Here is a 461,373-nt window from a genome sequence, read left to right as displayed (position 1 = left end):
TATTTGTGGTTGATGAAGGCACTGAGTATGCTCGCCGTATTCAAGCTAAGCGTTACGATCCTTTATCGATCAGCGATGACCGAATTGAAGCCTTACACCGTGATCAATCTGGCTCACTTTGGATAGCAAATCAAGGTGGTATTAATTTTTTACCGCAGATTGGGCGCGCTTATCAACGTGTACGATTCGGTTTATCAGCACAGACTATATCGGCGAAATGGATCAACGATATGGTCGAGTTGGAAAATGGTGATATTTGGCTTGCAACGGATCAAGGGTTGGTGGCTCTGACTCCAGATTTAGAGCCATTTCAGCGCGTTGTCACTCATGGGGAAGTGAATCAGATTGCTTCTGATGGCAAGCACTTGTGGCTGGCGACTGAGTTTGGGTTAAAGCGTTATGATTTAAACAAAGCGGAATCAGATGCGGGTAGCTCAGTTACTAACGACTATCAGAAGATCGCGTTACCATCATGGTTTGAAAATGCCGGAATTCGACATATTCTAACCGACCGTTATGGCTCGGTATGGTTTGCTAAGCAAAGTATGCTCTATCGCTACTGGCCAAGTTCGGGAGAATTAGTGCTGTTAGGGCAGCACTGGCTTCGCAATGCTATTGCAGCGCCGACAATGGATAATTTGCTTGAACATAAGCTTGCTTCTGCGACGATATCCCCTAGGACAATAGCTCCTGCGGTAAAACAAGGGCAGGGCGATACGGCGTTGGATGAATCAATTCAGGTATTGTTTGAGGATCACCAAGGTCAGATCTGGATCGGTACATCTCGCTATCTGTACGTAATGGCCAAGCAGCAGATCTTAAAAGTGCCAATGGCTGACGATCTTGGTGGTGTTCGACGTCTTTATCAAGATCATCAACAGCAGTTGTGGGTAGCCATGGATAATGGCGTCATTTTGATAAAAGACGTGTTAGCGCCTCAAGCGACCTTCTTTTCATACCGTTCAACACCCGTTCATCCATCGTGTTTATTGGTTGATGGTGAACGTCTATGGGTTGCAGCCCAGCAAGGGTTAGGCACTTATTCACCACAAGATAATAGCCCGCGTTACTTCACCCCTCCGTTTGGCATGATTGCCAATGAAATTGATTCGGCTGTGTGCTTGCAAGCTCAGAATGGCAAATTGCTCTTTAGTGGTCGAGAAGGGGTGCTAAGCGTTGATAATCAGCAACTACTTGCTCCGTCGAATTATGCCTCACAAGTTATCGTCAGCGAAATTATCGCAGGGGAGCACACTAAGATGCGCGCCCATCAGCTGCAGCAACCTTTTATCTTTAACTATGGCGATATTTTACATATCAAATTGGGGTTGTTTCCTTTTGTTGATGATACCTCAATCGCTTTTCGCCTTATTGGTAGCGATGACCAAGAATGGCATCAGCTAGATGGTTATGAGCTATTTTTTGATGGTTTAGCGCCAGGGCAATACCAATTAGAGTTATTGCCGTCAGATCGAGAAAGTGAGCATCATTTTCATACTGAAGCGACAGTATTGATGCTAGAGGTGTTACCGCCTTGGTATTACTCACTCAAAGTTTTATTGATCAGTGGGTTATTGGTCGCACTCTTGGTCGGTGTTATTTACCGCTGGCGAGCTTATGTTGCTGAAAAGCAGAATGTGGCACTCAAGCAGGCAATCTTTCGTAAAACAGCGCGGATTGAGCAACAAAAGCTACACCTTTCAAGCCGTATTCATGTGTTGCAACATCAAGTTCAGCAATATGAGCAAAACAGTGAAGTGAACCTGATTCCTGAGCAGCGCAGCATGACTTCATCTTGTGAAGTAGCGTCCTCTGAATCTTGTACAGTTCATGACTGTAAGAGCCAAAAGTGTCTTGAGCCATCTCGTGATAATAATTCTAATTGTCCAACCGACTGTGCTTCGTGTTGCCCAAGTAGCTACCCTGAAGTTAAACCCGAACAGAGCGCAGAGCTTTCGCTGTGGGGAGAGCAAGTCAAAGGATTGATTGAAGCTCACTTTCATAACCCTAATTTTGGCACTGCAGTTGCGTCACAGGCTTTGTATATTTCTGAGCGTAGCTTACAGCGTAAGTTTAAAAGTGAGTTTGGCGTGGCATTTAAAGAGTACGTAAATCAATTTCGCTTTACGCAAGCCAAACTAATGTTAGCGCAAGGCGATCGTGTGTCTGATGTGGCGATGGCATGTGGCTTTAATGAACCGTCATACTTCAGTTATCGATTTAAACAGAAGTTTGCCATGACGCCTTCTCAATACGCTGCTCAATTTACTGATTAGTGCTGTTGTAAATTGTCTTACTTATCTTTTCTTAACCTTATCGTTGCCTATTTAGGTATTTTTACTTTTTGTTTCGCTTGCGGTGAGTGTAGCTAGCGCTTACTGAAGCAAAGGGAAATAGCATAGATTAATAGCTCATTGATGTGCTTGCTGATGGTATGCGAAAGAGCAGGTCATTAGAGACAGCGGCAAAGGGCTTGAAAGCTGGAATAGTATGGGAAGGTATGAGGTTTTGTGGAATAAAAAGCAAAAAGACGTGGCATGAGTGCCCATGCCACGGGTGTAAATGACACCTTCGCTTGCTGCTGAGCAATAAGGTGACTTATTACTCTGAATAACTAACAGACAGAACTAGAAAGCCCGTGCTCTGTGGGACTTATAGTAGGGGCGAAGGGCACAATAGCGATATTACATCTGCGCCATTATCACTTACATATTTCCGTCATATTTTTAATTATTTATATATCAATAAGTTGCCTGGATTTGTAAGAGGTTACGTCAAAAACGTCAAAATGCTTAATACCTATAAATGGTGAGGTGAGTGTAAATAAATTAAGTTTTATTGACATCAGTCAATGCTTCAACTGTATCAATATGTAACATGTCAGTATAAATGCAAATTATTATTATTAAGGTAAGCGATTCATGAAATTGTCGGAAATGACTTGCGGTGTGAGCGCAGTCGTGACGAGTCTTTCGGCATTGCCGACTGCAACTCGTAAAAAGCTGATGGTGATGGGTGTATTGCCTAACACTGAGCTATCTGTGGTACGTATTGCGCCTATGGGCGACCCTCTTCAAGTGCGTGTGCGCGGTGTGGATGTGGCATTGCGTAAGCAAATTGCAGCTAATATTGAAGTCGAGGTGCGCTAATGCAATACAATATTCTGACCGTAGGGAATCCTAATAGCGGTAAAACCACACTTTTTAACGGCCTAACTGGTGCTAAACAACAGGTTGGTAACTGGGCGGGTGTAACTGTTGAGAAGAAAACAGGTATGTACCGTTGTGCGGGTGATGACTTCGCGCTGACAGACCTTCCGGGTATCTACAACCTTGATAGTGCTAATGATGCTAACAGCTTAGATGAAGCGATTGCTTCACGTGCTATTCTGACAACACCTGCAGATGTGATCATCAACGTGGTTGATGCATCGTGCCTTGAACGCAGCCTATACATGACACTGCAATTGCGCGAGTTAGGTCGTCCAATGGTAGTGGTACTGAACAAAATGGATGTACTGGCGCGTCAACGTCAGGTACTGGACGTAAAAGCACTAGAGAAAGCACTAGGCTGCCCAGTATTCACTCTGTCTGCTAACAGTCAAAAACAAGTCGCTGAGTTCAAAACCAAGCTTCATAAAATGCTAGCGCAAGGCATTGCCGTTCAAAATCTATCATTGAACTATGGCGAAGCATTTGAAGCTGCAATCGCTGAAATTGAACCTCTATTTAGCAGCACTGAGCTAAATGCACGTTCGCAAGCAATTCGTGTGCTTGAAAATGACACACTCATCATCAATCAACTATCTGAGAACGATAAAGGTACAGCTTGTAACGTTCGTAATAAGCTAATGGTTGATGTTGACCCAGATATTCAAGTTGCAGACGTACGTTACACATTCTTGCACCAACTTTGTCAGCAAGTACGTCGCCAAGAAGGTAAATTAAGCCGTAGCGTAAGCGATAAGATCGATAGTGTACTGCTGCACCGTGCTTTCGGTGTTCCTTTCTTCTTCGTTGTTATGTACCTGATGTTCATGTTCTCGATTAACATCGGTAGTGCATTTATCGACTTCTTTGATATTGGTGTTGGCGCTCTGCTGGTTGATGGCGGTCATTACCTACTTGATGGTCACTTACCCGTTTGGCTAGTTACTGTTATTGCTGACGGTATCGGCGGTGGTATTCAAACAGTTGCGACTTTCATCCCTGTTATCGCATGTCTTTACTTGTTCCTTGCGTTGCTAGAAAGCTCTGGTTACATGGCGCGTGCTGCATTTGTGCTTGATAAAGTGATGCAGAAAGTCGGCCTACCTGGTAAAGCATTCGTACCTTTGGTTCTTGGCTTTGGTTGTAACGTACCGGCTATTATGGCAACACGTACTCTAGAGCAAGAGCGTGAGCGTAAACTAGCAGCTGCGATGGCACCGTTTATGTCATGTGGTGCTCGCCTACCTGTATATGCACTATTTGCGGCTGCGTTTTTCCCAGAAAATGGTCAGAACGTGGTATTCGCACTGTACCTATTGGGCATTGCAGCTGCGGTTATGACGGGTTTGATCCTACGTCATACACTTTACCCAGGTTCAAGCGATAGCTTCATTATGGAAATGCCAGACTACGAATTGCCAACAATGCGCAATGTAGGTATCAAAACATGGCAGAAACTGAAGAAATTCGTATTGGGTGCCGGTAAAACTATCGTGGTTGTTGTGGCAATCCTAAGCTTCTTCAACTCGCTAGGTACTGACGGTAGCTTTGGTAACGAAGACACTGAAAATTCTGTACTGTCAAAAGCAGCACAAATCGTGACACCAGTACTTGCGCCAATCGGTGTTAAAGAAGATAACTGGCCTGCAACTGTGGGTATTATCACTGGTATCTTTGCGAAAGAAGCCGTGGTAGGTACGCTGAACAGCTTGTACGCGCCATCTTCAGATGAAGAAGAGTCTGAGTATGATCTAATGGCGAGCCTAGAAGAAGCGGTAAGCAGTATTGGTGCTAACCTTGCTGACTTAAGCTACAGCGATCCTTTGGGTATTACTGTTGGTGAGCTAAACGATCTTGAAAGTGCAGCAGAAGAGCAAGAAGTTGATGCTTCTATCTTTGGTAACATTCAAGCGCACTTTGTAAGTTCAGCGGCGGCAATGGCGTACTTGATCTTCATTCTGCTATACACACCGTGTGCGGCAGCAATGGGTGCGTATGTTCGTGAGTTCGGTTCTAAGTTCTCATGGTTCATCGCGGGTTGGACTATGCTACTGGCTTACACCTTTGCATCGCTTTACTACCAAATTGCGCACTTTAGCGATCACCCAACCACCAGTATGCTGTGGATTGGCTTCTTCGTTGGTATTAATGCGTTCTTGATTGCGATGTTTAAGCGTCAAGGTAAGAAACAGCAACAAGCAGAGATCTTAGCATTATGATTTTGCAGCAGCTGAAAAACTATATCGAACAGCACGGTCGTACACGCCGTCGTGATTTAGCTAACCACTTTGGTATGAGTGAAGACGGTGTTGATGCCATGCTGGCAGTCTGGGTCCAAAAGGGCAAGATTGGCAAAGAGCTGGTAGGGTGCGACAGCGATAGCTGTTGTCAGTCGGCTCAAGAGGTATGGTATCGTCAGCTGCAAAGCAACGAGCTTGCAATCACTGTGATGCGCTAAATCGCAAGTGTTAGATAAAACAAAGGCAACCTTCGGGTTGCCTTTTTGCAATTTGGTATTTGCTTTTAGCGGGGATCAGAACTCGTCAGCTGCTTGGAAACCCTCAATGTTTGCAAGCTCTGCGACTAGCTCTTCTGCTAGTGCGCGTTGTAACTCATCGCTGCGTTGAGTGCCATCGGTATTACCCCAGATTGGTCCCGGCCATGCAACATCGTTCTCAAAGCGCGCAATATGATGTACGTGAAGTTGAGGGACAAGGTTGCCAAGCGCGCCCACATTAATTTTATCGGCTTGGTAATCTGTCTCTAATAGTGCAGCAACCGCGCTTGATTCGCGCATCAGCTGATATTGTTCTTCCATTGGCAGATGGTGAATTTCACGTAAAGCTTCTTTGCGCGGCACTAAAATTAACCAAGGACCTAGGGCTTCTTTTGATAGCAATACACGGCACAGCGGTAAGTCACCTAAAACTGTGGTATCTGTCGCTAAACGCGGGTGTAGCATGAAACTCATTGTAAATATTCCTATAGAGTACAGCGCTGCTCACAGGCTGATAGATTGAAAGTTTTTTCACATCCGCCCTGCGCTATTCTGAGATTAATAACCAAGTATAACAATTGACGTGTTGTGGTGACTGAGCCGTTATGACGCCCATTAAGGGGGATAGGGCTTAAAGCCATGATTATGAGGGCTATTCTGACATGGTCAATGGGTATCTCAATGATATCGTATCAGTTTTGTTATACCAACGATGTGTCAGAGCAAGATGGATGGAGAAGGGTGATGGTAGCTGAATATCAAGCCGTATTGGATTATTGGTTTGGCGAGCTAGAGGGTGATGTAACGCGTAATAACCAAAATGCGTTGTGGTTCCAAGGCGGCGCTGAGGTCGATCAGTACATCACAGACACCTTTTTGCCATTGGTGAGTCGAGCCGGGCGGGGGGAATTAGCGCACTGGGCCAAAGAGCCAAAAGGCGCGCTGGCACTGATTATCTTACTCGATCAGTTTAGCCGTAATATCTACCGAGGTTTGAGTGCCGCGTTTCGTAATGATGCACTGGCATTAGCGATTTGTAAGCGAGGGTTGGCAAGCAATCAAGACCAATTCCTCACCCCGATTGAGCGGGTATTCTTTTATCTGCCATTAGAGCACTCTGAAATGCTAGATGATCAGGAAGAGTGTGTATTTCGCTTTGAACAGTTAAGACAGCAAGTCGCAGATCCTCACCGTGCGATGTTTGATGGTTTTTATGATTATGCGTTGAAGCACTTTGAGGTGGTGAAACAGTTTGGTCGTTTCCCGCATCGCAATGCCGCCCACGGCCGATTATCGACCACAGAAGAACTGAGCTGGTTAAATGAAGGCGGGCAGCGCTTCGGGCAATAGTAGTAACTTAACCTAAATAGCAAAAAGGTCAGCAATTGCTGACCTTTTATGATTCTGACACAAGGTTACTCTTGTTAAAGGCAGGTACTGTTGGAACCGATGTTAGTTAACAGGTAATACGCGGTTACGACCTAGTTTTTTGGCTTGGTTTAAGAATTCATCTGCACGACGAATCACATCAATGACGGGCTCTTGCGGCTGCTGCTCCGCTAAACCAAATGAAGCCGTGATCGAATTAACGCGCTCTCCTTTTTTACGATCCATGACCGCAATTTTCTCAATATTTCGGCGCAAGGTTTCAGCATGTTGACGAGCCGAAGCCAGTGATCTATTTGGTAGTACTAATGCAAACTCTTCTCCGCCAAAACGGTAGGCTTGCATTTGCTCGCGGCAGCTTTCTTTTAAACGACGTGCCACGGCTTTGATCACTTGATCACCCATTTGGTGGCCAAAATCATCGTTAAAGCGTTTGAAGCGATCGATATCTAGCATGATCAACGAATAAGGCTGCTTTTTAAGCTGGAAGCTTTCCATATCACGGTCAAAGGCGCGGCGGTTGAGAATACCGGTTAGCGCATCTTCATTGGCTTCTTTCTGGCTTTCATGTAAAGCGGCGCGCAACGCGGCAATTTCTTGCTGGGCACTATTGAGTTGTGTTCTGAATGCTCCCGCTGATAGCTGGATATTACGAGACTCTTTCACTAAGTTGCGGACCAAGCCCATGGTTTCTTCAAGCGACAAGCCTTCTTTTTCGGCTAACTCAAGCTGGTTAAAACCTTTGTTTAGATTATGCTGGAAAGATTCCGTTTCGCTGAGGGTGTCGGTCATCGAATGGGATAGCTCTTGCATCATTGCGGTGAGGCTTTGCTTGAGTTGTGCCATATCTTTCACTGTTTTACTGGCGATATGCTGCTGGTACAGTTTGTCACATGCGGTCGGGCTGCATTGACCTTGTTCGGCAATTTCACCATCAATGGCTTGATTAAGTCGTGGTGACTGTTGGGTGACATAGGTATACCACAGCGCATAGTTAGCCGGCGTGGTCGGGACTTTGTGTTTGATCATGAGTGGCACTGTTTCTTTCAGTGTTTCAGTAGACTTCACAAAGTTATCGTTGTTCATAGCCTGTGTTCCGTAAATCAGCAGCAAAACAATTCGTGACCATCATACGGATTGTTGATTTGGTCGCAAATTTAAGTGAGTTGTATGTTGTTCTATATGTAGGCCGCAATTGTATCAGGCTATGAGTAATCAATAAAAAACATTGAGCACAACCCTGCTCTTAATCAATTTTTATGGCTTAACCTCACAAAAAATAACATTGGTCACTATGATTCGTTGTGATTTAAGGTGGGTTTGTTCAGTTGTTATATGAACGCTAGGCATAAAAAAAGCCCTCTAAGGATACCTTAGAAGGCTTCTGAATTTTAGTACAACATAGTACCTTTTTACGTATATTACATACGGTCTAGTGTTTCGATACCTAGAAGCGCAAGACCTTGCTTGATAGTTTTCGCAGTTAGCAACGCTAGTTTCAAACGGCTTTGTTTCACTTCTTCGTCAGCATTTAGGATTGGGCATGCTTCGTAGAAGCTAGAGAATTTACCAGCAAGTTCGAATAGGTAAGTACACATTAGATGTGGCTGACCTTCGCGAGCTACGTTCATTACAGCTTCTTCGAATTGAAGAAGTGTTGATAGTAGCGCTTGCTCTTTCTCATCAGTGATCACAACAGGGTGAGTCAGTTCAGATGCTTCGATGTTCGCACGTTTGAAGATTGAAGATACACGAGTGTACGCGTACTGCATGTATGGTGCCGTGTTACCTTCGAACGCAAGCATGTTGTCCCAGTCGAAGATGTAGTCGGTAGTACGGTGCTTAGAAAGGTCTGCGTACTTAACCGCCGCCATTGCAACAGTTTTCGCAATGTTTGCTTTCTCTTCAGCGTCTAGCTCTGGGTTCTTTTCTTCGATCAGTTTCGCTGCACGTAGTTCAGCTTCATCAAGAAGATCAGCAAGACGAACAGTACCACCAGCACGAGTCTTGAATGGACGACCATCTTTACCTAGCATCATACCGAATGCATGGTGCTCAAGTGTTACTTCTTCTGGCACGTAGCCCGCTTTACGTACGATAGACCAAGCTTGCATTAGGTGCTGGTGCTGACGTGAGTCGATGAAGTAAAGCACGCGGTTCGCGTTTAGCTCTTCAAAACGGTATTTCGCACATGCGATATCCGTTGTGGTGTATAGGAAGCCGCCGTCACGTTTTTGGATGATAACACCCATCGCTTCGCCGTCTTTGTTTTTGTATTCGTCTAGGAAAACAACTTTCGCGCCATCGCTTTCTACAGCTAGACCTTTTTCTTCTAGATCAGCAACGATGCCAGGTAGCATGTGGTTGTACATTGACTCACCCATCACGTCATCACGAGTTAGTGATACGTTTAGGCGGTCGTAGTTGCGTTGGTTTTGGATCATTGTCACGTCAACCAACTTCTTCCACATTTCAGCACAGTACTCGTCGCCACCTTGTAGTTTCACTACGTAGCCACGTGCGCGCTCTGCGAAAGCTTCGTCTTCGTCGTATAGCTTCTTAGATTCACGGTAGAAAGCTTCAAGATCTGACAGTTCCATTGAAACTTCGCCAGACTCGTTTTGTACACGTTCAAGGTTTGCGATAAGCATACCGAACTGAGTACCCCAGTCACCGATGTGGTTTGCACGGATAACGTTGTGACCTAGGAATTCAAGGGTACGTACTACTGCGTCACCGATGATAGTTGAACGTAGGTGACCAACGTGCATTTCTTTCGCTACGTTTGGAGCAGAGTAGTCAACAACGATGTTTTGTTGTTCTTCAGTTGCAACACCTAGACGATCGTCTTTTAGTGCAGCTTCAGCGCGCTCAGCAAGCCATGTTTTGCTTAGGAAAATGTTGATGAAACCTGGGCCTGCAATTTCAACTTTCTCAGCGATGCCGTCTAGATCTAGAACATCAATCACTTTTTGTGCGAACTCGCGAGGGTTAGTGCCAAGTTTTTTAGCAACGCCCATTACGCCGTTTGCTTGGTAGTCACCAAACTGTGGTTTAGCAGATTGGCGAACGGCTGCTGGGCTTCCAGCTGGTGCGCCAGCAGCTTCAAGAGCTTGAGAAACCTTGTCATTAATTAGTGCTTGAATGTTCACACGCTTATCCTTCAAATCGTTTAGAACGCCAGAACTTGTTTTTCTGACGTTGCAAGAATGTCACTGCGTTCGAAATCATTACCGTCAAAAATAGTCACGATATCGAGCCTAAAGGGGGAATTCCCCTAGAGGATACCATTGCGTGAGTATTTTTGACGGGCAAGTATAGCTTTCAGCAAAAGAAAGTCTGCGAACACAGATTCTTAATTACCCTAATAATACCCACAAATTAAGGTGTTTTGGCAACCCATAATACCGATTGTTTGCGATTTTTTTTTCGCTTTGACTAGCAACTGAAAATTATGCATCAGCCAAGATGTTATAAGGTCTGTCACGGGCATCATTGTACTTTCGTCGATGGCTAAAACGTGGATAATTATGCGCTTGCGATAAGAATTACCCACCGCCCATTAAAATTGGCTTTGTGGTAGGGTAACGAAAGAGAATTTTGAGGAGAAAAACATGCAGAAGCTCACTGACGCTGGACTACATCCAGAACAAATGTTGGCAGCCTTACCGACATTTATGGCCGAGATTGCGCAATTAGCCGCCGACCTAGAGGTGGATCTCAGCTCATACCAAGCTGATCATATTGCTTTGCGTGTTAATGACCTTTCGTTGGCGAAACAGTTGCACCATGCTTGGTTGGCATACGGTGAGGAGTGGTCGGTCAATGAAATCAATGGTCGTCCCATTGTGGTCATTGGTTTTGAAAAGCCGCTGCAAGTAGATGGTTGGACAATTGAAGCGCTTGAACTGCCGTACCCAAGCGACAAAGTGTACCCGCAGCAGGGTTGGGAGCATGTTGAGTTTGTTATTCCATCGGCATCAGCTAATACCGATGAGCTGAAAGTCGCGCTAGAGCAAACGTTGCCAACATTGGCATGGGATAGCTTGACGGAAAAAGGGATAAAGGTGAAAGCGAGTTCGCCATCGGGTGAACACGAGCGCTTAGCTAACCCTACTTATGCTTTTAAGAAAGGAAATGTTTGTATCAAACTTCACCCTTGTAGCTTAAAAGCGGTGATTGAAAGCGAAGCCGAATAATTGCGTAATTAGCGCACTGTCATAATTGCCAATGATAAGGCGTGCCATGAGCACGCCTTTCTTTTACGGCTTACTAGAACTATTCGTTGAGTTACAAGATGACGGTGCGGTTATTAAGCACAAAGACTCTATCGTCCAATACCAATCCCAGCGCTTTGCTCAATACCGTCTTTTCGACGTCGCGCCCTGAACGAGCCATATCGCTAGCACTAAAGTTGTGATCAACCGGAATGACATTTTGGGTGATGATCGGCCCTTCATCCAAATCATTGGTAACAAAGTGGGCTGTGGCACCAATGATCTTAACCCCGCGCTCATATGCTTGTTGGTACGGCTTCGCCCCAATAAATGCAGGCAAGAAACTGTGGTGAATATTGATGATTTGATTAGGGTAATGCGCAACAAATTCAGGCGTTAGGATGCGCATGTATTTTGCCAGCACCACGTAATCGGGTTGGTATTGGTCGATAGCTTGTAACAATGCAGCTTCGTGTTCTTCGCGACTGATCCCTTGATGGCTAATGTAGTGGAATGGAATATCAAACTTTTCAGTGAGGTTTTGTAGGGTATCGTAATTGCCAACGACAGCCGCAATTTCAACATCAAGACATCCATCCATGGCTTTCACTAAAATATCACCCAAGCAATGGGCTTCTTTGGTCACCATGATCACAATGCGCTTGCGTGCAGAGCTAATTAACTGGCGTTGAGTGCCTTTGGGTAGGGCTTGGTCAAGATCGTAGAGGAAGGTTTGGTCGTTAAACACGCCCTCTAGCTCGGTGCGCATGAAAAATTGTTGATTGGTGTTATCAACAAATTCATTGTTATGAATAATATTCAGTTGGTGCTTATAGCAGATATTGGTGATTTTCGAGATCAAGCCCACGGCATCAGGGCACTCGGTGCGTAAGGTTTTCTTTTCCATTGTCTTCCTTGAATCATAATTTTTGTCCTGTCTATTTAATTAATTACTCTGAATTTTATGCAGGGTCAAAGCCTTTCCTGTGTCTTGGCTGAGAATCGGCACAAATAGCCGTGGTCGTCAGCGTTGAATATTGGCATAATGGCGCGTTATCTACTGTATAAATAACCAATACTATGATTGAAAAGTTTTTTGCCGACGGTGGGGCGCTTGCGCAAGCCATTCCGGGGTTTCAGGCGCGTCAGCCACAGATTGATATGGCGAAAGCGGTCGATAGTGCGATCACCGATCAAACTCAACTCGTGGTAGAAGCGGGAACGGGTACGGGTAAGACTTTTGCTTATGTGGTACCTGCTTTGGTACGCGGTAAGAAAACCATCATTAGTACGGGTTCAAAAAACTTACAGGAACAGCTGTTTCATCGCGATTTACCGTTAATGGCGAAAGCGCTGGGCTTTACTGGTCGAGTGGCGCTGCTTAAAGGACGTAGTAACTATTTGTGCCACGACCGCTTAAGCCGTCAAATTACCGAAAGCCATGGTCAGTACGCAGACCCAACCTTATTGAGTCAGTTGGTTTCTATCCGCTCTTGGTCGTCGGCGACCAAAACTGGCGATTTAGGGGAATGTGAAAGCATCGCTGAAGATAGCCCTGTGTTGCCGATGATCACTTCTACCAACGATAACTGCCTTGGTCGAGAATGCCCTTCTTACGACGATTGCTTTGTGGTTAAAGCACGCCGCCGTGCAATGGAAGCGGATTTGGTGGTGGTGAACCATCATTTATTCCTTGCCGATCTGGCGATCAAAGACACAGGTTTCGGTGAGCTTATCCCCGAAGCGGAAGTGTTTATTTTCGATGAAGCCCACCAGATGCCAGATATTGCCAGTCAGTACTTCGGACAAAGCTTATCGAGCCGCCAGCTACAAGAGTTGGCAAAAGACATTGAAATTGGTTATCGCACCGAAGCCAAGGATATGCGTCAGTTACAGAAAATGGCGGATCGTCTAGCCCAAGCGGCTGCCGAAATGCGTTTGGTGTTAGGAGAGCCGGGTTTTCGTGGTAACTGGCGTGAAGCCTCTGCCAATCCTGCTATTCAGCGGGAATTAGTGCGATTAAACGATGCCCTTGAACTCGCACACGAAGTGCTAAAACTGGCGCTTGGGCGCAGCCAATTATTGGACGCAGCCTTTGAGCGTGCCACCTTATTAAAAGCGCGTTTAGAGCGTTTGGCTGATACCTCGATTACCGGATATTCCTACTGGTATGAATGTACGCCGCGTCACTTTAGTTTGAATATCACGCCGTTATCGGTCGCGGATAAATTCCGAGAACAGATGCAGCAGCAACAAGGCGCGTGGATTTTTACTTCGGCAACATTAGCGGTGGATGAAGACTTTGGTCACTTTAGTCATCGCCTTGGGATTGAGCCGAAACAGCAGTTTTCCTTAGAAAGTCCGTTTGATTACCAATCGCAAGCCATGTTGTGTGTGCCGCGCTTTTTGCCTGAGCCAAACAGCTTTGGTGTCGCCGATAAGCTGGTGGAGATGTTGTCACCTCTGATTGAAAATAACCAAGGGCGCTGTTTCTTCCTTTGTACATCTCATCAGATGGTGCGTGACCTTGCGGAAGGGTTTCGTGCCAGCCTAGATATTCCAGTCCTCGCGCAGGGGGAAACCACCAAACAGCGCTTGTTAGCGGAATATTTAGAGCTCGGTAATGCTCTATTGGTGGCAACAGGCGCATTCTGGGAAGGAATTGATGTTAGAGGGCAGGCCCTTAGCTGTGTTATTATCGACAAATTGCCTTTTACCGCGCCGGATGATCCTTTACTGAAAGCGCGGATTGAAGATTGTCGATTACGAGGTGGCGATCCCTTTTCGCAAGTGCAAATCCCTGATGCCGTGATCACTCTGAAACAAGGGGTGGGACGTTTAATCCGAGATAAACAGGATAAAGGCGTATTGGTGATTTGCGATAATCGCTTGGTAACGCGTCCATACGGCGCTGTATTCTTACGAAGTTTACCAGCGATACCACGCACTCGTGATGTAGAAGGCGTAGGACGATTTCTCAGTGCTATCAACCAAGTTGATGGCGACGAAGATAAGTAATAAATAGCATTCAGAGGCTTGAATGAGCACCAAAATTCTGGCGGTTGATACCGCAACCGAAAACTGTTCCGTTGCCCTAATGGTGGGTGAAGATGTTATTTCACGTTGCGAGTATGCTCCGCGTGAACACACCACAAAAATCTTGCCAATGGTGGATGAAGTCTTGGCAGAAGGCGGCGTAACACTCCAGCAACTGGATGCGCTTGCTTTTGGTCGTGGTCCGGGTAGTTTCACTGGCGTACGTATTGGTATTGGTATTGCACAAGGTTTGGCATTTGGTGCCGATCTACCTATGGTTGGCGTATCAACCCTTGCAACCATGGCACAAGGTACTTACCGCCTTCACCAATCAGAGCGTGTATTAACCGCGATTGATGCGCGTATGGGTGAGATCTACTGGGGTCAATACCAGCGCCAAGCTAATGGTGATTGGTTAGTACAAGGTGATGAGATGGTGATTGCCCCCGCTGATCTACTGGCTAATTTCGAAGCACAAAAAGACACGTGGTTTACGGCGGGTACAGGTTGGGGCGAATATGCTGAACCTCTGGCTCAGCTCGATGTCGAAACAGAACAAGGCACCATTCTTTACCCAGATACACAAGACATGGTGGTACTAGCGAACTTTGCATTTGCACGTGGTGAAGCGGTTGATGCTGAACAGGCGAGTCCTGTTTACCTACGTGACAAAGTAACGTGGAAAAAACTACCAGGTCGTGAGTAATTCACCCCTTTAACGAGAGGTAGGACATTATGGTTTCAATTAATCGATTACCTCCTTCGATAAACCCGCAGCCTAAGCCGCGGGTTTCAAAAACGCCTACCTCGCGTCCAGCGACAGAGCCAACCCCGGTTTCAAAAGCGGTTACCCAGTCGGTGCGCTCGGCTGATCATGCTGCTTTATTGCAAGAAGCCCATAGTCACATTCAATACGATCAGCCTGATGGTAAACACCGTGAAGCTGTGGACTCATATTTGGACGTGATGCATCACAATAAACGCGAAGCGCTTTCAGCCATGATAGGGGTAGATGTTTACGCCTAAGGGCGTGGATAGCGAATTCCCCCTAACGTGATTGAAATCTGCGCGCATAATGAACAAATGCAACGGAGAAACTCATGTTTAAAAAGCTATTTCTTGGGGGGATATTAGTCTTTATGGTAGGCTGCGCCAGCTTACCAGAAACACTAAAAACGCAAACCGAATCACCAATTACCGATTTGGCTGTGATCATTGATGATCCCGATGGTGCGCAAGGGGAAGAAGTGCGTTTGGGCGGCATTATTGCGGCTGTGAAAAACGAAAAGACACGCACTCGACTTGAAATTGCGAGCTTACCGCTAACATCGGATGGCAGACCTCGAATCGACGCTAAGCCGATTGGTCGTTTTGTTGCGTATGTTCCCGGCTTTCTTGAACCATTAGAATATGCGCCAGACCGTTTAGTAACGGTAGCAGGTCGTCTAACAGGTAAAGAAGACGGACAAGTTGGTGAGTTTGATTACGTTTTCCCTGTTGTTGATGTTGCTGGACATCAGATCTGGCGAGTGAAGCAGGAAATTCGAATCGACGATTTTGACTCATACCATAGTTGCCTTGGTTCACGTTGTTCTTATTTTGGGTTTGGCACAACCCGAGGTGAGGTATACCATCGAGTAACTAAGTAATTAGTTGCATACGATACAGACAGGGTAAAAATGAAAGAAATGGCTTTTCAGCTCGCAGAGCGTCAATTGGCTGGTTTATCAGCTGGCGTGAGTGAAGATGAAAAGCCGTTGTTGTTATTCCTGCATGGCTGGCAAGACAATGCAGCAAGTTTCAGCGCTCTATTCCCACAGCTTGGTCATCACTATCGGTTGATGGCATTGGATTGGCCGGGTCATGGTCACTCTGAACGTCGCGATGGTGACAACTATTACCACTTTGCAGATTACTTAGATGACTTACACCAAGTTATTAATCAACTTGAGTGTCGCTCACTAGTGTTGGTAGGTCATTCGTTAGGTGCTTTGGTTGCTTCTGCTTATTGCGGTGCTTTTCCGGAAAAGGTGGCGGGCTTGGTGTTAATTGAAGGGCTTGGTCCTTTATATGAAGCGCCTGAAAACGCGATTCAACGATTACGTGATGGGATTTTGAGTCGTCAACGTTTTCGTACCAAGCAACAACAGAAGCCGCGCCGTGCTATGCGCTCTTTAGAGCAAGCGATAGCGCTAAGGTGCAATATTAATCATGTTACACCTGAGCAAATTCGACCTTTGGTTGAGCGAGGAGTAGTAGAAATCGATGGCGCTTGGTATTGGCGTCATGATGAGCGCTTGCGTTGTGATTCGTTATATCGGATGACGAAAGCACATTCAGAAGCGTATTTACGGGAAATTTCGTGTCCGGTTTTGTCTATTGTGGGTGAACAAGGTTTTCCTCGCCTACAACAGAGAGCACCGGAATTAGAGTGGATCCCAGACATTCAACAAGTCACTGTGAGCGGGGGACATCACTGTCACCTTGAAAGCCCACTGACGGTTTGCGAACAGATTATGCTGTACGTATCAAAAATTGAAAGTCTGGTCTAATCAGTTTGTGTTAATTGTATGTTACTTATGCTGTAATGCGCGTAACGTATTGTTTAGACAATACCTATTCCCAAATTAAGCCCTTAATCAGGCTAGGGATTGTTATACGCTTTACAGCAAATCAATAGGCTTCAATGCCAATAAACAGGAGAGTGCAAGTGGATAAGGTTTGGCTTAACCGCTATCCGGAAGATGTACCGGCAGAAATTACACCAGATCAATACCCATCATTAGTCGAGATGTTCGAGCAATCTGCGCAGAAATACGCAGATCAGACTGCCTTCATCAACATGGGGCAGGTGATGACCTTCCGTAAATTGGAAGAGCGTAGCCGTGCATTTGCTGCTTATCTCCAAAATGAATTAAAGCTGAAAAAAGGCGACCGTGTTGCGGTGATGATGCCAAACTTGCTGCAATACCCAATTGCACTCTTTGGTATTCTGCGTGCGGGTTGTGTCGCTGTGAATGTGAACCCACTTTACACTCCTCGCGAGCTAGAACATCAACTGAATGACGCAGGCGCGAAAGCAATTGTCATTGTGTCGAACTTTGCTCACACCCTTGAGAGCATTGTGAAGAACACTGGCGTTGAGCATGTGATCTTAACTCGTCTTGGCGATCAGCTATCACGCCCTAAAGGCACACTAGTGAACTTCGTGGTGAAATACGTCAAGAAGATGGTGCCTAAGTATGATTTGCCTCATGCGATTTCGCTGCGCTCTGCGCTGCGCAAAGGTCGTCGTATGCAGTACGTGAAGCCATTCATGTCTGGTGATGATACCGCGTTTCTTCAGTACACAGGTGGTACTACAGGTGTGGCGAAAGGGGCTATCCTGACACACCGTAATATGCTGGCTAACGTTATGCAGGCAAAAGCGGCTTACGGTCCAGTATTGACAGAAGGTCGCGAGCTGGTGGTGACTGCGTTACCGCTGTACCACGTATTCGCACTGACAGTGAACTGCTTACTATTTATCGAAATGGGCGGTCAGAGTCTGCTTATCACAAACCCTCGTGATATTCCGACGTTTGTTAAAGAGCTTCAGCGTTACCCGTTTACGGCGATCACAGGTGTAAATACCCTGTTTAACGCCCTACTTAACAATGAAGATTTCTCGAAACTCGACTTTAGTAACCTACGTCTTTCTGTTGGCGGTGGTATGGCTGTTCAACGTGCTGTTGCTGAAAAGTGGCAGGCAACGACAGGTAACTACCTACTAGAAGGTTACGGTCTGACTGAGTGTTCTCCATTAGTTGCGGCTTACCCGTACGACCTTGTGGAATACAATGGCTCAATCGGTTTGCCAGTACCATCAACAGAAGTGCGTTTGGTTGATGACGAAGGCAATGTGGTAGGTAACGACCAAGTTGGTGAGTTGCAAGTTCGTGGTCCTCAGGTAATGAAAGGTTACTGGCAGCGCCCTGACGATACCAAAGATATTTTGACCGAAGACGGTTGGTTATCAACCGGTGATATCGTTCGCTTCGATCAAGATGGTTTCCTTCATATTGTTGATCGTAAGAAAGACATGATTTTGGTTTCTGGCTTTAACGTTTACCCGAACGAAATCGAAGATGTAGTCGCTCTGCACGGTAAAGTGCTAGAAGTGGCGGCGATTGGTGTTCCTCACCATGTGTCGGGTGAAATTGTGAAAGTGTGCGTAGTTAAGCGTGACTCAACACTGACGCGTGACGACTTGATTGCTCACTGTCGTGAACACCTAACAGGCTATAAAGTGCCTAAGTTAGTTGAGTTCCGCGATGAACTGCCGAAAACGAATGTAGGTAAAATCCTACGTCGTGCCTTGCGTGAAGAGCTAGACCAAAAGCAAGAGCAAAGCGCAGAAAAGGCGGCTGAGCCTCAGGCTTAAATCCTATTGATGAATGGCTTTCGCCATCGACATCATTTATGGGTTACAATAGGTTACTTATCAAAGTGTCAGCTATGCTGGCACTTTTTCTTTTTAGCTTGTGGAAAATGGTGAGCGATAACTGACGAATCCTCTTTGAACACGCAATGATAATAGCGCCTTGATGTTGTGAAAGGCTTTATGAATTGAGTTTTCAATTAAGGCAAAGATGATTCTTCAGTTAAGCGCTCATGCCGATTTTACTATTTGATTAGTGAAATGAATTTCCCCACAACATTGTGTAGAAAAGGCTTGCTGTGAATTTTGAAATAATTACAACAACAGAAAAACTGACAACGGTATGTGAACAAGCGGCGACCCAGCAGTATGTAATGTTGGATACCGAATTTGTTCGTACTCGTACCTTGTATCCTAAGCTGGGTTTGATCCAGTTGTTTGATGGTACGCACCTATCATTAATCGATCCGGTTGCTATTGAAGATTTATCGCCGCTATGGGCACTGTTACAAGATCAATCTGTGATCAAGGTGCTGCATGCTTGTGGCGAAGACCTTGAAGTGTTCCAGCACTATGCTGGCTGTCTACCTGTCCCTATGCTTGATACGCAAATCATGGCGGCTTTCTTGGGCCACGGTATTTCGACTGGCTTCGGCGCATTGGTAAGCGAATATGTGGGTGTTGACTTAGAAAAAGGTGAAGCACGTACAAACTGGTTAGCGCGTCCATTAACGGATAAGCAACTCGACTACGCGGCTGCGGATGTTTTCTACCTTCAGCCACTGTTTGAAAGCCTGTTAGAGAAAGTACAGCAGCAAGGCTGGTATGAAGCGCTAGAACAAGAGTGTAATAGCTTGATGCTCAAGCGTACTCAGCAGCAAGACCCAGAAAAAGCGTACTTGGATATTAAAAACGCATGGCAGCTTAACCCACAACAACTTGCGACCTTGCAAAAACTCGCAAAGTGGCGTGTTTTGGAAGCGCGCAAGCGTGATATCGCCCTGAATTTTATTATCAAAGAGCTTAATCTGTGGAAAGTGGCACGTTACGGCATTAAATCCAAAGCGGTAATGGCACGTGAAGGTTTTGATGAGCGTGAAATTCAGCGTCATGCTGGCCGTTTAGTGAAAATGGTGTTCGATGCAGAAGCGATGAACCCAAGCGATTTCCCTGAGAAGATTGTCCGTTTGGTCGATTTGAGCGGCTATAAGCAGCTGGTGAAGAAAATCAAAGACGAAGTGACCAAGGTTGAAGCGGAAACAGGGTTAGCTTCAGAATTTTTGGCATCAAAGAAACAAATTAACCAGTTGATCTCATGGGCATGGAAACAACAATGCCCAGCAGACAAAATGCCCGAGATGTTAAAAACATGGCGTAAGCCGTTATTTGAATCGCGAGTGTTACCACTGCTAGATCGCTAAAGTCGACATCGAGAACCAATAAAAAAGCCACTGAAATCAGTGGCTTTTTTTACAAGCTTTTTTAGTGTCTGGATACCAGCGATATTATTTATCTTCTGGTAGCGTGACATTTAACTCTAGTACCGCCAGATCTTCTTCTTTCTGGTCTAGGTTAACACTCACCTGATCTGGACTGATGTGCACGTACTTGCGGATCACTTCCAGAATATCTTGCTTCAACTGCGGAATGTAGCTTGGTGTTGATTGACTCGCAGAGCGGCGTTCAGCCACGATGATCTGTAAGCGCTCTTTTGCTACATTGGCTGTTTTGGTTTTCTTTGGACGGAAAAACTCGAGCAGTGCCATTATCAGCCTCCAAATAAGCGTTTAAGGAAGCCTTTTTTCTCTTCCTCTAAGAATCGGTATGGGCGTTCCTCACCCAATAGACGCGCGACGGTATCTTCATAAGCTTGGCCTGCATCAGATTCGGTATCGAAAATAACAGGCTCACCTTTGTTCGATGCATTCAGTACCGCTTGTGATTCTGGGATCACACCAACAAGTGGAATGTGCAGAACGTCTTCAACATCACTTACGCTAAGCATATCACCACACTCAACACGAGCAGGGTTGTAGCGAGTTAGGAGCAGGTGTGTTTTCACTGGCTCTTCAGCGTTTTCTGCACGGCGAGATTTCGAATCCAGAATACCTAAGATGCGGTCAGAGTCGCGAACAGATGAAATTTCAGGGTTGGTGGTTACAATCGCTTCGTCAGCAAAGTATAACGCCATTAGTGCGCCTGTCTCAATGCCAGCGGGTGAATCACAAATGATGAATTCAAAACCCATCTCGTCAAGGTTGTTGAGTACACGCTCAACCCCCTCACGGTTAAGCGCATCTTTATCACGGGTTTGAGACGCAGGTAGAACGAATAGGTTTTCTACGCGCTTGTCTTTAATCATTGCTTGATTAAGGTTTGCTTCACCGTTAATCACATTAACGAAATCGTAAACCACTCGACGTTCACAGCCCATAATCAAATCAAGATTACGTAGGCCAATATCGAAGTCGATAACCACGGTTTTTTTGCCTTTTACAGCTAGGCCAGATGCGATAGCTGCACTTGATGTTGTTTTACCAACGCCACCTTTACCAGAGGTAACAACGATAATACGCGCCATTTATTAATTCCTTATAAAACGTTATAGAGCGAGTGGCTCTATATTTAAATTATTTTCAGCAAGTGAGATAACAGCACCTTTGCCCCAGTGTTTATCTGGAATTTTATCACTTAGCCAAAACTTGCCATCAATCGAGACCAGTTCTGGCTGAAGGTTGTGGCAGAAAATACGCGCTTGCTGTTGACCGTTGGCACCAGCAATAGCACGACCGCGTAAGGCGCCGAAAACATGAATACAACCATCGGCAATAATCTCAGCACCAGGGCTGACATTACTCATGACTACTAGATCACAATTCTTAGCATAAATTTGCTGACCTGACCGGACTGGTGTGTCAATGATGCGGGTTGGCTCAACCACAGGCTTGGCTGCCTGCGCTTGTTTAGCTGCATTCATTAGGGCAAATCCAGCGTCTCTGGCCTGCTGTTGCATGAGGGCATTCTTACAGCCACTGACACCAACAGGGATCATCCCAGCTTCAGTGACACCATTTTTGAGCTCTTTAAAGTCAATGTTGGTGCCTGCATTTGAAACATCGATGACAATCGGTGCGGCAGCAAAAAAATTCGGCGCTTGATTAACTTTCTCTTTTAAATAATCCGTTGCCTGTTGAATGTCTTCATTGCTGAGATGAAGTGCTGAGAGCGTGTAGGAGCTCCCTTTCAGTTCTGCCTGTTTGGTCATATTCTTTTTAGTGACTGAAGCGAAATTAGCCGTTCAGATACGTTATCACATAGGTATATGCATGTTATATTCCAAACCGTTTATCAGCAAGCTATCCTTGCGTCAGCGTTGTAAATTCAGACAAAGCTCTCATCTGATCAGCAAAAAAAGCTTTATTGATAGGGAATGAAATCCCAATGATATGGTCTGATGTTAATAAGAGCGTAACTAACAGGCAGCAAAATGTTTTGTTCTATCTATAAAAGTTCTAAAAAAGAAAATACGTACCTATATATTACAAAGAAAGATGATTTTTCAGCAGTGCCTGAATCTTTGCTCGCAACTTTCGGTAGACCAACATTTGTGATGGTGGTGAATTTAGCAGGTGATCGCAAATTAGCGCTCGCTGATGTGGAAAAAGTGAAATCGGATTTGGAGACTGTTGGTTTTTATTTACAATTGCCACCACCAGTGACCAATTTACTAGATGAATATAAAGCAGCCAAGGCGGCTAAAAAGTCTTAAGGTTTATATGTATAAGCGTTTGATTTCGGTCTTAGTGGCCATAGGGATAGGTGCCTCAAGTACAGCATTTGCTGACGAGGGGTTTGATAAGTACGTCGAAGGCTTAAAAGTTGAAGCAAAGCAAAATGGTATTTCAGATGAAATTCTTGCTTCTGCTTTTGACGGGATCACTTTTACCGAACGCGCAGTAAAAGCCGATAAAAATCAGCCAGAGCGTAAACTCACACTGGATGAATATATTCCACGTGCAGTCCCTGATTGGAAAGTAAAGCAAGCGAATGAGCTTTATCAACAGCATAAAACGACGTTGGAAGCGATTGGGAACAAATATGGTGTTCAACCACGTTTTATTGTCGCGCTATGGGGTGTAGAGAGTAACTTTGGTCGCTTAATGGGCAACTATAATGTGATTGAAGCTTTATCGACATTGGCTTATGAAGGACGCCGTGAAGCATTTTTCCGTAAGCAAGTAATGGCAGCCTTACAAATTCTAGATGAAGGCCATATTACCGCAAAAGAAATGAAAGGTTCTTGGGCGGGCGCGATGGGGCAACCTCAGTTTATGCCAACATCTTTTCTAACGTTCGCTGTGGACGGAAATAATGATGGTCGCGTTGATATTTGGAAAACTAAAGCCGATGTATTCGCTTCAGCTGCCAATTATCTGAGTAAGTCAGGTTGGGACGATACTTATACGTGGGGACGTCAGGTTAGTATTCCTACGCTTTCTAAAGACCTCAAAGGGGTTCAGCTAGAGAAAGCGAAGTCTTTACAAGAGTGGCAGGCGTTAGGAGTGCGTAAGCTTAATGGCGATGCGTTACCAAATGTTGATATTGATGCTTGGTTAATTCAACCAGATGATCAAAAAGGGCGTGCTTACTTGATATATGGTAATTACCAAACATTATTGAAGTGGAATCGTTCACATTACTTTGCGCTTGCGGTGAGTCACTTAGCTGACAGAATCAAATAAGCTTAAATGATGTTACTAAGCCAGGCTTTTTAGTCTGGCTTTTTTATGGCTGGAAATGTAGCTCATAATGTTTGCTTTTTTATACATAATAAAACGTGCTTTTACTCTCGTTTTACCGTTGTGATGCTAACTACTTGCTGAATAAAGAGATAACGATTGATTCAACGGAGCGACTAGGTTGAGAGCTCTAATGCAAAGCTATCGTGTTTAATCATTATGAGAGTTTATGCATCTTGAGGGTTAAACAATTATTGATATGTCTATTTGTAGTCAGGTGTGGATAATCTGTCTGACTATTCCATATTATTTTGCGCTGTTTTACTGGGAAAAAGAGAGTGGTGTGAGCTAGGTTGATGTGGGGTGTTTTGCGCAGTATTGAATGAAAAATTTTCATAAGCTGAATTAAAAACTCAGATTTGAGATACAAAAAAGCCCAGCATTGCCGGGCTTTTTAAGAAAATTGAAAATTAGATTTCAAATTCTTCTAGAGAACGACCTTCGTCTAGTGCTGCTTTTAGTGCAGAAGGTGTACGACCTTGGCCTGTCCAAGTTTTTTCTTGACCGTTTTCGTCAATGAACTTGTATTTAGCAGGGCGAGCTGGACGTTTAGCTTTTGGTGCTTTACCACCTAGAGAGTTTAGTAGCTCTTCTGGGTCGATACCGTCAGCTAGTAGCATTTCACGGTATTGATTTAGTTTTTCTTCACGCTCTTTTTCTTTCGCGCGATCTTCTGCTTCTGATTCTTCACGCTCAGAAACAACGGTTTGTAGTTTTTCTAAACCTTCTTGTAGTTGCTCTAGTGTATATTCACGAGCTAGCGCACGTAGGCTACGAAGGTTTAATAGTGCTTTTAATGCGTCAGACATTTTTATTTCCTGTTTGTTTAAACTGGCTTGAAATAATAATAGCAGCCAAAAGTTAATAAGTGCAATAGTAATATTACATTTAAGAATTGCCAAACATTTATTTATTAAAAGTGACTTATCTTTATTTAGCGTGAGTTCTTTTTCATAAAGAGCTTCAAATTTTGCCGCAAACTTAACTCATTTAAGATATTGGTTACTGCTAAGCTAAATGAAGAGTATTTGTTGTTTTTAGGTTTTAAAGTGAGATCTAAAGCTACTTTTTAGCTCAAGGTAAGATGTATAAAGGAAACTAAGTGTACGTGGTTGTTCGTTTTTTAATCGTCAGGGTAAAATTATTCACTATAATTGTTAAAAAATTCACCTTAACTTATTGCATCTTTGGTTTCTTACCGTAGAATGGGTTGAACCTATTAAGGGTAGAGGCGCATTGTCTATAAGTAGTTTGCCGGAGGTGATTCCAGTGATGGCAAGTGAAAGGAGCCAATGCCGAAGTGAGAATGAGCTATCAACTCATCTTGCTGGGGTTGTCACCGAACAGGGTCAACACTGCCATAGTATATAATGACATTAACTATGGAGCGCTACTGTGGGGTCGGAGAGGGAGTCTCTCCTTATACGCATCTCGTCATATGACATTTCCTTGTCAGCAGTAGATCTCCAACCAGGATCGGTTGTAGCAGAGATCATGAATATTGTAGATTTTTCTCATTCCTCAGTTTCATTATTGCCCCCGCTGGTGGCATTAGGCTTAGCAATTTTAACGCGTCGCGTTTTATTGTCTTTAGGCATGGGTGTAGTGCTAGGTGCACTATTACTTACTGACTTTTCTTTTTCACACACCGCAAGCTATGTAGGTTCTATCGTTAAAGGATTATTCATCGACGATGGTGCTATTAATAGTTGGAATATGAGTATTGTTGCATTTCTAATTCTGTTAGGAATGACAACGGCACTATTAACCTTATCAGGTGGTACGCGTGCATTTGCAGAATGGGCGCAAACACGAATTAAGAGCAAGCGTGGCTCGAAACTTCTTGCAGCATTTCTAGGTGTTTTCATTTTTGTTGACGACTATTTTAATAGCCTAGCTGTAGGGGCAATTGCTCGTCCGGTAACAGATCGTTACTACGTATCTCGTGCCAAACTTGCTTATATTCTTGATTCAACAGCCGCGCCTATGTGTGTATTGATGCCAGCTTCTAGTTGGGGTGCATACATTATTACCATTATCGGTGGCATTTTAGTTTCTCACGGCATTACAGAGTATTCTGCATTAAGTGCTTTTATGCAGTTAGCGCCTATGAATTTCTATGCGGTGTTTGCATTATTAATGGTATTTGCTGTTGCTTGGTTCCAAATTGATGTGGGTCCAATGTTAAAGCAAGAATTAGCTGCTAGTCATGGTCATGGTTTTGATGAAGGTGATGATGACAGCCAAGCAAAAGATTTAAATGACGAGCTTGAAATTGAAGAAAGTCAAAATGGTCGTGTTGCTGATTTAGTTATGCCAATTGTGGCATTAATTGCTGCGACTTTCTTCTTCTTGATCTTCACAGGTTACCAAGCGCTAGCAGCAGATGGTGTCGCCTTTAATTTATTAGGTGCATTTGAAAATACCGATGTTGGTACTTCGTTGTGCTACGGTGGCTTGATTGGTTTAATTGCCGCATTGATCCCTGTTATTCGTCAGGGGATTCCGGCTTCGCAAGTAATGCATACTTTATGGATTGGTGCGAAATCAATGTTTGGTGCCATCTTAATTCTGTTGTTCGCTTGGAGTATCGGTAGCGTTATTGGTGATATGGCGACAGGTAAATATTTATCGACGTTAGTACAAGGTAATATTAACCCAGTACTCTTGCCGGTAATTTTATTCCTATTAGCAGGTGTGATGGCATTCTCGACTGGTACTTCATGGGGTACTTTCGGCATCATGTTACCAATCGCGGGCGACTTAGCGGCTGCAACCGAGATCTCACTGATGCTACCTATGCTAGCGGCAGTATTGGCAGGCTCAGTATTTGGTGATCACTGTTCACCTATCTCTGATACCACGATCTTGTCTTCGACCGGTGCGCGTTGTCATCATATTGATCACGTATCGACCCAGCTACCGTATGCGCTTTCTGTTGCGTTAGTTTCATCTGTGGGTTTCTTGGTACTGGGCTTTACAGATTCGTTAGCTGTTTCTTTCCTTGCTGCAACTTTGGCCTTCATTATTGTTTGTTCAATTCTTGGTTGGATGTCGCGTCGCCGTCTATCGTCGGCCACTCATGCCAATATGTTGTAAGCAGTTGAATGCTTTAGAGGGTTAACTAAGCCAGCATTTCGGTGCTGGCTTTTTTATTGAGGCTATAAAAGCGATGACGATCAAAATCAGGGATGAATGCTTATTTGATCTGCGTTGCTGGCTTTAATTTTGGGGTTATTTTCTGTAGCATCTTGCCCGCATTATCTTGACACCGACTAACACCAGGGAAGCCTCATGGCCCAGATGTATTTTTATTATTCTGCAATGAACGCCGGTAAATCGACGACCTTATTGCAATCTTCGTTTAACTACCGTGAGCGTGGCATGACGCCAGTGATCTTTACGGCAGCCATCGATGATCGTTACGGCAAAGGCAAAGTAACATCACGTATCGGCTTGCAGCAAGAAGCTGAGTTATTTACGGCGTCAGATGATTTGCTTGAAAAAGTGATCTCACTAGATAATGAAACCAAAGTGGATTGTGTACTGGTCGATGAATGTCAGTTCTTGAGTAAAGAGCAGGTTTATCAGCTGACCGAAGTGGTGGATAAGCTCAATATTCCGGTGCTTTGTTACGGTTTACGTAGTGATTTTCGTGGCGAGTTGTTTGAAGGTAGTCGCTACTTACTTTCTTGGGCTGATAAATTGGTAGAGCTGAAAACCATTTGCCATTGTGGTCGTAAAGCCAATATGGTGATCCGCCAAGATGAAACGGGTAAAGCGATTGCCGATGGCGATCAAGTGGTGATTGGCGGTAACGATCGCTACGTGTCGGTTTGCCGCAAGCACTATAAAGAAGCGCTTGGTCGCTAATTTTATTCGAAAATAGAATATATGAAGCCCGCATAAATAATATTTATGCGGGCTTTTTCATTTTAATACTTTGAGTAAGTTAAGCGACTAGTCTCTCGAATGTATATTTAATTCGCCTTATTGTGGCGCTCTTCTAAACGCTTGGTGATATCAGCTAACGATAAACCTTGGTCTTGAAGTAAGACGATTAAGTGATATATCAAGTCTGCGGATTCATTCACTAATTCCGCCTTATCGCCCGACGTTGCCGCAAGCGCGACTTCAACCCCTTCTTCGCCCACTTTTTGCGAAATACGCTTGGTGCCACGGGCGTAGAGGCTTGCGGTGTAGGATGAATTGGGATCACTATCTTTACGACTCGCCAACACTTGTTCAAGTTGATGAAGAAAGACCAAAGCGGGTTGCTCAGCAGGACCATTGTCATCACTATCAAAACAGCTGGTGGTGCCTAAATGGCAAGTTGGGCCAATTGGGTTTACTTTCACCAGTAAGGTGTCTTGGTCGCAATCGAGGTTGATACTCTTTAATTGCAAGACATGCCCGGATGTTTCGCCTTTGGTCCAGAGACGAGATTTGGTTCGAGACCAAAAGGTTACTTGCTCGGTGTCTAACGTTTTTGCTAGCGCATCTTGGTTCATGTATCCCAGCATCAAAACCTGACCGCTGGTGTTGTCTTGCACAATAGCAGGGATCAAACCATCAACTTTGTCCCAATTAATCGCGTTATTCCAATCGTTGATAGTGGCTAAGCTCATAGTCGGATCTCCACATTTTGTTGTTTTAAGTATTGTTTCAATTCACCGATATTAATGATTTGTTTATGAAAAACAGAAGCTGCTAAAGCGCCATCAACATTGGCTTGGTTAAAAGCATCAGCAAAGTGCGGCATAGTGCCAGCGCCGCCGGAAGCAATCAGAGGAACCTGACAAACTTCGCGTACCATATTGAGTTGAGTTAAGTCATAACCGTTGCGCACACCGTCTTGGTTCATCATATTCAATACGATTTCACCAGCGCCACGACGTTGTACTTCTTGCACCCAGTCGCGGGTTTGCCATTGGGTTGCCTGAGTACGACGTTCATCCCCCGTAAATTGGTAAACTTGATACAGTTCTGTTTCTTTATCAAAGTAAGAGTCAATGCCGACCACAATACACTGGACTCCGAATTTATCGGCGAGCTCGGTAATCAATTCAGGGTTAGCGAGGGCGGGGGAGTTGATTGAGACTTTATCTGCACCAAATTGTAAAATTCGGCTGGCATCATCGGCAGATTTAATGCCGCCCGCGACACAGAAAGGAATATCAATCACTTCTGCGACTCGAGCGACCCAACTTTTATCGACCACACGTCCATCGCTCGAGGCGGTAATATCATAAAACACTAACTCATCTGCACCTTCTTCGGCATAACGTTTGGCGAGTGGCACAATATCGCCAATGATTTCATGATTGCGAAATTGCACACCTTTGACGACTTGACCGTCACGGACATCCAAACAAGGAATAATTCGTTTTGCTAGCATGATGTTCTCCTTGTTTACTCTGCCCAGCAGGCAAATGCGTCATCGGCGCTGAATTTACCATCGAGTAGGGCACGACCAACGATGACGCCTGCCACACCGCTACCTTTGAGGGCACGAATATCATCGAGGCTGCCAATCCCACCAGATGACTGGAATTGTACTTGTGGATACTGCTGGCAAAGATCGATATACAGTTCAACATTCGAGCCTGTTAATGTGCCATCACGAGAGATATCGGTACACAACACATGCTGAAGACCTACCGTTAAATAATCTTCCAGCAAGGATTCGATTGTGACACCAGAATCTTCTTGCCAGCCTGAAATGGCAACACGGCGAATGCCATCGGTATCGATGTTGATATCTAGCGCTAATACAATGTGTTCCGCACCGTATTTTTCAATCCAGCCTTTTACAAGTTCGGGGTGTTTTACCGCGGTTGAGCCAATCACTACGCGCTCAGCTCCAGCTTGTAATAGGTCGGCAACATCTTGTTCGCTGCGAACACCGCCACCAATTTGAACCTTCGCTGGAGTGCTTGCGAGTAGGCGACCTATTAGGTCGAGTTGGCGCGCAGTGGTGTCTTTGGCACCCGTTAAGTCAACTAAATGTAGCCAGTTGGCTCCTGCTTGGTGGTACAGGTTGAACTGTTGTGCCGGATCGACGCTATATTCGGTGACTTGTCCGTAATCACCTTGAAATAAGCGCACCACTTGGCCGTTGATTAAATCTAGAGCGGGAATAATCATTTGTTGTCCTTATTGATAGTGCGGCCTAGCTTGGCATTTCCAAAAAGTTCTTGATCAACTGGGCGCCCACTTTACTTGAGCGTTCAGGGTGAAATTGCACGCCGTAGTAATTGCCACTTTGAATCGCTGCGCTGAATGTTTGGCCGTATTCGCATGATGCAATGGTGTAATCACTGTTGTTTTCTGGTGCCGCGACGGGCATGGCATAGCTGTGAACAAAGTAAAAGTAACTCCCCGCTGGAATATCTTTAAATAACGGGTGATTGGTCTTGGGAGTAACCGTATTCCAACCCATGTGAGGTAGAGGAAGCTTGCCTGTGTTCATTTTCTTTACTGGTGCATCACATAAGCCCAAGCAAGGTACTTGTTGTTGTCCTTGAGTACCTTGTTCTTCAGAAATTGCACCAAGTAATTGCATGCCTAAACAAATACCCAGTAATGGCTTATCGACTTGTTTGACGAGTGATACTAGGTTGCGCTGTTCAAGGTTTTTCATCGCTTCACTTGCGGTGCCAACCCCGGGCAAAAACAGTTTATCTGCTGCCAGCACGACCTCGGCTTCTTTGCTGACCGTGACTTGATAGCCTAAACGCTCAATGGCAAAACGCACCGAAGAAACGTTGGCGCACCCCGTGTCTATGATGACAATGCGTTGATTGGTTGTTGTCATTACAGCACCCCTTTACTGCTTGGTAGCTCTGTACCGCTCACCGAAATGGCTTGTCGTAAGGTGCGACCAAAGGCTTTGAATAGGCTTTCAACAATGTGGTGATCGTTATCACCACTGGATGATAGGTGCAGTGTACAGGCGAGGGTGTCAGTCAGTGAGCGGAAAAAGTGCGGTACCATTTCCGTTGATAAATCTCCGACACTTTCTCGGCTGAACTTAGCATCGAATTTCAAATAAGGGCGACCTGAAAGATCGAGTGCGCACTGCGCAAGGCATTCATCCATTGGCAAACTAAACCCAAAACGACCAATGCCTCGTTTGTCACCAAGCGCTTCTTTGAGCGCTTGCCCCAAGGCGAGGGCTGCATCTTCGACACTGTGGTGATCATCGATGTGCAGATCACCGTTTACGCTAAGTTCTAGCTGGAAACCGCCGTGGGTGGCAATTTGATCTAGCATGTGATCAAAGAACCCCAAGCCAGTGGCGATCTTATTGCCGCCGGATTGATCTAAGTTCACTTTAACGTGAATATCGGTTTCTTTCGTGGTACGAACCACTTCAGCGATACGTGGTTTGCTGGTGAGATCGTTAACGATCTGTTGCCAGTTAAGTGTACTGTCGTCGCTTGGTTGTGGGTGGTACTGAATACCACGAATGGCCATATTCTCAGCCAGCTGAAGATCGGTTGGACGATCCCCAATAACCGCTGATTGAGTGAAATCGACTTTGCCTTGTTGGAGGTAGTCTTTCACTAAGCCCAGCTTAGGTTTGCGGCAGCTGCAGTTGTCGTGGTCAAAATGAGGGCAGATCAGGACATCGGCGAATTTCACACCTTGTGACTCAAAAATTTCCATCATCATATTGTGAGGAGCATCAAAGTCAGCTTGAGGATACGAATCCGTGCCTAAACCATCTTGATTGGTCACCATTACCAAGGTGTAACCCGCTTCTTGGAGCTTAAGAAGAGAAGGGATCACCAGAGGCTCAAGCTTGAGTTTATCGAGGCGATCAACCTGAAAGTCTTCTGGCGGCTCAACAATCAGGGTGCCGTCTCTATCGATAAATAAAATCTTTTCCTTGCTCACAATGCTGTCCTTAATTGTTGATTTGTAAGATTTGCTCTCGGATGAAAGCGAGTGTTTTTTCGCACTCATCACGGTTGCCAACACTGATCCGAATGCAGTTCTTCACTGGCGAGCGGCGCAGAATAATCCCGTTATCCCATAGTGCTTCGAACAATTGCTCGGCATCAGGAAATTGCACGAGTAAATAGTTACCGTAGCCATCAAACACAGTGACACCTTCAAGCATACTGAGTCCGGCTTGAAGGTAAGCACGGTTAGCACTGAGATCTAGCACTTGGAACTTGGTTTTCGCTAGTCCAGCAGGTGATAGTGCTTGAATCGCAATATCTGCCACAGGGATCGGTACTGGGTAGGGAGCGATGACTTTCAGCAGTAGTTCAATAATTTCAGGGCTAGCGAGAGTGAAGCCACAACGTAGTCCTGCAAGGGCAAAGGCTTTAGATAAAGTGCGTAAGATCACCAGATTTGGATAATCAGCCAGTAAATCGACCGTGGAAGCTTCAGGGCAGAAGTCGATGTATGCTTCGTCCATCACTACCAAGGCTTTGTTTTGCGTCATCGCGAGCAGACGTTCAATATCTTGGCGATCGATGAGGTTGCCTGTGGGGTTATTAGGGCTGCAAACAAATACAAGTTTGACGTTATCGAGGTTAGCCTCAATCGCAGGTAAATCGAGCTGCCATTTATCGGTAAGTGGTACTACTTTATTGGCTACATCAAAGGTTTCGGCACTGATGCCGTACATGCCATAAGTAGGAGGGCAGTAGAGAATGCTGTCTTTGTTTGGCTGGCAGAATGCGCGGATCAGCAGTTCAATTCCTTCATCAGCCCCGCGCGATGTCAGTACTTGCTCTTGTTTTACACCCGCGTAATCCGCATAGGCTTGCAACAGTGCCTCTGGTTGACAGGTGCTGTAACGGTTGAGGCGATTGCAACTGATGTTGTATTCGTTGGCAAAAGGGGATTCGTTCGCATTTAACCAAATATCGCCGCTTCCACCAAGGCGACGTGCGGATTGGTAGGGGGTTAAGGCTTGAACGGTTTTTCGGGCTAATTTTGTGATGCTCATATAATTATTTCACCTCATTGGCAGCCGGCGACTGGGTGGTTGTTATGTCAGCGGCACTGGGTTTGAAGCTTGGGTTTGCTTGGAGTTTTTCAACTCGAATTGTGACAGCACGTTTGTGGGCATCAAGCCCTTCGGCTTCAGCAATGGCAACCACGGTTGGTGCCAGTTGTTGGAGGCCATCAGCACTTAACTCTTGTACTGTCATACGCTTGCAAAAATCGGCTAATCCAAGGCTTGAATAGGTACGGGTATAACCATAAGTTGGTAAGACGTGATTAGTTCCCGAAGCGTAATCGCCCACCGATTCTGGTGACCAATCGCCTAAGAATATTGAACCGGCATTATCCAGTAATGGCACCAATTCACGTGGATTACGAGTTTGGACAATTAAGTGTTCTGGGCCGTAGTGATTTGAAATTGCAACACACTGTGTCAGGGTATCCGCAACGATAAGCAAACTAGAGCCTAGTGCTTGGCGAGCAATATCAGCACGCGGCAACTGGGCGAGCTGTTGCTGAATCGCATCGGCTGTGCGCTCGGCTAAACTTGGCTCTGGTGTGACGAGTACGACTTGTGAGTCCGGGCCGTGCTCGGCTTGGCTTAGCAAATCGGCAGCGATGAAATCAGGATCGGCTGTGTCATCGGCAATCACGAGCACTTCAGATGGGCCTGCTGGCATATCAATGGCGGCACCACGAAAATCATTGCTGACCTGACGTTTTGCTTCGGTCACATACGCATTACCTGGGCCAAAAATTTTATCCACTTTCGCCACGGTTTCAGTACCGTAAGCCATAGCCGCTACGGCTTGCGCTCCACCTGCGTTATAGACTTCATTGATGCCACACAGTTTGGCGACATACAAAATTTCATCGGCAATCGGTGGTGGAGAAGACAATACTATTTGGCGACAGCCAGCAATTTGTGCTGGGATCCCCAGCATAAGCACTGTAGATGGCAGTGGCGCGCTACCTCCGGGAATGTATAAACCTACGGCATTGATGGGGCGAGTGACTTGCTCGCACACCACGCCAGGTTGGGTTTCAACGCGTAATGGCTGTGGCTTTTGTGCTTTGTGAAAGGTGTAAATGTTATCGTAAGCACTTTGCAGTGCCGCTTTCATTTGGTCATCAAGGCGCTCGCAAGCCGCGTCAATGTCTGCTTGGTTTACACGAATAGCGCTAGGACGTACACGGTCAAACTTCTCGGTGAGATCGAGTAGGGCTTCATCACCACGTTGACGAATATCAGTGATTACCTCACTAACTGCTGCAGTGATATTAGCCCCTTCGGTCACGGCAGGGCGTTGGAGTAGAGATTCTTGCTGCGCATCACTCAGTGATTGCCAAACCACAGTCTTCATGGTGATCACTCCATCATCTTTTCAATTGGTAATACAAGAATAGAGCTTGCGCCGAGTTCTTTGAGTTGCTCCATGGTTTCCCAGAAGAGGTTTTCTGAGCTTACAAGGTGCACAGCGACGCGGTTACTGTCGGCAGAGAGTGGTAGCACCGTTGGATCTTCAGCTCCTGGTAACAAGGCTTTGATTTGCTCTAAGCGCTCAGTTGGCGCGTGTAGCATGATGTATTTGGACTCTTTAGCTTGGATAACGCCTTGCATGCGAGTGAGCAAGCGCTCGATCAGAGCTTGTTTTTCAGTAGATAGCGGAGTGGTGCATTGGATAAGCACTGCTTTAGAGCGCAAAATCACTTCCGCTTCTTTTAGACCGTTGGCTTCAAGAGTCGCACCTGTTGAGACGAGGTCACAAATGGCATCTGCGAGACCTGCACGAGGAGCCACTTCCACAGAGCCGTTGAGCATACAGGTACTAAATTTAACGCCTTGCTGATCCATATAGCGTTTCACCAGCTGCGGGTAGGTGGTCGCAATACGTTTTCCTTCGAGGTCTTGAGGCCCGGTATATTCGTCATCTTTGTTGATTGCAATCGATAGACGGCAGCCACCAAAATCCAGACGGCGCAACTTGATATAGTCGTTTGCTTCTTCGCGAGCAGCGCGCTCTAGAGCTACTTCTTCGAGTTCGTTTTCACCAATGACACCGAGGTCAACAACGCCATCCATGATCAAACCGGGAATATCGTCGTCACGAACCAGTAACAAATCAATCGGCATATTCTCAGCGTGAACCACAAGGCGTTCACCCATCATATTGAATTTTACGCCACAGCGTTTCAGCAAGTCTTGGCACTCTTTACTGAGGCGACCTTTCTTTTGAATTGCGATACGAAGTCGTTGTGTTTGCATATTGCTTCCCTATTTCTTTTTGCCGCTAGTTTGGTAACCCTTGGGCTAATCCATTGTGCTAAAACGAAAAAAACCCTTGGAATTTTACTTCCAAGGGTCTTGAATTCTTTATTCTTGCTGACCACTGGAAGAAGTGTTTTTCGTCTTCCAGAGCGAGGCGTATCCTCCCGAAAGACTAATCAGGATGATGGTGATGATGTAGGTTGATCACTGAGATACGCATAATTATTTACTCGGAATAGATTGCTATTTAACTGTCGCTTGTCATTTACACTAACTAAGCTTATTTCATTTTGCAATACGGTTTTTAAAGAAAAAGTGAAAATTTAATAATTAATTTATAACACTCAGAAAAACAGAGGGTTATCAGTAATATTTTCTGATTTGCTTTTGAGAAAGTATGGCTTGTTTAGATTGAGACTAAACATAGATATCAAGTTTGCCTTGGTGCTTACGCTTTTTCTTTTTGTTTGGCGGCTGTTCTTGCTCGTCTTTGGCTTGGGTTTGTTCGACGATGGCTTGCTTTCGCTCGTCGAGCGCTTTGGTTTTGAGTACCTTGCGGTATGGATCACGGGATGGGTAAGGCAAATGATTGTTGGCATTGATCATAGTGTTGTCTCGACATCCAGAATGATATTTCTGTATCGGCAACACTCGCCATCACATTGAGTGTTTTTTATACACCAATGCTTGCTTTGATAGGGAAGTCACACAGGGCTGAAACGAAAAGAGGCTGTTTGCACAGCCTCTTTGATATCAGTAACGAAGTGAATATTATCCGCAACACTTCTTGAATTTTTTACCGCTGCCGCACGGGCAAGGATCGTTACGTCCGACTTTGTCGAGGTTAACCACTGGTTGTTGAGCAGATTCTGGGATCTCAACGGTTTCTTGTTGTGGGTATTCGCCATCAATGTAGAACCATTGTTCTGCACCGTTATACGATTCTTTCAAGAAACGAGAGCGCTCTTGCAAGCAGTACTCTTCACCGTCTTCATCTTTATAGAAGGCTTGAAACTCTACAAAGCCTTCACCAGATGGGGCAATTTCACTATTCAGTACTTTTAATCCTAACCACTCCGAGTGGACAGACTCAGCAATCGCGTCGCGGTGTTGTTCTGCCTCACAACTAGGGTGGTAAGTCGCAACCACATAGTCAACTAAGCCTAAAACGTGTGCACTGTATCGAGAGCGCATAAGTTGCTCTGGGTGCAAGGCTAATGTTGGGTTGTTATGAATTGGCTGACAACATTGAGTCAGGCTTTTTTGGCTACCACATGGGCAAAGTGAATTAGACATCATTTTTCGTCATTGTTCGTTCAAAAGCAGTCGCCCATTTTACTGATTGCATGTAGGCATCGACAACATCACTCTCATTGAGCTTGAGTGCAGTTGTACAACGTGCAACTACGTCCCAGTCAGCTTTGTCATAGGCAACAGCAAGTTTAAGTAAGATACCAAGCGGTCCTTTTTGCTCAATAAGAGCGCTCTTTATATCATCGCTAAGGGGCAGTAAACGCAGCAGTTCTTCTAGCGGTTGATCCAGCAGAGAATCGAGCAAAGAGAAAAGGCCGGTCAAGAAAGCTTGGTTACCACAAACCTTAATAGAGGCTTTCGGCACAAGACGTTCACAGAATTGCGCACGTTGCAGTGATAAGTTATACAGCGACTGAGGTTTATTTTCTAATGCATGGGAAGCTGCAACAAAGGTGATAAAACGACGAAGCTTTTCTTCACCTAAATAAACTAAGGCCTGTTTGAATGAAGAAATCGGTTTCGCACGTGTAATTAACATCCCATTGACGTGACGTAACAACTTATAAGATAAAGAAACATCGGTTGCGATAATTTCTTCAACTTTATTGTAGTCCACTTCTGGCTGACAGATTTCTTGATATAAGCGAATCGTTGTTAAGCCTGATGGCGTTAATGAACGACGTTGCATCATTTCAGGTTTACTAAAAAAGTAACCTTGGAAGAAATCAAAACCTGCGTCATAGGCCGCCATGAATTCTTCATGGTTTTCTACTTTTTCAGCAAGAAATTTAAGCTTACCTATTTTGTGGCGACGAATAAAAAGCGCACACTTTTCAATAGGCGTCTGGCGAATATCAAATTTAATTATATGAATATAAGGAATAAAACGATTCCACTCAGGCGATGGATTAAAATCGTCGAGTGCTAATGTGTATCCTTTTTGGTTTAATTCGATAATCGCTTCTAATAACTCATCGTTTGGCTCACAACTTTCTAATATCTCGATAATGAAAGATTGCTTAGGAAACATGAGGGGAACGCGCTGGATAAGACTTGCGTGCGGGAAGTTTACAAATCCACGCTTACCGCCAGTAACTTGGTTTGACCCCGAAGAAAAGAAGTTATCAATCAACAGTCGATTTGTCGCTTCTTCATCACAAATGTTGGGAAAACTGTTTTCAGGTCCATCGCGAAACAGCAATTCATAACCAATAGTTACTTTGTCTTTATTGAGTATTGGTTGTCGAGCAAGGTATGAATACATGGGTTCGCGTATCTAGTATGCATGGCGGAAATTGGCGAAATTATAGCGAATAAAGGAATACTCGCATAGTGTAATTTCATGCTTTAAATGCATGACAGCTCGTAAAATGACAAGTCCTATGGATGACCTTAATAATAAAATTGATATTAAGCATAGAAGCCTATTTAATTATGATTAATAATGCTTTTTTGATTATCTATTTTCCCTTTGTTATGTCGTTATTAACCTTCATTCAAGTAGGATTACTTGTAGGTGGTTCGGTTTTTATTGTTATGCTTATTCATGCATGGCGTAAAAGTCGAAAGCAGGAAGCTGAAACAAAAATTATTCCTATTGCAATTATTGGTGGCTTCGCTAATTTCTGTGACACATTAGGTGTCGGCAGTTTTGCTATTAAAACGGCGGGTTATAAGCAATTTAAGTTAGTTGATGACCAATTATTGCCGGGAACTTTGAATTGTCAGTCGGTATTAGCGACCGTAACTCAATCACTTATTTTTCTAACTGCGGTAGATGTTGATTCGACTACTTTGGTGTCTTTGGTGGTTGCGGCATGTTTAGGAGCTACGGTTGGGGCGCGAGTAGTATCAAATTGGGATCGCCAACTCATCCGTTTAGTGATGTGCTGTGCCTTGTTGGTTGTAGCTACTTTGATGTTGGCGGGTCAGCTGAAACTAATGCCTTTAGGCGGCTTAGAGTTAGGTTTAAGTGGTTGGAAGCTAGGCGTGGCGATTGTTGGTAACTTCTTGTTTGGTGCATTAATGACGGTGGGTATCGGTTTATATGCGCCATGCATGACGATGATTTACTTGTTAGGCATGCACCCGCTAGCAGCATTTCCAATCATGATGTGTTCGTGTGCTTTCTTGAGCTTCTTCTCAGCAGGTAGCTTTATTTGTAAAGAGCGCGTGAATACACGTGCAGCGTTGGCTGTTGCGATTTCTGGTCCGTTGGCTGTGGTTGTTGCGGCTTATTTGGTGAAGTCGCTAGATCTGCAATTGTTAGCGTGGTTAGTTATTGGTGTTGTATTGTATACCTCTTTTACCATGTACCGTTCATGGATCGAGGCGCGTAAAGCACCTGCGATGGCAACGGCATAACGAGAATCAAAGTTATTGCGCGTAAGCTTGAGTGAACTGTAAATTGAGTTGTGGTTAAAAAAGAGAAAAGGTACGCATCGGCGTACCTTTTTTGTATTTGTTGCCCAGCCCTGAAAGCGTGCTGTTATTACTGCGGTTGAAATTGACGGGTTTCTAAGCGGCTTTCGGTCGATGTGACCACCAGTACTGAACCATGATCGTACCAATCACCTAAAACGGTACGGGTCGCTGGTTGGTTATTCACCTCGATGTGATGAACGTTCGGGCGATGGGTGTGACCGTGGATCATGTGGGTGACACCGTACTCAATCAGCACTTGATCAACTGTGTTTGGATCAACGTCCATGATCATCGCATCTTTTTGTTGATTAGTGCTGCTACTGCTTTGCCGCATTTTAGCACCAATCTTTAATCGGCGACTCAAAGGTAGGCGTAAGAACAGCCACTGTACAAAGCGATTGTGGACCTTTTTACGGTATTTTTGGTAACTCTCGTCTTGGGTGCATAGCGTATCACCGTGCAAGATGAGCGTTGGAGTGCCATACAAATCCACCACAGTGTGTTCATCGAGTAAAGTGACCCCAGTTTCGCGGCTAAACTGTTTGCCGACTAAGAAATCACGGTTACCGTGGATAAAGTAGCAAGGTGTTCCGCTATCGGTCAGTTGTTTAAACGCGCGCTTGATTTGCTGGTGGAAGGGAGAGTTATCATCATCACCAATCCACATTTCAAACAAATCCCCTAAAACGTATAGGGCATCAATGTTAGCTGTTTCTTCTGCCATAAAACGAAGAAAGCAGTCGGTGATATCAGGGCGGTCTGCGCTGAGGTGTAGGTCGGCAATAAATAGTGTGGTCATAACGAATAAGGGCGGCTTCAAGGCCGCCCTGTCATCCTAACGAAGATTATTCTTCGATAGTTACGTCGTTGATTAGCACTTCTTCAACTGGTACGTCTTGGTGTACGTAACCCCAGTTACCAGTAGAAACTGCTTTGATCTTGTTAACTACATCCATGCCTTCAACAACTTCAGCGAATACACAGTAACCCCAACCGTCAGGCGTTTCTGCTTTGAAGTCTAGGAATTTGTTGTCGTTAACATTGATAAAGAACTGAGAACTTGCTGAATGCGGTTCCATTGTACGCGCCATTGCAAGTGTGCCTACTTTGTTGCTTAGGCCGTTGTTCGCTTCATTTTTGATTGGTGCACGAGTTTCTTTTTCTTCCATGCCAGAAGCCATGCCGCCGCCTTGGATCATGAAACCGTCGATTACACGGTGGAAAAGTGTACCTTTGTAGAAACCGTCACGGCAGTACTGTAGGAAGTTAGCACAGGTTTCTGGTGCTTTATCTGCGTGAAGTTGGATTTTGATATCACCAAAAGTTGTGTGAAGCGTTACCATGAGATTGTCCTTTAATGGATGTTTATTTCATTAAGTATTGAATTCTATCGTACTAAGGGATGTCGTCAATATGATTTAACTATATGTCACTCCCTTCAAGATGCGAATTTTTCCCTCTGATAACCGCCATCTTTGTTGATGAATTATTCGTTGATGATTTTCTATTCAGCACTTTGATTTTGTTCTAAATAATATAAAAGAGCGATGAAAGAAAGCAGCGGCTCAGATGCTTAAAAATTGCGGCAAGTTTGTTAATGGCTTTGGGCAGAGGCGCTCAAATAAAGTGCCATAGGTAGTATCTTAGGCATTGCACCGCATACACGGCTTATTTTTCCTTGCCTTAGTAGATTATAAGAGGTGTAATTGCTACTTATATCTGTAACCCCATAAACATGAGTAATGAAAAGACATGCTTAAGATCTATAACTCACTCACAAGACAAAAAGAAGAATTTAAACCAATTCAGCCTGGTAAAGTGGGCATGTACGTGTGTGGGGTAACCATCTACGATTTGTGTCACATTGGTCATGGTCGTACGTTTGTTTCTTTTGATGTTGTTTCTCGCTACCTGCGTTACTCGGGTTACGATCTGACTTTTGTTCGTAACATCACGGATATCGACGATAAAATCATTAAGCGTGCGGCAGAGAACGGCGAAAGCTGTGATTCACTAACCGAGCGTTTGATCGGCGAAATGTACGCTGACTTTGATGCGCTTGGCATGAAACGCCCAGACATCGAGCCACGTGCGACGCAATTCATTGCTGAAATCATCACAATGTGTGAGCGCCTAATCGAGCGCGGTTTTGCATACGTTGCTGACAACGGCGACGTGATGTTTGAAGTAAGCAAGTACGATGAATACGGTAAGCTGTCTAAGCAAGATCTTGATCAGCTTCAAGCGGGTGCGCGTGTTGATATCGAATCAGCAAAACGTAGCCCTCTTGATTTCGTACTTTGGAAAATGTCTAAGCCGGGTGAGCCGACTTGGGAATCACCTTGGGGCCCAGGTCGTCCAGGCTGGCACATCGAGTGTTCAGCAATGAACTCTGCGATCCTAGGCGATCACTTCGACATTCACGGCGGTGGTTCTGATCTACAGTTCCCACACCACGAAAATGAAATTGCACAATCTTGCTGTGCGACTGGCTCTCAGTATGTAAATACCTGGATGCACAGCGGCATGGTAATGATTGATCGCGAAAAAATGTCGAAGTCACTGAACAACTTCTTTACGATCCGCGATGTACTTGCACATTATGATCGTGAAACAGTACGTTACTTCCTAATGTCTGGTCACTACCGTAGCCAGCTGAACTACAGCGAAGACAACCTAAAACAAGCGCGTTCTGCACTTGAGCGTCTATACACTTCACTACGTGGTCTTGACGTTAGCGTAGAAGCGCAAGGCGGTGAAGAATTCGTTGCTCGCTTTAAAGAAGCGATGGACGATGATTTCAACACACCTGAAGCTTACTCTGTATTGTTTGATATGGCGCGTGAAGTAAACCGTCTGAAAGCGGATGACCTTGCTGCAGCATCGGTATTGGGTGCACGTATGCGTGAACTGGCTGACGTTCTAGGTCTTCTTTCTCAAGAGCCAGAAGCTTTCCTACAAAGTGGTGCTGGTGAAGATGATGACGTAGCTGAAATCGAAGCGCTGATCCAACAACGTCTTGATGCGCGTGCTGCGAAAGACTGGGCTGCTGCTGATGAAGCGCGTGATAAGCTAATGGCGATGAACATCATTCTTGAAGATGGTCCTCAAGGTACAACTTGGCGTCGTAAGTAAGCGTTATTGCTGCAGATTTAATAAAAACCGCTCCTTGTGAGCGGTTTTTTTGTACCTGTAAGCCAAGGTTACCCTGCGTGTTGAAGATACGACAAAAAAGTGATCTTGCATCATTATCGAAACTCTCGTGAGTGATATCGAATGCAATGGTTCACATATCTATAATATTCACCTTATTTAATACTCTAAACTCATTATTATTGATGGCGTTTGTTTCTAACGAGCATAATCCAATAACGTTAAGGACATAATAATGAAAAAAGTTTGGCTAGCCGCTGTGATCAGTAGCGTATTACTTTCCCCTGCATCTTTCGCTAATAATGGCGACAAAATCGTTGTTGCTCACCGTGGTGCGTCAGGTTACTTACCTGAACATACTTTGCCTGCTAAAGCCTTGGCTTACGCGATGAAGCCAGACTACATCGAACAAGATGTAGTGATGACCAAAGACGATCAGCTCGTGGTACTACATGATCATTACTTAGATCGCGTGACCGACGTAGCTGAAGTGTTCCCAAATCGTGCTCGTAAAGATGGTCGCTACTACGCGATTGACTTTACGTTGGCTGAAATTAAGCAATTGAGCGTTACTGAAGGCTTTAACCTTAAAGACGGTAAGCAAGTGCAAGGTTTCCCTGAGCGCTACCCAATGTGGCAATCGAACTTCACAGTGCCGACTTTGCAAGAAGAGATTGAGATGATCCAAGGTTTGAACAAAACCTTGGGTTACGACATTGGTATTTACCCTGAAATCAAAGCGCCATGGTTCCATCGCCATGAAGGTAAAGACATCAGTAAAGCGGTATTAGAAGTGCTGAAAGAGTACGGTTACACCAGTAAAGACAGCAAGGTGTACGTACAAACTTTTGACTTCAATGAGCTAAAACGCATTCATGATGAATTGCTACCAGCGATGAAAATCGATTTGAAATTAGTGCAATTGATGGCGTACACCGATTGGAATGAAACTATGGTGTATGACAAAGACGGCAAAGCACAGCCTTATAGCTATGACTGGATGTTTAAAACCGATGGCATGAAGACTGTCGCTAAGTACGCTGACGGCATTGGTCCTTGGAAACCTATGGTGGTATCGGATCAGTCAAGCAAAGGTAATATTAAGCTAACAGGGCTAGTGAAAGCCGCACACGCTCAAGGTATGGCGGTTCACCCTTATACTTTCCGTAAAGATGAAGGTCGTATCCCTGCTTATGCGGAAGACTTTGCGGATATGCTCGATATTTTCTACAACACCGCGAATGTGGATGGGGTCTTTACCGATTTTCCAAACCTAGCGGTAGATTTTATTTCGGAGCGTGAATAAATATAAAGAAAATATAACATAACCGTGAGTGATAACACTCATTAGGTGAAAGGGAGTGCTATTGGCGCTCCCTTTTTGGTTGTATTGACTCTTATTTTGAGCGGGTTTTCTCGTCTGAGTTTAAGAGTGACTTATATATTTTCCGGTAATTTTGTACCGCACTCTTTGCAGTAATGGGCGTCAGTTTCGTGACCGCTGGTGCTGCAATTAGGGCAGCGGATCAATTCGCGATGCACTTTCATTTCTTGATTCAGCTCGGCAGTAATGATCCCGGTTGGTACGGCAAGAATTGAGTAGCCAAGCAGCATGGTCAGTGAAGCGAGCGCTTTGCCGAGAACAGTATTAGGCACAATATCGCCATAACCCACGGTTGTGATGGTGACAATTGCCCAGTAAATGCTTTGTGGAATGCTGGTAAAGCCGTTTGCAGGGCCTTCAATCACGTACATCAGCGAGCCAAACAGCGTCACCAAGATTGAAACTGAACTAAAGAACACTAAGATTTTGCGTTGGGCGTGTTTAAGCGAACGTAACAGTATATTGGAGTCACGCAGGTAGCGAACGAGCTTGAGCACTCGGAAAATACGTAATACTCGTATTAAACGTATGATCAGCAAATAGTGTGCGCCTGGTAAGAAGAAGGCGATGTAAGCGGGTAAAATAGCCAATAAATCTATGATGCCATAGAAACTGCGAGCGTACGCGAATGGCTTGGGTGAGCAATATAACCGCAAAAGGTACTCAATAGTAAAGAGCAGGGTGAAGCCCCATTCAATATAAAAGAGAGGGCGGCTGTATTCTTGCTGCACGCTGGCAATGGAAGACAGGATCAGTACGACTTCTGAGCTGAGAATAGTGATGATCAATGCGATATCAAAGTATTGTCCGCCACGGGTTTGCGTACCAAAGATAATGCTATAAAGCTTGGTTTTTAATCGTGAAGTTTGCATGTTTCGCTGTTGGTGATCGTGAGAGTCGCTAGATACAGCGCCTATCTAATCAAATCCATACCAATTCTGACAGTTTAAAATGGCTCTCGTTACCAATAATGAGAGCAATAACAAACATGGATACTGAGTGACAGCAAAGAAAAAGGGAAGCAATTTATGCTTCCCTTTGATTGGGCTTTGCCGCGGTGAATAACCAAGTGTGGGTTACTCAATATTTTGACGCTCTTCGTCGGTGTTAGCCTGCTAAGGCTGGGAATAAACCGCGAACACCTGAAGCAATAAACTCAATCCCAAGTGCACCTAAGATCAAACCCATAATACGTGTGATGACGTTGATACCGGTTTGTCCTAAAAAGCGCACAATAATAGGCGCACTACGAAATAGCAGCCAACAGCTGAAAGCAAATAAGCAGATGGTAACAGCAATACCAATGGTGCTAGATAAAGAAGGATATCGCGCCCCATAAACAATGGTTGAACTGATAGCACCAGGTCCTGCCATTAATGGCATCGCTAATGGCACCACACCAATCTGCTCACGGCTGATTGATTCTGACTTCTCTTGTTTATTCTGCTTATCTTCACCTAACTTACCGCTCATCATTGAGAAAGCGATACTGGTAAGGAGTAAACCACCAGCAACGCGGAATGAATCAAGTGAAATGCTGAACATATCCAACAAGAACTGCCCCGCGAGTAATGACACCGTCAGAATAGCAATAACCGCAATATTGGCTGTATAGGCCGTTTTATTTCGGTCTTCTGGTGGCATGTGAGCGGTTAACGAGACAAATACCGGCATGATACCGATAGGGTTCACGGCAGCGATTAGGCCGATGAAAAATTGAAGGTAAATAGCAAATTCGATTGTTTGCATGAGTGTACGCCGTTACAGAAAGAGTGAACAAGTGGGTAGTGCACTGTAATACCAAAATGATAGGCCTGTTGCCTTTCATGTAATTGGTAAAAAGAAGTCAATGCCGCAGATTACCCCAGCGAGTTATTAGTCGTGCTATGAAGCAGTGCGCTTATCATCTTTAGTGTAAAAGCTAAGTCGCTGACTAACTGGCGATACTTTAAGCTAAACCCTAGTCAATCACCAATAAAATAATATTGAAAATGAGCGCAAACAGCGATTAATTACGTATTGCTGTTATTGCATTGTTAATTGCCTGATTGGGGGTTACTCTTTGTGGGTAAAATTCGTGCTAGGCAGTTATGAAACAAAGTTTGAGCAACGCCACATTTTTTGTGTGACTGCTGTCACAATTGATGAGTATATGTGTAATATTTGTAGGAAAATTACGTAATATTTCAGCATGTGAAAGGTGGTGGGTTTGCGGATTAATCGCAAAAGATAGCGTGCGACTCGCAAATAATTACCTTAAGTGATTGATTTTTCATGACGTGAATCTGATTTTGACAATTTTCATCCAATGCGAGTGACAAGTGATCTGAATCAATTTTTTTTACGGTGTGAATTAATATAATCAGTTTTGAAAGCAATTTACTAAGTGTGTGTGTTGCGATGATGTAATGAAAGGTCGTCAACGCAGCAACTCGAAGGATTTGAGACGTATCCTTACTAAAAAGTTTTCAATATTAAGTTAGGAGTTAACTATGCCTGTTACTAATGTGGCTGAACTAGATGCAATGATTGCACGTGTAAAAGCGGCTCAAAAAGAGTTCGCAACTTTCTCTCAAGAGAAAGTCGATGCAATCTTCCGCGCTGCCTCTCTTGCGGCAAACAATGCGCGTATTCCTCTAGCTCAACAAGCCGTAGCTGAATCTGGTATGGGTATTGTTGAAGATAAAGTAATCAAGAACCACTTTGCTTCTGAATTTATCTACAACAAATATAAAGATGAGCAAACCTGTGGCATCTTAGAAGAAGATGACAACCTAGGTACTATGACCATCGCTGAACCTGTAGGTATTATCTGCGGTATCGTTCCAACTACGAACCCAACATCTACAGCAATCTTCAAATCTCTTATCTCTCTTAAAACGCGTAACGCGATCATCTTCTCGCCACATCCACGTGCGAAAAACTCAACAAATGATGCAGCTAAACTAGTACTTGATGCAGCAATCGCAGCTGGTGCACCAAAAGACATCATCGGTTGGATCGATCAGCCTTCTGTTGAGCTTTCAAACGCGCTAATGAAGCACGATGACATTAACCTTATCCTTGCGACTGGTGGTCCAGGTATGGTTAAAGCGGCTTACTCTTCAGGTAAACCAGCTATCGGTGTAGGTGCAGGTAACGTTCCAGTTGTTATCGATGAAACTGCAGACATCAAACGTGCAGTAGCATCTGTTCTTATGTCTAAAACGTTCGATAACGGTGTTGTTTGTGCTTCTGAGCAAGCAGTTATCGTTATGGACGAAGTATACGACGAAGTTAAAGCGCGTTTTGCTTCTCACAACGGCTACGTACTAACTAAGTCTGAAGCTGAAAAAGTACGTAAAGTACTGCTTATCAACGGCGCACTAAACGCTGATATCGTAGGTCAACCAGCGACTAAGATTGCTGAAATGGCAGGCGTTAAAGTTCCAGCTAATACTAAGATCCTTATCGGTGAAGGTGAAGAAGTATGTGTTGAAGACGAATTCGCACATGAAAAACTATCACCAACACTAGGTATGTTCCGCGCATCTTCATTCGAAAACGCGGTAGACCAAGCGGTTAAAATGGTAGAGCTTGGCGGTATCGGCCACACATCTGGTCTATACACTAACCAAGACGTTAACGCTGACCGTATTCGTTACTTCGGTGACAAACTAAAAACTGCACGTATTCTTGTAAACATCCCGACGACTCACGGTGGTATCGGTGACCTTTACAACTTCAACGTAGCGCCTTCTCTGACTCTAGGTTGTGGTTCTTGGGGTGGTAACTCTATCTCTGAGAACGTGGGTCCTAAGCACCTTATCAACAAGAAAACAGTAGCGAAGCGAGCTGAGAATATGTTGTGGCACAAACTACCAAAATCTATCTACTTCCGTCGTGGTAGCCTTCCAATCGCAATGAGCGACCTTGAAGGTAAGAAGCGTGCGTTCCTAGTAACTGACCGTTTCCTATTCAACAACGGTTACGCTGACGAAGTAGTATCTCTACTTAAAGCTCAAGGCATCGAAGTTCAAACTTTCTTCGACGTAGAAGCAGATCCAACACTTTCTGTTGTAGAGAAAGGTGCAGAAGCAATGAAGAGCTTCCAGCCTGACGTTATCCTTGCACTGGGTGGCGGTTCTCCAATGGATGCAGCTAAAATTATGTGGGTAATGTACGAGCACCCAGAAACGCACTTCGCTGAACTAGCAATGCGCTTCATGGATATCCGTAAACGTATCTACAAGTTCCCTAAAATGGGTAAAAAAGCTGAGCTTGTATGTATCACAACGACTTCTGGTACAGGTTCTGAAGTTACACCGTTTGCGGTTGTTACCGACGACAAGACTGGTGCTAAATACCCACTAGCTGACTACGAAATTACGCCTAACATGGCTATCGTAGATGCGAACCTAGTAATGAACATGCCTAAGTCGCTAACCGCATTCGGTGGTTACGATGCAGTAACTCACGCACTAGAAGCTTACGTATCTGTTCTTGCTAACGAATACTCTGATGGTCAAGCGCTTCAAGCACTTAAGATGCTTAAAGAGTACCTACCATCAAGCTACGCGAACGGTGCAGCTGACCCAATCGCTCGTGAGAAAGTACACAATGCGGCAACTATCGCTGGTATCGCGTTTGCGAACGCATTCCTAGGTGTTTGTCACTCTATGGCTCACAAGCTAGGTGCTGAGTTCCACCTACCACACGGTCTAGCGAACGCATTACTAATCTCTAACGTTGTACGTTACAACGCGAACGATAACCCAACTAAGCAAACAGCATTCTCTCAATACGACCGTCCACAAGCACGTCGTCGTTACGCAGAAGTTGCTGACCACCTAGGTCTATCTCACGAAGGTGACCGCACTGCTCAGAAAATTGAGCGTCTACTAGCTTGGTTGGAAGAGCTGAAAGTTAACCTAGAAATCCCAACGTCTATCCAAGCGGCGGGTGTTCCTGAGGCTGACTTCCTAGCGAAACTTGACGAACTGTCTGTTGAAGCGTTTGATGACCAATGTACAGGTGCAAACCCACGTTACCCTCTAATCACAGAGCTGAAAGACGTGCTAGTAGCTTCTTACTACGGTAAAGCATTCGTTGAAGGTGAGACGTTCGAAGGTACGACTGTAATTAAGAAATCAGAACAGGCTGCTGAAGAAAAAGCACCTAAAGCGAAGAAATCAAAAGCGAAAGCTGACGCTTAATCTTCCTTAACTGATTGAAAAACCCGCCATTAGGCGGGTTTTTTTATGCCTGTAATAAGGCATCTGAGGCATCTGAGGCATCTTTTAAGTGGTATAACTGTGTAGACGCGCTTACGACACTTCTGCTTCCAGCGTACGGCCATTAAAGTAGTCATTGGCGACTATGTATTCCGCACTTCGCACTATCTCGTACTGAAGGTGCTGATTCATGGATTGGTGGGACTGGCAATCATCGCAGTCACAGCCAATCGAGATCGGTGCCACCCCACCAACGCGAATATTGAATGCCGACAATTCTTTTGCCCAGCTTTGGGTTAACCCTGAAATCATGGCTTTGGTACCGCCAAAACCGGGATGGTGTTCGTTTTCTGTCGAGTGGGTGGTGAGATTGACGATCACCCCTTTGCGATTATGTTGTCGCATGTAATTGGCGGCTTGTTTACCAAAGGCAAAGAAAGTGGTTGCAAGCTCCGTCATGGAGTGACTGAACTTATCCACGGAGTAGGGCGAGAACAGAGTAGGGAGTTCGGTGCCTATCCAGTAGTTAATCAGTACATCAATTGCTCCCAACTGTTGTTGGGTTTGCTCGAAGATATGGCGGATATTGGCTTCTTGCTGATCTTCGAGGTGAAATGCCTGACATTTGGCACCAATCGCCATACAGGCACGATAGGTCTGATCGAGTCGTGTTTTATCGATGTCAACCAAGGCAATGAATGCCCCTAGAGAAGCAAAGTGAAGCGAAATCGCTTTACCGATAGGGCTACCGGCAGCGGTGATAAGTATGACTGATTGCGCAATTTCCATGACGACCATCCGTGTACATTAATCTTAGGGCCTCAATGCCGTAATAATGGGTGCTCAAGAATCTGATCACGATATTTCTTATTGTTATGGTCTGTGTACCAAGTAGGGCTGTGAAAGCTTTACCTATCCCGTTGGTAGTAGCCAGTTCTCTGAGGTCGGTATAAATGTCAGGTTGTAGTGTTGCAACCAGTTGAAATACTAACCCTCAACAAATGTTAGTAAATTGTGATAATGAAAGAAGGGCGAAAGAATAAAGGTATGATTTCTGTCACTAAAGCCGAGTGTTAAGCCATGGTTTCTATGAGTAGGGTCACGCTGTGTATTGCATTTCAGCGAAGCGCTTCGCTTGGATCAGCGATAGGTACAAATCCTGTGGTGACACATTCAGTTTGGCTTCGTCTTTTGGTGGCAGTAAACGGCGTTCATGCCCAGAAAGATTGTGGTACAACTCTTCTGGCATACCTTTGGTGCCTTGTGGCGGGAAGGTGAGCGCAGCAGGTTGAAGTTCATGCAGAAATTGTGAACTGCGGATCCCGCCTTTGTGAAAAGCGTCAGCTTGGGCAGCGGCACGCTGGTAACACTCTTCGGTACTGGTTAGTGGTTGTGGACGTGCTAACTCAAAGTATTCACGTAACTCTTCTTCGGTCTTACCCTGAGCAGGTGGAATTTCGGTCGGGGTATTTTCCAGATAATCCGGTGACAGCATCGCCAGCATTAACGAAAAGTCAGAACGACGACCAGTCTCAACCGCATGGTTAAGTTGGCTGCCAAGCTGGACTTCGTTGATCAGCTGCGCTTTGTCTAAAGTATGGATTTGCATCTGGATAAAGAGGCTCGTTAGTGTGATACCTCTTTATCGGTGATGAGTATCAATACTTTAGGTTTTATTTCCCTTTATTTTCAGTTGTGCTGTTTTCCGCAGCAAGCTGTTCAAGTGCTAAACGCATGCGGCGTAAGGCTTCGACTAATAGCTCATGGCTGCAAGCAAAATTGAGGCGGATAAAGTGCTTATTGCCGAAATCAGCGCCTGGTGATAAACCCACGCCCGCTTTTTCAAAGAAGCTATGCGGGTTTTGCACTGGCATTTGGCTGGCATCAATCCATGCCAAATAGGTGGCTTCGATAGGGTGTAATGATAAATAAGGCATCATGTTGATTTCGTTCATTAACAGTTCGCGATGCTGACGTAAATAAGCGAGTTGTTCATTGAGCCAAGGTTGTCCGTGTTCGTAAGCAGCTTGAGCTGCCGTGTAGGCGAACACGTTAACGTCGGGCACGATCCCTAGTTTGGTTTTGATAAATTGGCGGCGTAGTTGTGGATTCGGGATGATTGCCATAGACGCACCCAGTCCTGCAATATTGAAAGTCTTACTTGGTGCAATCAAAGTGACACTACGTTGCGCCGCACTGTCGTTGAGACTGGCAAACGGAATATGGTGCGCGTCTTCATCGAGTAATAGATCACAATGAATTTCATCGGAACAGACCACTAAATCATGCTGTTCAGCAAAGGCGAGAGTTTGTTCTAGTTCTTGGCGTCGATATACAGTCCCACCGGGATTGAGTGGGTTACACAACAACATTAAACGCGTGTTATTAGCAAGCTGATTGCCATCGAGTTCAGGTAACCAGCGCTGGTGGTTAAGCGTCACTGGCAAGGTGGACAAAGTACGCTTAGCCAACTTGATGGAAGACATGAAAGGCGGGTATATCGGCTTGGGTGTCACTACGCCTTGGTCGGGTTCGGTGAGCGATCGGACACACAGGTTAATGCCGCAGACGAGCCCCGGTAAGTAGACGATCCATTCTGGCTCGATATGCCATTGATGTTTTTTCGCCATTCGTTCGATGATCAGTTGCGTTAGCCGCTCAGGGGCATGACCATAGCCAAAAATGCCGTGATCGACGTGCTGGTGGAGGGCATCAGTGATCTCCGTAGGAACTTTAAAATCGCTGTCAGCAATCCACATCGGTAGTACGTCTTGGTGAGCGTATTTACTCCATTTGATGCTGTTGGAGTCGCGACGATTGATAATAGGATCAAACAGAGGGTTGGGTTGGCGTTGATACATAGCTTGATGACTTCCCTGACAAAGAGACATCATTGCATAGTATTAGAAAATAGTGGGAGAGGGGATGCGTGAGAAGTGAAAAGCGAGAGCTAGGTCAACAGCCCCATACTGAGGCTGTTGAAATCATAGCGACTGGCAATTATTCGGTGCTAAACGTTTTTCCACCAAATTGATCCGCGGCATAAGCCACGCGTTCTGCCGGTTTCGGTACTTCGGTTGGTGTACCCATGCGCTCAATATGCTTCAAGCGAGGCAGCAAGCCACAGCCATTGGCAATTTGGATAGCCAAACCCGGGCGAGCATTGAGTTCAAGTACCATCGGGCCCTTGTTCTTATCAAGCACCATGTCGGTACCCATGTAACCTAGCCCTGCCATTTCCCATGCACTCGCAGCTAGTGTTAGCAGGCGCTCCCATTCTGGTACGGCTAGTTCACTGAGTAAGCGCCCTGTATCTGGGTGACGTTCAATTGGCTGATTAAATTGCACCGCACGAATGGCTTTACCGGTTGCGATATCAATCCCAACCCCAACAGCACCTTGGTGTAAGTTAGCTTTGCCATCGGAAGCGGCGGTTGAACAGCGCATCATCGCCATAACAGGGTAGCCTTTGAACACGATTACGCGAACATCTGGCACGCCTTCATAACTGAAACCGTCGAAAACATCATCGAATTCGATCAGGTTTTCAATCATAGCCACATCGTTCTTACCCCCTAGCGAGAACAATCCCGCCAAGGTGTTGGTAATATGGCGCTCAACATCTTGCTTGTTAATTTGAGCACCGGATGGCTTCGTGTAAACCCCATCTTTGTGCTTAGTGATCACCAAAATGCCTTTGCCGCCAGAACCTTGCGCTGGCTTAATCACAAACCCCGGCCAATCTTTCACCATATCGTGCACGCGTTTTACGTACACTTGGCTGTCGATCACGCCAATCAACTCAGGTACGGTAGCTCCCGCACGCTGAGCGATATGCTTGGTTTTGAGCTTATCATCAACTAACGGGTACAAGCTACGGTCGTTATAACGACCGATATAGCTGTGGTTACGCTGATTCATCCCCATAATACCGCGGTCGCGGAGTTTAAACGGGGACGTAAACTGTGACAAAAATGACATAGCTTAGTCCTCCGTTAGGGGCTTAAAGCGTCGTAGCTCACTTAAGCGGTAGCCAGTGTAGTTACCTAGCATCAAGATTGCTGCCAAGATAATTAGCTGCATACCGATAAAGTTGAATGTAAGGTGGCGAACAATTTCGTTAGTCATCGCAAGGTAAACCAGTACTGCGGTTAACAGTGAACCACCACCTTGGATCAAGACTTCTTTTGCTCCTTCTTCTTCCCACAGAATCGACATACGTTCGATGGTCCATGACAAGATGATCATCGGGAAGAAAGTAATGGTTAAGCCTTCCACCAAGCCAATCTTAAATGCCACCACGGTAAATACCGAGATGATCATAATAACCGTGATGATCACCGCCGATATCCGCGCTACCAGCAGCAAGTTAAGCTTGGAGAGGTAACTTCGGATGATCAAACCGGTACCGACAATCAGCAAGAAACCGAGAATACCGGTAACCAGTTGGGTTTGAACAAATGCCACCGCGATCAACACCGGCATGAAAGTACCAGAGGTTTTCAAACCAACAATAATCCGCAGGAATACCACAATCAGCGCACCAATTGGTACTAGCATGATGGTTTTGAACATTGCTTGTTCTTCAACCGGTAAGCTGTGAATCGAGAAGTTCAGTAGATCTTCGGCTTTCACTTTCTCACTGGTTGCGCGCTGCGGTGTAATGTCTTGCGCAATGATAGAAAAGCTGACATTTGAATTACGACCGCCGATCACATCCAGCATGGAGTGACCTTTTTGGTTCCATACCATCACGTCTTCTGGCTTGCCTTCTTCCCCCGTCACTGGGTTAAAGAGCTGCCATTTTTCGCCGCTCCACACTTCCACCAACGGGAAGATGCTTTGTCGACGACGTCCGTCTTCTAGTGTTAAGCCACCAACGACGCGGGCATGAATACCTTCAAGGGAGAGCAAATTAACAATGGCACTCTCGCGGCTGAGGTTGTTCAGCAGCAGTGAGGCATTCTGGTTTTGCTTATCATCAAACTGTTTAATCAGTTCGCGGGTGAGCGTTAAGTTATCAGACGAAAGCTTACGCGCTTGCTCTAATAGTGCTGTTGCCGCCGTTTGTTGCGGGTTATCGAGACTGACCGCAATCGTATCACCCGTTGGAGGCGATAAATCGTATTGCGCTTGGTCATCAACCAGCATTTGGGTTTTGTAATAGAGGATTTGCTTGCCGATGGCTTCGCGGATCGACCATTCAGCACGACGACCGTTGTCTGTGTCGATTAACGCGACACCATAACCTGGCGAAGAAGTGCTTTCGTCAATGAGAGTGAAACCTTGTTGGGTTTCAGGGGCTGCCATTGACACTTTAACCGGCTCACCAATAGCATCAAACTCAACGCGGGCTTCTAACTCCCAAAGCGCACGTTGTTCCCCTGGCGTCCACGGTACACCATAGACTTCATGGCGGTATTGACTAAGCCCAACACCTGCGATGATGAGCAGGGTGATGAGAAAATAAAAAGGTATTCTTGATGTCATGACATCCTCATCATTATTTTATTGTTAGTTGTTCCGGTTCGTCCTTGCCTTGAACATATTTTTTACCGACATCAACCAGAGCGATATCTTTAAAGAATTCACGCCCTAGTAGTACTGGATACGTCATTTGAGTGCGATCAGCGAGAGTAAATTGCGCTTTTTCATGCAAAGAGCCAAGTTTTACCCAAGCCTCAACCACTGGGCGGCGAACCGCTTCTTGGCTGCTTGATTGGCGAATCTTAACCCAGCGTAAAATTGGCGCTTCGATGATTTCAGGTTCTTTAGTCACATCGGTTACTTGGTGGTTTAAATTGAAACGAACCCATTCTTTACCGTTACGTTCAAAAATTTGAAGATCAACAGCGTTCAATGATGAGGTCGTCGCACCACTATCAATACGAGCTTTGAAGTGTGACTTAACCGAATCTAACCATACCCACTCTTCTTCGCCGAGAATCGCTTTGCCGTGGGCAAGTTTGAGATTAGGTTCCGGGTTTGCCACTGGAGCAACAACAGCGTTAGGTGCGTTGTTGGCTTCATGTGGTTCACTAACGGTCTGAACTGAAACCTTATTTACTTCCTCTGCTAATGATAATAGCTCTTTTTCGAGGTTTGCAATATGTTCATTTTGTTGATCAATTTGATCAGTCATGGAGGCAAGTTGGCTGTTAACATTCATTTCCATCGTACTGATAGCCTGAAGCGTCTGCTGATGTTGCTCTGATTGATTCAGCGCACAGCCCGAAAGGAGAGTGAGAGCCAATAATGGAAAGTGACGGCGAAGCATTATTATCCCGGTAAATACTTGTTATTTTTGTATAAGCCGCGCTAGTGTAGCGCACAAAATGGGATGCGAATAGCATCCCAATGTCAGAGCCGCGTCATCTTTTTAATATTATTAATACCGCTGACAGTATTTTACTTTCAATTAGTTAAAAAATGGCCAAAGATGACGCAAAGTGCGGATTAGTCAGGATTACGACCAACCAAGATCGCACGTTTTGGTGCAGGGTAACCTTCAATGGTCTTGCTTGGGTCGTTAGGATCCAAGTAGTCAGGCAATGAGTTGTTGGTCATCCAATCGGTGGTGCGTTGCTCATCTGTGGTTGTCACGCACTCATCAACGATACGTACATCGACAAAACCACATTTCTCCATCCATACTTTCAGCGCTTTAGCTGAAGGGAAGAAGTAAACGTTATGCATTTGCGCGTAACGGTGGGTTGGCACCAGTACCGCATTTTCGTCACCATCGATAACCAAGGTTTCTAAGATCACTTCACCATCTTTACGTAGCTGGTTTTTAAGCTGAAGAATGTGATCCAGTGGCGAACGGCGGTGGTAAAGCACACCCATGCTAAATACAGTGTCAAACGCTTTGAGCTCTGGTAGCTCTTCAATGCCAAGTGGCAGCAAGAACGCACGGTTGTCGTTGCCCATTAGACGGCGAATGGCTTCAAACTGCACCAAAAATAGGTTTGATGGGTCGATACCCACAGTGAGTTTGGCTTCTTCACCCAGCATGCGCCACATGTGATAACCGTTACCACAACCGACATCAAGTACGGTACGGTTTTTCAGTGGTGAAATGTGCGGTAATACGCGATCCCATTTCCAATCTGAGCGCCATTCAGTATCAATGTCGATGCCATGAACCTGGTATGGACCTTTACGCCATGGGTGTAATAGGCGCAGTAGGCTCTCAAGGCGTTTTTGTTCACCAATTGCGATACCGTCTTCGTTAGACACGCTGACTGCGTTTTTAAGATCAATGGTATCTGGCTTAAAGGTTGGGAACTTTTGCAGGGCACGAGTCCAGCGACCCATATCGCCATGTTGTGCACGTTCCCAGCTATCAAGCTGTGACGGTAGGGTATTTAGCCAAGGGCGAAGCATTTCGTGCTGCGCGATTAATTGGTAGAACTCAGAAAAACTAAACATGTGTAACGTATAACCTTATTTAATCGCAAACATAGAGCCGAAGTTGAAGCATTGGAACCATACTTCCATGCTGCTAAAACCAATGTTTGCGAAACGCTCGCGGTGAGTATCAATGCTGTCTGGACGCATCACATTTTCAATCGCACTACGCTTTTGGCTGATCTCGAGTTCGCTATAGCCGTTAGCACGTTTGAAGTCATGATGAAGGTCAATCAGCAGCTCATTCGCACGCTCGTCTTCAAAAATGTATTTTTCAGATAGGATGAGGATGCCGCCCGGACGTAAGCCTGCGTAGATCTTCTCAAGCAGTAGCTGACGATCATCGGGCGCTAAAAATTGTAGAGTGAAGTTTAAAACCACCACCGAGGCATCTTGAATATCGATATTGCGGATATCCGCTTCAATCACAGTCACTGGGGTGTCTGAGCGATAGGCATCGATATGGAGACGGCATCGTTCAACCATCGCCGATGAATTATCAACGGCAATAATTTCACAACCTTCTTGCTGGATATGGCGACGCATCGAGAGTGTTGCAGCGCCCAAAGAACAGCCGAGGTCATAAACTTTCGAGTGCGGCTTGGCAAAACGTTCAGCCAGCATACCGATAGCAGAAATGATGTTGCTGTAACCCGGTACAGAACGTTGGATCATATCTGGAAAAACTTCAGCGACACGCGCATCGAAGGTGAAATCACCAAGTTTTTCAATTGGAGCGGCAAATATGTTGTCGTGGCCAGCCATTCTCACGAACCTCTTTAACTAGGAAATGGTATTCATAACTGATGTGCTTGCGTTGAGAGATGGTGCCTTGTTACTCCAAAGGTCCGCATTCATCGCAGGCTGAGGCATGATCCATCATCCTCTAAAAAGGCGCGTATTGTAGAAAAAATGCAGCCATTTGTCTTTACTGATTTTGTGATGGGGCTATTACAAGATTTCTGTAGGTAAGTAGGGATGTCAGAAGTGGTAACAAAATATTTGTTAGTGGGCTGTGACAAGTTTTAAGTGTCATAGAGTAACTCCTTGCCCTATGAACATTTATCGCCTGATATTGTGTTAACTGTTTGTTTTATCGTATTTATCAATAGCGGCGTTCGTTTTTTCCAATTGGCGGTTTGTATGCCCTGTCTTTACTTTTACCCCCTATTTTTTATAGGGGAATTAAGGGCATGCATAAACTTAAGCTGGCCGTTGGATTAGGGGCTGTTGCGTATTTTGCGACAGTGGCAGTGGTTGATAACTTTGATCAACAGTTGAGTGAAAGCCGCGCAGAAGTCGGAATCGCACCGTCGATTAATGCACTTTCGGCTGATGCTTTTGCCATTATGAACAATAACGGCTGTGCCTACTGTCACACCAGCGATAGCGACATGCCATTTTATGGTCAACTTCCGGTTGCGAAACAATTGATGGACAGTGATGTTGAGCGCGGTACTCGTCATTTTAATATTGAAGGCATGATGACGCAGGTTCGTGAGGGCGAGTTGGTGTCGGAGCTTGAGCTTGCGAAATTAGAATCCGTGCTGGATGACGGTAGCATGCCGCCACCTCTGTATTTATCGATGCATTGGCGTTCTAAGTTATCTTCGGAAGAAACGGCAACTTTGCGTGATTGGGTAAAACAAGAGCGTATGCGCCACCATATTAATTCAGCTGCAAAAAATGATTTCAAATACGATGCCGTACAGCCGATCACCACTGAGTTTGAAGTGGATATGGCGAAAGTCGAGTTGGGTAACAAGCTTTTCCACGATACGCGTTTATCTGGTGATAACACGGTTTCTTGTGCGAGTTGTCACTCGTTAGCCACAGGGGGCGTTGACCGATTGACTACTTCGTTAGGGGTGAACAATGCCGTTGGTCCAATTAATGCACCAACCGTGTATAACGCAGTCTTCAATAGCCATCAATTCTGGGATGGACGCGCGGCTGACTTACAAGCGCAAGCTGGGGGACCACCGCTAAACCCGTTAGAAATGGCATCTGAATCTTGGCATCAAATCAGCGAAAAGCTTCTTGCTGATGAAGATATGCAACAAGCCTTTGCCGCGATTTATGATGAAGGAATTACCGAACATACCATTACCGACGCCATTGCTGAATTTGAGAAAACGCTGGTGACACCAAACAGCCGTTTTGATCAATTCTTACGTGGTGATGAAGCGGCTTTGAGTGCAGATGAAAAAGAAGGTTATGCGCTGTTCAAGCAACACAAATGTGCAACCTGTCATGTTGGTGAAGCGATGGGCGGACAAGGCTTTGAAGTCATGGGTCTAAAGAAAGATTACTTTGCTGAGCGTGGTAATGTCACCGATGTTGATAACGGACGCTTCAATGTCACGGGTGATCCTGCGGATATGCACCGCTTTAAAGTGCCAACCCTACGAAATGTAGCGCTAACGGCACCGTATTTCCATGATGGTCAGGCTGCGACACTGGAACAAGCCGTAGATCAGATGGCGTACTATCAAGTAGGTGTGAAGCTAACAGCAAGTGAAATTAGTAAAATTACCGCGTACTTGGAAACCTTGACTGGCGAGTACCAAGGGCAGTTACTGCAGTAATATCAGTGCATACTTGTGGTTGAACACCATTGTTAAAAAACGCGCTTTTCTCGAGAGTTTCTCTATGAGTAAAGCGCGTTTTTGTTGGAGCCCCTTTTAGATATCTGAGGCTAGATAACAGTGTTATAGCTGTTCTTAGTTAGCGAATAGCGCTGGTGTTGGAAGGGGGCGTTATCTAATTTTGTTTGCGCCATCATTTCGGAAGCCAATCTTTTACGCACTTGGTGTAAGTGGGAATGGCTTTTGGTTTTAATTAGCACCCGTACTCGATGTTTATCGCAGCTCATAGCTTTATTTTCTTGCCACATAAGACACATTGATAAATCGAGTTATAGAGCATCCGTTCAAAAAAATTCCGCTTTAATTGCCTCACTTCTTTATGAATACAATCTTTTTGATTCATGGTTACCTCATCAAGTTTAAATCACGCAGCTGTTTAAAATGGGTTGCTAAAAGATGTCGCAAGCCCGAAAGAAGTGGATAGTAAAGTGCCGCGATAAAGCGCATAAAAGAGGGGCTAATTTGACAAAGCGGCGGTTAAATGCGTCAAAGTGAGTTGTAACTAGGATGTTGTTATAGCAAAGGCTGTTGACTGATTTGCGTTAACGTCTTACGGAAAATGCTTAGCTAGTGAGCCACTGTAAATCAGGACGTTATGCTGAGTCACATATACAGCAGCCAAGTCAGAATACAGCCGTGACTAACTTACTGGGGATTGAGTTGTTAATTTGGTTGTAGAGAGCGAATAACTAAAATAGCCATAAAGAGGAAGGCATAAAACTGGCTATATCTGTTTATAAGTGGGTATGCCTTCATCTGGGTTGTGGGTAAGCTTAAATCACAACAGTTGAAACTGTGGGTTAGGCTCTGCTTGTGGCAAGTTGATATTGGGTAGGGCAAGGTTCGCGCAGTCGTTAGCTTGCGAGGTTAGCTGCTGTTGTAGTTTTTTGTAGAGTCGCACTGCTAACTCTGGGGCGTGGTTGTTATCTGGCGTGTGAATAAACAAGTACGGTTGTTTGTTCTCTTTTAACCAAACAGTTAAGCGTGCCAGCCAGTTATTAAAGAAGGCATCGTTACTCAAATCGTCTGGGTGACCAATAAAGCGGATCATAGGATGCTGACTGGTCGCAATGGCATGGACGGGGACTTTCGGTTTTTTCTGATGGGCGTCGATCACTGCTTCGGTTGTGGGTGGTGCGGCAAACACAGGGCGGCTATCCATAATAATACGGTTGGCATCGTGTTTGATTAGCAACTGGTTCAGTGCCCGTTCTTCCTCACCTTTATTAAAGAAAGCAAGGTGGCGTACTTCAACCCCCACCGGCAGTTGTTTGGGTAATCGAGTTAGAAAGCTGTCGAGTTGCGTAAGGTGCTGCGGTCCAAAATGAGCTGGTAGCTGAATTTTCCACAGCCCGACTTTATTGATCAAGGGTGACATAACGGCGAAGAAATCACTAACCAACTGATCACAATGTTGTAATTGCTGTTGGTGGGTAATGGCCGAGGGGAGCTTAAAGGTGAAACGAAAATCATCGCTAGTTGCATCGTGCCATTTTTTCACGGTTGTTGCCGCTGGCGTGGCGTAGAAAGTGGTGTTGCCCTCGACAGTTGAAAAAACGTCGGCGTATCTGGCAAGACGATCACCGTTTTTACAGCCCTTACCATACAAAGATTGTTGCCAATGGTTGTGTGACCACATCGCGAGTCCGAGGCGAAGCGGAAGTGTTGGTGTTGAGGTGTTGGCTGACATAGCAAAGCATATTATTTGTTGTTATTACCTTAAGATTATCAGAAACAGGATGGGATGTGTGGCAGCGTCAGCGCATTTGCTGGTGGAGGTGTTGCTATAAATTGATGGTTGTTTGAGCGTAATTGGGTATAGATAGCGCAAGGAATCGCTTTTGATCGTGTTTTTTGCTTGATTTCGGTTGTCCTCTTTTCCTACATTAAGACTTTTCTTTATAATAACGCGTTATTTTTGTCTCTCGACCACACCTAATCATCAATCTTGGATGAGTTTTGGGCGATTTGCGGTCGGGATGAGTCAACCTGTGCGAGCGGGGCCGCTTGCTAAAATCGCCTACAGGATCAAGTAAACAGAATCGGGAATTTCTTATGCGCACCCAATATTGTGGTCACCTGAACAAGTCCCTTGCAGGGCAAACAGTAGAGCTATGCGGCTGGGTTAACCGTCGTCGTGATTTAGGCGGTCTTATTTTCATCGATATGCGAGATCGTGAAGGTATCGTTCAGGTAGTAGTTGATCCAGATATGGCGGATGCGTATGAAGTGGCTAGCACTCTTCGTAACGAATTCTGTATCAAGCTAACTGGTGAAGTTCGCGTTCGTCCTGAAAGCCAAGCAAACAAAGACATGGCAACAGGTGAAGTAGAAGTACTAGCGTCTGGTCTTGAGATCATCAACCGCTCTGATGTACTGCCTCTAGACTTCAACCAAAAGAACTCTGAAGAGCAGCGTCTAAAGTACCGTTACCTAGACTTACGTCGTCCAGAAATGAGCGATCGCATCAAGCTACGTGCAAAAGCATCTAGCTTTGTTCGTCGTTTCCTAGATGACAACGGCTTCCTAGACATCGAAACACCAGTACTAACTAAAGCGACACCAGAAGGTGCTCGTGACTACCTAGTACCAAGCCGTGTTCACAAAGGTAGCTTCTACGCGCTTCCACAATCTCCACAGCTATTCAAACAGCTGCTAATGATGTCTGGTTTCGATCGTTACTACCAAATCGTTAAGTGTTTCCGTGACGAAGACCTACGTGCTGACCGTCAACCAGAATTCACTCAGATCGATATCGAAACATCATTCATGTCTGCTGAGCAAGTGCGTGAAACCACTGAAAAAATGGTTCGCGACATGTGGCAAGAGCTATTAAATGTAGACCTTGGTCAATTCCCTATCATGCCGTTTAGCGAAGCAATTCGCCGTTTCGGTTCTGATAAGCCAGACCTTCGTAACCCACTAGAGCTAGTAGACGTTGCTGATCTAGTGAAAGACGTTGAGTTCAAAGTATTCTCAGGCCCTGCTAACGACGAAAAAGGTCGTGTTGCAGTTATCCGCGTACCAGGTGGTGCGAAACTTACTCGTAAGCAAATCGATAGCTACGGTGAGTTCGTTGGTATCTACGGTGCGAAAGGTCTTGCATGGATGAAGGTTAACGACCGTGCTGCTGGCATGGAAGGTATCCAATCTCCAGTGGCTAAGTTCCTAAACGAAGACGTGATCAACGGTATTCTAGATCGCACTCAAGCGGAATCTGGCGATATCATCCTATTCGGTGCAGACAAAGCAAACATCGTTGCTGAAGCACTAGGCGCACTTCGTCTGAAACTAGGTAAAGATCTAGAACTAACTGACGAGTCTGCATGGGCACCTCTATGGGTTGTTGACTTCCCTATGTTTGAAGAAGACGACGAAGGTAACCTGCACGCAATGCACCACCCATTCACATCACCTCTAGGTGTGACTGCGGAAGAGCTAAAAGCAAACCCTGCAGCGGCTAACTCAAACGCATACGATATGGTACTAAACGGCTACGAAGTGGGCGGTGGTTCTGTTCGTATTCACAATGCAGAAATGCAAGCTGCGGTATTCGATATCCTAGGTATCGATGCAGAAGAGCAACAGCTGAAGTTTGGTTTCCTACTAGACGCACTGAAGTTTGGTACGCCTCCACACGCCGGTCTTGCATTCGGTCTTGACCGTCTAGTGATGCTACTGTGTGGTACTGAAAACATCCGTGATGTTATCGCGTTCCCTAAAACAACAGCGGCAGCGTGCTTACTAACGGACGCACCAAGCCTTGCAAACCCTGCAGCGCTAGAAGAACTAGCAATTGCAGTGACAGCGGCGAAAGAAAAAGACGCTGAGTAAGAGTAATTACATTACTTATTAAGACTGGCCGAAAGGCCAGTCTTTGTTTAGGGCGTTAAATACTGATCACAAATTGAAAAGGTATTTAAGCTCTGGTTAGAAAAACCTTTGGGTTTTCCCTTTCATAATGATACCAAGGTGACTAATTATGCTACTAATTAGTACTTTCTAGGTATTAGGAGCATTCGCTCCCCTGAGCTCAGCCCTATTGAGACATTCATCAGAGAATAATCGGAGTCTGACATGGCAGGTCATAGTAAATTCGCCAACATCAAACACCGTAAAGCAGCACAAGATGCTAAACGCGGTAAAATTTTCACCAAGCTTATTCGTGAGATCGTCGTTGCGACCAAAGAAGGCGGCGCTGAAGTAGAAAACAATCCACGTCTACGTGCGGCAATTGATAAAGCATTATCAAATAACATGACACGTGACACTATCAACCGCGCAGTTTCTCGTGGTGCTGGTGGTGAAGGCGAAGATGACATGGAAACCGTGATCTACGAAGGTTACGGTCCAGGTGGTACGGCAGTTATGGTTGAGTGTATGACAGACAACCGCAACCGCACGGTATCAGGCGTACGTCACGCATTTTCAAAATCGGGCGGTAACTTAGGTACCGACGGCAGTGTAAACTACCTGTTTGAGAAAAAAGGTGTGATTTCTTACGCGCCGGGCCTGGATGAAGACGCGGTAATGGAAGCGGCACTGGAAGGTGGTGCTGATGACGTTGAAACCGCAGATGACGGTGCCATCGACGTTTACACTACGCCAGCGGATTTCGGTCCGGTGAAAGATGCGCTAGATGCAGCGGGCTTTGAAGCGGCTAACGCAGAAGTAACTTTGGTTCCTTCAACCAAAGCTGAGCTAGACGCTGACACTGCACCTAAGTTACTACGCCTAATCGATGCACTTGAAGATCAAGATGATGTTCAAGAAGTTTACCATAATGGTGATATTTCAGATGAGGTTGCAGCTCAGCTGTAAGCTTAATCTAATATGTCGATTATTTTAGGTATTGACCCCGGCTCGCGAATCACAGGCTATGGTGTGATCCGTCAGCAAGGACGACACCTTGAATACCTTGGCAGCGGGTGTATTCGTACCTCTGCCGAGGATATTCCAACCCGTTTAAAACAGATCTACGCTGGTGTCTCGGAAGTGATCACTCAGTTTCAGCCCGATGTGTTTGCGATTGAAGAAGTCTTCATGGGCAAAAACGCCAGTTCGGCGCTGAAGTTAGGGCAGGCTCGCGGCAGTGCGATTGTTGCAGCAGTAAATGCCGATTTACCTGTGAGTGAATACGCGGCGCGTTTGATTAAACAAGCCGTTGTTGGCACCGGTGGGGCAGACAAAGCGCAAGTGCAACACATGGTGTGCTCGGTGTTAAAATTGCCGGGTAAACCACAAGCCGATGCCGCCGATGCGTTGGCAGTCGCAATTTGTCATGCGCATACGCATAAGACCTTGGTCGCGATGGCTGGGCGTGCCAGTGGTGCACGTCGTGGTCGTTATCGATAATGTCTGCCAGAACACGTTTCAGCGCATTGATGAGCACAGCACTTTTCAGTGATATCGTCTAAAAGCAGCTTCGGCTGCTTTTTCTTTATGGCTATCTTCTTTTCGTGATCCGCCATGAGGAATTTCCTCGTTCATCATCACAAATAGCTGGATGTCCATCCAGTATTTGATTATCCTTGGGCTAATTTTGATTCAAATAAAGAGATGAAGCTGTGATTGGTCGTCTACGTGGAACCGTATTGGAAAAGCAACCACCTGAAGTACTACTGGAAGTGGGTGGAGTAGGTTATGAAATTCAAATGCCTATGAGTTGTTTCTATGAGCTGCCAGAAGTCGGCCAAGAAGCGATTGTGTTTACCCATTTTGTTGTGCGTGAAGACGCACAATTGCTATATGGCTTCAATAAAAAAAGCGAACGTGAATTGTTCCGTGAAGTGATCAAAGCAAACGGTGTTGGTCCGAAACTGGGCTTAGCTATTTTGTCGGCAATGACGGCTAGCCAGTTTGTCTTGAGCGTGGAAAATGAAGATATCACTACACTCGTGAAGATCCCAGGTGTAGGCAAGAAAACCGCAGAGCGCTTAGTGATTGAAATGCGTGACCGTCTGAAAGGCTGGGGCGAGGGTGATCTGTTTACTCCGGCACAAGATACGGCTGCATCACAAGCGGTTGAAGCGCAATCATCAGCACGCGCTGAAGATGAAGCGGTAAGTGCGCTGGTGGCACTGGGCTACAAACCTCAGCAAGCATCAAAAGTGGTGTCGCAAGTAGCACAACCAGATATGAGCAGCGAAGCCATCATCCGTGATGCGCTACGTTCAATGGTTTAATCGAGTTCGGTAGTTATCCATGATTGAAGCGGATCGCTTAATATCCAGCAATTTTGAATCAACGCGCGAAGAAGACGTTATCGATCGTGCGATACGTCCTAAGCTATTGCAAGACTACCAAGGTCAGGACCATGTTCGTGATCAGATGGAAATCTTTATTAAAGCAGCACAACTTCGTGATGAAGCACTCGATCACCTGTTGATTTTTGGTCCTCCGGGTTTGGGTAAAACCACACTGGCGAATATTGTCGCTAACGAAATGGGCGTAAATATTCGTACGACTTCTGGTCCGGTATTAGAAAAAGCGGGTGACTTGGCTGCTTTGCTGACCAACCTTGAAGAAAATGATGTGCTTTTTATTGATGAGATCCACCGCTTAAGCCCACAGGTTGAAGAGGTGTTGTATCCGGCAATGGAAGATTACCAACTCGATATCATGATTGGTGAAGGACCAGCTGCACGTTCGATCAAAATTGATTTACCGCCATTTACTTTAATCGGTGCGACAACTCGAGCGGGTTCCCTGACTTCACCGCTACGTGACCGCTTTGGTATTACTCAACGTTTGGAGTATTACAAGGTTGATGATTTAAAAGACATTGTTCAGCGTAGTGCAAATTGTCTTGGCTTATCAATGGAAACGGAAGGGGCAATGGAGGTGGCTGTGCGTTCACGTGGTACGCCGCGTATTGCTAACCGCTTATTGCGCCGTGTACGTGATTATGCCGAGGTGAAAGGCAATGGTCATATTTGCCCTGATATTGCAGCGAAAGCATTGGATATGCTTGATGTAGATAGCAGTGGCTTTGACTATATGGACCGTAAGCTATTGATGGCTATCATCGATAAATTTATGGGGGGTCCTGTTGGGTTAGATAACTTGGCTGCAGCGATTGGTGAAGAGAAAGACACCATTGAGGATGTATTAGAGCCGTATTTGATCCAACAAGGTTATCTACAGCGTACGCCACGTGGTCGTATTGCTACTCAACGCGCTTATTTACACTTTGGTTTGGATTTTCCTAGCGAAAAGTAAGCGTAGTGGGTAAATGAAATGTAAAAAAACGAGGCTTCCGAGCCTCGTTTTTTTGTTTCTAGCCATTAACGGTAAGCAAAACGTGTTAATGGCTAGCTTTAAACTGGTTTTTTATTTACATCTTAATGACAAGTCAGTCGTCTATACTAAGGGATGACCAGTCATTTGCTGCAAATTTGACGCAATTTTATCGCGTCTTAATATGCACGCTTATACAGTTCAACAAAACTTGGTTGGTATAAAGCGATAATTTTTTCAAAAATACGTGCCATAACGACTACCTCAATCAAGTTAAAAGTGACAAAGCGAGACAGTGCTAATTTTTCATAAAGCACTGCTTTTATAGCTTGGGAGATGGAATCATCTTCTGACGCTGATTATAGGATTATTTTGTGAGAGGAAAAGCGAGTTAAATTACAATTTCGCATAAGTTTAGATAATGCGAAAAATGGCGTTTTTTAAAAGTTAGAGCTAACTCTTTGATGTTATTGATAGCTTTAAAAGCGTTAAAATCACAGTGAAGAACACATGAAATTATCCTTCTTTTTTCTAAGTGTAATTTCTTGTTGTGTGACTAATTAAAAACAGAATGTGTATAACTGTGATCCCATTCGAAGCCTTCTGAAAAATCTTATCTTTTAGTGCCTTAATAAGTCATCTGACGAATGCTCAAAAATATGATCCAAATCAATTGATATGGGATCGTTTAAATTTTGAGCAATGTTTATTGATTTTTATCAAAGCAAAATGTGCGATAAATCCTTTGAAGCTGGCACCAATTACCAGTAATATTAGCAATGACTTTATTAGCTGTAGCTTAACAATAAGTTAACTAATAACATACAAAATTACAACATAATAGATGGAGGCCATGATTCATGGCGATCAGGAAGATTTATGAGTTGTGATCTTTTGTTAGCTACATTTTGCTAAGCCCAATCATCGGTACACAAACGAAGTACTGTCACCAGTCAGCCTGGTGAAAAAAGGAGTTCACAATGTTCACTGATATCGTCGAACTATCGCGGTTACAGTTCGCATTAACTGCGATGTATCACTTTTTGTTCGTCCCATTGACTCTAGGTATGGCATTCCTACTTGCCATTATGGAGTCTGTTTACGTAATGACTGGAAAGCAAATCTACAAGGACATGACTAAGTTCTGGGGTAAGCTTTTTGGTATTAACTTTGCTCTTGGTGTGGCTACAGGTCTAACCATGGAGTTCCAGTTTGGTACAAACTGGGCTTACTACTCGCACTATGTTGGTGACATCTTTGGTGCCCCGCTAGCGATTGAAGCACTGATCGCATTCTTCTTAGAATCCACTTTCGTTGGTCTGTTCTTCTTCGGTTGGGATCGCCTATCAAAGCGTCAGCACTTAACAGTAACTTGGTTAGTTGCGTTAGGTTCTAACTTCTCAGCGCTTTGGATTCTGGTTGCTAACGGCTGGATGCAAAACCCAGTGGGTGCGGAATTTAACTTCGAAACAATGCGTATGGAAATGGTGAGCTTCGCTGAAGTTGTACTAAACCCAGTTGCGCAGGTTAAATTCGTTCACACAGTAGCATCGGGTTATGTAACAGGTGCAATGTTCATCCTTGGTATCAGTTCTTACTACTTACTGAAAGGTCGTGACATTCCTTTTGCTCGTCGTTCATTCGCAATCGCTGCTTCATTTGGTATGGCTGCGATCTTGTCTGTTATCGTACTTGGTGACGAATCAGGCTACGAGTTAGGTGACGTACAAAAAACTAAACTAGCGGCAATCGAAGCTGAATGGCACACAGAAGAAGCGCCTGCAGCCTTCACTGCATTTGGTCTACCTAACCAAGAAACAATGGAAACAGATTACGCGATTAAGATCCCTTACCTAATGGGTATTATCGCGACTCGTTCTCTAGATACAGAAGTAACTGGTCTACGTGATCTTAAAGTTGAGCACGAAGAGCGTATCCGTAACGGTATGGTTGCTTACGGTCTACTAGAGAAACTACGTGCAGGTGAGAAAACGCCTGAAAACATTGCAGCATTTGATGAAGTGAAGCACGACCTAGGTTACGGCTTCCTACTTAAACCATACGCAGAGAATGTTGTTGACGCGACTGAAGCAGACATCGCGAAAGCAGCTGACGACTCTATCCCTACGGTATGGCCGCTGTTCTGGAGCTTCCGCATCATGGTTGCTGCAGGTTTCCTAATGCTAGGTATTATTGGTGCGGCATTCATTCAGACTTGTCGTCACAAAATTACTGAGAAGCAATGGGTACTTAAAGCTGCACTATACGGTATTCCACTACCTTGGATCGCAGTTGAAGCAGGCTGGTTCGTTGCAGAGTACGGTCGTCAACCTTGGGCTGTAGGTGAAATCCTTCCTGTGTCTATGGCGGCATCTAACCTTGCAGCATCTGACATCATTACTTCAATGCTAGCAATTATCGGTCTATACACTGTATTCCTGATTGCTGAAATGTACCTAATGATCAAGTTTGCTCGTTTAGGTCCAAGCAGCCTGAAGACAGGTCGCTACCACTTTGAAACAAATGACGCACCACAAAACGTGGTATCTCGTCAGGTTGAAGCGTAATCAGGGAGATTTAAGCAATGTTTGAATATGAAGTATTGCGATTCATCTGGTGGGCGTTGATTGGTGTGCTTTGCATCGGTTTCGCAGTAACAGATGGTTTTGATATGGGCGTGGGCGCGTTGGTACCAGTAATTGGTAAAACCGACAACGAACGCCGTGTAATGATTAACTCAATCGCACCGCACTGGGATGGTAACCAAGTTTGGCTTATCACTGCGGGTGGTGCACTATTCGCAGCATGGCCACTAGTTTACGCAACGGCGTTCTCTGGTTTCTACCTTGCGATGATCGTAACGCTAGCTGCACTATGGCTACGTCCAATTGGCTTCGACTACCGTTCTAAGCTAACTGAAGACAAATGGCGTAATGCTTGGGATAAAGCAATTTTCGTAGGTAGCTTCGTGCCACCTGTGATCTTCGGTGTGGCTTTCGGTAACCTGCTTCAAGGTGTACCTTTCGAGCTAAACGAGTTCTTGATCCCAACGTACAAAGGTTCGTTCTTTGGCCTACTAAACCCATTTGCGCTGCTATGTGGTCTAGTAAGCTCAATGATGATCATCACTCAAGGTGCGACTTACCTACAGATGAAAACCACAGGCGAACTGCACACTCGTGCACGTAACGTAACTGTGATTACTGCAATTGCGACTGCTGTACTGTTTGCGATTGCGGGCTTCTGGGCTCAAAGCATCGAAGGTTATGTGATCACGTCTGAGATCGTAACAAACGCACCTTCAAACCCACTAACGAAAGAAGTGGAACGTTTGTCTGGCGCGCTATTCGCTAACTACGAAGCATACCCACTACTATGGGCAGCTCCACTACTAGCAGTAGTAATGCCATTGCTAACGGTTATTGCAACTAAAGCTGACCGTGGCGCGTTTGCGTTCTTAACTTCAAGCCTAACAATGGCTGGCGTTATCCTGACGTTTGGTTTCGCGCTATTCCCATTCATCATGCCGTCAAGCTTGTTCCCAAGCCACAGCCTGACAATGTGGGATGCGACCTCTTCTGAGCTAACGCTGAACATTATGACTGGTGTAGCGTTCGTGATGGTGCCAATTATCCTTGGTTACACTATCTGGACTTACTACAAAATGTTTGGCCGTCTTGATGACAAGTTCATCGAAGAAAACAAAAACTCACTGTACTAAGGAGACGACACCATGTGGTATTTTGCTTGGATTCTAGGTGTTCTGCTTGCTTGTTCGTTCGGCATTATTAATGCGCTTTGGTTGGAAACAACTGAAAATATGGACGAGTCTGGTGAGTAAGATCAACCTGTGGGTTAAACAAGCCCATCAACCATTGAGTCAAGGCGCTATCCGTCTTGTAGCTATGATGGCGGGTTTAGCGTTAACGGGCCTAATTCTATGGGACCCAACTCAATTTGCGCATGCAATTGGTGGGTTCGGCCCGGTAATTTCGCCAGCCATGATTTGGGCAATCTGTAGCACCATGATTTATGGGGTAGGGTTTGTACCAAGAAACTGGTTTTGGCAGGTGTTCTTCACGCCATTTTTAGCGCTGCCAGTTTTAGCCTACATCTATTGGTTACGCTTCTTCTAAGACGCGGGTTAATAGAATAATAACGGCCGATTGTGATATCACAATCGGCCGTTTTTTTATCTGAATTATTTGGTTACAAAACTTTCAAACCAAAAGCGGCAGAAACGCCAAATATTAGGTCCATGCTCGAAGCGAGAGACTTGCTAATAAACATTGTAACGTACTGTTTTTATGTAGGAGAGTCGTGCTTTATGATGCAATGAATTTATGCCCCTATAAGCGGATTTGCTTGGTATAATCAGCGTCAAAATTATGCGGCGAAATTTCATTAAACTCATTTAGTTAGGTATAGTGATGTCTGCTGTTTTACCCGAGAGAGACCATGGAAGCTGTGAAAACATTTAATTGGCCCATCACTATCTACTACGAAGATACAGACGCTGGTGGGGTGGTGTATCACTCCAATTATTTAAAATACTTCGAACGAGCAAGAACGGAACTCTTGCGTGAAAATGGTGTCAGTCAACAAGCGCTGCTTGAAGCTGATGTAGGCTTCGTTGTTCGTCACCTCGAAATTGACTACATAAAAGGTGCCAAATTAGATGATATGTTGGTAGTTCGCACCCATATCAGCGATTTACGCCGCGCATCTATCGAATTTTGTCAGGATTTAGTTAACAATGAAGGCCAAATCTTGTGTAAAGCCGTGGTTAAGGTAGCCTGTATTAACTCTCGCACCATGAAACCTATCGCAATTCCAGAAAATATTAAGTCGGAGATATCTAGTGACTGCTGAATTATCAATTCTAGACCTGTTTCTACAGGCCAGCCTGTTGGTAAAAATTGTAATGCTTATTTTGCTTGGCATGTCGGTGGTCTCATGGGCAATGATTATCAAGCGTTCGCAAATCCTGTCTGAAGCGATTTCTAAAGCCGAGCGTTTTGAAGACCGTTTTTGGTCAGCGAGCGATCTGTCTCAGCTTTATCAAGAAGTGTCAGCACGTAAAGATAGCTTGATCGGCACCGAACAAATTTTTTACGCAGGCTTTAAAGAGTTCGCTCGCCTTCACCGCAGCAATGGCAAAGTGCCAGAAGCGGTAATGGAAGGTACAGGTCGTGCCATGCGTGTCTCTCTATCGCGTGAAGTCGATAGCCTAGAAACCAATCTACCGTTCCTTGCGACAGTGGGTTCTATCAGCCCGTACATCGGTCTATTCGGTACGGTATGGGGCATCATGCACGCTTTCATCGCGTTGGGTGCCGTTAAGCAAGCAACGCTGGCTATGGTGGCACCTGGTATCGCGGAAGCACTTGTTGCGACAGCGATGGGTCTGTTTGCGGCAATTCCTGCGGTAATGTTCTATAACCGCCTAACAAACCGCGTTTCAAAACTAGAGCACACTTACGCAACCTTTATGGAAGAGTTCTCTAGCATCTTGCACCGCCAAGCCTTTGCTGGCACTCAGGAGCAATAAGCCATGGCGTACCAACCAAAAAAGCGAAAAATGACGGCCGAGATTAACGTGGTGCCGTATATCGATGTGATGTTGGTACTGCTTATCATCTTCATGGTAACGGCACCTTTTGTTACGCAAGGGGTGGATGTAGAGCTACCGGCAACCTCGACGGCTAAGTCGGTAGCCGACCTCTCTAAAGATGACAGTGGTGCGCCCATTATTGTCGAAGTCGATCAGAATGGTAACTTAGGGTTAAGTGTGAACAACGGCGATGTCGTTCGTGGGTTAAACATGAATGACATGCTGACGCGTGTTCGCGCTGAATTACAGTTGAACCCGAAATCAACTGTGTTAGTGGGCGGTGATAGCCGTGCACAGTATGCCTATATTATTGAAACCTTAGATGCGCTAAACCGCGCTGGGGTAGCATCGGTAGGCCTAATGACGGAACCATTAGAGCAGTAGGAGTCATCAAACCGATGAGAAATAATAACTACAGCGCTGCTGTCATTATTTCGTTAATTCTTCATGCTTTACTCTTGGTGGCGTTGTTGTGGGGCACCGATTTTTCGATGGATAAACCGAAACAATCAGGTAATACCATACAAGCCGTCGTTGTCGATCCTGCTTTGGTCAATCAACAAGCCCAGCGGATCAGACAAGAGCGTGAAAATGCGAAAAAGGCAGAGCAAGATCGCTTACGCCGTTTAGAACAACAAGCGGCACAGCTAGAGAAACAACGTCAGGCAGAAGAGAAACGCCTGCGTGAACTAAAAGCTAATAAGCTCAAAGCAGAAAAAGAAGCACGTGAAGCGGAGAAAGAACGTCAACGTGTGGCTGCGGAGCGTAAGAAAGCCGCAGAAGAAAAACGCAAAGCTGATGAAGCAGCGAAAGTGGCAAAAGCGCAAGCTGCTAAAGCAGAAGCGGAGCGAAAAGCCAAACAAGAGGCAGCACGTAAAGCGGAGCAAGAGCGTCAGCGTAAGCTAGCAGAACAGCGCAAAGCGGAAGAAGCCGCTCGCAAGGCAGAAGAAGCGCGTAAAGCGAAAGAGGCCGAGCGAAAACGAGCTGAAGCAGCTGCCAAGAAAGCTGAGCAAGCTCGTAAAGAAGCAGAACGTAAAGCTGCCGAAGCGCGTGAATTGCAACGCCAGCAAGAAGCAGCGCTAAACGATATGTTTGCCGGGCTGGAAGCAGAAACCGAACAACGTGGCGGGGCGCGTGGTCAGTTTATTGCTGACGAAGCGAAACGCTACGGTAGTATCTATAAGCAAATGATCCAACAGAACTTGCTGGTGGATCAGAGCTTTTTTGGCAAAGAGTGTGTCATCCGTATGCGCTTGTCAGCGAACGGTCTATTGTTGGATGCGAGTGAAGATGGTGGTGATGCGACACTATGTCGTGCTGCGAAAGCTGCAGTGGTGAAGGTGAGCCAATTCCCTATGCCTGAAGATCCCGCTGTGGTTGAAAAGCTACGTTCTATTCGACTAACCGTCAGCCCAGAGTAAAAGGATAAAATATGAAACGTTGGATAATGGCGTTATGTGTGGCACTGATTGGCTTTAGCCAACTTGCCCATGCCGAACTTGAGCTGGTTATCACCGAAGGTATTGATTCAGCACGCCCAATTGGTGTTGTCCCATTCAAATGGAACGGCGATGGCAAGTTGCCATCGGATGTATCCAAAGTGATTGCTTCTGACTTACAGCGCAGTGGTAAATTTAGCCCAATTGCAGCCAGCAAAATGCCACAAACACCATACGATGAATCGCAAGTGGATTACGATGCGTGGACATCTATGGGCGTTGACGCACTTGTAACTGGTCAAATCAGCCAAGACGTTGATGGTAACTATGTTGTTCAGTATCAATTGGTTGATATCGTTCGTGGTCAATTAACCAGTGGAGAAAGCCGTGGTTTAAGTGGCGGTGAGTTGGTACTGACTAAAGATCACTTATTGGTGAATAACCGTGCCACAGTGAAAGGTAAGCGCCTGCGTCAATATGCACACCGTATTTCTGATTTAGTATACGAAAAACTAACGGGCGAGCGTGGTGCTTTCTTAACGCGTATCGCATACGTAGTGATTGACGATAAAGCAAAATACCCTTACCAACTGCGTATCGCAGATTACGACGGCTTCAATGAGCGTTTGGTACTGAAATCTCGTCAGCCATTAATGTCACCGTCTTGGTCTCCTGATGGAAGTAAGCTTGCTTACGTGAGTTTTGAAAACGACCAAGCGCAAATCTTTGTAATGGATATCTACAAGGGTACGCGTGAAATGGTGACTTCATTCCCTCGTCATAATGGTTCGCCACGCTTCTCTCCCGACGGTAAGAAACTAGCTTTGGTATTATCGAAAAGTGGTAGCCTGCAAATCTACGTAAAAGATTTGGAAACCAAGAAATTAACGCAAATTACCCGTGGTCGCGCGAACAATACCGAAGCATTTTGGGATCCTGACGGGCAGTCTTTGGTATTTACCTCAGACAGAGGTGGTAAACCTCAGATATATCGAGTAAATTTAGCTGACGGCAAAACTGAGCGTTTGACTTGGCAGGGCAGTCAAAACTTAGGCGGTCAGCTGACCCCTGATGGTCGCTTCTTAGTGATGGTGCACAGATCTGATTCTGGCTACAACATTGCGAAGCAAGACCTGAAGACTGGAGCTCTTCAAATTTTGACCAAAACATTTTTGGATGAGTCTCCAAGCATTGCACCGAACGGCGGCATGGTGATCTACAGTTCAGTGAATAATAAATCAAACGAACTGTCGTTAGTGTCGATTGACGGGCGCTTTAAAGCACGTTTACCTGCGACGAACGGACGAGTACGTGCGCCTTCTTGGGGCCCATATCTCTAAGTTCACGTAAATTAGCAAACAAGGAACAATAAAATGCAACTTAATAAAGTTTTAAAGGGGCTGGCAATTGCGCTGCCAATGATGACTCTTGCGGCTTGTAGCTCAACTGAAGGTACTGAAACTTCTGCTTCTGAAAGCACTAACAAAGCATCAGAGCAAACAGTAGTGACAACACCAGTTGAAAACGAAACTCCTGTTCTTTCTGAGCAAGAACTACGTAACCAAGAACTACGTCAAGAGCAAACTATTTACTTCAAGTTTGATAACGCAGAAATCCAACCTGATTATCAAGCTATGCTAGAAGCACACGCTGAGTACCTACGTAACAACCCAGCTCAAAAAGTGAACGTTGAAGGTCACGCAGATGAGCGCGGTACGCCAGAGTACAACATTGCACTAGGCGAGCGTCGTGCTAACGCTGTTGCTAAATACCTACAAGCGCTAGGTGTTTCTGCAAACCAACTTGATATCGTAAGCTACGGTGAAGAGAAGCCACTAGTGCTTGGTCACACTGAAGCTGATTACGCGAAGAACCGTCGTTCGGTTCTAGTGTACAAGTAATAGGTAATAACTATGAACAGTAACAAGATGCGCGTAGCCGCATTGGCGTTGCTGGTTGGTGCGGCGACCCAAGTGGTCGCCGCTCCTGCTCCCGTTACTGAGCTAAACAGTAGCAGTGCTCAGGGAAGTAGCCTTGAGCGATTGGAGCGGATGCTTGAGGCCAGAAACCAAGTTCAAATCGACATGCAACGTCAGCTTGAACAATTGGCTTCGGAAATGGATGAACTTCGTGGTGTCGTAGAGCGCAACTCGTATGACTTAAGTCAAATGTTAGAGCGCCAACGTGAACTGTACCGTGAAGTGGATGCACTAAGCCGCCAACCACAAAAAGCGACAGACACTGCGGATGCCAAACCCAAATCCACAGAAACTTATACCGGTAATGTCAGTGAAAATGCAGACTACGAAAAAGCCGTTAATCTGATCTTGAAAGAGAAAGATTACGATGGCGCAGTGAAAGCCTTTGAGGGCTTCCTGGCTTCGTACCCAGAATCTGCCTACAAGCCAAATGCCCATTACTGGCTTGGTCAGCTGTACTTTACTAAGAACCAATTAAAGCAAGCGGGCGAGCAGTTTAAGGCTGTTGCCAGCTACAGTGATTCGAATAAACGTGCCGATGCAATGTTAAAACTTGGCGTGATTGCCGAGCGCAGCAAAGACGTAGCTGAAGCGAAGAAAATGTATCAGGAAGTCGTTAAGAGTTACCCTGATTCAACCAGCTCACGACAAGCACAAGCGAATCTGAAAAAACTAGGTAATTAATTGCGATTGAATTACCGTGAAGGCCAGCATGAATTGCTGGCCTTTTTGTTATCTATACTGTTAATAAACCCCATGCACTCACCATTAATTAAGAGAAATCCCGCTTGGTGAAAGGGTAACCAAACTGCGTGTGAAATAAGAAAAGAGGGAAAAAGGCGGCACGCTGTGTATAATGTCCGGATAGTAAGGACTAGCTGATAGAGCAAGTGAGTAATGAGCTTAACATTCGATCCGTCAGAGACGATTTACCCGTTTCCACCAAAACCTCAACCAATGAGTGCGGAAGAGAAACAGGTATACAAAGAGAAAATTAAAACCCTACTTCAGGAAAAAGATGCGGTTTTAGTCGCCCACTACTATACCGATCCTGAGATTCAGGCCCTAGCTGAAGAAACAGGCGGTTTTGTTGGTGATTCCCTAGAGATGGCCCGTTTTGGTAATCAACACCCTGCAAAAACATTGATTATCTGTGGCGTACGTTTTATGGGCGAGTCAGCGAAAATCCTGACCCCAGAGAAACATGTACTGATGCCAACCTTGGAAGCGGAATGCTCGCTTGATCTAGGCTGTCCAGCCGATAAATTTACTGAATTCTGCGATGCTCACCCAGACCACACTGTGGTGGTGTACGCGAATACCTCTGCTGCAGTTAAAGCACGCGCCGATTGGGTTGTGACTTCCAGTATTGCACTAGAAATTGTTGAACACCTTGATAGTGAAGACAAAAAAATCATTTGGGGTCCTGACCGCCACTTAGGTTCGTACATTGCCAATCAAACAGGGGCTGAAATGCTACTGTGGCAAGGCGAGTGTGTGGTTCACGATGAATTCTCAGCCAAAGCGCTACGTGACATGAAGCATCTCCACCCAGATGCTGCGATTCTCGTTCACCCTGAATCGCCTGCTAGTGTGGTTGAACTAGCTGATGCCGTAGGCTCAACAAGCCAATTGATCAAAGCGGCGAAAGCGTTACCAAATCAAAAACTGATTGTGGCAACTGACAAAGGTATCTTCTTTAAGATGCAGCAATTAGTCCCTGAGAAAGAATTGGTGGAAGCACCAACAGCAGGTGCTGGTGCAACCTGTCGTAGCTGTGCACATTGTCCTTGGATGGCGATGAACGGTTTGAAAGCCATTGAACAAGCGCTACGTGATGGCGGCAGTGAGCATGAAATCTTTGTCGATGAATCATTGCGTGAGAAATCACTTATCCCACTCAATCGCATGCTAGATTTTGCTGCTGAGCTGCAGTTAAAAGTGAAAGGTAACGCTTAATTTTATAAAGTGTTGCTCTGTGTAATGGCAATAAAATCATAAAAATAGCGACCTTTGGGTCGCTATTTTTTTATGTTAGAGTGCGTCGGCGGAGTCTGCTGATAGTCATACTGAGTTGATTCGTCTCGTCTCAGGTGTGGTATTGCAAGGGTAGGCGAAGCGTAGAATATGTGTAACTGGATTTAAATAGGGATAAACCATGAGTCAGACACTATTAACAGTGGCGTTACCGATTGCGCTTGCATGGATGATGTTTTGTGTGGGAATGACGTTGCGCGTTGCCGATTTTGCCCGTGTCAGCCAGTATCCGCTTAAAGTCATTGCAGCCTTATTAGCGCAACTGCTCGGTTTACCTTTGTTGGCTTATGCGGTGATCACTGTATTAGGTTTACCTGAGCCTGTTGCCGTTGGATTGTGGTTACTCGCTTTAGCTCCTGGCGGAGCCTCATCTAATGCCATTACTCACTTAAGCGGTGGTGACTCTGCTTTGTCTATTACCATGACGGCGATTAGCAGTTTGATCATTCCTTTTAGCATGCCAATGTTAGTCACTTGGTTAATGCCAGAGCTTGTACTTGCGATTCCATTGAAAACAGCAATCTTACAATTGGCGGCAGTGACTATTGTGCCGGTTCTATTGGGAATAGCTTTACATCATTTTGCAGAGCGTAAGCCGTGGTTTGCCTCGTTGACAACCGTTGCCGGTAAAAGCGCGTTGTGGGTATTGTTCTTTACGGTTGCGATTACCTTGGTTGCCAACACAAAAGTTTTCCACCTAATGGCCTCGATGGCGACAGTGGCAGCCATAGTACTCTGTGTGGCAGGTATGCTGATGGGGGCTTTGGTCGCAAGAACCTTGGGCGAGGGCAGTAAAGTTGTAAAAACTTTTGCCATTGAAGTTGGCATTCAAAATGCGGGAACCGCGATTTTTGCTGCGGTCGTACTATTGGGGCGTCCTGAATTTGCCGTAACGCCTTTGCTCTATGGCGTATTGATGAACATTCCTGCTTTTGCGTTGATCTATTGGCATCGTAAGATGCAAGCCAACGGGGTTTGTCATCGTTAAGGTGTTATTAACACTATCTGATATAAAAACGGCAGCCATTGGGCTGCCGTTTGCGTATTGAGTTTAATCTTGTCGCAAGTGCGATTAAGCGTTGCTTACAAGTGCATGGGCACGTTGAGATAAACCACAAAGCATCATAGGTACAGATTTGTAGATTTCACCAAACTGCGCCAGTGCGTCTGCACCTTCTTCCGCTAGAGCTTGCATTGCATTCTCTGGATCGTAAAGTAGGCTGATAGAAAGTAATACACCACCTAGCAGAGCGCTATCTTCGGTGTCTTCTGGCATGATGGTTTCCCAATCATCGCGTGCTAGTTGCCAGCCTTGAAGAAGACCTTCAGCGAAGTCGCGAGTATCTTCTGTCACGATCTCTTGATCATCTAGACCGCAACCTTCAGCCCACGCCCAAGTGTTCGTTAGTAGCGCTTCGCGAGTTTCGTTCCATAGGGCCACAATCGCATTGGCGTAAGCTTCTAAATCTTCTTGTGCTGTGAATGGTGAAACTTCATCACCGCCCCACAGAAAAGCCAACCATTCAGCAGGATCTAGCAAGTGAGGTGCTGCTGCCATAGCTGTAACAAAGCCACGTGTTTGAGCTTCTGGTAGCAGTTGTTCCGCTAGCTCAGGCTTTTGCAAAATTGCACGTAATTGTGAAGACATAATTCACTCTCGATTTAGGGTGACATTCGTTTATGTGTGTCACGGGTATTCTCATCTCGCATGTTGCTAGTTGTGTAACAAAGCGAGGACTTAAATCTATGCTGTCATTGTATCAGTCGCTAACAGGAGTCGCAGTAGTCTGATTGGGAATAATTCAGCAAAACCTATCGTTGTCGTATTTTTGAACGCTCAAACTATAAATTCATTTTTTTTATTGACCCAATAAAGGGTTAGCACTATAGTAGCGACCCTGTTGAGCGATGAGCTTAGCAAACAATGTGGTGAGGTGTCCGAGTGGCTGAAGGAGCACGCCTGGAAAGTGTGTATACGGCAACGTATCGAGGGTTCGAATCCCTCCCTCACCGCCATCATCTTTTTAGATGATCAAAATTTCGGAGAGATGGCTGAGTGGTTGAAAGCACCGGTCTTGAAAACCGGCATACGTTTGTAGCGTATCTAGGGTTCAAATCCCTATCTCTCCGCCACATTCAAAAGAGCCCAGCAGAAATGCTGGGCTTTTTTACATCTGTAACATGGGGAATGATGAGATAGGGTGCTGAACCCTAGAACGGGGTTCACCTGAGCGAAGCGAAAGCACATTGCCCGTGCCGAAGGCGCGAAAAGGCAATAGCCCGAAGGGCGCGAGCTTGCGAGCAGTAAATCCCTATCTCTCCGCCACATTTAAGAAAGGCGCTGATTTGTCAGCGCCTTTTTTGCATTTAAGTTTCAGTGAATTGGGTTTGAGCCCAATCCACCATACCCTTAACGCTTCGTCACATTTAGAATGAGCCCAGCAGAAATGCTGGGCTTTTTGGTACGCGTTGGAGCTACCTACTCAATTTCATCTAAATGTTCACCTTTTTTGAGTAAGGCTTGGATTAGCAAGCGTACGGCGTTGGGCTGGTATTTTCTGGCTTTATAAACCAAGTAGGATTGACGCTCATTACGATGATAGTCAGGCAATAGGTGAATTAAGTTAGTGTCTTTCGGTACATGCCTTAGTGGTAACGAGGCAACACCTAAACCTAATTGAACTGCTTCAAGTGCAGCGTGAATATCGTTGACGATCAGCCGAGGTCGAATCGCCAAATCTTCAACAAACTCGCCATGCCGGTAGAATGGCATCTGTGATTGCTGTTCACCTAAAATCCAATCGACGTTCGCTAAATCTTTGGGGCACGACACCTTGCCAATCGTTTCTAAGTATTCAGGACTAATAAAGAAACCATGCTTTGCTTTAAACAGTGGCCGAGCAATCATGTCATCCATATCAGCAATGTTAAACGTGATCAGCAAATCATGATCCGTTACTGGCTTAGTGTGTTCATTATTGAGTGCTAAATTCAGTTGAACATCAGGGTAGGCTTTTAAGTAACTATCAATCGTTGGCGCAATAAAGCTGCGGTACAAAGTGTGTGGCATGGATAACTTGATCTTGCCCGTTACCTTGTTAGTTTGCTCACTTAAATGCTCGACTCCAAACTCGAGTGTTTCCATTCCGCTACTGATACTAGTAAACGCGAGCTTACCCACAGCCGTTGGCGCTAATTCCCTGCCATGCTTTTCTAACAAGCGAATATTGAGTTTGCTCTCTAAGTTATTGAGCCGACGAGAAACCGTGGATTGTGGTAACTGTAAGGCTTGAGCCGCTTTTTGTAACGAACCATATTCTACGACTTTGCAGAATAGGTAGAGATCGTCAATGCTTCCAAATATGGAACTCATACTTCAATATTTACTTGTTTTTATCAGATATGAGTGAATCTATCATAATACCTCAAAGGCGAAAACCAATGAGCTTAGCTGTTGGTGATTACGTTAATTAGTAGATATATAGATAGAGGGCAGTGAATGAGCCGAAAACAGCAGTGGTTAACCAGCATTCTTTCATCATTAACAATGGCTAGTATGATGTCGGGCTTATTATCTGGGTATAAGCTTGGGTTCAGTGATGCGTGGCCAGCAGTATGGGGACAAAGTTTTATGATTGGCTGGCCGTGTGCGCTAATTTTAAATTTGACAGTTTTGCCACAAGTGAGAGCTTTTTGCGCTTGGGTATGTCGTCCGAAGCCGTGTGATACTAATCAGTATAACCTTGATTAAACGAACACTTATGTATGTTATTCACAAGGTTAACAGTCTCTAACCTTGGTAAATCTCACCAAATTTATCCAATTGCGTTAAGTACAAACGCATATCAAATTCCAACTGGTGGTAGTTGGGTTCCATATGGCAACAGAGCTGATAGAAAGCTTTGTTGTGCTCTTTCTCTCTTAAGTGCGCTAATTCGTGAACAACGATCATGCGCAAAAACGCCTCTGGTCCTTTTTTAAAAACAGAAGCCACTCGGATTTCATGTTTGGCTTTTAGTTTGCCTCCTTGGACGCGAGAAACAAAGCTGTGTAAGCCTAAAGCATGGTGGATCACATTGATCTTGTTGTCGTAGGCGACTTTGCTGATCGGCGCTGATTTTTTCAGATACTGATTCTTAATGTTGATCACGTAATCGTATAAGGCTTTTTCTGTCTTAATGTCATGGGTTTGAGGGTAACGCTTGAGCAGCAATGGTGCTAGTTGATCTTTATTGATCAATTGTTCTACTTGGTCGGTTAAATGGGTTGGATAACCCTGTAGGTATTTTAGTGTTTTCATCTATGGTTGGGTTGCATCATGCCGCTAGGGTTATTCACAGGGCACTATCATACATTTTGGCGTTGAGCTTGCCCATGACTGTTGAGCTAATGTGTTGTGAGTAATTTACATAAATAAACCTTTTGCATATGAGCGGTTGATCACTAACTTTATTGATCCTTTGGTGGATCTTTCGGCAGTTGAGGGCTTAGCTGATGCGAAAAAAAGCAAGTTTTTCTGTGCAGATAATTGTGAAAAAAAGAACTTGCTTTCCCCGAGCCCAGTAATGGCAAGGGTTTACATCACTTACCCACAAAAACTGTGGATAACTGTGTTGATGGATGCTTAGGAAGTACGAAAACGCAGTATAGAAGTACGGTTTGTTTGTTTTTTGAACAAGGTGGTGTGGTTAGCTAATCGTTTGTTATGACTGGGTTGAGAATAATATTCTGTTGAAAATATTCACATGATGGAATAGGACGCTAATAAAACAGTAGTTTGAAAATAGGTGTGAATTGATTTAAATCAAAACTTGAATAAACTGTGGATTAATAGTGCTTAACTGCGAATAAACAGAATGAAATTTTGTCTTGAGAGTGGCTACTTTTTACGACAGGCTTGCCGCAAAAATATATGGGGGCTGGCAGGCGTTATTGCTGTCAGGGGCGTGTAATTTACGTGTTCGGAAAATGAAAGTCAATGCTTTGAATCGACTTAGTTGACTTCACCTCGTGAGCAGCGACAATAGCGAGTAGATATTTCAGTTGAGTATGGCAGATGAGCAAACTGTTTAAGCTGGCCTCACCTTTTACTCCATCAGGTGACCAACCTACGGCTATCAATCAATTACTAGAAGGTCTGGATGCTGGGCTTGCCCATCAAACCCTGTTAGGGGTTACAGGTTCAGGTAAAACTTTCACGGTGGCGAATGTGATCGCCCAAAGTAACCGTCCAACCTTGATCTTAGCGCCAAATAAAACACTGGCAGCGCAACTCTATGGGGAGATGAAAGAATTTTTCCCTGAAAACGCCGTCGAGTATTTTGTTTCTTACTACGATTATTACCAGCCTGAAGCTTATGTACCAACAACCGACACGTTTATTGAAAAAGATGCGTCGGTCAATGCCCACATTGAGCAAATGCGTCTTTCTGCAACTAAGGCATTGCTAGAGCGCCGCGATGTGGTGATCATCGCATCCGTGTCGGCGATTTACGGCCTTGGTGATCCTGATTCTTATCTTAAGATGATGCTGCACGTGCGTCGTGGTGATTTCTTAAATCAGCGCGATGTACTTGCTCGTTTGGCTGAGCTGCAATATCAGCGTAATGATGTAGCGTTCGAGCGCGGTACTTTCCGTGTGCGTGGCGAAGTTATTGATGTTTTCCCTGCTGAATCTGAGAAAGATGCGATTCGCATCGAGTTGTTTGATGATGAAGTGGATTGTATCAGTTCGTTCGACCCACTAACGGGCGCCATTATTCAACGTGATTTGGCGCGCTGTACGATTTATCCGAAAACGCACTATGTCACCCCGCGCGAACGTATCTTGGAGGCGATAGAAAATATCAAAGATGAGTTAGTTGTTCGCCGTAAGCAGCTAATGGATAACAATAAGCTGGTGGAAGAGCAGCGTATTGCTCAGCGTACGCAATTTGATATTGAAATGATGAACGAGCTGGGCTTTTGTTCTGGTATCGAAAACTACTCACGCTACCTCAGTGGTCGCGCTGAAGGCGAGCCACCACCGACATTATTTGATTATCTACCTGCTGATGGTCTGCTGATCATTGATGAGTCCCACGTTACCGTGTCGCAAATCGGTGCTATGTACCGTGGTGACCGCTCTCGAAAAGAAAATTTAGTTGAATATGGTTTCCGCTTGCCGTCGGCATTGGATAACCGTCCAATGAAGTTCGATGAGTTTGAAGCGCTGGCACCACAAACTGTTTATGTATCAGCAACCCCTGGTAACTATGAGCTTGAGAAGTGCGATAACGAGATCGCAGAGCAGGTAGTTCGCCCAACGGGTTTGCTCGATCCTGAAATTGAAGTGCGTCCGGTATCGACGCAGGTTGATGATCTGCTATCCGAAATTCGTATTCGTGAGGCGAAAGGGGAACGTGTTTTAGTCACTACCCTCACTAAGCGAATGGCAGAAGACTTGACTGAATACCTTTCAGAGCATGGCGTTAAAGTACGTTACTTACATTCGGATATTGATACGGTTGAGCGAGTTGAGATTATTCGTGATCTTCGCTTGGGTGAATTTGATGTGCTGGTGGGGATCAACTTATTGCGAGAAGGTCTGGATATGCCAGAAGTTTCGCTGGTTGCTATTCTCGATGCCGATAAAGAAGGTTTCCTCCGTTCAGAGCGTTCGTTGATTCAGACCATAGGTCGTGCGGCTCGTAACCTTGAAGGTAAAGCCATCTTATATGCAGATAAGATCACTGGCTCAATGAAGCGTGCGATGGATGAAACCAACCGTCGCCGTGAAAAGCAGGCGGCTTATAATGAGGAAAAAGGCATTGTGCCTAAAGCCTTGAATAAGAAAATTGCCGACATTATGGAAATGGGGCAGAGCAAAAGTAGCAATAAAGCCGCGAAGCTACATAAAGTGGCGGAGCAGAAGGCAAGTTACACCAGCTTGTCGCCACAAGAGTTGGAAAGCAAAATTCAAGCGCTGGAATCTGAGATGTACGATTTTGCGCAAAACTTGGAATTTGAAAAAGCAGCCGAAGTGCGCGATAAAATCCATAACTTACGTCAGCAGTTCATTGCGAATAGCTAATCACGAATCGAGTACTGCGGCTTTGTCGTAGTGACTGTCTATTGATGCCTTCTGTCTTGCTTACCTAGATAGAAGGCATTTTCTTTTATCCCTTCTATTTACTCACTCTATTATTACTTCGTTTATCTCAATATGACGCTACGTGTTTGACGATGTGGTGCGTCTAAATCTCTATACACTGCATAACGGAAACGGTGAAAGCTGAAAGCAAAGTTATTCGTAGTGGTTTTTTGCGCATGCATCATGGGATGAGAAGCAGAATAGCGAAATCTAACAGCGAACCACTTTCGTAAAAGGTGAGAGGGAACTTAAAGCAGTAGTTAAATAAGAACTATTTGTAATTGGCTGAATTTTAGGTAAAAAAAAGCCAACCGTAATAATGTCGGTTGGCGTCATTGTTTTAGTGAAATGAATCACAAACAACGTCAGTTGGCTAGGTTGACTCTTACGAGTCACAATTAATAGTGCATGCACTGTGCCAACTTTTTTGTGGACCATTAAATGCACTTTTTTCAGGGGCTTTGTGATGTTTTTGGCGTAAATTTATTCTACACTCTTATTGTTATTTGCATTTTGCGAATCGAATTGCAAACTGAAATGAGAAAATTTGAAAACAAGAAATTAATAACCACAGTGATTAGGTTTTGATTACAATTACTTTAAGGATGTGAGGAGGTCGCAATGGAAAGCAAAAGTAAACAGCGTCAGGTGCTTATGGTCGAAGACACCGCATCTGTTGCTGCGCTGTACAAATCCTATTTGAATCCACTTGGCCTTCAGGTTGATATTGTTGGAACAGGGCAAGAAGCGCTCGATATGTTCAAAGCAGCAGTCCCTGATTTGGTGCTGCTTGATTTACGTCTGCCTGATATGACAGGCATGCAAGTGCTTGAGTCAGTGCGTCGCGACTACGGGAATGTGCCTGTGGTGATCATGACGGCTCATGGCTCTATCGATGTAGCTGTAGAAGCCATGCGCTACGGTGCACAAGACTTCTTAATTAAGCCGTGTGAAGCTGATCGCCTGCGTATTACGGTGAATAACGCTTTAAAACAAGAGCAGAAAGAAGATAAAACGCCGGAGTCCAAACAAGGTGGGGCGCAATATCAAGGTTTCATCGGAAACAGCTTACCGATGCAAGCTGTGTATCGGGTGATTGAATCTGCCGCGGCCAGTAAGGCAACTGTCTTTATTACTGGTGAAAGCGGTACAGGTAAAGAGGTCTGTGCCGAGGCTATACATGCTGCTAGCCCTCGTAACGACAAGCCTTTTGTCGCATTAAACTGTGCTGCTATTCCGAAAGAATTGATTGAGAGTGAGTTGTTTGGTCACGTAAAAGGCGCTTTTACAGGGGCATCCACCGAGCGCCAAGGCGCGGTTGAATTAGCGGATAACGGTACACTCTTCCTTGATGAGCTTTGTGAAATGGATTTGGATTTGCAAAGCAAGCTACTGCGTTTTATCCAAACCGGAACTTATCAAAAAGTCGGTTCATCGAAGACCCAAACGGTAGATGTACGCTTTGTGTGTGCAACCAACCGTGACCCATGGGTTGAGGTACAAGAAGGACGTTTTCGTGAAGACTTGTACTATCGTTTGCATGTTATTCCAGTCACCTTGCCGCCACTGCGTGAGCGGGGTGATGATGTGATTGAAATAGCACATGCTCTGTTGGCTTTAATGTCATTAGAAGAGGGCAAAAACTTCAGTCGCTTTGATAATCAAGTGACAAATTTCTTCAATCAATACCAGTGGCCGGGCAATGTTCGTGAGCTTCAGAATGTGATCCGAAACATTGTTGTGCTCAATGATAATGATGAAGTGACCATAGATATGCTGCCACCACAGCTGAAGCAGAGAAATGGCGCTGAAATTGCATCAACTCCTTCAGAACCTGCGGTGTCTAAACCGGCTGTATCTCAGTCAGTTACACCTTCAAGCATGGGTGGAGATGAAAGGCAAGCCATTGAACCGTTATGGATTGTCGAAAAACGGGCGATTCAAGCTGCTATTGATGCGTGCAATGGCAATATTCCGCGAGCAGCAGGCTTATTAGAAGTTAGCCCATCTACCATTTATCGTAAATTACAAACCTGGCAAGAAGTCACGGGTAGTAAATAGGGAGAGCGAGTTATGGCGACAGCAATCAATGCAGAAACAATTAAACGACTGGCCGATGAAGTCGGTCAAGAGACAGTCTCGCTCTTGTTCAATGTGTTTAGTGATGAGTTACATCAGTATTTGCACCAATTATCAAACGAGCCAACCGTGAATCAAGTGGGTGAGATCAGCCATGCGATTAAGAGTAGCGCAGCGAGTTTTGGTGCAGACGAATTAGCGGCGATGGCGCAAGAGTGTGAATCACGAGTGAAACAAGGGCAAGAACAGTGGATGGTTGACCATTTGCCTGAATTCAGACAAATGGTACAAGGCATGGCGAAAGAGTATAAAGAACTAGCGGCTGACGAGCAGCTTATCGACCGCATCCTTTAATTTACAGCGGTCGTGTCGCCAGTTGTGGTTACTGGCGGCTAGCTCTTCAATTTGTTGGTGGTAACGAGGCTCAATATCTGGCAGTGCTTTATCAGTGATCACCACATCAATATGACGACCGCCCATCCCACGCTCACACCAGTGCAGCATTGTCGAAAGGTCCATCATACCTGCTGGGCCTTTTTCTTTATCTAAGTTGGTGACAAAGGCGATTGTCGCTTTTGAAGCTTTTAGCGCCCCTTCAATATCTTTCAGCAATAGTGGTGGCATCACACTAGTCAAAAAGCTCCCCGGACCAAGTAAGATCACATCGGCTTCTTCAATCGCAGTTACTGCTTCCTTGGTTGCCGGCACTGCTGGCTCGACATACAAGCGCAGTGGTACTTCCTCAAGCTCATCAACACTGGTTTCGCCATAAATTATATCGCCATTCGGTGTCATGGCAGAGAGATCTGCAGGATGCTCTGTCATTGGGACGATGTGGGGTTCGACTTTAAGCATATCGCGGATCAAGTTGATCGCATCAAGTGGGCGAATACTTAAGTTATCCAACGCCGTTAGCATTAAGTTACCAAGGTTATGACCATTGAGTTCTCCCGTACCTTTAAAGCGGTACTCAAAAATCATTGAGCCCACTGATGGTTCGGTGATCAGCTGATTAATACAGTTGCGAGTGTCTCCCCAAGCAATGCCACCCTGACAGGCACGAATACGCCCTGTAGAACCACCATTATCTGTAGTGGTAACAATGCCTGTCACTTGTGAGCCGTAATCAGACAGTGCTGATAGCATGCGACCAAGACCGTGACCGCCACCAATGGCAACGATTTTTGCAGAATTTTGTGGGGATATATTTGTCATAACCGAGTTGGAAAGGGTGATAAGTAACGTTTTGAGTCTAGCGAATTGGCGGTAAGAATACACTGTATTCTATCCATTATGATAGTCGCATCACTGAAGGGGAGGGAAAAAGAGCAAAAAATACCCCCTAAAGCGGGGGATGCAAATTAGCAAAAGGCAGAAAGGATCAAAGGACTAGCAGTTAAGGAAATCGGTGCGTTTAAGTAATCGTTAGTGACATTCTGTCATCATGCTCATGAGATAGTCACAAGTATCAAAACAGTTCGGGGTATTCACTAACGCCTGTTTATCTTTAGCTGGCACTGGCAGAATTTCTAACCAGCGTTGGCATAGCCAGCTTAAGTTGTTGAATTCTTTATTTTGATGAAGACCAGCAAGCTCTGGGTATTTATCAAACATGATTTGTAGTTTGTCGGCTAAGAGCTGTTGATCGTCACGAAGCTCAATTTCAGGCCATTGCGGTAGGGGTTGGTGTTCCGCGTAGATATTGCCGTCAGGATGTTGCTCCAGTGATGAAATCACAAAGTTTTCATGCGCATATAAGGTGACAATTAAGGAGCCGTCATTTTTCGACAAATCATAGTCTTCAACCGTTACTCGGGTACCGATTTGACTGTAATGAGATGCTTGGTTGTCATCAATCATGCAAACACCAAAGCCCTGTTCTGAGGTGATCGCATTTTTAAATGCTGCCATTTGAGAACCCGGAGCAACGCGCATTGGCATTTTGCCTTTTGGTAGCACATGACGTTTTTGAAATAACAGTGGGATTAAGTTAGTCATTGTCAGCTCCTATTATCGTTCTTAATGTCAGATAATTTAGACAATGCATAACCAGTGCCAGTAATTGCTTAATAAGCTAATTGCATAATTGTAATTATGGGGATGAGACAGTGTGCTGTTGTTAACGTTTTGTAATGTAACGAGTAATCATCGTTAATTACATTAAGCTAAATTAAATAAAAGCTGGAACAATACACAATTACTGGCGTAGGTTGGGTGTTTGAAATGGAAAGATAGACCACCTCCGTATAGTAAGCTGACAGATTATTCTCATCTTGCGATTTGCAGAATAAAAAAATCCGCATAATGCGAAATTATTTGTTGTTACCGATGATCCTCATGGCATTGTCGCTGGGTAATAGCTCAAGATGACCGAGTTCATCAAAATACCAGCCAGTGATTAAACCTTTGTCCATCATGTCGTGAAAGCCGTCGATGACCATTTGCGCTTCTTTGTATGCTGATTGCGAATCGATACCATCTTCACGCTGAAGATAGAGAGCAATGTCATCAAGGGTGGCAGATTCAATAATATTGTTCATAATAACCCCACTTTTCTTAAGAAAATTCATCAATATTCACTTTAGTAGTATTGTCGCGAATCATCATGAAAGGTAGAATGCAGCACGTTTTTTTCATTGGTTTTGTCAATAAGGCGAAATCTCTGATACTTTTAATAATAAGATTTAGCCGTTATCGCCCATTGTGAGCAACGCGTTTACAAGGTGGTAGCAGCCATAGCTCCGAGCATTGTTTGCTAAGTTGCTTTTTGTTCTACGAACAAAACACGATAGGTGATCAATGCCAGTGACGTAGATTGTCACCAGGGTCGTTTTAGAAATGAAACGGCCTCCCGTATTTGGAAAGGTGTCCCGTGGCTATTCAATTTGAAGATAGTTTCCATCGTAAATTTTACTATTTACGACTTTCAGTTACCGACGTGTGTAACTTCAAATGTACTTATTGCCTGCCTGATGGCTACCATCCGGAAGGTCATAAGAAACCCTCATTTTTATCGCTTGACGAAATCGAGCGAGTGACAGGCGCATTCGCCCAATGTGGAACGAGCAAAGTTCGCATTACGGGTGGTGAGCCGAGTCTGCGTCGAGACTTCACCGATATCATTCGTACCGTTGCTGAACAGCCGGGTATTACTAAGGTTGCTACCACAACCAATGGTTACCGTATGGCGAAGCACGTGAAGGAATGGCGTGAAGCGGGCTTGACCAACATCAATGTGAGTGTGGATAGCTTGGACCCAAAAATGTTCTACCAGATTACTGGTGAGAACATGTTTAACCAAGTCATGGACGGCATTGATGCTGCTTTTGACGCTGGTTTTGAGCAGGTGAAGATCAATACTGTCTTGCTTAAAGACCTCAACTCACAAGAGTTACCTAAATTTCTTGATTGGATCAAAACTCGTCCTATCCAGCTGCGTTTCATTGAATTGATGCAAACGGGTGAGATGGACACTTTGTTCCAAAAACACCATGTCTCTGGGGTTAGTATTCGCAATCACTTGATTGCGAATGGTTGGATTTTGAAAATCAAAAGCCGCAATGATGGCCCCGCTCAGGTTTTCTGTCACCCTGATTACCAAGGTGAAATTGGCCTGATCATGCCGTATGAAAAAGACTTCTGCCAAAGCTGTAATCGCCTACGCGTGTCAGCGAAAGGTAAGTTGCACCTTTGTTTGTTTGGCGATCACGGTGTTGATCTTCGTGACCTGATGGCACGTGATGATCAACGCGACGAGCTGATCGCACGCATCCAAAGCGGTTTGCAAGAAAAGTCAGCAAGCCACTTCCTGCAAGATGGCAATACGGGTATGACCCCACACCTAGCCTCGATTGGCGGTTAATTTCTGCGCCGAGTAAGCCTACTTACTCGGCGTAAACATCATTTTAAGAGCTCAAACAACATGACCCAATTTACCCACATCAATGCTTCGGGTGAAGCAAATATGGTGGACGTATCTGCGAAAGCAGAAACCGTTCGTGAAGCACGCGCTGAAGCTTTTGTTCATATGGCTCCTGAGACACTAGCCCTTATTCTATCTGGCGAGCACCACAAAGGTGATGTGTTTGCGACGGCACGTATTGCAGGTATTCAAGCGGCGAAGAAAACATGGGATCTGATCCCACTTTGTCATCCACTATTGCTATCGAAAGTGGAAGTACAGCTTGAAGCGATTGAAGCGGAAAACAAAGTCCGTATCGAATCGTGCTGTAAGCTAGCGGGTAAAACGGGCGTGGAAATGGAAGCGCTGACAGCGGCATCTGTGGCAGCCTTGACGATTTACGATATGTGTAAAGCGGTTCAGAAAGACATGGTTATCGATCAAGTACGCCTGCTAGAAAAGACAGGTGGCAAATCCGGTCATTTTAAGGTGGAAGCATGATTAACGTATTGTTTTTTGCCCAAGTTAAAGAGCTAGTGGGCATTGATAAACTAGAAGTTGCATCAGAATTTACTACAGCAGAAGCTTTGCGTGAACACTTAGCGCAACGTGGCGATAAGTGGGAACTTGCGCTTGAGAAAGGCAAACTGCTGGTAGCGATTAATCAAACCATTTGCTCACTAGACAGCACCATCGCTGATGGTGATGAAGTGGCATTCTTCCCACCTGTAACTGGAGGCTAATTGATGATCTCTGTACAGGAAGCTGATTTTTCAGTTGCGGATGAATACGAACGCCTTGCTCAAGGTACTAGCGCGGGTGCGGTAGTGACTTTTGTCGGGAAAGTGCGTGACTTTAACCAAGGTGATGATGTCACGGGCTTGTCGCTGGAACACTACCCAGGTATGACGGAAAAGTCACTTAACGACATTGTTGATCAAGCAAAAGCACGTTGGCCGCTATTAGATACTCGTGTTATCCACCGTGTGGGTGATTTAGAGCTAGGCGATCAAATTGTTTTTGTTGGCGTAACCAGTGCTCACCGTGGTGCTGCTTTCCAAGCATGTGAGTTCATTATGGATTACTTAAAAACTCAAGCACCGTTTTGGAAAAAAGAACGTACCACTGAAGAAACACGCTGGGTTGATGCCCGCGAAACGGATACGACAGCAGCGGATCGCTGGAAGTCATAATATCCTGATCAGCACAACGTTATAAACGCGTTTTAGCGAACAAAAGTAAAAGGAGCTCAAATGAGCTCCTTTTTTCATAACCATTCATTTCTGTTTTTATCCAGTCTCTTTATTCCTCACATAGCTTTCTATTTAACCATTTGCGTTAACAACTATGTAACTTTGCTAGATCACGATTATTTCTAAGCTGATCGCCAGAAGTAATTACATTGTTATAACAATGTCGTGAATAATCTTTCTTTAATATTCGGGTTTTGTTTCATAAAGCTCTGTGCTATGTTCAACTTAACAGCATAAATAACCCTTCTTGGTGAATGGTTATATAGATTTATGAGATTGAAGAAGTAGTGAACAAGTATCATGCAATAGAAGGAGAGAAATTATGATCAGGAGCGATCGCTTACTCTACGACATTGCCCCAGAAGGCTTTGGTGAACGTCATTGTGAATCTTGGGATACTTGGCGCGTGCGAGCACACACCATGCTGCCTCAGTTCCCTGATGAAGTTCTCGAACAGTGGCTATACCGTCATTGGAAAGGGGTGCTATGTAACTGGGGATGGTTAGACTTCAGTGCGATGACATTTAGTAAACAAACTTGGAATAGCGAGCAGATCCTTAATCAGATTTGTACGCCACATCAAGATGTGATCGATAAATTGTCACGTCGTATGAGCAACCCACTATTTCAACGTAGCTGGTTAGTACAGAACATGCAGGAAAATGGCACCTGGCCAGTACCGCCAATTGTTTTGGAATATGAACGTGACTTATATGCGACGAATGGTCGACTATTGAAGGCACCGTTTAACTTGCTAGAAGGGCATCACCGTTTTGCTTACTTAAAAAGTTTGGCTGAATCTGGCGAGTATATAAAAGATCACCATGAAGTGTGGGTAGTGAAGATCCCTGTGCACTAATACCTATTTACTTGTTGTGATTGCGGATGATGCGTGTAAAGCCAGTCGTTGACTGGCTTTTTTATGTGGTGACGAAAGGTAGTCTCGTTAGCGATCATATATAGATAAAAATAGCCCCTGATATTCAGGGGCTATAGGGTTGTGCTTGAGCCGTTACTAAATAACTTACTTAGCACTGCTGCCGTCTTTCGCTTTGTGCGCTGGTGGCACGTAGCCATGACGAACACGGGAAGGACTTGGGCGTGAGAAACAACCTGCTGGTCTCATATTCAACTCTCAACATCAAATAACGGAACGGGAACGGAATGAGAGATAAAGTACTAAAAGCCAGGAAAAAACCTTAATACAGCTCTCAGTTTTGATAGTAGCGTTATTAGAGTGTGCTAGGTACTTGAATTACACGAAAAAAGATTGTTGTGAGAAGTTAATCTAATGGGCTCTTTTTTATTCCGTTTTGTTATTAAAAGATGACAGAGACACGCACAAATTGTGCCATGCTTAGAGTTACCTAACATATTTATTGCTAGGTTTAGTTTAACATCGGAGGGTTAAATGAAGCATAAACGTGTATCGAATAAGCGTATGAAGGAAATGCTAGCCGAGGCAGGTATTGGTCAGGATAACCAAGAAAATGAAGAGCAAGCTCTGCTAGAGAAAAAGCAGCAGTCTGTGAGCCCAGATAAGCAAGTATTTAATATCGACAGCGAAAACAAGTAAGATTAATAACTATTCTCAAATGAAGCGCCGAAAGGCGCTTTTTTTGTTTGTATGTTACATCAATGTGATCTTTGTTGCAGACTGTGCGGAAAATGAGTGCTAGCAATGGTCAAAAACACTGATTTTTTATTCAAATTAATAATTATTTATTCAAAAATGAGTCTTTTTTGGCTTATTTGGCGGAAATTACTTTGTTTTAATGATTTGTTGAATGTTTACCCTGATTTTCATTGGGGGCTTGAACTATATCACTGCTTGTTCAGGGTTTATTAAGAATAATACGGCTTTTTGTGATGATTTTGTGGCAAATTACTTCAATGCCTGTTAGTGTTTTGAGCAATTCTTCGGTTTGTTTTACGTTGTTTAGGATTAATGACGTGAATATTGCTCGAATATTAGAGCCTACCGAAGGAGGTCATGGACGCAACGATAGAATGTATTGGAGTTATGCATGTATAAGAATAAAATCACTCAGGCGTTATTAGTAAGTGCTGGTTTAGCCGTTTCTGCGGCATCGTTTTCGGCACTGGCTGCAGAAGTACCTGAGGGTGTAAAGCTGGCAGCTACACAAGAGCTAGTTCGTGGTAATGGTACCGAAGTCGCTTCACTTGACCCGCACAAGACCGAAGGGGTACCAGAATCAAACGTTATCCGTGACCTACTTGAAGGTCTGGTTAACCAAGACGGCGACGGTAACACTATCCCTGGTGTTGCAGAAAGCTGGGAAACCAAAGACAACCGCACGTTTATTTTCCACCTTCGCAAAGATGCTAAATGGTCTAACGGTGACCCTGTTACCGCTGAAGACTTTGTATACAGTTTCAAACGTGCTGTTGATCCAGTAACTGCTTCTCCTTACTCATGGTATCTAGAAATGACGACCATGAAGAATGCGAAGAAAATCATTGCAGGTAAAGCCGATAAAGAAACACTGGGTGTAACCGCAGTTGATGCTAACACGCTGAAAATCGAGCTTGAATCTGCAGTACCTTACTTCGTAAAAATGATGGGTCACACTACGGTGAAACCTGTTAACCGTAAAGTGGTTGAGAAGTTTGGTGATGATTGGACTAAACCAGAAAACTTTGTTGGTAATGGCGCCTTTATTCTAGATAAGTGGGTTGTGAATGAGCGCATCGTGCTTAAGCGCAACAAACAATACTGGGATGACAAGCACACAGTACTTAACCAAGTAACTTACCTACCAATCGAAAACCAAGTAGCGGAAATGAACCGCTTCCTATCTGGTGAGATTGATATTACTAATGAACTACCAAACGAGCACTTCCGTCGTCTACAAAAAGAGCACGCAGAAGAAGTACAAATCGTTGGTAACCTATGTTCGTACTACTACGGCTTCAATAACGACAAGCCTCCGTTCAACGATCCTCGTGTACGTAAAGCGCTGTCTTACGCTATCGATCGTGATGTCGTAACCAAAGCACTATTGGGTCAAGGTCAGAAACCTGCTTATTTCCTAACTCCGGAAATTACAGCTAACTTTAACCCAGTAACGCCGCAATACGGTCAGCTATCGCAAAAAGAGCGTAATGCTAAAGCGAAAGAGCTACTTGAATCTGCTGGCTTTGGTAACGCAAACCCACTTGAGTTTACGCTTCTGTACAACACCTCTGAAAACCACAAGAAGATTGCGGTCGCTATCGCTTCTATGTGGAAGAAGAACCTAGGTGTTACAGCTAACTTGGAAAACCAAGAGTGGAAGACTTACCTAGACAACCGTCGCCAAGGTAACTTCGATGTAACGCGTGCGGGCTGGTGTGGTGACTACAACGAAGCATCAAGCTTCCTATCACTAATGCAAAGTAACAATAGCTCGAATGACCCTAAGTACCACAGCAAAGAGTACGATGCGGTTATGGAAAAAGCGCTGGCTTCAACCTCAGAAGCAGAGCGTGAGCAACTTTACATTCAAGCTGAAAAACTTCTGGCGAAAGACATGCCAATTGCGCCTATCTATCAGTACGTGAAAGCGCGTCTTGTTCAACCTAATGTTGGCGGCGTAGCGATGAACAATGCTGAAGATAAGCTCTTCTCGAAAGACATGTACATCATTGCTGACAAATAAACAGCAAGCATAATAAATAAGCACTACACCCAGGGTTGGGTGTGGTGCCCTTTCTGTCACAGACAAGTTCGGTAGAAATTATGATTAAATTAATTGCTAAAAGGATTTTGGAAGCAATTCCAACGCTGTTGGTGTTAATCACTATCTCATTTTTCTTGATGCGATTCGCACCAGGTAACCCATTTTCATCAGAGCGTCCGCTGCCACCGGAAGTAATGGCAAACATTGAAGCTAAATACGGTCTAGATAAGCCGGTGTTCGATCAATACACCACTTACCTAGGTAATATTCTGCAGGGCGATTTTGGTCCATCATTTAAATACAAAGACTTCACTGTAAATGAGCTGATCAGTAAAGCCCTACCAGTGTCAGCAAAAATTGGTTTCTTCGCCTTTATTTTTGCTGTGGTGATGGGGGTAACGGTGGGAACCATTGCCGCCTTGAAGCAGAATACTTGGATAGACTACACTATAATGTCCACCGCCATGGCCGGGGTGGTGATGCCGTCGTTTATTCTCGCCCCGGTTCTGATCTATATCTTCTCAATTAACTTAGGTTGGCTACCTGCGGGGGGCTGGCAAGACGGTTCACTGCAATTCATGCTACTACCTATGTTTGGTATGTCGCTGCTATATGTTGCAACGTTCGCACGTATTACCCGCGGTAGCATGATCGAAACGCTTAACAGTAACTTCATTCGTACCGCTCGTGCGAAAGGGCTAAGTTACCCATACATCATTGTTAAACACGCACTAAAACCTGCTCTGTTACCTGTTGTGTCATACATGGGCCCAGCTTTTGTCGGCATCATTACAGGTTCGGTGGTTATTGAAACTATCTTCGGTCTTCCAGGTATCGGTAAGCTGTTTGTTAACGCAGCCTTTAACCGTGACTACTCATTGGTATTGGGTGTGACCATTCTGATTGGTACTTTGACCATTATCTTCAACGCAGTAGTGGATATTGTACTGGCGTACATTGATCCTAAGATTCGTTACTAAGAGAGGACAGGCAGATGATGTTAGTGAAAAAGGAAAGCGTTGAAGCTGTCGAGAAGTTCTCTGATCAGCTAGAAGTTGAAGGACGCAGCTTATGGCAAGATGCCCGTAACCGTTTTATGCGTAACAAAGCGGCAATGGTGAGCTTAACGATCTTAATTCTGATCAGCTTGGCGGTTGTCTTTGGTCCAATGTTTAGTCAATACGCGTTTGATGATACCGATTGGTACGCATTGCACGCAGCACCAAGCCTAGGTGCTGAAGGTCACTTTTTTGGTACCGATAGCTTAGGTCGTGACTTATACACCCGTACCTTAATTGGTGGTCGAATCTCACTGATGGTGGGTATTCTGGGTGCCCTTGTCGCGGTTGTGATTGGTACGCTTTACGGTGCGACATCAGGATTTATTGGCGGTCGTACTGACCGTATCATGATGCGTATTCTTGAAGTCTTGTACTCAATTCCCTTCATGTTCTTTGTGATTGTATTGGTGACTTTCTTCGGTCGAAACATCATGCTGATTTTCGTCGCGATTGGCGCCATCTCTTGGCTTGATATGGCCCGTATTGTTCGTGGTCAGACGCTTTCTCTACGTAGTAAAGAGTTTATTGAAGCGGCGGAAGTGTGTGGTGTCAGTCGTTGGAGAATCATCACTCGCCATATCGTTCCAAACGTATTAGGTATTGTTGCAGTGTACTCAACGCTACTTGTACCTTCGATGATCCTAACCGAGTCATTCCTAAGTTTCCTTGGCCTTGGGGTACAAGAGCCAATGACAAGCTGGGGCGCATTATTGCAGGAAGGCTCTCAAACCATGGAAATTGCTATTTGGCAATTGTTGTTCCCGGCTGCATTTATGGTCGTAACTTTGTTCTGTTTCAACTATGTCGGCGATGGTCTACGCGATGCACTAGACCCGAAAGACAGATAATTCATCACCAGCTTTAGCTCTTATTACTGATAAGCACACAAAAACGCACGGGATAAGAGCAAGCGAAAAAGCAGAACGAATTAATGGATATTGCACGAGCTAGCGCTCCCTACCTCGCAACACCGCGCTAGCTCATTGCAAATAAGGAAGGAAGCAATGAGCCTATTAGATGTCAAAGATCTACGTGTGGAATTTACCACTCAAGACGGGATCGTAACTGCTGTAAACAACCTCAATTTCTCATTAGACCAAGGTGAAACCTTGGGTATCGTAGGCGAATCGGGCTCGGGTAAGAGTCAAACAGTATTCGCAATCATGGGTCTATTAGCGAAGAACGGTGTTATTTCTGGTAGCGCTGAATTTGAAGGTCGCAATATTTTGAATTTGCCAGAGAAAGAGCTTAATAAAGTTCGAGCTGAGCAAATTGCGATGATTTTCCAAGACCCAATGACCTCATTGAACCCATACATGAAAGTTAGCGATCAGCTAATGGAAGTGTTGATGCTTCATAAAGGTATGGGCAAAGCAGAAGCATTTGAAGAATCTGTACGTATGCTGGATGCGGTTAAAATTCCAGAAGCACGTAAGCGTATTACCATGTATCCGCACGAGTTTTCAGGCGGTATGCGTCAACGTGTAATGATTGCGATGGCATTGTTGTGTCGTCCTAAGCTGCTGATTGCCGATGAGCCAACCACAGCGTTGGATGTAACCGTGCAAGCTCAGATCATGGACATGCTGAACGAGCTAAAAAGCGATTTTAATACTGCGATCATCATGATCACCCATGATCTTGGGGTGGTTGCCGGTAGTTGTGACAAAGTGCTGGTGATGTACGCAGGACGTACCATGGAGTACGGCAAAATTGATGAAATTTTCTATAAGCCGTCTCACCCTTACACAGAAGGTCTATTACGCGCTATCCCTCGTTTAGACACCGAAGGTGAAGAGTTGCCAACCATTCCGGGTAACCCACCAAACTTACTTCGTCTGCCGGTGGGCTGTCCGTATCAGGAGCGTTGCCACCGTGTATCAAGCCGCTGTAAGCAAGAGGCACCTGATCTCCAAGCGTTCGCTGAAGGTCGTTTACGTGCGTGTTTTTCTGATGTGGGGACATGGTAATGAATACTCAAAAGAATCTTCTGTTAGATATTAAAGATCTAAAAGTTCACTTTAACATTGCAGCGAAATCATCATGGCCGTGGGCTAAGCCACTGAAGCTTAAAGCGGTAGATGGGGTAGACATTCGCTTATATGAAGGTGAAACCTTAGGCGTAGTAGGCGAGTCAGGCTGTGGTAAATCGACCTTTGCTCGTGCTGTGATCGGTCTGGTGGAAGCAACTGACGGTAACGTAGTGTGGCTGGGTCAAGATCTGACGAAACTGGACCACTCAGGCTTGCGTGAGAAGCGCAAAGAAATCCAAATGATTTTCCAAGATCCGCTGGCATCGCTTAACCCGCGTATGACAGTTGGTGAAATTATTGCAGAGCCGCTAAAAACGTTTTATCCAGAACTCTCAGACGATGAAGTGAAATCACAAGTGAAGCAGATGATGACCAAAGTGGGTCTGCTGCCTAACGTGATTAACCGTTACCCGCATGAATTCTCTGGTGGTCAGTGTCAGCGTATTGGTATTGCGCGTGCACTTATCCTAAAACCTAAGATGATCATCTGTGATGAGCCAGTATCAGCACTGGATGTATCGATTCAGGCGCAGGTTGTTAACTTGCTCAAATCACTGCAAAAAGAAATGGGGCTGAGCCTTGTTTTCATTGCTCACGATTTGTCAGTGGTTAAGCACATTTCTGATCGTGTATTGGTGATGTACCTAGGTAATGCGGTGGAGCTTGGGGAAAGTGAAGCCTTGTTTGAAGAGCCTCGCCATCCTTATACCCGAGCTTTGATGTCTGCGGTGCCAATTCCAGATCCAGATAAAGAGCGTAATAAAACCATTCAACTATTAGAAGGTGAGTTACCGTCGCCAATCAGTCCACCTTCTGGCTGTGTATTCCGAACTCGTTGTCCACAAGCGACAGAAGCGTGTTCAAGCCAAAAACCAAGCTTAGTGGGTGACGAAGTACATGCTGCTGCGTGTATCCACCTTTGATAGTTCATGTTTAAAATGACAGCTTAATAATTCGAGCCTGTGACAGGCTTTAAGCGCGGTGTTAAAGCCGCGCTTTTTTTATGTTCGATCTTATTTGAAGACGATTTTTGCGCCATAAAAATGGCCATACAGTCAATGATTTAACATATTGATAAAGTGCTAAATAATCGGTAGATTTAACATGTTGTTCACCTTTGCCTGATATAGGATGTACAGGTATAAAAGGTGAGATTGCTCAATTATGTTGTAACAAGGATGTCGTTATGCGCTCTCTTTCCGTGCAATGGAAAATTACCTTATTTGCCGGACTTGGTTTACTTGCCTCCATCTCGGTATTAACCAGTCTTTCGTTTTATTTCTCTTCTCAAAGCCAGCAATTAGTGAGTGAGCAGACTTTTTCATCGTTAAGAAGTCAGTCACAAGCTTTGGTTCGAGCACAGGCTCAGCGTCAAGCGGCTTATGTACGTAGATACCTTGATGAAGCGGCTTACCGTGCTGAAATGTTGGCGCAAAGCGTACTGTTTTTAAAATTTAATGCCGAAGAAAACTATACCAATAGCTCAGAACTTCGTGGCTCCATTAATGAATTACTACACCGTACCGTGAAACGTTTTAGCAATATTCAGGGGGCTTTTGTGGTGTTTGAGCCTGATGCTCTTGATGGTGAAGATGGCAATTACCATGGCGCTGATTATGTCGGGGCAAATAGCCAAGGGCGGTTTGCACCTTACTGGCAAATATCGCCTCAAGGTGAAACCGAGCAGCGCATTGTCGAAGAATCTCAGATTGCTACCTCATCTCGTTTTCGTTGTAGCCTGGCGCAAAATGACCATTGCGTACTGACTCCAGAGCGTAAATATAATCAGCTTTATAGCTCAATAACGGTGCCATTGGTGGTTGACGGTAAAAACGTAGGTGTTCTGGGGTTGGATATTAACCTTCAAGCGTTACAAGGGGTGATTAAAGCGGTTGATGATAACCTTTTTGCTGGTGTCGGTAAGGTGAGTTTGCTCAGTGACAATGGAATGCTTATCGCGTGGGATCAAGATAGTTCTCAGGTTGGACAAAGTACAAATACTATTGCGAGCTTTCCTGCTCAATTATCAAGTTGGCTGGCTAAAGGCGAAGAATATCTGGCTTGGAGTGCAGATCAACAATGGTTAATGGCGTATATGCCTGTGGCGTTGGGGCAATCTCGTTGGGCGATTGTGATTCAATTACCAGCAGCCAAAGTGTTGGCTGAAGCGCAGTTGCTGGATCAGCAAATTGGCGCTCTACGTGCTGAATCATCACAAGTACAACTGCAGGTCAGTGTGGTAATGGCGATCATTGGTTTAGCCGCTGTGCTGGTGGCATCGGCGAAATTAGTGGCGCCAATTAAAATGTTAGCCGCTCGATTAGAGGACATTGCCAGTGGTGAAGGGGACTTAACGCAAAGGATCAAGCTCGAGCAAAATGATGAGCTTGGGCAATTAGCGATGTGGTTTAATCGCTTCCTCGATAAGCTTCAGCAAACCATGAAGCAAGTAGTAGTGGCAGTTGATGAAGTAGATACAACGGCTGCGGAAGCGGCTAAGGTCGCAGCTAATAGCCGTGATGGCAGCCAAGCACAGTTTAAAGAAGTCGATATGGTGGCGACAGCGTCGGAAGAGATGACCCAAACTGCTGGTGAAGTGGTGCAACACACTCACACTGCGCTCGATGCTGCTCAGCAAGCGAATGATGCGTCTCAAGCCGGACAAGAAATTGTGCAAGCCTCTGCTGACTCAATGACTAATTTGGTGTCACGGATGGAGCAAGCAGTACCAGTAGCGAATGAACTGGCAAGCAGTAGTAAAAATATTGATGAAATTTTGCAGGTGATAGGTGGGATTTCAGAGCAAACCAATTTGCTCGCACTAAACGCGGCCATTGAAGCGGCGCGAGCGGGTGAGCAAGGAAGAGGCTTTGCCGTGGTCGCTGATGAGGTACGTCAGTTGGCAAGTCGAACACAAGATTCGGTTGGTCAGATCCGAGAAGTGATTGAGCAGCTTCAGCAGGGGACGCGAAGCGTGGTTATGGCGATTGAGGAAGGAAATCATCTTGCTGGTGATACCGCAACACAAGTGTCACAGGCGGTGACGAGTTTGCAGCAAATCACCTCATCGGTTGGTGCTATTCAGTCCATGAACGAGCAAATTATGCGTGCCGCGCAAGAACAGCAAGCGGTATCGGGAGAAGTAAACCGTAATGTATCGAACATTCGTGAACTGAGTGAAAATATCTTAAATCAAGCTGCGAGTTCTGCAGATATCGGTAAACGTCTGACAGCCCTTGCTGAGCAACAAAAACAGCTTGCGACTCAATTTAAGGTGTAGACATTAGGGAGCGTTAATAAAAATCGCCCGTATCTGTGGCTGAAAAATTAATCTCCCGATTTGAATAGTAAAAAGCCGAATCAATGGATTCGGCTTTATTTTGTGTGAATTTCACTGTTCAATTTTTAGGTTCAGTGTCGGATTTTACTCCGCTGGGTACCAGTAACCTTGGTTAATAAGCTGAGTGAGAAAATCAATTACCGCTGGGTGCTCGATCATTTCTCCTAGCATCTCACCAGTAACTTCTTCGTGGTCACATAGTAGTGGGATCACTTGCTCACACTCTGATGGCAGGGTAAAGCGTTCACCGTGAATGTAAGCCACGGTTGGCGTTTCTGGGTAGTAGAAAGCGCGTAAACCGTTGAGGCGTTTAAGTACCTCTGGTTGAGTTAAGAATTCACGTACTTCACTGTTTTCCCATTGTGGTTCTGCAGCAATAAGGTCTAGCTCGTGACGGTTATTGCTCAGGTGCTCACCCATCCAGTCTTTCATGAGTTGTGGATGATCCAGCAGGCTACGCAGCATGTTTTCCAGACCTTGGCGTTCGGCATCTAAGATGGCTCCGCTGCATTGGCGTGCTGGTAGATCTGGATTATGGTAGTGAACATCACCAATTTCGTTGGCAATCACGTGATCGGCAAAACTGCTAAGTAGCTCTTGTTTCTTTGGTGAGCGGAAACCAACCGAGAAGCTCATTGAAGTTTCAATCGCATAACCATCATGTGGGAAACCCGGTGGGATGTACAGGATATCACCCGGCTCTAACACATCATCAATGATAGGTTCGAAAGATTTGATTTGACGTAGTGCTGGGTGGCGAAACTCTTCTTCATAGTCTTCGCGTTTAGGGCCCACTCGCCAATGGCGTTTACCGGAACCTTGGGTAATGAATACATCGTATTGGTCAATGTGAGGACCAACACCACCACCTGGAGTGGAATAGCTGATCATCAAGTCATCCATTAACCAATTTGGTAGCTGGCGGAAAGGCGTGATTAATTGCGCTGCGCCTTCGTGCCAGTGGTTAGCGGCTTGAACAATGAAAGACCAGTGATCTTCAGGCACATCGTCAAAAGTTAATGGACCGTGTTTTACGTCCCACTCATCATCATGTTGGGCGATATAGCGAGAATCGACCTCATCTTCCATCGCAAGCCCAGCAAGCTCGTCTGGGCTAATAGGATCAACGAAATTCTTAAAGCCACCTTTGATGATGGTTGGTTTTTTTTGCCAGTATTCAGCAAGGAATTCTTCGAAGTTGAAGTTAAATTGGTACATGTAATGTTAACTCGATGTGCGTGAGCGGCGATTATAGCGTATTCGCACTGAAAGGGGCGGGAGTTTTCAGGTTTTTGGTTAGGTATTAAAAGCGAGCCATGGCGCTGGTGTGCACAGCGCCATGGTTGGTTATGTGTGACGAGAAATTAACTTAATTGCCTTAGTAGTGGGAAGGCATTTTTTTGTTGGTCATGACTGACAATGAACCCAAGTAGCTGATTGCTTTCAGGATCAATTGCCTTTGCCATCATACCGTTAGCATCGGTTGTGATTTCCCATTTTGCCGTTGGATTACTGGTATCTCCAGCCAGTGATAAAGGAAGCCACGGTGTTTTTACTTTGATCAAACTTGGCGGCAGTACTACCTGCGTTATGGTGCCAGTTAAGGTCTTGGCGAGTGCCATTGCGCTTAGCATCGCGGGCTGTAAATAGGCACGTATTTTCCCATCAAATTCAGCGCAATCGCCAAGGGCGTAAATATCTGGGGCTGAAGTTTGTAGGGTGCTATCGACTACAATTCCTTGTTGGGTGGTGATCCCTGCTTGCTTGGCTAACTCAAGGTTCGGTTTTAATCCCATTGCTGCAATAACGACGTCGTATTCCACTAAGCTTTTATCTTCAAATTCGGCAATAAGTTGCTGGTGGTGACGATGAATACTGCTAACTGTTGTGCCTAATTTTAGTGTGATATCACCTTCAACCAGTGTCTGAAATAGGGTACTACTGATCGTCGGCGATAACAGGCTCGGCATCAGATGTGTAGCTTTATCTGATAGCGTGACTTTTTTACCTGCAGTGGCTAAATCCATCGCGATTTCGGTGCCAATTAACCCGGCTCCCAGTATGAGTAACGACTTTGCCGCCGCTATTTTGTCTTGATGTTGTTGATACTCCATCAAGCTGTTTAGGGTGATGATTTCCTCGGTGCCGTTACCTTGAAAAGGTGGTACAAATGGCGCTGCGCCAGTGGCAAGCACTAACTTTGAATAGCTAAGTGTGCGCTCACCAATGTGAACCTGTTTGTTTGATGGCTCAATTGCATCAACGCGACTGTGCGTTAATAAGTTAATGTTATTCGCTTCAGCAAATGTTTGTGCTGACTGCTTGATCAAATCACTGGCTGTTTGCTGACGCGAAAACACATGGCTGAGATCTGGCTTTGTGTAATCGTCACCGCTATCGGCAGTAATGACAGTGATTGGGCTGTGCTGATCAATCTTGCGGATCGACTTAACCAATTGGTAGGCAGCAAAACCACTACCAATAATAATGAGTTGTTCGTTCATGCGTTGTACCCGTTATGCCAGTGGTTCAAAAACTTCTTTGCCGATGCCACACTCAGGGCAAAGGAAAGTATCAGGTACATCATTCCACGCGGTACCAGGTGCAACGTCTTGGTTAGGTTCGCCAGTTTGCGTATCATAGACCCACTGACATACCGTACAAATCATGGCTTGGTCGTCACTGGTTTGGTTGCAAGATGGCGATGGCTTCGCGGTTTGAACATCATCGATTTTGGGTTGGTCGTTACTTACTTCGTTTGCCGTTGCTGGTACTTGGCTTGGAGTTGAGTTTGTATCTTCGACGGTTACGCTAGAATTTGTATCTGTTAATGGGGTAAGTGCCCATTGTTTGGCAATTTGACGACCGTGTTCACGACATTCTGAAAGCGCGTTAGAGTCAGGGCGCCACTTGGTTTTTAAGCCAACAGTAGTAAAGAAACCAGCATCAGTTAGGCGTGAGTGAATGCGATCGACCGCACCACCGTTCCAGCCATAACTACCAAATGCGCCAGCCTTTTTGCCTTTAAAGCGTAGGCCAGTTATTTCTTCCAGCATCCCCGCAATTTTGGGCATCATGACATTGTTCATGGTTGATGAACCAACCAAGATCCCTTTAGAGCCAAACACATGGGTCAAAATCTCATTTTTGTCATGACGAGAGACATTGAAGATCTTAACAGCAACATTCGGATCAGCTTCGGTGATCCCTTGCGCGATACCATCGGCCATCATACGGGTGTTGTTCGACATTGAGTCGTAGAAGATGGTGATTTTATCTTCTTGGTATTCATTTGCCCATTCAAGGTACTTTTCAATGATTTGTACTGGGTTATCACGCCAAATTACGCCGTGAGAAGTTGCCACCATATCTAGCGGTAAGTTGAAGCCTAATACTTCATTGATCTTGGCAGTTACCAATGGGCTAAATGGTGTCAGGATGTTCGCATAGTAGCGTAAGCATTGTTCCATCAACTCATTTTGTTCAACTTCGTCGTTGAATAGGCGCTCGTCACAGTAGTGCTGCCCAAACGCATCATTACTAAAGAGCACTGCATCGCCAGTCATGTAGGTCATCATGCTATCAGGCCAGTGCAACATTGGCGTTTCGATAAAGACTAATGATTTGCCATTACCAATATCTATAGTGTCACCGGTTTTAACGACATTAAAGTTCCACTCAGGGTGATGGTGATGACCTACGATAGAGTCGATGGCATTTTCAGTACAGTAGATTGGGGTGTTAGGAATTTTACTCATCAGGTGAGATAGGGCACCTGCATGATCTTCTTCAGCGTGGTTGATCACAATTAGATCGATATCGTTAAGGTCGATCTCTTGCTCAAGTTGTAGCACAAAGTCATAGCTAAATTTATGATCAACGGTATCGATTAACACGTTCTTACCTTCACGAATGAGGTAGCTATTGTAACTTGTGCCTTTAAGGGTTTTGTATTCAGTGCCATGAAAGTCTCGAACTTCCCAGTCACGTTGACCAACCCAGTGGATATTATTTTTAACATGGATAGACATAATGCTTTTACCTATTGCTTAACATTCATTTCAAATGCATCTTATGCCTTGGTGTGATCTTTATCAATCTTAAAGTTGCAATATAAATGCATGTTTAAAATTTATTTGATCTAAATCAAATGATGGGGAGGGGAGCAATAGTGAAAAGCAGGTATAAAAAAAGGTTGGCGATATGCCAACCTTTTGAATTTTAAAGCTTAAAAAATTAAAGCTTGTCCGTAAGCTTGATAGCATCACCGATGTAGTTTGCTGGCGTCATTTCTTTCAGACGTGCTTTCTCGTGCTCTGGAAGCTCAAGACCATCGATGAATTGGCGCATGCCTTCACCATCAACACGCTTACCACGAGTTAGCTCTTTTAGCTTCTCGTATGGTTTTTCGATGCCGTAACGACGCATAACGGTTTGTACTGGCTCAGCTAGTACTTCCCAGTTTTGGTCTAGCTCGGCTAGAAGTGCTTCGCGGTTAACTTCTAGCTTGCTGATACCTTTTAGTGTTGATGTGTACGCGATGATTGCGTAACCACAACCTACACCTAGGTTACGTAGTACAGTTGAGTCAGTGAGGTCACGCTGCCAGCGAGAAACAGGTAGTTTCTGTGCTAGGTGGCCAAAGATTGCGTTAGCAAGACCTAGGTTACCTTCAGAGTTCTCAAAGTCGATTGGGTTAACTTTGTGAGGCATAGTTGAAGAACCGATCTCACCAGCAATCGTCTTCTGCTTGAAGTGACCTAGAGCAATGTAGCCCCAAACGTCACGGTCGAAGTCTAGAAGGATAGTGTTGAAACGTGCGATAGCATCGAATAGTTCTGCGATGTAATCGTGCGGTTCGATTTGCGTGGTGTACGGGTTCCAAGTTACGCCAAGAGATTCAGTGATGAACTCTTCGCTGAATTGGTGCCAGTCAACTTCTGGGTAAGCAGAAAGGTGTGCGTTGTAGTTACCTACAGCACCGTTGATTTTCGCTAGAATTTCAACGCTTTCGATTTGCTTGTATTGACGTTCCATACGGTACGCCACGTTAGCCATTTCTTTACCCATAGTCGATGGAGAAGCAGGCTGACCGTGAGTACGAGACAGTAGTGGAATGTCACGGTATTCGTTTGCTAGCGCTTTGATAGCATCGATTACGTTGCGGATTTCTGGAAGAATCACTTGCTCGCGAGCTTCGTGAAGCATTAGCGCGTGCGAAGTGTTGTTGATGTCTTCAGAAGTACATGCGAAGTGAATGAACTCGTTTACAGCGTGTAGTTCAGGTACTTCAGCTACTTTCTCTTTCAGGAAGTATTCAACCGCTTTTACGTCGTGGTTAGTTGTACGCTCGATTTCTTTGATACGTAGCGCATCTGCTTCGCTGAATTCAGCAGCAACGCGGTCTAGGAACGCATTTGCTTCGGCGCTGAATGCAGGAACTTCCACGATAGCGTCAGTAGCAGCCAGTTTTTGTAACCAACGGATTTCAACAATAGTGCGGTACTTTAGCAGACCAAATTCACTGAAGATGCTGCGAAGTGCGCTTGTTTTACTTCCGTATCGGCCGTCTACCGGGGAAACAGCAGTCAATGCTGACAGTTCCATGTTGTCTCTCTCCTGATTGATGAGGTTTAACAAATTGGATAGCACAGCACCGCAACCAGTACGGCGCTGCAAGAGTAATGATTAACAGCGAGCAAGTAAGATTTTTGCTTGCTCAACCATTTGTTTACGACCAAAAATCAGATGACGGCGTTTACCACCTACTTGGCGCCATAGCACAGCGCTTCGCACTGCAGCTAGAAGTAAAGCACGTACTTTGTGCTGTACCGCTGGCTGTTGTAGGTGAGCAGGTGTACCTGTTACTTGAATGCGTGGTCCGAGTGGACTGATAGTATCAAGGTAAACACTCGCAATATTGCTGATCATCTGATCGTCGAGTAACTCAAAGTGCTCCGATTGGCGTTTAATCACATCCAAGCGTTCGCCCAGTTGAGCCATGCTGTCACGGCGGCTAGAGAGTTTACGTTCTAGCGCCATAACACTCACCAAGTAACGCGTAATTTCATTACCTGATGGGGTGTTGTCGATTTCAGCCGTAAGGGTTTCAAGGCCAAGACGTAAGCTTTCCTCGTCACCAAAAATTTCCAGTGTGTTCGCAGGGTCAGTGACCGTAATGCTGTTAAGGCAAGCTGCTAATTCATCACTGTCACAAGTGCCGTCACGGGCCACTTTTTGAACGAGTTTCACAGCTTGGCAAATACCAGCAAAAGCGATAGTACGATCGTATAAAGAGTATGCCACGTGCGACCGCTCCTTAAATGCGTTGTTCAATAATGCCGCCACCAAGACAAATTTCGCCTTGGTAGAATACCGCTGATTGCCCAGGTGTTACGGCAATTTGTGGTTCATCGAAGATCACTTTAATGTTTTCGTCATCGATTGGCAGAATCGTACAAGGGATATCTTGTTGACGGTAACGTGTCTTCACTGAACATTTCAGTGGTTCGCGAATTGGTTGACGGTCTACCCAATGTAGCTGAGCTGCCACCAAACCTTCAGATTTAAGACGTGGGTGATCTTTACCTTGACCAACGATCAGTTCGTTACGCTCAACGTCTTTATCTACTACGTACCAAGCGTCTTCGTTACCGTTACCGCCTTTTTGACCACCAATGTGTAGACCTTTGCGCTGACCTAGCGTGTGGTACATCAGACCTTGGTGTTCACCAATTTCTTTACCTTCGTCAGCGGTAATGATCTTACCTGGCTGCGCAGGCAAGTATTTGCTTAGGAATTCAGTGAATTTACGCTCACCGATGAAGCAGATACCTGTGGAATCTTTCTTCTTCGCTGTGATCAGACCTTGCTCTTCAGCAATACGGCGTACTTCTGGCTTTTCTAGTTCACCCACAGGGAACAGGCTACGTGCAATTTGCTCGTGGCTTAGCGTGTATAGGAAGTAGCTTTGGTCTTTGTTGTTATCAACACCGCGAAGCATTTGAGGTTTTTCACCTTCAGCTGTTGGGAAGCTACGACGAGTGTAGTGACCCATAGCGATGTAATCGGCTTCTAGCACTTCATCTGCGAATTCTAGGAAAGCCTTAAATTTGATTTCTTTGTTACAAAGAATATCTGGGTTTGGGGTACGGCCTGCTTTGTATTCAGCAAGGAAGTATTCGAATACGTTGTCCCAGTACTCTGCTGCAAAGTTAATGGTGTGCAGCTTGATACCCAGTTTGTCACATACAGCTTGTGCATCAGCCAGATCTTCTGCGGCAGAGCAGTATTCCTCGTTATCATCTTCTTCCCAGTTCTTCATGAACAGGCCTTCAACCTGATAACCTTGTTGAAGGAGTAGGTAAGCGGATACCGATGAATCAACGCCGCCGGACATGCCGACAATGACTTTTTTTTGGCTGTTATCTGACATATTTCTCTTCAGTCGCTAATAGAGTTAAGAGCGTAATTCTAACAGAAAGCTCTGTAGCGAAACAGAGTACGATTTGAATCACACTTTATTATTGACTTCTTTTTGAGCTGTTATCAGCTCCAGTTAAGTAACAAAGTATGGCTATTGAATAATTTAGCACGTCAATGACTGATATTTTGCTGTTAACAAGGCTGTTAAGTTAACCAGAAACGCGTTGCTAAATAGCTTAGGCAAACGTTTGCTATTTGCGGCAATGATAGAGGAACTCGAATCAAAAGGGTAGTGTTTTATTGGTTATTAACGAGGAAATCTGCCGTTTAGCTAAGCATAAAGATGGGGAGAAAAAACAGGGCTACCAAGGTGGTCGCGTCATCGTAAATATGGAGAGAACCAAGCCAGATTGACTGGCTTGGCGATAGTACGTTGGTTAGCTTTCTTGTTTTAGCGTGACTTCGCGCCATTCACCCGGTGCAAGATCATCCACTGTCCATTGCGCCATTTTATAACGGATTAAACGCAAGGTTGGGTGATTGATATGTGCCGTCATGCGGCGAACCTGGCGGTTACGCCCTTCTTTTAATGTGATAGCCAGCCAAGTTGTTGGCACGTTTTTACGTTCACGGATTGGTGGTACGCGATCCCAAACTGGTGGTTCAGCCATACGCTCAACTTGCGCTGGTAGCGTTGGACCATCTTTTAGGGTCACCCCACAGCGAAGTTGTTCTAGTTTTTCTTCGCTTGGGTCACCTTCTACTTGTACCCAGTAGGTTTTTGGTGATTTGGATTTCGGCTGAGTTAGTCGTGCTTGTAGTACACCATCGTTGGTGAGTACCAGTAAGCCTTCACTGTCTTTATCGAGTCGACCAGCAGGGTAAACATCCTTCACGGGAATAAAGTCAGCAAGGGTTTTGTCACCTTCTTCCCCGGTAAATTGCGTCAACACATTAAAGGGTTTGTTAAATAAAATGATCTTTTGAGGACCACGCGGACGCTTAGGTTTTGTGAGTTTTCTTGATGCTCTGCGCTCATTATTGGTACGTCGAGGTTGACGAAAGCTTGTTTTGGGATTCATAAATAGCGTGTTGTACTGGGGATTAACGACATTATCGTGCCTATTATACGTGAAAAATCATGGATTGGCGTGTTGTTGAAAAATCGAGTATGATTTGCGCGCATCTTACAAAAAGATAACAAATGGACGCTAGGAGATTTAAATGGATAGTAAAGTAGTTGTACCAGTTGAAGGTCAGAAAATCACTCTGGACACTGAAGGTAAACTTGTAGTTCCTAACAAACCAATCATTCCTTACATTGAAGGTGATGGTATTGGTGTTGATGTAAGCCCTGCAATGATCAAAGTTGTTGATGCTGCTGTTGAAAAAGCCTACGCCGGTGACCGTAAGATTGAATGGATGGAAATCTACACTGGTGAAAAATCGACCCAAGTATATGGTGAAGATGCATGGCTTCCTCAAGAAACCCTCGATTTTATTCGCGAATATAAAGTGGCAATCAAAGGCCCACTAACAACCCCTGTTGGTGGCGGTATTCGTTCTCTAAACGTAGCCCTTCGTCAAGAACTTGATCTTTATGTCTGTGCGCGCCCTGTTCGTTATTTCGATGGTGTACCAAGCCCGCTAAAACAGCCTGAGTTGACTGACATGGTGATCTACCGTGAAAACTCAGAAGACATTTACGCTGGGGTTGAGTTCCAAGCTGGCACTAAAGAAGCTGATAAAGTAATTCAGTTCCTACAAGAAGAAATGGGCGCAACGAAGATCCGTTTCCCACAACAATGTGGTGTTGGTATCAAGCCGATTTCTGAAGAAGGTACTAAGCGCCTTGTTCGTGCTGCGCTGCAGTACACTATCGACAACGACCGTGACTCACTCACTATTGTCCACAAAGGTAACATTATGAAGTTTACCGAAGGGGCATTTAAAGATTGGGGTTATGAAGTGGCGGCGGAATTCGGTGCTGAGCTGCTAGATGGCGGTCCTTGGATGACATTGAAGAACCCAAATACTGGCAAAGAGATTGTGATTAAAGACTGCATCGCCGATGCATTCCTACAACAAATTCTACTTCGCCCTGCTGAGTACGATGTTATCGCGACTATGAACCTAAATGGTGACTATGTTTCTGATGCATTAGCAGCACAAGTGGGTGGTATTGGTATTGCACCGGGTGCGAACATTGGTGATGGTGTTGCACTATTTGAAGCAACACACGGCACAGCGCCTAAGTACGCGGGCCAAGACAAGGTAAACCCTGGTTCTTTGATTTTGTCAGCTGAAATGATGCTTCGTCACCTTGGTTGGACTGAAGCGGCAGATCTCATCATTAGCTCGATGGAAGCGGCAATTAAGAACAAGACGGTAACCTACGATTTTGAACGTCTAATGGAAGGGGCGACTCTTCGCAAATGTTCAGAATTTGCTGATGACATGATTGAGCAAATGTAATTATTTGCCCTTGGTGATGAGCTCCTTCTGATAGGAGAGAGCTAACTTTAAAGGCCTAGCGAATTGCTAGGCCTTTTGTTTATCAAGTGTTAATTTTATCAGTATGGTTTTTTAGTCAGGCTAGTGTCTTCTTTTATGCGTTGCTTATGCGGTTGTTAGCACTTACAGCGCCATTGAAGTGGAGTTCACGAAGCTAAACAAGAAGAACTGCAATGGTATGGACTAGCGTGGTGTGGGAGAGTGCCAAACAAAAAAGATGAGCATAAAAGCTCATCTTTTTCTGCCTGAGGAGATAGGCGATTATTTAGCGATTTCGCCCTCGACAGGGACGATTTCGCTGGCATGGAAACCTTTCGGACCAGTCTGAATTGTATAATTGACCTGTTGACCCGCTTTTAGCGTACGGTATCCATCCATTTGGATTGTAGAGTAGTGGGCGAAGATGTCACCTTCTCCCTCTTCTGGACAAATGAACCCAAATCCTTTGGCGTTATTGAACCACTTAACTGTACCTGTTGCCATGCTAATACATCCTTCTCGCATTTCAAATCCATTGAGCAAATAGTGTACAGGAATGTACTGTTAGTGTCCTGTGCATACTAATGCTATTTTGATGCAGTTTATATCTACTACAGGTTACACTTTAGTAAATAGAGCTAGACAGTCAAGTGCATATTGTAACATCCCGATAAAATCTTATTTGCATCAATAAAAGCAGTATGATGTTATTGAAAGTTAGAAATGAGAGTCGTTTTCATTGAGTTTTTTATGGTGTTCTTTACCAAGGGTTATGGCTTTTTTGTGGTCTGTCTCAGCCCTGTGACGAAGTGCTAGCCTCACCTCATTATTGGTTGGTAAAAAGCCATATTCAGCAAATAAAGCTCTTGGTTTTTGTCATTATGCAAACAGTTTATTCTTGCCCTTGTGTATCAAATCACCTCATGCCGCTTTGATCATGGTCATCTTGGATTTGCTGGAATACAATGTGTGCATTAGTCTCAGTATATAGGTAGGCAAAAGTGTTCGCACTGCACTGATAATTCTCGATGATACTTGGTTGATATGCCCTAAATTATTGTTAATTTTTAGTTTGTTTCTACCGCGCGTATAAGTTAGGTTTATGAGTAAGTTATATGAATGGGTTGTGCCTGAGTCTGATATTTTAGATAAGGAAGAACTCGAGGTAAAACCGCCATCGATGTACAAGGTCATTCTGAATAATGATGATTACACGCCGATGGATTTTGTGATAGAAGTGTTACAGAAATTCTTCTCCATGGATCTGGAGAAAGCAACGCAGTTGATGCTATCTGTGCATTATGAAGGTAAGGCCATTTGCGGTACTTTCACCGCAGAGGTTGCTGAAACAAAAGTGGCGCAAGTCATGATGTACGCTAGAGAGCATGAACATCCGCTGTTGTGTACGATGGAAAAAGCGTAAAACCTTTTTCCGGCACGCCATTTTGAGTGGTATTTAGGGGAGGTGCCTATGCTAAACAAAGAACTTGAAGCTAGCTTGAATGGTGCATTTGCGCGAGCACGCGAAAAGCGCCATGAATTTATGACAGTCGAGCATCTGCTACTGGCATTGCTTGAGAACGCTTCAGCACAAGAGGCACTGGTAGCCTGTCGTGCAGATCTGGAGCAGCTTCGCAAAGAGCTTGATTCTTTTATCGAGCAAACTACACCTCTCATCCCAGCTGATGATGAGAGTCGTGAAACCCAACCTACACTCAGCTTCCAGCGTGTACTTCAACGTGCCGTATTCCATGTTCAGTCTTCTGGTCGAAGTGAAGTAACTGGTGCCAATGTGCTAGTTGCGATTTTCAGTGAACAAGAATCTCACGCTGCATACCTGCTTAAGAAAAGCGATATTAGCCGTTTAGACGTGGTTAACTTTATCTCTCACGGTACCGTGAAAGACAGCGATAACGACGACATGGGTGGTGCTGATGTTGGCGGCGAAGATGTTCGCGCCGAGCAGAGCTCAGAAGACAAACTAGAGAACTTCGCGACTAACCTTAACCAACTAGCCAAAGCGGGTGGTATCGACCCACTCATTGGTCGTGACAGTGAGCTGGAACGTACAGTTCAAGTGCTTTGCCGTCGCCGTAAGAACAATCCACTGCTTGTGGGTGAGGCTGGTGTTGGTAAAACAGCCATTGCTGAAGGTTTGGCATGGCGTATCGTTGAAGGCCAAGTGCCAGACATCATTAAAGACTGTGTGATTTACTCGCTTGATATTGGTTCGCTATTGGCGGGTACCAAATATCGCGGTGATTTCGAGAAACGCTTCAAGGGTATTTTGAAGCAGCTTGAGAAAGAAGATCATGCGGTGCTGTTTATCGATGAAATCCACACCATCATTGGTGCGGGTGCTGCATCGGGCGGTCAGGTTGATGCCGCAAACCTTATCAAGCCACTGCTAAGTAGCGGTAAGCTACGTTGTATGGGCTCAACAACTTATCAAGAATACAGCAATATCTTTGAGAAAGAGCGTGCATTGTCTCGTCGTTTCCAAAAGATCGATGTTATCGAGCCATCGCTGGACGATACCACTAAGATCTTGATGGGTCTGAAACCAAAATACGAAGCTCACCACGAAGTACGCTTTACTAACAAAGCTATCCGCGCTGCGGTTGAGTTATCGGCGAAATACATCAATGAACGCCACTTGCCAGATAAGGCAATTGATGTGATTGATGAAGCGGGTGCGCGTTGTCGTCTAGCGCCTGCGAGCCGACGTAAGAAGACAGTTAACGTTAGTGATATCGAAGCCATGATTGCAAAAATGGCACGTATCCCTGAAAAATCAGTCTCTTCAAGCGACCGCGATGTACTGCAAAAACTCGATAGCAAGCTGAAAATGCTGGTATTTGGTCAAGACGAAGCCATTGATGTACTGACTGAAGCGATCAAGCTAAGCCGTGCTGGTTTAGGCGCTGATAACAAACCTGTGGGTTCATTCCTATTTGCTGGCCCTACTGGTGTTGGTAAAACTGAGGTGACCGTACAGCTAGCTCGCACGCTAGGTATCGATCTGCTGCGCTTTGATATGTCTGAGTACATGGAGCGTCACACAGTGAGCCGCCTAATTGGTGCACCTCCGGGTTACGTGGGTTACGACCAAGGTGGTTTGTTAACTGATGCTGTTATCAAACAACCGCATTCAGTAGTACTACTGGATGAGATTGAAAAAGCGCACCCTGATGTGTTTAATCTTCTGCTTCAAGTAATGGATAACGGTACGCTAACCGACAATAACGGTCGCAAAGCTGATTTCCGTAACGTGATTTTCGTGATGACCACCAATGCCGGTGTTTCGGAAACCGTACGTAAGTCGATTGGTTTGATTCAACAAGACCACAGCCATGATGCGATGTCGGAAATTAAGCGTGTGTTTACACCTGAATTCCGAAACCGTCTGGATAACATCATTTGGTTTAACCACCTTGATAAAGATGTTATTCACCAAGTGGTTGATAAGTTCATTGTTGAGCTGCAAGCCCAATTGGATGCACGTGGCGTTTCGATGGAAGTCTCTGAAGATGCGCGTCAATGGTTGGCTGATAAAGGTTACGACAAAGCAATGGGTGCACGTCCAATGGCTCGTGTTATCCAAGATAACCTGAAAAAACCAATGGCGAACGAATTACTCTTTGGTAGCTTGACCAACGGTGGTTCGGTACGTGTTGATTTGGTAAACGATGAGCTTGATTTCCAATTCAGCAGTGAAATGGAACCAGCCCATTAATCAGCCGCTAGATTAGCTTCTCAATAAAATAACCGCCCAATGGGCGGTTATTTTTTAGCTGACGCTTTCCACTTGATGGATGATAAGCCTCGTTAACGCTGGCTCGCCCACAAGTGAAGCAAATCTGTCGCGATAGTTGCTGCAGCAAGGGCTGTCATATCCGCATGATCGTAAGCTGGTGCAACTTCGACCACATCCATCCCCACAAGATTAATGCCTTGTAAGCCACGAATGATTTTCAGCGCTTTGTCAGATGTTAATCCGCCGCATACTGGTGTGCCAGTACCGGGTGCAAAAGCAGGATCGAGACAATCAATATCAAAGGTTAGGTATACCGGACGATCGCCGACAGTGGCTTTGATATTGCTAACAATTTGCTCTATTGACCAGTCGTTAGCGGTTGCCGCATCGATAACATTAAACCCTAGTTTGTTATCGTAATCGGTGCGAATGCCGATCTGTACCGAATGCGTTGGGTCAATCAGCCCTTCATTTGGTGCGTGATAGAACATGGTACCGTGATCGTATTGGCTACCCATGTCATAGGTATCGGTGTGAGCATCAAAGTGAATCAATGCCATTTCACCGAACTGCTTGGCATGAGCGCGAAGTAGCGGCAAGGTCACGAAGTGATCGCCGCCAAAGGTCAGTAAGGTTTTGCCTTGAGAAAGCAAGCTGGTGGCATGCTGCTCAAGGCGATCACACATTTGGCCTGCATCACCGCTATCGAACACTAAATCACCGCAATCTGCGAGGGTGATTTTGTCGGTTAAGGAAAATGACCACGGCCAGCGTTTACCTTCCCAAGCTAGGTTGGTGGAGATTTGACGGATTGCACCTGGCCCCATGCGGCTGCCTGAGCGACCTGTGGTTGCCATGTCAAAAGGCACACCTGTGATAACAACATCGGCGTCACATGCTTGTGGGTTGAACACCAATGGTTGGCGCAAAAAGCCAAAAGCATTGGCGTATAGTGAGTAATCTGGATGAGTGGCAAGTGTTGCCATAATTACAACTCCCGACAGCCCAAGCCGAAAGCTTGGGCTGGAAATGAATCAATGAAATACGGTTAACAGGCTTACTCTAGGTAGGTGTAGCCTTTTAAGCCTTCAGCGAGCTCTGCCAATACGGTTGCGTGCTCTTCTTCCGGTAGGTGTTCTTTCACCATCACTTCGTATTGGTGAAGGAATTGCTCGGAGTCGAGGTGCACGTAACGCAATACATCGCCAACGCTATCACCACGAACGATTTGTTCGATCTCATAGCCACCTTGCTCGTTACAACGCACAATCGCAGTATCAGTATCACCAAATAAGTTGTGCATATTGCCAAGCACTTCTTGGTAAGCTCCTACCATAAAGAAACCAAGGCGGTACGGTGACTCGCTGGTCCAAGCTGGTACCGCTAGCGTATGTTCAATGCCTTGACCTTCAACGTATTGATCAATCGCACCGTCAGAGTCACAGGTAATGTCTAAGATCACAGCACGGCGTTCTGGCTCTTTATCCAATTTTGTCAGTGGTAGCACAGGGAAAATTTGCTCAATCCCCCAAGCATCTGGCAGTGATTGGAATAGCGAAAAGTTCACGAAGAACTTATCGGCTAAACGCTCATGCATCTCGTCCAACAATGGGCGGTGAGCACGGTTCTTAGTCGATAAACGTTTTTCCAATTCATAACACAGACGTAAGCTGATTTGTTCAGCCCAAGCACGTTCTGTGAAGCTCAACATTCCCATTGCGAACTGAGTGTGAACTTCGGCTAAATCACTTTGATTATCATGGTAAATTTCAACCAAAGAGCGGTGATCGCTTAATGCTTTTAAGTCCTGCCATGAGTGCCACATGTTGTGCAAAATCTGCGGTGCCGTTGCTTCTGGCGGATACACAGATTCTTGTTTGTAGCTCTCAACCCCAATCACGTCAGTGATAAGCACTGCGTGATGCGCGGTTAGGTTACGCCCTGATTCTGAAATAATACGTGGCATCGCTATGCTGTACTCTTTACAGATATCGCCAATGGTGTACACCACATTGTTCGCGTATTCGCGCAAGCTGTAGTTCATTGAACAGCTGCTTTGGCTACGGGTACCTTCGTAATCGACTGCCAAACCACCACCCACATCAACAGTAGTAATGCCTGCGCCTAGTTTGCATAGCTCAGCATACACTCGGCTTGCTTCACCCACACCGTTGCGTACGTCGCGGATATTGGCAATTTGCGACCCTAGATGGAAGTGCAATAACTGCAAGCAATCGAGCATTTGATGATCGCGTAGCTTGTTAACGACCGTTAGCACTTGCGAGGCTGACAGACCAAATTTCGATTTTTCGCCGCCGCTTGCTTGCCACTTGCCTTTGCCTTGTGAAGAAAGGCGAGCGCGAAGACCAAGACGAGGGCGAACGCCTAACGCTTGTGCTTCTTGCATCACGGTATCGAGCTCAGACAGTTTTTCTAGCACGATATACACTTCGTGACCTAGCTTTTCACCAATTAGCGCTAAGCGAATGTATTCTTTATCTTTATAGCCGTTACAAACGATCACAGAGCTGGCTTGCTGCGCCATTGCGAGCACAGCCATTAGCTCAGGTTTACTGCCCGCTTCTAAACCAAGCTGGCGCTGCTGTTTAGCATATTGGCTTGCTAGAATTTCGCTCACCACCGCGTCTTGTTGGTTAACCTTGATTGGGTAAACCGCTAGGTACTCACCTTGGTAACCGTAATGCTCAATCGCTTGGTTGAAGGTAGAGCACAGGCTGTCCACTCGATGATGCAAAATATCAGGAAACCGCACCAATACTGGCAATGAAGCGCCTTTGGCGATCAATTCATCTGCGAGCTTGGAAAGCGCGACAGTATTGTTTGGATTGAGGTTGTCTGGTTTAGCAACCACTTCACCTTGAGCGTTAATGTCAAAGTAGCCTTGACCCCAGTATGGGGTGTTGTAGACGTCACGTGCATCATTGATAGACCAATCACTCATGTTTATTCCTCGATCAGTGATTGCGGGCAAGCAGTTGTAATAAAAGATAAGGGCAGGGTTGCTGCCGTGAAACTGCAAGCGCCAGGTGGATAAGACTCCTCAAGCGCGTTGATAGTGAGCGACTTGAGTGAAACCAAAAATTAGGTGGGGAGCGTTACTCTTCCCTAAATGACGTCTTTGATTGGCAATAAGCCATCAACGTCGATGTCACGACCGAGACATTAGGCAAAGAGAAATTATGTTTGAAAGGTTTCATTCGCATTCCTACATGGCCGTGCTGAGTATGGTGTCACGGTATGAAAGAAAGATGAGGCTCATGGCTGAGCCCGTCTACACCTCGCTTGGCTGGTCGGGAATGCCAACTGGGTGCGACGCGATTAGACAACTGAATGGCAGATGGCGCAAACAAAATGATTTTGTTGCAACGATAAGTAAATTTGATGGAAGGTGAAGACGAATTTTTGTTGGGGATGAGTGAATCTCTAAACGCCAGATAGACAAAACCCAGCCAAAAGGCTGGGTTTTATCTGTATTCTTTAATCTAAATAATTAGATTAACGAGCACGGAAGACGATACGGCCTTTAGTTAGGTCGTATGGAGTCAGTTCCACAGTTACTTTGTCGCCAGTAAGAATACGGATGTAGTTTTTACGCATTTTACCAGAGATGTGAGCGGTAACAACGTGACCGTTTTCTAGCTCAACGCGGAACATTGTATTAGGTAGTGTATCAAGTACAGTACCTTGCATTTCAATTACGTCTTCTTTTGCCATTGAATCCTCTTAGGCTACCAGCCATGCTTCTGATCGGGCTGGATAATGCCTCGAAACTGTTTAAGTGTAAAGTTTAGGACGCAATTTTACCCTTGCAGGTATCCTTTGTCAGCTTTTGTTCCAGATTAAATCGGATTTATTTTGTTTTTTATGTAATTTGAGTCTGCTGTTACAGCTAAAATCGGAGTGATGGCATAAAAAAGTGCCAAAATCATTCTTCTTCAGCATGCCAGCGACCATTAATGAGTTTCTGGTGAGGCTGGAATCTCACTTTATAATTCATCGCTTTACATTCATTAATTTGATAGCCCGGATATAGCCAACGACGACCAGTATGTCGGCAATATTGAATTTGGAAGAGGACGCAAAGGGTGCCAAGCGACAAGGTGCAATCTGGGTCAAAGAAGCTGTAAACCGCACTAAGCGCACTCTCAAACACATCGGTCACCGCAATCGCAATTAATTGATCCCCTTCATAAACATGGAGGAATAGGCTATCCATCCAGTCAGCCGTACTAAACTCAAAGAAGTGGTCTTTGTTGGGTGGATACATAGAGCCATCGGCATGACGGGCAGTGATGTACTTCTCATAGAGAGTGAACCAATTGACATCAAGCTCAGTCTTAAACTCCCAGCGGAGCTTTTTCATTTGCTTAAGCTGGCGTTTCTGGCTTTTAGATGGCTGAAAAAGATAGCAATCAATACGCAGTGGAATACAGGCTTGGCATTGCTGGCACATAGGCTTGTAAATCGCTTTACCGCTACGACGGTAACCAGAGGCGATCAACATTTGATAGCCTTGTGGCGACAGCCATTCTTGGTCGATCACGACACCAAGCTGTTCTCGTTGCTCGGGTAGGTAATTACATTGCGAACTGGGCGTTAACCCGATACGGAAACTAAGGTCGTTCATATTACTCTACTGGCATAGTTAAAGTCTGCGGCGCAAAACAGCCAGCCTTAAGTATGGCATTTTTTGCTGTCGTCAGGTGTGCCAAGAATGGAGCACGTTCACGGGTGATAGCGCCCAGCGATGCAAGGTGGTCGTTCATTATTTGGCAATCAACCAGTGTTCCGCCGTGGGCACGAAAGTGTCTGATAAAGTACCAAAGAGCCAGCTTAGAGGCATTGTCGGCAAGGGTGAACATAGATTCCCCGCAAAACACTGAGCCGACTTGAATACCGTATAAGCCGCCGACTAAGTTGCCGTTTTGCCATACTTCAACGGAATGGCAATAACCGAGCTGGTGCATGGTTTGATAGGCTTGGATCATCTCATCGGTGATCCATGTTTCCTCTGGACCGCGACAGGCAGCACATTGTTCGATCACTTCAGCACAGGCTTGGTTCAGGGTGATCTGATAACCTGATTTACGAGCAAATTTACGCAAGCTTTTGCTCGGTTTGAAATCTTGAGGGCAGAACACGGCGCGTGGGGCAGGGCTCCACCATAAAATTGGCTCACCGTCTGAATACCACGGGAAGATCCCTTGTTGGTATGCCGCCAGCAAACGCTGAGGTGATAAGTCGCCGCCAAATGCGAGTAAGCCATTGGGATCGTCTAACGCTGTGGTTGGGTTAGGAAAATGCGTGGTGCTAAGGCTTAGCTCAGGAAGGTAAATAGCCATAGAATCAAAGTAATAACTGATAGTAGAGAAATTATATATGAGAAAGTTGTTCTTGTTACTGCTAATCATACCGCTTAGCTTAACGGCAGCGCCATATAACCGTAATGAAGCTCGGGCGGTGAATCAAATTGTTTTTGGTGAGGTCGACTCTGTTCGTTACATCACGCAGCAAGAAGTGATTAACTCACAACATAATGGTTGGGAAACTTTATTGGGTGCCGTTGTTGGTGGTTTGATTGGTAATCAGTTTGGTGGTGGTCGTGGTCGCGAAGTGGCAACGGCTGTCGGTGTCGTGGCGGGGGCAGGGTATGCGCACAACCGTCAGAACACGCAGAAAGTGGTGCAATACCGCTTGGTTGAGTTACTGATCAAAAGCGATGAAGGAAAATACATTGATGTGATCCAAGATGTGGATCAGAGCATGATTTTTAATCGTGGTGATAATGTCCGTATCTTGTATTTCAATGATGGCGTAAGGGTTGATAAAACCTACCCTTGATCTTTTGTGAGATAAATCGCGACAGCGAGTCGCATCATTAAAAAACGGGCGCGACTCTAAATAGAGTGGCGCCCGTTTTATTTCGTACCGTTATTTTCTGTATTTTCTCGTTAAGCCATTGCCACTGAATGCGTGCGAATGGCTTTAACAATACGGATTAGATACGGTTCCAAAGTTCGGCGTAGCGACCATTTTCCGCGAGTAGCGTGTGGTGCTGACCGCGTTCAATGATGTCGCCTTTATCCATCAAGCAGATATGATCCATTTGATCTAAGCCCACCAGACGGTGAGTAATGAAGAGCACGGTTTTGTCTTTCGCATGATCCATTAGCAAGCTCAGGATCTGCTGCTCAGTACGACGATCCAAGCCTTCAGTTGGCTCATCCAATAGCAGGATAGGTGCATCGTGCAGAAGTGCACGAGCGATGCCGATACGACGACGTTCACCGCCTGAGATCTGACGACCACCTTCACCTAACCAGGTATCAAGTGCTGTATCTTCAAGAAGGGCTTCTAGACCCACTTGGTTAAGTACTTGTGCCAGTTCTTCATCGCTAGCGTCTGGTTTGGCAAGCAGTAGGTTTTCACGTAACGAGCCGTTAAAGACATCAACACGCTGACTCACCACGGTAATGGCTTTGCGCAGTGACTCTTCGTGCCAACTTGGCAGTGCCGTGCTATCAAGGCGAATTTGACCTTGTTGTGGATCCCAGTTACGCGTCAGAAGCTGTAGCAGCGTTGATTTACCACAACCAGTACGCCCAAGTAGCGCCAGTTTTTCACCCGCTTTAAGCTCAATATTGATGTTATTCAACACAGGCTGATCGCTACCATAGTAGGTATAGCTGAGGTTTTCGATTGTGATGTCGCCGCGCACGTCAGCTTGGTGACCTTGCGGATCAAACGGGGTATCCGGCGTTGCTTCAATAATTTCATTCAAGCGTTTTGCCGACGTTAGGGTTTGACCTAGGTACTGGAATGCACCTGCTACCGGCATCATCATCTCAAAACTTGCCATAGTGGCGAATGCCACCAATGCAATGAATGGGTCTTGTGGGTTACCGCCAACACCGTCAGCCGCCATCCAAGTGATGAGGATAAGTGTCCAGCCTGTTGCTGCCATCAAAATGGCATTGGCAAGGCCAGTCAGTGATGCCATTTGTTGCTGTGCTGCCAGCAGATCATCTTGTTGTTTGACAGCTTGTTCACGGTAGCGTGACTCGGCATTAAACAGCAGTAGCTCTGCGTGACCTTGTAGCCAATCCAGTAGTTTTACTCGGTAGTTGGCTTTTGCCATGGTGAGGGTTTCACCATTTGCTTTGCCTAAGCGGTAAAAAATCATAGGCAGGGCGAGCATTAAACACAGTAAGATTGCGCCTAATGTCAGGCCAATCACCATATCAAACCAGCACAGGAAGGCGGTGATGGTGATTAAGCCAATAATACCAATGACCAGTGGGCTTACTAATCGAAGGTACACGTGATCCATCGCGTCAACGTCAGCAACCAAGCGGTTTAGCAAGTCTGCATCACGCAGGTTTGCTTGACGGCCCGGGATCAGCGGCGTCAGTTTACGGAAGAAAAATAGACGTAAATCAGCAAGTAGTTTGAAGGTCGCATTGTGGCTCACCACACGCTCACCCCAACGTCCCGCAGTACGCGCCATAGAGAAGCCACGAACCCCGGCACCCGGTAGCATGTAGTTAAAGGTTTCACGAGCGATCGTTAAGCCAGCCACCGCTGACGCTGCAATAAACCAACCTGATAGCGTTAATAGGCTCATTGCCGCAAGGATGGTGCCTAAACCGAGTAGCATGCCTAGGGTTAGGCCGAACCAGTGCTTACGGTAAAGTTTTAGGTAAGGGAGTAAATCACGCATCGAGATCCCTCATATCTTTGTTTGCCAGCATGTCAGCCAGAAGACCTTGGTGGCGAAGTTGCTCGAACGGCCCCATCTGTACTAATTGTCCTTTATCCATCACTAACACGCGATCCATTGTCGACAGTTGGTCAAGACGGTGGCTCACCATTAGTGTTGTTTGACCACGGACAGCTTGTGCCAAACTATCCAGCACTAGGCGTTCGCTGTTGGCATCTAAGCTGGCTGTTGGTTCATCTAGCAGCCAAAATGCGCCGTTTTGAAGCATGGCACGCGCAACAGCAATACGCTGTGCTTGACCCACAGATAGGCCGCCAGAACGGTCGCCGACTTGATGCTGTATGCCTCGCTCTAAACGATCAATGAATTCATCAGCATACGCCTGTTGGCTAACTTGGCGAACATGCTCATCAGTTGCAAGTGGGTTGCCAAGGGTGATGTTGTCATGAATAGTGCCGTGAACCAACATTGGGTTTTGACCTACCCAGCTAATAGCTTGACGCCATTGGCTATGGTCGAGCTCTTTGAGCTCAACACCGTTGATCATCAAACTACCACTGTAAGGCAGGAAGCCAAGAATGGCGTTAAGCAGGCTTGTTTTACCTGCACCACTAGGACCAACCAGTGCCACTTGTTCATTAGCATTGATAGCAAAGGTAAGCGGGCCTGCCAGCACTTGTCCTTGCGGGCTGAGCACTTCAAGCGCATTGGCTTCAATTTGAATCGTTTCTGGTGATGGTAGATTTTCGCTACCTTGCTTCATTTCGTCTGCTTCAGCGTTAAGGAACTCAACGATAGATTCAGCAGCACCAATTGCTTGCGCTTTGGCATGGTAGAAAGTACCAAGATCACGCAGCGGTTGATAAAACTCTGGCGCAAGGATCAGCACAAATAGACCAGTGAATAGGCTAAGCGGTAGCCCGTAGTTACCAAAGTTCAGTTCACCAATGTATGAGAAACCAAAGTACACCGCCACAATCGCAACTGAAATGGCAGAGAAGAACTCCAGCACTGCAGAAGATAAGAACGCGAGGCGTAATACTTCCATGGTGCGCTTGCGCAGTACATGTGAAGCAGCATGGAGGTTTTCCGCTTCAGCTTCTGCACGGTTGAATAAGCGAAGTGTTGTTAAACCTTGAAGGCGATCGTAGAAATGCCCCGATAAGCGTTGAAGCGCTTTAAAGTTACGACGGTTTGCATCTGCTGCGCCAAGACCAACTAACGCCATAAAGATAGGCACGAGTGGTGCTGTGATAAGGAATATCAGTCCAGCAGCCCAGTTGAGCGGGAATACCACCACCAAAATGGCGAAAGGAATGAGCACCGCAATCGACATTTGGGGAATGTAGCGCGAGAAGAAATCTTGCATCTCTTCAACTTGCTCTAGTACCAAGCTCGCCCATGCACCAGCGGGTTTCCCCTTGATGTAGGCTGGCCCTAGGCTGTGAAGGCGTTGCATGATTAGTTGGCGTATATGAAGACGGACTTGCTCACCGCAGCGGTAGCCGTACACTTCACGTCCCCAGCTACAGAGTGCTCGAAGACCGACGATTAAGATCAAGCTAACAAAGTGCGCGATAAGTTCGCTTTTGTCTGTGTGTTCAATGATTAACTGATGAAGGATATGAGCCAATAGCGCCGCTTGGCCAATCAAAAGTAATCCTGAGACGAAGCCAAGACCGACACTGAGCATGAGCCAGCGTTTAGCTAGCTTGCTTTGTGATTTCAGCCACTTGGTTAAGTCGCGTTGTAATTGTTTATCCATAAAAAGATTCGTTTTAAAGCAACACTATCAATACGGGGTAGTTGTTGCCTTGGTTTTAAAAAGCAAGAAACCCCACACAAGGTGAGGTCGTGGTTTCCCCGAAACCATATAAAGCGAAAAAGGCTGCGCGAGGCAGCCTAAGACGTTGTTATCATTGTTTTTCTTCGAGAGCATCGAGGTAGCGCTCAGCATCGAGAGCTGCCATACAACCTGTGCCTGCCGAAGTGATTGCTTGACGGTAGGTGTGATCCATTACGTCACCAGCAGCAAATACACCTTCAACACTGGTTTGGGTCGCGTTACCTTGGGTGCCTGATTGTACTTTGATGTAGCCATTTTCCATTTCGAGCTGACCTTCAAAAATCGCAGTGTTTGGCTGGTGGCCAATAGCGATGAAGGCGCCCATTACCTCGATGGTTTCTGTTGCGTCAGACTTGGTGTCTTTAATACGCACAGCCGTTACACCCATGTCATCACCTAGCACTTCGTCTAGGGTGCGGTCAGTATGAAGAATGATGTTGCCATTCTCGACTTTATCCATCAGGCGTTTGATCAGAATTTTCTCTGAACGGAAAGTATCGCGGCGGTGGATCAAGTGAACTTCAGATGCGATGTTTGATAGGTAAAGCGCTTCTTCGACCGCAGTATTACCGCCACCGACAACCGCAACTTTTTGGTTACGATAGAAGAAACCATCACAGGTTGCGCATGCTGATACGCCACGACCTTTAAATGCTTCTTCTGATTCCAAGCCTAGGTATTTTGCTGATGCGCCGGTAGAAATGATTAATGCATCACACGTGTACTCACCATTGTCGCCTTTTAGGCGGAATGGACGCTGGCTGAAGTCGGTCTCGTTGATGTGATCAAAAATGATCTCTGTCTCGAACTTCTCTGCGTGTTCTTTCATGCGATCCATGAGTGCTGGACCTGTTAGGCCATCAGCATCACCAGGCCAGTTTTCAACTTCAGTTGTCGTTGTTAGCTGACCGCCTTGCTGCATGCCGGTGATCATCACTGGATTAAGGTTTGCGCGTGCTGCATAAACAGCTGCAGTATAACCCGCAGGGCCAGAACCAAGGATGAGTAGATTACAGTGTCTTACGTTACTCATTTCTTCTCCAGGCTGAATGAGATAATTCTTATATGGAGCTCGATTGTAGGTAAATTGTGGGTGTAAGGAAAGGGCAGAATGATACTGGTTATCGATTCTATCAATAGATATAAACTATCAATAAGCTAGACAAGTGTTCGCTGTGTCTATAACCACGAAAGCAGTATGGTTTTGATAGCTTGTGCAAGGTGTGGCGTACTAAGTTAACCGAGCTCACATTATTTTCTTTTGCTTGATGGCTGATAACGTCAAAATCATTTCATGTGAGCAGGGTTAACTAGAATATTTGGTTATAACTTAATGCATACTTATAGCTACGGTTGGGTCGGTATAGTGCAAATTAAACGCATCGGCGACTTCCTTATAAGTTACTTTGCCGTACATAACGTTCATCCCTTTAAGAAGCCCATCATCTTCCAACAAGGCTTTTTTATAGCCTTTTTGCGCTATGGTAATTACGTAGGGAAGGGTGGCATTGTTCAAAGCGAAAGTTGATGTTCTGGCAACCGCGCCCGGCATGTTAGCGACACAGTAATGCACCACGTCATTGACAACAAAAGTCGGGTCGGTATGTGTGGTCGGATGCGAGGTCTCAAAGCAGCCACCTTGGTCGATGGCAACATCCACCACCGCCGAGCCAGACTTCATTTTCTCTATATGCTCAGCTGAAATTAGCTTGGGTGCCGCAGCGCCAGGGATCAGCACCGCACCAATAATTAAATCCGCTTCGGGGACGAGTTGGTCGATGGCTTCGCGAGTGGAATAAAGCACTTTTGCTCGCCCTTGGAACTCACTATCGAGCGCCCGTAACGTATCAATGTTTCGATCTAAAATCGTTACATCTGCGCGCATACCAACGGCCATTCTTGCCGCGTTTGAACCAACTACACCACCACCTAAAATGACCACATTGGCGGGCGCAACGCCCGGCACACCACTAAGTAAAAGACCACGTCCACCGTTAGAATTCTCTAGTGTTTGGGCTCCTGCTTGGATGGACATTCTGCCAGCGACCTCAGACATAGGCGCTAATAGTGGTAATCTGCCATATTTATCTGTTACTGTTTCGTAAGCGATGCAAATGGCTTTGCTTTGAATAAGTTCTTTGGTTTGCGGAAAATCAGGGGCAAGGTGAAGGTAGGTAAATAATATCTGTCCTTCGCGAAGCATAGCTCTTTCTACTGCTTGAGGCTCTTTTACTTTGACAATCATCTCTGATCTGGTAAAAACTTCTTTAGCCGTAGAAATTATGGAAGCGCCTGCAGCTTGGTAGTCGGTATCGTTAAATCCGATCCCACATGCAGCATTAGATTCCACTAATACTGAGTGACCGAGAGAGACTAGCTCGCGGACACTGGCAGGGGTAAGCCCGACGCGATACTCGTGGTTTTTGATTTCTTTGGGTACACCAATGATCATCCTGCTCCTCCATAGATAGGCTAGTGGGAAGTGCTATTGAGAAGGTTGTTAGTGCAGATCTAATCGCAGTATAGTTTGACTACCAGAGTATTTGATTCTAAATATTAGAAAGATGTAGTATATTTTTTTGCAAGGAAGTAAGAAGGTGGAATAAAAAATGGTAGATACCAAAAAGAAACCATCCAAGGAATTGGATCGCATTGACCGTAACATTCTGAATGAACTACAGAAAGATGGCCGTATCTCGAACGTTGAGCTGTCTAAACGTGTAGGTCTGTCACCAACACCGTGTCTAGAACGTGTACGTCGTCTTGAGCGCCAAGGCTACATCAGTGGCTACACGGCTTTGCTGAATCCTCAATTCCTTGACGCATCTCTATTGGTGTTTGTTGAAATCACCTTGAATCGTGGTGCACCGGATGTATTTGAACAATTCAATAAGTCGGTACAAGAGCTAGAAGACATTCAAGAGTGTCACCTAGTATCAGGTGACTTCGACTACCTATTGAAGACACGTGTATCAGATATGTCTGCATACCGTAAGTTGCTGGGTGAGACGCTACTTCGTCTTCCTGGTGTGAACGACACTCGTACTTACGTGGTGATGGAAGAAGTGAAGCAAACTAACAATCTTGTGATTAAAACTCGTTAAGTTTGCCAACACGGTTTCGAATTAAATTTTCGAATTATATTCAAGCGACTTCGGTCGCTTGAATTGTTTCTGTCGCTTACAACCAACAGTGATATTGATGCCGCTTTGCAGTCGATATTATGTTAACTGGTTTAATTTTCATCAATTATCCCTCTCTTTTAACAATTCTATGCCCTTTTCTGGCAAAGAAACGATTACAATAGACTGATCGGTTATCCAGTGTTTTTACCTCGTGAGGGAAGTTCTGGTATAACATCCTATTAGTATCGGTTTTTCGCTTAGGCTGACTTACTCGTATTGACGGCAATAAATAGAGTGAATAAAGCGTGCAATATTATGACGAACTTCTGCAGATGCGTGTTTTCGTCGGTAGTTTGCGCCTGAGCATGTATAACAACGGAGTTTTCTTTGAGGAAGGTTAAAGGCAAACAGTCAGCGATCACCCGATTAAGTGGTGGCCAGCGCTTACTGGAAAGCTTTCTAATTATCGCACTCTTCGCTGCAATTTATATGATGGTGGCGTTGGTTAGTTTCGACCCTGCCGACCCATCTTGGTCGCAAACCGCATGGCAAGGGCCTGTTCAAAACAAAGCTGGGGCATTCGGTGCCTTTGTTGCTGATAGCTTGTTCTTTAGTTTCGGATCGCTTGCGTATTTCCTTCCGGTTGCTGTTCTATTGGCTGCGTGGGTGTTATTTCGCCGTCGTGGCGAGCGTGAGCAACTCGACTTCATGATTTACGGCACCCGCCTGCTAGGGATGCTGATCCTCTTTTTAACGAGTTGTAGCCTTGCCGACTTGAATTTCGATGATATCTGGTACTTTTCATCCGGTGGGGTGATTGGTGATGTGGTATCGAATATGGCACTACCGTTATTTAATATCTTGGGAACCACCTTGATCATGATGTTCCTGTGGGCGGTAGGTTTTACCTTGTTTACGGGTATCTCATGGTTAACGATTGTGGACACCTTAGGTGAGAGCACCCTAGGTTCTATGGCATGGCTACTAAATAAAGTGCGTGCAGATAAGTCGGAAACACTGACTTCATTTGCTAAAGACGAGCCATTCGCAACGCCAGCTACCGAGCCGCAATTTGCAGAAGCGAATAATCCATTTGCTGCTCAAAACAGTATTCCTGATGCCGATGACGTGTTGTTAGCATCGAATAGTCGTCCGTCAGCAGTGCCAGCGGTAGACAACTTTTCTCAAGCTCAAGCTGAACCAGCAATAGCAAGCAATTCGCCTGCAAACAATGCTGAAGAAGATTTACCTCGAATTGTGATAAATCGTCCAGCGAGCTCGCCAGAATCAGTTTCAGCGCCCACATCAACACCTATGCCTGCGACCGCTGCTGTGGCAACGGTAGCACCTGCTGAGACAGCGGAAGTCTCGCCTGCGGCGGCGCTACCGCCAGTACCAACACCTGCGGTTGAAGTAACCTCAACTGCCCAAGCGAAAGGAATGACGATTGCTGAACTTGAACAGCAATTGGATAAAGATGAAAACTTCACCATGTATGTGGAAGAAGAGGCGGCACCAGCCGTTTCACAACAACCACAGCCACACTCACAACGACAGCCTCAGGTTGAGTCTGAGCTTATGGTGAAGGTCGAAGATGTTGACCAAATTGCGACGCATGAACCAAGTATCGCCATGACGTCAGTAATAGAAGAACCTGTGCAAGAGGCCGCAGTTGCAAGTACACAATCTACAGTAAGCCCAGAGGCTCAGTCAGTAGAAGCAGCGCAAACTTCTGTCACAACGACAGTTGAAGAGCCTGTTTACGAGAATAAGTTAGAAACTTCGATAGAAGCTGAGGCTGAAACAAGGGGCGAAGTGCCAGCTGAACCTTTGCTGGATAACATTGAGCCAGACTTTGCATCTCCTGCTGAACAAAGTGCAGTCTTTGCGCCAGTTGAAGCTGATCTAGCGTCAGATTCAAACGTGGCATCATCGACAATCGACTCCGAGAATATTGAAATTGGCGTGCATGATGGCATGTCTGAGTTAGAGCGTGCTCAGCAAGCTGATAATGCCGCAGAAGGTGAGTTAATTACGGCTGCCGAGAGTGAAGCTGAAGTTAGCGATGAAGAAGCTTTCTTGAAGCGCATTCGTGATGCTCAAAAAGAACAAGCGCATATGGCAGGGTTAGATAACCCGTTCCTAATGCAGTCTGACCCTGATTTACCTGTGCCGACGTCACCAATGCCGACACTAGACCTACTTGCGCCAGCGAGACAAAACGTACAGCCAGCAACCGAAGAAGAGTTAATGGCAACGGCGCGATTAGTCGAAACTAAATTGGCTGATTATAAAATCAAAGCCAAAGTGGTTGGCGTATATCCTGGGCCTGTCATCACCCGTTACGAGCTAGACTTAGCGCCAGGGGTGAAGGTTAGCCGTATTGCTGGATTAGCGAAAGACTTGGCACGTGCACTATCGACCACTGCGGTGCGTGTGGTTGAGGTTATTCCGGGTAAACCTTACATCGGTCTTGAGCTGCCGAACCTGAACCGTGAAACGGTTTATATGTCGCAAGTGATCGACAGTGATCGTTTCAAGGAAATGAAAGGGGCGTTACCGATTGTATTAGGTTACGACATTGCCGGTGAAGCCGTAGTTGCTGATCTGAGCAAGATGCCACACTTGCTGGTGGCGGGTACCACAGGCTCTGGTAAGTCGGTAGGTGTAAACGTCATGATCTTGAGCTTACTGTACAAATGTAAGCCGGAAGATTGTCGTTTCATCATGATTGACCCGAAAATGTTGGAACTTTCTATTTATGAAGGTATCCCACATTTGTTGACCGAAGTGGTTACCGACATGAAAGATGCAGGCAATGCGCTGCGTTGGTGTGTGGGTGAGATGGAGCGTCGTTACCAGTTAATGGCGCGTGTCGGCGTCCGTAACCTTGCTGGTTACAATGCTAAGCTAAAAGAGGCGGCGGAGGCTGGGCACCCAATCTATGACCCTCTTTGGAAACCGGGCGATAGCATGGATGAACATCCACCATTGCTAGAGAAAATGCCAAGCATTGTGGTGATCGTCGATGAATTTGCCGATCTGATGATGGTTGTTGGTAAGAAGGTTGAAGAGTTAATTGCTCGTTTGGCGCAAAAAGCGCGTGCGGCTGGTATTCACCTTGTACTGGCAACTCAGCGCCCATCGGTGGATGTGATAACAGGTTTGATCAAAGCCAATATTCCAAGCCGTATGGCATTTACAGTGTCGACCAAAACCGACTCGCGAACCATTTTGGATCAGGGCGGCGCAGAATCATTGCTCGGTATGGGTGATATGCTGTACTTACCTGCGGGTCAAAACCATCCGGTACGTGTTCACGGTGCGTTTGCCTCGGATGATGATGTTCATAACGTTGTAAATGATTGGAAAGCGCGAGCGAAGCCGCAATACATTGATGGGATTTTGAATGCTGACCAAGGTGCTGAAGGTCTACTACCGGGCGAGACGCCAGTGGGTGGCGATGACGATCTTGACCAGCTATTTGATCAAGTCGCGGCATTTGTGACCGAAACTCGTCGTGGTTCGGTATCGGGCGTACAACGTAAATTTAAAATTGGTTACAACCGTGCTGCTCGTATTGTTGAGCAGCTTGAGTCGCACGGCATCGTTAGTCCTCCAGGCCATAACGGTAATCGTGAAGTGTTGGCACCACCGCCACCACCGCGTGACTAATAAAACAAATTAATGACCCAACTTTCTGTAATGAAGGTGAAGGATGATAAAAATGAAATTAATGAAGTACCTTGCGATTGCGCCTTTATTTTTTGCTTCGGTAGTGTGGGCAAACCCACAGCAAGAGCTCAGTGCTCGTCTTGATAAAGTGAATGCGTTTAGCGCTAACTTTGCGCAAAAAGTGGTAAGTCCTGAAGGTGAACTTCTAGTGGAAGGCGAAGGGGATATGGCGATCAAACGCCCAAATCTGTTTCGCTGGAATACCGAAACCCCAGATGAAAACTTGCTAGTTTCCGACGGTAAAACCTTGTGGTACTACAACCCGTTTATCGAGCAAGTAACGGCGATGTGGCTGAAAGATGCGACCGAGCAAACCCCATTTGTGTTGCTGACGCGTAATAGCCAAACGGATTGGGCTAATTACGATGTGGCACAAACGGTAGATACTTTCACCTTAACGCCCAAAGCGGCGAATAGCACCATGGGTAAGTTTGTTATCACTGTGGCTAAATCTGGGGTGGTACGTAATTTCTCTGTGATTGAACAAGATGGTCAAAAAAGCCAGTTTACCTTCAGTCAGTTTAAAAACACCGAGCCAAAAGCAGCTCAGTTTACTTTTGCGCCGCCACAAGGTGTTGAGTTGGACGATCAGCGTAACTAAGTTGTTTGCTGAGTCAACCTCGACACTCATGGCTAGTAATAGCCATTAATGAATCTATAAGGTGACCTTGTTGGTCACCTTTTCTGTTATATCCTCACTGTTTTTTTGCATTGAGGGATAAGGGGTTAATGTGAGTAATTTAAGTCTGGATTTTGCCTCTGATTTTCGCCCTCTGGCAGCACGTATGCGCCCGCGCAATGTGCAGGAATATATTGGTCAGCGCCATATTTTAGGCGAAGGAAAACCGCTGCGCCGAGCACTTGAAGCGGGGCATTTGCATTCAATGATCCTGTGGGGACCACCGGGCACAGGGAAAACAACCTTGGCTGAAGTGGCGGCGAATTATGCTCAAGCGGAAGTGGAGCGCGTGTCTGCAGTTACCTCTGGTGTTAAAGATATTCGAGCTGCGATTGATAAAGCACGTGAAAACAAGCTTGCAGGGCGTCGCACTATCTTGTTTGTGGATGAGGTTCATCGCTTTAATAAGAGCCAGCAAGACGCCTTCTTACCCCATATTGAAGATGGTACTGTCACTTTCATTGGCGCGACCACCGAAAACCCATCGTTTGAGCTCAATAACGCACTGTTATCGCGAGCGCGGGTGTATAAACTCAAATCGTTAGATAAAGACGATATTTTAGCGGTGATCGAGCAAGCACTTACCGACCAAGAGCGTGGTGTTACAGAAACGAATGTCGCCTTTGTGGATGACGTCAAAGAGCGATTAGCTGAATTGGTCGGGGGCGATGCACGCATGTCGCTAAACTACCTCGAACAGTTGATCGACATGGCAGAAGAAGATGCCAGCGGCATCAAACAAGTGACTTTGCCATTGTTGGCTGAAGTGGCTGGGGAAAAAATTGCCCGTTTCGATAACAAAGGCGACTTGTGGTACGACATGATTTCAGCAGTGCATAAGTCGATTCGGGGCTCAAGCCCAGACGGTGCTTTGTACTGGTTTGCTCGCATGTTACAAGCGGGATGTGATCCGCTGTATGTTGCTCGCCGTTTATTAGCGATTGCTTCGGAAGATGTCGGTAATGCTGATCCGCGTGCGATGCAGGTTGCGGTTTCTGCCTGGGATTGCTTTACCCGTGTCGGGGCTTACGAAGGCGAACGTGCGATTGCGCAGGCAATTGTGTACCTAGCTTGCGCACCAAAAAGTAATGCTGTTTACACCGCGTTTAGCCAAGCAAAACAGATGGCGAAAAATACGCCTGATTACGAAGTACCACCGCATTTACGTAATGCACCGACCAAATTGATGAAAGACCTAGGTTATGGTGCCGAGTACCGTTATGCCCATGATGAACCTGGCGCGTATGCCGCAGGGGAGAGTTATTTCCCGCCTGAATTACATGGAACACGCTTTTATCAGCCGACAAATCGTGGCTTAGAAACCAAAATTGGCGAAAAGTTGGATTATCTTGCTACGTTAGACGCAAAAAGCACATTAAAGCGCTACCAATAATAGGGCTTTTTGGGTATCGTTAAACGACAGTCACCAGTTGCACTGGTGCAGGCGTCATGTTGGTATTTTGTGGTTATTATTTGCCCGTATTTTTCACTTAACTGACGCAAAAAAGGTATTAAGGCAAGATTGCCTTAATAACACGCATTTCAGAATATAAAGAGCATAGGATTAGCATGCTAGATTCTAAATTACTTCGGACTGAGCTGGATGAAACAGCTGCAAAACTCGCGCGTCGTGGCTTCACGCTAGACGTAGAAAAATTACGCAACCTAGAAGAGCAACGTAAGTCCCTTCAGGTAAAAACAGAAGAGCTTCAAGCTCAGCGTAACTCGCGATCGAAGTCGATTGGTCAAGCTAAAGCTAAAGGCGATCACGAAGAAGCTGAAAAGATTCTAGCAGAAGTAGCTAACCTTGGCGGTGAACTGGATGAAGCTAAAAAAGCGTTAGCTGAACTGCAGAACGAACTTCAAGACATCACCCTTTCTGTGCCTAACGTACCTGATGATTCTGTACCAGCAGGTAAAGACGAAAGTGAAAACGTTGAAATTTCACGTTGGGGTCAACCTAAGTCTTACGACTTTGAAGTAAAAGATCACGTTGACCTAGGTGAAATGGGCGGCGGTCTTGATTTTGCAAGCGCAGTGAAAATCACTGGCGCACGCTTCATCGTGATGAAAGGTCAATTTGCTCGCCTACACCGTGCAATCGCACAGTTTATGCTAGACCTTCACACAGACGAGCACGGTTACACCGAAATGTACGTGCCGTACCTAGTGAACGCAGACAGCCTATACGGTACTGGTCAGCTTCCTAAGTTTGGTAAAGACCTTTTCCACACTGAGCCGCTAGAAGAGAAAGTCAATGACGAAGAACCTCGTCGTCTATCTTTGATCCCTACGGCAGAAGTACCAGTAACTAACATGGTTCGTGACACCATCTCTGACGAAGCAGATCTGCCTCTTAAGATGACAGCGCACACACCTTGTTTCCGTTCAGAAGCAGGTTCTTACGGTCGTGACACTCGTGGTCTGATCCGTATGCACCAATTCGACAAAGTTGAGCTAGTACAAATCACTAAACCAGAAGATTCAATGAATGCACTGGAAGAGCTAACAGGTCACGCTGAGAAAGTACTTCAACTACTAGAACTTCCATACCGTAAAGTTGTGCTATGTACAGGCGATATGGGCTTCGGCGCTGCGAAAACTTACGATCTAGAAGTATGGGTTCCAGCTCAAGAAACTTACCGTGAAATTTCTTCATGTTCTAACATGTGGGATTTCCAAGCGCGTCGTATGCAGGCTCGTTTCCGTCGTAAAGGTGAGAAGAAGCCTGAGCTTGTTCACACGCTAAACGGTTCTGGTCTTGCTGTAGGTCGTACTATGGTTGCGATTCTTGAGAACAACCAAGAAGCTGATGGTCGTGTGATGATCCCTGAAGTACTTCGTAAGTACATGGGTGGCGCGACTCACATCGGTTAAGTGCGAATCGATAAATAATAAAAACCCAGCTGTTAAGCTGGGTTTTTTTATGCCTGTATTTTATACCTAGTAACTAGGTTAAAGCTTGATAACCAATCAGAATCAGTGATGAAACGTCACCATACTCTGATTGGCATCCTTTACAGTATTACTTGGTTAATGGGATCTCGCGAGGTTCAAGCGTAATGGTGGCATTGTTACTTGCACCTGGTTGATCGATTAACTCGTCGGTTTGCATGATGGTGTAGTAGAAGTCGACCATATCGTCATTGTTGGTAAAGGTCTCATCAGGGATTGCTTTTAAGATCGCATCCACCAACTTGTTCACGATAGGTAAGCTTGCCGCACCGCCATCAATTTGGCTTGCAATGACTGTTGTCGCCGTTTTAATGATGACTTCTGCTAACTCACGGTAGTTGGTGTTTGTATCATGCTCCATCAAAATGATGTTTGCAGCTCCCCAACGGTAACGTGCCCAGTACACCATGATTTGGTTTGGGTAGTACACTTGGTCTTGGTAATCCAAGTAAGGCATTTCTACTACATCAAGGGTTGGTTCATCACGGCTAGGATCAACACCACTAACAAGGGCATAAATTTCTGCTTTACCAGAGATCCAAGGTTCTTGATCATCTTTAACACTGATTTTTTTTAAAACTGTGGTTGATAAGAACTCTTCACTTAACTTAGGTGCGCTAGCTAGTTTTGGTAAGTTATCCAGTGTTACCGCATCATTGGCATTGAATACAGACTGCATGGTTGCAAGACCTGCACGCATCGCTTTTTGCTCATCAACACCCACGATAAATACAGGTTGGTTAGGCATGACATCTGCAGAACCAATAACCAATTCACCATGACTATCGAACATATCGATACTGTCGCCAGCTTTGACGTTGTCTTGCTGATAAGTAAATAAAGGCTGCTGACCCGCTTCGACGCCCGGCAACATTGCTGGGTTAGCCAGTGATACCGTTAGTAGGTTTTCAGGTTGTTGGTTCAGTCCATGCTTAGCAATCACCATTTTCTCAGTGTCAGCTGCTTGTGCTGTGAGTGCTGGCAGGTTGATGATGTTCACTAGTTTATTAAGTGGTACACCATTACTTTCAACATTGATGTTCTGCTTTAATTGGCTGGCAATTTGGGCATAGTTTTCACCTAGCTGTTGGGCAATCTGGCGCTGATTTTGCGCTTCAAGACTCAGTTTGCCAGCATCTGGTGTTGGGGTCGCTTGGGTTTGCTTGCTTTGTTCTTGGCAGCCAGTAACGCCAAGGCAAAGTGCGAGTACTAAGCCGCTTATTTGAAGGTACTTCATGAATGCTCCTATAGAAGAGGAAATGTACTCTTATTTTAAGCGGCTATAAATATCAATAACTTAAGCGCTGTCACGTGGTAATGTGACTACTAGCGCTTTTTTGTGATGTTGCTTCGGGTAAATGAATTTTTAATTCATCAGCTATGTCTTGTAGGACGTGATCGAACAATAAGTAAAGGGTGTCTGATAGCGTGAGGGAATACTGGTATAGCTGCTGCTTATATTTGATGATGCCATCTTGGTCATCAGGCACCACAGCAAGCTGCTGACGGAGCGTATCTATACATAGAGCAGGCGCGGGTTGCTTTAGCTGTAAGTTTATTTGCTCAAGACGGCGGTAGAAGGTGCTGGCATGGTTATCTAATTCACGATAGCTGGCAGAGCTTCCAAGTTGGCTATTTTCAATCGTATAGCGGTAGCGGCTTAATGTATCTAGTGCATTAAGAATAATGGGCCAGATGGTTTGGTAATGTTGAAACTGCGAGGCTTTATCGTTGTTGAGTAAGCTTTGAGTGATGGTGTCGTCGATCAAATACAGTACGTGACGAATCATCTTACCGTGTACAACTTGGTTACGCTGAATGCTGTAATGGCGCCATTCACGAAGCAGCAGATCACTACGTTGATTAAGAATGCGGTACATGGGTTTATGGTGGCGGTCAGCTTGATTGAGCAGTGTTTTGACCATATTGGCAATGGCTTGAGATTCAGCCAAGGGGCGGGCATTGTCTTCGCTTGGGCGAAGCAGTGCTTGGTGAGTGCGACGGCGGTGAAAGCGAAAGAGATCGATTAATTGGCGCAGACCGATAACTTGGTTGAAACGCTGTTGAAGATAATGCTGACTCTTACGTTGGCGCACAAAGGCATAACCAATGAAGCCGATAATCACGGCGAGTAATAGTAGTAACCACATACATCTTCCTCCACATCAACCTTGTTCGAGCTGAGTAAAGTTCAGCTGATAGTGACTATCGCAAGAATTACGCCTAAATTTACGGGGCGACTTTTATTTTAAGTATTTGATTTTACTTGGCGTGGGTGTTGGTGGAATAAATGGAGTGGGGTGAGTGCACCAAGGTGAGGCAGCTTCTGGTTGTTATTGGTGCGATGAGAGCTTAAAAGCGAGCTGCCGAAAAAGTAACAGCCCTGATAACCGTTATGACTATCAGGGCCGTAGAGCTTGCTTTTAGATTATGTGCTTAGCTTGTTTGCGCTTGCGTATGAAAGCTCACTTCTTCATCTTTAGCACCCGCAGCAGGATCGTTGAAGCGCTCGATGTCTAGCTCGTTTTCAGATTTAGCTACCACACATGTTACTGCGCTATCACCAGTGATGTTCACGGCAGTACGGATCATATCAAGTAGGCGGTCAACACCCATGATAAGTGCAATACCTTCTACCGGTAGGCCTACTTGGTTCAGTACCATCGCCAGCATGATGAGACCGACGCCTGGAACACCTGCTGTACCAACAGAGGCTAGGGTCGCTGTCATGATCACTGCTAGATAGTCACTCATGGTCAGGTCGATATTAAACGCTTGGGCGATAAATACCGTCGCAACACCTTGCATGATTGCGGTGCCATCCATGTTGATGGTTGCACCTAGTGGTACGGTGAAAGACGCGACTTTGTTGTTCACACCTAAACGCTTGGTTGCCGTCTCCATGGTAACTGGAATGGTTGCGTTTGAAGAAGCGGTTGAGAATGCGAACATGATCGCATCTTCCATTTTCTTCAAGAAGGTTTTTGGGCTAAGGCCGGTGAAGGATTTCAGCATCACGCTGTAAGTCACGAAACCGTGGATCAAGAGCGTTGCTGTTAGTACTAAGAAGTACTCGAACAAGTTAAAGATCGCATCTAGACCAAGGCTGGTGAACAGTTTTGCCATCAGGAAGAACACACCAAACGGTGCAATGTTCATTAGCAAAGCCACCAGTTTCATGATCACTTCGTTTAGATCAGAGAATACTGCGGCTACGCGTTCACCTGCTTTACCCGCAGCACTGATAGCCACACCAAATAGGATCGCAAATACGATAATTTGTAGCGTGTTACCTTCAGCCATTGAGTTGATTGGGTTTGTTGGGAACATGCCAACAATAACATCACCCAATGATGGCGCTTCTTTGGCGGCGAAGGTTGTTGCTGCTGTTAGATCGGCACCGGCACCCGGTTGGAAAATATTACCCATGGTTAGGGCTAGGGTGATCGCAATAGCAGTGGTTGCCATGTATAGCACTACAGTCTTGCCACCAAGGCGACCTAGTGTGCTGATATCTTTAAGTGAGCTAGTACCACATACCAGTGATACGAAAACTAATGGCACTACCAGCATCTTCAAGCTGGCGATGAAAATTTTACCACCCACGTCGAACAGTCCATTGACAAGATACTCATGGACAAAAGAGGTGTCTGCAAAAAGAGAGCGAATGATAAAACCAGTCATTATGCCCAATACCATGCCGAGGATAACGCGGCTGGTTAGGGATAATTTCTTCTTATCTGTATTCATTATTGGAATACTCCTTATAATTATTCATTAGAAAAATCATTTTTCTAAGCGGCAAGGAGGTTAGCAGCACTCAGGGTGTTAAAGCGAAGTAAAATCGTCTTCAGAGTGAAAACTTCTGTTTTGGATCACACTTTTTGAGCCAGAATGATGTGCGGAAAACAATAAGTTTAACTGTATTTTAACTTTTTAGGCTGATTTATTTGAAGTTTGCGGTTATTTGGCGGCAAAAGTACAGTGTATTGTCCTCTGGGAAGGCAGTGTTGGGATATATATAGAAAATGCTTTTAACAACCCATAATTACCTGATTAGTGACTATAAAGTCGTATTTAAGTATAGAAAGCCTTAGCTGATAGGTGATTTGTTGAGTATCTGTTACGATGGCTGCGTTTTGAAAGGCAATGGTGCAGGCAAAAAATACAGAAAGAGGAAGTGAATAATTCTTTATTTTTATGCTTGTAACTAATTGTAAATAATGGTTTTGATACGGCAGGTAATAAAAAAGGAGCCGAAGCTCCTTTTTTCGTTTGTGGCGCGATGATTACATCACACGCATACCAGGCTGGGCACCTTCGTGTGGCTCAAGGATCCATAGATCTTTACCGCCAGGGCCTGCAGCTAGGATCATGCCTTCAGACATGCCAAACTTCATCTTACGCGGCTTAAGGTTAGCAACCATTACAGTGTGCTTACCAATTAGCTCTTCAGGTGTGTACGCAGATTTGATGCCTGAGAATACCTGACGCATCTCACCACCGATGTCCAGCTGGAACTTCAGCAGTTTGTTTGCTTTTGGTACTTCTTCACAAGAAACAATCTTAGCGATACGCATATCCACTTTAGCAAAGTCGTCAAACTCGATTTCAGCTTCGATTGGCTCTTCATCTAGAGGGCCTTTCGTAGCAGCTTCTGCTTGCTCTTTTGCTGCCATTTCAGCTGCGGCATCAGCTTTAGACGTTTCAACCATAGCTTCAACGTGTTTAGGGTCGATACGGTTGAACAGGGCTTTGAACTTAGTTACTTCGTGGTCAGTAAGCGGTTGTGCAATACCTTCCCAAGTTAGCGTTTCGTTCAAGAAGCCTTCTGTACGCTCTGCTAGGTTAGGCATAACTGGTTTCAGGTATGTCATTAGCACGCGGAATAGGTTGATACCTACTGAACAGATTTCTTGTAGCTCTTGGTCTTTACCTTCTTGCTTAGCAACAACCCAAGGTGCTTTTTCATCAACGTATTGGTTAGCTTTGTCGGCTAGTGCCGTGATTTCGCGAATTGCGCGGCTGTATTCACGTGTTTCGAATAGCTCTGCAATGCGATCTGCTGCGCCAACAAACTCTGCGTATAGCTCAGGCTCTGCGAAGTTAGCCGATAGCTTGCCTTCAAAGCGCTTAGCGATGAAACCAGCGTTACGTGATGCTAGGTTAACAATCTTGTTCACAACATCGCTGTTTACACGTTGTGTGAAGTCTTCAAGGTTAAGGTCTAGGTCATCGATACGGCTGTTTAATTTCGCCGCGTAGTAGTAACGTAGGCATTCTGGGTCTAGGTGCTGTAGGTAAGTACCTGCTTTAATAAAGGTACCTTTAGACTTAGACATCTTCGCACCGTTAACAGTTACGTAGCCGTGTACAAATACATTGTTTGGCTTACGTAGATCAGCGCCATCTAGCATTGCAGGCCAGAATAGGCTGTGGAAGTAAACGATGTCTTTACCGATGAAGTGGTAAAGCTCTGTGGTGCTGTCTTTTTTCCAGAACTCGTCGAAGTCTAGGTCGTCACGCTTGTCACATAGGTTTTTGAATGAGCCCATGTAACCGATAGGTGCGTCTAGCCATACGTAGAAGTATTTGCCAGTTTCGCCTGGGATTTCAAAACCGAAGTATGGTGCATCGCGAGAAATATCCCACTGTTGTAGACCAGACTCGAACCACTCTTGCATTTTGTTCGCAGTTTCGTCTTGAAGCGCACCAGACTTAGTCCACTCTTTCAACATGCCTTCAAATTGTGGCAGGTCGAAGAAGAAGTGCTCAGAGTCTTTCATTACTGGTGTCGCACCAGAAACAGCAGATTTCGGGTTGATCAGATCTGTTGGGCTGTAGGTTTCACCACAGTTGTCACAGTTGTCGCCGTACTGGTCGTCGGTCTTACACTTAGGACACGTACCCTTAACGAAACGGTCTGGTAGGAACATTTCTTTTTCAGGGTCGAATAGCTGAGAAATAGTGCGGCTAGTAATGAAGCCTTTCTCTTTTAGTTGAGTGTAAACAAATGATGCTAGTTCACGGTTCTCATCAGAGTGAGTGCTGTGGTAGTTATCAAAGCTGATATCGAAGCCAGCAAAGTCAGTTTGGTGCTCTTTGCTCACTTCCGCAATCATTTGCTCAGGCTCCATACCCATCTGCTGGGCCTTAAGCATAATCGGAGTGCCGTGTGCGTCGTCTGCACAGATGAAATGAACTTCGTTGCCGCGAAGGCGTTGGTAGCGCACCCAGATATCCGCTTGGACATGCTCAAGCATGTGGCCTAAGTGGATCGAACCGTTAGCGTACGGTAGGGCGCAGGTCACCAGAATTTTTCTTGGATTTGCAGCCATAATTACTTATTTCGCTCATGATGGGTAAAAATATTGACTGTAAATAGTAACTGATGGTGGACGTATTGCCTAGGCGTTGTGAGGATATTCACGTTAAAAAGCAGCGATATCTGACCTTTGGTGATAGGATCATTAAACGTGTCCAATAGTCCTATTCATAACAACGAATTAATTGGATACAAAAACAACAATGCGTGCCCACTAATTAGGTGCTGTTTTCTCATTCTGACTCTGATCAGCGCCGTGGGTATATAAATGATGGAGTTGTAAATTATGACGGGGAATGAGGCAGCAATGCCGTTTGAAAACGTCGCGGATATTTGTCGCTGGTTGAATCATTTTGAGCATCCTTGGCTACCACAAGAGTGGGCCGATACGCCTAATATTATTTCGGTTTCCGCTGAAGGCGGGGTCACCATTACCTTACCTTTTGCTTCCGCTTCTGTGGTGGAGCTACTGCAACATTGGATTATCACCCAGCAACAACTACACCATGTTGCAGCAAATGTTGCTTTTACTGTAACGAGCCACATTGCGCCATTAGCAACCGGTGACAAAACCCCATTGAAAGGGGTCAAGAACATTATTGTCGTCAGCTCAGCCAAAGGTGGGGTGGGTAAGTCGACCACTTCGGTGAATTTGGCGTTAGGTTTACAAGCGCAAGGTGCCAAGGTTGGGCTGCTTGATGCGGATATCTATGGCCCATCGGTGCCAATGATGCTGGGTACGGTTGATGAAAAACCACAATCGCCAGATGGCAAAATGATGATGCCGATTGAGTCTTGTGGTCTCTATACCAACTCTGTGGGGTATTTAGTGCCAGCTGAAAGCGCGACGATTTGGCGTGGACCAATGGCATCGAAAGCGCTTCAGCAGATCATCAGTGAAACATGGTGGCCAGATCTGGATTACTTGGTGATCGACATGCCACCGGGTACTGGTGATATCCAACTAACCCTTGCGCAGCAAATTCCGGTGACAGCCGCTGTTGTGGTGACAACACCTCAAGACCTTGCATTAGCCGATGCCATAAAAGGCGTGAATATGTTTGAGAAGGTTGATGTGCCTGTGCTTGGTGTGGTGGAAAACATGAGTTACCACATTTGTAGTAATTGTGGTCATCACGAGCCTATTTTTGGTAGTGGTGGGGCTGAAAAAATGGCCGCTGAACATGCGATTCCGCTGTTAGCACAATTGCCACTACACATTAAAATTCGCGAAGATATTGACCGTGGTAAGCCGACAGTGGCGGCAGATCCTGAGTCTGAACACGCAGCCACTTACATTCAATTAGCGGGAGAAGTTGCCAGTCGACTTTATTGGCAAGGTACGCCAGTCGTTGAGCAGATTACTATTCGCACAATGTAAACCTTTGCGTTACGAAAATCGCATAAAATTAACTCATAACTGAGTTCAACTTCGCTGGGTGCCGTATTTCTACTGGCATCTAGCGGCTCAACTGCCTATAATCAGGCGGTTTAATTCCCCCTAAGTTGAGTGAAATACTCATGGGGTGAATGGAAAAATTTAACCTCGCCAAGTTGTTACAGGTGCATTCTGATATGTCTGAAAATTCACACCAATGCGTCATTATCGGTATCGCAGGCGCGTCTGCGTCCGGTAAAAGTTTGATTGCCAGTACCGTTTATAAAGAACTAAAAGAAAAAGTCGGCGATCATCAGATCGGTGTTATTACGGAAGATTGTTACTACAACGATCAAAGCCACCTAACCATGGATGAGCGGGTTAAAACAAATTATGACCACCCAAGCGCGTTGGATCATGATTTGCTAGGCGAACACCTAAAGCAGTTAATGAAGGGTGAAGCCGTAGAAGTACCTCAGTACAGCTACAGCGAACACACTCGTATGGAAGAAACTACCACAATGACACCTAAGAAAGTGATCATTCTGGAAGGTATCTTGCTACTAACAGATCCGCGCCTACGTGACCTAATGCACGCAAGCGTATTCATGGATACACCACTTGATATCTGTCTTCTTCGTCGTCTTCAACGTGACGTAGCAGAACGTGGTCGTACTATGGAATCTGTGCTTGAGCAATACCAAAAGACGGTACGCCCTATGTTCATGCAGTTTATTGAGCCGTCTAAGCAATACGCAGATATTATCGTACCTCGTGGCGGTAAGAACCGTATCGCAATTGATGTATTGAAAGCGCACATCGCGAAACTACTGAAAGCGTAATCGCCTTTAGTGGTAACCAAAGCTTTGATAAGGCTGGCATTATGCCAGCCTTATTTTTTACTAATCCTTGTTTAGGCGAGAATTAGTAGTATTCTTCAACATAATAGCTCCCACAGTAATGCCAATCAGTATCGGTATGTGATTAATTGGCTGATGAAAATCATCAATTAAACGGTGGTTTTTCTTTCGCAATTACTTGAATTCGTACTCATTTCTGTTGGTGTTACAACTATTTTTCGCTTTAGCTGTCGAACTATCAATTTACGCGGATGTATATCTACATTTCTGCAAGTTGGTATCACGGAATCGATGTGAGCACATGACGTTATTGAACTTGTTGCTCCATCAATGTGGACGGAAAACACAGAGGACACGATGAAAAAGTTTCTGTATATCTTATTGGGTCTGGTGCTGGTGGTTATCATCGGTATCGCTGCCTTGTTGGCACTTGTCGACCCGAATCAATTTAAGCCCCTTATTGCCGAACAAGTAAAGAAAAACACTGGTCGCGAGCTTGTGATTAATGGTGATATTGGTTGGCGTTTCTTCCCAAGTATTGGTTTTACTCTTGGCGAAACTGAGTTTCGTAATCCACAAGGTTTTGCTGAGCCAAATCTTGTGCGCTTTAGTAATGCTGAGCTGTCAGTTTCCGTGATGCCGCTGTTTTCACAGCAGTTAGACATTGGCAATGTCAGCTTAAATGATGCTCGCGTGTTTATTCAAACGCGTAAAGATGGGGTGAGTAACCTCGATGGTATTGGTGCTCAGGCAAGTGCAGCGACCAGTGCTGATGAAAATACAGCAGAACAACAGCCGCAGTCGAATACGCCTGAATCTGCGCCTTCTGAACCAGAAACTACACCAAGCCAAGAGTCACCAGCGGCAGGCTGGACAATTAGTCTTGCCGGTGTGGAATTAGTGAATGCGAGCGCTGTTATCCGCGATGATAAAACTGGTGCGATGACGGATGTTGAGCAACTGAACTTTAGCCTAACGCGTTTTGCACCAGGTGAGTGGACAACAGCGGCTTTTGATGTTCGTGGTAAAAATGGTGAGTTGAACTTCTCTGCCAAAGGTGACACCGAACTTATGATTGCGCCAACGTTAGATGGTGCAGAGCTGAAAGCCTTGACCTTAGATGCACAGGCGGCTGATAAGGTGAACAAGATTGAATCTGTTACTCTGACCATGGACCAATTCCGTGTTGGTGATTGGTCGGCATTAACGTTCAGTGCCAAAGGTGAAATTCCTGATCTTGCCTTTGATGCTAAAGGTGAAACCCGCCTCAAACTCAGCACTGACTTTAATTTAGCCTCGGTTGAAGGGCTAAGTTTAAACAGCGATGTAAAAGGCAACGCACTACCTCGTCCTGAAATGAAAATAGGCCTAACCGCTGATGCGACTTATGACGTGGCGAAAGGGCTTGCTACGCTTTCAGCATTTACGACTCAAGTCGATGAGATAGCGCTAGACGGTAATGCCTCGTTTAAAGCTGCTGAAATCCCAGTTATTCGCTTTGATGTGCACAGTGATAATATCGACTTAGATGCTTTCCTTGGGTTAGACAAAGCGGCGAAAGCTGAAGTTAAGAAAGAAGGTGATTCAACAGGTACTGCAGGCACAGGCACTGATGGGAGCGGCGCTTCTTCAGCCAACACTGCTCAAGTTGATAAAAACAAAGAGCCTGATTTATCAGCTTTAAAAGTACTTGATGTTGCGGGTAAAGTCGCGATTGATAAATTCAAAGCTGGTAATGCCAAAGTGTCATCTGTGATGACTGAGCTTGTTGTAAACAAAGGTGTGCTTAACCTTAAGCGCTTTGATGCCAAGTTGTATGACGGCACTATTAACGTCAAAGCAACGATTGATGCAAATGGTAAATTGCCGCGTTACTCAGTGACAAAGCACATCAAAGGCGTACAAGTTAAACCGTTATTGACCGATGTTGCGCAATTCGAAAACCTAGCAGGTACAGGTAACATTGATATTAATCTGTCGGGTACAGGTTTGGCGGAAGCGCGCATGCGAGAAAATATTGCTGGCACAGTAAAAATTAATTTTGCTGATGGTGCGATTTACGGTGTTAACGTAGCGGAAATGATCCGCGAAGCGCGCGCGACATTGAAAGGTAAAAAAGCCGAGTATGTCAAAGAAGAGCGTAAGACAGACTTTTCATCGCTTACATCTACGATGAAGCTTGGTAAAGGCGTGTTGTCGACTAATGATTTGCACCTTGCGTCCCCACTGCTTCGTATTGATGGTGAAGGTAGTACAAACCTTGTCTCAGAAGCGGTTGACTTCACTATCATGACATCGGTAGTGGAATCCTCTCAAGGTCAAGGTGGTAAAGACATTGATGAGCTGAAAGATCTGACGGTGCCGATTGATGTTAACGGTAGCTGGTCAGAGCCTAAGTTCGCCTTGAACTTAAAAGAGCTGCTTAAGCGAAATAGCAATAAGGAACTAGAACGTAAAGCAGAGCGTGAGGTTGAACGTGGTTTGAAAAAACTACTGGGCGATAAAGCAGACGATGACCAAGTCAAAGATGCCGCCAACAAGCTCTTAAAAGGTTTGTTTAACTAATCTTTTGCAGATAGATGTAAAACAAAAGCTTGCTCTTCGGAGCAAGCTTTTTTCGTTTTAGGGGGCGTTTTTATCTGCGATGTTCGCGGTTATATCGTGACTTTTTTCTTTTTACTCTGCTTCTGAGACTCCAGCGAATCTTGGAATGCGCGGAGCAAGTCGACATTCGATAGCATACCGACTAAGTCACCGGTTTTATCAATCACAGGTGCAGCGCCAATATTATGATCCAGCATAGTACCGACAGCCTTGGTCAGGGTGTCGTAAGTGCGTACATGGATAACATCGGTGATCATGACATCGCCAACATGGAGATCGTCCGATAAGTGGTAGTCGTGGCCTATCTCTGGTGTTTCATCGACCCATCCAGGTCGCCGTAACTCGCGGTCACTCACAATGCCGATGACTTGGCTTTGTTGGTCTACGACGGGTAGGTGGCGGATCCCTTCATCACGCATTTTGAAAAATGCTTCGCGGAGTCCGGTTTCCGGGGAAATGGTGATTACTTTGCGGGTCATATACTCAGAGACTTTGGTTGGCATTCGCATCGTTCCTTGTGAAATGATCATGTGCCAGATCAAAGCTAACGAAATCTATTGGTAGCTGCTGCGATCCAAGGCGTGTTTTTAAGATTCATTACAATTCGGTGCTTGAGCATGATATTTGTTATCATTCTGTTGTTGATGGATTGAAGACTCGTGGGTACGTGCATTTAAGGTAATGAGCCTGATGACGATAAGCGAGTGGTTGAAGGAGAAAGCGTTGGATTCAGTTACACAGGCGGCGTTAGGCGCTGCGGTTGCGGGTGTCGTAGCCGGTAAGCATTGTTCACCCAAAGTTCTTTTAGCAGGGGCTGCATTAGGGACATTGCCTGATATGGATGTGTTCATTCATTATGGTGATCCCGTTTCAGACATGGTGAAACACCGTGGTTTTAGCCATTCTATTTTTGTATTGTTGCCATTTTCATGGCTCTTGGCGTTAGCATGGCAACGCATAAAGCCAACATCGTTTACCTTCATGCATTTGTGGCTGTTGATTGCCGCTTGTTTGTTAACTCATCCTATCCTCGACTCTTTTACTTCTTATGGCACTCAGCTGCTGTGGCCGCTGTCTGCAAGTATCGCAGTGTCGAGTATCTTTATTATCGACCCTCTTTATACCGTGCCTTTATTACTTATGGTGATTGCAAGCTTGTTGTGGCGCAGTAAAGGCGCCAAGTTGTGTGGTATCGGCTTGGGGATTTCTTCGTTGTATTTAGCGTGGTCAGTGTCAGCGTTATCAATGATTGAGAATAGGGTTGAGCAGCAATTGGTTGGTACCGAATTGGAAGGGAAACCTGTGTTTATTGCACCGACGCCATTAAATACGGTGCTGTGGCGAGTGGTGGTGTTGGGGGAAGACACATACTGGGAAGGATTATCTTCGCTACTTGATAAGAATCCAACTATAGATTTTATAGCGAAAGAGCGCGGCGAGTGGCCATTAGCTGATAAGCCGGATCACCTGCAAATGTTAGAGGCATTCACCGATGACTTTGTAAAATACCAGCAAATTGATGGTACGTTGACGGCGACAGATTTACGGTTAGGCATGGTGGATTACTTGCCGTTTGGTTTCCGCTTTGCACAGCAACAGGCCGATAACTCTTGGCAATTTATGTTGCCGACAACTATTGAGCAGCCAAATGTCAGGATCAAACATGTTCCAGCTTTGTGGTTACGCTTGTTAGGAAATCAGGCGATCGATGCAAATTTATGTCATCAAGCGGAATGTCCAAAAAATCAAACATCGTAAGCTGCAAGCGTAAAAAAGGATGTAAAGCTACTATTAACAATTAGTTCAATAGAGGGGCGGGATAGGTATGAGTTGCATACTTCTTGCCCTTTTTTTATCCTCTTTGCTGCATATTGATAGTTCAGTAGTTTACCCAGCACATATAAATCACCGCCATAAATGTTGCTGTTTGTTAACTTTCTGGTAAACAAAGCAGTGAAAATATGTAGCGCCTGTGGGTTTTTAGCAGCTTGTTTTAAGCTTGCACTCACATAACGTCTGCATAATATTTTTTTAAAATCTCATTTTGATTTCTATCAATTAGTTAGCGTTATAGTGCTGGCACACTACCCACAAAGTATTAATGGCTTCAATTCGAAGCTAACGATTATCGATATAGGGAGATAGCGAGCATGTTGTATTTGGAATTTTTATTCCTGTTGCTGGTGTTATACGCAGGTAGCCGCTTTGGCGGTATCGGCTTAGGTGTGGTGTCAGGCTTAGGTCTGATCATTGAGGTGTTCATTTTCCGTATGCCTCCGACATCACCACCAATCACAGTAATGTTAATTATTCTAGCCGTGGTAACTTGTGCTTCGATTCTAGAAGCCGCAGGTGGCCTTAAGTACATGTTGCAGGTTGCAGAGCGTATTCTGCGTAGTAACCCAAAACGTGTCACCATTCTTGGTCCTTTAGTGACTTACACCATGACATTCATGTTAGGTACCGGCCATGCTGTGTACTCAATCATGCCTATCATTGGTGACGTAGCACTGAAAAACGGTATTCGTCCTGAACGTCCAATGGCGGCGTCTTCAGTGGCATCACAATTGGCAATCACTGCCAGCCCAATTTCTGCGGCTGTGGTTTACTACCTTGCGCAGTTGTCTGGTATCAACGAAAGTATCCACTTACTAACAATTCTGATGGTGACTGTACCGTCAACACTTTTGGGTACGGTACTACTGTCGCTCTACAGCCTTCGCCGTGGTAAAGAGCTAGCGGATGATCCAGAGTACCAACGTCGCCTAGAAGACCCAATTTGGCGTGAAAAAATCCTACATACTACTTCTACGTCTTTGGATGAGAAACTACCAGCTTCGGCTAAGCACGCGGTACTACTGTTCGTACTAGCATTGGTTTCGATTGTTATCGTTGCTATGGTGCCTGAGATCCGTACGATTGGTGATGCAACTAAGCCAATCTCTATGTCATTGATCATCCAAATGATGATGCTGGCATTCGGTGGTCTGATCTTGTTGGTAACGCGTACTAACGTTCAGAAAGTGCCAGAAGGGGTTGTATTCAAATCAGGGATGGTTGCTGCAATCGCTATCTTCGGTATCGCTTGGATGAGTGATACATACTTCCAATATGCTATGCCTTCGTTCAAATCAGGTATTACTGAAATGGTTCAGGGTTACCCATGGACATTCGCACTAGCGCTATTCATTGTATCTGTTGTGGTTAACAGCCAAGCAGCAACAGCGCGTATGATGCTACCTGTTGGTATGGCGATGGGCCTAAACCCAGCACTATTGATTGGTTTGATGCCAGCAACTTATGGTTACTTCTTCATTCCAAACTACCCATCAGATATCGCAACCTGTAACTTTGATGTAACGGGTACTACCAAAATTGGTAAGTACTACTTCAACCACAGTTTCATGGTGCCTGGTTTGATTGGTGTGATATCAGCTTGTGCCTTTGGCTACACTATTGCACAAGTAGTTGTGTAACCGCGAAGCCGCCCTACAAGGCAATATTGAATCAGACTGTATTTAGGCAGTTAGTAAAAACGGATACTCCTTTGGGGTATCCGTTTTTTTGTTTGAAGTGCGTTTGTAATATTAATCTTCAGGCTGGATCTTAGATGGGTCTGTGACTTGCTCGTAAGGCCAGTAATGGTGACCAATACGAATTAACAGCGTTGCTGCGGCAAGAATAAATGCAGCTAGCGATAGCCACACCACAAACATGCCATCTAACTCTTTCATACCTAAGGTGATGTAGCGCGCAATTGCCATAATCGCGATGTAAATCGGGTAGCGAACAGGAATTTTCCCATTGGCAACAAATTGCTGCACCATTGCTAGCACTTCCAGATAAATAAACATCAGTAAGATGTCGGTAAGCTGGATATTCTGCTCAACAAAAACATGAATAAACTCGTTAACCATTGCTAGCAAGGTCGCAAGTGTAATGGCGACCAGTAAAATAGCCTCTAAAACATGGAAAACTTTCAGGAAGCGGGAAGTAAAAACTTTAGGTAAGTGTGAAGGCATTAGCTGCTCCAAATACGCGTGTAGCTTAGTGTTATCAGCGCTTTATACAAAGGCACTGCTGTTATTATTGTGGCGGGTATTATAGAAAGCTTATGCTAAATGCAAAGAAAAATATCGCCTAAACGCATAGTTACCAGCTGGGGATTGAAAAATTATTATGAGGGGAGCGGTGGTTTAACTATCTTCAACAGGAATAACAAAGCCCCGGTGAAGGGGCTTTGAGTGAAACTATTAAGCGACTTTAATCGTCATTGACGTGACTTATTTACTTAAATCGAAGTCAACCCACACCATGCGATGGTCTGAAGTTACGCCTTTGCTTGCCCCAAGTTCTTTATCAAATACTAGGTGATAGCCTTCTTCGTTACTTGCAGGAAAGAATACTCCTGAATTTTTGACGGTAATGTTGGCTGATGGGATCACGTAATCAAGACGTAGGCCTGACACACTAGTGATCGCCTCAGGGTAAAGCGTGTCTTTGTTGGCAGCTTTGCAGTGACCAAGATCGAAACACTCAGGGCCGCCTTTACTGGTTGGTGTATTGTCGCCAATGGTCGCGCTGGTGTTAACGTAATGACTCTTTAGCAAGTCGGCAATCATGCGGCGATCACCGTCACCTTTTAAGGCATCGGCATTCATGTCACCTGCAATGACAAATTTAGATCCCGCAGTTAGGCCACCACGCTTGCCTTTATCATCATAGAAGTATGTTTCGCTGTTGATGTAGTCATTCCAAAATTTCAGTTCAGCGCGATTGTGCTCGTAGTTGTGGTTGGCAACATTATTGAAAACTGGTGGAGCAGGGTGCGACACTAGGAAGTGAATAGTTTGATTGCCTGTTGCGGTTGGAATGAATAGTGGTACATCGACGTGGTTCTTCGAAGATAATGGTATTTGCTCCCAAGCTTCTTTTGAGTACCACGCATCGCCCTCTTTCATGCCTGCCGGGCAGATATTTTTGCCTGTTTTTGGGCTTTTACAATCGACAATTGGGATATTTTTCTCACCTGGCATGTCTTTCCATTTAAAGTTTTGGAAAGTGCGTACATTTGACTCGTCAATTTCAAATTGAGAGAAAATCGCGAATGCGTACTGGCCGTGGTATTCGCCAAAGCCCCATGCATCGTTATGGGTGTCGGTTTTTTTGCCGTTACGGTCTAGGTCAAATCCACTTGCCTTACCTGTGTTCGTTGCGAAGTTCTTTTTATATTTGAATAAGATAGCTTGTTGACCATTTTGGCTATGTGCAAGGTAGTTATTTTGGAAACCATTAATTGCAGCCATATCTTTGCCCTCACCGTCGTTGTTGAACTCGGCAAGCACAAACGCATTTGGACGAACACGTTGGATGGTTTCAGCGACGTTACGAATTTGAATAACGTGCTTGGCTGTTTCTTTTTCTTTGTCTGTTAGGGAAGTATCTTTCGCTTTGTAACGTGCAATAAGACTAGATTGTTCTTGAAGGCTCAGACCCATTTCATTGACAAGACCTTCGTATGTCTTGCGATCAAAAGACAGGTTATAGGTGGCGAAACGAGCTTCTTCAACAGTGGTGATTGGATCTGCACTGTTACAACCTGCAAGTGCAGTGAGAGCCAGTGATGCGGCGATTAAACTTTTCGTAAAGGATTTGGACATTATTATGATTCTTGTTGAGTAGAGGGGTGATGAAGGTTATAAAAATACGCAAACGATTGCCGAGTAATGACTCTAAAATGCGATCAGCATCAAGTTTAGGTTTTATGTTGTGCGATCTTACACCACAAGTATGGTGAAAAAAGCACAGGTTTAATTTAACGCTATGCTTTTAAAGTATTAATTTAGGAGAGTGGGCTTGAGTGGAGGTCGTTAATGAAAGGTGGGAATATTTACCAGTCGACACCTTTGCGCGCTTTAATGCCATTTTCAAAAGCATGTTTAACATTGCGAACTTCCGAAACGGTGTCAGCTAATTCAATTAATTCGCGGTGAGCGGCACGTCCTGTGATGATCACCGACTGCGATGCTGGTCGGTTATTGATAGCCTCAATAACTTCTGTTAGCTCAATATAGCCGTAATTCACCATGTAGGTCATTTCATCAAGCAGCACCACATCGTATTGTTCATCAGCAAGCATTTTCTTACATTCTACCCACGTGCTTTGCGCGGCTTGAGTATCGGCTTCTTTGTTTTGGGTTTCCCATGTAAAGCCTGTCGCCATAACAGCAAAGTTGACACCGTGTTGCTCAAGTAGATTTCGTTCACCGCAATCCCATGTACCTTTGATAAATTGACCCACACCGCAACGTTGACCATGACCGACTGCACGGGCAATGGTCCCAAAACCGGAGGTTGACTTACCTTTACCGTTTCCTGTGATGATAAGGAACAAGCCCTTTTCAATTTGTGCTGCGTCGACTTTAGCGTCGATACTTTCTTTTACTTTCTGTTGGCGCGCTTTATAGCGCTCTGTTTTTTGTTGATCTGCCATGAATACTTCCTTAAGAACCTAAGCTTTTAATTGTTTTATTTTACGAGAGAGTTTTTCTTATTCGTAACATGATTTGAGTCATGATCACAGGCTACTTGCGCTAAGGGCAACAAGTAATAGGTAACCACTGACTTCACTTAGTTGTTGTGCGGCACCGAGGCAATCACCGGTATATCCGCCCAGTTGGCGCTTAAACCACTTACCGCAAGCATAGCGCACAAAAATAAGGCATAGCGCTAGGCTACACGCTGTTGCTAAGGGAAATAAAGCTAATAAAACTAAAGCCGTGAGCATCAGTACCCAGAGGTCTAACTGTGTTTGCTGGTTCGCCAGTGGTTTCACTTTACTGGTTTGATCTGCCCTAACATATGGGTAAGAGAATATAAGGCTTGCAGCACAAACACGGCTTAAGCCATGGAGACTAAACAGTGCTAAAGCGGGGAGCCACACACTATGTTCTGCTAACGTGCTAAGAGCTAACCACTTTGTGCCGATACAAACAACCAATGCTGCTGCGCCATAGGTGCCTAAGCGTGAGTCTTTCATGATTGAAAGCTTCTGCTCTACTGTCCAGCCACCGCCGAAGCCATCAAAGACATCCGCCAGTCCATCTTCATGAAAAGCGCCTGTTAGTAATAGGCTGGTGGCAATGGCTAGACCAATTGCCAAAGGTGGCGTTAGTAGGCTGGCAGCTAGTAGGTAGACGAGGGCACTACAAGCTCCGACGATACAACCAACTAGCCCGAAATAACGGTTCGCTTGATTTAAACGCTCGCTAGAGTAGGGAGTATTGGCAGGGATTGGTATTCGGGTAAAAAACGCCAGTGCGACCAAGAATATTTGCCATTGCTTTTTAAGCGGCGAGCATTCACCGTCAGCAATTGGTGCTTGCGCTGAGCTATTTACCTCAGCGCTGCTGTATTCTGGACTGTTTGGACTTGAGCCGCTTTGCTCAATTGGGTTTGGCGTGGTACTCACACTGTGACTCCTGCTTGGTCAAAGCTCGCCATGTCATTATAAAAAGCACATGCTGCTTTTAGCAGTGGTAGCGCAAGTGCTGCGCCAGTACCCTCACCAAGGCGTAAGCCTAAGTCCAGTAATGGCGTTGCTTCTAGTTGGCTTAACATACGTTGGTGGCCTGCTTCTTGGGAGCAATGGCAGTAAATAAAGTAATGGTTGGCCTCTGGGTACATACGAACGGCAAGGAATGCTGAAGCCGTTGCGATAAAGCCGTCTACGAGTATCAACATTTGGTTTTGAGCGGCTTGTAGCATTGCGCCTACCATTTGCGCGATTTCAAACCCACCTACATTGGCCAGAATATCGAGTGGTGTGTCGAGTTTACCTTGGTGTATATCTAAACCTTTCCCAATGAGCTCGGCTTTGGTGTTGAGTTGCTCATCACTGATACCTGTACCTCGCCCAATACACTCATCCAATGGCAAGTGAAGTAAGCTTGCCATAATGGCTGTTGCGCTACTGGTGTTGCCAATCCCCATTTCACCAAAGCCTATGGTATTACAGCCCGACTGGTGGATTTGGTGGACGATATCTGCCCCATAAGCCATGGCTTGTTGAGCTTGTTCATGCGTCATTGCTGCTTGCTGACTAAAATCTTGCGTTCCAGCGGCAATACGTTGTTTTTTCAGCATAGGATGATCATCGGGCTCAACCAAGATCCCGGCATCAACCACTGTCATTGCCATGTCGTTGCTGCGACAAAAGCAGTTGATAGCAGCACCACCTTGAAGAAAGTTAGCCACCATTTGCTGGGTGACGGCTTGTGGAGCAATGCTGATGTTGTGGCTGGCAATACCGTGATCAGCGGCAAAGACAACCATATGTGGTTGCTTAATCGAGAGTTGTGTTTGTTGTTGGATTTGCGCGATTTGCTCTGCAACTTGCTCTAGTTTACCTAGCGAACCCAAAGGTTTTGTTTTGTTGTTGATTTTGTCTTGGATCTGGCTTCGGGATGAAAAATCAGGAGAGGTGATACAGAACATGGGGCAAGTCCTTCTGAATAAGCGATAAGAAGGAATTTTGCGGCAGACGCCAAGAGAAGGCAATGGTAAAACTGGAATTAATCTAATATCAAACTTATCAATTAAGAACAGACTTATAAACAAAAAGAGACGAGGGGGAAGTCGTCTCTTTGAGTTAGTTAGTAAGGTAGTGAACCTTGTTGGCTATACGTTTAGGATAGCGTCGACAGTATCGTCGTAGTTAAGCCCTGCTTCTTGGCTTGCTAGCGGGAATACACTACGCTCTGTCATGCCTGGGATGGTATTAACTTCAATGGCATAGAAGTAACCTTTTTCATCGGCCATGATATCAACACGTCCCCAGCCAGAAGCGCCTACACAGTCAAAGGCACGGCGAGCAAGCGAGCGAATCGCTTTTTCTTGCTCTTCAGTTAATTCAGCGGGACACAGGTATTTAGTATCAGCCGACTTGAACTTAGCTTCATGATCAAAGAAAGAGTGTGAGTGTTTGATTTCAACTGAAGGCAGCACTTGATCGCCCAGAATACTCACCGTGTATTCACGGCCGTGTACGTAGGCTTCAACCAGAATGGTATCTTCATATTTGAAAGCTTCATCAATGTAGAATTTTAACTCTTCCATGTCATTAGCTTGGTTGATACCAATACTACAACCTTGAGTCGCAGGTTTTACAACAACAGGGAAGGTGAAGTTGGCAAAGCGCTCACTGATTTGATTAGGTTGAAAGAAGTCTTTCTGCAGTTCAACAAAATTTGGGGTAGGGATCCCCGCGGCTTGCCAAACTTTTTTAGTTAAGGATTTATCAATACCAATGGCCGATGCGCGGTGGTGGCTGCCCGTGTAAGGGATATTCAACATTTTTAACGCGGCTTGTAAGGTACCGTCTTCACCGATACCGCCATGTAAGGCTAAGAAAGCTTTATCAACTTGGTATTGCTTAAGGGTCGTAATATCAAAGTTTTCATCAATATCAACAGGCACGACTTCGTAGCCTTTACGACTAAGCGCTGCCGAAACTGCTTCACCCGACATTAACGAAACTGTGCGTTCACTAGAGCATCCGCCATAAAGTACTGCAATTCTCTTTAACACGATTGGATTCCCATTATATAGTGGTTATAAGTGTATGGTTACAGTGGAACTGTGTGCATTAAAGCTACTGGCAATATTAACATCAAGGTGCGTCATGTCTAACAATACCTACAAAGTTTTGGTGATTTGCATGGGGAATATATGCCGTTCCCCTACAGGAGAGGCGGTCTTACGCCATAAAGCGCAGCAATTAGGCTGTGATATTGAAGTGGATTCAGCAGGCACGATTGCCTACCATCAAGGTGAACAAGCTGATCCGCGTGCTGTTGAAGCGGGTGAAAAACGTGGCTATGACTTTTCATCGATACGGGCACGTCGCATTCAACCTGATGACTTTACTCGTTTTGATAAGTTGTTGGTAGCCGACCGCAATAATCTAGAAGATGTATTAGCACAATGTCCTCCACACCTGCAGCATAAGGTTGCACTTTTTCTTAGTTATGGTTCGACTGATAACGATGAAATTCCAGATCCATATTACGGTGGGGCACGAGGCTTCGAACATGTGCTCGACTTAATTGAAGATGCCGCCGATCGATTTTTAGCTCAAGAAGTGATGCGTTAGCTCTTGGTGCATCATAGGAGCATCAAAATAGTAGCGACAGAAATAAAAAACGCCCGCGATTGCGGGCGTTTTGGATCTTAAAGTTAGCTATAAGCTTAATGCTTATTAGCCACCTAAAGTATCGGTTGCGACTTTGTATGTTGGATCTTCCAACATGTTCACTTCTACAAGGTTACCTGCTTTTTGTAGCAATGAGCGACATTCAGGGCTCAAGTGGCGAATATGCAGAGTTTTACCTAGTTGTGCGTAACGGTCAGCAATGGTATCGATAGCTTCGATTGCAGAGTGATCTGATACACGAGATTTAGCAAAATCAATAATCACATCTTTAGGGTCGTTCTTAGCATCAAATAGCTCTTGGAAGTGAGTTACAGAACCAAAGAATAGCGGACCATTGACTTCATAAATTTTAGAACCGTTTTGATCCATATGGGTTGAAGCGTAGATGTGCTTTGCGTGCTCCCAAGCGAATACAAGCGCTGAGTAGATAACACCGACAAGTACAGCGATCGCAAGGTCAGCAGCTACGGTTACACAGGTAACAAGAATGATAGCGAAGAAGTCGTGCTTAGGCACTTTGCGCATCATCTTGAAGCTAGCCCATTCAAATGTACCGATCACTACCATGAACATCACACCAACTAGCGCTGCTAGTGGAATGATTTCAATCAGCGCAGAGCCAAATAGGATGAACAGCAGTAGACCAACGGCACCGGTAATGCCTGATAGACGACCACGACCACCAGAGTTAATGTTGATCATCGACTGACCAATCATGGCACAACCACCCATGGCACCGAATACTGAACAAGTCACGTTAGCCATACCTTGGCTCACACATTCACGGTTACTTTGACCACGAGTACCTGTCATTTCGTCAATAACAGTTAGGGTTAGTAGCGATTCGATCAGACCAACAGCAGCAAGGATAAGGGAGTAAGGCAAAATGATGCGAAGTGTTTCAAGGTTGAAGCCTACATCTGGGATCGCAAATGTTGGTAGGTTACCCGCAAGCGTTGCATCCGCATTACCACTCATAGAGCGAACGAAATCGATAACAGTACGTGAATCTAAGCCAAGACCGTGTACAAGCAGCGTAACGGTAATGATAGCAACCAGTGAAGATGGTACAGCGGTTGTTAGCTTAGGCAAGAAGTGAATGATAGCCATGGTAAGCAGTACCAAGCCGAGCATGGTGTAAAGTTCAGCACCTTGCATCCACTGCATCGCACCTGTGGCATCTGGCACTTTAAATTGACCAAGTTGGGCAAGGAAAATAACGATCGCCAAGCCATTTACAAAGCCGATCATTACCGGGTGCGGTACCATGCGAATGAACTTACCGAGCTTAAATACACCCGCTAAGATCTGGAGCACACCTGCCAGCATTACAGCAGCAAACAGATACTGGATACCGTGCTCAGATACAAGGCTTACCATTACAACGGCCATTGCGCCAGTCGCACCTGAGATCATACCCGGACGACCACCAAAGACAGCGGTAACTAAACCAACGATAAAGGCAGCGTATAGACCCACCATAGGGTCAACACCTGCAACAAAGGCAAATGCAACGGCTTCAGGCACAAGTGCCAGTGCAACCGTCAGGCCTGATAAAACATCATTCTTGACAGACTGACGTGAAAACTTTGGAAATTCAAACATGTTTAATATGTGCTGCTGTGTTAGGTGATGGAAAGAAGAATACCGTGTTACCGTGAATTTTATGCACGGTAGCTTTTGGTACAAAGCTGCGAATCCTACCGAAAACCGTGAGTTAGTTCAACTTTTATGCGGACTATTTCTCGCTTTTATATTGATCTAATCAATAACGAGATTGTTTGAGTGAGGGAGTAAAGGGGGGGAACAAAAAGGCCATGCGTTAGCATGGCCTTTAGAGAGTCACTTATGACTTAGAAGTTGAATACTTCAGTTAGCGAGGGATCGCTTTTGTCATTGGTGCTGTTGCTGTATTAGTTGCCGTTTGGCTACCAGCTTGACGCGCTTGTAGGCGTTCGCTGCGAAGCGGTGCAATGGCAACAATTGTTTCACTGCCCGTTTCAACTGGAGCTGGTGCTTTAGCCATTACAGACACAGCGTGCTTACCGCGTGGTGAAGTCGCAGTTACTGGCGCTTTCACTGTCGCAACTGGAGCAGTTTCAACAACAGTTTCTACAGCTGGGGTTTCTACAGCAGGTGCTTGCGCTGTTTCAGCTTCAGTATTTTCAACTTTAGCTGCTACAGGTTCAGCTTCAACTTCGACTGTCGGTGTTTCAATTACCGGAGTTTCTACCACAGGTGCTTCAACCACAGGGGTCTCTACAACAGGCGTTTCGACTACAGGAGCTTCAACCACTGGCGCAGCAACAGGTGCTTCAACGGCTTCTTCAACTACAGGCTCTGCAACTTCAGCAGGTTCTTCAACCATAGTTGGTGCAGATTCTTCGTTGATGGCTGTAACTGTTGGCTTAGGAGCACGAGCCCATACTTTACCCATTGCCATTTCTGGAGAAGCAACACCAGCTGCAGGACGTACTGGCTGTGGTTTTTCAACAACAGAAACTACGTTTTCCATATCGCCTAGCGTATCAGAAGCTTCTTCAACTGCGTTACCGATAGCGTCAGAAACCATTTCTTCGTCAGATGGCTTTTCAACACGAGTGTCACGTAGGCGACGACGGCGTTGACCACTTGCACGTAGGTGACGAGGAGAGCGACGGTTACGGCGTTGACCGTTAGTTTGCTCTTGGTCCTGATCTTGCTCTGCGCCTTCAACTGCTTGATTGTCTACTTCAGACTCAGCTTGCGCTTCTTTCGCCATTGAAGTGCCCATTGCTTGTAGTGGAGAAATCGCTGCTGGCTTTTTCTCTACTTCTTGAGCTTGCTCTGGTGCTTGTGCATCTTGCGCTAGTGGTGCGTTTTCAGCTTCGTCTTGAACACGTACTTTTTTACGTAGTTGACGACGTTGACGACGTTGTTTTACTTTCGCCGCTTTAGCTTGCTCACGCTGTTGTTGCTCGTCGTTAGCTGCGTTGTCAGCACCTTGCTGTTCTTGCTTTTGACGTTGCTTTTGCGCTTGAATTTCTTCTTTACGTGCTTGGCGTTTTTGCTCTTTAGCTTCGTCGTTACGTTGACGTTGCTTGTTCGCTTTTTCACCTTGCGCGTTGCGCTCTTGGCGGTCTTGCTTGTTTTTCTCGTTACGACGTTGACGCTGCTCACCTTGGCTCTTATCACCACGGTTACGCTGGTTGCGGTTTTCACGATTGTCGCGGCTCTCGTTGTCGTTACGCTCGCCATCTTGCTGGCGGTTGTTACGACGACGGTTGTCTTTATCGCGGCGATTGTTGCGGTTATTGCGGTTACCACGGTTGTCGCGACGCTGACGGTTGTTTTTCTGTTCTTTTTCTTGCTTCTCAGCTTCTTGCTCTGATGAACCAGAGAAGAAGTTTGCGATAGCAGAGAATAAACGGCTGAACAGGCCTGGTTTCGCCTCTTCTTGTTTCTTCTGTTTTTGCGCTGCTGGTTTTGCTTTTGCAGCAGGCTTGCTCGCTGTTGGCGCTGGTTGTTTTGGCGCAGCAAAACCTTGTAGAACAGGCTCTTCACGTTTCTTCGCAGTACGCTCTGGCTGTTGTTGCTCAGTTACTTCTGCTTCTTTTAACGCTTCAAGCTGCTTTGGAATGTGGTAAGACAAAGCGTCATTTTCTTCACCACCACGTACACGTAGTACGTCAAAATGTGGTGTTTCCATGTCAGCATTAGGAACAATGATGACGCGGACATTGTGGAATTTCTCAATGTGTTGTACTGAGCGGCGTTTTTCGTTCAATAGGTACGATGCCACTGCCACAGGTACGATAGCCAGTACTTGTGCACTGTTATCTTTTAGTGCTTCTTCTTCGATTAGACGAAGGATAGATAGCGATAGTGATTCGTTATCACGAACAACACCTGTACCTGTACAACGTGGGCACACATGGTGGCTAGCTTCTGCCAGTGATGGGCTAAGACGCTGACGCGACATTTCCAGTAGACCGAAGCGAGAAATACGACCAATTTGAACACGTGCACGGTCAATACGAACCGCTTCGCGTAGACGGTTTTCTACTTCACGTTGGTGACGAACTGGCGTCATATCAATGAAGTCGATAACCACTAGACCACCTAGGTCACGCAAACGTAGTTGGCGTGCGATTTCGTCGGCAGCTTCTAGGTTAGTTTGTAGTGCCGTTTCTTCAATATCGCCGCCCTTGGTTGCACGAGCAGAGTTGATATCGATAGAAGTAAGTGCTTCGGTTGGGTCAATAACGATTGAACCACCAGAAGGTAGACGAACTTCGCGCTGGAACGCAGATTCGATCTGACTTTCGATTTGGTAGTGGCTAAATAGCGGTACTTCACCTTCGTAGCGTTTAACGCGAGACAAGAAGTCCGGACGAACTAGCTTAATATGGTCGCGAGCGCGGTCAAAGATTTTCGGGCTATCGATTAGGATTTCACCAATGTCACGACGTAGGTAGTCACGAATAGCGCGTGCAATGACGTTACTTTCTTGGTGAATTAGGAAAGGTGCTTCAGCAGCATCAGCGGCTTCTTTTACTGCGCTCCAGTGGTTTAGGAGAACATTTAAATCCCACTCTAGCTCTTCAGCTGATTTACCTACACCTGCGGTACGTACGATAAGACCCATGCCTTGTGGCAATTCTAACGTGCTTAGCGCGGCTTTAAGTTGAGTTCGCTCTTCACCTTCGATACGGCGAGAAATACCGCCTGCACGAGGGTTATTTGGCATCAGAACTAGGTAGCTACCTGCAAGAGAGATAAAAGTGGTTAGCGCTGCACCTTTGTTGCCTCGTTCTTCTTTATCAACTTGAACGATAACTTCTTGGCCTTCAGTTAGCACTTCCTTGATGTTTGGACGACCTTGGTAAGTGTAATTAGCTGGGAAGTAATCGCGAGCGACTTCTTTAAGAGGGAGGAAACCGTGGCGTTCTGCACCATAGTCAACGAACGCTGCTTCCAGACTTGGTTCGATGCGCGTGATGCGGCCTTTGTAGATATTTGATTTTTTAGATTCGTGGCCAGGGCTTTCGATATCTAGATCGAACAGCTTCTGCCCATCAACTAATGCGACGCGCAACTCTTCCTTCTGAGTTGCGTTAATCAACATTCTTTTCATTTTAGTGTACTCGTTAATTTTCGTTGTTATAGCGAGTAGATCAGAGATTCTTTATCGACGGTGCCAGACTCCAAGACTGTAGACGAGTGCAGCCTCACGGCTGGAATTTTCAGGAGTGCTTTTCGGCAACACTTATTAGCCGACTGCTTCAGACGGTTAGGTCAGTAAGTAAACAGCCGGCATCACCACATCGATGCGGTTGTATCTACGCATCGATAAAAATTCTTTAATCAAACACGCTAATATTGCTCTAAAAACATCTTACGTCTTACGCCATCTGCTGCGTATGTTATTAAAGCTGCATATATATTAGTCGTTTAGGCGAGATATTCATCGCCTTGTCAAAAAAGTGGGCATTTTAACCCACTCAGAACGCAATGATAGCAGCCAGTAAAATTGGCGGCAATCAGCTTTATTGTCGTTTCGCGAATTCTTTCTCTGGTGACAGATGGAAAAAACAGGCGCTAGCGTAGGTAAATGGCTTCAAAGGCTGTTTTGATTGCTTTTTTCTTAATCAATAAAAATGGCTGAAGCAATTTTGCTTAAACAAAGCATGAGCATAGCATCATGGCGTCATTTGGGTATACAATCTCGCCCCATGAATGAAGATAAACCAAAAGTGCAGTTCATCGAAGTTAGCGATGATTTTGCAGGCCAGCGGATTGATAACTTTCTCCGCGCTCGGCTTAAAAACGTTCCAAAGAGCATGATTTACCGCATCTTGCGTAAAGGTGAAGTGCGAGTAAACAAAAAACGTATTAAACCTGAATATAAATTGCAGGACGGTGATCTTGTTCGCGTTCCTCCGGTGAAGATCCCGGAAAAAGAAGAACAAGCGCCACTGAGTACTAAATTGGACAAAGTGGCTGAGCTGGAATCTTGCATCATCTATGAAGATGACCACATGTTGATTTTGAACAAGCCGTCGGGTACGGCTGTGCATGGTGGCAGTGGTTTAAAATTCGGTGCGATTGAAGCGCTTCGTGCGTTACGCCCTGATGCGCGTTTTCTTGAGTTAGTTCACCGTATTGACCGTGATACTTCGGGCATTTTGTTGGTGGCCAAGAAGCGTTCTGCGTTGCGTCGTCTGCAAGAGCAGTTCCGCAATAAAACGGTACAGAAATACTACTTCGCTTTGGTAATGGGTGAGTGGAAGGCGAGTTGCAAGAAAGTGACTGCGCCACTACTGAAAAACGAAGTGAACAGTATTGTGCGTGTTAACCCGAACGGTAAACCGTCGGATACTCGCTTCAAAGTGCTAGAGCGTTTAGAAAAAGCGACACTGGTACAGGCGAGCCCTGTTACTGGGCGTACCCACCAAATTCGTGTGCACTGTCAGTATGCGGGTCACCCGATTGCTTGGGATGATCGCTATGGTGATCCTCGCTTTGATGCCTTTACTAAGAAAGTAGGCTTAGATCGTTTGTTCCTGCACGCGGCTAATATCAAGTTTACTCACCCTGGTACGGAAGAGCTGATGGATATCAGTGCACCAATGGAAGCCAAGTTACAACGTGCGGTCGAGCAATTGCGCATTAAGCGTTAACGTACGCGGTCTTGCCGTCTCGTTGGTTATTACATGTTGATAGCAATAAAAAAGCAGAAGTTATTAGCTTCTGCTTTTTTGATCGCATTAGTAATGCGAGCGATGGCTTGAGGGCAGGCAAACTATAAAATATCAACGCCTTGATTCGCCAGTAATTCACGAAGGGCAATTAAAGGTAGACCAATCAAGGTATTTGGGTCGCGGCCTTCTAAGCGGTCAAAAAGCGTAATCCCCAATCCTTCACACATGAAACTGCCAGCACAATAGAGTGGTTGTTCACGTTCGACATAACGGGCAATTTCCCCTTCGGTAAGTTGTCGGAAGTGGACATGGAAAGGTTCGCAAATGGTCTGGGCTTGCTGAGTTTTAGCATTATATAAGCTTAAACCCGTATAAAAGGTAATGGTTTTTCCGCTCGCCATTGCAAGTTGTTGGCAAGCTTTTTCACTGGTTAAGGGTTTGCCTAAGATTTGACCATCAATAACACACACCTGATCTGAGCCTATAATAAGGTGTTCAGGGTGGTCGGCAGCACACGCTTTGGCTTTTTGTTCGGCTAAACGGGTGACCAATGCTGATGCAGTTTCACCGGCTAGTGGGGTTTCATCGGTATCAGGGCTGGCGGTATCAAATGGGTAGCCAAATTTTTCCAATAGCGATTTACGAAAGGGTGAAGTCGAGGCTAACAGCAAAGGTTGTGACATGGTCGAATCTCGGTTGTAAACTGAGGCTTCATTTTAGTCGCTGTCATCGTAATAGTGTACTTGTGGTGAGATTTTAGTGCTGAATTGATGGATATTTCATCAGCCATAATTGTTAAAGCAAGTGACTCTTTGCGTTACAGAAAGCAAGATATACACAGGAAATGGACAACTCGGTGCAGCTAGTTATCAGTCTGCCATAGTGAATTGGTTAAAAGCTGTTAATTCACACACATTTCCTTTGACTCAAACTGATTAGAAGGCTAATATTCGCGCCCTATGCAAAAGGTAAAATTACCGCTAACGGTTGATCCGGTTCGCGCTGCACAAAAAAGACTCGACTACGATGGCATCATCAAGGTTGAACTTTTGGAGCGTTTGGCTGAATCAGCCCAGAGCGTAACAAGTGATGCAAACGTCACTTTATCATTTGACTTTGACCAACGTCACCTTGCTTTTATGCGCGGAAGTGCAGATGTTGAAGTGGCGTTGACCTGTCAGCGATGCCAGGAAGAGTTCCAGCACAAATACAGTGTTGAGTTCTGTTATAGTCCACTCCTCAAACCAGAGGAAGTTGATGAGTTCCCGGAAGCCTATGAGCCGGCGGAAGTCGATGAAAATGGCGAGATCAATCTGATTCAACTTATCGAAGATGAGCTGATTCTAGAGTTACCACAAGTTGCAATGCATGATGAAGCTGACTGTAAAGCTAGCGGAAACATGACTTTTGGTGAGATCCCCGTTGCTGATGAGCGTCCAAATCCGTTTGCAGTATTGAAAAATCTAAGTAAGTAATTTAACAGGAGTAGGGTTAATGGCCGTACAAAAGAGCAAAAAATCACGTGCAGCACGTGGTATGCGTCGTTCTCACGATGCACTAACAACTGCAGCTGTATCTGTAGATTCTGCAAGTGGTGAAACTCACCTACGTCACCACGTAACAGCTGACGGTTTCTACCGTGGCCGCAAGGTTATCAACAAATAAGGTTGAACCTTGAGTGGACTAACCGTTGCACTTGATGCAATGGGTGGGGACTTCGGTCCCCAAGTAACAGTGCCTGCCGCCGTGCAGGCACTGTTACAATACCCAGAGCTAAAAATTATTTTTTATGGTGATCAAAGTGCGATCACGTCTCAACTATCTCTTCATAACCACGCTTCTCATCCTCGTATCACCGTTGTTCACTGCGAACAAGTCATAGAAAACAACACCCGTCCATCGCAAGCGTTACGCCGTAGTCAAGGGACTTCCATGCGTATGGCGATTGATGCTGTGGCTGATAAACAAGCAAATGCGTGTGTCAGTGCTGGTAATACTGGTGCGCTAATGGCGTTGTCGCGCTACATTTTGAAGCAATTGCCAGGTGTTGAGCGTCCAGCATTAGTCTCAGCTATTCCAACCAAAACTGAAAATAAGACATGGCTGCTTGATTTAGGCGCTAATGTATCTTGCGATGCAGATACCTTGTTCCAGTTTGCCGTAATGGGTTCTGTGATGGCAGAGCAATGTGATATTCGCCAGCCGCGTGTCGCTTTGCTAAACATTGGTGAGGAAGAAATCAAAGGCAACGATTTAGTTAAACGTTGTGCTGAGATGCTAACGCAATCACCAGACATTCATTTTGTTGGTTATATTGAAGGTGACCAACTGTATTCGGGTAAAGCCGATGTGGTTGTGTGTGATGGCTTTGTTGGTAATGTTTGCTTGAAGACAAGTGAAGGGGTGGCTGACCTTTTCATTTCGAGTTTCAAAAATGTCGCCAATGGTAATCCAATAAAGCGCTTGCTGGCTAAATGGTTGTTTAGTGACCTATTCAGTGACCTTAAGCAGTTGAACCCCGACCAGTATAATGGTGCAAGTCTGCTAGGATTGCGCGGTATTGTGGTGAAGAGCCACGGAAGTGCCGATATCGCTGCTTTTGCTAATGCGATTGGTGAAGCAGTACACGAGGTCAAACGACAGATACCGAATAGAATAAGTCATCGTTTGGAAGAAGTATTACTCGAGAGGCCGTATTAATTTTCATGTATAGCAAAATTTTAGGTACTGGTAGCTACCTACCAGAACAAGTGCGTACTAACGCCGATTTAGAAAAAATGGTCGAGACTAGCGATGAGTGGATCGTAGCTCGTACCGGTATTCGTGAGCGTCGTATTGCATCAGCAGATGAAACTGTTGCTGTGATGGGCTACCAAGCTTCTTTAAACGCTATTGAAATGGCGGGCATTGAAAAAGAAGATATTGATCTCATTATCGTCGCGACTACCAGTGCGAGTCACGCTTTCCCATCGGCGGCTTGTCAGGTTCAAGGTATGCTAGACATTAAAGGCTGCCCTGCATTTGATATCGCTGCGGCATGTTCTGGTTTTGTGTACGCATTAAGCATTGCGGATCAGCATATTAAGACTGGTATGGCGAAAAACGTACTGGTGATCGGCTCGGATGCACTTTCTCATAAGTGTGATCCAGAAGATCGTGGCACGATCATCTTGTTTGGTGATGGCGCGGGTGCGGTTGTTGTTGGTGCAAGTGAAGAGCCGGGTATTATCTCTACACACCTTCACGCTGACGGTCACTTTGGTGGTCTGTTAAGCCTAGGTACACCTGAGCACGGTCAAGCTTTCTCTGACGACAAATGGCTATACATGGCGGGTAACGAGGTTTTCAAAGTAGCAGTAACACAACTGTCTAACTTGGTGAAAGATACGCTTGCCGCTAACGATATGGACAAATCAGAACTTGATTGGTTAGTTCCACACCAAGCAAACCTACGCATCATTTCAGCGACAGCGAAGAAGTTGTCGATGTCGATGGATCAGGTTGTAGTAACGCTGGATCGTCACGGTAACACGTCGGCGGCAACGGTTCCGACCGCATTAGATGAAGCTGTACGCGATGGTCGTATTCAACGTGGTCAAACCATGTTGCTAGAAGCCTTTGGTGGCGGTTTCACATGGGGCTCAGCGCTCGTTAAATTTTAATGGTACGGCTTACATTTAGTAAGCGGTAGCAAGAATAAACACTGACGGTTGTGTCAGTGAAAATGAATAAGGATTCTCGAATGTCTAAGTTCGCGATTGTATTCCCTGGTCAGGGTTCTCAAGCTGTTGGCATGCTAGCTGAACTAGCAGAGCAGTTTGACGTTGTTAAACAAACTTTTGCTGAAGCATCAGAAGCACTAGGTTACGACCTATGGGCACTGGTTCAAAACGGTCCAGCAGAAGATCTAAACCAAACTCACCGTACTCAACCTGCACTTTTGACTGCATCTGTTGCAATCTGGCGTGTATGGCAAGAGCAGGGCGGTGAGCAACCAACAGTACTTGCGGGTCACAGCCTAGGTGAATACTCAGCACTAGTATGTGCTGGTGTTATCGATTTCAAAGAAGCGGTGAAGCTGGTTGAACTACGAGGCCAACTAATGCAAGAAGCAGTACCAGCGGGTGTTGGTGCGATGTCTGCAATCATCGGTCTAGATAACGACGCAATTGCGAAAGCTTGTGAAGAAGCGGCACAAGGCCAAGTGGTTTCACCTGTTAACTTTAACTCACCGGGTCAGGTAGTTATCGCAGGTAACAAAGAAGCCGTTGAGCGTGCTGGCGCACTATGTAAAGAAGCGGGTGCTAAGCGTGCACTACCACTACCTGTTTCTGTGCCTTCACACTGTGAACTAATGAAGCCTGCTGCTGACAAACTAGCAGTAGCACTTGAAAACATCACATTTAATGCACCTGCTATTCCTGTAATCAACAATGCTGACGTGGCGACAGAAACAGATCCTGCCGCAATTAAAGCTGCGTTGGTTAAACAGCTATACGGCCCAGTTCGTTGGACTGAGTCTGTAGAGCGTATGGCTGAAGAAGGTATTGAGCAGTTGCTAGAAATGGGCCCAGGTAAAGTTCTTACTGGCCTAACTAAGCGTATTAATCGCGCACTTGGTGGCTCTGCAGTGAATGATCCTGCTTCTCTAGAAGCGGCGAAATAAGTTACTGGCGAAAAGCTAGCCACGAAGTCACATTGATATAAAGAGGAATAACAATGAGCCTGGAAGGTAAAATTGCACTAGTGACAGGTGCAAGCCGTGGTATCGGTCGCGCAATCGCTGAAATTTTAGTCGAGCGTGGTGCAACTGTAATCGGTACTGCAACATCTGAGAAAGGTGCTGATGCAATCAGCGAGTACTTGGGTGAAAACGGTAAAGGTCTGGCGCTAAACGTTACATCACCAGAATCTATCGAGTCTGTTCTTAAGCAAATTAAAGAGCAATACGGCGATGTAGATATCTTGGTTAACAACGCTGGTATTACTCGCGATAACCTGCTTATGCGTATGAAAGACGACGAATGGCAAGACATCATGGATACTAACCTGACGTCGATTTTCCGTCTGTCTAAAGCGGTATTACGCGCTATGATGAAGAAGCGTCATGGTCGTATCATCAGCATCGGCTCTGTAGTGGGTACTATGGGTAATGCGGGTCAAACCAACTATGCGGCAGCGAAAGCAGGCTTAATTGGTTTTACTAAGTCAATGGCGCGTGAAGTTGCTTCTCGTGGCATCACTGTAAACGCTGTTGCACCAGGCTTTATTGAAACTGACATGACAAAAGCCCTGAATGATGACCAACGTGCTGCTACACTTGCAAGCGTACCAGCAGGTCGTCTGGGTGACCCACGTGAAATCGCGGCAGCGGTTGCTTTCCTTGCGTCTGAAGATGCAGGTTACGTAACTGGTGAAACGTTGCACGTAAACGGCGGCATGTACATGATTTAACCAAAAAAGTTGCAGTGCTTGATGATACAAGTCAAACTCAACGTAATTTCATGCAAAATCGTGGTTTGACCAGCATTGAGAGAGTTGCAACTTTTGTAGTAATGAATAAACTACAGCAAATCGCATTAGCGAATTCTTGTTTTAAGGAAATAGATTAATGAGCAACATCGAAGAACGCGTAAAAAAAATCATCGTTGAGCAACTAGGTGTAGACGAAGCAGAAGTTAAAAACGAAGCTTCTTTCGTAGATGATCTAGGTGCTGACTCTCTAGACACAGTTGAACTAGTAATGGCTCTTGAAGAAGAATTCGACACTGAGATTCCAGACGAAGAAGCTGAAAAAATTACTACAGTTCAAGCTGCAATCGACTACGTTGTTGGCGCTTCTGAGTAATTAAGAACTCCTCAAGGCGGTCACCATGACCGCCTTATTTATTTTACATTCCTTGTTTTAAACCCCAATTCCCGGAGAAAGAGATCGTGTCAAAGCGTCGCGTTGTTGTTACTGGCATGGGTATGCTGTCGCCTGTAGGCAATACAGTAGATTCTTCTTGGAAAGCACTACTAGCTGGTACAAGTGGTATTAGCAATATTGAGCATTTCGATGCTAGTGCTTTTGCTACCCGTTTTGCTGGTATGGTAAAAGACTTCAATTGTGAAGACTACATGTCTAAAAAAGATGCTCGTAAAATGGATTTGTTTATCCAATACGGTATCGCAGCTGGCGTACAAGCTCTGAAAGACTCTGGTATTGAAGTTACTGAAGAAAATGCACCACGTTTTGGTGTTGCTATCGGTTCTGGTATTGGTGGTCTAGGTCTTATTGAAGCTAACCATCAATCTCTAATGGAAAAAGGTCCGCGCAAAATTAGCCCGTTCTTTGTTCCATCGACTATCGTAAACATGATTGCTGGTCACATGTCGATCATGCACGGTCTACGTGGTCCAAATATTGCAATTTCTACTGCGTGTACAACTGGCCTTCATAACATTGGTCACGCTGCACGTATGATCGCTTACGGCGATGCTGACGCTATGCTAGCGGGTGGTGCGGAAAAAGCATCAACGCCACTAGGTATGGGCGGCTTCGCAGCGGCTAAAGCGCTGTCTACTCGTAACGATGATCCGCAAGGCGCTTCACGTCCATGGGACAAAGAGCGTGACGGTTTCGTTCTAGGTGACGGTGCAGGCATGATGGTACTGGAAGAGTACGAACATGCGAAAGCGCGTGGCGCGAAAATCTATGCTGAACTTGTTGGTTTTGGTATGAGTGGTGATGCTTACCACATGACTTCACCAAGCGCAGACGGTTCAGGTGGTGCATTGGCAATGGAAGCGTGTATCCGTGATGCGGGTATTAACGCTGACCAAATTGGTTACATCAATGCACACGGTACTTCAACACCAGCAGGTGACGTTGCAGAAACCCTTGGTATTAAGCGTGCTATGGGTGCAGCGGTTGATAACGTACTGGTATCTTCAACTAAGTCGATGACAGGTCACCTACTAGGTGCAGCTGGTTCGGTTGAAGCAATCATCACGGCAATGACACTAGTTGATCAGGCTGTTCCGCCAACAATCAACCTAGAGAATCCAGATGAAGGTTGTGATCTAGACTACGTTGCAGGTGAAGCGCGTCAAGTAAACCTAGAGTACGCACTGTGTAACTCTTTTGGTTTCGGTGGCACGAACGGTTCTCTACTGTTCAAGAAAATTTAATCGTAACCTGTGTTATCATAAGGCGGCCCGGTAGTAATACCGGGCCGTTTTTTTTGGCTTTAATTTTAAGTTGTGATCAGGGAATGCGGTAAATGGCGCGAATTAATGGCTGTGAAGCTGAACAACTTATTGTCACCGATCGTGCAACTCAATATGGCGATGGCTGTTTTACCACCCTGTGTGTGAAAAATGGGCTGCCTTGGTTGTGGGATTTACATCTGGCACGCTTTCAACGCACCTTGGACGCTTTAGCGATCCCGCATCCTGATTGGCAATGGTTAACGCAGGAAGTGAGCCAGCTTGCGGCAGGCTTTACTGATTTAGGTGTGATTAAAGTATTGATCAGTCGTGGTAGCGGTGGGCGAGGATATAGCCCTGCAGGGTGTCATAATCCAAATGTTGTGATCACCACAGCGCAATGGCCGCACCATTATCACGATTGGCAGCAACAAGGTATTGCGTTAGGGGTGTGCCAGCAAGCATTAGGACTGACACCAATGCTGGCAGGTCATAAGCATCTCAATCGTTTAGAGCAGGTGCTGCTAAAGCAGGAAATTGAGCAACAAGGCTGGCAAGATGCCGTGGTGCGGGATGTATTAGGGCAAGTAGTCGAAACATCGGCATCGAATATTTTTTGGCGTAAAGACCAAACCTTGTATACCCCTGATTTGTCGATGGCAGGTGTGTGTGGTGTGATGCGGGAGCAAGTGATTCGATTGGTTGCGTCGACGCCGTATTGTTTGCAAATTGTCAAATCCCAGCTTGATACATTGCTTTGTGCTGACGAAGTCTTTATTACTAATGCCCTGATGGCATTGGTGCCGGTTAATCAAATTAACGATACTTACTTTACAGAGCGTACTGCGCTTACCGAGTTAAACAAGAGGTTGTATTCGTGCTGAAGAAGTTATTTCTCGCGATTGTATTACTGGCAGTAGCTGCTGCTGGTTCCATTGGATGGGTTTACCAGCAAGTAGTGGCATCGCTTTCCCAGCCCGTTGTGCATAGCCAAGCACAGTTATTTACCGTATCTCCTGGTACAAGCTTCCGTGGCGTACTGAACCAACTCGATAACGAAGGGATCATTGAGCAAACGCGCTGGACACGTTGGGTGGTAAAGCTAGAGCCGTCGCTTGCTCATGTTAAAGTCGGAACATACCAAATTCAGCCTGATATGGATTTACAATCTGTATTGGCATTATTGACCTCAGGCAAGGAGCACCAGTTTGCAATCACCTTGGTTGAAGGCGATCGTTTTAGCGATTGGGTAAATCAACTGACTAAAGCGCCGCATTTATCGCACTCACTGGAGGGGATGTCTGAAGCTGAGATCGCCAAAGCGATAGGTGCTAAAGCGGATAAGCTTGAAGGCTATTTGCTGCCGGAAACCTACCACTACACAGCGGGAACCGCTGATATCGAATTGTTACGTCGTGCATATCAATCGATGCAACACGTCTTAAATGATGCGTGGCAAAAGCGTGATCAAACTATTCCACTGAAAAATCCATATGAAGCTTTAATCATGGCTTCGATTATCGAGAAAGAAACCGCAGTGGATAGCGAGCGCACCTTGGTGTCATCTGTGTTTATGAACCGTTTGAACAAAGGAATGCGCCTACAAACAGATCCAACGGTGATTTATGGTATGGGCGATAAGTACAAGGGTAATATTCGTAAGAAAGACCTACGTACGCCAACACCTTACAACACCTATACCATCTTTGGTTTACCGCCAACACCGATTGCGATGCCAAGTAAAGCTTCTGTGCTTGCGGCCGTGAAGCCTGAATCGAGCAAATATTATTACTTCGTGGCTGACGGTAAAGGCGGTCACAAGTTTTCAAAATCATTAAGTGAACATAATCGCGCGGTACGCGCTTACCTAAGAACGCTAAGAAAATAATGACTGGTAAATTTATTGTAATTGAAGGCCTTGAAGGGGCAGGGAAAAGTACAGCTATCAACCAAGTGGTAGCAACACTGGCAAAACATGGGATTCATGATCCTGAATCAACCCGTGAACCTGGTGGCACCCCACTGGCTGAACAAATGCGTACCTTAGTGAAAGAAGGACACCCAGATGAGCCGCTAACCGATATGGCTGAGCTATTACTGCTTTATGCTGCTCGTATCCAGCTGGTGGACAATGTGATTAAGCCAGCCTTAAACGCAGGTCGCTGGGTGGTTGGTGATCGTCACGATATGTCATCTCAAGCGTACCAAGGTGGTGGTCGTGGCTTCGATCAAGGTGTCATGCAAAATTTGCGTGATACTGTGTTGGGTGATTTTCGCCCTGATTTGACGATCTACATGGATATCGACCCAGTATTGGGCTTAGAGCGTGCACGTGGTCGAGGTGAGTTGGATCGTATTGAAAAAATGAATATTGATTTCTTCCACCGTGCTCGTGCTCGTTTTCTTGAGTTATCAGAGAATGACCCAAGGGTGGTGATCATTGATGCCAGCCAGAGCCTTGAAGCGGTAACGCACGACATTACCACGGCGTTAACTGCATGGTTGGAGAGGCAGTAAATGTTGTATCCGTGGCAGCAAACATTGTGGGAAAAGTGGCAGCAATTGCTGGAGCAAAACCGTCTGCACCACGCTATTTTGTTAACCGCTGCCAAGGGCAGTGGTCGAGGTGAGTTGGCGAGGCACTTAGCACATACCGTACTTTGCCAAAATGGCTACACCGAAGCGTGTGGTATGTGTCACGCTTGCCAGTTATTGGCCGCACAAACACACCCTGATTTTCATGTTATTAAGCCTGAACAAGAAGGTAAGCAGATCAGCGTTGATGCTGTACGCCAATGTAATCGTTGGGCGGTAGAAACCTCCCAGCTTGGTGGACGTCGCGTGATCTTAATTGAAAATGCAGATGCGTTAGGTGAAGCGGCAGCCAATGCCTTGTTAAAAACTTTGGAAGAGCCGCCTGAGAACTGTCAGTTTATTCTTACAGCGCAGTCACTCGATAGCTTACTGCCAACAATCGTCAGTCGTTGTAATAAGTGGCGCTTATCTGTTCCCGATGAAGCACAAACCCAACATTGGGTTGAAATGCAGTTAATGCAGTCGATTAAAACAGAAGCTGTACGCCTAAACTGTGGTGCGCCTTTAGCGACGTTACAGTTTATTGAGCAAGGGCAAGATATTCGTCATGGTAAGTTAGTCGAAGCCTTCGCAACGTATCTACAACCGCCTCATACTGGGTTGTACGACGTGGCAGGCTTGTGTGCTGGAGAGGGCACAATAAGCCTACAATGGCTGAGCTTTTTCCTTTTAGACTGTATTAAACTTCAGCAAGGCGCAGGACAGTGTTTGGTTCACCGAGAGTCTGCCTCTTGGGTTCAAAAGGTTGCGCAAGCAGTGCCTGCTGCCACCCTGATCCGTCAGGCTCGACAGATTAATAAGCTTCATCAACAATTACAGAAGCATACTGGCTTAAATGATGAGTTGTTGATTGTTGAGTGGTTAAGTACTTTCTTAACTGAAAACTGATCACCAACCGTTATTCTTATTATACAAACATTAACATCAGGGCTGATTTACAGCCCTGTTTATTTATTAGAGGTAAAGATTGTGTTAGTTGATTCACATTGTCACCTTGACAAACTGGACTACGAGCAGCTGCATACAGGGATCGATGATGTGTTAGCTAAAGCGAAAGCGCGTGGTGTTGAGTACTTTCTATCAGTCGGCGTAACGCTGCGTAGTTTCCCTGAGATGATGGCAATGATTGAGCCGCACGATAACGTGTTTGCTTCATGTGGTGTTCACCCGCTTGATATTGAATCTGGGTTTGATTACGAGCAGCTGAAAGAGTATGCCCAGCACGAGCGTGTGGTGGCCATTGGTGAAACAGGCTTGGATTACCATTACCAACCTGAATTAGCACAGGCTCAGCAAGATGTCTTTCGTCAGCAAGTACGCTTGGCGGTGGAGCTAAATAAACCATTGATTATTCACACTCGTATGGCGCGTGAAGACACCATGCGTATCCTTCGCGAAGAGGGGGCAGAAAAGTGTGGTGGAGTTTTGCACTGCTTTACTGAAAGTTTAGAAATGGCATTAGAAGCGATTGAGCTGGGCTTCTACATTTCAATCTCAGGCATCGTGACGTTTAACAAGGCGGCAGATCTTAAGAATGTTGTTAGCCAATTGCCGCTTGAGCGTCTACTGGTTGAAACAGATTCACCGTACCTTGCACCTATGCCTTACCGTGGTAAGCAAAACCAACCTGCATATGTGAAGGAAGTTGCAGACTATATTGGTTTACTCAAAGGCGTTTCTGGTGAAGAAGTCGCCAAAGTGACTACTGAAAACTTCTTTAAACTTTTTTCGCGCGCGAAAAATAAATAATTGAATTCAGAGGGACTTATGTCCCTCTGGTTTTAATGTTTACTCATTTTGTTGATAATTCGCCAGTGGTATAACCAGAGTTGATGGTTTATCACCCATATTTATTGATTTTCCATAAAATGTAGTTTTGTTACGTAAAATAACAAGCGTTACAAGATTGAAAACTGCATAAAAATCCCATTTTCTGCAGTTTGATGTTTACTTACCTGTTTTATATCAATGGTTTATAATTGATAATAGCCTCAAAAAGCTTCGGTTAGGCTTAAAAACTGACTGTGATCTGTATTATGTTTTGAAATTATATTTCAGCCTGTGTTGGTATTTATGATTGTCATCAAGTTATATTTGCTCCCGCATTTTATACTGATGCCGAAATATATAAAAAAGGTCTAGCATTATGGCTACGGGGGTATGCCGCTAGTACCGATTCAAACTAAACAATACATTCACTCAGGAGCACAATATGTTTAAAAACCTATTTGCTAGCCTTCAGAAAGTCGGTAAGGCACTTATGCTGCCTGTATCGGTTCTGCCGGTTGCGGGTATTTTACTAGGTGTTGGTGCCGCTAACTTTAGCTGGCTACCAGAAATCGTTTCACACATCATGGAACAGGCAGGTGGTTCCGTATTTGGTCAAATGCCACTACTATTCGCAGTAGGTGTTGCACTTGGCTTTACAAACAACGACGGTGTTGCAGGTCTTTCTGCTATCGTTGGTTACGGCATCATGGCTGCAACACTAAGCGTGATGGCATCAGTAATGGGTGTGGATAGCATCGATACTGGTGTTCTAGGTGGTATCCTAGCGGGTGGTGTTGCTGGTTGGGCATTTAACCGCTTCTTCCGTATTCAACTTCCTGAGTACCTAGGCTTCTTCGCTGGTAAGCGTGCAGTGCCAATCATCACAGGTTTCGTTTCTATTGCACTAGGTGTGGTTCTATCTTTCATCTGGCCACCTATCGGCGGTGCAATTGCTTCTTTCTCTGATTGGGCTGCAAACCAAAACCCTGTAACTGCATTCGGTATCTACGGTGTGGTTGAGCGTTCACTAATTCCATTCGGTCTACACCACATCTGGAACGTACCATTCTTCTACGAAGCTGGTAGCTGTGTGAACAACGCGGGTGAGCAAGTGAACGGTATCATGACTTGTTTCCTAACTGCAGATGACGCATCTCGTGCGGCAGGTAACGGTTTCGGTCAGCTTGCAGGTGGTTACCTATTCAAGATGTTCGGTCTTCCAGCAGCAGCAATCGCGATTGCTCACTCTGCTAAGCCTGAAAACCGTGCGAAAGTAATGGGTATCATGGCTTCTGCGGCACTGACTTCGTTCCTAACAGGTATCACAGAACCAATCGAGTTCTCATTCCTATTCATCGCACCAGTACTATACGGAATCCACGCGGTTCTATCTGGTCTAGCGTATGTACTAACTAACTCACTAGGTGTTGTACACGGTCACACGTTCTCGAACGGTTTCATCGACTTCATCGTACAATCCCCTCGTGCAGAAAACATGCTGCTACTAGTAGCGCTAGGTGTTGGTTACGCAGTTCTTTACTACGTAGTATTCCGCACTGTTATCCGTACTCTTGATCTGAAAACTCCAGGTCGTGAAGACGAAGAAGAAAATGGCGATGCTGCAGTTGAAGGTTCAGAGCTAGCGAAAGACCTAGTAATGGCATTCGGAGGTAAAGACAACATCACAGGTCTAGACGCTTGTATCACACGTCTACGTGTATCTGTAGCTAACGTTGAAAACGTAAACCAAGAACAACTTAAGAAACTTGGTGCAGCTGGTGTTGTGGTTGCAGGTAGCGGTGTTCAAGCTATCTTCGGTACTAAGTCTGACAACCTTAAATCAGACATGGACGAGTGGATTCGTAACAACTAATCCTCATCACTGAGTACATAATCTTAAAGGGAAGCTTCGGCTTCCCTTTTTCTTTTTTACGTATTAGCTGAATTGGAAAAACATACCCGCTAATAAGCCCTGTAAGAGCAACTGGTTACACGTATTGGTTGGCTTGATAGGTAGGGTGCTGTCGAAAGCAAAACGCTGTAGAGGCTACTATAGCAATCGAATAAGGTGGTTGTGAGTAAAACAGAGCAATGATGTTGTCAGGACGGACTTTGTTCTTGGTACCACTCTTATATCGAGAGGTACCGAGATAGTTATAACAGAAGTGGTTTTTATGTTGATTCATCGCTTAGAGCGATAAGAAAAACAACATGAGGAAAGGAACGGTTAAGCTTAGAATGAAACCACTGACAATTGCGATTGGTACACAACGAATACCGCCACAGTTTTGTATTATCGGTAAAGTGAAATCCATTGCGGTAGCGCCTGCGTAACCAATTGACGTATTTGGGTAACGGCGAATAAGCATTGGAATCAAACTTAACGCCACTAATTCTCTTAGCAATTCGTTTAAAAACGATGCACCACCGTAGACTGGTCCTAAGCCGTCGCCCATTAGAATGCCTGAAAGAGAGTACCAACCAAAGCCTGATGCCATTGCAAGGCCATTTTTAAGTGGTATGCCTAATAGTGTGGCGCCAATTAACCCACCTAGCAGCGAAGTTACTATGATGGTGGCTGCGATTAACATGCCGTTTTTATTGAGTAAAATCTGTTTCAGGGTCATGCCACTGTTACGTAGCTGGATCCCTATTAAAAATAACAACAGTAGCAATATGCTTTCACTGGCAGTATCCACCCAAGACAAATCCATGCTAAGCATGAGACCAACCACTAACCCTCCTGCAACGACCAGTATCAATCGCACTGACTCCATCATCATTTCAGATAGCAGTAGTGTTTGATGCTTTAGCTCCGTCTCTACAGGTAAGATCTTGTCTATCAAAGGGAGTGCGATAAGGTTACAAACACTGATAGCGGTAAAAAAAGTGAAGGTATAGAGTAAGATCTGATGCAGATTTTGGCCAAGGTTGTCTAACCCCGCGAGGCTTAATCCCATTAAGCTCAAAATCACTAAGACTAAACGGCTGGTTTGTTTATTGATGAAGTCCAGAATGGATTTTTTGGTGACTGGAATAAGATAGCCAACAATTAACGGTAGAAATATATAAAACATCCCTGAAAACATACGAATCCTAAGCGCTGTTAATTTTTGGCTAGATTATCAACAGCGCTAGTTTTCAGCAATCACATAATGCGATTAGATGCAGTGATCAAAGTCCACTGTTATGTAAAGCTTCTTTGGTGATATCGTCAAACTGTGATGGTGCTAGGTTTGTAAGCTCATACATGACTTCAGCACTGTGTAAATCTAATTCGATTTCGTGGTCATCAATGTCTGAGTCTTGGTTGCGGAACATCAGTAAATGATTTGCCATACGGGCGATATCTAAATATCGACTGCTCAAACTGCCTGGGTAAGGGTTGGGCTTTGTATTGGTGGCAACCGCCAAAAAGTCATCATCGAACCCCCAATGCCTAAGAATAGTTTCACTGCTTTTTGCGCAGCAGTGGTCAAAAATGTATTTGGCAATGTCGAGATCGATATAGTTCCCAGAGTCGAGATAAGCTTGGTATTCATTGATTAGGCCAAATAAGCCTATATCTGCAATTAAGCCAGTAAGTAGGCATTTATCTACTTCTAGTTTTAATTGTGTTTTGTCATCAACCGGTAACTTACTAGCGATAACTGCCATTGTTGCAGCAAGTTGACGCGAGTTGTGAGCGCTGTTTTTCAGTATGGCATTACACTCGACGCTGAAATTAGCATTGGCTTTCAGCTTTTGGATGGTATGAGCGGTAACGATATCCCTCACACGGAAGATCCCCAGTCGTGAAACTGCGGTAAAAATATCATGGCAGATTACGTTACGGCGATTGAAAATTACGGTATTCGAAGTCTTGATGATTAATGCTGCAATACTTGGGTCATCAATGAGTAGCTCTGCGACATCGCCAACCGTCGTCTCTTCTTGCTTACAGAGTTGGAATAAGCGTGCCAGAACATCAGGGATGGGGGGAAGAATTAAACGATCTTGCTTGATCGCATCTTTTACAAGGGCACAGAATTCAGATTCTAAGCCTTTAACTATCTTTTGATTTTCTGGTAGCAACCAGAAAAAAGAAACATGATTCATATAAAAGTTGAAGAGTGGTACCTATTAGATCTATCAATATCACAGCGGAATAATTCTAAGCAATCTTTAATAATAGTTTGTGATAAACCCGTACAAATTAAAAATAATATGCATTTTATTTATGTGTTTTCAAAAAGTTTGAGTAAGAAGCGAATGGTCAGTTTTGGAGAGTCTTGCGCCATAAGCAACTGCTTGTAGTGGACTTCAATTGGCATAATTTCAATCCAGCGTAGGCTAACCCAACAAATATCGTCATAAGGAAAATCATCGTAGTACGCTTTTTTATCTGGATTTGATGAAAAGTAGGCCTCTAGCCGATCGGCGAGTTGAACAGTGGTGGTATCGGTTGGTTGAGTTGGCCACTTTAATAGTGGGGTCACATCAGCGCTAAAGAGTCCATCGAATTCATGATAAACCGCCGTGAGTTTGACACAATGCTCCCCTTCAACGATCAAACTAATAAAGCCTTCTTCGGTTTGATTGAAGTCTAGGATCCGCACTAAAGTTGCAATGGCTGGTAATTGCTTTATTTCTGCGTGTTTTTGCTCTTCATTGAGCATACAAAGGGCGAAGCGTCGCTTTTCTGACAGTGCATCTTTCATCATTCGTAAATGGCGAGGCTCAATTAGAGTAATCTCCATTCTCCCATTGGGCATTAAGTGGTTGGTATGCGGTAAAAGTGCGATTTTAGTCATTTTGAGCCTGATCTGTAACTGATGCTTTTTTGAGTTTTTTATTAATAAAAAATAGAGCTTAAAAAATAAGCCAATTAAAACAGTGCGGGTGTAACTTGTTGATTTAATTGGTTTGTTTTTGGTCCTGATGTTAGAGTGACACTATTAATCATAGTGAAGTTCACCCAAAATAGCCCATGAATAAATAGAAGTGTCAATAGTGGTATAGTGCGGTGCATCTCAAAACTATTCTGTTTTTTGGTCTCTTTTTGTCACGTTTTCCTTTTTTCGTGCCGCATAATATGCCCAGTATCTCATACCAGATACTCTTTTAGTTTCATATGTGGAATTCGAACCACCAATATGACATAGTCAAATTGTTGACACGCAGTCAGTTGCAGATGACATTTGTCATCATTAAATTTTGCGGGAGAGAGATTGGTTATGTCGTTTAAGGAAGAATTTTTTACTTACCTCAGCGGTTTTGGCGAATATGAGAAACGTTCAATGTTTGGTGGTATGGGCGTTTTCATTGATGGCGCTATGTATGCCATCATCACGAACAAAGCCTTATTCCTTCGTGGTGGTGAAGCATTAGATGAACGTCTACATGATCTAAATTGTGCCAAGTTTAAGCACATTAAACGTAGTACGACTGCTATCGTGAATTACTACGATATTACACCCCTGTTCCATGAATCTCGTGAGTTAAGCGATGAATTAGTGCATGCATCTATCGACATTGCACGTAAAGATAAAGTAGCAAAAGCGGCTGAAAAGAATAAACGCATTCGTGATTTACCCAATATGCGCCTTACTTTGGAGCGTATGGTGAAAAAAGCGGGTGTGGAAGATGTAGCAAGCTTTATGGAGCTGGGCGCATCAGAAGTTTTTTGTAAAGTTCGCCAAGTACATGGTCAAGATTTAGACATTAAACTACTATGGATGTTTGCTGGTGCAATCCAAGGCTGCCACTGGACATTACTAAACGAAGAGCAGAAGTCGAGCTTATTGAGTGCTATTAGTTGATTATTTAAATACTCCCCAAAGAGAGAATGCCTAAGGGCTGCTGATCTTTCGGGGTGTATAGTGCAGAATCGGTACCTCGAAAGCTCAGCGGCTTTAGCTTACACAGACCACCATCTATTGATGGTGGTTTTTTTGTATCAGTAGCTAGCTAATTATTCGGATGCATGCTTTTTTGTATGCTTATTTTTGTTTTTAAAATTTCTTTATGCGCAATAAGAAAGGGGGCTTTTTCGTGCGATAAAAAAATAACTCGCGCTATGCCTTATTCATGAAAACTGCAATAATGATGTTTATCGATAATTATATATTAAAGATCAGTCACCTATGCAGTTACCCAAGCTAACAGGTTCAGTGTTATCTGGCCTTCATTGTTTTTTAATTGCCGCCGATCAAATGAGTTTTACTCGAGCGGCTGAAATTTTATGTCTTACCCAAAGTGCGGTGAGCCATAAAATCAAAAACCTTGAAGATAGCCTTGGGGTGCAGTTGTTTGTACGCCAGCCGCGTAAATTACTGTTAACTGAAGAGGGTAAAAGGTTAAAAACCGTTGTTGCTCAGAATTTTGGCGATATAGCTCATGAGCTACGTGATTTGAAAACGCTTGAGCTAAGCGGTGATTTGAATGTTTCTGTACCGCCAACTTTTGCACAAACCTGGCTTTTACCAAGGCTAAAACACTTTATTGATAAATACCCAGCACTACGTTTTCATTTACGAACCCGTAACGGCTTGGTTGATTTTCAAACCGAGTCTTTTGATTGCGCAATTTACTTTGGGCACGGTAAATACCAAGGGCTGCACTCAGAGAAGTTGATGGATGAAAGTATGATCCCTGTGTGTAGCCCGCAGTACGCTCAGGAATATCAGCTATATGGGCATCCTGAAAACCTCATGACCTGTATGTTATTGCACGATGCAGCGCCGTGGGCACGGGCAGGGCGCAATGACGAGTGGCAATATTGGGCACAAACCAATGGACTGCAACTACCTGATAATAGCTGTAGCTTTGATCGGGCTGATTTGGCGTTGCAAGCGGCGCAAAATGGTTTAGGGGTCGCGATGGGACGACGTTCATTTATTGCTGAGCAAATAAGAGATGGCAGATTGGTAATGCCTTTTGATATGGCGGTTACATCACCACTAAGTTATTACGTGGTATGTCGCCAAGATGGGATGGCTTCACCGAGGATCAAAGCGTTTCAGCAGTGGTTATTAGATGAAATTGCGGAATTTTGATCCTGCGGTTATCTCTGCGACTTGACCCAAGAGGGAGTCGCTAGGGATAATAACCCATTATGCGAAAATGCTGTTATAGATGGAGTATCAATGGCCAAGTTAAGCCTACAAGAGCAAATGCTAAAAGCCGGTTTGATCGATAAGAAGAAACTGAAAAAAGCGGGTAAATCGTCGAAAAAATCACGCGTGCAAGCTCGTGAAGCAAAAGCGGCTGTTGAAGCAAACCGTATCGCCCAACAAGAACAAGATAAAGATCTGAACCGCCAGAAAAACGAAGCGGCACAGAAGAAAGAAATTCAGGCACAAGTGAAGCAGCTGATTGAAATGAACCGTATCGACCGTAAAGATGGCGATGTGGGTTACAACTTCACTGACGGTACATTAGTTAAAAAGATTTACGTTGATAAAACAATGCAAGATCAGCTTGTTAATGGTCGTTTAGCCATTGTACGTTTTGCTGATGGCTATGAAGTGATCTCAAGTGTGGTTGCCGATAAGATCGCACAACGAGATGAAGAAATCGTTGTACTCAACAATGTGGTTGAGAATAACGAGCCGGATGAAGATGATCCGTACGCAGATTTCGTGATCCCTGATGATCTGATGTGGTAAGCCGAAGCCAAATATGAAAAAGCCCTGATTTATCAGGGCTTTTTTGTGGGTGGTATATAAGCTCTACTTGGTTTCAGGGCTTACTTCAATGTGGTCATTGATGATCACCGCACAAGCGGCATCGCCTGTAATATTTAGCGCAGTTCGGATCATGTCAAAGATGCGATCTAGTGCGAAAAGTAGCGGCAGACCTTCAATTGGGATCCCTGCAGATAGCAATACAGCCACGACCAAGAAAGAAGGGCCAGGAACACCGGCTTGACCAACGGCACCTAAAGTCGAGGTGATGATGATCGCGATGTAAGCGCTCATGCCCAAATCAACGTTGAACAACTGTGCGAAGAAGATAGCGACTAAACCGTAGTAAATGGCGTTACCACTCATATTGATGGTTGCACCCAGTGGCAACACAAACGACGCGGTAGAGTTCTTCACTTTCAGTTCTTCTTCACAGACTTCCATGGTAACAGGCAGCGTTGCCATAGAAGATGCGGTTGATAGTGCCACAGCTTGTGGCTTCTTCATGGCGGATAAGAAAGCCATTGGTGAGGTTTTACTAAACACTTTCACCATTAGTGGATAGAACACAAAGCCGTAAACGATGATTGCGGCAACGTATACCACGAAGAGCTTGAATACGACCATCAATGCGCCAAAGCCAAATGTACCCACAGCATCCGCCATTAGGCCAAATACACCTAACGGGGCAACTTTCATTACAACGTTAATCATCCAAACCATGGCATCAACAATGGCGTTCACACCATTGATGAGTGGGTCGCGACGCTCTTTTTCCAGTTTAGAAACGGCAATCCCGAAGAAGAGACAAAACACTAAAATTTGCAGGATGTTCGCTTCATTCAATGATTGGAAAACGTTGGTCGGGATCATGCCAAGGAGGGTTGCCCAAAACGATGGTAAATCCCCTTTGTCGGCATAAACATTAGAGAACATGCCTTCGACACCAGTTAGATCTACACCAACGCCTGGCTCAAAAACTTGCCCCATGAACAAGGCGAGTGCGACTGCGACAGCGGAAGTTAGGCCAAAAAAGCCGAGTGTCATTAAGCCCACTTTACCCGCCGCAGAGCTGTTACCTAAACCAGCAGCGCCCGAAATGATGGCGACAGCCACCAAAGGGATCACCAGCATTTTGATCAGGTGGATAAAGATACTACCCAGCGGTGCAAAGATGCTGGCAGTTTGCCCCATCATGGCACCGACTAAGGTGCCCACCACCATAGCGATGACGACTTGAACGCCGATATTGTTGAAAATCCCATTCTTGTTTAACACTTTCGATACCTCTTTCGTGTCTTTGTTGTGTTTGCTGTTCTAACCATAGTGGTTAGCTGCATCTTTTTAATAGAGCAATGTTTTATATTTGTTGTAATTGTTGGGTGGATCTATTGCGCTGCTGTTTATATATGTAATGAAAGATAAGATCAATTAATTACTTTGATATTTTGTCTGTAAATGATTTGTAGTAGGGATGAAATATGCTGTAGGTGATTGATGCTGGGAGGTTAAGAGCCAAAGAGGAATTTATATTGCCCAATTATCTGAGCAATCTTTTATCTTTATTCACATTGCTTTAAGAGGGGCGGTATCAAAGAGATAAAGGGAAGTGTGTAAGTAAAAAGCAGCCCAGAAGTGATTACTGAGCTGCTTTGGGTATTGTGCTAAATGAGGGTGTGATTAGTGCTGAGTTGCCGCTTTCATTGGACCAACAAAGTCAGCTAACTTACTTAGCATACTCGCGTGGTTATTTAGATTATTCTCAATGATTTTAACGACGGCCGACCCTGAAATTGCACCAGCCGCACCAGCTTCAATGGCTGCTTTTACCTGTTCAGGGCTTGAAATACCAAAGCCTAGAATGGCTGGTGGCGCATTGTGTTTTTTCAAGCTTTCCAGAAGATGGTCAACAGGCATACCCGCCTTGGTTTCCGCACCCGTTACGCCTGCGCGCGACAGTAAGTAGGTGTAGCCGCCACCTAGTTCAGCCACAGTTTTCAACGTTGCTTCATCGGCATTAGGCGGTGCGATAAAGATAGGGTGAATACCGTGGCGCTCAGCAGCAGCACGAAACTCTTCAGACTCATTAACAGGTACATCGGCAATTAGCACGGAATCGACGCCTGCTTCTGCACAGCGTTGATAGAAGTTATCGACACCTTGGGCGAAGACCAAATTCGCGTACATGAGCAAACCAATGGGTAGGCTTGGGTACTTAGTACGGATTTGACTAAGCAAATCAAAGCACACACTGGGTGTTGTGCCTGATTCAAGCGCCCGAATTGTTGCGCCTTGAATAGTCGGGCCATCGGCAAGTGGGTCAGAAAATGGAATCCCTAGTTCGAGAGCATCAGCGCCAGATTCAACCAAAGTATCGATAACACGCATTGATTGCTCTGGCGTTGGGTCACCAATGGTGACGAAAGGAACGAAAGCGCCTTGTTTTTTCTCTGCCAGTTGGCTGAATAGTTGTTGATAACGGTCCATTATAGCGCTCCCTTTTGCTCTAAAATGTCGTGAACGGTGAAGATGTCTTTGTCACCTCGTCCTGATAGGTTCACAACCAATAATTGTTCTTTTTCTGGATTTTGCTGGATCATATGAAGGGCATAAGCCAAGGCGTGTGCTGACTCTAGCGCTGGGATAATACCTTCATTGCGGGCCAATGACTGGAATGCCTCTAGTGCTTCATCATCGGTGACTGAACCGTATTCGGCACGACCTGTTGCGTTTAAGTGTGCGTGCTGTGGGCCTACTGATGGGAAGTCTAAACCTGCTGATACCGAGTAAGATTCTTCTACCTGACCGTGCTCATCTTGCATCAATGGGGCTTTCATACCAAAGAAGATGCCGAGTTTACCGTGTTTAAGTGGCGCGCCATGCATGTTGGTATCAAGACCCTTACCTGCTGGTTCCACGCCAATTAAAGCCACGCTTTCTTCTTTGATAAAATCAGAGAACATACCAATCGCGTTTGAACCACCGCCCACACACGCAATGACGGCATCGGGTAGACGACCTTCTTTTTCTAAGATTTGCGCTTTGGTTTCTTCGCCAATGATGTGTTGGAATTCGCGCACTATGGTCGGGAACGGGTGAGGACCTGCTGCTGTACCAAGTAGATAGTGAGCTTTGTCATAGCTGGCAGACCAGTCGCGCATCGCTTCATTACATGCATCTTTGAGGGTTGCAGAGCCTGAATGCACAGGGATCACTTCCGCGCCCATTAATTTCATACGAAATACGTTCGGACTTTGGCGTTCAACATCTTTAGCGCCCATGTAAACGCGACATTTTAAGTCGAGTAGGGCACAAGCTAGCGCTGTTGCTACACCGTGTTGACCTGCGCCAGTTTCAGCAATGATTTCTTTTTTACCCATGCGCTTAGCAAGTAGCGCTTGGCCGAGTACTTGGTTGGTTTTGTGTGCGCCGCCGTGGAGTAAATCTTCACGCTTTAGGTACAGTTTGGCGTTAGTACCTTTGGTCAGGTTCTGACACAGAGTCAGCGCTGTTGGACGCCCTGCATACTCTTTAAGTAGATCAATAAATTCCTGCTGAAAACTTGGATCCTGTTGCGCTTCGATGAAGGCATCTTCCAGCTGGTCAAGTGCAGGTACTAGAATCTGTGGTACGAACTGACCACCAAATTCGCCAAAGTAGGCATCTAATTTACTCATATTACTTCTTGTCCTTAATGCTTTTTATTGCTGCGAACGCGGCATCCAATTTGGTTTTATCTTTTTTGCCAGGGGCACTTTCAACGCCAGAGTTTAGGTCTAAACCTCGGCAGCCCAGTTGTGCTGCTGCGTTAACATTGTCTGGGGTTAGGCCACCTGCGAGTAAAATCTGATCTTTGGTTGAGTGAGGAAGTAATGACCAGTCAAAGCATTGTCCAGTACCACCACTTTGATTCCCCACCTTGCTGTCAATAACGTGTTTATCTGCTGGCCATCGTTCAACCTCTGGCACGGCATCTTGTACGCCGTGGGCTTTCCATATTTCACACGTTTTCGGTAAGTTAGTTTTGAGTTCGTTAAGGTAAGCGGGTGTTTCTTCACCGTGTAATTGAACTGCACTGAGCTGAAGGTGATTGGCTACCTCGCTGACGGTTTCAATTGCCGCATTTTGGAATACGCCGACATATTTTAGTGGTGCGCCGCTCATCACCATGCGAGCCTGTTCGGTATCAACACAACGTGGTGAAGCTGGCACAAAAATTAGTCCACCGTACACGGCGCCACTTTGGTAAGCGGCAGCGGCATCGTCGGCGTGGGTTAAGCCGCAAACTTTGTTTTCACCAATCAGTACGCGGCGAACGGCGAGCTCAAGGTTTTCTTCTGCCATCAGCGAGCTACCAATCAAGAAACCGTTGGCAAAGGCCGATAGCTCTCGTACTTGCTGGTTGGTGTAAATGCCAGATTCTGAAATCACAATGGTGTCTTGGCTTAAACGCGGTGCTAATTCTTTAGTACGGTTTAAGTCGATACTTAGATCGCGCAAGTTTCGGTTGTTGATACCCACCACTTTGGCCTCGAGAGCGATTGCGCGTTCAAGCTCTTGTTCGTTACTTACTTCAGTTAAGATACCCAATGAAAGGGAATTTGCGACGTCAGCCAGTTCGCGATATTCCTCATCATTTAGCACCGAGAGCATCAGCAAAATGGCATCGGCGTGATAATGACGCGCCAAGTACACCTGGTATGGGTCAATCATGAAGTCTTTACACAGCACAGGTTGGCTAACTTGACCTCGTACTTGGGGTAAGAAATCAAAATTGCCTTGGAAGTACTTTTCATCGGTTAACACCGAAATGGCACTGGCGTGGTTGTTGTAAACCTGCGCAATGTAATTAAGGTCGAAATCATCGCGGATCAAGCCTTTTGATGGCGATGCTTTTTTACATTCCAGAATGAAAGCCGGATCTTTGCTGGCTAGTGCATCGTAGAATGGGCGATCACTCGGTGTTAGCTTATCAATAAAATCTGCGAGCGGTTGCTGAACTTTTCGCGCATCAACCCACAGGCGTTTATCCGCAACGATTTTTGCTAGCACTGTTTCCATGATTAACCTCGTTTTGCCAGTTCTTCGACTAATGCAAAGGCGCTGCCTGACTGCATAACTTCAATTGCTTGTTGGGTGTTGGCTTTCAAATCTTCATGACCAAATAGGCGCATGAGTAATGCCACATTTACAGCAACCGCACCTTGCTGAGCATCGGTACCTTTGCCTGTTAGGATATTGGTGATGATGGCGCGGTTTTCTTCTGGCTCGCCCCCTTTGATGGCTTCAAGCGGGTAGGTTTCTAGCCCAAAGTCGGCAGGCGTTAATGTGTACTCGATGATTTGCCCATCTTTGATTTCTGCGACCGTTGTTTCGCCATGAATGGCTACTTCATCAAGCCCGCTACCATGAACAACGGCTGCGCGTTTCATTTTCATTGCCGCCATGGTTTCGGCAATGGGGCGAACTAAGGCTTTATCGTAAACGCCCATGAGCTCGATGGTTGGGCGAGCAGGGTTGATTAGCGGCCCAAGTAAATTGAAGATGGTGCGAGTTTTCAATGTCTGGCGTACTGGCATCGCGTGGCGCACACCGCCGTGGTATTCAGGGGCAAATAAGAAGCACACCCCAAGATCATCCAGAGCTTGGCGAGCGGTTTCAGGCTTCATCGCCAAGTTGATGCCGAATTTATCCAGTAGATCGGAAGAGCCCGATTTGCTCGACACACCACGGTTACCATGTTTCGCCACTTTTATACCGCAAGCGGCTGCAACAAATGCGGCGGTGGTCGAAATATTGATGGTGTTAGCACCGTCGCCACCAGTACCGACAATGTCACCAAAATCATAATCAGGGCTTGGGAAGGCATTAGCGTTGGCAACCAATGCACTGGCTGCGCCTGCGATCTCTGCTGGGGTTTCGCCTTTGATTTTTAATGCTGTTAGTACAGCCGATAATAAAATAGGCTCAACGTCGCCTTTGATAATGGCGTCAAAGAGAGTATGGCTCTCTTGTTGGCTTAATGATGTTTGTTGATAGAGCTTTTCAGCAATTTGGTAAATAACAGCTTCCATGATGTATTTCCTTATTGTTCTCGTTCTATGCTGGCTGGCGTTTCAAGTGGCGAATTTTCGGTGACCCAATTAAGCGTGTTGATCAGGAGCTGTGCGCCTTGCGTGGTCAAAATGGACTCTGGATGGAATTGGAACCCACAGACTTTGTCGTCATCTTGAGTGACAGCCATCACTAAGCCATCAACATCAGCGACGACTTGTAAATTGCTCGGTACTTCTGTCGCAACGAGCGAGTGATAACGGGCAATCGACAGAGGATTGGGTAAGTCGCCAAATACTGGGTGTTGGTTATGACGCATCATGGCAGCTTTACCATGAACAATATCGCCAGCGCCTTCGACTTTACCGCCATAGGCTTCAACAATCGCTTGATGACCCAAACAAATCCCTATCATTGGGACTTTGCCACGCAAATGCTGGATAAGTTCAGGCATACAGCCAGCGTCTGCGGGAGCACCTGGTCCTGGTGATAACACCAATACGGGATTGGCTTTCTCACTGATGGCTTGCTCCATTTTCTCAACGGTTAAGCTGTTACGGTAAACCGTAACGGGATGCCCTAGGGCACGAAATTGATCAACCAAGTTGTAGGTAAAAGAGTCAAAGTTATCGAGTAATACAATGTGAGCTTTGGTCATATTCTTTTCCTCAACCTTGAGTATGTGCTTTTTGAATCGCGCTGATCACCGCTTGTGCTTTACCGCGTGTTTCATCGGCTTCTGCCTGAGGCACAGAGTCGTAAACCACACCGGCACCAGCTTGAACGCTAGCAACACCACCTTCAACATAAGCTGAACGGATCACGATACAAGTATCCATATCGCCATGCCCTGTTAGATAACCCACTGCACCGCCATAACTGCCTCGGCGACGTTGCTCGACTTCACGGATTAATTGCATTGCACGGATTTTGGGTGCCCCCGTTAATGTGCCCATATTCATACACGCTTGGTACGCGTGCAGGGCATCTAAGTCGCCACGCAGTTGACCAACAACACGAGAGACTAAGTGCATTACATGGCTGTAGCGGTCAACTTTGAGAAGATCTGCGACATAGCGGGTTCCAGCTTCACTGATACGGGCAACATCATTTCGCGCTAAATCGACCAGCATCATGTGCTCGGCGTTTTCTTTCATATCGCAGCGCAATTCCAGTTCGATGCGACCGTCTAAATCAAGGTTGATTGAGCCATCTGGGTTCTTACCGCGGCGACGGGTGCCGGCTATCGGGTAAATTTCAACTTGGTTGCTTTCCGTGCAGTACTTCAGCGCACTTTCTGGTGACGCGCCAAACAAAGTGAAATCGGCATCTTGCAGGTAGAACATGTACGGGCTTGGGTTGCCAACTTTCAGTTCTTTATAGGCAACCAATGGCGATGGGCAAGGAAGCGTAAATTGGCGTGATGGCACGACTTGGAATACATCACCACTGATCACGTATTGTTTGAGTTCGGCAACGGTTTGGCAGAAATCTTGATCGCTAACACTGACTTGTGGCTCACAGCTATCAAGCAGTTCGGCTGGTGGCACTGCACTTGGGGCTAAACAGGCTTCTTTGATTTGCTGTAAGCGGCGGCTTAACTCAAAGTAACTGTTGGTGTACTGATCACCACCAAACAGTGTGGCTTGTAATTTGCCTTTGCGGCGCTGGTGGTCGATGACGAGCAATGTCTCAGCAATGTAGAAAAGGTAGTCCGGACATTGGTTGTCAGTCGCAACGTCAGGTAGGGGCTCAAAGCCCGCCACTAAATCGTAAGCAAACAGCCCGCCAAGAAAGAGGGCTTCTTGCGGATGATTTTGGGTTTCAAACGCCTGTTGCACCATACGTAGGGCATCGAATGATGATGCCTGACGTAAACGAGAATCCTCATCCAAGGCGCGTTCAGCGGTAGGGAAGGTTAAGATCAAGCAATCTTTAGTGCGCTGACGACCAACAGTATCGACCAAGCTGTGCTCAATCGTCTGCAGTACATTTAAGCCATTGTCGGTCAGTGCTTCAAAGCGCACCTCAGTGCCACGGCAGACAATGCGCACTGCCGCGTCAATCAGCATTAAACTTTTTAAGTCTTGTTTGGAGTCGACTTCAGCCGACTCCAGTAAAAGGTTGTGAGGGCGGTCGCCACAAACGGTGTAATACAGTTCAGTGGGCTCCGCTACATAGGGTACATCTAGGCTGAGCACTTCCAGCTCGCCAACGGTGCGTTGGGTTGTGTTCACAGCGTTCTCCCTGCCGCTTCTACAAATGGTTTGAGTTCTTGCATCAATTGCTCAAACATTGGACCCGTTAAGGCTTGATGACCGTCTGATAAGGCTTCACACGGGTTCAAGTGTGATTCGACGATAATGCCATCGGCGCCCACTGCAGCTGCTGCGCGTGAAAGCGGAATAACCAGTTCACGTACACCTGTTCCATGGCTTGGGTCTACCACCACTGGTAGGTGGGTACGTTGCTTCAAGTAAGCGACCGCGTTGAGATCCAATGTGTTGCGCGTTGCTGTTTCATAGGTGCGGATACCACGCTCACACAGGATAATATTCGGGTTTCCTGCATCGTAAATGTATTCCGCCGCGAGAAGTAGCTCTTCGATAGTGGCGGAAAGTCCGCGTTTGAGCAAGACTGGTTTACGACTTTCTCCCACTGCTTTTAATAATGCGTAGTTTTGCATATTACGCGCGCCTATTTGTAGGCAGTCGACATATTCACACATCGTATCAACTTGGCTGACTTCCATGACTTCTGACACCGTTGGTAGTCCAAGCTGTTCATTGGCTTGTTTCAGTAATTTTAGCCCTTCTACGCCCATACCTTGGAAATCATAAGGGCTGGTTCGCGGCTTGTACGCGCCACCGCGAAGTGCCACTGCGCCATGTTGTTTCACCACTTCGGCAACTGAGAGTAATTGCGCTTCAGACTCGACCGAGCAAGGGCCTGCAATGACGGCAAATTTGTCACCACCAATTGCGGCATTACCAAATCGCACCACGGTATCGTGCGCTTGAACTTCGCGGCTGACCATTTTGTACTTAGTTAAAATTGGCTTAACGGTTTCCACGCATGGGTAAGCATCAAGGTTGAGCTTTTGCAAAATACGTTCGTCGCCCAATGCGCCCAGCACAATGCGTTCAACACCTGGCATGTACACAGGCTTGAGGCCTGCTTCTTCGATACGTTGGAGAATGTCTTTGGCTTGAGATTCGGTAGCTTGTGGTTTAAGTACAATAATCATATATGGTGTCCTTTAATCCATTATGCCGTTGGCACAGTGGTGAAATTAATAAGCAATTTTTTACATTGGTTTTTTCAGGGCGTAAAAAAGCCCGCAGTGTGCGGGCTAGTGTGAATGCTGTCCTACAGGTACAGGGAATTACACCGCCCAAAGTTGGGAGTGCCACCACCAAGAAAAAGCGCAGTGCTGAGGATGAATATGCTGTACCATGTGACCGTCCTGTTATGATTTCGGGTAACTGCGTACTAGTAAACTAGTTTACAGATATAGAGTCAAGAATAAAATTTATGTTATTTGATTTACACAGCCATACAACGGCATCAGATGGTCGCCTTTCCCCACAAGAATTAGTGGAACGGGCGATTGCTCACCGTGTTGATGTACTGGCCATCACTGACCACGATACCGTGGCGGGTCTCGCCGAAGCACAACAGGTGATTGACGAACAAAATCTGCCTCTAACTCTCATCAAAGGCATTGAAATATCGACAGTTTGGCAAAATTTTGATATTCACATTGTCGGCCTGAATATTGATCCTGAACATCCTGCAATTGTGCAGCTCATCGCAGAACAAGCACAACGTCGTGAGCAGCGCGCAGAGATGATTGCTGAGCGTTTGGCGAAAAGCCGTATGCCGGGCGCATTAGAAGGGGCGCGTGCCCTAGCGGGAGATGCGACCCTAACGCGTGCTCATTTTGCACAATGGATCGTGGCACAAGGCTACGCGAAAACCATGCAAGCCGTGTTCAAGAAATTCCTCACTCGTGGTAATCCGGGTTATGTGCCGCCAAGCTGGTGTTCGATTGCTGAAGCGGTCGCGGCGATTCATGCTGCGGGTGGTCAGGCAGTGCTTGCTCATCCAGGTCGATACAAGATGACAACAAAGTGGTTAAAACGTTTGTTAACGACTTTCGTGGAAGCCAACGGGGATGCCATGGAAGTGGCTCAACCACAACAAGCTCAGCAGGAGCGCCGTAAGCTCGGCGATCTTGCCATCGATTATCAATTACTTGCTTCACAAGGCTCTGATTTCCACTATGCGTCTCCATGGACCGAGTTGGGTCGAAACTTGTGGTTGCCGAAAGGGGTGACTGAAGTTTGGCATCAGTGGGATGTTGAAAAGAAGCGAGTTGATTCAGAGGCCGCTGCTGAATAATAGGATTTAGCGGAGGCTTTTTGGGAGGAACCATGAGCCAATTTTTTTACGTACATCCAGAAACACCACAAACACGTTTGATTAATCAAGCTGTGGCGATCATTCGCAAAGGTGGCGTGATTGTGTATCCAACGGATTCGGGCTATGCCTTAGGTTGCCAGCTTGAAAACAAAGGCGCGTTAGAGCGCATTTGCCAAATCCGTCGCCTTAACGACAAGCACAACTTCACCTTACTATGCCGCGATTTATCGGAGTTATCCCTATACGCACGGGTTGATAATGTTGCTTATCGTCTGCTACGCAATAACACGCCGGGCGCTTATACTTTCATCTTTAAAGGGACCAAAGAGGTGCCACGTCGCCTGATGAATCCCAAGCGTAAAACCATAGGTATTCGTGTACCAGATAACGCGATTGCACTGGCGCTACTGGAAGAGTTGGGTGAACCTCTGATGTCGACCAGTTTAATTTTGCCTAACAGTGAAGTTGCCGAGTCTGATCCGGATGAAATTCGTGACAAGCTAGAGCATGCAGTTGATTTGATCATCAACGGTGGTTACTTAGGTGAGCAACCAACGACGGTGGTGGATTTCAGTGATGGGGAAACCAACGTGGTTCGCGTAGGTTCGGGTGACCCAGCACCATTTGAATAGTGGTTGCGAATCGGGCTTTAAATTGTGTTTAAAGTTTAACGCGCCCTAGTAACTTCAGAGGGCTTTTGGCATAATTCGCCGCTGCCCGATATCAGTCGATATTGGGGATGAGTATTTCGACGCCTGTGAAGGCGACAAAGGTTTGTCTAATGAGTGAAAAATTACAGAAAGTGCTGGCACGTTCAGGTCAGGGCTCTCGTCGTGAAATCGAATTAAAGATTCAAGAAGGTCGTGTCAGCATTGACGGACGTGTTGCTAAATTGGGTGACCGTCTAGAAGATCTTGATGTGCTTGTACGTATTGATGGCCACAAAGTTGACTTGGTTGCGACCAGCGATGAAGTGTGTCGTGTACTTGCTTATAACAAGCCAGAAGGTGAACTTTGTACTCGCCATGACCCTGAAGGTCGTCGCACTGTATTTGACCGCCTACCTCGCTTAAACGAAGGTCGTTGGGTATCGGTTGGTCGTCTGGATGCGAACACCAGTGGTCTACTGCTATTTACGACTGACGGTGAATTAGCAAACCGCCTAATGCACCCAAGCCGCACAGTTCAACGTGAATACATGGTACGTGTTTTCGGTGATGTTACCGAAGATATGGTTCGTAACCTTGTACGTGGCGTTAAGCTTGAAGATGGTATGGCTCGTTTTGAAGACGTAGTGTATGCCGGCGGTGAAGGCATGAACCACACATTCTACGTGGTGATCACAGAAGGTCGTAACCGTGAGGTTCGTCGCTTGTGGGATTCACAAGGTGTGACAGTATCGCGTCTGAAACGTGTACGTTACGGTGATATCTACCTAACGAAAGATCTACCACGCGGTGGCTGGATGGAGCTTGAGCTTAAGGAAGTTAACTACCTACGTGAAATGGTAGAACTTGAGCACGAAAGCGAAACCATGCTAACGGTTGAAGGTCAGAAACGTAAACGTGGTGTGCGTCAAATTCGTCGTGCGGTTCGCCGTCACGAAGAGCGTGCGAATGATGAGCGTCAAGGCCGCCGTAATGGTCGTCGCCAACAAAGTTCAAGCCGCAATAAAAATGCTGAGCAAGGTCAAAGTAACGGTGGTAATCGCGCTTCTTCTGGTAAGCGTAAGCCGTCAGGTAATGCGTCTAACCGTCGCAACCCGCTGAAAAATAAGCCAGCGAAACCGCGTTCACGCAAATAAGTTGGGTTTAGACCTACTGAGATAAAAAAGCAGCGAATCATCGCTGCTTTTTTGTATCAGCTCATTTTGTCCTGCAAGGAACTTGCGCGATTACTTGCTTGGTTGACGCTTAGGTTGGGCATCAATGCATTCACCATGTACGTCTCGACCTTCAGGGGCCATCAAATAAAGGTAAAGAGGCATGATATCCAGTGGTGTTTTTAGCTGATTAGCATCCTCTGCAGGGAAGGCTTGGGCACGCATACCGGTACGTGTACCGCCTGGGTTAATCGCATTTACGCGTACCTTGGTGTTGCTTAGTTCGTCTGCTAATACCTGCATCATGCCTTCGGTAGCGAATTTCGAGATAGCGTAAGTACCCCAGAAAGCACGACCGCTGTGACCGACGGTTGAAGTGGTAAAGACAAGGCGAGCATCATCGGATTTTTTCAATAAAGGTAAAGCGGCTTGAGTTAGTAAAAGTTCTGCTTTTACATTCACTTGCATTACATCATCAAAGCTCGCTTCATCGATTTGATCAAACGGACTAAGCACGCCAAGCAAGCCAGCATTGTGTAGTAAGCCATCAAGACGACCAAATTGCTCTTCAATGGTTTCCATCATGTCGAGGTAGTTTTGCTTGGTCGCACCTTTCAAATCAAGCGGGATGATCGCTGGTTGCGGAGAACCTTGCGCTTCAATTTCATCATAAACCGCTTCCAGTTTTTTTACGGTACGACCGAGTAAGATCACGGTTGCGCCATGTGCTGCGTAGCTGATAGCGGCCTGACGACCAATACCGTCACCTGCACCTGTCACTAGAATCACGCGATCTTTTAGCGAATCCGCTGCAATTTGATATTCCACGTATTACTTCCTTATTGGAGCTTCACTTGCTTGTTATTTTGTTTTGTCATCAGTGCTGACACCATTTATGCATGGGATATGCACAGCAAGACAATTTAACGAAAATGTAAAATAGTCTCTTTTTCATTGCATTGCCATAGTAAGAGCAGGTTACAATGGGGTTAAGTTCATAAAATGAGGACTCAACATTGGATTTTTTGTTTGATTACGGCCTATTTCTAGCCAAGATCGCCACAGTTGTGATTGCTATTGTGGGTATTCTGATTGTCGCTAAAGGCTTAAATGGACGTCATGGTTCGCAAAAAGGTGAACTAGAAGTGACGGATTTGACCGAGCAGTACAAACACACAGTACACCAGCTTGAAGGTCACCTTTACGATAAAGCCTTGCTGAAAGCAAAAGAAAAAGTTGAGAAAAAAGAAGAGAAAAGTAAAGACAAAGCTCGCCAAGAAGAAGTGAAGAAAGCGGCCAAAGAAGGGGAGTTATCCCATGCCCGTGATCCTCGCTTATTCGTATTAGATTTTCACGGCAGTATTGATGCTAAAGAAGTAGCATCACTGCGCGAAGAAGTGACCGCTATTCTAGCGGTTGCGATTGAAGGTGATGAAGTGCTGCTGCGTTTAGAAACTGGCGGCGGTATGGTACATGGCTACGGTTTGGCGTCATCACAGCTTGATCGCCTAAAACAAGCGGGCATTAAACTGACCATCTCGGTGGATAAAGTTGCAGCCAGTGGCGGTTACATGATGGCGTGTGTTGCGGATAAAATCATCTCCGCACCGTTTGCTGTTGTGGGGTCAATTGGTGTGATTGCACAGCTGCCAAACTTCAACAAGGTATTGAAAAAGAACGATATTGAGTTTGAGCAAATCACTGCCGGTGAATTTAAGCGTACTTTGACCATGTTCGGAGAGAACACAGATAAAGCGCGTGAAAAATTCCAATCTGAAATTGAAGAAACCCACGGTTTATTCAAAGACTTTATTGCTGACCACCGTCCTGAATTGGATCTGGAAAAAGTAGCAACAGGTGAGCATTGGTTCGGTAAACAAGCACACGAACTTGGGCTGGTGGATGAGATCGGTACTAGTGATGATTTCATTACTCAAGCGTGTAAAGATCGTGAAGTGTTGAACATTCGTTATGTGCGTCGTAAGAAACTGGCTGAGAAATTAGCAGGTGCGACTGGCGAAGCGGCGGACAACCTACTGCTGAAATGGATCAGCCGTGGTCAACGTCCAATCGTATAGGGGCGATGATGAATCAGAAGTGGGCATTTTTTTCGTTTCAAGGACGCATGCGACGTCGCGACTACTGGCTATATAGTGTGCCAGTGCTGTTTGTGACTTTGCCGGTGTTCTTGTATCAGCCTCAACCAGGTACCAGTAATACGGCGTTAGATATTCTTTCTCTGTTCGTGCTGGCATTTGCGATGTGGGCATCAATGGCATTGAACATTAAGCGTCTGCACGATCGTAATAAAAGCGGCTGGTGGGTTGTGGTGACTTTTCTACCGCTTATCGGTCCTATTTTCGCATTGGTGGAGCTTGGGATCTTAAAAGGGACGGAAGGGGATAATCAGTTCGGCCCCGACCCTAAAGGCGGCGCTAATCCGCCACCACCACCTTCGTCACCGTCTTCGGATGAGAAGAACAAAGACAGTGTCACGATTGAAATGTAGCCCTATAGTGTGGCTTATATAGATAAAGAACCCGCCTCGTTAGAAGCGGGTTCTTTTTTGATTAACTGAATTGCTATTTGGTCGCCATTAATTAATAGCGATTATCGCTACTATTACTGAATAGTGAATTTTGGCGACAGCTGGTGCGCTAAGTATTTAAACATGTTGAATACAGCGGTCGTTTTCTCGGTAGGAATACCATTGTCGTCAAGGAAGTATTCGCCTTTAAACACTAAAACGCCGTCTTTTTCTTCTACTGAGGTTGCACGCATACCGTCGATGTAACCGTCATGATCTTGGATTTCTTGATTGGCAATCAGTAGTAGATCGTCAGCGGAAATAGGAGTTTTGTCGCTCATAAGGAATGCTCTACATAGAATGTTGAAAAACCCTGCTAGTTTATGAATTATGCAAACAGAACTCAAACCCTTCGTTTATTAGTGTTTTTTTTCTTTTAAGGCTATAAGCTGTGCGCAAACTGAGTGGCGACACCTCATTTATGTGAGCAATTGCAAATATTTTTAGCAAAAGATAGTCAAGTCGTGAGATAGGTGGTAATGATTAGCGCCTTCGAAGCAAGCTCACGGCGAAAAAGTGTCGTAAATCAGCAAGAAGCTTGGGGCTAACCGCTGTGTTAACTAAGGTTTAACTAGCGTTTAACGACTGGGGAAGTGACGAGCAATCAGGCGGTTTTCGTTAAAAACCAGTTGACCTTCTTGTATAGTAGCCCAATATTGTAAATAGCGTTGCCGTGCAACTTATACGTTTTTTAGCGTGCAACTTTATGTTTTCATTTGAATTTTTTACGAGCACGAGGACGTAATAGAGTCATTATGGGTAAATCTCTCGTTATCGTGGAGTCACCTGCCAAGGCCAAGACGATTAACAAGTACTTGGGTAAGGACTTCATTGTAAAGTCAAGCGTTGGTCACGTTCGTGATTTGCCAACGGGTGCACGTAGTACAGGCAAAAAAGCCGCTGCAGTTTCAACCAAAGGGTTGAGTGCCGAAGAAAAAGCACGAATCAAAAAAGAGAAAGATCGTAAAGCCTTAATCGGAAAGATGGGTGTTGATCCCTACAACGATTGGGCCGCGCAGTACGAAGTGCTACCGGGCAAAGAAAAAGTTGTAAACGAACTACAGAAACTGGCCAAAGATGCAGACTGCGTTTATCTCGCAACCGATTTGGACCGCGAAGGAGAAGCTATTGCGTGGCACCTTCGTGAGATCATCGGTGGCGATGATGCACGTTACAAACGAGTGGTTTTCAACGAAATCACCAAAAATGCGATTCAACAGGCGTTTGAACAGCCTGGTGAATTGAACATTGATGGTGTTAATGCACAGCAAGCACGTCGTTTCCTCGACCGTGTGGTGGGCTTTATGGTTTCGCCGCTGCTATGGAAAAAAGTAGCACGTGGTTTATCTGCGGGTCGCGTACAGTCAGTAGCGGTAAAACTGATTGTTGAGCGTGAGCGTGAAATCAAAGCGTTTACCCCAGAAGAGTTTTGGGATATTCACGCCAACACGCAAACAGCGGGTGATGATGCATTACGTTTGATGGTTGCGCAGCAGGCGGGTAAAGCATTCCGTCCTGAAAACGAAGCCGACACCATGGCGGCGAAGTCGCTACTGGAAAGTGCAACGTACAAAGTGGCGGATCGTGAAGATCGCCCAACGAGCAGTAAACCATCAGCTCCGTACATTACCTCGACGCTACAACAAGCGGCGAGTACCCGTCTAGGCTACGGTGTTAAGCGTACAATGGGCTTGGCACAACGTTTGTACGAAGCGGGTTACATTACTTACATGCGTACCGACTCAACCAACTTGTCAAAAGAAGCGGTTGAAGCTGCGCGTGAATTTATTACCACTGAATACGGTGACAATTACCTTCCTGCGAAACCGAATGTGTACGGTAGCAAAGGTAATGCGCAAGAAGCGCACGAAGCAATCCGTCCATCAAGTGTTGAAGTGCAAGCTGAACACCTAGAAGGAATGGATGCTGATGCGGTTAAACTGTACGACTTAATTTGGCGTCAGTTTGTCGCGTGTCAGATGGTTCCAGCGAAATACGACTCGAGCACCATTACTGTGACTGCAGGTGACTTTACGCTGAAAGCGAAAGGTCGCACCATGCGTTTTGCAGGTTGGACTCACGTACAGCGTCCATCTGGTAAGAACGAAGACACTACGCTACCTATGGTTCACGTAGGCGATACGTTAACGCTGAAAGAACTTGAGCCTAAGCAGCACTTTACTAAGCCGCCAGCGCGCTTTACAGAAGCTGCATTGGTTAAAGAGCTAGAGAAGCGTGGTATTGGTCGTCCTTCAACTTACGCATCTATCATTTCAACGATCCAAGATCGTGGTTATGTGCGTGTTGACATGCGTCGCTTCTACGCTGAGAAGATGGGTGAAATCGTATCAGACCGTCTAGATGAGTCATTTGCTGATCTGATGGATTACGACTTTACTGCGCGTATGGAAGGCAACCTTGACCAAATCGCTGAAGGTGAAAAGAACTGGAAAGCGGTATTGGATCAGTTTTTCTCTGACTTCACTGGCGAGCTTGAAAAAGCTGAGCTAGATGAAACAGAAGGCGGCATGAAGCCAAACAATATCGTAGAAACCGATATTGAGTGTCCGACATGTTCACGCCCTATGGGTATCCGTACTGCGTCAACAGGGGTATTCCTTGGTTGTACTGGCTACGCGCTACCACCAAAAGAGCGTTGTAAAACCACCATTAACCTTGGTGATGAAGAAGGCATCGTTAACGTTCTTGAAGAAGACGTTGAAACGGCAGCACTACGTGCGAAGAAGCGTTGTCCTAAGTGTGACACCGCGATGGATGCTTACTTGATCGACCAAGAGCGTAAACTACACGTTTGTGGTAATAACCCAAGCTGTGACGGTTACATCGTTGAAAAAGGTGAGTTCAAGCTTAAAGGTTATGACGGTCCTGTTGTTGAATGTGACAAGTGTGGTTCTGATATGGAACTGAAAAACGGTCGCTTCGGTAAATACATGGGCTGTACTAACGAAGAGTGTAAGAACACACGTAAGATCTTGAAGAATGGCGAAGTTGCGCCACCGAAAGAAGATCCAGTTCACCTACCTGAACTGCCTTGTTCGCAAGATCCAGACGCTTACTTTGTATTGCGAGATGGTGCGTCAGGTCTGTTTATGGCGGCGAGCACTTTCCCTAAATCTCGTGAGACACGCGCTCCGTTAGTGGAAGAGTTAGTACGCTTTAAAGACCGTCTGTCACCTAAGTTCGTTTATCTGACGGAAGCGCCAACCGAAGACCCTGATGGTCGTCCAACGGTTGTTCGTTTTAGCCGTAAGACCAAAGAGAACTATGTACGCTCCGAGATTGATGGTAAGCCATCAGGTTGGACGGGTCTGTACATTGACGGTAAGTGGGAAATTACCGACAAGCGTAAAAAGCCAAAGAAAGAAAAAGCTGAAAAGTAAGCTGATTCTTAGTTAAAGAAAAACCGCCGAAAGGCGGTTTTTTTATCTTGCTATGTTTTAGAGCTGTTCCGTATAGCGTTTGACGGTTAAGCCCTAAGCCTGTGCAGGTACGCCACTATGGAAACGGAAGTTATCATCAGGACTATTGATAAGTTCTGCTTCTTTGGCACCAATAAGTTGAATGCGATCGCTAATATCTTGTCCTGCAATTTTCTCTGCTAAGGTGAGGTAATCCTGATAATGACGCGCTTCCGAGCGGAGCAGTGAGATATAGAATTTCTTCAGCTCATCATCAAGGAAAGGCGCAAGTTTGGCAAAACGTTCGCACGAGCGAGCTTCAATATAAGCACCGATGATGAGCTTATCGACCAAGGTGGCAGGCTCAAAGGTACGCACTGTTTTCATTAGCCCTTTGGCATAGCGTCCCGCACTTAAGCTCTGATAGGGGATGTCACGCTTTTCCATGATTTCTAGCACTTGTTCAAAGTGGTGAAATTCTTCTTTAATTAAGCGCACCATTTTTTCGATTAATTCTTGGCCGTGAGCAAAATCGGCTTTGGATGTGAGTGGTGCGGATAGACCGTTTTTCTTGCTGTGAAACACGCTGCTATCGCGCTCTTTACCGTAGACGAACTCTTCGTAAGGTTTTGCCCATTCAAGTAATACATCGCCGCTTGTCTTATCGACAGCGTATTTGCGGATCAGAAATAAAACGGTTTGGCTGGCTTTGAGCTCACGCAAATCATGGGAATATTGAAACTATCGAAAAAGAGACAAAAACTTACCAGAATGAACTGTTATTAAACTAAATTCTTTAATTAAAACAGTGTGATTTAGGTTTTCTGGGAAAGTCAAATTTTGGCAAAAAAGCAATATGCACGACTCGGCCTTTAGAAGAGTTACCGTGCATATTGCTACCTAACTTGCTGGTTTTTTACGCTACGCAGCCAGTTTTGGTGCGCCAGAGTGGAAGCGAAATTCTGAATCGTCAGAGGTAATTAATTCAGCTTCAACATTAGTGAAGTGTTCAATACGCTCTGAAATATCTTCACCTGCAATTTGCTCTGCGAGTTCCAAGTAGTCTTGGTAGTGTCGTGCTTCTGAGCGTAGCAATGAGATGTAGAACTTCTGAATTGGTTCATCAAGGAACGGGGCAAGCTTGGCAAATCGTTCGCAAGAACGAGCTTCAATGAATGCACCAATAATCAGCTTGTCGATAAGAGCTGCTGGTTCAAAGGTGCGGATATGTTTAATCATCCCCTTAGCGTAACGACTTGCTGTTATTGGGCGGTACTCCAAACCTTGTTCTTCAATAATTTCTAACACTTGGTAGAAGTGGTGTAGCTCTTCTCGAATCAAGAGAACCATCTTATCAATCATATCCTGTCCGTAGGCACAGCCATCTTTAGGTTTGATTGATTTAGATATGTTGCTCTTGCCTTTCAGAGTTTCAAGGCTGCCAATACCTTTGTAAGCAAAGTGCTCATAAGGCTCAACTAATTGAGTAATTTGCTCTTTACCTTCATCGGTTAAGACATAGCGCTTAAGAAGAAAAACCGCACTCTGCGAAGCTTTCAACTCGCATAGTAAATGATCCCGCAAAATCACGGAAAGGTTCTCTGGCTTACGAGCTTCTTCAATCCAAGAGTCAGGGGTTGAGCATTTTAGGAAGTTATTGATTGGTTCTAATAATTCTTTATACATCTATGATTACGTGTTTTTGTTGAGCTTTGTTTTGAGTTTAACACGATTGAAATTTGGGCTGAATGTTGAAGTGCTAAACTATTATAGCCCTCTACTAACTATCTAATTTACTTAATGTTTGTTTTTAACTAGAATACGCAAGTTACCACTTCGGCAATTCTCCTGCCTACTGACCCAAAGTAGCTTATTACATTGTGTGATGAGGCTACCTGTGGCAAACACAGGTCTTTGTGGAGATTTGCAAATGAGACCTAAAGTTGTTGATGTACGAAAGTACACTCGCTTTCGTCTTGGCAAACTTGAGGTAGTGTGCAAACACCGCCGTTCGTTACCAAGACGCTAAGTTGAATGAATGCCTTAGTGGTAACGTTTATTGTTCCATCATACAGTCATAGTGCTCTCTATCCTGAGTAGCGACAAAGATCCCCTCGAACCGCTCTAAATATGCTTGTGGGTTTATATTGACCATTAAGCCTATATTGGTTGGATCAGAGTGTGAGCCTCTATTGATGTATCTGTAAAAAGCTTTATGACCTTGTTCTGGTTCTTTGTCTGCTAATTCATTAAGTATTCCTGATAGCTTGTCCTTCTTGTGAACGAAGCCAAAGTAGTATTCTGTAATGTTTCTCATAACATTCGGAAGTACAACAGGGTTTGCTTTACCATTCATTACATCTTTTAGGATTTGCCAGAGTGACTGGTAGTCGTTTTTCAATTCATTCCGTGTCATTGGCTCTACGCTAGAGTATTGGTTCTTATTTAGGCGATAAAGAGTGTACTTCTTATCGAATTGCTCTGCGTTGTTTGGGGATAGCTTGATCAGTTCTTGGAAGAAAAATAGGCTATGAGTAAGCACAATCACTTTTTTGAATTTTTGGCCTTTAATGATCTTTGATTGAATCAATGAAGCAATATCATAGATGTAATTTTGAGAAAGGCTTGAAATAGGGTCGTCAATTACAATCAGTTTTTCTTTAGCCGCAATGTCGGTGTCTTTGCTCATACTGCCATTACACTTTTCAATGAAATATAAGAAAGTGATAAGCGTTTTTTCTCCCTCACTTAGAGAACGGAAGACAGGGGTTGTGTTGTCTGAGCTATCTCCTCGACTAAGCATAAAGAAGTTTTTTTGCTCTGTATTCGTGGAAGCCACAATTTGAAAGTTTGTAATACCTAGACTGATCAAGTTCTCATTGATCCTCTCTATTGTGTCGTCAATATTAGAGGTTTTTGAGCGAAGAGAGCTGATTCGATCCGCTACTTTTTTGCCAACACGTCTTATTTTTTCTTGTTGTTTTCTAAGCTTCTGAATCTCTTCTTCTTTTTCATCTAACAGTGTTTTTTCCAAGGAGAATATTGGGGTTGTATGGAACTTAACTGAGTCCCACATACGTGATCTAATGTTTTCTTCACTCTCTTTGAATTGTTTGGCTTTGTCGATAATTGCCTGAACCGATTTGTTGATTCCTTCTGCTAGTGCGAGTAATGGTTTGAACTGTTCTGTACAATCGGCAAGCTTGACTGAAAGGGTTGGGTTCTTAATTTTTGAAACGATCTGGTCTAGGTTACTAGTGTAAGCGTGTTCTAGAAGCTCTATTAGTGGTTCGGCATTGTGTTGGGTAGAGTCGTATATCGAACAATTTGCAAATGCAGACTTAATCGAATCAATGTGTTTCGTTATATTGTCACGGTATGAGCTTTCTACTAGTTCGACTTTTCTCAAAGTAGACTCATATGTTTTATCAAATAGAGCGGCTAATTCTGACCGAAACTCTTCGTCAATAGTTTCTTTCTGACAGAATGGGCATGTGGTCTGTGAGTCGTCTAGGTAGTTATCCTGCCCAACTTTCACCCAACCTAGATTGTCAACTTTGTTAATGAAATCTGTTAGTTGGCTACTTGATGACCCGACAATTGGTTCAAATAACAAAACACTATCCTGCGGAGAAATCTCTAGAATTGGTTCCAGTGATATCTTTGATGGTTGATTTTTATCGAATTGATTTAGTTCTTGATACTCGTGATCTAAGGCTTCAATGGTCTCGTTAGTAACGCCTTTCTGCATTTTTACTTGTTCATAGAATTTGCGTTTAGGGGTTTTGAACGATCTAAGGAAAGGATCAAGTGAGGTCTTTTCAATTATGTACTTTTGTTTGAATACTTCCTCAATGGCTGAGTCGGTTGCTTTTCGTTGAGCACTTTCAGCGGCGTCTATGAGTTTCTTTGTTTCAGTAAAGGCATCTAATAGCTTTTCTCTCAGCTTAGATTTAATGGCAATTTGAGCTTCAAGATCCGCATTATCTTTACTCAGCGTGAAGACACCTTCTTGTACTGAACTATTAACAAAATGATCATCCACAAACTTTTGGTTATAAACGATAGGAGTGTAGTTACCTTCAACACTAATGCTACAACTAGGATATTCGTCAGCTTTATACAAAAAGTTTGAAATTGTTGATTTTCCAGATCCATTCAATCCAAAAATGAAAGTGTTCTGCTTCGTAATGTCTAATGTTTCTGGACTGCTAGGGTGATAACTCGCCACCCCTTTGATAGACAATGTATCTGCCACAATTTTCTTCCTACGCTATTTATATGGAACAACATTACTATGTTTTCTTGTTGTGGACTTTGATCTAGCAGGAAAAACGGTAGGAGGGAGGATTGCAATAAGACTGGTTGAATATGGACTTTTTAATAATATGCACACCTATGCTTTCAGCTCACAGTTACAGTGATCAACGAGTAGTGGAACCAGATGCTCAGGCTTAAGGGCTTCTTGAATCCAGCTATCAGGCGTTTCGCAATGCAGAAATTGCTTGATAGGGATCAGAAGCTCATCAATCATGTTTTGAGTTGTATTCATGGTGTTGCGCTTATTGTTAGCTGACTTTGTTCAAATAGGTATATGAGAAAAAAGGCCGCATTACGCGACCTTTTTGAAAGAGTGTGTGATAGAGCATTACCACTTCTTTTTTGGTTGGAACAATACGTCGAGATCGTCTTGATCTTTATTGAGCATTTGTTGACGTTCTTGTTCTTGGGTTGCGTTCTGGCTGTTGTCGATTTCATTAAGCATCATTTGCAGCTTTTCACGCGCTTGGTTCGAGTAGTTATCGTTTTTACTCGCCAAGACATCAATACCTTTCTTCAATAGCTGCTTAGCCGTACCTAATTGGCGCTTCATACGCGCTTCGTTGGCCCGCTTTACAACGTTTTCGATATTGATGCGAATTTGGATCCCTTCCAGACGCGCATTTTCTGCGACAAAAGCTTGAGTAGCGAAACGACCTTTACTGTGCTCATTTTTAATCACAGTTTTAAGGCGTTTTACGAGTTGTAATAAGCCAAGCGCTTGTTTGTCTGTCGTTGGGGTTTTAAACGGTGCCACGTCAGCATTCGAGTAGTTTTGCTGGAGATGTTGGATCTGCTGTGTCACGTTACTGATTCGCCCTGGTAGCGATTTATCCGACGCATCGGTTTCATGCATATTTTGTAGTGCATAAAGAATACGTTGGTTTAAGCACACCAGTAGCTCTTTGCTGTAAGGCATGTGGTGAGCATTACCGATCAAGTCTTCGGTCGCGTCGATAGTGGCAATATGCTTGGCAAGCTCTTGGTGCTTTGCGCTTTCAACGCGTTGGCGATACTGAATGATGATGTTATACCCTACAATCAAGATCAGCAGTAATGCAACCAAGCCTATTACTAAAGGTAAGCTCATAAGTTAATCTGTTTTCCGTTACATTTGTCGTAAGGGTATAAGATACACCAACTGGCTTTTTGGTGATAGCCGAAGGTAGAAAAATGCTGGGTGAATATAACGAATTTAGGCTTTTTTGAACTAGATCGATAGTTGTTGCTAATGGTTGCGTATTTTTACTTGTCGGTACAAATGACTGGTATCATACTTTTTTACATAACAGCCATTTTTGTTCGTTCATCAGGATCGATAATAAGTTTAAACACTAGGGGTTATCTATTCAGTAACGTCTTGATTCAGACCGATATTAGTTTCTTATGATGTGAGTTCGCAAAAATAAAACTCGCAATACCGTCTAGCTCGTCATAATGTTTATATTTATAGAGCAAAAAGCTATAAGTAATGCTATGAAAACGTAACGAAACGATATATAACGATACGAACTGCATGGTTGCACTGATAAGATGTAAAGGACTATAGGTTAGGCGGTACCATGAAATTACAACAATTACGCTACATTGTTGAGGTTGTGAATCACAATCTGAATGTGTCAGCGACAGCAGAAAATTTATACACTTCTCAGCCGGGGATCAGTAAGCAGGTACGCTTACTTGAAGATGAACTCGGTATTCAAATTTTTGAGCGCAGCGGAAAGCATCTCACGAAAGTCACCCCAGCAGGGGAAGAGATTGTTCGTATTTCCCGTGATATTTTATCGCGCGTTGAAAGCATCAAATCTGTTGCGGGTGAGCATACGCATCCTGAGCTGGGAACGCTCAATATTGCCACCACTCACACACAAGCTCGTTATGCATTGCCGCCTGTTATTCAAGGTTTTACAGCGCGTTACCCTAAAGTTTCGCTCCACATGCATCAGGGAACGCCGTCTCAGATTGCGGACGCAGTCGCTAAAGGGACGACCGACTTTGCCATCGCGACAGAAGCACTGCATTTATACCAAGATATGATCATGCTGCCGTGTTATCACTGGAATCGCTCGATTGTGGTGAAAAAAGACCACCCACTGGCACAGAAAGAAACGATCACCATCCATGACTTAGCGGCGTATTCGCTGGTTACTTATGTGTTTGGCTTTACCGGGCGCTCAGAGCTTGATAGCGCGTTTAATCGCTCAGGTCTGACACCGCGTATCGTCTTTACTGCAACCGATGCCGATGTCATTAAAACGTATGTGCGTTTGGGCATTGGAGTTGGTGTGATTGCCAGCATGGCAATGGATCCTGATACGGACGATGATTTAGTGGCGATTGATGCTAGCCATATTTTTGAAGCCAGCACGACAAAGATTGGGTTTAAGAAAGGCACCTTCCTACGTACGTATATGTATGACTTTATGGAACGCTTTGCCCCTCATCTCACGCGTAATGTGGTGGACCAAGCGGTGGCACTAAAAACTAACGCTGAAATTGAAAAAATGTTCGCCAATATGGATTTGCCTGTACGTTAATAACTTGGCTTAATCGAGTGCCATAACAGGTAAAATACAGTTGCTGTTTAAACGAAAGGCTGGGGTTTCCAGCCTTTCTTGTTTCTAGATTTTCTCAACACTACTTATTCAAATCACGATTAGGTAGACTAGCGACCTTTCGTTTTCTTGAAGTACATCATCCATGAGCCAATTTTCATCATTATTCGCCCAGTTAGATGCCGATCTAAGCCAGACCCGTGCTTTTTGGCAGTTTATGCCATTTGCTCAAACTGATTTGGCGTGGCGAACGTCGCACCCTGAACTGTGTGAGTGGCTGATGGGATTGTCTGATGAAGAACTTCAATTTTTCAATCACGATGTAGACGCACTCGCGACCAAACTGAGCCAATGGATCCCACAAGCGATGAGCTTGCAGTCAGCTGCTCAGACGAAGGCGTTAGCCTCTCAACCTGTAGCAGATTTACCTAAAGGGCTCGATGTCGGTATCCCAGGACGAAAATGGACTCAAATTACTGCTTTCAATGCTGCGTTGCCGCGTTTGCAATTGCCGTGGTTGGAATGGTGTGCGGGGAAAGGGCATTTAGGTCGCGTATTAGCAGCAAGCCATCACACTGCAGTGACCAGTTTAGAATGGCAAGCTCAGCTTTGCCTTGATGGTGAAAAGGCTGTTAAAGCATTAGGTTTGCCGATTTCTTTTGTTAACGGTGATGCGTTCTCAACGAACAGTGAACAATACATTCAACCGCAGCAACATGCTGTGGCGTTGCATGCCTGTGGTGATTTGCATGTGTCGTTATTGCAGCGAGTAGCTAAGAAACAAGGGCAAGCGGTGAGTGTATCGCCATGTTGTTATCACTTAATCAGAGGTAAGCAGTATCAGCCGCTTTCTCAACAAGCGAAGGCGAGTGATATTCAATTGGCGAAACATGACTTGCGTTTGCCGTTGCAAGAAACGGTAACGGCTGGTCAGCGTGTACAACGTCAGCGATTTGTTGAGGTGAGTTTCCGTCTTGGCTTTGATGCGCTTCAGCGTCATCTCTCAGAGAGCGAGCAATACCTTCCTGTTCCCAATGTGCAAAAGGCATTGTTGAACGAGGGCTTTGCTGCGTTTTGCCAATGGGCAGCAGATAAGAAAGGGCTGACTTTACCTGCTGACATTGATTACGAGCACTGGCAGCAAGTGGGCGAGCAGCGTTTTAGCTATGTTGATCGCATGGAATTGGTGCGCCAACTATTCCGTCGTCCGCTAGAAATGTGGTTGGTGTACGATCGCGCTTGTTTTATGGAAGAGTCTGGCTACCAAGTTTCGGTTGGTACTTTCTGTGATAAACCCACAACACCTCGTAACCTGCTTATTCATGCCGAGCTAGCGCAAGGCTAGTTTGCTACAACAAGAATTAGCCTCTGACTTACTTTTATTGGTATTACTGCATTGTAAGCGCTGAAATAATGGCAGCGCTTGCTGATAAACAGCATACGCCGAGCGACACAATGCGAATGGTCTTTTTATTGATGCGATTAACGGTGCGCATTGCCAATACATAACCAAGAAATGAAGCCGGTAACAAAGGCAGTGATAAGTACAAATGCTGCATCCCCATGTGTCCGGCAGGTACTTGGGCGATTAAAGAGAGTAAGCTGCTGACCACGAAAAAAGCAGATAAATTTGCTCTGATCAAATCTGCTTGCTGGTGTTGTAACAGCAGTGCCATTGGTGGGCCGCCAATTCCTGTACTGGTGCCAAATAAGCCTGAGAAAAAGCCAGCCACAGCCAAGCGTCCATTTGTGGGTTGTAACCGTATTGGCATTAAGCTGATCGCGACGGCAGCAAGGACTATACCGCCAATCCACAGCGACAACACTTTCGGAGCGATAAAATACAGTAATGCGCCACCTGCGATTATGCCGGGGATCCTGCCAATTAAGGCGTAGCCAAGCCCTTTGATTGAAATGTTAGCGCGAAACTTATGAGCGTTGATGAGGGATAAAAACAACGCGGTGATGGTAATTGGTCCGGGAACATAAGCCGGCGATATTTGGAAAAGAATAGGCGCGGTGACAATAGCGAGCCCAAAGCCGATTGTGCTTTGTACATAAGAGCCAATGAAGATCATCAGCATGGCTAACGCTATGCCCCAGTCCATAAAATCCCTCTAGAGAATTGATCTTAACCAGTAGCTAATGACTGGTTGGTATACAGTGAGCTTTGATATTGCCCCAAAAGCAGAAAAGGCTCTGTGAGCCTTTTCATGATTTACTTTTGTTAGTGCACCAATTTTTTGTTGGGAACACTATTGAGCAAGGTAAAGTCACGCGCTTCTAATTCATGCGAAGGCATAGGCTTACCGAGATAATAACCTTGGCAGTAATCGAAGTTGCACGCTTGGAGGTATTCCAGCTGAGCGACGGTTTCAACCCCTTCCGCAACGACTTTCAGATCCAGCTTTTCACAGATGGCTTGAGTTGCTTCAATAATGGCTTGGCTACCTTTGTGCTCACCTTGAACAAAACTGCGATCTAGTTTCACTGTACTGATCGGCAGATCTTGGAGCTGTGATAACGATGAGTAACCAGTACCAAAATCATCTAGGTGAAGCTCAATACCCAAGGTATCTAAATCTTCCAAACACTGCTTAGCATCATCGTATTCTTGCAGCATTGTCGATTCGGTTAGCTCTAATGCCAGTGAAGATGGTTCTAACTGGTATTGTTCTAGTAGGCTAGCAACAGTAGGTGCTAGGCTGGCTTGGAGCTGAGCTCGAGACAGGTTGACGCTAACAATAAACTTGCGCTGGTATTTTTTCTGCCATGCCGCAAGTTGCTTACACGCGTTTTCTAAAATCCACTTACCCATAGGCACAATTTGACCTGTTTCTTCGGCAAGCGGAATAAATTCAGCTGGGGATACCTGACCTAACTCTTCATCGTGCCAGCGGATCAGAGCTTCAAAGCCTTTAAGCTGACGGCTCTTTAGATCGACAATCGGTTGGTAGTAGAGCTCAAACGCTTCTTCTTCCATTGCCACGGTTAAGTGGTGACGCAGCGTCATTTTACGGTAGAGCGCATCTGCCATTTCTGGTGAGAAGTGATGGCTACGGTTACGACCTCGCAATTTGGCACGGTGCATCGCCATATCAGCTTGAGTCACCAAGGTTTCGATATCAATTGCGTCGTCAGGGTAGTGGGTGATACCGATACTACAACCAATCGAAAGCTCACCCACTTCTTTTAGATGGAACGGACGGTTCAATACCGCAATCAGCTCTTTGGCAAATAGCGCACAGTCTGTGATGTAGCGACGTTCAATTTGCACAATAAACTCATCGCCGCCAAAGCGAGCTAATAAGCCTTTTTGCTGCAAAGTATCTTTCAAACGGATGGCAATGGCGCGCAGTAGTTTGTCACCAATGGCGTGACCATAGGTATCGTTGACCAGTTTAAATCCATCAATATCAAGGAAAAGTAAGCTATAAGGTTGGCGATTATGATGAGATTTCTTAATAGCGTTAGTAATGCCGCGTCGGTTGAGTAGACCCGTTAGGAAATCATGCTCTGCGTTGTACTTGGCTTTGCGAAGCTTCTCTTTTTCAGGGCTGATATTGGTTAGATGTAATAGTAGCTGTTGCTTGTCTTGCAGCCACTTGCCCTCAATATCGAACCAAAGGTGTTGTTTACCTGTCCAACACAGCTTCTGACGGTGGATCACGCTGTCTGCTCGCGCTTCACTGAGCCAGTTTTCAGCAAGCTGACAGTCACCGAGAAAATGCGGTAAATCTTGGAGTAGTGAACCAAACTCATGGCGATAAACATCGTTAGCACTGATTAACGCGCCTTGATCGTTAAACAGCAGTGCTAAGTTCGAGCATTCTGCAAAAGCCAGTTCACGGCGTAAGGTCGACTCATCAGCGATCACTTCCACCAACATCGCGGTGCGACCATCTTCTAGTGGGAAGCCAGAAAAGCAACATAGCGCTTTTTTCTGTTTTTGCTTCGGATTGAAGTTCCACCATGTTTTGATGTGTTCACCACGATGAAAGTGCTGCTGGTATTCATCCAGAATGGCATGGACGGCTTGCGACATGTCCACAGCTAAATCACGAGAGACTAATTCTTCAACCGATGAGGACTCCCAAAGAGGCAGGGAAGCATGGTTTGCCCAAATAATGCGTTTGTGATCGATATCAAAAATCCATACTGGTGATTGAAGGCGATCAAAAAGAGAAAAATGTTGGTTCATTACCAAGGTTTGTAATTAGTATCAAAGAGTAAGGTGTTCAGGTTAGCTTAAAACGCTTATTAACAATATGAATTTTATGAAAAAGCGTGATGCTTGTTCATTATTTACAAACCAATTGATTATAATTTATTGATTTATTAAATAAATTAAGTTTGAAAATAGGTAGTAAACGATTATCTAATTGATGAGATGATAAGATGCTAATTAAATGAAGTTTTATTGCTGAATATAGTGATTTTTAAGCTAAATTTCAATTTGAGTTATTAAGAATGCTAAACCACCACAATGCTACTAATTTGAGCGCTGTGGTGGCTTGTTATTAATGACGGCTCTGCGTGACGAGTGTTGTATACCTACTCGGTATTTTTGTCGATTTTGAAAGGTTAACCAACCGCAGGGATCAAGCCTGCCATTTGTAGTAGCTGAGCACTGATGATAGCAATACCACTTAAGGTAACCGCAATCAGTGCTGGCTTACCGCCTCGTACTTGGTAACCCTGCTCGTTATTTTGTTTACGCTGAGCATTAACCATCGCCACAGGTAGGAATAGTGCCAAAATAACCAATGCAATCGCAGCGTAACCTAGCGCCATGATAAAGCCTTGTGGGTAGAACAGTGCAAAACACAGTGGTGGCACGAAAGTGATCAGTGCGGTTTGCAGGCGACCACAGGCTTGCTGACCACGGTTTAGGCTGTCTGACAGAAAATCGAATAAGCCCAGACTCACACCCAAGAACGAAGTTGCTAACGCTAAGTCAGCAAAAACGGATACCGACTTGCTCACCATCGGGTTGTGTAGCAGATCATTCAGGCTCGCAATAAACATGCTCAAGTTGCCGCTGTTCATTAAATCAGGCTGGCTAAGGACGCCTTGGCTAGCAATTTGCCATAGGATGTAGATAGTTAGCGGTACTGCTGAACCGATCACCATGATTTTACGCAGAGAGCGAATATCAATACCTACGTAACGGACAATTGATGGGATACTGCCGTGGAAGCCAAACGAGGTGAAAATCACTGGTAGTGCAGAGATGATCAGACCTTTCTCTACTGGCATATCGACGAGATGACCACCTTGTACATGTGGTACTAGCAAGCCCAGCATCGTCGCTAATGCTACCACTTTAAGCGCAAACAAGATCCGGTTGATCATATCAACTGAATGAGTACCAATTGAAACGATCATCGCGATTACTACGGTGAAACCAATAGTGCCGACTTGAGGGGCGACATCAAGGTGTAACCAGTGAGTCAGCTTATCGTTCATTTGCGCACCGCCACCTGCAATGTAAGCCGCACACAGAGAGTAAAATAGAAATAGCATGGCAAAGGTGGCAATCACCTGACCTTTACGACCAAGAAGATCGCGCGCCAAGGTATGTAATGTTGCTGTTGGGCTCGCGTACTGGTGAATTTCCAGCATTAATAGCGCGGTGTAGGTCATTAAAGCCCAAATACCCACCATAATCATAATGGCTGTCGAAAAGCCAAGACCTGCTGAAGCCAGTGGTAGCGCCAACATACCTGCGCCTATGGTGGTACCAGCAATGATTAACATGCTGCCAAATGTTTTATTCATCGTCATTACGTGTTTGCTCCCAAACGAAAAGTGAAATGATGTGCCGTTTTGGCGGTGTCGCTGGGTGGCCACAGTAGGGTGTAATTATAAGTTTACACTTTACTCTACTGCGGCTGACGATAGGGCTGATGTTGGAAGCGTGTTGTCACAGTCATTGCTCTTTATTAGGTTATCTTCGTTGGTGATCTTGCTTGAGACCAGATGATCTCTATGGTTTGCCACCTTAAAGTGAGTAGAACTCACTGTCAACCATGAAATACTTGTTGTAAATTTAAGTTTACACTTGGTTTGTTGTGAGTAGGACGAGCATCTATCAATCGTCGGTTTGGAAAGAGACGTGCAACCCTGTGAGTCGCAGGCTAAGATACTGAGATAAAAGCACGAGGAGAAAACGATGCTGCAAGTTGCAATGATCAGCACAGGGGAAGAAGTGCTTCACGGCGATATCACAGATACCAATGCCGCTTGGTTATCGCGCCAGTTTTTTGAACAGGGTTTTGCGCTCAGTCGTCGAATTACGGTGGGCGATCAGCTGGATACTTTAGCGGAAGAGTTATTGAATGCCAGTTTGCGTCATGATGTGGTGATTGTGAATGGCGGGCTGGGACCAACAACCGATGATTTAACTGCCCAAGCCGCAGCGGTGGCGGCGGATGTAGGGCTTGAACAGTCCGATCACTGGGTTGAGCAAATGGTGCTGAAATACCAAAAGCTAGGCCGTGAAATGCCCCATACCAACTTAAAGCAAGCAATGCTACCAGAAGGGGCCGAGTTACTAGATAACCCTGTCGGGACAGCTTGCGGCTTTGCAATGAAGCTTAACCGTGCCACTTTGTATTTTACGCCGGGTGTGCCAACCGAATTTAAATTGATGGTGACGGATGAAATCTTGCCGCGTTTGCAGCGTGCTCATCCACAAACACAAGCGAGAGACTGTCATCGTTTATTTACCTTTGGGTTGTCCGAGTCGGGTATTGGTGAGCAGCTGTCGTCACTCGCTCTGCCTGACGAGTGCGAATTAGGCTATCGCTCGTCATTGCCGTTCATTGAAGTGAAATTATTTGCTCCGCAGCAATGTGCCGATGCTAAGGTGTTTTATCAGCAAATGGCTGCAATGTTAGGCGAGTATGTGGTGTCACAAGGGCAACCCATGCTGGCAAGTGTTGGTGAGCAACTTCAGCAACAAGCACTCACGATTTCTATTTCAGAGCATTTTACTGGTGGTTACTTAGCAAGTTGGTTGCAATCTGAATCTGCGCTGCGTCAGCAATTTGCTCACAGTGTGGTTGGTGAAGTTAAAGCCTCGAGTCAAAGTGCGGAGAGTAAAGGTGTCGCACGGGCGGATATTCACATCGAAATTGGTGAGTTGGTGGCAGGGCAGGTTAGTGTCGAGCTCACGACCCCTCAAGCAGTATTTTCGCAAAAAGTATCAACGAAGCGTGATTATGGTTATCAGGCGCATCGCACCATGATTGCGACCTTGGCGCTCGATATGCTGCGTCGCTGGTTAACGTCACGACCTGTCTATAGCCAATACAGCTCATTAGATACTGAGCGTTATGAGAGTGGGAGTTACTAGGCGTTATAAATAAATAGCCGTTGTTAATGAAGAAAGCAGCGGCTACTAGCTATTTGAGGCGTTTTCGACTTGTTGAGCGGTCACGACTTGGTAGTCGAACTCAATTGTTACGTTGGCTTTAGGAATTGAGCAGCAGCTCAGAATTTCGTTTTGACCGACAAATGCCATTGCATCTTGCTGATCAACTGCACCTGTTTGCAGTTTGCAGCGACAAGCGCCACACATGCCATTGCGACATTGGTATTCGGGTTGAATACCAACACGTTCAAGCTGGGTGAGTAAAGGCTCACGGCTATTGCCGTGAACCTTAATACCGTTAACCGTAATGGTTAATGAACTCATAGTTCAAAGTCACCTAGATCGTCAGCGCTTACGTCGTTGTCGATTTGGCCAACAAGGTATGAGCTGATCTCAGCTTCCTGTGGCGCTACTTGTACGTTATCTGAAGACAACCAAGAGTTGATCCATGGAATCGGGTTTTGCGTTGCTTCTGGGTAAGCTTGGCTTAGACCTACAGCGCTCATACGTAGGTTAGTGATGTATTCTACGTACTGACAAAGAATGTCTTTGTTCAGACCAATCATAGAGCCATCTTTGAACAGGTAATCTGCCCAGTCTTTCTCTTGCTCAGCTGCATCGCGGAAGATATCAAAACACTCTTGCTCGCACTCTTTGGCAATTTCTGCCATTTCAGGATCGTCTTGACCTGTACGAAGCAGGTTAAGAATATGCTGAGTACCAGTTAGGTGTAGGGCTTCATCACGAGCGATAAGCTTGATGATTTTCGCGTTACCTTCCATTAGCTCGCGTTCAGCGAAAGCAAATGAACATGCAAAGCTCACGTAGAAACGGATCGCTTCTAGAGCGTTTACCGACATCATACATAGGTACAGTTTCTTCTTAATATCGCGAAGGTTAACTGTAATAGTTTGACCATTGATATTGTGTGTACCTTCACCTAGGCGGTGATAGTCGTTAGTCGCGTTGATCAGAGCATCGTAGTATTTTGAAATGTCGCCAGCACGTTTGATGATGTGCTCGTTATCTACGATATCGTCAAATACGATGGATGGATCTTTAACGATGTTACGAATGATGTGCGTGTAAGAACGCGAGTGGATCGTTTCAGAGAACGACCAAGTTTCAATCCAAGTTTCTAGCTCTGGAATGGAAACGATAGGTAGTAGTGCAACGTTTGGACTACGACCTTGGATAGAATCTAACAGAGTTTGATATTTCAGATTGCTGATGAAAATGTGTTTTTCGTGATCTGGTAGATTGTTGTAGTCAATGCGATCGCCTGAGACATCCACTTCCTCAGGACGCCAGAAGAAAGAAAGTTGCTTTTCGATCAGTTTTTCGAAGATTTCGAATTTTTGTTGGTCGTAACGCGCAACGTTCACTGGCTGACCGAAAAACATCGGTTCTTTTAGTTGATCGTTATTAGTTTGACAGAAAGTGCTGTATGCCATGATTTCCTCGGACATTAAAGGGAGCCGAAGCTCCCATTCAAATCTTAAATTTTACAACTTGTGCAATCGTCAGCGTTTACATCGCCTTGTGCATCTGAAGCGCCATCACGCGTATTGTGGTAGTACAGCGTTTTAACGCCGAGTTTATACGCGGTAAGCAGGTCTTTAAGCAAGAGTTTCATTGGAACTTTGCCGCCAGGTTGCTTGCTTGGGTCGTAGTTGGTGTTTGCTGAAATCGCTTGGTCGATAAATTTCTGCATAATACCAACAAGTTGTAGGTAGCCATCGTTGCTACCGATGTTCCATAGCAGCTCGTAGTTATCTTTGTACTTGCTGTATTCAGGAACAACTTGTTTCAAGATTCCATCTTTCGATGCTTTAACTGATACGAAGCCACGTGGTGGTTCGATACCGTTCGTTGCATTTGAGATCTGTGATGACGTTTCAGACGGCATCAATGCTGATAGCGTTGAGTTACGTAGACCGTGAGTCTTGATTTCTTCACGTAGTGTTTCCCAATCGTATTTCAGCTCAGCAGTACAAACCTTATCGATGTCTTTCTTGTAAGTATCGATAGGTAGAATACCTTGTGCGTAAGTCGTTTCGTTGAACGAAGGACATGCACCTTGCTCTTTTGCTAGACCCAGAGATGCTTTCAGTAGGTAGTACTGAATCGCTTCAAATGCTTCGTGAGTTAGGTTGTTTGCGCTACCGTCAGAGTAACGAACACCGTTCTTCGCTAGGTAGTAAGCAAAGTTAATTACACCAACACCTAGCGTACGACGGTTCATGGTTGAACGACGTGCAGCTGGTAGTGGGTAATCTTGGTAATCAAGTAGGGCATCGAGTGCACGTACTGTTAGCTCAGCAAGCTCTTCAAGATCGTCTAGTGAGTCGATAGCACCTAGGTTGAAAGCTGATAGCGTACATAGTGCGATCTCACCGTTTTCGTCTTCAACGTTGTTCAGTGGCTTGGTTGGTAGTGCAATTTCAAGACACAGGTTAGATTGACGAATCGGTGCCACAGCCGGATCAAATGGGCTGTGGGTATTACAGTGGTCAACGTTTTGGATGTAGATACGACCCGTTGATGCACGTTCTTGCATTAGAAGCGAGAACAGATCAATCGCTTTCACTGTTGTTCTCTTAATGCTCTCGTCTTGCTCGTATTTCACGTACAGACGTTCAAATTCGTCTTGATCAGCGAAGAAGGCATCGTATAGACCCGGAACGTCAGATGGCGAGAATAGGCTGATGTTTTCGCCCTTGATCAGACGGGTGTACATCAGTTTGTTGATTTGCACGCCGTAATCCATGTGACGAACACGGTTTTCTTCAACACCACGGTTGTTCTTCAGTACCATTAGTGATTCAACTTCACCATGCCACATTGGGTAGAACAGAGTTGCTGCACCACCACGAACACCACCTTGAGAACAACATTTTACCGCTGTTTGGAAGTATTTGTAGAATGGGATACAACCAGTGTGGAATGCTTCACCACCACGGATTTCTGAACCTAGAGCACGAATACGACCTGCGTTGATACCAATACCTGCGCGTTGAGATACGTAACGTACAATGGCGCTTGAGGTTGCGTTGATTGAATCTAGGCTGTCGTCACACTCGATCAGTACACAAGAGCTGAATTGACGAGTAGGAGTACGTACACCAGACATAATTGGTGTCGGTAGTGAGATCTTAAATTGTGATGCGGCATCGTAGAAACGCTTGATGTAATCAAGACGCGTGTCTTTCGGGTATTTCGCGAATAGACAAGCTGCAATCATCACGTACAGGAACTGAGCACTCTCAAAGATTTCGCCAGATACTCGGTTTTGTACCAGGTATTTACCTTCCAGCTGCTTAACCGCTGCGTATGAGAAGTTCATATCGCGCCAGTGATCGATAAAGTTATCCATCACAGCAAATTCTTCAGGCGTGTAGTCATCAAGCAGATGTTGGTCGTACTTACCTTTTTCAACAAGGTTAGTTACGTGATCGAAAAGTGCTGGTGGCTCGAATTGACCGTACGCTTTTTTACGTAGGTGGAAAATAGCTAGGCGTGCCGCTAGATATTGGTAATCTGGCGTTTCTTCAGAAATGAGGTCAGCCGCTGCTTTGATGATGGTTTCGTGGATATCTTCCGTCTTGATACCTTCGTAAAACTGGATGTGCGATTTTAGTTCTACTTGAGATACTGAAACGTTTTCCAGTCCCTCCGCAGCCCAGGTAATTACGCGGTGGATTTTATCCAGGTCGATAGTCTCTTTGCGGCCATCACGTTTAGTAACAGTTAGCTGTTGATTCATTTTTGGCAGTATTCCATTTGTCCCCCGGTATTTTTGCAATTTTGATGTATTCGTTACTAAAGGATGTGATCTTTGTAACAAATCTGTATTTGGGCAAAAACACTATATGTAGGGGTGTTGAGCTAGATGCGTTACAAGATAGTGGTGATAGGGGCTTTTTGCAAGTTGACAAAAAATCACCAGCTGTGGATAAGTTGGGGATGGGCAATTATTAGTTAGTACCTACTAACTCAATCACCCCTTATGATTAAACAACAAAGAAAAAAGCAACCATTTGGCGCCATGAAATAAAGAAAAAAATATTTTTTTTTGCTTGATTTTTTAGGCAGAAATTACAGCGACTTTTCACCTTATTTTTGGCTAAAAAATCGCTGGATTGATGGTTTTCAGTTACGCAACAGCGAGACTATATCTGTCGGGGTGGGTAAAATTCCAGCAGCGTTCCATTCTTCAGGGTTGTGGTGCTCGCCGATATAGCCCCAGCCTGCGACGTAGCCCACCATCTGGGCGGCGTTGGCGGCCATCATGTCTTTTTCAATATCACCAATATAAGCGCAGCGATGATTAGGGACTCGGATCAGTTCACTGGCGTACAGAAGTGGCTCTGGGTGCGGTTTGGCTTTACTGAGGGTATCGCCGCAGACAATGGCTTGCGCTTTAAGCAGTGGCGGAAAGAAAGGCAGCAAAAGGTCGGTAAGAAAACCGGGCTTATTGGTCATGATCCCCCATGGGATCGCATGATGCTCTAAATATTCAAGTAAGGCTTCGACACCATCGTAAAAGCGAGTGTGGAGGCAGATGTCTTGTTGGTAGTACTGTAAGAACTCTGCTCTAAGCTGGGTAAAATCTAAGTGGTCGGGAATGCCATCGAAACCGGCTTCGAGTAACCCTTTGGCACCAAAACTGGTATTGGCTTGGATTTGGTGTTCACGAAGGGGAGGAATACCATGATTTGCTAACACCTTATTGGCGGCACGTGCCATATCAGGGGCGGTGTCGAGTAAGGTTCCATCAAGGTCGAACAGTACTGCATCGAGCGGTTGCGGCATGACAATATCCTTATCAATTCAATATAGATAAGAATAGAGAGTATTTGGCTTAGGCGGGAAAGTATCTGATCACTTAGCTGAGATTAAGTGATCAGATAAGTTGTTTAATTCTGATGAATTATGCAGGTTTCACTGTATGTACGATGTAGTTCACATCTACATTGTTACCCAACCAATAGTTGTTGGTCAGCGGGTTGTAGTGCAAACCTGTGATATGGCGCTCTTGCAACGGCGTTTGATCAATCATCGAAATTAATTCAGACGGACGAATAAACTTGCTGTGATCATGCGTGCCTTTAGGGACGATCTTCAGCAGTTGCTCTGCGCCCACAATAGCAAACAGGTAAGATTTAGCATTGCGGTTCAGGGTCGAGAAGAAAACGTGGCCGCCCGGTTTTACCATTTTGGCACAAGCCGCTATTACAGAGGCTGGATCCGGTACGTGCTCAAGCATTTCCATGCAAGTGACCACATCGTAAGTCTGCGGGTTTTCTTCCGCGTGTTCTTCGGCTGTGCACTGTGCATATTCAACCTTAGTGCCGGTTTCTAGCGCATGTAGGCGAGCAACGGTTAGCGGCTCTTTACCCATATCGATGCCCGTAACGTTTGCACCTTCAACCGCCATGCTTTCGGCTAAAATGCCGCCACCACAGCCAACATCAAGCACTTTCTTACCGAATAAACCGTCAGCGCGATCAATTACATAGTTCAAACGGAGGGGATTGATTTCGTGAAGAGGCTTAAATTCGCCCTCAAGATCCCACCAACGTGATGCCATATCTTCAAATTTACTGATTTCTGCCGGATCGACATTTAACGGTTTGGTCATGCTTCGTGCCATTAGTCCATAATCGGTGGCTGCATTATAGCTAATTGGCAGTGACTTGAAATAGTTATCCCTACTTGAACAGTGATTTGCCCTGTTTTCATTCGCTTTCATCGGTAAAGTGTTGAATAACTGCTGTAATGATTCAATCGAAAACAAAAATTAGCTGTTTTCTTAATTGTTCTGCTTGGCAAAGCGGAGAGGGAAGAGCTAGTGGCGAAGAGGAATTAGTTGGCTGAAAAGGTTATATGGGGAAGTGTTAGGCATGCTTCCCCGTTAAGTGGAGAGCTATCACTGTGAAATCTCTGTGATAGCGAACGAAAGGGCGTCAGGGTTTATAGAACCTGAAAAAACCGTCATAGCAGCAAGAATGAGCATCAAAATGTATTTGCCACCAATAATGCATAGCCCAAGTGTGTTGATCACTGATCCAAACATAACAACCTCGCATATCCATATGAAAAGTACGATGGTGCAAGCAGTACCAGAAAGGCGCGATACCAGCGAAGCTAAGGCAATGGCGCTAGGCTAATGCGATAGCGGTTTATTCACCTTGTTTGATATTGCTAAGTTGATTTTACTTTGGATAATTTTTTGCAAGGTGACTAGGATCGGATTTTTATTGCTAATTTGCTGTTAAGTCTGTGTTATTTGTATAAAAAGCGAGCAGGTTCAAGTTTTACAATTGGTAGCACTTTCTTTTATATTGCTGTTATGTGAAGTCGTAATTTGCGTCCTATGGATGTCGTGAAGACAAATGTATTCGATTTTGTTGTCTATTTTTGGCAGAACCGAGTAATTACTCACAACATAAGCTGCGAAAGGTATGCCTATTTTTATCGAAATATGCTATATTCTCGCACCTTGCACGTATAGAAATACGACAGAAATTACCTGAGGGATATTGGCTCAATGAGCGATCTTGCAAAAGAGATCACGCCCGTAAATATTGAAGAGGAGCTGAAAGGCTCATACCTCGACTATGCGATGTCAGTTATCGTTGGTCGTGCTCTTCCGGATGTGCGTGATGGCCTAAAGCCTGTGCACCGTCGCGTATTATTCGCGATGAATGTACTAGGCAATGACTGGAATAAAGCATATAAAAAATCTGCCCGTGTGGTAGGTGACGTAATCGGTAAATATCACCCACACGGTGATAGCGCGGTATACGACACCATCGTACGTATGGCGCAGCCATTCTCACTACGCTACATGCTAGTAGATGGTCAGGGTAACTTCGGTTCAGTCGATGGTGACTCTGCAGCGGCAATGCGTTACACCGAAATTCGTATGGCGAAAATCGCTCACGAACTTTTGGCAGATTTAGACAAAGAAACTGTTGATTATGTACCTAACTACGATGGTACAGAGCAGATCCCAGCCGTTCTTCCTACTAAGATTCCAAACTTACTAGTGAACGGTTCATCGGGTATCGCCGTGGGTATGGCAACGAACATCCCGCCGCATAACCTGGGTGAAGTGATCGATGGCTGTCTGGCATATATCGAGAATGAAGACATCACGATCGATCAGCTAATGGAATACATTCCTGGCCCAGATTTCCCAACAGCTGCACTTATCAACGGCCGCAAAGGTATCGTTGATGCATACAAAACTGGCCGCGGTAAAGTTTACATGCGTGCCAAAGCTGAAATTGAAGCCGACAAGAATGGTAAAGAAACCATTGTTGTGACTGAAATTCCTTACCAAGTGAACAAAGCGCGTCTGATTGAAAAGATCGCTGAGCTTGTTAAAGATAAGAAAGTTGAAGGCATCAGTGCACTACGCGATGAATCTGACAAAGATGGTATGCGTATTGTTATCGAATGTAAGCGTGATGCAGTGGGTGAAGTTATTCTGAATAACCTTTACTCGCAAACTCAGCTTCAAACAACGTTCGGTATCAACATGGTTGCGCTAGACCACGGTCAGCCAAAACTATTCAACCTAAAAGAAACGTTGAAGTGTTTTGTAAACCACCGTCGTGAAGTTGTAACTCGTCGTACAATTTACGAACTACGCAAAGCGCGTGAACGTGCTCATATCCTTGAAGGTTTGGCACTGGCGCTAGCGAACATCGATGAAATCATCGAACTGATCAAGCAAGCACCTACGCCAGCTGAAGCTCGTGCAGGTTTGATTGCACGTGGTTGGGATCTAGGCAACGTATCGGCAATGCTAGAGCGTGCAGGTACAGATGCAGCACGTCCTGAATGGCTAGAGCCACAGTACGGTATTCGTGATGGTCAATACTTCCTGACTGAGCAACAAGCTCAGGCAATTCTTGACCTACGTCTACACAAGCTAACAGGTCTAGAGCACGAGAAGATCCTTGACGAGTACAAGGGCCTACTTGATGTGATTGCTGAGCTAATGCACATTCTTGCAAGCTCAGAGCGCTTGATGGAAGTGATCCGTGAAGAGCTGGAAGAAGTTAAAGAACAATTTAACGATCCACGCCGCACTGAAATCACGGCTGCAAGCCACGACATCGACATGGAAGATTTGATTACCCAAGAAGATGTTGTTGTAACTCTATCTCACGAAGGTTACGTTAAATACCAAGTATTGAGTGACTACGAAGCTCAGCGTCGTGGTGGTAAAGGTAAAGCGGCAACGCGTATGAAGGAAGAAGACTTCATCGAGCGTCTGCTAGTTGCTAATACTCACGACACGATTCTATGTTTCTCAAGCCGCGGTCGTATGTACTGGCTGAAAGTGTACCAGCTACCATTAGCTAGCCGTACTGCTCGTGGTAAGCCGATTGTGAACATTCTGCCACTAGAAGAAGACGAGCGTATTACAGCTATTCTTCCGGTGAAAGAATACGCGGATGATAAGTTCATCTTTATGGCAACTGCTGATGGTACTGTTAAGAAGACGCCGCTAACTGACTTTAGCCGTCCTCGTAGTGCAGGTATTATTGCTGTAAACCTACGCGAAGGTGACTCACTGATCGGTGTTGATATCACTGAAGGTAATGACAACATCATGCTGTTCTCTCAAGAAGGTAAAGTAGTACGCTTCTCTGAAGAACAAGTTCGTGGCATGGGTCGTACCGCTGCTGGTGTACGTGGTATGAAACTGGCTGAGAACGATAAAGTTGTTTCTCTGATTGTTCCGCACAACGAAGGTGATGTACTAACAGTAACTGAAAATGGTTACGGTAAGCGTACTTCACTAGAAGAATACCCTGCGAAGAGCCGTGCAACACAAGGTGTTGTATCGATCAAAGTCTCTGAGCGTAACGGTAAAGTTGTTGGTGCTGTTCAAACTGAAGAAGGCGACGAGATCATGATGATCACCAACGGCGGTACGCTTGTACGTACACGCGTTGCTGAGGTGAGCCGAGTTGGCCGTAATACTCAGGGTGTGACACTGATCCGTACATCTGAAGGTGAATTGGTTGTAGGTCTACAACGTATCGATGAGCCTGAAGAAGTTGAGCTTGACGAAACAGTTGTAGAAGGCGAAGTTGCTGACGGTGAAAACCAAGAGCAACAGCCACAACAACCTGAATCTGATTCAGAACAAGGCGAATCAACTGACGAAGAGTAATCTTCATAGTTAGATTATCCAATAAAAGCGCAGCCACTAGGCTGCGTTTTTTTATGCCGGCTGAAAATCAAATGGGAAAACAATCGATTAAATAGAAATAGTTGGTTGGAAGGCTTTTCAGTTGTGGTGCAAAGGTGTAAAACTGATAGCTCACTTTGCGAAAAGAAAGTGGGCAGTTATTAGTTTATGGGTTATATCCATTTGCATAAGCGAGTTTGTGTATGCAAATGGCTACAACCCTTTTTGAAAGCAGGAGCAAGTTTTTCATCATGGAAAAAGTCTATAACTTTTGTGCGGGACCGGCGATGATTCCGGCGGAAGTCTTAAGTAAAGTTCAGGACGAACTGGTTAATTGGAATGGCTTAGGTACATCTGTGATGGAAATTAGCCACCGCAGCCAAGATTTTATTGCGGTCGCTGAGCAATCCGAGAAAGATTTACGCGAGTTGTTATCCATCCCAGACAACTACCATGTGCTGTTTTGTCACGGTGGCGCTCGTGGTCAGTTTGCAGCAGTACCTATGAACCTATTAGGTGATAGCGATACTGCCGATTACATGGATGGTGGCTACTGGGCACACAGCGCGGTTGAAGAAGCGAAGAAGTACTGTGCACCGAATGTGGTGGATATTACTTGTGAGCGTGACGGTAAGAAAGCGATCATACCTGCTTCAGAGTGGTCACTGTCGGATGACGCGGCTTACGTGCATTTCTGCCCGAATGAAACCATCGACGGGATCGAAATTCGCGATTTACCGCAAACAGACAAGCCAATCGTCGCTGATATGTCATCTACTATCTTGTCGCGTGAAATTGATATTTCGAAATATGGTGTGATTTACGCGGGCGCACAAAAGAATATTGGTCCAGCAGGGTTAACTGTGGTTATCGTTCGTGATGACTTATTGGGTAAAGCCAAGCAGATCCTACCAAGCATCTTGGATTATTCCGTGCTGGTGGATAAAGAATCGATGTTTAATACCCCGCCGACCTTTGCTTGGTATTTGGCTGGCGAAGTCTTCAAATGGCTGAAAAGCATTGGTGGTGTGGCAGAAATGCAGCAACGTAATGAAGCGAAAGCCAAGGTGCTCTATGACTTCATCGATAGTTCTGATTTTTACCGTAATGAAGTCCACAGCGATAACCGCTCCTTGATGAACGTACCGTTTCAACTGAAGAACCCAGAGCTTGATGCTTTGTTCCTTGAGCAAGCCAAAGCAGCTGGGTTAGTGGCATTGAAAGGGCACCGTGCGGTTGGTGGTATGCGTGCCTCTATTTACAACGCAATGCCAATTGAAGGTGTGCAAGCGCTTGTTAACTTTATGGCGGCGTTTGAACAGCAACACGCTTGATCGGCATATTAACTGTAAAGATTCATACCTGACGTATAACGGCTTTCTTCGGAAAGCCGTTTTTTGTTTCTTTAGTCAATGACTAGAGGATAGGACATGTAGACAAACAGCTTATCTTCACCTGTGTGAACAAAGCCGTGACGCAGATAAAGTTCACCCACACGGTTTCCCTGAAGGTAGCTTAATGTAATGGGTTTTTGTGCCTTTTTAGCGCGAGCAATAGCGTGGTGTAAAATAGCACTACCAATCCCTTTCCCCTGATAAGCGGGCAAAATGAAAAAGCGACAAAAGTAGAAATGTTCGCCTTGATCTTGAATTAAGAAACTGCCGATCCGAACGCCATTTTGTTCGATAATCCAAGGACGCTCTTCAAACCATTCTTCAGCATGAATACGGCGCTGAACCGTTTCATCCCAGCCAAAAACTGCTTTAATCGGCTCGTATTCCGCCTGCTTTTTAAGTTCAAATAGAAATTCATAGTCGTCGTCAGTTGCGAGACGAGTATGGTAATTAATGGCAGTTGTCATCTTATCTATAATGCTTAGTCGCGGTTAGCGAACTATATGTGTTAATGAGTAGCCTTGATATTCAGAAGCCTGAATGTTTAAGAGCTTAAAGACTTAGGAGCACAGGCTGATCGCGTTGGATAAGTAACAGTTAATAGACTGCTCGCTGGCATCAAAATGAGGCTGAGGGAGGTTGTTAGGATCAGCCCATAGCCAACCATCGCATTTGTCTGGTTCATTAAGTTGTGGCTCACCATTGTAATCTGTTGCTAATAAAGCAACGCTGATGTAATGCAGCCCTGACTCACGGTAAGTTTTTAAATTATTAGTAACGGCAATAACTTGCGGGTTATGGATGGTTATACCTGTTTCTTCTTCCATCTCACGGATGGCGCATTGCTCAAACGACTCACCGATCTCAAGATGTCCGCCTGGAATAGAATAGTAAGGTGAGTGACTGTTTTTACGTTTACCAATCAGTACCTTACCTTGGTCATTAACCAAGATGATACCAATGCCAACTTTCGGGGTTTCTGTTGCCATGTGTGTCGCCTGTATAAGTTGCCACTGCCGGATTGCGACAGAGTGGATGAAGTTCCTGATAGTTATCATAAATAAAAACGAGAGCCTTAACAGAACTATTTTTGTGATATTTCGTTCAAAAAAATTTGGTCGAAATCGACACTGGTATCTGCTCCCGTTATTCGCTAATCTGCAAAAACGTGAAAAATTTGGATGACAAAGGGATCAATGGACAGTTTAACGTTACAGCCAATTCAACAGATTGATGGTGTAGTGAACCTGCCGGGTTCAAAAAGTGTTTCAAACCGTGCCCTGTTGTTGGCAGCGTTAGCACAGGGACAAACTCGACTGACTAATTTGCTTGATAGTGACGATATTCGTCACATGTTAAAAGCACTTGAGCAGTTAGGCGTTGAGTTCGAATTATCAGAAGATAAAACTGAGTGTGTTGTAAACGGTTTAGGTCGTGCTTTCGAGCCGGAACACGCATTAGAGCTCTATTTAGGCAATGCTGGTACAGCGATGCGCCCTTTAGCTGCAGCGTTGTGTCTTGGTCGTGGCGAGTTTGTACTCACAGGCGAACCACGAATGAAAGAGCGCCCAATCGGTCACCTTGTGGATGCACTTCGTACTGCGGGTGCTGAAGTGACGTACTTAGAAAATGAAAACTATCCACCACTTGCAATTAAAGGTACAGGTCTTAATGGTGGGGAAGTGGAAATTGATGGTTCGATTTCAAGCCAGTTTTTAACCGCATTTTTGATGGCTGCGCCTTTGGCGAAGCAAGATACCGTGATCTGTATTAAGGGTGAGCTAGTATCTAAACCTTATATCGATATTACCCTGCACATTATGGCGCAGTTTGGGGTGACGGTTGAAAACCGTGATTACCAAGAATTTGTTGTTCCTGCAGGCCAAACTTATCAAACACCGGGTGACTTTTTGGTCGAAGGTGATGCGTCATCAGCGTCTTACTTTTTAGCGGCTGCTGCCATTAAAGGCGGGGAAGTTAAAGTGACGGGTATTGGTAAAAAGAGCATTCAAGGTGATGTTCAATTTGCTGACGCATTAGCTGCTATGGGTGCTGAAATCGAGTGGGGCGATGACTATGTAATTGCTCGCCGTGGTGAGTTAAATGCGGTTGACCTTGATTTTAACCATATTCCTGATGCTGCCATGACAATCGCAACAGCAGCACTCTTTGCTAAAGGCACCACATCGATTCGTAATGTGTACAACTGGCGCGTAAAAGAGACAGACCGTTTAGCGGCAATGGCAACTGAGCTACGTAAGGTTGGGGCTGAAGTAGATGAAGGTGAAGACTACATTACGATTACACCGCCTCAGCAATTAAACCATGCAGCTATCGATACTTACGATGACCACCGTATGGCGATGTGTTTCTCGCTGGTGGCACTTAGTGATACGCCTGTAACGATTAACGATCCAAAATGTACCTCTAAAACCTTCCCAGACTACTTTGATAAGCTGGCAAGCCTAAGCAAATAATGAAAAATTCACCCACATCACAGTATGTGGGTGTTTTTTCTTCAGCTGAACAAATCTCCCACTTTGCTTTCGTTTTCTGCTGCCCCTTTGTGAAAAAATCACGTATAATCTGCGCCCGTTTGATTGATGGTTTAACTTTGTTATCTCTAGCAATAGGTAAGCAAAATTAAGCGATTAATGATTGTGAAAATATCCGGAGATACTTTATGTCTACACATTCACCAGTGATCACCGTAGATGGCCCCAGCGGTGCAGGTAAAGGCACACTATGTATGCTTTTAGCTGACAAGCTTGGCTGGAATTTACTTGATTCTGGCGCAATTTACCGAGTGCTAGCGCTAGCAGCATTGCACCACGGTGTTGACCTTGAATCAGAAGAAGCACTGGTTGTTCTAGCTGCGCACCTTGATGTGCAGTTTGTCGCTGAAGGTGAGCTTGTGAAAGTGATCCTTGAAGGTGAAGATGTGTCGTTGACATTACGTACCCAAGATGTTGCGAATGCAGCGTCTCAGATTGCGGCGCTACCACGCGTTCGCGAAGCGCTATTACGTCGTCAACGCGCGTTCAGTGAAGCCCCGGGTTTGGTGGCTGACGGTCGCGATATGGGTACGGTTGTTTTTCCTCAAGCGGAAGTCAAAATTTTCCTTGATGCCAGCGCTGAAGAGCGTGCGAATCGTCGCATGAATCAGTTGCAAATGAAGGGCATAGATGTTAACTTTGACACCCTTTTAAGCGAGATTCAGGAACGTGACTATCGAGATCGTAACCGTGCGGTTGCGCCTTTACGTCCCGCTGATGACGCTTTAGTGCTAGACTCTACTGAGCTTTCAATAGAGCAAGTTACAGCACAAGCACTCGCTTATATTGAACAAAAATTATCGCGCTGAGTTTAGGCTCGGCGTGATGGCGTCGGTGTCATGGATGATAACTGACTATTACATCAACCCCATGCGGTAGGATACCCATGGTTGTTAATCATATTGAAGATTAAATAATGACTGAATCTTTTGCTTTACTCTTTGAAGAGTCTCTAAACGAACTAGAAACACGTCCAGGCGCGATCGTTAAAGGTACTGTTGTAGCTATCGAAAACGGTTACGTACTTGTAGACGCTGGCCTTAAGTCTGAGTCTTCTATCCCTGCTGACGAATTCAAAAACGCTGCTGGCGAAATTGAAATCGAAGTTGGTGCTCAAGTAGACGTAGCTCTTGACGCTGTTGAAGATGGTTTCGGTGAGACTAAACTTTCTCGTGAGAAAGCTAAGCGTCACGAAGCTTGGATCCAGCTTGAAAAAGCTTACGAAGAAGCTGAAACTGTTGTTGGTATCATCAACGGTAAAGTTAAGGGTGGCTTCACAGTTGAACTTAACGGCATCCGTGCGTTCCTACCAGGTTCTCTAGTAGACGTACGTCCAATCCGTGACACTGCTCACCTAGAAAACAAAGAGCTAGAGTTCAAAGTAATCAAGCTTGACCAGAAGCGCAACAACGTTGTTGTTTCTCGCCGCGCAGTTATCGAATCTGAAAACAGCGTTGAGCGTGACGAGCTACTTGCATCTCTACAAGAAGGCATGGAAGTTAAAGGTATCGTTAAGAACCTTACTGACTACGGTGCATTCGTTGATCTTGGTGGTGTTGACGGTCTTCTACACATTACTGACATGGCTTGGAAACGCGTTAAGCACCCAAGTGAAATCGTTAATGTTGGCGACGAAATCAACGTTAAAGTTCTTAAGTTCGACCGTGAGCGTACTCGCGTATCACTAGGTCTTAAGCAACTTGGCGAAGATCCATGGGTTGCAATCGCTAAGCGTTACCCAGAAAACACTAAGCTTTCTGGCCGCGTAACTAACCTAACTGACTACGGCTGCTTCGTTGAAATCGAAGAAGGCGTTGAAGGTCTAGTACACGTTTCTGAAATGGATTGGACTAACAAGAACATCCACCCATCTAAAGTTGTTAACGTGGGCGACGAAGTTGAAGTTATGGTTCTTGATATCGACGAAGAACGTCGTCGTATCAGCCTAGGTCTTAAGCAGTGTAAAGCTAACCCATGGCAGTCATTTGCAGAAATGCAAGCTAAGGGCGACAAAGTAACTGGTAAGATCAAGTCTATCACTGACTTCGGTATCTTCATCGGTCTAGAAGGCGGCATCGACGGCCTAGTTCACCTATCTGACATTTCTTGGAATGTTTCAGGTGAAGAAGCAGTTCGCGACTTCAAGAAAGGCGACGAAATCTCTGCTGTAGTTCTAGCAGTTGACGCTGAGCGTGAGCGTATCTCTCTAGGCGTTAAGCAAATCGAAGAAGACCCATTCAACGGCTACGTTTCTCTAAACAAGAAAGGTGCTCTAGTAACTGGTACTGTTACAGCTGTTGACGCTAAAGGCGCAACTGTTGAGCTAGCTGAAGGCGTTGAAGGTTACCTACGTGCTTCTGAAGCATCTGTAGACCGTGTTGAAGACGCAACTCTAGTTCTTTCTGTTGGCGATTCTGTTGAAGCTAAATTCACAGGCGTTGACCGTAAGAACCGCGTAATCAACCTATCTGTACGCGCTAAAGACGTTGCTGAAGAGCAAGAAGCAATGGCTAACCTAAACAAGCAAGACGATGCTTCTTTCGGTAACGCTATGGCTGACGCATTCAAAGCGGCTAAAGGCGAATAATTGAGCTTAGGGAGAAAAAGCGTTTTAGCATTTTCTCCCTAAACGGTTATACTATTGAGAAACATACTAAAAACCGGAGTGTTTATGACAAAGTCTGAATTAATTGAAAGGCTATGTAGTCAACAAACACATCTTTCTGCCAAACAGGTAGAAGATGCAATCAAGGATATCCTTGAGCACATGGCGACCACTCTTGAAGAGGGTGACCGCATTGAGATCCGCGGCTTTGGTAGCTTCTCGTTGCATTACCGTGCTCCCCGTGTAGGTCGCAACCCTAAAACTGGCGACAAGGTTGAGTTAGACGGCAAGTACGTTCCTCACTTTAAACCAGGTAAAGAATTGCGCGATCGCGTTAACTTGTCTTTGGCAAGCTAACCACGGTTCAGATAAAAAACGGCATACTTTGTATGCCGTTTTTTTTTGCCTGCGAAATAGCACTGAGTAATTCATTGGTTTCAGCCTGCCATATAGTATTTAGAAGGCTTATAGAGAAAGCGTGATTGTTTTTGAATATGAAGGTGTTAACCGAGGTTGCATGAATAATCACAATGAAACACGCATAAAGCTTAGGTGATTTTAATCCAATGACTGATATAATTTCAGATGCTCGGTTAACAATAGTCGCGAACATGTAGCAGTTAAGTTGCTATAAATTAAGCATAAATTGTATATTTAGAGCAATTTATCAATATTGAGAGCTAAGTGTTCATAGAAAGCGCCGAATTGTGTGGTTACTTAATGATTTTGGTGACGAGTTGCTGCATAATCACGAGGTGTTATGTTTGATCTGATCAAACGTTGAAGGATTAAGTGAGAGGATTCACGATGAAAATTATTGGCACGCTACTATTAATAGTTTGCTTTTTGATCACACTTGCACTTGGGGCACAAAACCAAGAGCTTGTGAATTTCAATTATCTCGTTGCACAAGGTGAGTTCCAGCTATCAACGTTGCTGGGCATTGCATTTGGTGGTGGCTTTGCGATTGGTTGGCTGATCTGTGGCTTGCTATACCTAAAAGCGCGTGTTTCTAAGAACCTACTTACAAAGAAAGTTGCTAAACAGCAGAAAGAGCTAGAGCAACTTCGCGCAGCGCCAGCACAGGAATAATCGTTAATGCTTGAGCTGTTGTTCCTATTGCTTCCCATTGCTGCAGCCTACGGCTGGTATATGGGTAATAGGAGCGCTCGAAACGAACGTCAAGAGCAATCTCATCACCTGTCGCGTCAATACGTGACAGGTTTGAACCTGCTGCTTTCTGATCAGTCAGACAAAGCGGTAGATTTGTTCATTGAGTTGCTGCAAGTCGATAGCGAGACTATTGATACTCACTTAGCTTTGGGGAACCTTTTCCGCAGCAGAGGTGAGGTTGATCGTGCGATTCGCATCCACCAGAATTTGATTGCCCGCCCAAACCTAACCATAGATCAGCGCAACTTAGCATTGCAGCAGTTAGCGAAGGATTACATGGCGGCGGGTTTTCTTGATCGCGCAGAAAAAATCTTCCATCAATTGTTGGACGAGCCTGATCACCGAAAGGCGGCGTTGCAGCAACTGCTTTCTATTTACCAGCAAACTCGTGAGTGGGAAAAAGCCATCGAAATGGCATCTCAGTTGGTAAAAATGGGTAAACCTAAGCTTAAGCACGATATTGCTCATTATTGGTGTGAGCTTTCTATGCTTGAGCTTGGTGCGCAAAATCCCGACAAAGCCAAAAGTTATCTTAAAAAAGCCCTTTCTGCTGACAAAACCTGCGTACGTGCAACGATAGCTACTGCTCGTATTTTGATTAATGAGAAAGAGTACAAAGCAGCAGCAAAACAGTTAGAGCGCATTGCAGAACAAGATGTAGACTTTGTGAGTGAAGGTTTACCTTTATTGTTGGAATGCTATGAGGCCATGGGTAGCGAAAGCACTTGGTTGAAATATCTTCAACAGTGCGTAGAGCAAAAAGCAGGTGCAACCGCAGAGCTCTTGTTAGCGGATGAAATCTTCAAGCGTGACGGCCCTGCGTTAGCTCAGGCGTATATGACTCGTCAGCTTACCAAAAACCCAACCATGAAAGGCTTCTATCAGTTGATGGACTATCACCTTGATGAAGCGGAAGAAGGTCGCGCTAAAGAGAGCTTAACCTCCTTACGTAAATTGGTTGGCGAACAACTTAAAATTAAACCGCATTATCGCTGTCGTAAATGTGGCTTTGCTACTCATTCTTTATATTGGCAGTGCCCGTCATGTAAAGGCTGGGGTGCAGTGAAGCCAATTCGTGGTCTCGACGGTGAATAACGTTGGTTAGGTCATATTTCTAACCAACTTAGACAGCGACCTGTATAAATCCTTCTTTTTGTTTAATTAAATTGAGAGTAAATAAATGCATTGATATTGGCGCTAGTGTATAAAAAGACCAACTTTATTGTACGGTGTTTTTATGTTTGGTCGAATTTTATTCATATTGGCTTTAGTAAGCATTGTCAGTGCTTGTGGTGGTGAGTCATCGGGAACATCATCTACAGGAACAGGAACAGGAACAGGAACAGGAACAGGAACAGGAACAGGAACAGGAACAGGAACAGGAACAGGAACAGGAACAACAGGTAGTGGATCTGGTAATGGTACCGATAACTCAGGAGGTGGCACCATACCTGATAAATTCAACATTGCTGATTACGAAACGTTACCACAGTCTTTTACAACAACCGTAAGACGTAATGATCAGGTCTTACCGGTTACGCTTTATAAATTCTCCCTACGTCGCAAAGATACGGTCTTCTATCAATATGCGGCAGACAACCCCGCTGAAATTTCGCCTTTAAACTACACTCCGGAAGTTCGCAGTTACCGAGGACAAGTTGATTCTGAGCCAGAATCAATGATTATCGGTTATGTGGATGGGGAGAATAATTTCTATGGCCGTGTTTTTTATGGAGGCCAGTTGGCTTGGGAAATCCCTTCAATACCCATGCCGACGAAGGTACAAAAAGGGTTAATCCTTAATAATGCAATCAATCGCTCTCCTGTCGATTTACAGCCAATAAAAGAGAACCATCAGCTTGGCGCACCATCGCTATCTTCGCCTATTCCTAGCAAGGAGAGCTTTTATCTTCAGCTAGCAGAGATTACTTTTTTTGCCTCATTTGATAGTTACGACAAAATATTTAAGAGAAAGCTAAATAGTGCGATTGGTGGTATGGATTATGCCGCTAATTTGTTGGATTACGTGTTTGCTCGCGATGCACTTATTCGATTTAGTTATGCCGGAGGCTTGATTGCGACCGCTAAGCCAAGTGGGTTGAGTGAAAATGAACAACAACAGCATTTGCGTACTAAGTTAGACAAAAAGTTTTCACTTTTTCATCGTTTCACAGGTCCTGCCAATAGTGGTGCAAATACGGGGCTAACGAGTTGGTGTGAATATAATAAATCCTTGTGGTGCACGCTTCATGAAGTAGGGCATGCATTTAATTTGGGGCATGATGTTGGTCCTGAGTCTGTTGGTCTAATGGGGGCTATGGAACTGATCCCGACCAATAATATTTCGGTTGTTAAATCTTCTCCGGGGGCGATGAATGGCAAAATCGTTCCTGCAATGCAGTCGCGAATGAGCCCAAATGCCAACATTGATCATTTGGATGTTGAGCGTGATGGGCGAGGGCAAGTTAATGTCTTCGCAAATGACTTTGATGCTAACGGTAATTTATCTGGCGGCAAAGTGACTATTCGCTCATATGACCAGCGTTCGGCTCAAAATGCTCGTGTTGCACATTTGGGGAATGGCGTTTTTGAATATGTCGCTCCTGTCGGTTTTGTGGGGGAAGATGAATTTAGTTATGTCATTGTTGATGATCAGGGTATGGCTGATCGCAGCGAAGTTCATGTGCGAGTGCTGTCGAAATCACGAATTGCTTATTATTCGCTAGATAACTACACCGTTCGCAAAGATTTAAAAACCGAAGATAACAAAGCTGCTGGTGATATTCAGTTGTTGGTTAATCAAGCGGGAGGGGAACACTTTATTCGCAGAGTGACAAATTTGCCACGTTGGTCTTATGTCGGTTTAGCTCAGGAAATTTTGCGAGAAGGCGGTTACAACTTAGTCTTTGAAGAAAATGATGCAATGGCGAATAAAGACCATGTGCCTCATGATTTGGTACCTGGCCTGTCTAGCTATTCTGTCTCGCTGACATTTACCCAAGATGGCGATTTTGTTTCTCATCGTACTGATGGCAGTATGAGTCGCGGAAGCCAAGAAATTGCTATGGTCGGGCAAGGTAAACTAGATGAAGGGTTTGCATTGTCGTACTTCAACGGTAATACCCAGCGAGCTAATCATTCAGGTGAGCCGCTAAAGGGGCTTGGTTGGACTTTAGTGGGGCGTCAATTCTTTACACAAAGTCACTTTCGTCAGCAGCCGCATATTGTTCATGCGTATGCTAAACCTGATGCTGTCGTGGTGAATGACAATAAACCGCACAAAATTGTTTGGGTGGTCAACCGCGAAAACAACACAGTTACAACTTGGGTAGATAATAAAATTGTGCCGATGAAGTTGGCCAAGAGTGACGCCGATTTTTCTGACTACGTTACTTTGCCTGATGGCTTTGCTGGTGTTTACCCTGGTGGTACGCATGGTTGGTATAGTTCGGGGCGTGACTGGTACTCCCAATACGTTGGACCATGGTTTATGCGTCAGCTTAATGCGGGAGATACCACAATTTGGGAAGACGTGACTGACTTTGTTAGTCGTAAATCGCGGGTTGATGATATTCAACTATACAGTTATGCGTTGAGCGAACAAGAAGTTCGTGATTTTTACGAGGGTAAACAAAAAGCGTATTCCAATGCGCCACTCAATGGTAAATCGACATCATGGCAAGACTTAACGTTACGTTGGAATAATAAAGGGGCTAAAGGTTATCGCTTAACTTGGGGGTATCAAGCTGACTTAACTGTTTTTGAACAGCAACGTGATATGGGAATGGCAACAACAGCGCAGATCCTACCAGATCGTCAGCGGCCGGTACTGTATTGGCGCATAGATACACAATTTGCTGATGGCTGGGTAAACGGGAATATTTGGAGCGTTGTAAATCCAGAAAAACAAGGTAAGCGATTAACGTTATCTTTTACTCATGATGAACTTGATAGTAGTGATAAGTTAGATAGTCGTGCGTGGCCGATGAATGTATCGAAGTCGATTGAAGGGGTACAAGTTACTGTTACTGGCCAGCATCATCGCAACGAACCGTCACAACTTATCTTACGAGGTCACGAAACCGCACTTTCTGTAACCAGCCATGGTGAACTATTTTCTCAAGCCGTGGTGCGCCTTGGGTCTGAAGATGCTTATAAGCAAGGGCATTTTAAGATCCAGTATCGTGATGGCGCGAATTGGGTTGATGGGCTGGTGCTTTATAAAAACGGGGTTGCAACCAGTTTTAACATCAATGGCGACTTTTCAAGAAAGCCTGGGGTTGCAAATGGTAATGGTCGAGGGAGTGGACGTGATCGTTATAAAGCCACAGACACCGAGTACTATCAGAGTTATTCCGTTGGGTTTCCCTCAGGAACCAACGAGGTTCGCTTTGTAACTGAAGGTAAGCCGGGAACTGCTGTAGTGTTGGATTATTTGGAACTGTTTTCTCAGTAAGGTAAACGTTTAGTGGCGCTAGTTTAGTGCCACTTTTGTTGTAATTGTAATGAAATGCAGATAAGGACTCGATAAATTACAATTTTCATGTAAAATCCTGACCCCAGTTCAGCATTGCTGAATTGGATTGAACATATAACTTAGCAGGAGATGCCATGTTAGACCCAAAAGTGATTGTCGCTCTCGACTACCCAAAACTAGATGATGCGTTAGCCTTTGTTGATCGTATCGAACCGGGAAGTTGTCGACTTAAAGTTGGCAAAGAGATGTTTACTTATTTTGGCCCTGACTTTGTGCGTAAACTGCATGATCGGGGCCATTCTGTATTTCTAGACCTGAAATTTCATGATATCCCGAACACTTGTTCTCGTGCTGTTGCAGCAGCTGCCGATATGGGCGTATGGATGGTCAATGTTCACGCTAGTGGCGGTGAGCGTATGATGACGGCTTCTCGTGAAATTCTAGAACCTTACGGTAAAGATCGTCCGCTTCTTATTGGTGTGACAGTGCTGACAAGCATGGAAGCATCGGATCTTGCGGGTATTGGTATTCAGCGTGAACCGCAAGAGCAGGTATTGAACCTAGCAAATTTAACGAAGAACAGCGGCCTCGATGGCGTAGTCTGCTCAGCACAAGAAGCGTCAATGCTGAAAACGCAACTTGGCCAAGAGTTTAAACTCGTAACCCCAGGTATCCGTCCAGCAGGTAGTGCGGCAGGTGATCAACGTCGCGTGATGACGCCTGTGGAAGCAGTTCAAGCTGGATCTGATTACCTTGTTATTGGTCGCCCAATTACCAAGGCTGCTGACCCTGCGGCAGTATTGGCTGAAATTAATGCCACTCTTGCTTAAGTGTGAGTTAGCTTCTCGCTAACTAAGCAGAATTATAATACCTCGCTTTGGCGGGGTATTTTTTTGAGCCTTGATTTAGTCTCAGATAATAGTGATTGCTATTTTATTATCCGCTATGTCAATATATTGGCATTCCTTTTGGCGATATAAGTGATTGGTTAAAATGACAAATAATAGTGAAGCTCGTGGTTTTACTTTAATTGAGCTCGTTGTTGTCATTGTGATACTTGGTATTTTAGCTGTTACTGCTGCTCCGAAATTTTTGAACCTTCAACATGAAGCACGAAAAGCAACTTTAGCAGGAATGAAAGGGGCGATGGCGTCGGCTGCGGCACAAGTGTATGCGGTGTCTGCGCTTAATGGGTTAGATAAGAGCCCATCAGGTGCAGTGAGCATGAATGGCCGTTCAATTGAAGTGGTATATGGTTATCCGCTTAATCAGTATCGTCGTGTCTGGAGTGAACTATTAGTAGGGGAATTTGGCGAAGTACCTTATCAGGAACCAAGTGATTATGAGTGGATGTGGCATAACCCTAATCCAACAAAAGATGGGCTCTACATTATGCCTCGAAATTTCTCAAACAAAAGCCAGCGATGTTATGTAATGTATAAGCCGCCAGTCTCTTCTGCTACCCAAACATATACCTTAGAGATGGATGATTCGGGCTGCTAAGTTACAGCCCGATGGTCAATTGTATTAACAGCAGATCTTAGGGGTTGCGCCACTAATACGGCTACTACGGTCGTGGGAAGGCGCTGAGAAATGGCTATCGAGCAGCTTTTGCGTTAAAGCATGCTGTGGGTTGTTAAACACTTCGGCAGTATTTCCTGATTCCACTACTTCACCTTCATGCATTACCATGACTTTATCAGTAAAGTGTTTTATCACGCCCATATGCTGCGATACATAAATGTAAGACAGCCCCATCTCTTCTTGTAGTTCAAACAACAAGTTAATGATCTGCGAGCGCATCGACATATCAAGACCGTTCAATGCTTCATCGGCAACGATAATACAAGGTTGCAAAATCAATGCACGGGCAAGGGATACCCTTTGCTTTTGACCTGTTGCCAGCATCTGTGGGTAAAAGTAAGCATGTTCTGGCAGTAAACCGACACGCTTTAAGGTTTGCATAATACGACGCTCACGTTCTTGTGGTGTCATATTGGTGTTACGTTTTAGCGGGCCTTCAAGGATCTTACCGATCTGAATACGTGGATTCAGGGAGGTGTTTGGATCTTGGAAAATCATGCGGATCAATTTGCAGCGGGTTTGGAAATCATTGGGTGCCAATGGTTCTCCATTTACGCGGATCACACCTTCAGTTGGTTCAACAACACCTGCCAACATTTTTGCCAAAGTTGATTTACCTGAACCGTTTTCGCCCATGAATGCTAAGGTTTCACCCGCTTCAAGAGAAAATGAAATCGGTTTTACTGCTTCCACTGTACGGCGGCGGAACAGCCCTGAGCGATAGTGGTAATTTTTGCTTAGGTTTTCTACTTCAAGTAGTGCACTCATTTCTTGCTGTCCTCCATGTTTAGCGGGAAGTGACAGCTAAACTTGTGGTTCTTGATCTTACGGCGTTTAGGTACTTCAACACATTTGCGCTGAGCATGAGGACATCGTGGTCCTAAGCGACAACCAATAGGTAAATGTTGCAATGGTGGAATGGAGCCTGCAAGCGTTTCTAGCTTACTCTTATGTGGGATTTCCTTACTAAAATCAGGCATCGCTCGTAGCAAAGCTTCGGTATAAGGGTGGTGTGGCGATTCAAGTAGTTGATGGCGACCGGCTGATTCTACGGATTGACCGCAATACATAACCGTGATGCGGTCAGCCCACTGAGTAACCGTGGTCAGATCGTGGCTGACGAGCAAAATAGTGGTGTTACCCAACTGGTTCATTCGGCTCAGTAAACGGAAAATTTGCGCTTGTGTAATAGGGTCAAGGTCGTTGGTTGGCTCATCGGCAATCAGCAAGCGTGGGCGGTTAGCAATCGCCATTGCAATCATAACCTTCTGACATTCACCATCGGTCAGTTCGTACGGGTAACTGCGCATTACACGTTTGTGTTCTTTGATACCCACTTTATGGAGCAAGGCAATGGCTTGCTTTTGACGCCAACCGTAACGCTGCCACCATTTGCCATTGAAAGAGGACGATGGGATCGCTTCTTCAAGCTGCTCACCAACTGGTTCAGAAGGATCTAAACAAGAGGTAGGCTCTTGGAAGATCATCGCGATTTCACGACCAACAATCTTACGACGCTCACGAGGTGAAAGGGCAAGCAAATCGATATTGCCAAGGCGTAAACGGTCTGCACTGACGCGCCAGTTGTCTTTCTCAACCCCTGCAATGGCTTTAGCAACCAAACTCTTACCTGAGCCTGATTCGCCTACTAAACCACGGATTTCACCTTCATTCAGCGTCAGGCTCATGCGGTCAACCGCCTTCACCATTCCCTGTGGTGTATCGATTTCGATGGTTAAATTACGAATATCCAATAAAGGCATTAGTCTATCCCCGCGTTAAGTGCTTGGCGGAGTCCTTCACCAACTAAATTAACAATCAATACACTGAACATAATAGCAAGACCGGGTAGGGTCACAGTCCAAGGAGCTAGGTAAATGAGCTCGACAGAATCACCTAACATTGCGCCCCATTCTGGTGATGGAGCTTGAGCACCTAACCCTAAGAAGCCTAGGGCTGCGATGTCGAGGATCGCAATCGAAATAGCACGAGTCAGCTCAGTGGTTATGGTGGTCAGAATGTTCGGCAGAATCGAGTGATACAGCAAATAGAGATTGTTAGCACCATCAAGACGAGCTGCGATGATGTAATCTTTCTCAACTTCAGTATGTACGGCGGTGTATATCGCACGGATAAAACGTGGGATCAGTGCCAACCAAATTGCCAGCAAGATATTCATCTCACCAGGTCCCATGTAAGCCACGACAATAATGGCTAGCAGTAGCGATGGGATAGATAGCACAGTATCTAGGATGTGGTTAAGGAAGCTCGACTTTAAGCCGTGGGTCATGCCCGCGAGTACCCCAATCACAATACCGATTGCACTGGATGCCAAAGCGACCAATAGCGCATAGCCAAAGGTGAGCTGAGAGCCCAAGAGTAAGCGGCTAAGAATATCGCGCCCTAAGTCATCGGTGCCGAAGAAAAACTCAACGTGACCAGCTTGATCCCACGATGGTGGCATTAATAGCTCGCCAACTTGATGCTGCGGTAGGTACGGGGCGAGCCAGCTTGCACTTACTGTTAGTAATAGGGTTAGGATTAAACACCACAAACCAAACATTGCCAGTGAATTACCACGAAAGTCTTGGCGTGAGCGTTCCCACTGGGTGGGGATTTTCTGTTCCTGATAAATATTATTTGATGGCATACCATTCTTTCCTTACTAGCGGGTTAATGGCAGCGCCCATTAAATCAGAGAAAATATTAGCCAGCAGAATAAAGCTCGCGACTGTGATCACGCCAGCTTGGATAGCGACATAGTTTTGATCTGAAATCGCATCCAGTAGCCAGCGGCCAATGCCCGGCCAGTTGAAGATAGACTCGGTTAACATGGCAAATGTCATCATGGTCGAGAACTGCATACCAAGCATCGGAATGATCGGTGGAATGGCGTTTTTACGGACGTGACGAATGATGATTTCAAACATCGATAGCCCTTTGGTGTGGGCAACTTTGATGTAGTTTTGCGTCATCACTTCAATCACAGAGGTACGTGTTAAACGAATAACCTCTGTCGTCGGTGCCATTGCCAAGACTAAGGTTGGCAAAATTAGATGGCGGATCACGTCCATTAAAGCTTCTGCGCGATATGGCGCATCAGAAAGCAGAACATCGGCAATAGCAAAGCCGGTTACATGATCGATTTCATACAACAAGCTGTAGCGACCTGCGACAGGCAGCCAGCTTAGGTTGAGTGAAAATAGTAAGATCAGCAACATGGCTAGCCAAAAGAGCGGAATAGAATAGCCAACCAGTGCAATAGAAGAAATGATGGTATCAACTGGGCGGCCTTGACGAACACCAGCTACGGTACCCAGCGGAATGCCCACAATGAGTGACAACCCAAAAGCAAAGAAACACAGTTCTAAGGTGGCGGGGAATACGGCAAGAACCTCTTGTAGAACAGGTTCCCCGTTTTGGTTTAAGCCAAGGTTACCTGCAAGTAGGTTTTCGACATAAATTAGCCAACCGCTCCAGAATGGTTGGTTACTCCATAGCGACGTCTGGTCGAGACGCAGGATACTGAACCCGATCATGGTTAATATCGCGAGCGTAATCACGAACAGATTGAGGCGACGGATCGTATAAATAAACATATTTATTTCTCACTTCGGTACACGCTAGAAAAAGAACGTGTACCAAATGGACTCATTTGAAGGCCGCCCAATGAGCGGTGATGAACTTGAAAATGCACACCGTGTGCGAGTGGTACAATCGGCACCTGTTCATCAATGATATTTTGCGCGTGGTGATAGTAACTGACACGTTGGTCGAGCTGATTAGTACGAGAAGCAAGCTCTAGCAAGTTATCAAACGACAAGTTACACCAGTTGGCAATGTTCAACCCAGCTTGTTTAGCATCACACGAGAGTAGTGGGCGTAAGAAATTGTCAGGGTCACCGTTATCTGCAATCCAGCCTGTCAGTACCATATCGTAATTATTAGTAATGGCGCTGATCCGCTCTTGCCTGTCTAGGGTGATATTTAGTTTGATACCAATAGCCGCTAAGTCGGATTGAATCAACTCAGCTGTTTTCTTCGGACTCGGGTTATAAGGACGAGGATCCATCGGCACTAACATGGTCATTGTCATGCCCGGCTCGATTCCGGCGTGTTTTAGCTTTTGCTTTGCTAGCGTTAAATCGTAATCGAGCGCTTGGCTACCGTGATTGTATGCCCACGACATTGGCGGTAATAAGCTTTTCGCTTTAGTGCCGGTGCCGTAATACACAGAGTTTAGAATATTGTCACGGTTGATCGCTGCATTAATCGCTTGGCGAACTTCAGGGTTGGCAAGGGATGGGTTATCAGTATTAAAGGCAAGGAATGCGACGTTCATCCCTGTTTGCGCCAATAGCTCAAAGTCAGGGTGGTCGGTGATAACTGGAAGCTGACTTGCAACCGGAGATGACAGTACATCACACTCTTTACTTAACAGCTTAGCCAAATCGCCGGTGCCATGAGAAGCGATATCAAAGACCACTTGCTCCATCGGCGATGCCCCACGCCAGTATCCCCAATGTCGTTTAAGGCGGATCAGATCGTTTGGTACATACTCGTCTAAATAAAACGGACCAGTACCGATAGGCTTCATGTCCAGTAGATCAAGTTGACCTGCTTTTAAAAGCTGCTGACCGTACTCTTGTGAGTAAATCACCGCGTATGTGGTCGCAAGATTAGACAGGAAGGCGTTATCAGGACGATTAAGCGTAAAGGTCACAGTATCTGGCGCAGTCATGCGAATATCATCGATCAGGTGGCGAAAACCAATACTTTCAAACCACGGATAACGGCCGCCAGAGACTTTATAGAACGGATGATTAGGTTCGATAATACGCTTGAAACTAAAGACCACGTCTTGGGCGTTGAATGGTCGCGTTGGCGTAAACCAAGGGGTACGCTGAAACTCAACCCCAGAGCGTAAATGGAAGGTATACACCAAACCATCGTCACTCACTTCCCAACTACGGGCAAGGCCAGGTAGCGGTTGATGGCTAACAGGATCGAGTTGCAGTAAGCGATCAAAGAGTTGAGCGGCTAAGGTGTCAGCGGTGAGCCCACTATCAGTCAACTGAGGATTAAAGGTTGTTGGCGTTTTTTGCCCACAGTAAATGAATCCACGGCTACGCGTATTGCTGTCTTGCGGTGGTTCTTGGCAGCCCACTAGGCTAACCAACCCCCAGCATGCGAGTAAGCAACGACTAAAGACGTTCATAAAGAAAGGGTATATATCGAAAACAAGCGTACAAATTTATCACTTTCTCTCCTTAGCACCAAGCTAACAGTGATAATAACCACTGAAATTATTGTGTTTTTATCGGATCGTTTTCGTAAATTCAGTTTTACTCTATGTCGTTGCTTGGGTCACCATTGCATGGTGCGATACTGGCTGTTGGATCACGATTTTCCAATTTTAACCTTAAGTTTATGATTCCGTATCGTTATTGGATGTTGTACCAACCAGATCATATTTGCGCAGTAATCCCCTTAATTGATGGTAGCTCAAACCCAGTTGGTCAGCGGCTTTGCGTTGATTATATTGAGTTTGTACTAACGCATATTGGATCAAGTTCACTTCTTGGCTTTGCTGCCACTGGCGGAAATTTAACGGTAAGCTGAATGCACTCTGTTGTGAGGACGCTGGTGGTTCTGCTTTTGGGGACTCAAGCGAATTGTTGCTTTTTTGCCATGGTGGGGTGAACGGATCGATGATGATGTCATCAACCGCTTCGTCTTCAATTCCATGGCGAAATACTGACCGCTCAACCACGTTTTTAAGTTCACGTATGTTGCCCGGCCATTGATATTGCATCAGGCTATGCTCGGCTTGACGGGTAAAACCTGCGAAATAACCGTATCCCATTTCACGGCACATCCGCACCGCATAGTATTCAGCTAGTGGCAAAATATCTTCATGTCGTTCGCGTAATGGCGGCAGATGGATAATATCGAACGCTAAACGATCGAGTAAGTCAGCGCGAAATTGCCCTTGTTCAGCTAGTTGAGGTAGGTTTTCGTTAGTTGCACAAATTAAACGGACATTGGCTTGGCAAGTGCGACTACCGCCGACACGTTCGTATTCACCGTATTCAATCACGCGTAGCAGCTTTTCTTGAACGCCAAGGGGGGCTGTTGCAAGTTCATCGAGAAAGAGAGTACCGCTTTCCGCACGTTCAAATCGTCCTTGGTGACGGCCTTTAGCACCTGTAAAAGCGCCAGCTTCATGACCAAAGAGTTCAGAATCAATCACACCATCACTTAGCGCTGCACAGTTTAGCGTGACCAAAGGTTGATCCCAACGGCGGGAGAGGTAATGCATCCGCTGTGCAATCAATTCTTTACCCGTACCTCGCTCTCCTAAGATCAGGATTGGTCTGTCGAGCGGTGCGAGTCGCGAGGCAAGATCTAGAACGCTGAGAAAGGCTTCAGACTCACCAATTAAATTATCCTGTTTTTGCATGGTTAATCTCGCTAATTGTTGGCGTAATTAATCACACCATAGCAGTAATAGTGAACAACGACAAAGTGATATTAAGTAATATCAATAACTTAAAAGTTGGCACGTTGCTTGATATATACAAACTATCTAGCGAACTGACGCAGCTTATTATGAAAGGCTGCTGTATTTTTGATAGCCAGTGTAGCCAAGATGGCTAATCACGGGCATCGATTCAACGAGGAGAGAAATTATGGGTATTTTTTCACGTTTTGCCGATATCGTGAATGCAAACGTCAACTCACTACTGGATAAAGCAGAAGATCCACAAAAAATGATCCGTCTGATTATTCAGGAAATGGAAGACACTTTGGTAGAAGTACGTACTTCTTCTGCGCGCGCATTGGCTGACAAGAAAGAACTGCAACGCCGCATTGATTCACTGCAAGCCCAAGCTGACGATTGGCAGGAAAAAGCGAGCCTTGCGCTACAAAAAGGTCGTGAAGATTTAGCGCGTGCAGCTTTGATTGAAAAGCAAAAACTAAGCGATGTGGTGCTTACACTTAACGAAGAATACAAATTGGTGGAAGACACCATCAATAAGCTAACTGGTGAAGTGGCTGAACTAGAGCGTAAGTTGCAAGAGACACGAGCACGTCAGCAAGCATTAGTGATGCGCCATAAAACGGCAGGAAACCGCCGCGATGTTCGTCGTCAATTAGATACCGGTAAAGTTGATGAAGCGATGTCGAAGTTTGAGCAATATGAGCGTCGCATCGATGAAATGGAAGCAGAAGCTGACAGCTACAACCTAGGTCGTGGTAAAAACCTAGAGCAAGAGTTTGCTGATCTGCAAGCGCAAGATGAAATTGAGAAAGAGCTAGCGCGTCTCAAAGAAAATATGAAAGGAAAAGAGTAAGATAACTCAATTACACGATTCTATTTTTTGGACTGCGCGAATTAGGAGATAACGAATGTCGATGGGATTTTTGGCTGTTCCATTAATTGTGTTCATGGTGTTTGTAGCGCCGTTATGGTTGATTTTACATTACCGTAGTCAACGCCATGCAGCGCAAGGGTTATCGAGTGAAGATCACGAGAAATTACAAGCGTTGGTCGTTCGTGCAGAACAAATGCAAACGCGTATCGTGACCCTTGAGAAAATTCTTGATGCTGAAGCACCGCAATGGAGGCATAAGCAATGAGTAAAATGCTGTATCGCGACCCGAAAAACGGCAAACTCGGCGGTGTATGTGCTGGGGTTGCTGAATACTTCGGTGTTGAAGTCTGGTTAGTGCGAATATTAACTGTGTCAGCTTTTTTACTGGGGTTGGGTTTTGTGGTGCTGGTGGCTTATATCGCTGCGTGCTTGATTTTGGATAAGATGCCTGAAGAGCACAGATACCAGCAAAACGTGTATAACGACCATAAAGTTAAGCAAAAGTCATGGCAAGCAGGGCAGCAACCAGAGCAGGTGCTGCAGAACTTAGAGATGGAGTTTGACCAAATGGAAACTAAGGTCAGAGACATGGAAGCTTATGTCACTTCATCAACCTTCACCGTACAACGTGAATTTAAGAATCTGTAATCCGCATCAGGGTGAGAGACCCGTGACACAAAAGCAGGCTTCGGCCTGCTTTTTTCGGTTGTTAGTATTAGGGCGCTATTGAGATATCTGACAATCAGATTCATCTGAGATTAATTTTGATTGAAGTAGACTGGTTTCAGTTTACAGATTTGTGGGAAAGGTTATGAATCGAATTGGTAATGAATTAAACAAGTTAGTAAACCGCAGTTTAGACCGCCATGTTCGTTTGGCAGTCACGGGCTTGTCGCGAGCGGGGAAAACCGCCTTCATTACTTCTTTAATTAATCAGTTGATGCATGTCAGCACCAACCCGCGCTTACCGTTGTTTTCAGCGGTGCGAGAAGACCATTTGCTGGGTGTAAAACGTGTTCCGCAACTCGATATGCATGTTCCTAAATTTGCCTACGACGAAGGCATGCAGTCGTTATTATCGACGCCGCCAGCATGGCCTGAACCAACGCGTGATGTTAGTCAAACGCGATTGGCACTTAGGTATAAGCCGCAAAAAGGACCGCTAAAGCTATTGCAAGATACGGCAACCATGTATCTCGATATCGTTGATTATCCGGGTGAGTGGCTGTTGGATTTGCCTCTGCTTGATATGAACTACTTGGAATGGTCGGCGCAGCAAGCCAAATTAATGAAAGGGAAGCGTGCTGAGCTAGCAGATAAGTGGATGAGCTTAGGTGCAGATCTAGACCCCTTTGAGCCAGCTGATGAAGCCCAAATAGAAGCGATCGCAAAAAGTTTTACCGATTATTTATATAGCTGCAAAGCGGAAGCAGGTTTGCACTGGGTGCAACCGGGGCGCTTTGTATTACCGGGGGAGTTAGCGGGTGCACCTGTGCTGCATTTCTTCCCATTTGTTTGGTTGCAGCATCATAACGAAGCTGAATTAGCGCAAGCTGATGAACACAGTAATTTCGGCATGTTGAAAGCGCGCTACAAGTATTATCAGCAACATGTGGTGAAAGCGTTTTATCGAGAGCATTTCTCGAAGTTTGATCGTCAGATCATCTTGGTTGATTGTTTACAGCCACTCAATGCCGGCCCTGAGTCGTTTAACGATATGCGTCAAGCACTCGATCAATTGATGCAAAGTTTTAAATACGGTCGTAGTTCACTACTGCGCCGTTTGTTTTCACCTCGGATTGATAAGGTGCTTTTTGCCGCAACCAAAGCTGATCATGTTACGCCGGAGCAGCATCCAAATTTGGTGAGCTTATTGCAGCAGATGGTCAATGAAGCATGGCAAACGGCATCGTTTGAAGGGATCAAAATGGACTGCATGAGCTTGTCTTCTATTCAGGCGACCGAGCCGGGGTTTGTGTCTTATCAAGGTCAGCAGATGCCAGCGCTTCGTGGTCATACTTTGGATGATGAAGCGCAAACTATATACCCAGGTGAAGTGCCGCGCCGATTGCCAAGCGAAAGTTACTGGCAATCCAATGGCTTTGATTTTGTTAATTTCAGACCGCTAACGCAGCAAAGTGACGAGCCTTTACCGCATATCCGAATGGATAAAGCACTGGAATATTTGTTGGGAGATAAATTGCAATGAGCCAACAACCTCAAGAATTAAAAAGAAAAGTGGTGTTTGACGAGCCAAAGCCAGCCGAACCTGATGTGACTCTCAATAGCCAGTTACAATTTGCTGAGGATTCCCGTTTCTTACCTGAAACGACCCCAGAGCAAGACCAAGCTGAAAGCCTAGAAGCTGAACTTGAGCGTACTTTGGCGAAGCCGAAAAAACGCAGTGGCTGGTTTAAAGGGCTATTAGTTGCGGGTGCTGCTATGGTGGGGGGGCAAACGGTCGACTACGTAGTGACGGCGTATCAAACCAATGATTGGTTAGCGATGGGCTGGAGTGGTATTACTGCGGGTATTGCGGCAATGGGGATCACCGCTCTTGGTCGCGAGTTGTACAAATTGCGCCGCCTAAAACAACGCCAAACCGAGCGCGATCAAGCGCAAGCATTATTGGCGGCGGACGGTATTGGTCAGGGTAAAGCATTTTGTACCAAACTAGCGAAACAAAGCGGTATTCATAGCGAACATGCTGGTTACGACCGTTGGCAGCAATCATTAGCGGCAACGCATAACGATCGCGAAGTGATCCAACTGTACGATCAAATGGTGATGACGCAACAAGATAAACTGGCGCGCCGATTAGTGAGTAAGTACTCCAGTGAAGCGGCATTAATGGTGGCGTTAAGCCCATTGGCTGTCGCTGATATGCTGCTGGTAGCATGGCGTAACTTTCGCTTAATTGAGCAGATTTCAGCGGTGTATGGCGTTGAGCTCGGTTACTGGTCTCGAATTCGTTTGGTGAAGCTGGTGCTGGCGAATATGGCGTTGGCAGGTGCAAGCGAAGTTGTTGCTGATACTGGCATGAATATGTTGTCGATGGATATTGCAGGCCGCGTTTCTACCCGAGTCGCGCAAGGGGTAGGGATTGGCTTACTTACCGCGCGCCTTGGCTTAAAAGCAATGAGCTTGATGCGCCCGCTGCCTTGGCAAGAAGGTAAACAGCCTAAATTGGGTGAAATTCGCCGTGATTTATTGGCGCAGCTGACCAAAAAGCAAGAACAGGCGTAGCAACAAACGCATACATGCTTAATTTAGTTGTGAACAACATCAGCCTCTAGCTTTTTGCTAGGGGCTTTTTTAGGTCAAAAGACGTCGGGAAGTAAGTGGTTGGCGGATCTTGAGCACATTTGAGCGTTATTTCTTCTTATCATTCGCACCATGACTTGACTCATTAAACACATCAACGCACACTTCAACTGTCAGGAATAGTTGACACTTTTGGAGTGTAAAAATGAGGCTACAAGTCTTCTGTGAAGATCGTATAGGGATCACCCGTGAGTTGTTAGATATTCTCACTAATCAGCAAATAGATCTTCGCGGCATTGAAATTGACCGTACTGGCATTATCTACCTGAATTGCCCAGAAATTGAGTTTGAGCAATTTAGCCAGCTAATGTCACAGATCCGCCAACTTGATGGTGTGACTGACGTACGTAAAATCCAATTTATGCCGAGTGAGCGTGAGCACAAAGAGCTGACGGCCTTATTAGAAACCCTTCCTGATCCCGTATTCTCAGTAAACCTGCAAGGCAAAATTGATTTAGCCAACCAAGCGGCTGAGCGCCTGATTGCCAAACACCGTGACGATATTCTAGGTGAATCTATCCATACTGTGCTCGGGTTTAATTTCCAACATTGGATTGAGAAACAAGGCAGTGAACACCGTAGCGAAATGATGGTGATTGCTGGTTTAGATTACATGATGGAAATCATGCCTGTGTACGTTACCGACGATAACGAAGAGTCGGTGATGGCGAGTGCGGTAGTACTGCTGAAATCGTTATCGGAAGCCAAGATGCCGATAGCGATGCGTAAAATCAGTGGTGATAACGGCTTTGAGCATTTAGTTGGGCAATCGTCGCGCTTTAAACACATGCTGACCCAAGCGAAAAAGTTAGCTTTGTTAGATGCACCTTTGTTGATCCAAGGGGAAACTGGTACAGGTAAAGAGATGCTTGCGCGTGCCTGTCATCAGCGCTCGGTTCGACGCGACAAACCCTTTATGGTGGTGAACTGTGTATCTATGCCCGATAACGCTGCAGAAACCGAGCTCTTTGGTTTTGCTGGTAGCGCGACTGAGCCAAGCAAGAAAGGTATTTTTGAGCAAGCCGATGGCGGTACTGTTTTCTTGTATGAAATCGGTGAAATGTCGCCACACCTGCAAATTAAACTTTTACGCTTTTTACAAGATGGCACTTTCCGCCGTGTAGGTGAGGAGCAAGAAGTAAAAGTTGACCTTCGTGTGATTTGCTCGACTCAGAAAAAGCTGCCTGATTTGATCACCGCAGGGCAATTCCGTGAAGACTTGTATTATCGTTTGAATGTCTTGGCATTAGTAGTGCCGCCTCTGCGTGAACGTACGGCCGACATCGTGCCGTTGGCTGAATTATTCTTGTCGCAGTTTGCCCAAGAGCTTCAGCAACCGAAGCCACTTATTTCCGATAAGCTCGCGCAATATCTCAGCCAGTATGCTTGGCCGGGGAACATTCGCCAACTGCGTAATGTCTTGTTCCGTGCGATGACTCAAGTGGAAGGGGGCGAGCTGGCCATTGAAGATGTTCAGTTGCCTGAAAATGAAACCACCAGCATTATCAGCGATGAAATTTTGGATGGAACGCTAGATGAAATTATGAAGCGCTACGAGTCTGGCATTCTAGAGAACTTGTATCGTAGCTATCCATCGACACGTAAGTTGGCGAAGCGACTTGGGGTTTCTCATACTGCGGTCGCTAATAAACTTCGTGAGTATCACATTAATAAATAATTGGATCAGCCACACTGTTGTTCATGCACGTTAAGTTGTCGCTTGAGCAAGAGTGGGCTGAATACTTATTAGCTGCTGGCTCACGTTAATGAGTGATTAGCGTTGGTTAATCAATGCCAGTTTTCCTGTTTCAAGCGCTTGTAATTGTTTGGCGATATCATCACCAAAATGGTAGTGGCAACTATCGTTGACCGCGACACGGTGGCAAGGGATCACAATGGGGATTGGATTCACATTTCGTGCCATGCCAATCGCGTTCGCCGCGTAGGGAACACCGATTTTTTTAGCAATTTGCTGATAGGTTTGTTGCTGATTGAAAGGAATGTTACGAAGTGCTTGCCAAACTTGGCATTGAAACTGGGTGCCTTGAGGGGCTACTGGAAACTCAAACTGTTGGCGTTTACCTTGAAAGTATTGAGTCAACTCTTGGGTATAAGGTCGCATTTTGATGGGGCTGTGATCCCAATTAACATCGGGTCGAAATCCAGCACTGCAGATGGTTAATCGCCTTAAGCCACGTTCATCAGCCAGCAGGAAGATTTTACCAATATCAGTATCAAGGTAGTCGAAATACATAGTTACGGCTTTAAGGGACTAATTTGTTTCATTCAATTATAAACCGTTCATCAAATTTAGCAGTCGATGAACTTAAAATTCGCCTGATTGCTAGCAAAGATGCTGAGCGCATTACAGCTTATTACCAAAAAAATCGCGCCTACCTTCAGCCGTGGGAGCCTTTGCGAGAAGAGCACTTTTATACGCTAGCCGGGTGGGAGAAGCGATTAATCCAATTGACAGAATTGCAAAAACATCATTTAGCTTATTATTTTGTGGTTCAGCAGCAGGGTAGTGATGAGATTTGTGGTGTCGTGAATTTTAGTAATTTGGTTAAGCATCCATTCCATGCTTGTCACGTCGGCTACTCGCTTGGCGAGGCTTTCCAAGGGCAAGGTATTATGCGTCGTGCTGTTGATGCGACGGTGCAGTGGATTTTTGAAGATCGCAATTTCCATCGTGTCATGGCGGCGTATATGCCACGTAATGAGCGAAGTGAAAAAGTACTGCAAAGTGTAGGCTTTGAGCGTGAAGGTTATGCCAAAGACTATTTATTGATTAATGGTCATTGGGAAGATCACGTACTTACGTCGAAGCGAAACCCGAATTGGAAGCCAGTTTAATGACGTTATAAGTCACTGGTTGGACGTACTTAGTTCAGCCAAACGCACGATAAAAAGAAGGGCTTATCAGCATTTGCTGATAAGCCCTTTTTAGTCTTTATACCCACTGGGTAACTATTGCTTTCTCACAGTTAGTGATTACTCAACAGTTAGGATACGCATGTTGTTGGTTGAACCAACGGTATCCATTACGTCACCTTGGGTGATGATCACAAGATCACCTGTTGCTAGGTAGTGTTGCTCTTTCAATACAGCAACCGCGTGTTTAGCTGCTTCAAGACCTGCATCGCTATCACGATCGAAGAACACAGGTGTTACGCCACGGTATAGTGCCGCACGGTTTAGTGTGCTTTCGTTACGTGACATCGCAAAGATCGGCAGACCAGAAGAGATACGAGACATCATCAGTGGTGTACGACCAGATTCTGTCATTGCAATCATCGCCTTCACGCCTTCCATGTGGTTAGCCGCGTACATGGTCGACATTGCGATGGTTTCTTCTTCTGATTCAAACGTGCGTGCTAGACGGTGGTTTGAAACATTGATGCTTGGCTCTTTCTCTGCACCCATACAAACGCTAGCCATTGCCGTTACCGTTTCTACTGGGTAGCTACCTGCTGCTGTTTCAGCTGACAGCATTACCGCATCGGTACCATCAAGAACGGCGTTTGCTACGTCCATTACTTCAGCACGTGTTGGCATTGGGCTCGTGATCATTGACTCCATCATTTGAGTTGCAGTGATCACGGTACGGTTTAGGCTACGAGCACGGCGGATCAGTTTCTTTTGAACACCTACTAGTTCAGGGTCACCGATTTCAACACCTAGGTCACCACGCGCTACCATTACAGCGTCAGATGCAAGGATAATGTCATCCATCGCTTCTGTAGAAACAACAGACTCAGCACGCTCAACTTTAGCGACGAGTTTTGCTTCAAGACCGGCGTCAGTTGCTAGGCGACGTGCGTATTTCATGTCTTCGCCGTTACGTGGGAAAGACACGGCTAGGTAATCAACTTTCATTGCTGCAGCCGTTAGGATGTCAGCTTTGTCTTTGTCGGTTAGCGCTTCTGCAGACAGACCGCCACCTTGCTTGTTGATACCTTTGTTGTTTGATAGAGGACCACCAACAGTCACTTCGGTGTGTACTTTATTGCCTTCAACAGAAAGCACTTTAAGTTGCACACGACCATCATCAAGAAGCAGTACGTCACCGTTAGTCACGTCTTTTGGTAGCTCTTTGTAGTCAAGGCCAACAGCTTGTTGGTTACCTTCACCTTTAGCTAGGTCGCTATCTAGGGTGAATTTATCACCGATAGCCAATTGAATTTTGTTGTCTTTGAAGGTTGAAACACGGATTTTTGGACCTTGTAGGTCGCCAAGAATTGCAACGTGTTTACCTAGTTTCGCAGCGATTTCGCGTACTTGTTTGGTACGCTGAATGTGGTCTTCAGGGCTACCGTGGGAGAAATTCATACGAACAACGTTAGCGCCAGCAGCAATAATCTTCTCAAGGTTATTATCGCGGTCAGTTGCTGGACCCAGAGTAGTTACGATTTTTGTGCGTCTTAGCCTTTCAGACATTGGGAACTCCATTTGTGATTTGGGAAGATTGATAGACTGATTTGGAACGGTTTGCAGTTATCAACCTGTGTGAAATATTACTACAAATACGGCGAAATGATCGTTGTTATTCATCAATAAAGTGTAAGAAATATACGTGTTTTTGATGAAAAGTTATTGCATAGCAAAGACACTTTATGCAGCCATTAACTGGAGTAAGTGTAGTTGATTACAGGTGGAGAAATGATGAAGCTAAAGCATACTCGTTTGCGGGGTTAGGGCAATAGTTTTTAAAACTAAGCTGGTGGTAAGAGCTTGTTGGAAAAGTGGAGTAAAAAGAAAGGCATGAATAAAGATTCATGCCTTGATAGAGGGATTGAAAGGCAGATTGCTCTGCGATCAAATTAGATAAGATCTTGTTTTGAAAAACGAGAATCTTTCAGTGAGTCTTTAACGCGTTTAAGGTTTTCACGGAAACCTGCACCACGGCGTAAGGTAAAGCCTGTTGCCAGTACATCGATTACCGTCATTTGTACAACGCGGCTTGCCATTGGCATGTAGATGTCAGTGTCTTCTGGTACATCAAGGCAAATCGACAGCGAACACTCAAAATCTAACGGTGAGTCTTTCGCAGTGATACCAATCACAGTTGCGCCGTTTTCACGTGCTGTGCGTGCGATTTCAACCAAGCTCTTAGTGCGGCCAGTATGAGAAATCACCACCACCACATCACCATCACTACAGTTAATCACGCTCATGCGTTGCATTACGATATCGTCAAAGCACACGATAGGAATGTTAAAGCGGAAAAACTTGTTTTGTGCATCGTGCGCCACAGATGCTGAAGCACCAAGACCAAAGAAAGAGATTTTCTTTGCTTGGGTTAGCAAATCAACAGCACGATTCACTTGCTGTGGATCTAGGCTGTTCTTTGCCACATCTAAGCAAGCCATCGTGGACTCGAAAATCTTAGATGTATAAGCATCAGGGCCATCATGCTCTTCAACGTTACGGTTTACATAAGGAGTCCCATTAGCAAGGCTTTGCGCTAAGTGCAATTTGAAGTCGGGGAAACCTTTAGTATCTAAACGGCGACAAAAACGGTTCACCGTTGGCTCACTCACATCAGCCATTTTTGCAAGAGTCGCAATACTGGAGTGAATAGCGGTTTGCGGGGAAGCAATAATAACTTCGGCAACTTTACGTTCAGACTTGCTGAAGTTATCTAAATTTTTTTGAATCTTTTCTAGGGTATTCATCGAGATTACCGCGCTTCGTTACTGAATTTCAAAAGGCTAAGGGGTCAGCCAATATGATGAAACTATACTACCTGTTTGATTGTTACTCCTAGTGAATCGATCAATATGAGCATTCCTTTTTATTATAATTTGACAGGGATCGAGTTTTCCCTTTCAGAATTGAAAATAAAATGCGTAAATTCCATAAATTTTTGCGCGGTTTTGCACTAATTCTGTTATTTAATTTCATATTGGGGGAATTAATTTACAGCCTGAAATTAATAACTGGCTTATTAATAGGTAAGCTGACATGTCTTTTTGCTTTAAGGAACAACGAATTTGAACACAGTGAGTATATGTGGGTGTGGCTGGTTAGGGCTACCTTTAGCAAAGCATCTAGTTTCACAAGGTTTCAGCGTTAAAGGAACCAAACAAACGCCAGAGGGAGCGGCACTATTACAAGCGGAAGGAATTGATGGTTATGTACTGACGTTGCCATTACAGGAATCTGTAAGTGATAACTTAGCGTCACTATGGAAGTGTGATGTGCTGGTGGTGAATGTACCACCGGGACGAGGTAGCGTGTTTGCTGATCACTATTACGATGCCATTTTGGAACTTGTAACCAAGGCCAGAGCTCATGGTTGCAAAAGAGTGATTTTCATTAGTAGCACTTCTGTTTATGGCGAACTGCAAGGTGAGATCACAGAGGTGACATCGCCTGTGCCTAGTTCGATTTCGGGCCAAACACATTATCAACTAGAGCAAGCATTGCGCACTATGTGGGGTGACGATCTTGCGGTATTACGCTTATCAGGGTTAATTGGCCCTAAGCGACACCCTGTGACCTTCTTAGCTGGGCGAGAAGGGATAACAAATGGCGGTGCACCGGTTAATTTGATCCATTTAGATGATTGTATTCAAGCGATTACGGCACTAATAAATCGTTGGGAATTGTTGCCTTCAGAGCGCACTTTTCATTTGGCTGCGAGTGCGCATCCTTCACGTAAAACTTACTACAGCAAGATGGCGATGACGGTTGGATTACCTGTTCCGCAATTTGCGGATGAAGATGGAAGCCAAGGTAAATGGATCAATGCACAGCAAACATGCGATTGGCTTGGATTAACGCTTGCAAATGATAATTTAATGGCTGGAATGCCAGAGCTAAAGCAATGAAGGTTAACTAAAATAAGCTCGAGTGTAATCAAAGCGGCTGCGGCTGGAACCTTTTGCTCAAACATAAAAAACGTACATAAAAAAACGCTGAGCAGGTAGCTCAGCGTGAATTCCAAAAAATTAGGAGTTAAGCAGCAGTGGCAGCTTAAGATTAATAATCTCAGGACTCAGTAGCATTGCCTAAATAAGGGTTTCATTTGATGTTTAGGGTGACCAAATGAATAAAAGGCTGATTATTAATCTCAATCTGTAATATATGACTGATGGTTTTTCGGATGGTTCAAAATAATTTCCAAAAAAGTTACTTTTTTATCGATTGGCGTTTTTTTGTTGATGAATCAAGTATTTTTATGGCGTAACTATCACCAAGCTTTTTGCGACATACATTTCTTGCAATAAAAGATATGAAGTTAAATGAGTACCTGTCGCTAAATGAAGCTCTGGATGTATGAAAATAAAGGCTTTACAGACAGAAACCACAAGCAACAGGCAAAAAAAATCCCGCTGAGTTTTCAGCGGGATAACCAAATAAGGTATAGATATTTACACAAAATAAGGAGTTTTAGCAGCAGTGGCATCAATAATTAATGATGAAAAAAGGATTCAGGAATCACCATTAATATGAATGTCATATATTCTGACTAATGCTTTGGCGAAAGGTTCACTTAAAATTGTATTTTCTGTCATTTATTTTGTAAGTCTTTGATTTTAAATGGTGTAAATTTGAGTTTTTGGGTGCTTGCGTAAATTTACTTGCATTAGGTTTTGTAAAAATAAAAAAAAGCCCACTCGAAGGAGTGGGCGAAGCTCTATTTACACAATTAGGAGTTAAGCAGCAGTGGCATCTGAGATTGAAGAGAGAGAAGGCATGTTGGCGGCCAGCGAACAGTTCATATATCGTCAATCTTAATGTCACTATATATGACTGAGGTTTATCGGCTTAGTTCAAAAAATTTTGGAAAATTTGTGGCTCAATTTCTAACATAATGATTTGAAAGTGAATTATTGCTTGCTATTGCTGAGGGCTAATTTTGTCTCTGAATGGAATTTGGCTTGCTAAATAATGATGTAAATCAGGGTTTCGATAAAAGGGCTCTGCCACTATGAGTGCTCTCTCTAAGTCGTTAAAGGAGAATACGATGACTCAGTGTTTCGAGCTAGAAACCTATCTAGAGCAACTTGCGCAATTAGTAAATATTGATTGTGGTAGTCACACGCCAGCGGGTATTGCCAAAGTGGCGGATGTTATTACGCCAATGTTTGAACAGATTGGTTTCACTGTTACTCGCCACCAACCGCATCCTGATGCGGGTCCATGTTTGTTTATTACCAATAAACCTAATGCTGATCATTATGATGTGATGCTCAGCGGACATATGGATACAGTGTTCCCAGAAGGGACAGTGGCGGCTCGTCCAATGAGCTTCGATAGCGAGAAAGTGTACGGCCCTGGTGCAACCGATATGAAATCGGGCATTTTGAGTGCTTGGTATGCGCTGAAGTCTTTGTCATCGCAAGAGCTTGAGAACTTAGCGATTGTGGTTGCCTTGAACTGTGACGAAGAGATTGGCTCTATCTATTCTCGTGAGTGGCTAGAAAGTATTGCCCGCCAAAGCCGTCAGGTGTTGGTTTGTGAAGCATCGCGCCCAACAGGTAACTTGATCCGTTCGCGTAAGGGTAATGCCAAGTATGAAATCGAATTCCACGGCGTTGCCTCTCATGCCGGTTCTGCTCTCGCTGAGGGCGTGAATGCGATCTATGAGCTGAGTCATTGGTCGCTAGCAATTAAAGATATGGTAAATCTAGAAACAGGCACCACCATGAATGTCGGTATCATTGAAGGTGGCATGGCTGTTAACGTGGTACCTGACTACGCTAAAGCAACGGTGGATCTGCGTTTCTGGAATACTGACGAAGCAAAAGCAATTCACGAGAAATTACTATCAATGGCTGAAACGCCGTTTGAACAAGGCGCAAAAGTAACGGTAAATCGCTTGACGTTTAAACCATCGATGCAGCCTAGCAGTGATACAGAAACTCTGATCAAGCTAGTTAGCGAAGAAGCGGAAAAGCTTAACATCGTTTACGGTTGGGAAGATGCTGGTGGCGGCTCTGACGGTAACTTTACGGCAGCGATTGGTACCCCAACACTTGATGGTTTTGGTCCTATGGGGGCAGGTTTCCACAGTGAAAAAGAATACTTGCTCATTGACTCAATCGAGCCGCGCATCGCGCTATTAGCGAATACCTTACGTCGTCTGATTGCCTAGTCATCTTACCTAAAACACAGTATTCGCAGCGTTATTGTTCACTACAAATTGACGACTAAAAGCCAAAACTTTGTGTTTTGGCTTTTTTATCCTTCCGGCATGGCTAATTTCCGCAAAAAGATGGTGCAAGATGCTTGACCTTAGACCCAGCTCCAAGGTTTATAGTTAATTGTGAAGACACAATTATCTTTCTACTTTTTTCTCAAAATCAGCGGCTTTCAAACCCCATTGGAAAGTAGCTGCTTGTAAATACACACAGTGGAAAGTGCGCCTTAAGGAGAATCACTATGTGCGCTCAATGTAATAGTAAAAAAACACATATTCATACTGCGAAATCTGTATCAGGAAGCGCTAATACCGTTACTGTTCAAAACGCTGTTGCTGCTGACTGCTGCTCATCTACTTCAACGGCATCATCATGCTGTAGCGCAGAAACCTGCGACAGTGGTGGTGATGGTGGCGACGATGGTGGTGCCAGAAGCGCTTCATCTTCAACTATAAAGCCTGCCTTTAAAGTATTCTCGTCTGCCAATGCGGCTCAACCGCAATCTGCAGTGCTATCTTCCTCGCTGGATATGAGTAATTGCCAACAGGCAGTCGTTGCTGGGCCAGATACTCATCATCATTCGCAAGAAAATGTTCAAAGTGCCGGTTGCTGCAGTAGCGGTAGGTGCTCTAGTGGCTCCAAGGATCAAGAAATAGAAGACGACACTGCTATTTCAGGTCATCGCCAGCGCTGGAGCGTACTGGGAATGGACTGCCCAGCATGTGCTGCCAAGTTAGAAAAAGCCGTAATGGGTATTGCAGGAGTGAAGCATGCCAAAGTCATGTTTGCGACTGAAAAACTGGTGGTGACGACAGCATCGCCAATGGCGGCGGTTATCGAACAAAAAGTAATAGAAACTGGTTTTCGCTTAGTTGGTGCAAATGGGCGTCCTGACGAAGAAAAGCAAAGTTTCTTCCAGCAACATATGGCGTTGATCACCATTGCCTTGATGATGGCGGTATCGTTTGTGATTGATCGCCAGTCTGAGTTTTATGGTTTGATAGCGTTTTCTGCGACTACCATTTTGGGCTTGATCCCGATCGTAAAGAAAGCGTGGACATTGGCAAAAAGTGGCTCACCATTCTCGATTGAAACCTTGATGTCGGTTGCGGCATTGGGTGCTTTGTACTTAGGTGAAACCGCAGAAGCCGCAATGGTATTGCTACTGTTCTTATTGGGTGAGCAGTTAGAAGGATACGCAGCGTCACGAGCTCGTAGCGGTGTTAAAGCTCTGATGGACTTGGTGCCAGAAGAAGCAACTGTGATTAAACCCAACGGTGAGCGCCAGAAAGTGGCTGTTAATAGCCTTCAAAAAGGGGACGTTATTGAAGTTGCACCGGGCGCACGTTTACCTGCTGATGCCATTGTTCGTGATATCGCTGCTAGCTTTGATGAGAGTGCGCTGACGGGGGAATCAGTCCCTGTTGAACGCTTGCCGGGTGAGAAAGTAATGGCGGGCTCATTAGTTGCCGACAAAGTGGTGCAGCTAACGATTGAGTCTGAACAGGGCGATAACGCTATCGACCGTATCTTGCACTTAATTGAAGAAGCAGAATCACGTAAAGCGCCCTTGGAACGTTTCCTTGACCGCTTTAGCCGCTGGTACACCCCTGCGATGATTGTGTTAGCGACTTTAGTTATTGTAACGCCACCACTGTTCTTTGCTCAGTCTTGGGATGAATGGTTGTACCGTGGTTTAACTTTACTGTTGATTGCGTGTCCGTGTGCTTTGGTGATCTCAACACCGGCTGCGATTACCTCGGGGTTAGCCGCTGCTGCTAAACGTGGTGCGCTAATCAAAGGTGGTGCAGCACTAGAGCAACTTGGTCATATTAAAACGGTAGCGTTCGATAAGACGGGTACCTTGACTGAAGGCAAGCCAGTGATGACTGACCTTATCAGCTGGCAAGGTGATGAAACAACGCTATTGCGTCAAGCGGCAGCAGTGGAAGCTGGATCATTGCACCCATTAGCGGTGGCTGTTGTGAAAGCAGCGCAAGCTAAAAATATTAGCGTTACCGAAGCCAATCATCGTGAAGCGATTGTTGGTAAGGGTATCCAAGGTGAGATTGACGGTATTACATTGGCGCTATACGCCGCTGATCGTCTACCTCAAGCTGTCACTTTAACGGCTGAGCAGCAAAATGCGGTGAATGAGCTGGAATCACAAGGTAAAACCTTGGTAGTTGCGCTTCGTGATGAGCAAGCTGTAGGGGTGATTGCATGGCGTGATAATTTGCGTGATGACTCTGCACAAGCGATCCAACAGCTTAAAGCAATGGGTGTAAGTTCAGTGATGCTAACGGGGGATAACCCACGAGCAGCACAAGCTATCGCTAGCGATATTGGTATTGATTTTCGCGCTGGGCTGCTGCCTGCTGATAAGGTATCAGCAGTGCGAGAAATGAATGATATTCACAATGTAGCTATGGTGGGTGACGGTATTAACGATGCCCCTGCGATGAAAACAGCATCTATTGGGATTGCGATGGGCGGCGGTACCGATGTGGCGTTGGAAACAGCCGATGCAGCACTGACTCACAACCGTGTTTCAGAGCTACCAACAATGATTGCCCTGTCACGTGCAACCTTGCTGAACATTCGCCAGAACATCTTTTTAGCATTAGGGCTTAAAGGTGTGTTCTTGGTGACGACATTACTCGGTATGACGGGATTATGGGTCGCTGTGCTAGCTGACAGTGGTGCAACCGCACTCGTTACTTTGAATGCTTTACGCTTGTTGCGTTTTAATCCTGACAAGTAAATACCAAAAGGTGAGCATTGCTGCAAAAGAATAATGGTGCAGCAATGTTCAATCACATTGTTATTAAGAGATGCATAATCGGCATCTTTAGCTGGTTAATTTACCATCGAAATTTATGAATCAAAGCCGCGGTTTAGCTCTTCTGAATCGCGTTTTTTTTGTGATCTGTCACCTGTGCAAACGATTTTTGGTGATGTGGGTCACTTAATTGTGAAAAATGAAAACTCAGTGATTTTTATTAACGTGATAAAAGTCACTTAAATGTGTCATAGGTTAGGCTATCGTAAGTCCATGCTTTAAGGGTGAAACTTGATGTATAAAACCGTCTGTACCACAAGAATGGTTAGCCAAGTTAACGCCCTTATACTTATTGAAAGTGAATAAGTAGAACGTGATTCATTGCTCTGCCAACCCTATACAGAGCACAAAAAGATAAAAAGGATATCAGTATGTCTGACAATGCAGTTTTCCACCTAGGTGTGACACAAGCGGATCTTCAAGGCGCAGAGCTAGCGATTATTCCTGGTGACCCAGCACGTGTTGAAAAAATCGCAAATCTAATGGAGAACCCTGAGTTTCTAGCAAGTTCTCGTGAGTACACGGTTTACCGTGCCAAGCTAGATGGTAAATCTGTTGTTGTTTGTTCTACTGGTATCGGTGGTCCTTCTACTTCTATCGCGGTTGAAGAGCTAGCACAACTAGGTGTTCGTACTTTCCTACGTGTTGGTACTACGGGTGCAATCCAGCCACACATCAATGTAGGCGACATGATTGTAACAACAGGTTCTGTACGCCTTGATGGTGCAAGCCTACACTTCGCGCCAATGGAATTCCCTGCGGTTGCTGATTTTGCTGTTGCGACAGCAATGAAAGCGGCGTGTGATGCTGACGGTGCAAAAGTTCACACTGGTGTAACTGCATCAAGTGATACTTTCTACCCTGGTCAAGAACGTTACGACACATTCACTGGCCGTGTTGTTCGTCGTTTCCAAGGTTCAATGGAAGAGTGGCAACAAATGGGTGTGCTTAACTTTGAAATGGAATCAGCAACACTACTAACTATGTGTGCAAGCTCTGGTCTACGTGCTGGTTGTGTTGCGGGTGTAATCATCAACCGTACTCAGAAAGAGATCCCAGATCACGCAACGCTAAAAGAGACAGAAACGCGCTCAATCAAAGTGGTTGTAGATGCAGCTCGTCGTATGCTTGCTGAGTAATAGTTAACGTGATTAAGTGAATGGAGAGAGTGCGAGGCATTAAGGCTATTTGGACAAAGCTCTTGGTGAAAAGGCTACACTCTCTTTCATTGCTCTAATTTCGATGACATATAAGAACCACCTTCGGGTGGTTTTTTTGTGCGCTGAGTTTGGCACTTTGACTTTGCGTAATGAGATTTTTGCTCGGTAGATGTCAGGGGATTTAGATAGATGAGCTGTGTTTTATCAAAGCGGCTAAGCAGGTGAGGAGTTACAGATTTTACAGTTAGTAACACTTGTATCAATAAAAATGAGCTTCTCGATATTTACTTAAATCAAAAAACTTGAATATTTTTCCCGTTTGATGCTTTTTTCAACGCTGATTGGATTGATCTCCGTATTTTCTTCTATTAGAATTCGCCGCGCATTACACATGCATACATTTTTTAATATTTATTACTTTTTTTGAACTACGTCCTGTAGGGGAACTCAATGTCTACAAAACTAGCTAACCCAGCACCATTAGGTTTAATGGGCTTTGGTATGACTACCATCCTTTTAAACATTCACAATGCGGGTTTCTTTCCTGTTGATTCAATGATCCTAGCAATGGGTATCTTCTACGGTGGTCTTGGTCAAGTGCTAGTAGGCATGATGTGCTTCAAACGTGGTGACACGTTCGGTACAACGGCATTTACTTCTTACGGTCTATTCTGGCTAACGCTTGTTGGTCTAATGGTTATGCCTAAGATGGGTCTAGCTGCAAGCCCTGCACCATTCATGGGTTGGTACCTACTACTATGGGGCATCTTCACTGGCTTCATGTTCATCGGTTCACTATGCTACCCACGTGCTAAGCAATTCGTATTTGCTTCTCTAACAGTATTATTCTTCCTTCTTGCAGCTCGTGACTTCACTGGTAGCGCGCTAATCGGCACAATCGCTGGTTTTGAAGGTATCATCTGTGGTGCAAGTGCTATTTACTTCGCAATGGCGCAAGTACTAAACAACGAGTTTGGTCGCACAGTACTACCAATCGGTGAGAAGAAAGCAGCTCAAGCAGCAAGCCTAAAAGCGGCAGCTTAATTGCTCTGAATTCTTAGAAAAACCTCGCTTCGGCGAGGTTTTTTTGATCGTCTAGAATAGTATTGTCTTACACCATTATTCTTTGACGATCTAAGGAAGGCGCTATGGCACGACGTTATGCAGCAATCATGGGGGCTTTGATTGCAGATGCTGCGAGTATGGGTACTCACTGGATATACTCACCCGAGCGCATTAAAGCGCTGACCTCACTTCCCAACTTTCCTTTTATTGAACCTAATGCTGAACACTATCAGGGTGTCGATGGCTATTATGCTCACGATAAGCTGGTGGCAGGGGAGCAAACCATCTACGGTGAATGGCTAGCCTTGTACATTCGCTTACTGGCTGATCCAAGTCTGTCTATTAATCAAATGCAGCAACAAATGCTGGAGTATTTTGGCCCGGGCGGTGAATTCATGGGTTATGTTGATACTCCCACCAAGGCATTATTACTCACATTATTTTCGCAAGACCCAGAAGATTGGCCTGAAGACTCTGGCAGCGATGATGATCAAAATCCTGCATTATGCGCTGTACCTGCTCTGGTCGCACTTAAGTATTCTTCTGAGCAACTCGAACAAGAAATTGATCGTATCGTTGGTATTACTCATCAAGGCGATACAGCACTTCAGTGTGCGAAAGCCTTTGCTAGTGCGTTAAATGAAGCACTGCGTTCACAACGGATTGATCCTGTCCTTAATATTCTCAAAATAAAATCGCCAGAGCCTATCCGTGACAAAATCGAGCAGGTGAGGGCGCTGACTGGGGATGTGAACGATCTCAACCATGTTCTGACTATCGTCAATCAAGCTTGTCACTTGCCTGACAGCTTGCCACTGTCGGCATGGATACTACAAAACAGTGATAGCTTTACAGAGGCGGTGCTAAACAACATTCGCGCTTCTGGTGATAGTTGTGGACGTGCGATGCTTATTGGCGCAATCGCAGGGGCTTGCTATGGCTTTGGCGATGAAAAAGGGATCCCAATTTCATGGTTAGCGCGGTTACAAAATGGCGAAGCCACCGCAGAAGACATTGAAGCTTTGTTGGCAAGGGCGAATTAGTGGCTATTTGAACAAGCCAATTGCAGAAAAGTCGCTGGGTAGATGACTGATAAGTATTGAGCTGTGGATTGTAGGCAATAAAAAAAGCGACTGACCCAAAGGGTAGTCGCTTTTTGCTATTTAGCTAATAACCGATATTAACAGATTACTTTGATTGCTAGACCACCTTGAGAAGTCTCACGGTATTTAGCATTCATGTCTTTACCAGTTTCAAGCATAGTTTCGATAACTTTATCTAGCGATACACGTGGTGCAGAAGCACGGCGAAGTGCCATACGTGTTGCGTTGATAGCTTTAACCGCTGCGATACCGTTACGCTCGATACAAGGAACCTGTACCTGACCTGCAACTGGGTCACAAGTAAGACCTAGGTTGTGTTCCATTGCGATTTCTGCAGCCATACATACTTGCTCAGGGCTACCACCCATAAGCTCAGCAAGACCAGCCGCCGCCATAGAACATGCAACACCTACTTCACCCTGACAGCCAACTTCAGCGCCAGAGATAGAAGCGTTACGCTTGTAAAGACCACCGATCGCACCAGAAGCTGCGAAGTAACGCGTGTATTCTTTAGGACCAACAGACTGGATGAACTTGTCGTAGTAAGCCAGTACTGCTGGAATGATGCCACATGCGCCGTTTGTTGGAGCTGTAACAACACGACCACCTGCTGCGTTTTCTTCGTTAACTGCGAAAGCGTACATGTTAACCCAATCAACAACAGTCATAGGGTCATTGCTTAGTTTTTCGCTAGTCATTAGCTGCTGACGTAGGGCTGCAGCACGACGAGGAACACGTAGTGGACCAGGTAGGATACCTTCTTCGCTCATACCACGTTCCATACACTCACGCATGGTTTTCCAGATATTAGAGAAGTAAGTATTAATTTCTTCTTCAGCGTTCATTGCACGCTCGTTAGACATTACTAGCGAGCTGATAGAAAGACCGCTTTCTTTACATTGGTCAACAAGCTCTTCAGCTGTGGTGAACATGTAAGGAACTTTTACCGTAGACTCAGCTTCTTTACCGAAGTTTTCTTCATCAACGATGAAGCCACCACCGATAGAGTAGTAAGTCTTTTGGTAAGCTACTTCTTCATTGATATGCGCAGTAATAGTCATACCATTTTCGTGAAGAGGTAGGTTAGTCGTGTGGAAGTTCATGCCACCGTCACGAGGGAAGTCAACGGTGTGGCAGTGCATACCAACAGGTAGGCGCTCGGTTTCTTCAACGCGAGCAATAAAGCCAGGGATGCTATCAATATCAACATGCTCAGGACTGTTGCCTGCAAGACCCATAATGATAGCGATATCTGTGTGGTGACCTTTACCGGTAAGAGAAAGCGAACCATAAACGTCCACGGTAATTTTGGTCACATCACGTAACTTGCCCATTGCACGCAGGTCATCGATAAACTCTTTACCCGCTTTCATTGGACCTACAGTGTGTGAACTGGAAGGACCCACACCGATTTTGTAGATATCAAAAACACTGATCATCTGTATTTTACCTCAGCCTGGTTTTTAGCGTTCTGCTCTTAAACTGGCTGTATCGTTTTAATTGTCTCGCCCCTTCCTTGGCGAGATATCAGAAAACAAAAGAGCAGTGATGAACCATCCCTGCTCTTTGTATTTACTATTCTACGCGATTTCTTTTTGAAGACCATGCGTTGTGGCACATTTTCTTGACGAAGCCCACATAGTCTTCACTCTATCACTAGTTAGATTATAGCGCGCCGTAGATTACAGAGGTAATTGCCGCGATACCACATGCTGCAGTGAAAAGACGTACAGGTGTTGAAGTTTTGTACTTCGCCATCGCTGGTACTTTGTACATTGCAAATACAGGCATTAGGAACAGGATTGCAGCAATCATTGGTGCGCCCATGGTTTCAATCATACCTAGGATGCTTGGGTTGATAATTGCGATAATCCAAGTTGTAACTACGATGAAACCTAGAGAAATCTTTTCTGCTTTCTTCACTGAAGTCTTCTCAGATTTGATTAGACCTACAAGACCTTCGTGAGCGCCTAGGAAGTGACCAAAGTAGCTTGAAGTGATAGCAGCAAAAGCAACTAGTGGACCAAGCAAAGAAATCAGTGGTGACTCGTGAACGTTCGCTAGGTAAGAAAGAACGCTGATGTTTTCCGCTTTAGCTTGTGCTAGTTGCTCTGGTGACATTGAAAGCACTACAGAGAATACGAAGAACATTACGAAGCTCATAAGCATCATTGCTGCGCCGCCAGTGATCATGTCAGTTTTAGCTACTGCGTTGTCACCGTGTACACGACGTTGTTCTTTAGTGAACTGGCTGATGATTGGGCTGTGGTTGAATGAGAATACGATGATTGGAATCGCTAACCAGATTACTGCAGGCATTGCAGACCAGTCTGGTGCAACTTCCATCATAGACGTGTTCCACTCAGGAATTAGGTAGAAAGAAAGTGCTAGTAGGATAAATACTAGTGGGTAAACCATTGCTGAAGTTGCTTTCAGCATGAGTTCTTTACCGAACACAACACCAGCTGTCATTAGTGCAATAAGTACACCTGAAAGTAGCGGACGAGGGATTGATTCCATACCCATTTGGTTAATTAGGAATGAATCAACAGTGTTCGTAATACCTACACCGTAGATAAGTACAATTGGGTAAATGGCGAAGAAGTAGGCAAAGGTAATAATGTTTGCGCCAGTTTTACCGAAGTGCTCTTCTACAGTATCAGTGATATCTGCATCAGGGTTCTTAGAAGAAAGAACGAAACGAGCAAGACTTTTGTGTGCGAACCAAGTCATTGGTGCCGCGATCAACGCTAGGATAACTAGAGGCCAGAAACCACCAGCACCAGCTTTAATTGGAAGGAAAAGAACACCTGCACCTACAGCTGTACCGAACAGCGATAGTGCCCATGTGAAATCTTTATAAGTCCATTTGGTTTTAGGAACGGAGGTTGAAGCAGAACTTGTAGTAGTTTGCATAATATAAATCCAACTTTGGAACGGGAACGTTAGGAACGGTGCGCATTTTCAGGATTTATAGAAGTAAAACTTTGATTAAGATCTCGTTATTGGATGTATGGGTTTTGCAATACAATTAAAGGTGATCACGATCACGCTTTATATTCTATTAACATTAGATAAAGTAATGCGACGGGATACTATGGCTCATGCCAAAGTTGAGTTGATAAAATTTTAATCATTTGCGCGGTTGCGCCCCAAATTGAATATTTGCTGAATGATATGGAATAAATATCATGGAATTGCCCGTTTATTGTAAATCTATGGCTTTTTATATTCAACGGATTGATTAGAAAGCTTATGGGTACCTCGAATAAATTATCAACTTCGTTGCAATCTAATTTAGGAATGTAGTTTGGGGAAATTGTTGATAAATATGGCGTGACAGCATATCCACTGATCGTCGGTAGCACAGGAAGCTGTCCTAAAATGTTATCACGATGACAAATAATTCCTGTCTCTTCGTAAGTTTCTCGTAACGCAGTGTCAATTAAATCGCTATCGTGATCTTCTTTTTTCCCTCCGGGAAACGCGACTTGCCCAGGGTGATGCTTCAGGTGTTTTGCGCGTTCTGTGAACACCACATTAAAGCTATTATTGCGAGGAACTAACGAGATCAATACCGCGGCAGGTTTAAACTTCTGCGCAGATTTAGCCTGAGATGAAGGAGATGGGTGGGGCATACTCGCCGTAAATTGTTGGCGAATACGCAGCTGATGGCTTGCATCATAATCTGCGGTCGGCGCTAACATAAATCGGCTAAGTAGCTGTTGTTGATCCATTATCCATCCTTGGCTGGCATCACAGTGTTATCGAGCAAAACGTTTGTAAAAGCGATACTGAGGCTTATATCAAGTATATACCCTAGTTAACGAGTACAGTGTGTACGTTGTGATTACCTCTCAATCCCTGAGAGGTGTCGATTTGATAAATTAGTTGTCTACGAGTGTCTTTTTCGCGTTATTTGGCACGCGTCGACTCGATAGCCACGTTACTTACTATTTACTCAAGAGTGGCAAAATCTTACTCAGTTTGTCCAGTGTTTCTTGGTACTCACTGTGATCTTGGCTATCTGCGACAATCCCGCCACCGGCCCACGCATGAATTTTCTGCTGTTCAGCGACAAGAGTGCGAATAGTTATACTGGTATCCATAGTGCCACAGCGGCTAATGTAGCCGATGCTGCCACAATATACATTGCGGCGGTGTGGTTCTAATTCTTCAATAATTTCCATCGCACGCACCTTTGGTGCTCCCGTAATAGAGCCGCCAGGGAAACAGGCACGTAGTAAATCGGTAGGCGTGTATTGTTGATCGAGTTCACCTGTCACTGTACTAACTAAGTGATGCACCGCTGGGAAGCTTTCGATATCAAATAGCTTAGGAACACGAACTGTGCCAGCTTTGGCGACACGGCCAATATCGTTACGCAGTAGATCAACAATCATCAGGTTTTCAGAACGATCTTTATCAGCTTGGCGTAAATCGTCGGCACTTTGTTTATCTTCGCTTGGATCAGTAAAGCGCGGGCGAGTGCCTTTGATCGGCTTGGTTTCAATGGCTTTGTCTTGGTGCTGCAAAAAGCGCTCAGGTGAGACGGATAAAATCGCGCTGTCGGCTAGGCGAATAAAGCCAGAGAAAGGGGCGCCATTTTGCTGCTCCAGTTTCAAATAAGCTTGCCATTCATCACCTTGGTACTGAGCAGAGAAGCGCTGAGCAAGGTTGATTTGGTAACAGTCACCGGATGTTAAATAATCTTGAATGCACTTAAACTTATTGCAATAACTCTCGATAGTCATGTTGGCTGACCAATCAGATGTTAATGCGAAATCATCTGAATGTTGTAAACCATGATTTTCGTGGCTCAGCATATTTTTGCATGTATAACGCTCTTTTTGCGTATTAAGCCAAGCTAAACGCTCACTTCCTTGCGGTGAGATCAGAAAGAGTTTTTGTGCTTGATGATCAGCAATCAGCGCCCAGTCATAAATTCCTATCGCCATATCAGGCGTTGATAAATCATGTTCTGCTAAACAAGGCACTTTTTCGACGCGACGACCTAAATCGTAACCCCAAAAACCTAATGCGCCACCAAGAAAAGGGATGCCTGCCATAGGTTTAAGTTCGGGTAATAATTGTGCTTCAAGCGTAGCGACTAACTCGAACGGATCAGAAGTGCTGGTTTTTTCATCACTATCTGACAATTTAATACGCGTTGTATCACCTTGTGTCTCTAAAGTGGCTAAAGGATCAGCAACTAAAATATCAAAGCGATTATCTGGATGGTTGTTAGCTGCTGAGCGTAATATCATAGCCCAAGGCATTGCTGCGAGAGGTGCAAACCATTCCAGTGATGCTGTCGGATGATACTCAAGTTGCTCGATAATGAGCGGAGATTGTGATTTACAAATCATTTTCTTTTTTGTGACAGGTGTTCGATTAGCGCGTAGCGCGAAGTTGACCGCAAGAGTATCATAAAGTGAGTTTTAAATACGACGCCCAAGGATGATCCTTTCGGTGTATTTACAGCCTTTTAAGTCAGTAAATATATAGAAGGAACTAGCCAACGGAATATGGCAGCGTGGTTGCCCCATCCCTACCTGTCTCGACAGGGTGGCAACCACAGATTGGAAGCAATTCGGGCGCCATGGAATGATAATAATCAACGAGGGCATATATGACCGTCATCCGTAAAGAAGATCTGATAAGCAGTGTAGCTGATGCTTTGCAGTACATTTCTTACTATCACCCACTGGACTTTGTTCAAGCATTAGAAAAAGCCTATAACAAAGAACAAAGTCAGGCTGCAAAAGATGCTATTGCGCAGATTTTGATTAACTCGCGCATGTCAGCGGAAGGTCATCGCCCAATTTGTCAGGACACAGGTATTGTGACCTGCTTCGTTAAGATTGGTATGAATGTGCAGTGGGAGAGCGATCTTACTGTGCAGCAAATGATTGATGAAGGTGTTCGTCAGGCATACACCAACCCGGATAACCCACTTCGCGCTTCTGTTGTTGCGGATCCGGCTGGCAGTCGCAAGAATACTAAAGATAATGCTCCTGCCGTGGTACATATTGATATGGTACCGGGCGATAAAGTGGAAATTCAAATCGCAGCAAAAGGCGGCGGTTCTGAGAACAAAACCAAAATGGTGATGCTAAACCCATCTGATGACGTTGCAGAGTGGGTTGAGAAAACCGTACCGCTAATGGGGGCTGGTTGGTGTCCACCTGGCATGCTAGGTATCGGTATTGGTGGTACAGCAGAAAAAGCTGCGGTATTGGCAAAAGAATCGCTAATGGAGTCGGTAGATATCCATGAGTTGCAAGAACGTGGCGCGCAAAACGCAGAAGAAGAACTGCGCTTAGATATTTACGATCGCGTGAATAAGCTAGGTATCGGTGCACAAGGCCTTGGCGGCTTGACTACTGTACTTGATGTGAAAATTAAAACCGCACCAACTCATGCAGCTTCTAAGCCGGTATGCATGATCCCGAACTGTGCAGCAACGCGTCACGTACACTTCACGCTAGACGGCAATGGTCCGGCAGAGCTAACACCACCAAAATTGGAAGATTGGCCTGAAGTCACTTGGGAAGTGGGTGATAACGTTCGCCGTGTGAATGTTGACCAAGTTACGAAAGAAGACGTGCAAGAGTGGAAATCAGGCGAAACCATTCTGCTGTCAGGTAAGATCTTAACGGGTCGTGATGCCGCGCATAAACGTATCCAAGATATGCTTGCACGTGGTGAAGACTTCCCTGTGGAATTTAAAAACCGCTTTATCTACTACGTTGGTCCTGTTGATGCAGTGGGTGATGAAGTCGTAGGTCCTGCTGGCCCTACAACCTCTACCCGTATGGATAAGTTTACCGACATGATGCTTGAACAAGCAGGCTTAACTGGCATGATTGGTAAAGCTGAACGCGGTCCAATGGCGATTGAGTCTATCAAGCAAAACAAAGCCGTTTATTTGATGGCTGTTGGCGGCGCGGCTTACCTTGTTGCAAAAGCAATTAAGAAAGCACGCGTGGTAGCGTTTGAAGACCTTGGTATGGAAGCGATCTACGAGTTTGAAGTAGAAGACATGCCAGTGACTGTGGCAGTTGACTCAACGGGTAACAATGCCCACCAAACAGGCCCAGATATTTGGAAAGTGAAAATTGCAGAGATTGAAGCGTAATCGCGAAATCTGCGTTTTATATTCTGAGTGTTAAAGAAAAGGAGCTTCGGCTCCTTTTTTCGTTCTGGGTGAAATTTTATCTAGCTATTTTGTCCCTAAGCTAATTTTATCCGCTTTCTTTTTAGTATTTTTTTGCCTAACTCCGCCTGTCCCATTCCTAAGACATTCTGTAACCAAGGCTTTTCGTACCTAGTGAGTGACTACACTGTAATGGTCTGTTGATCTTTTGTGATGATACTCAGGGGTATAAATGCCTATGGATAAGTGCACTAGCCATCACCCTAGTGTTGTTTTCATGCATAGCCTAGCTAGGCGTGGAATGAACTGCAGTGAAGCTGTTGGTCGTGTGAACGCTGCCATACGCGCTGGTCTGAAGCACGGCTACCACAAAATATCAGGGGTGATGGTCTCCAGTGTGCTCTTACTTGGCTGTGGTGAGAAAGAGCAGCAAGTGGCAGAGCCCGATTCTCGGCCAGTTAAGTTGTTAGCAATCACAGTAGGCGAAAGTGAATCTTTCCGAACTTTTCCCGCCACGGTTGAAGCGGGCGATAAAGCCATTTTAGCTTTTCGTGTTGGTGGTGAATTAGCGTCAATCGCTGTTCGCTCGGGAGATATTGTCAAAAAAGGAATGACACTCGCTAAGCTCAATGAAGATGAATTATCACTATTAAAACGACAGGCTCAAGCAAATTACCAGCTCGCCTTGGTGCAATTTAAACGTAATGCCGAATTACGCAAAACCAAGGTGATCTCTGAACTTGATTACGACACTTCAAAAGCCACCCTCAACCAAGCCAAAGCCAGTTTAGATAAGGCAAAGGCAAACCTGAGTTATGCCACCTTGGTTGCGCCATACGATGGCAATATCTCACTGAAAATGATCGAAAACTACGAATACGTCAATGCTAAAGAACCTGTGCTACATATTCAAAGTTCTGGCTTAATCAACGTGACATTCCAGCTTCCCGACCACTTATTTGCTCGCTTTAAAGGTTATACCAAAGCAATTAATCCAGTGGTGACTTTCGATACCGATTTAACCCAGTCTTACTCTGCTGAATTTAAAGAAGTCGATACTGAGGCGGATTCCAAAACAAACAGCTACAAGGTGACTTTGTTTATGGCACGCCCAGACGATAAGAACATATTGCCGGGCATGTCAGGGCAAGTAAGGATAAAAATCCCGAAAGGCAAAGTGGGGGCTGTACCTAAACGCGCGCTAATAAAAGAAGGGCAACAGGTGTTTGTGTGGGCCGTTAATGGTGATGGTGTGGTGAAGAAAACAGCTGTCACCCTCAATGAAAATAATCACATTGTGGCGGGTATTGAAGATGGCACCTTGATTGCGACCTCTGGCGTTGAAGAGCTGCAAGATGGGCAAAAAGTGCGGGCGTGGGTGAAAGAGCGAGGGCTGTAAGATGCGATATTTTAAGGTGTTATATGGCTTTACCACGCTAGCTTTACTCTGTGTCTTACAAGGGTGTGAAAAGCCAGCCGTTGAGCCTCGGGTGATCACTCAACCAGTGAAAATCACCACAGTCAGTATCGCGCAAGAAGCGCCGCAATTAACCTTTCCTGCGGTCGCAGCGGCTGCGGATAAATCCAGTCTGTCGTTTCGTATTCAAGGGGAAGTGACACGGGTGCTGGTGCGGTCGGGATCATTTGTCAAAAAAGGGCAGCTTCTTGCTGAGCTTGAACCAACTGATTACCAACTAGAAGTGGATGATGCGCTAGCTAAATTCAATGTTGCCGATAGTCAGTTTCGCCGCTCCGCCAAGTTGGTGAAGAAAGGCTATTTAGCGCAATCACAATTCGATGAATTAAAAGCACAGCGCAGTATCGCACTCGCTAGACTCGATCTTGCTAAGTTACGGCTTACATTCACTAAACTCTACGCACCTTTTGAAGGCGTGATTTCCAAAGTTCCAATAGAGCAGTTTGAGAATGTGCAAGTGGGGCAGCAGGTAATGAATATCCATAGTACCAAACAGGTGGATATCCACATTCAAGCACCAGATATGATTTTCTCACGCCGCTCTGCGGTGGAAATTGAGCGTTCATCACCAAATGCGCGAATTTTGATGCCTGACGGGGTGGAATATCGCGCCAAGCTTAAAGAATTCACCACTGAGCTCGATCCTGATTCAGGTACCTTCCTTGTGACTCTCACCATGCCGATGCCAAGCGATCGTTTTATTTTGGATGGTATGGCGGTGGAGGTACAAGCCGACGCTCAAAAATTGAAAATATACCAAGCGGGTGAGCCTGTTGTGCCTGTTGAAGCCATTTTCAATGAAGATGGTGATGGGATTGAGTTAGCCAACAAATTTGTGTGGGTAGTAAACGACGATCTGACCGTCACTAAGCGCAAAATCACTACCGATAAAGTCGTACCTGAAGGTGTGAGATTGCTCTCTGGGGTTGAATCTGGTGAGCAGATTGTGATCGCAGGAGGGAACCGACTGCGTGAAGGACAGAGTGTCAAATTGGTTGAGACGGAGGGACAAACACAATGAAGCAAGATATCGCCTCCTATTTTATTACCAACAAAGTGATCAGCTGGATGTTGACCCTGATCTTTTTGATCGGCGGCACCATGTCGTTTTTTGGTTTGGGTCGATTAGAAGATCCGGCTTTTACCATTAAAGATGCCATGGTCGTGACTTCATATCCGGGGGCCACGCCATTGCAAGTAGAAGAAGAAGTCACTTACCCGATAGAGAAAGCGATTCAGCAGCTCTCTTATGTTGATGAAGTGAATTCGATCTCTAGTCGTGGTCTTTCACAGATCACAGTGACGATGAAAAACCAGTACGGCCCTAATGATCTCCCGCAGATCTGGGATGAACTGCGCCGTAAGGTGAATGATCTCAAACCTAATTTGCCACCGGGCGTGGGTGATCCGTCGGTGATTGATGATTTCGGTGATGTGTACGGGATTTTATTGGCGATCACAGGTAGTGGCTACAGCTATAAAGAGCTTAACGATTATGTTGACTATCTGCGTCGTGAAATCGAACTTGTGGAAGGGGTCAGCAAAGTTGCCGTTTCTGGCACTCAGCAAGAACAAGTGTTCATCGAAATATCGCTCCAACGTCTGACGAGTTTGGGGATTTCTCCGCAAACTATTTATAACACTTTAGCCAAGCAGAACTTGGTGACCAGCGCGGGGGCGGTGCGCATTGGTGATGAGTACATTCGGGTTCACCCGACAGGGGAGTTTCAGGATGTTGATGAACTGGGTGATCTGATCATCACTGAAAGCGGTGCTGAAGGGCTGATTTACTTGCGTGACGTTGCCACCATTCAGCGTGGTTTTAAAGAGATCCCCACCAACTTGGTCAGTTTTAACGGTAAGCAAGCCCTCAATGTTGGTATTTCTTTTGTCTCGGGCGTTAACGTGGTCAAGATTGGCCAAAAAGTAGAGCGTCGCTTAGCTGAATTAAAAGAACAACAACCGGTTGGGATCAACATCAGTGCTGTATATAGCCAGCCGACCGAGGTGGATAAATCGGTCAGTGGCTTCGTGGTGAGTCTCGGTCAAGCGGTGGCGATCGTGATCATCGTATTATTGTTCTTTATGGGGTTACGCTCGGGGATCTTGATCGGTTTGATCTTGTTGCTCACTGTTTTGGGTACCTTTGTATTCATGAAGTGGATGGCGATAGATCTACAACGGATCTCGCTAGGTGCGTTAGTTATCGCGCTGGGGATGCTGGTGGACAATGCCATTGTAGTGGTCGAAGGGGTCTTGATCGGGATGCAGCGAGGGCGAACGCGAATGCAAGCAGCATCGGATATCGTCACGCAAACCAAGTGGCCGCTATTAGGCGCGACCGTTATTGCGGTGATGGCATTCGCTCCGATTGGTTTGTCGCAAGACTCGACCGGGGAATATTGTCGAACGCTGTTTACCGTGCTGTTAGTGTCGCTAATGCTAAGTTGGTTTACCGCTATTTCACTCACTCCTTTCTTTAGCGATCTGTTTTTCAAAAGCGTCAAAATCGATGAAAACGCCGCAGACAAAGACCCATACGCAGGCAAATTCTTTGTGGTTTACAAAGCGTCGCTTGAGTGGTGTATGCGTCGAGCATGGTTAACCGTTATTGCTCTGGTAGCCATGTTGGGGGCCAGCTTATATGGTTTTACTTTGCTCAAACAATCCTTCTTTCCTGCCTCAACGACACCTATGTTCATGGTGGATATTTGGATGCCAGAAGGTACTGATATTCGAGCGACAAACCTAGCGCTTGGCAGTTTGGAAGCCGCACTGCGTGAGCAAGAGGGGGTAGAGTACGTCAGTTCCAGTGCGGGTAAAGGCTCGCAACGTTTCATGCTGACTTACTCGCCAGAGAAGAGTTATGCCGCTTATGGTGAGCTGATTGTGCGCTTAGATACGTTTGAAGATGTACTACCAAACATGGCGCAGTTTAGCGAGCTGCTTGATCGTGACTACCCACAACTTGAATATAAGTTGAAGCAAATCATGTTAGGCCCATCATCTGGGGCGAAAATCGAAGCGCGGGTTGTTGGGCCTGATCCAACCGTGCTGCGTCAACTCGGTAAGCAAGTAGTGGATATCATGCACGCTGATCCGGGTGCATTTAATGTACGCCACGATTGGCGAGAGCGTACTAAGGTGATTGAGCCGATTTTCAATGAGAGTCAGGCGCGGCGTTACGGTATCACCAAAGAAGATGTTGATGATTTACTGCAAATGGCATTTTCAGGCTTAGCCATAGGTTTGTACCGTGATGGCACTAACCTGATGCCAATCATTGCTCGCTTACCGGAAAAAGAGCGAGTGGATGTCACCACCATCGAAGGCATGAAGATCTGGAGTCCAGTGAATCAAGGGTATGTACCGCTACAACAGGTGATGTTGGGTGTAAATATTCGCTGGGAAGATCCTTTGATTGTACGAAAAGATCGCAAGCGCATGCTGACCGTGATGGCGGATCCGAATCCGTTAGGGGATGAAACCGCAGCCACTGTGCAAGCCCGAATTCAAACGACAATTGAAGGTTTGGATTATCCTCCGGGTTACTACCTTGAGTGGGGGGGAGAGTATGAATCTTCTGCCGATGCACAAGCGTCGTTGTTCTCAACCATGCCAATGGGCTACTTGGTGATGTTTTTGATCACCATCTTCCTGTTCAAGAAAGTGAAAGAGGCGTTGATCGTCTGGGCGACAGTGCCGTTAGCAGTGATAGGGGTGACGACTGGGCTACTGGCGCTTAATACCCCGTTTGGTTTTATGGCATTGCTGGGCTTTTTGAGCTTATCTGGGATGTTAGTGAAAAATGGGATAGTGCTAATCGATCAGATAGAAATCGAGGTGGCAAGTGGTAAGGATCAATACCATGCAGTCGTTGATGCAGCTGTAAGCCGTGTTCGTCCTGTGTGTATGGCGGCGATCACCACAGTATTAGGGATGATCCCACTGTTACCGGATGTGTTCTTCAAACCTATGGCTGTAACGATTATGTTTGGTTTGAGCTTTGCGACAGTGCTGACTTTGATAGTGGTACCTGTGCTGTACCGCTTGTTCCATAAAGTGGCCATTCCTGAAACCAGTACCGCGCAGCCAGTGTTACAAAACTAGCTGACAGTTTTTATATAGAAACAACGTAAAGAAAAAGGCTCTACTGTTTTTCAGTAGAGCCTTTGTGATTTCGAGCGATAATAAGTACTAACTTTTGTGCTGTTACTTTTTATCTCGCTTTGGAATCAAGCCTTGATATAAAAGCCTTGCGCAAAAAAGCTTATGCAACTTTCCACGGCATTTGTTCGCCAGCAAGAATTGGCACAACCACGTCATTACCAAACTGCATAGTTTCAGGCACATTCCACGCTTCTTTGGTTAGTGTAATCGTGTCAGTGTTACGTGGTAGACCGTAGAAGTCTGGGCCATTGAAGCTTGCGAAACCTTCTAGTTTGTCTAGTGCGCCTGCTTCTTCAAATACTGAGGCATACAGTTCAATCGCTGCGTGCGCTGTGTATGAGCCGGCACAACCACACGCTGACTCTTTACGACCTTTGGCGTGTGGCGCTGAATCCGTACCTAGGAAGAACTTCTTGCTACCGCTGGTTGCAGCTTCAATCAGTGCTTGCTGATGGGTGCTGCGTTTTAGGATCGGTAGACAGAAGAAGTGTGGGCGAATACCACCAACCAACATGTGGTTACGGTTAAACATCAGGTGGTGCGCAGTAATTGTTGCTGCAACGTTTGGACCTGCATTTTTCACGAACTCAACGGCATCAGCTGTTGTGATGTGCTCAAGTACGATTTTCAGATCCGGTAGCATGTCCACGATAGGACCCAGTACGTTATCTAGGAAGGCTTTTTCACGGTCGAAGATATCAACATCGTGAGAAGTTACTTCACCGTGGATCAGAAGTAGCATGCCTTCTTCTTGCATTGCTTTAAAAGTAGGAAGTAACTTCTGAATATCAGTCACACCAGAATCTGAGTTAGTCGTTGCGCCCGCAGGGTATAGCTTAGCAGCGTATACATGACCAGAAGCTTTGGCTTTGCGGATTTCTTCAGGAGTGGTGTTGTCGGTGAGGTAGAGAACCATGAGAGGGGAGAAATTGCCTTGAGGACCTTCGGCAAGAATACGTTCGCGGTAAGAAAGGGCTGCATCGGTATCCGTTACTGGCGGGATCAAGTTTGGCATGATGATCGCGCGTCCCATATAACGGCTGATGTCACGAACAGTATCTTTTAATACGTCGCCATCACGTAAATGCACATGCCAATCGTCCGGGCGTGTGATAGTCAAAGTCGTCATAATCGCTTACCTCCCAAAAAATTTGCCCGATTCTAAAAGTATAAACTAATGAAGTAAAGGTGAAATCTGTGGCAAATTGTGTGATTGACAAATAAAATCGCAATCGTTTGCTGTGTTTTGTTGCTTAAAGCTGTTTAAATCCTTGGTGTTGGTTCTGATTTCCCCTTAAAAAAATGACCTGCATTGGCAGGTCATTATCGCTATTAAGTGGAATTACTCTATAAGTTAGAGTTTGAACTTATGCACTAAGCCATTTTGTTGATGAGCAAGTTGATCCAGTTTTCCGCTGGCGTCCGCGACTTCTTCCATTGCGGTGAAGTTAGCATCAGCAATGTGATTAATGTCTTCTACGCTGCGAGCAATACTGCCTGTGGTGCTTCGTTGCTCTTGTGCAGCCAAGGCAATTTGCTCACTCATTTCACTAATATCAAGAATAATGGCTTGGATTTCTTCCATCGCCCCGTTGGCATCGGTAGCTTGATTGATACTGTTATCCATCTCACTTACGCATGACTGCATCATATTAACGGCTTGTCCTGCACTGCCTTGCAGACTTTGGATCATAGATTCAATTTCTGAGGTTGAATCGGTAGTACGTTTTGCCAACACTCTGACTTCATCGGCAACCACAGCAAAGCCACGTCCTTGATCGCCAGCACGAGCCGCCTCAATCGCAGCGTTCAGTGCCAGAAGGTTGGTTTGATCGGCAATGTTACGAATAACATCTAATATCGAACCAATGTTGCTACTCATGGATTGCAACTGCGCAACAGCCTGTACCGACTCATCTAAGCGAGATGAAAGTTGATGAGCGGTGTGAATATTACGGCTCATAACTTCGCGCCCGCTGTTAGCAGCTTGACTCACCTCTTGAACGCGTTCCATTGAGTGCTGGGCGCTGCGTGATACATCCGTCACTGATTGTTCCATTTGCGTCATTGCGGCAGCAACAGAGCTGGTTTGTTGACGTTGCTCATTTAAGCGATTTTTTGCCAAGTTGGTTGTGGTTTGGTTTTCGGTTGCGACATTGGTGAGATCTTCCGATGCCTTACTGATTTCACCAATTACGTCTTGTAAGTTGCCTGCAAGGGTATTGATGTGACCGCTAAGCTTTTGGAATTCAATAAAGTGATTATCGTTTACTCGTTGCGTCATATCGCCTTGAGTTAGCGCTTCTAATGTCACAAGTGTTGAGTTAAGCGGTTTACGAACACTTTGTGCTAACACCCAGCCAATGAAAAGCGCAAAGCCAACGACGCACAAGCCAATCAACATCGCTTGTCGGAAACCTTGGCTATAAGCCTCTTCGGCACTGGATATCGCAGCTTCCATTTGAATGTCGGCTTGGGTTTTAAAGCTATCAAGTAAGCTAACGGCGTTATCGACTTCAGTTGCTAATACCGCAATGTTGTCGTAGAGGCGGTGTTTTGCATCTACGTATTCAGCGTGGGTCGCAAGTATGCCACCTTTTTTGCCGATATCGCGGGTGTACTGTTGAACAGCTTCATCAAAGTTTTGTTTGAGTACAGGCAACTGAGAAGCAAGGCTTCGATAAGCATTATTGAGATGATTAACGAGCTTCTTGTTTTGCTTAATTGCCTTGGTGATAGCGGCTAAGTCATCAGTGGCTAAAGCATCTGATGTAATGGTTTCAGTCTGTTCCAATTTGATGAAGTAGTTTTTGGCAATCATTTTGACTGTGAAGTCATCTTGATCGTTAATAAACTCTTTCATTTGGCTACTTAACACTGGATAAAGCTGTTGGAAGCGGCGCGCCATTTTTTGCCTTTCTGCTTGTGCTTCTAGCTGAGTGCGATAGTTCGCCATCGCGCGATTCGCTTCTGAAAAATAGCGATGCTCAAGATCGAGCAATTGAGCCGATTGAGATTCGAGCGCAGGATATTTTTTCAGTTGCGCGATAAGGACTTGTTGCGATTGAAGATATGTTTGGTGCGCTTTGGCGAAATTAGACTGGTAGCCCGCCATTCGCTCTGGGTTCTGGCTGGTGAGAAAATCTTTAAAGATTTTATCTGCTGCCAGCAAGCGAACATTAGCTTGGCTGGCGGTTGTGACTAAAGGTAATGATTCACTGGTAACGGCTTCTAGTTGACCATGAATGCGATTGGTCCCTTGTAGCATCAGAGTAATAGTCGCAATAAAAAGCACCACCATTACCGCAAAGCCCGCATACATCCGGCGTATGACAGAGGTTTGTCTACTGAATTTCATATTGTCCCTAAATACTAAAAATAACTAATCTAATGCAGTGTTGAATCTTGCATCTAAAAATTTTACTGAAGGTTCTTTTTTGTGCTTAAGTTATTGTTATATGCAGCTTTATGTACACTAACATCTGTATCGGAGTGTTAATGTTATCCTTGATACTAAATGAAACTTTTGTCTACATACTTTGAACTGGACAACAAAAAAATGGTCACAAAATGCAATATTCACTGGAAAGGATGTTTAAAACGGTGTTCAATATTGCTCTGGACGCTGGAGTCGAGCATACTCCAATGTGATGTAATCTTTTGAAATGGAGCATGACATGGCCGAAGAAACTATCTTCAGTAAAATTATTCGTAAGGAAATTCCAGCAGATGTCCTATATCAGGATGAAATGGTAACAGCATTCCGTGACATTAACCCTCGTGCGCCAAGTCATATTCTGATTATCCCGAACAAGTTGATCCCAACGGTGAACGATGTTGAAGCCGATGACGAAGCAATGATGGGGCGCCTATTTACCGTTGCACGTAAACTGGCAGCAGACGAAGGTATTGCAGAAGACGGTTACCGCTTGATCGTGAACTGTAATCCTCACGGTGGCCAAGAGGTGTACCACATTCACATGCACCTTGTTGGTGGTCGTCCACTTGGTCCAATGTTGGTTGGCTAAGGCATGTTTGATGGTTTGCTGATGTAGGTTGGCAAACCATTTTTATTTAGGGTGAATAGCCAACAAATTAGGTTGGGGCAAGGTTGAAAGTTAATAAATTAATGCTGAAAAAGGCTGCGGTATTTTTCACTGTGTTGACCTTAACAGCCTGTGCCAATTTATCGGCTCAAGGATTGTTTAGTCACTACAGTATTGCGATGAGTTCGTCGCATTCCGCGCTGGAACAAGGTCAGTACCAAGCCGCGATTGATGCGCTGCCAACAGCGCCTGCCGGTGAGATTTTAGATGGGATGGAGCAAGGACGAACCCGTTTTCTTGCCAAGCAATACCCAAGTAGTTTTTCAGCTTTTCAGGGCGCAGATGTCGCCGTGAAGGAGCAACAAAGTAAAGCCGTGATCCAGATATCTGAAGGCTTTAATCAAGTTGGTGCGGTTCTAACCAACGACAATATGATCACCTATCAGCCTGCTGATTACGAGTTAGGTTTTCTTCACTTGTACTTGGCACTGAATTATATCCAGCAGCGTAAGTTGGAAAGTGCTTTGGTGGAAGTGCGTCGTGCCAATATGGTGCAAGAAGCGGCGAAAAAAATTCGTGAAGCTGAGCTTGAAAAAGCAGAGCAGGCAGTGCGCCAAAAAGGCATGAACAATAATATTGGTGCTGTGTTAGCCCGTTACCCAGATGCAGGAAATAAGCTAGGTGCGGTGCAAAATGGTTACTTATTCTTTTTATCGGGTGTGTTGTACGAAGCCGATGGCGATTTAAATAACGCATACATCGATTACAAGCGCGCCTTAGCGGTTGCCCCAGACAATATTTACGTCGCGCAAACCGTACTGCGTTTAGCAACGCGCCTACAAATGATTGATGACTTACAAACCTTGCAAGCAAGGTATGGTAAATACCAGCGTCCAGCGAAGGATGAAGGTCGAGTCATCATCTTTGATGAGCAAGGCGTGGTGGCGGCGAAATCCGATTGGCGCTTACCACTGTATTGGCGAGACAATCGTGGTCAGGGGGTAATTTATAATCTGGCGTTGCCGTATTATGGCAATGTGACTACCCCGACACTTACGCCATTGAAATTAGGCAACACCTCATTGCAAGGGCAACAAGTTGCTAATGTTAATAGCATGGCGCAGCAGAGTTTGTCTGAAGCATTACCTGCGATTATTACTCGCCAAGCATTACGTGTTGTGGCTAAGAATGAAGTTCGTCGCGCCGCCGCTGAGGGGGGGGACGATGTAGGTAATGTATTGGCGAATATTTTTAATACGTTGACCGAGCAACCCGATACTCGTAGTTGGCAGACGTTGCCAGCAGCGATTGATATTTATCAAAACGACGTAAAAGCAGGAACACAAACTTTAACTTGGAATGGGCAACAGTTGGATGTTGAAGTGAAAGCAGGACGCACAACCATGGTTTGGGTGTCACGCCAAGGTAATCAAGTCAGCTGGTGGTCAGTATTATTAGGAGCCAATTAATGAGAATTTTATCTGTATTGTTTTTTGCTCTGATGCTGTCGGCGTGTGCGCCACGCACATCGGGGATCAGTATTGAGAGCAGTAATCAGAATGTGGTGATTGGTAACTCGTCGCTGGCAAGTAAGCTAACGATTGAAAAAGCGATGATCACCAATGTAAATGGTCTGATGAAAGCGGCTGTACCAGTGACAAGTACATCGGAAAAAGATCTGAAATTACAATATCGAGTGTATTGGTATGACGTGCAAGGCTTGGAGCTTGAAGGCAGTGATGCCCCATGGCGCCAGTTTGTTATTCATGGCAAAGACTCGATGACACTTCAAGCGGTAGCAACCAATGCTAACGCTAAGCAGTACCGAATTTATATTCGCCGAGCTAATTATTAATTGATTATTTTTTAAAGGTAAGATGATGAAAAAAGGTCTAATTGCTGTATTGAGTTTAGCTGTGTTACTGGGCGGCTGTGCTCAGAAAGTTAGCTACGGTGACGCACAAGAAGCAGAAACAACAACGGTTGAGTTTGGTTCTACTGATCTACAGAAGATTGCGGTAGAAATGACAGACAGTATGCTAGCGTCAGGTTCAGTGGCTTACATTACCGCGAATGGTAAGCGTCCGATCATTGTGGTTGATAGCATTAAGAATAAGACAAGCGAGCACATTGATACTGAATCTGTAACGGATTCAATTTCAACTCGTTTGCTTAACTCAGGTAAGTTCCGCTTTGTTGATATGACGCGTGTTGAAGCTGTACGTAAGCAACTTAACTTCCAAAACAATGATGAGCTAGTGAACCAAAGCACAGCGATTCAATTTGGCCAAATGGTGGGTGCTCAGTACATGCTTTACGGTAACCTATCTAGCATCGTGAAATCTGCGGGTAGCGACAAAGACGTTTACTACAAAATGACAATGCGTTTGATGGATCTGAAAACAGGTCTAATTGAGTGGGCAGACGAAACAGAAATTCGTAAGCAAGAAGCTAAGACACTCTTCGGTCTATAAGCTAACTTGCAAGGGCGTACTTGGGGATAACCCAGTACGCCTTTCTTTTTTTGCTAAAAAAGTACGATCGTGCTAAAAATGGAAAATCAGCCAGAAGGAGCAAGCAATGCGCAGCGATGTTGCAGATCCCCCATACGAAACATTAGAAATAGCGACACCTGTGGATTACACCACGGATGTTTACAAAGTCTATTTTGAAGTGAGAGATCATGATGACAAAGTCTTAGCTGTTCTTGCTTCATTTGTCGGTGAAACTAGGGTCGATACCATTACACCTCTCGATCATGGGTATGAGGTGCCGATGCCAATTCAGATGGTTCCAGAGGTTATTCGTGTTTTAGCGGCAGAGAATATTGCTGTTTATCAAGTGGTGAGATATGCCAAGCTGAATCAGTCTTGGTCTTAATTAGCAGCATCTGTTAAGAAGTGATTTGAAATGAGCAAAAAAAAGGCAACCCGTGAACATATTTTGGCGACAGCGTTTGATGTTGCCAGTAATTCAGGGCTCGACAGTTTGACTATTGGCACACTAGCCAGTGTGGCAGGCATGTCGAAAAGTGGTTTGTTTGCTCATTTTAAATCAAAAGAAAACCTGCAAGTCGCGGTGGTTGAGTTTGCAGGGGCGCAGTTTGTTGAGCGTGTCATTCAACCCGCTCGCATCGCTGAACCCGATAATATTGAGAAAAAATTGCGGGTTCTGTTTCAGCATTGGTTGGCTTGGAATCGTTCGTTTCAAGGTAGTTGTATGTTCATTGATGCGTGGAAAGATAAAGCCGATAACGCTGATCTTCTGCAAAATGAACTGCAAGCACTGACCAAACGCTGGTTAGAATATCTGGCGAAACAAATCGACAAAGCCAAAGCATCAGGTGAATTTCGCCAAGACATAGATACCTGGCAAGGGGTTTACCGTTTGTACGGTATCTATTTGAGTAGTCATTTGTTTTTATCGTTATCGTTAGAAACCGATGATCATCAACGCTTTTGGCAAGGCGTTGAAGAAGTGTTTACCGACTGGCGTTGCTAACAAACGTCGGTGGTTATAGCTTCATAGCAAGAATGTAAACATAGCCAAGACGGGCTTGCTGTCTTGATTTCGAATAACAACATTTACAATAAAAAAGCACGGTCGTTCTTTTTGGTAACGTCAGGCAGCTAAAAGAGGGAAACATGAGTAGTAAAATCTATTTCAAAAAACAGGGTGGTGTGAATGTTCGCCGTAAGCTCATTAATGTCGCTTCGCGTATTCACCATAAGCTTGCACCGAACCATGCGAAAGCTTTTGCGAAGAAGCTGCTGTTGACGCCAGTGCGTCCTAAACGTCAAGTGGAAGAGCCGGCAGGCTTAAAACGCGAGCCTGTACTAACGTCTGAAGGGCAAATCATGACTTACCGTTTGGGTAGTGGCCCTACTTGGGTGTTAGGCCATGGCTGGTCTGGCTCCTCTAGTCAGTTTTTCCCGTTAATGGAGCATATTGCTAATGCTGGATATACGGCACTTGCGTTTGATAACCCTGCTCACGGTGAGAGTGAAGGTCGCTTTGGTCATCTTCCTGCTTTTGTAAGCGCACTTGATCAGGTACTAGAAAAAGAACCTGCAATTGAAGGTGTCATTGCGCACAGTATGGGAGGTGCTATGGTTCTTGAGAGCCGTAATCCATGTTTGCAGAATAAGCCCGTATTATTGGTTGCCCCAGTATTAGATTATGTTGATAACTTAGTAACGACTGTTGAAAGCTCTGGCTTTTCGATGAAGCTTTTCCAAGAAGTGATTGATGAAATAGCAGATAGCTACCAGTATTCCCTCGATAGCATTGACCCACTTAAACGCTTAACTTCCGGTCATGCAAAAACAGTGATTGTGCACGATAGAGGTGATCGCTTCGCATCGTTTGCGACATCAGAGCAGGCAAGCGAAATGCCACACGTCACGCTAATTGCAACTGAAGGGCTAGGGCATGGTCGTATTCTAAAAAGCGAGCAGCTTCGCCAAGGTTTTGATTTATTGAAAGAAGCATCTTAGGCTAATACGCACTTGAATGGGTTTATTAATAAGCCTAAACCTAAATCTAAACAAGAGCATATGCTGCCAAAAGTGGTATCAATAACGCTGGAATCAAGATGCACGAACACGATGTGGAAAAAGATCGATTAAGCCAACTCTTAGGGCAAGAGGTGTTGCACCTTGAATCACTTACTGGCGGTTTGAGTAATCGTTGTTTGTTGCTGACCTTAGCGAACGGTAAGGCTGTGTGGCGGCCTGTATCTAAAGCATCGTCGGCGTTTGCGGTTTCTCGTGATAACGAGCAGCAAGTTTTGCAAGTGCTTGATACTGTGCAGGAAAAGGAAAGTCGTCAGTTTCGTGCGCCAAAGGTGTTATGGCAGGGTAAGGAAGGCTTATTAGTCGAATGGTTAGACGGTGAGGTGCTTGATGAGCAGTTTTCGTTACACCACTTAATGGCACTTCAAGCAGAAATTCATACCCAGCCAACGCCGAACCATCAGCTTGATGTCCACCTGAAAGCAGAGCAGTATTGGCAGGCGATAGCTTTGCAAGATAAGTCGCCAGCGTTGCAAGCTGTGTTTGCACGATTTCAGCGTCAGCCATTACCCATTCACTTTCCATTGGCTTGCTGTCATCTTGATTTGGGTACATACAATTTAATCCGTCAATCTGATGGCTGTATTGGGGTGTTAGATTGGGAATACGCTGCGGCGGCTGATCCTGCGTTGGATGTGGCGATGACGATTCATGCTAATGGCTATGATCTTCAAATTGCAGTTGAAGCCTATTGTGACGCAAAACAAGCGGATACTCAGTTGTGGTTAGCAGCCGTAAAGGCTTGGCTTCCTTGGTGTGATTACCTTGCCATGCTCTGGTACTTTGCAGGCGCAAGTGCATGGCAGGATGAATCTTATCGCCAATCTGGTTTAGCGCTATTGTCTAAACTCACCGCAGTGTGATGGATAAGAAAAAGGGAATTAAGGAATAGTTCTCTAAATAAACGGTCTATATTGATCGTAAGTGTGCTCGTTAACGTAAGTTAATAGCAGATAAGTCTTTGTTCAATTGGAGTAAATAGCTCTGGGGATTTCCTGTGATCCTCGAACATAGGCTTATCGCTTTTATGCTGTAGCTCAACTCAAGGAAGGAGAGGTGTCGCGTTGAAAACTCAACTGTTTTCGCCATTTAGGTTAATCATCGTTGCTGCAGTATTGCTGCTCACTGGCTGTGTTTTGCGGCTAGGCTATAACACTCTCGATTTTTGGATTCCTTACTATGTGTCTGACTATGTGAGCTTAAACTCAAGTCAGGAAAAATCTTTTGAATCTGATTTAGATTTGGCGCTAGCGGAACACAGGGAAAAAGAGTTGCCGAAGATCCATCGCTTGATCTCTGAATTACAGCAAGATTTAAAACAACCGCTCAGCTTCAATCAAATTCGAGGCTATCACTTTAAATTCACTGCTATTGGGCAAGAGTCTGCCACCATTTTTGTTCCTACCTTTTCCCGCATGTTACGTTCGCTTGATCAAACTCAGCGTCAGCAGTTCAATCAGAAAATTGCTGATGATATTGAGAAAATTCGCCAAGAGCGGGCAGTGCTAACAACTAAACAGAAAATCACTAAGCGTAGCCAAGCATTACAAAAAACAGCCAAAGACTGGTTAGGTTCATTAACCAACAAACAACGTACTTTGCTAACTGAGCTTGCCGGATACCAAGTTGAAATGGAGCCCACCTTCTTTTCTATTCGTGAAAACTTTCTCACTGACTGGAAGGCATTGATGGCTCAACCTCAGTCTGCTGCTTTTCAGCAAGAGCTAAAGCGGACCGTCCATGACTTGCTAGCATTTGAAAATCCAACAGCGGAGCAGGAGCTTGAGTTTTACTTAAATCGTCGTTTTGATGTAATGCGACGACTAAACCACAGCTTGAGTGATGACCAGCGCCAGCATATGCAGGCATTATTAACTGACTTACGGAAAGATATCGCAGCCTTGATTTATCAGTAGGGATAATTGTGGGTTATTCCTCGCTTTTGCATACTATTTCTGACAATTGACTTTTAAACCCTATAAAACGTGTTAGATTGAAATTGCAACATAACAAAACCGAGGGAGAACAGGATGATCATTTATCTGCATGGCTTTGACTCTACAAGCCCAGGTAACCACGAAAAGGTATTACAGTTACAATTTATCGATCCCGACGTTCGGTTTGTTAATTACAGTACCCTTCACCCAAAGCATGATATGCAGCATTTACTAAAAGAAGTGCATAAGCTGGTGGAAGAGTCCGCCGATGAAGCACCATTAATTTGTGGTGTCGGTTTGGGCGGTTACTGGTCAGAACGTGTTGGATTTTTATGTGGAATTAAACAGGTTGTTTTTAACCCAAATTTGCACCCTGAAAATAACATGGAAGGAAGAATTGACCGACCTGAAGAGTATTTAGACATAGCGACAAAATGTGTTACAGATTTTAGAGAAAAAAATGCGGGTAATTGTCTGTGCATACTTTCAACTGAGGACGAAGTATTAGATAATCATCACACAAGTGATGCACTGGCTGATTACTACAAAGTCATCTGGGATGAGACACAAACTCATAAATTTAAAAAGATCTCACAGCATCTAAAAACTATAAAAGCGTTTAAAGAAACACTCTAACCTTCCTACATCCGAGATGGGCTAAAACTAGGGCAAGACCCTCTGTGTTAGTCCATCTATCTATTTTGCCTAATGGAGCTTTCAGCTTCATGGCAAGTTTGACTCAATGGTTGTCAGCCTATGTTGAGTCAGACTATTCAAGACAAGAATTCGTATATTAAAGAGGAAGAAATCGTGACACGTATTATCGTTGTTGGCGGTGGTGCCGGTGGGCTTGAGCTTGCTACAAAACTAGGTCGCACCCTAGGTCGTAAAGGTCGTGCAGAAGTTACATTAGTTGACCGTAAAGCAAGCCACTTGTGGAAGCCATTGCTTCACGAAGTTGCGACAGGTTCGATGGATGCAGGTGTCGATGCCCTAAGTTACCGTGCTCATGCAAAAAATCATCATTTTGATTTTCAAATGGGTAGCCTAAAAGATATCAATCGCGAAGCGAAAACTATCATTTTATCTGAATTGCACAACGAGCAAGGCGATCTTTTGATGCCTGAGCGTGAGCTTGCGTACGATATTTTGGTAATGGCAATCGGCTCAACATCTAATGACTTCAACACGCCAGGTGTACGTGAGCATTGTATCTTCCTAGATAGCCCAGAGCAGGCGCACCGTTTCCGTACTGAAATGAATGATCATTTCTTGAAACTGCACGCGAATAAAGAGCAAAAAACAGTGGATATCGCCATTGTTGGTGCAGGTGCAACGGGTGTTGAGCTTTCAGCTGAACTACATAACGCAGTGAAAGAACTTCAAAACTACGGGTTTGGTGATTTGGATAGCTCTCGTCTAAACGTAAACCTCGTTGAAGCGGGTGAGCGTATTCTTCCTGCGCTACCACCTCGTATTTCATCTGCAGCACACAGCGAGCTAACTAAGCTTGGTGTAAATGTACGTACTGCAACCATGGTAACGCAAGCCGATGAAACTGGCTTAACTACCAAAGATGGTGAGCATATTCCTGCACAAATTATGGTTTGGGCTGCGGGTATCAAAGCGCCTGATTTCATGAAAGAAATCGCGGGCCTTGAAACGAACCGTATTAATCAGCTGGTTGTTAAACCAACACTGCAAACCACCCGTGATGACAGTATTTATGCGATTGGTGATTTAGCGTCTTGTGTACAAGAAGATGGTAGCTTCGTACCACCACGCGCTCAGGCTGCACACCAAATGGCAAGCCGTTGTTTCTCTAACATCGTAGCGAAAATTACTGATCGTGAGCAAAAGCCTTACGTATACAGCGATCACGGCTCACTGGTATCACTAAGTCGTTTCTCAACAGTCGGTAGCCTAATGGGTAACCTTACTAAGGGGTCGATGATGGTAGAAGGTCGTATTGCACGTGTAGTTTACATTTCGCTATACCGCATGCACCAAATTGCGCTGCATGGCGTGATTAAGACTAGCTTGATGATGCTGGTTGGTCGTATCAACCGTGTATTACGTCCTAACCTAAAACTGCACTAAGTTGTTGAAAGTGCCTGTTAAGCTACTATCTAGCAGGCCGTAAAGTAGATGTGTTCAATGAGAGAGATGACAATACAAGCTCAACATATAAGCACTCACTCATTGGTTTAGATTCTACTTTGTTAGCAATACACTTCTAAATAATAAAAAACCGCCAACAGGCGGTTTTTTTACGTGTGGGGTTTAGCTCAACCTATTTGCAATAGTGAAGGCTTAGTTAATTTTGAGTAACTCAACATCAAAGATAAGTACTGAGCCCGGTGGGATAGCACCAATTGCACTGTTACCGTAAGCCAAGTTTGATGGGATGAAGAAGCGTGTTTTTTCGCCTTCAACCATTAGTTGAACACCTTCGGTCCAGCCTGGAATGACTTGGTTAAGGCCGAACTGAATTGGTTCGCCACGTTCAACTGAGCTATCAAATACTGTGCCGTTGATCAGTGTGCCGTGGTAGTGCACGGTTACTTTGTCTGAAGCTTTCGGGTGTACTGTGCCTGTACCTTCTTGAAGGACTTGATATTGCAGACCCGATGCCGTTTCTTTCACGCCTTCTTTTTGCTTATTGTCGGCAAGGAAAGCCTGACCGACTTCAATGTTCTCTGCCGCCGCTTTTTTGTTACCTAGCGAGCGTTGCATGAAGAAAATCGCCAGTGCGATAAGTACGATAGTTACGATTATTTTAAACACGTGATGTCCTTTTTGATGTCATGCCAAGCCGTTGAAAATTGTACAGCTTGGAAGTCATAATTCTTATTGTAAGTGATAATTCAATGATTTGGGAACTTTGGTCAGTCGCGTCATCGTTGAATCATAACGGTGCTCACACTCGGCTCATGAGTTAAAGGTTAGCTTTTCTTGAATCAGCTCAGTATCACTTGGAATGATGGAGTAAAGCTGTCCATCCATAGGGATCCCTCGCATCATAATTTTATTTCGCAGTAGCCCTTCATATCTAGCGCCACAGCTCATGGCGGTACGTTGGCTGGCTATATTATTCGGGTGAACGACAATATCTAAGCGGGTCAGTTCGAGCGATAAAAAAGCAAGGCGACAAATTACCTTGATGGCTTCGCTAGCGATACCTTGGCGATGGTAGCGTGAACGGATCCAGTAACCTACATTGGCTGAGTTTGAGGTTGCTTGTAGGTCGTACAAAGACACACTGCCAATGAAGGTATTATCAAAGCGGTCAAAAATAGCGAGCTCGTAGCAGATATCAGAGCGCCAATTAACTCGACTCGTTGTTAGCCATGCATTGGCATCATGTTGGTTATAACCCTCGCCACACCATTCTAACCATTGGCTGAGTTCGGGTAACGACTCGGTCACGGCTTCAAGGTGAGGGAAGAGATCGGCACTCTTATAAGGGCGCAGAATTAAGCGACCCGTTTGATATAGATAATCTAAATTCATAAACGTCAGGTTGAAAAAAACCTCGCCGAAGCGAGGTTTAGAAAATATTAAGCATCAACTCGGCGAACTTGAATGATCATCCCCATTAGAGGGTGATCTAAATAGTGAGTTTCACTGCTCTTCATACGGCGTGTTTGAGTAAATCGGAACCCTTTAAGGAATTCTTCAACTTCAACGCGTTTGGTCACTTCTTGCAGATGACCAACTTGTACATTGCCATCCAACAGTAAGTTTTCAGGATCTTGAGTTTCCGCGCCAACAATCACTTCACGACGACCAGGCTCTCGAAGGTCGAGATCGGCATCAACAAAAAGATAATGCTGAACGTAAACTTGTAATTTACCGTCTAACTCAAAAATAGGCTGATTTAAGTTAGATGCCGGTTGTTCGCTGATATCACTGGTACCATTGTCGGTCGTAACCACAATACCTGTTGGTTCAACTTCAGGTGCGACTAGGTTGTCTGCTGGATTATTGATCGCAGCTGCACGAGAAGTACCGTCAGCAAGAAAACGATCAGAGAAATCTTTACCTGCCATAATGTGAATACGTGGTGCAGAGCCTTTTCCTTGGTCACCTTGACGCCATGCGAAGTGAGCTAAAGGAGTAAAGCCGGCGTGGTTTTTCAGCTTGGCGTATTCGTTATTTAGCTGGTATTGGCTTGGCGATAGCACGCGCGCGCCTTTAGCGGCTAAAGCTTCAGTGTCACTGAATGCGATAGTGCCACTTAAATTAATCGGCTTTTGGCTATCAGGCCAAGATTCGCGCACTTGCTCTGGGCTGATATTGCGCTTAAACAAAATGACTTCAATATCAAATTGTCGAGCTGCAAGGCTTGGCCAGCTTACGGCAAGCAGCAGCAAATATATAAACTTTTTCAAGATTTCACTCCGCACGTTAGTGCCTCAATTATAAGCTGTTTTCAATAAACTGTGTTAAGACGTCGTCAACAAACTTCAGACGCGCTTTCGGATCAGTTAAAGGTGCGACCAACTTCAACTTGGTTGGTCCTTCCATCCGGTATTTCTGTGGTTGCGCTTGGATCAAGCCCACCAAGTAAGCTGGGTTGATATTGGCATCTGGGTTGAACTCTAAGAATCCGCCTTTTTCCCCAGCCTCTAAGCGCTTCACGCCAATCTTGGCAGCTTTCAATTTCAGTTTGTTCAATGCTAACAGGTTCTTGGTTGCTTCGGGTAGTAGCCCGAAGCGATCAATTAGCTCAACTTTCATTTCATTGATCGCATTTTCATCAGCCGTGCTTGCAATGCGCTTGTACAGTGACAAACGGGTATTGATATCAGGGATGAAATCATCTGGGATCAAGGCTGGAACGCGCAGTTCAATTTCAGTTTGTTGCTTAAGCAGATCATCCAAAGAGGGCTCTTTTCCTTCTTTCAGTGCTTCTACTGCTTGCTCTAGCATTTCCATGAAAAGAGTAAAGCCAACCGATTGGATTTGACCACTTTGATCGTCGCCCAATAGCTCACCTGCACCACGAATTTCTAAGTCGTGGGTTGCTAAGGTAAAGCCAGCACCAAGATCTTCTAGCGAAGCAATAGCATCCAGACGTTTAACCGCATCTTTGGTCATACGTTTTGGATGTGGCGTAAGTAGATACGCATATGCTTGGTGGTGCGAACGACCGACACGACCACGCAACTGGTGCAACTGTGCCAAACCTAGGTTGTCAGCACGGTTCATGATAATGGTGTTGGCAGTTGGTACGTCGATACCTGTTTCGATAATGGTAGTACAAACTAATAGGTTGAATTTCTGGTGGTAGAAATCCGACATAATGCGCTCAAGTTCACGCTCAGGCATTTGCCCGTGGGCAAAGGTGATACGCGCTTCAGGAACGAGTTTCGTCAGCTCTTCGACGGTTTTTTCAATGCTATCTACTTCGTTATGTAAGAAGTAGGTCTGACCGCCACGCATGATTTCACGCAACACGGCTTCGCGTACTACGGCATCATCACGCTCACGCACAAAGGTTTTGATTGCCAAGCGACGTGCTGGTGGAGTAGCAATGATAGATAAATCACGCATCCCACTCATCGCCATATTTAGCGTACGTGGGATAGGTGTCGCTGTTAGCGTTAGGATATCAACGTCAGCACGTAGCGATTTGATCTTCTCTTTTTGACGGACACCAAAGCGGTGTTCTTCATCAACAATCAATAGACCGAGATCGTGGTATTTAATCGCGGTGTTTAGCAGCTTGTGAGTACCAATCAAGATATCCACTTTGCCTTCTTCAACATCGGCGATAATTTGTTTTTGCTCTTTAGCGGTTTTAAAGCGCGATAGCACTTCAACACGCACTGGCGTATTAGCAAAGCGGTCGCGGAAGTTTTCAAAGTGTTGTTGTGCCAATAGGGTAGTCGGAACTAAGACGCTTACTTGCTTGTTATTATCGACAGAGACAAACGCAGCGCGCATAGCCACTTCGGTTTTACCAAAGCCCACATCACCACAGACTAAGCGGTCCATAGCTTTGGCTTGGCACATATCCGATAGTACAGCATTGATAGCCAAGGCTTGGTCGTGTGTTTCTTCAAACGGAAAACCACTGCAAAAATCAGCGTAAGCTTCGCGGTCGAGGTTGAATTTAAAGCCTGGTTTTAGTTCACGCTTGGCGTACACATCCAATAGTTCTGCAGCCACATCACGCACTTTTTCCGCCGCGCGTTTACGTGCTTTGGTCCATGCTTCGCCACCAAGTTTGTGTAATGGTGCCGTTTCTTCCGCGCCACCTGAGTAGCGACCAATAAGGTGAAGTGATGCGACAGGGACGTACAGCTTGGCGCCACCTTGATATTCAAGGGTAACGTATTCTGTTGTTAAGCCGCCGGCTTCAAGAGTTTGCAACCCTTTGTAACGACCCACACCGTGATCAATGTGCACGACGGGTTGGTCAATTTGCAGTTCTGCCAAGTTGCGGATAATGGTATCGGCATTAATGGCTTTCTTTTCTTCACGGCGACGACGTTGGATAACACGTTCGCCCAGTAAATCGCTTTCACATAGGAAGGCAATGTTTTTGTCTTCGAGAATAAAGCCTTTTTCCGCAGCACCAATAACCAAGGTGTGATCGCTTGGCGCTGAGAGTGCTTCGGTCAAGCTATCGCACACCATTGGGCGCAGTTTGATGCGAGCAAGGAGATCCAGCATGGCTTCGCGGCGACCTTCAGAGGCAACCGAGAAGATAACTTTACCTTGGTATTGTTCGATGAAGCGACGTAGATCCGCAAAAGGTTCTTTGAGCTGATGATTGATAACGAGCTCAGGCACATCGATCAGTGGCGGGTTATAACGACCACTTTTATCGCTTTCTTCTTCATGGCGAATGCGAACCTGAGGAAGTGGTTTGAAGCCCGCGAACATTTCATCTTTGCTCATCCACAATTCGGCTGGTGGCAATAGAGGACGTAGCGGATCGACTCGGCGTTGATCGTAGCGGTATTCTGCATCGCTTAAGAATGTATCTACGGCAGGTTCTAGTTCACCGACAGTAACTAATAAACTTGAAGTAGGTAAGTAGTCGAATAAGGTTTCAGTTTGCTCAAAAAACAGAGGCTGCCAGTATTCGATACCCGCAGGCCAAGTGCGCTTACTTACTTGCTGATAAATTGATTCTGGTTCGCGACGCGCCTCAAAGCGTTCACGCCAGCGCATGCGGAAGTTTTCCACCGCGATATCATCGGTTGGAAACTCGTGAGCTGGGAGTAGGTTAATCGCTTGGATTTCACCAGTAGAACGCTGGTTTTCAGGATCGAAATGACGGATGGAATCAACTTCATCATCGAAAAAGTCAATGCGATATGGCTGGTTGCTACCCATAGGGTAGAGATCAAGCAGCGAACCACGGCTGGCATATTCACCGTGCTCCATCACTTGATCGACGTGGCGATAGCCTGACGCTTCCAACTGAATGCGTAATTTTTCCAGTGATAGGCGGTCATTTTTGCTGACTACTAGCGCATGTTGGTGCAAGAAAGAATGCGGTGTTAATCGTTGTAGCAAGGTACTGACAGGAATAAACAACACGCCTGATTCTTGAGTCGGTAGCTTGTATAAGCAGGCAAGACGATCGGAAATGATATCTTGGTGCGGCGAGAAGTTATCGTACGGCAAGGTTTCCCAATCGGGGAAGACGCTGACGTCTTGTGCCGTAAATTGGCTGACTTCCGCCTGAAGGCGTAATGCCGATTGTGAATCAGCAACAACGACAAGCAGTGGACCTTGGTGATCGTTCGCAAGCTCTGCGATAGCAAGAGCAAGGGCGGCACCCGACAGGTTACCGATGAATTTTTTATCACCCGCTTTGCTCGGGTGGGGAATCGCAAGAATAGACGCTGTTTTCATGGCTTGATTAACTATCAGTTCGTTGTTGCGCACGTTCACGCAGGAGTTTTTGCTGAACATGAAGGGCGGCGCGGATCAAAAGATCGCGATCGCTTTCCAAAAGACGAGAATAACGCAGTTCGATTTCGTAGCGGTCTGCATCCTCTGTTGGCTGACAAGCCATCACCTCGGCATAGCAATAAATCGCCGCTGGAGGGTTATTGAGGAACAGTTTAAGGCGAACTTGTTGCCCTACGCTTAACGCCTGCGCGGAAAGGTAGCTTAAACGGCTTGCACCGAAGGTACGGGTTGTAAAACGCAGGTTAGGATCGTCTTGTTGTGATAATACGAAGGAAAGCAGCAGATTGATTTTGGTGTTTTGCGCACCGAGATAAGCGATCAATGCTTTGCTGTCGTCGCTACCGAATTTTTTTAATAAGCGTTCGGTATTTTCTTCAAGTTCACAGCATTCGCTGGCAACGCGAAAAAGAGGGGGAATTTCTAAACTGAACGCCTGCTCGTCAGGACAGATCGCGTTATCGGCAAGTGGCTCCACATTGATTGTTAACCCAGCGTGGACTGAGAAATATTCATCCTGAGTCATCGGTAGCTCTGCTTTTAAATTCAATCTAACGATTATCACGCACCTTGGTTAATCGAGCAAGTTAATGGGCTTTGATGGTGGGATTTTGCGCAATTTTAGCCCTTGTTTTTACATTAGTTTTATCTTGGTTATTGGTAATAATTTATCTGGGCAGGTATGCTTGCAGAAGTTATTTATTGGGGGTTTTTGAGCACGTTTATGTTTCATCCCGTCTCTCTTTTTATCGGCTTACGTTATTTACGTGGGCGCTCAGGCGATCGCTTTAGTCGATTTGTCTCTTATATGTCGACCGCAGGGATCACCATCGGTGTGTTATCGCTTGTCACAGTATTGTCTGTGATGAACGGTTTTGAGCAGCAGCTGAAGCAACGCATTTTAGGTGTGATGCCCCATGCGGTTATTAGTCAAACTGATCACAAAACCCTGCTTACAGATGGTGAGCCATCATGGGTTAGTACCTTAGACCATGTTGAGCGCGCCGTTCCAATTGTTCGTAGTGAAACGGTCTTGCAAAGTGCGTCCTCGCTCTCTGCTGGTATGTTATTAGGCATTGATCCTGCTAAGTATGATCCTATTGCCGAGCAAATGACGTTGGGTCAATTAAATGCGTTAACCAAAGGGAGTTATCAAGTCGTATTGGGCCATGCTCTTGCTGCGCAGTTAGGCGTGCAAGTGGGTGATAAAGTCCGTTTGATGGTTACCAGCGCGAGCCAATATACCCCGTTGGGACGTATTCCTAGCCAGCGTAATTTTACTGTCTCAGGAGTGTTTGACACAGGTTCTGATGTCGATAAGCAGTTGGTCGTGGTTCATATTGCCGATGCTGCCAAGCTATTGCGTTACAAAGGTGACCAAATTTCAGGTTGGCGAGTGTTTCTTGATGATCCTTTTGCTGTCACTGAGTTAGCTCAACAATCTTTGCCTGATGGTTGGCAGTGGTCAGATTGGCGTGAACAACGTGGTGAGCTTTTCCAAGCGGTAAAAATGGAGAAGAACATGATGGGACTGATGCTTGGTCTGATCATTGGTGTCGCTGCGTTTAATATTATTTCAGCGCTCATCATGGTGGTGATGGAGAAACAAGCTGAGGTGGCGATCTTGAAAACGCAAGGTATGACCAACTGGCAAGTGTTACTGGTGTTTATGGTACAAGGCGCAAGTAGTGGCGTTATTGGTGCTGTGATTGGTGGCTTCTTGGGCACACTGTTGGCACTGAACTTAAATACTGTGATGACGGTGCTTGGCGTTCAGCTGATCACTGTGGGTGGTTCACTGCCCGTTGTTATTTCGCCACTGCAAATTGGTTTTGTCATTCTGGGGGCTATATTACTAAGTTTACTAGCCACCGTTTTCCCTTCTTATCGTGCTGCGATTGTTCGTCCAGCAGAGGCACTTCGTTATGAGTAATTCGTTATTAGTTTGTCAGGGTTTGCGTAAGATTTACCGCGAAGCTCAAATGGAGACTGAAGTGCTAAAAGGCGTCGGTTTCAGTATTGAAAGCGGTGAATTGGTCGGTATTGTGGGTTCATCCGGTTCAGGTAAAAGTACGCTACTGCATTTGCTGGGGGCGTTAGATGAGCCAACAGCTGGTGAAGTGTTCTTTAAAGAGCAGAACCTAAGTGCGATGAGTGCCAATAAACAAGCGAAAGTGCGTAACCAAGAGATTGGTTTTGTGTACCAGTTCCATCATTTATTGGCTGATTTTACCGCGGTCGAGAACGTGGCAATGCCGCTGTTGATTGGTGGTGTTAGTACCAAAGAAGCCCGCGCTCAAGCAGAAGAACTACTGACCATGGTGGGGTTAAGCCATCGTTTTGAACATCGTCCTTCTGAATTAAGTGGCGGTGAGCGTCAACGTGTGGCGATTGCTCGTGCATTGGTGAACAAGCCAGCGTTAGTACTGGCTGATGAGCCAACGGGTAACTTGGATCATAAAACGGCACTTGAGATTTATGACTTAATGCGTCGTTTAAACCGCGAGTCACAAACCGCGTTTTTAGTGGTAACCCACGATAATGAACTGGCCGCTAAATTAGACCGTTGCATGCATATGCAAGACGGCGAGTTGGTTCAAGTAGAGGTAGCCTAATGTTTCGACCTCTGTCTTTATACATAGGTAGCCGATTTAGTCGCGCTAAGCAGCGTAACAAGATGGTGTCATTCATTTCGATGTCATCCACGTTGGGCATTGCTATTGGGGTTGCGGTGATCATTATCGGCCTTTCAGCAATGAACGGCTTTGAGCGTGAGTTGCAAAATCGCGTGCTGTCTGTGATCCCGCATGGTGAACTGCAAGCGGTCACGCCCCCATTTAAAGAATGGCAATCAGTGGTGACTACTGCCGAGCAGCACCCGAGAGTGACAGGCGCGGCGCCATATATTGTCTTTACCGCGTTGCTAGAAAAAGGCACCAAGTTAAAAGCGGTTGAAGTACGTGGTGTAGATCCAAAGCTTGAACAAAAAGTGAGTTCGTTACCTCAGTTCATTAAAGGTGATGCATGGCAGCAATTTTCGCCGGGCGCAAAGCAAGTGATCCTTGGTCAAGGTGTTGCGGATAAGCTGGGTATCGAGGTCGGTGATTGGATTACTGCGATGATCCCTAATTCAGATCCAAACAAAAAGCTACGTGCGCCGCACCGTATTCGGTTACAAGTGTCGGGGCTGTTGGCGCTCGGTGGGCAGATTGATCATAACTTTGCGCTAGTGCCGCTAAAAGATGCGCAGGGCTACTTGTCGATGGGCGATGGTGTTTCTGGTGTGTCTTTGCAGGTTGATGATGTGCTTGATGCAATGTCGATTGTTCGTGAAGTCGGTTACACCTTACCTGTGTATGTTTACTTGAAAAGTTGGACTCAAAAACACGGTTACTTGTACCGCGATATTCAGATGGTACGCACCATTATGTATTTGGTGATGGTATTGGTGATCGGCGTTGCCTGTTTCAATATTGTCTCGACCCTAATGATGGCGGTAAAAGATCGTGCGGCTGATGTGGCGATTTTACGAACCATGGGGGCGACAGACGGCTTAATTAAATCAATCTTTATTTGGCATGGCGTTTTATCAGGCGTGCTCGGGAGCTTGGTTGGTTCTGTGATTGGCTGTTTGGTGGCGACCAACCTGACAACCTTGATCAAAGGGATTGAGGGGTTGATAGGGCATAAGTTTCTGTCAGGTGATATTTACTTTGTGGACTTCTTACCGACAGAACTGGCGATGCAAGATGTTGCGATAGTCACTTGTACTGCGATTGTGCTGAGTTTGTTAGCAACCTGGTATCCAGCGCGTCGAGCAAGCGCACTGCATCCGGCTCAGGTACTGAGCGCTAAATAATGACTAACTAGTTATGCCATCAACAAAAAAGCAGCGAAGTCGCTGCTTTTTTTACTCATTAAAGTGCTTATTTGCTTAATGAGTTAATTCAGTGCTTTTAGTACGTCACTATTTGAGAAAACATTCTCGAAGCGTGATTTGTATAGTAGCTGCATTTCATTAGAAATCGAGCTTTTATCTGGAATGTCATTTTCACCCGCGAAGTTCTTCACCAGTTTTTTCTTACCTTGGCTATCAAAAACGACGACATCCATGTTGTACCAAGAGTTGTCACTAAAGGCATGAAAATCATATTTCCATTCATTTAACACTATAACTATGGTGTTTGCTGTCTTGTTTGGTCGCTTGTACTCAATTTCTTGAATCGACATATTTGGAGCGGTAACGATGACGTTAGCGTCTATGCCATGCTTTTTGAATCCTGCCGATAAGCGGTTGCTTAGAAATACAGACATAGGTTCATTGGTTGCAGTGGTGTGTGAGTATGGAATACCTAAACTGCTGCGAATAATCCCTTCAAATGCAGCTGTTTTTTCGCCGCTAAGTACATACTCCCTTTTATCAAGAACCGCTAAGTTTAGTTGTTGGTCACTTTTAAGATTGGTGAGTTGTGGTGCGGCTTCTTCTGCCGTCATAACTTTTACACAGCCAGATAAACTGAGGAGAACAGGAAGAATAATAAGGAAAGGTGAAAACTTTGGCATTAAGAGCTCCAATTAATATGTAACCATTTTAGTATGGTTACTATAATTTGCTCTTATTTACGTTTCTATGAACTGTGTGTGATATGGCTAGCAAATATCTGCTAGTAAAGGGTCTCGTTACTGTTTGTGTTGATTGGTAACGAGACCTTTTCTGTTTGAGTTATAGCTTTTTGCTAAATGCTTTTCTAAATTGTCTTTGATTCCAACTACGTACAACCGAGTAGCGCCATAAACCTTGGATGCCGAAATAGCCAACTAGGGCACAGACAACGCTACAAATAAAACAACCTAGTAGGAATGGAGGGCCAATTTGGCTCATTTGGTGCAGCAAGAAATCCCATGAAAGCTCAAAGTGGAATGCTTGGTGTGGGGTGTGTAAAACCCAAGCCCCAATCTTGTAAGCACCGTAGAAAAGCACTGGCATGGTAACAGGGTTGCTAATCCAAACGAGTGCAACAGACAGTGGCAGGTTTACGCCAAACAATACAGCGATACCAGCGGCCATAATCATCTGGCTGGGTAACGGAACAAACGCCATAAACAGTCCAACGGCGAAGGCACCCGAAGCAGAACGGCGGTTCAGACACCACAAGTTCGGGTTATAAAGCGTATTGCCGAAAATCTTTAAAGCCTTTTGACGTTTGATGACGTCATGGCTTGGCAAAAAACGTTTAATAAGTTGTTTTGGCATTGTTATTTCAACTAATCAGTAACTAAATGATCACCCAAGCAGCAATCGGCTTTTCCATCGGCGTGTTATCACTGCATGGCTGGTTTGCCTTGCCCACTTTAACCACAATCCTTATGGTGTCCCTGCTTGGTGGGGGGATTGCTTTATTTATACGTTTCAATTACCGCTATTATGCTGTGGCGAACGTTATATTTGGTTCGATCGCAGGCATAATTGCTTCGTACAGTACAACCTATCACTATGTCGAAACGGTGAAACAAGTTCCTGCAATGGGTGCGAATATTACCATAGTTGGTGAGGTAGATAGCATACAAAATGTGATTATTCCCACCGATAGTTTTGATTTTACAGCCCAAGCAAGTCTCAATGACACATTTACATTAACGACCCCTCTAAAACTGCGTTTGTTCTGGCCGCAAGCAAGTGCTTTTAAGCAAGGTCAAAGGTTACAAATTAAAGCTGTGATCCGTCGTCCTTATGGGCGGGTGAATCAAGCGGGCTTTGACGCAGAAACTTGGTTCGTCGGTCATCGTTATCATGGGCGAGGTACTGTCGTTTCTGCGGTTGTGCTTGACGCTGATCGTGCTGTTTATGAACTTTCTTCTGTGTCAGTGCGCCAGCAACTTTTTGATCGCGCTGTTGCTTTGATGGAGGCAGCGCCGCATCGAGGTTTGCTGCTAGCTTTGAGTTTTGGTGTGCGGGGTGATTTGTCCGATCACGATTGGCTATGGTTGCGCGATAGTGGGCTAGCTCACTTGATGGCTATTTCGGGTCTTCACATTGGATTGGCGTTTGGCTTAGGCTGGTGGTTTGGAAAGCTGTGCCGTGGGCTGCTACCTGAATCGCCTTGTTTATTATGGTTTCCTCTATGGTTAGGGCTGCTATTTGCACTGAGTTATGCCTGGCTTGCTGGGTTTAGTTTACCCACGTTAAGAGCTTTATTCATGGCGTGTTTAGCCATGTTGCTGCTTCGGTGTTATGTGCTGTTACCGCATTGGACGGTACTCTTATTTGCTTTGGCGCTGTGCTTGGCATTTGATCCGCTGGCGAGTTATGCGATGGGATTTTGGTTTTCATTCGCTGCAGTTGCTGTCTTGCTGTTTATTAACGCATCTAATGCACCATTACCTGACATGAGTATATGGACGCTAAGATGGCGTTTTCGCATAAAGCAATTATTCGTACTGCAATTTACGTTATTGCTCTTAATGCTGCCATTACAGTGGTATTTCTTTGGCGGGTTTGCCTTTGCAGCACCCTTGGTCAATTTTGTGGTGATCCCTTGGGTGAGTGTTGTGGTTGTGCCTGTGATACTCGCTGCTATTGTGACCTTATCTTTTCCTTCACTGAGTTCAGCCCTTTGGACTCTTGCTGATCACGCTTTATTTCCTGTGCAATGGCTTGGCGAGCAAACATTAGGTCATTGGTTACATCTTTCGTCATTTTGGTTACCTGTGGGAGTCGGGTGTGTATTACTGACTGCGCTTTTACGTTGGCTACCGTTTTCGAGTTTTAAAGTTTTGTATATCAGCTTGGCTTTGGGACTAGTGAGTTGGCAGGGATGGCGTATTCAAACGATTAATGAATCACAGGATACTTCTCAGAAGTCATGGCAAATCGATATGCTGGATGTCGGTCATGGACTGGCTGTTTTAATTAGTCGTAATGGGCGTGCGGTACTGTATGACACAGGGAACCGCTTCCCAAATGGCAGTATTGCCACTTCTGTGATTGAGCCTGTGCTAAAAGCGCAAGGCATTCGATATCTTGATGGCTTGATACTCAGTCATGCTGATAGTGATCATGCGGGTGGTGCGGATTTTATTGTGCAAAGGTTCTCGCCACAGTGGCTGCGAAGTAGTGATGTACGTGAAAGCTATTTACCTTGTATCCAAGGACAGCGTTGGCAGTGGCAAGGGTTAACGTTTGAAGTGCTATGGCCGCCAAAGCGAGTGAAGCGGGCAGCAAACCCACATTCGTGTGTGGTACGAGTTCATGATGGTTTATTGATAGGTGATGATGGCAAGCGAACAGAGGTATTATTTACTGGCGACATTGATGCGATATCTGAGCTATTAATGGCGCGACTATTCCCAATGCTTAATCCCGATATTTTATTTGTCCCTCATCATGGTAGTGCGACGTCATCAACGGCGACTTGGCTTGCAGATATGACACCGCAGTACGCATTGGTTTCCGTAGCGCGGTACAACCCTTGGGGGTTACCAGTTAAGAGTGTTGAGCAACGCTATCATGATAAGCGAATCCCTTGGCTGAGCACTGCAGAGATAGGGCAGGTGAGTTTACAAATAGCGCCATCAAAAGGTCAAAAACAAAATCGTATCCAGTTCGAGAGCGCTCGCCGACATTATCAACGAACTTGGTATCGCAGCCTGTTTGTGCCTGATGCTGTTGATGTGAGAGTTGATGAGTAAATTTTAATGGTAAGTAAAAACGTCGCTATTCGAATTGTTTAAAAAGAGAGCAAGATAAATACGTTAGCGGCAACAGAGTTGGAGCATCGTGTTGATTGGGAGTAGAATGGGAAGAATCGTCTCAAAATAATAACGAGTTTTCATGACAAAACAGAAAGAGCAGTCGTCGGATAAATCGACGCTGGATACCTTTAAGCAGCTGTGGCCGTTTATTAGTCTGTATAAAGCAGGGCTAGCCGTAGCTGTTGTTGCACTAGTTATTAATGCGTTAGGCGACACCCTAATGCTTTCAATGATCAAACCTCTGATGGATGAAAGCTTTGGCGGATTTGACGCTATAGAAAGCGACTTCCTTACTATGATGCCACTGTATTTGATCTTATTGATGATCGTGCGTGGTGTAAGTGGTTTTGCTTCTACATACTGTCTGTCATGGGTGTCAGGCAATGTTGTAATGAACATTCGCCGCAAGATGTTTAATCATTTCATGAAGATGCCTGTTAGCTTCTTCGATAAAGAATCATCAGGTGCTTTACTTTCCCGTATTACTTACGATTCAGAACAAGTAGCGTCAGCAACCAGTGGTGCATTGGTTAGCCTTGTACGTGAAGGTGCATCAATCATTGGTTTAATGGCGCTGATGTTCTGGAACAGCTGGCAGTTATCCGCCATTCTATTGGTTATTGCACCGATTGTTGCTATCAGTATTCAAATCGTATCTAAGCGTTTCCGCCGTATCTCAAAAAGCATGCAAGATGCGATGGGCTCAGTAACGTCTCAATCAGAACAAATGTTGAAAGGCCATAAAGTGGTGCTGAACTATGGTGGTCAGGATGTTGAGCGCGAGCGTTTTGAGCAGGTAAGTAACCACATGCGTCAACAAAGCATGAAGTTGGTTTCTGCACAGGCAATTGCTAACCCTGTGATTCAGCTAATTGCCTCACTGGCGCTGGTGGTTGTATTGGTTTTGGCTGGCTCTGAATCACTTCGTGCTGAATTAACGCCAGGTACTTTTGCTGTTATTTTCGGTGCCATGTTTGGTCTGATGCGCCCATTAAAAGCTTTAACGAACGTGACTTCGCAGTTCCAGCGCGGTATGGCGGCATGTAATACCTTGTTTGAATTGATGGAACTTGAGCCTGAAAAAGATACAGGTAAACACCAAGTTGAGCGTGCGAATGGTGATATCAAGGTTACTAACGTAACTTTCACCTACCCAACAAAAGATGCGCCAGCGTTACGTAACGTAGACTTTGATCTTCCTGCTGGTCAAACATTGGCATTGGTTGGTCGCTCGGGCTCAGGTAAGAGTACGATTGCTAACCTGTTGACGCGTTTTTACGAGATTGACTCTGGTGAAATTCAATTAGACGGTCGTGCAATCACAGATTACACCCTTGCTAATCTACGTGACCAAATAGCGGTAGTTTCGCAAAATGTGCATCTGTTCAATGACACGGTTGCAAACAACATTGCTTATGCGACAGACGGTAAATTTAGTCGTGAAGAAATTGAACGTGCAGCCGAGTTGGCTTACGCGACGGACTTCATCAAAGAGATGGAGCAAGGCTTTGATACTGTCATTGGTGAGAATGGCGTGAGCTTGTCAGGCGGTCAACGTCAGCGTCTTGCAATTGCACGTGCCTTGCTACGTAATGCTCCAATCCTAATTCTGGATGAGGCGACGTCAGCACTGGATACTGAATCAGAACGTGCGATTCAAGCTGCATTAGATGAGCTGCAAAAAGATCGTACCGTACTGGTTATTGCTCACCGTTTATCGACAATTGAAAATGCCGATCAAATCCTAGTGGTGGATGAAGGTGAAATCATCGAACGCGGTACTCACGATGAATTGATTGTTAAAGACAATGGTGCTTACGCTCAGTTACACCGTATTCAATTTGGTCAGTAATGAGTAACTTGATTGAGAAGATCTGGTTTCAGCGTCACCCTGCCGGGGTGGCGCTGAGCCCGTTATTGTGGCCGTTAAGCAAAATTTTTGCTGCTGTCAGCCGTCATCGTCGTCAACAGTATCAAACGGGCGTAAAAGCGAGCTATCGTGCGCCAGTACCTGTGGTGGTGGTGGGAAATATTACAGCGGGTGGCAATGGTAAAACGCCCGTCGTGGTATGGCTGGTGGAGCAATTGCTTGCGCAAGGGATTAAACCTGGCGTGGTATCTCGCGGTTATGGCGGTAAAGCACCGCATTATCCATACCGAGTTGATGATACGAGTACCACAGACCATGTGGGTGATGAGCCTGTACTTATTCACCGCCGTACGGGTGTGCCAGTGGCAGTTTCCCCAGTTCGCGCAGAGGCTGTTAAGCTGTTATTGGATAGTAGTGATCAGATCGATGTGATTATCACTGATGATGGTTTACAGCATTACGCGCTCGCTCGCGATATTGAGATCATCGTCATTGATGGTCAACGCCGTTTCGGCAATCAAGCGTTGATCCCTATGGGTCCATTGCGTGAGTCTTGCGAGCGGTTGCAAGAAGTCGATTTTAGGATCTGTAATGGTGGCGAAGCGCACGAAGGGGAAATCCCGATGCGTTTAGTACCATCAGAAATGATCAATTTAAAAACCGGCGAGCGACGTGCTGTGCAGCAACTAACCGATGTGGTTGCGATGGCGGGTATTGGTCATCCTCCTCGCTTTTTTGACACATTACGTGAGCAGGGCATTGAGCCTGTTTACTGTCAGCCATTTGCGGATCACCAAGCATTTGAGCCTCAAACTCTGAAGATGTTGGCACAAAAAGGGCAACATCTTGTGATGACAGAAAAAGATGCAGTGAAGTGTCATGCTTTCGCTGAATCGAATTGGTGGTATCTACCTGTGGATGCAGAGCTTCCTGCCACACAGGCACAAGACATTATTCGCCAGATTATTAAGGTAAAGGAACAATATGGATCACCGTCTGCTTGAAATCGTTGCATGCCCAGTATGTAAAGGGAAGCTAAACTTCGATAAAGAAAAGAACGAACTTATCTGCAAATTTGACCGTCTGGCGTACCCAATCAATGACGGTATTCCAGTTCTACTTGAGCCAGAAGCACGCACACTAAGTGCAGAAGAGGTTAACTAAAGATGGGTTTTACTGTCGTTATTCCTGCTCGTTACCAATCTAGCCGTTTGCCGGGTAAACCACTTGCTGATATTGGCGGTAAGCCAATGGTGCAATGGGTGTATGAACAAGCCTGCAAATCTGGTGCTGATCAAGTGATTGTTGCCACCGATGACCAACGCATAGTTGATGTGGTAAAAGGCTTTGGTGGTGAAGTGTGCTTAACTCGTGACGATCATGAGTCTGGCACAGAACGTCTGGCTGAAGTGGTTGAGAAATACCAATTGGCTGACGATCACATTGTGGTTAACGTACAAGGTGATGAGCCGCTGATCCCTGAAAGTATTATTCGCCAAGTGGCTGATAACCTCTCTCGTTGTGAAGCGCCAATGGCGACACTGGCTGTTCGTATTGATCACGCTGATGAAGTGTTTAATCCCAATGCGGTGAAGGTGGTGATGGATGCTAATGGCTACGCACTATACTTTAGCCGAGCGTCTATTCCTTGGGATCGTGACAACTTTGCGAAACGCCCGCAAGAGATCCACCAGAGTCTTCTTCGTCACGTAGGCATTTACGCTTACCGTGCAGGCTTCATTAATACGTACATTAACTGGCAGCCAAGCGCGTTAGAGAAAATTGAATCTCTAGAGCAACTACGCGTGCTGTGGTACGGTGAGAAAATTCACGTAGATGTTGCGATTGATACGCCGCCAGCAGGTGTAGACACACCAGAAGATTTGGAAAAAGTACGCGAGCTGATTGGCTAAGCGTTATCTTGATGCACTGCCTTATTTGGTGCTCTTCAAGTTAGATACAAAAATGCCACCTTATTAAAGGTGGCATTTTTTTGTGCTTAATAAGCGGAATTCACGGATTACGCTTTAGCAGTTTCAGCGTCACCATCTTGTTGGAAAATGGTTTCGTCAGCCTGACCAAGCAAGCGTGAAGTAACAGTACCTGCTGTCATCGCGCCGCTGACGTTAATAGCGGTACGACCCATATCGATTAGAGGTTCAATCGAAATCAGTAGACCCGCTAGGGCAACAGGCATATCCAGTGCCGAGAGTACGATAAGGGCAGCAAAAGTCGCACCACCACCAACACCCGCAATACCGAATGAGCTAATTGTTACGATTGCTACTAGCGTTAGGATAAAGCTGATATCCATTGGGTTGATACCCACGGTTGGTGCAATCATTACCGCCAGCATCGCAGGGTACAGACCTGCACAACCGTTTTGACCCATAGTCGCACCGAAGGATGCAGAGAAGTTAGAAACGCCTTCACCGTTACCTAGTTGTTTCACTTGTGCGTCAATGTTTAGTGGGATAGTTCCGGCACTTGAGCGTGAGGTGAAAGCAAAGGTCAGAACTGGCAGCACTTTCTTCAAAAAGCGAATAGGGTTCACACCCACAAAGGATACCAGTAGCAAATGCATCACAAGGATTAGCGCTAAACCAACGTAAGAGGCGACAACAAAGTTCAGTAGGCTAAGGATGTCATCCACATTTGAGCCTGCTACAACTTTCGTCATTAGTGCTAGTACACCGTATGGCGTTAGGCTCAGTACCATGCGAACCAGAGTTCGTACAACTTCTTGTGCAACTTGTACGAATTTCTCAAAGCTTGCGCCTAGCTCTGGCTGAGTGCGGATAACGTTTAAACCAGCCACACCAATGAAAGCAGAGAAAATCACCACCGCAATAGTTGAGGTTGCGCGGCTACCTGCCAGATCGGCAAATGGGTTACCCGGGAAGAATGAAATAACCATATCAGCAAAAGAAATGCTTTCTACCGAGGTTAAACGGGTTTCAAGCGCAGCACCACGGGCAATTTCACGGGCACCTTGTACAATACCTTCTGCAGATAAGCCAAATAGGTGACTAACGAATAAACCAATAACGGCAGAAACTGCGGTTGTTGCCAGTAGGATACCAATGGTTAAGCCTGAGATTTTGCCTAGTGAACCAGAATCTTTCACTTTGATGATGGCACCGATAATCGACACCATGATCAATGGCATGATGATCATTTTAAGTAGGCTGACATAACCAGCACCGACGATATTAACGTACTCAAGCGTTTCGCTAATAACCGCACTACCGCCCCCATAAATAAGTTGCAGCGCACCACCAAATAGCACACCTAAACCTAGGCCAGTAAAAACGCGTTTTGAAAGGGTTTGATCTGATTTCTGTTGTTTTGCCAATAGGGCAATGAGCAAGGCGAACAATGCCAAGTTAATAATTGAATACATACTTTCTCTAGCCACTTAACTGTTTGATCTTCTATTGGCTGAGATATTAAAGAGATAGTTTAAAAAACGGGAGCGATTTTTATAGCTATCAATATATGAATTTCGCACAACTTATAACAAAACTGGATATAAGGGCGTTATGGCGTCAGGCAGAATAAAAAGCCAGCAGAGAAGCTGGCTTTAGAGAATGATAATAAAGGTGAAAGCAAAATTAGGCTATGAAACCATATCACCTTTGGTCAGTACTACCGCTGTGGTTGGAGCTTCTTTTTTCACCGGTCCTGCTTGGTTACCAATAATATTGCGCAGACGCTGCCACCATTGACCAAGAGTTTCATGCCAGTAGCGTTCAGTTTGCTCAAGGTATTTTGCTTGTGGGGTGTACTTCGCCCAAGGCTGTGAAATATTTCGGGTCGCTAAGAAGTTAGTTGGTGCTGGAATTGGCTTCATACCTGCTTCATTAAACTCAAACAACGCACGTTCCATATGGCTGGCAGAAGTAACTAACACTAGGTTTCGATCACCGACCACAGAGTGAGCCTGAAAAGCTTCTTCCCATGTATCTTTGGCGGTTTCTAGTAGCAGAATGTCGGTTTTGTTGATCCCAAGCGCGAGCGCCACTTTTGCCATCATGCGGGCTTGGCTGGTATTGGTGCCGCCGCCATAGCCAGAAAGAATCAGCTTGGCGTTCGGATATAAACGATGAATACGCATTCCTTCTGATAAACGCATTAATGCCGTGCGTGACAGTTGCGATGTAATTGGCATTTCATGGTCAATGACATGGCCACTTCCCAACACCATGATGTAATCGACAGGCTGTTCAGTGGGAACGAACGGCTTGTACTTGCGTTCCATCGGTTTTAGCAACTCGGTGGCGATAGGTTGAAACGCAAATAAGAAAATGCCCAGTAATGAACAAGTGAGCATAGAGGCTGCCACTGTTTTCTTTTTGGTAAACCACAGTAGCATTAGTCCGATAAAGCCAATAATTAGCATCGCGGGGAGTGGCATGAGTAGTGCAGATATCAATTTTTTTAGTTCAAACATAGAATCTAGCCCGAAAAATCAGCAGTTGAGCTTAAAAAGACATCACAAGCCTTTATTCCTATAAAGCTTGTGAGAAAATAAACACCATTTTAGACCCGCTATCATAACGTAAAGCAGCCGTGATCGAAGATCGAAATTTTGACGACTTAGCGCAAAAATTTGCCAAAAACATCTACGGGACCGCCAAAGGGCAGATCCGACAGACTGTAGTATGGCAAGATTTGCAGCAAATCTTAGCGGCCTTGCCGACGGAACAACCATTAGCTGTGCTTGACGCAGGTGGTGGTGTTGGGCAACTCTCGCAGAAACTCGCCGAGCTAGGACACCGAGTGACATTGTGTGATCTCTCTGGTGAAATGCTGAAATTAGCGGAGCAAGACATTGCGAAAAATGGCCTGCTTGAGCAGTATCGTCTGGTTCACAGTTCGGTACAGGAGATCGGTGAGCACTTAGAGGCGCCAGCAGATCTCGTTCTGTTCCACGCCGTGATGGAGTGGTTGGCGGATCCGCAAGACGCATTGAATTGTTTGTTAGAACAAGTGAAACCGGGTGGGATTATCTCGGTGATGTTCTACAACTACAATGGCTTGCTATTTAAGAATTTAATTTGTGGCAACCTGACGCATGTTGAAGAAGGGATGCCGCATCGTAAGCGCTTTAAGCTCCAGCCATATCAAGGGATCAAACCTGAAGAGGTTTACCAATGGCTCGAAGAGGGCGGTTTTAACATCCTTGGCAAAACCGGTGTTCGCACGTTCCATGATTACATGCGCGATACCATGGTTGGGGATTACACATTTGAACAAGTTCTTGAGATGGAGCAAAAGCTGTGTCGCCAAGAACCTTATTTGTCGCTTGGGCGTTACATCCATGTTTACGCTCAAAAGCCGCATGTGGTAGCGACAGATACTATTAACAGCAAGAAGGACAACGGATGAGTGAAGTTACCCAGACCGTTCCTGAGTTGGTAACCTGGGTTAAGCAGCATGAGTTCTCGCTTAACTTACCAACTGAGCGGCTGGCGTTCTTGTTGGCGATTGCTGTTTTAAGCGGTGATCGCTTTGAAGAAGAGTTAGGGGAAGGTGAGCTGATCGATGCATTTCGCATCGTGAGTGATCTGTTCGAGCAATCGAAGGAAACGCTCGCATTTCGTGCCAATAACGCCATTAATGAGTTGGTCCGCCAACGTCTAATTACCCGTTTTACCAGTGAAGTGAACGACGGTGCCAGTATTTACCGTTTAAGCCCGCTGGCATTAGGGATCACCGATTACTACGCGCGTCAGCGTGAATACTCGACCTTGAAATTGTCGATTCAGTTGGCGATGGTAGCCGATGAAATCAACAAGGCGGCAGTCGCGGCGAAAGAAGGTGGTGATGAAAAACACTGGCGTAGTAATGTTTACGCTGTGTTGAAGTACTCAGTTGCCGAGATCTTTGATCGCATCGACTTGAACCAGCGCACCATGGATGAACAGCAACAGCAAGTGAAACAAGACATTGCTGAGCTACTGAACCAAGACTGGCAAGCCGCGATCACCAGCTGTGAAAGCCTACTGGACGAAACGTCAAGTACGCTGCGTGAACTGCAAGACACCCTGCAAGCGGCGGGTGACCAACTGCAAACCCAGTTGTTAACTATTCAAGAAGAAACCCAAGGTAACTTCGAGCTTGATTTTGTCGACGGCATGATTTTCATCCTTCAGATGAAACTAGATCGTATTATCAGCTGGGGTCAGCAAGCGATTGACCTTTGGATCGGTTACGACCGTCACGTCCATAAGTTTATCCGTACCGCGATTGATATGGATAAAAACCGTGCATTCAGCCAGCGTCTGCGTCAGTCGGTGACTGAATACTTCGATAACCCATGGTTACTAACCTATGCCGATGCTGAGCGCTTACTCGATATGCGCGATGAAGCTTTGGTGCTTCGTGATGATGAAGTAACAGGTATTGTGCCGGAAGAAATGGAGTTCGAAGAGCTAAGCACGGTCAATGACCAACTTGCCGAACAAGTTGCTGCCATGCTGCAAGCGCACAAAGAGACAGGCGCACCTATTAACCTTAGCGTGCTACTGAAAGAGTATCTTGCTGAACATGCCCATGCTCAGCATTTTGATTTATCGCGGATTGTGATCGATCAGGCCGTTCGATTGGGTTACTCAGAATCGGACTTCAATGCTATTCAGCCTGACTGGGAAGCGATTAACGACTACGGAGCTAAGGTACAAGCCAATGTCATCGATAAATATTGAAGAATTTATGCCGGAAAAGCTGGCGAAAGCCATTGCTAACCCGCTTTTCCCTGCACTTGATAATGCGCTCCGTTCTGGTCGTCATATTTCGAGTGAAGATCTTGATAACCATGCTTTGCTGATTGATGCAGAGCGTGAACTTCACATGTTCTACAAGCGTTACAACGCCGAGTTAGTGCGTGCTCCTGAAGGTTTCTTTTACCTGCGTCCACGTTCGACCTCACTGATCAGTCGTTCTGTATTGGCTGAAATCGACATGCTCGTTGGTAAGGTACTGTGTTTCCTTTACCTAAGCCCAGAGCGTTTGGCGCACGAAGGTATTTTCACCAACCAAGAGCTGTTCGACGAGCTGATGACATTAGCGGACGAACAAAAGCTGATGAAGCTGGTAACAAACCGCGCGTCGGGCTCTGATTTAGACCGTGAAAAACTGTACGACAAAGTGAAAACATCACTTCGTCGTCTGCGTCGTCTAGGCATGATCATTCCTGTAGGCGAAAACGGTAAATTCCGTATCAGCGAATCAGTATTCCGCTTTGGTGCTGATGTTCGTAGCGGTGATGATGTGCGTGAAGCGCAGTTACGTCTGATCCGTGACGGTGAAGCTGTGGTTCACCAACAAGAGCCAAGCCAGTCAAGCCTGCTTGATGAAGAAGAGCATGAAGAACAATTAGAGCTGCCGACAGAGACAGCAGAACAAGAAGGTGAAGTGTGATGGAACGCGGTAAGTATCAATCGCTCACCATGGTCAACTGGAACGGCTTTTTTGCCCGTACCTTTGACATTGATAACCTAGTAACAACCTTATCGGGCGGTAACGGTGCAGGTAAGTCGACCACGATGGCGGCATTCATTACCTCACTGATCCCAGACCAAACGCTACTTCACTTCCGTAACACCACGGAAGCGGGTAGTTCGGCAGCGTCTCGCGATAAAGGTCTTCACGGTAAGCTAAAACCGGGTTCATGTTACTCAGCGCTAGACGTTGTGAACTCGAAGAAACAACGCATTATTTTTGCGGTTCGCCTACAGCAAGTTGCGGGTCGTGATAAGAAAGTGGATATCAAGCCATTCATTATTCAAGGCTTGCCTTCGCACATTAAACCTACCGAAGTGTTGGTTGAAACGGTTTCTGAAACCCAAGCGCGTGTTCGTCAGCTTAACGAAGTGAAAGATCAAGTTTCTGAAATGGAAGGCGTTGTATTTAAAGCCTTCAACTCAGTAACCGATTACCATGCGCAAATGTTTGAGTTCGGTGTACTGCCGAAGAAACTACGCAACGGTACTGATCGCGGTAAGTTCTACCGTCTGATCGAAGCATCGCTTTACGGTGGTATTTCAAGTGCAATCACGCGTTCACTACGTGATTACCTACTACCGCAAAATACTGGCGTTAAGAAAGCATTCCAAGATATGGAAGCTGCGCTGCGTGAAAACCGCATGACGCTGGAAGCGATCAAGCTAACGCAAAGTGACCGTGACCTGTTCAAGCATTTAATCACCGAAGCAACTAACTATGTTGCAGCGGACTACATGCGTCACGCTAATGATCGTCAACAACGCCTAGAGAAAACCCTCAGCCTACGTGGCGAACTGATGGGTTCTCGCCAAGGCCTGTACGATCACCAAAGCACGCTAAAAAATCACACTGCTGAGCTTGAAGAGCTAACCGAGCGCGAATCCGGTCTTGAACAAGACCACCAAGCGGCTTCTGATCACCTGCAATTGGTGCAAACGGCTGTTCGCCAGCAAGAGAAGATCGAGCGTTATAAAGAAGATCTTGAAGAGCTAACTGAGCGCCTTGAAGAGCAAGTAATGGTAGTGGAAGAAGCTGCTGAACAACTTGCGATGGCGGAAGAACAAGCTCTACTGACAGAAGAAGAAGTTGATAGCCTGAAAACGCAACTTGCTGATTACCAACAAGCGTTGGATATGCAGCAAACCCGTGCACTTCAATATCAACAAGCGGTTCAAGCGCTAGAAAAAGCACGCGACCTAACGGGTGATGAGCAGCTATTGGCGGATAGTGCGCCAGCATTCCTGAACCAACTTAAACAAAGCGAAGAGCAGAAAACCACAGCATTGCTAGCACTGAAACACAAGCTAGATATGTCGTCGGCTGCCGCGCAGCAGTTTGAGAAAGGTCTGCAAATTGTTACGACTATTGCTGGTGCGGTTGACCGTGCACAAGCAAGTGCGAAAGCACAAGAACTGATCGTGCATGCGCGTCAGCTTCGTCATGTTGCTGAGCGTGGTGAACAGTTGAAAGCGCAGTTCCGCGATTTAGAGCGTGGTGTACGTCAGCAACGCCAAGCGCAAGAACTGGCCCAAAGCTACACCAAGCGTTTTGCAACCACAGTGGATAGCGAACTGGCGCTAGCGGAAGAACAAGCACGCCATGAAGCAACACTAGAATCGTTAGAGCAAAACCAAGAAACCTTGGTTGAGCAACGTAGTGAACTTCGTGGTAAAGAGCAGCAGCTTGGCAGCCAAATTAAACAGCTAGAAGCGAAAGCGCCTGCGTGGATTGCAGCGAGCGATGCACTAGAAAAATTGGCTGAACAATCACAGCTTGAGCTATTTGATAGCAACGCGGTAATGAGCGCGATGCAAAAGACACTCGATAGCGAGCGTCAAGCATCAAGCATGCGCGATCAACTGGCACAGCGTAAGCAACAACTTGAATTGGATATCGAGCGTTTGGCACAGCCAGGCGGTAGCGATGATTCACAGTTACGTTCACTTGCTGATACTTTAGGCGGCACCATGCTGTCTGAGATCTACGACGACATTACGCTAGCTGATGCACCTTACTTCAGTGCGATGTACGGTCCTGCGCGTCACGCGATTGTAGTACCCGATCTAAAAGGTATTAAAGATAAGCTGATTGCGCTAGATGATTGTCCTGACGATCTTTACATCATCGAAGGTGATGCAGATTCGTTTGACGACAGCGGCTTCGATGTTGATGAACTAGACCAAGCGGTATGTGTTCACCTAAACGATCGTCAACTACGTTACTCTCGTTTCCCGAAAGTACCATTGTTCGGTCGCGCAGCGCGTGAACAACGTCTAGAGCACTTGCGTGAAGAGCGTGAGCAAGTAGTCGAAGATCACGCTAAAGCGTCATTCGATTCGCAAAAACTACAGCGTTTGTACCAGAGCTTTAATAGCTTTGTCGCCACTCACCTGTCAGTTGCTTTCCAACCAGACCCTGAAGCTGAGCTGAAAACGGCACGCGATCAGCGTAACCAAGTGGTTCGTCAGCTATCTGAAGTGGATGCACAAGAGCAACAACAACGTAGCCAACTAAACGGTGCGCGTGAAGGTCTGAACCTATTGGGTAAACTTAGCCCAATGGTTAACTTGCTAGAAGATGAGACTATCGCAGAGCGTTTTGCTGAAGTTGAAGCGCAACTGGCACAGCTTGATGAAGCGCGTAACTACTTAGACCGTCATGGTAAAGCTATTACTGAACTTGAAGGTTTGGTATCTGCGCTAGATGCCGATCCTCAGCAGTTTGAAGCACTGAACATTCAGTACCAAGATGCAGACCAATCGCTACAAGCGCTGAAGAAACAAATTTTTGCCGTAGCTGATTTAGCTGAGCGTCGTCACCACTTTGGTTACGCCGATTCTGTTGAGCTATTGAATAAGAGTTCTGAGCTTAACGAACAGCTAAAAGCGAAATTGGTTGCAGCTGAGCGTGAACGTAATCGCGGCCGTGAAGCGTTGAAACAAGCGCGTTCACAAGCCAACCAATACAACCAGCTAATGGCTTCGCTGAAGAGTTCACACCAAGCGAAACTGGAAACAGTGCAAGAGTTTGAACGTGAACTGCAAGAGCTAGGTGTACGTGCTGATGTTGAAGCAGAAGAGCGTGCGCGTCTGCGTCGTGATGAACTGAACGAACGTCTACATAGTTCACGTACTCGTCGTAGCCAGCTTGAAAAATCGATCACCTCGATTGAGCTAGAAATGAAGGGCTTGGTGAAACGTCTACGTAAAGTGGGCAAAGAATACCAAGACCTACGTAAGCTGGTAGTTAATGCGAAAGCGGGTTGGTGTGCTGTACTACGCCTTGCACGTGAAAACGATGTTGAGCGTCGTCTACACCGTCGTGAAATGGCATACATGTCAGCAGATGAGCTACGTTCACTGTCGGATAAATCGCTAGGTGCACTGCGTCTTGCGGTTGCGGATAACGAAGATCTGCGTGATGCACTTCGTGCTTCTGAAGATGTATCTCGTCCTGAGCGTAAAGTCTTGTTCTACATCGCGGTATATCAACACCTTCGTGAGCGTATCCGCCAAGATATCATTCGTACCGACGACCCAGTTGAAGCGATTGAAGAGATGGAAGTGGAGCTGGCGCGTCTAAGCGACGAGCTAACGGCACGTGAGCAGCGTCTGGCAATCAGCTCTGATTCTGTTGCGAACATTATCCGTAAGACGATTCAACGTGAGCAGAACCGTATTCGCATGCTAAACCAAGGTCTAATGAACATTGGTTTCGGTCAGGTGAAAGGTGTACGTCTGAATGTGAAAGTACGTGATACACACGAATCACTACTTGCAGGCTTGGCTGAGCAACAAGATCAGCACCAAGATTTGTTTGGCAACAACCGCCTGACTTTCTCTGAAGCGATTGCGAAACTGTTCCAACGTTTGAATCCGCATATCGATATGGGTCAGCGTTCGCCACAAATCTTGGGTGAAGAGTTACTGGATTACCGTAACTACCTTGAGCTAAGCATTGAAGTTAACCGTGGTACTGATGGTTGGCTACAAGCTGAGTCGGGTGCACTATCAACCGGTGAGGCAATCGGTACAGGTCAGGCAATCCTATTGATGGTTGTTCAAAGCTGGGAAGAAGAATCGCGTCGTCTACGTGGTAAAGATATCATTCCTTGTCGTCTGCTATTCCTTGATGAGGCAGCGCGTCTGGATGCGAAATCTATCTCGACTCTGTTTGAACTGTGTGATCGTCTGGATATGCAGTTATTGATTGCAGCGCCAGAAAACATCAGCCCAGAGAAAGGTACGACTTACAAACTGGTTCGTAAGATCTTCAAAGATCGCGAGCACGTACATGTGGTGGGTCTACGTGGTTTTGGTCAAGAGCCTAAGCCTCAAGCCAATATTCAAGATGTACTTGATTTAGATCCTGCGTAACCGATACGGGAACTAAATATTCAATTGAAGACCTAGTCGCTTAAGCGGCTAGGTCTTTTTTTATGTCTCTTAACAGTGACGCTAACGGGTGGTATCCCTCTGGATTAGTTCAAAGTTAACGTTGGCATACAGTGGCAATTCGCGCCCATCTCTGTGCTTTTCGACTAGCATATTCACGGCTTGTGCTCCCATCATCCCGGAGTGGATCTTAACGGTAGAGAGTGGGGGAGAAGTAAATTTTGCTGACGGGATATCATTTACACTGATTAAGGCAATCTCGTCTGGGACTTTGATCCCTTTTTCATTTATCGCTCGAAGCACACCGACTGCAATAGAGTCATTGGCGATGAACAATGCTTGAGGATAATTCGGTTTCGAGAGCATCTCACACGCTAGTTTGTAGCCAGATAGGCTGGTGAATTCCCCTCTATACACATCCTCATTATCAACAATGTTTAAGTGCTTGCCATATAAGCAGAATGTCGATTCACGGGTGTCGATTTGATCGATCTCATCATAGCCCCCAATAAAGCCGACCCTTTGGTAATTCTGTGCATGGAAGAAGTCGACAATGCTGCGAGTTAATTGGTGCAAGTTGACACTCACTGAGTCGTAGTTAGATTTTTCGTCTCGGAAGTCAACGAGGCAAATATTATCCGTTAACTCTTTTGCCTTAATGATGGTTTGTTTACCGTCGCCGACAATGATCACGCCTGTGATGTTATTACGATGAATAAAGGGTTCACCTTGGAACTGGTGGGAGAGCGAAATATCAAGCTTATCGCACTGCATCTCTATCCCATGACGTATCGATAGGTAATAGGGATCATCAACTTCGATTTCACGACCGTAATTATAAATAGCCAAAAAGGAATGTGTGGCATCAACTTTGGATTTAGCAAAGTGGTAATGCAATTGCTCAGCTATTTCAAGGATCCTGTGCCTAGTATCATCTTTCACACTCAGTGTTTTATCGTCATTGAGTACCCGCGACACAGTTGAAATAGACACTCCTGCCTTCTCTGCAATTTCTTTCAATGTGGCCATGATTTTATTTCCAGAACCAAATTTTTTAGTAAAACATACACTGGGGTTAATTAGAGTGACGTAATTTGGATTTCTTGAGTATGTACTGAAATCATTGCTTTCAAAAATGTAATTTGGTGTTAACGCATTGCTTATAAATGATTTTTATCCTGTTTACCGATCACGGTTTTGATCTATTCAGGAGATTTAACTTCGAAATATACCTTTTTGGGATTTTGTTCACATACATCTTTTAATTAGATAAGTACCTTACGCACATATTTCAGTAAAACTTTTACTAAAGGGTTTAGCGATGAGTAAAAATATGCGAGATGACGGTGTAATCGAGCACTTGTTTGAGGACGTTAATGGGATCCCACGAGTATTAGAAGATCATGCGATTAACGGAATATGCAAAGAGCCACCTCGTCCGTTCTTATTTCCATTTACTAATGAATTCGAAGCAATTGCCAATGATCCTGCTAGCACGCGAAACTATCTGTCGCTTAATGGCTTATGGAAATTCAATTTAGCGACCAAGCCAGAACAAAGAGAGCGCCACTTTTTTGAAAAGGATTTTGATGCAAGCAGCTGGGATATGATCAAAGTACCTGCCAACTGGGAATCTCAGGGGTGGGATAATGCGATTTATGTTGATGAGCGCTACGCGTTTGATGCAACTTGCCCCAATGTTCCTCGCGAATACAATCCTGTTGGCTCTTATATCACCGAGTTTGATCTTGATGACACATGGCAAGGTGAAGAGACGTTTCTTCATATTGGTGGCGTTCGTACCGCGGCCTTTATTTGGATTAACGGTGAACGCGTCGGCTATACCCAAAACAGTAAAAACCCGGCTGAATTCCGCATTAGCGACCACATAGTGAAGGGCAAAAACAAAATTGCTGTTCAAGTTTATCGCTGGTCTAACGCGAGCTATGTAGAGAAGCAAGACATGCTTGATATGTCGGGCTTTGAGCGTGAAGTCTTTATCTATTCCACGGCATCGCACCGTATCTATGACGTTTATTTCCAGCAAGATCTATCAGACGATTTCCAAAGTGCATCATTTCGCATCACAACCCAAATTCAGAACTATTTGAATGAGTCGTCTCCACTCTATGTAAAAGCTGAGTTGTTAGATAATAGCGCGAGCATGGCACGAGTTTTCGCCAATCAAGAAGCTTTAGAGTGTGGAACGGGTGATTCAGAAATTAGTTTCCAAGGTCAAATCGAAACGCCGCAGCTTTGGACGGCTGAAACGCCTAACTTATACACCTTGTTAGTTTCTATTTTTGATAGCGAACACAACCTCATTGAAGTAACTAGCCACAAGGTTGGCTTTAGACGAGTAAGCATTGGGGATGGTCGCCTGCTGGTGAATGGCGTCGCGATCAAGATCAAAGGTGTTAACCGTCATGAGCTACATCCAACACTAGGTCACGTACCAACCGAAGAAAACATGCTACGCGACATTCAGTTGATGAAAGAGCACAACATCAACGCCGTTCGCACCAGCCACTTCCCATGCCACTCTCGTTGGTACCAGCTTTGTGATCAATATGGTTTATACGTCATTGATGAAGCCAATATCGAATCTCATCCTCTGGCACTAAGCCCTGATACTCAAATTGGTGACGATGAATCTTGGCTGCCTGCGCACTTAGACCGTGTTAAAGCTATGGTTGAGCGCGATAAAAACCACCCTTCAATCATTATCTGGTCGATGGGGAACGAAGCCGGTACAGGTATGATTTTCGATACCATGTACAACTGGATCAAAGCGCGTGATAACAGCCGTCCTGTTCAATATGAACCAGCAGGTGAGCTGCCTTACACCGATATTGTGTGCCCAATGTACCCAACCTTAGAGCGATTAGAGTCATTTGCGAAGCAAGGTGATTCGCGTCCTATGATCATGATTGAGTACGCCCATGCGATGGGGAATTCGGTTGGTATCTTAGGTGATTACTGGGAAATCATTGATGCCAACGACAACTTGCAAGGCGGCTTTATTTGGGAGTGGATGGATCATGCTCTAGAGCTAACCAATGAGCGCGGTGAAAAATACTGGGGTTACGGTAAAGACTACCACCCAACGATGCAGACCGACGGTAACTTCATGAATGATGGTTTGGTTGGTGCTGATCGTGTCCCACACCCTCATATGACAGAAGTGAAAAAGGTTTATTCACCAATTCGCTTTAATGCCATCAATGCGGAAAACGGCATCTTTGAAATTCAAAACCGTTACGACTTTATCAACCTTCAACACCTTGAAATCACCTACGAGATCTTAGCCGACGGTGAAGCTGTGCATTCCGGTTTTGTCGCTCTTGACGACGTACCGCCAAATACAAGTGCTGAGTTTATTGTTGGTATTAATCATGATGTATTTATTGCTGGTAAAGAGCACATCATCACGCTCAGTGCTCGCGAGAAATACCAAAGTGCGCTACTTGGTCTTGGCGCTGAAATCGGCTGGGGGCAGTTCAATCTGACTGAGCGCCCAGTCGTTCTAAATACAGCTTCTAAAAATATCATTGACCAAAATATTGTAGCGGGCTCGACGCCAAGTGTTGAGCGAACAGCAGACAGTGTTGCAATAACAGGCGATGCATTCCGTCTTGTTTTCTGTGCGCAAACAGGGGATCTCAAACAGTATCAAGTCGGTACAGTGAACATCACTGACTTTAGCTTTATTCCTAACTTCTGGCGCGGTATGACCGACAACGATTTAGGCGCTGGTGTTCATGAGTTCGCTTCAGTTTGGAAAGAGGCGGGTCAAAACAAAGAACTACTCAATCTTGGTTGTGACACCAATGACAGCCTAAACGCTGTCGTCATTAAGGCGCAATTTGCGTTACCGGCTGTTAGCAGTGAAGTGACTTACACCTACACGGTATTCCCATCTGGTGAGATGAAAGTCGACTTTGACTTTGTGACTGATGATTCGGAATTACCAATTATTCCTCGCGTAGGCTCGCAAGTCGTTCTCCCTCAAGAATATAGGTATATGAAATGGTACGGGCGCGGCGAGGTCGAGACGTACTCAGATCGTAAAGGTCAGAAAGTCGGTGTTTTCGGCGGTACGCTTTGGGATAACTTCCACGCATACCCACGCCCTCAAGAATCAGGCAACAAGACGGATATTCGCTGGTTCAAGCTCACCAACATTCATGGTCAAGGTATCGAAGTTGTTGCTGACGACCAGTTGCTCAATATGAGTGCTTGGCCGTTTGAAGCCAAAGAGCTCGATTTTGTACCAGATCTAGAAAGTGAAAGTGCCTCAGGCTTAACGCCAATTTCGCAAAAAAACGGCGTTGATGTTCAGCCAAGTGGAGTCACCACATTGAATATCGACTTAGCGCAAATGGGGACGGGCGGTCAAAACTCATGGGGATCGCTTCCTCCAGCTCAATACCAACTCCCGGCGAAAAACTACAGCTACTCGTTCGTGGTTCGCCCAATTAACTAATTCCAAGACAGCAAACCAGCACCCATAGGTGCTGGTTTATTCCACTCAGATTAAAAGGAAATTGATATGTCAGAAGCATCTGATAATAGATATAAAATGTCATTGATGACATTCTTATTCTTCTCTATTGCCGGCGGTGGCTTTGTACTGAAAGGTATTGTCTCTCAATACACGGATTGGGGTTACAACTCGTGGATTCTATATGCGGTTGCCACACTTTGTTACGCCATCCCTTACGTATTTATGATCATTGAGTTGTCGTCACTTGAAAAGATTAAAGACTCTGAGAGTGGTTACCAAACATGGCTTAATTTAATACTCGGTAGAAAGTATGGCTTTATTGCGGGCTTCTTTTATTTCTACGTTAATATTTTTTACTTCGTCGACTTACTGCCTAACTGTATTACTTACTTCTTATATACCTTATACAGTGACGTTGAATGGGTAACTAACTTAACTAATCAGATGTGGTTTAAACCTGTTATTAGTATCGCGTCGATTGCACTTTTCTGGCTGGCGACATGGGTATCAATGAAAGGTCCGAAAATGCTGTCGAAGTTATTATCTTTCGCAGGTTATGCCGGCTTCTCGTTAACTATCGTGTTCTTGGTTTCCGCGGCTTACAAACTATCGTTTGGCGAAGTGACATTTGACGGTCAAGCTGTTGTTCCTCAGTGGATGACAACCATTGATCTTTCATGGTCACGCATTGCGTCTATGTCTTGGGCATTGCAATCTTTAGGTGGTTTGGAAGCTTTAGCCGCGTACAAACGAAACATTAAAGGTGGTGAGCGTTCGTTCCGTTTGGCCTTGCTATTAAATGTCGTGATCTTCTCGGCAATCATGCTGCTTTCTGCGGTGATGATGAATATGATCCTGCCAGCAGAACAAGCAGCGGAATTGGGCCTACTTTCTGCAATTTATGTAGCATTCCAGCAATTAGGTTTCCCACTCTGGTGGACGAACGTGATTGCATTCTTCCTACTCGTTACAACCTTATGTGGTTCGTTAATGCTATGGACTGCCGCACCTGTGAAGATGCTGTTTGTGGATGCACCGAAAGGCATTTTTGGCGACAAGCTATCAGTCGTTAACAACGAAGGTACGCCAGTGAATGCATTACGTATGCAAGGTATTTTAGTTACCTTTATTTTGATCCTATTTATGGTGGGTCAATTTAGTTCTGACATAAATGAAATTCTTGTTGCGGTTAAAAACTTAAACGGTGGTGCGGCAACAATTCCTGTGTTGTTCATGGTGGTTGGCTACTTAAAACTACGCCTAGATTCAGATAATCAAAACTTTAAACGTGATTTTTATTTCTTAGGAAAAGGGAAGTTACTGCCTGTATTAGCCGTGGTGCCGATGTTGGTGATTTTCCTTGCATCAACCATTGCTGCATTGGTTCCAAGCCCTGAACTGTGGGAAGCGAATTTTCAAGGCTCACTTATTCAAACTATCCTTGGTCCACTGAGTATCATTGGTGCGTTTACATATTGTAGCTACGCGTACAATAAATGGCGTGCGAAGAACCCGAATGATAATTCATTGTTCAATTTAGTTGGGCAGAATTAACTTATTCTGAAATAAACCGAAGAAAAAATGCCGCTCACATTAATTGTGTGCGGCATTGTAGTATCTAGGTTATTAATGATAAATCAGGCTAAATTTGATTAAAGCGCCAGCTTATATAAGTCGGTGATTTTTGGCTGTTTTGGCTGAGGATGACCAAGTCAGCATGTACTCCTGAAGCTTCGCGTGAAGCCCAATCAGTTTGGATTAGAATGTCTTCAATGCCATTGTTAGAGAAGTCACCTCTCGCTAAAACAGTAAAATAGATTTCATCTGTAGTTGTTAAAAGCTTAAATTTATCATTGTCGACACTTACTGTTCCTTTTGAGTAGTAGTCATCAACACTCTTATTCTTTCTTAAGTTAAACTCTTCGCGGCTTAAAAATGGTGCTGTATTGGCCGGTATAGACTTGAGCCAGCTAACAGAGAGTTGTTTAGGAAAGCTGCTCTTGTTAGCGTTTTTAGCTGAAACATATAAGTCAACAGCCTTGCACGCCATTTGTAGTGTACGGAAGCGATAGAATTCAAAGTGGGCAACATTATTACTGTTTAGGTTGTTAACTTCGCTACAGGTGTCGATTTTTTTGCTGACACCACTCATTAAATCAAACTCAATATTTTCGAGTCGGGTGGTTCCAGCTTTTCGCTCATCAATGATCAACCCGTCAAAGTGGTGAGTGACGATCTGCTTCTTAGTCAGTCGCTCTGCTGCCCCTGCTGTTTGGTTAATTAATATCGCAAGCAATAAAGCGCCGAAGGTTTTCATTATTCATCCTTCGTTAGATTTGCTCTTGTTTGGTTAAATCAGGTTTTACCAATCGCCAAGTAATAACAGGCATGGCTTTTTCGTGCGCTTTGCTGATGATGAGTAAATCAACATACTTTCCGAAGGCGTCCTGTGGGTACCATTCTGTTTGCAGCAAAATGTCTTCATTGCCATCGTGGGTAAAATCAGCACGGGCGAGTGGCGTTAAGTAAATGCGGTCGTGCTCGGTAATGAGTTCGTAGTTGTTGGATGCCGAGAGCTTAACCTGCTTGAACTTGAGCTGGTGGGCGATGGTTAGTGCATTGTTGATATGGTCAGTTTTGGGATAGGGAATCGCTTTGGCTGGGAGAGATTCAAGCCAATTCATATCAAGTAGTTGCCCCATTGGGCGTGTGACGGCAGGTTTTGCCTCGGCTAGCTTTTCGATTGCTGCGCACGTTGTTACTGCGCGGAAGTAACGGGAATATTCATAGTCAGCAATTTCTGAAGGCATTTGGGGCTTTAATTGTTGGCATGTGCTGATGGTAACTTCTGTTTGGCCTTTGCCTGCGAAGCGAAGTGGTTCGTTGCTGATATTAGCTGTGGTGGATGATGAAAAAGTGAAACCTTGAAAATTCTCTTGATACACCACGGTAGGATAGAGAGCGTGAGCGGAAACGCTGATAACACTTAAAGCGATAAAACAGACGTACACCCAAGCTGATTTAACCGCGTGGAATAACGATAATGCACGAAAGTGCGACTGAGAAAGTACCGGATATTTCATAGTTAGAGCATGCAAGCCTGAGTTGTTGATATGTCACTGGTAGCCTATCAGGCGTGCTGCAATTTAACATGGGAAGGGCGCTTTCTCTGCGTGATGTCTCCCGTAGATACACTATTAATATCCCGCACTATTACAATCGTGAATTTGCCTCGAAACTGCATTTTTTGTCTTGCCTATAAGATCCTTTTCTCAATCGTTAACACAGCTTCAGATAACCCTGTCACCTCTATCAGAGCACCTAAAATTTCATTACCAATCTGATTAATTCCGTTCGCAGCAGTGTTAATCATATTGGTGTAGCGGCTGGGTCGGCCATCCAGCACAACTAGACCGTAAATATGCGGCATCTATACAGCGCCATAGATAAGGCACTGATATAACAAGGGTGGTGACAACACCACAACAATAACGGCCTATTTTCACTTTGTCGTAGGGGTGATGACATGAAAAATATAATACTGATAGTGCTCACCATGTTTGTGGTGATTGGGTGTGGTGGTTCCGATGGAGATTCAGATGGCGGCGGCAGTCTAGCGCCGAGTGCAGGTGAGGGCGGAGCGTCAGCTCAAGTGCCTGTATCTGCCGATGTGGCTGAATCGCCAATTCCAGAAACACCAACAGATAAAGATGTATCAAAAGTCTGTGTGGCGATTGATGGCATGACCTTCATCAACAATGTGGGTGATATCGTCAATTGGACGCCTGAGTCGTTTGAACAAGCTGCAAGTTCAGATGATTGTGTCCCTGTTGATGGAGAGATCCCAACCGATGGTGATGGTAATCCATTGTTTGTGGTATTGAACCTAACAGACCTGACAGGTGTTGATTTAGTTCGCCTACTTGAAGACCAACTAATGGCGGCGGGTGACTATGTGTCGGTTGCATTATCGACTGTGGATGAAGGCGGTTATGGTGATATTTTGAACACGCCATATTCGCATGTTCGTGATATTTTTGGCGATTTAAAACCGCTCAAAGTTGCAGATGAGCTTACTTTTGAAGGCCTGAACTTAAACTTCGATATTCCACAAACCATCACGTTTGCATTTGATCTTCGTAGCATGTTGCAGCTTAAAGAAGACGCGTACGAGATGAAAAATCGCGGTCTACGTTTAGTGAACAACGATGAAGCGGGCAGCATTATTGGTAGCATAAACCCATCGGCATGTGCAGCTTCAATGGTTGACGCTTATGTTTATCTCTACGAGTCAGATACCGAAAGTTACGGTGATATGGGTTCGGAAACAGAACCTGTAGTAACGGCTAAAGTAGGTCAAGATAACTCTTACGAGTTCAAGCATATTGAATCAGGTGATTACGACTTAACGCTGGTATGTAATGGCTTGTTTGATTTACCTGATGTAGTAAATGACGTTTTGAATGTCGACTCTAGCCAAAAAGGTTACAAGCTAGGTAAAGATGTATTGAACATCGATTTCCAATAAGGGTTATGACGACAAGAGTCTTATTTGCTACTTGGTAAAATGAATGAAAGCGTCAGCTCATGCTGGCGCTTTTACGTATCGTTTTCTATTTTTGCTCTCTAAGCGTTATTCAGCTCATGAACAGTTTATAGCGCTATAATTGGTGACTACGTGCGATCTATCTCTCACTTATTGCACTTTCTTTTCATGATTACTTTCACAATAACCTACTGACAGCTCATAACTTCTCTTCTCTTTGTTGTGCTAATCAGGCACGATTGCCCAAATAATATTGGTTGTTTTTTGTACAGGCGATCGGTAAATTCCATTCCCAGATTAGAGAGAGCAACTTGAGAGAACGTTTTATGCCAGCAGTTATGACTTTAAAAAATGTTGTTATCGGTGCGATGTTTGGTTTAGCAGCCACTGGATACGGAATTAATATGGCGCATGCGTCCGTAACAACGTCTCCTGAGAATCATCTTCTCTCTACGTTGAAATATGTTGAGCTTGAAGCTGAACAAGGCGATAAGAATATGCAACTGTTCTTAGGTCGCGCTTACCTTGAAGGTACGAATGGCTTACGAGCTGATCCATTAAAAGGCATGTACTGGCTAAAGAAAGCCGCTACCGACATGCCTGAAGTTAAAACCATGATTGGCGATTTGTTCAAAAATGGTCGTGGTTTACCTCGCGACAACAAACAAGCCGTAGATTGGTACACACAAGCAGCCGCAGAAGGTTCAGTACCAGCCATGATTGAACTGGGTCACTTCTATGCATCAGGTGCAGGTACAGGAAAAACGGATTGTGCTAATGCAATCAAATGGTTCAAAGATGCAGCCAATGCAGGTTCTGTTGACTCAAAGCGTAACCTTGTTTGGTTGTACGCAACCTGCTCTGATGAAGAGTTGCGTGACGGTGAACGAGCGCTAAAAATGGCGAAACAAATTATCCACCGTGTTGGTGCTAACGATGCGGGAGACTTCGATAACTTAGCAGCCGCTTATGCCGCATGTGGTGAGTTTACCGATGCAGTAAAAGCGCAAGAAATGGCGTTAAGCAAATTGCCAAAAGAAGAAAACCAACGTTTCAATAAGTTTTCACAACGTTTAAATCTTTATAAAAATAACAAAACTATTTATAGCGCTTCGCTATAAACCTTCCTCTCTAAGCCAGACCTAAATGTTTGGCAGACCCAAGCACCGGACAGACCTTGTTCGGTGCTTTTTTTCTTTTGGTTAAATTTAATCCGTACAGGAATTATTGACGCCCATCACTATTTGTGTGGCTAGCTAACGATAATTTCATCGCATACCTGTCGTGCCAGAATCCTTAACTATACTTTCGTTGATAGTGCCTGCTCTTTTTTAATGCTTAAGGGGTAGGTGATAACAACAAAAGGTGTGAGCATGACAGATAAAGATATCCCTAAAGGGGATGAAAGAGCAAAGTACGAGTGGCGCTCATTCATCTTCATAACCATATTTCTCTTTCCTATCTTGGCCATAGCATTGGTCGGCGGTTACGGCTTTATCGTCTGGATGCTACAGGTCTTCTTCCTCGGCCCTCCCGGTCACGGTTAATTGAGCCTTCAACACAATCCACGACAAGGTAGGTCAAGACTATGATGAGTTGGTTAAAAAAACTGTGGGCGACATTTTGGCGTCCTGCGGTTCACATTAGTTTAGGTGTCTTAACACTCGGTGGTTTTATCGCTGGTGTCATGTTTTGGGGGGGCTTTAACACCGCCCTTGAACTGACCAACACCGAGAAGTTTTGTATTGGCTGTCACGAGATGCGTGACAATGTATACGAAGAGTTGCAGCAAACGGTTCACTGGTCGAATCATTCAGGGGTGAGAGCAACCTGTCCAGACTGTCATGTTCCGCATAATTGGACAGATAAAATCGCCCGTAAGATGCAGGCCAGTAAAGAAGTTTTTGGTGCAATTTTTGGCACTATCGATACCCGCGAAAAATTCTTAGAAAAACGTTTAGAGCTGGCAAACCACGAGTGGGAACGCTTTGCTGCCAATGGTTCGCTTGAATGTAAAAGCTGTCATAACTACGACAGCATGGATTGGGATCAAATGTCGGAGCTTGCTCAAACCCAAATGAAGCAAGCGGCAGAACGAGATCAAAGTTGTCTGGATTGTCATAAAGGGATAGCGCACGAACTTCCAGGAAATATGGAAGCTTCAGGTGGCATGGTGTCGCAGTTGGTAGCTAAATCGCAAAATACGCAGTTCTCTGAAGGTAACACCTATTTCAGCGTGCGTTATCTACCAATGTTTGTCGATGAAGCGATGACCGAAGATGGTGGTCAGCTCAATCCGGCATCTGAAGTCAAAGTGGTCGCAGTTAAAGACAATGCGGTGCAAGTTGAGATTAACGGTTGGCGTAAGACCAAAGGCTTTGGTCGCGTTATTAATGAAGACTTCGGTATGAACATTCCAACCGCAGCGCTTAGTAAAGATGCGGCAACCAGTGACACTTTGGTTGAGAAATTTGAAGAAAAAGAAGATGAGCTAACAGGTCTGCCTTGGCAACGTGTTTCGGTCAAACTTTGGATGCCTAAAGAATCGCTATTGGCGAATGTAGAAGATATTTGGAGCGAAACCAAATCAGCTTACAACACCAACTGTAGTGTGTGTCATACCCAACCAGAAGAAGCCCACTTCGATGCCAATACTTGGCCGGGCATGTTTAACGGTATGTTGGCATTCGTCAACTTAGATCATGACAGTGAAGCATTGGTACTTAAGTACCTACAGAAACACTCATCTGATTTTGTCGAAGGTCATCACTAGAAGGATCAAGCTATGTCTTTAAGTCGACGTAAATTTTTGAAAGGGCTCGCGACGACATCAGCTGCGTCTGTGATTGGTCCTAGTTTATTGATGCAGGCCGCAAGAGCTGCTGAAGAAGTTTCGCCTTATGCTTCAGATGGAGTGTGGAAGGTTTCAGGTTCACACTGGGGCGCTTTCCGCGCCAAAATTTATAACGGTAAAGTGCAAGAAATTAAACCGCTGGAGTTTGATAAGTACCCAACCGATATGCTCAAAGGCATTAAAGGGATTATCTACAGTCCATCGCGAGTGCGTTACCCCATGGTACGCCTTGAGTGGCTGAAAAAGCATAAATACAGTGGTGATACTCGAGGTGATAACCGCTTCATTCGAGTGACATGGGATGAAGCACTCGATCTCTTTTACCAAGAACTTGAGCGTATCCAGAAAGATTATGGCCCTTGGGCTATTCACGCTGGGCAAACGGGGTGGCGTCAAACAGGGCAATTCCACAGCTGTGGTAACCACATGCAACGTGCGGTTGCCATGCATGGTAATTTCATTAAGAAAGTCGGGGACTATTCGACTGGAGCAGGACAAACCATTTTACCCTATGTATTAGGCTCAACCGAGGTTTATGCGCAAGGAACGTCGTGGCCTGATATTCTCGAAAATAGTAAAACGATTGTGCTGTGGGCGAATGATCCGATTAAAAATACCCAAGTGGGTTGGCAATGTGAAACCCACGGCTCTTATGCTTATTATGAGCAACTAAAAGACAAGATCGCCAAAGGGGAGATCAAGGTGATCTCAATCGATCCTGTGAAATCTAAGAGCCAGAATTACTTCAATTGCGATCAGATCTATGTAAACCCACAATCTGATGTCGCCTTCATGTTGGGGATAGCTCATACCCTGTATAAAGAAGAGCTCTATGATAAGAAATTCATCGAAACTTATGCTTTAGGCTTCAATGAATTTGTGCCATATCTTGAAGGCAAATCAAAAGATAAAGTGGAGAAAACACCGGAATGGGCAGAGCCAATTTGTGGCGTGAAAGCCGACGAAATTCGTGAGTTTGCCCGTCTATTGGTAAAAGACCGTACTCAATTGATTTTCGGTTGGGCAATTCAGCGTCAGCAGCATGGTGAGCAACCATACTGGATGGGGGCTGTATTGGCTGCCATGATAGGCCAAGTTGGCTTACCTGGCGGCGGTGTATCATATTCTCACCATTACAGTGGGGTGGGTATTCCACCTACAGGCGCATCCGGTCCTGGCGGTTTCCCACGTAATGTCGACGAAGGGAAAAAACCAAAATGGGATAACAACGACTTTAAGGGCTACAGTAGTACCATACCAGTTGCCCGCTGGGTTGATGCTATTTTAGAGCCGGGCAAAGAGATTCGATACAACGGCAATAAAGTTATACTGCCAGACACCAAAATGTTAGTCGTTAGCGGTTGTAATCCTTGGCATCACCATCAAGATCGCAACCGGATGAAAACAGCATTCCAGAAACTGCAAACGGTCGTCACTATTGAGTTTGCATGGACGGCAACTTGCCGTTTCTCCGACATTGTTTTGCCTGCTTGTACCCAGTTTGAACGTAACGATATTGACCTTTATGGGGCATATTCGGCATCGGGTATTTTGGCGATGCACAAGCTGGTGGATCCGCTTTATCAATCCAAAACTGACTTCCAAATCTTTACTGAGCTGTGTGAACGTTTCGGGCGTGCCAAAGAGTACACCCGTGGCATGAATGAAATGGAATGGCTACGTCAGCTCTATGGTGAGTGCCGAGAAGCCAATAAAGCGAACTTTGAAATGCCTGAGTTTGATAAGTTCTGGCAAGATGGTGTGGTCGAGTTTGGTGAAGGTAAGAACTTTGTTCGTCATGCCGCTTTCCGTGAAGATCCTGAAATCAATCCATTAGGCACACCATCAGGCTTTATCGAGATCTTTAGTCGTAAGATTGATCGTTTTGGTTACGAACACTGTCAAGGTCATCCGATGTGGTTTGAAAAATCGGAACGCTCGCACGGTGGGCCGGGATCAGGTAAGTATCCTATTTGGTTGCAATCTTGCCACCCAGATCAGCGCCTACACTCGCAAATGTGTGAGTCTGAAGAATATCGTGCAACGTATACGGTGCAAGGTCGTGAACCCGTGTATATCAACCCTGAAGATGCTAAAGAGCGCGGTGTCAGTGATGGCGATATTGTGCGGGTGTATAACGATCGAGGCCAGTTGTTAGCTGGGGCTAAGGTATCTGATAACTATCCTCGTGGTGTTATTCGTATTCACGAAGGGGCTTGGTACGGGCCGCTCAACGAAAAGATCGGTGCGATAGATACTTATGGCGACCCTAATACCTTAACGCAAGATATAGGTTCATCAGAACTTGCGCAGGCAACCAGTGCGAATACGGTGGTGGTTGAATTTGAGAAGTTCAAAGGTGAAGTGCCACCAGTAACATCGTTTGGTGGTCCGATAAACGTGGGCGAAAGCAGTTAATATAAACCACTTATATTTTTTGGTTAATTTATCAATTAAGAAGAAAGCCAGTAGAAGGAGAGTAGTCTACTGGCTTTATTTTATAGGTTACTTATGATTTACAATATACTCGAGCTTCACGAGGAGTATAAATACCCAAAGTAACAGCTCTTAACACGCCGTTTAAGAATGTTTGTTGAACTTCAACTTTAGCTACTTTATCTGTACCACCACAAACGTCAGAAGCATTAATTTCTTTTTCTTGAGCTAAGCCATTAATAAAGAAATGCTGAGAGTTTTCTTCTTTAAGTACGCTGTTGTTGTCAGACATTACGAAAGACTGTTGTGCACAACCACTCATAAATAGAGCAACGGTTGCTGCAATAATTACTTTTTTCATTTTTGTAAATACCATAATTGTTTTGAGAGCGGTATTTGAGCAAAGTCGCTATTAAATATATAGTTTTTAAATCTTAACTTATCTTAACTATTGTGAACTAATATTTGTATTTCAGTTGGTTAAGGGAGGAGGGACTGCTTGGCCAAGAATAAGGTTATAAATAAGACCAAAGGGACTTAACTTAGTATCAAGTTTGAAGATAGTTGTTGAAATAGATTTGCCATTTTTCATATTCCTCCAATATGGCCTGATGAAAACAACGCTAATTAAATAAGCCAGTTGTTAATATGAGTTTGGCTTCTTATATGCTTCTTATAAAAATTAGTTGGAGGCTGTAATAATGTCTGTAGGGCACGAATCCATTTTAAAAATCTTGCTCAGAGCGATCTAGTTTCCCACGCAGAATGTAGTAGACCTGCATGAAGGAAAAAGCGCTAATAGGGTGAAGTGACAGCTGTTTTCTTGTCAGAAATGTTTCAAGGGGGTTTCGTTAATTAATCTTGTTCCGGGTTAATGACAGAATAGTTATCAAACGACTTTTTTATGAGGAAAGGTACTAGTGAAAATTTTTACTAATACAAAGTTGTGAAAACGTTTTACTCTTAGTTGGGCGCAAAGATGTTTTGTTTTGGGGCTTTGGTTTTGGAGTTTGGTATCTGTTGTTTATGGAAGCACACAAAGCTAATAGCTCTGGGAGAGTGAAACAGATAGTGCTGACATATAAAGGTGCTGATAATCAGCACCTTAGCGATAAATGAAAGGTAAGGTTTGTGCTTGTAAGTTGATTAGCGAGTGGTGCCGCGAAGTTTTAATTTGCTTGGAACGAATACTTTTAGTGGTAGCGCACGTCCATCTCTGGCCTTCTCTATCAGTAAATTTACACCTTGGCTTCCCATCATTTCTGAGTGAATACGCACTGTTGATAAAGGCGGAAAGGTAAAGCGTGCTGTAGGAATATCATTAACGCTAATTAGCGAGATATCATCAGGAATAGATAGCCCTTGCTCGTGAATGGCACGCACTACACCAATCGCAATAGAATCTGAAGCGATGAATAAAGCCTGTGGGTGATCTGGCTTGGCAAACATGGCCTTTGCTAGCGTATAACCTGACTGGCTTGAAAACTCACCACGATAAACATCCTGTTTGTTTACCACCCCTTTGATTTGACCATACTCGGTAAAAGCGGTTTCACGTATATCTGTGCTTTCTGGGTGATCGCAGCCACCAATAAAGCCAATACGATTGAAGTCTTGCTCAATGAAGAAGTCAACAACTTGCTTGCTGATCCCTGCTAGGTCGATATCCACTGAATCATAGCGGTTTTTGTTATCGCAGAAATCAAGAAAGCACAGGTTATCAGTAAGCTTCTGGGCTTGTTTTAGCGTGGTGTCCGTTGGGGTTCGAATAATAAGCGCGCCAGTTATATCTTTGATATTGTTATCAATCTTACCTTCATAACAATTGGTTAGTGTGATGCCTAGTTTCTCACACTGAGTTTCAATTCCGTGGCGAATAGAAAGGTAGTAAGGGTCGTTGATTTCAGCTTCTTGCGGGTAGTTATACAAGGCTAAAAAATGGTGTTTAGGTATAGATGCAATGCTGTGTTTTTTTGCGCTGCTCGTCTTGTATTCTAACTTTGCCGCGATTTCTAAAATGCGGTGTTTAGTGTCTTCTTTTACGCTTAACGTAGGGTCGTCGTTTAATACTCTTGATACCGTTGCCAGAGATACGCCTGCTTCGTTCGCAATGTCTTTTAGTGTAGCCATTTCTTTTTCCAATCTGCTATCGGGCGTTACTCATTCATATTGATGGATATTGTAAGCCATGAAACTAAAGCTGCATCTATTTTTAGTAAATATATATAAGTTTTATGAGCTAGCTTACGTAACAACATTATTGCTAACTTATTGAAACCTAATGATTGTAACGCTTATTTCTTGTGTTTCGGTTGCCAAAGCGTTCTTGATGTTAAAAATTCATTTGTGGAAACGTTTACACAAATGCGAATTTGATCACGGATCGTTTTCAAGGTTGATTGCTAGACTGCGCTCAAACGGCAACACAGTACCGAATTTTTGTTGAGGTATTTCTTAAATACCACAGTGCGGAGGATTGAGCTTGAAAGTATTGGTAACCGGCGGGATGGGCTATATCGGCAGTCATACCTGTGTGCAGATGATGGCGGCAGGGATGGAGCCTGTTATTTTCGATAATTTGTCTAATGCTAAAGCCGCTGTACTGGATCGTATTGCAGCAATCACAGGTAAAGCACCCATATTTGTTCAAGGTGATATTCGCGATGAAGCTTTGCTGACATCGGTATTTGAGCAACATGATATTCAGGCTGTCATTCATTTTGCTGGGTTAAAAGCGGTTGGTGAATCGGTCCAAAAGCCACTGGAGTATTTCGATAACAACGTGAACGGCTCTTTGGTGCTGGCGCGAGTGATGAAAAAAGCAGGCGTGAAAACCCTAGTGTTTAGCTCATCGGCGACGGTTTACGGTGACCCTGAAATTGTACCCATTACTGAGGATTCACCAACCGGTGCCACCACCAATCCTTACGGGTGCAGTAAGTACATGGTTGAGCGTTGTCTGTCTGATTTATTTGATGCCGATAACGATTGGAGCATCACGCTGCTTCGTTACTTTAACCCCGTTGGCGCTCATCCATCTGGCACTATGGGTGAAGATCCTCAAGGTATTCCCAATAACCTGATGCCTTTTATTGCTCAAGTGGCAGTCGGTCGTCGAGAACAGCTTTCTGTGTTTGGGGGTGATTACGATACCCCAGATGGTACTGGAGTTCGTGATTATATCCATGTGATGGATTTAGCCGATGGTCATATCGCAGCACTGCAAGCTGTGGGGCAAACGTCAGGTTTACACATTTTTAATCTTGGTACAGGTAAAGGGAGCAGTGTGTTGGCGATGGTCGATGCGTTTGCAACTGCCAGCCAACGACCAATTCCTTATCAAATTTGTCCACGCCGAGCGGGTGATATTGCTGCGTGTTGGGCGGATACCCAAAAAGCACAGCAACAACTGAATTGGCAAGCGAAACGGACCATAGCAGATATGGCGCAGGACACTTGGCGTTGGCAATCGGCGAACCCGCACGGTTACTAATTGTTGTTATTAACTGTTGAGCTATTTAACCAGACCCTATTGCATACCTAAACGAAAAGAGAATTAGAAATGTCACAGATTGAGTTTAATCCGGTTGATCATCCGCACCGTCGTTATAACCCGTTAACAGGGCAATGGATTTTAGTATCACCGCACAGAGCGAAGCGTCCTTGGAGCGGTCAGGATGAATCGCCAGCAACGAAAGCACAGCCAACTTACGATAGTGAGTGTTTTCTTTGCCCAACTAATACTCGTATCTCTGGCGATAAAAACCCTGATTATCAAGGTACTTATGTTTTCAATAATGACTTTGCAGCCTTGATGACAAATACCCCGAATGCACCTGCCTCTGATAATCCACTGTTTAGAGTCGAAGGGGTGCGAGGGTTAAGCCGAGTGATTTGTTTTTCTCCCGATCACAGTAAAACCTTACCTGAATTATCTGTACCGAATATCCGCCAAGTTATTAATACGTGGAACGAGCAAATTGAAGAATTAGGTCAAGACTACGTGTGGGTACAGGCGTTTGAGAACAAAGGCGAAACCATGGGGTGTTCTCAGCCACATCCTCACGGACAAATTTGGGCGAATAGCTTTTTACCTAATGAAATTGCGCGAAAAGAACAGCACTTAAAGGCGTACTACCAACAGCACGGTCGCAATTTACTGGTGGACTATGTGCAAGCCGAACTCGCGGATGGTAGTCGCATTGTGGTTGAAACCGAGCACTGGCTAGCCGTTGTACCTTATTGGGCGGCATGGCCATTTGAAACCATGTTGTTGCCTAAAGCACACATTAAACGGATGAGTGAATTAACGGATGAACAGCGTGATGATTTGGCGCTGGCGCTTAAAAAGCTGACGAGTCGCTACGATAACTTGTTCCAGTGTTCTTTCCCGTACTCGATGGGCTGGCATTACGCGCCTTTCTTTGAAGCCGACACCGATATTGAACATTGGCAGCTTCATGCATTGTTCTTACCACCACTACTGCGCAGCGCCACAGTCCGTAAATTTATGGTGGGTTATGAAATGTTGGCTGAAAGCCAGCGTGATTTAACGGCTGAGCAAGCCGCGCAACGTCTGCGTGATGTTAGTGATATTCACTATAAAGAGCAGTGATTGTTTTTCTAAATAGCGAACCCCTCCCTAACCCTCCCCTTGAAAAGGGGAGGGAATAAGAGCGAAAAGCAGCGTGTTTTTCTGTCCCTCTATAACAAGAAAGGGTCAGAGTGATAGAGCTGAAATAGCCGAGCTTTTTGCTCCTCCCCCCTAATTTAGGGGAGGCTGGGAGGGGGTAAACCCCCATATAAAGATTCAAAAGAGAGCACCTTATGTCTGAATTAATCCAAACCGTGAAAGCCAGTTTCAACCAAGTATTAGGTTACGCACCAAGCCACATTATCCAAGCGCCAGGACGCGTGAATTTAATTGGTGAACATACCGACTACAACGATGGCTTCGTACTGCCGTGCGCCATTAATTATCAAACCGTCGTAGCGGCGAGTCGTCGTGACGACAACCTAGTGCGTGTGGTGTCAGTGGATTACGGCAATCAAATTGATGAGTTTGATTTAACCGCTGAGATCAGTTTCCAGCAGGACAAAATGTGGGCGAATTACATCCGTGGTGTGGTGAAGTGCCTGTTAGCGAGAGGCTATCAGTTTGCGGGTGCTGATATTGCTGTCAGTGGTAACGTCCCCCAAGGTGCGGGACTGAGTTCGTCGGCTGCATTAGAAGTAGTGATAGGACAAACATTTAAAGTGCTCTACAACCTTGAAATTAGCCAAGCAGAAGTTGCGCTTAATGGACAACAAGCAGAGAACGAATTTGTTGGTTGTAACTGCGGCATTATGGATCAGCTTATTTCTGCGGAAGGCCAAGAAAACCATGCTTTGCTTATTGACTGCCGAAGCTTAGAAACACAAGCGGTGTCGATGCCTAAAGATATGGCAGTGGTGATCATCAACTCTAATAAGCAGCGTGGGTTAGTTGATAGTGAATACAACACCCGTCGCGCTCAATGTGAAGAAGCGGCGCAGATCTTTGGTGTACCAGCACTGCGTGATGTCAGCTTGGAAGCTTTTGAAGCAAAACAAGACCAACTATCACCATTAGTTGCGAAACGTGCTCGCCATGTGATTACTGAGAACATTCGTACCGAGTTAGCTGCAAAAGCACTTATCTCGGGTGACATGACGTTGATGGCAGAACTGATGGCGCAATCGCACGCTTCAATGCGTGATGATTTTGAAATCACAGTTAAAGAGATCGATGTGCTGGTTGAGATTGTAAAAAACCAAATCGGTGAACAAGGTGGCGTACGTATGACAGGTGGTGGCTTTGGTGGCTGTGTGGTGGCGCTTATTCCACCAAAGTTGGTTGATAAAGTCGTGCAAGCGGTGGAAGAAAAATATCAGCCAGCAACAGGATTACAGGCATCGATTTATGTCTGTCAGGCGAAAGATGGCGCCAGCCTTGTTGAAGTTTGTTAACGCCTAATTGAAACCCGTATTGAGCAGATTAGAGAGTTAACGATGGACACTAATTTATTCGAAACCATGACATCTCAGGCAGCTTATGATGGCTTGCCTGCCAAGTTGATAACGCTAACCAACCGTTCTGGTATGCAGATAATGTTGATGGATATCGGTGCGAGCTGGTTAAGTTGTCGTTTGCCGTTGGCATGCGGTGAGCAGAGAGAAGTGCTTCTAGGTATGGGGACTTTAGAAGATTTCATGCGTCAAACTAGTTACATGGGTGTAACGGTTGGGCGCTACGCGAACCGTATTGCCAATGGTACTTTTTCCATTGATGGGAAAGAGTTTCAAGTCTCAACAAATCAAGCGGGTAACTGTCTACACGGTGGCGAGTTTGGTTTCGATCAACGTCGCTGGCAGATAGAACTACAAAGTAGTCAACACGTGGTGTTTAGTTTGGTTTCACCAGACGGTGACCAAGGCTTTCCTGGTGAGTTAGTGGCGCAAGTGACTTATCACTTAACTGACGAAAATCAGGTGGAAATAACGTATCGAGCGAATAGCTCTAAAGCCACGCCGTGTAATCTCACCAATCATGCTTATTTCAATTTAGCAGGCGCAGAGTCAGGGCTAGATTGCTTGTCTCACCATGTTCAAATATCAGCGTCGCAATATTTACCGACCGATGAATTTGGTATTCCGTATGGTGAATTTGCGGAGGCGAGTGGCACGGCATTTGATTTTCGAGAAGGGAAAACACTGGCGAGTGATTGGCTATCCGATGTTAATACTGAGCTTAATTTAGCGAAAGGGTTTGATCATAGCTTTACCTTTGAACACGGACGTGATGTTACTAAACCTGTCGCTACTGTTATTAGCCCTGATGAACAGGTCAAACTGACAGTAACAACAGATAAACCCGCAATGCAGCTGTATACAGGCAATTGGTTGGCCGGTACACCAAGTCGTACCGATACCCCATATAAAGATTACGCTGGTTTCGCGCTAGAAACTCAGCTGTTGCCTGATGCGCCTAATCACCTAGAGTGGAGACAACCAGATCCTATTCTTCGTCCTAACCAAACTTATCAGTACCGCACTTGTTACCAGTTTATGGTGTAGCTGATTTCGCCCAACGAGATTATTCGTTGGGCTTTTTTCTTTAGGATATCTTCAAAACAGAATCGCGTCTTACCATCGTTGGCGAGAAAATAATGGTATCAGTCTGGCTATCTAAGGCTTTGCTTTCTAAATCCTTTCCATCTGATTTTTTGCTATTTAGGTCTTTTTGAACGCTTGCGTTACTGTCTTCTTTAGTCAGTGAGATAGCAAGCTCAGCCGCTTTTTCTGCCATCATTTGAATCGGGTAGCGCACTGTGGTCAGGCGTGGTTGAATATACTTAGCGATTAAGCCGTCATCAAAACCCACCAAAGAAACATCACGCGGAACCGCTAAACCATTTTCATCTAGTACCGATAATGCACCTGCCGCCATGTAATCGTTATAAGCCACAACGCCTGTAAAGGGTACAGACTTGCTCATCAGGTTGGTCATGGCTGTTTCACCACCTTCACTGTTGGGCTCACCGTATTCGATGTACTGATTGTTTAGGTTGATGTTATGTGCTTCAAGGGCTGCTTGATAACCTGCAATGCGTTGTTCTGCATCTTCAATGTTGTGACTAGAGGCTAAACAAGCTATTTGGCGATGACCATGACGAATAAGAAACTCAGTCGCTAAATAAGCGCCTTTATAGTTATTAAGGGAAATACAGCGGTTAGCTAATTCTGGAATATGGCGATTGATGATCACCATACTTTTAACTTCTTTGGCATAGCTGATGAGTTCTTCATCACTCAAGCCTTTGGCGTGAATAACAAGCGCATCGCAACGGCTGTTGATGAGTAAGTCTAATGCGCGGCGCTCTTTGTCTGCATCATGATAGCCATTGCCAATCAAGATATGTTTGCCGTGATTCTCGGCTACAGTATCGACGGCTTTAATCAAGGTACCAAAGAAAGGGTCTGATACATCACTGACCAATACTCCCACTGTATTGGTGCTTTGGCTGACCAAAGCTTTAGCGGCTGCATTCGGACGGTATCCCAATTTGGTCATTGCTTGAGTGACAACATCAATAGACGATTGGCTTGCTTTTGGGGATTTATTGATAACGCGGGATACAGTAGCAATGGAAACTCCAGCCTCTTTTGCTACGTCTTTAATTGTTGCCATGTGATACCTCTTTAAATGCACAGCACAATGTACCACCGAGGATGAAAATATGGCAATGAAAGCCTTTTCCCGTTAACGAAAATGAGACCTTTACCATTGTAATGTCAGTCATTATTGATAATGTAAACGATGTCATTTACTAAAACTTTACTGAGGCTTTTAGATGGAAACGATCGCTTATTCAGACTTTGCTAAATTGGAAATTCGTACAGGTAAAGTGGTTGAGGTTAAGCGCCATGAAAACGCAGATAAGCTGTATATAGTGCAGATCGAAGTAGGCGAAACCAAATTACAAACCGTCACCAGTCTGGTGCCTTATTATACCGAAGAGGAGTTAATGGGCAGAGAAGTGGTCGTACTGTGTAATTTGGCTAAGGCTAAAATGCGCGGTGAAACATCTGAGTGCATGCTGCTCTGTGCAGAAACCGATGATGAATCTGAAAGCGTCTTGTTAACCCCTGAGCGCTCAATGCCGTCGGGTATTCGCATCGTGTAACGGAGTCATGACATTGAAGCACTAAAATGAAACTCTAAGTTGAATGGTGCAATGCATTAGCATTGGTTCCAAAAAGCGCTCTTATGAGCGCTTTTTCTTTCGCTGAGAAAATGAGAAGAAGTGACGGTGAGGTTGTTAGTAACTATGGTTTTTTCTCGATTGTTGATTTCTCCGTAACCAGAATATGGCGAATAACCCTGACGCAAACAGTGTGATGGGAAGTGGTGACGAAATTACCTGAGGAGTACCGCCAACAGCAGAAACATTAGCCACAATGAAGGCTTGGTTACGTACTCGTTCCTTGGTTAAGAAGCGTTCTATAAATTGACCACCAACCTCAAAGCCACGAATATTCAAGGTGTATTCAATGTTATTGATGAGGAAAGTATCGCTGAAACTCGCTGTTGAAGCATCGACTCGGTCAGCACAGCCATTACTGTTAATGCCCGTTTGCCCAGTTGGACCGTAACGACAGGGGTTAGCGGAGTTCGGTGTTTCGTCATGATCAAAATTGAACAGAAAGTCGATATCGTTAATGGCTTGACCATCAATTTCAATATCGGTTGATAATCTAAGATCAGCGCTAAAGAGTGAAGACCCGCTAGAGTAGATGGGATTATTTAAATGGGTAAAAGTCCCCAAAATAAAGTCATTGCTTTGTGCTTGGCTGACATCAAATTCAATACTGAATGGATTTTGCGAACTGAAATTGTAGCCACTTTTTCCTGATGAGGTCGCCGCTAATCCCCAACGAAGGGTTGGAGCCGATGTAGTACCACCGGTAGTAGGTTGGCCGCCGCCTGAGCGGGCACTAATGTTTTCCCAATTGGCTTCAAAACCACTGAATTTAATTTCGACAGCCGATGCACTAACAGCAGTACATAATAATAGTGGTGCCAGTAGTGCTTTTATTCCCTGTGTCATACTCATTCCTCGTTAACGAATAACAAGGCGACTGCAATACTTCTTATGCCTTGATGCTGACTCCTTATCACCAAGTATAGTTACGCAAACCAAACTGGCTAAATACTTAGTCAGTTATTTCAGTAAGCATGAAAACACCTATCAAAGAAGGGGGGAATTCAATGTAGTTCTGAAAATGAAAAAAGCCAGCAACGAAAGTTACTGGCAAATACAAAAAGCAAATAAGGAAAGGTTAGTAAAACAAATTAGCTCTTTGCTTTATTCTTTTTCATGCGGCGAACGGCGCCAAGACCCAGTAAACCTGCACCTAGGATGGCAAATGGCGTTGGCTCTGGTACCTCATTTGGGTTAACAAAAGCTGAAATGTTAGCAATGATGGTAGCATCATTATCTGCTTTTTCTTTTGTTAGAAATGCATTTACAAAATTGCCGCCAACGGTAAAGCCTTTGATATTGACGGTGTAATCAACATTATCGATAGAAAATACATCAGTAAATTCGTTTGTGGTTACAGTTACTCTGTCAGCACAACCAAATTCATTGATGGAACCTACATCACCTGTCACACCAGTGCCATAAGCACATGGGTTTGCACTATTCGGTGTTTCTTCATGGGTAAAGTCAAAAATAAACTCTACGTTTTCTACTGGAAGTGTATCAACTTGAACAGTTGTTGAAATTTTTAATTTCGTAGTAAGTAGAGCACTACCAGATGAAAATATTGGATTGTTTAAATGAGTGAAAGTACCTAGATCGAAATCAGGGCTTGAGCCTACCATTGGATCAAAATTTGTCATAAATGCACTCTCAGTCACAAAGTTGTATCCACTTTGACCTGAAGATGTGGCGGCTGAACCCCAGCGAAGTTTCGGGGCTCCAGTTGCATTATCTGTCGCAACTGGAGGGTTTGCGCCAGGGCGAGAAGTAAAGTCAAACCATTCCGCAGTAAAAGCGCCAAAAGAGACCGGTACTGCTTGTGCGTTAAAAGCGGTTGCCAGTGCAAGGCTTGCCATAAGTAATTTAGTTTTCATTGCTGTTCCCTCATTCGTGACTGGTGATTACCCTGTTATCTAATACATGCTTTGTGCCAGTTTTTATGAATTGAGAACAATGAAATTTAAATTAACAAACCCTAAATTAAATGATTGAAATTGTTGAATTTTAGTTTTGGTGGTTATTCTTAGAAGTGAGAATTCGTATTCTGCGATGCGTATTGGTATGAAGAATAAAATAAAAAAATCAAGACAGTGTCAGATTTTTTTACAATACAGAAATATTAATGAACCGTGTGATAACGTTTTAAAAGGAAAAAAGGATCATTTTTGGATGGAGAATTATTGTTACTTTGTTGAATTTTGCTTTTTATGAGTGGGGTTTATTGTTCAGGTTTTTCGATGACGAACAATAAAGAGTAGAGGTGAAGGGTTTAATGGTATATAAGCTTAATGATTTCAAAGGGATAGGTTAATTAGGGTGGTGCTGTCAGTATTTCTTACATGTTTTATAATCTTTGTTCTTATATTGTTGAAAAATAAAGGATATTAAATTGGCATTGTCATTGCTACAGGTAATAAGACAGCTTAACGTATAAGGGAATGACAATGAAATATCTCTACCTATCTATATTGATGCTGATTGCATCGTTATTTAATTTCTCGCATGCGTCTTCTATCGCATGTGGCGCCGCTATTGCGAATAAAGTAACCCTGAATATGGGGTGTGAAGTAGGGTCGCAAAAAAATGATAAGCTGAATCCAACATTAGCTGTAAATGATGATTCAATGTTTAGCATTACCGATTGGGAGTTCTTTGGCAAAATCTTTGAAAGTGGCACGGGGGATAATTCGTTAGATATTGATTTTGTAGGCAATAGCTACACATTTAGCGCAACAGGCTCGCTTCAAATGGGTACGTGGAGCATGTCTAGCGATATTTGGGATGCCTTTGACGATATTATGTTGGTGTTTAAAGGTGGTGTTGCTAATTACACTGGCTATCTAATTAAAGATGGTGAGGTATCTGGTAATTATATGACGCCACAATTGAAAGATGGAAAGCCTCAAGATATTTCACACATTACATTTTACGGTATTAGAGGTACGGGAGTGCAGTGTGAAACAGAACCTTGTGTTCCACCACCACCGCCAGTAGATACTCCTGAGCCAGCAAGTATTGCTCTGTTTATGCTAGGTGTAACTGGTTTAGGTTTGGCTTCACGTCGCCGTAAACAAAAGTGATAAAAGTTTGATATTAGTAAGCTAAAAGAGCGAGTTTCTAACTCGCTCTTTTTCATTTGGTCTATTCATCAAGCGTGAATCGCTAAATTTCTTCAACCTGATAATACTCTAAGCCACCAAATCATGCTCATCTGCGGTTGCCCAAGCAATGCATTCGTCTGCAAGGATTTCGAGTGAATCTAAACAAGCGTCAGGGCGTGTTTGGGCTTGCAATTCTAGTGCGACGGGAATTTCGGTGCAGCCGAAGATCACCGCATCGGCGCCACGGGCCAACATCGCTTCAAATACGGGTGCCATGAGCTTTTGCCCTTCAGCTACATTACCCGCTTTAACGGCGTAGATGCCCGCCATGACCTGCTGTTGTTCTTGCTCGGTCGTTTCAATGGCATCAATGCCTTTTTCAGCTAATCGACCTTGATACATATTGGTCATCATAGTGGCTGTGGTCGCTAAAATTCCCACACTACGGTATTTACGGTAAACCGCTTCTTGCACCACGCTATCGATAATGCTGATGGTATGCACTTGGCTATTTGTTGTGAGGCGAGGGTACCAAAAGTGCGCCGTATTACATGGGATCACAATGCAATCAGCCCCTGATTGTTGTAATTGTTCAAACCCTTGCTTTAGCACCGGAAATGGATCTGGTCCTTTATTTAGGATGCACGCAGTGCGATCAGGGATCTGCGGAACATTACTTACCAGCATTGGGATATGTTCCTGATCATTATGTGCCGGAGTGCGGGCAATAATTTTTTGCATAAAGGTGACGGTGGCAAGCGGTCCCATGCCGCCTAAAATCCCTAGCTTTTTAAGCATGACGTTGTTCCTAGCATGTTGTTGTTAATACTCACTATATGCAGGAGCTGGTGGCTTTAGAAATGCTAAAGCTGGTGCCCTAATGCCGAATCGGTATGGCTTGGTTGCGATCCTTAAATTACAGCCTTGCTCTTGAACAATACCAATATTAAGAAACTGTTTTTTGCCAGTGAAGCACGAATAAATGTCATAACTGTGAGCTGTGTGCGAGCTTGTTCAAGATGTAATAACACCTTGTTAGGTATAATTATTTTCTTTTACCTGTGCTTATTATGAATATTGAAAGTAAGTGGCTAGAAGACTTTCTGGCTTTGGCTGAACTACGTAATTTTTCCCATGCTGCTGAGCAGCGTAATGTCACTCAGCCAGCATTTAGTCGTCGTATTCGTGCGCTTGAAAATGCAGTAGGCGCAGAGTTAGTTGATCGCACCAAAACACCGATTGGATTAACGCCTAGCGGAAAACTATTTCGCGTATCGGCACGTACTTTAATTAATCAAATTGCCGACGGTATTGGCCAGTTATCTGATCTTTCTATGCTGGGCGGAAATGTAGTGCGTGTCGCGGCTGCGCACTCATTGGCGACCAGTTTAGTGCCGAACATTCAGCCTATGCTGAGTCGTGGTCATCACAATCCATTACTGAGTGTTGAAGCTATTGATGTTGATCAGGCGACCGAAGAGTTGCATGAAGGCAGCTGTGACTTACTGTTTGCTTTTGATGATGAGCGCCTGCGACTGCCACCGTATCAATCATTGCGTATTGGCGAAGCAGAACTATTGCCTGTTTGTGCTTGCGATGAACAAGGTCAGCCGCTGTTTTCATTTAACAGTAATGAACCCACCCCTTGGCTTGCTTATAGCCCTAGTTCATACATGGGGCGACAAGTTGAGGTTATTCGCCACCAAGTGAACCTAAATGCGGTATTTTCGTCATCAATGACCGATCTTTTGAAAGCTCTTGCACTAAAAGGGCAGGGGGTAGCATGGCTACCTGATTATGCTATCAAACAAGAGTTAGCATCGGGTGAAGTCGCTCTGGTTGGGGAGTCCTACCTGCGTTTACCTATTGCTTATTATGCGTATCGTTACCAAGCGCGTTTGCATCCTGCGGGTGAGCAAGTGTGGAATACTTTGTGTCAATTGGCTAAGAGTTCCGCTTAATTTTTTCAACAATCGGTTCACTGCTTTGATGTGCTAGTAAGCTCCCGCTAACTATGCGAGAACTTATGCGAAAACATGTGCGAGAACTATTAAAAAGCCCAACCTTTGTTATCAAGGTTGGGCTTTTTGCTGTTATTTGATTGAGCTAGGTATGCTCTAGCAATCCTATATAGTCACAGTATTACACAATCATCGGCGCCAGCAAGAATCCGCATAGGGTTGAGATAATCACGCCTGCTAGTCCAGGTAGTAAGAATGGGTGGTCGAAAATGTTTTTGCCCATTCGTGTTGTACCTGTTGAGTCAAATTCGATTGCCGCAAGTGATGTTGGGTAAGTCGGTAGAACAAAGACCCCAGTGACAGCAACAAACGATGCAAGGATGGCCCAATGAGGCACTTGTAAGCTCAGTGCTAATGGAATGATTAACGGCGTGGTTGCTCCTTGCGATAGCAGTAAAGTACAAGTACCGAATAGCACTACGGAAAGTAGCATTGGGTAGGCTTGTAGTAAGGTGCCTGCTGTGGCTTTGATTTCAGGTAAGTAAGCATTAACCATGGTCGAGCCCATAGTCACAATACCAAGAATCACGGCAACAGAGCTCATGCCTGAACGGAAGGTAGTGGTACGAATAATCTTATCAGGGTTCACCTTACAGAACGGTACCATCAAACACGCTACTGCAAACATACTTACGATGATAATGTCGCGGGTAGACATCATGGCACCATCACCAAATTGCGGACGCAGTGGTGGGAAAGCTGCGTAAATCACAATGACGATTGTTGCTAGCAAAAAGAGTAATACAGAGTATTTGGCTTTAGGGTCGAGCTCGGTTGACGTCGCTGCTTTTGCATCATGTTTTTGTTGGTATTCAGCTTGGATGCGCTCTAGGTACACAGGGTCTTCATCAAGCTCACACCCTTGGCGAGAAGCCACGAATGCACCTACCATTGCTGCAATGAAAGAAGCGGGTAAACACACAGCCATAATTTGCAAGAAGCTCACGCCAATCGGCTCCATAATCGAAATCATGGCAGCCATAGCAGCAGAAATTGGTGAGCCAGAAATCGCCACTTGTGAAGCAACCACTGCCGCAGACAGTGGGCGAGAAGGGCGAACTCCAATTTCTTTTGCGACTTCGGAAATTACAGGCAAGGTTGAGAATACGGTGTAGCCTGTGCCAGCCATGATGGTCATCAACCAAGTGATCATTGGCGCCAGAAAGTTAATATAACGGGGGTTACGGCGCATCAAGTTTCCAGCGTAATGAACTAGCCAGTCCATACCGCCAGCGGCTTGCATGGTGGATGCCGCAGTAACAACCGCCATGATGATCAATATAACGTTAACAGCGGGTTGGCTCGGCTCTAAACCAAACCCTAACGTTAGGATTGCTAACCCTAAGCCGCCAGCTAGACCAACGCCTAGCCCTCCCATTTTTAAGCCCCAATATATGCAACCTAAAACAATTACGAGTTGAATGATTACTAACATAATTTTTTACTCACTGAGTGACAGATTGGTTGGCTCCACGCGTTTGCCTAAAGCCTGAATTTTGCGATTTATCTCACTACTTTTTATGAGGTTAATGGTGGCGGAAGCGACAATGGCTGTTAAATGCTGAAAAAAATTTCGCGATAACAAAACGGCATAGCTATGAGGTGTAAAACGAGAAGTTGTTAACAGTATTTTTTAAAATAAGATTGTGTGAGAGCTTATTTGCAGCAAAAATACGCATTTAAATTCAAAGCGTTTCATATAGCGCGTTAAGCGAAAATGTGACGTTAAAACAAACCTAAGTGATGGGCTTATCAATGGTACCTATTCCAAGTTGGAATGAGTGTCTGTCGTAGCTTTCGTTTTTTATCTGTCAGATTAGCCGTTAATCTGCGGCTCTCGCTGTTGAATTGATTGAATGATTGGAAAGGGTGTCATGGAATTTTCGTTTGAGGTTATCACGGCCTTATTTTTTGTTGCTATGTTGGCTGGTTTTATTGATGCCATTGCGGGGGGCGGTGGTTTGCTGACTTTGCCTGCTTTGTTATCAGCCGGGATCCCACCAACTCAGGCGCTCGCAACCAATAAACTGCAAAGCTCGTTTGGTAGCTTTTCTGCCAGTTTGTATTTTGTTCGCAATGGCTTGGTGAACCTCAAAGAGATGCGATTAGCAATCGTCTGTACCTTCATTGGTTCAGCCTTGGGCGCGGAGTTAGTGCAGTACATTGATGCCGGAGCACTGACGAGCTTGATCCCACTGCTATTACTTGGGATTTCATGTTACTTCCTGTTTGCTCCACAAGCAGGGGTCGGCGGCGGTGAGCCAAAGCTGTCTGAAACCGCTTTTGCGTTCAGTGTTGGCTTTGGTATTGGTTTTTACGATGGCTTTTTCGGGCCAGGAACGGGGTCGCTGTTTACAATCTGCTTTGTCGCAATCGCCCAGCTTAATATGTTGGCGGCAACCGCACGCACTAAGGTACTAAACTTTACCTCTAACATTGCGGCTTTGTTGTTTTTTATTTTTGCGGGGCTACCTGTGTGGGAAGTCGGGCTAGCGATGGCGGTGGGTGGTTTTCTTGGAGCCCGATTTGGCGCCAAGATGGCAATCACCAAAGGACGCGAATTGATCCGTCCTATGGTGGTGATCATCTCAATGATTATGGCGATAAAGTTGCTGTGGGAACAAAATCTGCAATGGTTTCAATAAGTCGCTCTACGCGCTTGGCTTGATAGCTCTTCCGACGATAACAAAGGTGTATTGGGCGTGTTAGCTCATCAAGAAAGTCAAAATGAAAGCAGTGCTGCGGCCCGATGTTGAGGGTTTTAACCACCGACATTGGGATCAAAGCTGGCGCAACGTCACTGAGCGCCAGCTTGGCTGCTGCTGTATAAGAGTCCATCTCCATCATGGGGTTGATCCCCATCTTCTGCAAGATTCCCGCCTGATAGGTGTTAGCGCTATTTTTTAAGTCATTGGTCAGCAAGCCTTGCGGTGGTTTATCTAACTTAGTGGCACTGACAATAATGAATTTCTCATCGAGTAATCGTCGGGTCACGATATCGTGATGGTTAGTTAGGTGTCCGGCGCAAAAGCCGATAGTGGCATCGCCAGATAAGACGCTCTCAACAATAAAAGGTGTTTGCTGAGTAAAAATGCTGATGTGAGGATCGGTTTTGATGTAATCACCCAGCATGTCGCTTAAATAGCCTGCCACTAGCGTCTCAGAGCAAGCCAGAGTGATCAGTGAGGTATCTTGGATCTCTTGCTGTTCAAAAATGAGCCCGCGCATTTCTTTAAAGCTAGGTTCAACGCTGGCAACGAGGTGTAATGCCGCTGTTGTTAGTTGAATATGACGACCTGCAGGTTCTATCAACTTTTTGCCTAAGCGTTTTTCAAGGTTAGCGATCCGTTTACTTACTGCGGATTGGCTGATGTAGAGTCGAGTGCCTGCTTTACTCATGGTGCCTTCTTTAGCAAGTACCAAGAGTGTTTCTATTCCTTCAAGTAACACGGGTAATCCATTAATGAAAATAAGGAATAGGATGATAACGCAGGGTAGAAATGGTGGGGGAGTGAGTGATAAGAAGTAAGGTTGAGAACGTGCGTTGTATCACGTTCTCAATCTCATTTGGCAAGACAAATTACAGGTTGCTGGCTTCTTCAGTCTTGGTGATGCTACCTACTGCAAGTACAGGGGCGACATCTAGGTGTTCTGCATTCATCATTGATGAGATACGTTGAACAGATGAAAGCAATAATGACTGTTCCCACTCTTCCAGCTGTTGGAATTGGGAAATGAAGTTGTCTTGTAATGGCAGCGGTGCTTTGTTTAACACTTCCATACCTTGCTCAGTAAGGTGGGCATGGACTTTTCGTTTATCTAGCTTGCTGCGTTCGCGTACAACTAACCCACGTTTTTCAAGACGGTCTAGAATAGTGGTAGCTGTTGCTTGGCTCATGTTCGTGTTGTTAGAAAGCTGACGAATCGTCACTTCACCCGAATCACGAATTGCGCGCATTAATACCAATTGCGGCCCAGTTAATCCGGCGTCTTTATTGAGTTTTCGCGAGTGCAAATCAATCGCTCGGATAATTTGTCGAAGGGCTATGAGGACTTCTTCGTGCTTGTCCATTTTTATCTCCAAGATCTAACGCCGCGAAACTACAACAAACTCCGCTAACTTGAAAGTAAATGTTGTTTATTTTTATTTTTTGTTGGGAATACGCTAGCAAAATTGATGGTTTCAGGTTCGTGAAACTGGGGTGTCTATAGAATTATCTTAGAAGTGAAAACATTAGAGCTCTAACTAATTTTGCGTTGGCTCGGCTATAATCTTTGGTTAAATAATCTACCATTTGCGGTTAGGCTATACGCAAATTCTGAATATTTTTATATGAATCGCCATTTTTTTTCATAAATGGGCCAAGTTTTGGTACTATTTTGTCCTCTTTAGCTTAATGAAAGATATTATGAGTTCTGACAATCTAACTGTAAAAGACATTGTAGAAAACCTTCAGATTCTTCGAGTACGTTATGAGTTGCCTGATTCATCGGCATTTGTTCGCTACGTACCTCGCTTCGACGACTCTCAGCCAGAAGAGCTGACAGTGCACTCTTCTTGGGGAATCCCAGCAAGTGGTGCTGATAAAACGGGTTCTTTTTCCCTGCCTGAACTAGTCAATGAGCTGCAATACGCATATATCTTGGCTCACACATTTCCTAATATGCAAGCGATGGAATTTTTCCTTGCGGGCTTTGACACAAGCTTGTCGCAACTAGAGTTCATTGGCGGTAACTACGATTTTGACCGCATGTGGATCACCAGTGGCGTGAGCAATCTAGGCATTCCGATGGCTATTTTCTTAGGCCAGCGCAATGCCGTGAATGGTCAACCTTCTGTGACACTCGTTGATCACCGACAACAAGCATCTGGTCAGGTGGTGTACCGCGCAGTACGTGGCGCAGGTGAGCATGTTGGCGAAGACTTTTACTCGGAAGAGTAAGGAGGCAACATGAGAGCAAAATCAGGTTTACTGAAAGGACTCAATCCACCGATGGCACTGACAGCCATGACGGTGATTGCGCTCTTTTTGTTTTTCGGGGCATTTGATCCTGAATTGGCTGCTGAATGGTTCACGGGCGCAAAAGATTCGATTATCGCTGGTTTTAAGTGGTACTACATTCTTGTTGTCGCGTTGTTCTTCTTCTTTGCGGTATTCCTTATTTTTAGTCGCTACGGTGACATCAAATTGGGGGATGACGATACAGAGCCAGAGTTCAGTTACTTTGCTTGGTTCTCGATGCTATTTGGCGCGGGTATGGGTATCGGTCTGATCTTCTGGAGTATCGCCGAGCCAATGTACCACTTGCAAAGCAACCCGTTTATTACTGAAGGTAGTACACCGGAAGCTGCACAAGTTGCAATGCGTTTGACCTTTTTCCACTGGGGCTTACACCCGTGGGCAATTTATGTGATTGTAGGTCTATCGCTCGCTTTCTTCTCTTATCGCCGTAAGCTGCCACTGGCAATTCGTTCTGCGCTTTATCCTATTCTTGGCGATCGTATTTACGGTTTCTGGGGTCACTCAGCAGACGTACTTGCCGTGTTTGGTACTGTGTTTGGTGTTGCAACCTCGCTAGGCTTGGGCGTTGCCCAGATGAATACCGGTCTGAATCAGTTGATGGGGATTGATGTTTCAATTACCAACCAGTTGATTCTGATCGCCATTGTATCTTCGATTGCGACGCTGTCGGTTGTTTCAGGTGTTGGTAAAGGGGTGAAAATCCTTTCTGAGCTTAACCTGTGGTTAAGTATCTTGATCCTGATCTTCTTCGTAGCGATGGGACCAACGATTTACATCCTAAACAGCTTTGTACAAAACATTGGTGATTACCTATCCAATGTTGTGTCACTGAGTTTCTGGACCAACTCAGAAGCTAACGGTACATCAGCATGGCAATCAAGCTGGACTGCATTCTACTGGGGCTGGTGGATTTCATGGGCACCATTCGTTGGTATGTTCATCGCACGTATTTCGCGTGGTCGTACAATCCGTGAATTCTCTATTGGTGTATTGATCGTACCATCGCTACTTGGCATGTTCTGGCTAACCGCATTTGGTGGTACAGCACTTCACATCGAGCTATTTGAAGCTGGTGGTGTGATTGATGCTGTTAACAGCGACTTGACGCTAGCACTGTATGAAACCATTGGTTTGATGAATACAGGTTGGATTGAGCCAATTGCGAAAGGTGTGGTAACCCTGCTGATTTGTACTTACTTCATCACCTCATCGGATAGTGGCACCTTGGTTGTAACTACCTTGCTGTCTGTTGGCGATCAAGAACCACCACTTCGTCACCGTATCTTCTGGGGTTTAGGTGAAGGTCTAGTAGCTGCAATTCTGTTGCTAACTGGTGGTTTGGCTGCATTACAAGCGGCATCGATCACCGCAGGTCTTCCATTCTCTTTGATCATGCTGATGATGTGCTATTCCTTAATCATTGGTTTACGCAAAGAGAAAGAACGCCAGTTCGAAGACCGACTGCGTTTGAAAGCACAAGATGGTTCACCACACATGACATTGATGGATCGTATTGGTCCGGGGAACTAGGTGTTCTTACATCGATAGTCGTGCTGGAAATCAGCATTAATGAAAAAACGCCACTGCTTGCAGTGGCGTTTTTTTATGTACTCAGGCAAAAAATACATACTTGCGATAAGTTGCATGTTTCAATATGTAACGAGAGTGGTTATCATTCGGTAACAAAAATAATTATCAATAATGTTTAAGTTGTTATTGAAATAAAGTTCAGCTGTTATCACAAGGAATGAAACACCATGAAAAAGACGTTTACTCGTACTTTGATTGCTACCGCTCTAATTACCGCACCGCTAATGTCTCAAGCGGCAACTAAACAAGAAGTTGTAGCTCACTATGCTGATATCGCACACAGCGTTTACAGTGATGCACACACAACAGCGTTAGATCTTGATAAAGCCCTAAAAGATTTGATCGCAAAACCATCACAAGTAAATCTTGATAAAGCACGTACCGCTTGGATCGCTGCTCGCGTACCGTACCAACAATCTGAAGTATTCCGTTTTGGTAACGCGATTGTCGATGACTGGGAAGGTCAGTTAAATGCATGGCCGCTAGATGAAGGCTTGATCGACTATGTTGCTGACGATTACCAATATGAGCTAGGCAATGAAGGTGCGCAAGCAAACATCGTTGCCAACAAAGCCGTGCAAGTGGGCAATCAAAAGTTAGATACAACTAAGCTAACGCCGCAATTGTTGGCTGATTTGAATGAAATTGGTGGTTCTGAAGCGAATGTTGCGACGGGTTATCATGCCATTGAATTCTTACTGTGGGGACAAGATCTAAACGGTACTCAAGCTGGTGCAGGCGAGCGTGCTTATACCGACTTTGCTTACGGTAAAGAGTGCACAAATGGTAACTGTGAACGTCGTCGTGAGTATCTGCAAGCAGCTTCTACACTGCTCATTAACGATCTTAAATGGATGGAGCAACAATGGTCTCCTGAAGTAAAAGCGAACTACCGTGCTGAGTTACTCGCTGAAAATGCTGATAACGGTCTTCGTAAGATGCTATTTGGTATGGGCTCACTGTCACTAGGTGAATTGGCTGGCGAGCGTATGAAAGTAGCGCTAGAAGCTAACTCGACTGAGGATGAGCACGATTGCTTCTCTGATAACACTCACAACTCTCACTACTACAACGAACAAGGTATCTATAACGTTTACACAGGCACATACATGCGTGTAAACGGTACTTTGGTTTCTGGCCCGAGTATTCACGATCTTGTGGCGAAGAAAGACAAACAAGCTGCGAAAGAAATTCAAGCTCAGTTTGATAAAACACGTAGCACGGTTTACACCTTAGTCACTTCTGCTGAGAAGAATAATCAGCACTTCGACCAATTGATTGCGTCAAGTAATGCCGCAGGTAATAAGTTGGTGAACACATCAATTGATGCATTGGTTAATCAAACCGTTGAAATCGAACGTGCAGCTAAAATTCTGGGGGTCGAAAACCTGAACCCAGATACAGCTGATCACCAGTTCTAATATGACGATGCCGCCTTTCGGGGCGGCTTTTCATTTATGGCTGTTATTTTCGGCCTCAACGGAGACGAAAGGCGCTCGCCTTTAGCCTCAACCTATTAATTCCCATGCTTTTAAATTAGCAGTGATAGCTAATCAACAAGCAGATGAATAAGTGCAAAATTATGAAGTATTCACTGGTAACAATTACGCTTCTTAGCCTGTTGGCGGCGCCTTTAGCAATAGCTCAAGACTCTACACAGACAAAAGAGTCAGCAAGCAAAGGCACGATAAACAAGACCGCGCGCTTTTCTGGTGGTGCGACGAGCGTGAATAAATCGGGTCCAAATGCTTTTTCCCTACCAGCAGCAAACCTACCTTTGACTAAGCGCTTAGATTTTAGCGTTGGTAACAGTTTTTTCCGTAACCCTTGGGTGCAAGCACCAGCGACGACAGATGCGCGTGATGGGTTAGGACCACTTTTCAATACCAATGGTTGTCAGAACTGCCACATCAAAGATGGACGTGGTCATCCTCCTCGTCCGGGTGACACTAATGCGGTATCTATGTTGGTGCGACTTAGCATTCCAGCAATGACACCAGAGCAGAAAAAAGCCCTGATTCGAGATGGTGTGATCCCAGAGCCAACTTATGGCGGACAACTGCAAGACTTTGCGATTTCTGGGGCTAAGCCTGAAGGGCAGATCAAGGTCAGCTATCAAGACGTTCCCGTAAAATTTGCCGATGGTGACGTTGTCACTTTGCGAAAGCCTCAGCTAGAAATTACCGATCTTCAGTACGGTCCGATGCATCCAGATGTGCAAATGTCGGCACGTATTGCACCGCCTATGATTGGCTTGGGGTTATTGGAACAGATCCCCGCAAGTACCTTAAGCGCGATTGCTAAACAGCAGCTCGAAGAGGGTAAAGGTATTTCAGGTAAGCTCAATGAAGTCTTGGATGTGCAGACAAATGAACTCACCGCTGGACGCTTTGGGTGGAAAGCGGGTCAGCCAAGTTTGATGCAGCAAAATGCCGCCGCTTTCAATGGTGATTTAGGACTGACCAGTCACTTATTCCCGAATGAGAATTGCAGTAGTAACCAAACGATTTGTAATGAATTGCCAAACGGTGGTGATCCTGAAGTCAGCGAAAAGATCCTTAAGTTTGTTGAGTTTTACTCACAACACCTTGCAGTGCCGGTTCGTCGTAACTTGGAGGATCCTCAAGTGATCCAAGGGGAAAAACTGTTTGCTCAAGTTGGTTGTGGTAGTTGCCATCAAAGCCAATTAGTGACAGCGAAAAACGATGCTTTACCTGCGTTATCGGAACAAAAGATTAATCCATACACAGATCTGTTATTACACGATATGGGAGAAGGTTTGGCTGATCACCGTGGAGAATATCTCGCAACCGGAACCGAATGGCGAACCGCGCCATTATGGGGGATTGGTTATACCGAAGAAGTGAATGGACATACCAACTTCCTTCATGACGGTCGCGCACGCACACTTATGGAAGCGATACTTTGGCATGGCGGTGAAGCGCAAACCAGCCGCGATAAAGTGCTGGCGATGTCAAAACAAGATCGTGATGCGCTAATTGCATTCCTAGAGTCGCTATAAGGTGATGACAATGAATAACCCATTATTTAAATCAGCTTTAGCGGGTTCGATTGCGGCATCAATGTTGGTAATGACTGGGTGTCAGCAAGAACAGCAAACCATGAGCCAAGCAGTGCATCAACTGCATCTCGATAGCGCGACAACATTTGCTGAAAAAACCGCAACGTTTGATAAGCAATTAGAGCTGCTTTGCCGTGCTCCTGCCGAGACGAGTTTAAAACAAGCGCAAGGTGGTTGGTTGCAAGCCATGCAATCTTGGATGGCACTGCAAGGGCGCGAAAAAGGCAGCGAGGCGGCACTTGCGCTGAGTTGGCAGATCCAGTTCTGGCCTGATAAGAAAAACACCACGGGTCGTAAGTTACAGCAGTTACTAAAACAACCACAACAATGGCAACCAGAGCAATTAGCAGTGCAGAGTGTTGTGGTACAAGGTTTGGGAGCCGCCGAATGGTTTTTGTTTGATCAGCAAAGCCCGCTAGTCATGGGCAGAGACAAAACAGGCTATTGTGATTTGTTAACGGCTGTTGGTGGGCGTATTGCAGACAGTGGTAAAGGGCTGGAGCAAGCTTGGCAGACGAACCCTTGGCGCGAATTACCTGCCACAATGGCACTGGCTGAATACCTTGGTGCTATTAATAATCAGCTCGACTACACCATGAAAAAGTTAAGCCGCCCGCTAGGAAAGCCGGGCTCGCCAAAAGTCTATCAAGCGGAATCTTGGCGCTCGCAAACATCGATGTTGAATTTAAAAGCCAATGTGGTTGCCATGCAGCAACTTTATTTAGCAAACGGGAAGGGGCTAGATCAGCTATTGCGTAAGCAAGGCTATTCAGGAACGGCTGATCGTATTGCCAACCGCTTTACGTCTTTAGTTGAGGCTTGGCCAGCATCGCCTGCAATGGTGCCAATGCTGAAAACCAAAGCGGGCTACCGTGAACTACTGAATATTTATAACGGCTTAGAGTACATTCAAATTGCGCTACAAGATGAAGTCGCGCCCGAACTAGGTATTGTTGTGGGGTTCAATGCAACCGATGGTGACTAATTCAACTCGTCGCCGCTTATTAAAAGCGGCGTTAGCATCAGGGTGCTGTTTATCGCTCAATGCTGTGCTGGGCTGCCAAGCTGTTTCGTCGTCACGCACTTCTTCTCAGCAAGCAGCCATTGTTGGCTGTAGCCGTACATTGGCTGGCGGCTATGCTGTTGTTGTGGCTGATCAGCAAGGGCAACCTTTATATCAGGTGGATTTGCCAGCCCGTGGGCATGGTGTTGCAGTCCAAAAGCAAGGTGATTTAGCCGTTGCTTTTGCCCGTCGCCCCGGTCATTTCATGCAGCTGTTTAACTACCGCACTGGTGAGTCGGCACCATTATTATCGGCAAGCAATGACCGCTATTTTTATGGTCACGGTGCGTTTTCATCAGACGGACAATGGTTGTACACCACCGAAGGTGAACGTGGCACGAGTCAGGGGATTATTGGTGTTTATCGTGTTGAAGCTAACAAGCTGACCAAGGTAAAAGAATACACCAATTTTGGTATTGGCCCCCACGAAGTCGTGCTGGTTGACGATAACACATTGGCGGTCGGGGTAGGTGGTGTTCATACCCAAGGTCGTACACCTCTTAACTTGGCGACGATGCAGCCAGCATTGGTGTATTTAGATGCAAATAACGGTGCCATTTTAGAGCAGGCGGTACTGCCTGATAAAAAGCTCAGTATCCGCCATTTGAGCGTGACTGAAAGCGGTGATGTAGTGTGCGGACAACAGTACCGTGGCGAGCCAGAACATGGTGCACCTTTAGTGGCAATTCACAAGCGTGGACAACCTCTAAAGTCACTTATTGCAGACGATGAAGAGTGGCTGCGGTTTAACCATTACATTGCCAGCATTTCGAGCTTAGATGGATATTTATTAGCAACCTCACCTCGAGGTAATTGCTATGGCATTTGGCGAGAAAGTGATATAAAACTCATTGAAATACAGCCTCTTATTGATGCGTCTGGTGTTGGGGTTATCAATAACCAATGGTTGGTTGGCTCTGGGTCTGGCACTGTGTTAAGTGTGTCGCAAGGTGGTCATAAATCGACCAGTAAAAGCCCAGTGTTATGGGATAATCACTGGAGTGTTTTGGCTTAAGTTTAAGAATTGATACACCTTGTTAATTGATGGAATACTAAATTTAACTCCCAGTAGTAATTGTGTTTGCCATACTTACATTATGTTAGTGGGAGAGTAGTCATGGCTATGAAAAGACAGTGCAGTATCGCGTTAGCTTTGATGTACGCAATTAGCGGTCTGTCATGGGCAAATGTCGGAGAATCCACGAGCTCGTTTTCATCACCTCGAGGTGTATCACCTTCTCCTGCACCAAAGGTGTTTCAGCCTGTCAAAGTTGCTTCAACCTCAGCGGCTTTAGCTCCCTCAAATTCGCAAACACTTTCCACTTCATTGCAATCTGTCAGCTCACCCAATACGACACCTTCCACGCCTGTAAGTGAGGCTGCGGCACAATCGGTTTCAACCTTAGCAGCAGAGCAAACTTCAGCGCCATTATCTGGTACTACAGCAAAGGCTCCTCAATTAGGCAGCTCTGAAGCAATCACGGTGCCCGGTAGTGTGCAGATCCAATCGACTCCGCTTGAGATGACGAAGGCGCGAGCTTGGGTCGCAGAGGTCGCGCAAAATGTGAATGATCTTCAGTATGTCGATAAGTTAGCGCAAATCTATTACGCGGTGGGTTTTGCGCCACTATGGCAAGATTCATTTGTTGTCACTGAGTTTGAAGAACAGGTGCGGTTGGTTGCGTTAGCTGCAGTTGAACCTGAGTTTTCTCGTCGCTACGCAATGTTGCAGCATTTTAAGCAAGCCAATGACTGGCGTCAGTATGATTTACTTGCCACTGACACTTTACTGGCTTACATGAGTTATGTTGAGGGCTTACCAAAATACGGTAAGCAATGGTTGTTTGGGAGTGGCATGGAAATGCCATTACCGCTACCATCAGAGCTTGGTATTGAGCGATTATTAACTGCATTGGAAACAAACCGCTTTCGCTATTTTGTGTCAGCGCTTCGCCCTTATGATGATAGCTACAAGCGGATGGTGCTGGCGATTAATGACTTGGAACAGCTTGATAACAATTCATGGCCAACGTTTTATCAGCGGGGGATTATTCGTCTTGGCGCGCCATTAAGACAGCCGGAAGCCTTGATCACAGTGTTGCATGAACTGGGCGATCTCACTGACTACCAAGCCGAGGCATTACGTGAGAAAAATATCCGTCATTACAATATCGACCTTGTTCAAGCGGTGAAGAGTTTTCAGCATCGTCATGGTTTGAAAGTCGATGGCGTCATAGGACCAAAAACACGGCATTGGCTGACGATGAAACCGCAGCAACGAATTCGGGTATTAGCGTTAAATACGCAACGTGTTCGTTTGTGGCCGATGACATCACCGTCGGTGCTGATTGTGAATATTCCCGGTTATGAGATGAACCTATGGCTCGATAACAAACATGTAATGGATAGCCGTGTGATTGTCGGTCGCCCTGATCGTCGAACGCCGTTGATGAGTTCGAGTATTAATTCGGTGGTGTTCAATCCATACTGGAATGTGCCGACATCGATTATGCAGAAAGATATTTTACCCAAAGCGCGTTATGACAGTAGTTACTTGAAGCGTAAGAATTTTGCTGTGATCCGAAGCTGGACAAGTTCAGAGCAAATCCCTGTTGATGCCATCGATTGGCGTAATGTGTCGGTGAAGTCTTTCCCGTATCGTCTTCGCCAAAAACCAGGGGCACGTAATGCTTTAGGTCGTTATAAGTTTAATATTCCAAACAAGAATGCGATTTATCTTCACGATACACCGGCTAAAAGTCTATTCAATAAAGATGGTCGTGCGTTCAGCTCTGGTTGTGTTCGGGTAGAGCATGCTGATGACTTAGCGATGGTATTGTTGAATTATTCAGGTGTGTCTGAGCAGCGAGTGAATACACTGAGTGCGCGTTCTAAAACGAAAACCGTGGGCTTGAAAAACAAAGTACAAGTTCACCTCATCTATCAGACGGCTTGGGTCGACGATGAAGGCTTGGTGAATTTCCGTGATGACGTCTACAAGTACGATAGAATGAGCTATAGCTCTCAAAACCAGCAGATGTTTACAACTATTTACAATCACTAAAACTGCTTAATTCTCAATCATTAGACGCTGTTTCAATAATGAAGCAGCGTTTTTTTGTCTACCTCCCGTTTGACTGTACAAAAAATGAACGGTAATTTACCTGCCGTCTGTTCCTAATTTCGTCAGTTGTATTAGTGTTTTTTTGTTTTACGGGTTGTTTTTGATGTCTGAGATTGATTATAAGCGCCGCCAGATTTTAGTGGCAGGTGGTATTACATTAGGTGCCAGCTTGTTCCCAAGCATTGCGATGGCAAGTCCTTTCAAAGCCTCAAACCCTCGCCAGATCTCTATGTGTAACATTCACACTGGCGAAGATTTAGAAACCCAATACTTTGATGGTCAGGAGTATTTACCTGATGAGCTCAAGCGTATTTATCATATTTGTCGTGATTTCCGCCAAAACGAAGTGGCGAAAATGGATAAGCGCTTATTTGATGGCATTGCTAAGATCCAAGCGAATTTAGGGCACAAAGGACAGGTTCGTATTATTTCAGGCTACCGTTCTCCCGCTACGAATAAATTGCTGCAGAAAAATGGTGGTGTAGCGAAAAAAAGTTACCATATGAAAGGGCAAGCGATTGATTTCAATCTGGAAGGGGTGCCACTTTCAAAAGTACATAAAGCTGCGAAAGAACTAGGTTTAGGCGGTGTCGGCTATTACCCGAAAAGTGATTTTGTTCACATTGATACAGGCCCTGTTCGACAATGGCGCGGATAAAAAATTAGATGGTTCTAGACAACAAAGCTGGCACTTACTGCCAGCTTTGTTGTTTTTACCGAGAAAATGGTATTCTTGCCGTAGTTTACGTTTAAGGAAATCTTTCAGTATGAGTCTTCAGTTTGAAATTGTACCGGTAACACCGTTTCAGCAAAATTGTTCGATTGTTTGGTGTGATGAAACCAAAGAAGCCGTTGTTGTTGATCCAGGCGGTGACATTCATTTATTGAAAGACAAAGTGAACGAGCTTGGCTTAAAAGTAGTGAAGCTGGTTCTAACACACGGTCATCTTGATCACGTTGGTGGTACGACTGAGCTGGCGAAAGAGCTAGGTGTACCCGTTTGGGGACCGCACAAAGAAGATGCGTTCTGGCTCCAAGGTTTGGCGCGTCAGAGTGAAATGTTTGGTTTCCCACTAACAGAAGCGTTTGATCCAGATCGCTGGTTAGAAGAAGGTGACGAGATCCCTGTTGGTAATCAAACACTGCAAGTGCTGCACACGCCGGGTCACACCCCAGGTCATGTGATTGTTCACAACAGCGATGCCAAAGTGGCATTTGTGGGTGATGTGCTTTTCAGCGGCGGTATCGGTCGCACTGATTTCCCGAAAGGTGACTACCAAACTTTGATTGATTCAATCAAAGGTAAATTATGGCCGCTAGGTAACGACGTTACTTTTGTTCCGGGCCACGGTCCTATTTCTACTTTCGGTCGTGAACGCGCTTCAAACCCGTTTGTCGCTGACGAGATGCCGCTTTACTAAGTCGGCTATTACTCGGTGAAATCTCGCATTAAACCGCTTCAAGTTCTAAGGCCAGTAGCTTTCGCTGCTGGCTTTTTTGTATTAGTACGATTGTGCTTGTGCAAGGTAGCGTCGTGCTAGCCCCACAAAGTCACTAACAGGGCGATCAAATAAATCGTCAGATACAAAAAAGTCGTAGCCTAGCAGCTCTCGGTTGTAGCGCATGCGGTTAGCTAGCATCGCAATTAGTCCTTTAAGCACCACGCCGTTGTGAGTGGTGTAGTGGCTATCATCGAATAACATGTCTTCAATGGCGTGAGGGCTGTTGTCTGTTTGTTTGTAAGCCAGCAGTAGTAATCCGCGTTGATCAATTAGCATCTTACTGGCAACTCGCGGGCACACAGATAGCAGAAACTCATCATAGTCTTTTAACCTAACCCCGACCCAAGGCAGTGTGCGATACCAGCCTTCTCTATTAGCGATTTCGGCAACGCCTAGTTTTTGAATATTATGCCAACGGATAGACCAACCGCCTTCAGCGCTGTGATATTGCCAGTGCATAAAAGTAAGGGTGAAGCTAAGTGAAGGTGCGTGCATTTGTTTAAAGGCGATGATGCAGAAGGTGACGGAAAAAAGTAGCAAAATGGAAAGAGCGACGTTGTTAATGGTAGGAACTACCACACTGACGATACCTATCGCGAGGATAATGGCAAGGCTGAGTGCAAACCAGTAAACCCCGGGTTGATTGTTCGGTGGTTTGATATGACAGGTGTTCATTGTTCGCTACCTTCGTCTTACTCCATGCATGGTGAAAAGTTATACGGTGGAACTGCTAATAAGAGCGCAAGTTGATTGAAAATGATGCCGTTTATTTCAGTATAAACAAACTTGATAGGGTGTAAGCGAACAAAACATTAAGAATTAGGTAAGATGTGTCGCCAACCAATAGTAAGCAAACAATCATTAGCGCAATTGCCTAAATTTAAGCAAATTTTCTGTAAATTTGAGTGAAATCATGTTTTATTGCGGCTTAAATAACCGTTTGCTGGCATTTCTCTGACATCCTTGGTATAAAACGCGCTTACTTTTTCCCGCTGGATCAGTGGTGACTGAAAGTAGTGCAACGGAGTAGGAAATTTAATGAGAATCTCTCACAAACGTAAAGTTCAGCTTAAGCTGCAAAAGCGTGTACTAGCAAATGTAGCAGTAGCAAAAACAGCAGTGAAAAAAGACACTGTGAAAAAAGCACCAACTGCAGAAACGGTAAAAGCTGCACCAGCGGCAAAGGCTGTTGAAGCGAAAGAGCCAGCTAAAGCAGCACCTGCTGTGAAAGTGTCTTTGACGCCAAAGCAGCAACAAGTGCTTGATATCGTAATCAGCAACGCTGAAGGTATTAACCCTAAAGGTATCGGCCTTCAAGCTGGTCAAGAAGACGCGAAAGCCGCTTCTTGGGCAACAGGTGCGCTAAAGAAACTGGCTGAAGAAGGCTTAGTTGAGCGCATCCAATTAGCGGGTAACAAAGTACTTTACAAAGTAGCTTAATTCTCGCTATCCCGCCTCGAATCCCTAGAGGCGGGTGTCCCTTCTTTTGAACATCATTCCTTTTCCCCTTTTTTATCTCGAATCCCAGCCAATTTTCTTCATCAAGTAAATTTTCTCAATTTTGCTACCTGCATCTCATTAATCTGACTATCTGATATGTCTCTGCTATAACTTAGTAGTGGGAGTTAAATATTCAGGCACTTAGTGTTACTTGGCTTAGATTTAATCGCTGTCATTTAAGCCACTGCCTGATTCAAAATTACTACTCGGAGGCAGATTTATGACGATGATAAGTGCGAGGGAGTTTTCCGACTGGCTTCGTAATCGCTTTGCTGAAGAAGAACACGGGGTGTGCTTAACTCGCGAAGACATTAACCAATTAACGGGCCGACAAAGCTTCTCCCTTGGGTTTGTACACGATATCCATTATGAGTTAATGCAACATGGCATGGCATTCGTAACCGATACTTCTAGAGAAAAGTTTTATTTGGTTCCGGTTTCCAATAAACCCTGGCGAGAGCAATTAGAACATCAATACGAACGTGAGCTTTTTTGTAACGTTTTGCCGCTGGATAAATCCGGATGAGTGATAGCTCACTGTTTATAAGGGGATGACAATAGTGAGGGCGAGAGCCAATTCAATACAAGTACAATAATTGAAAATAACAAAGGGGACATCAGTCCCCTTTGTGTTTTTATGGCGTTTACTCTGAAAGCGCTTAAAGTACTGCTGCGATACCTTTACACAGTGGTAGCATGTTGTTTTTCGTCATACCTGCCACGCTGATACGGCCCGAGCCAACAATGTAGATACCAAACTCTTCTTTCAAACGAGTTACTTGCTCTTTGTTTAAGCCAGAGAACGAGAACATACCGTTTTGACGTTCGATGAAGCTGAAATCAGCATCTACACCAAGTTCTTTGAGTGTGGTAACAAATAGAGTACGCATTTCTTGGATGCGGTCGCGCATTTCAGCGACTTCTTGCTCCCACTCTGCACGTAGAGCAGAATCGTTTAGGATCTCGGTTACAATGGCTGCACCGTGAGCTGGTGGGTTAGAGTAGATAACACGCGCGATACTTTTCACTTGGCTAAATGCGGTGTTTGCATATTCCGCCGTTTCAGCAACCAGTGTGAATGCCCCAACACGTTCGTTGTAAAGACCAAAGTTTTTCGAGAATGAGCTCGCAATCAGTAGCTCTTTACATTGAGCTGCAAAGATACGCAGACCTTGAGCATCTTCTTCTACACCTGCAGCAAAGCCTTGGTAAGCGAAGTCAAACATTGGCAGTAGTTGCTTCTCTACACAAAGTGCCGCGAGTTTTTCCCATTGCGCTGTGTCTGGGTCGATACCTGTTGGGTTGTGACAGCAACCGTGAAGTAGCACGATATCACCAGAGTTAGCTTGTGCTAGGTCAGTAAGCATGGCGTCGAAGTCCATGTCTTTGGTTTCTGCGTTATAGTAGCTGTACTGTGCCGTCTCTAGGTTAGCAGCAGAGAAAACACCGTTGTGGTTTGCCCACGTTGGATTGCTGATCCATACCTTCACATCACCAAGCTGACGTTTGATGAATTCTGCTGCGACACGTAGTGCACCTGTGCCACCTGGCGCTTGTGCCGTTAGAGCGCGTTTATTTGCAATGATTTCTGCATCGTTACCAAACAGAAGCTGCTGTACGGCAAGACCATACTCAGCAGTACCTGGGATGCTCAGGTAAGATTTTGTGGTTTCTTTTTCAAGAAGGATAGCTTCTGCTTTCTTTACAGTAGCAAGAACAGGGGTATTACCTGTTTCATCTTTATAAATACCAACACCTAGGTTGATTTTTTCTGCACGAGCGTCGTTTTTAAACTCTTCGGTGAGGCCAAGAATAGGATCGGCAGGGGCTGCTACGATTTTTTCAAACATTGCGGTGGTCATCCATGCTGAGGTTGTAAGGTCAGATTCTATTTATACCCTTTGAAAGGGCTGAGTTTCAATAAAATGCAACAATTAAGCTGAATTTATTTTCATAACTGACATTTTTTGCAGCTTACTTGTAACCACATAACAAAATTTGATTTTACCTTAGACCGTTTTAGTCAGTTAATTACGTTATTTACCGAATAAATCGGTTTAAATGTGAGCTATATCTAGCCTTTTTTGTGGTGTTGATCATGCTTGTTGTAAATTTACGAGATATTAGCCATATGTAACTCATGTCTGTGAAAGTGATCACGGTTGGTACGGATTGCTCTAACGTAGGATTACTCCCCGAAGGAAAACACTCTAATCTGATGATTTAACAAGGCTTTTAAAAATAAAATGCCAGAAAGAGCCTGTTAGAGCGCAAAAAGCATCCAATTTATGCTTTTGTTCTATCTTCATCAGTTTGAGTGTCAGTAAACCAGCTTCATCAGAAAAATAATCAAATGGTGAAGTTGTTAGGAGTTTAATCGGGGATACACTATGGAAAAGCCACGCCTGACGTTTTGGCAAATATGGAACATGAGCTTTGGATTTATGGGAATCCAATTTGGATTTGGTTTACAAAATGCCAATGTGAGCCGGATCTTTGAAACACTGGGCGCGAGTATCGATCAGATCCCGATCTTATGGATCGCTGCACCGTTAACAGGCTTACTGGTTCAGCCGATTATTGGCTATTTCAGTGATCGTACTTGGACTGTTTTGGGTCGTCGTCGACCATACTTCTTATGTGGCGCTATCGCCTCTTCCTTAGCATTGATCATCATGCCGTATTCCCCGTATCTTTGGGTTGCCGCGGGTATGCTGTGGATCCTCGATGCGTCGATTAACGTTTCAATGGAACCTTTCCGTGCTCTAGTGGCAGATAATTTGCCTTCTGAGCAACGCACCCAAGGTTTCGCGGTGCAGACTTTCTTTATTGGTGTTGGTTCTGTGGTGGCTTCTGCAATGCCATACATTTTGAGTAATGTGTTTGATGTGGCGAATACAGCACCAGCCGGTGAAGTCCCACCGTCAGTTAAAATTTCATTCCTTTGCGGTGCTGTTGTATTTTTAGCGTCGATTCTGTGGACGGTATGCCGTACCAAAGAGTATTCCCCCCAAGAAATGGCGAAATATCACGGTGAGCCTGAAGCTCAGCCAGTCGAAGAAGAAAAGGCTAGCTTCAAAGAGATTATGAGAGATTTGCGCGCAATGCCAAAGACGATGATGCAACTCGCTATTGTGCAGTTCTTCTCATGGTTTGCGCTTTTCGCGATGTGGATTTACACCACTTCAGCTGTGACATCACATATTTTTGGCACATCAGACACAAGCTCTACGCTTTATAACCAAGGTGCTGATTGGGTTGGTTTATGTTTTGCCACTTATAACGGTATTTCAGCGCTGGCGGCATTCGCATTGCCTTGGTTGGCAGCGCGTACTAGCCGTAAGTTTGTGCATTCACTTGCCTTGGTGATTGGTGGAGCCAGCTTGGCATCTATCGCTTTGATTGAAAATGCCAACATGCTAATGCTGAACATGGTGGGTATTGGTATCGCATGGGCAAGTATTTTGTGTATGCCTTACGCGATTCTAGCTGGCGCATTACCAAGTAAGAAAATGGGCTTTTACATGGGCGTGTTTAACTTCTTTATCGTGCTACCTCAGATCCTCGCGGCAGGTATTCTAGGTTTCTTTACCCGTTGGGCATTCGGCGGTAATACCATGATGGCATTAGTGTTAGGTGGTATCGCAATGATTGCAGCTGGTTGCTTGGTGAACTTTGTTCAAGACGAAGACGAGCCGAACCAAGTGGAAGACACGGTAGCTAAACAAGTGACAGCTTAATATCTAATCGAGACTTAAATAAAACGAAGCCAGTAGTTTAAAACTACTGGCTTTTTTAGTTTAACGAGAACGGGGTGGGCTGTTTAAAACTGACTAAAGTCAGCAGGGCGCTTTTCAAGAAACGCCGTAATGGCTTCGCGTGCCTCGGGTTGGGTCAGCAAATGAAATAGCTGTGTGTTTTCTATATCTACAGTTTTCACTAACTCTTCTACTTCATAATCAACGAGCATCGACTTACTGATTTGCAAGGCAGAAGGCGGGAGCTGAGCTAGTTGCTCCAAGCAAGCTTGGGCATCTTCCATCGGATTATGGCTAAGCCCTGTTGCAAAACCGAGTTCAAGCGCTTCTTCGGCTGTCATGACTTCACCCAGCATTAGCATCGCTTTTGCTTTGCGAACGCCAATTAAGCGGGCTAAATAGCGGCTTGAAGCAAACTCAGGGCACAGTCCGAGTTGCGCAAATGGCGTTTTGAATAGAGCATGATGAGAGATGTATACAAAGTCACAAAACTGCAAAAGAGTCGTGCCGATACCAATTGCAGGGCCTTCAACAACAGCGACAATCGGTTTTTTATTGCGAATAAGCGCTTTGATAAAGCGACTGGCATGATTATCTTGAGCACCGTTAGATATCGCAAGGAAGTCTTGCATGTCATTGCCACTTGTGAAAACGCCATTTTGAGCATAAAGCAATATCGCGCGGACACTGGTGTTGGTCTGGTTTTCCTCTAATGCGTCAGCAAGCGCCTTGTACATCGCTTGATTAATAGCATTTTTAGCCGAAGGGCGATTAATCTCAAGCGATAAAACGTGATGTTGCTGAGTAACACTTATCTCTGACATTGCGTTCTCCTTCCTTGTGAACGTCCACGTGGTTGTAATTAGACTAGTCTAGATTAGAGCGAATACCCTATATCAGATACAACATGTCGCTGAGTTCGTGATCAATACGGCACCTAAGCCGTATTTGGGAAGATAGAACTATGGCGGCTATGTTTTTGCTTGATAAAGAAATCCGTGGGTAAGGGAATAATGTTTGGTTAATGTCTGATAAACTAGAGCGAAATTTCACAGCGAGCCATTTTGGCACCGCTGGATTAAAACTAGGATAGACCTGTGGTCAACAACGATATTTTACGCCGTTTACGTTATACATTTGATTTTAATGATGCCGAAATGATTGGCATTTTTGCAGCGGCAGATTTTGCAGTAACACGTGAGCAAGTTAGCGATTGGCTAAAGAAAGACGATGATGACGCTTTCAAGAAGTGCACAGACAAAGAGCTTGCCATTTTCTTGAATGGTTTGATTAATCACAAGCGTGGCAAAAAAGAAGGACCACAACCAGAGCCTGAAACACGTTTGAGTAACAACATGATTTTCATGAAGTTACGTATTGCGCTGAACTACCGTGCCGAAGATATTATGGAGGTCATGGAAAGCGTGAACTTTAGAATGAGCAAGCATGAACTAAGCGCATTCTTCCGTAAGCCTGATAACAAGCATTACCGTGAATGTAAGGATCAAATCCTACGTAATTTCTTACTAGGCGTTCAGCATAAGCTTCGTCCTGAAGCGGCAGAGTAAACGCGATAGTGGCTTTTTAAGCCCATAGAATACAGAAAGGCTACCTTTTTCTTATCTTGTTAGAGCTAAGAAAAAGGTAGCCTTTAAATTTTATCCAAACAGCTTATTAGTTGCCTGATTTATTCAATTCAATCTCGCCTTCATGCTGATTTAGCAGCATTTTCTGAATATTAAAGCCGCATAGCATTAAAATTAAGCACCAGTTCAAAAAGGGTAGAGAGCCTTTTTCTAAGCTAGTGGCAAGCTGCATTGGTTTCCATTGAAAAGTATCGCAAAGGCTTTCAATGGTGATCCCTGTGAACGTGTTTTCACCAATAATGCGTCGAAATTCTTTTTCGCTTGGCATCTCGAATGTTGTTTTGTTTTTAAACGCCGTTGGTTTGAATGCGCGCATTACTTTACGTGCATCTACTTCGATTGGTTGACCGTTGTTTTGGATGTTTGGTCGGCCTGCAAGCGCGGTTAGAAAACACCAGCAAGGGTATGGAATTTCGGAAATATTTTCAGGTTCGCGTTTGTAGCGTGACATCCAGTCAGAGATTTTTTTCTCTTGTAGGCCAGTTAAACGAGCAAGTGTCGCGGAATCGTAACCGTATTCTTTTAGTAAGTTGATAATTTCAGCAACTTCGGCAACGAAGGGTTTAGCCCATAGGTTTGCTGGCGCTAGGGTGTTCTCTCTGATCATAGGTAACTCATGTGGTTTGGTTGTGTCAGCATTTACGGCGTTGTATCAATGAAATCAACGTTACTGTTGAATCATTTGAATGTAGAGTTCTTCTACCTTAGTACGAGCCCATTCTGTTTTACGTAAAAATTTCAGGCTAGATTTGATGCTAGGGTCGTTATTGAAACAACGGATGTTAATGCGGTAACCCAGCTCATCCCAACCGTAGTGCTCAACAAGCTCAGTCAGCAATTTTTCTAGGGTAATGCCATGTAGCGGGTTGTTTACTTGCGTCATAGTATTCTCTCGTATTTGAGGCGCAACTATAGCAGGTTAGCTGTAGGGAAGAAATGAAGAGGGCTGTTGATTGGCGTTTAATGAATAAAAGCCCATGTGTCATTTTGTTTTGTACTGATAGGTAAAATCCACAGTTCCTTGCCTTGATGCTTGTATACGTAAGCTGTTTGTTCCGTCGGTGTATAGTGGAAGGTGGCCTGAATCGAGTTCGTTATATTGGCAGGATGATTACTTATAAATAACAAAAAGGCTACCCGAGGGTAGCCTTCATAATACTTGCTTATTAACTTCTGATTAGAAGTTTGCAGAGCGTGGTGCACGTGGGAATGGGATCACATCACGGATGTTCGCCATACCTGTTACGTAAGTTACTAGACGCTCGAAACCTAGACCGAAGCCTGAGTGAGGTACAGAACCGTAACGACGTAGATCGCGGTACCAGCCCATGTGCTCAGGGTCGATGCCCATTTCAACCATACGCTGATCAAGAAGCTCTAGACGCTCTTCACGCTGAGAACCACCGATGATTTCACCAATGCCTGGTGCTAGAACGTCCATTGCAGCAACAGTTTTGCCGTCGTCGTTCATACGCATGTAGAAAGCTTTGATGTCTTTCGGGTAGTTCTTAACAACTACAGGTGCTTTGAAGTGTTCTTCTGCTAGGTAGCGCTCGTGCTCAGAAGACATGTCGATGCCCCACTCAACGTCGAACTCGAACTCACGACCAGAATCTTTAAGGATTTGGATTGCGTCAGTGTAGTCAACTTGTGCGAAGTCAGACTCAACGAATTGCTCTAGACGAGTAATTGCGTCTTTGTTGATGCGTTGTGCAAAGAACTCAAGGTCGTCGCGACGCTCTTCAAGTACCGCTTTGAATACGTACTTCAGCATGTCTTCAGCTAGTTTCGCTACGTCATCTAGTTCAGCGAAAGCTACTTCAGGTTCTACCATCCAGAATTCAGCTAGGTGGCGGCTAGTGTTTGAGTTTTCAGCACGGAAAGTTGGGCCGAAAGTGTACACTTTGCTTAGTGCACAAGCGTAAGCTTCTGCGTTTAGCTGACCAGATACTGTTAGGAAAGTTTCTTTACCGAAAAAGTCTTTATCGTAGTCAACTTCACCAGCGTCGGTCATTGGCGTGTTCACCATATCTAGTGTAGATACGCGGAACATTTCACCAGCACCTTCACAGTCAGAAGCTGTGATTAGTGGTGCAGACATCCAGAAGAAACCTTGCTCGTGGTAGAAGCGGTGGATCGCTTGAGAGAGGCAGTTACGAACACGTGCAACAGCACCGATCACGTTAGTACGTGGACGTAGGTGAGCTACTTCACGAAGGTACTCGATAGAGTGACGTGTTTTTGCCATTGGGTAAGTGTCTGGGTCTTCTACTAGGCCAACAACTTTAACCGCTGTTGCTGCTAGTTCGAAATCCTGACCTTTAGCCGGTGATTCAACGATCTTACCAGTAACCTCAACAGAGCAACCAGTTGTCAGTTTAAGTACTTCTTCCTGGTAATTATTTAACTCATTAGGGACCACGGCCTGAATCGGGTCGAAACAAGAGCCGTCATAAATGGCAAGGAAAGAGATTCCAGCTTTGGAATCACGACGAGAGCGTACCCAACCGCGGACAGTCACTTCAGTGTCTACTGCCAGCTTACCGCTCAATACGTCTGTTACAGGCGCGTAAGTCATGTTTAAATTATTCTCCGTTAAGGCACTTTGGTCGAAATTGACGCTATGTGCTTTAAGATACATTCCGAAACATCAATATTACCTGTCTCACGTCAAGCATCAAGCCTTGTTATCACCTGAAAGCGCAATTTGATGAAGTAATTGCTTTAATTGTGTTATTGACTGTTCAATATTTATCCTAATTCACTGATATTGATTGTGATGAGCGGTTATATCTTCTGTTTGGCGAGAGAGTCCATCGAATTTCCTTTTGCTGAATTTGTTCTTTTTAACGGTAAGAAAGTGCATTTTGAGGATGAATACGATCAATAAAGAAGTAAGAGCCTTGTTCACACGAATGCGAGAACAAGGCTCTGATTATGATGGAAATATATGGTCGATTGATGGTTAATCTAAGGTGATGGATATTCGCACGCTAATCCATCGTCTAGTACTGTCCCTTGGGCCACCCCCGGAGGCGGCGGAGCAGGCTGCCCCTCAGGGACTGTTGGTGGCGGTACTGGAATGACGTTAGGTACATCAGCGGCAGAAATAAAGGTGACGATCTCACTCCACGTTTCCCCTTCATCTGCGCCAAAGCCTAGTGTGCTCTGCCAACGGGTTTGATGGTTAAAGCCTTTAATCGCAAAACGTAGCCCATCTGATTCGGTGATCATCAAGCGTTCGTTGAGCGAGCCATCAACGGCTTTGTAGAATAAGGTGCCATCTTCTTCTACACGCCACAGAACATCAATATTGAAGCCACAACCGTCGGTGTCTATGTATTTGCCACGGAAAAAGTCGCCATCAAACTCATCACTGAGTTTTAAGAAACGCGAACTGTCACGAGCAAACTTCAATGCCTTGTCATCTGCTGCAATGCCTGTTTCTCCGATGAGTGTTTGTTCGTTAAAGCGCACGGTTTTGTTGTCCCAGCCCACTAAGCAGCTAGTTACGCTATTTTGGTATTGCGTTAAGCTGGCTTTATTGACAGGGGCGACAGTGGCAATGCTCCAACCTGAGTCGTCAGTTTCACAAGCGCGTAGTCCAACCGGTGAATATTCTTTATTTATCGCACTCACGATTTGTTTACTCGTTGGTCCGAATGGGTCAAAGCGTGAGAAGAAGACTTTGTAGGCGAACAGATCTGTATTGCGATCACGGCTGGTAATGGCCATTAAATCGAAGTCTTGCTCTTGGGCTGGGTCCCAGTTTAAACGCAGGTAACCTTCTTCAGTATGTTCCCAAGTACGATCGTCATGTTGAAGTTCACTATTAAAGTAGTATTCCCATGTGTTGTCTGGTTTAAGGATCACCGTATCAATATCACCATTATCTGTTAATTGGACAAGGTGCTGATTGATGAGTGAGCTAATGTCGCTTTGGGTAAAGCGCTCATCGCCACCACATTCGATAATCGCGTTTAAGAACTTATCTGTGGTTGCGGTTGAGGTATCACCGAAGCTACAGCGTCCAAATGCGGGGAGGTTGTCACGGCTTGCCGCGGCAAAGATTTGGCTTTTCGCGGCATTGTTTACCCCTGCAAAATGGAAAGGTTCGAATTTCAGTAACGTCTCACCAATATTAATGAAGCTACGATCTTCGACCAAGAACAGGTTGTTGGTTGAGAATCGGTAGCTGTCATCAAGCTGCTTGATTAAATCCGGTACGATAAATTGAATGAATTCACTACTACCAATCACAACGGGTGCGTAAGTGCCTTCAGCCATGATTTCCCAGTTATCACCCGCGACATTAAACCAGTAGTTAGCAACAAACAGACCTTGTTGTTCAACCAGCTCTACCACGAATTTATCTGAGAGTTGGAAACCGTTAACGCCACTGATAATTGCTGCTGCTTGGGTATTGATCATATCTTCTAAGCTAGTGTGATAAACCTCGGTCTCTAACGGTTTGGTTGCGCGACAAGCCGTGTTGTTATTACGAGTATCACAAAGTAGATATTGTTCACGTTGTGGCTGCCAAGTGAAGTAGAAGCCAAAGGCATCGTCAGCAAAAATGGCCTCTTCTTGGATGTATTTGCTGATGTGGTGGTTATCTTTGGATGATAAGAAATAACGGATCTTTTTATTCGCCAGTGGGTACACACGGGCACTGACGTTGCGACCTAGCTCTTCGTTACCTTGCAGTGCGGAGTTGGTCATTAGTGCTGAACGTCGTGTGGCTGTTACGACTTTGTCGTAGTCAAACAGCCCTTGCCAGCCGCTGCCAGTGAAGACTTGTTTGGTAATATCGTCTGACGAAAAGCGGGTGCTTTCACTGAAGTAGGTAAAGTAGGTGGAAAAGTTGATATCCGTTTCTGCATCTTTGCGCCAACCGGTATCGGTTTGACGCGATTCAGCACCATCGAAGGCAAATTGATTGGCATTAATGCCACTTTCGGCAATAGATTCAAAACTGTTGATACGCCAAAAACCTTCGTTAAGAATAAGCTCGATATCGGCTTCCGCACCAAGTTGCTCAGAGTAGGTACGGTCGATGATGCCGTCGGTAATATCTCGTACTTTGCTGAGCACGAGAATGTTTTGCAACGTCATGCCCAAGGTGCCTAACTGTGGGCGTAGAGCAGATTCTATTTCGCTATTAATTTGCGTCATGTAGGTGGTTGCCAAACGAAGTTTGCGGGCGTTGGGGTCTAGCACTATGTCGGTAAAAACACCCCAGTCGCCAGTATCAACAATACGTTTATTGATAGCTTGTAAGGCGAGAGTTCCATTTAAGCTCACTACTACGTCTTGGCTGTTAAGTGGCGCGATGTAGTATGACTTAGGAAGAGGCTCGCCCAAGATCGCTTCAGGTTCATCGAATAAATCAACCAGTAACACGGCATTGAAGCGAAGTAGGGTATCGGCATCAAATTGATAGCCACCATTACTGGTTTTCTGCCAGTTAGAAATGGTGGCGGTGCGGTACACTTTCCCTTGCCCATCAATCAGCACGACTTTGAAGTTCTTCTCTTGCAGGCTAGAGAGAATATCTGCGTGTGCCTTTGGGATGATATCCAGTGTGAGTGCTTTATGAGAGGCGAAAGCGAAACTGGATGCTGATTGAGATGATGGCACAGACGAGCGGTAAGCGGTCGCTAACCCTTCTGGCACGTCAACGGTGACAGAAAATCGAGATGAAACTTCTACGACCTCAGTCGGTGCTGCGACAGGATCATCACTGCCTCCACCGCCACATGCCGATAATACCGCTCCAAGCATGGCATAAGCCATGATGCGAATGTAAGCACGCATAGCTAACTCCCCTAAAATTGTGTCAATGCTGTATTCGCGAGTCGGTGAGTAGCCACTAACTTAATGAAATCGTTAGCAAGCGCATCACATCTCGCTGTTATGGAATGGTCAAAGTATAGGAGCGGGAATAAGGTGCCTGTGTGAAACTATGCGACCCGTCTTGAAGATGGAGCGGCGATCTAAAAAGTAAGAAATCGAAATGGGTAAATAGAAAAAGCAGGTAAGCACATTGATAAGAAAAAGGTCAGCGAGAGGCTGACCTTTAGGGAGATTATTACGCAATCGCCAAATACTTGTGGGTTTGAATCGATAAGCGCCAGTTACGCTTAACACAAGTTTCAATACATAGCTCAGTTGCGCGCGGTTTCTGGCTAATAGGTTGTAGCGCGATAGTCACATCACTGCGTAGCGTTTTACCATCTAGCAGTTCATCAAGCTGGTCGATGTCTTTTTGAGTGCCTACGGGATGCTTGATTTCGTTGGCACGTTCAAGCGCACTTGCTAATACTGGCAGTTTGCCCTTCATGTTGATTTTTGGCGACACAGTAACCCAAGTGTTGCTGGTTGCTTGCACTTCAGAAGTACCACTGGTTTCGATTTGGCATTGGAAACCAGCCGCTTCAAGTGCTTCGGTTAGCGGGCGTAAATCATAGATACATGGTTCGCCACCTGTGATCACCACATGTCGAGCTGTGTAACCTTGATCTTGGAGTAGTTTGACGACGCCTTGTTCATCGATTTGGGTCCACTTCGGTGAATCTTGAGTTTTCGCCATGATCACGTCGAGATCGGCAAAATCACCTTCTTCTGCGTACCATGTTTGTTTTGTATCGCACCAAGAACAGCCAACAGGGCAAACTTGTAGACGCACGAAAATAGCGGGTACTCCAGTGAAAACACCTTCACCTTGAATCGTTTCAAAGACTTCGTTTAATTTGTACACCATAAACCTCAGGGTGGAATTCTAATTTCATTCGACGAAAAAATTACGTGACACACCGTACTTTATGTCAAAAACGGGGTATGTCGAGCAGGAATAATCCTATAAATGGTAATTCATCGTGATGAGTATCACGTACTGGGAAGATTGAACTTCACAATTACTTCGCAAAGTAAAAAAATTCACTAATACGTATTTATCTCAACGGGAGTAAAGGCAATGTATGTCGCTCAGCCTGGACATATCGATCACATAAAACGAAACAATGCCGGCAGCGTCTATAAGCTTATTGACCTGTATGGGCCAATCTCTCGAATCGAGCTTTCTAAACGGAGCCAGCTTGCGCCTGCGAGTATCACCAAGATCACCCGTGAATTAATCGAAGCGCATCTTATCAAAGAAACACAGTATCAGGAATCCACAACGCGTGGTCGTCCTGCAATTGGCTTAGTTCCAGCCAATGAAGGTTGGCAATTTATGTCTTTGCGCTTAGGTCGAGGTTATTTGACCATCGCCTTACACGAAATGGGCGGTGATATTTTGGTGGAGGAACGCCAAAATATTGAGGAGCTTGAGCAAGGTGCAGTGCTTGATAAATTGCTGACCGAGATAAATGCGTTCTTTGCAAACCACGTTGATGAAGTTGATCGCATCACTGCGATTGCGGTGTCACTGCCGGGCGTGGTGAATGCTCAAGATGGCATTGTGGTACAGATGCCGCATTACAATGTTGAAAATCTACCGCTGGGCCCTGCGATCCATAAAGCAACAGGTCTGCCTGTGTTTATCGGTAACGATACGCGCTCGTGGGCATTAGCCGAAAAGTTATTTGGTAACTCTCGCGGCATTGCTAACTCTATTTTAGTGTCTATTCATCATGGTGTTGGTGCTGGCATTGTGCTTGATAATAACGTGCTGCAAGGGCGTATTGGTAACGTTGGCGAGTTAGGTCATATCCAAATCAAACCTTATGGTAAGCGTTGTTTCTGTGGTAATCACGGTTGTTTAGAAACGGTAGCAAGTACACCTGCAGTATTAGAACAAGTGGAAAACCGACTGCGTGAGGGTCATCCATCGACATTGCATGGACAGGTTCTGACAATAGAGAAAATTTGCGAAGCGGCAATGAACAACGACACCTTGGCGCGTCAGGTGATCATCGAGTTGGGTCACCACCTTGGTCAAGCCATTGCCATTATGGTCAACCTATTTAACCCTGAAAAGATCTTGATTGGTGGTGAGTTTAACCACGCCAAGAAAATTCTATTCCCAGCCATCATGGAGTGTGTGCGCACTCAGTCACTGCCTGTGTACAACAAAGATTTGGTGATTGATGAGAGCTGTTTCTATACCCAAGCGACCATGCCGGGCGCAGCACTGGTTAAACAAGCCTTATATGACGGACATTTGCTGATGAAGCTCATCAACGAAGGTTGAAAGTTCCGATTGCTAGGTCTAGCAGTGAATTAGTGTTATCGGATTAGCGATTACGTATTCTGAATAATCAAGAAAGCAGCCAGAGGCTGCTTTCTTCGTTTGGGTTTATAAACTTGGCGAGTGCTTTATGTTGGCGAATGGTTATAAGTAGGAGTTTAGGATTGCCAGTTCAAAACAGTCCAATTTGGTCGGTTTGCTTGAGCTAATAGGCGAGGGCAAGGGTTTACCAAATAAGCGAAGTCGGCATGTTCACACAGGGCTAAATCGTTAATGGAGTCTGTGAAGAAATGGATTTTACTAAAATACGTTTCTTGCGCTGCTAACCATTGCTGTAAGCGGGTTACTTTGCCTTCTCGATAGCTGGGTACACCATGGATACGATGGGTGAAGTAGCCATTGTGTTCGATTAAATCGATACCCAACGCAGATGGAATACCCAAGCGTTTGCCGACGGCTTCTACCAAGAAAGTGACAGAAGCAGAGATGATCACCATCTCTATACCGTCTTGTTGTAACTGGGTAATCAAACTTTTAGCTTGCTTAAACTGCTTGCTAAGAATGCGTGTTTCAACGCATTCATTGACCAAAGCTGCGACTTCCTGCTTTGGCATAGTGGCAAGGGGTGCCATCGAAAAGGCAAGGTAGTCTTCCATGTTGAGTTTACCTTCGGCATACAAGCCCATCAGGCGTTGATCTTCGGCAATGAAGTCAGGATCTTGTACTAACCCTTTCTCGACTAAAAACGCATTCCAAATCATTGCACAGTCGGCATCGATCAGAGTCTCGTCCATATCAAATACATACAAAGGCTTGGACATGTTATGCGCTCACAGGTTGAATTTCGTTGAGGTTAAATAGCAGCTCAAGTTTACTACCTGCATCGAGTAAACGCTCTGATGAACGGTTAAGTAAATCAACGGTTAGCTCACAATCATCGACATCCACTTGGTAACGGATCACATTGCCCAATAGCTGGTGGTTTTTGATCACCCCAGTTTGTGGTGCTGAAATATGGCTGCCGTACTGGCGACCTGCTTCTTTGACATAAATGGATTCAGGACGGATCGCCACTTTCCAGTTGGTTTCAATATCGAACAGTTGCTTGGCTTTCGGTGCATCAACCAAGTTGTAATGACCCATAAAACCAGCCACAAATTCATTGGCTGGTTGGGTATAAATCTCTTCCGGCGTGCCTGCTTGAACAATCTCGCCTTTATCCATTAGGAAGATACGATCCGACATGATCATCGCTTCTTCTTGATCATGGGTAACGAAGATAGTGGTGAGATCCATTTCTTTTTGAATATCTCGGATCTGTTGACGAAGGTGCTTACGGATCTTGGCATCTAACGCTGATAACGGTTCATCCAGTAATAGAATACGTGGCTTTACTACCAAGGCTCGAGCAAGTGCCACACGTTGACGCTGACCGCCCGAAAGTTGGTGCGGGTAATGCTTTTCACGACCTTTGAGCTCAACCAGTTCGATAACTTTAGCCACTTCGCGTTGGATATCACCGCTTGCCATATTTTTCATTTTTAAGCCAAACGCGACATTCTCTTCCACCGTCATATTTGGGAACAGAGCATAAGATTGGAATACCATGCCAATCCCACGTTCTTGTGGCGTTTGTTGGGTGATGTTTTCACCGTTGACCCAAATTTCGCCACCGTCGATTGGGTTAAGACCCGTCAAGCTACGCAGTAAAGTCGATTTACCACAGCCACTAGGGCCGAGTAGGGTAATGAATTCGCCTTTTTCGATAGTGAAGTCGACGTTCTCGAATACGGTGTTATCACCAAAACGTTTGGTTAGATTTTTTGCTGTTACGTAACTCATTATTTCGCTCCTCAGCTGAAACGACTTGCCAGCCAAGTCAGTACAAAAATAAACAGGAAGTAAGTCATTACCAGTGCAGAAGTAAAGTGACCACTGGTTTGACGCATGTTGTATAGGTAGATTTGCAAGGTTTCGTAGCGCGTGCCCACTAAGATGTTGGCAAACACGAACTCACCCAACAAGAAAGAGAAGGACAAGAATAGCGATGCCATAAGCCCTTTCTTTAAGTTCGGTAAAATGATCAACAAGAAGGCTTTGGTGGTGCTGGCACCAAGTAGGTGCGCGGCATCCATCAAATCGTGCAAGTTAATGGCATCAAAGCTATTGGCGATAGCGCGGTACATAAATGGCAGCGCGATAGTGAAGTAAGTGCCAATCAGAATCCACGGCGTGCCGATGAGGCTAATTTCGCTATCGGCATACAGCTGGAGTAAACCCACCGAAGACACCACAGGTGGCACAGCGAAAGGTAACAAGATTAGCAAATTCATGACTTTGTTTAGTTTCGGGAAGTAGTAAAACACCACGAAAATTGCAGGCAAAATCAAGAACACACTGAGTGCCAGTGACGCGATACAGATAAACAGTGAACGCCCAAAGGCATCAAGGAAACGGCTGTCTGTCAGTAGCGCAATGTACCAGTCAAAGGTAAAGCCATCAGGCAGTACGGTCGCGCCCCAGCGAGAAGACAGCGAATAAACAAAAGTGGCGATAATTGGCACCAGCATGATGCCGACAATGGAATACACCACGGTTTTGTGAAAAGCAGTATTAACGTTTTTCATTAGTGTTTCTTCCCTGCGTAGCTTTTCGCGATCAGCCATTGGTTCACGACGGTAATGAAAGCCAAAATCACCATGAGGAGTACCGAAATAGCAGCGGCAAGATTGGGTTCAAGGAATATGTCGCCCGAAACCAGACTGGCGATACGAACGGTCACAATGTTGTAGTTGCCAGAAGTTAGGGCAAACACACTGGCGTAGGCACCGATAGCATTGGCAATTAAGATAATGAAGGTGCCAAACAGTGCTGGAGATAACACAGGTAAGGCGATTTTTAGCCAGTAGTGATGCGCTTTCGCGCCTAAGAGTGCTGCCGCGGCTTGCCAGTCGTCATTGAGGGCATCGAAAGCGGGGTAAAGTAGCAATACTGCTAATGGAATTTGGAAGTACACATACAGCACCAGCAACCCCCACTGACCATACAGGTCAAAGTCACCCAATAGACCGTGTTGTTTCAGCAATAGGGTGATAGCACCGTTGGTACCCAAAATAATGATGAAGGCAAAGGCGAGCGGGACACCTGAAAAATTGCTACTCATGTTGGTGAAAGCAATCACCGCATCACGGATTTTAGAGTTAACGCGTCGTAGTGATGAAACCAATAACGTTGCGATAGCCAAGCCTAGTACGCTAGACCAAACCGATAGCCACAAGCTGTTACTGAAGGCTTGCATCATGAATGCAGAATCGAAAATTTCGAAGTAGTTATCGAGGGCGAATTCGTCGTCGTAAATAAAGCTGTTTACCAACACCCAAACCATAGGGGCAAGTTGGAATAAATAGAAAAATACGGCGAATGGCGCAAGCCAAAGGGCGGGCTTTAGCTTGCTTAGTCGGCTTTGTTTTTTTAAAACAGACGCAGGGGATACCTGCGTCAGAGTTGAGCTGCTCATAGGGCTAAGAGTTCCTGTGAGTAGGGTTTATTGTGTTCGATGTTGAGAAGTTGGCACACGGTGCCGCAAATCTCGGTTTGTTTGATTTCACTGCTTTGGTGAGTGAACTTGTCGCCAATCACAAACAAAGGCACTTCACGCTCTTCTGGCAAAATACCACCGTGTGAAAGGTCATCGTTCATACCGTGATCGCTGGTCACAATGACTTGATAACCATCGGTTAGCCACTGTTCGATGTAGTTCGATAAATAGATATCAGCACCACGAGCACTGTTACGATATTGGCGAGAATCGAGTCCGAATTTGTGGCCCATATCGTCAATGTTCATTGGGTGAATCAACAGAAAGTCGGGGGTGAAGCGACGGCGTAAATACTCCGCATCTAAGAACAGCGCTTCATCAGGGTAATGATCCCAATGATAGAAACAGCCGTGTTGAATATTCATGGCTTCATCATTAGTGAAACGATCCCGTACCGCATCAAAAGGTGCGCGGTTATAGAGTTCGCTGACCCAATGATAAGCCGCTGCTGCGGTTACTTTGCCTTGTGCTTTCGCTAAGCTAAAAATCGACTCGTGATGTGACAGGCGAACGATGTCATTATTCACAATCCCGCTTTCGACAGGGCGAATGCCAGTTAAGATGCATTCATACAGCGGTCGAGACATTGACGGTAATTCGCATTGAATTGGGTATAGGGTGGCTCGTTGTTGCTCAATCAGACCGTTAAGGTAGCCCATGCAATCACGGGCTACTTGGTAGTTGAGGCCATCGAGAACAACAAGAATGACCTTATTACTCATTATGACTATCTCTTTGTTCAGATGAGTGTATTTCGATGATTACTGCTGATGGATAAGCACGCTTTCTTGCCATTGACGAGGCAGTTTACGCGCTGTTTTTTCCCATGCTTTGAAGTCAGTCACTGGCTTCACATTGGCGTACTGATCGTTTGGTAGCAGTTTGTCTTGAATAGATTGAGGCAGTGTAATGCTGCTACGAATTGGACGAGCGTAACCTTCTGCTAGATTGATTTGCCCTTGGTCGCTGAAGATGTATTCACGCGCCAACTTGGCAGCATTAGGGTTTTTCGCGTATTTGTTGATGATGGTGGTGTAGCCTGAGATCACTGAGCCATCTTGTGGGATGGTCACGGTAAAGCGGCTACGGTCGATTTTGTCGCGGTAGTTTAGGGCGTTGAAGTCCCACATGATGGCAACTTCGACTTCGCCTTTCTCAAGGTTTGCCATGTTAGGGTCGGTAAACGATAAACGACCTTGCTTAGCCAGCTGTGAGAAGAATTTAAGGGCAGGCTTTAAGTTTGATTCATTACCGCCTTTGGCAAAGGCTGCAGCAAGAATGGCATTGTTTGCTTGTGCAGCAACGCCGACGTTGCCAACTGTGACTTTGTAATCGCCTGTCAGCAAGTCATCCCAGGTTTTTGGGGCATCTTTAACTTGGTTGTTGTTGGTGATAAACGAAATAGTGCCAGTGTAGGCCAATGCCCAGTGTCCATCTTTGTCTTTTGCCCAATCAGGAATGTCGTTCCACGTGGTTGGTTTATAAGGTTGTGTAACCCCTTTCTTAACTGCGACGCGAGCAAAGGCAAAACCAATATCACCTATGTCTGCGGTGGCATTTTTCTTTTCAGCTTCAAACTTAGCAATTTCTTGCGCCGAGCTCATATCAGTATCACGGTGCTTTAAGCCATAGTTAGCTTGAATATCAGCCCATGTACCTTTCCAGTTCGCCCAACTGTCTGGCATTCCCACGCTGTAAACAGCGCCTTCTTTTTGTGCCGCTTTGATCAGTGAATCAAGGTTGGCATCTTGTGCAGCAACAGTGGTTGAAAAGCTGGTGGCTATTAATGTTGCGGAAATTACAGTAGAACGGCGAATCGAAATATTCATTGTCTCTATCCTTCTGGACTAGGTCAGTAAGTTCGATTCGTATCCTATGAGCGTAATATGACGCTTTATATGAAGTTTTTTGACAGTTTTAAGGCTGTTATATTTCGGGAATGTTTCAATAATCCAATCATACTTAGTTAAAAATATCGTCATAAAACTGTTATCTAGTTGACTTATCTTGTTCTTCATTTTTAGCTTGGACTAGATCAGATTATGAGTACGCAAGCCTCAACTCAGTCAGGAAAGATAAAAGTAAGTCTACGCCAGCAAATTCAGTCTGGTTTTATGACGCAAGGGCAGAAGTTACCGTCTGAGCGAGAGTTGAGTGCGCTGTTTTCGACTACCCGCATCACAATAAAAGATGTGTTGGTCTCGCTGGAAAACGAAGGACTGATTTATCGTGAAGAGCGCCGAGGTTGGTATGTGTCACCGGAACGTATTTGCTATAACCCGCTATCACGTAGCCATTTTCACCAAATGATCCGCGACCAGCACCGCATAGCTGAAACTTGTTTGTTAGATGCCAGAACAGAAATGGCGATAGGGGAAGTGGCGCAAGCATTAGCCATCGATCAAATGACGCAAATTCATATTATCGAACGCTTGCGGTATATCGACGGGCGCCCGGTGCTGTTTGTTGAGAATTGTCTAAAGGCGAGTCTGTTTCCCCATATTATGATGGAAAACCTAACCCTGTCGCTCACCGGTATTTATCGCCAAAAGTACGGTTACGAAACTTCACGTTCTTGTTTTGAAGTGATCCCGACTGGCGCACCTTCACATGTGGCAAAAGCACTGAATTTAGCAGAAGGACAACCGGTAATGAAAATTCGCCGTACTAACTACAAGCAAGACGGCGAATTAATGGATTGTGAGTTTGAGTACTGGCGCCCTGATGCGGTGTTGATCCGCATCGAGAGCGATTCACATTGAGAGTGGTACGGAATTGAGAGTGATACCAAATCGAGCTCAAAGAGATTGAAGGTTAAAACCTTTCCTTAATTGCCATATAACGTTCGCGGATATGTTCAATTAAAGCTTGAATACGTTTTGAGGGTTTTTTGGTGTAAGGATAAACCGCATAAATTCCGACAACCTTTCCTGAGTGTTCAGGTAGCACTTCAATGAGTTTTCCAGCTTGTAAATCATCGTAGATAAGGCAGGTTGGTAGGTAAGCAATACCGTTACCAGCAATTACAGCTTTACGTAGTGAAGCGGCGTTATCTGATGAGAAGTTACCAGTCACTTTGAGGGTGTAGTTCTCATTGCTATTGCGAATGAACAACCAGTCAAATGGACCTGTGCTTTGCTGGGTATAGCCAAGACAGTTGTGGTGAAGCAAGCCTTTTGGTGTGGTCGGGGTGCCGTATTGTTCTAAGTATTCAGGCGAAGCACAAATCATCCAGCGTGAGTTAAAAATGTGACGCGCTATTAAGCTGGAGTCTTCAAGGTAGCCAGTACGGATCACCAAATCAAAGTTATCAGCAACCAAATCAACAAAGTGGTTATCCATCGACATTTCGATAGTTAACCCAGGATGGCTTTGGCAGAAATCAGACAGGGCTTCAGCAAGTAATAACTCACCAGAAATAGTCGGAACTGATACACGAATATTGCCCGATAGCGCTTCGTTATAGCCTGTAACGGCATCAAACGCGGATTGAGCGACTTGATTAATTTCTTTGGCACGATGGTAAAGCACTGAGCCTGGCTCTGTTAGAGTGAGCTTACGTGTGGTTCGATAGATAAGCTGTACCCCAAGTTCGTTTTCCAGCTTGCTAATCCGCTTACTTACGACAGACTTGGTAATTTTATTGAGTTCTGCGACTTTACTGAAAGAGCCTTGCTCTATAACTTGGGTGAACAGAACCAGATCGTCAATTTGCGGCATAACATACTCATGGTGAAGTAAAACGAGAGGTTGGGGGAAGTATATACTGTGGTAGGGAAAAAAAGAAAAAGGTCATGCCAAGTAATAACGCCAAAATAGGGGCTAAGATCCTAGATTGGAGTGGAGGCTTAGGGTTAAGGCAATAAGCCTCAGACCCTTGGCATGACCGGAATACCAAGCTTTAAAACTATAAATTGGTACAAAAATCAGATGATTAATACAAATATCAGGGTGACTAGGGCCGCAAGACCCTAGTCGGTATCACGATTGATTACATGTCATCAATAATGATGTAGGTGGCGTACACAGGGCCGTGAACACCAACCACTTTGATAAGCTCGATATCAGCAGTCGAACTAGGGCCTGAGATAAAGTTCACACACGATGGCATACGCTCACCTTGTTTCGCTTTCTCATGCAGTACCGCAGTTGCTTGCGTTAAACGCGCGACAAGTGTGCTTTTCGGCACAATAAACACAGAAGCTTCTGGCAGTAGGCTGATAGCTCGACCTTGTGCAGGGTTGCTGTAAAGCACCATGGTGCCTGATTCAGCAAGCGCTTGTTCGGCAAACACCACACCCACTTTGGCACGTTCTGCGATTTCAATGTTTGGCGCGTAGCCAAGGCTTGGATCCCAAACGTGAATTTTGTGTGTGTCGCTGCGAAGGGCATCAACATTCACAAGTTCAAGTAGGCGTTGATCTGCACTGAGTACCGTTTCTTCAACGGCAGCTGTTTCACCTTCAGCAAGGTTTTCATCAAGACAGTATTTTTCACAAACTTTAGCTAGGGTTGCCGTTAGCTCGTCTTTGTTGGTAACAACGGCGTGCGCACCTAGGGCAGTGTGGGTGTATTCCACCAATACGTCTTTCAGTTCATCTTGGTTGTGATCAGCCAGCACTTCTTTGTGACAGGTGTACTTTAAAGCTGGACGCGTAACCGCTTCGGTTTGACGAGGGCGGCCTAGTTTTTCTGCGATATTATCTAAGAAAGCGTCACGATTATGAATTTGACTCATGATTGCCATTCCTCGTTACTTGCGGTTTTTAAACCAGCTACGGAACGATTGTCCGTCTGGGTTTGGTAAATCGCGGGCTTCAGTCCATTCGCCGATAGCACCAAGGTTTACAGGAAGTTTGCCGTTGCGGATCAGACCGCTTGCCATAGTGGCACCCACTTTCACTGTGGTATCCCAAAGTAGTGGACGGGCATTGATAAAGTTAAATACGCCAACAGAAGCACGTTCGCCTGTTGGAGTGATTTTCTGTTCGCCCATTTTCTGACGATGCTTAAGCAGCAAATCAGACAGTGGGATCTTCACTGGACAAACATCGTGACAAGCACGACATAAGCTACATGCGTACGGTAGGTCTTTGAAATCGTCGTAACCACCTAGCAGTGGTGACAGTACGGCACCGATAGGACCTGAGTAGATTGAACCGTAAGATTGACCACCAATGTGACGGTAAGCAGGGCAGGTGTTTACACATGCCGCACAGCGTACACAACGTAGGATGTCGCGGAACTCTGAACCTAAGATATCTGAGCGACCGTTATCCACGATCACTAAATGGAATTCTTCTGGGCCATCCGTCTGACCATCTTCACGCGGGCCTGTTAGTGCTGTTACATAGCCTGTTAATGGCAGACCAACCGCACTACGACATAGCAAGCTGATCACAATGTCGAGCTCTTCAAAGGTTGGAACAATACGTTCCATCCCCATTACGGCAATGTGTGTTTTTGGCAGGCTAGTCGCAAGACGGGCGTTACCTTCGTTTGTCACCAAAGTAACAGTGCCAGACTCAGCAACGGCGAAGTTACAGCCAGTGATACCGATATCTGCTTCTAGGAAGTCGTGACGAATGTAGTCACGCACATAGCGAGTCAGCTCTTCTGGATCTTCAGAGCCCTCGTAACCGATTTTATCTTTGAAGATATCGCGGATCTGGTAACGGTTTTTATGTAGTGCGGGTACTACGATGTGTGACGGTGGATCACAGTCATCGACTTGTAGAATGTACTCACCAAGGTCAGTTTCAACCACTTCACAATCGTTACGCTCAATCACATGGTTAAGGTTGATTTCCTCTGTCACCATAGATTTAGATTTAACGACTTTCTTGGCGTCCTTCGCTTTGATGATGCTTTCAACGTAAGCTGTCGCTTCGTCAGCTGTACGTGCGAAGAATACCTGACCACCATTTTTCTCAACGCTTTCGCTTAGCTGGTGGAGGTAGTAATCCAAGTTTTCTAGAACATGGTTACGAATATCCATGCCCATCTCACGCCATTGCTCCCAGTTGCCCAGCTTATCCGCCGCTTTTTGGCGGTTAGTGAACATACGGGTTTGGGCATTGGCTACCGACTCACGCATAAAGTCGTCTTTCATTTGGACTTTAATGCGGTCTTTAAAATTCTGATCGCTTGTTTTCATCGACATGGGTGATCTCCTTAGCGGCTCATCAGCACATCGACAATGTGCATAACTTTAACTGGCTTACCTTCACGATTGATACGACCACCAATGTTCATCAAACAACTGATGTCAGCACCAATGAGGTAATCAGGTTCTACTGCTGAAATGTGGTGAACTTTTTCTTTCACCATCTCGCCTGAGATTTCAGCCATTTTTACTGAGAAAGTACCGCCGAAACCACAGCAGGTTTCTTGGTTTTCGATAGGCAGCATTTCTAGACCTTCAACGTTCTCAAGCAGCTTCAGTGGCTCTTCACGAACATTGAGTTTACGAATAAGACTACAAGAAGGGTGGTATACCGCGCGGCCTTCAAGACGTGCACCGACGTTTTGAACCCCAAGGGTGTTAACAATAAACTGAGTCAGTTCAAATAGACGGTCTGATACTTTTTGTGCACGCTCAGCCCACTCTGGCTCATCGGCTAGGTATTCTGGGTAGCGCTTGATAGATGCAGCACATGAGCCAGCAGGTGTCACGATAGGAAGATCGTTACACTCGAAAGCACGAATAAGGCTTTTCATTGCAGGCTTGCTTTGTTCGATATAGCCGCTATTCAGCGAAGGCTGGCCACAGCACCCCTGTTGCTCTGGAAAAATAATTTCACAGCCAAGCTGCTCCAGTAGCATGACCGTTTTTTTAGCCACTTCCGATTTCACGGTGTCGCAAAGACAGGTGACAAAAAAGTTTACCTTCATATATTGCTCCAGTAGACAGCTTTGCTGTCTGTGTTATTACAGCCTATGGTGGCCGTTTTCTTTTGTTTAAGTACGGCCTCTTGCGAGGCCGATTTCTTAATACACAACAAGTTGTGTTCGGGGTGGTTCCTAATCATCCCGTGTTGCTGTAACGCCTTAAATAAACAGGCTAACTACAGCAACGATTGCACCATAAAGCACCATTGGAACAACGGTACGCTTGATGATGTAACCTTCTTTATTTGCAATACCTAGGATGGTTGATACTGCAATAATGTTATTGATACACACCATGTTACCCATAGAGCCACCTACAGATTGTAGGGCAAGGATGGTTGTCTCAGGTAAACCTACAGTGTGTGCAATTGTTTGTTGAATACCGCCAAATGTCAGGTTCGATACCGTTGCAGAGCCTGAGAAGAACGCACCTAGTGCTCCTAAGTATGATGCAAAGAACTGCCAGTTGGTGCCCATCAAATCTGAGAAAGCACGGCCTGTTGTCATGATTGGTGAGTTCTCACCGCCCATCATCATGAATTTCACCATGATGAGTGCACCAACAAGAGCGACAAACGGCATCTTGATACGGTTAGCTGTTTCGCTAAATACGCGTTTAACAGTCGTTTTTGGCAGCTTGAATACTGGGATAGAAATCAGAACTACCAAGAAGAATGGGATCAGTGCTGGTACATAAAGTGTTTTGTATGCCCAAGCCGTTTCAGTACCCAGAATGTTGCTCAGCTTGATGATTAACGCTTGGCTGACAGACAGGTCACCTAGGAAACCTAAGTTTAGGTTGAATAGCGGTGTCGCATCATTCAGCATGCCTTTAATACCCAGCTGCTGAATACGCGTGACGATTAGAATCGCAATCAGCATTAGGGTAGGACTCATCGCTTTCACCACTTGACCAAATGGGATGTGGCTGACTGCGTGGTCGGCTGTTGTTTCTGGTTCTTCCAAGCCCACTTTGAAGCGTGCAAGTAAGATAGATACAGCCATACCGATTGCACCACCGATCAGTGATGGGAACTCATAGTTCCACTGCGCAAACAGGATGTAAGGGATAGTACAAGCAAGGATACTCAGTTGGATGAACAGCATGTTACGGCGGATTTGCTGCCATGACACTACAAAGCGTAGGGCCAGAACAGGGATCACAAAGGCTGCAATAGCATGCATGAATGCAGAGTTACGGCCTGTTGTTAATAGGTCACCATCGGTAAGACCTAGATTGCCGAAACCAAACCATGTTGGTGTACCTACAGCACCAAAAGAAACCGGTACTGAGTTCATTACCAAAGCAAGCATCGCAACTTTCAGCGGGTTAAACCCTAAGCCAACCAAAATTGGAGCTGCAATCGCTGCTGGCGTACCAAAGCCAGATGCACCTTCAATCATGAAAGCAAACGCCCAACCGATGATCATTAGCTGTGCCACTTGGTTACGGCTAATGGTTTCTAACCATTGGCGAATAACATCTTCTGCGCCTGATAACGCAATAGTACGGTTAAGTAAGATGGCGCCCGCAATGATCGAAATTGGGGTAATGGCAGACAACATACCAGCGATAATGTTAGCGCTGAGGTTAGTGAGATCTGAACCAAAGTAAAATAGTTGTAGGGCACCGATGATGGCTGCCGTTACTGGCAGTGCGATATGCGATGGTAACGCATTCTTTTTTGTCATCATCCAAATCAGTAGCAAAATAGGGACTACTGAAATCACAAGGTTTAACATGCTGAAATCCACTCTATCGTGACTATCCATTGCCGGGTGTTGTGTTTGCACCGGGTAGTCGTTGTATTAACTTCTGTAATTATTGTGTTGTAAGTTTCTTAAAATTTGAGGTTTGTACGACGTCGTGGGAAGAATATTGTAAGTATGAATATTCAGTTCGCTATGCTTTTTGTGTCTCGATTTCGTCAGACAAATCATCAATCTGTGATGGATATTGAGATGTTAAATTAAGATTTGACGTTCAAGTCAATAAAAAACAATGACTTATAATTAAGTGCTGTAATCTGCATGTCTTCTATTGGGGTATAAATGGAAACAATCATTTTGCCTGATTGCACCAATGAATCAGTACATTTTGTGTGTGATTAGCGCTTCAGAAGCGGCAATGGAATATTCATCCACGGAATGAAACTAAGTAGTGTTGTAATAAAACTACATTTTGTCGGTTTTTAGAGGTTTTTGGTTATTTAATTACAAGCGAAAAGCATCTTTTATTGCTGGGAGTCGGCGAATGTGGTGAGATTTTGAGATAAAAGGTGAAGTGTAATGATTACATTTTGCCTTTCGTATCTGCTTCACTTTGTACATTGAAATGATGTGATTGTTTCTTGGAATAAAACAAAGCCGAGCACTAGGCTCGGCTTTGAAGTGTGTTAAGGCTTGATTTGCAAGCGGCTAGTAAATGACATTACCAATGCCGTTGAGTAACTGACTCATACCTTGGGTGAAGTGCAATGGTGCATTCGACACGGTATAACACAAGCACCCCTCTTTAGTCGATGGCGTGTGATGGTTAGAAGCATCAAGCCAAATAAAATCGCCCGCTTGGTATTTACCATTTTCATCACTGAACTCACCAGCAAGCAATAAAGTTAACTCGTAACCTTTGTGGGTGTGCGCGGGAATCGCACCTTGCTTATCAATATGTAGCAAACTGGCACGAACTTCGTTTTCTTCAAGTGGTAAACGAGCGCGAGTAATTTTCCCAATGCCGTGCCAGCTCAACTCATTAAAACGACGTAAAGCGCGTGGCAGTGGGTAACTTGTCCCTTTGCATTCTACATAGCTAGTCGTGATGATTGGCTCAGGCTTTTCATCAACAGGTTCATTTTCAACAATGTCACTGAACATGGCATCGAAGTTAGCTTGCAGAGCAAAATCCTCTGTCACTTCGGGTTCAGTGAGGGTCACGGACTCACGCCAAGAGCGCATCGCGACTTGTTCTGTGAGCGTATCTGCTTGTTGCTGACAGTGTGGACACAGTTCAATGTGAGCAGAAACAGCAATCGACAACGATAACGGAAGCTTTCCTTCTACATAGTCTTGCAACAAGGTTGCGTGTGGGTGATGTTTAATCATCGTTATCCTCCAATTGCCCTCGTAATTTTTGTAGCCCAAGCCGTAATCGTGATTTCACCGTGCCCACAGGAACACCGAGTTGGTCGGCGACTTCTTGATGGGAACGTTGATTGAGATAAATCTCTTTCACGACAATTTGCTGCGCTGCCGGTAGGGTTTCAATGTAAATAAGTAACTCATCGCTGAGTGTGGCATCGGCTTGTTCATTCGACTCACTTGCGAGTCGATCTTCAAAAATGGGCCAAAGGTCATCGCTATAGTTATCTTCTCTGTTTGATTGCTGCTTACGCAGTATGTCAAAACAGAGATTCCGCATAATAGTGTAGATCCATGTTGATGCAGCGCCCTTGCTGCCATCGAACATGTGGGCTTTGCGCCATACCTTCATCATTGTCTCTTGCACCAGTTCCATCGCAATGGCTTCTTGCTTGAGATACTTCAACCCGTAAACACGGATCTTAGGGCTAAAGTAAGAAAAGATAGTTGCAAAGGCGGATTTATCACGATGTTCCGCAATTCTAGTGAGCAGCGCTTTTTGCTGCTCAATACTCAATTCATCCATTGAAGCCTCGGCCCGAGGTTGAGGTTGTTTTACTTGAGTATGATAGTAATTTGTATATGGCATAATCTCAATAATGCCTCTGTTAACAGACACATCCACGAACATATATTGAGATCTACGTATGAGTTTGGTGTTTAGATCATTTGTCTTTCAATTCTTCATCGATAATTGAGTGAAGAAATGACAACGCGGCTCTGTGATCGTTACGACTCATAAACCATTGTTTTTGCTCTGTGCCAAGCGGCAAGATTTCTAACCAACGCTGACATACCCACGCCATATCTTCAAAGTCTGGCTGCGGATAATACGCCGCATGCTCTGGGTATTCATCGAACAGCATTTGTAGCCCTTGCGACAAGTCACGGTCGATATATTTTATTTCTGTCGGTGTCCAGTTGGGTAGTACGCTGGTTTGCGCAAAGCGTAAGCCGTCTTCTTCTTGCCATTGATGATTGATCACGAATTTGTCCATTGCGCGAATGGTGATCCCAAGGAAGCCATCGGGCATTTGATCAAAGTCTGTGATGATCACGCGTGTACCAAAGTGGCAGATGTTGTCATTCACTTCCATACACAAGCCAAAGCCATCATCGGATGCCATAGCGAGTTTGACGAGTCGAACGTACCTCGGCTCAAAGATCCGTAGCTTACTGATCCCACCTGGCAGGAGGTAGAGATTGAGGGGGAATAGGGGTAACTGCATGATTATAACCCTTATACTGACGTTGGATTGCACCGCAATTCTTTGGGCGGCGTCAATCCTGATAACCCTGATGTTTGCCTCTTCTTTGTGTTAGCTAAGTAAGAGCACAAACTCGATGTGGCCTCGTTATTGTTATATGCACCTGCCTGTGCGATGTAGGAGAAGGCCAGTTATCAATGCTGCCTTTCCACTATATATAGAGGAGAGGTTGCATCCTTCGTATATTGGTACGAATTATTATTATCAGTTGATCAGTGTTTAGTATAAGCAGACAAATATTGGAATCTGTCTGCTTTTCGATAAAAGGGGAATTCTGCTGTTGGTTTTAACCAGTTAGGATGATTGAGGAATTACCTTGATTGGTCTAAAACTTGATAAATCGCTGATGTCAGTTTCGTTAACTCATTGGGTTGAATGATAAATGGCGGCATGATGTAAACCAAGCGCCCGAAAGGACGTACCCATACCCCAGCCTCAACAAATGCTTTTTGAATACTTGCCATTTCAACAGGTTGATGTAGCTCGACAACACCAATGGCGCCAAGCCAACGCACATCTTTTACATTCTCTAAATGACCGATATCGCTAAGTTCAACAGCAAGTTGTTCTTCAATTGCCGCTACTTGTGATTGCCAATCACCCTGTTGCAATAGCCCTAAGCTGGCATTGGCGACAGCACAAGCTAATGGATTACCCATAAAAGTAGGACCGTGCATAAAACAGCCGGCTTCACCACCACATACAGTATCAGCGACATGCTTGGTTGCTAGGGTTGCTGACAGTGTCATATAACCACCTGTTAGCGCTTTACCTACACACATAATATCTGGGCTAATTTGCGCATGTTCACAAGCAAACAGTTTGCCTGTGCGACCAAATCCAGTCGCAATTTCATCGGCAATTAACAGGACGCCAAATTCATCACAGAGTTCACGAACACGCTTGAGGAAAGTAGGGTGATACAAGCGCATCCCACCGGCACCTTGCACGATAGGTTCAATGATCACAGCGGCAAGCGAGGTTTGGTTCTCTATAAATTGTTGGCGGAAATCCTCGAAATCATCTTCTCGCCATTCATCAAAAAATCCGCATTCTGGTGAATTGGCAAAGATATGCTCAGGTAGGAAGCCTTTGTAGAGGCTATGCATCGAATTATCAGGATCAGTGACTGACATCGCTGCAAAAGTGTCACCGTGATAACCGTGGCGCACGGTTAAAAATTTCGGGCGGTGCTGCTGCTTGGTATGCCAATACTGAAGTGCCATCTTTAACGCGACTTCTACCGCTACTGAACCTGAATCAGCCAAGAAAACGTGCTCAAGTGGCGCTGGTGTCATCTCGACTAACTTCTTACAAAGCTCAACAGCAGGTTGGTGGGTAATGCCTCCGAACATGACATGAGACATTTGATCTAATTGATCTTTCGCGGCTTGGGTTAGCACTGGGTGGTTGTAACCATGGATCGTTGACCACCATGAAGACATTCCATCGATCAATTGCGTGCCATCTTCTAACTCAAGGTATACACCATTGGCACGGGATACCGGATAGCAAGGCAGTGGGTTAAGTGTCGACGTGTAGGGATGCCAGATGTGCTGTTGATCAAATTCTAAATTAATTTTATTGTTTAATTTTTGCACAGATGTAAACCTTGGTGTTTGTTGTTGGTTGACAGTTTACTAAGTCAACGTAGACTAGCCAAGCATTACAGTGAGCAAAATTATTCAAATAACTGAATTGACTCATCTGTTGAGGTAACAATTAAGTTATTGGTTTCATAAAGAATAAGAAGCAGTTAAGCATGTCGATTGTGCAGGTAAGCGTGAAAGCAGTACCTGCCAAACAAAGGGGTTAGACACGTGGAAGTAAGACACAATTGGACGGCGGAAGAGGTTCAAGCCTTATTTGATAAGCCATTTATGGACTTGGTATTTGAAGCACAGCTTGTGCATCGTCAGTACCATGAGCCAAATAAAGTACAGGTAAGTACCTTACTCTCAATTAAAACCGGTGCTTGCCCCGAGGACTGTAAGTACTGTCCGCAAAGTGCTCATTACCGCACTGATGTTGAACGCGAGCGCTTACTTGAAGTAGAAAAAGTGTTAGATGCGGCGACGAAAGCGAAAAGTTCAGGTGCGACGCGATTCTGTATGGGCGCGGCATGGAAGAACCCGAAAGAGCGTGACATGCCGTACTTATTGCAAATGGTACGTGGTGTTAAAGAGATGGGGTTAGAAACCTGTATGACGCTTGGTATGATCAGCAGTGATCAAGCTAATGAGCTTGCAGGTGCGGGTTTGGATTACTATAACCACAACCTTGATACCTCGCCTGAGTTTTACGGCAGCATTATTACTACTCGTACTTATCAAGACCGTTTAGATACTTTAAGCCATGTGCGTGATGCCGGAATGAAGATTTGTTCTGGTGGCATTATCGGCATGGGTGAAAGTGCGCGTGACCGTGTGGGTCTTTTAATGGAACTGGCTAATTTGCCGACTCACCCTGAAAGTGTGCCGATCAACATGTTGGTAAAAGTGAAAGGTACGCCGCTGGAAGATGTTGATGATGTCGACCCATTTGACTTTGTGCGCATTATTGCGGTGGCACGTATCATTATGCCGCAGTCAGCGGTGCGTTTGTCGGCGGGGCGTGAAGACATGAATGAGCAAATGCAGGCATTGTGCTTTATGGCAGGCGCGAACTCTGTGTTCTACGGTTGTAAGTTGCTGACGACGCCGAACCCAGGTGAAGACAAAGATATGCAGTTGTTTGCCAAACTTGGAATTAATAGCCAAGAGCAAGCAGCCAAACCCGATGAAATTCAAGAACATGAGCTGTTAGGTCGCGTAGCGGAACGCGTGGCAGCCCGTCCGACCAAGGATGATTTGTTCTACGATGCCTCGCTTTAATACCCGTATAGCCCAAGCCTTGTCTGAGCGAGAGCAGCAAGGCTTGTATCGCCAGCGTGTTTGTCTGACGCGTAACGCGCAGCAGGTGAGCGAGGCTAGTCACACTTGGCTTAACTTCTCGTCGAATGATTACTTGGGCTTAGCGCAAGAGCCATCTTTACTGCAAGCATGGCAGCAGGGGTTAACGTTGTACGGCGCTGGTAGCGGCGCTTCGCCCTTGGTAACAGGCTTTCACTCTCCGCACGCGAAATTAGAACAACAATTGGCTGAGTGGTTAGGTTATGACCGTGCACTGCTATTTAATAGTGGCTTTAGTGCCAACCAAGCTGTGTTGTTTACCTTATTAGCTAAAAACGACTGGTTACTGCAAGACAAACTTAATCATGCTTCATTAATGGAAGCGGGTATGTTGTCGCCAGCAACCATGAAACGTTTTAAGCACAATGATGTTGCCCATTTATCCCGCTTATTATCGAGCGCTGCTCAATCAGATGCTCAGTCAGACCTTGCTAAGTTAGTAGTGACCGAAGGGGTCTTTAGCATGGATGGTGACTTGGCACCGCTTGCTGAAATGGCCGCGGTCAGTCAGCAACACGATGCTTGGCTGATGGTGGATGATGCCCATGGTTGCGGCGTATTAGGTGAAGCGGGTCGAGGTAGTTGCGATTTAGCCGAAATTAAAGCCGATATTCTTATCGTGACTTTTGGTAAAGCTTTCGGTCTGCAAGGCGCTGCTGTGCTATGTAGTGAGGATGTGGCTGAGTACTTGATCCAATTTGCCCGTCATTTTGTTTATTCCACCGCGATGCCGCCCGCACAAGCCTATGCATTAGTGCATGCGTGTGAACGGATCCAACAAGATCAATGGCGTCGCGACAAGTTGGTTGAACTGAGTGATGCGTTCGCGTTAGCACTCGATCCAGCCATTGGTTTTCAAAATACCCCAACTCCCATTAAGCCTTTATTGCTGGGTGACAGTAACAAAGCGGTCAAGATATCGCAGGCACTGAAAGAGCAGGGCTTATGGGTAAGTGCGATCCGTCCGCCAACGGTACCTGTTAACAGTGCCCGTTTACGAATTACCTTCACTGCAAACCATCAACTTGATGACGTGAAGCGTTTAGCAACCGCAATCAATGAGGTGATGTATGACTGAGGCTGCAAAACAAGTATTAACTGATTTACCGATAGGGGCTTCGGCACATCGAAAGCAATCTGTTGCTGATAAAGCTGCCATAGCGGCTGCCTTTGGTCGGGCGGCAAAACGGTATGATCAGTCTGCGGAATTTCAGCGCATTGTGGGCCATCGCTTGATGGAGAAGTTACCTCCGATGGTAAGTGTTGGTACACGCCTTTTAGATTTGGGCTGTGGAACGGGTTACTTCTCAGAACAGTTGGCAGCTAAAGGTTACCAAGTTTGCGCAGCTGATCTTTCAGAACAAATGTTGGCACAAGCCGCGCAACGTTGTGGCGACAAAGTCAGCTATCAGCAAGCAGATGCTGAAGCGCTGCCTTTTGCTGATAACAGTTTTGATGTGGCTTTCTCGACGTTGGCATTGCAATGGTGTCAGGATTTATCAGTTCCTCTGGCTGAATTACGACGTGTGGTGAAGCCGGGCGGGTACGTTTTATTCACAACGCTGGTAGAAAATTCACTCAAAGAGCTTTCTTATGCTTGGCAGCAGGTTGATCAATATCAACATGTGAACCAGTTTCTTTCGCAAAAGACCGTAAAACTTGCGCTGGCGCAAGCGGGAGGCCAAATTCATACCCTAGAATTCCCCCCGATCATAATGAAATATCAAACGGCAGTTGAACTCATGAAAGACCTGAAAGGGATAGGAGCGACGCATCTGCATAATGAGCGTAAAGCAGGCTTAGCTAGTCGTCAGACACTTCAGGCTTTGGAACGCGCTTACGATGAGTTCAGAGATGAGAAAGGCCAACTGCCAGCAACCTATCAAGTCTGTTTTGGAGTAATAATTAATGACTAACGCTTTCTTTGTAACAGGAACCGATACCGAAGTAGGTAAAACGGTTGCCTCTCGCGCAATTTTACAAGCAGCTGGTAGCGCGAACATTAAGATGGCGGGTTATAAGCCAGTAGCGTCAGACAGTAAAAAAACAGACGAAGGCATGCGCAACTCTGATGCGCTATACATTCAAGATGCTTCTGTGGTTGAGCTTGAGTACGACGAAGTTAACCCATATACCTTTGAAGCGCCTGTTTCACCGCATATTGCTGCCGAGCAAGAAAATCGCACTATCGAGTTTTCAGTTATTTCTGATGGTTTAGCTGCACTAAAAGCAAAATCAGAAGCAGTACTGGTTGAAGGTGCTGGTGGCTGGCGTGTACCAGTTTCACGTACGGATTACCTATCTAGTTGGGTAAAACAAGAGAAGCTACCAGTGATCCTTGTGGTTGGCGTAAAACTGGGCTGTATGAGCCACGCTATCTTAACCGCAGAAGCGATCCGTAACGATGGCTTGGAATTAGTTGGTTGGGTTGCTAACCGCATTAATCCGGGTACAGAGAATTACGCTGAAATCATTCGTATGATGGAAGAGAACTTAGGTGCACCTAAGATCGGCGAAATTCCTTACATGCCGGGTGTGAAGAAACGCGATCTCTCTAAGTACATCGATTTAACACCACTAGGTCTGAAATAAACTAGCTGACCTTCAGAAAGATATTAAAAAGCCGACGTTAAGTCGGCTTTTTTGTCTCTGTCATTTGGTGCTAACACAAGTTTAAACCATACGTACAACAGCGTGATGCACAATCGGGTGGTGCAAGAAAGTATGGAAGTGGGCTGAGTGCGTCAACAAAGGTTTCATCAGCCATACCAAGAAAGGTTGCAGCCTTTGCGGGTTAAAGCGGAAACGACTTTGTGCTGCGCAGTGTGGACAACCATTGCCTGCAAGATGGTTAAATGGAAGTTGTTCAAAAGTGCCGTGGATCGGACAAGTGATTTTTCCCTTTGTACGGGCGTTCACGTATACGAAGTCTTCATAGCTATAGCGCTTCTTATGTAAGCTAAGCGCTTGTTTGATGAAGTCAGCCGTGGTTTTCTTGCGGCTGTGCTGAGCACAATGAGGACACCCTGCACCACGGAGGTGGGTGTCTGGTCGCTGCTCAAATGCACCATGGATAGGGCAGGTGATGGTAGCCTTTGTTAATGCACCAGCATAAACAAAGTTATCGTAGCTGTATTTGCCTTTATGTATTGCAGTTGCACGCTCAATGAATTGTGCCTGCGTTAAGGGTGTTGAACGCGAGCACTGAGGACAACCTTTACCAGCAAGGTGGGCATTAGGTCTTTGTTCAAACTCACCATGTACTGGGCAAATGATCGTGCCTTTCTCAAGCGAACCACGATAATCAAACTTCTCGTAGTTGTATTTACCGTTGTGTACTTGGTGTGCCTTCTCTATAAAGGCTTGTGTTGTTAGCTTCTCTTTACCTGCACATTTTGGGCACCCTCTGCCCGCAAGATGCGCATCAGGTCGTTGCTCAAAGTCACCGTGTACTGGACAAGTAACTAAACCTTTAGTTTTGGCGTTGACGTAAACGAAATTTTCATAACCGTATTTTCCGTTATGAAAAGCCCGTGCTTGTTCAACGAACATCGCTTTGGTCTTTCTCATTTCTACATCTTCGTTAATTACGCCTACCAGCCAACTGCGCTTAATAAGGTAGGCAATGGTGATTTCTTAATGGAAATCTTTGATTTATAAAGAATATTATATTTTTTAAATTGGTTTTGAATGCATAAAAATTCAAACCATTTACGCATACTCTCTCTAACTGAGAACACAATCAACTACCAAAAATGAAAATCAATGATTGCAAAAATTGAGATTTTAATCACGTTTGGTGAGGCGTAAATTCGTCGGTCGATTTAATAGCAAATATTCATTTGTTTATATTCCATTTAAATGATGAAACATCATTAATAAAACAATTCTCATCACACTCATTGTAATAAAATATATGTTTGGATGTTTCGGATTGGAATGTGTTTTATATTTGGAAGTAGATAAAAATACTAATTATTAATAAATTTTGTGTGACATTTAAAATCTATGTGTTAGTTTAAAAAAACACTTTGGGTTTATTTTTATATCAACATTAAATTAGTTGATTATTTTGTGGGAGGTGTACGGCTAATAATTTAATTAACGTAAGAGGATATATCTATGGAAAGTCATTCCCCGAGTTCAGATATTGTTTCTGTAATAAAATCATTATTGATTGCTCAATCTATTATTGGCGCAATAGTAATTTTATACGAAATAATATCGGGAGATTCCCTGAGTGTTGAGTCAGCATTAATTGGTGTAATAGTTGCTGTTGTTCCCTCTTTATTAGGTTTGCTTGCGGTCGCACTGAAAGTTAAGCGTAATAACAGAAGCCACATCAGCGAACTGGCATGGTTTAATGAAGCAATAAAATGGACGTATACCGCCGTACTCATGCTGTTGGTTTCTAAATATATTGAAATCAATGAGATAGTTATGGTTGTGGCTTATTCACTGACTTATATGGGAAGTTGTTTAACCCCTATACTTAACAAACCTCAATTTAGGATGACGTAAGGTGGAAATTGTTACTACTGCTCATGAATATATTGAGCACCATCTGACATTCCTCACTGCAGGCGAAGGATTTTGGAGTATAAATCTTGACTCCATGTTCATGGTTTGGGTGTTAGGTTTAACTTTTATTGGTGTGTTTAGGTATGTGGCAACAAAAGGAACAAGTGGTGTTCCTGGTCGATTGCAGTGCTTAATTGAAATCACATTTGAATTCGTTAATAACCTAGTAAAGGAAATATTTAAAACCGAAGATAAGTTGATTGGCCCATTATCATTAACCATATTTGTATGGGTTTTCTTAATGAATGCTATTGACCTATTACCTGTTGATTTTGTGCCAATGCTTGCACGTGTAATAGGGTTGGAACACTTCCGAGATTTACCATCGGCTGATGTTAACGTTCCAATGTCAATGGCACTTGGTGTCTTCATTCTTATTATTGGCTACACGCTGAAAAATAAAGGTTTAGTTGGATTCATTAAAGAATTAACAACCCAACCTTTTACTCATCCACTGTTGTACCCAGTGAACTTTATTTTGGAATTAGTCACATTGATTTCTAAGCCAATTTCACTCGGTTTACGACTATTCGGAAATATGTATGCAGGTGAGATGATTTTTATTCTTATCGCATTAATGCCTTGGTGGATGCAATGGGCACTGAGTGTGCCGTGGGCACTGTTCCACATTCTAATTGTGTTCTTACAAGCTTTCATTTTCATGGTACTGACCATTGTGTACCTGGGAATGGCAGTCGAAGAACATCATTAATTTTATTTTCTTAAGTTACGTTTTTCATAATCTGATTCGGAGTTATTCATGGATATTGTTAGTGCGGTTCTTTATGTTGCGGGTGCACTGCTTATTGGTCTAGGTGCTGCTGGTGCAGCGAGCGGTATCGGTAACTTGGCCGGTAAATATCTTGAAGGTGTTGCGCGTCAACCTGATTTGACCCCAATGCTACGTACTCAGTTCTTCATCATGATGGGTCTGGTTGATGCGGTACCAATGATTGGTGTGGGTATCGGTCTATACATCATCTTCGCGGTGGCTTAAGTCATTCAACCACTCTTTTAAACAACATTGGGTTACTAAAAAGTGAGGATGGAATGAACTTAAATGCCACCATGCTAGGACAGGCACTGTCATTCGTGATTTTTGTCTGGCTTTGTATGAAATATGTCTGGCCTCCTTTAACTGCATTACTGGATGAGCGTCAACGCGTAATTGCTGAAGGCCTATCTCATACCGAGTATGCAGCGAAAGAGCTGGAAATGGCGAAAGCCAATGGTGCCAAGCTACTTGAAGATGCAAAGCATCAAGTGAGTAGTTTGGTCGAACAAGGTAACAAACGTCGAGCACAGATCATTGAAGATGCCAAGCTCGAAGCGGAGCAAGAGAAAGCCCGCATTATTGCTCAAGGACAAGCAGAGCTAGACAGTGAGCGTAATCGCATTCGTGAAGAATTACGTCACGAAATGTCAGCCTTGGTGATTGAAAGTGCAGAGAAGCTAATCAACCGCCAACTGGATACGGATGCCAACCGAGCTTTGGTCGATAAGATCATTACTGATCTGTAATAAGGGGGCTAAGAATGTCCGATCTACAAACCATTGCTTACCCCTACGCAAAAGCGGCATTTGACTTTGCTCGCGATGCGTCCCAGCTCGAAGCTTGGGAAAACATGCTGGTGGTGATGAAAGAAGTCGCTCAAGCGCCAACGCTAGCCAGCCAGATCGAAGCGCTCGACATGCTCGGTCCAGATGCTCATGACGCATTCACGCAATCTTTCTTAGCTATCTGTGATGGCTTGATTGATGAGCACGGACAGAACTTGCTCAAGTTAATGGCTGAAAACGGCAGACTGGGTGTCATCCCACAAGTGACAGAGCTCTATCAATCGTTCAAAGCAGAGTTTGAACGCACCATTGATGCTTTTGTGACAACGGCTGAGCCATTAGAAGAGCAACAGCAACAGAGCTTAACCCAAGCATTGGAGCGAAAGTTAAATCGCAGTGTTGCTTTGACTTGTCAGGTCGATAAGTCGTTGGTCGGGGGAATCAAGATCACGGCAGGTGAACTTGTGATCGACGGCTCGCTGAAAAGCGCCATTAACCGACTATCGAGCCGCCTTGAGGTGTAATTAGGTACTAGACATGCAATTAAATTCAAATGAAATCAGCGATCTGATCAGACAGCGGATCGCCTCCTTCAACGTGGCTAGCCAAGCGCGAAATGAAGGCACAATTATCTCTGTTAGCGACGGTATCATCACCATTAATGGTCTTGCTGACGTTATGCAAGGCGAGATGATCGAACTACCAGGTAATCGCTATGCATTGGCACTGAACCTTGAACGTCATTCCGTTGGTGCGGTTGTGATGGGTCCTTATGCTGACCTTGCTGAAGGCATGAAAGTAAAAGGTACTGGCCGTATTTTGGAAGTACCTGTAGGTAAAGGTCTGCTTGGGCGTGTTGTGAATACCCTTGGTCAACCATTGGATGGTAAAGGTGCGATTGAAAATGATGGTTTCGCGCCAGTTGAAATTATTGCTCCGGGTGTAATCGATCGTAAATCGGTAGATCAGCCAATTCAAACGGGTTACAAAGCAGTTGACTCTATGGTGCCAATTGGTCGTGGTCAGCGTGAATTGATCATCGGTGACCGTCAGACTGGTAAAACGGCGATGGCGATCGATGCCATCATTAACCAGAAAGAATCTGGTATTTACTCTGTCTATGTCGCAATTGGTCAGAAAGCTTCAACCATTGCTAACGTGGTACGCAAGCTAGAAGAAAATGGCGCGCTACAAAATACCATTGTGGTGGTTGCCTCTGCCTCTGAAGCAGCAGCACTGCAGTACCTTGCGCCTTACGCTGGTTGTACCATGGGTGAATACTTCCGCGACCGCGGTGAAGACGCCCTAATTGTTTATGATGATTTATCAAAACAGGCCGTTGCTTACCGTCAAATCTCCCTATTGCTAAAACGCCCACCGGGCCGTGAAGCGTTCCCTGGTGATGTGTTCTACCTTCACTCCCGCCTGCTAGAACGTGCAGCGCGTGTAAACGAAGATTACGTAACTGCGTTTACCCAAGGTGAAGTGACGGGCAAAACTGGCTCACTAACAGCCCTTCCGATCATCGAAACCCAAGCGGGTGACGTATCGGCATTCGTACCAACTAACGTAATTTCGATTACTGATGGTCAGATCTTCCTACAAACGCATCTATTTAACTCAGGTTTACGTCCTGCAGTTGACCCAGGTATTTCGGTATCGCGTGTAGGTGGTGCAGCTCAATGCAAGATCATTAAGAAACTGTCTGGTGGTATTCGTACTGCATTGGCTCAATACCGTGAACTTGCGGCATTCGCACAGTTCTCATCGGATCTCGATGAAGCAACACGTAAGCAGCTAGACCATGGTGAAAAAGTAACTGAGCTAATGAAGCAGAAACAGTACTCACCAATGTCGGTTGCTGAACAAGCGTTAGCTATCTTTGCTGCTGAGAAAGGTTACCTCAACAATATCGCTTTGGCGCAAATTGGAGAGTTTGAAACAGAGTTAATGGCGTTTGCGAAAAGCAGCCAAGCTGAGTTGCTAGCGACTATTAATACGACTGGTAACTACAACGATGAGATTGAAGACAATCTACATCACCTGTTGAAGACCTTCATGGACACTCAGTCGTTTTAATCGTCTGGGAAACCGTTAGCGATATAGCAACGAGGTAGACAGGAGCAACAAATGGCAAACGCAAAAGAAATTCGCACCAAGATCAGCAGTGTTCAAAACACACAAAAGATCACCAGTGCAATGGAAATGGTTGCCGCGAGCAAAATGCGTAAGGTGCAAGACAACATGGAGTTGACTCGCCCTTATGCCGACAACATGCGCAAGGTGATCAGTCACCTTGTTTCTGGCTCGCTGGAATACAAGCATCCATATCTCGAAGAACGAGAAGTTAAGCGGGTTGCGTACATCATAATTTCTTCTGACCGAGGATTGTGTGGTGGTTTGAATAACAACCTGTTTAAAAAGGTGCTAGGTGAGATGCAAGAATGGCGAGACAAAGGGGTGGAAGTAGACACCACCTTGATTGGTTCGAAAGCCATTTCTTTCTTCCACCGCATAGGAAACGTTGTTGCTCAGACTTCGGGTCTGGGTGACAAACCCAAGTTGGAAGATGTGCTAGGCCCGGTGAAAGCCATGCTAGAGCACTACGACGAGGGTCGGATTGATCGCTTAAATCTGGTGTACAACGAATTCGTTAACACCATGGTGCAAAAGCCACAGATTGTGCAGTTACTGCCACGACCTGAGTTGGCACAAGCTGAACCAACCGAAAGTAACAAAAAAGCAGGCCGTTGGGACTACATCTATGAACAAGATCCCAAAGCATTGTTGAATGAATTAATGCTGCGCTATATCGAATCGCAAGTCTATCAGGGAACGGTAGAGAGCTGTGCGTGTGAACAAGCCGCGCGAATGGTGGCAATGAAAGCAGCAACCGACAATGCAGGCTCGCTGATTAACGATCTTCAGCTGGTGTACAACAAAGCCCGACAAGCTGCAATCACTCAAGAGTTGAGTGAAATTGTGGCGGGCGCTCAGGCTGTGTAAATGAATTTCCGAGGATAACAAATGAGTACGGGTAAAATTGTCAAAGTCATCGGCGCAGTCGTTGACGTTGAGTTTGACCAGAACAGTGTGCCACGTGTTTACGATGCGCTGAACATTATTGATGGCAATCACGCTTCACTAGTGCTGGAAGTACAGCAACAAATTGGTAGTGGTGTTGTACGTTGTATTGCAATGGGCTCATCAGACGGTTTACGTCGTGGCCTAACCGTTGAAAACACCGGTGAACCAATTTCAGTGCCAGTGGGTGAAGCAACACTGGGTCGTATCATGGATGTACTGGGTACGCCAATTGATGAGTGTGGTGAGATTGGCGAAGAAGTGAGTTACGCCATTCACCGTGAAGCGCCTTCGTATGAAGAGCAAGCCAATAGTACCGAGCTGTTGGAAACAGGCGTAAAAGTTATCGACCTGATTTGTCCATTCGCTAAAGGCGGTAAGATCGGTTTATTCGGTGGTGCGGGTGTGGGTAAGACCGTCAACATGATGGAGCTAATCAACAACATTGCAAAAGCACACTCAGGTCTGTCTGTATTTACTGGTGTAGGTGAGCGTACCCGTGAAGGTAACGACTTCTACTACGAAATGAAAGAAGCGGGTGTACTCGACAAAGTTGCCATGGTTTATGGTCAGATGAACGAGCCTCCAGGTAACCGTCTACGTGTGGCACTAACAGGTTTGACGATTGCAGAACGCTTCCGTGATGAAGGCCGTGATGTACTGTTGTTCATCGATAACATCTACCGTTACACCTTGGCGGGTACAGAAGTATCGGCACTACTTGGTCGTATGCCATCGGCGGTAGGTTATCAGCCTACATTGGCTGAAGAGATGGGTGTACTGCAAGAACGCATTACCTCGACGCGTAAAGGCTCGATCACTTCGATCCAAGCGGTATACGTACCTGCGGATGACTTGACGGATCCATCGCCAGCGACAACATTCGCTCACTTGGATGCGACTGTTGTACTGTCTCGTAACATTGCAGCGCTTGGTCTATATCCGGCGATTGACCCATTGGATTCGACTTCTCGTCAGCTTGACCCTTTGATCGTTGGTCCTGAGCATTATCAAGTAGCGCGTGGCGTGCAAACTGTATTGCAACGCTACAAAGAGCTGAAAGACATCATTGCCATTTTGGGTATGGATGAGCTGTCAGAAGAAGATAAACAAACCGTTGCTCGCGCTCGTAAGATTGAACGTTTCCTAACGCAACCTTATCACGTAGCGGAAGTGTTCACTGGTCAGCCAGGGGTGTTTGTGTCGTTGAATGAAACGATTCAAGGCTTCAAAGGACTGCTAAGCGGTGAGTATGACGATATCCCTGAGCAGGCGTTCCTGTACTGTGGTGGTATCGAAGAAGTAATTGAAAAAGCTAAGCAGATGTAAAGGGGATAGTTATGGCAATTGGCGTTACTCAGAATACGTTCCAGCTCAACATAGTGAGTGCCGAAGGCCCGCTGTTTTCTGGTCCAGCTCACGCGCTGGCGATTGCAGGCTTCGATGGCGAATTGGGTATTCGCCCGGGCCACTCTCCATTGCTAAGCCGGATCAAACCAGGTGTGGCGAGTTTCGTTACCGATATCAAGGATCCTGAAGAAATCCTTTATATCTCGGGGGGCATTGTTGAAGTACAACCTTCAGTAGTAACTGTGCTGGCAGATATTGCTATGCACGGGAAGGACATCGACAAAGCCCGCGCTGACGAAGCCCGCCGTGCAGCAGAAGAGAACATCGTCAAGCATGCAGATGATGTGAACTTTGCCCAAGCGCAAATGGATTTGGCAAAAGCAATGGCGCAACTTCGTGCCGTTGAATTGAGTCAGAAACAAATGCGTCGATAGACCGATATTGCAGTCTGGACACGGATTACCGACCGCTTGTCCAGATTGAAATACGGTTTCAGAAAAGCTAATTAAATTCCATTTCTTCCAGTTTTGCCCCGACCAGTACTGAGGTTGGGGCTTTTTTTTATCCTGCCCTTATTATTCATCTTCTGTAATTGCAGCTGTGTTAGCACGACTTTGATACGCCTTTGAGCTTGTTCTTGTTGTGATCGTGATAAGTCACTGATCTAATGATCTAACATTGTAACTTCACGTACACTCTATAAAGAGATCGATGAAGAAGATGAATCATGACTAAGCTAACTGTTTTTTACGATGGAACTTGCCCGTTATGCGCAAAAGAAATGGCTGCGCTCATAGCACGTGATGGCAAAGGGAAGATCAAAACCGTTGATATTTATAGTGATGAGTTTCAACTCTATCCGCAGATTGATGCCAGTGCCGCAAACACAGTGTTACACGCGTTAGATGAGAACAATCAATTGTTACTTGGCTTGGACGTAACCCATAAAGCGTGGCAATTAGTGGGAAAAGGTTGGCTCTATGCACCGCTTCGTTGGCGGTGGATCAAACCAATAGCTGACCGTTGTTACCTTTACTTTGCAAAAAATCGCTATTGTTTTTCATATTGGTTAACTGGGCAAGCGCGCTGTGATTCAAAGAGCTGTTCACGCTGATACCTTGAGAGTCGCCCTTCATCATTTCAATGAAGCTATATTTCTATAAAGCTATCGTCCAACGAGTGTAATTAATGGCGCTTCATTGCAGTGCGAAAGGCGGACGGTGTCACTTGTTTGTAGGCTTTAAACTGGCGATTAAAATTGGCTTGGTTATCGTAACCCACTCTTTGAATGATGATATTGATAGGCAGCTGGGTGTTAATGAGCAAATCACAGGCAACGTTGAGTCGAATTTTCTTTAAGTGCTGACTGAAGCTCTCGTTGTAGTGCTTTTGGAATAAACGACGAACACTGCTTTCACTGATATATAGATGGTTTGCCAGTTCCTGTACGGCAATTTCTCTTGCAAAGTGCTTCATTAAGAAAGCTTCAGCTTTTTCAATTCGCTCAACAATGACTTCATCTTCCGGTGCTGGTTCAAGAGCGTTAATTAGTTTCTGCGCATTTTTATCTTCTAACAGTAATGCCAGCATAGAGAGAAATTGAGTGAGTTGTTGATGCGGTGGTAAGTCGAGTACAGGTTCAAGTAACGCAACAGCTTTCTCGGCAGTATGAGATGAAAACTGAATGCCGTATTTGGCTTCTGATAGTAACTTTTTCAATGGTGCTAACTCATGGCAACAATTGATAAGTTGCTCAATCCAGTCTTGTCGAAACCAAATCACATGGGTTTCACAACTTGTGCTTTTCTGTTGTGAAGAGGAGTCATTGGAATAGATCGCATGAGGTAAGTCAGGGCCAATTAGCACCATGTGGTTGTGGCTAACATCATTTTGGCTATGACCAATAAAACAGCTGCCACTAAAATGACGATGAATAGCGATTTCGTATTCTTTGTGACGATGCCAACCATAACTCTTTTTTTCTTCAACGATTTTTCGGTAGCGCCATGATGCGCCAATACGTTGTGGCACCTTTTCTAAATTACCTTTCATACTTACGTCGTTTGCTTATGGTTGGCTCTTAGGTATTGAAATTATACCTAAACGAGTGCGTAAATGGTCTATTTGAGCGAAAAGTACTACATGTTGCGCGAAGGGTACTCATCCTATCTAATTGAAAAAATACACTAAAGGTGAACCAAGATTGGAGAGCCTTAATGAACCGATTAATACAACAACTACAACAGCTTATTGCCGTCAACCGCCAGCACTGGTTACCAGAATTGACTATCCGTTATGGGTTAAAGGGAGCAGACACTTGGCGCTTATATGGTTACGACTCCTACCAAGCGTACCAGCAGGATTTGGTGGAGGGAATGAAGAAGAACAGTCGTAAGCAATAATGACTCGCCCCAGATTGTCACTTGGGGCGAGACCTGAGAAGCATATGATGTGGGTGTTATAAGGAAGTAGTTAGTCAGTTAGAGTGGCAAACTCTTGCGCCGTCATACCGTAAAACAGGCGGTCATCGAAACCGTTTTCAAGTTTGTAGTAATCCTTCTGACGCCCTTCTTGGGTGAAACCACAGTTTTCCAAGGTGCGGTACGAGCCAATATTATTGGCGTAACAGTCAGCACTAACTTTATGAACCGCTAACGCTTTAAATGCGAGTTCTGTGAGTAAACGAGTAATGGCAGTCGCAATGCCTTTGCCCCACGCGTGTTCAGGAAGCTGATAACCAATTTCAACATTACCTTGTAAGAACATCACAGCAGACAGGCCACCCATACCCATGTAATCGCCTTGTTGGTTACGTACGATCAAGGTTGGGTTTTTTGGCCATTCGTTGTGAGCGATAGCCTCGGTTGTATTATCGATTATTGGCTGGAAAAAGCTTTGGTAAACCTCAACAGGGGCGGGGGCGAAGAAAAGAAATTCTGTCACCTTTGGATTGTCGAGCATAGTGATGATGTCGGCAAGATCGTCTGCTTTGATCAAGCTAATCGTGAGCTCGGGTGTCAAAGGAATTGCATTGCCGCGTTTTAGGCTGTCTATCGTTTCTGAGTTTAATAGCATGATATGTAAATCGTTTTTATATGTTGCCAAACAGTGTAACTGAAAGAATGGGTATGAAAAACGAGTTCACTAGGCTGAATAGCCAAAGAAAATCCCCTTGTGACAGGTATCACAAGGGGATGTGGAAATAAACGATAGGTAGTAGTTAGTCTTGAGTGAGACCAATGAGCGCTTCTTGCGTGCTTGTCATTGGTTCTGAAGATGAAGAATCTAGACCTAACTCTTTATGTGCTTCATCTGCTGTCATGCCAAGGTGACAGCGTAAGATATCAATTGCAACTTGGTATTTCTCTTGATCTGCCATTTTTCCTCCTTGATAGATCTTTCCCTGCGTCAGCGAATATTCAATAAGTTTGATAATGCGCGATTAGGTATGTTTCGACAATAGCCGACAATGTATAGCGACGCAATACGACTAAGGTCGTATGTTTGTAATTTATTACTATCCCAAAGAGGGATAAATCAGAATTGTGACTTAGCTAACATAGCGGCTGAATTGCGAGTGATTTATCGAATGTAGCGTAGTAATTCGCCATTATTCAGCTTTTATTCATTGTTTCATCAATAGATGAAGGATTAATGTTGTGGCATATAAAACTCTTTAGATACAATAGGCTATATGGTTTGCTAATGTGAATGTGTTATCAAGATAACTAAAAAGTAACAAATTGCGACTTTGACTTGTAATCACTTAGTTCGACCATACTATATAGACAAGAGTCAAAAACTAGGTACAACAAGGCTTGTATAGAGAGCCTAAAGGTAGAATTGGATTGCGTATTAGTAGTTTTAGCGTTAAATCTTTTTGCTGGCAAATGTTAGCGCGACGCAAATTACTAAGGTGGAGAGTGATCTCAGTTTCCTGCATATTTCCCCGCAGGTCGAAAGTTTGACGGAAAAGCTTGAAAGCTTCTTTTACTGGAGAATGGATAATATATGAAGCGAATTGCATTGTTTTTGGCAACTAACTTTGCCGTACTGATTGTATTCAGTATCGTATTAAATGTGATTTATGCTGTAACAGGTATGCAACCAGGCAGTCTTTCTGGCCTGCTAGTGATGGCTGCTTTATTTGGTTTCGGTGGTTCTTTGTTCTCGCTATTTATGTCGAAGTCGATGGCACTTCGTTCTGTAGGTGGCATGGTGATTGAACACCCACGTAACGAAACTGAGCACTGGTTAATGGAAACGGTATCTCGCCAAGCACAACAAGCGGGTATTGGTATGCCAACAGTAGCGGTTTACGAATCAGCAGACATTAATGCCTTTGCGACTGGTGCTAAGCGAGATGATTCGCTGGTGGCAGTATCAACTGGTTTGCTTCACAGCATGACGCGCGATGAAGCTGAAGCGGTACTGGCGCACGAAGTTAGTCACATTGCTAATGGCGATATGGTGACCATGACCTTGATGCAAGGTGTTGTGAATACTTTCGTTATCTTTGTTTCTCGCCTAGTCGCTGGTGTGATCAGCGGTGTGAACAATAATGACGAAGAAGGTGAAGGCGGCAGCTACATGACGTACTTCATTGTATCGAGCATCATGGAAATCCTATTTGGTTTCTTAGCAAGCATTCTAACTATGTGGTACAGCCGTCATCGTGAGTTTAAAGCCGATGCAGGTTCTGCTCACCTTGTGGGTAAGCAAAAGATGATTGCTGCGCTTGAGCGTTTAAAGATGAGCCACGAGCCTCAGCTTGAAGGTTCAATGATGGCTTTCGGTATCAACGGTAAGAAGACGCTTTCTGAGCTATTCATGACGCACCCACCGCTAGAGAAGCGTATCGATGCGCTACGCCGTGGTGAGCACCTGTAAGGTATCGTTCCGATAGCTGAACTCAGTTAATAGCTGGTAATACTGAAAACCCGTTAGTTTTGCTAACGGGTTTTTTTGTGCCTTTAGATTAAGCGTGACCAGTTAATTTTCCAGATTGGTATAGAGCTGAGCGACAGAGCATTCACACGTTAGTTAAGGCTAACCCGTCACTTATTCAAAGAGTGTTAATGCAGAATAAGCTTTTGGGTAATAACTTTCTGGTTAGTCAAAAATGAATAGAGAACATGATGTTGCTACGAGAGGTAAGGAAAGGGGGGGGGGGCTGCAGATAGTAAAAGAGCAAAGCCATTACAGCTTTGCTCCTTCGTTTTGCTAACAGTGTTTGTTATAAACAGCTGTGTGTGATTAGTTCATCACAGGTTCGGCAGCTTTGTTAGGGACAGATTGTGTTTTACGCATTGCGAATAGGCAGAATGCAAGGAACCAAAGACCGCTTGCCGCAACACCCATCCAAGTCGATTGCGTGTAGCCAATCGCTAGGTAACCTAACAGTGCACCAAACGCGACTGAACATGCGTAAGGAAGCTGAGTCAGTACGTGGTCCATGTGGTGACAACCTGCACCTGTTGCCGAAAGGATACTTGTGCTTGAGATTGGCGAGCTGTGGTCACCAAATACCGCGCCTGCCAGTACAGCAGAAAGCATAGGTAGTAGCAGAGCAATGTCACTTGCCGCAGCAATATCGCCCGCAAGTGGAAGCATGATACCGAACGTACCCCAGCTTGTACCTGTCGCAAATGCCATCGCACAAGAAAGGATAAACACAAGAGCAGGAAGTAGTTCTACTGGAAGGTTACCGTTAGACATAGACGCAAGGTAGATACCGGTTTGCATGTCACGTACTACGCCACCGATAGTCCAAGCAAAGAATAGGATCACGATAGCTGGCATCATCGCAGAGATACCTTGAGGTGCAGCTTTAATCCAAGTGCCTGCGCTCATTTTCAAACGCAGCGCTAGGGCAACAGAAACCACCAAGCTACAGATTGCACCGTAAACTAGCGATGAACCCACGTTAGTGTTTTCAAAAGAACCAATGATGCTAAATGCTTCACCTTTAGCAGCTAGTACAGCAGCGCCAGATTGCACCATGAAGAAAACAGTCGCGCCAGTAAGTGTCAAAATAGGCAGTACCATGTCGATCATGCCACCTTTAGCATCTTCTGGTACTTCAACATCTAAGCCAGCAGGCTTGCCACGAGATTCGTCCCATAGTTTACCTTCAAGCGCCCATGCTTCGTGCTTACGCATTGGACCGATATCCAGTTGGAATGCGATAACACTTAGCACCATAACTAGCGTAAACACGGCGTAAAGGTTCATTGGCATCATTTCAACAAAGGCTGAAATAGGGCTTTGGTCAGTTAGACCGTGTGCTGCCATAATGCCGCCAACCAGCGCGATAATGTAAGCACCCCAAGAAGAAATTGGCATTAGTACACATACAGGTGCAGCGGTTGAATCGAGTAAGTAGGCTAGTTTCGCGCGTGAAATCTTGAAACGGTCAGTAACTGGGCGACAGATCGCACCAACAGACAGGCTATGGAAAAAGTCGTCGATGAAAAAGATAAATACCATTAAGCCTGTAAGAGACTTAGCACTGCGGCGATCTTTACAACGTACCGCCGCCCAATCAGCAAACGCTTGGGTTGCGCCAGATGCGCTCATCAGGCTAATTAAAGCACCAAGCAGTAACATGAAAATAATCATGTTCATGTTGTCACCGTTTAGGGCACCGTCGGTCCAAACAATTGCAATGACTTTATTGGTAAGGTAATGAAGTGCTTCAAGAGGGGAGTATTGGTTAAGCATTAATGCGCCAGCAAAAATACCAGTACCAAGGGAGAGCAATACACGTCGCGTAGTTACGGCAAGAATTACCGCAATCATCGCGGGCACAACGGACATCAAAGAGTCCGAAAAATCAACAAGGTTCATGATCTCGTTTCACCTACAACTTTAAGGTGGAGATCTACCAAAAGGACGAGTAACTAAGAAAGCATGATAACGATGACTTGTTACCCCTTCAGGTAGCGCTCCATAGTAATAATCTATGGCAGTTCTGTACCTATTCGACACAGACCCAGCGACTGAGATTGATAGCAACAGTCACTTCGGCGCTGACTCCTTTCCCCGGCATCATCGGAATCACCCTCCGCTCGGATACTTTTAGGCAGCGCGCCTCTACTTTAGGGTTGGCAGGGCTCATTGTTGTAATGAACCGCTACAGGGATAGTATTATATATGGTTGAATAATTTAGTCATCTAATAATCCACTTTATTCATGGTGATAAATGAAATTTTTTATCGTCACGATTGAGTTAGGTTATGGATTTGTCACTTTTATTGGCAAGGGTAATAAAAAAGCCAGCGCTTATATGCTACTGGCTTGGTATTTTTACGTTAGGTCAATAATGCTTAACGTGATGGTGAATATTATGCAGTTGCCGCTTGTAGGCGAGCAACAGGCTTACAATTGATCGGTAAATGAAGCAGTGCCGCGCAGAAAGCAAGTACCACGGTTGACCACCAAATTGGTTCGTATGAACCGTAGAAGTCGTAGATACGACCACCGGCCCAAGCACCTAAGAAACTGCCTACTTGGTGAGTAAAGAATACCAATCCATATAAAGTCGATAGGTAGCGAGCCCCGAAAATTTGACGAACCAAGCCAGATGTAAGCGGAACAGTACCTAGCCAACAAAAACCAATAGCACCACCAAAGATTGCGGCTGTGCTTTCTGTTACAGGTAAGGTTACGAACGCCGCGATAACGACAGTACGAATAAGGTACAGCGCCGTCATTACATAACGCTTATCAAAACGGTCGCCCATCAAGCCCCAGAAGTAAGAGCCGAAGATGTTAAAGATACCAACGTAAGCCAAGGCCATTGCCGCCGTATTCCCAGGTAAGCCCTTATCTGCGAGATAACTTGGTAAGTGCGTTGCAATAAACATAACGTGGAAACCACACACGAAGAAGCCAGCATGGATCAACCAGTAGCCTTTGTGGCTGAAAGCTTCTTTAAGGGCTTCTTTTAATGTTTGTGTATCATCCGAAGCCACTTGTTGGTTACTTGGTTTTACTTTCATAAAGCTGGCAAAAGCAATCATCAAACAGCAAGCTGCTGCGAACCACTGCAAAGCGGTTTGCCAGTCGAAAGCAGTAAGTAATGCTTGGGCACCAGGAATAACAGCAAACATACCGAAAGAGCCCGCAGCCGTTGTAAGGCCGAAAGCTTTTGCTGTGTGCTCAGTTGGTACGACTTTAGCGATAGCGCCTAATACAATAACGTAGCTGGTCGCGCTTAAGCCTAATCCCACCAACATACCAATGGTTACGTAAAGCACACTAGGCTCAGTCGCTAGAGAAGTTAGGTATAAACCTAAGCCGTAAGCGATGGCGCCTAAAGTGATCACACGACGTGCGCCCCAACGGTCTGCAGCCATACCCACAAAAGGCTGAAACACACCAAACAGCAAGTTTTGTAATGCGATAGCAAAGCTAAAGAACTCACGACCGGTTTGGAATGTGTCTGAAATTGGCATCATGAAGATACCGAAAGATTGCCTGATCCCAAGGCTGAAAATTAATGTCCCTATACCCATCCATACTAAAAGTGGAAAACGAAAAATACTCATTAGTGATGCTCTGAATGTGAATCCGAATTTGATTGATGACAGCCAGCATGAACAGCATGTTGTGCCAGTGCATCGAGCAAAGGTTGACAGTGATGAACGCCAATAAGAGTTACGATGAGCAGCAACATCATTCGTGTTAACTGCGCAAAAAGTGATTGTGAAAACATCAATGCCTCATACGCTAAATTTTGCGAGCTGCGGAGTCTAATGAAACCGAAGTTATGAGACAAATGAATAAAACTCACAATAGCTATGCATAGTATGCATTTGGCTATTATGAAGCCAAACATTATGGCAGAGAGAAATTATTTCACTGCAGCTTAGCTTGATCTTATCAATGTAAGTGACTGAAATATTATGTTTTGTTCTTCGGAGTGAGTTGGCAAAAATCAGTTAGCGCCATCAATATCCAATTGGTTTAATAGCACCTGTTTATGTTGGTACTAACTGGTTGCTCGCTGTTGGTTTTCTGCTTTATTGATGGGAAGGAAAAACAAAATGTATGAATTTGAATCAGAACTGAAAGGGGATTTCTTTGAACCAAGTTGGGTAAAGGTTGGCTTATCCTTGTTTGGGGTATCTCTCTTATTTGGCTTTCTGCTTGGGATTGTAGAAGGGCTGATATTCGAAAATACTGATTCAGAACCAAGTTCATTGGGTATTTTAGCAACCCTATTACCTACCATGATTGTGGGCTATTTTTGTGGTTACCAAAAAGGTGCACTGATGCAATCAATTACGCGTTTGAAAGCGATTGGGTTGAGCTTTTTTATAAGCCTAATGCTGACCTTGCTATTAGTGATCTTTGTGATGGCTATGATGGGGGAAAGTATTACGCTAAGTGCTGAAGTGGTATTGATTGCTGGTGTGGCGATTATTTTTTCTGCTTTTATGTTTGCCGTTCAATATTTCGTCATGTGGAGTTTTGAAAAAGTGGGCAGCCGCACTCGAAAACTTAACGATGAAAAGAAAGCAAAATCGGTAGATAAAGTGAGTGCTTAGAAGCGGCAAGATATAGCTTACAAAATGTAAGCAAGTTTCATTATGGCAATTGAAAATCTTTGAACTGTATCTAGGCAGAAAGTAATAGGTGGTTTATTGCTAGTAACGCAGATTTATTTTAACAGGTAGTTTTTATTATTGGTGTATAGCTATGAATGTTAAAATTGGAAGCTCGGTTGGGATTGGTGGAGAAAATAATTATATAGATGTTGAAGTTGTTCAAACGGCTTTAAATCAGGTTATCAATCTTATTTCGCCTACAAAGCCTTTAAGAGTTGATCGCTCTTTAGGGCGAAACCCTGAAAAGTCTAAGACTGTTGCCGCAATGAAAGTTTTCCAAAAGAAAGTTGTAGGAATGGTGAGACCTGATGGTCGATTTGATCCTAATGGTCGAACAATGCGTGTTCTTCGAGAGAAGGTGAAACAAGAGGTTGCTCCAACAAAGAAACCAGAAGTAAAACCTTTAATAGACTTCCGCAACTTACAGTTTCCTCTCTCATTTATTCCCAAAGAGAGCTACAAAGTACACCCAAGACATTTTGGTTCAAATCGTAGCGGTGGTAAGCGTAAGCATGCAGGCTGTGATCTTTATGCACCTGAAGGTACACCTATTTACGCTATGGCGGATGGGGTGATCATTAAGTTTAGTTACTTTTATTACGGGACTTATGAATTGGTAGTTAAACATGGTACAGGAGTTATACGTTACGGTGAAGTTGCAACAGTATTACCGAATAAGCTGAAGGTTGGCTCTAAAGTTAAGAAAGGAGATCAAATAGCAAATGTTGGTCTGCTTCATTTTCCTAGTGGTAATACAATGTCGATGCTTCATTTGGAAATGTACTCAGGTAAAGAAACTGGAAATCTAACTGATAAGTCTGCAGGTGCAAATAAATACATGAGAAGGGCTGATCTTATTGACCCTACGACATATTTGGATCGTGCTGCGAAAGTATTAAAAGGGACGTTGGAATGAGATTTTTGATCTGTACAATATGTATATTTTTGTCATATGGATGTGCATCACAGCCTAAAGATGAGCGTTTAGCATTAGATGACAACAAGATTATTACTCGATTTAATGCTGCCATTAATTCTTTTGATTTTACTAGCGATGTTATTCTTTATAAGGGAAGGTTAACACAGAAAGAGAGTATTGTTTTTACACCTTGGAAAGATCTATATGGTGCTGAATATTGTGCACAATTACCAGAGGCTATAAACACAATCATTGTTGTTAATCGATCAAGTAATAGCGTGCACCATATAGAATCCTGTGGAGAGCTAGATGCTGCCGATATGATGATTTACGCGATTCCTTCGGCTGAAGTTGAAGCGTTAATACCAAATATAAAAGTTCATGCAAAGGAATCAATAAAGGTCCCTACAGAAGCAAGTGTTGATACGTACTTGATATGGAATGGTCAAAAGTATGTCTTTACTGGGCCTGATGAGACTGCATAATTTTCCTTTATTTGAGTTGTGACTTAGTGAGAGCGATATTTAGCCCCTATGCTGAATGCCTCTTTACCTGCTAATGACAAAGTGAGTTGGTTTTGTGATAAATCACTCACTTAAATAATTATGCGGATTGCGAATAACCTTAACTCTCATACAATAAATTTCACTATCATCACTAGAGTGGAATTTCCCATCAATGACTCTTGAACGACGTGCTGAGCTATTGCTGCTGTTTACTACTTTTTGTGCCGCAGCTGGCTGGATTTTTTCGAAATAAGTGATTCAAGGGCTTCCGCCATTTGGCTTTATGGGGCTACGCTTTTTGTGTGCCTCCCTCATCTTATTGCCTTTTTGTTTTCGCTTATTTAAGACAGTTGCGATTGGTGATTTACTGCGCTCAATGTTAGTGGGTTGCTTGCTAGGCGGGGCGTTATTAAGTTGGATTTACGCCATTTCAATTAGTGATACCTTAGCGGAAGGGGCATTTATTATGAGCCTTTCGGTGTTACTGGCTCCGCTGGTGGCATGGGGACTGTTTCGCTTACGACCAGTGCGGGAGTTTTGGTTATCACTACCATTTGCCATTGTTGGTTTGATGCTATTGTCGTTGGCACAAGGGTGGCAGGGATCGGTAAGCCAAGTGTGGTTTATGCTCGCGGCTTTGTTTTTGGCACTGCATTTTAATTTTAATAGTCGCTTTGCTCAGCGTGTTCCTGTTTTGGTGCTGACTTGCGTTCAGTTATTCGTTACTGGCGTTATGGGGCTAGTGCTTTCAATACTGGTGGAAGTATGGTCTGAAGAAATCCCTATCGCTATTTGGGGATGGTTTGCGATGAGCGTGTTGTTCGCCACGAGTTTGCGCTATTTAACCCAGACAATGGGACAACAGCGTGTCACCGCCGCCAATGCAGCAATTATTATGATCCTTGAACCTATCTGGACTGTTGTGCTGAGTGTGTTGTGGTATCAAGAGCCGATGCCTGCACAAAAAATACTTGGCTGTGCCTGTATCTTATTTTCGTTGTTACTTTATCGCGGTTTAACCAACCCTCGTATCCGAGCTTTTATTCAGCGTAGTGCCTAATCGCTTACTTCTGTCTTGTCTTAGGTTGCTGTAATGATTTCACCTCGGGTAGACGAAGATCATCGGGATCATCAAGGCTGGATTTGATCTTGGCGTATTCATTTTCAATGGTATGTAAAATCCGAACGAAAGGTTGGTTCTCTACTTTTAAGCTAGTCTGGAAAGGTTGCGAGTAAAGCAAAATAGCATACATTACTATGCCAATGGCCATGCCATAACTGGCAATATAACAGGCACTGATTTTTGTTTGTTTAAAGTAACTGATTGGTAGTAGAGCCAGAAAGTAGAGCGCAATAAGCAATTCCCAAAACAGCGGTGGTAAATCATCGTCGTAATCAACGAGCCGTTGCATTCGTAAGCGGTCAATCTCATCTAGCAACTGGTCGATTTCTCTGACCGTTTCAGTAATGGCTGGTGATGTCGGCATATCGTCCAACAAGCGCCGTAGGTCATATAGAGCTAAATCCGCCGTTAAATTGCTGGCTAATGGCTCTTTTGTTATCCAGTCTTCTTCGAGTACGGCATACACATAGTTCGCCAAGGTCGCGACGCTTGCCAGTGCATTTTCAGCTGGTAGCTCTTCACTGAGATCTTCTAAAACAAGTGAAATCACAACCGCTTCTTGGTCGATAGATTCACTAAGCTCATTGTATTCTGAAAAAACAGTATTGAAGGCAAGGGCTAAGATGAGCGCCTGAAGCGCACCTAATCGAGTTGATAGGTTGGCGCAAAGCTGGGCATTTTCATCGGTACGGGCAGGATGTACGAGGTGATGAAGTAGGGTGGTAAACAGGACGGCTGTTAGCCCTGATACTGAAAGCACTACTAAGATAGCAACAAAGATAGGGAGTGTTTCAATCACCATAGCAAATGCCTGAATAGGTTTTGGTAATAAAGTATAGGTGATAGGGCTCGCGCAGTGACTTTCGAATTATAAGGGCCAAAGTCGTTACTTTTAGTGAATGCGGGTTACAGTGTCACGTATGGGTTGGTGGAAGAAAAATAATTGGAAAAAGGCTGAACAAAAAAAAGCGGCGCTTATCTGACTTTGAAGGAAGTCGATAAGTCGCCGCGGTAAATGTGGATCCCTATTGCTAGGTTATTTTTATTGGAATTTGTGGTTATTCAGTAATGGTTATTGCGCTGCCATTAACGTATCGCTAATGTCCAAACCGTAGATGATGGTTAAACCAATCACGCCGGTAATAACTAGGTAGTAGAAGGTTGGGATAACCGTCTTACGCAGTGTTGCACCTTCACGTCCAAGTAAGCCAACTGTCGCAGAAGCGGCGACCACATTGTGGATGGCAATCATGTTACCCGCTGCAGCACCGACAGCTTGCAAGGCAACAACCGCAGCACTTGAAATGCTTAGTGTTTGCGCAACTTCAAACTGGAATTGGCTGAACATCATGTTTGAAACCGTGTTTGAGCCAGCGATGAACGCCCCTAGCGCACCGATTGTCGCGCTGAGTGCTGGGAAGAAATCACCAACCAAGTTTGATGCAAAGTTTGCTGTGGTCACTGGCATACTTGCTAAGTCAGCACCGTTAACACCTGAGTTAATGAAAATACGAACCATAGGGATAGTGAAGATAAGTACAAAACCTGCACCTACTAGGGTTTTACTCGACTCGCCAAAAGCTTTAGCAAGAGGCGTTAGCTGACGCGATTGTAGTAGTACTGCAAGTAATGCTACGAATACTAGAATACCGCCCGGTAGATAAAGAGGTTGGATTGCAGCGCTGATACCTGTTTCACCAAGGATGTTGCTAAATGATAGGCTTACATCGGTTAGCATGCCTTTGAAGTCTTTGCTTACACGGCTAGCAACAAGGATTACAGCAAGAAGAACATAAGGTGCCCACGCTAGAGCCAAGCTCATTGACTTACCTTGTGTCTCTTTAATATCCATTTTTAGTGAGCCAAGCCATTCTTGTGGCCACTTATCTTCGCTCTCAAAATCCCACTTAGATTTTGGTACTAGGAAGCCTTTTTTAGCCGCAGTAACTACAATTGCCAGACCAACCAAGCCGCCAATCAAAGATGGGAACTCAGGACCAAGTAGTGCACCTGTTAGTGCGTAAGGTACTGTGAAAGCAACACCTGCAAATAGGGCAAATGGCAGAATATCTAAACCTTCAGTCCAGCTCTTATTTTTACCAAAGAAGCGCGTCAGCATCATCGCCATGAGTACTGGCATTAATGTTCCCACCGTTGCGTGGATAAGGGCAACGTTAGTGGTGATTTGCTGAAGATATACATCCCATGTTGAACCGTTAGCGACTAAAGATTCGGTAATGTTGTGGGTATCTAAGCCTTTGTTTACACCAACGATAATAGGCGTACCTACCGCACCGAATGACACAGGTGTTGATTGGATCATCATTCCCATTAATACCGCCGCCATAGCAGGGAAGCCAATCGCGACAAGTAACGGAGCCGCGATAGCTGCTGGCGTACCGAACCCTGATGCCCCTTCAATGAACGAACCAAAACACCATGCAATGATGATGGCTTGGACACGGCGGTCGGTTGATATATCCGTAAAGCCGTTACGAATAGTGGTGATAGCTCCGGTGTGTTTCAAAGTGTTAAGTAAGAAGATGGCACCGAAGACAATCCACAATACCGCAACAGTGATCATCAAGCCTTGAAAGCTTGAAGCCAGCACACGGTTAACAGACATATCCCACCCGAAGAGGGCGATGATAACTGTTAAACCAAATGCCACGGGCATGGCGCGTTTCGCTGGCCAGTTAAGGCCAACTAGTAAGACAGCGGCGACCACTATCGGGGAAAAGGCGAGTAAAGCTAACAGGGTCTCATTCATTGGACTACTTCCTTCGTACAGCTGTGTCGTTTCAACGTTAGATCAATATTATTGTTTGTTTGTAGCAAATTTGTAAATCGAGTGTGACGGTACTCCTTTCATTTTTCTTGATATAGGGAAATAATGAAAAAGATTAATTCCAAAAGTTGATAAATCATGGTTAAGACAGACGATTTAATTTTATTCGCACAGGTGGTAGAGCTAGGGTCATTTAGTCGGGTGGCAGAGCAAAATTCTCTTACTAACTCTGTGGTTAGCAAGCGTATCGCGCGGTTAGAAGAGAGCTTAGGTGTACAGTTGTTGTACCGTACCACCCGGAAATTAACGGTAAGTGAAGCCGGAAAAGTGCTTTATCAAGGTGCAAAAAATGTGAAGCAGGCAACAGTCGAAGCGGTGGATGCGTTATCAGGATTTGGCGAAAAAGTAACAGGTCACGTGAGAATGTCGGTGCCAACTATATCTGGCGATCTGCTATTGGCTGATGCTGTGGCTGATTTTTGTATGCAGCATCCGGGCATGACAGTAGATATGTCGCTTGATAATCACTTTGTCGATTTGGTTGCGGAAGGGTACGACTTGGTGATCCGTACAGGCTATCTTGAAGACTCCAGCTTAATTGCTCGTCATATTCTCGACTCGCAATGGGTTATTTGTGCTGCGCCTTCTTATGTTAGTCGTAATGGTAAGCCGCATTTTCCAGAAGATCTCGCAAGCCATAACTGCTTAAAGTACGCCTATCAAACCACGGGGGCTTCCGAGTGGGAGTTTAAAGGCGAGAAAGGCAACTACATTGTGCGTGTTAACGGTAACTTTTCTACCAATAATGCAGCGGCATTGCGTAAAGCTGCGTTGGGAGGGCATGGTATTGCTTACGTACCAAGGTGCTTGGTGTACCATGATTTGATGCGTGGTGACTTAATGGATTTGTTTCCCAAGCAGGTAGGGAAAAGACTCGGCGTTTATGCGGTGTATCCCTTTACGCGTCAGCCGCCCCAGAAAATTCGTTTGCTGATTGAGCATATTCGCGAACGCTACTTGGCTATCAGTCACTACTTTTGATGACGGTAGAATGGTTTGTTATTGCGAGAAGTTGCTAGGAATACGCCAGCCGCGAGAAGCTGGCGTATTGTGGTAAATCATTCTTTGTCTTCAAATAAGACGGCATTGAAATCTGCTTGTTTGGTTTCGTTGAAACGGTCTTGATAGCAAACACGTTCACCTGAATCGCAATACACTTTGTTGCTAAAGGAATAATGAAGTGGGTCGAAATTGTCGCTACCAACTTCATCTATCATCTTGAGCATCTTCTCTTGAGATTCTTCACCTAAATACATTTTTGTGAATTCCATTGATATTCCAAAGCTATCAACACAAAAACCTGCCTTTTGATCACAGATGATCCCGTGCTCGGGTGCGAAAATGCCGTCTGCGAGAACCTTACCTTGTGGTTTAGGGCTATTTGCAGAAACGATACAAGCGGTAAAAGTGGTAAGCATTAAAATTGAAAGGTTGATGAGTTTCATATAACTGCCTTACTGCTAATGATAAAGCTGAACGTATGACTATTAAGCTTATCTTAGTTTCGATTTTCTGTGAGGTTCGTTGCGGTAAGGTCGCGCAGAGTAGATATAAAAAAGTTGTGAGAAGGAAACGCCATGAACTGGTATCTTCATGTTTTAAAAAATTATGCTGTCTTTAAAGGCAGAGCACGTCGTAAAGAATACTGGTTCTTTATCCTTATAAGCTTCATTGTTGCTTTTGTGTTGTCGTTTGCAGATCAAGCATTGAACACGCCCGGGGCATCGGAAGGTTCAGGTTTGTTGGGGGCAATTTATTCGCTAGCAGTGTTATTCCCAACTATTGCTGTGGGTGTAAGGCGTTTGCATGACACAGGCAGAACGGGTTGGTGGATGTTAATTGTGTTGCTGCCAATTATTGGTGCGTTAGTGTTGCTGTACTTCTTTGTGCTAGATAGCCAATCAGGTAGCAATGAGTACGGTGATAACCCGAAAGAAGGCCAGATCGAATTTGAATAACTGACGGAGTCGGTCTTGCTATTTGAATCCAAAAGTGAAAGTTAAAATGAAAGGCAGATGCACATGCATCTGCCTTGTTCGTTTATAAATCTAGTGAAACTTATGCGTAAGCTTCTGCTAGCTTTTCAACTGTTTCAACATAGGTTTGCATAGCCGTGTCTGCGTCCATGCCTTTTAGTTTTTCCCATGCTTCGTATTTAGCTGCGCCTTTAAAATCAAACATGCCAGGGCGTTTGCCATGTACATCACCGTCAGTTGCTTGCTTGTACAGTGAGTACAGCTTTAATAGCTCATCGTTTGATGGACGTTGAGTCAGTTTTTTTACATCCTTTTGCGCTTGTTCAAAGTTCGCTTGTAAATCTGCCATGATTAGCTTTTCCTTATTGCAATTGTGTCTTTGAGATTGGCCTGCTGGGCTGATACCTCACCAATTTGAGCATCTTGGTTTATGAAGGCGCAGCAGGCGCGGTTGTATAACTGTTACTGTTTGCGATTACAGGTAAATGCCGCGAAGCAGCGCAGAGACAGCAATCATTTCAGCGGACGATGCTTTCTCTGTTGATTTCTCTTTACCTTGGTCGCTGTCTTTTGAATCAGGGAACATGCGGAAACTGCTGTTCATAATGATTTCAGCCAGTTTAGGGAACAGTGCATGGATCACCTGACCAAAGATGCCAAGATTAGTCGCGATGCGTTTGGGCTTATCAATAATTGCTGTTGCAACGAGATCTGCGGCTTCCTCCGGTTTTAAGGTTGGAACCGACTGGTAAATCTTGGTTGGCGCAATCATTGGTGTGGCTACCAATGGCATGTTGATGGTGGTGAAATTCACATTTAAGTCAGAATATTCAGCCGCTGCACAACGTGTAAAGGCATCGAGTGCTGCTTTTGAAGCAACGTATGCCGAGAAACGCGGCGCATTAGTCAGTACACCGATAGATGAAATATTAATGACGTGACCACCACCTTGTGCTTCCATACTTGGTAGTAAACCCAAAGTTAACTTCAGTGCACCAAAGTAGTTCAGTTGCATGGTACGCTCGAAGTCGTGGAAACGGTCGATAGAGTTGGCAATCGAGCGGCGAATTGAGCGGCCTGCGTTGTTGATCAAAATATCGACGCGACCGTGAATTTCTAGAATATCAGCCGTTAAGCGCTCAACATCAGCAGTATTGGATAGGTCACACTGGTAGGTATGCGCTATACCGCCAAGCTCTTCAACTTGAGCACGAGTTTCCGCCAGCTTTTCTTCATCACGGGCAACCAAAATCATCTCAGCACCTTTTTCTGCCAACTTAAATGCGGTTGCTTGACCAATACCTGAGCTAGCGCCAGTGATCAAAATGATCTTACCTGCGACACGGCCTTGTAAACTGCGATCACCTGAAATTTCAGGATCAAGGTGACGTTCCCAATAATCCCAAATAGCAGGCGCATAGTGAGGTAGACGAGGACATTCGATCCCTGAACCTTTAAGCGCTTTTTGGGTTTCGCGGCAGTCGAATTCAGTAGGGTAAGTAAAGAACTGCAAAACGGCTGGTGGAATGCCTAAGTCTTTCATGGTGACATCGGCAATCTGCTTGATTGTCGGTAATGCCATGATAGCTTGCTTAACTTGGTTTGGAACCAGACCAAATAACCGCGCATCAAAACGTAGCGCCATGCGAGGAGCATGACCTGCTTCAGAGAAAATGTTGAGAACTTCACCTGAGCGGTATGGTTTTGGATCCGTAATGTGGAAGCAATTGCCATCCAATTCAGATTTATGAGCAATGTGGTCTACCGCATCAACAACGTAGTCCACAGGTACAATATTGAGGCGACCACCTTCTAAACCAATCGTTGGCATCCATGCTGGCAGTACGCCGCGGATACGTTGGATCATTTTGAAGAAGTAGTAAGGGCCATCAACACGATCAGCTACCCCTGTTTTTGAATCACCAACGACCATACCAGGGCGGTAAACACGGAACGGAATTTTGCAGTTTTCACGCACTGTGCGTTCTGCTTGGTGCTTCGTTGAGAAGTAAGGGTGATCGAGGTTTTCCGCTTCATCGAACATATCTTCACGGAAGTGACCATCGTACAAACCTGCAGCCGCAATTGAACTGATATGATGGAAACAACCCGCAGTTAGAAGCTCGGCAGCATCCATTGCGTTTTGCGTGCCCATCACATTCACAGCTTGTTGCTCTTCAGCACCAGCACTGAGATCGTAAATTGCCGCTAGGTGGAAAAAGTGATCGATTTTGCCTTTTAAGTTCGCGATATCTTGCTCAGCAATACCCAATTTTTCTTGGGTTAAATCACCGAATACAGCTTGGATGCGTCCTTCCTCAACACCGTTTTCTTGCTGCCAAGTTGCAAGACGTTGTTGAGCATTTTTATTGCGGCAAAGAACATATATGGTCCCGTCACGTTTCAACAGGCGATGAATAAGGTTTCGTCCTAGAAAACCCGTTCCACCGGTAAGAAAATATGCCATTTGCTCTCCTTAAAATTCACAGCTGATAAATGTATTCCTTTTCGATATATAAGTTACACTGGTCAGAGCTCTTGTCTTTACATAAATTCAAAATTTATTAAACAGATCACTATTTAAATTTGTTTCATATTGCATTTTCAAATTTGCACCAAGATAAAGCAGACTTTGATCAAAAAGGCACTACACTTTATTTAATATTATTTGAAAACTTTCATCGTTGGCTGGCGCTTATATGGATGGAGATTAAGAATGTTCGATTACATTATTGTGGGGGCGGGTTCAGCGGGTTGTACATTAGCGAACCGATTATCGGAAGATCCTCTCACTAAGGTTTGTTTAATTGAAGCCGGCCCGAAAGATAGCAGTATTTTTGTGCATGTGCCTTTAGGTTTAATTGGGATGATGCACTCGAAAAAAATGAATTGGCGTTATTACACCGAACCTGAATCTGAATTAAATAATCGACGTTTATTTTGGCCTCGAGGTAAAACCTTGGGGGGCAGTAGTGCTTCTAATGCCATGTGTTATATACGTGGACATGCTTGGGATTACGATCATTGGGCAAGTTTAGGGAACCAAGGTTGGAGTTACCACGAAGTGCTTCCGTACTTTAAAAAAGCACAAAATCAGGTGCGTGGTGAAGATACCTATCATGGTGTTGGTGGGCCGTTGAACGTCGATGATCTACGTGTAACAAATCCACTTTCTATGGCATTTATCGCCGCCTCAAAACAAGCCGGACATGAGTACAACGCTGACTTCAATGGTGTGAAGCAAGAAGGGGTCGGTTATTACCAAGTAACGCAAGTAAATGGACAGCGCTGTAGTACCGCCGTGGGGTATTTACGACCGAGTGAGCAACGCTCGAATTTAACGGTGATCACAGATGCGTTAACAACTAAGGTTTTGTTTAGTGGCAAAAAAGCGGTAGGTATTGAATACGAACAAAATGGTCATCGCCAACAAATTACGGCTAAGAAAGAAGTGATTTTAAGTGGTGGTGCTATCAATAGCCCTCAACTGCTGATGTTGTCTGGTATCGGTGATAAAGATGAGTTAGCTCAGCATGGCATTGAGTGTGTTCATCATTTGCCAGGGGTTGGTAAAAACCTTCAAGATCATTTAGATAGCTTAGTTGTTACCAGAGAGAAAACCTTTCACTCTGTTGGCTTTTCACCTGTCGCGATGTTAAGGGCGGTCAAAGGTGTTGTTGATTACTGGTTGTTCCGTAAGGGCAATTTTACCACCAATATTGCAGAAGCTGGTGGCTTTGCCAAGACGTCGCCAGAGCTTGATGAGCCTGATGTTCAGTTCCATTTTTCACCTTGTTTTCTAGATAATCATGGCCTTAATTTATGGCAAACCGTGCGCCATGGTTACTCACTCCATGCTTGTAATCTTCGTCCGAAAAGCCGTGGTAAATTGAGTTTACTGAGTAACGATCCTCATCAACCCGTTAAAATTGAAGCTGGGTATCTGACGGACCCTGACGATATTGAAGTGATGGTTAAAGGGATAAAGCTATCACGTAAAATATTGGCGCAACCCGCTTTTGATCGGTATCGCGGTAAAGAAGTTTTTCCTGGCGAAGAAGTACAAACCGACGATGAACTGCGCGCCTTTATTCGCCGTAAAGCAGAGTCCATTTATCACCCTGTTGGTACCTGCAAAATGGGAAGCGATCCACAAGCTGTGGTGAGTAATCAATTACAAGTTCACGGTGTAGAAGGGTTACGAGTCGTTGATGCCTCAATTATGCCCACCCTTGTTGGTGGAAATACGAATGCACCAACAATTATGATTGCAGAAAAAGCGGCGAGCTATATTTTACTTCCAAAAGATCCAAAAAAAGAGAATAATGAGCAACTCGTTAATACTGCTTTGTAAATATTTAACGATGCCGACTATTTAATGTTTATAGTCGGCATGTTGTTATTATAAAGATTAGGGTGATTATTCTAATTTTATTTTCTAAAATTATTTACGCGCTCGCTTTAAATTATATTTGTTAGTGCGTTGCTGGTGGTTTTTACTCTCTCATACCTCTTTCTTCTATTCTTTTATTTCTATTTTGATAACTTCTTGAATAGCTGCTTCTTTCACCGTTTATTTCATTAGTTAATAAAACTTGTCGCTGAATTCTATAATTTAAGGTAGCTTGGTGTTATTACCGCCGATGATGTTTAAATGAGGTGAAAGATGTTTTCTAAAGATAATTTTTCTCACAAGTTGCAAGGCTTACTTGATGATGTTGGCGGTAAGCTTCGTCATAACACCCAACTTGCGCAGTCAGCCGTGAAACAGATGCTCGAAAACGGCAGCAACTCCTATCAAGCGGTGGCAGTGGTTGCTACCTTAAATGGCTTGTTCGGCGATTCGCTATTAGCTAAAAATCATAAGCTGGCACAACGCATGCGTTTGCGAGATCAAAAGCAAGATTTGACGCTCACAACAGATGCGCTCGCAGAGCAATTACCTCATGCAAGTTCTCGAATTTTGCTTTGTGTTCATGGTTGGTGCATGAGTGATGTGCAGTGGACGCGTAAAGGAGTCGATCACGGTCGTGCCTTTGAGCAGTTTGGGTACACGCCTGTGTACCTCAAGTACAACACGGGCCGTCATATATCTGAAAATGGAGAAGATTTTGCCTTCCTGCTCGATCAGCTTATCCAAGCTTGGCCTTGTGAAGTGAAAGAATTGGTTTTACTTGGTCATAGTATGGGGGGCTTGGTCAGTCGCAGCGCGTGTTTCTATGCAGAGAAACACCAGCTGTCATGGCGCGATAAAGTGAATACTTTAGTGACGTTAGGTAGCCCGCATAATGGTGCGCCTTTAGCGAAAATTGCGTGCTGGCTAGATGCGCAAATTGACGAAACACCTTCACTTAAAATTTTCTCTTCGATGGCCGATATTCGCAGTAACGGCAGCCGCGATCTCAGTCGTGGTGTCATTCATCACCAAGCTTGGCAAGACTCACCACAAGTTACTCTACCGCATATCCCATTACCTCAAGGTGTAAGCTGTTATGCCGCTGCTAGCTGTTTAGGTGTCGATATCAACGATGAAAAAAATCGTCTGCTAGGGGATGGTTTAGTGCCAGTCGCCAGTGCGATGGGGGAATCGCGTGGTGCTTTGCCACGGTTAGGTTTTCCTGTCGATAATATTTGGGTAGGTGGTGGCATCAGTCATTTAGGGTTGTTAAATCACCCCCAAGTGTTTCATCAAGTTCAATCTTGGGTATTGGTTAACTCTCCTGATTAGGACACCAATTTTTCATGGGAATTGGTTAACGGCTCGCTGCTCTCTAGACGGGTCATATTACATATGGTTAAATATATATGATTTAGCACATATGTAATAAACCGTATGTATATTGAGTTCCACTGAGTTTAGGATACTATTCTGACTACGTTGACTAAATGGCAGTAAGCATGAAACGAGTTCTATTTCTTTGTACTGGAAATTCAGCACGTTCGCAGCTCGCAGAAGCGCTGATGCGTGATATGGCTGGGGATGATTATCTGGTAATGAGTGCGGGCACATCACCTGAAGGGGTTGATCCGCGCGTTTATGAGGTATTAGCAGCGGAAGGAGTCAATAGTGATAACCTTTCAAGCATTTCAGCTGAATCGCTCAGCGATGAGCACTTTGATGTTGTGATCACGCTGTGCGATAAAGCCAGTAATGAATGTGAACTCTTTACCGACTCGGATGCTTTGATCCATTGGGATTTTAAAGATCCTAAGGCAGAAGAAGGCTGCCGCGCATTTTTTAACACCGCAGAACAGCTCAAAGCCAAAATTGCGTTGTTCTTACTGTTAAACGGTGAGCAGCAGAGTGATGCGATTGGTCCGGTTGAGTTGTTTAAGATCATGAGCGATCCGCTTCGTCTTCGCATTTTGATGTTGATTGAAGATGAATATGCTTTGTCGGTAAGTGATTTAACTAAGGTGTTGGAAGTTAGCCAACCTAAGGTTTCTCGCCATCTTGCTTTGTTGCGCGATGCTGGCATTTTGCAAGATCATCGTGAAGGGCAGTGGATCTACTATCATTTCCCAGCCACACTGCCAGTATGGATCACCCATGTATTGGCAACAGTCAGAAACGGAAACTCAGCACTGATTAATCAAGAAAAGATCCGTTTGATGCAGCTAAAACAGCGTCGTAAGCCACAATTAGATAAAATCCGTGGCTATAGTGGTCTGACGGAAAAGTATCAGATGTATCTTTCTGAAAAAGAGCTAAGGAAATAATTATGGCGACACACCCATTTTGGACACTACCACTTGAAGGCGCTGGTAGCCTATTACTAACCCCTTGCCCTGGCACGAAAGAGGCGGATCTCGCATCGTCAATTGAACAGCTAAAAGCGGCGGGTGCGACCGTTGTGCTTACTGCACTTGAAAGCGATGAGCTGCCAGAGAATGGCGTGCAAGCACTCGCAAAAGCGTGTGAAGATGCAGGGCTTACATGGTTCCATCTACCGATTGAAGATGATTGTGCTCCTGCTGAGGGTTTTGAAGCGAATTGGGCGGCAGCAAATGCAGCGGCGCAAGCAGCACTGAATAACGGTGATAATGTTGTTGCGCATTGTAAAGGTGGCTCTGGTCGTACAGGTCTGATTGCTGCTCGCATTATGCTAGAGCGTGGAGTGGCGGTTGATACGTTAGTCCCTGCTATTCAAGCGCTGCGTCCGGGTGCGTTTACTCGTCAAGCTCATATTGATTACATCGCCACTTTTAAGTAATGGCTTAGTTAGGGTTTGCTAACTGACTAATTAGTTTTAAGAAAAGGCACGTTTCGACGTGCCTTTTGTGTATTTATTCAATCCGGCACAACAATTAAGCCTAATGTATTTAATAGTTGTTCTTGTTGCCAGTCACAGATTTTTACCCCGTGTAAATTAACACGTCGTGGATCTAGCCCGTAGAGTTCACTATGGCTTAAATCACACCCTTCAATATTGAATTGTCCCCAGCAGTCTTCAGAAAACTCACTTCGGCTGAGATCTGAGCCTTTAAAGCTTGCGCCAAAAAGGGAAGCACCTGTCCAACGGTTCTCAAATAAATCGCATTTCTCTAGGCGCTGATCTTCAAGGTTTGCGTAAGACAAGTTACAACCCGTGATGTAAGCCGAGCAAAAGTAACTGCTGTGGCTAATTTGATTCACAAAGCTGGTTTTGTTGAAGTTTGCGCCTTTGAGATCGCATTGACGAAATTCAGCACCGAAGCAGTTTGCGCCACTAAAGTTGGCCATTGCAAGCTGACATTGTTTAAAGCTGGCATCACGTAGGTTGGCGTAATCAAATTGACAGCCTTGAACGCCATTTGGCTCGATGAATTTGCAATTAACAAATTGTGCATCCTGAAGGTTCGCTCGATTAAAGTCACACTCATAGAAATGACAATCTTCAAATTTGGCATCTTGCAAATCTTGTTGGGCAAAACTGGCTTGATGAAAGGTCTGATTTTTCGCGTGCATAGTAGACTCCGTGTAAATTGCTTCGCAAGACTACCGTGAACGGCAGGTAAAAAACCAGTAATTAAAATCCTTTTAAAACAGCAGTTTAAAAATGCTCAAATTACCCCTTTAAAGGCGTCAAAATAGCTAGTGGTTAAACGAACGCGCTCTTGGTCGATTGGGCGTATTCAGAAAATAATTTATATCAATATTGAATCTGTGATGGTGATGGGATTATTAAGATGAAAAACTAACCCATGAGCCTTATGGAAAGATGAGCAAGGTTACTTTGCGAGTAGTAATTCGCTACAGGTATCTGTGATGATTTTTTGTAGTGCCTGCTATTTTTTGAACTATCTCCATAAAAAATAAGCGAATGTTTCAAAATGTGACCATTGATTGAGAAACGAAATACTTCCTACGAGCTATTACGTGTTTATATGCAACTCATGATGTAAATCAACATTTAGTTGCATACGCTAACGTATATCTCTGCGTTGTTATTAAACACTGCTTATGAGGAAGTAATGAGCATATTTATCTCCGTTATAGTCGTCTCTATAGTCGGCTTTGCCATCCTAAAAAAGTATAACGCGATTGCGACCCTCTTCTTGGGTGCAGCGGTACTGATGGCTGTGTGTGCCGCAATGGGATTGCCGGTCATACCTGAAGCAAAATCTAGTGGTAACGCTTGGCTAGATATTTTTGAATCCATGAACTTGATGTTCAATAACCGCTTTGGCGGTATGGGGTTAATCTTATTTGCCTTGTTGGCTTATGCCCGTTACATGACTTACATCGGCGCCAACGACATTGTTATCAATAATGCGCTAAGACTGTTAGGCGGCATCAATAAGCCTTATCTATTATTGGCGGTGACATTCCTGATTGGTAGCTTCATCTCGCTTGCAGGTTTTGGTGCAACCAGTCTTGCTGTCCTTTTGATGTCGACACTTTTCCCTGTGCTTAATGCTTTGGGCTTGCCTGCAATTTCTATTGCTGCTGCGATTGCAACTACGGCGACGATCAGCTTCTCACCGTTAGCGGTTGACTCGGTTATTGCTGCTGAAAACGTGGGTATGTCAGTTGAAATCTACACCTTGAAATATCAAATTCCATTAGCTATCCCAAGTATGTTGGCGATGGCGACTGCGCACTATTTCTGGCAGCAATACATGGATAAAAAAGAAGGGCTGATCCAACAGGGCACCAGCAATAAAGTCGATTTAAACAACGTTGATGTTCGTACGTCTGAGATTGAAGGCAAAGCCCCAGGCTTTTACGGCTGGCTACCTATGTTACCTATCATCGTATTGATTGTGACCAGTGGTGAGTTAGGTTTGGTTGAAGGCGTGACGATGAACATTGGTACGATTGCGATTCTGTGTTTGTTCACCGCGATGGCGCTAGAAGCGATTCGTCACCGTAGCGGTCGTACTGCAATGGAAGGCATGAGCGCGATTGTAAAAGGTATGGAAGATGCATTACCTGTGGTACTGATCTTGGTTGGTGCTGGTGTGTTTGCTCAAGGTCTAAAAGCCATTGGTGCTATCAATATGTTGATTGAAAGTGCATCGCAAGTGGGCTTTGGCGCAACAGCAATGATGCTAGCATTGGTAGGTTTAACGGGTGCCGTTGCTTTTCTTACCGGTTCTGGTAACGCGGCCTTCTATGCGTTCGTTGAGTTGATCCCTAAGATTGCCGACGGTATGGGTGTGAATGGTGTTTATCTTGTAATGCCAATGCAACAAGCTTCAAATGCTTGTCGTGCCATGTCACCTGTTGCTGGGGTAATTGTTGCTTCATCGGGTATGGCAAAAGTATCGCCATTTGAGTTGATTAAACGCACCATTCCACCAATCTCATTTGGTCTGGCTGTGAATATCATCTTGAGTATTATTTTCTTGCCGCTCGCTGTTTAGTGCTAGTGAAAAGCCTGATCTTACTAAGCTGAGATCAGGCTTTTTTATGCGTTACCTTTTTTCCTAAATGGCGAGTCACTGTGTTGATACGCTTGGCATTAGTCACATTCAAAGATAAAGGATTTGAGTGCTTCAATATCCACAATGCTAATCTCACCATTAGTTTTCGCAATTAACCCTTTATCGATTAATTCTTTAACAGCGCGGCGATAGACTCGGCTCGATGTACCAAAGCGCTCGGCTTCTTGCTCTGCTTTATCAAATGAACCCAGAATGACCTTATCTTGATAGCGGTGCCATAAGTCATACGCAATGTTGTATGTGATAGGGTGCAGTAAGCGATAAGTATAAATATCTAATGAATCTTGGTAGTCATTTGCGAGGGCACTAGCAAAAAAGAGGGTAAATTCAGGCCGATGAGTGATGAGGTCGGCAACGGATTTCAAACAAATGACATCAACATCGAGTTGCTCTTCTGCTACTACATTCCATTGACATGCTGTTTGAGAGAACAACTCCATTTCGCCAAAAATATGATGGTCACAATCTACTTCACCTAGCTGAAAGCATCGACCGTTTATCGCGGAGATGTTCATTGACACGCGCCCTACAGAAACGAGGTAGAGATGTTCGACAGGCTGACCTTGCTGAAGTATGACTTCACCGGCTTGGTAAAATCGGCTGTGAAGATGGCACTGATAAAAAGCGTCACGAAATTCGTCATAGAGCGCATTTAACGTGTCGGTAAATCGACCTGTTTGGTAAGGCTTCAGCTGCATAGTAGTGATGAAACGGAGATGAGAGCTAAGGAGGTTGCGAAATGATACATGTATCAGTAGAGCCGCAATGTTGCAAAGATCACAGATATAAGGACCCGCACAGATAGAGGGACACTGTTTTCTTATTAGAATACATAAAGCCCAGAAAATCTGAGCTTTATGTGCTTTGTTATCGCTATGTGATTATGGCGTCATGTTGCACAGTGCAGATAAAGCGGCTTTTGCAGCCATTAATTCACCTTTCTGCATGGTGTCATTTGCATTGGCATACTCACTGACACCCTCTTGAACATCTTGCTGGTAAAGCACAACATTATTCAAAATTGAGGCCACTTGCAGGCCGCGTAGTCTTCCTACCGTGAATAAAGCCGATGTTTCCATGTCTGCACCTAGTATACCTTTACGATTCCAGCGTTCGCAGAGTGTTTCTTCATCGTCAGTGTAGAAACTGTCGTGCGAACGCACTATGCCGTAATGGGTCGGGTAGTTATGTTGGCGCAAATAACCTTCTATCCCTGTTGTTAAAGCACGGCTCGCAACAGCAGGGTAAGTGTCAGTGATATAGGCTTTAGAGCCCCCTTCATCACGCACAGCCCCTTCGGCAACAATCAATTCACCTAGCTGAATGTGACTTTGTAATGCACCTGCCGATCCAACGCGAATCAGATACTTTGCACCACACATGGCTAATTCTTCTAGTGCAATGATGGCTGAAGGAGCCCCTATACCAGTACTGCACACAGTGATTTTTTGGCCTTGGTAGTCACCGCTAACAATTCGGTATTCACGGTTGTTAGCGAGTTGTTCGCTGTTGTCGAGTAACGTTGCGATTCGATCGACTCTATCGGGCTCGCCACAGACGATCACTTTTTCTGATACATCAGCAATACCGACAGCGATATGGGGTTGTTGGGCATTGTTACTCATTACGCTAACTCGTTTGCTGTTTCAGTTGTTTTAGTTTGATTCTGTTTTGCGGTACCCATCCATGTACGTGTACCGTTCATCGCAATGAATAGCAAAATAGCGTATTCGATAGAGAGTGCATACACTCCTTGAGCGGCATAAATACCGACGCTGATGATGTTAATCACGACCCATAAAATCCAGTTTTCAACATATTTACGGGTCATTAAGATTTGGGCTACCACAGAAAGCACGGTCATAACAGAATCCCAAAATGGGAATGCATCAGGTTCTAGCGTTGGGCGGGCTAAGTCTGCACCCAACAGGTTTAGGCCATCGACGCTAATATTGGCGAGTGCTAAGAAGAATGGGTCGATGTAAATGGTCATGAGACCTATGGCTAGCACACTCACTGCAACCGTGTAAGACAGTTTTTGTTTGCTGAGCCAACGTACTTCAAGCATGTCGCCATTTTCTGATGCAGGTCTAGTCCATGCGTACCAACCATAAAGGTTGGCGCAAAAGAAAAATAGTTGCAGTAGCAAAATGCCATATAGCTGGATTTGGTAAAAAATGATGGCAAACAACGTGACATTAATTAGGCCAAATAAGTAGTTAATCGTTTTTTCTTGGCTGGCATTCCAAATACACAGTAAACCAAAAATTGTTCCGATGGCTTCAATCCACGACATAGCGTAGCCGCCACCAATAGGGATGTTGATAAGGGTGTTATTGATATCGAACCAAGCGATAAAGTCCATCATGCATGTCCTTGGGTGATTATTGGTATGGCGCTAGTGTAGGAAATTGCTTTTATTATCTTAAGGACATTTGTCCGACTAGCATTGGCAACCTTCATGTTTTGAAAATTATCTCATGGCTTGATGAATGGGTGCACACACATTCATCTTGGAGGGGAGGTGTTCAAAAGCTATGTTTAAAGGTATCTGTGCCTCTCTGTTATTTTTTAGTCTCTTGTTTTTACACATGATCAAAAAAAGATCAGTCGATAGGCTCGATAAGGTTTGTATATCTGCAAAATCATATATATGATAATCCGCATATCTTAACTATTGCTTCTTAATCTCGAAAAGGGAATCACATGGCTATTAAAGTAGGTATTAACGGTTTTGGACGTATTGGTCGTTTAGCATTACGTGCTGCATTTGATTGGCAAGATGTAGAGTTTGTGCAAATTAATGATGTAGCAGGCGATGCCGCGACATTGGGTCACCTACTTGAGTTTGATTCTGTACAAGGTCGTTGGAATCATCATGTCACCTCAGAAGGTAATGAAATTGTCGTTAATGGCAATCAGCGTATTCGTTGTACTCAAGAGCGCGACATTGATGCGATTGATTGGTCTGGCTGTGACGTGGTGCTGGAAGCGACAGGTGTACACCGTAAGAAGTCACTGCTGCAAAAGTACCTAGATCAAGGCGTAAAGCGTGTTGTGGTATCGGCACCGGTGAAAGAAGAGGGCGTGCTGAATGTCGTTGTGGGTGTGAATGACGATCTTTATGATCCTGAAATGCACCGCATTGTAACTGCTGCGTCTTGTACCACTAACTGTATTGCGCCAGTGGTAAAAGTGATCCACGAAAAATTGGGTATTAAGCAATCTTCATTTACTACCATTCATGACCTTACCAATACTCAAACCATCTTAGATGCGCCACATAAAGACCTTCGCCGTGCGCGTGCATGTGGGATGAGCTTAATTCCAACCACCACTGGTTCGGCTAAAGCTATTGTTGAAATTTTCCCTGAGCTTGAAGGTAAGATTAATGGTCACGCTGTGCGTGTTCCGCTTGCCAATGCATCGTTAACCGACATCATTTTTGATGTTGAGCGCGATACAACAGCCGAAGAAGTAAATGCACTGCTAAAAGAAGCGGCAGAAGGTGAGTTAGCGGGCATTCTAGGTTATGAAGAGCGTCCACTGGTATCGATCGACTACAAAGGCGATCAACGTTCAACGGTTGTGGATGCGCTTTCAACCATGGTTGTTAATGAGCGCATGGTAAAAGTGTACGCTTGGTACGATAACGAAATGGGCTACGCAACACGTACGGCTGAGCTTATTCGTAAAGTTGGCGCGTAACTTTATTAATGAAGCAAACGAATAAGTAAATAATGAGAAAAGGAAGTCAGCGCTCGCAGGCTTCCTATTGATGTAAAAGGCAAAGCCATGATTGCGACCATATCCCGCTTACCTCAACAAGTTCGCCAGTATATGTTGGTGACCTTTAACTATTGGAATTTCACCCTGACAGATGGCGCTCTGCGTATGCTGGTGGTGTTGCATTTCCATCAGTTAGGTTATTCGCCACTTCAAATCGCTTCGCTGTTTTTGTTCTACGAGATTTTTGGTGTTGTTACCAATTTAATCGGTGGTTGGTTAGGCGCTAAGCTTGGGCTTAATCGCACCATGAACATTGGTTTGGCAATGCAAATTGTCGCCTTAGTTATGCTCGCAGTGCCTGCGGAATACTTAACCGTGTTGTGGGTGATGTTGGCGCAAGCAATGTCGGGGATCGCTAAAGACCTTAACAAGATGAGCGCAAAGAGTGCCATCAAGACTTTAGTGCCAGATGAGCAACAAGGTGCTTTATATAAATGGATTGCGATCCTAACGGGATCTAAAAATGCCTTGAAAGGTGCAGGTTTCTTCCTTGGTGGTGTATTACTGGCGCTGATTGGCTTTAAAGGGGCGGTGTTACTGATGGCTGCGGTACTGACAGTGGTACTGCTTATGAGCCTAACATGGTTAGAAAAAGACCTAGGTAAGGCGAAAAAAGCCATTAAGTTTCGTGAGATCTTCTCGAAAAGTCGCGGCATTAATATTTTGTCAGCGGCGCGTATGTTTTTGTTTGGTGCTCGTGACGTTTGGTTTGTGGTCGCGTTGCCGATTTACTTAGGGCAAGTGTTTGGGTGGGACCACCTGTGGGTGGGAGGCTTCCTTGCTTTATGGGTGATTGCTTACGGCTTTGTTCAAGGCTTTGCGCCGCGTATTACGGGTAAAGCCAGTGGTGTAGTACCTGATGGACGAGCTGCAATGTTGTGGGTGGCTGGTCTTGCCATGATCACTGGCGCTGTGGCGTTTGGTGTTCAGCAAGAATGGCAACCGCAATTTACCATCGTATTCGGTTTGTTACTGTTCGGTGCTGTGTTCGCGGTGAACTCCTCACTTCATTCTTACTTGATTGTGAGCTATGCCAAAGGCGATGGCGTGTCACTTGATGTTGGCTTTTACTACATGGCGAATGCGATGGGACGTTTGATTGGCACCGTACTTTCTGGTTGGGTATATCAAACCTCAGGTTTGGCAGCTTGCCTGTGGGTCTCGTTTGGTTTCTTGGTGATCACAACGTTGATTTCAATAGGTCTACCACGTCATAGCAAGTCATTGAATGCGGCGTCTTAATCACGCTAAGCAATAAGCTAGTAATGAAGTAAACCAGTCGCGTCATCCAGTCTGTGAAAGTGAGTTACAAAAGAGAGGGAAGGTGAGCGCTTTCCCTCTCTTTTATTTTTTGATGCTTAATTCAATGAATAGTTGAAGCGCTTGATATTGATGGTTTATCGCGGTTACAGCTTGGGTATCTGAGCGCGGTCGAAAGATCGCAGCAATGTGATGACTTTGATTGAGCGAACTCTTACCATGTTGTTATTACTAAATAGCTAAGTACGAGCAATCTAGTACCAGAAATCCAGTGCATGCCGCCTTTTCTAAGCTGCGCACTTTGCATCGAATAATTGGTTAACCCGCCCTTGGGATAAGTTAAGCTTAAAGAGTAGGGCGAAAATAATAATAGGCGACACTATGCAGGCGATTTGTTTCGACTTTGATGGCACGCTCATCGATTCAGAAGTTTTCCACGCGCAAAACTGGGCGGATTACATCAACTCCATTGGTGGCGTTATGTCACAACCTCATTTTCTTGATCAGTATGCGGGTTTGCCTTGGCCTAAAGTGGCAGTGGCGATGAAAGAGCAGTTCTCACTACAACATGAGGTTCTCCATATTGTGCAAGAAATGGAACTCCTAACCCGAGAAATGTTGATGAAAGGGCATATTCCCGCGATGCCAGGTGTGGATGCTGCGCTAAAGCATCTTCATGGGCAGTGTCCATTGATGGTGGTGACTGGTTCACCGCGAGAGTATGTAGAAGGCATTCTTGATCGTCTTGGTTGGCTATCCCTGTTTGATGGTGTAGTGACAGGGCAAGATGTGAAAAACAACAAGCCTTCACCTGAAATTTACCAATTGGCTTGTAGCCAATTAAATGAAAAGCCACAAAATGTAATTGCAGTAGAAGACAGCCTGACAGGCGCGACATCTTCGCTGTCTGCAGGGCTACCGACTATTTTGGTCAACCCAAATCAACCACAGTGGGATTTGGATGTGCATGATTCTTTCGCATCGATGGATGAGGCGAAAATCTTGCTCAGTAAGATGATTGCGTAACACGCGAGATTCGTCATGCGTTGAACAGGTTGACACAAAGCATTAAGGAGACAGTATGAAAAAGTGGATTTTATCTGTTGTTGTTGGGCTTGTGCTCAGCGGTTGTGCACTTCAACCTGATTTGGCGTTTAAATCAGATGATGAATGGAAAGAGTATGGTTATGAAGTCGCACTGGCTGGTATGATCAAAGACTCTGAGCAAAACCTCAAAGGACGAGATACATTACAGTCGTTGCAAAGCGCGAGTTATCAAGCATACAGTGACGGCTATGAACTTGGGCGGAAGGAGTATTGTTCGCAAAATGCGGTGATGTTGGGAGTTAAGAATGAACCCTATCGTGGTATTTGCGACAAGCTTGATTGGACATTCCGTCAAGATTACATAAATGGGCGCACGAGCCGAGCAGGGCGTGGGTTCTAACAAATATCAATCAACAGATACTAATGAGTTACCAAAGCGATTTGGTATGAACGAACCTAAAAGCGTATTGCTTTAGGTTAGCTAAACAGGCGAGTTATGCAAAACGAAGACACAATGACAGGCGAAATGCTTGTTGAAACAGTAAAAAATCAACTTGAAGACGGTAATCCAGTTAAAGTCAAAGAAACGCTAATGCGTTTGGTGATGACGGGAACTCCGCGTGACGAAGCGATTGAGATGATGGCTTGTGCACTATCAGTTGAAGTTTTTGATGTAGCGAAGAATGAAGGCTCTTTCGATCTTAAGCGTTACAGCGAGAACTTAGACGCACTACCCGATATGCCTTGGGACTTTGAAGAGTAATTTTACTGATTGCTTCACGAGTTTGATAAAAAACCACCGTTATATACGGTGGTTTTTTTATAACGCAATAAAAATGACTTTCGCAGTAAGGTTTGACTACTTGCTACTTAGATTATGGCGATGTTATACGTTAGGTTGAATTTCGAAATCGTAACAAGTACGGCTATCCCATGTACCTGAACGCTCAACACCTTCACCTAGGTGGAAGCCAGGACGATTTATCTCAAGGTATTCGTTACCTACGTCACGTAGCGGCGCTTCATCTTTAGAACCAAAAAGACCACCGTTGGTGTAACACACCAGCATTCTAGGGTGTTCTTCGTTGTATGGTTTAGGGATTAGGTACTGGGAGCCATTTTGAGAGTTGAATACTGCAGCACCTTGGCCAGCAAGAATATTATAGTCAGCAGCAATACGACCCGCTTGAACCATGTTGTAGGCTTCACAACCTGTTAGTGACATCACAGCAGCTAACATTAGTAGTTTTGTTTTCATGTTACACCTTGATTTGTTGTTGAACTTGTTGAATGGCGGATTTATATCATTAAGAGGCTGTATGATCCAAGAGGTTTAATATGAAATTTATTAGTTTTTATCTAATCAGGAGCATTATTCTTCTATTTGTAATAAGAATGACGGCAGTAGGGGATGTTTAAGAAGTGGTTGGTTGCTTTTATGTTAACTAGATGAAAATTTCACATGCTTGATGAAAGTGTGAAAAGCCTTTGTGGATTGGTGTTTATAACTCGCTCAATTGCTAAATTCGAATATTGTCCCGTTTGGTGAGGTATAAAAGGGGATTTTTGCTAGTCGCAAATGCCATTTATGTAGTTAATGAATGAGGTTTTATATATTCACTGTAGATTTACTGACTACTAAATGACTCAAAGTTAGTTGTCTGGTCTAACTTGTGGTGAAAAGTTGATGTTTTCTAGTGTGACTGAGCTCAAAGTTGGTTGATTATGCTGCTTTGGAATAAAATATCGGATGCATTTGTTGTGTTTTGGTTAAAATTTGGTGCCACATTCCGAGTTTTTTTCATTATTGTGTATATAACTTTTAAACAAGGCAGCAAGGAAACTAAAGATGATTATTGGCGTACCTAAGGAAATTAAAGTTCATGAATACCGTGTAGGTATGGTTCCAGCATCTGTAAGTGAAGCAGTATCGCATGGCCATAAAGTGTATGTTGAAACACAAGCGGGTTCAGGAATTGGCTTCAGTGATCAGGACTTCATTGACGCTGGTGCTCAGATTTTGCCAACAGCTGAAGCGGTATTCGCAGAAGCTGAAATGATTGTCAAAGTAAAAGAACCGCAAGCCGTAGAGCGTGCAATGCTTCGTGAAGGTCAAATCCTCTTTACTTACCTTCACCTTGCCCCAGACCCAGAACAAACAATTGACCTTATCAACAGCAAAGCGGTATGTATTGCATACGAAACAGTGACTGATGATAAAGGACGTCTACCACTTCTAGCGCCAATGTCAGAAGTTGCAGGTCGTATGTCGATTCAAGCGGGTGCTTTTGCACTTGAGAAATCGAAAGGTGGTCGCGGCATGCTACTTGGTGGTGTACCGGGCGTTGAACCTGCAAAAGTGGTTATCATCGGCGGTGGTGTTGTAGGTGCAAATGCTGCACAAATGGCAGTAGGCCTTCGCGCTAACGTTGTAGTACTTGACCGTAATATTGATGTACTACGTCAGCTAGATGCTCAGTTTGGTGGCGATGTTCAGTGTGTATTCTCAACTAAAGATGCTATCGAGAAACACGTACTAGAAGCTGACCTTGTGATTGGTGGCGTACTTGTAGCAGGTGCAGCTGCACCGAAACTAGTCACTGCTGAAATGATTAAAGCGATGAAACCAGGCGCAGCCATTGTTGATGTTGCTATCGACCAAGGTGGTTGTGTTGAAACGTCTCACGCGACCACACACAGTGAGCCAACTTACATTGTTGATGACGTTGTTCACTACTGTGTTGCGAATATGCCAGGCGCGGTTGCACGTACGTCAACATTCGCACTAAACAACGTAACGCTTCCATACATTCTTCAACTAGCAGACAAAGGCTACAAACAAGCACTGAAAGATGACAAACATCTACTCAATGGCTTGAACGTATACCGTGGTCAAATCACATGTGAAGAAGTATCTGAAGCATTAGACCTACCATACGTAACACCTGAAGCTGCACTGGCTTAATCACAACGGCAAAAGCCATTGCGATGAAAGAACGTTGGCTAGATAAAAAATCCCCGCTTCCATAGAAGCGGGGATTTTGTTTTCAGTTCAATAATTTCTCAAGGGATATGATTAGTTAAGTGCTTTAATTAACGTGATATCTCGCTCGATGGCTGTTTTTTCTGACTCTGTAGTTGCGTTCGCTAGCTTAGTGGTTAATTGGCTTAGCGCTTTTTCCATTTTAGCGTTATCAGCAAATAGCTTGTCTTTCACATTGATTGACGCCACGTTGGTGTAACGACCATCTTCACTTGTCGGTACCGTGATTTTGCCTGTGTTGATCAAGTCTTTTACGATTTTCGCTTCTTTCGCAAAGCCTTCTAGACCCGCTAAGTGCCAGCGGTGCATTGGCTTACCTTGGTACTGACCTTTCTTCACTTCAGTCAAATAACGGATGGTAAGGTTACGAATCGTACCGTCTTCTTCACCATATTTTTCTTCAGTATCAAATAAGACAGGGAAGCTACGACCTTCTAACACGCCACCTGCTTTGGTTAAATGACCCATACGGTAGCTGTTCATGCCAATTCGAATTGGGGTGGTATCTGTGATCATGCTGTTGTCAGCAAACTTAAGATCTTTAATACGTTGACCAGCAGGCTGTGTTAAGTCGATGGTGTAAGTCACGCCAGCAAAGAAGTCATTGGTTGAGTATTTTGATGCACGGCGCTCTGGGTTAAAGCTGTAGGTTACATCGCCATCTTTAACGCTGTTAAAGTAGCCAGCAGACCATTCCATGTAGGTCTTCAGTTCTTTACCCGTCATTTCATAAACTGTGATTTCACCACCAGCGTATTGGTAGTTATAAGCAATGTCTTTGGCTTTGATTTTACCTACATCTAACTCGGCTTTATCGTTGTCGATTTGCAGTGCGATCACGTTCGCCATTGGTGCGTAGTGCATGCTGGCTTCTTGGTACAAAGCACTGATGCCAGTATCTTGAATGTGAACTTGCGGAATGCCTTTGATTTCATTTTCAGGCACTAAATCGGTCCCGGTGAGTTCAGCAATCACACGGTTTGCGTTTTCACGAAGGCGTTTATGGTATGGCGCGTATAAGCTTTCCATTTTTTGATCAGAATCGACACCTTTAATCTTGTAGGTGAAGCTGTCTTTGTTTACTAGGGTGTATTTGCCATCACGTTCTTCAAATTGCAGATCGATACGAGATAGGGCACGACCGTATTTGTCAGGCTCGGTGATGATCACGCCGTTAACCGTCGCCTTATCGATACGGGTGTGCATGTGACCGGCAACAATGGCATCGAGCTCTGGGTTGGCATTAGCAATGTCAGTTACACCCGTATTTTCAATGTTGTTTTCGTTATCTAGCCCCATGTGAGCCACGAGCACGATGGCATCAACTTGGTCATCGATTTGTTTGATGACTTTCTTCACTTCCAAAGTGGGGTTAGTGAAAGTCACACCGCCAAGGCGGTTAGTGCCTTCAGCGAAAACTTGGGTCATTGGCGTATCCATCCCAATCACACCAATTTTAATGCCGTTACGCTCGATAATAGTGTGCGCAGGTAAGAAAGGGTTGCCATCAGCACGCTTGATGTTGCCACCTAAAGATTGACCTTCAAACTGAGTCAGCGAACGGTTTAGCACTTTTAAACCAAAGTCGAATTCGTGGTTACCCAACACCCAAACATCATACTGCATTTCATTGAAGCCCAGCATCATAGGGTCTACAGGTTCATCTTTGAATGTTTCAACAAAGTTGCCCTGAATCGTATCGCCAGCATCAACCAAAATAACGTTAGCCTGTTCTTCACGGATTTGTTTCACCTTGGTCGCGATTTGACTCAAGCTACCACGCATATTGAGCTTATCGCTGGCGTAGTCCCATGGCATAAAATGGCCATGGATATCTGATGTTCCGAGGATAGTCACGTCGACAATATCGCCATCGGCTGCAAATGCAGAGCCACTTAGCGCGAGTAGGATTGCAGAAGTTAGTAACGGCTTTTTCATTTAATAGCGTTCCATTATTAAAATAATCGGCGCTATGTTAGTTGTGGATTCAATAACTTAAGGTGATGCTTGTCACTAATTTAATGCAACAAGATTTCTATGACGCTCACAATGTGAGGATTATCTCACTACAAGTTTATTAAAATAGTGAGATAAGTTGAGTTTGACTTTATTTTTAGCGTAATCAACCAGCGAAAACGGTTGGCATTAGAATGCTGAGCTGATTACTTGCCTTGAAATAGATCAGGGTAGTCAGTGATGATGTTATCTACTCCCCAGCCACGAAACATGGCTGCTTGCTCGGGATCATTTAATGTCCAAATGTGAAGCTCAAGCCCTGCTGCTTTAATTTTCTGAGCCGTACTTTGCGTAAGTTTGCTCTGATCATAATGAATACTGAAAAGCTCAAGCTGTGTTGCTTTTTCCATCATGTTACGGATATGGCGAGAGGTGATTAAGCCACGACGTACTTCAGGGAATAAGGTTTTACAGTAAGTCAGAACACCAAGTGAAAAGCTGGAAAATACCAGTTTATCCAATGGGAAATTCATCGCTTTTACGGTTTTCACCACTTGCTCGACTAAAGGGCGCTCATCTGCCTTACGATGCACTTTGATCTCAAGGTTCATACTAAGGTTGTGCTTTAGACACGCATTCAGTGCTTGCTCAAGTGTGGGAACGATTTGATCGGCAAACTCTGCAGCGTTGTCGCCTTTATAGCCTTGACTGGCATCAAAGGCTTGGAGTGCCGAGAGTGTTTTTTTATGAAGGCTACCACGTCCGTTAGTGCAGCGATTAATAGTGCGGTCATGCTGCATCACAGGCACGAGATCCGCGGTTAGCTGCACATCCATTTCCACCCAAGTTGCCCCGTGATGGGCTGCGAGTTGAATGCCAACCAGTGTATTTTCAGGCGCTAAGCCACGAGCGCCACGATGACCGGAGATCGTGTGATTTGAGAGAGCGGTATTTGAGTTCATTCTTGGTGGCGACTTTAGTTAAATGTAGATGGGATAGTGTATCTGCAACTTATGACAATTTGTATGCACCGCATTAATTTAAAGCAGCAAAGAGGTGATTGTTAGAGCAAATCTTATTCATTGATATAAATGAAAATATTGACATCAATCACACCGTTAACATTCACATAAGCAAAGATTGAGAGGTGTGATAGCATGGTTTGATGTTGAATTTTTTGTCAAGTGATTAGGTATAATATGAAGCGTTCCTTAGTTGCGTTGGGGCTATCACTGATTAGTACTGGAATTCTGGCGAACGATTTTTATGTTCCTTCAACAATCTCGAAAGAAGGGCAAGCGTTTTTAGCGAAGGGTTTTTCTAAAGAAGCCAAAGATACTATGGCGATCCCGCATAACCTGAGTGTTGAAGGGTGGAAAGCACTACAGAAAAAATCTGACGAAGATGTCGTTCCTCTGAATCAGGCTGCTATTGAAATGTATCGCCCAGAAGTGAAGGCGTTAGAGCTGGGTGGTGTGCCTGTGCTTGATGTTAAACCTAAGGGCTGGCAAGACAATGGTAAAGTGCTGGTGTATACCCATGGTGGCGCTTACACAGGTTATACCGCAGAATCGTCGCTTGCGAGTTGCGTGCCTGTTGCAGCAGATACTGGACTACGCGTCATTTCAGTTGACTACACATTAGCGCCGCATGCTAAGTACGAAACCATTACAGACCAAGTGGTTGCAGTAATGAAAGCGCTGACAGAGCAGGGCTATAAAATGTCTGATGTTGCGATTTACGGTGACTCGGCTGGTGGTGGTTTGGCTGCAGGTGCTGTTTTGAAAATGCGCGATTTAGGCATGATTTTACCTGCGGCAGTGGTGCTTTGGTCGCCTTGGTCTGATATTACAGAAACGGGTGATACTTATCAGACCCTAAAAGATGCTGAGCCGTTATATCGTTACGATCTGCTATTGAAGCCGTCAGCAGATGCTTATGCAGATGTTAAAGATCAAAAACATCCGTATGTGTCGCCAGTGTATGGTGATTACAGCAAGCCGTTCCCACCCACTCTAATTCAAGCCGGTACCAAAGAAATCTTCCTTAGTAATGCCGTACGTTTGTATCAAGCCATTGATAGTCATGGCGGTGAAGCTAAGTTAGATATTTACGAGGGAATGTGGCACGTTTTCCAAGCTTACTCGTTCAGTATTCCAGAAGCTAAGTTGGCGCGTAAAAAGATGGCAAGCTTCCTCAATACTCACTTACCAGTGACACAATAGCGCTTGCGAGCCGCACTAAAACGTACGGCTTTGTTTTGCGTGGGTCAAAAGGGATGATTTTATCATCCTTGTATATCTTCTATGTTTGTCATTAATCTATGTTCTTAAGACTCACAAATGTACACGTTATTAATTAAACGGTGAGTTAGGAGTGATTGTGGTTAGAAAAATTTTATTGCTGGTGGTTGTATTAGCAATTGGCGGTGCTGCGGTGAATTTTTACCGTACCAATATGGCAGATGACGTTGAGCTATATGGGCCAAATGGTGATGTGATTGCTACGTTATCGTCGAATCAAAGCAAAGTAATGATGATGATGTTTAGTTACAAAACTAATCATGACTGGAACATCGATTTGCCGGGCTCAAAAGTGAAAGTCACGCTAACGGATCTTGAGTGGCTAGGGAAGAAGCTGTACGCCAAGGGCGATTATGAATATGGCGAAGAGCGTGGTCAAATTGGGCTTAATGCTCAGAACTTACTGCCGTTGAATTTTGCATCGATCAATGTTGATAAAGGCATGGTGTTTGCGATTCCATTCTGGGTATCTAATCAGGGCTCGGGTCGATTTGACTATCTTGGCTTGTTCTATCTTGATCATGGGGCGAAAAAAGTCACACACCTAGATACTTACTTTGTTGGTGATAGAGTGAAACTCGCTGAGTTGAAAGTGGATGCTGGCTTTGAGTCTAATAATGAAATTTTACTGTCTTATTATATTCATGGTGAGGATCAAGCTATGGCAGAAGAGCCGAATCAGCGTGTAGAGAAAATGATTAAGGTTTCGCCAGAGCGTTTTGTCGATTAGAGCAAAATAAGTTATAAGTTCACACTCATAGCATGGGGCGCAGTTTTGACTGCGCCCCATTTTTTATTCGTTTTTCTTTGGAAAACGTAAGCGCCCAATACTTATTATGCTGTGAGTTAGAATAACTTCAGCACAGACAGTGATATTACTGTATCCTACACGCCCCCGTCGTGAGCTGGTTTCACGATGAAGCATGATAATAAGTGAATATATGAGTTTTGACTCTTTGGGCTTATCAGCCCCTCTTTTAAAAGCGGTTGCCACACAAGGTTACCAAACACCATCACCGATTCAGGCGCAGGCTATTCCTGCGGTATTGGAAGGCAAGGATGTGATGGCAGCGGCGCAAACAGGGACAGGTAAGACAGCGGGTTTTACGTTGCCAATTTTGCAACGACTTTCACAAGGTCCACGTGTTAAATCAAATCAAGTACGTGCATTGATCTTAACGCCAACGCGTGAGCTTGCTGCACAGGTAGCAGAAAATGTAGCGGCATATTCTAAGCACTTACCACTGACTTCAGCTGTTGTTTTCGGTGGTGTGAAAGTGAACCCACAAATGATGCGTATGCGTCAGGGCGCGGATGTGTTGGTAGCAACACCGGGTCGTTTGCTTGATTTGTACCAACAGAATGCGGTGCGATTTAATCAGCTTGAAGTGCTAGTACTTGATGAAGCTGACCGTATGTTGGACATGGGCTTCATTCGTGATATCCGTAAGATCTTGGCGATCTTGCCTAAACAGCGTCAAAACTTATTGTTCTCAGCGACTTTTTCAGAAGAGATCCGTGATTTAGCGAAAGGCTTGGTTAATAACCCGGTTGAGATTTCCGTTACACCACGAAACTCAACGGCGAAAACCGTTAAACAGTCAGTTCACCCGGTTGATAAAAGTAAAAAATCTGCGGTACTGGCTAAGCTAATTAAACAGAATAATTGGCAGCAAGCATTGGTATTTACCCGTACTAAACACGGTGCTAACCGCCTAACGGGTTTCCTAGAGAAGAAAGGCATTAAAGCTGCGGCTATCCACGGTAACAAGAGCCAAGGTGCACGAACTAAAGCGTTGGCAAACTTAAAGAGTGGTGAAATCAGCATTCTAGTGGCAACTGATATTGCTGCGCGTGGTATCGATATCGATCAATTACCACAAGTGGTTAACTTTGACTTGCCACATGTGTCTGAAGACTATGTTCACCGTATTGGTCGTACTGGTCGTGCTGGAGCAGATGGTCATGCTATTTCTTTGGTGTGTGCGGACGAATATAAAGAACTGCAAGCTATCGAGCGCTTGATCCAGAAAGTGATCGATCGTGAAGTTGTTGAAGGTTATGAGCCGGTAAACCCGCTACCTGCCTCTAAACTGGATACACGACCAATTAAGCCTAAGAAACCGAAAAAGCCGAAGAAAAACCATCAAGATGGTCAGCGTTCAGGTGAAAACGCAAGTGGTCACCAGCCGAAAGATAAGAACGTGAAGCATGCTGGTGGTAAGCAAAACACCAGATCTGGTGCTAAACCGAACGGTAAGCAAGGCCAAGGTCATGGTAAGGCGAAACCGGCTGGTAAAGGCAAGGCAAATACTCATGGCAATGCCCAAAGTAAAGCGCACGGTAAAGATAAGTTTAACCGTGATGAGAAGCCAAGAGGCAAGAGCAAACCAGCAAATAATGCAGGTAAGAAACCACGCCGCATGAGTGATGAGAAACCTCGTGGCGATGCATCTCGTGGTTCACGTCGCCCGTCAGGTAGCCGTAATCAGTCACGCTAAACCGTGCTAGATTGAAGAAAAAGCCCACAAGTTCATTCGCTTGTGGGCTTTTTTGTACCTGCTTGAAAACTAATTTCTCAGTTTGAGCTCAATGCTAACGACGGCGTGATCTGTGCTGTGGCTATCTTTATCGAAGATGGGGTTAATCAAGTGGCGATCTTCTGTGTGGTAATTCGCCACTTCATAGAGGCTCGTTAAGCATTGGGCATCGAACTCATCTGACAATAAAATGTAATCAAGCACAGAGCCTTTATTGAAGTAGTAATGGGTTGCCGCTCTACTTGTATCAGCAGGTGCGTTGTCGGTAGCCGTGTAAAGATGGTAACTGTCGGTTAACTGAAAGTAGCTATCACGAAGGCTTGGGCAGCTTACATCATTCGTCTTGTTTTCTGTTGGTATCGTCAGAAGCAAATTGTTTAACAGTGGACTGTATAGGTCATCGTTAAAATCACCCATTACCACAACAGGGTGATCTGTTTGGGCTCTTCGCTCTGTAATCGCCGCTTTCAATAATAAAGCTTCACTACTGCGTTGCATCGATGAACGCCATTCTCCAAACAAGGCATTATGATGCGCAACTACATCTACTTGAAGTGGCGGTTCACTTGTGAAGTTGACCTCAGTTGCCCGTTTTGATTTGAAGTGAACGACATAGCAATCGCAGTTGCCGATGTGCGGAATAGTGATCGTGGCACGCAGCGGTTGGCGGCTAAAGATAAAGTCAGTGCTGATACCTGCTGCTATTAAATGAGTTGTTGAAGGTTTAATTGCTTGAACATCGACAATGGGAAAGCGTGAGGCAATAGCCACAATTGGGTCTTGGTAGATGTAGTCATCAACTAGGCTTGGTTCATCAACTACTGCAAAATACTCATATCCTTCGGTATGAACCAGTTCTTCGAGTGAACTGGCGCTAAAGACTTCTTGAAAGCCAATAATATCGGGTTGGACTGCCGAGAGGTAACGTTTGATCCACGCTTGTTTCTTTTGCCACTCTTGAAGGCTGTAGATGTTTTCAAAATCGTAGAAAGCATCGGGTGGGGCGATGTAATTGAATAGGTTGAAGGTCGCGATGGTAAAGCGATCTTCAATTATTGTTTGTTTTGTAAGCAAGTCTTTTGCCATTGGGTTAAAAACCAAGTTTTGTATTGTGATTATTTGGAGTGAGACACGCTTTGACTCTATGCCAATGTTTTAAAGTTCACTAATATACTGTTATCAAAGTATATTATGAGTCATTAGATGGCAGAGACCAAACGCGAAATACGAATCAAGCAGTTAGCAGAGTTACTCATTGGCCGCGAGAAGGTACATTTGAAAGCCGCAGCCGATAGCTTGAATGTATCTGAAATGACGATTCGTCGTGATTTTACTGAGCCCAATGAGCTTGTCAGCTTGATTGGCGGTTACGTGGTTCGTAAACAAGGGCGATCGCAAAATAGTGGCTACTTTTTAGATGAGCAAAGTGCCAATCATGTTGAAGAAAAGAAGCTGATAGGTCAAAAAGCGGCGCAGCATGTGCTTGAGAACCAAACTGTCTTTTTTGATAACGGCACGAGTATCGTTCATATCATTCAAGCGATTGACGATAAAATCCCGTTTACAGGGGTTTGCTTCTCAATGAATATCTTTGTCGCTTTGAAGCGTAAACCCAACTGCCAAGTGGTGTTGTGTGGTGGGGCTTATGATCCCAAATTCAATAACTTTTATCCGCTGAGTGAGCAAAGTGAAATTGATAATATTCGCTTTGATACTGTGTTTATTTCGGCGGCGGGAGTTGACCCAGAACAGGGTATCACTTGTTATTCATTCAATGAGTTACCTTATAAGCGAAAGGCAATAAAACAAACAGCAAGTGTAGTTTTAGCGGCTGACCATAGTAAGTTAGGCGTCGTAAAATCGGCCTTTGTTTGCCCTCTGTCAGCGGTGCATCACTTTATTTCTGACAAAGCGCTACCACCTGAATATCTCATTAAGTAACCAACGAAGTCACTGGTTAAGTAACGAGTTAAGTTATAGATAGATTAACTACTTGTACTTTGATTTATTTTTGAGTGACAAATACAAAAACAGAGGGATGCTCCCTCTGTTTTTTGTTTTGGCGTAAGCAGAACTTTTAAAGTGAAAGGATCACACCAGCAATCGCTGCACTCATTAGGTTTGCTAGTACACCAGCAGCAATAGCGCGGAAACCGTAGGTCGAAATGAAAGTGCGACGCTCTGGTACCAAGCTACCTAAGCCGCCAATCAACATTGCCATTGTTGAGATATTGGCAAAGCCACACAATGCAAAAGTGATAATTGCTTGTGAGTGTGCGCTTAGCTGATCTTTCACTTCCATTAGCTGGATGAAAGCGACGAATTCGTTGACGATGACTTTGTTACCAATCAATGAACCTGCGGTAATGGCTTCATTCCAAGGCACACCAATCAAGAAAGCAACAGGGGCAAACACATAGCCTAAGATAAGCTCAAAGCTTAGCGGAATACCCAAGGCGTCACCTACATGACCAAGCAAGCCGTTTAGCAAAGCGATCACACTGATGAAAGCCAGTAGCGTTGCACCAACGGCTACGGCAATACGTAAGCCTGACATGGCACCATCAGCAAGGGCTTCAACAACGTTAGTGGCACGAGGAAGCTCAACTGATGTAATTTCATCGTTTTGGTGCGTGTCGTCTGATGGTGGCACTAAGATTTTTGCCATTAATAAGCCAGCAGGTGCTGACATGAACGCGGCAGCAATCAGGAAGTTGAGTTCAACACCTAGCGAGGCATAACCCACTAGCGTACCCCCCGCAACAGAAGCGAGACCACAAGTCATTACGGCGAAGAACTGAGAGTCACTCATGTTTTTAAGGTACGGCTTCACAACCAGTGGTGCTTCAATCATGCCTACAAAAATATTTGCGGTAGCAGATAAAGATTCCGCACGACCTGTACCCAAAAACTTCTGTAAGCCACCACCGATCAGGTTAATCACTTTCGGCATTAAGCCAATGTGATAAAGGGCTGAAATCAGCGCTGAGAAAAAGATAATGATGCCAAGAACATTTATGGCAAATACAAAGCCCACGCTGCCCGTTGCCAAGCCACCAAATAAGAAGGCAATACCTTGCTGGCCATAATCAATGACGCCAGACACAGCATTAGTCACACTGTTTAGTGCTGACTTACCCGCAGGAATGTATAGCACTAATAGTGCAAAAGCGATTTGAAGTAAGAACGCCAGTGAAACTGTTTTTAACGGGATATTGCGGCGATCGGTCGAAAGCAAATAAGCAAACAATAAAATGGCTGCAATACCAATAAGCGAAGACATGGAAAACCTTTAAAAGTTATGTGTAACTAAAAGTGAGAGGCGCATTCTAGTGAGGTTGGAAAGGCTTTCAAGCAGGAGATGTTAGTAAGTTGTGATGCTGGGTTGATTTGTATGATATTAATTTTTGAAAGCCTTAACTAACAGTGAGTTAAGGCTTTCTGATTTTTTATTGTTGCCAATTGGAAAAGGTGTTTTGGTTTTTGTGCAAGATCTTGGAAACAATTTCGCTGCTAAAGTAACCGTTTTCGTGATTGGCAATAATCACAATTAGAGTTTGATATGGCGGCTGAGAGCTTTATCCCAATACGGCGTGTCGCCAATATATTGTTTAAAGAAGCTAATCACTGCTGCGATTTTGTGTGGTAAATGCGCCCGGCTTGGGTAAACCGCATAAAAGGGCATGGTTTGATTTGCTTGCCAGTCAGGCAAAAGCTGGATCAGTTTTTTTTCTTTAAATTCATCTTTCAATAGATAAGTCGCTAAGTATGCGACTCCCCATCCAGCAATGGCTGCATCTCGAACAGCCTCGGCTAGGTCGACACGATAGTTACCGTCAACATTCACGAGTAGTTGCTGATCAGCTTGTTTGAATGACCACGCGTGGTAATTACGTTGCCGGCTTTGATAGGTCAAACAGTTGTGCGTGGCTAAATCATCGGGGTGCGATGGTGCCGGGTGGTGCATTAAATACTCGGGCGCTGCCGCGACCACAAAACGGGTATCCGCTAGCCGCTGTGCGACATAACCTTCAGGAATGTGCTCGTAGTTGGTGATCCACAAATCGAGCCCGTCTTCGAGCATATCGGCTTTATGGTCAAATAAGCTTAATTCTACTTTCAGGCGAGGGTAGTGGCGCTGCAATTGTTCAATCGCAGGGGTTAAGTGCATGGTGCCGAAAGATTGAGAAATACCTAACCTTAGTACGCCAGAAATCTCATCACGGGCGTCATCAATCACAGCATTACCATCGCGCATGGCATTAACAACCTGTGCGCAGCAATCGAGGTAGCGTTCTCCTGCTTCGGTTAGGGTAAAACTGCGTGTCGTACGTTGCACTAATTTGATGTTTAGTGAGGTTTCAAGGGCGCTTATTTGCTTACTGATATGGGAGGTTGAAACTTCAAGCTGTTTACCCGCCGCTGTAAAACTACCGGCTTTGACTAAAGCGTGAAAGATGACCATTTGGCCAGCGCGTTCTGGACTCAAAATTGATGCTCTGTGATGAAAGAAAGCTCAACAGAGTATAGTGACTTTTTAAATAAGAAAAGAGGCTTAGCCTAAGGCTAAACCTCTTTGATTACTTATTAACGCAAATTGGCGTTATTGGTTTAATGCTTGGTTACTTCTTTGCTCTACGAAGAAAACCAAGACCAAGTAGAGAAAGCATACCAAACAGGCCGAAAGAACCGCCGCTGCCATCGTACGGTGGTACAACAACTTTTGGTTGCTTGGAGTCTTGCTCAGCGACAGTGACCTTCATTGACACTTGTGAACCAGTAACAACTTCAGTTTGCGCATTGCTCTTAGTACTTACAGGGCGCTTTAGCTGCATGGTAACAGTGTAATCACCAGGTTCAATGCCGCTGACATCGAAGTTAACCAGTTGCTTTTTAGCCTTATCAAGCGTTACTTTCGGTAGCGCAACTTTGCTCATGTCTTCAGGTGATGGTGAGAACGAAATCTCAGCGATATCACCTTCTAGCGCCTTGTCGGTTGGAACTGCATAAGGGACATCCATACGACCACTGTCGGTAGTTAGCAGAACTGGCGAACCATCTGTTTCACCGTAACCATAACCAAGGGCCATGATTGCAGAGTCGTGATCTGAAGAGCGGTAAGCGTTATCAGCATAGAATTTATGCGTGATTGCTTTTTCTTCATCTCTCTTAAGCCCTTTACGATCTTGGTTGTAATCAAACAATTTCGATTCAGCAGCATTGATGTGCCAATCAGTTGCATCTAATAAATGCTTTTCGAGTGACGGTGTAATTAAGATGTGGTCAAGTGAACCAATTTCATCATTGTAAGAATAACTCCAGCTAGTTTTATTCTTCTCTGCATCTTTAATGCTAACTGCATTTAGGTAGCCATAAGATTGCGTAATTACGCCACCTTCAGAACCAAACTGAGGCTTTTTGCCAATGAGAGTGTCTCGAGCTGCTTTCAGTGTTTTACCCGTTGGATTCGAGGTGAGCACTAGCATAGGGTCTTCATGGGCGTAAGAGTTCATGTCACCGATGATAACGCGGTCACCGCCAATTTTGGCCATTTCTTTACCAAGTTGGTAAGCAGCTGCGACACGGAAGTTTTCACATGAACCTTGGAAGTCGGCATTTTTAACATCATGTTTGACAGGGTCGAAACCTTCCCAACTTTCCCAGCCTTGCCAATCTTCCCAACACGTTGAGCCTTTAGATTTTAAGTGGTTGACTGAAACCGTAAGTTTTTTACCTGTATTAGCTATACGGAAAGTAGCCGCAATCGTGTCGCGTTGGTAATTCTTACCGTTTTCACGTATTTCACCTTTTTTGCCTACAATTGCAGAACCATTAGGGTAGGTGATCATTGGTGCCTGTTGCGAAGGCATCGGGATGATTTTTGCTTGCTCTAGCGATACTTTGCTTGGACGGTAAAGTAGACCTGAGGTAATTGCGTCAGAGCCGATAGAGTCAAATTCATCCAACAACATGTTGCCATCAGAGTCAAAACCCACGAACACATATTGGTTGTGAGTCGATCTTTCATCATTGCGGCTTGAGTAGTTCTCTTTGTAGTAGTACTCATTAACAGCGTTGACAAGCTCAGTGATGGCACTGTAATTACCAAAACCATTATTTTCGATTTCCATCAAGCCAATGATGTCGGCATCTAAGCTGTTAATCGCTTTAACGATTTTGGCATGTTGATGTCTAAATTCTAATTCGCTGTCAGCACCACGATTATCGTTACGTGGGTTGTCTGGACCACCAAACGGTGAGTTGAAGTAATTCAACACGTTTTGAGTAGCGATGCGAATCGCAAATTTGTCTGACGTTGTGCTGTCGTTAAGTTGTGGTTTAGCTTTACGGTCGGTGTTATGAGTAATGTTTTTTCCGCTAATGGTGTTAGTCGCCATGAGACGGTAGTCACCGTAACTGTATGAAATGACACCTTCAAGGCCTGTAATACTATCGTCTACACGAATATAGTCTTTACCTTTTGCTACCGTTTCTTTGTCATTGAAGTCAGGGTAGAAAGGGATTTCACCGTCTGCAGCTTTTTGATCAGTTTCGACATATAAGCGGTAATCGTTGTTTTGACGATCTTGTGCGATTGAACCATCGCTACCTGCAACATGTTCCTGGTTTGGTTGCATATTAGGACGCTTATATGCCAACACCATGTTGTTACGATTGCCGTCATAGTCGTAGCTAAAAGTACGTGAAACACGCATGGTTTCGTTTTCTTTAGTACTTTCGTCCATGTTGTCAGTTAAACGGACTAACATACCTTCATGGCGTTCTAGTGTTTTACGGAAGTATTGGCCATCAGATGGAATGCGTTTTAGGTCAACCGCTTTGGGCTTCACCGGTGTCGCATTTACAATTTCCCACTTATCATCAGTCGCTTTGACTTGAGTTTGGCCATATTTCTCTTCAACAAAACCTTTAACACAGATTTCTTGGCCAACCATTTCCTCTGAGACAACACCACCAGTCTTAATGAAGATACCGTCTGAGGTTAGTTCGTCACCATCTGGCGCATACAGGAAGAAACCTTTCGTTAAGCTTGTTGAAACAGCACTCACCACACCTTGAACTAAGTATTCATCATCACTTATGAAACCAGATTGAATCAGTGGTGATTTAAAGCTATTGCCTTGAATTTCACCCGGATTGAGGCGGCTCATACCGGATGCATCTGAACAAGGCGTTGCTGCAGGCTCGGCTGCTGCTAAGGTTGGGTCTCCAAGGCCATCAAATGTGTTTTGTGGTTTGGTGACCCATTCACTTAGATTAAACGTGGCATTTTGTTTCTTTACTGAGTCGAGGCGTTGTAATGTCCTTTCATCAATATGCTTCTTACTATTGCCAAACGTTCCCACTGCATCTAAGAATATTGGTGAGTCAGGATTTGATAGATCGGTAAGTGCAACAACGTCATTACCGTTATGCTGGAGCTCTTTCGTAGGTAGCGTTTTACTGTTATGTTTTTTTACGTTTGCTGCCAGCGCATCTAATAAGTTGGTATCCTTATTACTTGGTTTAGAATGATGAATAACGAGTGATTGACCTGCATCTAAGCTTTGCTCTGATAGGTCAATAGTCGCCGATGTGTAGATTTCCTTACCGCCGTCTTTGGTTAACGTTAAGGCTGTTCCTACTGGAAATTTAACCGTTTCAGAGCCTATATTAGTTAATTCAATCGCTTTGTTATAGCTACTACCTTCAACGTACTCAGAAATAATAACATCGTTAATATTCGCCATAGCTGGTGCTGCTAATATGGATGCGATAGCAGCGGAAAGTAAGGTGACTTTTTTATTCATGGGGTGTTCCTTTAATCCCTAAAATATTAATACTGGGCAATCAAATTAGAAGTACACGCGCGCGTAAGCGTAAGCAGCTTGTGCGGCTTCACCTGCGTTAGCTTCAAGAGCAATGATTGATGATGGTGTTGGTTTGAAATTCAAGCCAAGGGTTGCCCAGCGGCGGTCTTTACCCCAGTTGTGCTCTTTTGTGTCCCAGTACTGGCTGTCCTTATCCCACTCTTCAAAAGCTTCGTAGTTAACAGAACCTGTCATTTCCCAGCGTGAAGTAAATTCGTATTTACCAGAAATTAAGGCGCCTTTACGCTTTAAGGTTTGGTAATCGTTGTATTGGTAGGTTTTGTTGTTGGGGTCGGTAATGTCTGTTGGCGTTTTACTTTGTGCAATGTCTTCATCTTCCAAGTAACCGTTGAAACCCAGCATGAAGTTATCAGTTACTGAATAGCGCATTCCTAAACCAATGAGCTTCTGCTTACCGTATTTACTTTCACCTGCAGCACCACCGCGTCCTTCAAGACCAAGCACGGCAGAGAAGCCATCACCAAAGTAACCAAAATAGCCATTTACAATATCACCCAGTAATGAACCAGAAGATGATTTTGCGTTGTAACTGTAAGAAGTACCTAACTTGAATGCGCCATAGGTTCCTTCGTATTTTACAGTCGCATCCTGGTCGCCAGCTTCGCCGGTTTCCACTGTGGTATCAAAGGTAAAATCGCCCCACTTGTCGTAGTCATCAAACGCTGTATCAGTTAAACCAAATTCAACGTAATGCATTTCGTTTAGTGCATAGCCAATAAACATTTTATCAATGCTTAATACCATGTCGCCTGAGCCGTGTTTCCAGTTTTCACGCTCGTAATCAAGCTCTAAACGGTAGAACAGTTGGCCGTTTTTACCTTTAACACCTAGAGTGGCAAATGAATCATCAATGTAGGTTTGATCTTTGAAAAATTCACCATATTCGTAGCGAGCCCCAAAGTGACCGCCCACACCAACTTCACCGTATAGATGAAGGTTATCGCCTGATTCATCTTGATAAATGACTGCTGCATTAGCGCTTGTTGCTGCTAATAGTGTGGAAATACACGCCGCCAATGCTGTTTTGTTAGCCGTTTTAATATCCATTACTCGACCTTTGTAGTGTGATACCAACCGGAAGAAGTAACTATATAGTTACTGATTTATCCGAATTAGAACTTAAACTCTAAATGTTTTAAAAATATCAAATGATGATAATTTGTTTGAATTCTCACACCTGTAATCGTTATAGCTCAACGTGCTTACATTGGTTTTGTGATAAAAGTCGATATTCGCTTTGGTGCAGATCGGAAATCTGTGATGACAGTCGTATCAATAACTTGTGTGTGAGTTGGGTGTATTAAAATGCATCTAGAAGCAATGTTTTAATTTTAATGAATGTGAAATATTGGTACCGGGAGACAAAATATAGATGGAATTGTTTAGGGGGATAATAAATTCGCTATAACATTTGTTATTAAAATAACATGCTTTTTAGGCGCGTTCGGGTGTGTGGTAGTGAGGTGTAGGGAATGTGAATTCGCCCTGAGCGTATGAAGGAGCTCAGGGCGATAGTGTGAGTTAAGCGTTTTGTAGTAATACTGTATTTAGGTATTTCACTACGTAAGCTGCATCTTGTGCCGCTGTGTTTACTTTAGCGATGATTTTTTGTGCACGCTCATCATCAGCTTGAAGGCTTGCCTTCACTTTTTCGTTCATTGCTTCAGCCATTTCAGCTTTTTGCTTACAGTCATTGAAAAGAGCAGAAAGGAAAGTGATCTCAACTTCGCCACCATTTGCAAAAGCATCAGCTGCAATTTTGTAAACAGTATGGAATTTGTTTGCCATGTCTTTTTGATTTTCTTGGGTTTCTTTTGCCCAGTCGTTCGACCAACCTTTGAAAATAACGGCAATTTGTGGATTTGGCGTAAGTTGTACTTTTTGCATTTGAAGAGATCCTAGATGCTTGTGATTTTAGCTAGCAGAATGATCAAATTGTGATTCTGATTTAGTCGTAGGCATAGTAAATGAGCTCGCCGATAGAGGGAAGGGCAATTGCTTTTAATGCCAATTCTTGCTGTTTTTATGAGCAAATGTTTTTGATGATGTTTATTGGAGTACGGGAGATATGGGGTGTGGGATAGAAAAAAGCCTGCAAAAGCAGGCTCTTAAATTTGGTGCTCGCTACTGGACTCGAACCAGTGACACCTTGCATGTCATGCAAGTACTCTAACCAACTGAGCTAAGCGAGCAAATTGTGTGATAACCCCAATTTCGGTGTTATCGAAAATGGTGCTCGCTACTGGACTCGAACCAGTGACACCTTGCATGTCATGCAAGTACTCTAACCAACTGAGCTAAGCGAGCAAATTGTGTGATAACCCCAATTTCGGTGTTATCGAAAATGGTGCTCGCTACTGGACTCGAACCAGTGACACCTTGCATGTCATGCAAGTACTCTAACCAACTGAGCTAAGCGAGCAAATTGTGTGACAACCCCGATCTCGGTGTTATCGAAAATGGTGCTCGCTACTGGACTCGAACCAGTGACACCTTGCATGTCATGCAAGTACTCTAACCAACTGAGCTAAGCGAGCAAATTGTGTGACAACCCCGATCTCGGTGTTATCGAAAATGGTGCTCGCTACTGGACTCGAACCAGTGACACCTTGCATGTCATGCAAGTACTCTAACCAACTGAGCTAAGCGAGCAAATTGTGTGACAACCCCGATCTCGGTGTTATCGAAAATGGTGCTCGCTACTGGACTCGAACCAGTGACACCTTGCATGTCATGCAAGTACTCTAACCAACTGAGCTAAGCGAGCAAATTGTGTGACAACCCCGATCTCGGTGTTATCGAAAATGGTGCTCGCTACTGGACTCGAACCAGTGACACCTTGCATGTCATGCAAGTACTCTAACCAACTGAGCTAAGCGAGCAAATTGTGTGACAACCCCGATCTCGGTGTTATCGAAAATGGTGCTCGCTACTGGACTCGAACCAGTGACACCTTGCATGTCATGCAAGTACTCTAACCAACTGAGCTAAGCGAGCAAATTGTGTGACAACCCCGATCTCGGTGTTATCGAAAATGGTGCTCGCTACTGGACTCGAACCAGTGACACCTTGCATGTCATGCAAGTACTCTAACCAACTGAGCTAAGCGAGCAAATTGTGTGATAACCCCGATTTCGGTGTTATCGAAAATTGGTGCTCGCTACTGGACTCGAACCAGTGACACCTTGCATGTCATGCAAGTACTCTAACCAACTGAGCTAAGCGAGCAAATTGTGTGATAACCCCGATTTCGGTGTTATCGAAAATTGGTGCTCGCTACTGGACTCGAACCAGTGACACCTTGCATGTCATGCAAGTACTCTAACCAACTGAGCTAAGCGAGCATCTTTTCTTCCACTGTTCGTCAATATAGGAACAACGGAACGGAAAAGATATTAGCGACTCCATCTTATTGGCGCAAGTGTTTGAGTTCTCTTTTTCAGCTTTCGATGTGCGATTGGTTATCAAACATACGGTTTGCTTGTTCGCAGTGCTAAGTGTTTGGAATAATTCTTATATTCCGACTTTAAACTGGCACCGTTTAAAGGTTCGCTGCCAAAAAAGGGTGTGTTCTAAAATAGCATCTCGAAAAGCTCGATGTAGATCACCATCAATATAATGGTGTTTGTAAGAGCGTAATGCCTCTGCGCCTTGAGCATCCCCATACGGTAAGTTGGAAATTAACCGATTGAGTGGCGGTTGTATTTGCTGGTACTGAGAATCTAATTCAGCCATATAGGGCTGAAGTATTGGGCTATAAAGACGGTAAAAGACATTTCTTAAATATTCAGCGGTTTGCTGATTGCGGTTCTTACCACATAAGATTTTATCTTCATGCTGGCTTAGCAGCTGGGTGGTGATGTTCAACCACTGTGTTGCATTGGCAATGGAGTAAAAAAGCTGACCAAAATACCGACTACGATAGATGTTTTGCTGGTGGCTTAAGAGCTGATCTGCAAGTTGATCATCAATGATCTTTTGAGTGGAGGCGAGATCACTGATCGTCACTAGGTCTTCAATGGCGGCAATATTGGCGTGAAAGCCACCAAACTCTTGATGCGGAAAAGTCTGAGGGTAGAGGGTTAATTGTTGTCGCCACTCTTTACCAGTGAACAACATGTTCCAAATGGTACGAGGTAGCTGCGCCTGTTTGGTTGCTAGAATTGGGACTAATTCATTTTTGACATCGCTTTCGTTTGGCAGTGTATTAATGCAGTGCATTAACCCTGATAGCAACAAAATTTCGTATCTGAGTGAGCGCGTCTTATCTTGCACTTTTCCTAAGCTGGAATTGCGTTCAGCAATGCGCTGGAACAATCCACACTGCCTTAATTCATAAGCATCTAATAAACCAATCCGAATGTCATCAACAGGAAGGGCGAGATCTCGCTTTGCTGGCAGTCTAGGTAATTCAGGATCGGAGTAGGGGATGGATTCGACATCAAGCACAGTGGCAAGTCGTTGGTGGTAGTCGGCAAATTGCGCATGGCTACTATTATCGCAACCGCTTAGTAGCAGGCATAACACCAAGGTTATGCCTGACTGTAAAGATGAAGGTTTGAGTCGAGTAAGCCAATCAATCCGTAGCATGGCTTAAGTATATACGTTAGAGATAGTTAGGGTTATTGAAGTAGTTCGTGATCCGGTGGCAGTAATCGAGAAATCCACAATACGAGTTTGTGTTTCATATTTACGCCATCTTCTTGGTCTACCGCGAGTGGGGTAATTTGTTTGTATTGAACCAGTAAGCGATACACACATTCCACTTTATCAGTGGATGAAACATAGCGATCTAAGTCACTGTAACCTTGCTTTTTGGCGAACGCGAGACCGAGTTCGAGTGCCTTTTTCAGTAGCTTGGCATCGTTTTTGTTTTTTTTCATCTTACTTCCCTTAACGAGTTTTCGTCACGTTTTGCATGGGTAACTTATTGATACCAAAATAGTGTTTGCAGGCATTTTGGTATCGATTGCCTATAAAGTGACAGACCTGTAATCAAAGTAAGCACTGTGAAAAGAGTTAGCAAGAAAAGAAAGGGAATTATGAGAACAAACTTCAACTTGATGACTAGCCTTAGTTCTTACAACCAAGTTGATGTCATTAAAAAGCGGGAAAGAAGATAAAGTAAAGGCGATCAATTGATCGCCTTTACTGGGTTTGAGTTTCACACTGAAGTGAGCAAGCCGGTATTAACGTTGCGCTAATGCCAACTGCATATCTGCAGGTTGACGCTGTAGCCAACGCAAACGTGAACCTAGCATTACAGCAGAAGATGATAAACCAAAGATGGTGCCAATCCAGAAACCGTGTGGTCCCATTGGTTCAGTCACCCAATTTGTCATGCCTAAGGTATAACCCATAGGTAGGCCGATCACCCAGTAAGCGATAAAAGTACGAACAAAAATCGCACGCATATCTTTATAGCCACGAAGTGCACCCGCAGCCACGATTTGAATAGCGTCAGTACATTGGTAAATCGCAGCGAGTAACAGTAGCTGGCTGGTAATGATAATAACTTCGGCATTATCTGTGTAAATCGCAATGATTTGCTCGCGGAAAACGACCGTTAAGGTTGCTGTTGTTATTGCGATTAAGAGTGCACAAGCTAAACCACAGTAGCTACTGACTTTCGCGCCTAAGAGATCTTCTTGTCCTAGCTGATGCCCAACACGGATACTAACAGCCGCACCTAAGCTCATTGGTAGCATAAAGACTAATGATGAGAAGTTCATAGCGACTTGGTGTGAAGCGACCATCACGGAGCCTAATGGTGCAATCATAAGTGCTACAACTGCGAATAATGAAATTTCAAAAAACATGGATGCAGCAATAGGGAAGCCCATCTTGAAAAGGCGACTAATTGCTTGGGTGTCAGGCTTATGCCAAGTTTGAAATAAGTTAAAGTTCTTTAAGCGAGCATTGCAGCGCACAAAGATGAGCATTGAGAAAAACATCAACCAGTACACGATGGCGGTAGCAACACCACAGCCAACACCACCTAATGCAGGCGCACCAAATTTACCGTAAACAAAAATCCAGTTAAGTGGAATGTTAGCGGCTAACCCGACAAAACCGATCACCATCGACGGTACTGTAAAAGAGACACCCTCGGAGAAGCTTTTTAAGGTTTGGAACATCAAAAAAGCAGGCACGGCAAACATCACTGCAAACATATAGCCGTTAGTTTTGACGGCGAGTGATTGTTCTATTCCCATGTAATCAATTAAGAAGCTGGCGTTATATAGCAGCAACATAATAGGGACAGACACGAGTAGAGCAAGGTAAAAGCCGTGTTGAACTTCAAACGGGATACGCTCTTTTTTACCAGAGCCATTAAGTTGCGCCACAATTGGGATCAGAGCAACTAATAGTCCAATACCAAATAAAATTGAAGGTAGCCAAATACTGGATGCAACCGATACGGCCGCCATATCTGAGGCACTAACACCACCAGCCATGACGGTGTCGATAAACCCCATGGATGTTTGGGCTACAGAAGCAAGAAGAACGGGGATAGTGAGTTTGAGTAAACGTCGAGTTTCTCGTTTGTACTTGTGCATGAATATACCTGATTTCAAGCATGTTCTGGAGGATGCCAGAGAATGCGGGGGCATTATAATCGCTTATCAGATGTTTTCACGCTTTTTGAAAGGAGAAACTTAAGCGTGTATTTGCACTTAAACTCATTTGATTTGCGTGATGTTTTATAACTACGCAAGTAATCAAGCAGTTATGGTTTCCCCGTGGTAAAAAATGGCTCGGTTTTTACCTTCACTCTTCGCTTGCAATAACATGTTATCAGCCAGTGCATACGCGTTTGTTTGCTCTGGTGTGGTTTCTGTAACGCCAATACTGGTCGTTAAGTGAATATTGGTATGTTTTAGTGCCATTGGCGTTTTACTTACCATGGTAAGTAAGCATTTTGTGAATTGGCGAATAT

General features: G+C 45.0%; 399 protein-coding genes, 13 tRNA genes, 2 pseudogenes, 3 riboswitches and 2 other annotated features (2 of these 419 running past the window's edge). Of the genes and pseudogenes, 218 read left to right on the top strand and 196 right to left on the bottom strand.

The genetic code is table 11. The annotated features are described in order from the left end of the window. From A3K86_RS06270 to A3K86_RS06255, 4 genes are all read left to right on the top strand, one after another. On the top strand, positions 1–2,276 hold the 3' portion of the coding sequence (locus A3K86_RS06270; protein WP_068329234.1) for an AraC family transcriptional regulator. The gene continues 877 nt to the left of window position 1, outside the view; the window shows 2,276 of its 3,153 coding nt (coding positions 878–3,153); its start codon lies beyond the left edge, outside the window; its stop codon occupies positions 2,274–2,276. 645 nt (positions 2,277–2,921) lie between these two features. Next, a complete protein-coding gene (locus A3K86_RS06265) occupies positions 2,922–3,149 on the top strand; it encodes a FeoA family protein (RefSeq protein WP_068329232.1) in 228 nt (75 codons plus the stop codon). Further along, positions 3,149–5,428, top strand: a complete 2,280-nt coding sequence (feoB, locus tag A3K86_RS06260; protein WP_068329230.1) for a Fe(2+) transporter permease subunit FeoB — start codon at positions 3,149–3,151, stop codon at positions 5,426–5,428. Before A3K86_RS06265 ends, feoB begins: the two co-directional genes overlap by 1 nt. Beyond that, positions 5,425–5,667 (top strand): FeoC-like transcriptional regulator, encoded by a 243-nt coding sequence (locus tag A3K86_RS06255; protein WP_068329227.1) that lies wholly within the window; start codon positions 5,425–5,427, stop codon positions 5,665–5,667. Before feoB ends, A3K86_RS06255 begins: the two co-directional genes overlap by 4 nt. Positions 5,668–5,742: 75 nt before the next feature. Here the strand turns inward: A3K86_RS06255 and A3K86_RS06250 are convergent, their stop codons facing one another. Continuing rightward, positions 5,743–6,180 (bottom strand): HIT domain-containing protein, encoded by a 438-nt coding sequence (locus A3K86_RS06250; RefSeq protein WP_068329224.1) that lies wholly within the window; start codon positions 6,178–6,180, stop codon positions 5,743–5,745. Positions 6,181–6,450: 270 nt separating this feature from the next. Between A3K86_RS06250 and A3K86_RS06245 the strand changes: the two genes are divergently transcribed. Continuing rightward, complete coding sequence (locus tag A3K86_RS06245; protein WP_068329221.1) at positions 6,451–7,056, top strand: DUF924 family protein; 606 nt, start codon at positions 6,451–6,453, stop codon at positions 7,054–7,056. Between the two features lie 102 nt (positions 7,057–7,158). On the opposite strand, the gene A3K86_RS06240 is transcribed toward A3K86_RS06245, so the two are convergent. Both A3K86_RS06240 and argS read right to left on the bottom strand, forming a co-directional pair. Next, complete coding sequence (locus A3K86_RS06240) at positions 7,159–8,178, bottom strand: GGDEF domain-containing protein (RefSeq protein ID WP_068329219.1); 1,020 nt, start codon at positions 8,176–8,178, stop codon at positions 7,159–7,161. A gap of 335 nt (positions 8,179–8,513) precedes the next feature. Next, positions 8,514–10,244: an arginine--tRNA ligase gene (gene argS / locus A3K86_RS06235; RefSeq protein WP_068329218.1), complete on the bottom strand. Its 1,731-nt coding sequence runs from the start codon at positions 10,242–10,244 to the stop codon at positions 8,514–8,516. Between the two features lie 462 nt (positions 10,245–10,706). On the opposite strand from argS, the gene A3K86_RS06230 reads away from it, so the two are divergent. Next, entirely contained in the window at positions 10,707–11,291 is a 585-nt protein-coding gene (locus tag A3K86_RS06230) for a VOC family protein (protein WP_068329217.1), read from the top strand. A 91-nt stretch (positions 11,292–11,382) separates the two neighbouring features. Here A3K86_RS06230 and purU read toward each other — a convergent pair whose 3' ends face one another. After that, positions 11,383–12,216: a formyltetrahydrofolate deformylase gene (purU, locus tag A3K86_RS06225; RefSeq protein ID WP_068329215.1), complete on the bottom strand. Its 834-nt coding sequence runs from the start codon at positions 12,214–12,216 to the stop codon at positions 11,383–11,385. A gap of 173 nt (positions 12,217–12,389) precedes the next feature. Here purU and A3K86_RS06220 point away from each other — a divergent pair, with 173 nt between their 5' ends. The 7 genes from A3K86_RS06220 to rnd all read left to right on the top strand — a co-directional run bounded on the left by A3K86_RS06220 (position 12,390) and on the right by rnd (position 20,186). Beyond that, positions 12,390–14,327: an ATP-dependent DNA helicase gene (locus A3K86_RS06220; protein WP_068329212.1), complete on the top strand. Its 1,938-nt coding sequence runs from the start codon at positions 12,390–12,392 to the stop codon at positions 14,325–14,327. A gap of 22 nt (positions 14,328–14,349) precedes the next feature. Continuing rightward, positions 14,350–15,051 carry a tRNA (adenosine(37)-N6)-threonylcarbamoyltransferase complex dimerization subunit type 1 TsaB gene (gene tsaB, locus A3K86_RS06215; RefSeq protein WP_068329209.1) on the top strand — a complete coding sequence of 234 codons (702 nt, stop codon included), beginning with the start codon at positions 14,350–14,352 and terminating at the stop codon, positions 15,049–15,051. A 29-nt stretch (positions 15,052–15,080) separates the two neighbouring features. Continuing rightward, positions 15,081–15,371 carry a hypothetical protein gene (locus A3K86_RS06210; RefSeq protein ID WP_068329206.1) on the top strand — a complete coding sequence of 97 codons (291 nt, stop codon included), beginning with the start codon at positions 15,081–15,083 and terminating at the stop codon, positions 15,369–15,371. A 74-nt stretch (positions 15,372–15,445) separates the two neighbouring features. Next, the gene (locus A3K86_RS06205) at positions 15,446–15,994 is read left to right on the top strand and encodes a Slp family lipoprotein (protein ID WP_068329199.1); all 549 of its coding nucleotides are present in this window, start codon (positions 15,446–15,448) and stop codon (positions 15,992–15,994) included. A gap of 30 nt (positions 15,995–16,024) precedes the next feature. Beyond that, positions 16,025–16,897, top strand: a complete 873-nt coding sequence (locus tag A3K86_RS06200; protein ID WP_068329196.1) for an alpha/beta fold hydrolase — start codon at positions 16,025–16,027, stop codon at positions 16,895–16,897. A 158-nt stretch (positions 16,898–17,055) separates the two neighbouring features. After that, positions 17,056–18,768 carry a long-chain-fatty-acid--CoA ligase FadD gene (gene fadD, locus A3K86_RS06195; protein ID WP_068329193.1) on the top strand — a complete coding sequence of 571 codons (1,713 nt, stop codon included), beginning with the start codon at positions 17,056–17,058 and terminating at the stop codon, positions 18,766–18,768. A gap of 296 nt (positions 18,769–19,064) precedes the next feature. Then, complete coding sequence (gene rnd, locus A3K86_RS06190; RefSeq protein WP_068329191.1) at positions 19,065–20,186, top strand: ribonuclease D; 1,122 nt, start codon at positions 19,065–19,067, stop codon at positions 20,184–20,186. An 84-nt stretch (positions 20,187–20,270) separates the two neighbouring features. On the opposite strand, the gene minE is transcribed toward rnd, so the two are convergent. From minE to minC, 3 genes are read right to left on the bottom strand one after another with little or no spacing between them, the layout of a single operon-like run. Beyond that, positions 20,271–20,531, bottom strand: a complete 261-nt coding sequence (minE, locus tag A3K86_RS06185; RefSeq protein ID WP_068329189.1) for a cell division topological specificity factor MinE — start codon at positions 20,529–20,531, stop codon at positions 20,271–20,273. A gap of 2 nt (positions 20,532–20,533) precedes the next feature. Then, entirely contained in the window at positions 20,534–21,346 is an 813-nt protein-coding gene (minD, locus tag A3K86_RS06180) for a septum site-determining protein MinD (RefSeq protein ID WP_068329186.1), read from the bottom strand. Positions 21,347–21,367: 21 nt separating this feature from the next. Next, complete coding sequence (gene minC, locus A3K86_RS06175) at positions 21,368–22,030, bottom strand: septum site-determining protein MinC (RefSeq protein WP_068329183.1); 663 nt, start codon at positions 22,028–22,030, stop codon at positions 21,368–21,370. 222 nt (positions 22,031–22,252) lie between these two features. Between minC and A3K86_RS06170 the strand changes: the two genes are divergently transcribed. Both A3K86_RS06170 and A3K86_RS06165 read left to right on the top strand, forming a co-directional pair. Next, a complete protein-coding gene (locus A3K86_RS06170) occupies positions 22,253–22,534 on the top strand; it encodes a YcgL domain-containing protein (protein WP_068329179.1) in 282 nt (93 codons plus the stop codon). Between the two features lie 7 nt (positions 22,535–22,541). Beyond that, the gene (locus tag A3K86_RS06165; protein WP_068329176.1) at positions 22,542–23,507 is read left to right on the top strand and encodes a lytic murein transglycosylase; all 966 of its coding nucleotides are present in this window, start codon (positions 22,542–22,544) and stop codon (positions 23,505–23,507) included. Positions 23,508–23,974: 467 nt separating this feature from the next. Here the strand turns inward: A3K86_RS06165 and A3K86_RS06160 are convergent, their stop codons facing one another. After that, positions 23,975–24,373, bottom strand: coding sequence for an H-NS family histone-like protein (locus A3K86_RS06160; protein ID WP_068329172.1), 399 nt, complete (start codon positions 24,371–24,373; stop codon positions 23,975–23,977). Positions 24,374–24,782: 409 nt separating this feature from the next. Next, positions 24,783–24,965, top strand: a riboswitch (Lysine riboswitch). Positions 24,966–25,058: 93 nt separating this feature from the next. Between A3K86_RS06160 and A3K86_RS06155 the strand changes: the two genes are divergently transcribed. Both A3K86_RS06155 and A3K86_RS06150 read left to right on the top strand, forming a co-directional pair. Then, the gene (locus tag A3K86_RS06155) at positions 25,059–26,663 is read left to right on the top strand and encodes a Na+/H+ antiporter NhaC family protein (RefSeq protein WP_068329168.1); all 1,605 of its coding nucleotides are present in this window, start codon (positions 25,059–25,061) and stop codon (positions 26,661–26,663) included. Between the two features lie 195 nt (positions 26,664–26,858). Further along, the gene (locus A3K86_RS06150; RefSeq protein WP_068329165.1) at positions 26,859–27,437 is read left to right on the top strand and encodes a thymidine kinase; all 579 of its coding nucleotides are present in this window, start codon (positions 26,859–26,861) and stop codon (positions 27,435–27,437) included. A gap of 107 nt (positions 27,438–27,544) precedes the next feature. Here A3K86_RS06150 and hisIE read toward each other — a convergent pair whose 3' ends face one another. The 11 genes from hisIE to A3K86_RS06095 all read right to left on the bottom strand — a co-directional run bounded on the left by hisIE (position 27,545) and on the right by A3K86_RS06095 (position 37,321). Continuing rightward, positions 27,545–28,192 carry a bifunctional phosphoribosyl-AMP cyclohydrolase/phosphoribosyl-ATP diphosphatase HisIE gene (hisIE, locus tag A3K86_RS06145; RefSeq protein ID WP_068329161.1) on the bottom strand — a complete coding sequence of 216 codons (648 nt, stop codon included), beginning with the start codon at positions 28,190–28,192 and terminating at the stop codon, positions 27,545–27,547. Continuing rightward, the gene (gene hisF / locus A3K86_RS06140) at positions 28,189–28,962 is read right to left on the bottom strand and encodes an imidazole glycerol phosphate synthase subunit HisF (RefSeq protein WP_068329158.1); all 774 of its coding nucleotides are present in this window, start codon (positions 28,960–28,962) and stop codon (positions 28,189–28,191) included. The genes hisIE and hisF overlap by 4 nt, the downstream gene beginning before the upstream one ends. Positions 28,963–28,976: 14 nt before the next feature. Further along, positions 28,977–29,711, bottom strand: coding sequence for a 1-(5-phosphoribosyl)-5-[(5-phosphoribosylamino)methylideneamino]imidazole-4-carboxamide isomerase (gene hisA, locus A3K86_RS06135; protein ID WP_068329155.1), 735 nt, complete (start codon positions 29,709–29,711; stop codon positions 28,977–28,979). Between the two features lie 25 nt (positions 29,712–29,736). Then, positions 29,737–30,381, bottom strand: a complete 645-nt coding sequence (gene hisH, locus A3K86_RS06130) for an imidazole glycerol phosphate synthase subunit HisH (RefSeq protein WP_068329152.1) — start codon at positions 30,379–30,381, stop codon at positions 29,737–29,739. Further along, a complete protein-coding gene (hisB, locus tag A3K86_RS06125) occupies positions 30,381–31,466 on the bottom strand; it encodes a bifunctional histidinol-phosphatase/imidazoleglycerol-phosphate dehydratase HisB (RefSeq protein WP_415860026.1) in 1,086 nt (361 codons plus the stop codon). The genes hisH and hisB overlap by 1 nt, the downstream gene beginning before the upstream one ends. Before the next feature lie 10 nt (positions 31,467–31,476). Continuing rightward, the gene (gene hisC / locus A3K86_RS06120) at positions 31,477–32,529 is read right to left on the bottom strand and encodes a histidinol-phosphate transaminase (RefSeq protein ID WP_068330261.1); all 1,053 of its coding nucleotides are present in this window, start codon (positions 32,527–32,529) and stop codon (positions 31,477–31,479) included. 10 nt (positions 32,530–32,539) lie between these two features. Beyond that, a complete protein-coding gene (gene hisD, locus A3K86_RS06115) occupies positions 32,540–33,898 on the bottom strand; it encodes a histidinol dehydrogenase (RefSeq protein WP_084406524.1) in 1,359 nt (452 codons plus the stop codon). Between the two features lie 5 nt (positions 33,899–33,903). Continuing rightward, on the bottom strand, positions 33,904–34,800 hold the full coding sequence (gene hisG, locus A3K86_RS06110; RefSeq protein WP_068329149.1) for an ATP phosphoribosyltransferase: 897 nt from the start codon (positions 34,798–34,800) through the stop codon (positions 33,904–33,906). Between the two features lie 65 nt (positions 34,801–34,865). Then, positions 34,866–35,000: a sequence feature (His leader region), on the bottom strand. A gap of 220 nt (positions 35,001–35,220) precedes the next feature. Continuing rightward, positions 35,221–35,409: a hypothetical protein gene (locus A3K86_RS06105; RefSeq protein ID WP_068329147.1), complete on the bottom strand. Its 189-nt coding sequence runs from the start codon at positions 35,407–35,409 to the stop codon at positions 35,221–35,223. Positions 35,410–35,574: 165 nt separating this feature from the next. Next, positions 35,575–36,099, bottom strand: coding sequence for a YchJ family metal-binding protein (locus A3K86_RS06100; protein ID WP_068330259.1), 525 nt, complete (start codon positions 36,097–36,099; stop codon positions 35,575–35,577). Beyond that, positions 36,092–37,321: an EAL and HDOD domain-containing protein gene (locus A3K86_RS06095; protein WP_068329144.1), complete on the bottom strand. Its 1,230-nt coding sequence runs from the start codon at positions 37,319–37,321 to the stop codon at positions 36,092–36,094. The genes A3K86_RS06100 and A3K86_RS06095 overlap by 8 nt, the downstream gene beginning before the upstream one ends. 212 nt (positions 37,322–37,533) lie before the next feature. On the opposite strand from A3K86_RS06095, the gene A3K86_RS06090 reads away from it, so the two are divergent. Next, the gene (locus A3K86_RS06090; protein ID WP_068330257.1) at positions 37,534–38,421 is read left to right on the top strand and encodes a sulfite exporter TauE/SafE family protein; all 888 of its coding nucleotides are present in this window, start codon (positions 37,534–37,536) and stop codon (positions 38,419–38,421) included. Positions 38,422–38,548: 127 nt separating this feature from the next. Here A3K86_RS06090 and lpxH read toward each other — a convergent pair whose 3' ends face one another. Together lpxH and A3K86_RS06080 are read right to left on the bottom strand one after the other, a co-directional pair. Then, positions 38,549–39,280 (bottom strand): UDP-2,3-diacylglucosamine diphosphatase, encoded by a 732-nt coding sequence (gene lpxH, locus A3K86_RS06085; RefSeq protein ID WP_068329141.1) that lies wholly within the window; start codon positions 39,278–39,280, stop codon positions 38,549–38,551. Between the two features lie 46 nt (positions 39,281–39,326). After that, positions 39,327–39,824 (bottom strand): peptidylprolyl isomerase, encoded by a 498-nt coding sequence (locus A3K86_RS06080; RefSeq protein WP_068329138.1) that lies wholly within the window; start codon positions 39,822–39,824, stop codon positions 39,327–39,329. A 409-nt stretch (positions 39,825–40,233) separates the two neighbouring features. Between A3K86_RS06080 and cysS the strand changes: the two genes are divergently transcribed. Further along, positions 40,234–41,616, top strand: coding sequence for a cysteine--tRNA ligase (gene cysS, locus A3K86_RS06075; protein ID WP_068329135.1), 1,383 nt, complete (start codon positions 40,234–40,236; stop codon positions 41,614–41,616). 253 nt (positions 41,617–41,869) lie between these two features. Further along, positions 41,870–42,940: a glycerophosphodiester phosphodiesterase gene (gene glpQ / locus A3K86_RS06070; RefSeq protein WP_068329132.1), complete on the top strand. Its 1,071-nt coding sequence runs from the start codon at positions 41,870–41,872 to the stop codon at positions 42,938–42,940. 131 nt (positions 42,941–43,071) lie between these two features. On the opposite strand, the gene A3K86_RS06065 is transcribed toward glpQ, so the two are convergent. Both A3K86_RS06065 and A3K86_RS06060 read right to left on the bottom strand, forming a co-directional pair. Next, positions 43,072–43,890: an ion transporter gene (locus tag A3K86_RS06065; RefSeq protein WP_068329129.1), complete on the bottom strand. Its 819-nt coding sequence runs from the start codon at positions 43,888–43,890 to the stop codon at positions 43,072–43,074. Between the two features lie 235 nt (positions 43,891–44,125). Further along, positions 44,126–44,767 (bottom strand): YchE family NAAT transporter, encoded by a 642-nt coding sequence (locus A3K86_RS06060; protein WP_068329126.1) that lies wholly within the window; start codon positions 44,765–44,767, stop codon positions 44,126–44,128. 743 nt (positions 44,768–45,510) lie between these two features. Between A3K86_RS06060 and adhE the strand changes: the two genes are divergently transcribed. Further along, a complete protein-coding gene (gene adhE, locus A3K86_RS06055) occupies positions 45,511–48,213 on the top strand; it encodes a bifunctional acetaldehyde-CoA/alcohol dehydrogenase (RefSeq protein WP_068329124.1) in 2,703 nt (900 codons plus the stop codon). A 111-nt stretch (positions 48,214–48,324) separates the two neighbouring features. Here adhE and A3K86_RS06050 read toward each other — a convergent pair whose 3' ends face one another. The 8 genes from A3K86_RS06050 to cmoA all read right to left on the bottom strand — a co-directional run bounded on the left by A3K86_RS06050 (position 48,325) and on the right by cmoA (position 56,406). After that, positions 48,325–49,020: an SDR family oxidoreductase gene (locus A3K86_RS06050; RefSeq protein ID WP_068329121.1), complete on the bottom strand. Its 696-nt coding sequence runs from the start codon at positions 49,018–49,020 to the stop codon at positions 48,325–48,327. A 310-nt stretch (positions 49,021–49,330) separates the two neighbouring features. After that, the gene (locus A3K86_RS06045) at positions 49,331–49,840 is read right to left on the bottom strand and encodes a VC2046/SO_2500 family protein (protein WP_068329118.1); all 510 of its coding nucleotides are present in this window, start codon (positions 49,838–49,840) and stop codon (positions 49,331–49,333) included. Between the two features lie 64 nt (positions 49,841–49,904). Continuing rightward, complete coding sequence (locus A3K86_RS06040) at positions 49,905–51,092, bottom strand: MalY/PatB family protein (protein ID WP_068329115.1); 1,188 nt, start codon at positions 51,090–51,092, stop codon at positions 49,905–49,907. Positions 51,093–51,231: 139 nt separating this feature from the next. Continuing rightward, positions 51,232–52,212 (bottom strand): alpha-L-glutamate ligase-like protein, encoded by a 981-nt coding sequence (locus tag A3K86_RS06035; protein WP_068329112.1) that lies wholly within the window; start codon positions 52,210–52,212, stop codon positions 51,232–51,234. Positions 52,213–52,215: 3 nt separating this feature from the next. Beyond that, complete coding sequence (locus A3K86_RS06030; RefSeq protein WP_068329109.1) at positions 52,216–53,721, bottom strand: inactive transglutaminase family protein; 1,506 nt, start codon at positions 53,719–53,721, stop codon at positions 52,216–52,218. Between the two features lie 13 nt (positions 53,722–53,734). Further along, positions 53,735–54,508: a putative ATP-dependent zinc protease gene (locus tag A3K86_RS06025; RefSeq protein ID WP_068329106.1), complete on the bottom strand. Its 774-nt coding sequence runs from the start codon at positions 54,506–54,508 to the stop codon at positions 53,735–53,737. 179 nt (positions 54,509–54,687) lie between these two features. Further along, positions 54,688–55,662, bottom strand: coding sequence for a tRNA 5-methoxyuridine(34)/uridine 5-oxyacetic acid(34) synthase CmoB (gene cmoB, locus A3K86_RS06020; protein WP_068329103.1), 975 nt, complete (start codon positions 55,660–55,662; stop codon positions 54,688–54,690). A 15-nt stretch (positions 55,663–55,677) separates the two neighbouring features. Continuing rightward, complete coding sequence (cmoA, locus tag A3K86_RS06015; protein WP_068329100.1) at positions 55,678–56,406, bottom strand: carboxy-S-adenosyl-L-methionine synthase CmoA; 729 nt, start codon at positions 56,404–56,406, stop codon at positions 55,678–55,680. 428 nt (positions 56,407–56,834) lie between these two features. Between cmoA and A3K86_RS06010 the strand changes: the two genes are divergently transcribed. Next, positions 56,835–58,229 (top strand): cytochrome-c peroxidase, encoded by a 1,395-nt coding sequence (locus A3K86_RS06010; RefSeq protein WP_068329097.1) that lies wholly within the window; start codon positions 56,835–56,837, stop codon positions 58,227–58,229. Positions 58,230–59,067: 838 nt separating this feature from the next. Here the strand turns inward: A3K86_RS06010 and A3K86_RS06000 are convergent. After that, positions 59,068–59,979 carry a DUF72 domain-containing protein gene (locus tag A3K86_RS06000; RefSeq protein ID WP_068329091.1) on the bottom strand — a complete coding sequence of 304 codons (912 nt, stop codon included), beginning with the start codon at positions 59,977–59,979 and terminating at the stop codon, positions 59,068–59,070. A gap of 365 nt (positions 59,980–60,344) precedes the next feature. Between A3K86_RS06000 and aspS the strand changes: the two genes are divergently transcribed. The 18 genes from aspS to A3K86_RS05910 all read left to right on the top strand — a co-directional run bounded on the left by aspS (position 60,345) and on the right by A3K86_RS05910 (position 77,585). Continuing rightward, a complete protein-coding gene (aspS, locus tag A3K86_RS05995; RefSeq protein WP_068329088.1) occupies positions 60,345–62,123 on the top strand; it encodes an aspartate--tRNA ligase in 1,779 nt (592 codons plus the stop codon). 243 nt (positions 62,124–62,366) lie between these two features. Beyond that, a complete protein-coding gene (locus A3K86_RS05990; protein WP_068329085.1) occupies positions 62,367–63,110 on the top strand; it encodes a YebC/PmpR family DNA-binding transcriptional regulator in 744 nt (247 codons plus the stop codon). A 12-nt stretch (positions 63,111–63,122) separates the two neighbouring features. Further along, positions 63,123–63,644: a crossover junction endodeoxyribonuclease RuvC gene (gene ruvC / locus A3K86_RS05985; protein ID WP_068329082.1), complete on the top strand. Its 522-nt coding sequence runs from the start codon at positions 63,123–63,125 to the stop codon at positions 63,642–63,644. Positions 63,645–63,856: 212 nt separating this feature from the next. Further along, positions 63,857–64,474: a Holliday junction branch migration protein RuvA gene (gene ruvA, locus A3K86_RS05980; RefSeq protein WP_068329079.1), complete on the top strand. Its 618-nt coding sequence runs from the start codon at positions 63,857–63,859 to the stop codon at positions 64,472–64,474. A gap of 19 nt (positions 64,475–64,493) precedes the next feature. Next, entirely contained in the window at positions 64,494–65,510 is a 1,017-nt protein-coding gene (ruvB, locus tag A3K86_RS05975; RefSeq protein ID WP_068329076.1) for a Holliday junction branch migration DNA helicase RuvB, read from the top strand. A gap of 998 nt (positions 65,511–66,508) precedes the next feature. Next, positions 66,509–68,095 (top strand): cytochrome ubiquinol oxidase subunit I, encoded by a 1,587-nt coding sequence (gene cydA, locus A3K86_RS05970; protein WP_068329073.1) that lies wholly within the window; start codon positions 66,509–66,511, stop codon positions 68,093–68,095. A 17-nt stretch (positions 68,096–68,112) separates the two neighbouring features. Beyond that, the gene (cydB, locus tag A3K86_RS05965; protein WP_068329070.1) at positions 68,113–69,249 is read left to right on the top strand and encodes a cytochrome d ubiquinol oxidase subunit II; all 1,137 of its coding nucleotides are present in this window, start codon (positions 68,113–68,115) and stop codon (positions 69,247–69,249) included. A 12-nt stretch (positions 69,250–69,261) separates the two neighbouring features. Continuing rightward, entirely contained in the window at positions 69,262–69,369 is a 108-nt protein-coding gene (gene cydX, locus A3K86_RS05960) for a cytochrome bd-I oxidase subunit CydX (protein WP_068329067.1), read from the top strand. Next, the gene (ybgE, locus tag A3K86_RS05955) at positions 69,362–69,664 is read left to right on the top strand and encodes a cyd operon protein YbgE (protein WP_068329065.1); all 303 of its coding nucleotides are present in this window, start codon (positions 69,362–69,364) and stop codon (positions 69,662–69,664) included. Before cydX ends, ybgE begins: the two co-directional genes overlap by 8 nt. Positions 69,665–69,986: 322 nt before the next feature. Beyond that, complete coding sequence (ybgC, locus tag A3K86_RS05950) at positions 69,987–70,400, top strand: tol-pal system-associated acyl-CoA thioesterase (protein WP_068329062.1); 414 nt, start codon at positions 69,987–69,989, stop codon at positions 70,398–70,400. Continuing rightward, positions 70,390–71,079, top strand: a complete 690-nt coding sequence (gene tolQ, locus A3K86_RS05945; RefSeq protein ID WP_068329059.1) for a protein TolQ — start codon at positions 70,390–70,392, stop codon at positions 71,077–71,079. The genes ybgC and tolQ overlap by 11 nt, the downstream gene beginning before the upstream one ends. A 3-nt stretch (positions 71,080–71,082) precedes the next feature. After that, entirely contained in the window at positions 71,083–71,526 is a 444-nt protein-coding gene (gene tolR / locus A3K86_RS05940) for a protein TolR (RefSeq protein ID WP_068329055.1), read from the top strand. A gap of 14 nt (positions 71,527–71,540) precedes the next feature. Continuing rightward, positions 71,541–72,563: a cell envelope integrity protein TolA gene (gene tolA, locus A3K86_RS05935; protein ID WP_068329052.1), complete on the top strand. Its 1,023-nt coding sequence runs from the start codon at positions 71,541–71,543 to the stop codon at positions 72,561–72,563. An 11-nt stretch (positions 72,564–72,574) separates the two neighbouring features. Next, positions 72,575–73,921 (top strand): Tol-Pal system beta propeller repeat protein TolB, encoded by a 1,347-nt coding sequence (gene tolB, locus A3K86_RS05930; RefSeq protein ID WP_068329049.1) that lies wholly within the window; start codon positions 72,575–72,577, stop codon positions 73,919–73,921. A gap of 33 nt (positions 73,922–73,954) precedes the next feature. After that, complete coding sequence (gene pal / locus A3K86_RS05925; protein ID WP_068329046.1) at positions 73,955–74,482, top strand: peptidoglycan-associated lipoprotein Pal; 528 nt, start codon at positions 73,955–73,957, stop codon at positions 74,480–74,482. 12 nt (positions 74,483–74,494) lie between these two features. Beyond that, complete coding sequence (gene ybgF / locus A3K86_RS05920) at positions 74,495–75,244, top strand: tol-pal system protein YbgF (protein ID WP_068329043.1); 750 nt, start codon at positions 74,495–74,497, stop codon at positions 75,242–75,244. A gap of 213 nt (positions 75,245–75,457) precedes the next feature. Continuing rightward, a complete protein-coding gene (gene nadA / locus A3K86_RS05915; RefSeq protein WP_068329040.1) occupies positions 75,458–76,519 on the top strand; it encodes a quinolinate synthase NadA in 1,062 nt (353 codons plus the stop codon). A 199-nt stretch (positions 76,520–76,718) separates the two neighbouring features. Continuing rightward, entirely contained in the window at positions 76,719–77,585 is an 867-nt protein-coding gene (locus A3K86_RS05910; protein ID WP_068329037.1) for a bile acid:sodium symporter family protein, read from the top strand. Between the two features lie 84 nt (positions 77,586–77,669). Here the strand turns inward: A3K86_RS05910 and A3K86_RS05905 are convergent, their stop codons facing one another. Beyond that, on the bottom strand, positions 77,670–78,245 hold the full coding sequence (locus tag A3K86_RS05905) for a UPF0149 family protein (protein ID WP_068329035.1): 576 nt from the start codon (positions 78,243–78,245) through the stop codon (positions 77,670–77,672). A 280-nt stretch (positions 78,246–78,525) separates the two neighbouring features. Between A3K86_RS05905 and A3K86_RS05900 the strand changes: the two genes are divergently transcribed. Together A3K86_RS05900 and A3K86_RS05895 are read left to right on the top strand one after the other, a co-directional pair. After that, positions 78,526–78,613 (top strand) — tRNA-Ser (locus tag A3K86_RS05900). Positions 78,614–78,639: 26 nt separating this feature from the next. Beyond that, positions 78,640–78,730: transfer RNA gene (locus A3K86_RS05895), tRNA-Ser, on the top strand. Between the two features lie 346 nt (positions 78,731–79,076). Here A3K86_RS05895 and A3K86_RS05890 read toward each other — a convergent pair. Beyond that, entirely contained in the window at positions 79,077–79,970 is an 894-nt protein-coding gene (locus A3K86_RS05890) for a LysR family transcriptional regulator (RefSeq protein WP_068329032.1), read from the bottom strand. A 126-nt stretch (positions 79,971–80,096) separates the two neighbouring features. Here A3K86_RS05890 and A3K86_RS05885 point away from each other — a divergent pair, with 126 nt between their 5' ends. Further along, complete coding sequence (locus A3K86_RS05885; protein WP_068329030.1) at positions 80,097–80,348, top strand: DUF2798 domain-containing protein; 252 nt, start codon at positions 80,097–80,099, stop codon at positions 80,346–80,348. A 39-nt stretch (positions 80,349–80,387) separates the two neighbouring features. Here the strand turns inward: A3K86_RS05885 and A3K86_RS05880 are convergent, their stop codons facing one another. Further along, on the bottom strand, positions 80,388–80,897 hold the full coding sequence (locus A3K86_RS05880; protein WP_068329028.1) for a M48 metallopeptidase family protein: 510 nt from the start codon (positions 80,895–80,897) through the stop codon (positions 80,388–80,390). 756 nt (positions 80,898–81,653) lie between these two features. On the opposite strand from A3K86_RS05880, the gene uvrB reads away from it, so the two are divergent. The 3 genes from uvrB (at position 81,654) to A3K86_RS05855 (ending at position 86,162) form a co-directional block, all read left to right on the top strand. Further along, positions 81,654–83,669 carry an excinuclease ABC subunit UvrB gene (uvrB, locus tag A3K86_RS05870; RefSeq protein WP_068329022.1) on the top strand — a complete coding sequence of 672 codons (2,016 nt, stop codon included), beginning with the start codon at positions 81,654–81,656 and terminating at the stop codon, positions 83,667–83,669. A 681-nt stretch (positions 83,670–84,350) separates the two neighbouring features. Then, entirely contained in the window at positions 84,351–85,790 is a 1,440-nt protein-coding gene (luxO, locus tag A3K86_RS05860; RefSeq protein WP_068329015.1) for a quorum-sensing sigma-54 dependent transcriptional regulator LuxO, read from the top strand. A gap of 12 nt (positions 85,791–85,802) precedes the next feature. Further along, a complete protein-coding gene (locus A3K86_RS05855; protein ID WP_068329012.1) occupies positions 85,803–86,162 on the top strand; it encodes an Hpt domain-containing protein in 360 nt (119 codons plus the stop codon). Here A3K86_RS05855 and yvcK read toward each other — a convergent pair. From yvcK to A3K86_RS05840, 3 genes are all read right to left on the bottom strand, one after another. Then, entirely contained in the window at positions 86,124–87,023 is a 900-nt protein-coding gene (gene yvcK / locus A3K86_RS05850; protein ID WP_068330255.1) for a uridine diphosphate-N-acetylglucosamine-binding protein YvcK, read from the bottom strand. The genes A3K86_RS05855 and yvcK overlap by 39 nt on opposite strands. A gap of 210 nt (positions 87,024–87,233) precedes the next feature. After that, entirely contained in the window at positions 87,234–87,806 is a 573-nt protein-coding gene (locus A3K86_RS05845) for an LON peptidase substrate-binding domain-containing protein (RefSeq protein WP_068329010.1), read from the bottom strand. Positions 87,807–88,120: 314 nt separating this feature from the next. Beyond that, positions 88,121–88,348 carry a hypothetical protein gene (locus A3K86_RS05840; RefSeq protein ID WP_068330253.1) on the bottom strand — a complete coding sequence of 76 codons (228 nt, stop codon included), beginning with the start codon at positions 88,346–88,348 and terminating at the stop codon, positions 88,121–88,123. A gap of 187 nt (positions 88,349–88,535) precedes the next feature. After that, positions 88,536–88,691, top strand: a riboswitch (molybdenum cofactor riboswitch). On the opposite strand from A3K86_RS05840, the gene moaA reads away from it, so the two are divergent. The 12 genes from moaA (at position 88,681) to A3K86_RS05785 (ending at position 101,019) form a co-directional block, all read left to right on the top strand. Then, positions 88,681–89,670, top strand: coding sequence for a GTP 3',8-cyclase MoaA (gene moaA / locus A3K86_RS05835; RefSeq protein ID WP_068329007.1), 990 nt, complete (start codon positions 88,681–88,683; stop codon positions 89,668–89,670). Its footprint overlaps the riboswitch before it by 11 nt. A 60-nt stretch (positions 89,671–89,730) precedes the next feature. Then, a complete protein-coding gene (gene moaC / locus A3K86_RS05830) occupies positions 89,731–90,210 on the top strand; it encodes a cyclic pyranopterin monophosphate synthase MoaC (protein ID WP_068329004.1) in 480 nt (159 codons plus the stop codon). After that, on the top strand, positions 90,207–90,452 hold the full coding sequence (gene moaD / locus A3K86_RS05825; protein WP_068329001.1) for a molybdopterin synthase sulfur carrier subunit: 246 nt from the start codon (positions 90,207–90,209) through the stop codon (positions 90,450–90,452). Before moaC ends, moaD begins: the two co-directional genes overlap by 4 nt. Positions 90,453–90,455: 3 nt before the next feature. Next, entirely contained in the window at positions 90,456–90,902 is a 447-nt protein-coding gene (moaE, locus tag A3K86_RS05820) for a molybdopterin synthase catalytic subunit MoaE (RefSeq protein WP_068328998.1), read from the top strand. Between the two features lie 382 nt (positions 90,903–91,284). Next, positions 91,285–91,821, top strand: a complete 537-nt coding sequence (locus A3K86_RS05815) for a hypothetical protein (RefSeq protein ID WP_084406522.1) — start codon at positions 91,285–91,287, stop codon at positions 91,819–91,821. A gap of 552 nt (positions 91,822–92,373) precedes the next feature. Next, on the top strand, positions 92,374–92,538 hold the full coding sequence (locus A3K86_RS22815; protein ID WP_162844290.1) for a hypothetical protein: 165 nt from the start codon (positions 92,374–92,376) through the stop codon (positions 92,536–92,538). Positions 92,539–92,989: 451 nt separating this feature from the next. Continuing rightward, positions 92,990–94,624: an ABC transporter substrate-binding protein gene (locus tag A3K86_RS05810; RefSeq protein WP_068328995.1), complete on the top strand. Its 1,635-nt coding sequence runs from the start codon at positions 92,990–92,992 to the stop codon at positions 94,622–94,624. Positions 94,625–94,704: 80 nt separating this feature from the next. Further along, positions 94,705–95,625: an oligopeptide ABC transporter permease OppB gene (oppB, locus tag A3K86_RS05805; RefSeq protein WP_068328991.1), complete on the top strand. Its 921-nt coding sequence runs from the start codon at positions 94,705–94,707 to the stop codon at positions 95,623–95,625. 17 nt (positions 95,626–95,642) lie between these two features. Then, on the top strand, positions 95,643–96,554 hold the full coding sequence (gene oppC, locus A3K86_RS05800; protein ID WP_068330249.1) for an oligopeptide ABC transporter permease OppC: 912 nt from the start codon (positions 95,643–95,645) through the stop codon (positions 96,552–96,554). A gap of 156 nt (positions 96,555–96,710) precedes the next feature. Next, the gene (gene oppD, locus A3K86_RS05795; protein WP_068328988.1) at positions 96,711–97,676 is read left to right on the top strand and encodes an ABC transporter ATP-binding protein; all 966 of its coding nucleotides are present in this window, start codon (positions 96,711–96,713) and stop codon (positions 97,674–97,676) included. Beyond that, positions 97,676–98,662, top strand: a complete 987-nt coding sequence (gene oppF, locus A3K86_RS05790) for a murein tripeptide/oligopeptide ABC transporter ATP binding protein OppF (RefSeq protein WP_068328986.1) — start codon at positions 97,676–97,678, stop codon at positions 98,660–98,662. The genes oppD and oppF overlap by 1 nt, the downstream gene beginning before the upstream one ends. Positions 98,663–98,925: 263 nt before the next feature. Then, complete coding sequence (locus A3K86_RS05785) at positions 98,926–101,019, top strand: methyl-accepting chemotaxis protein (protein ID WP_068328980.1); 2,094 nt, start codon at positions 98,926–98,928, stop codon at positions 101,017–101,019. A 144-nt stretch (positions 101,020–101,163) separates the two neighbouring features. On the opposite strand, the gene A3K86_RS05780 is transcribed toward A3K86_RS05785, so the two are convergent. From A3K86_RS05780 to A3K86_RS05750, 7 genes are all read right to left on the bottom strand, one after another. After that, positions 101,164–102,297 (bottom strand): ribosomal protein uL16 3-hydroxylase, encoded by a 1,134-nt coding sequence (locus A3K86_RS05780; protein ID WP_068328975.1) that lies wholly within the window; start codon positions 102,295–102,297, stop codon positions 101,164–101,166. Positions 102,298–102,443: 146 nt separating this feature from the next. Further along, on the bottom strand, positions 102,444–103,583 hold the full coding sequence (gene norW / locus A3K86_RS05775) for an NADH:flavorubredoxin reductase NorW (RefSeq protein WP_068328973.1): 1,140 nt from the start codon (positions 103,581–103,583) through the stop codon (positions 102,444–102,446). A gap of 12 nt (positions 103,584–103,595) precedes the next feature. Further along, positions 103,596–105,110: an anaerobic nitric oxide reductase flavorubredoxin gene (gene norV / locus A3K86_RS05770; RefSeq protein ID WP_068328963.1), complete on the bottom strand. Its 1,515-nt coding sequence runs from the start codon at positions 105,108–105,110 to the stop codon at positions 103,596–103,598. A 205-nt stretch (positions 105,111–105,315) separates the two neighbouring features. Continuing rightward, on the bottom strand, positions 105,316–106,686 hold the full coding sequence (gene purB / locus A3K86_RS05765) for an adenylosuccinate lyase (RefSeq protein WP_068328953.1): 1,371 nt from the start codon (positions 106,684–106,686) through the stop codon (positions 105,316–105,318). Positions 106,687–106,767: 81 nt separating this feature from the next. Further along, positions 106,768–107,385, bottom strand: a complete 618-nt coding sequence (hflD, locus tag A3K86_RS05760; RefSeq protein WP_068328951.1) for a high frequency lysogenization protein HflD — start codon at positions 107,383–107,385, stop codon at positions 106,768–106,770. 13 nt (positions 107,386–107,398) lie between these two features. Further along, a complete protein-coding gene (gene mnmA, locus A3K86_RS05755; RefSeq protein WP_068328949.1) occupies positions 107,399–108,514 on the bottom strand; it encodes a tRNA 2-thiouridine(34) synthase MnmA in 1,116 nt (371 codons plus the stop codon). A gap of 427 nt (positions 108,515–108,941) precedes the next feature. Then, on the bottom strand, positions 108,942–109,586 hold the full coding sequence (locus A3K86_RS05750; protein ID WP_068328946.1) for a pseudouridine synthase: 645 nt from the start codon (positions 109,584–109,586) through the stop codon (positions 108,942–108,944). A gap of 142 nt (positions 109,587–109,728) precedes the next feature. On the opposite strand from A3K86_RS05750, the gene icd reads away from it, so the two are divergent. Continuing rightward, positions 109,729–110,979: an NADP-dependent isocitrate dehydrogenase gene (gene icd / locus A3K86_RS05745; protein WP_068328943.1), complete on the top strand. Its 1,251-nt coding sequence runs from the start codon at positions 109,729–109,731 to the stop codon at positions 110,977–110,979. Positions 110,980–111,279: 300 nt separating this feature from the next. Here icd and cspD read toward each other — a convergent pair whose 3' ends face one another. Then, complete coding sequence (cspD, locus tag A3K86_RS05740; RefSeq protein WP_068328940.1) at positions 111,280–111,501, bottom strand: cold shock domain-containing protein CspD; 222 nt, start codon at positions 111,499–111,501, stop codon at positions 111,280–111,282. A gap of 598 nt (positions 111,502–112,099) precedes the next feature. Between cspD and clpS the strand changes: the two genes are divergently transcribed. Further along, positions 112,100–112,420: an ATP-dependent Clp protease adapter ClpS gene (gene clpS, locus A3K86_RS05735; protein ID WP_068328938.1), complete on the top strand. Its 321-nt coding sequence runs from the start codon at positions 112,100–112,102 to the stop codon at positions 112,418–112,420. A gap of 48 nt (positions 112,421–112,468) precedes the next feature. Then, positions 112,469–114,733: an ATP-dependent Clp protease ATP-binding subunit ClpA gene (gene clpA / locus A3K86_RS05730; protein WP_068328935.1), complete on the top strand. Its 2,265-nt coding sequence runs from the start codon at positions 112,469–112,471 to the stop codon at positions 114,731–114,733. A gap of 92 nt (positions 114,734–114,825) precedes the next feature. On the opposite strand, the gene speB is transcribed toward clpA, so the two are convergent. The 5 genes from speB to aat form a co-directional block, all read right to left on the bottom strand. After that, entirely contained in the window at positions 114,826–115,740 is a 915-nt protein-coding gene (speB, locus tag A3K86_RS05725; RefSeq protein ID WP_068328932.1) for an agmatinase, read from the bottom strand. Between the two features lie 71 nt (positions 115,741–115,811). Further along, a complete protein-coding gene (gene speA / locus A3K86_RS05720) occupies positions 115,812–117,716 on the bottom strand; it encodes a biosynthetic arginine decarboxylase (protein WP_068328930.1) in 1,905 nt (634 codons plus the stop codon). Positions 117,717–118,270: 554 nt separating this feature from the next. Then, positions 118,271–118,489, bottom strand: coding sequence for a translation initiation factor IF-1 (infA, locus tag A3K86_RS05710; RefSeq protein ID WP_005298441.1), 219 nt, complete (start codon positions 118,487–118,489; stop codon positions 118,271–118,273). Between the two features lie 211 nt (positions 118,490–118,700). Continuing rightward, on the bottom strand, positions 118,701–119,402 hold the full coding sequence (locus tag A3K86_RS05705) for an arginyltransferase (protein WP_068328927.1): 702 nt from the start codon (positions 119,400–119,402) through the stop codon (positions 118,701–118,703). Position 119,403: 1 nt separating this feature from the next. Then, a complete protein-coding gene (aat, locus tag A3K86_RS05700; RefSeq protein WP_068328926.1) occupies positions 119,404–120,117 on the bottom strand; it encodes a leucyl/phenylalanyl-tRNA--protein transferase in 714 nt (237 codons plus the stop codon). 37 nt (positions 120,118–120,154) lie between these two features. Here aat and A3K86_RS05695 point away from each other — a divergent pair, with 37 nt between their 5' ends. Continuing rightward, the gene (locus A3K86_RS05695; protein ID WP_068328925.1) at positions 120,155–120,616 is read left to right on the top strand and encodes an outer membrane lipoprotein; all 462 of its coding nucleotides are present in this window, start codon (positions 120,155–120,157) and stop codon (positions 120,614–120,616) included. Between the two features lie 157 nt (positions 120,617–120,773). Here the strand turns inward: A3K86_RS05695 and cydC are convergent, their stop codons facing one another. From cydC to ald (A3K86_RS05675), 4 genes are all read right to left on the bottom strand, one after another. After that, positions 120,774–122,495: a heme ABC transporter ATP-binding protein/permease CydC gene (gene cydC / locus A3K86_RS05690; protein WP_068328923.1), complete on the bottom strand. Its 1,722-nt coding sequence runs from the start codon at positions 122,493–122,495 to the stop codon at positions 120,774–120,776. Next, positions 122,488–124,260: a heme ABC transporter permease/ATP-binding protein CydD gene (gene cydD, locus A3K86_RS05685; RefSeq protein WP_068328921.1), complete on the bottom strand. Its 1,773-nt coding sequence runs from the start codon at positions 124,258–124,260 to the stop codon at positions 122,488–122,490. The genes cydC and cydD overlap by 8 nt, the downstream gene beginning before the upstream one ends. A 151-nt stretch (positions 124,261–124,411) precedes the next feature. Then, positions 124,412–125,374, bottom strand: a complete 963-nt coding sequence (trxB, locus tag A3K86_RS05680) for a thioredoxin-disulfide reductase (RefSeq protein WP_068328919.1) — start codon at positions 125,372–125,374, stop codon at positions 124,412–124,414. 297 nt (positions 125,375–125,671) lie between these two features. Further along, positions 125,672–126,793 carry an alanine dehydrogenase gene (gene ald / locus A3K86_RS05675; RefSeq protein WP_068328916.1) on the bottom strand — a complete coding sequence of 374 codons (1,122 nt, stop codon included), beginning with the start codon at positions 126,791–126,793 and terminating at the stop codon, positions 125,672–125,674. A 157-nt stretch (positions 126,794–126,950) separates the two neighbouring features. On the opposite strand from ald (A3K86_RS05675), the gene lrp reads away from it, so the two are divergent. The 5 genes from lrp (at position 126,951) to serS (ending at position 134,757) form a co-directional block, all read left to right on the top strand. Further along, positions 126,951–127,445: a leucine-responsive transcriptional regulator Lrp gene (lrp, locus tag A3K86_RS05670; RefSeq protein ID WP_007467256.1), complete on the top strand. Its 495-nt coding sequence runs from the start codon at positions 126,951–126,953 to the stop codon at positions 127,443–127,445. A gap of 408 nt (positions 127,446–127,853) precedes the next feature. Continuing rightward, positions 127,854–131,141, top strand: coding sequence for a DNA translocase FtsK 4TM domain-containing protein (locus tag A3K86_RS05665; RefSeq protein WP_084406521.1), 3,288 nt, complete (start codon positions 127,854–127,856; stop codon positions 131,139–131,141). A 61-nt stretch (positions 131,142–131,202) separates the two neighbouring features. Next, entirely contained in the window at positions 131,203–131,802 is a 600-nt protein-coding gene (gene lolA / locus A3K86_RS05660; RefSeq protein WP_068330247.1) for an outer membrane lipoprotein periplasmic chaperone LolA, read from the top strand. 130 nt (positions 131,803–131,932) lie between these two features. Beyond that, a complete protein-coding gene (locus A3K86_RS05655) occupies positions 131,933–133,273 on the top strand; it encodes a replication-associated recombination protein A (RefSeq protein WP_068328910.1) in 1,341 nt (446 codons plus the stop codon). A 176-nt stretch (positions 133,274–133,449) separates the two neighbouring features. Continuing rightward, positions 133,450–134,757 (top strand): serine--tRNA ligase, encoded by a 1,308-nt coding sequence (gene serS / locus A3K86_RS05650; RefSeq protein WP_068328908.1) that lies wholly within the window; start codon positions 133,450–133,452, stop codon positions 134,755–134,757. Positions 134,758–134,905: 148 nt separating this feature from the next. On the opposite strand, the gene A3K86_RS05645 is transcribed toward serS, so the two are convergent. The 4 genes from A3K86_RS05645 to metG form a co-directional block, all read right to left on the bottom strand. Beyond that, a complete protein-coding gene (locus A3K86_RS05645) occupies positions 134,906–136,072 on the bottom strand; it encodes a DUF3103 family protein (protein WP_068328905.1) in 1,167 nt (388 codons plus the stop codon). A 70-nt stretch (positions 136,073–136,142) separates the two neighbouring features. Further along, a complete protein-coding gene (locus A3K86_RS05640; RefSeq protein WP_068328901.1) occupies positions 136,143–136,985 on the bottom strand; it encodes a hypothetical protein in 843 nt (280 codons plus the stop codon). Positions 136,986–137,271: 286 nt separating this feature from the next. Beyond that, a complete protein-coding gene (locus tag A3K86_RS05635; RefSeq protein WP_068328897.1) occupies positions 137,272–138,585 on the bottom strand; it encodes a dicarboxylate/amino acid:cation symporter in 1,314 nt (437 codons plus the stop codon). Positions 138,586–139,124: 539 nt separating this feature from the next. After that, a complete protein-coding gene (gene metG, locus A3K86_RS05630; protein WP_068328895.1) occupies positions 139,125–141,173 on the bottom strand; it encodes a methionine--tRNA ligase in 2,049 nt (682 codons plus the stop codon). Positions 141,174–141,446: 273 nt separating this feature from the next. Between metG and apbC the strand changes: the two genes are divergently transcribed. The 3 genes from apbC (at position 141,447) to A3K86_RS05615 (ending at position 145,963) form a co-directional block, all read left to right on the top strand. Further along, positions 141,447–142,541, top strand: coding sequence for an iron-sulfur cluster carrier protein ApbC (apbC, locus tag A3K86_RS05625; protein WP_068328892.1), 1,095 nt, complete (start codon positions 141,447–141,449; stop codon positions 142,539–142,541). A gap of 194 nt (positions 142,542–142,735) precedes the next feature. Then, positions 142,736–143,380: a uridine kinase gene (udk, locus tag A3K86_RS05620; protein WP_068330245.1), complete on the top strand. Its 645-nt coding sequence runs from the start codon at positions 142,736–142,738 to the stop codon at positions 143,378–143,380. A 375-nt stretch (positions 143,381–143,755) separates the two neighbouring features. Next, positions 143,756–145,963 carry an AsmA family protein gene (locus tag A3K86_RS05615; protein WP_068328889.1) on the top strand — a complete coding sequence of 736 codons (2,208 nt, stop codon included), beginning with the start codon at positions 143,756–143,758 and terminating at the stop codon, positions 145,961–145,963. 89 nt (positions 145,964–146,052) lie between these two features. On the opposite strand, the gene A3K86_RS05610 is transcribed toward A3K86_RS05615, so the two are convergent. Next, positions 146,053–146,505, bottom strand: a complete 453-nt coding sequence (locus A3K86_RS05610) for a CBS domain-containing protein (RefSeq protein WP_068328886.1) — start codon at positions 146,503–146,505, stop codon at positions 146,053–146,055. 220 nt (positions 146,506–146,725) lie between these two features. On the opposite strand from A3K86_RS05610, the gene A3K86_RS05605 reads away from it, so the two are divergent. Further along, the gene (locus A3K86_RS05605) at positions 146,726–147,760 is read left to right on the top strand and encodes a metal-dependent hydrolase (protein WP_068328882.1); all 1,035 of its coding nucleotides are present in this window, start codon (positions 146,726–146,728) and stop codon (positions 147,758–147,760) included. On the opposite strand, the gene A3K86_RS05600 is transcribed toward A3K86_RS05605, so the two are convergent. After that, positions 147,748–148,011, bottom strand: coding sequence for a hypothetical protein (locus A3K86_RS05600; protein ID WP_068328880.1), 264 nt, complete (start codon positions 148,009–148,011; stop codon positions 147,748–147,750). The two genes, A3K86_RS05605 and A3K86_RS05600, sit on opposite strands and share 13 nt — an antisense overlap. 141 nt (positions 148,012–148,152) lie before the next feature. Between A3K86_RS05600 and A3K86_RS05595 the strand changes: the two genes are divergently transcribed. Further along, positions 148,153–149,478, top strand: coding sequence for an anaerobic C4-dicarboxylate transporter (locus A3K86_RS05595; protein WP_068328877.1), 1,326 nt, complete (start codon positions 148,153–148,155; stop codon positions 149,476–149,478). Positions 149,479–149,589: 111 nt separating this feature from the next. On the opposite strand, the gene A3K86_RS05590 is transcribed toward A3K86_RS05595, so the two are convergent. The 6 genes from A3K86_RS05590 to A3K86_RS05565 form a co-directional block, all read right to left on the bottom strand. Continuing rightward, a complete protein-coding gene (locus A3K86_RS05590; RefSeq protein WP_068328874.1) occupies positions 149,590–150,024 on the bottom strand; it encodes a phosphate-starvation-inducible protein PsiE in 435 nt (144 codons plus the stop codon). A gap of 261 nt (positions 150,025–150,285) precedes the next feature. Further along, positions 150,286–151,662, bottom strand: a complete 1,377-nt coding sequence (locus A3K86_RS05585; protein ID WP_068328871.1) for an endonuclease/exonuclease/phosphatase family protein — start codon at positions 151,660–151,662, stop codon at positions 150,286–150,288. A gap of 230 nt (positions 151,663–151,892) precedes the next feature. Next, positions 151,893–152,495: a cob(I)yrinic acid a,c-diamide adenosyltransferase gene (cobO, locus tag A3K86_RS05580; protein ID WP_068328868.1), complete on the bottom strand. Its 603-nt coding sequence runs from the start codon at positions 152,493–152,495 to the stop codon at positions 151,893–151,895. 84 nt (positions 152,496–152,579) lie between these two features. Further along, complete coding sequence (locus tag A3K86_RS05575; protein WP_068330243.1) at positions 152,580–153,377, bottom strand: adenosylcobinamide-GDP ribazoletransferase; 798 nt, start codon at positions 153,375–153,377, stop codon at positions 152,580–152,582. Positions 153,378–153,469: 92 nt separating this feature from the next. Continuing rightward, positions 153,470–154,498 carry a nicotinate-nucleotide--dimethylbenzimidazole phosphoribosyltransferase gene (cobT, locus tag A3K86_RS05570; RefSeq protein WP_068328864.1) on the bottom strand — a complete coding sequence of 343 codons (1,029 nt, stop codon included), beginning with the start codon at positions 154,496–154,498 and terminating at the stop codon, positions 153,470–153,472. A 183-nt stretch (positions 154,499–154,681) separates the two neighbouring features. Then, entirely contained in the window at positions 154,682–155,590 is a 909-nt protein-coding gene (locus A3K86_RS05565) for a D-alanine--D-alanine ligase (RefSeq protein WP_068328861.1), read from the bottom strand. A 94-nt stretch (positions 155,591–155,684) separates the two neighbouring features. Between A3K86_RS05565 and A3K86_RS05560 the strand changes: the two genes are divergently transcribed. Continuing rightward, positions 155,685–156,155 carry a low molecular weight protein-tyrosine-phosphatase gene (locus A3K86_RS05560; protein ID WP_068328858.1) on the top strand — a complete coding sequence of 157 codons (471 nt, stop codon included), beginning with the start codon at positions 155,685–155,687 and terminating at the stop codon, positions 156,153–156,155. A 105-nt stretch (positions 156,156–156,260) separates the two neighbouring features. On the opposite strand, the gene A3K86_RS05555 is transcribed toward A3K86_RS05560, so the two are convergent. Together A3K86_RS05555 and rne are read right to left on the bottom strand one after the other, a co-directional pair. After that, positions 156,261–157,820, bottom strand: a complete 1,560-nt coding sequence (locus A3K86_RS05555) for a SulP family inorganic anion transporter (protein ID WP_068328855.1) — start codon at positions 157,818–157,820, stop codon at positions 156,261–156,263. A 268-nt stretch (positions 157,821–158,088) separates the two neighbouring features. Continuing rightward, positions 158,089–161,331 (bottom strand): ribonuclease E, encoded by a 3,243-nt coding sequence (gene rne, locus A3K86_RS05550; protein WP_068328853.1) that lies wholly within the window; start codon positions 161,329–161,331, stop codon positions 158,089–158,091. A 598-nt stretch (positions 161,332–161,929) separates the two neighbouring features. Here rne and rluC point away from each other — a divergent pair. Continuing rightward, positions 161,930–162,877: a 23S rRNA pseudouridine(955/2504/2580) synthase RluC gene (gene rluC / locus A3K86_RS05545; protein WP_068330241.1), complete on the top strand. Its 948-nt coding sequence runs from the start codon at positions 161,930–161,932 to the stop codon at positions 162,875–162,877. 122 nt (positions 162,878–162,999) lie between these two features. Here the strand turns inward: rluC and A3K86_RS05540 are convergent, their stop codons facing one another. Further along, complete coding sequence (locus A3K86_RS05540) at positions 163,000–163,581, bottom strand: Maf family protein (protein WP_068328850.1); 582 nt, start codon at positions 163,579–163,581, stop codon at positions 163,000–163,002. A 276-nt stretch (positions 163,582–163,857) separates the two neighbouring features. Between A3K86_RS05540 and yceD the strand changes: the two genes are divergently transcribed. The 14 genes from yceD (at position 163,858) to ptsG (ending at position 176,327) form a co-directional block, all read left to right on the top strand. After that, on the top strand, positions 163,858–164,373 hold the full coding sequence (yceD, locus tag A3K86_RS05535; protein WP_068328847.1) for a 23S rRNA accumulation protein YceD: 516 nt from the start codon (positions 163,858–163,860) through the stop codon (positions 164,371–164,373). Positions 164,374–164,392: 19 nt separating this feature from the next. Continuing rightward, on the top strand, positions 164,393–164,563 hold the full coding sequence (rpmF, locus tag A3K86_RS05530; protein WP_006231206.1) for a 50S ribosomal protein L32: 171 nt from the start codon (positions 164,393–164,395) through the stop codon (positions 164,561–164,563). 9 nt (positions 164,564–164,572) lie between these two features. Then, entirely contained in the window at positions 164,573–165,598 is a 1,026-nt protein-coding gene (gene plsX / locus A3K86_RS05525) for a phosphate acyltransferase PlsX (RefSeq protein WP_068328844.1), read from the top strand. A gap of 5 nt (positions 165,599–165,603) precedes the next feature. After that, positions 165,604–166,560, top strand: coding sequence for a beta-ketoacyl-ACP synthase III (locus A3K86_RS05520; protein WP_068328839.1), 957 nt, complete (start codon positions 165,604–165,606; stop codon positions 166,558–166,560). Between the two features lie 80 nt (positions 166,561–166,640). Next, positions 166,641–167,564: an ACP S-malonyltransferase gene (gene fabD, locus A3K86_RS05515; protein WP_068328837.1), complete on the top strand. Its 924-nt coding sequence runs from the start codon at positions 166,641–166,643 to the stop codon at positions 167,562–167,564. Positions 167,565–167,617: 53 nt separating this feature from the next. Beyond that, positions 167,618–168,352, top strand: coding sequence for a 3-oxoacyl-ACP reductase FabG (gene fabG / locus A3K86_RS05510; RefSeq protein WP_068328835.1), 735 nt, complete (start codon positions 167,618–167,620; stop codon positions 168,350–168,352). A 157-nt stretch (positions 168,353–168,509) separates the two neighbouring features. After that, a complete protein-coding gene (gene acpP, locus A3K86_RS05505) occupies positions 168,510–168,746 on the top strand; it encodes an acyl carrier protein (RefSeq protein ID WP_007467184.1) in 237 nt (78 codons plus the stop codon). Positions 168,747–168,832: 86 nt separating this feature from the next. Next, the gene (gene fabF, locus A3K86_RS05500) at positions 168,833–170,071 is read left to right on the top strand and encodes a beta-ketoacyl-ACP synthase II (RefSeq protein ID WP_068328833.1); all 1,239 of its coding nucleotides are present in this window, start codon (positions 168,833–168,835) and stop codon (positions 170,069–170,071) included. A gap of 92 nt (positions 170,072–170,163) precedes the next feature. Then, the gene (gene pabC / locus A3K86_RS05495; protein ID WP_068328830.1) at positions 170,164–170,973 is read left to right on the top strand and encodes an aminodeoxychorismate lyase; all 810 of its coding nucleotides are present in this window, start codon (positions 170,164–170,166) and stop codon (positions 170,971–170,973) included. After that, complete coding sequence (mltG, locus tag A3K86_RS05490; RefSeq protein WP_068328829.1) at positions 170,967–171,977, top strand: endolytic transglycosylase MltG; 1,011 nt, start codon at positions 170,967–170,969, stop codon at positions 171,975–171,977. The genes pabC and mltG overlap by 7 nt, the downstream gene beginning before the upstream one ends. Further along, positions 171,977–172,606 carry a dTMP kinase gene (gene tmk / locus A3K86_RS05485; protein WP_068328827.1) on the top strand — a complete coding sequence of 210 codons (630 nt, stop codon included), beginning with the start codon at positions 171,977–171,979 and terminating at the stop codon, positions 172,604–172,606. The genes mltG and tmk overlap by 1 nt, the downstream gene beginning before the upstream one ends. Continuing rightward, on the top strand, positions 172,607–173,572 hold the full coding sequence (holB, locus tag A3K86_RS05480) for a DNA polymerase III subunit delta' (RefSeq protein WP_068328825.1): 966 nt from the start codon (positions 172,607–172,609) through the stop codon (positions 173,570–173,572). Between the two features lie 81 nt (positions 173,573–173,653). Beyond that, the gene (locus A3K86_RS05475; RefSeq protein ID WP_068328823.1) at positions 173,654–174,433 is read left to right on the top strand and encodes a TatD family hydrolase; all 780 of its coding nucleotides are present in this window, start codon (positions 173,654–173,656) and stop codon (positions 174,431–174,433) included. A gap of 463 nt (positions 174,434–174,896) precedes the next feature. After that, positions 174,897–176,327: a PTS glucose transporter subunit IIBC gene (gene ptsG, locus A3K86_RS05470; RefSeq protein ID WP_068328821.1), complete on the top strand. Its 1,431-nt coding sequence runs from the start codon at positions 174,897–174,899 to the stop codon at positions 176,325–176,327. 316 nt (positions 176,328–176,643) lie between these two features. Here the strand turns inward: ptsG and A3K86_RS05465 are convergent, their stop codons facing one another. From A3K86_RS05465 to A3K86_RS05455, 3 genes are all read right to left on the bottom strand, one after another. Then, on the bottom strand, positions 176,644–177,543 hold the full coding sequence (locus A3K86_RS05465; protein WP_068328819.1) for a LysO family transporter: 900 nt from the start codon (positions 177,541–177,543) through the stop codon (positions 176,644–176,646). An 85-nt stretch (positions 177,544–177,628) separates the two neighbouring features. Further along, the gene (locus A3K86_RS05460; RefSeq protein ID WP_068328816.1) at positions 177,629–178,552 is read right to left on the bottom strand and encodes an HDOD domain-containing protein; all 924 of its coding nucleotides are present in this window, start codon (positions 178,550–178,552) and stop codon (positions 177,629–177,631) included. Positions 178,553–178,671: 119 nt separating this feature from the next. Next, positions 178,672–179,247, bottom strand: coding sequence for an LON peptidase substrate-binding domain-containing protein (locus A3K86_RS05455; RefSeq protein ID WP_068328814.1), 576 nt, complete (start codon positions 179,245–179,247; stop codon positions 178,672–178,674). A gap of 423 nt (positions 179,248–179,670) precedes the next feature. On the opposite strand from A3K86_RS05455, the gene A3K86_RS05450 reads away from it, so the two are divergent. The 3 genes from A3K86_RS05450 (at position 179,671) to A3K86_RS05440 (ending at position 182,103) form a co-directional block, all read left to right on the top strand. Further along, positions 179,671–180,255, top strand: coding sequence for a TfoX/Sxy family DNA transformation protein (locus A3K86_RS05450; RefSeq protein ID WP_068328812.1), 585 nt, complete (start codon positions 179,671–179,673; stop codon positions 180,253–180,255). A 306-nt stretch (positions 180,256–180,561) separates the two neighbouring features. Beyond that, a complete protein-coding gene (gene dsdC / locus A3K86_RS05445; protein ID WP_269747606.1) occupies positions 180,562–181,491 on the top strand; it encodes a DNA-binding transcriptional regulator DsdC in 930 nt (309 codons plus the stop codon). Positions 181,492–181,581: 90 nt separating this feature from the next. Next, positions 181,582–182,103, top strand: coding sequence for a DUF2058 domain-containing protein (locus A3K86_RS05440; RefSeq protein WP_068328806.1), 522 nt, complete (start codon positions 181,582–181,584; stop codon positions 182,101–182,103). Between the two features lie 63 nt (positions 182,104–182,166). Here the strand turns inward: A3K86_RS05440 and A3K86_RS05435 are convergent, their stop codons facing one another. The 8 genes from A3K86_RS05435 to aroF all read right to left on the bottom strand — a co-directional run bounded on the left by A3K86_RS05435 (position 182,167) and on the right by aroF (position 191,422). After that, complete coding sequence (locus A3K86_RS05435) at positions 182,167–183,399, bottom strand: dicarboxylate/amino acid:cation symporter (RefSeq protein ID WP_084406519.1); 1,233 nt, start codon at positions 183,397–183,399, stop codon at positions 182,167–182,169. 402 nt (positions 183,400–183,801) lie between these two features. Next, positions 183,802–184,608 carry a tryptophan synthase subunit alpha gene (gene trpA, locus A3K86_RS05430; protein ID WP_068328803.1) on the bottom strand — a complete coding sequence of 269 codons (807 nt, stop codon included), beginning with the start codon at positions 184,606–184,608 and terminating at the stop codon, positions 183,802–183,804. Further along, positions 184,608–185,798 carry a tryptophan synthase subunit beta gene (gene trpB / locus A3K86_RS05425; protein WP_068328800.1) on the bottom strand — a complete coding sequence of 397 codons (1,191 nt, stop codon included), beginning with the start codon at positions 185,796–185,798 and terminating at the stop codon, positions 184,608–184,610. Before trpB ends, trpA begins: the two co-directional genes overlap by 1 nt. Position 185,799: 1 nt before the next feature. Then, positions 185,800–187,182, bottom strand: a complete 1,383-nt coding sequence (gene trpCF / locus A3K86_RS05420; RefSeq protein WP_068328796.1) for a bifunctional indole-3-glycerol-phosphate synthase TrpC/phosphoribosylanthranilate isomerase TrpF — start codon at positions 187,180–187,182, stop codon at positions 185,800–185,802. 2 nt (positions 187,183–187,184) lie between these two features. After that, a complete protein-coding gene (trpD, locus tag A3K86_RS05415; RefSeq protein WP_068328792.1) occupies positions 187,185–188,195 on the bottom strand; it encodes an anthranilate phosphoribosyltransferase in 1,011 nt (336 codons plus the stop codon). A gap of 11 nt (positions 188,196–188,206) precedes the next feature. Continuing rightward, positions 188,207–188,833: an aminodeoxychorismate/anthranilate synthase component II gene (locus A3K86_RS05410; protein WP_068328789.1), complete on the bottom strand. Its 627-nt coding sequence runs from the start codon at positions 188,831–188,833 to the stop codon at positions 188,207–188,209. A gap of 10 nt (positions 188,834–188,843) precedes the next feature. Then, on the bottom strand, positions 188,844–190,412 hold the full coding sequence (locus tag A3K86_RS05405; RefSeq protein WP_068328786.1) for an anthranilate synthase component 1: 1,569 nt from the start codon (positions 190,410–190,412) through the stop codon (positions 188,844–188,846). Then, on the bottom strand, positions 190,409–191,422 hold the full coding sequence (aroF, locus tag A3K86_RS05400; RefSeq protein ID WP_068328782.1) for a 3-deoxy-7-phosphoheptulonate synthase: 1,014 nt from the start codon (positions 191,420–191,422) through the stop codon (positions 190,409–190,411). Before aroF ends, A3K86_RS05405 begins: the two co-directional genes overlap by 4 nt. 81 nt (positions 191,423–191,503) lie before the next feature. Continuing rightward, positions 191,504–191,599, bottom strand: a sequence feature (Trp leader region). 110 nt (positions 191,600–191,709) lie between these two features. Here aroF and rnm point away from each other — a divergent pair. From rnm to rluB, 3 genes are all read left to right on the top strand, one after another. Next, positions 191,710–192,579 (top strand): RNase RNM, encoded by an 870-nt coding sequence (gene rnm, locus A3K86_RS05395; RefSeq protein WP_068328778.1) that lies wholly within the window; start codon positions 191,710–191,712, stop codon positions 192,577–192,579. 32 nt (positions 192,580–192,611) lie between these two features. After that, a complete protein-coding gene (locus tag A3K86_RS05390; RefSeq protein ID WP_068328775.1) occupies positions 192,612–193,232 on the top strand; it encodes an L-threonylcarbamoyladenylate synthase in 621 nt (206 codons plus the stop codon). 149 nt (positions 193,233–193,381) lie between these two features. Beyond that, on the top strand, positions 193,382–194,404 hold the full coding sequence (gene rluB / locus A3K86_RS05385) for a 23S rRNA pseudouridine(2605) synthase RluB (RefSeq protein ID WP_068328773.1): 1,023 nt from the start codon (positions 193,382–193,384) through the stop codon (positions 194,402–194,404). A gap of 90 nt (positions 194,405–194,494) precedes the next feature. On the opposite strand, the gene A3K86_RS05380 is transcribed toward rluB, so the two are convergent. Then, on the bottom strand, positions 194,495–195,250 hold the full coding sequence (locus A3K86_RS05380; protein WP_068328770.1) for a YciK family oxidoreductase: 756 nt from the start codon (positions 195,248–195,250) through the stop codon (positions 194,495–194,497). A 188-nt stretch (positions 195,251–195,438) separates the two neighbouring features. On the opposite strand from A3K86_RS05380, the gene sohB reads away from it, so the two are divergent. Together sohB and A3K86_RS05370 are read left to right on the top strand one after the other, a co-directional pair. Further along, complete coding sequence (gene sohB, locus A3K86_RS05375; protein ID WP_068328767.1) at positions 195,439–196,500, top strand: protease SohB; 1,062 nt, start codon at positions 195,439–195,441, stop codon at positions 196,498–196,500. Between the two features lie 8 nt (positions 196,501–196,508). After that, a complete protein-coding gene (locus tag A3K86_RS05370) occupies positions 196,509–196,931 on the top strand; it encodes a DUF805 domain-containing protein (RefSeq protein ID WP_068330233.1) in 423 nt (140 codons plus the stop codon). Positions 196,932–197,044: 113 nt separating this feature from the next. Here A3K86_RS05370 and A3K86_RS05365 read toward each other — a convergent pair whose 3' ends face one another. Further along, positions 197,045–197,290, bottom strand: coding sequence for a YciN family protein (locus tag A3K86_RS05365; RefSeq protein ID WP_068328764.1), 246 nt, complete (start codon positions 197,288–197,290; stop codon positions 197,045–197,047). Between the two features lie 474 nt (positions 197,291–197,764). On the opposite strand from A3K86_RS05365, the gene topA reads away from it, so the two are divergent. Then, a complete protein-coding gene (gene topA, locus A3K86_RS05360; protein WP_068328761.1) occupies positions 197,765–200,410 on the top strand; it encodes a type I DNA topoisomerase in 2,646 nt (881 codons plus the stop codon). 93 nt (positions 200,411–200,503) lie between these two features. Here the strand turns inward: topA and miaE (A3K86_RS05355) are convergent, their stop codons facing one another. The 5 genes and pseudogenes from miaE (A3K86_RS05355) to A3K86_RS05340 all read right to left on the bottom strand — a co-directional run bounded on the left by miaE (A3K86_RS05355) (position 200,504) and on the right by A3K86_RS05340 (position 205,838). Then, positions 200,504–201,151, bottom strand: coding sequence for a tRNA isopentenyl-2-thiomethyl-A-37 hydroxylase MiaE (gene miaE, locus A3K86_RS05355; RefSeq protein WP_084406518.1), 648 nt, complete (start codon positions 201,149–201,151; stop codon positions 200,504–200,506). A gap of 198 nt (positions 201,152–201,349) precedes the next feature. Then, complete coding sequence (miaE, locus tag A3K86_RS05350; RefSeq protein WP_068328759.1) at positions 201,350–202,114, bottom strand: tRNA isopentenyl-2-thiomethyl-A-37 hydroxylase MiaE; 765 nt, start codon at positions 202,112–202,114, stop codon at positions 201,350–201,352. A gap of 370 nt (positions 202,115–202,484) precedes the next feature. Beyond that, positions 202,485–204,686 carry an AAA family ATPase gene (locus tag A3K86_RS05345; protein ID WP_068328756.1) on the bottom strand — a complete coding sequence of 734 codons (2,202 nt, stop codon included), beginning with the start codon at positions 204,684–204,686 and terminating at the stop codon, positions 202,485–202,487. Between the two features lie 141 nt (positions 204,687–204,827). After that, positions 204,828–204,980: pseudogene (gene miaE / locus A3K86_RS22450) on the bottom strand (tRNA isopentenyl-2-thiomethyl-A-37 hydroxylase MiaE); the annotation flags it as partial. A 96-nt stretch (positions 204,981–205,076) separates the two neighbouring features. Beyond that, positions 205,077–205,838: a DNA repair protein gene (locus tag A3K86_RS05340; RefSeq protein WP_068328753.1), complete on the bottom strand. Its 762-nt coding sequence runs from the start codon at positions 205,836–205,838 to the stop codon at positions 205,077–205,079. Between the two features lie 472 nt (positions 205,839–206,310). On the opposite strand from A3K86_RS05340, the gene cysB reads away from it, so the two are divergent. After that, the gene (cysB, locus tag A3K86_RS05335; RefSeq protein WP_068328750.1) at positions 206,311–207,285 is read left to right on the top strand and encodes an HTH-type transcriptional regulator CysB; all 975 of its coding nucleotides are present in this window, start codon (positions 206,311–206,313) and stop codon (positions 207,283–207,285) included. A 163-nt stretch (positions 207,286–207,448) separates the two neighbouring features. Beyond that, complete coding sequence (locus A3K86_RS05330; protein ID WP_068328747.1) at positions 207,449–208,648, top strand: methyltransferase; 1,200 nt, start codon at positions 207,449–207,451, stop codon at positions 208,646–208,648. A 43-nt stretch (positions 208,649–208,691) separates the two neighbouring features. Here A3K86_RS05330 and A3K86_RS05325 read toward each other — a convergent pair whose 3' ends face one another. From A3K86_RS05325 to tyrP, 3 genes are all read right to left on the bottom strand, one after another. Beyond that, on the bottom strand, positions 208,692–209,411 hold the full coding sequence (locus A3K86_RS05325) for a sulfite exporter TauE/SafE family protein (protein ID WP_068328744.1): 720 nt from the start codon (positions 209,409–209,411) through the stop codon (positions 208,692–208,694). Between the two features lie 119 nt (positions 209,412–209,530). Continuing rightward, a complete protein-coding gene (locus A3K86_RS05320; RefSeq protein ID WP_068328740.1) occupies positions 209,531–211,504 on the bottom strand; it encodes a putative bifunctional diguanylate cyclase/phosphodiesterase in 1,974 nt (657 codons plus the stop codon). Between the two features lie 383 nt (positions 211,505–211,887). Continuing rightward, a complete protein-coding gene (gene tyrP / locus A3K86_RS05315; protein WP_068328736.1) occupies positions 211,888–213,090 on the bottom strand; it encodes a tyrosine transporter TyrP in 1,203 nt (400 codons plus the stop codon). 388 nt (positions 213,091–213,478) lie between these two features. Between tyrP and A3K86_RS05310 the strand changes: the two genes are divergently transcribed. Continuing rightward, entirely contained in the window at positions 213,479–214,663 is a 1,185-nt protein-coding gene (locus A3K86_RS05310; protein ID WP_068328733.1) for a CinA family nicotinamide mononucleotide deamidase-related protein, read from the top strand. Between the two features lie 45 nt (positions 214,664–214,708). On the opposite strand, the gene yfaE is transcribed toward A3K86_RS05310, so the two are convergent. The 5 genes from yfaE to ubiG all read right to left on the bottom strand — a co-directional run bounded on the left by yfaE (position 214,709) and on the right by ubiG (position 220,325). After that, the gene (gene yfaE, locus A3K86_RS05305) at positions 214,709–215,005 is read right to left on the bottom strand and encodes a class I ribonucleotide reductase maintenance protein YfaE (protein WP_068328730.1); all 297 of its coding nucleotides are present in this window, start codon (positions 215,003–215,005) and stop codon (positions 214,709–214,711) included. Next, entirely contained in the window at positions 215,002–216,135 is a 1,134-nt protein-coding gene (nrdB, locus tag A3K86_RS05300; RefSeq protein ID WP_068328727.1) for a class Ia ribonucleoside-diphosphate reductase subunit beta, read from the bottom strand. The genes yfaE and nrdB overlap by 4 nt, the downstream gene beginning before the upstream one ends. A 44-nt stretch (positions 216,136–216,179) precedes the next feature. Further along, on the bottom strand, positions 216,180–218,447 hold the full coding sequence (nrdA, locus tag A3K86_RS05295; protein ID WP_068328722.1) for a class 1a ribonucleoside-diphosphate reductase subunit alpha: 2,268 nt from the start codon (positions 218,445–218,447) through the stop codon (positions 216,180–216,182). Between the two features lie 386 nt (positions 218,448–218,833). After that, positions 218,834–219,496, bottom strand: a complete 663-nt coding sequence (locus A3K86_RS05290; protein WP_068328719.1) for an HAD family hydrolase — start codon at positions 219,494–219,496, stop codon at positions 218,834–218,836. Between the two features lie 118 nt (positions 219,497–219,614). Continuing rightward, positions 219,615–220,325, bottom strand: coding sequence for a bifunctional 2-polyprenyl-6-hydroxyphenol methylase/3-demethylubiquinol 3-O-methyltransferase UbiG (gene ubiG / locus A3K86_RS05285; protein ID WP_068328716.1), 711 nt, complete (start codon positions 220,323–220,325; stop codon positions 219,615–219,617). A 909-nt stretch (positions 220,326–221,234) separates the two neighbouring features. On the opposite strand from ubiG, the gene gyrA reads away from it, so the two are divergent. Both gyrA and serC read left to right on the top strand, forming a co-directional pair. Further along, the gene (gene gyrA, locus A3K86_RS05280) at positions 221,235–223,880 is read left to right on the top strand and encodes a DNA topoisomerase (ATP-hydrolyzing) subunit A (protein WP_068328713.1); all 2,646 of its coding nucleotides are present in this window, start codon (positions 221,235–221,237) and stop codon (positions 223,878–223,880) included. A 269-nt stretch (positions 223,881–224,149) separates the two neighbouring features. Further along, entirely contained in the window at positions 224,150–225,232 is a 1,083-nt protein-coding gene (gene serC, locus A3K86_RS05275; RefSeq protein WP_068328710.1) for a 3-phosphoserine/phosphohydroxythreonine transaminase, read from the top strand. A 71-nt stretch (positions 225,233–225,303) separates the two neighbouring features. Here serC and A3K86_RS05270 read toward each other — a convergent pair whose 3' ends face one another. Continuing rightward, the gene (locus tag A3K86_RS05270; protein ID WP_068330231.1) at positions 225,304–225,747 is read right to left on the bottom strand and encodes a GNAT family N-acetyltransferase; all 444 of its coding nucleotides are present in this window, start codon (positions 225,745–225,747) and stop codon (positions 225,304–225,306) included. A 105-nt stretch (positions 225,748–225,852) separates the two neighbouring features. Next, positions 225,853–226,281 carry a nucleotide triphosphate diphosphatase NUDT15 gene (locus A3K86_RS05265; RefSeq protein ID WP_068328707.1) on the bottom strand — a complete coding sequence of 143 codons (429 nt, stop codon included), beginning with the start codon at positions 226,279–226,281 and terminating at the stop codon, positions 225,853–225,855. Positions 226,282–226,488: 207 nt separating this feature from the next. Here A3K86_RS05265 and aroA point away from each other — a divergent pair, with 207 nt between their 5' ends. From aroA to A3K86_RS23055, 9 genes are all read left to right on the top strand, one after another. Continuing rightward, the gene (aroA, locus tag A3K86_RS05260) at positions 226,489–227,769 is read left to right on the top strand and encodes a 3-phosphoshikimate 1-carboxyvinyltransferase (RefSeq protein WP_068328704.1); all 1,281 of its coding nucleotides are present in this window, start codon (positions 226,489–226,491) and stop codon (positions 227,767–227,769) included. 206 nt (positions 227,770–227,975) lie between these two features. Then, positions 227,976–228,656, top strand: coding sequence for a (d)CMP kinase (gene cmk, locus A3K86_RS05255; RefSeq protein ID WP_068328701.1), 681 nt, complete (start codon positions 227,976–227,978; stop codon positions 228,654–228,656). Between the two features lie 107 nt (positions 228,657–228,763). Further along, positions 228,764–230,434, top strand: coding sequence for a 30S ribosomal protein S1 (rpsA, locus tag A3K86_RS05250; protein WP_068328700.1), 1,671 nt, complete (start codon positions 228,764–228,766; stop codon positions 230,432–230,434). An 84-nt stretch (positions 230,435–230,518) separates the two neighbouring features. After that, on the top strand, positions 230,519–230,809 hold the full coding sequence (ihfB, locus tag A3K86_RS05245; RefSeq protein WP_068328698.1) for an integration host factor subunit beta: 291 nt from the start codon (positions 230,519–230,521) through the stop codon (positions 230,807–230,809). 450 nt (positions 230,810–231,259) lie between these two features. Next, on the top strand, positions 231,260–231,544 hold the full coding sequence (locus A3K86_RS05235) for a LapA family protein (protein WP_068328693.1): 285 nt from the start codon (positions 231,260–231,262) through the stop codon (positions 231,542–231,544). A gap of 6 nt (positions 231,545–231,550) precedes the next feature. Next, positions 231,551–232,720 carry a lipopolysaccharide assembly protein LapB gene (gene lapB, locus A3K86_RS05230; RefSeq protein WP_068328690.1) on the top strand — a complete coding sequence of 390 codons (1,170 nt, stop codon included), beginning with the start codon at positions 231,551–231,553 and terminating at the stop codon, positions 232,718–232,720. Between the two features lie 142 nt (positions 232,721–232,862). Then, complete coding sequence (locus tag A3K86_RS05220; protein WP_157599459.1) at positions 232,863–236,081, top strand: Ig-like domain-containing protein; 3,219 nt, start codon at positions 232,863–232,865, stop codon at positions 236,079–236,081. A gap of 155 nt (positions 236,082–236,236) precedes the next feature. Next, positions 236,237–236,932: an orotidine-5'-phosphate decarboxylase gene (pyrF, locus tag A3K86_RS05215; protein WP_068328681.1), complete on the top strand. Its 696-nt coding sequence runs from the start codon at positions 236,237–236,239 to the stop codon at positions 236,930–236,932. 163 nt (positions 236,933–237,095) lie between these two features. After that, complete coding sequence (locus A3K86_RS23055; RefSeq protein WP_068328678.1) at positions 237,096–237,605, top strand: type II secretion system protein; 510 nt, start codon at positions 237,096–237,098, stop codon at positions 237,603–237,605. A gap of 24 nt (positions 237,606–237,629) precedes the next feature. Here the strand turns inward: A3K86_RS23055 and A3K86_RS05205 are convergent, their stop codons facing one another. From A3K86_RS05205 to pspF, 6 genes are all read right to left on the bottom strand, one after another. Then, a complete protein-coding gene (locus A3K86_RS05205) occupies positions 237,630–238,454 on the bottom strand; it encodes a peptide ABC transporter ATP-binding protein (RefSeq protein WP_068328676.1) in 825 nt (274 codons plus the stop codon). Then, positions 238,451–239,449 (bottom strand): peptide ABC transporter ATP-binding protein, encoded by a 999-nt coding sequence (locus tag A3K86_RS05200; RefSeq protein ID WP_068328674.1) that lies wholly within the window; start codon positions 239,447–239,449, stop codon positions 238,451–238,453. Before A3K86_RS05200 ends, A3K86_RS05205 begins: the two co-directional genes overlap by 4 nt. After that, positions 239,449–240,336, bottom strand: coding sequence for a putrescine export ABC transporter permease SapC (sapC, locus tag A3K86_RS05195; RefSeq protein ID WP_068328672.1), 888 nt, complete (start codon positions 240,334–240,336; stop codon positions 239,449–239,451). The genes A3K86_RS05200 and sapC overlap by 1 nt, the downstream gene beginning before the upstream one ends. Then, positions 240,323–241,285, bottom strand: coding sequence for an ABC transporter permease (locus A3K86_RS05190; RefSeq protein WP_068328669.1), 963 nt, complete (start codon positions 241,283–241,285; stop codon positions 240,323–240,325). Before A3K86_RS05190 ends, sapC begins: the two co-directional genes overlap by 14 nt. Positions 241,286–241,287: 2 nt before the next feature. Then, positions 241,288–242,904: an ABC transporter substrate-binding protein SapA gene (sapA, locus tag A3K86_RS05185; protein WP_068328666.1), complete on the bottom strand. Its 1,617-nt coding sequence runs from the start codon at positions 242,902–242,904 to the stop codon at positions 241,288–241,290. A gap of 210 nt (positions 242,905–243,114) precedes the next feature. Further along, positions 243,115–244,149, bottom strand: a complete 1,035-nt coding sequence (pspF, locus tag A3K86_RS05180; RefSeq protein WP_068328663.1) for a phage shock protein operon transcriptional activator — start codon at positions 244,147–244,149, stop codon at positions 243,115–243,117. 229 nt (positions 244,150–244,378) lie between these two features. Between pspF and pspA the strand changes: the two genes are divergently transcribed. The 6 genes from pspA (at position 244,379) to tyrR (ending at position 250,067) form a co-directional block, all read left to right on the top strand. Further along, on the top strand, positions 244,379–245,044 hold the full coding sequence (gene pspA, locus A3K86_RS05175; protein ID WP_068328661.1) for a phage shock protein PspA: 666 nt from the start codon (positions 244,379–244,381) through the stop codon (positions 245,042–245,044). 55 nt (positions 245,045–245,099) lie between these two features. Further along, a complete protein-coding gene (gene pspB, locus A3K86_RS05170) occupies positions 245,100–245,330 on the top strand; it encodes an envelope stress response membrane protein PspB (RefSeq protein WP_068328658.1) in 231 nt (76 codons plus the stop codon). Further along, on the top strand, positions 245,327–245,713 hold the full coding sequence (gene pspC / locus A3K86_RS05165) for an envelope stress response membrane protein PspC (RefSeq protein ID WP_068328654.1): 387 nt from the start codon (positions 245,327–245,329) through the stop codon (positions 245,711–245,713). Before pspB ends, pspC begins: the two co-directional genes overlap by 4 nt. A gap of 163 nt (positions 245,714–245,876) precedes the next feature. Then, entirely contained in the window at positions 245,877–247,274 is a 1,398-nt protein-coding gene (locus A3K86_RS05160) for a YcjX family GTP-binding protein (protein ID WP_068328652.1), read from the top strand. After that, the gene (locus tag A3K86_RS05155) at positions 247,271–248,311 is read left to right on the top strand and encodes a YcjF family protein (RefSeq protein WP_068328650.1); all 1,041 of its coding nucleotides are present in this window, start codon (positions 247,271–247,273) and stop codon (positions 248,309–248,311) included. Before A3K86_RS05160 ends, A3K86_RS05155 begins: the two co-directional genes overlap by 4 nt. A 223-nt stretch (positions 248,312–248,534) precedes the next feature. Then, entirely contained in the window at positions 248,535–250,067 is a 1,533-nt protein-coding gene (tyrR, locus tag A3K86_RS05150) for a transcriptional regulator TyrR (protein WP_068328648.1), read from the top strand. 96 nt (positions 250,068–250,163) lie between these two features. Here the strand turns inward: tyrR and A3K86_RS05145 are convergent, their stop codons facing one another. Then, on the bottom strand, positions 250,164–250,643 hold the full coding sequence (locus A3K86_RS05145; RefSeq protein WP_068328645.1) for a methylated-DNA--[protein]-cysteine S-methyltransferase: 480 nt from the start codon (positions 250,641–250,643) through the stop codon (positions 250,164–250,166). Between the two features lie 23 nt (positions 250,644–250,666). On the opposite strand from A3K86_RS05145, the gene rimJ reads away from it, so the two are divergent. Then, on the top strand, positions 250,667–251,245 hold the full coding sequence (gene rimJ / locus A3K86_RS05140; RefSeq protein WP_068328642.1) for a ribosomal protein S5-alanine N-acetyltransferase: 579 nt from the start codon (positions 250,667–250,669) through the stop codon (positions 251,243–251,245). 138 nt (positions 251,246–251,383) lie between these two features. Here rimJ and pyk read toward each other — a convergent pair whose 3' ends face one another. Together pyk and A3K86_RS05130 are read right to left on the bottom strand one after the other, a co-directional pair. Next, positions 251,384–252,829, bottom strand: a complete 1,446-nt coding sequence (pyk, locus tag A3K86_RS05135) for a pyruvate kinase (RefSeq protein ID WP_068328639.1) — start codon at positions 252,827–252,829, stop codon at positions 251,384–251,386. A 383-nt stretch (positions 252,830–253,212) separates the two neighbouring features. Next, on the bottom strand, positions 253,213–254,067 hold the full coding sequence (locus tag A3K86_RS05130; protein ID WP_068328637.1) for a MurR/RpiR family transcriptional regulator: 855 nt from the start codon (positions 254,065–254,067) through the stop codon (positions 253,213–253,215). A 327-nt stretch (positions 254,068–254,394) separates the two neighbouring features. On the opposite strand from A3K86_RS05130, the gene A3K86_RS05125 reads away from it, so the two are divergent. The 6 genes from A3K86_RS05125 to A3K86_RS05100 all read left to right on the top strand — a co-directional run bounded on the left by A3K86_RS05125 (position 254,395) and on the right by A3K86_RS05100 (position 263,651). Next, the gene (locus A3K86_RS05125) at positions 254,395–255,225 is read left to right on the top strand and encodes an NAD-dependent epimerase/dehydratase family protein (RefSeq protein ID WP_084406539.1); all 831 of its coding nucleotides are present in this window, start codon (positions 254,395–254,397) and stop codon (positions 255,223–255,225) included. A 1,139-nt stretch (positions 255,226–256,364) separates the two neighbouring features. Beyond that, positions 256,365–257,495, top strand: coding sequence for a M20 family metallopeptidase (locus A3K86_RS05120; protein ID WP_068328630.1), 1,131 nt, complete (start codon positions 256,365–256,367; stop codon positions 257,493–257,495). Positions 257,496–257,782: 287 nt separating this feature from the next. Beyond that, entirely contained in the window at positions 257,783–260,305 is a 2,523-nt protein-coding gene (locus tag A3K86_RS05115; RefSeq protein WP_068328627.1) for a zinc/cadmium/mercury/lead-transporting ATPase, read from the top strand. 449 nt (positions 260,306–260,754) lie between these two features. Next, positions 260,755–261,522 (top strand): uridine phosphorylase, encoded by a 768-nt coding sequence (gene udp, locus A3K86_RS05110; protein ID WP_068328624.1) that lies wholly within the window; start codon positions 260,755–260,757, stop codon positions 261,520–261,522. Between the two features lie 471 nt (positions 261,523–261,993). Beyond that, a complete protein-coding gene (locus tag A3K86_RS05105; RefSeq protein WP_068328621.1) occupies positions 261,994–262,587 on the top strand; it encodes an acetate uptake transporter in 594 nt (197 codons plus the stop codon). A gap of 104 nt (positions 262,588–262,691) precedes the next feature. Then, positions 262,692–263,651, top strand: coding sequence for an ADP-ribosylglycohydrolase family protein (locus A3K86_RS05100; RefSeq protein WP_068328618.1), 960 nt, complete (start codon positions 262,692–262,694; stop codon positions 263,649–263,651). A gap of 137 nt (positions 263,652–263,788) precedes the next feature. Here A3K86_RS05100 and A3K86_RS05095 read toward each other — a convergent pair whose 3' ends face one another. From A3K86_RS05095 to pabB, 4 genes are all read right to left on the bottom strand, one after another. Next, complete coding sequence (locus A3K86_RS05095; protein ID WP_068328615.1) at positions 263,789–265,150, bottom strand: L-serine ammonia-lyase; 1,362 nt, start codon at positions 265,148–265,150, stop codon at positions 263,789–263,791. Positions 265,151–265,376: 226 nt separating this feature from the next. Then, positions 265,377–266,627, bottom strand: a complete 1,251-nt coding sequence (locus A3K86_RS05090; protein WP_068328612.1) for an aromatic amino acid transport family protein — start codon at positions 266,625–266,627, stop codon at positions 265,377–265,379. A 179-nt stretch (positions 266,628–266,806) separates the two neighbouring features. Continuing rightward, positions 266,807–267,448: an NUDIX hydrolase gene (locus tag A3K86_RS05085; RefSeq protein ID WP_068328609.1), complete on the bottom strand. Its 642-nt coding sequence runs from the start codon at positions 267,446–267,448 to the stop codon at positions 266,807–266,809. 216 nt (positions 267,449–267,664) lie between these two features. Next, a complete protein-coding gene (gene pabB, locus A3K86_RS05080; RefSeq protein ID WP_068328606.1) occupies positions 267,665–269,080 on the bottom strand; it encodes an aminodeoxychorismate synthase component I in 1,416 nt (471 codons plus the stop codon). Positions 269,081–269,343: 263 nt separating this feature from the next. Between pabB and A3K86_RS05075 the strand changes: the two genes are divergently transcribed. The 4 genes from A3K86_RS05075 to A3K86_RS05060 all read left to right on the top strand — a co-directional run bounded on the left by A3K86_RS05075 (position 269,344) and on the right by A3K86_RS05060 (position 276,457). Next, on the top strand, positions 269,344–270,852 hold the full coding sequence (locus tag A3K86_RS05075) for a fumarate hydratase (protein WP_068328603.1): 1,509 nt from the start codon (positions 269,344–269,346) through the stop codon (positions 270,850–270,852). Positions 270,853–271,255: 403 nt separating this feature from the next. Next, positions 271,256–272,269 (top strand): efflux RND transporter periplasmic adaptor subunit, encoded by a 1,014-nt coding sequence (locus A3K86_RS05070; protein WP_068330230.1) that lies wholly within the window; start codon positions 271,256–271,258, stop codon positions 272,267–272,269. Between the two features lies 1 nt (position 272,270). Beyond that, positions 272,271–273,368 (top strand): efflux RND transporter periplasmic adaptor subunit, encoded by a 1,098-nt coding sequence (locus A3K86_RS05065; protein WP_068328599.1) that lies wholly within the window; start codon positions 272,271–272,273, stop codon positions 273,366–273,368. Further along, positions 273,365–276,457: an efflux RND transporter permease subunit gene (locus A3K86_RS05060; RefSeq protein ID WP_068328597.1), complete on the top strand. Its 3,093-nt coding sequence runs from the start codon at positions 273,365–273,367 to the stop codon at positions 276,455–276,457. The genes A3K86_RS05065 and A3K86_RS05060 overlap by 4 nt, the downstream gene beginning before the upstream one ends. Positions 276,458–276,617: 160 nt before the next feature. On the opposite strand, the gene pyrC is transcribed toward A3K86_RS05060, so the two are convergent. Beyond that, complete coding sequence (gene pyrC, locus A3K86_RS05055) at positions 276,618–277,646, bottom strand: dihydroorotase (protein WP_068328594.1); 1,029 nt, start codon at positions 277,644–277,646, stop codon at positions 276,618–276,620. A 225-nt stretch (positions 277,647–277,871) separates the two neighbouring features. Beyond that, positions 277,872–279,875 carry a methyl-accepting chemotaxis protein gene (locus tag A3K86_RS05050; RefSeq protein WP_068328591.1) on the bottom strand — a complete coding sequence of 668 codons (2,004 nt, stop codon included), beginning with the start codon at positions 279,873–279,875 and terminating at the stop codon, positions 277,872–277,874. 319 nt (positions 279,876–280,194) lie between these two features. Between A3K86_RS05050 and hinT the strand changes: the two genes are divergently transcribed. The 11 genes from hinT to A3K86_RS04995 all read left to right on the top strand — a co-directional run bounded on the left by hinT (position 280,195) and on the right by A3K86_RS04995 (position 289,174). After that, complete coding sequence (gene hinT / locus A3K86_RS05045; RefSeq protein ID WP_068328588.1) at positions 280,195–280,545, top strand: purine nucleoside phosphoramidase; 351 nt, start codon at positions 280,195–280,197, stop codon at positions 280,543–280,545. 101 nt (positions 280,546–280,646) lie between these two features. Next, positions 280,647–282,032, top strand: coding sequence for a COG3014 family protein (locus A3K86_RS05040; RefSeq protein ID WP_068328585.1), 1,386 nt, complete (start codon positions 280,647–280,649; stop codon positions 282,030–282,032). After that, the gene (locus A3K86_RS05035) at positions 282,032–282,418 is read left to right on the top strand and encodes a YcfL family protein (protein ID WP_068328582.1); all 387 of its coding nucleotides are present in this window, start codon (positions 282,032–282,034) and stop codon (positions 282,416–282,418) included. Before A3K86_RS05040 ends, A3K86_RS05035 begins: the two co-directional genes overlap by 1 nt. A 25-nt stretch (positions 282,419–282,443) precedes the next feature. After that, entirely contained in the window at positions 282,444–283,037 is a 594-nt protein-coding gene (gene lpoB / locus A3K86_RS05030) for a penicillin-binding protein activator LpoB (RefSeq protein WP_068328579.1), read from the top strand. A 106-nt stretch (positions 283,038–283,143) separates the two neighbouring features. Next, positions 283,144–283,443 (top strand): hypothetical protein, encoded by a 300-nt coding sequence (locus tag A3K86_RS05025; RefSeq protein ID WP_068328575.1) that lies wholly within the window; start codon positions 283,144–283,146, stop codon positions 283,441–283,443. Positions 283,444–283,473: 30 nt separating this feature from the next. After that, the gene (locus A3K86_RS05020) at positions 283,474–284,064 is read left to right on the top strand and encodes a TetR/AcrR family transcriptional regulator (protein WP_068328572.1); all 591 of its coding nucleotides are present in this window, start codon (positions 283,474–283,476) and stop codon (positions 284,062–284,064) included. A gap of 143 nt (positions 284,065–284,207) precedes the next feature. Further along, the gene (locus A3K86_RS05015; RefSeq protein WP_068328569.1) at positions 284,208–285,059 is read left to right on the top strand and encodes an alpha/beta fold hydrolase; all 852 of its coding nucleotides are present in this window, start codon (positions 284,208–284,210) and stop codon (positions 285,057–285,059) included. Between the two features lie 98 nt (positions 285,060–285,157). Beyond that, positions 285,158–286,000, top strand: coding sequence for a phosphotransferase (locus A3K86_RS05010; RefSeq protein ID WP_068328567.1), 843 nt, complete (start codon positions 285,158–285,160; stop codon positions 285,998–286,000). A gap of 201 nt (positions 286,001–286,201) precedes the next feature. Further along, a complete protein-coding gene (locus tag A3K86_RS05005; RefSeq protein ID WP_232321909.1) occupies positions 286,202–287,053 on the top strand; it encodes a DUF6279 family lipoprotein in 852 nt (283 codons plus the stop codon). Between the two features lie 114 nt (positions 287,054–287,167). Next, the gene (gene ycfP / locus A3K86_RS05000) at positions 287,168–287,710 is read left to right on the top strand and encodes an alpha/beta hydrolase YcfP (RefSeq protein WP_068328565.1); all 543 of its coding nucleotides are present in this window, start codon (positions 287,168–287,170) and stop codon (positions 287,708–287,710) included. A gap of 174 nt (positions 287,711–287,884) precedes the next feature. Beyond that, a complete protein-coding gene (locus A3K86_RS04995) occupies positions 287,885–289,174 on the top strand; it encodes an NAD(P)/FAD-dependent oxidoreductase (RefSeq protein WP_068330226.1) in 1,290 nt (429 codons plus the stop codon). Between the two features lie 213 nt (positions 289,175–289,387). Here the strand turns inward: A3K86_RS04995 and A3K86_RS04990 are convergent, their stop codons facing one another. The 5 genes from A3K86_RS04990 to A3K86_RS04970 all read right to left on the bottom strand — a co-directional run bounded on the left by A3K86_RS04990 (position 289,388) and on the right by A3K86_RS04970 (position 295,535). After that, positions 289,388–289,861 (bottom strand): FKBP-type peptidyl-prolyl cis-trans isomerase, encoded by a 474-nt coding sequence (locus tag A3K86_RS04990; RefSeq protein ID WP_068328559.1) that lies wholly within the window; start codon positions 289,859–289,861, stop codon positions 289,388–289,390. A 144-nt stretch (positions 289,862–290,005) separates the two neighbouring features. Further along, the gene (locus tag A3K86_RS04985; protein ID WP_068328558.1) at positions 290,006–290,587 is read right to left on the bottom strand and encodes a GNAT family N-acetyltransferase; all 582 of its coding nucleotides are present in this window, start codon (positions 290,585–290,587) and stop codon (positions 290,006–290,008) included. A 47-nt stretch (positions 290,588–290,634) separates the two neighbouring features. Further along, positions 290,635–291,468 (bottom strand): peptidoglycan binding protein CsiV, encoded by an 834-nt coding sequence (locus A3K86_RS04980; RefSeq protein ID WP_068330224.1) that lies wholly within the window; start codon positions 291,466–291,468, stop codon positions 290,635–290,637. A gap of 28 nt (positions 291,469–291,496) precedes the next feature. Then, positions 291,497–294,952: a transcription-repair coupling factor gene (mfd, locus tag A3K86_RS04975; protein WP_068328557.1), complete on the bottom strand. Its 3,456-nt coding sequence runs from the start codon at positions 294,950–294,952 to the stop codon at positions 291,497–291,499. Between the two features lie 7 nt (positions 294,953–294,959). Next, positions 294,960–295,535, bottom strand: coding sequence for a PilZ domain-containing protein (locus A3K86_RS04970; RefSeq protein WP_068328555.1), 576 nt, complete (start codon positions 295,533–295,535; stop codon positions 294,960–294,962). A 198-nt stretch (positions 295,536–295,733) separates the two neighbouring features. Here A3K86_RS04970 and lolC point away from each other — a divergent pair, with 198 nt between their 5' ends. The 3 genes from lolC to lolE are packed head-to-tail and all read left to right on the top strand — an operon-like array spanning position 295,734 to position 298,868. Continuing rightward, positions 295,734–296,942, top strand: coding sequence for a lipoprotein-releasing ABC transporter permease subunit LolC (lolC, locus tag A3K86_RS04965; protein WP_068328554.1), 1,209 nt, complete (start codon positions 295,734–295,736; stop codon positions 296,940–296,942). Further along, positions 296,935–297,624: a lipoprotein-releasing ABC transporter ATP-binding protein LolD gene (gene lolD, locus A3K86_RS04960; protein ID WP_068328553.1), complete on the top strand. Its 690-nt coding sequence runs from the start codon at positions 296,935–296,937 to the stop codon at positions 297,622–297,624. Before lolC ends, lolD begins: the two co-directional genes overlap by 8 nt. Beyond that, entirely contained in the window at positions 297,624–298,868 is a 1,245-nt protein-coding gene (lolE, locus tag A3K86_RS04955; protein ID WP_068328551.1) for a lipoprotein-releasing ABC transporter permease subunit LolE, read from the top strand. The genes lolD and lolE overlap by 1 nt, the downstream gene beginning before the upstream one ends. 83 nt (positions 298,869–298,951) lie before the next feature. Here the strand turns inward: lolE and A3K86_RS04950 are convergent, their stop codons facing one another. Both A3K86_RS04950 and A3K86_RS04945 read right to left on the bottom strand, forming a co-directional pair. Beyond that, positions 298,952–299,572: a hypothetical protein gene (locus A3K86_RS04950; protein WP_068328546.1), complete on the bottom strand. Its 621-nt coding sequence runs from the start codon at positions 299,570–299,572 to the stop codon at positions 298,952–298,954. A 160-nt stretch (positions 299,573–299,732) separates the two neighbouring features. Then, complete coding sequence (locus A3K86_RS04945) at positions 299,733–300,263, bottom strand: DUF2062 domain-containing protein (RefSeq protein ID WP_068328540.1); 531 nt, start codon at positions 300,261–300,263, stop codon at positions 299,733–299,735. 26 nt (positions 300,264–300,289) lie between these two features. Between A3K86_RS04945 and A3K86_RS04940 the strand changes: the two genes are divergently transcribed. The 5 genes from A3K86_RS04940 to kdsB all read left to right on the top strand — a co-directional run bounded on the left by A3K86_RS04940 (position 300,290) and on the right by kdsB (position 306,544). Continuing rightward, on the top strand, positions 300,290–302,698 hold the full coding sequence (locus tag A3K86_RS04940) for a DNA internalization-related competence protein ComEC/Rec2 (protein ID WP_107270178.1): 2,409 nt from the start codon (positions 300,290–300,292) through the stop codon (positions 302,696–302,698). A 142-nt stretch (positions 302,699–302,840) separates the two neighbouring features. Beyond that, positions 302,841–304,613 (top strand): lipid A ABC transporter ATP-binding protein/permease MsbA, encoded by a 1,773-nt coding sequence (gene msbA, locus A3K86_RS04935; RefSeq protein WP_068328537.1) that lies wholly within the window; start codon positions 302,841–302,843, stop codon positions 304,611–304,613. After that, on the top strand, positions 304,613–305,635 hold the full coding sequence (gene lpxK, locus A3K86_RS04930; protein ID WP_068328534.1) for a tetraacyldisaccharide 4'-kinase: 1,023 nt from the start codon (positions 304,613–304,615) through the stop codon (positions 305,633–305,635). Before msbA ends, lpxK begins: the two co-directional genes overlap by 1 nt. Next, a complete protein-coding gene (locus A3K86_RS04925) occupies positions 305,616–305,795 on the top strand; it encodes a Trm112 family protein (protein WP_068328530.1) in 180 nt (59 codons plus the stop codon). Before lpxK ends, A3K86_RS04925 begins: the two co-directional genes overlap by 20 nt. Before the next feature lie 2 nt (positions 305,796–305,797). Continuing rightward, a complete protein-coding gene (gene kdsB / locus A3K86_RS04920) occupies positions 305,798–306,544 on the top strand; it encodes a 3-deoxy-manno-octulosonate cytidylyltransferase (RefSeq protein ID WP_068328527.1) in 747 nt (248 codons plus the stop codon). 107 nt (positions 306,545–306,651) lie between these two features. Here kdsB and A3K86_RS04915 read toward each other — a convergent pair whose 3' ends face one another. Then, a complete protein-coding gene (locus tag A3K86_RS04915) occupies positions 306,652–308,034 on the bottom strand; it encodes an L-cystine transporter (RefSeq protein WP_068328524.1) in 1,383 nt (460 codons plus the stop codon). Positions 308,035–308,250: 216 nt separating this feature from the next. After that, on the bottom strand, positions 308,251–309,084 hold the full coding sequence (gene elyC, locus A3K86_RS04910) for an envelope biogenesis factor ElyC (protein ID WP_068328522.1): 834 nt from the start codon (positions 309,082–309,084) through the stop codon (positions 308,251–308,253). A 119-nt stretch (positions 309,085–309,203) separates the two neighbouring features. Between elyC and cmoM the strand changes: the two genes are divergently transcribed. From cmoM to mukB, 4 genes are read left to right on the top strand one after another with little or no spacing between them, the layout of a single operon-like run. Further along, positions 309,204–310,022, top strand: a complete 819-nt coding sequence (gene cmoM, locus A3K86_RS04905; protein WP_068328518.1) for a tRNA uridine 5-oxyacetic acid(34) methyltransferase CmoM — start codon at positions 309,204–309,206, stop codon at positions 310,020–310,022. After that, positions 310,019–311,341 carry a chromosome partition protein MukF gene (gene mukF / locus A3K86_RS04900; protein WP_068328504.1) on the top strand — a complete coding sequence of 441 codons (1,323 nt, stop codon included), beginning with the start codon at positions 310,019–310,021 and terminating at the stop codon, positions 311,339–311,341. The genes cmoM and mukF overlap by 4 nt, the downstream gene beginning before the upstream one ends. Beyond that, positions 311,322–312,056, top strand: coding sequence for a chromosome partition protein MukE (gene mukE / locus A3K86_RS04895; protein WP_068328499.1), 735 nt, complete (start codon positions 311,322–311,324; stop codon positions 312,054–312,056). The genes mukF and mukE overlap by 20 nt, the downstream gene beginning before the upstream one ends. Next, positions 312,056–316,516 carry a chromosome partition protein MukB gene (mukB, locus tag A3K86_RS04890; RefSeq protein WP_068328495.1) on the top strand — a complete coding sequence of 1,487 codons (4,461 nt, stop codon included), beginning with the start codon at positions 312,056–312,058 and terminating at the stop codon, positions 316,514–316,516. The genes mukE and mukB overlap by 1 nt, the downstream gene beginning before the upstream one ends. An 81-nt stretch (positions 316,517–316,597) precedes the next feature. Here mukB and ebgR (A3K86_RS04885) read toward each other — a convergent pair whose 3' ends face one another. After that, positions 316,598–317,563 carry a transcriptional regulator EbgR gene (gene ebgR, locus A3K86_RS04885; RefSeq protein ID WP_068328493.1) on the bottom strand — a complete coding sequence of 322 codons (966 nt, stop codon included), beginning with the start codon at positions 317,561–317,563 and terminating at the stop codon, positions 316,598–316,600. Positions 317,564–317,855: 292 nt separating this feature from the next. On the opposite strand from ebgR (A3K86_RS04885), the gene A3K86_RS04880 reads away from it, so the two are divergent. Both A3K86_RS04880 and A3K86_RS04875 read left to right on the top strand, forming a co-directional pair. Continuing rightward, positions 317,856–321,020: a glycoside hydrolase family 2 TIM barrel-domain containing protein gene (locus A3K86_RS04880; RefSeq protein ID WP_068328490.1), complete on the top strand. Its 3,165-nt coding sequence runs from the start codon at positions 317,856–317,858 to the stop codon at positions 321,018–321,020. 66 nt (positions 321,021–321,086) lie between these two features. Then, the gene (locus tag A3K86_RS04875; protein WP_068328487.1) at positions 321,087–322,595 is read left to right on the top strand and encodes an APC family permease; all 1,509 of its coding nucleotides are present in this window, start codon (positions 321,087–321,089) and stop codon (positions 322,593–322,595) included. 88 nt (positions 322,596–322,683) lie between these two features. Here A3K86_RS04875 and A3K86_RS04870 read toward each other — a convergent pair whose 3' ends face one another. Together A3K86_RS04870 and A3K86_RS04865 are read right to left on the bottom strand one after the other, a co-directional pair. After that, positions 322,684–323,358, bottom strand: coding sequence for a hypothetical protein (locus A3K86_RS04870; RefSeq protein WP_068328484.1), 675 nt, complete (start codon positions 323,356–323,358; stop codon positions 322,684–322,686). 13 nt (positions 323,359–323,371) lie between these two features. Further along, complete coding sequence (locus A3K86_RS04865) at positions 323,372–324,124, bottom strand: hypothetical protein (protein ID WP_068328481.1); 753 nt, start codon at positions 324,122–324,124, stop codon at positions 323,372–323,374. A 443-nt stretch (positions 324,125–324,567) separates the two neighbouring features. Between A3K86_RS04865 and A3K86_RS04860 the strand changes: the two genes are divergently transcribed. The 5 genes from A3K86_RS04860 to torA all read left to right on the top strand — a co-directional run bounded on the left by A3K86_RS04860 (position 324,568) and on the right by torA (position 330,859). Beyond that, positions 324,568–325,569, top strand: a complete 1,002-nt coding sequence (locus tag A3K86_RS04860) for a hypothetical protein (RefSeq protein ID WP_084406513.1) — start codon at positions 324,568–324,570, stop codon at positions 325,567–325,569. 344 nt (positions 325,570–325,913) lie between these two features. Further along, entirely contained in the window at positions 325,914–326,708 is a 795-nt protein-coding gene (locus A3K86_RS04855) for a tetratricopeptide repeat protein (RefSeq protein WP_068328474.1), read from the top strand. Between the two features lie 252 nt (positions 326,709–326,960). Beyond that, positions 326,961–327,134 carry a trimethylamine N-oxide reductase system protein TorE gene (gene torE / locus A3K86_RS04850; RefSeq protein WP_068328472.1) on the top strand — a complete coding sequence of 58 codons (174 nt, stop codon included), beginning with the start codon at positions 326,961–326,963 and terminating at the stop codon, positions 327,132–327,134. A 41-nt stretch (positions 327,135–327,175) separates the two neighbouring features. Beyond that, positions 327,176–328,360 carry a pentaheme c-type cytochrome TorC gene (gene torC / locus A3K86_RS04845; protein ID WP_068328471.1) on the top strand — a complete coding sequence of 395 codons (1,185 nt, stop codon included), beginning with the start codon at positions 327,176–327,178 and terminating at the stop codon, positions 328,358–328,360. Positions 328,361–328,372: 12 nt separating this feature from the next. Continuing rightward, positions 328,373–330,859 (top strand): trimethylamine-N-oxide reductase TorA, encoded by a 2,487-nt coding sequence (gene torA, locus A3K86_RS04840; protein WP_068328470.1) that lies wholly within the window; start codon positions 328,373–328,375, stop codon positions 330,857–330,859. A gap of 91 nt (positions 330,860–330,950) precedes the next feature. Here the strand turns inward: torA and A3K86_RS04835 are convergent, their stop codons facing one another. Then, the gene (locus A3K86_RS04835) at positions 330,951–331,238 is read right to left on the bottom strand and encodes a Bor family protein (RefSeq protein WP_068328468.1); all 288 of its coding nucleotides are present in this window, start codon (positions 331,236–331,238) and stop codon (positions 330,951–330,953) included. Between the two features lie 785 nt (positions 331,239–332,023). After that, positions 332,024–333,007 carry a transcriptional regulator EbgR gene (gene ebgR, locus A3K86_RS04830; RefSeq protein ID WP_068328462.1) on the bottom strand — a complete coding sequence of 328 codons (984 nt, stop codon included), beginning with the start codon at positions 333,005–333,007 and terminating at the stop codon, positions 332,024–332,026. A gap of 352 nt (positions 333,008–333,359) precedes the next feature. On the opposite strand from ebgR (A3K86_RS04830), the gene galE reads away from it, so the two are divergent. The 4 genes from galE (at position 333,360) to galM (ending at position 337,972) form a co-directional block, all read left to right on the top strand. Next, complete coding sequence (gene galE / locus A3K86_RS04825; RefSeq protein WP_068328459.1) at positions 333,360–334,370, top strand: UDP-glucose 4-epimerase GalE; 1,011 nt, start codon at positions 333,360–333,362, stop codon at positions 334,368–334,370. Positions 334,371–334,439: 69 nt separating this feature from the next. Next, on the top strand, positions 334,440–335,492 hold the full coding sequence (locus A3K86_RS04820; protein WP_068328456.1) for a UDP-glucose--hexose-1-phosphate uridylyltransferase: 1,053 nt from the start codon (positions 334,440–334,442) through the stop codon (positions 335,490–335,492). 212 nt (positions 335,493–335,704) lie between these two features. Then, a complete protein-coding gene (gene galK / locus A3K86_RS04815) occupies positions 335,705–336,865 on the top strand; it encodes a galactokinase (protein ID WP_068328454.1) in 1,161 nt (386 codons plus the stop codon). A gap of 42 nt (positions 336,866–336,907) precedes the next feature. Then, complete coding sequence (gene galM, locus A3K86_RS04810; RefSeq protein WP_068328451.1) at positions 336,908–337,972, top strand: galactose-1-epimerase; 1,065 nt, start codon at positions 336,908–336,910, stop codon at positions 337,970–337,972. A gap of 40 nt (positions 337,973–338,012) precedes the next feature. Here galM and A3K86_RS04805 read toward each other — a convergent pair whose 3' ends face one another. Beyond that, the gene (locus A3K86_RS04805; RefSeq protein WP_068328449.1) at positions 338,013–339,086 is read right to left on the bottom strand and encodes a substrate-binding domain-containing protein; all 1,074 of its coding nucleotides are present in this window, start codon (positions 339,084–339,086) and stop codon (positions 338,013–338,015) included. Between the two features lie 163 nt (positions 339,087–339,249). Between A3K86_RS04805 and A3K86_RS04800 the strand changes: the two genes are divergently transcribed. After that, positions 339,250–339,582, top strand: a complete 333-nt coding sequence (locus tag A3K86_RS04800) for a tRNA-binding protein (protein WP_068328446.1) — start codon at positions 339,250–339,252, stop codon at positions 339,580–339,582. Between the two features lie 135 nt (positions 339,583–339,717). On the opposite strand, the gene A3K86_RS04795 is transcribed toward A3K86_RS04800, so the two are convergent. Together A3K86_RS04795 and A3K86_RS04790 are read right to left on the bottom strand one after the other, a co-directional pair. Further along, on the bottom strand, positions 339,718–340,506 hold the full coding sequence (locus A3K86_RS04795; protein ID WP_068328444.1) for a THxN family PEP-CTERM protein: 789 nt from the start codon (positions 340,504–340,506) through the stop codon (positions 339,718–339,720). A gap of 245 nt (positions 340,507–340,751) precedes the next feature. Continuing rightward, positions 340,752–341,537 (bottom strand): THxN family PEP-CTERM protein, encoded by a 786-nt coding sequence (locus A3K86_RS04790; RefSeq protein WP_068328441.1) that lies wholly within the window; start codon positions 341,535–341,537, stop codon positions 340,752–340,754. 570 nt (positions 341,538–342,107) lie between these two features. Between A3K86_RS04790 and A3K86_RS04785 the strand changes: the two genes are divergently transcribed. Beyond that, positions 342,108–342,743 carry a PEP-CTERM sorting domain-containing protein gene (locus tag A3K86_RS04785; protein ID WP_162844292.1) on the top strand — a complete coding sequence of 212 codons (636 nt, stop codon included), beginning with the start codon at positions 342,108–342,110 and terminating at the stop codon, positions 342,741–342,743. Positions 342,744–342,851: 108 nt separating this feature from the next. On the opposite strand, the gene cuyB is transcribed toward A3K86_RS04785, so the two are convergent. Next, positions 342,852–343,562 carry a cysteate racemase gene (gene cuyB, locus A3K86_RS04780; protein WP_068328435.1) on the bottom strand — a complete coding sequence of 237 codons (711 nt, stop codon included), beginning with the start codon at positions 343,560–343,562 and terminating at the stop codon, positions 342,852–342,854. 272 nt (positions 343,563–343,834) lie between these two features. Between cuyB and A3K86_RS04775 the strand changes: the two genes are divergently transcribed. Then, positions 343,835–344,725: a LysR substrate-binding domain-containing protein gene (locus A3K86_RS04775; RefSeq protein WP_068328432.1), complete on the top strand. Its 891-nt coding sequence runs from the start codon at positions 343,835–343,837 to the stop codon at positions 344,723–344,725. 181 nt (positions 344,726–344,906) lie between these two features. Here the strand turns inward: A3K86_RS04775 and A3K86_RS04770 are convergent, their stop codons facing one another. Next, entirely contained in the window at positions 344,907–346,220 is a 1,314-nt protein-coding gene (locus A3K86_RS04770; protein WP_068328429.1) for an anaerobic C4-dicarboxylate transporter, read from the bottom strand. A gap of 439 nt (positions 346,221–346,659) precedes the next feature. Between A3K86_RS04770 and A3K86_RS04765 the strand changes: the two genes are divergently transcribed. Beyond that, complete coding sequence (locus A3K86_RS04765) at positions 346,660–347,430, top strand: TSUP family transporter (RefSeq protein WP_068328425.1); 771 nt, start codon at positions 346,660–346,662, stop codon at positions 347,428–347,430. On the opposite strand, the gene A3K86_RS04760 is transcribed toward A3K86_RS04765, so the two are convergent. Then, on the bottom strand, positions 347,381–348,235 hold the full coding sequence (locus tag A3K86_RS04760) for a LysR family transcriptional regulator (protein ID WP_068328423.1): 855 nt from the start codon (positions 348,233–348,235) through the stop codon (positions 347,381–347,383). The genes A3K86_RS04765 and A3K86_RS04760 overlap by 50 nt on opposite strands. Before the next feature lie 130 nt (positions 348,236–348,365). Beyond that, positions 348,366–348,857 carry a MarR family winged helix-turn-helix transcriptional regulator gene (locus A3K86_RS04755; protein WP_068328421.1) on the bottom strand — a complete coding sequence of 164 codons (492 nt, stop codon included), beginning with the start codon at positions 348,855–348,857 and terminating at the stop codon, positions 348,366–348,368. Between the two features lie 337 nt (positions 348,858–349,194). Between A3K86_RS04755 and A3K86_RS04750 the strand changes: the two genes are divergently transcribed. The 9 genes from A3K86_RS04750 (at position 349,195) to A3K86_RS04710 (ending at position 360,089) form a co-directional block, all read left to right on the top strand. Further along, positions 349,195–349,728 (top strand): hypothetical protein, encoded by a 534-nt coding sequence (locus A3K86_RS04750; protein WP_068328417.1) that lies wholly within the window; start codon positions 349,195–349,197, stop codon positions 349,726–349,728. Positions 349,729–349,737: 9 nt separating this feature from the next. Then, entirely contained in the window at positions 349,738–351,339 is a 1,602-nt protein-coding gene (locus A3K86_RS04745; protein ID WP_068328410.1) for a BCCT family transporter, read from the top strand. Between the two features lie 227 nt (positions 351,340–351,566). Continuing rightward, positions 351,567–352,820: an imelysin family protein gene (locus A3K86_RS04740; protein ID WP_068328407.1), complete on the top strand. Its 1,254-nt coding sequence runs from the start codon at positions 351,567–351,569 to the stop codon at positions 352,818–352,820. 161 nt (positions 352,821–352,981) lie between these two features. Beyond that, on the top strand, positions 352,982–354,421 hold the full coding sequence (locus A3K86_RS04735; protein WP_084406511.1) for a di-heme oxidoreductase family protein: 1,440 nt from the start codon (positions 352,982–352,984) through the stop codon (positions 354,419–354,421). Positions 354,422–354,431: 10 nt separating this feature from the next. Then, positions 354,432–355,466, top strand: a complete 1,035-nt coding sequence (locus tag A3K86_RS04730) for an imelysin family protein (RefSeq protein WP_068328405.1) — start codon at positions 354,432–354,434, stop codon at positions 355,464–355,466. After that, positions 355,456–356,559, top strand: a complete 1,104-nt coding sequence (locus A3K86_RS04725; protein ID WP_068330214.1) for a DUF1513 domain-containing protein — start codon at positions 355,456–355,458, stop codon at positions 356,557–356,559. The genes A3K86_RS04730 and A3K86_RS04725 overlap by 11 nt, the downstream gene beginning before the upstream one ends. A 102-nt stretch (positions 356,560–356,661) precedes the next feature. Further along, entirely contained in the window at positions 356,662–358,608 is a 1,947-nt protein-coding gene (locus tag A3K86_RS04720; RefSeq protein WP_232321907.1) for a L,D-transpeptidase family protein, read from the top strand. A gap of 163 nt (positions 358,609–358,771) precedes the next feature. Further along, positions 358,772–359,326 carry a YcbK family protein gene (locus tag A3K86_RS04715; RefSeq protein WP_068328403.1) on the top strand — a complete coding sequence of 185 codons (555 nt, stop codon included), beginning with the start codon at positions 358,772–358,774 and terminating at the stop codon, positions 359,324–359,326. Between the two features lie 109 nt (positions 359,327–359,435). Beyond that, on the top strand, positions 359,436–360,089 hold the full coding sequence (locus tag A3K86_RS04710) for an MBL fold metallo-hydrolase (RefSeq protein WP_068328401.1): 654 nt from the start codon (positions 359,436–359,438) through the stop codon (positions 360,087–360,089). A gap of 81 nt (positions 360,090–360,170) precedes the next feature. On the opposite strand, the gene A3K86_RS04705 is transcribed toward A3K86_RS04710, so the two are convergent. Further along, on the bottom strand, positions 360,171–360,845 hold the full coding sequence (locus tag A3K86_RS04705; RefSeq protein WP_068328399.1) for a DUF2982 domain-containing protein: 675 nt from the start codon (positions 360,843–360,845) through the stop codon (positions 360,171–360,173). 363 nt (positions 360,846–361,208) lie between these two features. Between A3K86_RS04705 and A3K86_RS04700 the strand changes: the two genes are divergently transcribed. After that, complete coding sequence (locus tag A3K86_RS04700) at positions 361,209–361,610, top strand: hypothetical protein (protein ID WP_068328398.1); 402 nt, start codon at positions 361,209–361,211, stop codon at positions 361,608–361,610. Positions 361,611–361,890: 280 nt separating this feature from the next. Next, positions 361,891–362,196, top strand: a complete 306-nt coding sequence (locus A3K86_RS04695; protein WP_068328396.1) for a hypothetical protein — start codon at positions 361,891–361,893, stop codon at positions 362,194–362,196. Between the two features lie 133 nt (positions 362,197–362,329). Here the strand turns inward: A3K86_RS04695 and A3K86_RS04690 are convergent, their stop codons facing one another. Continuing rightward, positions 362,330–363,520: an amino acid aminotransferase gene (locus A3K86_RS04690; RefSeq protein ID WP_068328394.1), complete on the bottom strand. Its 1,191-nt coding sequence runs from the start codon at positions 363,518–363,520 to the stop codon at positions 362,330–362,332. Between the two features lie 540 nt (positions 363,521–364,060). On the opposite strand from A3K86_RS04690, the gene A3K86_RS04685 reads away from it, so the two are divergent. After that, positions 364,061–365,410 carry an MFS transporter gene (locus A3K86_RS04685; RefSeq protein WP_068328392.1) on the top strand — a complete coding sequence of 450 codons (1,350 nt, stop codon included), beginning with the start codon at positions 364,061–364,063 and terminating at the stop codon, positions 365,408–365,410. Between the two features lie 83 nt (positions 365,411–365,493). On the opposite strand, the gene A3K86_RS04680 is transcribed toward A3K86_RS04685, so the two are convergent. Continuing rightward, on the bottom strand, positions 365,494–366,252 hold the full coding sequence (locus A3K86_RS04680; protein ID WP_068328390.1) for an enoyl-CoA hydratase-related protein: 759 nt from the start codon (positions 366,250–366,252) through the stop codon (positions 365,494–365,496). A 273-nt stretch (positions 366,253–366,525) separates the two neighbouring features. On the opposite strand from A3K86_RS04680, the gene A3K86_RS04675 reads away from it, so the two are divergent. Next, positions 366,526–366,996, top strand: a complete 471-nt coding sequence (locus tag A3K86_RS04675) for a YehS family protein (protein ID WP_068328388.1) — start codon at positions 366,526–366,528, stop codon at positions 366,994–366,996. Positions 366,997–367,102: 106 nt separating this feature from the next. Here the strand turns inward: A3K86_RS04675 and A3K86_RS04670 are convergent, their stop codons facing one another. The 5 genes from A3K86_RS04670 to queE all read right to left on the bottom strand — a co-directional run bounded on the left by A3K86_RS04670 (position 367,103) and on the right by queE (position 373,834). Then, on the bottom strand, positions 367,103–367,681 hold the full coding sequence (locus A3K86_RS04670) for a hypothetical protein (RefSeq protein ID WP_068328386.1): 579 nt from the start codon (positions 367,679–367,681) through the stop codon (positions 367,103–367,105). Between the two features lie 60 nt (positions 367,682–367,741). Beyond that, positions 367,742–367,957, bottom strand: a complete 216-nt coding sequence (locus A3K86_RS04665) for a VF530 family protein (protein WP_068328384.1) — start codon at positions 367,955–367,957, stop codon at positions 367,742–367,744. Positions 367,958–368,251: 294 nt separating this feature from the next. Continuing rightward, positions 368,252–369,652 (bottom strand): asparagine--tRNA ligase, encoded by a 1,401-nt coding sequence (gene asnS / locus A3K86_RS04660; RefSeq protein ID WP_068330210.1) that lies wholly within the window; start codon positions 369,650–369,652, stop codon positions 368,252–368,254. A gap of 392 nt (positions 369,653–370,044) precedes the next feature. Then, on the bottom strand, positions 370,045–372,891 hold the full coding sequence (locus A3K86_RS04655; RefSeq protein WP_068328381.1) for a hypothetical protein: 2,847 nt from the start codon (positions 372,889–372,891) through the stop codon (positions 370,045–370,047). Between the two features lie 274 nt (positions 372,892–373,165). Beyond that, positions 373,166–373,834: a 7-carboxy-7-deazaguanine synthase QueE gene (gene queE / locus A3K86_RS04650; protein WP_068330208.1), complete on the bottom strand. Its 669-nt coding sequence runs from the start codon at positions 373,832–373,834 to the stop codon at positions 373,166–373,168. Between the two features lie 216 nt (positions 373,835–374,050). On the opposite strand from queE, the gene mlc reads away from it, so the two are divergent. After that, positions 374,051–375,268, top strand: a complete 1,218-nt coding sequence (mlc, locus tag A3K86_RS04645; RefSeq protein WP_068328379.1) for a sugar metabolism global transcriptional regulator Mlc — start codon at positions 374,051–374,053, stop codon at positions 375,266–375,268. Between the two features lie 155 nt (positions 375,269–375,423). Here the strand turns inward: mlc and A3K86_RS04640 are convergent, their stop codons facing one another. The 6 genes from A3K86_RS04640 to A3K86_RS04615 are packed head-to-tail and all read right to left on the bottom strand — an operon-like array spanning position 375,424 to position 380,692. Then, positions 375,424–376,086 (bottom strand): HAD family hydrolase, encoded by a 663-nt coding sequence (locus A3K86_RS04640; protein WP_068328377.1) that lies wholly within the window; start codon positions 376,084–376,086, stop codon positions 375,424–375,426. A gap of 1 nt (position 376,087) precedes the next feature. Then, positions 376,088–377,107, bottom strand: coding sequence for an ABC transporter ATP-binding protein (locus A3K86_RS04635; RefSeq protein ID WP_068328375.1), 1,020 nt, complete (start codon positions 377,105–377,107; stop codon positions 376,088–376,090). 11 nt (positions 377,108–377,118) lie between these two features. After that, positions 377,119–377,892 carry an ABC transporter permease gene (locus tag A3K86_RS04630; RefSeq protein ID WP_068328374.1) on the bottom strand — a complete coding sequence of 258 codons (774 nt, stop codon included), beginning with the start codon at positions 377,890–377,892 and terminating at the stop codon, positions 377,119–377,121. Then, entirely contained in the window at positions 377,892–378,782 is an 891-nt protein-coding gene (locus A3K86_RS04625; protein ID WP_068328373.1) for an ABC transporter permease, read from the bottom strand. The genes A3K86_RS04630 and A3K86_RS04625 overlap by 1 nt, the downstream gene beginning before the upstream one ends. Beyond that, positions 378,779–379,585, bottom strand: coding sequence for an alkaline phosphatase family protein (locus A3K86_RS04620; protein ID WP_068328372.1), 807 nt, complete (start codon positions 379,583–379,585; stop codon positions 378,779–378,781). Before A3K86_RS04620 ends, A3K86_RS04625 begins: the two co-directional genes overlap by 4 nt. Positions 379,586–379,624: 39 nt before the next feature. After that, positions 379,625–380,692: an ABC transporter substrate-binding protein gene (locus tag A3K86_RS04615; protein ID WP_068328370.1), complete on the bottom strand. Its 1,068-nt coding sequence runs from the start codon at positions 380,690–380,692 to the stop codon at positions 379,625–379,627. A gap of 213 nt (positions 380,693–380,905) precedes the next feature. Between A3K86_RS04615 and A3K86_RS04610 the strand changes: the two genes are divergently transcribed. Further along, complete coding sequence (locus A3K86_RS04610) at positions 380,906–381,625, top strand: UTRA domain-containing protein (protein WP_068328369.1); 720 nt, start codon at positions 380,906–380,908, stop codon at positions 381,623–381,625. Between the two features lie 52 nt (positions 381,626–381,677). Here the strand turns inward: A3K86_RS04610 and A3K86_RS04605 are convergent, their stop codons facing one another. From A3K86_RS04605 to bioA, 9 genes are all read right to left on the bottom strand, one after another. Further along, positions 381,678–382,583: a LysR family transcriptional regulator gene (locus A3K86_RS04605; protein WP_068328367.1), complete on the bottom strand. Its 906-nt coding sequence runs from the start codon at positions 382,581–382,583 to the stop codon at positions 381,678–381,680. Between the two features lie 271 nt (positions 382,584–382,854). Next, complete coding sequence (locus A3K86_RS04600) at positions 382,855–383,601, bottom strand: LutC/YkgG family protein (protein ID WP_068328366.1); 747 nt, start codon at positions 383,599–383,601, stop codon at positions 382,855–382,857. A gap of 15 nt (positions 383,602–383,616) precedes the next feature. Then, the gene (locus A3K86_RS04595) at positions 383,617–385,026 is read right to left on the bottom strand and encodes a LutB/LldF family L-lactate oxidation iron-sulfur protein (protein ID WP_068328364.1); all 1,410 of its coding nucleotides are present in this window, start codon (positions 385,024–385,026) and stop codon (positions 383,617–383,619) included. Positions 385,027–385,037: 11 nt separating this feature from the next. Beyond that, a complete protein-coding gene (locus A3K86_RS04590) occupies positions 385,038–385,757 on the bottom strand; it encodes a (Fe-S)-binding protein (protein ID WP_068328362.1) in 720 nt (239 codons plus the stop codon). Between the two features lie 156 nt (positions 385,758–385,913). Next, positions 385,914–387,497 carry an L-lactate permease gene (locus tag A3K86_RS04585; protein ID WP_068328360.1) on the bottom strand — a complete coding sequence of 528 codons (1,584 nt, stop codon included), beginning with the start codon at positions 387,495–387,497 and terminating at the stop codon, positions 385,914–385,916. A 675-nt stretch (positions 387,498–388,172) separates the two neighbouring features. Next, entirely contained in the window at positions 388,173–388,856 is a 684-nt protein-coding gene (locus tag A3K86_RS04580) for a ChrR family anti-sigma-E factor (RefSeq protein WP_068328358.1), read from the bottom strand. After that, positions 388,849–389,481, bottom strand: coding sequence for a sigma-70 family RNA polymerase sigma factor (locus A3K86_RS04575; protein WP_232321906.1), 633 nt, complete (start codon positions 389,479–389,481; stop codon positions 388,849–388,851). Before A3K86_RS04575 ends, A3K86_RS04580 begins: the two co-directional genes overlap by 8 nt. Before the next feature lie 76 nt (positions 389,482–389,557). Then, a complete protein-coding gene (locus tag A3K86_RS04570; protein ID WP_068328356.1) occupies positions 389,558–390,121 on the bottom strand; it encodes an LON peptidase substrate-binding domain-containing protein in 564 nt (187 codons plus the stop codon). Between the two features lie 350 nt (positions 390,122–390,471). Next, on the bottom strand, positions 390,472–391,740 hold the full coding sequence (gene bioA, locus A3K86_RS04565) for an adenosylmethionine--8-amino-7-oxononanoate transaminase (RefSeq protein WP_068330204.1): 1,269 nt from the start codon (positions 391,738–391,740) through the stop codon (positions 390,472–390,474). Positions 391,741–391,980: 240 nt separating this feature from the next. Here bioA and bioB point away from each other — a divergent pair, with 240 nt between their 5' ends. From bioB to bioD, 4 genes are read left to right on the top strand one after another with little or no spacing between them, the layout of a single operon-like run. Next, positions 391,981–393,033: a biotin synthase BioB gene (gene bioB, locus A3K86_RS04560; protein ID WP_068328353.1), complete on the top strand. Its 1,053-nt coding sequence runs from the start codon at positions 391,981–391,983 to the stop codon at positions 393,031–393,033. Next, positions 393,020–394,189, top strand: a complete 1,170-nt coding sequence (bioF, locus tag A3K86_RS04555) for an 8-amino-7-oxononanoate synthase (protein WP_068328351.1) — start codon at positions 393,020–393,022, stop codon at positions 394,187–394,189. The genes bioB and bioF overlap by 14 nt, the downstream gene beginning before the upstream one ends. Continuing rightward, positions 394,182–395,027 carry a malonyl-ACP O-methyltransferase BioC gene (gene bioC, locus A3K86_RS04550; RefSeq protein ID WP_084406510.1) on the top strand — a complete coding sequence of 282 codons (846 nt, stop codon included), beginning with the start codon at positions 394,182–394,184 and terminating at the stop codon, positions 395,025–395,027. The genes bioF and bioC overlap by 8 nt, the downstream gene beginning before the upstream one ends. Further along, a complete protein-coding gene (bioD, locus tag A3K86_RS04545; protein WP_068328350.1) occupies positions 395,020–395,703 on the top strand; it encodes a dethiobiotin synthase in 684 nt (227 codons plus the stop codon). Before bioC ends, bioD begins: the two co-directional genes overlap by 8 nt. An 81-nt stretch (positions 395,704–395,784) precedes the next feature. On the opposite strand, the gene A3K86_RS04540 is transcribed toward bioD, so the two are convergent. Then, the gene (locus A3K86_RS04540) at positions 395,785–396,681 is read right to left on the bottom strand and encodes a hypothetical protein (protein ID WP_068328348.1); all 897 of its coding nucleotides are present in this window, start codon (positions 396,679–396,681) and stop codon (positions 395,785–395,787) included. A 552-nt stretch (positions 396,682–397,233) separates the two neighbouring features. Here A3K86_RS04540 and A3K86_RS04535 point away from each other — a divergent pair. The 10 genes from A3K86_RS04535 to A3K86_RS04490 all read left to right on the top strand — a co-directional run bounded on the left by A3K86_RS04535 (position 397,234) and on the right by A3K86_RS04490 (position 404,800). Beyond that, complete coding sequence (locus A3K86_RS04535) at positions 397,234–397,632, top strand: ATP synthase subunit I (protein WP_068328345.1); 399 nt, start codon at positions 397,234–397,236, stop codon at positions 397,630–397,632. A gap of 1 nt (position 397,633) precedes the next feature. Beyond that, complete coding sequence (atpB, locus tag A3K86_RS04530) at positions 397,634–398,404, top strand: F0F1 ATP synthase subunit A (RefSeq protein WP_068328343.1); 771 nt, start codon at positions 397,634–397,636, stop codon at positions 398,402–398,404. 48 nt (positions 398,405–398,452) lie between these two features. Continuing rightward, complete coding sequence (atpE, locus tag A3K86_RS04525) at positions 398,453–398,689, top strand: F0F1 ATP synthase subunit C (protein WP_004730405.1); 237 nt, start codon at positions 398,453–398,455, stop codon at positions 398,687–398,689. A gap of 53 nt (positions 398,690–398,742) precedes the next feature. Further along, on the top strand, positions 398,743–399,213 hold the full coding sequence (gene atpF / locus A3K86_RS04520) for a F0F1 ATP synthase subunit B (RefSeq protein ID WP_068328341.1): 471 nt from the start codon (positions 398,743–398,745) through the stop codon (positions 399,211–399,213). 14 nt (positions 399,214–399,227) lie between these two features. Beyond that, on the top strand, positions 399,228–399,776 hold the full coding sequence (locus A3K86_RS04515) for a F0F1 ATP synthase subunit delta (protein WP_068328338.1): 549 nt from the start codon (positions 399,228–399,230) through the stop codon (positions 399,774–399,776). A 13-nt stretch (positions 399,777–399,789) separates the two neighbouring features. Next, on the top strand, positions 399,790–401,331 hold the full coding sequence (gene atpA / locus A3K86_RS04510) for a F0F1 ATP synthase subunit alpha (protein WP_068328336.1): 1,542 nt from the start codon (positions 399,790–399,792) through the stop codon (positions 401,329–401,331). Positions 401,332–401,382: 51 nt separating this feature from the next. Further along, positions 401,383–402,258 (top strand): F0F1 ATP synthase subunit gamma, encoded by an 876-nt coding sequence (atpG, locus tag A3K86_RS04505; protein WP_068328325.1) that lies wholly within the window; start codon positions 401,383–401,385, stop codon positions 402,256–402,258. A 21-nt stretch (positions 402,259–402,279) separates the two neighbouring features. Then, on the top strand, positions 402,280–403,665 hold the full coding sequence (gene atpD / locus A3K86_RS04500; RefSeq protein ID WP_068328322.1) for a F0F1 ATP synthase subunit beta: 1,386 nt from the start codon (positions 402,280–402,282) through the stop codon (positions 403,663–403,665). 11 nt (positions 403,666–403,676) lie between these two features. Then, on the top strand, positions 403,677–404,120 hold the full coding sequence (locus A3K86_RS04495; RefSeq protein WP_068328319.1) for a F0F1 ATP synthase subunit epsilon: 444 nt from the start codon (positions 403,677–403,679) through the stop codon (positions 404,118–404,120). A gap of 293 nt (positions 404,121–404,413) precedes the next feature. Further along, on the top strand, positions 404,414–404,800 hold the full coding sequence (locus A3K86_RS04490; protein ID WP_068328306.1) for a thiol-disulfide oxidoreductase DCC family protein: 387 nt from the start codon (positions 404,414–404,416) through the stop codon (positions 404,798–404,800). 71 nt (positions 404,801–404,871) lie between these two features. Here A3K86_RS04490 and A3K86_RS04485 read toward each other — a convergent pair whose 3' ends face one another. Further along, positions 404,872–405,738, bottom strand: a complete 867-nt coding sequence (locus tag A3K86_RS04485; RefSeq protein ID WP_068328304.1) for a helix-turn-helix transcriptional regulator — start codon at positions 405,736–405,738, stop codon at positions 404,872–404,874. A gap of 164 nt (positions 405,739–405,902) precedes the next feature. Here A3K86_RS04485 and A3K86_RS04480 point away from each other — a divergent pair, with 164 nt between their 5' ends. Further along, positions 405,903–406,088 (top strand): hypothetical protein, encoded by a 186-nt coding sequence (locus tag A3K86_RS04480; RefSeq protein ID WP_068328302.1) that lies wholly within the window; start codon positions 405,903–405,905, stop codon positions 406,086–406,088. 70 nt (positions 406,089–406,158) lie between these two features. Here A3K86_RS04480 and A3K86_RS04475 read toward each other — a convergent pair whose 3' ends face one another. Both A3K86_RS04475 and A3K86_RS22805 read right to left on the bottom strand, forming a co-directional pair. Then, positions 406,159–406,761: a GNAT family N-acetyltransferase gene (locus A3K86_RS04475; RefSeq protein WP_068328300.1), complete on the bottom strand. Its 603-nt coding sequence runs from the start codon at positions 406,759–406,761 to the stop codon at positions 406,159–406,161. Positions 406,762–406,906: 145 nt separating this feature from the next. Then, on the bottom strand, positions 406,907–407,065 hold the full coding sequence (locus tag A3K86_RS22805; protein ID WP_162844293.1) for a hypothetical protein: 159 nt from the start codon (positions 407,063–407,065) through the stop codon (positions 406,907–406,909). A 632-nt stretch (positions 407,066–407,697) separates the two neighbouring features. Here A3K86_RS22805 and htpX point away from each other — a divergent pair. Further along, a complete protein-coding gene (gene htpX, locus A3K86_RS04470; RefSeq protein WP_068328297.1) occupies positions 407,698–408,576 on the top strand; it encodes a protease HtpX in 879 nt (292 codons plus the stop codon). Between the two features lie 366 nt (positions 408,577–408,942). On the opposite strand, the gene A3K86_RS04465 is transcribed toward htpX, so the two are convergent. Continuing rightward, on the bottom strand, positions 408,943–410,535 hold the full coding sequence (locus tag A3K86_RS04465; protein ID WP_068328294.1) for a Na+/H+ antiporter NhaC family protein: 1,593 nt from the start codon (positions 410,533–410,535) through the stop codon (positions 408,943–408,945). A gap of 85 nt (positions 410,536–410,620) precedes the next feature. Beyond that, a riboswitch (Lysine riboswitch) is annotated at positions 410,621–410,792 on the bottom strand. A 241-nt stretch (positions 410,793–411,033) separates the two neighbouring features. Continuing rightward, a complete protein-coding gene (locus tag A3K86_RS04460) occupies positions 411,034–412,239 on the bottom strand; it encodes an MFS transporter (protein ID WP_068328291.1) in 1,206 nt (401 codons plus the stop codon). 498 nt (positions 412,240–412,737) lie between these two features. Between A3K86_RS04460 and A3K86_RS04455 the strand changes: the two genes are divergently transcribed. The 4 genes and pseudogenes from A3K86_RS04455 to A3K86_RS04440 all read left to right on the top strand — a co-directional run bounded on the left by A3K86_RS04455 (position 412,738) and on the right by A3K86_RS04440 (position 415,786). Beyond that, on the top strand, positions 412,738–413,241 hold the full coding sequence (locus A3K86_RS04455; RefSeq protein ID WP_068328287.1) for an ABZJ_00895 family protein: 504 nt from the start codon (positions 412,738–412,740) through the stop codon (positions 413,239–413,241). A 151-nt stretch (positions 413,242–413,392) separates the two neighbouring features. Next, positions 413,393–414,217, top strand: coding sequence for a M23 family metallopeptidase (locus A3K86_RS22625; RefSeq protein WP_068328284.1), 825 nt, complete (start codon positions 413,393–413,395; stop codon positions 414,215–414,217). Further along, a complete protein-coding gene (locus A3K86_RS04445; RefSeq protein ID WP_068328281.1) occupies positions 414,214–414,705 on the top strand; it encodes a hypothetical protein in 492 nt (163 codons plus the stop codon). The genes A3K86_RS22625 and A3K86_RS04445 overlap by 4 nt, the downstream gene beginning before the upstream one ends. A gap of 193 nt (positions 414,706–414,898) precedes the next feature. After that, a pseudogene (locus A3K86_RS04440) lies at positions 414,899–415,786 on the top strand (DMT family transporter). A 4-nt stretch (positions 415,787–415,790) separates the two neighbouring features. Here A3K86_RS04440 and A3K86_RS04435 read toward each other — a convergent pair. After that, positions 415,791–416,651, bottom strand: a complete 861-nt coding sequence (locus A3K86_RS04435) for a bestrophin-like domain (protein WP_068328277.1) — start codon at positions 416,649–416,651, stop codon at positions 415,791–415,793. Between the two features lie 270 nt (positions 416,652–416,921). Further along, positions 416,922–418,619, bottom strand: coding sequence for an L-lactate permease (locus A3K86_RS04430; protein WP_068328273.1), 1,698 nt, complete (start codon positions 418,617–418,619; stop codon positions 416,922–416,924). Positions 418,620–418,775: 156 nt separating this feature from the next. Between A3K86_RS04430 and A3K86_RS04425 the strand changes: the two genes are divergently transcribed. After that, on the top strand, positions 418,776–419,678 hold the full coding sequence (locus A3K86_RS04425) for a LysR family transcriptional regulator (protein WP_068328270.1): 903 nt from the start codon (positions 418,776–418,778) through the stop codon (positions 419,676–419,678). A 77-nt stretch (positions 419,679–419,755) separates the two neighbouring features. Here the strand turns inward: A3K86_RS04425 and A3K86_RS04420 are convergent, their stop codons facing one another. Further along, on the bottom strand, positions 419,756–420,142 hold the full coding sequence (locus A3K86_RS04420; RefSeq protein ID WP_232321905.1) for a YcgJ family protein: 387 nt from the start codon (positions 420,140–420,142) through the stop codon (positions 419,756–419,758). Positions 420,143–420,274: 132 nt separating this feature from the next. Between A3K86_RS04420 and A3K86_RS04415 the strand changes: the two genes are divergently transcribed. After that, positions 420,275–420,655, top strand: coding sequence for a DUF805 domain-containing protein (locus A3K86_RS04415; protein ID WP_068328267.1), 381 nt, complete (start codon positions 420,275–420,277; stop codon positions 420,653–420,655). A gap of 100 nt (positions 420,656–420,755) precedes the next feature. On the opposite strand, the gene A3K86_RS04410 is transcribed toward A3K86_RS04415, so the two are convergent. Together A3K86_RS04410 and A3K86_RS04405 are read right to left on the bottom strand one after the other, a co-directional pair. Further along, positions 420,756–421,022 (bottom strand): acyl-CoA-binding protein, encoded by a 267-nt coding sequence (locus tag A3K86_RS04410; protein WP_068328262.1) that lies wholly within the window; start codon positions 421,020–421,022, stop codon positions 420,756–420,758. Between the two features lie 126 nt (positions 421,023–421,148). Next, positions 421,149–423,140, bottom strand: a complete 1,992-nt coding sequence (locus tag A3K86_RS04405) for an SDR family oxidoreductase (protein ID WP_068328257.1) — start codon at positions 423,138–423,140, stop codon at positions 421,149–421,151. 249 nt (positions 423,141–423,389) lie between these two features. On the opposite strand from A3K86_RS04405, the gene A3K86_RS04400 reads away from it, so the two are divergent. From A3K86_RS04400 to A3K86_RS04385, 4 genes are all read left to right on the top strand, one after another. Next, positions 423,390–425,027, top strand: coding sequence for a GMC family oxidoreductase (locus A3K86_RS04400; protein WP_068328254.1), 1,638 nt, complete (start codon positions 423,390–423,392; stop codon positions 425,025–425,027). A 312-nt stretch (positions 425,028–425,339) separates the two neighbouring features. Next, the gene (locus A3K86_RS04395; RefSeq protein WP_068328251.1) at positions 425,340–426,401 is read left to right on the top strand and encodes an alpha/beta fold hydrolase; all 1,062 of its coding nucleotides are present in this window, start codon (positions 425,340–425,342) and stop codon (positions 426,399–426,401) included. 170 nt (positions 426,402–426,571) lie between these two features. Then, positions 426,572–427,393, top strand: coding sequence for a metalloregulator ArsR/SmtB family transcription factor (locus A3K86_RS04390; protein WP_084406537.1), 822 nt, complete (start codon positions 426,572–426,574; stop codon positions 427,391–427,393). A 2-nt stretch (positions 427,394–427,395) separates the two neighbouring features. After that, complete coding sequence (locus tag A3K86_RS04385; protein WP_068328249.1) at positions 427,396–427,887, top strand: phosphatase domain-containing putative toxin; 492 nt, start codon at positions 427,396–427,398, stop codon at positions 427,885–427,887. 77 nt (positions 427,888–427,964) lie between these two features. On the opposite strand, the gene A3K86_RS04380 is transcribed toward A3K86_RS04385, so the two are convergent. Continuing rightward, entirely contained in the window at positions 427,965–428,621 is a 657-nt protein-coding gene (locus A3K86_RS04380) for a Qnr family pentapeptide repeat protein (RefSeq protein ID WP_068328247.1), read from the bottom strand. Between the two features lie 506 nt (positions 428,622–429,127). Here A3K86_RS04380 and dcuC point away from each other — a divergent pair. Beyond that, positions 429,128–430,522: a C4-dicarboxylate transporter DcuC gene (dcuC, locus tag A3K86_RS04375; protein WP_068328244.1), complete on the top strand. Its 1,395-nt coding sequence runs from the start codon at positions 429,128–429,130 to the stop codon at positions 430,520–430,522. 98 nt (positions 430,523–430,620) lie between these two features. Here dcuC and A3K86_RS04370 read toward each other — a convergent pair whose 3' ends face one another. The 3 genes from A3K86_RS04370 to pnuC form a co-directional block, all read right to left on the bottom strand. Further along, on the bottom strand, positions 430,621–431,301 hold the full coding sequence (locus A3K86_RS04370) for a Crp/Fnr family transcriptional regulator (RefSeq protein ID WP_068328242.1): 681 nt from the start codon (positions 431,299–431,301) through the stop codon (positions 430,621–430,623). Between the two features lie 183 nt (positions 431,302–431,484). Then, positions 431,485–432,228: a nucleoside phosphorylase gene (locus A3K86_RS04365; RefSeq protein ID WP_068328240.1), complete on the bottom strand. Its 744-nt coding sequence runs from the start codon at positions 432,226–432,228 to the stop codon at positions 431,485–431,487. Then, complete coding sequence (gene pnuC / locus A3K86_RS04360; RefSeq protein WP_068328238.1) at positions 432,228–432,968, bottom strand: nicotinamide riboside transporter PnuC; 741 nt, start codon at positions 432,966–432,968, stop codon at positions 432,228–432,230. Before pnuC ends, A3K86_RS04365 begins: the two co-directional genes overlap by 1 nt. 341 nt (positions 432,969–433,309) lie before the next feature. On the opposite strand from pnuC, the gene A3K86_RS04355 reads away from it, so the two are divergent. From A3K86_RS04355 to A3K86_RS04335, 5 genes are all read left to right on the top strand, one after another. Beyond that, positions 433,310–434,311, top strand: coding sequence for an ArsJ-associated glyceraldehyde-3-phosphate dehydrogenase (locus tag A3K86_RS04355; protein WP_068328236.1), 1,002 nt, complete (start codon positions 433,310–433,312; stop codon positions 434,309–434,311). Between the two features lie 87 nt (positions 434,312–434,398). Further along, on the top strand, positions 434,399–435,634 hold the full coding sequence (gene arsJ, locus A3K86_RS04350) for an organoarsenical effux MFS transporter ArsJ (protein ID WP_068328234.1): 1,236 nt from the start codon (positions 434,399–434,401) through the stop codon (positions 435,632–435,634). 399 nt (positions 435,635–436,033) lie between these two features. Next, the gene (locus tag A3K86_RS04345) at positions 436,034–436,678 is read left to right on the top strand and encodes an HAD family hydrolase (protein ID WP_068328232.1); all 645 of its coding nucleotides are present in this window, start codon (positions 436,034–436,036) and stop codon (positions 436,676–436,678) included. Positions 436,679–436,733: 55 nt separating this feature from the next. Further along, positions 436,734–437,099, top strand: coding sequence for a DUF2799 domain-containing protein (locus A3K86_RS04340; protein ID WP_068328230.1), 366 nt, complete (start codon positions 436,734–436,736; stop codon positions 437,097–437,099). A gap of 96 nt (positions 437,100–437,195) precedes the next feature. After that, entirely contained in the window at positions 437,196–437,462 is a 267-nt protein-coding gene (locus A3K86_RS04335) for a hypothetical protein (RefSeq protein WP_068328223.1), read from the top strand. A gap of 123 nt (positions 437,463–437,585) precedes the next feature. Here A3K86_RS04335 and A3K86_RS04330 read toward each other — a convergent pair whose 3' ends face one another. After that, complete coding sequence (locus tag A3K86_RS04330; protein WP_068328222.1) at positions 437,586–437,957, bottom strand: hypothetical protein; 372 nt, start codon at positions 437,955–437,957, stop codon at positions 437,586–437,588. Between the two features lie 591 nt (positions 437,958–438,548). Here A3K86_RS04330 and ald (A3K86_RS04325) point away from each other — a divergent pair. Then, positions 438,549–439,664 (top strand): alanine dehydrogenase, encoded by a 1,116-nt coding sequence (ald, locus tag A3K86_RS04325; protein ID WP_068328214.1) that lies wholly within the window; start codon positions 438,549–438,551, stop codon positions 439,662–439,664. 111 nt (positions 439,665–439,775) lie between these two features. Here ald (A3K86_RS04325) and A3K86_RS04320 read toward each other — a convergent pair whose 3' ends face one another. Both A3K86_RS04320 and A3K86_RS04315 read right to left on the bottom strand, forming a co-directional pair. Continuing rightward, a complete protein-coding gene (locus A3K86_RS04320) occupies positions 439,776–441,680 on the bottom strand; it encodes a bifunctional metallophosphatase/5'-nucleotidase (RefSeq protein ID WP_068328207.1) in 1,905 nt (634 codons plus the stop codon). A 224-nt stretch (positions 441,681–441,904) separates the two neighbouring features. Then, entirely contained in the window at positions 441,905–442,660 is a 756-nt protein-coding gene (locus A3K86_RS04315) for a glycerophosphodiester phosphodiesterase (RefSeq protein ID WP_068328205.1), read from the bottom strand. Positions 442,661–442,897: 237 nt separating this feature from the next. On the opposite strand from A3K86_RS04315, the gene A3K86_RS04310 reads away from it, so the two are divergent. The 3 genes from A3K86_RS04310 to A3K86_RS04300 all read left to right on the top strand — a co-directional run bounded on the left by A3K86_RS04310 (position 442,898) and on the right by A3K86_RS04300 (position 446,502). Next, a complete protein-coding gene (locus A3K86_RS04310) occupies positions 442,898–443,923 on the top strand; it encodes an alpha/beta hydrolase fold domain-containing protein (protein WP_068328191.1) in 1,026 nt (341 codons plus the stop codon). A gap of 157 nt (positions 443,924–444,080) precedes the next feature. Next, positions 444,081–444,731, top strand: coding sequence for a hypothetical protein (locus tag A3K86_RS04305; protein WP_068328183.1), 651 nt, complete (start codon positions 444,081–444,083; stop codon positions 444,729–444,731). A gap of 211 nt (positions 444,732–444,942) precedes the next feature. Beyond that, entirely contained in the window at positions 444,943–446,502 is a 1,560-nt protein-coding gene (locus A3K86_RS04300) for a DEAD/DEAH box helicase (protein ID WP_068328181.1), read from the top strand. Positions 446,503–446,571: 69 nt separating this feature from the next. Here A3K86_RS04300 and A3K86_RS04295 read toward each other — a convergent pair whose 3' ends face one another. Then, the gene (locus tag A3K86_RS04295; protein ID WP_068328180.1) at positions 446,572–447,627 is read right to left on the bottom strand and encodes an endonuclease/exonuclease/phosphatase family protein; all 1,056 of its coding nucleotides are present in this window, start codon (positions 447,625–447,627) and stop codon (positions 446,572–446,574) included. A 117-nt stretch (positions 447,628–447,744) separates the two neighbouring features. Between A3K86_RS04295 and deoR the strand changes: the two genes are divergently transcribed. Beyond that, on the top strand, positions 447,745–448,482 hold the full coding sequence (gene deoR, locus A3K86_RS04290; RefSeq protein ID WP_068328179.1) for a DNA-binding transcriptional repressor DeoR: 738 nt from the start codon (positions 447,745–447,747) through the stop codon (positions 448,480–448,482). 136 nt (positions 448,483–448,618) lie between these two features. Here deoR and A3K86_RS04285 read toward each other — a convergent pair whose 3' ends face one another. The 20 genes from A3K86_RS04285 to A3K86_RS04190 form a co-directional block, all read right to left on the bottom strand. Beyond that, on the bottom strand, positions 448,619–449,824 hold the full coding sequence (locus A3K86_RS04285; protein ID WP_068328174.1) for a NupC/NupG family nucleoside CNT transporter: 1,206 nt from the start codon (positions 449,822–449,824) through the stop codon (positions 448,619–448,621). A 267-nt stretch (positions 449,825–450,091) separates the two neighbouring features. Beyond that, positions 450,092–451,030 (bottom strand): LysR family transcriptional regulator, encoded by a 939-nt coding sequence (locus tag A3K86_RS04280; RefSeq protein ID WP_107270185.1) that lies wholly within the window; start codon positions 451,028–451,030, stop codon positions 450,092–450,094. Positions 451,031–451,163: 133 nt separating this feature from the next. Further along, the gene (locus A3K86_RS04275; RefSeq protein ID WP_068328172.1) at positions 451,164–454,352 is read right to left on the bottom strand and encodes an ExeM/NucH family extracellular endonuclease; all 3,189 of its coding nucleotides are present in this window, start codon (positions 454,350–454,352) and stop codon (positions 451,164–451,166) included. Positions 454,353–454,397: 45 nt separating this feature from the next. Continuing rightward, positions 454,398–455,480, bottom strand: a complete 1,083-nt coding sequence (locus A3K86_RS04270) for a porin (protein WP_068328170.1) — start codon at positions 455,478–455,480, stop codon at positions 454,398–454,400. Between the two features lie 474 nt (positions 455,481–455,954). Continuing rightward, positions 455,955–456,320, bottom strand: coding sequence for a hypothetical protein (locus A3K86_RS04265; RefSeq protein WP_068328167.1), 366 nt, complete (start codon positions 456,318–456,320; stop codon positions 455,955–455,957). 228 nt (positions 456,321–456,548) lie between these two features. Then, a tRNA-Val gene (locus A3K86_RS04260) sits at positions 456,549–456,625 on the bottom strand. Positions 456,626–456,663: 38 nt separating this feature from the next. Beyond that, a tRNA-Val gene (locus tag A3K86_RS04255) sits at positions 456,664–456,740 on the bottom strand. A 38-nt stretch (positions 456,741–456,778) separates the two neighbouring features. Continuing rightward, positions 456,779–456,855 (bottom strand) — tRNA-Val (locus A3K86_RS04250). Between the two features lie 38 nt (positions 456,856–456,893). Next, positions 456,894–456,970 (bottom strand) — tRNA-Val (locus A3K86_RS04245). A 38-nt stretch (positions 456,971–457,008) separates the two neighbouring features. Then, a tRNA-Val gene (locus A3K86_RS04240) sits at positions 457,009–457,085 on the bottom strand. Between the two features lie 38 nt (positions 457,086–457,123). Further along, a tRNA-Val gene (locus A3K86_RS04235) sits at positions 457,124–457,200 on the bottom strand. Between the two features lie 38 nt (positions 457,201–457,238). Continuing rightward, positions 457,239–457,315 (bottom strand) — tRNA-Val (locus A3K86_RS04230). A 38-nt stretch (positions 457,316–457,353) separates the two neighbouring features. After that, a tRNA-Val gene (locus A3K86_RS04225) sits at positions 457,354–457,430 on the bottom strand. Between the two features lie 38 nt (positions 457,431–457,468). Next, a tRNA-Val gene (locus A3K86_RS04220) sits at positions 457,469–457,545 on the bottom strand. A gap of 39 nt (positions 457,546–457,584) precedes the next feature. Next, positions 457,585–457,661 (bottom strand) — tRNA-Val (locus A3K86_RS04215). 39 nt (positions 457,662–457,700) lie between these two features. After that, a tRNA-Val gene (locus tag A3K86_RS04210) sits at positions 457,701–457,777 on the bottom strand. A 169-nt stretch (positions 457,778–457,946) separates the two neighbouring features. After that, complete coding sequence (locus A3K86_RS04205) at positions 457,947–458,960, bottom strand: DUF3080 domain-containing protein (protein ID WP_232321927.1); 1,014 nt, start codon at positions 458,958–458,960, stop codon at positions 457,947–457,949. 95 nt (positions 458,961–459,055) lie between these two features. Further along, complete coding sequence (locus tag A3K86_RS04200) at positions 459,056–459,316, bottom strand: DUF5062 family protein (protein ID WP_068328164.1); 261 nt, start codon at positions 459,314–459,316, stop codon at positions 459,056–459,058. 306 nt (positions 459,317–459,622) lie between these two features. Then, complete coding sequence (locus tag A3K86_RS04195; RefSeq protein ID WP_068328162.1) at positions 459,623–460,993, bottom strand: MATE family efflux transporter; 1,371 nt, start codon at positions 460,991–460,993, stop codon at positions 459,623–459,625. Between the two features lie 162 nt (positions 460,994–461,155). Further along, positions 461,156–461,373, bottom strand: the 3' end of a protein-coding gene (locus A3K86_RS04190) for a sensor domain-containing diguanylate cyclase (protein WP_269747605.1). It continues 1,519 nt past the right edge of the window; 218 of the gene's 1,737 nt are visible here — the last part of the coding sequence; the start codon falls outside the window, past its right edge; it ends in the stop codon at positions 461,156–461,158.

Source organism: Photobacterium jeanii (assembly GCF_001650345.1).
Classification (GTDB): Bacteria; Pseudomonadota; Gammaproteobacteria; order Enterobacterales; family Vibrionaceae; genus Photobacterium; species Photobacterium jeanii.
Note: the sequence above shows the minus strand (reverse complement) of the source record. Positions and strands in the feature narration are given on the sequence as shown.

What these genes read in the sequence shown, in the direction of transcription:
- pal (WP_068329046.1), top strand. Translation starts at nt 73,955, where the DNA reads ATGCAACTTAATAAAGTTTTAAAGGGGCTGGCAATTGCGCTGCCAATG.
- A3K86_RS05520 (WP_068328839.1), top strand. Translation starts at nt 165,604, where the DNA reads ATGTATAGCAAAATTTTAGGTACTGGTAGCTACCTACCAGAACAAGTG.
- mukB (WP_068328495.1), top strand. Translation starts at nt 312,056, where the DNA reads ATGGAACGCGGTAAGTATCAATCGCTCACCATGGTCAACTGGAACGGC.
- A3K86_RS06240 (WP_068329219.1), bottom strand. Translation starts at nt 8,178, where the DNA reads ATGAACAACGATAACTTTGTGAAGTCTACTGAAACACTGAAAGAAACA.
- apbC (WP_068328892.1), top strand. Translation starts at nt 141,447, where the DNA reads ATGACGGGGAATGAGGCAGCAATGCCGTTTGAAAACGTCGCGGATATT.
- torE (WP_068328472.1), top strand. Translation starts at nt 326,961, where the DNA reads ATGACAGATAAAGATATCCCTAAAGGGGATGAAAGAGCAAAGTACGAG.
- A3K86_RS04585 (WP_068328360.1), bottom strand. Translation starts at nt 387,497, where the DNA reads ATGTTAAACCTTGTGATTTCAGTAGTCCCTATTTTGCTACTGATTTGG.
- A3K86_RS04445 (WP_068328281.1), top strand. Translation starts at nt 414,214, where the DNA reads ATGAGATTTTTGATCTGTACAATATGTATATTTTTGTCATATGGATGT.
- A3K86_RS04700 (WP_068328398.1), top strand. Translation starts at nt 361,209, where the DNA reads ATGAGAATCTCTCACAAACGTAAAGTTCAGCTTAAGCTGCAAAAGCGT.
- oppB (WP_068328991.1), top strand. Translation starts at nt 94,705, where the DNA reads ATGATTAAATTAATTGCTAAAAGGATTTTGGAAGCAATTCCAACGCTG.
- A3K86_RS04275 (WP_068328172.1), bottom strand. Translation starts at nt 454,352, where the DNA reads ATGAATAAAAAAGTCACCTTACTTTCCGCTGCTATCGCATCCATATTA.
- A3K86_RS06100 (WP_068330259.1), bottom strand. Translation starts at nt 36,099, where the DNA reads ATGTCTAATTCACTTTGCCCATGTGGTAGCCAAAAAAGCCTGACTCAA.
- A3K86_RS04925 (WP_068328530.1), top strand. Translation starts at nt 305,616, where the DNA reads ATGGATCACCGTCTGCTTGAAATCGTTGCATGCCCAGTATGTAAAGGG.
- A3K86_RS04795 (WP_068328444.1), bottom strand. Translation starts at nt 340,506, where the DNA reads ATGACACAGGGAATAAAAGCACTACTGGCACCACTATTATTATGTACT.
- A3K86_RS05105 (WP_068328621.1), top strand. Translation starts at nt 261,994, where the DNA reads ATGTCTACAAAACTAGCTAACCCAGCACCATTAGGTTTAATGGGCTTT.
- pspC (WP_068328654.1), top strand. Translation starts at nt 245,327, where the DNA reads ATGAGTAAAATGCTGTATCGCGACCCGAAAAACGGCAAACTCGGCGGT.
- moaC (WP_068329004.1), top strand. Translation starts at nt 89,731, where the DNA reads ATGACCCAATTTACCCACATCAATGCTTCGGGTGAAGCAAATATGGTG.
- A3K86_RS06210 (WP_068329206.1), top strand. Translation starts at nt 15,081, where the DNA reads ATGGTTTCAATTAATCGATTACCTCCTTCGATAAACCCGCAGCCTAAG.
- elyC (WP_068328522.1), bottom strand. Translation starts at nt 309,084, where the DNA reads ATGTTTGAACTAAAAAAATTGATATCTGCACTACTCATGCCACTCCCC.
- A3K86_RS04515 (WP_068328338.1), top strand. Translation starts at nt 399,228, where the DNA reads ATGTCCGATCTACAAACCATTGCTTACCCCTACGCAAAAGCGGCATTT.
- A3K86_RS04380 (WP_068328247.1), bottom strand. Translation starts at nt 428,621, where the DNA reads ATGCACGCGAAAAATCAGACCTTTCATCAAGCCAGTTTTGCCCAACAA.
- trpD (WP_068328792.1), bottom strand. Translation starts at nt 188,195, where the DNA reads ATGGAAGCTGTTATTTACCAAATTGCTGAAAAGCTCTATCAACAAACA.
- A3K86_RS05190 (WP_068328669.1), bottom strand. Translation starts at nt 241,285, where the DNA reads ATGTTTATTTATACGATCCGTCGCCTCAATCTGTTCGTGATTACGCTC.
- A3K86_RS04630 (WP_068328374.1), bottom strand. Translation starts at nt 377,892, where the DNA reads ATGAAAAACGTTAATACTGCTTTTCACAAAACCGTGGTGTATTCCATT.
- udk (WP_068330245.1), top strand. Translation starts at nt 142,736, where the DNA reads ATGTCTGAAAATTCACACCAATGCGTCATTATCGGTATCGCAGGCGCG.
- A3K86_RS05365 (WP_068328764.1), bottom strand. Translation starts at nt 197,290, where the DNA reads ATGAGCGACAAAACTCCTATTTCCGCTGACGATCTACTACTGATTGCC.
- A3K86_RS05200 (WP_068328674.1), bottom strand. Translation starts at nt 239,449, where the DNA reads ATGCCTTTATTGGATATTCGTAATTTAACCATCGAAATCGATACACCA.
- topA (WP_068328761.1), top strand. Translation starts at nt 197,765, where the DNA reads ATGGGTAAATCTCTCGTTATCGTGGAGTCACCTGCCAAGGCCAAGACG.
- A3K86_RS05015 (WP_068328569.1), top strand. Translation starts at nt 284,208, where the DNA reads ATGAGTAGTAAAATCTATTTCAAAAAACAGGGTGGTGTGAATGTTCGC.
- A3K86_RS05410 (WP_068328789.1), bottom strand. Translation starts at nt 188,833, where the DNA reads ATGACCAAAGCTCACATTGTATTACTCGATAACTTTGACTCTTTTACC.
- holB (WP_068328825.1), top strand. Translation starts at nt 172,607, where the DNA reads ATGTTGTATCCGTGGCAGCAAACATTGTGGGAAAAGTGGCAGCAATTG.
- A3K86_RS04775 (WP_068328432.1), top strand. Translation starts at nt 343,835, where the DNA reads ATGAATATTGAAAGTAAGTGGCTAGAAGACTTTCTGGCTTTGGCTGAA.
- A3K86_RS04435 (WP_068328277.1), bottom strand. Translation starts at nt 416,651, where the DNA reads ATGGTGATTGAAACACTCCCTATCTTTGTTGCTATCTTAGTAGTGCTT.
- metG (WP_068328895.1), bottom strand. Translation starts at nt 141,173, where the DNA reads ATGGCTGCAAATCCAAGAAAAATTCTGGTGACCTGCGCCCTACCGTAC.
- A3K86_RS05325 (WP_068328744.1), bottom strand. Translation starts at nt 209,411, where the DNA reads ATGGACTGGGGCATAGCGTTAGCCATGCTGATGATCTTCATTGGCTCT.
- A3K86_RS04615 (WP_068328370.1), bottom strand. Translation starts at nt 380,692, where the DNA reads ATGAATATTTCGATTCGCCGTTCTACTGTAATTTCCGCAACATTAATA.
- A3K86_RS06255 (WP_068329227.1), top strand. Translation starts at nt 5,425, where the DNA reads ATGATTTTGCAGCAGCTGAAAAACTATATCGAACAGCACGGTCGTACA.
- A3K86_RS04855 (WP_068328474.1), top strand. Translation starts at nt 325,914, where the DNA reads ATGCCAGCAGTTATGACTTTAAAAAATGTTGTTATCGGTGCGATGTTT.
- A3K86_RS05585 (WP_068328871.1), bottom strand. Translation starts at nt 151,662, where the DNA reads ATGTCCAAATCCTTTACGAAAAGTTTAATCGCCGCATCACTGGCTCTC.
- pyk (WP_068328639.1), bottom strand. Translation starts at nt 252,829, where the DNA reads ATGTCTGAAAGGCTAAGACGCACAAAAATCGTAACTACTCTGGGTCCA.
- A3K86_RS04300 (WP_068328181.1), top strand. Translation starts at nt 444,943, where the DNA reads ATGAGTTTTGACTCTTTGGGCTTATCAGCCCCTCTTTTAAAAGCGGTT.
- deoR (WP_068328179.1), top strand. Translation starts at nt 447,745, where the DNA reads ATGGCAGAGACCAAACGCGAAATACGAATCAAGCAGTTAGCAGAGTTA.
- A3K86_RS05010 (WP_068328567.1), top strand. Translation starts at nt 285,158, where the DNA reads ATGCACGAACACGATGTGGAAAAAGATCGATTAAGCCAACTCTTAGGG.
- A3K86_RS04715 (WP_068328403.1), top strand. Translation starts at nt 358,772, where the DNA reads ATGTCTGAGATTGATTATAAGCGCCGCCAGATTTTAGTGGCAGGTGGT.
- luxO (WP_068329015.1), top strand. Translation starts at nt 84,351, where the DNA reads ATGGAAAGCAAAAGTAAACAGCGTCAGGTGCTTATGGTCGAAGACACC.
- A3K86_RS05785 (WP_068328980.1), top strand. Translation starts at nt 98,926, where the DNA reads ATGCGCTCTCTTTCCGTGCAATGGAAAATTACCTTATTTGCCGGACTT.
- A3K86_RS04880 (WP_068328490.1), top strand. Translation starts at nt 317,856, where the DNA reads ATGAGTAAAAATATGCGAGATGACGGTGTAATCGAGCACTTGTTTGAG.
- tmk (WP_068328827.1), top strand. Translation starts at nt 171,977, where the DNA reads ATGACTGGTAAATTTATTGTAATTGAAGGCCTTGAAGGGGCAGGGAAA.
- A3K86_RS06045 (WP_068329118.1), bottom strand. Translation starts at nt 49,840, where the DNA reads ATGCAAATCCATACTTTAGACAAAGCGCAGCTGATCAACGAAGTCCAG.
- atpD (WP_068328322.1), top strand. Translation starts at nt 402,280, where the DNA reads ATGAGTACGGGTAAAATTGTCAAAGTCATCGGCGCAGTCGTTGACGTT.
- A3K86_RS04330 (WP_068328222.1), bottom strand. Translation starts at nt 437,957, where the DNA reads ATGAAAACAAAACTACTAATGTTAGCTGCTGTGATGTCACTAACAGGT.
- A3K86_RS04790 (WP_068328441.1), bottom strand. Translation starts at nt 341,537, where the DNA reads ATGAAAACTAAATTACTTATGGCAAGCCTTGCACTGGCAACCGCTTTT.
- hinT (WP_068328588.1), top strand. Translation starts at nt 280,195, where the DNA reads ATGGCCGAAGAAACTATCTTCAGTAAAATTATTCGTAAGGAAATTCCA.
- ycfP (WP_068328565.1), top strand. Translation starts at nt 287,168, where the DNA reads ATGATCATTTATCTGCATGGCTTTGACTCTACAAGCCCAGGTAACCAC.
- hisD (WP_084406524.1), bottom strand. Translation starts at nt 33,898, where the DNA reads ATGAAGACTGTGGTTTGGCAATCACTGAGTGATGCGCAGCAAGAATCT.
- A3K86_RS04460 (WP_068328291.1), bottom strand. Translation starts at nt 412,239, where the DNA reads ATGAGTATTTTTCGTTTTCCACTTTTAGTATGGATGGGTATAGGGACA.
- A3K86_RS06245 (WP_068329221.1), top strand. Translation starts at nt 6,451, where the DNA reads ATGGTAGCTGAATATCAAGCCGTATTGGATTATTGGTTTGGCGAGCTA.
- fabG (WP_068328835.1), top strand. Translation starts at nt 167,618, where the DNA reads ATGAGCCTGGAAGGTAAAATTGCACTAGTGACAGGTGCAAGCCGTGGT.
- A3K86_RS04800 (WP_068328446.1), top strand. Translation starts at nt 339,250, where the DNA reads ATGGAAACGATCGCTTATTCAGACTTTGCTAAATTGGAAATTCGTACA.
- A3K86_RS05455 (WP_068328814.1), bottom strand. Translation starts at nt 179,247, where the DNA reads ATGACTAAAATCGCACTTTTACCGCATACCAACCACTTAATGCCCAAT.
- A3K86_RS04415 (WP_068328267.1), top strand. Translation starts at nt 420,275, where the DNA reads ATGAACTGGTATCTTCATGTTTTAAAAAATTATGCTGTCTTTAAAGGC.
- A3K86_RS05100 (WP_068328618.1), top strand. Translation starts at nt 262,692, where the DNA reads ATGGCACGACGTTATGCAGCAATCATGGGGGCTTTGATTGCAGATGCT.
- A3K86_RS06205 (WP_068329199.1), top strand. Translation starts at nt 15,446, where the DNA reads ATGTTTAAAAAGCTATTTCTTGGGGGGATATTAGTCTTTATGGTAGGC.
- A3K86_RS04695 (WP_068328396.1), top strand. Translation starts at nt 361,891, where the DNA reads ATGACGATGATAAGTGCGAGGGAGTTTTCCGACTGGCTTCGTAATCGC.
- A3K86_RS04570 (WP_068328356.1), bottom strand. Translation starts at nt 390,121, where the DNA reads ATGCAGTTACCCCTATTCCCCCTCAATCTCTACCTCCTGCCAGGTGGG.
- atpG (WP_068328325.1), top strand. Translation starts at nt 401,383, where the DNA reads ATGGCAAACGCAAAAGAAATTCGCACCAAGATCAGCAGTGTTCAAAAC.
- minD (WP_068329186.1), bottom strand. Translation starts at nt 21,346, where the DNA reads ATGGCGCGTATTATCGTTGTTACCTCTGGTAAAGGTGGCGTTGGTAAA.
- A3K86_RS06250 (WP_068329224.1), bottom strand. Translation starts at nt 6,180, where the DNA reads ATGAGTTTCATGCTACACCCGCGTTTAGCGACAGATACCACAGTTTTA.
- A3K86_RS05065 (WP_068328599.1), top strand. Translation starts at nt 272,271, where the DNA reads ATGCGATATTTTAAGGTGTTATATGGCTTTACCACGCTAGCTTTACTC.
- purU (WP_068329215.1), bottom strand. Translation starts at nt 12,216, where the DNA reads ATGGAAAAGAAAACCTTACGCACCGAGTGCCCTGATGCCGTGGGCTTG.
- A3K86_RS04495 (WP_068328319.1), top strand. Translation starts at nt 403,677, where the DNA reads ATGGCAATTGGCGTTACTCAGAATACGTTCCAGCTCAACATAGTGAGT.
- A3K86_RS04385 (WP_068328249.1), top strand. Translation starts at nt 427,396, where the DNA reads ATGGCGACACACCCATTTTGGACACTACCACTTGAAGGCGCTGGTAGC.
- pabB (WP_068328606.1), bottom strand. Translation starts at nt 269,080, where the DNA reads ATGATTTGTAAATCACAATCTCCGCTCATTATCGAGCAACTTGAGTAT.
- A3K86_RS05130 (WP_068328637.1), bottom strand. Translation starts at nt 254,067, where the DNA reads ATGAATACCCTAGAAAAGATTCAAAAAAATTTAGATAACTTCAGCAAG.
- A3K86_RS06160 (WP_068329172.1), bottom strand. Translation starts at nt 24,373, where the DNA reads ATGTCTGACGCATTAAAAGCACTATTAAACCTTCGTAGCCTACGTGCG.
- A3K86_RS04745 (WP_068328410.1), top strand. Translation starts at nt 349,738, where the DNA reads ATGAGAGCAAAATCAGGTTTACTGAAAGGACTCAATCCACCGATGGCA.
- A3K86_RS06050 (WP_068329121.1), bottom strand. Translation starts at nt 49,020, where the DNA reads ATGGAAATTGCGCAATCAGTCATACTTATCACCGCTGCCGGTAGCCCT.
- A3K86_RS05595 (WP_068328877.1), top strand. Translation starts at nt 148,153, where the DNA reads ATGTTGTATTTGGAATTTTTATTCCTGTTGCTGGTGTTATACGCAGGT.
- tsaB (WP_068329209.1), top strand. Translation starts at nt 14,350, where the DNA reads ATGAGCACCAAAATTCTGGCGGTTGATACCGCAACCGAAAACTGTTCC.
- A3K86_RS05290 (WP_068328719.1), bottom strand. Translation starts at nt 219,496, where the DNA reads ATGCCGCAACCGCTCGATGCAGTACTGTTCGACCTTGATGGAACCTTA.
- A3K86_RS04590 (WP_068328362.1), bottom strand. Translation starts at nt 385,757, where the DNA reads ATGAAGGTAAACTTTTTTGTCACCTGTCTTTGCGACACCGTGAAATCG.
- A3K86_RS05780 (WP_068328975.1), bottom strand. Translation starts at nt 102,297, where the DNA reads ATGTACCAATTTAACTTCAACTTCGAAGAATTCCTTGCTGAATACTGG.
- pyrC (WP_068328594.1), bottom strand. Translation starts at nt 277,646, where the DNA reads ATGACGACTTTGACTATCACACGCCCGGACGATTGGCATGTGCATTTA.
- A3K86_RS04750 (WP_068328417.1), top strand. Translation starts at nt 349,195, where the DNA reads ATGAGTTCTGACAATCTAACTGTAAAAGACATTGTAGAAAACCTTCAG.
- A3K86_RS06040 (WP_068329115.1), bottom strand. Translation starts at nt 51,092, where the DNA reads ATGTATCAACGCCAACCCAACCCTCTGTTTGATCCTATTATCAATCGT.
- atpA (WP_068328336.1), top strand. Translation starts at nt 399,790, where the DNA reads ATGCAATTAAATTCAAATGAAATCAGCGATCTGATCAGACAGCGGATC.
- A3K86_RS04865 (WP_068328481.1), bottom strand. Translation starts at nt 324,124, where the DNA reads ATGAAATATCCGGTACTTTCTCAGTCGCACTTTCGTGCATTATCGTTA.
- A3K86_RS05370 (WP_068330233.1), top strand. Translation starts at nt 196,509, where the DNA reads ATGAATCAGAAGTGGGCATTTTTTTCGTTTCAAGGACGCATGCGACGT.
- A3K86_RS05120 (WP_068328630.1), top strand. Translation starts at nt 256,365, where the DNA reads ATGACTCAGTGTTTCGAGCTAGAAACCTATCTAGAGCAACTTGCGCAA.
- A3K86_RS05855 (WP_068329012.1), top strand. Translation starts at nt 85,803, where the DNA reads ATGGCGACAGCAATCAATGCAGAAACAATTAAACGACTGGCCGATGAA.
- A3K86_RS06170 (WP_068329179.1), top strand. Translation starts at nt 22,253, where the DNA reads ATGTTTTGTTCTATCTATAAAAGTTCTAAAAAAGAAAATACGTACCTA.
- A3K86_RS04670 (WP_068328386.1), bottom strand. Translation starts at nt 367,681, where the DNA reads ATGATCAGAGAGAACACCCTAGCGCCAGCAAACCTATGGGCTAAACCC.
- rnm (WP_068328778.1), top strand. Translation starts at nt 191,710, where the DNA reads ATGTTATTTGATTTACACAGCCATACAACGGCATCAGATGGTCGCCTT.
- ptsG (WP_068328821.1), top strand. Translation starts at nt 174,897, where the DNA reads ATGTTTAAAAACCTATTTGCTAGCCTTCAGAAAGTCGGTAAGGCACTT.
- A3K86_RS06165 (WP_068329176.1), top strand. Translation starts at nt 22,542, where the DNA reads ATGTATAAGCGTTTGATTTCGGTCTTAGTGGCCATAGGGATAGGTGCC.
- A3K86_RS05560 (WP_068328858.1), top strand. Translation starts at nt 155,685, where the DNA reads ATGTCTAACAATACCTACAAAGTTTTGGTGATTTGCATGGGGAATATA.
- aspS (WP_068329088.1), top strand. Translation starts at nt 60,345, where the DNA reads ATGCGCACCCAATATTGTGGTCACCTGAACAAGTCCCTTGCAGGGCAA.
- A3K86_RS04370 (WP_068328242.1), bottom strand. Translation starts at nt 431,301, where the DNA reads ATGCAGCTGAAGCCTTACCAAACAGGTCGATTTACCGACACGTTAAAT.
- A3K86_RS04605 (WP_068328367.1), bottom strand. Translation starts at nt 382,583, where the DNA reads ATGCCGCAAATTGACGATCTGGTTCTGTTCACCCAAGTTATAGAGCAA.
- A3K86_RS05020 (WP_068328572.1), top strand. Translation starts at nt 283,474, where the DNA reads ATGAGCAAAAAAAAGGCAACCCGTGAACATATTTTGGCGACAGCGTTT.
- rpmF (WP_006231206.1), top strand. Translation starts at nt 164,393, where the DNA reads ATGGCCGTACAAAAGAGCAAAAAATCACGTGCAGCACGTGGTATGCGT.
- nrdB (WP_068328727.1), bottom strand. Translation starts at nt 216,135, where the DNA reads ATGGCATACAGCACTTTCTGTCAAACTAATAACGATCAACTAAAAGAA.
- A3K86_RS05880 (WP_068329028.1), bottom strand. Translation starts at nt 80,897, where the DNA reads ATGAAAACACTAAAATACCTACAGGGTTATCCAACCCATTTAACCGAC.
- A3K86_RS05555 (WP_068328855.1), bottom strand. Translation starts at nt 157,820, where the DNA reads ATGTTTGAATTTCCAAAGTTTTCACGTCAGTCTGTCAAGAATGATGTT.
- glpQ (WP_068329132.1), top strand. Translation starts at nt 41,870, where the DNA reads ATGAAAAAAGTTTGGCTAGCCGCTGTGATCAGTAGCGTATTACTTTCC.
- A3K86_RS04430 (WP_068328273.1), bottom strand. Translation starts at nt 418,619, where the DNA reads ATGAATGAGACCCTGTTAGCTTTACTCGCCTTTTCCCCGATAGTGGTC.
- nrdA (WP_068328722.1), bottom strand. Translation starts at nt 218,447, where the DNA reads ATGAATCAACAGCTAACTGTTACTAAACGTGATGGCCGCAAAGAGACT.
- tolB (WP_068329049.1), top strand. Translation starts at nt 72,575, where the DNA reads ATGAAACGTTGGATAATGGCGTTATGTGTGGCACTGATTGGCTTTAGC.
- cobT (WP_068328864.1), bottom strand. Translation starts at nt 154,498, where the DNA reads ATGTTCTGTATCACCTCTCCTGATTTTTCATCCCGAAGCCAGATCCAA.
- A3K86_RS04405 (WP_068328257.1), bottom strand. Translation starts at nt 423,140, where the DNA reads ATGGCATATTTTCTTACCGGTGGAACGGGTTTTCTAGGACGAAACCTT.
- galM (WP_068328451.1), top strand. Translation starts at nt 336,908, where the DNA reads ATGGACACTAATTTATTCGAAACCATGACATCTCAGGCAGCTTATGAT.
- A3K86_RS04420 (WP_232321905.1), bottom strand. Translation starts at nt 420,142, where the DNA reads ATGAAACTCATCAACCTTTCAATTTTAATGCTTACCACTTTTACCGCT.
- A3K86_RS06265 (WP_068329232.1), top strand. Translation starts at nt 2,922, where the DNA reads ATGAAATTGTCGGAAATGACTTGCGGTGTGAGCGCAGTCGTGACGAGT.
- A3K86_RS04400 (WP_068328254.1), top strand. Translation starts at nt 423,390, where the DNA reads ATGTTCGATTACATTATTGTGGGGGCGGGTTCAGCGGGTTGTACATTA.
- oppC (WP_068330249.1), top strand. Translation starts at nt 95,643, where the DNA reads ATGTTAGTGAAAAAGGAAAGCGTTGAAGCTGTCGAGAAGTTCTCTGAT.
- A3K86_RS04710 (WP_068328401.1), top strand. Translation starts at nt 359,436, where the DNA reads ATGAGTCTTCAGTTTGAAATTGTACCGGTAACACCGTTTCAGCAAAAT.
- trpA (WP_068328803.1), bottom strand. Translation starts at nt 184,608, where the DNA reads ATGGACCGTTATCAACAACTATTCAGCCAACTGGCAGAGAAAAAACAA.
- mfd (WP_068328557.1), bottom strand. Translation starts at nt 294,952, where the DNA reads ATGAAAACAGCGTCTATTCTTGCGATTCCCCACCCGAGCAAAGCGGGT.
- A3K86_RS04785 (WP_162844292.1), top strand. Translation starts at nt 342,108, where the DNA reads ATGAAATATCTCTACCTATCTATATTGATGCTGATTGCATCGTTATTT.
- A3K86_RS05460 (WP_068328816.1), bottom strand. Translation starts at nt 178,552, where the DNA reads ATGAATCATGTTTCTTTTTTCTGGTTGCTACCAGAAAATCAAAAGATA.
- purB (WP_068328953.1), bottom strand. Translation starts at nt 106,686, where the DNA reads ATGGAACTGTCAGCATTGACTGCTGTTTCCCCGGTAGACGGCCGATAC.
- pnuC (WP_068328238.1), bottom strand. Translation starts at nt 432,968, where the DNA reads ATGGACTTTATCGCTTGGTTCGATATCAATAACACCCTTATCAACATC.
- sapA (WP_068328666.1), bottom strand. Translation starts at nt 242,904, where the DNA reads ATGAACGTCTTTAGTCGTTGCTTACTCGCATGCTGGGGGTTGGTTAGC.
- A3K86_RS04725 (WP_068330214.1), top strand. Translation starts at nt 355,456, where the DNA reads ATGGTGACTAATTCAACTCGTCGCCGCTTATTAAAAGCGGCGTTAGCA.
- acpP (WP_007467184.1), top strand. Translation starts at nt 168,510, where the DNA reads ATGAGCAACATCGAAGAACGCGTAAAAAAAATCATCGTTGAGCAACTA.
- trpB (WP_068328800.1), bottom strand. Translation starts at nt 185,798, where the DNA reads ATGAGTAAATTAGATGCCTACTTTGGCGAATTTGGTGGTCAGTTCGTA.
- A3K86_RS04425 (WP_068328270.1), top strand. Translation starts at nt 418,776, where the DNA reads ATGGTTAAGACAGACGATTTAATTTTATTCGCACAGGTGGTAGAGCTA.
- cydD (WP_068328921.1), bottom strand. Translation starts at nt 124,260, where the DNA reads ATGGATAAACAATTACAACGCGACTTAACCAAGTGGCTGAAATCACAA.
- A3K86_RS06025 (WP_068329106.1), bottom strand. Translation starts at nt 54,508, where the DNA reads ATGCTTCGCCGTCACTTTCCATTATTGGCTCTCACTCTCCTTTCGGGC.
- tyrP (WP_068328736.1), bottom strand. Translation starts at nt 213,090, where the DNA reads ATGACGATGAATAAAACATTTGGCAGCATGTTAATCATTGCTGGTACC.
- A3K86_RS22805 (WP_162844293.1), bottom strand. Translation starts at nt 407,065, where the DNA reads ATGGCAGATCAAGAGAAATACCAAGTTGCAATTGATATCTTACGCTGT.
- A3K86_RS06035 (WP_068329112.1), bottom strand. Translation starts at nt 52,212, where the DNA reads ATGTCATTTTTGTCACAGTTTACGTCCCCGTTTAAACTCCGCGACCGC.
- moaD (WP_068329001.1), top strand. Translation starts at nt 90,207, where the DNA reads ATGATTAACGTATTGTTTTTTGCCCAAGTTAAAGAGCTAGTGGGCATT.
- ebgR (WP_068328462.1), bottom strand. Translation starts at nt 333,007, where the DNA reads ATGGCTACACTAAAAGACATTGCGAACGAAGCAGGCGTATCTCTGGCA.
- A3K86_RS05750 (WP_068328946.1), bottom strand. Translation starts at nt 109,586, where the DNA reads ATGAATCCCAAAACAAGCTTTCGTCAACCTCGACGTACCAATAATGAG.
- A3K86_RS04970 (WP_068328555.1), bottom strand. Translation starts at nt 295,535, where the DNA reads ATGACTCAGGATGAATATTTCTCAGTCCACGCTGGGTTAACAATCAAT.
- cydA (WP_068329073.1), top strand. Translation starts at nt 66,509, where the DNA reads ATGTTCACTGATATCGTCGAACTATCGCGGTTACAGTTCGCATTAACT.
- lolA (WP_068330247.1), top strand. Translation starts at nt 131,203, where the DNA reads ATGAAGTACCTTGCGATTGCGCCTTTATTTTTTGCTTCGGTAGTGTGG.
- tolR (WP_068329055.1), top strand. Translation starts at nt 71,083, where the DNA reads ATGGCGTACCAACCAAAAAAGCGAAAAATGACGGCCGAGATTAACGTG.
- lolC (WP_068328554.1), top strand. Translation starts at nt 295,734, where the DNA reads ATGTTTCATCCCGTCTCTCTTTTTATCGGCTTACGTTATTTACGTGGG.
- A3K86_RS04340 (WP_068328230.1), top strand. Translation starts at nt 436,734, where the DNA reads ATGAAAAAGTGGATTTTATCTGTTGTTGTTGGGCTTGTGCTCAGCGGT.
- A3K86_RS05070 (WP_068330230.1), top strand. Translation starts at nt 271,256, where the DNA reads ATGGTCTCCAGTGTGCTCTTACTTGGCTGTGGTGAGAAAGAGCAGCAA.
- A3K86_RS05075 (WP_068328603.1), top strand. Translation starts at nt 269,344, where the DNA reads ATGACCGTCATCCGTAAAGAAGATCTGATAAGCAGTGTAGCTGATGCT.
- A3K86_RS04625 (WP_068328373.1), bottom strand. Translation starts at nt 378,782, where the DNA reads ATGAGCAGCTCAACTCTGACGCAGGTATCCCCTGCGTCTGTTTTAAAA.
- A3K86_RS05890 (WP_068329032.1), bottom strand. Translation starts at nt 79,970, where the DNA reads ATGAGTTCCATATTTGGAAGCATTGACGATCTCTACCTATTCTGCAAA.
- A3K86_RS04945 (WP_068328540.1), bottom strand. Translation starts at nt 300,263, where the DNA reads ATGCCAAAACAACTTATTAAACGTTTTTTGCCAAGCCATGACGTCATC.
- A3K86_RS05390 (WP_068328775.1), top strand. Translation starts at nt 192,612, where the DNA reads ATGAGCCAATTTTTTTACGTACATCCAGAAACACCACAAACACGTTTG.
- A3K86_RS22815 (WP_162844290.1), top strand. Translation starts at nt 92,374, where the DNA reads ATGAAGCATAAACGTGTATCGAATAAGCGTATGAAGGAAATGCTAGCC.
- torC (WP_068328471.1), top strand. Translation starts at nt 327,176, where the DNA reads ATGATGAGTTGGTTAAAAAAACTGTGGGCGACATTTTGGCGTCCTGCG.
- cysB (WP_068328750.1), top strand. Translation starts at nt 206,311, where the DNA reads ATGAAATTACAACAATTACGCTACATTGTTGAGGTTGTGAATCACAAT.
- ybgC (WP_068329062.1), top strand. Translation starts at nt 69,987, where the DNA reads ATGGAAGCTGTGAAAACATTTAATTGGCCCATCACTATCTACTACGAA.
- aroF (WP_068328782.1), bottom strand. Translation starts at nt 191,422, where the DNA reads ATGATTATTGTACTTAAACCACAAGCTACCGAATCTCAAGCCAAAGAC.
- yfaE (WP_068328730.1), bottom strand. Translation starts at nt 215,005, where the DNA reads ATGAGTTCATTAACCATTACGGTTAACGGTATTAAGGTTCACGGCAAT.
- msbA (WP_068328537.1), top strand. Translation starts at nt 302,841, where the DNA reads ATGACAAAACAGAAAGAGCAGTCGTCGGATAAATCGACGCTGGATACC.
- oppD (WP_068328988.1), top strand. Translation starts at nt 96,711, where the DNA reads ATGAGCCTATTAGATGTCAAAGATCTACGTGTGGAATTTACCACTCAA.
- A3K86_RS05265 (WP_068328707.1), bottom strand. Translation starts at nt 226,281, where the DNA reads ATGGCAACAGAAACCCCGAAAGTTGGCATTGGTATCATCTTGGTTAAT.
- speB (WP_068328932.1), bottom strand. Translation starts at nt 115,740, where the DNA reads ATGGCAACACTTGCCACTCATCCAGATTACTCACTATACGCCAATGCT.
- A3K86_RS05085 (WP_068328609.1), bottom strand. Translation starts at nt 267,448, where the DNA reads ATGGATCAACAACAGCTACTTAGCCGATTTATGTTAGCGCCGACCGCA.
- A3K86_RS05025 (WP_068328575.1), top strand. Translation starts at nt 283,144, where the DNA reads ATGCGCAGCGATGTTGCAGATCCCCCATACGAAACATTAGAAATAGCG.
- A3K86_RS06220 (WP_068329212.1), top strand. Translation starts at nt 12,390, where the DNA reads ATGATTGAAAAGTTTTTTGCCGACGGTGGGGCGCTTGCGCAAGCCATT.
- tolA (WP_068329052.1), top strand. Translation starts at nt 71,541, where the DNA reads ATGAGAAATAATAACTACAGCGCTGCTGTCATTATTTCGTTAATTCTT.
- pyrF (WP_068328681.1), top strand. Translation starts at nt 236,237, where the DNA reads ATGTTAGACCCAAAAGTGATTGTCGCTCTCGACTACCCAAAACTAGAT.
- yceD (WP_068328847.1), top strand. Translation starts at nt 163,858, where the DNA reads ATGCAAAAGGTAAAATTACCGCTAACGGTTGATCCGGTTCGCGCTGCA.
- A3K86_RS04720 (WP_232321907.1), top strand. Translation starts at nt 356,662, where the DNA reads ATGGCTATGAAAAGACAGTGCAGTATCGCGTTAGCTTTGATGTACGCA.
- A3K86_RS04575 (WP_232321906.1), bottom strand. Translation starts at nt 389,481, where the DNA reads ATGCCATATACAAATTACTATCATACTCAAGTAAAACAACCTCAACCT.
- A3K86_RS05090 (WP_068328612.1), bottom strand. Translation starts at nt 266,627, where the DNA reads ATGCAAACTACTACAAGTTCTGCTTCAACCTCCGTTCCTAAAACCAAA.
- rluB (WP_068328773.1), top strand. Translation starts at nt 193,382, where the DNA reads ATGAGTGAAAAATTACAGAAAGTGCTGGCACGTTCAGGTCAGGGCTCT.
- tyrR (WP_068328648.1), top strand. Translation starts at nt 248,535, where the DNA reads ATGAGGCTACAAGTCTTCTGTGAAGATCGTATAGGGATCACCCGTGAG.
- ald (WP_068328916.1), bottom strand. Translation starts at nt 126,793, where the DNA reads ATGATCATTGGTGTACCCAAAGAAATCAAAAACCACGAGTATCGCGTC.
- A3K86_RS04870 (WP_068328484.1), bottom strand. Translation starts at nt 323,358, where the DNA reads ATGAAAACCTTCGGCGCTTTATTGCTTGCGATATTAATTAACCAAACA.
- oppF (WP_068328986.1), top strand. Translation starts at nt 97,676, where the DNA reads ATGAATACTCAAAAGAATCTTCTGTTAGATATTAAAGATCTAAAAGTT.
- A3K86_RS04265 (WP_068328167.1), bottom strand. Translation starts at nt 456,320, where the DNA reads ATGCAAAAAGTACAACTTACGCCAAATCCACAAATTGCCGTTATTTTC.
- A3K86_RS05115 (WP_068328627.1), top strand. Translation starts at nt 257,783, where the DNA reads ATGTGCGCTCAATGTAATAGTAAAAAAACACATATTCATACTGCGAAA.
- A3K86_RS04860 (WP_084406513.1), top strand. Translation starts at nt 324,568, where the DNA reads ATGAAAAATATAATACTGATAGTGCTCACCATGTTTGTGGTGATTGGG.
- A3K86_RS04310 (WP_068328191.1), top strand. Translation starts at nt 442,898, where the DNA reads ATGAAGCGTTCCTTAGTTGCGTTGGGGCTATCACTGATTAGTACTGGA.
- aat (WP_068328926.1), bottom strand. Translation starts at nt 120,117, where the DNA reads ATGGCTATTTACCTTCCTGAGCTAAGCCTTAGCACCACGCATTTTCCT.
- adhE (WP_068329124.1), top strand. Translation starts at nt 45,511, where the DNA reads ATGCCTGTTACTAATGTGGCTGAACTAGATGCAATGATTGCACGTGTA.
- A3K86_RS06080 (WP_068329138.1), bottom strand. Translation starts at nt 39,824, where the DNA reads ATGGTAACGCTTCACACAACTTTTGGTGATATCAAAATCCAACTTCAC.
- rpsA (WP_068328700.1), top strand. Translation starts at nt 228,764, where the DNA reads ATGACTGAATCTTTTGCTTTACTCTTTGAAGAGTCTCTAAACGAACTA.
- A3K86_RS04270 (WP_068328170.1), bottom strand. Translation starts at nt 455,480, where the DNA reads ATGGATATTAAAACGGCTAACAAAACAGCATTGGCGGCGTGTATTTCC.
- A3K86_RS06000 (WP_068329091.1), bottom strand. Translation starts at nt 59,979, where the DNA reads ATGTCAGCCAACACCTCAACACCAACACTTCCGCTTCGCCTCGGACTC.
- trpCF (WP_068328796.1), bottom strand. Translation starts at nt 187,182, where the DNA reads ATGGAAACAGTGCTAGCAAAAATCGTTGCGGATAAACGCCTGTGGGTT.
- A3K86_RS05340 (WP_068328753.1), bottom strand. Translation starts at nt 205,838, where the DNA reads ATGAGCTTACCTTTAGTAATAGGCTTGGTTGCATTACTGCTGATCTTG.
- A3K86_RS04875 (WP_068328487.1), top strand. Translation starts at nt 321,087, where the DNA reads ATGTCAGAAGCATCTGATAATAGATATAAAATGTCATTGATGACATTC.
- A3K86_RS05695 (WP_068328925.1), top strand. Translation starts at nt 120,155, where the DNA reads ATGAGAAAGTTGTTCTTGTTACTGCTAATCATACCGCTTAGCTTAACG.
- cobO (WP_068328868.1), bottom strand. Translation starts at nt 152,495, where the DNA reads ATGGCAGATCAACAAAAAACAGAGCGCTATAAAGCGCGCCAACAGAAA.
- udp (WP_068328624.1), top strand. Translation starts at nt 260,755, where the DNA reads ATGTCTGACAATGCAGTTTTCCACCTAGGTGTGACACAAGCGGATCTT.
- A3K86_RS04395 (WP_068328251.1), top strand. Translation starts at nt 425,340, where the DNA reads ATGTTTTCTAAAGATAATTTTTCTCACAAGTTGCAAGGCTTACTTGAT.
- A3K86_RS06065 (WP_068329129.1), bottom strand. Translation starts at nt 43,890, where the DNA reads ATGCAAACTTCACGATTAAAAACCAAGCTTTATAGCATTATCTTTGGT.
- A3K86_RS04365 (WP_068328240.1), bottom strand. Translation starts at nt 432,228, where the DNA reads ATGAGTAACAATGCCCAACAACCCCATATCGCTGTCGGTATTGCTGAT.
- A3K86_RS04195 (WP_068328162.1), bottom strand. Translation starts at nt 460,993, where the DNA reads ATGCACAAGTACAAACGAGAAACTCGACGTTTACTCAAACTCACTATC.
- A3K86_RS05885 (WP_068329030.1), top strand. Translation starts at nt 80,097, where the DNA reads ATGAGCCGAAAACAGCAGTGGTTAACCAGCATTCTTTCATCATTAACA.
- bioD (WP_068328350.1), top strand. Translation starts at nt 395,020, where the DNA reads ATGACTAACGCTTTCTTTGTAACAGGAACCGATACCGAAGTAGGTAAA.
- cysS (WP_068329135.1), top strand. Translation starts at nt 40,234, where the DNA reads ATGCTTAAGATCTATAACTCACTCACAAGACAAAAAGAAGAATTTAAA.
- A3K86_RS04535 (WP_068328345.1), top strand. Translation starts at nt 397,234, where the DNA reads ATGGAAAGTCATTCCCCGAGTTCAGATATTGTTTCTGTAATAAAATCA.
- A3K86_RS04410 (WP_068328262.1), bottom strand. Translation starts at nt 421,022, where the DNA reads ATGGCAGATTTACAAGCGAACTTTGAACAAGCGCAAAAGGATGTAAAA.
- bioF (WP_068328351.1), top strand. Translation starts at nt 393,020, where the DNA reads ATGCCTCGCTTTAATACCCGTATAGCCCAAGCCTTGTCTGAGCGAGAG.
- pspB (WP_068328658.1), top strand. Translation starts at nt 245,100, where the DNA reads ATGTCGATGGGATTTTTGGCTGTTCCATTAATTGTGTTCATGGTGTTT.
- hisA (WP_068329155.1), bottom strand. Translation starts at nt 29,711, where the DNA reads ATGATTATTCCCGCTCTAGATTTAATCAACGGCCAAGTGGTGCGCTTA.
- uvrB (WP_068329022.1), top strand. Translation starts at nt 81,654, where the DNA reads ATGAGCAAACTGTTTAAGCTGGCCTCACCTTTTACTCCATCAGGTGAC.
- cspD (WP_068328940.1), bottom strand. Translation starts at nt 111,501, where the DNA reads ATGGCAACAGGTACAGTTAAGTGGTTCAATAACGCCAAAGGATTTGGG.
- A3K86_RS04985 (WP_068328558.1), bottom strand. Translation starts at nt 290,587, where the DNA reads ATGAATTTAGATTATCTATATCAAACGGGTCGCTTAATTCTGCGCCCT.
- lrp (WP_007467256.1), top strand. Translation starts at nt 126,951, where the DNA reads ATGGTAGATACCAAAAAGAAACCATCCAAGGAATTGGATCGCATTGAC.
- A3K86_RS04390 (WP_084406537.1), top strand. Translation starts at nt 426,572, where the DNA reads ATGAAACGAGTTCTATTTCTTTGTACTGGAAATTCAGCACGTTCGCAG.
- A3K86_RS04485 (WP_068328304.1), bottom strand. Translation starts at nt 405,738, where the DNA reads ATGAAAGGTAATTTAGAAAAGGTGCCACAACGTATTGGCGCATCATGG.
- A3K86_RS06010 (WP_068329097.1), top strand. Translation starts at nt 56,835, where the DNA reads ATGCATAAACTTAAGCTGGCCGTTGGATTAGGGGCTGTTGCGTATTTT.
- A3K86_RS04610 (WP_068328369.1), top strand. Translation starts at nt 380,906, where the DNA reads ATGAGTACGCAAGCCTCAACTCAGTCAGGAAAGATAAAAGTAAGTCTA.
- A3K86_RS04835 (WP_068328468.1), bottom strand. Translation starts at nt 331,238, where the DNA reads ATGAAAAAAGTAATTATTGCAGCAACCGTTGCTCTATTTATGAGTGGT.
- A3K86_RS04345 (WP_068328232.1), top strand. Translation starts at nt 436,034, where the DNA reads ATGCAGGCGATTTGTTTCGACTTTGATGGCACGCTCATCGATTCAGAA.
- infA (WP_005298441.1), bottom strand. Translation starts at nt 118,489, where the DNA reads ATGGCAAAAGAAGACGTAATTGAAATGCAAGGTACTGTACTTGATACA.
- speA (WP_068328930.1), bottom strand. Translation starts at nt 117,716, where the DNA reads ATGAGTGATTGGTCTATCAATGATGCACGTGACGTCTACAACACCCCA.
- A3K86_RS06090 (WP_068330257.1), top strand. Translation starts at nt 37,534, where the DNA reads ATGTCGTTATTAACCTTCATTCAAGTAGGATTACTTGTAGGTGGTTCG.
- asnS (WP_068330210.1), bottom strand. Translation starts at nt 369,652, where the DNA reads ATGACTTACGCGCCTGTAACAGACGTATTGAGCGGTAAGCTGGCAGTA.
- A3K86_RS04820 (WP_068328456.1), top strand. Translation starts at nt 334,440, where the DNA reads ATGTCACAGATTGAGTTTAATCCGGTTGATCATCCGCACCGTCGTTAT.
- cydB (WP_068329070.1), top strand. Translation starts at nt 68,113, where the DNA reads ATGTTTGAATATGAAGTATTGCGATTCATCTGGTGGGCGTTGATTGGT.
- A3K86_RS04600 (WP_068328366.1), bottom strand. Translation starts at nt 383,601, where the DNA reads ATGAGTCAAATTCATAATCGTGACGCTTTCTTAGATAATATCGCAGAA.
- minE (WP_068329189.1), bottom strand. Translation starts at nt 20,531, where the DNA reads ATGGCACTGCTCGAGTTTTTCCGTCCAAAGAAAACCAAAACAGCCAAT.
- hisG (WP_068329149.1), bottom strand. Translation starts at nt 34,800, where the DNA reads ATGCAAACACAACGACTTCGTATCGCAATTCAAAAGAAAGGTCGCCTC.
- A3K86_RS04805 (WP_068328449.1), bottom strand. Translation starts at nt 339,086, where the DNA reads ATGGCAACAATTAAAGACGTAGCAAAAGAGGCTGGAGTTTCCATTGCT.
- A3K86_RS05145 (WP_068328645.1), bottom strand. Translation starts at nt 250,643, where the DNA reads ATGTATTTCGACTACCTTGATACTGATATTGGTAAAATCTTCCTGCTG.
- A3K86_RS05220 (WP_157599459.1), top strand. Translation starts at nt 232,863, where the DNA reads ATGTTTGGTCGAATTTTATTCATATTGGCTTTAGTAAGCATTGTCAGT.
- A3K86_RS05635 (WP_068328897.1), bottom strand. Translation starts at nt 138,585, where the DNA reads ATGAATACAGATAAGAAGAAATTATCCCTAACCAGCCGCGTTATCCTC.
- A3K86_RS04940 (WP_107270178.1), top strand. Translation starts at nt 300,290, where the DNA reads ATGATCACCCAAGCAGCAATCGGCTTTTCCATCGGCGTGTTATCACTG.
- A3K86_RS05095 (WP_068328615.1), bottom strand. Translation starts at nt 265,150, where the DNA reads ATGATCAGTGTTTTTGATATCTACAAAATCGGTGTGGGTCCTTCCAGT.
- A3K86_RS05235 (WP_068328693.1), top strand. Translation starts at nt 231,260, where the DNA reads ATGAAAATTATTGGCACGCTACTATTAATAGTTTGCTTTTTGATCACA.
- A3K86_RS06030 (WP_068329109.1), bottom strand. Translation starts at nt 53,721, where the DNA reads ATGACATCAAGAATACCTTTTTATTTTCTCATCACCCTGCTCATCATC.
- A3K86_RS05155 (WP_068328650.1), top strand. Translation starts at nt 247,271, where the DNA reads ATGAGCCAACAACCTCAAGAATTAAAAAGAAAAGTGGTGTTTGACGAG.
- cmk (WP_068328701.1), top strand. Translation starts at nt 227,976, where the DNA reads ATGTCTACACATTCACCAGTGATCACCGTAGATGGCCCCAGCGGTGCA.
- pspF (WP_068328663.1), bottom strand. Translation starts at nt 244,149, where the DNA reads ATGCAAAAACAGGATAATTTAATTGGTGAGTCTGAAGCCTTTCTCAGC.
- A3K86_RS05035 (WP_068328582.1), top strand. Translation starts at nt 282,032, where the DNA reads ATGAGAATTTTATCTGTATTGTTTTTTGCTCTGATGCTGTCGGCGTGT.
- A3K86_RS05310 (WP_068328733.1), top strand. Translation starts at nt 213,479, where the DNA reads ATGCTGCAAGTTGCAATGATCAGCACAGGGGAAGAAGTGCTTCACGGC.
- mlc (WP_068328379.1), top strand. Translation starts at nt 374,051, where the DNA reads ATGTATGTCGCTCAGCCTGGACATATCGATCACATAAAACGAAACAAT.
- A3K86_RS04320 (WP_068328207.1), bottom strand. Translation starts at nt 441,680, where the DNA reads ATGAAAAAGCCGTTACTAACTTCTGCAATCCTACTCGCGCTAAGTGGC.
- A3K86_RS04475 (WP_068328300.1), bottom strand. Translation starts at nt 406,761, where the DNA reads ATGCTATTAAACTCAGAAACGATAGACAGCCTAAAACGCGGCAATGCA.
- A3K86_RS04455 (WP_068328287.1), top strand. Translation starts at nt 412,738, where the DNA reads ATGTATGAATTTGAATCAGAACTGAAAGGGGATTTCTTTGAACCAAGT.
- bioC (WP_084406510.1), top strand. Translation starts at nt 394,182, where the DNA reads ATGACTGAGGCTGCAAAACAAGTATTAACTGATTTACCGATAGGGGCT.
- hisH (WP_068329152.1), bottom strand. Translation starts at nt 30,381, where the DNA reads ATGACAACAACCAATCAACGCATTGTCATCATAGACACGGGGTGCGCC.
- A3K86_RS06105 (WP_068329147.1), bottom strand. Translation starts at nt 35,409, where the DNA reads ATGATCAATGCCAACAATCATTTGCCTTACCCATCCCGTGATCCATAC.
- A3K86_RS04355 (WP_068328236.1), top strand. Translation starts at nt 433,310, where the DNA reads ATGGCTATTAAAGTAGGTATTAACGGTTTTGGACGTATTGGTCGTTTA.
- A3K86_RS05640 (WP_068328901.1), bottom strand. Translation starts at nt 136,985, where the DNA reads ATGTGGTTACTACTATTACTCGCCGTGATTATCGGCTTCATTGGTTAT.
- ruvC (WP_068329082.1), top strand. Translation starts at nt 63,123, where the DNA reads ATGTCGATTATTTTAGGTATTGACCCCGGCTCGCGAATCACAGGCTAT.
- norW (WP_068328973.1), bottom strand. Translation starts at nt 103,583, where the DNA reads ATGAACGAACAACTCATTATTATTGGTAGTGGTTTTGCTGCCTACCAA.
- A3K86_RS04635 (WP_068328375.1), bottom strand. Translation starts at nt 377,107, where the DNA reads ATGAGTTACGTAACAGCAAAAAATCTAACCAAACGTTTTGGTGATAAC.
- ybgF (WP_068329043.1), top strand. Translation starts at nt 74,495, where the DNA reads ATGAACAGTAACAAGATGCGCGTAGCCGCATTGGCGTTGCTGGTTGGT.
- A3K86_RS05060 (WP_068328597.1), top strand. Translation starts at nt 273,365, where the DNA reads ATGAAGCAAGATATCGCCTCCTATTTTATTACCAACAAAGTGATCAGC.
- A3K86_RS04735 (WP_084406511.1), top strand. Translation starts at nt 352,982, where the DNA reads ATGAAGTATTCACTGGTAACAATTACGCTTCTTAGCCTGTTGGCGGCG.
- lapB (WP_068328690.1), top strand. Translation starts at nt 231,551, where the DNA reads ATGCTTGAGCTGTTGTTCCTATTGCTTCCCATTGCTGCAGCCTACGGC.
- A3K86_RS05905 (WP_068329035.1), bottom strand. Translation starts at nt 78,245, where the DNA reads ATGTCTTCACAATTACGTGCAATTTTGCAAAAGCCTGAGCTAGCGGAA.
- aroA (WP_068328704.1), top strand. Translation starts at nt 226,489, where the DNA reads ATGGACAGTTTAACGTTACAGCCAATTCAACAGATTGATGGTGTAGTG.
- feoB (WP_068329230.1), top strand. Translation starts at nt 3,149, where the DNA reads ATGCAATACAATATTCTGACCGTAGGGAATCCTAATAGCGGTAAAACC.
- cmoA (WP_068329100.1), bottom strand. Translation starts at nt 56,406, where the DNA reads ATGGCTGGCCACGACAACATATTTGCCGCTCCAATTGAAAAACTTGGT.
- A3K86_RS04755 (WP_068328421.1), bottom strand. Translation starts at nt 348,857, where the DNA reads ATGGACAAGCACGAAGAAGTCCTCATAGCCCTTCGACAAATTATCCGA.
- A3K86_RS06155 (WP_068329168.1), top strand. Translation starts at nt 25,059, where the DNA reads ATGAATATTGTAGATTTTTCTCATTCCTCAGTTTCATTATTGCCCCCG.
- A3K86_RS04690 (WP_068328394.1), bottom strand. Translation starts at nt 363,520, where the DNA reads ATGTTTGAAAAAATCGTAGCAGCCCCTGCCGATCCTATTCTTGGCCTC.
- cydC (WP_068328923.1), bottom strand. Translation starts at nt 122,495, where the DNA reads ATGCGTGATTTACTCCCTTACCTAAAACTTTACCGTAAGCACTGGTTC.
- sapC (WP_068328672.1), bottom strand. Translation starts at nt 240,336, where the DNA reads ATGCCATCAAATAATATTTATCAGGAACAGAAAATCCCCACCCAGTGG.
- atpE (WP_004730405.1), top strand. Translation starts at nt 398,453, where the DNA reads ATGGATATTGTTAGTGCGGTTCTTTATGTTGCGGGTGCACTGCTTATT.
- clpA (WP_068328935.1), top strand. Translation starts at nt 112,469, where the DNA reads ATGCTAAACAAAGAACTTGAAGCTAGCTTGAATGGTGCATTTGCGCGA.
- A3K86_RS05160 (WP_068328652.1), top strand. Translation starts at nt 245,877, where the DNA reads ATGAATCGAATTGGTAATGAATTAAACAAGTTAGTAAACCGCAGTTTA.
- A3K86_RS04200 (WP_068328164.1), bottom strand. Translation starts at nt 459,316, where the DNA reads ATGAAAAAAAACAAAAACGATGCCAAGCTACTGAAAAAGGCACTCGAA.
- A3K86_RS05465 (WP_068328819.1), bottom strand. Translation starts at nt 177,543, where the DNA reads ATGTTTTCAGGGATGTTTTATATATTTCTACCGTTAATTGTTGGCTAT.
- A3K86_RS05440 (WP_068328806.1), top strand. Translation starts at nt 181,582, where the DNA reads ATGGCCAAGTTAAGCCTACAAGAGCAAATGCTAAAAGCCGGTTTGATC.
- A3K86_RS05590 (WP_068328874.1), bottom strand. Translation starts at nt 150,024, where the DNA reads ATGCCTTCACACTTACCTAAAGTTTTTACTTCCCGCTTCCTGAAAGTT.
- A3K86_RS04685 (WP_068328392.1), top strand. Translation starts at nt 364,061, where the DNA reads ATGGAAAAGCCACGCCTGACGTTTTGGCAAATATGGAACATGAGCTTT.
- atpF (WP_068328341.1), top strand. Translation starts at nt 398,743, where the DNA reads ATGAACTTAAATGCCACCATGCTAGGACAGGCACTGTCATTCGTGATT.
- A3K86_RS04655 (WP_068328381.1), bottom strand. Translation starts at nt 372,891, where the DNA reads ATGCGTGCTTACATTCGCATCATGGCTTATGCCATGCTTGGAGCGGTA.
- clpS (WP_068328938.1), top strand. Translation starts at nt 112,100, where the DNA reads ATGAGTAAGTTATATGAATGGGTTGTGCCTGAGTCTGATATTTTAGAT.
- A3K86_RS04950 (WP_068328546.1), bottom strand. Translation starts at nt 299,572, where the DNA reads ATGCCAAAGTTTTCACCTTTCCTTATTATTCTTCCTGTTCTCCTCAGT.
- serS (WP_068328908.1), top strand. Translation starts at nt 133,450, where the DNA reads ATGCTAGATTCTAAATTACTTCGGACTGAGCTGGATGAAACAGCTGCA.
- A3K86_RS04620 (WP_068328372.1), bottom strand. Translation starts at nt 379,585, where the DNA reads ATGAGTAATAAGGTCATTCTTGTTGTTCTCGATGGCCTCAACTACCAA.
- A3K86_RS05040 (WP_068328585.1), top strand. Translation starts at nt 280,647, where the DNA reads ATGCTGAAAAAGGCTGCGGTATTTTTCACTGTGTTGACCTTAACAGCC.
- ebgR (WP_068328493.1), bottom strand. Translation starts at nt 317,563, where the DNA reads ATGGCCACATTGAAAGAAATTGCAGAGAAGGCAGGAGTGTCTATTTCA.
- pspA (WP_068328661.1), top strand. Translation starts at nt 244,379, where the DNA reads ATGGGTATTTTTTCACGTTTTGCCGATATCGTGAATGCAAACGTCAAC.
- moaE (WP_068328998.1), top strand. Translation starts at nt 90,456, where the DNA reads ATGATCTCTGTACAGGAAGCTGATTTTTCAGTTGCGGATGAATACGAA.
- A3K86_RS04285 (WP_068328174.1), bottom strand. Translation starts at nt 449,824, where the DNA reads ATGTCTTCGCTTATTGGTATTGCAGCCATTTTATTGTTTGCTTATTTG.
- A3K86_RS05450 (WP_068328812.1), top strand. Translation starts at nt 179,671, where the DNA reads ATGTCGTTTAAGGAAGAATTTTTTACTTACCTCAGCGGTTTTGGCGAA.
- A3K86_RS05815 (WP_084406522.1), top strand. Translation starts at nt 91,285, where the DNA reads ATGATCAGGAGCGATCGCTTACTCTACGACATTGCCCCAGAAGGCTTT.
- rne (WP_068328853.1), bottom strand. Translation starts at nt 161,331, where the DNA reads ATGAAAAGAATGTTGATTAACGCAACTCAGAAGGAAGAGTTGCGCGTC.
- A3K86_RS04595 (WP_068328364.1), bottom strand. Translation starts at nt 385,026, where the DNA reads ATGTCGATGAAAACAAGCGATCAGAATTTTAAAGACCGCATTAAAGTC.
- torA (WP_068328470.1), top strand. Translation starts at nt 328,373, where the DNA reads ATGTCTTTAAGTCGACGTAAATTTTTGAAAGGGCTCGCGACGACATCA.
- hisIE (WP_068329161.1), bottom strand. Translation starts at nt 28,192, where the DNA reads ATGAGCTTAGCCACTATCAACGATTGGAATAACGCGATTAATTGGGAC.
- minC (WP_068329183.1), bottom strand. Translation starts at nt 22,030, where the DNA reads ATGACCAAACAGGCAGAACTGAAAGGGAGCTCCTACACGCTCTCAGCA.
- A3K86_RS06200 (WP_068329196.1), top strand. Translation starts at nt 16,025, where the DNA reads ATGAAAGAAATGGCTTTTCAGCTCGCAGAGCGTCAATTGGCTGGTTTA.
- A3K86_RS04765 (WP_068328425.1), top strand. Translation starts at nt 346,660, where the DNA reads ATGGAATTTTCGTTTGAGGTTATCACGGCCTTATTTTTTGTTGCTATG.
- trxB (WP_068328919.1), bottom strand. Translation starts at nt 125,374, where the DNA reads ATGAGTAACGTAAGACACTGTAATCTACTCATCCTTGGTTCTGGCCCT.
- galK (WP_068328454.1), top strand. Translation starts at nt 335,705, where the DNA reads ATGTCTGAATTAATCCAAACCGTGAAAGCCAGTTTCAACCAAGTATTA.
- A3K86_RS23055 (WP_068328678.1), top strand. Translation starts at nt 237,096, where the DNA reads ATGACAAATAATAGTGAAGCTCGTGGTTTTACTTTAATTGAGCTCGTT.
- A3K86_RS04490 (WP_068328306.1), top strand. Translation starts at nt 404,414, where the DNA reads ATGACTAAGCTAACTGTTTTTTACGATGGAACTTGCCCGTTATGCGCA.
- A3K86_RS06150 (WP_068329165.1), top strand. Translation starts at nt 26,859, where the DNA reads ATGGCCCAGATGTATTTTTATTATTCTGCAATGAACGCCGGTAAATCG.
- serC (WP_068328710.1), top strand. Translation starts at nt 224,150, where the DNA reads ATGGAAAAAGTCTATAACTTTTGTGCGGGACCGGCGATGATTCCGGCG.
- A3K86_RS06230 (WP_068329217.1), top strand. Translation starts at nt 10,707, where the DNA reads ATGCAGAAGCTCACTGACGCTGGACTACATCCAGAACAAATGTTGGCA.
- hisF (WP_068329158.1), bottom strand. Translation starts at nt 28,962, where the DNA reads ATGCTAGCAAAACGAATTATTCCTTGTTTGGATGTCCGTGACGGTCAA.
- A3K86_RS04740 (WP_068328407.1), top strand. Translation starts at nt 351,567, where the DNA reads ATGAAAAAGACGTTTACTCGTACTTTGATTGCTACCGCTCTAATTACC.
- A3K86_RS04580 (WP_068328358.1), bottom strand. Translation starts at nt 388,856, where the DNA reads ATGATTAAACATCACCCACACGCAACCTTGTTGCAAGACTATGTAGAA.
- A3K86_RS04665 (WP_068328384.1), bottom strand. Translation starts at nt 367,957, where the DNA reads ATGACGCAAGTAAACAACCCGCTACATGGCATTACCCTAGAAAAATTG.
- A3K86_RS05840 (WP_068330253.1), bottom strand. Translation starts at nt 88,348, where the DNA reads ATGAACAATATTATTGAATCTGCCACCCTTGATGACATTGCTCTCTAT.
- A3K86_RS05910 (WP_068329037.1), top strand. Translation starts at nt 76,719, where the DNA reads ATGAGTCAGACACTATTAACAGTGGCGTTACCGATTGCGCTTGCATGG.
- A3K86_RS04480 (WP_068328302.1), top strand. Translation starts at nt 405,903, where the DNA reads ATGAACCGATTAATACAACAACTACAACAGCTTATTGCCGTCAACCGC.
- A3K86_RS04465 (WP_068328294.1), bottom strand. Translation starts at nt 410,535, where the DNA reads ATGAACCTTGTTGATTTTTCGGACTCTTTGATGTCCGTTGTGCCCGCG.
- kdsB (WP_068328527.1), top strand. Translation starts at nt 305,798, where the DNA reads ATGGGTTTTACTGTCGTTATTCCTGCTCGTTACCAATCTAGCCGTTTG.
- A3K86_RS22625 (WP_068328284.1), top strand. Translation starts at nt 413,393, where the DNA reads ATGAATGTTAAAATTGGAAGCTCGGTTGGGATTGGTGGAGAAAATAAT.
- ubiG (WP_068328716.1), bottom strand. Translation starts at nt 220,325, where the DNA reads ATGACCAAACCGTTAAATGTCGATCCGGCAGAAATCAGTAAATTTGAA.
- A3K86_RS04730 (WP_068328405.1), top strand. Translation starts at nt 354,432, where the DNA reads ATGAATAACCCATTATTTAAATCAGCTTTAGCGGGTTCGATTGCGGCA.
- fabD (WP_068328837.1), top strand. Translation starts at nt 166,641, where the DNA reads ATGTCTAAGTTCGCGATTGTATTCCCTGGTCAGGGTTCTCAAGCTGTT.
- A3K86_RS05050 (WP_068328591.1), bottom strand. Translation starts at nt 279,875, where the DNA reads ATGAAATTCAGTAGACAAACCTCTGTCATACGCCGGATGTATGCGGGC.
- A3K86_RS05645 (WP_068328905.1), bottom strand. Translation starts at nt 136,072, where the DNA reads ATGAAGTACCTTCAAATAAGCGGCTTAGTACTCGCACTTTGCCTTGGC.
- ruvB (WP_068329076.1), top strand. Translation starts at nt 64,494, where the DNA reads ATGATTGAAGCGGATCGCTTAATATCCAGCAATTTTGAATCAACGCGC.
- A3K86_RS04640 (WP_068328377.1), bottom strand. Translation starts at nt 376,086, where the DNA reads ATGTCCAAGCCTTTGTATGTATTTGATATGGACGAGACTCTGATCGAT.
- lolE (WP_068328551.1), top strand. Translation starts at nt 297,624, where the DNA reads ATGTTTCGACCTCTGTCTTTATACATAGGTAGCCGATTTAGTCGCGCT.
- rluC (WP_068330241.1), top strand. Translation starts at nt 161,930, where the DNA reads ATGAATGAAGATAAACCAAAAGTGCAGTTCATCGAAGTTAGCGATGAT.
- A3K86_RS04540 (WP_068328348.1), bottom strand. Translation starts at nt 396,681, where the DNA reads ATGAGAAAGACCAAAGCGATGTTCGTTGAACAAGCACGGGCTTTTCAT.
- A3K86_RS04680 (WP_068328390.1), bottom strand. Translation starts at nt 366,252, where the DNA reads ATGTCAGAGATAAGTGTTACTCAGCAACATCACGTTTTATCGCTTGAG.
- lolD (WP_068328553.1), top strand. Translation starts at nt 296,935, where the DNA reads ATGAGTAATTCGTTATTAGTTTGTCAGGGTTTGCGTAAGATTTACCGC.
- icd (WP_068328943.1), top strand. Translation starts at nt 109,729, where the DNA reads ATGGATAGTAAAGTAGTTGTACCAGTTGAAGGTCAGAAAATCACTCTG.
- lpxK (WP_068328534.1), top strand. Translation starts at nt 304,613, where the DNA reads ATGAGTAACTTGATTGAGAAGATCTGGTTTCAGCGTCACCCTGCCGGG.
- A3K86_RS04915 (WP_068328524.1), bottom strand. Translation starts at nt 308,034, where the DNA reads ATGTATTCAATTATTAACTTGGCATTGTTCGCCTTGCTCATTGCCCTA.
- A3K86_RS05610 (WP_068328886.1), bottom strand. Translation starts at nt 146,505, where the DNA reads ATGCCAACCAAAGTCTCTGAGTATATGACCCGCAAAGTAATCACCATT.
- A3K86_RS06060 (WP_068329126.1), bottom strand. Translation starts at nt 44,767, where the DNA reads ATGCAAACAATCGAATTTGCTATTTACCTTCAATTTTTCATCGGCCTA.
- A3K86_RS04705 (WP_068328399.1), bottom strand. Translation starts at nt 360,845, where the DNA reads ATGAACACCTGTCATATCAAACCACCGAACAATCAACCCGGGGTTTAC.
- mukF (WP_068328504.1), top strand. Translation starts at nt 310,019, where the DNA reads ATGAGTGAAGTTACCCAGACCGTTCCTGAGTTGGTAACCTGGGTTAAG.
- norV (WP_068328963.1), bottom strand. Translation starts at nt 105,110, where the DNA reads ATGTCTATCCATGTTAAAAATAATATCCACTGGGTTGGTCAACGTGAC.
- A3K86_RS05540 (WP_068328850.1), bottom strand. Translation starts at nt 163,581, where the DNA reads ATGTCACAACCTTTGCTGTTAGCCTCGACTTCACCCTTTCGTAAATCG.
- lpxH (WP_068329141.1), bottom strand. Translation starts at nt 39,280, where the DNA reads ATGACCACACTATTTATTGCCGACCTACACCTCAGCGCAGACCGCCCT.
- A3K86_RS05845 (WP_068329010.1), bottom strand. Translation starts at nt 87,806, where the DNA reads ATGACTAACTTAATCCCACTGTTATTTCAAAAACGTCATGTGCTACCA.
- A3K86_RS05990 (WP_068329085.1), top strand. Translation starts at nt 62,367, where the DNA reads ATGGCAGGTCATAGTAAATTCGCCAACATCAAACACCGTAAAGCAGCA.
- dcuC (WP_068328244.1), top strand. Translation starts at nt 429,128, where the DNA reads ATGAGCATATTTATCTCCGTTATAGTCGTCTCTATAGTCGGCTTTGCC.
- mukE (WP_068328499.1), top strand. Translation starts at nt 311,322, where the DNA reads ATGTCATCGATAAATATTGAAGAATTTATGCCGGAAAAGCTGGCGAAA.
- cydX (WP_068329067.1), top strand. Translation starts at nt 69,262, where the DNA reads ATGTGGTATTTTGCTTGGATTCTAGGTGTTCTGCTTGCTTGTTCGTTC.
- A3K86_RS04335 (WP_068328223.1), top strand. Translation starts at nt 437,196, where the DNA reads ATGCAAAACGAAGACACAATGACAGGCGAAATGCTTGTTGAAACAGTA.
- A3K86_RS04770 (WP_068328429.1), bottom strand. Translation starts at nt 346,220, where the DNA reads ATGTTAGTAATCATTCAACTCGTAATTGTTTTAGGTTGCATATATTGG.
- lpoB (WP_068328579.1), top strand. Translation starts at nt 282,444, where the DNA reads ATGAAAAAAGGTCTAATTGCTGTATTGAGTTTAGCTGTGTTACTGGGC.
- A3K86_RS05330 (WP_068328747.1), top strand. Translation starts at nt 207,449, where the DNA reads ATGAGCCAATTTTCATCATTATTCGCCCAGTTAGATGCCGATCTAAGC.
- A3K86_RS05705 (WP_068328927.1), bottom strand. Translation starts at nt 119,402, where the DNA reads ATGAACGACCTTAGTTTCCGTATCGGGTTAACGCCCAGTTCGCAATGT.
- A3K86_RS04315 (WP_068328205.1), bottom strand. Translation starts at nt 442,660, where the DNA reads ATGAACTCAAATACCGCTCTCTCAAATCACACGATCTCCGGTCATCGT.
- cuyB (WP_068328435.1), bottom strand. Translation starts at nt 343,562, where the DNA reads ATGCTTAAAAAGCTAGGGATTTTAGGCGGCATGGGACCGCTTGCCACC.
- A3K86_RS05205 (WP_068328676.1), bottom strand. Translation starts at nt 238,454, where the DNA reads ATGAGTGCACTACTTGAAGTAGAAAACCTAAGCAAAAATTACCACTAT.
- gyrA (WP_068328713.1), top strand. Translation starts at nt 221,235, where the DNA reads ATGAGCGATCTTGCAAAAGAGATCACGCCCGTAAATATTGAAGAGGAG.
- pabC (WP_068328830.1), top strand. Translation starts at nt 170,164, where the DNA reads ATGGCGCGAATTAATGGCTGTGAAGCTGAACAACTTATTGTCACCGAT.
- arsJ (WP_068328234.1), top strand. Translation starts at nt 434,399, where the DNA reads ATGATTGCGACCATATCCCGCTTACCTCAACAAGTTCGCCAGTATATG.
- mnmA (WP_068328949.1), bottom strand. Translation starts at nt 108,514, where the DNA reads ATGTCAGATAACAGCCAAAAAAAAGTCATTGTCGGCATGTCCGGCGGC.
- A3K86_RS05320 (WP_068328740.1), bottom strand. Translation starts at nt 211,504, where the DNA reads ATGAACCAACATTTTTCTCTTTTTGATCGCCTTCAATCACCAGTATGG.
- A3K86_RS05810 (WP_068328995.1), top strand. Translation starts at nt 92,990, where the DNA reads ATGTATAAGAATAAAATCACTCAGGCGTTATTAGTAAGTGCTGGTTTA.
- htpX (WP_068328297.1), top strand. Translation starts at nt 407,698, where the DNA reads ATGAAGCGAATTGCATTGTTTTTGGCAACTAACTTTGCCGTACTGATT.
- ihfB (WP_068328698.1), top strand. Translation starts at nt 230,519, where the DNA reads ATGACAAAGTCTGAATTAATTGAAAGGCTATGTAGTCAACAAACACAT.
- A3K86_RS06095 (WP_068329144.1), bottom strand. Translation starts at nt 37,321, where the DNA reads ATGTATTCATACCTTGCTCGACAACCAATACTCAATAAAGACAAAGTA.
- ald (WP_068328214.1), top strand. Translation starts at nt 438,549, where the DNA reads ATGATTATTGGCGTACCTAAGGAAATTAAAGTTCATGAATACCGTGTA.
- cmoB (WP_068329103.1), bottom strand. Translation starts at nt 55,662, where the DNA reads ATGTTTAGTTTTTCTGAGTTCTACCAATTAATCGCGCAGCACGAAATG.
- yvcK (WP_068330255.1), bottom strand. Translation starts at nt 87,023, where the DNA reads ATGACAAATATATCCCCACAAAATTCTGCAAAAATCGTTGCCATTGGT.
- miaE (WP_068328759.1), bottom strand. Translation starts at nt 202,114, where the DNA reads ATGTATAAAGAATTATTAGAACCAATCAATAACTTCCTAAAATGCTCA.
- A3K86_RS05615 (WP_068328889.1), top strand. Translation starts at nt 143,756, where the DNA reads ATGAAAAAGTTTCTGTATATCTTATTGGGTCTGGTGCTGGTGGTTATC.
- A3K86_RS04295 (WP_068328180.1), bottom strand. Translation starts at nt 447,627, where the DNA reads ATGGCAAAAGACTTGCTTACAAAACAAACAATAATTGAAGATCGCTTT.
- nadA (WP_068329040.1), top strand. Translation starts at nt 75,458, where the DNA reads ATGAGCTTAACATTCGATCCGTCAGAGACGATTTACCCGTTTCCACCA.